Origin of the sequence: Mucilaginibacter limnophilus, assembly GCF_004005815.1 — a bacterium.
In the GTDB taxonomy this organism is placed as follows: Bacteria; Bacteroidota; Bacteroidia; order Sphingobacteriales; family Sphingobacteriaceae; genus Mucilaginibacter; species Mucilaginibacter limnophilus.
This window is the reverse complement of record NZ_SACK01000002.1, coordinates 57,672-519,044: the sequence shown is the minus strand read 5'-3', so window position 1 is coordinate 519,044 and position 461,373 is coordinate 57,672. Positions and strand designations below refer to the sequence as shown.

Annotated in this window: 430 protein-coding genes, 6 tRNA genes and 1 pseudogene (2 of these 437 running past the window's edge); 193 read left to right on the top strand and 244 right to left on the bottom strand. The window is 42.7% G+C overall.

Features of this window, described 5'->3' with window-relative positions:
* Positions 1 to 175 carry the beginning of a hypothetical protein gene (locus EOD41_RS06725; RefSeq protein WP_127704022.1) on the bottom strand. 353 nt of this gene lie to the left of the window's left edge, so only the first 175 of its 528 coding nucleotides appear in the window; its start codon is at positions 173 to 175; the stop codon falls past the left edge of the window.
* Positions 176 to 229: 54 nt separating this feature from the next.
* Between EOD41_RS06725 and EOD41_RS06720 the strand changes: the two genes are divergently transcribed.
* The 6 genes from EOD41_RS06720 to EOD41_RS06695 all read left to right on the top strand — a co-directional run bounded on the left by EOD41_RS06720 (position 230) and on the right by EOD41_RS06695 (position 7,333).
* On the top strand, positions 230 to 754 hold the full coding sequence (locus EOD41_RS06720; RefSeq protein WP_127704021.1) for a YceI family protein: 525 nt from the start codon (positions 230 to 232) through the stop codon (positions 752 to 754).
* A 42-nt stretch (positions 755 to 796) separates the two neighbouring features.
* A complete protein-coding gene (locus EOD41_RS06715; protein ID WP_127704020.1) occupies positions 797 to 1,861 on the top strand; it encodes a sensor histidine kinase in 1,065 nt (354 codons plus the stop codon).
* Positions 1,862 to 1,910: 49 nt separating this feature from the next.
* Positions 1,911 to 2,561: a DUF47 domain-containing protein gene (locus tag EOD41_RS06710; protein WP_127704019.1), complete on the top strand. Its 651-nt coding sequence runs from the start codon at positions 1,911 to 1,913 to the stop codon at positions 2,559 to 2,561.
* An 18-nt stretch (positions 2,562 to 2,579) separates the two neighbouring features.
* Positions 2,580 to 3,590, top strand: coding sequence for an inorganic phosphate transporter (locus EOD41_RS06705; protein ID WP_127704018.1), 1,011 nt, complete (start codon positions 2,580 to 2,582; stop codon positions 3,588 to 3,590).
* A gap of 31 nt (positions 3,591 to 3,621) precedes the next feature.
* On the top strand, positions 3,622 to 4,353 hold the full coding sequence (locus EOD41_RS06700; protein ID WP_127704017.1) for a DUF4197 domain-containing protein: 732 nt from the start codon (positions 3,622 to 3,624) through the stop codon (positions 4,351 to 4,353).
* 106 nt (positions 4,354 to 4,459) lie between these two features.
* Positions 4,460 to 7,333: a M16 family metallopeptidase gene (locus EOD41_RS06695; RefSeq protein WP_127704016.1), complete on the top strand. Its 2,874-nt coding sequence runs from the start codon at positions 4,460 to 4,462 to the stop codon at positions 7,331 to 7,333.
* 36 nt (positions 7,334 to 7,369) lie between these two features.
* Here EOD41_RS06695 and EOD41_RS06690 read toward each other — a convergent pair whose 3' ends face one another.
* From EOD41_RS06690 to EOD41_RS06680, 3 genes are all read right to left on the bottom strand, one after another.
* Positions 7,370 to 7,918, bottom strand: a complete 549-nt coding sequence (locus tag EOD41_RS06690; protein ID WP_127704015.1) for a hypothetical protein — start codon at positions 7,916 to 7,918, stop codon at positions 7,370 to 7,372.
* A 57-nt stretch (positions 7,919 to 7,975) separates the two neighbouring features.
* The gene (locus tag EOD41_RS06685) at positions 7,976 to 8,983 is read right to left on the bottom strand and encodes a dipeptide epimerase (protein ID WP_317133186.1); all 1,008 of its coding nucleotides are present in this window, start codon (positions 8,981 to 8,983) and stop codon (positions 7,976 to 7,978) included.
* A gap of 86 nt (positions 8,984 to 9,069) precedes the next feature.
* Entirely contained in the window at positions 9,070 to 10,026 is a 957-nt protein-coding gene (locus EOD41_RS06680; protein ID WP_127704014.1) for an acetyl-CoA carboxylase carboxyltransferase subunit alpha, read from the bottom strand.
* A 115-nt stretch (positions 10,027 to 10,141) separates the two neighbouring features.
* On the opposite strand from EOD41_RS06680, the gene purU reads away from it, so the two are divergent.
* Complete coding sequence (gene purU / locus EOD41_RS06675; RefSeq protein ID WP_127704013.1) at positions 10,142 to 10,969, top strand: formyltetrahydrofolate deformylase; 828 nt, start codon at positions 10,142 to 10,144, stop codon at positions 10,967 to 10,969.
* 8 nt (positions 10,970 to 10,977) lie between these two features.
* On the opposite strand, the gene nhaA is transcribed toward purU, so the two are convergent.
* Genes nhaA through EOD41_RS21220 form a run of 3 tightly spaced genes read right to left on the bottom strand, consistent with a single transcriptional unit; the run spans position 10,978 to position 14,715 of the window.
* Entirely contained in the window at positions 10,978 to 12,159 is a 1,182-nt protein-coding gene (nhaA, locus tag EOD41_RS06670) for a Na+/H+ antiporter NhaA (RefSeq protein ID WP_127704012.1), read from the bottom strand.
* A 15-nt stretch (positions 12,160 to 12,174) separates the two neighbouring features.
* Positions 12,175 to 14,352: a TonB-dependent receptor gene (locus tag EOD41_RS06665; RefSeq protein WP_127704011.1), complete on the bottom strand. Its 2,178-nt coding sequence runs from the start codon at positions 14,350 to 14,352 to the stop codon at positions 12,175 to 12,177.
* Between the two features lie 51 nt (positions 14,353 to 14,403).
* Complete coding sequence (locus EOD41_RS21220) at positions 14,404 to 14,715, bottom strand: DUF6660 family protein (protein ID WP_394342460.1); 312 nt, start codon at positions 14,713 to 14,715, stop codon at positions 14,404 to 14,406.
* Positions 14,716 to 14,822: 107 nt separating this feature from the next.
* Between EOD41_RS21220 and EOD41_RS06660 the strand changes: the two genes are divergently transcribed.
* Positions 14,823 to 16,598: an SGNH/GDSL hydrolase family protein gene (locus tag EOD41_RS06660; protein WP_127704010.1), complete on the top strand. Its 1,776-nt coding sequence runs from the start codon at positions 14,823 to 14,825 to the stop codon at positions 16,596 to 16,598.
* Positions 16,599 to 16,648: 50 nt separating this feature from the next.
* On the opposite strand, the gene EOD41_RS21000 is transcribed toward EOD41_RS06660, so the two are convergent.
* Together EOD41_RS21000 and EOD41_RS20995 are read right to left on the bottom strand one after the other, a co-directional pair.
* On the bottom strand, positions 16,649 to 16,861 hold the full coding sequence (locus EOD41_RS21000; protein WP_240663228.1) for a VOC family protein: 213 nt from the start codon (positions 16,859 to 16,861) through the stop codon (positions 16,649 to 16,651).
* On the bottom strand, positions 16,821 to 17,036 hold the full coding sequence (locus EOD41_RS20995) for a VOC family protein (protein WP_240663226.1): 216 nt from the start codon (positions 17,034 to 17,036) through the stop codon (positions 16,821 to 16,823). Before EOD41_RS20995 ends, EOD41_RS21000 begins: the two co-directional genes overlap by 41 nt.
* A 392-nt stretch (positions 17,037 to 17,428) precedes the next feature.
* On the opposite strand from EOD41_RS20995, the gene EOD41_RS06650 reads away from it, so the two are divergent.
* From EOD41_RS06650 to EOD41_RS06635, 4 genes are all read left to right on the top strand, one after another.
* Positions 17,429 to 19,150: an RICIN domain-containing protein gene (locus tag EOD41_RS06650; RefSeq protein WP_127704009.1), complete on the top strand. Its 1,722-nt coding sequence runs from the start codon at positions 17,429 to 17,431 to the stop codon at positions 19,148 to 19,150.
* A 144-nt stretch (positions 19,151 to 19,294) separates the two neighbouring features.
* On the top strand, positions 19,295 to 21,556 hold the full coding sequence (locus EOD41_RS06645) for a glycoside hydrolase family 31 protein (protein ID WP_127704008.1): 2,262 nt from the start codon (positions 19,295 to 19,297) through the stop codon (positions 21,554 to 21,556).
* A 60-nt stretch (positions 21,557 to 21,616) separates the two neighbouring features.
* On the top strand, positions 21,617 to 22,726 hold the full coding sequence (gene dinB, locus EOD41_RS06640) for a DNA polymerase IV (RefSeq protein WP_127704007.1): 1,110 nt from the start codon (positions 21,617 to 21,619) through the stop codon (positions 22,724 to 22,726).
* Between the two features lie 45 nt (positions 22,727 to 22,771).
* A complete protein-coding gene (locus EOD41_RS06635; protein ID WP_127704006.1) occupies positions 22,772 to 23,959 on the top strand; it encodes a class I SAM-dependent rRNA methyltransferase in 1,188 nt (395 codons plus the stop codon).
* 29 nt (positions 23,960 to 23,988) lie between these two features.
* On the opposite strand, the gene EOD41_RS06630 is transcribed toward EOD41_RS06635, so the two are convergent.
* Positions 23,989 to 24,384 carry a DoxX family protein gene (locus EOD41_RS06630; RefSeq protein ID WP_127704005.1) on the bottom strand — a complete coding sequence of 132 codons (396 nt, stop codon included), beginning with the start codon at positions 24,382 to 24,384 and terminating at the stop codon, positions 23,989 to 23,991.
* A gap of 92 nt (positions 24,385 to 24,476) precedes the next feature.
* Between EOD41_RS06630 and EOD41_RS06625 the strand changes: the two genes are divergently transcribed.
* Positions 24,477 to 25,187 (top strand): CPBP family intramembrane glutamic endopeptidase, encoded by a 711-nt coding sequence (locus EOD41_RS06625; protein ID WP_127704004.1) that lies wholly within the window; start codon positions 24,477 to 24,479, stop codon positions 25,185 to 25,187.
* Here EOD41_RS06625 and EOD41_RS06620 read toward each other — a convergent pair.
* The 5 genes from EOD41_RS06620 to EOD41_RS06600 are packed head-to-tail and all read right to left on the bottom strand — an operon-like array spanning position 25,181 to position 30,724.
* Entirely contained in the window at positions 25,181 to 26,350 is a 1,170-nt protein-coding gene (locus tag EOD41_RS06620) for a glycosyltransferase family 4 protein (RefSeq protein ID WP_127704003.1), read from the bottom strand. The genes EOD41_RS06625 and EOD41_RS06620 overlap by 7 nt on opposite strands.
* The gene (locus EOD41_RS06615) at positions 26,347 to 27,543 is read right to left on the bottom strand and encodes a hypothetical protein (protein ID WP_127704002.1); all 1,197 of its coding nucleotides are present in this window, start codon (positions 27,541 to 27,543) and stop codon (positions 26,347 to 26,349) included. Before EOD41_RS06615 ends, EOD41_RS06620 begins: the two co-directional genes overlap by 4 nt.
* Positions 27,540 to 28,820, bottom strand: coding sequence for an ABC transporter ATP-binding protein (locus EOD41_RS06610; protein ID WP_127704001.1), 1,281 nt, complete (start codon positions 28,818 to 28,820; stop codon positions 27,540 to 27,542). The genes EOD41_RS06615 and EOD41_RS06610 overlap by 4 nt, the downstream gene beginning before the upstream one ends.
* Positions 28,821 to 28,848: 28 nt before the next feature.
* Positions 28,849 to 29,718, bottom strand: a complete 870-nt coding sequence (locus tag EOD41_RS06605; RefSeq protein WP_127704000.1) for an ABC transporter permease — start codon at positions 29,716 to 29,718, stop codon at positions 28,849 to 28,851.
* A gap of 13 nt (positions 29,719 to 29,731) precedes the next feature.
* Positions 29,732 to 30,724, bottom strand: coding sequence for a hypothetical protein (locus EOD41_RS06600; RefSeq protein ID WP_127703999.1), 993 nt, complete (start codon positions 30,722 to 30,724; stop codon positions 29,732 to 29,734).
* Positions 30,725 to 30,868: 144 nt separating this feature from the next.
* Here EOD41_RS06600 and EOD41_RS06595 point away from each other — a divergent pair, with 144 nt between their 5' ends.
* Positions 30,869 to 32,062, top strand: coding sequence for a hypothetical protein (locus EOD41_RS06595; RefSeq protein ID WP_127704476.1), 1,194 nt, complete (start codon positions 30,869 to 30,871; stop codon positions 32,060 to 32,062).
* A gap of 21 nt (positions 32,063 to 32,083) precedes the next feature.
* Entirely contained in the window at positions 32,084 to 32,764 is a 681-nt protein-coding gene (locus EOD41_RS06590) for a pseudouridine synthase (protein WP_127703998.1), read from the top strand.
* A 4-nt stretch (positions 32,765 to 32,768) separates the two neighbouring features.
* Here the strand turns inward: EOD41_RS06590 and EOD41_RS06585 are convergent, their stop codons facing one another.
* The 5 genes from EOD41_RS06585 to EOD41_RS06565 all read right to left on the bottom strand — a co-directional run bounded on the left by EOD41_RS06585 (position 32,769) and on the right by EOD41_RS06565 (position 40,392).
* Positions 32,769 to 33,158 carry a hypothetical protein gene (locus tag EOD41_RS06585; protein ID WP_205780501.1) on the bottom strand — a complete coding sequence of 130 codons (390 nt, stop codon included), beginning with the start codon at positions 33,156 to 33,158 and terminating at the stop codon, positions 32,769 to 32,771.
* Positions 33,159 to 33,167: 9 nt separating this feature from the next.
* Positions 33,168 to 34,280: a M42 family metallopeptidase gene (locus tag EOD41_RS06580; RefSeq protein WP_127703997.1), complete on the bottom strand. Its 1,113-nt coding sequence runs from the start codon at positions 34,278 to 34,280 to the stop codon at positions 33,168 to 33,170.
* A gap of 53 nt (positions 34,281 to 34,333) precedes the next feature.
* Positions 34,334 to 34,747, bottom strand: a complete 414-nt coding sequence (locus EOD41_RS06575) for a GNAT family N-acetyltransferase (RefSeq protein WP_240663225.1) — start codon at positions 34,745 to 34,747, stop codon at positions 34,334 to 34,336.
* Between the two features lie 47 nt (positions 34,748 to 34,794).
* Positions 34,795 to 36,783, bottom strand: a complete 1,989-nt coding sequence (locus tag EOD41_RS06570; RefSeq protein WP_127703996.1) for a M1 family metallopeptidase — start codon at positions 36,781 to 36,783, stop codon at positions 34,795 to 34,797.
* Positions 36,784 to 37,266: 483 nt separating this feature from the next.
* On the bottom strand, positions 37,267 to 40,392 hold the full coding sequence (locus tag EOD41_RS06565) for a glycosyltransferase family 117 protein (RefSeq protein ID WP_127703995.1): 3,126 nt from the start codon (positions 40,390 to 40,392) through the stop codon (positions 37,267 to 37,269).
* 214 nt (positions 40,393 to 40,606) lie between these two features.
* Here EOD41_RS06565 and EOD41_RS06560 point away from each other — a divergent pair.
* The 9 genes from EOD41_RS06560 to EOD41_RS06520 all read left to right on the top strand — a co-directional run bounded on the left by EOD41_RS06560 (position 40,607) and on the right by EOD41_RS06520 (position 50,643).
* Positions 40,607 to 40,677, top strand: a tRNA-Gln gene (locus EOD41_RS06560).
* Between the two features lie 152 nt (positions 40,678 to 40,829).
* Positions 40,830 to 41,774 carry a ribose-phosphate pyrophosphokinase gene (locus EOD41_RS06555; protein WP_127703994.1) on the top strand — a complete coding sequence of 315 codons (945 nt, stop codon included), beginning with the start codon at positions 40,830 to 40,832 and terminating at the stop codon, positions 41,772 to 41,774.
* 129 nt (positions 41,775 to 41,903) lie between these two features.
* Positions 41,904 to 42,488 (top strand): 50S ribosomal protein L25/general stress protein Ctc, encoded by a 585-nt coding sequence (locus tag EOD41_RS06550; RefSeq protein ID WP_127703993.1) that lies wholly within the window; start codon positions 41,904 to 41,906, stop codon positions 42,486 to 42,488.
* Positions 42,489 to 42,696: 208 nt separating this feature from the next.
* On the top strand, positions 42,697 to 43,257 hold the full coding sequence (pth, locus tag EOD41_RS06545; RefSeq protein ID WP_127703992.1) for an aminoacyl-tRNA hydrolase: 561 nt from the start codon (positions 42,697 to 42,699) through the stop codon (positions 43,255 to 43,257).
* A gap of 96 nt (positions 43,258 to 43,353) precedes the next feature.
* A complete protein-coding gene (locus EOD41_RS06540) occupies positions 43,354 to 45,819 on the top strand; it encodes an outer membrane beta-barrel family protein (protein ID WP_127703991.1) in 2,466 nt (821 codons plus the stop codon).
* A gap of 44 nt (positions 45,820 to 45,863) precedes the next feature.
* On the top strand, positions 45,864 to 48,275 hold the full coding sequence (locus EOD41_RS06535) for an outer membrane beta-barrel protein (RefSeq protein WP_127703990.1): 2,412 nt from the start codon (positions 45,864 to 45,866) through the stop codon (positions 48,273 to 48,275).
* Positions 48,276 to 48,287: 12 nt separating this feature from the next.
* Positions 48,288 to 48,635: a Spx/MgsR family RNA polymerase-binding regulatory protein gene (locus EOD41_RS06530; protein ID WP_127703989.1), complete on the top strand. Its 348-nt coding sequence runs from the start codon at positions 48,288 to 48,290 to the stop codon at positions 48,633 to 48,635.
* 50 nt (positions 48,636 to 48,685) lie between these two features.
* Entirely contained in the window at positions 48,686 to 49,576 is an 891-nt protein-coding gene (locus EOD41_RS06525; RefSeq protein WP_127703988.1) for a hypothetical protein, read from the top strand.
* An 80-nt stretch (positions 49,577 to 49,656) separates the two neighbouring features.
* On the top strand, positions 49,657 to 50,643 hold the full coding sequence (locus tag EOD41_RS06520) for a hypothetical protein (protein WP_127703987.1): 987 nt from the start codon (positions 49,657 to 49,659) through the stop codon (positions 50,641 to 50,643).
* Here the strand turns inward: EOD41_RS06520 and EOD41_RS06515 are convergent.
* Entirely contained in the window at positions 50,640 to 51,257 is a 618-nt protein-coding gene (locus EOD41_RS06515; RefSeq protein WP_127703986.1) for a rhomboid family intramembrane serine protease, read from the bottom strand. The genes EOD41_RS06520 and EOD41_RS06515 overlap by 4 nt on opposite strands.
* A gap of 5 nt (positions 51,258 to 51,262) precedes the next feature.
* Positions 51,263 to 51,616 carry an MmcQ/YjbR family DNA-binding protein gene (locus EOD41_RS06510; RefSeq protein ID WP_127703985.1) on the bottom strand — a complete coding sequence of 118 codons (354 nt, stop codon included), beginning with the start codon at positions 51,614 to 51,616 and terminating at the stop codon, positions 51,263 to 51,265.
* Positions 51,617 to 51,703: 87 nt separating this feature from the next.
* Between EOD41_RS06510 and pepT the strand changes: the two genes are divergently transcribed.
* Positions 51,704 to 52,954: a peptidase T gene (pepT, locus tag EOD41_RS06505; protein ID WP_127703984.1), complete on the top strand. Its 1,251-nt coding sequence runs from the start codon at positions 51,704 to 51,706 to the stop codon at positions 52,952 to 52,954.
* Between the two features lie 92 nt (positions 52,955 to 53,046).
* Here the strand turns inward: pepT and EOD41_RS06500 are convergent, their stop codons facing one another.
* Positions 53,047 to 54,276 (bottom strand): TlpA disulfide reductase family protein, encoded by a 1,230-nt coding sequence (locus EOD41_RS06500; RefSeq protein WP_127703983.1) that lies wholly within the window; start codon positions 54,274 to 54,276, stop codon positions 53,047 to 53,049.
* Positions 54,277 to 54,334: 58 nt separating this feature from the next.
* Positions 54,335 to 55,474 (bottom strand): acyl-CoA dehydrogenase, encoded by a 1,140-nt coding sequence (locus tag EOD41_RS06495; protein ID WP_127703982.1) that lies wholly within the window; start codon positions 55,472 to 55,474, stop codon positions 54,335 to 54,337.
* Positions 55,475 to 55,947: 473 nt separating this feature from the next.
* Between EOD41_RS06495 and pnuC (EOD41_RS06490) the strand changes: the two genes are divergently transcribed.
* The 8 genes from pnuC (EOD41_RS06490) (at position 55,948) to EOD41_RS06455 (ending at position 63,423) form a co-directional block, all read left to right on the top strand.
* Positions 55,948 to 56,514 (top strand): nicotinamide riboside transporter PnuC, encoded by a 567-nt coding sequence (gene pnuC, locus EOD41_RS06490; protein WP_240663223.1) that lies wholly within the window; start codon positions 55,948 to 55,950, stop codon positions 56,512 to 56,514.
* 57 nt (positions 56,515 to 56,571) lie between these two features.
* Positions 56,572 to 57,141, top strand: a complete 570-nt coding sequence (locus EOD41_RS06485; RefSeq protein WP_240663220.1) for an AAA family ATPase — start codon at positions 56,572 to 56,574, stop codon at positions 57,139 to 57,141.
* A gap of 215 nt (positions 57,142 to 57,356) precedes the next feature.
* Positions 57,357 to 58,988, top strand: coding sequence for a glycosyltransferase family 39 protein (locus EOD41_RS06480; protein ID WP_127703981.1), 1,632 nt, complete (start codon positions 57,357 to 57,359; stop codon positions 58,986 to 58,988).
* 53 nt (positions 58,989 to 59,041) lie between these two features.
* A complete protein-coding gene (locus EOD41_RS06475) occupies positions 59,042 to 59,230 on the top strand; it encodes a hypothetical protein (RefSeq protein ID WP_127703980.1) in 189 nt (62 codons plus the stop codon).
* 122 nt (positions 59,231 to 59,352) lie between these two features.
* Positions 59,353 to 60,255: a TIGR01777 family oxidoreductase gene (locus EOD41_RS06470; protein WP_127703979.1), complete on the top strand. Its 903-nt coding sequence runs from the start codon at positions 59,353 to 59,355 to the stop codon at positions 60,253 to 60,255.
* Positions 60,245 to 61,558 (top strand): cryptochrome/photolyase family protein, encoded by a 1,314-nt coding sequence (locus tag EOD41_RS06465; RefSeq protein WP_127703978.1) that lies wholly within the window; start codon positions 60,245 to 60,247, stop codon positions 61,556 to 61,558. Before EOD41_RS06470 ends, EOD41_RS06465 begins: the two co-directional genes overlap by 11 nt.
* Positions 61,559 to 61,599: 41 nt before the next feature.
* Positions 61,600 to 62,619, top strand: a complete 1,020-nt coding sequence (gene murB / locus EOD41_RS06460) for a UDP-N-acetylmuramate dehydrogenase (RefSeq protein WP_127703977.1) — start codon at positions 61,600 to 61,602, stop codon at positions 62,617 to 62,619.
* Between the two features lie 264 nt (positions 62,620 to 62,883).
* Positions 62,884 to 63,423 (top strand): RNA polymerase sigma factor, encoded by a 540-nt coding sequence (locus EOD41_RS06455; protein ID WP_127703976.1) that lies wholly within the window; start codon positions 62,884 to 62,886, stop codon positions 63,421 to 63,423.
* 257 nt (positions 63,424 to 63,680) lie between these two features.
* On the opposite strand, the gene EOD41_RS06450 is transcribed toward EOD41_RS06455, so the two are convergent.
* On the bottom strand, positions 63,681 to 65,183 hold the full coding sequence (locus tag EOD41_RS06450; protein ID WP_240663217.1) for a phytoene desaturase family protein: 1,503 nt from the start codon (positions 65,181 to 65,183) through the stop codon (positions 63,681 to 63,683).
* 57 nt (positions 65,184 to 65,240) lie between these two features.
* On the opposite strand from EOD41_RS06450, the gene EOD41_RS06445 reads away from it, so the two are divergent.
* Genes EOD41_RS06445 through EOD41_RS06430 form a run of 4 tightly spaced genes read left to right on the top strand, consistent with a single transcriptional unit; the run spans position 65,241 to position 67,537 of the window.
* A complete protein-coding gene (locus tag EOD41_RS06445; protein ID WP_127703975.1) occupies positions 65,241 to 66,092 on the top strand; it encodes a phytoene/squalene synthase family protein in 852 nt (283 codons plus the stop codon).
* Entirely contained in the window at positions 66,093 to 66,626 is a 534-nt protein-coding gene (locus EOD41_RS06440) for a hypothetical protein (RefSeq protein ID WP_127703974.1), read from the top strand.
* Complete coding sequence (locus EOD41_RS06435; RefSeq protein WP_127703973.1) at positions 66,623 to 67,300, top strand: lycopene cyclase domain-containing protein; 678 nt, start codon at positions 66,623 to 66,625, stop codon at positions 67,298 to 67,300. The genes EOD41_RS06440 and EOD41_RS06435 overlap by 4 nt, the downstream gene beginning before the upstream one ends.
* Complete coding sequence (locus EOD41_RS06430) at positions 67,301 to 67,537, top strand: cytochrome b5 domain-containing protein (RefSeq protein WP_127703972.1); 237 nt, start codon at positions 67,301 to 67,303, stop codon at positions 67,535 to 67,537.
* 171 nt (positions 67,538 to 67,708) lie between these two features.
* Here EOD41_RS06430 and EOD41_RS06425 read toward each other — a convergent pair whose 3' ends face one another.
* A complete protein-coding gene (locus EOD41_RS06425) occupies positions 67,709 to 68,623 on the bottom strand; it encodes a PfkB family carbohydrate kinase (protein ID WP_127703971.1) in 915 nt (304 codons plus the stop codon).
* Positions 68,624 to 68,709: 86 nt separating this feature from the next.
* Between EOD41_RS06425 and EOD41_RS06420 the strand changes: the two genes are divergently transcribed.
* Both EOD41_RS06420 and EOD41_RS06415 read left to right on the top strand, forming a co-directional pair.
* Positions 68,710 to 68,783 (top strand) — tRNA-Asn (locus tag EOD41_RS06420).
* Between the two features lie 389 nt (positions 68,784 to 69,172).
* A complete protein-coding gene (locus EOD41_RS06415) occupies positions 69,173 to 69,430 on the top strand; it encodes a hypothetical protein (protein WP_127703970.1) in 258 nt (85 codons plus the stop codon).
* A 10-nt stretch (positions 69,431 to 69,440) separates the two neighbouring features.
* On the opposite strand, the gene EOD41_RS06410 is transcribed toward EOD41_RS06415, so the two are convergent.
* From EOD41_RS06410 to EOD41_RS06345, 14 genes are all read right to left on the bottom strand, one after another.
* Positions 69,441 to 70,205, bottom strand: coding sequence for a TerC family protein (locus EOD41_RS06410; protein ID WP_127703969.1), 765 nt, complete (start codon positions 70,203 to 70,205; stop codon positions 69,441 to 69,443).
* 89 nt (positions 70,206 to 70,294) lie between these two features.
* The gene (locus tag EOD41_RS06405) at positions 70,295 to 70,501 is read right to left on the bottom strand and encodes a hypothetical protein (protein WP_127703968.1); all 207 of its coding nucleotides are present in this window, start codon (positions 70,499 to 70,501) and stop codon (positions 70,295 to 70,297) included.
* A gap of 307 nt (positions 70,502 to 70,808) precedes the next feature.
* On the bottom strand, positions 70,809 to 72,098 hold the full coding sequence (locus EOD41_RS06400; RefSeq protein ID WP_127703967.1) for a hypothetical protein: 1,290 nt from the start codon (positions 72,096 to 72,098) through the stop codon (positions 70,809 to 70,811).
* Complete coding sequence (locus tag EOD41_RS06395; protein WP_127703966.1) at positions 72,079 to 72,639, bottom strand: hypothetical protein; 561 nt, start codon at positions 72,637 to 72,639, stop codon at positions 72,079 to 72,081. Before EOD41_RS06395 ends, EOD41_RS06400 begins: the two co-directional genes overlap by 20 nt.
* Entirely contained in the window at positions 72,636 to 73,196 is a 561-nt protein-coding gene (locus EOD41_RS06390; protein WP_127703965.1) for an RNA polymerase sigma factor, read from the bottom strand. The genes EOD41_RS06395 and EOD41_RS06390 overlap by 4 nt, the downstream gene beginning before the upstream one ends.
* Before the next feature lie 73 nt (positions 73,197 to 73,269).
* Entirely contained in the window at positions 73,270 to 74,139 is an 870-nt protein-coding gene (locus tag EOD41_RS06385) for a DUF4349 domain-containing protein (RefSeq protein ID WP_127703964.1), read from the bottom strand.
* A gap of 148 nt (positions 74,140 to 74,287) precedes the next feature.
* On the bottom strand, positions 74,288 to 75,172 hold the full coding sequence (gene atpG / locus EOD41_RS06380) for an ATP synthase F1 subunit gamma (protein WP_127703963.1): 885 nt from the start codon (positions 75,170 to 75,172) through the stop codon (positions 74,288 to 74,290).
* A gap of 116 nt (positions 75,173 to 75,288) precedes the next feature.
* On the bottom strand, positions 75,289 to 76,863 hold the full coding sequence (gene atpA, locus EOD41_RS06375; RefSeq protein WP_127703962.1) for a F0F1 ATP synthase subunit alpha: 1,575 nt from the start codon (positions 76,861 to 76,863) through the stop codon (positions 75,289 to 75,291).
* A 33-nt stretch (positions 76,864 to 76,896) separates the two neighbouring features.
* Entirely contained in the window at positions 76,897 to 77,448 is a 552-nt protein-coding gene (atpH, locus tag EOD41_RS06370; RefSeq protein ID WP_127703961.1) for an ATP synthase F1 subunit delta, read from the bottom strand.
* An 88-nt stretch (positions 77,449 to 77,536) separates the two neighbouring features.
* Positions 77,537 to 78,031 (bottom strand): F0F1 ATP synthase subunit B, encoded by a 495-nt coding sequence (locus tag EOD41_RS06365; RefSeq protein WP_127703960.1) that lies wholly within the window; start codon positions 78,029 to 78,031, stop codon positions 77,537 to 77,539.
* Between the two features lie 94 nt (positions 78,032 to 78,125).
* Positions 78,126 to 78,335 (bottom strand): ATP synthase F0 subunit C, encoded by a 210-nt coding sequence (atpE, locus tag EOD41_RS06360; RefSeq protein WP_127703959.1) that lies wholly within the window; start codon positions 78,333 to 78,335, stop codon positions 78,126 to 78,128.
* A gap of 46 nt (positions 78,336 to 78,381) precedes the next feature.
* A complete protein-coding gene (gene atpB / locus EOD41_RS06355; RefSeq protein ID WP_127703958.1) occupies positions 78,382 to 79,461 on the bottom strand; it encodes a F0F1 ATP synthase subunit A in 1,080 nt (359 codons plus the stop codon).
* A gap of 20 nt (positions 79,462 to 79,481) precedes the next feature.
* On the bottom strand, positions 79,482 to 79,856 hold the full coding sequence (locus EOD41_RS06350) for a hypothetical protein (RefSeq protein ID WP_127703957.1): 375 nt from the start codon (positions 79,854 to 79,856) through the stop codon (positions 79,482 to 79,484).
* A 2-nt stretch (positions 79,857 to 79,858) separates the two neighbouring features.
* Positions 79,859 to 80,089 (bottom strand): AtpZ/AtpI family protein, encoded by a 231-nt coding sequence (locus EOD41_RS06345; protein ID WP_127703956.1) that lies wholly within the window; start codon positions 80,087 to 80,089, stop codon positions 79,859 to 79,861.
* A 66-nt stretch (positions 80,090 to 80,155) separates the two neighbouring features.
* On the opposite strand from EOD41_RS06345, the gene porW reads away from it, so the two are divergent.
* The 3 genes from porW (at position 80,156) to uvrC (ending at position 87,194) form a co-directional block, all read left to right on the top strand.
* Positions 80,156 to 82,966, top strand: coding sequence for a type IX secretion system periplasmic lipoprotein PorW/SprE (gene porW / locus EOD41_RS06340; RefSeq protein WP_127703955.1), 2,811 nt, complete (start codon positions 80,156 to 80,158; stop codon positions 82,964 to 82,966).
* A gap of 2 nt (positions 82,967 to 82,968) precedes the next feature.
* Complete coding sequence (locus tag EOD41_RS06335; protein WP_127703954.1) at positions 82,969 to 85,203, top strand: penicillin-binding protein 1A; 2,235 nt, start codon at positions 82,969 to 82,971, stop codon at positions 85,201 to 85,203.
* A 164-nt stretch (positions 85,204 to 85,367) separates the two neighbouring features.
* Positions 85,368 to 87,194 (top strand): excinuclease ABC subunit UvrC, encoded by a 1,827-nt coding sequence (gene uvrC / locus EOD41_RS06330; protein ID WP_127703953.1) that lies wholly within the window; start codon positions 85,368 to 85,370, stop codon positions 87,192 to 87,194.
* A gap of 41 nt (positions 87,195 to 87,235) precedes the next feature.
* On the opposite strand, the gene porN is transcribed toward uvrC, so the two are convergent.
* The 7 genes from porN to EOD41_RS06295 all read right to left on the bottom strand — a co-directional run bounded on the left by porN (position 87,236) and on the right by EOD41_RS06295 (position 94,166).
* Positions 87,236 to 88,141: a type IX secretion system ring subunit PorN/GldN gene (porN, locus tag EOD41_RS06325; RefSeq protein ID WP_240663214.1), complete on the bottom strand. Its 906-nt coding sequence runs from the start codon at positions 88,139 to 88,141 to the stop codon at positions 87,236 to 87,238.
* Positions 88,142 to 88,149: 8 nt separating this feature from the next.
* Complete coding sequence (porM, locus tag EOD41_RS06320) at positions 88,150 to 89,676, bottom strand: type IX secretion system motor protein PorM/GldM (protein ID WP_127703952.1); 1,527 nt, start codon at positions 89,674 to 89,676, stop codon at positions 88,150 to 88,152.
* A 46-nt stretch (positions 89,677 to 89,722) separates the two neighbouring features.
* Positions 89,723 to 90,529 carry a type IX secretion system motor protein PorL/GldL gene (gene porL, locus EOD41_RS06315; protein ID WP_127703951.1) on the bottom strand — a complete coding sequence of 269 codons (807 nt, stop codon included), beginning with the start codon at positions 90,527 to 90,529 and terminating at the stop codon, positions 89,723 to 89,725.
* A gap of 62 nt (positions 90,530 to 90,591) precedes the next feature.
* Positions 90,592 to 91,896, bottom strand: coding sequence for a T9SS ring complex lipoprotein PorK/GldK (gene porK, locus EOD41_RS06310; protein ID WP_127703950.1), 1,305 nt, complete (start codon positions 91,894 to 91,896; stop codon positions 90,592 to 90,594).
* Positions 91,897 to 92,148: 252 nt separating this feature from the next.
* Positions 92,149 to 92,907: a uroporphyrinogen-III synthase gene (locus EOD41_RS06305; RefSeq protein ID WP_205780500.1), complete on the bottom strand. Its 759-nt coding sequence runs from the start codon at positions 92,905 to 92,907 to the stop codon at positions 92,149 to 92,151.
* Between the two features lie 33 nt (positions 92,908 to 92,940).
* Positions 92,941 to 93,906, bottom strand: coding sequence for a DUF4271 domain-containing protein (locus EOD41_RS06300; RefSeq protein WP_127703948.1), 966 nt, complete (start codon positions 93,904 to 93,906; stop codon positions 92,941 to 92,943).
* A 62-nt stretch (positions 93,907 to 93,968) separates the two neighbouring features.
* A complete protein-coding gene (locus tag EOD41_RS06295) occupies positions 93,969 to 94,166 on the bottom strand; it encodes a hypothetical protein (RefSeq protein ID WP_127703947.1) in 198 nt (65 codons plus the stop codon).
* Between the two features lie 194 nt (positions 94,167 to 94,360).
* On the opposite strand from EOD41_RS06295, the gene EOD41_RS06290 reads away from it, so the two are divergent.
* From EOD41_RS06290 to EOD41_RS06275, 4 genes are all read left to right on the top strand, one after another.
* Entirely contained in the window at positions 94,361 to 95,149 is a 789-nt protein-coding gene (locus EOD41_RS06290; protein WP_127703946.1) for a PAS domain S-box protein, read from the top strand.
* A gap of 54 nt (positions 95,150 to 95,203) precedes the next feature.
* Positions 95,204 to 96,325 (top strand): radical SAM family heme chaperone HemW, encoded by a 1,122-nt coding sequence (hemW, locus tag EOD41_RS06285; RefSeq protein WP_127703945.1) that lies wholly within the window; start codon positions 95,204 to 95,206, stop codon positions 96,323 to 96,325.
* 99 nt (positions 96,326 to 96,424) lie between these two features.
* A complete protein-coding gene (locus EOD41_RS06280) occupies positions 96,425 to 97,303 on the top strand; it encodes a cupin-like domain-containing protein (RefSeq protein ID WP_127703944.1) in 879 nt (292 codons plus the stop codon).
* Positions 97,304 to 97,374: 71 nt separating this feature from the next.
* Positions 97,375 to 98,253, top strand: coding sequence for a cupin-like domain-containing protein (locus EOD41_RS06275; RefSeq protein WP_127703943.1), 879 nt, complete (start codon positions 97,375 to 97,377; stop codon positions 98,251 to 98,253).
* Here the strand turns inward: EOD41_RS06275 and EOD41_RS06270 are convergent.
* A complete protein-coding gene (locus EOD41_RS06270; RefSeq protein ID WP_127703942.1) occupies positions 98,250 to 98,552 on the bottom strand; it encodes a DUF4286 family protein in 303 nt (100 codons plus the stop codon). The genes EOD41_RS06275 and EOD41_RS06270 overlap by 4 nt on opposite strands.
* 12 nt (positions 98,553 to 98,564) lie before the next feature.
* On the bottom strand, positions 98,565 to 100,370 hold the full coding sequence (locus EOD41_RS06265; protein WP_127703941.1) for a tetratricopeptide repeat protein: 1,806 nt from the start codon (positions 100,368 to 100,370) through the stop codon (positions 98,565 to 98,567).
* 135 nt (positions 100,371 to 100,505) lie between these two features.
* On the opposite strand from EOD41_RS06265, the gene EOD41_RS06260 reads away from it, so the two are divergent.
* From EOD41_RS06260 to EOD41_RS06250, 3 genes are read left to right on the top strand one after another with little or no spacing between them, the layout of a single operon-like run.
* A complete protein-coding gene (locus EOD41_RS06260) occupies positions 100,506 to 102,392 on the top strand; it encodes a S9 family peptidase (RefSeq protein WP_127703940.1) in 1,887 nt (628 codons plus the stop codon).
* 9 nt (positions 102,393 to 102,401) lie between these two features.
* Positions 102,402 to 104,036 carry a sensor histidine kinase gene (locus EOD41_RS06255; RefSeq protein ID WP_127703939.1) on the top strand — a complete coding sequence of 545 codons (1,635 nt, stop codon included), beginning with the start codon at positions 102,402 to 102,404 and terminating at the stop codon, positions 104,034 to 104,036.
* Between the two features lie 2 nt (positions 104,037 to 104,038).
* Positions 104,039 to 104,728: a response regulator transcription factor gene (locus EOD41_RS06250; RefSeq protein ID WP_127703938.1), complete on the top strand. Its 690-nt coding sequence runs from the start codon at positions 104,039 to 104,041 to the stop codon at positions 104,726 to 104,728.
* Positions 104,729 to 105,044: 316 nt separating this feature from the next.
* Here the strand turns inward: EOD41_RS06250 and EOD41_RS06245 are convergent, their stop codons facing one another.
* The 6 genes from EOD41_RS06245 to EOD41_RS06220 all read right to left on the bottom strand — a co-directional run bounded on the left by EOD41_RS06245 (position 105,045) and on the right by EOD41_RS06220 (position 111,509).
* The gene (locus EOD41_RS06245; protein ID WP_127703937.1) at positions 105,045 to 105,674 is read right to left on the bottom strand and encodes a class I SAM-dependent methyltransferase; all 630 of its coding nucleotides are present in this window, start codon (positions 105,672 to 105,674) and stop codon (positions 105,045 to 105,047) included.
* Complete coding sequence (locus EOD41_RS06240; RefSeq protein WP_127703936.1) at positions 105,664 to 106,557, bottom strand: UbiA prenyltransferase family protein; 894 nt, start codon at positions 106,555 to 106,557, stop codon at positions 105,664 to 105,666. The genes EOD41_RS06245 and EOD41_RS06240 overlap by 11 nt, the downstream gene beginning before the upstream one ends.
* 22 nt (positions 106,558 to 106,579) lie before the next feature.
* The gene (locus EOD41_RS06235) at positions 106,580 to 107,851 is read right to left on the bottom strand and encodes a metallophosphoesterase (protein ID WP_127703935.1); all 1,272 of its coding nucleotides are present in this window, start codon (positions 107,849 to 107,851) and stop codon (positions 106,580 to 106,582) included.
* A gap of 9 nt (positions 107,852 to 107,860) precedes the next feature.
* Positions 107,861 to 109,366: a sigma 54-interacting transcriptional regulator gene (locus tag EOD41_RS06230; protein ID WP_127703934.1), complete on the bottom strand. Its 1,506-nt coding sequence runs from the start codon at positions 109,364 to 109,366 to the stop codon at positions 107,861 to 107,863.
* A gap of 63 nt (positions 109,367 to 109,429) precedes the next feature.
* Entirely contained in the window at positions 109,430 to 110,527 is a 1,098-nt protein-coding gene (locus EOD41_RS06225; protein ID WP_127703933.1) for a vWA domain-containing protein, read from the bottom strand.
* 94 nt (positions 110,528 to 110,621) lie between these two features.
* On the bottom strand, positions 110,622 to 111,509 hold the full coding sequence (locus tag EOD41_RS06220; protein WP_127703932.1) for a carbohydrate kinase family protein: 888 nt from the start codon (positions 111,507 to 111,509) through the stop codon (positions 110,622 to 110,624).
* A 66-nt stretch (positions 111,510 to 111,575) separates the two neighbouring features.
* On the opposite strand from EOD41_RS06220, the gene EOD41_RS06215 reads away from it, so the two are divergent.
* Positions 111,576 to 111,995 (top strand): YybH family protein, encoded by a 420-nt coding sequence (locus EOD41_RS06215; protein ID WP_127703931.1) that lies wholly within the window; start codon positions 111,576 to 111,578, stop codon positions 111,993 to 111,995.
* A gap of 142 nt (positions 111,996 to 112,137) precedes the next feature.
* Here the strand turns inward: EOD41_RS06215 and EOD41_RS06210 are convergent, their stop codons facing one another.
* The 19 genes from EOD41_RS06210 to EOD41_RS06120 form a co-directional block, all read right to left on the bottom strand.
* On the bottom strand, positions 112,138 to 112,944 hold the full coding sequence (locus EOD41_RS06210) for an OmpA/MotB family protein (RefSeq protein WP_127703930.1): 807 nt from the start codon (positions 112,942 to 112,944) through the stop codon (positions 112,138 to 112,140).
* Positions 112,945 to 112,951: 7 nt separating this feature from the next.
* A complete protein-coding gene (locus tag EOD41_RS06205) occupies positions 112,952 to 113,614 on the bottom strand; it encodes a DUF2461 domain-containing protein (protein ID WP_127703929.1) in 663 nt (220 codons plus the stop codon).
* A 24-nt stretch (positions 113,615 to 113,638) separates the two neighbouring features.
* Positions 113,639 to 113,917, bottom strand: coding sequence for a hypothetical protein (locus EOD41_RS06200; RefSeq protein WP_240663211.1), 279 nt, complete (start codon positions 113,915 to 113,917; stop codon positions 113,639 to 113,641).
* 14 nt (positions 113,918 to 113,931) lie between these two features.
* Positions 113,932 to 114,504 (bottom strand): DUF420 domain-containing protein, encoded by a 573-nt coding sequence (locus EOD41_RS06195; RefSeq protein ID WP_127703928.1) that lies wholly within the window; start codon positions 114,502 to 114,504, stop codon positions 113,932 to 113,934.
* 21 nt (positions 114,505 to 114,525) lie between these two features.
* Complete coding sequence (locus EOD41_RS06190; protein WP_127703927.1) at positions 114,526 to 115,224, bottom strand: SCO family protein; 699 nt, start codon at positions 115,222 to 115,224, stop codon at positions 114,526 to 114,528.
* A complete protein-coding gene (locus tag EOD41_RS06185; protein WP_127703926.1) occupies positions 115,224 to 115,559 on the bottom strand; it encodes a cytochrome C oxidase subunit IV family protein in 336 nt (111 codons plus the stop codon). The genes EOD41_RS06190 and EOD41_RS06185 overlap by 1 nt, the downstream gene beginning before the upstream one ends.
* Positions 115,560 to 115,581: 22 nt before the next feature.
* Positions 115,582 to 116,301 (bottom strand): cytochrome c oxidase subunit 3, encoded by a 720-nt coding sequence (locus tag EOD41_RS06180; RefSeq protein WP_127703925.1) that lies wholly within the window; start codon positions 116,299 to 116,301, stop codon positions 115,582 to 115,584.
* A 21-nt stretch (positions 116,302 to 116,322) separates the two neighbouring features.
* A complete protein-coding gene (locus EOD41_RS06175; protein WP_317133183.1) occupies positions 116,323 to 116,904 on the bottom strand; it encodes a cytochrome c oxidase subunit 3 in 582 nt (193 codons plus the stop codon).
* Positions 116,905 to 116,908: 4 nt separating this feature from the next.
* Entirely contained in the window at positions 116,909 to 117,766 is an 858-nt protein-coding gene (gene cyoE / locus EOD41_RS06170; RefSeq protein WP_127703924.1) for a heme o synthase, read from the bottom strand.
* Positions 117,763 to 118,821: a COX15/CtaA family protein gene (locus tag EOD41_RS06165; RefSeq protein ID WP_127703923.1), complete on the bottom strand. Its 1,059-nt coding sequence runs from the start codon at positions 118,819 to 118,821 to the stop codon at positions 117,763 to 117,765. Before EOD41_RS06165 ends, cyoE begins: the two co-directional genes overlap by 4 nt.
* A gap of 90 nt (positions 118,822 to 118,911) precedes the next feature.
* Positions 118,912 to 120,795: a cytochrome c oxidase subunit I gene (locus tag EOD41_RS06160; RefSeq protein ID WP_127703922.1), complete on the bottom strand. Its 1,884-nt coding sequence runs from the start codon at positions 120,793 to 120,795 to the stop codon at positions 118,912 to 118,914.
* 18 nt (positions 120,796 to 120,813) lie between these two features.
* Entirely contained in the window at positions 120,814 to 122,028 is a 1,215-nt protein-coding gene (locus tag EOD41_RS06155) for a cytochrome c oxidase subunit II (protein ID WP_127703921.1), read from the bottom strand.
* 48 nt (positions 122,029 to 122,076) lie between these two features.
* Positions 122,077 to 123,363: a polysulfide reductase NrfD family protein gene (locus tag EOD41_RS06150; RefSeq protein WP_127703920.1), complete on the bottom strand. Its 1,287-nt coding sequence runs from the start codon at positions 123,361 to 123,363 to the stop codon at positions 122,077 to 122,079.
* Positions 123,364 to 123,375: 12 nt separating this feature from the next.
* The gene (locus EOD41_RS06145; protein WP_317133182.1) at positions 123,376 to 123,954 is read right to left on the bottom strand and encodes a c-type cytochrome; all 579 of its coding nucleotides are present in this window, start codon (positions 123,952 to 123,954) and stop codon (positions 123,376 to 123,378) included.
* Positions 123,944 to 124,483: a DUF3341 domain-containing protein gene (locus EOD41_RS06140; RefSeq protein WP_127703918.1), complete on the bottom strand. Its 540-nt coding sequence runs from the start codon at positions 124,481 to 124,483 to the stop codon at positions 123,944 to 123,946. The genes EOD41_RS06145 and EOD41_RS06140 overlap by 11 nt, the downstream gene beginning before the upstream one ends.
* A complete protein-coding gene (nrfD, locus tag EOD41_RS06135; protein ID WP_127703917.1) occupies positions 124,483 to 125,958 on the bottom strand; it encodes an NrfD/PsrC family molybdoenzyme membrane anchor subunit in 1,476 nt (491 codons plus the stop codon). The genes EOD41_RS06140 and nrfD overlap by 1 nt, the downstream gene beginning before the upstream one ends.
* 31 nt (positions 125,959 to 125,989) lie before the next feature.
* The gene (locus tag EOD41_RS06130) at positions 125,990 to 129,037 is read right to left on the bottom strand and encodes a TAT-variant-translocated molybdopterin oxidoreductase (protein WP_127703916.1); all 3,048 of its coding nucleotides are present in this window, start codon (positions 129,035 to 129,037) and stop codon (positions 125,990 to 125,992) included.
* 45 nt (positions 129,038 to 129,082) lie between these two features.
* Positions 129,083 to 130,348, bottom strand: coding sequence for a c-type cytochrome (locus EOD41_RS06125; protein WP_127703915.1), 1,266 nt, complete (start codon positions 130,346 to 130,348; stop codon positions 129,083 to 129,085).
* Between the two features lie 254 nt (positions 130,349 to 130,602).
* Positions 130,603 to 131,586 (bottom strand): deoxyhypusine synthase family protein, encoded by a 984-nt coding sequence (locus tag EOD41_RS06120; protein WP_127703914.1) that lies wholly within the window; start codon positions 131,584 to 131,586, stop codon positions 130,603 to 130,605.
* A gap of 113 nt (positions 131,587 to 131,699) precedes the next feature.
* On the opposite strand from EOD41_RS06120, the gene EOD41_RS06115 reads away from it, so the two are divergent.
* Positions 131,700 to 132,836, top strand: coding sequence for a BamA/TamA family outer membrane protein (locus EOD41_RS06115; protein WP_127703913.1), 1,137 nt, complete (start codon positions 131,700 to 131,702; stop codon positions 132,834 to 132,836).
* Positions 132,837 to 132,917: 81 nt separating this feature from the next.
* Here EOD41_RS06115 and EOD41_RS06110 read toward each other — a convergent pair whose 3' ends face one another.
* Positions 132,918 to 133,703, bottom strand: a complete 786-nt coding sequence (locus EOD41_RS06110; RefSeq protein WP_127703912.1) for an O-methyltransferase — start codon at positions 133,701 to 133,703, stop codon at positions 132,918 to 132,920.
* A 41-nt stretch (positions 133,704 to 133,744) separates the two neighbouring features.
* Here EOD41_RS06110 and EOD41_RS06105 point away from each other — a divergent pair, with 41 nt between their 5' ends.
* A complete protein-coding gene (locus EOD41_RS06105) occupies positions 133,745 to 134,605 on the top strand; it encodes a transglutaminase-like domain-containing protein (RefSeq protein WP_127703911.1) in 861 nt (286 codons plus the stop codon).
* A gap of 114 nt (positions 134,606 to 134,719) precedes the next feature.
* Here EOD41_RS06105 and EOD41_RS06100 read toward each other — a convergent pair whose 3' ends face one another.
* From EOD41_RS06100 to EOD41_RS06090, 3 genes are all read right to left on the bottom strand, one after another.
* Positions 134,720 to 135,634, bottom strand: coding sequence for an alpha/beta hydrolase (locus EOD41_RS06100; RefSeq protein WP_127703910.1), 915 nt, complete (start codon positions 135,632 to 135,634; stop codon positions 134,720 to 134,722).
* 142 nt (positions 135,635 to 135,776) lie between these two features.
* A protein-coding gene (gene prfB / locus EOD41_RS06095; RefSeq protein ID WP_127703909.1) for a peptide chain release factor 2 occupies positions 135,777 to 136,872 on the bottom strand; the annotation gives its coding sequence in 2 pieces (ribosomal slippage) (positions 135,777 to 136,811 and positions 136,813 to 136,872; 1,095 coding nt in all).
* A 95-nt stretch (positions 136,873 to 136,967) separates the two neighbouring features.
* Positions 136,968 to 137,405, bottom strand: coding sequence for a hypothetical protein (locus EOD41_RS06090; protein WP_127703908.1), 438 nt, complete (start codon positions 137,403 to 137,405; stop codon positions 136,968 to 136,970).
* Positions 137,406 to 137,656: 251 nt separating this feature from the next.
* Here EOD41_RS06090 and pgi point away from each other — a divergent pair, with 251 nt between their 5' ends.
* Entirely contained in the window at positions 137,657 to 139,303 is a 1,647-nt protein-coding gene (pgi, locus tag EOD41_RS06085; RefSeq protein ID WP_127703907.1) for a glucose-6-phosphate isomerase, read from the top strand.
* 146 nt (positions 139,304 to 139,449) lie between these two features.
* Here pgi and acs read toward each other — a convergent pair whose 3' ends face one another.
* On the bottom strand, positions 139,450 to 141,351 hold the full coding sequence (gene acs, locus EOD41_RS06080) for an acetate--CoA ligase (protein ID WP_127703906.1): 1,902 nt from the start codon (positions 141,349 to 141,351) through the stop codon (positions 139,450 to 139,452).
* Positions 141,352 to 141,551: 200 nt separating this feature from the next.
* On the opposite strand from acs, the gene rpmB reads away from it, so the two are divergent.
* The 6 genes from rpmB (at position 141,552) to bshC (ending at position 146,408) form a co-directional block, all read left to right on the top strand.
* Entirely contained in the window at positions 141,552 to 141,785 is a 234-nt protein-coding gene (gene rpmB, locus EOD41_RS06075) for a 50S ribosomal protein L28 (protein WP_114005261.1), read from the top strand.
* 70 nt (positions 141,786 to 141,855) lie between these two features.
* Positions 141,856 to 142,038, top strand: a complete 183-nt coding sequence (rpmG, locus tag EOD41_RS06070; RefSeq protein WP_074490316.1) for a 50S ribosomal protein L33 — start codon at positions 141,856 to 141,858, stop codon at positions 142,036 to 142,038.
* A 36-nt stretch (positions 142,039 to 142,074) separates the two neighbouring features.
* Positions 142,075 to 142,236, top strand: a complete 162-nt coding sequence (locus EOD41_RS06065) for a DUF4295 domain-containing protein (RefSeq protein ID WP_127703905.1) — start codon at positions 142,075 to 142,077, stop codon at positions 142,234 to 142,236.
* 217 nt (positions 142,237 to 142,453) lie between these two features.
* Positions 142,454 to 143,419 carry a signal recognition particle-docking protein FtsY gene (ftsY, locus tag EOD41_RS06060; protein WP_127703904.1) on the top strand — a complete coding sequence of 322 codons (966 nt, stop codon included), beginning with the start codon at positions 142,454 to 142,456 and terminating at the stop codon, positions 143,417 to 143,419.
* Positions 143,420 to 143,442: 23 nt separating this feature from the next.
* Complete coding sequence (rimO, locus tag EOD41_RS06055) at positions 143,443 to 144,777, top strand: 30S ribosomal protein S12 methylthiotransferase RimO (RefSeq protein ID WP_127703903.1); 1,335 nt, start codon at positions 143,443 to 143,445, stop codon at positions 144,775 to 144,777.
* 47 nt (positions 144,778 to 144,824) lie between these two features.
* A complete protein-coding gene (bshC, locus tag EOD41_RS06050) occupies positions 144,825 to 146,408 on the top strand; it encodes a bacillithiol biosynthesis cysteine-adding enzyme BshC (protein WP_127703902.1) in 1,584 nt (527 codons plus the stop codon).
* 46 nt (positions 146,409 to 146,454) lie between these two features.
* On the opposite strand, the gene lepB (EOD41_RS06045) is transcribed toward bshC, so the two are convergent.
* The 5 genes from lepB (EOD41_RS06045) to EOD41_RS06025 are packed head-to-tail and all read right to left on the bottom strand — an operon-like array spanning position 146,455 to position 150,761.
* A complete protein-coding gene (gene lepB, locus EOD41_RS06045; RefSeq protein WP_127703901.1) occupies positions 146,455 to 147,549 on the bottom strand; it encodes a signal peptidase I in 1,095 nt (364 codons plus the stop codon).
* Positions 147,550 to 147,581: 32 nt separating this feature from the next.
* Entirely contained in the window at positions 147,582 to 148,331 is a 750-nt protein-coding gene (gene dapB / locus EOD41_RS06040; RefSeq protein ID WP_127703900.1) for a 4-hydroxy-tetrahydrodipicolinate reductase, read from the bottom strand.
* Between the two features lie 36 nt (positions 148,332 to 148,367).
* Positions 148,368 to 149,048 (bottom strand): DUF5683 domain-containing protein, encoded by a 681-nt coding sequence (locus EOD41_RS06035; RefSeq protein WP_127703899.1) that lies wholly within the window; start codon positions 149,046 to 149,048, stop codon positions 148,368 to 148,370.
* A gap of 1 nt (position 149,049) precedes the next feature.
* Positions 149,050 to 149,958 (bottom strand): ParB/RepB/Spo0J family partition protein, encoded by a 909-nt coding sequence (locus tag EOD41_RS06030; RefSeq protein ID WP_127703898.1) that lies wholly within the window; start codon positions 149,956 to 149,958, stop codon positions 149,050 to 149,052.
* Complete coding sequence (locus EOD41_RS06025; RefSeq protein ID WP_127703897.1) at positions 149,958 to 150,761, bottom strand: ParA family protein; 804 nt, start codon at positions 150,759 to 150,761, stop codon at positions 149,958 to 149,960. Before EOD41_RS06025 ends, EOD41_RS06030 begins: the two co-directional genes overlap by 1 nt.
* Before the next feature lie 208 nt (positions 150,762 to 150,969).
* Here EOD41_RS06025 and EOD41_RS06020 point away from each other — a divergent pair, with 208 nt between their 5' ends.
* The 3 genes from EOD41_RS06020 (at position 150,970) to EOD41_RS06010 (ending at position 155,028) form a co-directional block, all read left to right on the top strand.
* Complete coding sequence (locus EOD41_RS06020; RefSeq protein ID WP_127703896.1) at positions 150,970 to 151,491, top strand: NADPH-dependent FMN reductase; 522 nt, start codon at positions 150,970 to 150,972, stop codon at positions 151,489 to 151,491.
* Between the two features lie 74 nt (positions 151,492 to 151,565).
* Entirely contained in the window at positions 151,566 to 152,885 is a 1,320-nt protein-coding gene (locus EOD41_RS06015) for a PQQ-dependent sugar dehydrogenase (protein WP_127703895.1), read from the top strand.
* Between the two features lie 70 nt (positions 152,886 to 152,955).
* On the top strand, positions 152,956 to 155,028 hold the full coding sequence (locus tag EOD41_RS06010) for a TonB-dependent receptor (protein WP_164849893.1): 2,073 nt from the start codon (positions 152,956 to 152,958) through the stop codon (positions 155,026 to 155,028).
* A 190-nt stretch (positions 155,029 to 155,218) separates the two neighbouring features.
* Here EOD41_RS06010 and EOD41_RS06005 read toward each other — a convergent pair whose 3' ends face one another.
* The 4 genes from EOD41_RS06005 to tilS are packed head-to-tail and all read right to left on the bottom strand — an operon-like array spanning position 155,219 to position 158,992.
* A complete protein-coding gene (locus tag EOD41_RS06005) occupies positions 155,219 to 156,145 on the bottom strand; it encodes a cobalamin-binding protein (RefSeq protein ID WP_127703893.1) in 927 nt (308 codons plus the stop codon).
* A 39-nt stretch (positions 156,146 to 156,184) separates the two neighbouring features.
* A complete protein-coding gene (locus EOD41_RS06000) occupies positions 156,185 to 157,174 on the bottom strand; it encodes a hypothetical protein (protein WP_127703892.1) in 990 nt (329 codons plus the stop codon).
* A 1-nt stretch (position 157,175) separates the two neighbouring features.
* A complete protein-coding gene (locus tag EOD41_RS05995) occupies positions 157,176 to 157,658 on the bottom strand; it encodes a hypothetical protein (RefSeq protein WP_127703891.1) in 483 nt (160 codons plus the stop codon).
* Positions 157,655 to 158,992 (bottom strand): tRNA lysidine(34) synthetase TilS, encoded by a 1,338-nt coding sequence (gene tilS, locus EOD41_RS05990; protein WP_127703890.1) that lies wholly within the window; start codon positions 158,990 to 158,992, stop codon positions 157,655 to 157,657. The genes EOD41_RS05995 and tilS overlap by 4 nt, the downstream gene beginning before the upstream one ends.
* A 51-nt stretch (positions 158,993 to 159,043) precedes the next feature.
* On the opposite strand from tilS, the gene EOD41_RS05985 reads away from it, so the two are divergent.
* From EOD41_RS05985 to EOD41_RS05970, 4 genes are all read left to right on the top strand, one after another.
* Positions 159,044 to 161,629, top strand: a complete 2,586-nt coding sequence (locus EOD41_RS05985; protein WP_240663208.1) for an OstA-like protein — start codon at positions 159,044 to 159,046, stop codon at positions 161,627 to 161,629.
* Positions 161,630 to 161,713: 84 nt separating this feature from the next.
* Positions 161,714 to 162,313 (top strand): TetR/AcrR family transcriptional regulator, encoded by a 600-nt coding sequence (locus tag EOD41_RS05980; protein WP_127703889.1) that lies wholly within the window; start codon positions 161,714 to 161,716, stop codon positions 162,311 to 162,313.
* A gap of 25 nt (positions 162,314 to 162,338) precedes the next feature.
* Entirely contained in the window at positions 162,339 to 162,575 is a 237-nt protein-coding gene (locus EOD41_RS05975) for a hypothetical protein (RefSeq protein WP_127703888.1), read from the top strand.
* Between the two features lie 11 nt (positions 162,576 to 162,586).
* Positions 162,587 to 163,876: an MFS transporter gene (locus EOD41_RS05970; RefSeq protein WP_127703887.1), complete on the top strand. Its 1,290-nt coding sequence runs from the start codon at positions 162,587 to 162,589 to the stop codon at positions 163,874 to 163,876.
* A gap of 92 nt (positions 163,877 to 163,968) precedes the next feature.
* Here EOD41_RS05970 and EOD41_RS05965 read toward each other — a convergent pair whose 3' ends face one another.
* Complete coding sequence (locus EOD41_RS05965; protein ID WP_127703886.1) at positions 163,969 to 164,772, bottom strand: sterol desaturase family protein; 804 nt, start codon at positions 164,770 to 164,772, stop codon at positions 163,969 to 163,971.
* A 65-nt stretch (positions 164,773 to 164,837) separates the two neighbouring features.
* Positions 164,838 to 165,428 (bottom strand): Crp/Fnr family transcriptional regulator, encoded by a 591-nt coding sequence (locus EOD41_RS05960; protein WP_127703885.1) that lies wholly within the window; start codon positions 165,426 to 165,428, stop codon positions 164,838 to 164,840.
* Positions 165,429 to 165,504: 76 nt separating this feature from the next.
* On the opposite strand from EOD41_RS05960, the gene EOD41_RS05955 reads away from it, so the two are divergent.
* Complete coding sequence (locus EOD41_RS05955; protein WP_127703884.1) at positions 165,505 to 166,563, top strand: AI-2E family transporter; 1,059 nt, start codon at positions 165,505 to 165,507, stop codon at positions 166,561 to 166,563.
* 5 nt (positions 166,564 to 166,568) lie between these two features.
* Here EOD41_RS05955 and EOD41_RS05950 read toward each other — a convergent pair whose 3' ends face one another.
* The 3 genes from EOD41_RS05950 to efp form a co-directional block, all read right to left on the bottom strand.
* On the bottom strand, positions 166,569 to 166,946 hold the full coding sequence (locus EOD41_RS05950) for a PH domain-containing protein (RefSeq protein ID WP_127703883.1): 378 nt from the start codon (positions 166,944 to 166,946) through the stop codon (positions 166,569 to 166,571).
* Positions 166,947 to 167,112: 166 nt separating this feature from the next.
* Complete coding sequence (locus EOD41_RS05945) at positions 167,113 to 167,661, bottom strand: hypothetical protein (RefSeq protein ID WP_127703882.1); 549 nt, start codon at positions 167,659 to 167,661, stop codon at positions 167,113 to 167,115.
* Between the two features lie 84 nt (positions 167,662 to 167,745).
* Complete coding sequence (gene efp / locus EOD41_RS05940; protein ID WP_127703881.1) at positions 167,746 to 168,309, bottom strand: elongation factor P; 564 nt, start codon at positions 168,307 to 168,309, stop codon at positions 167,746 to 167,748.
* A 140-nt stretch (positions 168,310 to 168,449) separates the two neighbouring features.
* Here efp and EOD41_RS05935 point away from each other — a divergent pair, with 140 nt between their 5' ends.
* On the top strand, positions 168,450 to 169,466 hold the full coding sequence (locus tag EOD41_RS05935) for an acyltransferase family protein (protein WP_127703880.1): 1,017 nt from the start codon (positions 168,450 to 168,452) through the stop codon (positions 169,464 to 169,466).
* Here EOD41_RS05935 and EOD41_RS05930 read toward each other — a convergent pair whose 3' ends face one another.
* From EOD41_RS05930 to EOD41_RS05910, 5 genes are all read right to left on the bottom strand, one after another.
* Complete coding sequence (locus EOD41_RS05930; protein WP_127703879.1) at positions 169,467 to 170,087, bottom strand: ABC transporter ATP-binding protein; 621 nt, start codon at positions 170,085 to 170,087, stop codon at positions 169,467 to 169,469.
* Positions 170,088 to 170,217: 130 nt separating this feature from the next.
* Positions 170,218 to 171,000: an acyl-ACP--UDP-N-acetylglucosamine O-acyltransferase gene (gene lpxA / locus EOD41_RS05925; RefSeq protein WP_127703878.1), complete on the bottom strand. Its 783-nt coding sequence runs from the start codon at positions 170,998 to 171,000 to the stop codon at positions 170,218 to 170,220.
* Positions 171,000 to 172,406 carry a bifunctional UDP-3-O-[3-hydroxymyristoyl] N-acetylglucosamine deacetylase/3-hydroxyacyl-ACP dehydratase gene (locus EOD41_RS05920; RefSeq protein ID WP_127703877.1) on the bottom strand — a complete coding sequence of 469 codons (1,407 nt, stop codon included), beginning with the start codon at positions 172,404 to 172,406 and terminating at the stop codon, positions 171,000 to 171,002. Before EOD41_RS05920 ends, lpxA begins: the two co-directional genes overlap by 1 nt.
* 22 nt (positions 172,407 to 172,428) lie before the next feature.
* Complete coding sequence (gene lpxD / locus EOD41_RS05915) at positions 172,429 to 173,472, bottom strand: UDP-3-O-(3-hydroxymyristoyl)glucosamine N-acyltransferase (protein ID WP_127703876.1); 1,044 nt, start codon at positions 173,470 to 173,472, stop codon at positions 172,429 to 172,431.
* 52 nt (positions 173,473 to 173,524) lie between these two features.
* Complete coding sequence (locus tag EOD41_RS05910) at positions 173,525 to 174,751, bottom strand: HD domain-containing protein (protein ID WP_127703875.1); 1,227 nt, start codon at positions 174,749 to 174,751, stop codon at positions 173,525 to 173,527.
* A gap of 140 nt (positions 174,752 to 174,891) precedes the next feature.
* Between EOD41_RS05910 and porX the strand changes: the two genes are divergently transcribed.
* The 5 genes from porX to EOD41_RS05885 all read left to right on the top strand — a co-directional run bounded on the left by porX (position 174,892) and on the right by EOD41_RS05885 (position 179,572).
* Positions 174,892 to 176,448, top strand: coding sequence for a T9SS response regulator signal transducer PorX (gene porX, locus EOD41_RS05905; protein ID WP_127703874.1), 1,557 nt, complete (start codon positions 174,892 to 174,894; stop codon positions 176,446 to 176,448).
* Positions 176,449 to 176,585: 137 nt separating this feature from the next.
* Complete coding sequence (gene tsaE / locus EOD41_RS05900; protein ID WP_127703873.1) at positions 176,586 to 177,002, top strand: tRNA (adenosine(37)-N6)-threonylcarbamoyltransferase complex ATPase subunit type 1 TsaE; 417 nt, start codon at positions 176,586 to 176,588, stop codon at positions 177,000 to 177,002.
* A gap of 78 nt (positions 177,003 to 177,080) precedes the next feature.
* Positions 177,081 to 178,541, top strand: a complete 1,461-nt coding sequence (radA, locus tag EOD41_RS05895; protein ID WP_127703872.1) for a DNA repair protein RadA — start codon at positions 177,081 to 177,083, stop codon at positions 178,539 to 178,541.
* Between the two features lie 67 nt (positions 178,542 to 178,608).
* Positions 178,609 to 179,085, top strand: a complete 477-nt coding sequence (locus EOD41_RS05890) for a nuclear transport factor 2 family protein (protein WP_127703871.1) — start codon at positions 178,609 to 178,611, stop codon at positions 179,083 to 179,085.
* 31 nt (positions 179,086 to 179,116) lie between these two features.
* Positions 179,117 to 179,572, top strand: coding sequence for a DUF4920 domain-containing protein (locus EOD41_RS05885; RefSeq protein WP_164849892.1), 456 nt, complete (start codon positions 179,117 to 179,119; stop codon positions 179,570 to 179,572).
* 38 nt (positions 179,573 to 179,610) lie between these two features.
* Here the strand turns inward: EOD41_RS05885 and EOD41_RS05880 are convergent, their stop codons facing one another.
* The 6 genes from EOD41_RS05880 to panC all read right to left on the bottom strand — a co-directional run bounded on the left by EOD41_RS05880 (position 179,611) and on the right by panC (position 186,345).
* The gene (locus tag EOD41_RS05880; RefSeq protein ID WP_127703869.1) at positions 179,611 to 180,138 is read right to left on the bottom strand and encodes a hypothetical protein; all 528 of its coding nucleotides are present in this window, start codon (positions 180,136 to 180,138) and stop codon (positions 179,611 to 179,613) included.
* Between the two features lie 70 nt (positions 180,139 to 180,208).
* Positions 180,209 to 180,808: a hypothetical protein gene (locus tag EOD41_RS05875; RefSeq protein ID WP_127703868.1), complete on the bottom strand. Its 600-nt coding sequence runs from the start codon at positions 180,806 to 180,808 to the stop codon at positions 180,209 to 180,211.
* 33 nt (positions 180,809 to 180,841) lie between these two features.
* A complete protein-coding gene (carB, locus tag EOD41_RS05870; RefSeq protein ID WP_127703867.1) occupies positions 180,842 to 183,658 on the bottom strand; it encodes a carbamoyl-phosphate synthase large subunit in 2,817 nt (938 codons plus the stop codon).
* Positions 183,659 to 183,910: 252 nt separating this feature from the next.
* A complete protein-coding gene (locus EOD41_RS05865; RefSeq protein ID WP_127703866.1) occupies positions 183,911 to 184,948 on the bottom strand; it encodes an energy transducer TonB in 1,038 nt (345 codons plus the stop codon).
* Positions 184,949 to 185,024: 76 nt separating this feature from the next.
* A complete protein-coding gene (gene panD / locus EOD41_RS05860; RefSeq protein WP_127703865.1) occupies positions 185,025 to 185,375 on the bottom strand; it encodes an aspartate 1-decarboxylase in 351 nt (116 codons plus the stop codon).
* A 130-nt stretch (positions 185,376 to 185,505) separates the two neighbouring features.
* Positions 185,506 to 186,345, bottom strand: a complete 840-nt coding sequence (gene panC / locus EOD41_RS05855) for a pantoate--beta-alanine ligase (protein WP_127703864.1) — start codon at positions 186,343 to 186,345, stop codon at positions 185,506 to 185,508.
* 161 nt (positions 186,346 to 186,506) lie between these two features.
* Between panC and EOD41_RS05850 the strand changes: the two genes are divergently transcribed.
* From EOD41_RS05850 to glmS, 3 genes are all read left to right on the top strand, one after another.
* The gene (locus tag EOD41_RS05850; protein WP_127703863.1) at positions 186,507 to 187,331 is read left to right on the top strand and encodes a glycogen/starch synthase; all 825 of its coding nucleotides are present in this window, start codon (positions 186,507 to 186,509) and stop codon (positions 187,329 to 187,331) included.
* A gap of 21 nt (positions 187,332 to 187,352) precedes the next feature.
* On the top strand, positions 187,353 to 188,705 hold the full coding sequence (locus EOD41_RS05845) for a DUF4270 family protein (RefSeq protein WP_127703862.1): 1,353 nt from the start codon (positions 187,353 to 187,355) through the stop codon (positions 188,703 to 188,705).
* A gap of 111 nt (positions 188,706 to 188,816) precedes the next feature.
* A complete protein-coding gene (gene glmS / locus EOD41_RS05840; RefSeq protein ID WP_127703861.1) occupies positions 188,817 to 190,652 on the top strand; it encodes a glutamine--fructose-6-phosphate transaminase (isomerizing) in 1,836 nt (611 codons plus the stop codon).
* A gap of 72 nt (positions 190,653 to 190,724) precedes the next feature.
* On the opposite strand, the gene EOD41_RS05835 is transcribed toward glmS, so the two are convergent.
* Positions 190,725 to 192,221 (bottom strand): catalase, encoded by a 1,497-nt coding sequence (locus EOD41_RS05835; RefSeq protein WP_127703860.1) that lies wholly within the window; start codon positions 192,219 to 192,221, stop codon positions 190,725 to 190,727.
* Positions 192,222 to 192,317: 96 nt separating this feature from the next.
* Between EOD41_RS05835 and EOD41_RS05830 the strand changes: the two genes are divergently transcribed.
* Entirely contained in the window at positions 192,318 to 193,253 is a 936-nt protein-coding gene (locus EOD41_RS05830) for a hydrogen peroxide-inducible genes activator (protein WP_127703859.1), read from the top strand.
* Positions 193,254 to 193,319: 66 nt separating this feature from the next.
* Here EOD41_RS05830 and EOD41_RS05825 read toward each other — a convergent pair whose 3' ends face one another.
* From EOD41_RS05825 to EOD41_RS05800, 6 genes are all read right to left on the bottom strand, one after another.
* Positions 193,320 to 194,327: a ferredoxin--NADP reductase gene (locus tag EOD41_RS05825; protein WP_127703858.1), complete on the bottom strand. Its 1,008-nt coding sequence runs from the start codon at positions 194,325 to 194,327 to the stop codon at positions 193,320 to 193,322.
* A gap of 1 nt (position 194,328) precedes the next feature.
* Positions 194,329 to 195,333, bottom strand: a complete 1,005-nt coding sequence (locus EOD41_RS05820; protein WP_127703857.1) for a quinone oxidoreductase family protein — start codon at positions 195,331 to 195,333, stop codon at positions 194,329 to 194,331.
* A gap of 191 nt (positions 195,334 to 195,524) precedes the next feature.
* Positions 195,525 to 196,130, bottom strand: a complete 606-nt coding sequence (locus EOD41_RS05815) for a superoxide dismutase (protein ID WP_127703856.1) — start codon at positions 196,128 to 196,130, stop codon at positions 195,525 to 195,527.
* A 231-nt stretch (positions 196,131 to 196,361) separates the two neighbouring features.
* Complete coding sequence (locus tag EOD41_RS05810) at positions 196,362 to 196,829, bottom strand: nucleoside deaminase (protein ID WP_127703855.1); 468 nt, start codon at positions 196,827 to 196,829, stop codon at positions 196,362 to 196,364.
* Positions 196,829 to 197,197, bottom strand: coding sequence for an SdpI family protein (locus EOD41_RS05805; protein ID WP_127703854.1), 369 nt, complete (start codon positions 197,195 to 197,197; stop codon positions 196,829 to 196,831). Before EOD41_RS05805 ends, EOD41_RS05810 begins: the two co-directional genes overlap by 1 nt.
* A gap of 1 nt (position 197,198) precedes the next feature.
* The gene (locus tag EOD41_RS05800; protein WP_127703853.1) at positions 197,199 to 197,534 is read right to left on the bottom strand and encodes a tRNA-binding protein; all 336 of its coding nucleotides are present in this window, start codon (positions 197,532 to 197,534) and stop codon (positions 197,199 to 197,201) included.
* A 129-nt stretch (positions 197,535 to 197,663) separates the two neighbouring features.
* Here EOD41_RS05800 and rlmF point away from each other — a divergent pair, with 129 nt between their 5' ends.
* On the top strand, positions 197,664 to 198,629 hold the full coding sequence (gene rlmF / locus EOD41_RS05795) for a 23S rRNA (adenine(1618)-N(6))-methyltransferase RlmF (RefSeq protein ID WP_127703852.1): 966 nt from the start codon (positions 197,664 to 197,666) through the stop codon (positions 198,627 to 198,629).
* 120 nt (positions 198,630 to 198,749) lie between these two features.
* Here the strand turns inward: rlmF and purD are convergent, their stop codons facing one another.
* Complete coding sequence (purD, locus tag EOD41_RS05790) at positions 198,750 to 200,024, bottom strand: phosphoribosylamine--glycine ligase (protein ID WP_127703851.1); 1,275 nt, start codon at positions 200,022 to 200,024, stop codon at positions 198,750 to 198,752.
* A 136-nt stretch (positions 200,025 to 200,160) separates the two neighbouring features.
* Between purD and EOD41_RS05785 the strand changes: the two genes are divergently transcribed.
* The 4 genes from EOD41_RS05785 to EOD41_RS05770 all read left to right on the top strand — a co-directional run bounded on the left by EOD41_RS05785 (position 200,161) and on the right by EOD41_RS05770 (position 205,964).
* The gene (locus EOD41_RS05785; protein WP_127703850.1) at positions 200,161 to 200,718 is read left to right on the top strand and encodes a hypothetical protein; all 558 of its coding nucleotides are present in this window, start codon (positions 200,161 to 200,163) and stop codon (positions 200,716 to 200,718) included.
* Between the two features lie 186 nt (positions 200,719 to 200,904).
* Positions 200,905 to 204,216 (top strand): preprotein translocase subunit SecA, encoded by a 3,312-nt coding sequence (secA, locus tag EOD41_RS05780; protein ID WP_127703849.1) that lies wholly within the window; start codon positions 200,905 to 200,907, stop codon positions 204,214 to 204,216.
* A 117-nt stretch (positions 204,217 to 204,333) separates the two neighbouring features.
* The gene (locus tag EOD41_RS05775) at positions 204,334 to 204,783 is read left to right on the top strand and encodes an SPOR domain-containing protein (protein WP_127703848.1); all 450 of its coding nucleotides are present in this window, start codon (positions 204,334 to 204,336) and stop codon (positions 204,781 to 204,783) included.
* The gene (locus tag EOD41_RS05770; RefSeq protein ID WP_127703847.1) at positions 204,780 to 205,964 is read left to right on the top strand and encodes a M20 metallopeptidase family protein; all 1,185 of its coding nucleotides are present in this window, start codon (positions 204,780 to 204,782) and stop codon (positions 205,962 to 205,964) included. The genes EOD41_RS05775 and EOD41_RS05770 overlap by 4 nt, the downstream gene beginning before the upstream one ends.
* Positions 205,965 to 205,982: 18 nt before the next feature.
* Here the strand turns inward: EOD41_RS05770 and EOD41_RS05765 are convergent, their stop codons facing one another.
* The gene (locus EOD41_RS05765) at positions 205,983 to 206,303 is read right to left on the bottom strand and encodes a DUF6686 family protein (RefSeq protein ID WP_127703846.1); all 321 of its coding nucleotides are present in this window, start codon (positions 206,301 to 206,303) and stop codon (positions 205,983 to 205,985) included.
* Between the two features lie 76 nt (positions 206,304 to 206,379).
* Entirely contained in the window at positions 206,380 to 207,465 is a 1,086-nt protein-coding gene (locus EOD41_RS05760) for a mechanosensitive ion channel family protein (RefSeq protein WP_127703845.1), read from the bottom strand.
* 111 nt (positions 207,466 to 207,576) lie between these two features.
* Between EOD41_RS05760 and EOD41_RS05755 the strand changes: the two genes are divergently transcribed.
* Positions 207,577 to 209,778, top strand: coding sequence for a bifunctional alpha,alpha-trehalose-phosphate synthase (UDP-forming)/trehalose-phosphatase (locus EOD41_RS05755; RefSeq protein ID WP_127703844.1), 2,202 nt, complete (start codon positions 207,577 to 207,579; stop codon positions 209,776 to 209,778).
* Between the two features lie 51 nt (positions 209,779 to 209,829).
* Here the strand turns inward: EOD41_RS05755 and EOD41_RS05750 are convergent, their stop codons facing one another.
* The 6 genes from EOD41_RS05750 to EOD41_RS05725 all read right to left on the bottom strand — a co-directional run bounded on the left by EOD41_RS05750 (position 209,830) and on the right by EOD41_RS05725 (position 215,883).
* Positions 209,830 to 210,477 (bottom strand): HAD family hydrolase, encoded by a 648-nt coding sequence (locus EOD41_RS05750; RefSeq protein ID WP_127703843.1) that lies wholly within the window; start codon positions 210,475 to 210,477, stop codon positions 209,830 to 209,832.
* Positions 210,478 to 210,541: 64 nt separating this feature from the next.
* Positions 210,542 to 212,329, bottom strand: coding sequence for a glycoside hydrolase family 15 protein (locus EOD41_RS05745; protein ID WP_127703842.1), 1,788 nt, complete (start codon positions 212,327 to 212,329; stop codon positions 210,542 to 210,544).
* Positions 212,330 to 212,422: 93 nt separating this feature from the next.
* Positions 212,423 to 213,349 (bottom strand): hypothetical protein, encoded by a 927-nt coding sequence (locus tag EOD41_RS05740; protein ID WP_127703841.1) that lies wholly within the window; start codon positions 213,347 to 213,349, stop codon positions 212,423 to 212,425.
* A gap of 57 nt (positions 213,350 to 213,406) precedes the next feature.
* Positions 213,407 to 213,871, bottom strand: coding sequence for an SRPBCC family protein (locus EOD41_RS05735; RefSeq protein ID WP_127703840.1), 465 nt, complete (start codon positions 213,869 to 213,871; stop codon positions 213,407 to 213,409).
* 64 nt (positions 213,872 to 213,935) lie between these two features.
* Positions 213,936 to 215,372, bottom strand: a complete 1,437-nt coding sequence (gene asnS / locus EOD41_RS05730; protein ID WP_127703839.1) for an asparagine--tRNA ligase — start codon at positions 215,370 to 215,372, stop codon at positions 213,936 to 213,938.
* Between the two features lie 37 nt (positions 215,373 to 215,409).
* Positions 215,410 to 215,883 carry a DUF6252 family protein gene (locus tag EOD41_RS05725; protein WP_127703838.1) on the bottom strand — a complete coding sequence of 158 codons (474 nt, stop codon included), beginning with the start codon at positions 215,881 to 215,883 and terminating at the stop codon, positions 215,410 to 215,412.
* Positions 215,884 to 216,061: 178 nt separating this feature from the next.
* Between EOD41_RS05725 and dnaG the strand changes: the two genes are divergently transcribed.
* The 5 genes from dnaG (at position 216,062) to EOD41_RS05700 (ending at position 220,106) form a co-directional block, all read left to right on the top strand.
* On the top strand, positions 216,062 to 217,981 hold the full coding sequence (dnaG, locus tag EOD41_RS05720) for a DNA primase (RefSeq protein WP_127703837.1): 1,920 nt from the start codon (positions 216,062 to 216,064) through the stop codon (positions 217,979 to 217,981).
* The gene (locus EOD41_RS05715) at positions 217,982 to 218,347 is read left to right on the top strand and encodes a YraN family protein (protein ID WP_127703836.1); all 366 of its coding nucleotides are present in this window, start codon (positions 217,982 to 217,984) and stop codon (positions 218,345 to 218,347) included.
* Positions 218,348 to 218,355: 8 nt separating this feature from the next.
* Positions 218,356 to 219,441 carry a glutaminyl-peptide cyclotransferase gene (locus EOD41_RS05710; RefSeq protein ID WP_127703835.1) on the top strand — a complete coding sequence of 362 codons (1,086 nt, stop codon included), beginning with the start codon at positions 218,356 to 218,358 and terminating at the stop codon, positions 219,439 to 219,441.
* Positions 219,442 to 219,510: 69 nt separating this feature from the next.
* On the top strand, positions 219,511 to 219,870 hold the full coding sequence (locus EOD41_RS05705) for a hypothetical protein (RefSeq protein WP_127703834.1): 360 nt from the start codon (positions 219,511 to 219,513) through the stop codon (positions 219,868 to 219,870).
* A gap of 50 nt (positions 219,871 to 219,920) precedes the next feature.
* Positions 219,921 to 220,106 (top strand): CsbD family protein, encoded by a 186-nt coding sequence (locus EOD41_RS05700; protein ID WP_127703833.1) that lies wholly within the window; start codon positions 219,921 to 219,923, stop codon positions 220,104 to 220,106.
* Between the two features lie 88 nt (positions 220,107 to 220,194).
* On the opposite strand, the gene EOD41_RS05695 is transcribed toward EOD41_RS05700, so the two are convergent.
* The gene (locus EOD41_RS05695; protein WP_127703832.1) at positions 220,195 to 221,337 is read right to left on the bottom strand and encodes an NAD(P)/FAD-dependent oxidoreductase; all 1,143 of its coding nucleotides are present in this window, start codon (positions 221,335 to 221,337) and stop codon (positions 220,195 to 220,197) included.
* A gap of 123 nt (positions 221,338 to 221,460) precedes the next feature.
* On the opposite strand from EOD41_RS05695, the gene EOD41_RS05690 reads away from it, so the two are divergent.
* Complete coding sequence (locus EOD41_RS05690) at positions 221,461 to 222,132, top strand: zinc metallopeptidase (RefSeq protein WP_240663204.1); 672 nt, start codon at positions 221,461 to 221,463, stop codon at positions 222,130 to 222,132.
* A 125-nt stretch (positions 222,133 to 222,257) separates the two neighbouring features.
* On the opposite strand, the gene apaG is transcribed toward EOD41_RS05690, so the two are convergent.
* Both apaG and dusB read right to left on the bottom strand, forming a co-directional pair.
* Entirely contained in the window at positions 222,258 to 222,644 is a 387-nt protein-coding gene (apaG, locus tag EOD41_RS05685) for a Co2+/Mg2+ efflux protein ApaG (RefSeq protein WP_127703830.1), read from the bottom strand.
* Positions 222,645 to 222,689: 45 nt separating this feature from the next.
* Positions 222,690 to 223,682 (bottom strand): tRNA dihydrouridine synthase DusB, encoded by a 993-nt coding sequence (gene dusB / locus EOD41_RS05680; RefSeq protein ID WP_127703829.1) that lies wholly within the window; start codon positions 223,680 to 223,682, stop codon positions 222,690 to 222,692.
* Positions 223,683 to 223,724: 42 nt separating this feature from the next.
* On the opposite strand from dusB, the gene EOD41_RS05675 reads away from it, so the two are divergent.
* Genes EOD41_RS05675 through EOD41_RS05660 form a run of 4 tightly spaced genes read left to right on the top strand, consistent with a single transcriptional unit; the run spans position 223,725 to position 226,381 of the window.
* Positions 223,725 to 224,642, top strand: a complete 918-nt coding sequence (locus EOD41_RS05675) for a CPBP family intramembrane glutamic endopeptidase (RefSeq protein ID WP_127703828.1) — start codon at positions 223,725 to 223,727, stop codon at positions 224,640 to 224,642.
* Entirely contained in the window at positions 224,643 to 224,855 is a 213-nt protein-coding gene (locus EOD41_RS05670; protein WP_127703827.1) for a putative signal transducing protein, read from the top strand.
* Entirely contained in the window at positions 224,852 to 225,655 is an 804-nt protein-coding gene (locus EOD41_RS05665; protein WP_127703826.1) for a phosphatidate cytidylyltransferase, read from the top strand. Before EOD41_RS05670 ends, EOD41_RS05665 begins: the two co-directional genes overlap by 4 nt.
* Positions 225,656 to 225,685: 30 nt before the next feature.
* Positions 225,686 to 226,381 (top strand): phosphatidylserine decarboxylase family protein, encoded by a 696-nt coding sequence (locus EOD41_RS05660; RefSeq protein ID WP_127703825.1) that lies wholly within the window; start codon positions 225,686 to 225,688, stop codon positions 226,379 to 226,381.
* A 106-nt stretch (positions 226,382 to 226,487) separates the two neighbouring features.
* Here the strand turns inward: EOD41_RS05660 and EOD41_RS05655 are convergent, their stop codons facing one another.
* The gene (locus EOD41_RS05655) at positions 226,488 to 227,252 is read right to left on the bottom strand and encodes an SDR family NAD(P)-dependent oxidoreductase (protein WP_127703824.1); all 765 of its coding nucleotides are present in this window, start codon (positions 227,250 to 227,252) and stop codon (positions 226,488 to 226,490) included.
* A 137-nt stretch (positions 227,253 to 227,389) separates the two neighbouring features.
* Here EOD41_RS05655 and EOD41_RS05650 point away from each other — a divergent pair, with 137 nt between their 5' ends.
* Positions 227,390 to 228,700: a hypothetical protein gene (locus EOD41_RS05650; protein ID WP_127703823.1), complete on the top strand. Its 1,311-nt coding sequence runs from the start codon at positions 227,390 to 227,392 to the stop codon at positions 228,698 to 228,700.
* 269 nt (positions 228,701 to 228,969) lie between these two features.
* Here EOD41_RS05650 and EOD41_RS05645 read toward each other — a convergent pair whose 3' ends face one another.
* The 7 genes from EOD41_RS05645 to EOD41_RS05615 form a co-directional block, all read right to left on the bottom strand.
* Positions 228,970 to 229,350, bottom strand: coding sequence for a helix-turn-helix domain-containing protein (locus EOD41_RS05645; RefSeq protein WP_127703822.1), 381 nt, complete (start codon positions 229,348 to 229,350; stop codon positions 228,970 to 228,972).
* Positions 229,351 to 229,427: 77 nt separating this feature from the next.
* Positions 229,428 to 229,775 (bottom strand): 50S ribosomal protein L19, encoded by a 348-nt coding sequence (gene rplS / locus EOD41_RS05640; RefSeq protein WP_127703821.1) that lies wholly within the window; start codon positions 229,773 to 229,775, stop codon positions 229,428 to 229,430.
* A 156-nt stretch (positions 229,776 to 229,931) separates the two neighbouring features.
* Positions 229,932 to 230,606: a tRNA (guanosine(37)-N1)-methyltransferase TrmD gene (gene trmD / locus EOD41_RS05635; RefSeq protein ID WP_127703820.1), complete on the bottom strand. Its 675-nt coding sequence runs from the start codon at positions 230,604 to 230,606 to the stop codon at positions 229,932 to 229,934.
* Positions 230,607 to 230,710: 104 nt separating this feature from the next.
* Positions 230,711 to 230,911: a helix-turn-helix transcriptional regulator gene (locus EOD41_RS05630; RefSeq protein WP_127703819.1), complete on the bottom strand. Its 201-nt coding sequence runs from the start codon at positions 230,909 to 230,911 to the stop codon at positions 230,711 to 230,713.
* Between the two features lie 4 nt (positions 230,912 to 230,915).
* Positions 230,916 to 231,359: a hypothetical protein gene (locus EOD41_RS05625; RefSeq protein ID WP_127703818.1), complete on the bottom strand. Its 444-nt coding sequence runs from the start codon at positions 231,357 to 231,359 to the stop codon at positions 230,916 to 230,918.
* A 67-nt stretch (positions 231,360 to 231,426) separates the two neighbouring features.
* Positions 231,427 to 231,951, bottom strand: coding sequence for a ribosome maturation factor RimM (rimM, locus tag EOD41_RS05620; RefSeq protein ID WP_127703817.1), 525 nt, complete (start codon positions 231,949 to 231,951; stop codon positions 231,427 to 231,429).
* Positions 231,952 to 232,032: 81 nt separating this feature from the next.
* On the bottom strand, positions 232,033 to 232,569 hold the full coding sequence (locus EOD41_RS05615; protein ID WP_127703816.1) for a 30S ribosomal protein S16: 537 nt from the start codon (positions 232,567 to 232,569) through the stop codon (positions 232,033 to 232,035).
* A 148-nt stretch (positions 232,570 to 232,717) separates the two neighbouring features.
* Between EOD41_RS05615 and EOD41_RS05610 the strand changes: the two genes are divergently transcribed.
* Positions 232,718 to 233,248: a 5' nucleotidase, NT5C type gene (locus tag EOD41_RS05610; RefSeq protein ID WP_240663203.1), complete on the top strand. Its 531-nt coding sequence runs from the start codon at positions 232,718 to 232,720 to the stop codon at positions 233,246 to 233,248.
* 107 nt (positions 233,249 to 233,355) lie between these two features.
* Here the strand turns inward: EOD41_RS05610 and pfkA are convergent, their stop codons facing one another.
* From pfkA to EOD41_RS05590, 4 genes are read right to left on the bottom strand one after another with little or no spacing between them, the layout of a single operon-like run.
* Positions 233,356 to 234,333 (bottom strand): 6-phosphofructokinase, encoded by a 978-nt coding sequence (pfkA, locus tag EOD41_RS05605; RefSeq protein WP_127703815.1) that lies wholly within the window; start codon positions 234,331 to 234,333, stop codon positions 233,356 to 233,358.
* A complete protein-coding gene (locus EOD41_RS05600; protein ID WP_127703814.1) occupies positions 234,330 to 236,036 on the bottom strand; it encodes a protein-disulfide reductase DsbD family protein in 1,707 nt (568 codons plus the stop codon). The genes pfkA and EOD41_RS05600 overlap by 4 nt, the downstream gene beginning before the upstream one ends.
* Before the next feature lie 10 nt (positions 236,037 to 236,046).
* Positions 236,047 to 236,493 carry a protein-disulfide reductase DsbD N-terminal domain-containing protein gene (locus tag EOD41_RS05595; RefSeq protein ID WP_205780499.1) on the bottom strand — a complete coding sequence of 149 codons (447 nt, stop codon included), beginning with the start codon at positions 236,491 to 236,493 and terminating at the stop codon, positions 236,047 to 236,049.
* A gap of 6 nt (positions 236,494 to 236,499) precedes the next feature.
* Positions 236,500 to 237,222 carry a biotin--[acetyl-CoA-carboxylase] ligase gene (locus EOD41_RS05590; RefSeq protein WP_240663202.1) on the bottom strand — a complete coding sequence of 241 codons (723 nt, stop codon included), beginning with the start codon at positions 237,220 to 237,222 and terminating at the stop codon, positions 236,500 to 236,502.
* A 94-nt stretch (positions 237,223 to 237,316) separates the two neighbouring features.
* Here EOD41_RS05590 and rsfS point away from each other — a divergent pair, with 94 nt between their 5' ends.
* The 7 genes from rsfS (at position 237,317) to EOD41_RS05560 (ending at position 243,435) form a co-directional block, all read left to right on the top strand.
* Entirely contained in the window at positions 237,317 to 237,691 is a 375-nt protein-coding gene (gene rsfS, locus EOD41_RS05585) for a ribosome silencing factor (RefSeq protein WP_127703811.1), read from the top strand.
* A 63-nt stretch (positions 237,692 to 237,754) separates the two neighbouring features.
* Entirely contained in the window at positions 237,755 to 239,878 is a 2,124-nt protein-coding gene (gene ftsH / locus EOD41_RS05580) for an ATP-dependent zinc metalloprotease FtsH (RefSeq protein ID WP_127703810.1), read from the top strand.
* Between the two features lie 55 nt (positions 239,879 to 239,933).
* Entirely contained in the window at positions 239,934 to 240,569 is a 636-nt protein-coding gene (locus tag EOD41_RS05575; RefSeq protein WP_127703809.1) for a LutC/YkgG family protein, read from the top strand.
* A gap of 176 nt (positions 240,570 to 240,745) precedes the next feature.
* Positions 240,746 to 240,955 carry a hypothetical protein gene (locus tag EOD41_RS20665; protein ID WP_164849891.1) on the top strand — a complete coding sequence of 70 codons (210 nt, stop codon included), beginning with the start codon at positions 240,746 to 240,748 and terminating at the stop codon, positions 240,953 to 240,955.
* 9 nt (positions 240,956 to 240,964) lie between these two features.
* Positions 240,965 to 242,062 carry a Nif3-like dinuclear metal center hexameric protein gene (locus EOD41_RS05570; protein WP_127703808.1) on the top strand — a complete coding sequence of 366 codons (1,098 nt, stop codon included), beginning with the start codon at positions 240,965 to 240,967 and terminating at the stop codon, positions 242,060 to 242,062.
* 3 nt (positions 242,063 to 242,065) lie between these two features.
* Positions 242,066 to 242,812: a zinc ribbon domain-containing protein gene (locus EOD41_RS05565; RefSeq protein WP_127703807.1), complete on the top strand. Its 747-nt coding sequence runs from the start codon at positions 242,066 to 242,068 to the stop codon at positions 242,810 to 242,812.
* 74 nt (positions 242,813 to 242,886) lie between these two features.
* Positions 242,887 to 243,435, top strand: a complete 549-nt coding sequence (locus EOD41_RS05560; protein ID WP_127703806.1) for an RNA 2'-phosphotransferase — start codon at positions 242,887 to 242,889, stop codon at positions 243,433 to 243,435.
* Here the strand turns inward: EOD41_RS05560 and EOD41_RS05555 are convergent.
* From EOD41_RS05555 to EOD41_RS05530, 6 genes are read right to left on the bottom strand one after another with little or no spacing between them, the layout of a single operon-like run.
* Positions 243,427 to 244,170 (bottom strand): DUF4184 family protein, encoded by a 744-nt coding sequence (locus EOD41_RS05555; protein WP_127703805.1) that lies wholly within the window; start codon positions 244,168 to 244,170, stop codon positions 243,427 to 243,429. The genes EOD41_RS05560 and EOD41_RS05555 overlap by 9 nt on opposite strands.
* A gap of 57 nt (positions 244,171 to 244,227) precedes the next feature.
* Positions 244,228 to 245,298 carry a PA0069 family radical SAM protein gene (locus EOD41_RS05550; RefSeq protein ID WP_127703804.1) on the bottom strand — a complete coding sequence of 357 codons (1,071 nt, stop codon included), beginning with the start codon at positions 245,296 to 245,298 and terminating at the stop codon, positions 244,228 to 244,230.
* Between the two features lie 29 nt (positions 245,299 to 245,327).
* Positions 245,328 to 245,969, bottom strand: coding sequence for a response regulator transcription factor (locus EOD41_RS05545; RefSeq protein ID WP_127703803.1), 642 nt, complete (start codon positions 245,967 to 245,969; stop codon positions 245,328 to 245,330).
* A complete protein-coding gene (locus EOD41_RS05540) occupies positions 245,935 to 246,768 on the bottom strand; it encodes a sensor histidine kinase (RefSeq protein WP_127703802.1) in 834 nt (277 codons plus the stop codon). The genes EOD41_RS05545 and EOD41_RS05540 overlap by 35 nt, the downstream gene beginning before the upstream one ends.
* Positions 246,732 to 247,385 (bottom strand): hypothetical protein, encoded by a 654-nt coding sequence (locus EOD41_RS05535; protein WP_127703801.1) that lies wholly within the window; start codon positions 247,383 to 247,385, stop codon positions 246,732 to 246,734. Before EOD41_RS05535 ends, EOD41_RS05540 begins: the two co-directional genes overlap by 37 nt.
* Positions 247,386 to 247,398: 13 nt before the next feature.
* Entirely contained in the window at positions 247,399 to 247,827 is a 429-nt protein-coding gene (locus EOD41_RS05530) for a hypothetical protein (RefSeq protein ID WP_127703800.1), read from the bottom strand.
* Between the two features lie 332 nt (positions 247,828 to 248,159).
* Between EOD41_RS05530 and EOD41_RS05525 the strand changes: the two genes are divergently transcribed.
* The gene (locus EOD41_RS05525) at positions 248,160 to 249,254 is read left to right on the top strand and encodes a metallophosphoesterase (RefSeq protein ID WP_127703799.1); all 1,095 of its coding nucleotides are present in this window, start codon (positions 248,160 to 248,162) and stop codon (positions 249,252 to 249,254) included.
* 120 nt (positions 249,255 to 249,374) lie between these two features.
* Here the strand turns inward: EOD41_RS05525 and EOD41_RS05520 are convergent, their stop codons facing one another.
* The 5 genes from EOD41_RS05520 to EOD41_RS05500 form a co-directional block, all read right to left on the bottom strand.
* Entirely contained in the window at positions 249,375 to 249,728 is a 354-nt protein-coding gene (locus EOD41_RS05520) for a DUF2905 domain-containing protein (protein WP_127703798.1), read from the bottom strand.
* A gap of 4 nt (positions 249,729 to 249,732) precedes the next feature.
* Positions 249,733 to 250,095: a TM2 domain-containing protein gene (locus EOD41_RS05515; RefSeq protein WP_127703797.1), complete on the bottom strand. Its 363-nt coding sequence runs from the start codon at positions 250,093 to 250,095 to the stop codon at positions 249,733 to 249,735.
* A gap of 158 nt (positions 250,096 to 250,253) precedes the next feature.
* Complete coding sequence (locus EOD41_RS05510; protein ID WP_127703796.1) at positions 250,254 to 250,652, bottom strand: hypothetical protein; 399 nt, start codon at positions 250,650 to 250,652, stop codon at positions 250,254 to 250,256.
* 3 nt (positions 250,653 to 250,655) lie between these two features.
* Positions 250,656 to 250,970, bottom strand: a complete 315-nt coding sequence (locus EOD41_RS05505; protein WP_127703795.1) for a DUF2752 domain-containing protein — start codon at positions 250,968 to 250,970, stop codon at positions 250,656 to 250,658.
* Entirely contained in the window at positions 250,942 to 251,349 is a 408-nt protein-coding gene (locus EOD41_RS05500; RefSeq protein WP_127703794.1) for a DUF4199 domain-containing protein, read from the bottom strand. The genes EOD41_RS05505 and EOD41_RS05500 overlap by 29 nt, the downstream gene beginning before the upstream one ends.
* Positions 251,350 to 251,505: 156 nt before the next feature.
* Between EOD41_RS05500 and mfd the strand changes: the two genes are divergently transcribed.
* Positions 251,506 to 254,856: a transcription-repair coupling factor gene (gene mfd, locus EOD41_RS05495; protein ID WP_127703793.1), complete on the top strand. Its 3,351-nt coding sequence runs from the start codon at positions 251,506 to 251,508 to the stop codon at positions 254,854 to 254,856.
* A gap of 92 nt (positions 254,857 to 254,948) precedes the next feature.
* Here mfd and hpt read toward each other — a convergent pair whose 3' ends face one another.
* The gene (gene hpt, locus EOD41_RS05490) at positions 254,949 to 255,488 is read right to left on the bottom strand and encodes a hypoxanthine phosphoribosyltransferase (RefSeq protein WP_127703792.1); all 540 of its coding nucleotides are present in this window, start codon (positions 255,486 to 255,488) and stop codon (positions 254,949 to 254,951) included.
* A 234-nt stretch (positions 255,489 to 255,722) separates the two neighbouring features.
* Here hpt and EOD41_RS05485 point away from each other — a divergent pair, with 234 nt between their 5' ends.
* A complete protein-coding gene (locus EOD41_RS05485) occupies positions 255,723 to 256,952 on the top strand; it encodes a M16 family metallopeptidase (protein WP_127703791.1) in 1,230 nt (409 codons plus the stop codon).
* A gap of 18 nt (positions 256,953 to 256,970) precedes the next feature.
* Entirely contained in the window at positions 256,971 to 257,543 is a 573-nt protein-coding gene (gene def / locus EOD41_RS05480; RefSeq protein ID WP_127703790.1) for a peptide deformylase, read from the top strand.
* Here def and EOD41_RS05475 read toward each other — a convergent pair.
* The 3 genes from EOD41_RS05475 to EOD41_RS05465 form a co-directional block, all read right to left on the bottom strand.
* The gene (locus EOD41_RS05475) at positions 257,540 to 258,172 is read right to left on the bottom strand and encodes a peptidase associated/transthyretin-like domain-containing protein (RefSeq protein ID WP_127703789.1); all 633 of its coding nucleotides are present in this window, start codon (positions 258,170 to 258,172) and stop codon (positions 257,540 to 257,542) included. The genes def and EOD41_RS05475 overlap by 4 nt on opposite strands.
* 113 nt (positions 258,173 to 258,285) lie before the next feature.
* A complete protein-coding gene (locus EOD41_RS05470) occupies positions 258,286 to 258,564 on the bottom strand; it encodes a NifU family protein (protein ID WP_127703788.1) in 279 nt (92 codons plus the stop codon).
* Between the two features lie 28 nt (positions 258,565 to 258,592).
* A complete protein-coding gene (locus EOD41_RS05465) occupies positions 258,593 to 259,681 on the bottom strand; it encodes an Mrp/NBP35 family ATP-binding protein (RefSeq protein ID WP_127703787.1) in 1,089 nt (362 codons plus the stop codon).
* A 103-nt stretch (positions 259,682 to 259,784) separates the two neighbouring features.
* Here EOD41_RS05465 and EOD41_RS05460 point away from each other — a divergent pair, with 103 nt between their 5' ends.
* Together EOD41_RS05460 and EOD41_RS05455 are read left to right on the top strand one after the other, a co-directional pair.
* On the top strand, positions 259,785 to 261,953 hold the full coding sequence (locus tag EOD41_RS05460; protein ID WP_240663201.1) for a biosynthetic peptidoglycan transglycosylase: 2,169 nt from the start codon (positions 259,785 to 259,787) through the stop codon (positions 261,951 to 261,953).
* A gap of 165 nt (positions 261,954 to 262,118) precedes the next feature.
* Positions 262,119 to 262,511 (top strand): RNA recognition motif domain-containing protein, encoded by a 393-nt coding sequence (locus EOD41_RS05455; RefSeq protein WP_127703786.1) that lies wholly within the window; start codon positions 262,119 to 262,121, stop codon positions 262,509 to 262,511.
* 60 nt (positions 262,512 to 262,571) lie between these two features.
* Here EOD41_RS05455 and EOD41_RS05450 read toward each other — a convergent pair whose 3' ends face one another.
* The 7 genes from EOD41_RS05450 to EOD41_RS05420 all read right to left on the bottom strand — a co-directional run bounded on the left by EOD41_RS05450 (position 262,572) and on the right by EOD41_RS05420 (position 268,191).
* Positions 262,572 to 264,791, bottom strand: a complete 2,220-nt coding sequence (locus tag EOD41_RS05450; RefSeq protein ID WP_127703785.1) for a DUF7133 domain-containing protein — start codon at positions 264,789 to 264,791, stop codon at positions 262,572 to 262,574.
* Between the two features lie 42 nt (positions 264,792 to 264,833).
* Positions 264,834 to 265,481 carry a ThuA domain-containing protein gene (locus tag EOD41_RS05445; RefSeq protein WP_240663200.1) on the bottom strand — a complete coding sequence of 216 codons (648 nt, stop codon included), beginning with the start codon at positions 265,479 to 265,481 and terminating at the stop codon, positions 264,834 to 264,836.
* 206 nt (positions 265,482 to 265,687) lie between these two features.
* Positions 265,688 to 266,080: a c-type cytochrome gene (locus EOD41_RS05440; RefSeq protein WP_127703783.1), complete on the bottom strand. Its 393-nt coding sequence runs from the start codon at positions 266,078 to 266,080 to the stop codon at positions 265,688 to 265,690.
* Positions 266,081 to 266,304: 224 nt separating this feature from the next.
* Complete coding sequence (locus tag EOD41_RS05435) at positions 266,305 to 266,682, bottom strand: DoxX family protein (RefSeq protein WP_127703782.1); 378 nt, start codon at positions 266,680 to 266,682, stop codon at positions 266,305 to 266,307.
* A gap of 53 nt (positions 266,683 to 266,735) precedes the next feature.
* Positions 266,736 to 267,179, bottom strand: a complete 444-nt coding sequence (locus EOD41_RS05430; RefSeq protein WP_127703781.1) for an SRPBCC family protein — start codon at positions 267,177 to 267,179, stop codon at positions 266,736 to 266,738.
* A gap of 12 nt (positions 267,180 to 267,191) precedes the next feature.
* Positions 267,192 to 267,620: a VOC family protein gene (locus EOD41_RS05425; protein ID WP_127703780.1), complete on the bottom strand. Its 429-nt coding sequence runs from the start codon at positions 267,618 to 267,620 to the stop codon at positions 267,192 to 267,194.
* 28 nt (positions 267,621 to 267,648) lie between these two features.
* Positions 267,649 to 268,191: an SRPBCC family protein gene (locus EOD41_RS05420; protein WP_127703779.1), complete on the bottom strand. Its 543-nt coding sequence runs from the start codon at positions 268,189 to 268,191 to the stop codon at positions 267,649 to 267,651.
* Positions 268,192 to 268,472: 281 nt separating this feature from the next.
* Between EOD41_RS05420 and EOD41_RS05415 the strand changes: the two genes are divergently transcribed.
* From EOD41_RS05415 to EOD41_RS05380, 8 genes are read left to right on the top strand one after another with little or no spacing between them, the layout of a single operon-like run.
* Positions 268,473 to 269,195, top strand: coding sequence for an SDR family NAD(P)-dependent oxidoreductase (locus EOD41_RS05415; protein ID WP_127703778.1), 723 nt, complete (start codon positions 268,473 to 268,475; stop codon positions 269,193 to 269,195).
* 3 nt (positions 269,196 to 269,198) lie between these two features.
* Positions 269,199 to 269,765 carry a hypothetical protein gene (locus tag EOD41_RS05410; RefSeq protein WP_127703777.1) on the top strand — a complete coding sequence of 189 codons (567 nt, stop codon included), beginning with the start codon at positions 269,199 to 269,201 and terminating at the stop codon, positions 269,763 to 269,765.
* A 5-nt stretch (positions 269,766 to 269,770) separates the two neighbouring features.
* On the top strand, positions 269,771 to 270,031 hold the full coding sequence (locus EOD41_RS05405; protein WP_127703776.1) for an acyl carrier protein: 261 nt from the start codon (positions 269,771 to 269,773) through the stop codon (positions 270,029 to 270,031).
* Between the two features lie 2 nt (positions 270,032 to 270,033).
* On the top strand, positions 270,034 to 271,383 hold the full coding sequence (locus tag EOD41_RS05400) for a beta-ketoacyl-[acyl-carrier-protein] synthase family protein (protein WP_127703775.1): 1,350 nt from the start codon (positions 270,034 to 270,036) through the stop codon (positions 271,381 to 271,383).
* 5 nt (positions 271,384 to 271,388) lie between these two features.
* Positions 271,389 to 272,201 carry an enoyl-ACP reductase FabI gene (locus EOD41_RS05395; protein ID WP_127703774.1) on the top strand — a complete coding sequence of 271 codons (813 nt, stop codon included), beginning with the start codon at positions 271,389 to 271,391 and terminating at the stop codon, positions 272,199 to 272,201.
* Positions 272,191 to 272,604 (top strand): holo-ACP synthase, encoded by a 414-nt coding sequence (locus EOD41_RS05390; protein ID WP_127704465.1) that lies wholly within the window; start codon positions 272,191 to 272,193, stop codon positions 272,602 to 272,604. Before EOD41_RS05395 ends, EOD41_RS05390 begins: the two co-directional genes overlap by 11 nt.
* Entirely contained in the window at positions 272,597 to 273,418 is an 822-nt protein-coding gene (locus tag EOD41_RS05385) for an alpha/beta fold hydrolase (RefSeq protein ID WP_127703773.1), read from the top strand. The genes EOD41_RS05390 and EOD41_RS05385 overlap by 8 nt, the downstream gene beginning before the upstream one ends.
* Positions 273,415 to 274,080 (top strand): lysophospholipid acyltransferase family protein, encoded by a 666-nt coding sequence (locus EOD41_RS05380; protein WP_127703772.1) that lies wholly within the window; start codon positions 273,415 to 273,417, stop codon positions 274,078 to 274,080. Before EOD41_RS05385 ends, EOD41_RS05380 begins: the two co-directional genes overlap by 4 nt.
* Here EOD41_RS05380 and EOD41_RS05375 read toward each other — a convergent pair.
* Positions 274,077 to 275,555 carry a tetratricopeptide repeat protein gene (locus EOD41_RS05375; RefSeq protein WP_127703771.1) on the bottom strand — a complete coding sequence of 493 codons (1,479 nt, stop codon included), beginning with the start codon at positions 275,553 to 275,555 and terminating at the stop codon, positions 274,077 to 274,079. The two genes, EOD41_RS05380 and EOD41_RS05375, sit on opposite strands and share 4 nt — an antisense overlap.
* Before the next feature lie 151 nt (positions 275,556 to 275,706).
* Between EOD41_RS05375 and EOD41_RS05370 the strand changes: the two genes are divergently transcribed.
* Entirely contained in the window at positions 275,707 to 276,570 is an 864-nt protein-coding gene (locus tag EOD41_RS05370) for a DUF3667 domain-containing protein (protein ID WP_127703770.1), read from the top strand.
* A gap of 3 nt (positions 276,571 to 276,573) precedes the next feature.
* On the opposite strand, the gene EOD41_RS05365 is transcribed toward EOD41_RS05370, so the two are convergent.
* Genes EOD41_RS05365 through EOD41_RS05355 form a run of 3 tightly spaced genes read right to left on the bottom strand, consistent with a single transcriptional unit; the run spans position 276,574 to position 283,139 of the window.
* Complete coding sequence (locus EOD41_RS05365; RefSeq protein WP_127703769.1) at positions 276,574 to 278,526, bottom strand: OmpA family protein; 1,953 nt, start codon at positions 278,524 to 278,526, stop codon at positions 276,574 to 276,576.
* An 11-nt stretch (positions 278,527 to 278,537) separates the two neighbouring features.
* Positions 278,538 to 279,506, bottom strand: coding sequence for a PorP/SprF family type IX secretion system membrane protein (locus EOD41_RS05360; RefSeq protein ID WP_240663198.1), 969 nt, complete (start codon positions 279,504 to 279,506; stop codon positions 278,538 to 278,540).
* 3 nt (positions 279,507 to 279,509) lie between these two features.
* Positions 279,510 to 283,139, bottom strand: coding sequence for a CshA/CshB family fibrillar adhesin-related protein (locus EOD41_RS05355; protein ID WP_127703768.1), 3,630 nt, complete (start codon positions 283,137 to 283,139; stop codon positions 279,510 to 279,512).
* Positions 283,140 to 283,438: 299 nt separating this feature from the next.
* Between EOD41_RS05355 and EOD41_RS05350 the strand changes: the two genes are divergently transcribed.
* Entirely contained in the window at positions 283,439 to 284,395 is a 957-nt protein-coding gene (locus EOD41_RS05350) for a CvpA family protein (RefSeq protein WP_127703767.1), read from the top strand.
* Here the strand turns inward: EOD41_RS05350 and xth are convergent.
* Positions 284,392 to 285,165 carry an exodeoxyribonuclease III gene (gene xth, locus EOD41_RS05345; RefSeq protein ID WP_127703766.1) on the bottom strand — a complete coding sequence of 258 codons (774 nt, stop codon included), beginning with the start codon at positions 285,163 to 285,165 and terminating at the stop codon, positions 284,392 to 284,394. The genes EOD41_RS05350 and xth overlap by 4 nt on opposite strands.
* Before the next feature lie 238 nt (positions 285,166 to 285,403).
* On the opposite strand from xth, the gene EOD41_RS05340 reads away from it, so the two are divergent.
* A complete protein-coding gene (locus EOD41_RS05340) occupies positions 285,404 to 286,585 on the top strand; it encodes an MFS transporter (protein WP_127703765.1) in 1,182 nt (393 codons plus the stop codon).
* 16 nt (positions 286,586 to 286,601) lie between these two features.
* Here EOD41_RS05340 and EOD41_RS20660 read toward each other — a convergent pair whose 3' ends face one another.
* The gene (locus EOD41_RS20660; protein ID WP_164849890.1) at positions 286,602 to 286,739 is read right to left on the bottom strand and encodes a hypothetical protein; all 138 of its coding nucleotides are present in this window, start codon (positions 286,737 to 286,739) and stop codon (positions 286,602 to 286,604) included.
* Between the two features lie 120 nt (positions 286,740 to 286,859).
* Positions 286,860 to 288,536, bottom strand: a complete 1,677-nt coding sequence (locus EOD41_RS05335) for an aryl-sulfate sulfotransferase (RefSeq protein WP_127703764.1) — start codon at positions 288,534 to 288,536, stop codon at positions 286,860 to 286,862.
* Between the two features lie 173 nt (positions 288,537 to 288,709).
* On the opposite strand from EOD41_RS05335, the gene EOD41_RS05330 reads away from it, so the two are divergent.
* Positions 288,710 to 289,303: a DUF308 domain-containing protein gene (locus EOD41_RS05330; protein WP_127703763.1), complete on the top strand. Its 594-nt coding sequence runs from the start codon at positions 288,710 to 288,712 to the stop codon at positions 289,301 to 289,303.
* Between the two features lie 32 nt (positions 289,304 to 289,335).
* A complete protein-coding gene (locus EOD41_RS05325; RefSeq protein ID WP_127703762.1) occupies positions 289,336 to 289,923 on the top strand; it encodes a Crp/Fnr family transcriptional regulator in 588 nt (195 codons plus the stop codon).
* A 53-nt stretch (positions 289,924 to 289,976) separates the two neighbouring features.
* On the opposite strand, the gene EOD41_RS05320 is transcribed toward EOD41_RS05325, so the two are convergent.
* Positions 289,977 to 290,162, bottom strand: a complete 186-nt coding sequence (locus tag EOD41_RS05320) for a hypothetical protein (RefSeq protein WP_127703761.1) — start codon at positions 290,160 to 290,162, stop codon at positions 289,977 to 289,979.
* A 396-nt stretch (positions 290,163 to 290,558) separates the two neighbouring features.
* Here EOD41_RS05320 and EOD41_RS05315 point away from each other — a divergent pair, with 396 nt between their 5' ends.
* Positions 290,559 to 291,149 (top strand): 2'-5' RNA ligase family protein, encoded by a 591-nt coding sequence (locus EOD41_RS05315; protein WP_127703760.1) that lies wholly within the window; start codon positions 290,559 to 290,561, stop codon positions 291,147 to 291,149.
* Between the two features lie 36 nt (positions 291,150 to 291,185).
* Here EOD41_RS05315 and EOD41_RS05310 read toward each other — a convergent pair.
* Together EOD41_RS05310 and metG are read right to left on the bottom strand one after the other, a co-directional pair.
* A tRNA-Arg gene (locus tag EOD41_RS05310) sits at positions 291,186 to 291,257 on the bottom strand.
* 164 nt (positions 291,258 to 291,421) lie between these two features.
* Positions 291,422 to 293,494: a methionine--tRNA ligase gene (gene metG, locus EOD41_RS05305; RefSeq protein ID WP_127703759.1), complete on the bottom strand. Its 2,073-nt coding sequence runs from the start codon at positions 293,492 to 293,494 to the stop codon at positions 291,422 to 291,424.
* A 40-nt stretch (positions 293,495 to 293,534) separates the two neighbouring features.
* On the opposite strand from metG, the gene EOD41_RS05300 reads away from it, so the two are divergent.
* Positions 293,535 to 294,440 carry a S66 peptidase family protein gene (locus EOD41_RS05300; RefSeq protein ID WP_127703758.1) on the top strand — a complete coding sequence of 302 codons (906 nt, stop codon included), beginning with the start codon at positions 293,535 to 293,537 and terminating at the stop codon, positions 294,438 to 294,440.
* Between the two features lie 40 nt (positions 294,441 to 294,480).
* Positions 294,481 to 294,888 carry a DoxX family protein gene (locus tag EOD41_RS05295; protein WP_127703757.1) on the top strand — a complete coding sequence of 136 codons (408 nt, stop codon included), beginning with the start codon at positions 294,481 to 294,483 and terminating at the stop codon, positions 294,886 to 294,888.
* A 68-nt stretch (positions 294,889 to 294,956) separates the two neighbouring features.
* On the opposite strand, the gene EOD41_RS05290 is transcribed toward EOD41_RS05295, so the two are convergent.
* From EOD41_RS05290 to EOD41_RS05280, 3 genes are read right to left on the bottom strand one after another with little or no spacing between them, the layout of a single operon-like run.
* Positions 294,957 to 295,886, bottom strand: a complete 930-nt coding sequence (locus tag EOD41_RS05290; protein ID WP_127703756.1) for a DUF1735 domain-containing protein — start codon at positions 295,884 to 295,886, stop codon at positions 294,957 to 294,959.
* Positions 295,887 to 295,918: 32 nt separating this feature from the next.
* On the bottom strand, positions 295,919 to 297,493 hold the full coding sequence (locus EOD41_RS05285; RefSeq protein ID WP_127703755.1) for a SusD/RagB family nutrient-binding outer membrane lipoprotein: 1,575 nt from the start codon (positions 297,491 to 297,493) through the stop codon (positions 295,919 to 295,921).
* A 33-nt stretch (positions 297,494 to 297,526) separates the two neighbouring features.
* The gene (locus tag EOD41_RS05280; RefSeq protein ID WP_127703754.1) at positions 297,527 to 300,667 is read right to left on the bottom strand and encodes a SusC/RagA family TonB-linked outer membrane protein; all 3,141 of its coding nucleotides are present in this window, start codon (positions 300,665 to 300,667) and stop codon (positions 297,527 to 297,529) included.
* A 183-nt stretch (positions 300,668 to 300,850) separates the two neighbouring features.
* Here EOD41_RS05280 and EOD41_RS05275 point away from each other — a divergent pair, with 183 nt between their 5' ends.
* From EOD41_RS05275 to EOD41_RS05260, 4 genes are all read left to right on the top strand, one after another.
* On the top strand, positions 300,851 to 301,183 hold the full coding sequence (locus EOD41_RS05275; RefSeq protein WP_127703753.1) for a PadR family transcriptional regulator: 333 nt from the start codon (positions 300,851 to 300,853) through the stop codon (positions 301,181 to 301,183).
* 31 nt (positions 301,184 to 301,214) lie between these two features.
* Entirely contained in the window at positions 301,215 to 302,879 is a 1,665-nt protein-coding gene (locus tag EOD41_RS05270; RefSeq protein WP_164849889.1) for a PspC domain-containing protein, read from the top strand.
* A complete protein-coding gene (locus EOD41_RS05265) occupies positions 302,876 to 303,079 on the top strand; it encodes a hypothetical protein (RefSeq protein WP_127703751.1) in 204 nt (67 codons plus the stop codon). Before EOD41_RS05270 ends, EOD41_RS05265 begins: the two co-directional genes overlap by 4 nt.
* Positions 303,080 to 303,275: 196 nt before the next feature.
* Complete coding sequence (locus tag EOD41_RS05260) at positions 303,276 to 305,693, top strand: outer membrane beta-barrel protein (RefSeq protein ID WP_164849888.1); 2,418 nt, start codon at positions 303,276 to 303,278, stop codon at positions 305,691 to 305,693.
* 67 nt (positions 305,694 to 305,760) lie between these two features.
* Here EOD41_RS05260 and EOD41_RS05255 read toward each other — a convergent pair whose 3' ends face one another.
* The 3 genes from EOD41_RS05255 to recQ form a co-directional block, all read right to left on the bottom strand.
* Entirely contained in the window at positions 305,761 to 307,026 is a 1,266-nt protein-coding gene (locus EOD41_RS05255) for a glucose-1-phosphate adenylyltransferase (RefSeq protein ID WP_127703749.1), read from the bottom strand.
* Positions 307,023 to 308,447 carry a glycogen synthase gene (locus tag EOD41_RS05250; RefSeq protein ID WP_127703748.1) on the bottom strand — a complete coding sequence of 475 codons (1,425 nt, stop codon included), beginning with the start codon at positions 308,445 to 308,447 and terminating at the stop codon, positions 307,023 to 307,025. The genes EOD41_RS05255 and EOD41_RS05250 overlap by 4 nt, the downstream gene beginning before the upstream one ends.
* Positions 308,448 to 308,548: 101 nt before the next feature.
* A complete protein-coding gene (recQ, locus tag EOD41_RS05245) occupies positions 308,549 to 310,690 on the bottom strand; it encodes a DNA helicase RecQ (RefSeq protein WP_127703747.1) in 2,142 nt (713 codons plus the stop codon).
* 151 nt (positions 310,691 to 310,841) lie between these two features.
* On the opposite strand from recQ, the gene EOD41_RS05240 reads away from it, so the two are divergent.
* Positions 310,842 to 313,343: a M14 metallopeptidase family protein gene (locus tag EOD41_RS05240; RefSeq protein WP_127703746.1), complete on the top strand. Its 2,502-nt coding sequence runs from the start codon at positions 310,842 to 310,844 to the stop codon at positions 313,341 to 313,343.
* A 3-nt stretch (positions 313,344 to 313,346) separates the two neighbouring features.
* On the opposite strand, the pseudogene EOD41_RS05235 reads toward EOD41_RS05240, so the two are convergent.
* The 6 genes and pseudogenes from EOD41_RS05235 to EOD41_RS05210 form a co-directional block, all read right to left on the bottom strand.
* Positions 313,347 to 313,775 (bottom strand): annotated as a pseudogene (locus tag EOD41_RS05235) (low molecular weight protein-tyrosine-phosphatase).
* Positions 313,776 to 313,876: 101 nt separating this feature from the next.
* A complete protein-coding gene (locus tag EOD41_RS05230; protein ID WP_127703745.1) occupies positions 313,877 to 314,668 on the bottom strand; it encodes a S1/P1 nuclease in 792 nt (263 codons plus the stop codon).
* A gap of 67 nt (positions 314,669 to 314,735) precedes the next feature.
* Positions 314,736 to 315,254, bottom strand: a complete 519-nt coding sequence (locus EOD41_RS05225; protein WP_127703744.1) for a fumarate hydratase — start codon at positions 315,252 to 315,254, stop codon at positions 314,736 to 314,738.
* A gap of 78 nt (positions 315,255 to 315,332) precedes the next feature.
* Entirely contained in the window at positions 315,333 to 316,730 is a 1,398-nt protein-coding gene (gene fumC / locus EOD41_RS05220) for a class II fumarate hydratase (RefSeq protein ID WP_127703743.1), read from the bottom strand.
* 72 nt (positions 316,731 to 316,802) lie between these two features.
* Positions 316,803 to 317,840 (bottom strand): tetratricopeptide repeat protein, encoded by a 1,038-nt coding sequence (locus EOD41_RS05215; RefSeq protein WP_127703742.1) that lies wholly within the window; start codon positions 317,838 to 317,840, stop codon positions 316,803 to 316,805.
* Positions 317,841 to 317,886: 46 nt separating this feature from the next.
* Positions 317,887 to 318,924 (bottom strand): tetratricopeptide repeat protein, encoded by a 1,038-nt coding sequence (locus tag EOD41_RS05210; protein WP_127703741.1) that lies wholly within the window; start codon positions 318,922 to 318,924, stop codon positions 317,887 to 317,889.
* Positions 318,925 to 319,066: 142 nt separating this feature from the next.
* Between EOD41_RS05210 and EOD41_RS05205 the strand changes: the two genes are divergently transcribed.
* Together EOD41_RS05205 and EOD41_RS05200 are read left to right on the top strand one after the other, a co-directional pair.
* Complete coding sequence (locus EOD41_RS05205; RefSeq protein WP_127703740.1) at positions 319,067 to 320,275, top strand: serine hydrolase domain-containing protein; 1,209 nt, start codon at positions 319,067 to 319,069, stop codon at positions 320,273 to 320,275.
* A 99-nt stretch (positions 320,276 to 320,374) separates the two neighbouring features.
* Positions 320,375 to 320,680, top strand: a complete 306-nt coding sequence (locus EOD41_RS05200) for a YbaB/EbfC family nucleoid-associated protein (RefSeq protein ID WP_127703739.1) — start codon at positions 320,375 to 320,377, stop codon at positions 320,678 to 320,680.
* A gap of 52 nt (positions 320,681 to 320,732) precedes the next feature.
* Here the strand turns inward: EOD41_RS05200 and EOD41_RS05195 are convergent, their stop codons facing one another.
* The gene (locus tag EOD41_RS05195) at positions 320,733 to 321,647 is read right to left on the bottom strand and encodes a DUF6607 family protein (protein WP_127703738.1); all 915 of its coding nucleotides are present in this window, start codon (positions 321,645 to 321,647) and stop codon (positions 320,733 to 320,735) included.
* Positions 321,648 to 321,834: 187 nt separating this feature from the next.
* Between EOD41_RS05195 and EOD41_RS05190 the strand changes: the two genes are divergently transcribed.
* Positions 321,835 to 322,365: a DUF892 family protein gene (locus tag EOD41_RS05190; RefSeq protein WP_127703737.1), complete on the top strand. Its 531-nt coding sequence runs from the start codon at positions 321,835 to 321,837 to the stop codon at positions 322,363 to 322,365.
* Between the two features lie 86 nt (positions 322,366 to 322,451).
* Here the strand turns inward: EOD41_RS05190 and EOD41_RS05185 are convergent, their stop codons facing one another.
* From EOD41_RS05185 to EOD41_RS05125, 13 genes are all read right to left on the bottom strand, one after another.
* Positions 322,452 to 324,350, bottom strand: a complete 1,899-nt coding sequence (locus tag EOD41_RS05185; RefSeq protein WP_127703736.1) for an alpha-amylase family glycosyl hydrolase — start codon at positions 324,348 to 324,350, stop codon at positions 322,452 to 322,454.
* A 121-nt stretch (positions 324,351 to 324,471) separates the two neighbouring features.
* On the bottom strand, positions 324,472 to 325,566 hold the full coding sequence (locus tag EOD41_RS05180; protein ID WP_127703735.1) for a SusE domain-containing protein: 1,095 nt from the start codon (positions 325,564 to 325,566) through the stop codon (positions 324,472 to 324,474).
* A gap of 18 nt (positions 325,567 to 325,584) precedes the next feature.
* Positions 325,585 to 327,216, bottom strand: a complete 1,632-nt coding sequence (locus tag EOD41_RS05175; RefSeq protein ID WP_127703734.1) for a RagB/SusD family nutrient uptake outer membrane protein — start codon at positions 327,214 to 327,216, stop codon at positions 325,585 to 325,587.
* An 18-nt stretch (positions 327,217 to 327,234) separates the two neighbouring features.
* The gene (locus tag EOD41_RS05170) at positions 327,235 to 330,258 is read right to left on the bottom strand and encodes a SusC/RagA family TonB-linked outer membrane protein (protein ID WP_127703733.1); all 3,024 of its coding nucleotides are present in this window, start codon (positions 330,256 to 330,258) and stop codon (positions 327,235 to 327,237) included.
* Between the two features lie 138 nt (positions 330,259 to 330,396).
* Complete coding sequence (locus EOD41_RS05165) at positions 330,397 to 332,262, bottom strand: glycoside hydrolase family 13 protein (protein ID WP_127703732.1); 1,866 nt, start codon at positions 332,260 to 332,262, stop codon at positions 330,397 to 330,399.
* A 299-nt stretch (positions 332,263 to 332,561) separates the two neighbouring features.
* Positions 332,562 to 334,211 carry a DUF6377 domain-containing protein gene (locus EOD41_RS05160; RefSeq protein ID WP_127703731.1) on the bottom strand — a complete coding sequence of 550 codons (1,650 nt, stop codon included), beginning with the start codon at positions 334,209 to 334,211 and terminating at the stop codon, positions 332,562 to 332,564.
* A 107-nt stretch (positions 334,212 to 334,318) separates the two neighbouring features.
* Complete coding sequence (locus EOD41_RS05155; RefSeq protein WP_164849887.1) at positions 334,319 to 337,105, bottom strand: beta-L-arabinofuranosidase domain-containing protein; 2,787 nt, start codon at positions 337,103 to 337,105, stop codon at positions 334,319 to 334,321.
* Between the two features lie 171 nt (positions 337,106 to 337,276).
* The gene (locus EOD41_RS05150; RefSeq protein WP_127703729.1) at positions 337,277 to 338,392 is read right to left on the bottom strand and encodes a Gfo/Idh/MocA family protein; all 1,116 of its coding nucleotides are present in this window, start codon (positions 338,390 to 338,392) and stop codon (positions 337,277 to 337,279) included.
* Positions 338,393 to 338,425: 33 nt separating this feature from the next.
* On the bottom strand, positions 338,426 to 339,979 hold the full coding sequence (locus tag EOD41_RS05145; protein WP_127703728.1) for an MFS transporter: 1,554 nt from the start codon (positions 339,977 to 339,979) through the stop codon (positions 338,426 to 338,428).
* Positions 339,980 to 340,013: 34 nt separating this feature from the next.
* A complete protein-coding gene (locus tag EOD41_RS05140) occupies positions 340,014 to 341,210 on the bottom strand; it encodes an FG-GAP repeat domain-containing protein (RefSeq protein WP_127703727.1) in 1,197 nt (398 codons plus the stop codon).
* A gap of 9 nt (positions 341,211 to 341,219) precedes the next feature.
* The gene (locus EOD41_RS05135; protein ID WP_127703726.1) at positions 341,220 to 344,378 is read right to left on the bottom strand and encodes a PVC-type heme-binding CxxCH protein; all 3,159 of its coding nucleotides are present in this window, start codon (positions 344,376 to 344,378) and stop codon (positions 341,220 to 341,222) included.
* A 169-nt stretch (positions 344,379 to 344,547) separates the two neighbouring features.
* Complete coding sequence (locus EOD41_RS05130; protein ID WP_127703725.1) at positions 344,548 to 344,982, bottom strand: SRPBCC family protein; 435 nt, start codon at positions 344,980 to 344,982, stop codon at positions 344,548 to 344,550.
* 75 nt (positions 344,983 to 345,057) lie between these two features.
* Positions 345,058 to 345,918, bottom strand: coding sequence for an AraC family transcriptional regulator (locus EOD41_RS05125; RefSeq protein ID WP_127703724.1), 861 nt, complete (start codon positions 345,916 to 345,918; stop codon positions 345,058 to 345,060).
* Between the two features lie 138 nt (positions 345,919 to 346,056).
* Between EOD41_RS05125 and EOD41_RS05120 the strand changes: the two genes are divergently transcribed.
* The 3 genes from EOD41_RS05120 to EOD41_RS05110 all read left to right on the top strand — a co-directional run bounded on the left by EOD41_RS05120 (position 346,057) and on the right by EOD41_RS05110 (position 348,685).
* Complete coding sequence (locus EOD41_RS05120) at positions 346,057 to 346,950, top strand: phytanoyl-CoA dioxygenase family protein (RefSeq protein ID WP_127703723.1); 894 nt, start codon at positions 346,057 to 346,059, stop codon at positions 346,948 to 346,950.
* Positions 346,951 to 347,039: 89 nt separating this feature from the next.
* Positions 347,040 to 348,143 (top strand): signal peptidase I, encoded by a 1,104-nt coding sequence (lepB, locus tag EOD41_RS05115; RefSeq protein WP_127703722.1) that lies wholly within the window; start codon positions 347,040 to 347,042, stop codon positions 348,141 to 348,143.
* 5 nt (positions 348,144 to 348,148) lie between these two features.
* The gene (locus EOD41_RS05110) at positions 348,149 to 348,685 is read left to right on the top strand and encodes a hypothetical protein (protein ID WP_127703721.1); all 537 of its coding nucleotides are present in this window, start codon (positions 348,149 to 348,151) and stop codon (positions 348,683 to 348,685) included.
* 2 nt (positions 348,686 to 348,687) lie between these two features.
* Here EOD41_RS05110 and EOD41_RS05105 read toward each other — a convergent pair whose 3' ends face one another.
* The 3 genes from EOD41_RS05105 to EOD41_RS05095 all read right to left on the bottom strand — a co-directional run bounded on the left by EOD41_RS05105 (position 348,688) and on the right by EOD41_RS05095 (position 350,635).
* On the bottom strand, positions 348,688 to 349,461 hold the full coding sequence (locus tag EOD41_RS05105) for an exodeoxyribonuclease III (RefSeq protein WP_127703720.1): 774 nt from the start codon (positions 349,459 to 349,461) through the stop codon (positions 348,688 to 348,690).
* Between the two features lie 113 nt (positions 349,462 to 349,574).
* Positions 349,575 to 350,276 carry a peptidylprolyl isomerase gene (locus tag EOD41_RS05100; RefSeq protein ID WP_127703719.1) on the bottom strand — a complete coding sequence of 234 codons (702 nt, stop codon included), beginning with the start codon at positions 350,274 to 350,276 and terminating at the stop codon, positions 349,575 to 349,577.
* Positions 350,273 to 350,635: a hypothetical protein gene (locus tag EOD41_RS05095; protein ID WP_127703718.1), complete on the bottom strand. Its 363-nt coding sequence runs from the start codon at positions 350,633 to 350,635 to the stop codon at positions 350,273 to 350,275. Before EOD41_RS05095 ends, EOD41_RS05100 begins: the two co-directional genes overlap by 4 nt.
* A gap of 78 nt (positions 350,636 to 350,713) precedes the next feature.
* Here EOD41_RS05095 and EOD41_RS05090 point away from each other — a divergent pair, with 78 nt between their 5' ends.
* The 3 genes from EOD41_RS05090 to EOD41_RS05080 all read left to right on the top strand — a co-directional run bounded on the left by EOD41_RS05090 (position 350,714) and on the right by EOD41_RS05080 (position 354,563).
* Positions 350,714 to 351,031 carry a hypothetical protein gene (locus EOD41_RS05090; RefSeq protein WP_127703717.1) on the top strand — a complete coding sequence of 106 codons (318 nt, stop codon included), beginning with the start codon at positions 350,714 to 350,716 and terminating at the stop codon, positions 351,029 to 351,031.
* 61 nt (positions 351,032 to 351,092) lie between these two features.
* Positions 351,093 to 353,417, top strand: coding sequence for a TonB-dependent receptor (locus EOD41_RS05085; RefSeq protein WP_127703716.1), 2,325 nt, complete (start codon positions 351,093 to 351,095; stop codon positions 353,415 to 353,417).
* 165 nt (positions 353,418 to 353,582) lie between these two features.
* On the top strand, positions 353,583 to 354,563 hold the full coding sequence (locus tag EOD41_RS05080) for an alpha/beta fold hydrolase (RefSeq protein ID WP_127703715.1): 981 nt from the start codon (positions 353,583 to 353,585) through the stop codon (positions 354,561 to 354,563).
* A gap of 46 nt (positions 354,564 to 354,609) precedes the next feature.
* Here the strand turns inward: EOD41_RS05080 and EOD41_RS05075 are convergent, their stop codons facing one another.
* On the bottom strand, positions 354,610 to 355,398 hold the full coding sequence (locus EOD41_RS05075; protein WP_127703714.1) for a carboxylesterase family protein: 789 nt from the start codon (positions 355,396 to 355,398) through the stop codon (positions 354,610 to 354,612).
* 378 nt (positions 355,399 to 355,776) lie between these two features.
* Between EOD41_RS05075 and EOD41_RS05070 the strand changes: the two genes are divergently transcribed.
* The 5 genes from EOD41_RS05070 to EOD41_RS05050 all read left to right on the top strand — a co-directional run bounded on the left by EOD41_RS05070 (position 355,777) and on the right by EOD41_RS05050 (position 362,775).
* Positions 355,777 to 357,162, top strand: a complete 1,386-nt coding sequence (locus EOD41_RS05070; protein ID WP_127703713.1) for a glycosyl hydrolase 53 family protein — start codon at positions 355,777 to 355,779, stop codon at positions 357,160 to 357,162.
* A 95-nt stretch (positions 357,163 to 357,257) separates the two neighbouring features.
* The gene (locus EOD41_RS05065; protein WP_127703712.1) at positions 357,258 to 358,712 is read left to right on the top strand and encodes an RtcB family protein; all 1,455 of its coding nucleotides are present in this window, start codon (positions 357,258 to 357,260) and stop codon (positions 358,710 to 358,712) included.
* Between the two features lie 92 nt (positions 358,713 to 358,804).
* Positions 358,805 to 359,575 carry a non-homologous end joining protein Ku gene (gene ku / locus EOD41_RS05060; RefSeq protein WP_127703711.1) on the top strand — a complete coding sequence of 257 codons (771 nt, stop codon included), beginning with the start codon at positions 358,805 to 358,807 and terminating at the stop codon, positions 359,573 to 359,575.
* Positions 359,576 to 359,578: 3 nt separating this feature from the next.
* Entirely contained in the window at positions 359,579 to 362,122 is a 2,544-nt protein-coding gene (ligD, locus tag EOD41_RS05055; protein ID WP_127703710.1) for a DNA ligase D, read from the top strand.
* A gap of 95 nt (positions 362,123 to 362,217) precedes the next feature.
* Entirely contained in the window at positions 362,218 to 362,775 is a 558-nt protein-coding gene (locus EOD41_RS05050) for a YciE/YciF ferroxidase family protein (protein ID WP_127703709.1), read from the top strand.
* Positions 362,776 to 362,922: 147 nt separating this feature from the next.
* Here EOD41_RS05050 and EOD41_RS05045 read toward each other — a convergent pair whose 3' ends face one another.
* The gene (locus EOD41_RS05045; protein WP_127703708.1) at positions 362,923 to 363,078 is read right to left on the bottom strand and encodes a lmo0937 family membrane protein; all 156 of its coding nucleotides are present in this window, start codon (positions 363,076 to 363,078) and stop codon (positions 362,923 to 362,925) included.
* 152 nt (positions 363,079 to 363,230) lie between these two features.
* Positions 363,231 to 365,024, bottom strand: coding sequence for a M61 family metallopeptidase (locus EOD41_RS05040; protein ID WP_127703707.1), 1,794 nt, complete (start codon positions 365,022 to 365,024; stop codon positions 363,231 to 363,233).
* 177 nt (positions 365,025 to 365,201) lie between these two features.
* Here EOD41_RS05040 and EOD41_RS05035 point away from each other — a divergent pair, with 177 nt between their 5' ends.
* From EOD41_RS05035 to EOD41_RS05015, 5 genes are read left to right on the top strand one after another with little or no spacing between them, the layout of a single operon-like run.
* Entirely contained in the window at positions 365,202 to 366,269 is a 1,068-nt protein-coding gene (locus tag EOD41_RS05035; protein WP_127703706.1) for an efflux RND transporter periplasmic adaptor subunit, read from the top strand.
* A complete protein-coding gene (locus EOD41_RS05030) occupies positions 366,266 to 369,394 on the top strand; it encodes an efflux RND transporter permease subunit (protein ID WP_127703705.1) in 3,129 nt (1,042 codons plus the stop codon). The genes EOD41_RS05035 and EOD41_RS05030 overlap by 4 nt, the downstream gene beginning before the upstream one ends.
* The gene (locus EOD41_RS05025) at positions 369,395 to 370,714 is read left to right on the top strand and encodes a TolC family protein (RefSeq protein WP_240663195.1); all 1,320 of its coding nucleotides are present in this window, start codon (positions 369,395 to 369,397) and stop codon (positions 370,712 to 370,714) included.
* A gap of 40 nt (positions 370,715 to 370,754) precedes the next feature.
* The gene (locus EOD41_RS05020; RefSeq protein WP_127703704.1) at positions 370,755 to 371,135 is read left to right on the top strand and encodes a response regulator; all 381 of its coding nucleotides are present in this window, start codon (positions 370,755 to 370,757) and stop codon (positions 371,133 to 371,135) included.
* The gene (locus EOD41_RS05015; RefSeq protein ID WP_127703703.1) at positions 371,132 to 371,977 is read left to right on the top strand and encodes an N-acetylglucosamine kinase; all 846 of its coding nucleotides are present in this window, start codon (positions 371,132 to 371,134) and stop codon (positions 371,975 to 371,977) included. The genes EOD41_RS05020 and EOD41_RS05015 overlap by 4 nt, the downstream gene beginning before the upstream one ends.
* Here EOD41_RS05015 and lnt read toward each other — a convergent pair.
* From lnt to EOD41_RS04990, 5 genes are all read right to left on the bottom strand, one after another.
* Positions 371,961 to 373,604: an apolipoprotein N-acyltransferase gene (lnt, locus tag EOD41_RS05010; protein WP_127703702.1), complete on the bottom strand. Its 1,644-nt coding sequence runs from the start codon at positions 373,602 to 373,604 to the stop codon at positions 371,961 to 371,963. The two genes, EOD41_RS05015 and lnt, sit on opposite strands and share 17 nt — an antisense overlap.
* 27 nt (positions 373,605 to 373,631) lie before the next feature.
* Positions 373,632 to 373,973: a hypothetical protein gene (locus EOD41_RS05005; protein ID WP_127703701.1), complete on the bottom strand. Its 342-nt coding sequence runs from the start codon at positions 373,971 to 373,973 to the stop codon at positions 373,632 to 373,634.
* Between the two features lie 4 nt (positions 373,974 to 373,977).
* Complete coding sequence (gene rsmI / locus EOD41_RS05000) at positions 373,978 to 374,652, bottom strand: 16S rRNA (cytidine(1402)-2'-O)-methyltransferase (protein WP_127703700.1); 675 nt, start codon at positions 374,650 to 374,652, stop codon at positions 373,978 to 373,980.
* Between the two features lie 14 nt (positions 374,653 to 374,666).
* Positions 374,667 to 375,392 (bottom strand): YebC/PmpR family DNA-binding transcriptional regulator, encoded by a 726-nt coding sequence (locus tag EOD41_RS04995; RefSeq protein ID WP_127703699.1) that lies wholly within the window; start codon positions 375,390 to 375,392, stop codon positions 374,667 to 374,669.
* A 96-nt stretch (positions 375,393 to 375,488) separates the two neighbouring features.
* Positions 375,489 to 378,386: a DEAD/DEAH box helicase gene (locus EOD41_RS04990; RefSeq protein ID WP_127703698.1), complete on the bottom strand. Its 2,898-nt coding sequence runs from the start codon at positions 378,384 to 378,386 to the stop codon at positions 375,489 to 375,491.
* Positions 378,387 to 378,831: 445 nt separating this feature from the next.
* Between EOD41_RS04990 and EOD41_RS04985 the strand changes: the two genes are divergently transcribed.
* The 4 genes from EOD41_RS04985 to pafA all read left to right on the top strand — a co-directional run bounded on the left by EOD41_RS04985 (position 378,832) and on the right by pafA (position 384,684).
* Positions 378,832 to 381,237, top strand: coding sequence for a TonB-dependent receptor (locus tag EOD41_RS04985; RefSeq protein WP_317133180.1), 2,406 nt, complete (start codon positions 378,832 to 378,834; stop codon positions 381,235 to 381,237).
* Positions 381,238 to 381,241: 4 nt separating this feature from the next.
* A complete protein-coding gene (pnuC, locus tag EOD41_RS04980; RefSeq protein ID WP_127703697.1) occupies positions 381,242 to 381,844 on the top strand; it encodes a nicotinamide riboside transporter PnuC in 603 nt (200 codons plus the stop codon).
* Positions 381,845 to 381,848: 4 nt separating this feature from the next.
* Positions 381,849 to 382,946 (top strand): acyl-CoA dehydrogenase family protein, encoded by a 1,098-nt coding sequence (locus EOD41_RS04975; protein WP_127703696.1) that lies wholly within the window; start codon positions 381,849 to 381,851, stop codon positions 382,944 to 382,946.
* Between the two features lie 85 nt (positions 382,947 to 383,031).
* Positions 383,032 to 384,684 (top strand): alkaline phosphatase PafA, encoded by a 1,653-nt coding sequence (pafA, locus tag EOD41_RS04970; protein ID WP_127703695.1) that lies wholly within the window; start codon positions 383,032 to 383,034, stop codon positions 384,682 to 384,684.
* A 146-nt stretch (positions 384,685 to 384,830) separates the two neighbouring features.
* On the opposite strand, the gene EOD41_RS04965 is transcribed toward pafA, so the two are convergent.
* From EOD41_RS04965 to ruvX, 12 genes are all read right to left on the bottom strand, one after another.
* Positions 384,831 to 385,313 (bottom strand): hypothetical protein, encoded by a 483-nt coding sequence (locus EOD41_RS04965; RefSeq protein WP_127703694.1) that lies wholly within the window; start codon positions 385,311 to 385,313, stop codon positions 384,831 to 384,833.
* 50 nt (positions 385,314 to 385,363) lie between these two features.
* Entirely contained in the window at positions 385,364 to 385,858 is a 495-nt protein-coding gene (locus tag EOD41_RS04960) for a hypothetical protein (RefSeq protein ID WP_127703693.1), read from the bottom strand.
* Between the two features lie 22 nt (positions 385,859 to 385,880).
* A complete protein-coding gene (locus EOD41_RS04955) occupies positions 385,881 to 387,461 on the bottom strand; it encodes a M1 family metallopeptidase (RefSeq protein WP_127703692.1) in 1,581 nt (526 codons plus the stop codon).
* A gap of 225 nt (positions 387,462 to 387,686) precedes the next feature.
* Positions 387,687 to 387,986: a hypothetical protein gene (locus EOD41_RS04950; RefSeq protein WP_127703691.1), complete on the bottom strand. Its 300-nt coding sequence runs from the start codon at positions 387,984 to 387,986 to the stop codon at positions 387,687 to 387,689.
* Positions 387,987 to 388,141: 155 nt separating this feature from the next.
* Positions 388,142 to 389,470 carry a signal recognition particle protein gene (gene ffh, locus EOD41_RS04945; RefSeq protein ID WP_127703690.1) on the bottom strand — a complete coding sequence of 443 codons (1,329 nt, stop codon included), beginning with the start codon at positions 389,468 to 389,470 and terminating at the stop codon, positions 388,142 to 388,144.
* Between the two features lie 76 nt (positions 389,471 to 389,546).
* Positions 389,547 to 390,569 carry a DUF3078 domain-containing protein gene (locus tag EOD41_RS04940; RefSeq protein WP_240663192.1) on the bottom strand — a complete coding sequence of 341 codons (1,023 nt, stop codon included), beginning with the start codon at positions 390,567 to 390,569 and terminating at the stop codon, positions 389,547 to 389,549.
* A 45-nt stretch (positions 390,570 to 390,614) separates the two neighbouring features.
* The gene (locus EOD41_RS04935) at positions 390,615 to 390,950 is read right to left on the bottom strand and encodes a hypothetical protein (protein ID WP_127703689.1); all 336 of its coding nucleotides are present in this window, start codon (positions 390,948 to 390,950) and stop codon (positions 390,615 to 390,617) included.
* On the bottom strand, positions 390,947 to 391,717 hold the full coding sequence (locus EOD41_RS04930) for a hypothetical protein (RefSeq protein ID WP_127703688.1): 771 nt from the start codon (positions 391,715 to 391,717) through the stop codon (positions 390,947 to 390,949). The genes EOD41_RS04935 and EOD41_RS04930 overlap by 4 nt, the downstream gene beginning before the upstream one ends.
* A 25-nt stretch (positions 391,718 to 391,742) precedes the next feature.
* A complete protein-coding gene (locus EOD41_RS04925; RefSeq protein ID WP_127703687.1) occupies positions 391,743 to 392,573 on the bottom strand; it encodes a glucosaminidase domain-containing protein in 831 nt (276 codons plus the stop codon).
* A gap of 50 nt (positions 392,574 to 392,623) precedes the next feature.
* Complete coding sequence (locus EOD41_RS04920; protein ID WP_127703686.1) at positions 392,624 to 393,160, bottom strand: glycoside hydrolase family 73 protein; 537 nt, start codon at positions 393,158 to 393,160, stop codon at positions 392,624 to 392,626.
* Between the two features lie 2 nt (positions 393,161 to 393,162).
* Positions 393,163 to 393,801, bottom strand: a complete 639-nt coding sequence (locus EOD41_RS04915; RefSeq protein ID WP_127703685.1) for an O-methyltransferase — start codon at positions 393,799 to 393,801, stop codon at positions 393,163 to 393,165.
* A 1-nt stretch (position 393,802) separates the two neighbouring features.
* Positions 393,803 to 394,210 carry a Holliday junction resolvase RuvX gene (gene ruvX / locus EOD41_RS04910; protein ID WP_127703684.1) on the bottom strand — a complete coding sequence of 136 codons (408 nt, stop codon included), beginning with the start codon at positions 394,208 to 394,210 and terminating at the stop codon, positions 393,803 to 393,805.
* Between the two features lie 206 nt (positions 394,211 to 394,416).
* Between ruvX and EOD41_RS04905 the strand changes: the two genes are divergently transcribed.
* From EOD41_RS04905 to rmuC, 4 genes are read left to right on the top strand one after another with little or no spacing between them, the layout of a single operon-like run.
* Positions 394,417 to 395,562 carry a DNA polymerase III subunit gene (locus EOD41_RS04905; RefSeq protein WP_127703683.1) on the top strand — a complete coding sequence of 382 codons (1,146 nt, stop codon included), beginning with the start codon at positions 394,417 to 394,419 and terminating at the stop codon, positions 395,560 to 395,562.
* Positions 395,563 to 395,565: 3 nt separating this feature from the next.
* Positions 395,566 to 396,939, top strand: a complete 1,374-nt coding sequence (locus EOD41_RS04900) for a PSP1 domain-containing protein (RefSeq protein WP_127703682.1) — start codon at positions 395,566 to 395,568, stop codon at positions 396,937 to 396,939.
* A 2-nt stretch (positions 396,940 to 396,941) separates the two neighbouring features.
* Positions 396,942 to 397,412, top strand: coding sequence for a gliding motility lipoprotein GldH (locus tag EOD41_RS04895; protein WP_127703681.1), 471 nt, complete (start codon positions 396,942 to 396,944; stop codon positions 397,410 to 397,412).
* Between the two features lie 55 nt (positions 397,413 to 397,467).
* The gene (gene rmuC / locus EOD41_RS04890; RefSeq protein ID WP_127703680.1) at positions 397,468 to 398,850 is read left to right on the top strand and encodes a DNA recombination protein RmuC; all 1,383 of its coding nucleotides are present in this window, start codon (positions 397,468 to 397,470) and stop codon (positions 398,848 to 398,850) included.
* Here the strand turns inward: rmuC and EOD41_RS04885 are convergent.
* From EOD41_RS04885 to nadA, 4 genes are all read right to left on the bottom strand, one after another.
* The gene (locus tag EOD41_RS04885) at positions 398,847 to 399,086 is read right to left on the bottom strand and encodes a hypothetical protein (protein ID WP_127703679.1); all 240 of its coding nucleotides are present in this window, start codon (positions 399,084 to 399,086) and stop codon (positions 398,847 to 398,849) included. The genes rmuC and EOD41_RS04885 overlap by 4 nt on opposite strands.
* Positions 399,070 to 399,693, bottom strand: a complete 624-nt coding sequence (locus EOD41_RS04880) for a hypothetical protein (RefSeq protein ID WP_127703678.1) — start codon at positions 399,691 to 399,693, stop codon at positions 399,070 to 399,072. Before EOD41_RS04880 ends, EOD41_RS04885 begins: the two co-directional genes overlap by 17 nt.
* Positions 399,694 to 399,701: 8 nt before the next feature.
* Positions 399,702 to 400,742, bottom strand: coding sequence for a thiamine-phosphate kinase (thiL, locus tag EOD41_RS04875; protein WP_127703677.1), 1,041 nt, complete (start codon positions 400,740 to 400,742; stop codon positions 399,702 to 399,704).
* Positions 400,743 to 400,840: 98 nt separating this feature from the next.
* Positions 400,841 to 401,833: a quinolinate synthase NadA gene (nadA, locus tag EOD41_RS04870; RefSeq protein WP_127703676.1), complete on the bottom strand. Its 993-nt coding sequence runs from the start codon at positions 401,831 to 401,833 to the stop codon at positions 400,841 to 400,843.
* Positions 401,834 to 402,244: 411 nt separating this feature from the next.
* Between nadA and nadB the strand changes: the two genes are divergently transcribed.
* Both nadB and EOD41_RS04860 read left to right on the top strand, forming a co-directional pair.
* A complete protein-coding gene (nadB, locus tag EOD41_RS04865) occupies positions 402,245 to 403,837 on the top strand; it encodes an L-aspartate oxidase (RefSeq protein WP_127703675.1) in 1,593 nt (530 codons plus the stop codon).
* Positions 403,838 to 403,848: 11 nt separating this feature from the next.
* Positions 403,849 to 404,229: a DUF5071 domain-containing protein gene (locus tag EOD41_RS04860; protein WP_127703674.1), complete on the top strand. Its 381-nt coding sequence runs from the start codon at positions 403,849 to 403,851 to the stop codon at positions 404,227 to 404,229.
* Between the two features lie 11 nt (positions 404,230 to 404,240).
* On the opposite strand, the gene EOD41_RS04855 is transcribed toward EOD41_RS04860, so the two are convergent.
* Positions 404,241 to 404,313 (bottom strand) — tRNA-Gly (locus EOD41_RS04855).
* 61 nt (positions 404,314 to 404,374) lie between these two features.
* Here EOD41_RS04855 and EOD41_RS04850 point away from each other — a divergent pair.
* Complete coding sequence (locus EOD41_RS04850) at positions 404,375 to 404,887, top strand: gamma carbonic anhydrase family protein (protein ID WP_127703673.1); 513 nt, start codon at positions 404,375 to 404,377, stop codon at positions 404,885 to 404,887.
* On the opposite strand, the gene EOD41_RS04845 is transcribed toward EOD41_RS04850, so the two are convergent.
* From EOD41_RS04845 to EOD41_RS04830, 4 genes are all read right to left on the bottom strand, one after another.
* Positions 404,877 to 406,439 (bottom strand): Ig-like domain-containing protein, encoded by a 1,563-nt coding sequence (locus tag EOD41_RS04845; protein WP_164849886.1) that lies wholly within the window; start codon positions 406,437 to 406,439, stop codon positions 404,877 to 404,879. The genes EOD41_RS04850 and EOD41_RS04845 overlap by 11 nt on opposite strands.
* A gap of 197 nt (positions 406,440 to 406,636) precedes the next feature.
* Positions 406,637 to 408,499, bottom strand: coding sequence for a tRNA uridine-5-carboxymethylaminomethyl(34) synthesis enzyme MnmG (mnmG, locus tag EOD41_RS04840; protein ID WP_127704460.1), 1,863 nt, complete (start codon positions 408,497 to 408,499; stop codon positions 406,637 to 406,639).
* A gap of 56 nt (positions 408,500 to 408,555) precedes the next feature.
* Positions 408,556 to 410,421: an ABC-F family ATP-binding cassette domain-containing protein gene (locus EOD41_RS04835; protein ID WP_127703671.1), complete on the bottom strand. Its 1,866-nt coding sequence runs from the start codon at positions 410,419 to 410,421 to the stop codon at positions 408,556 to 408,558.
* A complete protein-coding gene (locus EOD41_RS04830) occupies positions 410,418 to 411,074 on the bottom strand; it encodes an NAD(P)H-binding protein (RefSeq protein WP_127703670.1) in 657 nt (218 codons plus the stop codon). The genes EOD41_RS04835 and EOD41_RS04830 overlap by 4 nt, the downstream gene beginning before the upstream one ends.
* Before the next feature lie 350 nt (positions 411,075 to 411,424).
* On the opposite strand from EOD41_RS04830, the gene EOD41_RS04825 reads away from it, so the two are divergent.
* Genes EOD41_RS04825 through EOD41_RS04815 form a run of 3 tightly spaced genes read left to right on the top strand, consistent with a single transcriptional unit; the run spans position 411,425 to position 413,824 of the window.
* The gene (locus tag EOD41_RS04825; protein ID WP_127703669.1) at positions 411,425 to 412,201 is read left to right on the top strand and encodes an MlaE family ABC transporter permease; all 777 of its coding nucleotides are present in this window, start codon (positions 411,425 to 411,427) and stop codon (positions 412,199 to 412,201) included.
* A gap of 1 nt (position 412,202) precedes the next feature.
* On the top strand, positions 412,203 to 412,991 hold the full coding sequence (locus EOD41_RS04820; RefSeq protein WP_127703668.1) for an ABC transporter ATP-binding protein: 789 nt from the start codon (positions 412,203 to 412,205) through the stop codon (positions 412,989 to 412,991).
* Positions 412,988 to 413,824: an MlaD family protein gene (locus tag EOD41_RS04815; protein ID WP_127703667.1), complete on the top strand. Its 837-nt coding sequence runs from the start codon at positions 412,988 to 412,990 to the stop codon at positions 413,822 to 413,824. Before EOD41_RS04820 ends, EOD41_RS04815 begins: the two co-directional genes overlap by 4 nt.
* Before the next feature lie 39 nt (positions 413,825 to 413,863).
* On the opposite strand, the gene EOD41_RS04810 is transcribed toward EOD41_RS04815, so the two are convergent.
* Genes EOD41_RS04810 through EOD41_RS04795 form a run of 4 tightly spaced genes read right to left on the bottom strand, consistent with a single transcriptional unit; the run spans position 413,864 to position 418,569 of the window.
* On the bottom strand, positions 413,864 to 414,376 hold the full coding sequence (locus tag EOD41_RS04810; protein WP_127703666.1) for a glutathione peroxidase: 513 nt from the start codon (positions 414,374 to 414,376) through the stop codon (positions 413,864 to 413,866).
* Positions 414,377 to 414,405: 29 nt separating this feature from the next.
* A complete protein-coding gene (gene ybeY, locus EOD41_RS04805; protein ID WP_127703665.1) occupies positions 414,406 to 414,837 on the bottom strand; it encodes an rRNA maturation RNase YbeY in 432 nt (143 codons plus the stop codon).
* Positions 414,837 to 415,271: an ATP-binding protein gene (locus EOD41_RS04800; protein WP_240663186.1), complete on the bottom strand. Its 435-nt coding sequence runs from the start codon at positions 415,269 to 415,271 to the stop codon at positions 414,837 to 414,839. Before EOD41_RS04800 ends, ybeY begins: the two co-directional genes overlap by 1 nt.
* Entirely contained in the window at positions 415,261 to 418,569 is a 3,309-nt protein-coding gene (locus tag EOD41_RS04795; protein ID WP_127703664.1) for a DUF4175 family protein, read from the bottom strand. The genes EOD41_RS04800 and EOD41_RS04795 overlap by 11 nt, the downstream gene beginning before the upstream one ends.
* A 149-nt stretch (positions 418,570 to 418,718) precedes the next feature.
* Here EOD41_RS04795 and EOD41_RS04790 point away from each other — a divergent pair, with 149 nt between their 5' ends.
* The 4 genes from EOD41_RS04790 to EOD41_RS04775 all read left to right on the top strand — a co-directional run bounded on the left by EOD41_RS04790 (position 418,719) and on the right by EOD41_RS04775 (position 422,416).
* Positions 418,719 to 419,408 carry a response regulator transcription factor gene (locus tag EOD41_RS04790; protein WP_127703663.1) on the top strand — a complete coding sequence of 230 codons (690 nt, stop codon included), beginning with the start codon at positions 418,719 to 418,721 and terminating at the stop codon, positions 419,406 to 419,408.
* Positions 419,398 to 420,768 (top strand): HAMP domain-containing sensor histidine kinase, encoded by a 1,371-nt coding sequence (locus EOD41_RS04785; protein WP_127703662.1) that lies wholly within the window; start codon positions 419,398 to 419,400, stop codon positions 420,766 to 420,768. Before EOD41_RS04790 ends, EOD41_RS04785 begins: the two co-directional genes overlap by 11 nt.
* Before the next feature lie 220 nt (positions 420,769 to 420,988).
* Positions 420,989 to 421,471, top strand: a complete 483-nt coding sequence (locus tag EOD41_RS04780) for a hypothetical protein (protein WP_127703661.1) — start codon at positions 420,989 to 420,991, stop codon at positions 421,469 to 421,471.
* Positions 421,472 to 421,489: 18 nt separating this feature from the next.
* Positions 421,490 to 422,416 (top strand): bestrophin family protein, encoded by a 927-nt coding sequence (locus EOD41_RS04775; RefSeq protein WP_127703660.1) that lies wholly within the window; start codon positions 421,490 to 421,492, stop codon positions 422,414 to 422,416.
* Between the two features lie 66 nt (positions 422,417 to 422,482).
* Here the strand turns inward: EOD41_RS04775 and EOD41_RS04770 are convergent, their stop codons facing one another.
* From EOD41_RS04770 to EOD41_RS04760, 3 genes are all read right to left on the bottom strand, one after another.
* On the bottom strand, positions 422,483 to 423,061 hold the full coding sequence (locus EOD41_RS04770) for a hypothetical protein (RefSeq protein WP_127703659.1): 579 nt from the start codon (positions 423,059 to 423,061) through the stop codon (positions 422,483 to 422,485).
* A 136-nt stretch (positions 423,062 to 423,197) separates the two neighbouring features.
* Complete coding sequence (locus EOD41_RS04765) at positions 423,198 to 424,448, bottom strand: Y-family DNA polymerase (protein WP_127703658.1); 1,251 nt, start codon at positions 424,446 to 424,448, stop codon at positions 423,198 to 423,200.
* Positions 424,432 to 424,860: a LexA family protein gene (locus EOD41_RS04760; RefSeq protein WP_127703657.1), complete on the bottom strand. Its 429-nt coding sequence runs from the start codon at positions 424,858 to 424,860 to the stop codon at positions 424,432 to 424,434. Before EOD41_RS04760 ends, EOD41_RS04765 begins: the two co-directional genes overlap by 17 nt.
* An 836-nt stretch (positions 424,861 to 425,696) precedes the next feature.
* On the opposite strand from EOD41_RS04760, the gene EOD41_RS04755 reads away from it, so the two are divergent.
* The 3 genes from EOD41_RS04755 (at position 425,697) to EOD41_RS04745 (ending at position 426,576) form a co-directional block, all read left to right on the top strand.
* Positions 425,697 to 425,770, top strand: a tRNA-Pro gene (locus EOD41_RS04755).
* Positions 425,771 to 425,837: 67 nt separating this feature from the next.
* Positions 425,838 to 426,209 carry a nuclear transport factor 2 family protein gene (locus tag EOD41_RS04750; RefSeq protein WP_127703656.1) on the top strand — a complete coding sequence of 124 codons (372 nt, stop codon included), beginning with the start codon at positions 425,838 to 425,840 and terminating at the stop codon, positions 426,207 to 426,209.
* 13 nt (positions 426,210 to 426,222) lie between these two features.
* Positions 426,223 to 426,576 (top strand): DUF4180 domain-containing protein, encoded by a 354-nt coding sequence (locus EOD41_RS04745; protein WP_127703655.1) that lies wholly within the window; start codon positions 426,223 to 426,225, stop codon positions 426,574 to 426,576.
* Positions 426,577 to 426,578: 2 nt separating this feature from the next.
* Here the strand turns inward: EOD41_RS04745 and EOD41_RS04740 are convergent, their stop codons facing one another.
* The 3 genes from EOD41_RS04740 to EOD41_RS04730 form a co-directional block, all read right to left on the bottom strand.
* Positions 426,579 to 427,142 (bottom strand): hypothetical protein, encoded by a 564-nt coding sequence (locus EOD41_RS04740; protein ID WP_127703654.1) that lies wholly within the window; start codon positions 427,140 to 427,142, stop codon positions 426,579 to 426,581.
* Positions 427,143 to 427,464: 322 nt separating this feature from the next.
* Positions 427,465 to 427,911 carry a hypothetical protein gene (locus tag EOD41_RS04735; protein WP_127703653.1) on the bottom strand — a complete coding sequence of 149 codons (447 nt, stop codon included), beginning with the start codon at positions 427,909 to 427,911 and terminating at the stop codon, positions 427,465 to 427,467.
* Between the two features lie 390 nt (positions 427,912 to 428,301).
* On the bottom strand, positions 428,302 to 428,919 hold the full coding sequence (locus EOD41_RS04730) for a helix-turn-helix domain-containing protein (RefSeq protein WP_127703652.1): 618 nt from the start codon (positions 428,917 to 428,919) through the stop codon (positions 428,302 to 428,304).
* A 934-nt stretch (positions 428,920 to 429,853) separates the two neighbouring features.
* On the opposite strand from EOD41_RS04730, the gene EOD41_RS04725 reads away from it, so the two are divergent.
* From EOD41_RS04725 to EOD41_RS04675, 11 genes are all read left to right on the top strand, one after another.
* The gene (locus EOD41_RS04725) at positions 429,854 to 430,366 is read left to right on the top strand and encodes a hypothetical protein (protein WP_127703651.1); all 513 of its coding nucleotides are present in this window, start codon (positions 429,854 to 429,856) and stop codon (positions 430,364 to 430,366) included.
* A gap of 78 nt (positions 430,367 to 430,444) precedes the next feature.
* Positions 430,445 to 430,891: a hypothetical protein gene (locus EOD41_RS04720; protein ID WP_127703650.1), complete on the top strand. Its 447-nt coding sequence runs from the start codon at positions 430,445 to 430,447 to the stop codon at positions 430,889 to 430,891.
* A gap of 35 nt (positions 430,892 to 430,926) precedes the next feature.
* Positions 430,927 to 431,427, top strand: coding sequence for a hypothetical protein (locus EOD41_RS04715; protein ID WP_127703649.1), 501 nt, complete (start codon positions 430,927 to 430,929; stop codon positions 431,425 to 431,427).
* A 308-nt stretch (positions 431,428 to 431,735) separates the two neighbouring features.
* Positions 431,736 to 432,218, top strand: a complete 483-nt coding sequence (locus EOD41_RS04710) for a hypothetical protein (RefSeq protein WP_127703648.1) — start codon at positions 431,736 to 431,738, stop codon at positions 432,216 to 432,218.
* A 19-nt stretch (positions 432,219 to 432,237) separates the two neighbouring features.
* Positions 432,238 to 432,459: a hypothetical protein gene (locus EOD41_RS04705; protein WP_127703647.1), complete on the top strand. Its 222-nt coding sequence runs from the start codon at positions 432,238 to 432,240 to the stop codon at positions 432,457 to 432,459.
* 94 nt (positions 432,460 to 432,553) lie between these two features.
* Positions 432,554 to 433,354 carry a hypothetical protein gene (locus EOD41_RS04700; RefSeq protein WP_127703646.1) on the top strand — a complete coding sequence of 267 codons (801 nt, stop codon included), beginning with the start codon at positions 432,554 to 432,556 and terminating at the stop codon, positions 433,352 to 433,354.
* 54 nt (positions 433,355 to 433,408) lie between these two features.
* Positions 433,409 to 433,687 carry a hypothetical protein gene (locus tag EOD41_RS04695; RefSeq protein WP_127703645.1) on the top strand — a complete coding sequence of 93 codons (279 nt, stop codon included), beginning with the start codon at positions 433,409 to 433,411 and terminating at the stop codon, positions 433,685 to 433,687.
* The gene (locus EOD41_RS04690; protein ID WP_127703644.1) at positions 433,665 to 434,168 is read left to right on the top strand and encodes a hypothetical protein; all 504 of its coding nucleotides are present in this window, start codon (positions 433,665 to 433,667) and stop codon (positions 434,166 to 434,168) included. The genes EOD41_RS04695 and EOD41_RS04690 overlap by 23 nt, the downstream gene beginning before the upstream one ends.
* Before the next feature lie 70 nt (positions 434,169 to 434,238).
* Positions 434,239 to 435,204: a Shedu anti-phage system protein SduA domain-containing protein gene (locus tag EOD41_RS04685; RefSeq protein ID WP_127703643.1), complete on the top strand. Its 966-nt coding sequence runs from the start codon at positions 434,239 to 434,241 to the stop codon at positions 435,202 to 435,204.
* 627 nt (positions 435,205 to 435,831) lie between these two features.
* Positions 435,832 to 436,086 carry a hypothetical protein gene (locus EOD41_RS04680; RefSeq protein ID WP_127703642.1) on the top strand — a complete coding sequence of 85 codons (255 nt, stop codon included), beginning with the start codon at positions 435,832 to 435,834 and terminating at the stop codon, positions 436,084 to 436,086.
* Between the two features lie 101 nt (positions 436,087 to 436,187).
* A complete protein-coding gene (locus EOD41_RS04675) occupies positions 436,188 to 436,958 on the top strand; it encodes an Eco47II family restriction endonuclease (protein ID WP_127703641.1) in 771 nt (256 codons plus the stop codon).
* Position 436,959: 1 nt separating this feature from the next.
* On the opposite strand, the gene dcm is transcribed toward EOD41_RS04675, so the two are convergent.
* Positions 436,960 to 438,216 carry a DNA (cytosine-5-)-methyltransferase gene (dcm, locus tag EOD41_RS04670; RefSeq protein ID WP_127703640.1) on the bottom strand — a complete coding sequence of 419 codons (1,257 nt, stop codon included), beginning with the start codon at positions 438,214 to 438,216 and terminating at the stop codon, positions 436,960 to 436,962.
* Between the two features lie 96 nt (positions 438,217 to 438,312).
* Here dcm and EOD41_RS04665 point away from each other — a divergent pair, with 96 nt between their 5' ends.
* Both EOD41_RS04665 and EOD41_RS04660 read left to right on the top strand, forming a co-directional pair.
* Complete coding sequence (locus EOD41_RS04665; protein ID WP_127703639.1) at positions 438,313 to 438,783, top strand: very short patch repair endonuclease; 471 nt, start codon at positions 438,313 to 438,315, stop codon at positions 438,781 to 438,783.
* Between the two features lie 239 nt (positions 438,784 to 439,022).
* Entirely contained in the window at positions 439,023 to 440,792 is a 1,770-nt protein-coding gene (locus EOD41_RS04660) for an ATP-dependent nuclease (protein WP_127703638.1), read from the top strand.
* A gap of 323 nt (positions 440,793 to 441,115) precedes the next feature.
* On the opposite strand, the gene EOD41_RS04655 is transcribed toward EOD41_RS04660, so the two are convergent.
* Together EOD41_RS04655 and EOD41_RS04650 are read right to left on the bottom strand one after the other, a co-directional pair.
* The gene (locus EOD41_RS04655) at positions 441,116 to 442,330 is read right to left on the bottom strand and encodes a tyrosine-type recombinase/integrase (RefSeq protein ID WP_127703637.1); all 1,215 of its coding nucleotides are present in this window, start codon (positions 442,328 to 442,330) and stop codon (positions 441,116 to 441,118) included.
* Positions 442,331 to 442,419: 89 nt separating this feature from the next.
* Positions 442,420 to 442,493: transfer RNA gene (locus tag EOD41_RS04650), tRNA-Ala, on the bottom strand.
* A gap of 637 nt (positions 442,494 to 443,130) precedes the next feature.
* On the opposite strand from EOD41_RS04650, the gene EOD41_RS04645 reads away from it, so the two are divergent.
* Positions 443,131 to 443,655, top strand: a complete 525-nt coding sequence (locus EOD41_RS04645; RefSeq protein ID WP_127703636.1) for a DinB family protein — start codon at positions 443,131 to 443,133, stop codon at positions 443,653 to 443,655.
* Positions 443,656 to 443,758: 103 nt separating this feature from the next.
* Here EOD41_RS04645 and EOD41_RS04640 read toward each other — a convergent pair whose 3' ends face one another.
* Positions 443,759 to 445,279: a Do family serine endopeptidase gene (locus EOD41_RS04640; protein WP_127703635.1), complete on the bottom strand. Its 1,521-nt coding sequence runs from the start codon at positions 445,277 to 445,279 to the stop codon at positions 443,759 to 443,761.
* 195 nt (positions 445,280 to 445,474) lie between these two features.
* On the opposite strand from EOD41_RS04640, the gene dapF reads away from it, so the two are divergent.
* A complete protein-coding gene (gene dapF, locus EOD41_RS04635; RefSeq protein ID WP_127703634.1) occupies positions 445,475 to 446,260 on the top strand; it encodes a diaminopimelate epimerase in 786 nt (261 codons plus the stop codon).
* A gap of 63 nt (positions 446,261 to 446,323) precedes the next feature.
* On the top strand, positions 446,324 to 446,836 hold the full coding sequence (locus EOD41_RS04630) for an O-acetyl-ADP-ribose deacetylase (RefSeq protein ID WP_127703633.1): 513 nt from the start codon (positions 446,324 to 446,326) through the stop codon (positions 446,834 to 446,836).
* Here the strand turns inward: EOD41_RS04630 and EOD41_RS04625 are convergent, their stop codons facing one another.
* On the bottom strand, positions 446,837 to 448,654 hold the full coding sequence (locus EOD41_RS04625) for a serine hydrolase domain-containing protein (protein ID WP_127703632.1): 1,818 nt from the start codon (positions 448,652 to 448,654) through the stop codon (positions 446,837 to 446,839). It abuts the gene before it with no gap.
* Positions 448,655 to 448,783: 129 nt separating this feature from the next.
* On the opposite strand from EOD41_RS04625, the gene mutL reads away from it, so the two are divergent.
* The 6 genes from mutL (at position 448,784) to EOD41_RS04595 (ending at position 455,879) form a co-directional block, all read left to right on the top strand.
* Positions 448,784 to 450,649 (top strand): DNA mismatch repair endonuclease MutL, encoded by a 1,866-nt coding sequence (gene mutL, locus EOD41_RS04620; RefSeq protein WP_127703631.1) that lies wholly within the window; start codon positions 448,784 to 448,786, stop codon positions 450,647 to 450,649.
* Positions 450,650 to 450,677: 28 nt separating this feature from the next.
* Positions 450,678 to 451,403, top strand: coding sequence for a rhomboid family intramembrane serine protease (locus EOD41_RS04615; protein WP_127703630.1), 726 nt, complete (start codon positions 450,678 to 450,680; stop codon positions 451,401 to 451,403).
* Positions 451,404 to 451,437: 34 nt separating this feature from the next.
* Positions 451,438 to 452,292 (top strand): rhomboid family protein, encoded by an 855-nt coding sequence (locus EOD41_RS04610; protein ID WP_127703629.1) that lies wholly within the window; start codon positions 451,438 to 451,440, stop codon positions 452,290 to 452,292.
* Positions 452,282 to 453,388, top strand: coding sequence for an endonuclease/exonuclease/phosphatase family protein (locus EOD41_RS04605; RefSeq protein WP_127703628.1), 1,107 nt, complete (start codon positions 452,282 to 452,284; stop codon positions 453,386 to 453,388). Before EOD41_RS04610 ends, EOD41_RS04605 begins: the two co-directional genes overlap by 11 nt.
* A 78-nt stretch (positions 453,389 to 453,466) precedes the next feature.
* Entirely contained in the window at positions 453,467 to 454,927 is a 1,461-nt protein-coding gene (gene cysS, locus EOD41_RS04600) for a cysteine--tRNA ligase (protein WP_127703627.1), read from the top strand.
* Between the two features lie 88 nt (positions 454,928 to 455,015).
* Positions 455,016 to 455,879, top strand: coding sequence for a Cif family virulence factor (locus tag EOD41_RS04595; RefSeq protein WP_127703626.1), 864 nt, complete (start codon positions 455,016 to 455,018; stop codon positions 455,877 to 455,879).
* A 124-nt stretch (positions 455,880 to 456,003) separates the two neighbouring features.
* Here the strand turns inward: EOD41_RS04595 and EOD41_RS04590 are convergent, their stop codons facing one another.
* On the bottom strand, positions 456,004 to 456,966 hold the full coding sequence (locus EOD41_RS04590; RefSeq protein ID WP_127703625.1) for an AAA family ATPase: 963 nt from the start codon (positions 456,964 to 456,966) through the stop codon (positions 456,004 to 456,006).
* Positions 456,967 to 456,975: 9 nt separating this feature from the next.
* Entirely contained in the window at positions 456,976 to 458,355 is a 1,380-nt protein-coding gene (locus tag EOD41_RS04585) for a peptidylprolyl isomerase (protein WP_127703624.1), read from the bottom strand.
* Between the two features lie 166 nt (positions 458,356 to 458,521).
* Here EOD41_RS04585 and EOD41_RS04580 point away from each other — a divergent pair, with 166 nt between their 5' ends.
* Positions 458,522 to 459,049 carry a hypothetical protein gene (locus EOD41_RS04580; RefSeq protein WP_127703623.1) on the top strand — a complete coding sequence of 176 codons (528 nt, stop codon included), beginning with the start codon at positions 458,522 to 458,524 and terminating at the stop codon, positions 459,047 to 459,049.
* A gap of 2 nt (positions 459,050 to 459,051) precedes the next feature.
* Positions 459,052 to 459,630: a non-canonical purine NTP diphosphatase gene (locus tag EOD41_RS04575; protein WP_127703622.1), complete on the top strand. Its 579-nt coding sequence runs from the start codon at positions 459,052 to 459,054 to the stop codon at positions 459,628 to 459,630.
* Between the two features lie 76 nt (positions 459,631 to 459,706).
* Here the strand turns inward: EOD41_RS04575 and cydB are convergent, their stop codons facing one another.
* Positions 459,707 to 460,741, bottom strand: coding sequence for a cytochrome d ubiquinol oxidase subunit II (gene cydB, locus EOD41_RS04570; RefSeq protein WP_127703621.1), 1,035 nt, complete (start codon positions 460,739 to 460,741; stop codon positions 459,707 to 459,709).
* A 10-nt stretch (positions 460,742 to 460,751) separates the two neighbouring features.
* Positions 460,752 to 461,373, bottom strand: the final stretch of a protein-coding gene (locus tag EOD41_RS04565) for a cytochrome ubiquinol oxidase subunit I (protein ID WP_127703620.1). It continues 749 nt past the right edge of the window; the window shows 622 of its 1,371 coding nt (coding positions 750–1,371); the start codon falls outside the window, past its right edge; the stop codon is at positions 460,752 to 460,754.

Here is a 461,373-nt window from a genome sequence, read left to right as displayed (position 1 = left end):
GACTATATAAAAGCAGAGGAACAATAATAACTAAAAACATTAAACCGCTTAACTTTTCAAGCCCGGCAATGATATATATTGTAATTCCTAATCCTAAAAGTCCACCAAGGATTTGATACCATGCAAGAAATTTAACCTTATTGAGTAAATTATTTGTGAGGATGTTAGGCGTCATAGCAATTAAAGATCTAAATATACTACATATCTAAAAACCCCGTTACTTCGTGATATGAAAAAATATTTTGCGTTTATAATACTTTTCTTAGCAGCCGCTGCAACATTCGCTCAAACAACCATAACATCTTCTTCAGTAACTTTCAAGGTAAAAAATCTGGGTATCATGACGGATGGTAAATTCGGTGATGTAAAGGCAACTATAAAATTTGACCCATCGCACCTGGATAGCAGCAATATTGACGCTTTTATAGACGCCAGCAGCGTAAATACCGATAACGATACCCGCGACGATCATCTGAAAGGACAAAAGTTTTTTGATGTTGATAAATATCCGCAGATTACCATGAAGTCAACCGGATTTCAGAAAAAAGGCAGTGGATTTTCAGGCAAATTTAATCTTACTATAAAAGGTATTACCAAACCTGTTGACGTACCGTTTACCTATGTCGAAGCTAACGGCAAAGCCGATTTTAACGGCAGCTTTAAAATAAGCCGCCGTGATTTTAATGTTGGCGGTAACAGCATGGTATTAGGTGACGAGGTTACGGTTAACATTAAGGTACAAACAGCAAAATAATTTCTGCATACTATAGTAGCTGTAAAATCATAACTTTATAGCATGAAATTGCGCGTACTGGTTTTTATTAATGCTATAGCCGTAGCCATTACGCTATCTATCGCCAATTATTATTTTCAGCAAAACCTGCATGCAGTACTGGTAACCTTTACTGCCACTTTTGTTATCAGCTTTATTATTTTTTATTATTTGATAGAAAAGTATATCTACTCAAAAATAAAGCTCATTTACAAACAGATACACAACCTAAAACTTGGCAGAGACCTACGCGACGCCATTGGCGAACATGTTAGCGCCGACCCGATAAATGACGTGGAGCATGAAGTAGAAGAATGGGCCACTCAGAAAAAAAGCGAGATAGAAGAATTGCGTAAGCAGGAAAAATTTCGCCGCGAGTTTCTTTCCAATATATCGCACGAATTCAAAACCCCGCTGTTTGCTATACAAGGGTACATTGATGCCATCCAGGAAGACGATTTTGAAGATAAGGATATGGCCCGGCAATTTCTGGATAAAGCAGCCCGTAATGTTGACAGGCTGAGCTACCTGATTAAAGATCTTGACGAGATTTCAAAGCTTGAAAAAGGTGAAATACCCATTAATTACAGCAAGTTTAAAATAAACGACCTGATAAAAGAGGTACTTGACTCTTCAGAACTAAAAGCGGAAAGACATCATATTACGCTGGAATTTAAGGAAAAATATGATGAAGCGATAATGGTGTATGCCGACAGGGAGAAGATCAGCCAGGTAATTATTAACCTTATTGACAACTCCCTAAAATATGGCAAGGAAGGCGGCACAACGTCAGTAAGCATATTTGAACTGCACGACCAGGTACTTGTTGAAATAACCGACGATGGCATTGGTATTGAAGAGAAATACCTTCCAAGGCTTTTTGAACGCTTTTTCCGTACTGATAGCAGCCGCTCGAGAAAAATTGGAGGCTCTGGCTTAGGACTGGCTATTGTAAAGCATATTATAGAAGCCCATCAGCAAACCATTACTGTGCGTAGTACCGAAGGCCTGGGCTCTACATTTGGCTTTACACTTCAAAAAGCAAAGCCCCAAATTGCTTTCCCCGGTTTACCAGTGTTAAAAAGTTAACATTAACTTAACATACATGGGTTACCTTTGCTGTTATTAATAAGTAACAATGTCATTAAACAGCATTTTCCAGTATTTTGTCCCAAAGGATAAAAAAGTTTTTTTTCCATTATTTGAACAGGCTTCGAGCAACGTCGTTTCAATGGCGACAATTTTAGTTGAAGCGGTTAATTCAAACAACGCCGCCACACGCGAAGAGTTATTCAAACAGATTGATAAACTGGAAAACAAAGGCGACGAAACTACCCACCAGATATATCTTGAGTTAGGTAAAAATTTCATCACGCCGTTCGACCGTGAAGACATCCACTCGCTGGCTACAGCTATTGATGATGTTGCCGACTATATACAAGGTGCGGCTAACCGCATGATGCTGTACAATGTAAGCGAGATAAATGATCATATCAGGAAATTATCAGAGCTGATATTGCAAGCCAGTATCGACCTTGAAAAAGCCGTTAAAGAACTAAAAGACCTCCGCAACGTACGCAACATTGCCGACTCCTGCATCCGCATAAACAGCGTTGAAAATCAGGCCGACTATGTATTTGACCGCGCTGTAGCTGATCTTTTTTTGTATGAAAAAGACGCTATTAACCTTATAAAATACAAAGAGATCTATTCGGCGCTTGAAACTGCGACAGATATGTGCGAAGATGCTGCCAATGTAATGGAATCGATATTAGTTAAAAACGCTTAAGTACTTATACCCTTTTACATGGTTACCACCCTGCTTGTTGTTGTAATTTGCCTGGCAATAATATTTGATTTTATTAATGGTTTTCATGATGCGGCAAACTCAATAGCTACCATTGTATCAACCAAAGTGCTTACCCCTTTCCAGGCAGTAATATGGGCGGCTATATTTAACTTTGTAGCATTTTTTGTTATAAAAGACCATAAAGTTGCTAATACAATTGCCAAGATAGTTATACAAGACTATGTTACTATCAACGTAATACTGGCGGGCTTAGCTGCTGCTATAACATGGAATTTGTTTACCTGGTGGTTCGGTATTCCATCAAGCTCATCGCATACGCTTATAGGCGGTTTTGCCGGGGCTGGTATGACAAACGCATTATATATGGGCGCAAACGCTTTTGATGCGGTTAAAATGGATTATGTGCTTAAAATAGCTTCGTATATAGTGTTAGCGCCATTTATAGGTTTAATTATCGCATACATTATAACCATTATTATTTTACACATATGCAAAAATGCACGCCCTGCCGCTGCCGAAAAGTGGTTTAAGGCCGGCCAGCTGATATCATCAGCATTTTTAAGTTTTGCGCATGGCGGTAACGATGCTCAGAAAGTAATGGGTATTATTTACGTGGCATTAGTAACAAATAACATTATTACCGATGGCGCCGCAATGCCTGAATGGATACCGCTTACCTGTTATTCAGCTATTGCCTTGGGCACCATGTCGGGTGGTTGGAAAATCGTGAAAACCATGGGCACCAAAATCACTAAAGTAACTCCGCTCGAGGGTGTAAGTGCCGAAACTGCGGGCGCTATCACCCTAACTATCACCGAGCGCTTGGGTATACCTGTTTCTACTACGCATACCATTACCGGTTCAATTATAGGTGTTGGATTAACTAAACGGGTTTCGGCAGTACGCTGGGGAGTAACCATCAACTTGTTGTGGGCCTGGATAATAACTATCCCTATTTCGGCACTTATTGCGGCAGGTGTTTATTCACTCATCAGGCTGTTCGCGTAAACTTTTTTCACACTTGCGGGTTTAAGGTAGTATGATAAAGAAAACCTTACTGATACTTTCCGCTTTTGTTTTTATTACTATATTTTCAGGCTGCGACACACTTAACCAGGTAGCACAAACTGCAGGCGGTGCGTTAGGCAACCCTTCAGCTTTTGAAATCGCGTCGGCGCTTAAAGAAGCTTTGCAGCAGGGTACCAATAAAAGTTCTGACAAGCTTTCGGCAACTAACGGTTATTTCGGCAACGCGCTGGTGAAAATTCTATTCCCGCCCGAAGCACAAAAGGCTGAGCAGGCGCTGCGCGCAATTGGTTTAAACAGTTTATGTGATAACGTGATACTGTCACTTAACCGTGCAGCCGAGGATGCCGCAAAAGAGGCAAAACCCATCTTCATCAACTCATTAAAACAGCTTACCCTGCAGGATGCCACTAATATTTTGTTTGGTGGTGAGGATGCGGCAACCCAATACTTTTACCGTACAACTTTAAATCAGCTTAAAGAAAAATTCAGGCCGGTTATCAATAACAGCCTGAGTAAAGTTGGTGCAACTAAGTATTACGGCGATGTGGTAACCGCTTATAATAAGATACCGCTTGTAAGCACCAAACTTAACCCTGATTTGAGCGATTATGTTACGCAAAAAGCCATTGAAGGTTTGTTTAAAGAAATAGGGAAGGAAGAGATAAACATTCGCCAAAATCTATCTGCCCGCAGCACTACTTTAATGCAAAAAGTGTTTGGCTATGCCGACACGAAAAAATAAGCTTTAGGCAACAATTTTATATTTAATTTCAAGTTAATCAGTTTAATGTGATATTTGCAAACGCCGTTGGCGTTTTGCATCTTTAGCGTTTATACCTGATTAATTTATGCGTTTTAACTTTAAAATAACTATCGCGGCGTTAGCCGTGTTTGTGGCATCAACAGGCGCGTTAGCGCAAGTTAAAAAAAAGCCCGTTCCTTCACCCAAAAGTAAACCAACCAACAAAGCCGCTCAAATACAAACCGCCGCTTTACCGGTTGATAAAAATGTAACAATCGGTAAGTTGCCCAATGGCCTCACCTACTACATTCGCCCGAATGCTTACCCGCAAAACCGTGCTGAGTTGTACCTTGTTGTTAAAGCCGGTTCGATACTTGAAACTGATGCGCAACAGGGTCTGGCACACTTTGCCGAGCACATGGCCTTTAACGGTACCCGCGATTTTCCAAAAACTTCACTTGTAAGCTTTTTACAATCATCAGGTATAAAGTTTGGCGCCGACCTTAATGCGTCAACATCATTTGATGAAACCGTTTACCAATTGCCTCTGCCTACTGATAGCACCGCGCTTTTTGAAAAAGGCTTTGACATATTGGCTAATTGGGCAGGCTATGTTAGCTTTGATCAGGCTGAGCTTGATAAAGAGCGCGGTGTTGTGTTAGAAGAACTGCGCCTACGCGGAAAGAACGCCCAGGAGCGCCTTCAAAATCAGATCCTGCCTGCTATATTAAACAACTCGAGATATGCTACCCGCCTGCCAAAAGGCAAAGAGGATGTAATAAAGAACTTTGACGCGGCCACCATCAAAAGTTTCTATCAGGACTGGTACCGCCCCAACCTGCAGGCAGTGATAGCTGTTGGTGATTTCGATCCGGCAAAAGTTGAGCAACTGATAAAGCAGAAATTTTCAGGGCTGAAAAATCCCGCTACGGTTAAACCGCGCACTGAATACAATGTACCGGTAACGCCGGGCACAACGGTAAAATTTGCTACTGATCCAGAGTTTCCGTACACGCTGGCCGAGATCATAGTAAAACTTCCGGGTACGAAAGTTAAAACCGCAGCCGATTATCTGCAAAGCATCCGCGTTAGCCTGTTTAATCAAATGCTGAACGCCCGCCTTGCCGAGTTAATGCAAAAGCCTACTCCTCCGTTTTTATATGGCAATGCCAGTTACGGTGGCTTTATTGGCGATCAGGATGCCTTTACATCAGTTGTTGTTGCACGCCCCGGCGAACTTGAGGGTGCATTAAAAACACTTGTTGGCGAAACCGAGCGTGCACGCCAGTTTGGATTTACCTTAACAGAGTTTGAACGCGCCAAGCAAAACGCGCTGATTGAATTAGGTAACGCATACAAAGAGCGCGACAAAACCCGTTCATCAAACTTTGTAGCCGAGTATCAGCAACACTTCCTTGAAGGACAGGCCATACCGGGAATTGCTTTTGAATATCAATTCTATCTGGATAATATTGATAAAATAACGCTTGCCCAGATGAATGGTATGGCGGGTAAATTCATTAGTGATCAAAACCGGGCCATCATTGTTGAGGCTCCGGATTCTGAAAAAGACAAGCTGCCTGCTGAAGCAGCACTGCTTGGATGGATAACTGCCGCCGGTAAAGGCCTAACACCTTATGTAGATAATGTAAGTACCAAGCCCCTGATGGAAAAAATTCCTGATGCGGGTGTGATAGCTGAAGAAACAAAAGACGACTCAATTGGTGTAACTACACTGGTATTTCAAAACGGTATTAAAGCGATACTAAAGCCAACCAATTTTAAAAACGACCAGATTATTATTACCGGTTACGGGCTTGGCGGTACTTCGCTTGCTTCGGATATGGACTTTACCTCGGCCAGCCTTGCTGCTTCGGTTGTTGGTGGAAGCGGTATAAGCGAATTCAACCAGATACAGCTGCAAAAGATGATGACCGGTAAAAACGTTAATATTTCGCCGTATATTAGTGAGTATACACAAGGTTTCAGTGGCAATGCCACACCTGCCGACCTTGAAACCGCGCTGCAGCTTATCCACCTTTACTTTACTGAACCGCGCAAGGATAATGACATCTGGCAATCGGTTTTGAGCCAAACGCAGTCGGTACTGATAAACCGTAATCTCGATCCTTCCAGTGTTTTCCAGGATACCGTTACCGCAGTATTAAACCGGTACAACTTCAGAGCAATGGTACCAACTGTCGGCAGGTTAAATACGGCATCGCTTGACAAGGCGTTTGACTTTTACAAAAGCAGTTTTGCTGATCCGGGAGGCTTTACATTTACATTTGTAGGTAACTTTGATGTATTATCGATGAAAGCTGTACTTGCCACCTACCTTGGCAGCCTACCCGCAGGTAATGCTAAAAAAACGTATAAAGATTTAAATATGAATCCGCCTTCGGGGCAAATCACTAAAATAGTTAATAAAGGCATTGGTGATAAAAGCACTGTGCAGCTTGTTTTCAGCGGTGATTATGAGTATAACGAAGTGAATAACATACAGCTTGACGCGTTGGAAGAAGTGCTGAACATCAAACTGGTTGAGCGTTTGCGCGAACAGGAAAGCGGTGTTTATGCACCGGGCGTAAGAGCAAGATATATGAAAGTACCTTCGGGCCATTATAGTATAACTGTAGGATTTAGCTGTGCACCTGAGAACGTTGATAAACTGATAGCCGCTACGCTTGACGAGATCAACAAGATAAAAACCAACGGCGCACAGGAAACAGATATCAAAAAGTTCAAAGCTGAAGACATGCGTGCAAAACAAGTGCAACTGCGTGAAAATTATTTTTGGGCCGGATATCTGGCAGGAGGCGCACAAAACCAGGAAGATCCGCACCGGATAATTAATTATCCGAAAACACTTGAAACAGTAACCGTGCAAAGCACAAAAGAAACCGCTAATAAATACCTGAGCGGTAAAAACCTTATCAAGTTTATACTAATGCCTGAAAAAAAACAGGCTGCACAGTAAGTGCAGCCTGCTGATGTCCATTAACGCTAAAGGGCGTTAATGGACATTAATATACGCTAACGAAGCATCTTCTACCTTAAACACGTTTATGGCGATACATTTACGTGTTTCGCTGTCAATTTCAAATCCTATTCCTTTTGTAAGGTCGCAGTAAGAGAGTATCTGTTTGTTTTTTTGCAGGAAACCGCCTGTGTTACGCACTCCGTAATATTTACCTATATCATTCAGGCTCGCTCCAATAGTAAGGCCCTCTTTTGTTTTATATTCAGGTGATGTCACAATAATTTTTTTCACCCGGCTAACCTTTTCATCAGGATTGCCCATATCCCGACCCGAGAAAATACTTATGCGCGTACCGGCAGTATCGTGTTTGGCATACCAGGTGTTAACCATACTACCCATTGCCCCATCAGAGCGGTCGGGTTTGCCCATCACTTTTATCAGGCTGTCGGCACTGCTGCTTATGGTTAAGCTGCCAATGCTTTTACCCGGAACTATCAGGTTGGCCGGTGTATCCTGCTTGGTTTTACTTTTACAGGCAAATAATAAAGATAGCAGCGGAATAATTAAAAATGCTTTTTTCATCAGTATAAAAATTGGTTATAAATGCAATTTTAATAAAAAAGTGCAAAAGACATGCCTTTATAATCCCAGGCCGGGCTTATTACTCAATTGCCATTTACCGTCGGCAAAAGCAGGTGCCGGATATGGATTGTTTGTTGTAAGCAGCGGCCCATCCAGATCGGCCCAGTCGCATAACGGAGTCAGTGCTGCTGCAGCTAAGGTAGCGCAACTGGTTTCGCTCATACTGCCAATAAGCACCTGCATGCCCTGTTCCCTTGCTTTGCTAATCATTTTCGACGCTTCATGCATCCCGCCCGATTTCATCAGCTTCACGTTAATGCCATGGTAAACGCCTTTTGCCCGTTCAACATCGGCAAAACGTTGTACCGCCTCATCTCCAATAATAGGTATTGGGCTATGCTGTGTAAGCCACGCGTTACCGTCGATATCTGTTTTGTTCATGGGCTGCTCAAGCAGTACAACGTCACGGCTATGCAACCAATGTAACATGTCAAGACTTTGCTGTCTGTCTGCCCATCCCTGGTTTGCATCAGCATACAATGGCAGGTTGCTAACTTCACGAATGGTATCAATCAGCAGTTTATCCGTGTTGCGCCCAAGCTTTACTTTTAATACTTTAACATCTCCCGCTTCTTTCACTTTTTGCCTTATTATGTCAGGCTCATCAATGCCAATGGTATAACTGGTTACCGGCATTTTAGCCGGATCACTATACATAAGCTGCCAGCAGGGTTTACCCTGAAGTTTGCCATCCAAATCGTGCAAGGCAATATCAACAGCCGCTTTCACCGCCGGATTGCCGGGCGCAATACTGTCAAGATAGTCAATAATGGCATCAAAATCGAACGGGTAGCTGATCTGTCTTACATCAATCTTTGATAAAAAAGTGGTGGCTGTTTCATAACTTTCACCCATATACGGCACCATTGATGCTTCGCCATATCCGGTATAATCTTCGTATTCAACCTGTACCAGCATCAACGGCGTTGACGTACGCGTATGCTTCGCGATGCTAAACGGATGTTTAAGGTAAAGTTCATAAGGTTTGTAGGTAATCTGCATCATCGGCTCTAAAGTACAATGTTAGTTGTAAAATAGTACAAACAAAAAAAGCGGCCGATGCCGCTTTTCCGATATATAAATGGTTATCGTTATTCTTCTATCACAACACCCATCGAGCAGAACTTTTCGATACGTTCGTTAACCAACTCATCGATGTTTCTTTCGGCAAGTGATTTTATTTCTTTTAACAAAGTTTTCTTCAATGTCGAAGCCATAGCAACCGGGTCTTGATGCGCGCCGCCAAGCGGTTCTTTTACCACACCGTCAATAAGCTTGTTCTTCAACATTTCGGTTGACGTAAGCTTTAACACCTCTGCGGCACGCTCCTTATTTTCCCATGTTTTCCAAAGGATGGTTGAACAGTTTTCGGGTGAGATAACCGAATACCAGGAGTTTTCAAGCATTAGCACCTTGTCACCTATACCGATACCTAATGCACCGCCTGATGCGCCTTCACCTATGATAACGCATATAACCGGCACTTTCAGTACCGACATTTCAAGCAGGTTACGGGCAATTGCCTCACCCTGTCCGCGCTCTTCAGCTTCAAGACCGGGGAAAGCTCCCGGAGTATCAATCAGTGTAATTACCGGCTTGTTGAATTTCTCAGCAAGTTTCATCAGGCGTAATGCCTTGCGGTAACCTTCAGGGTTAGCCATACCAAAATTACGGTACTGACGCTCCTTAGTGTTACGGCCTTTTTGATGGCCTATGATCATTACCGATTGTCCGTTTATAGATGCAAATCCGCCAACTATAGCTTTGTCGTCGCCTACTGTACGGTCGCCGTGCAACTCGATGAAATCATCACACATCAGTTCAATATACTGTAATGTATAAGGACGTTCGGGGTGGCGTGATATCTGAACCTTCTGCCAGCCGGAAAGATTTCCATAAACATCTTTGCGGGCCTGGTCAAGCTTAGCCTGCAGCTCTGCAATTGTAGCCGACATGTCAAGCTTGTTTTTTTCTTCTATCTGCATCACTTTATCAAGCTGCTGCTGCAGTTCGGCAAGTGGTTTTTCAAAATCAAATGAGATCTTCATATAAAAATTCCCCAAGGGCCTGCAAATTTAAGTAAATACAACCGCAATTTCTACTTGTTTCAAATCAAGTAGAACATTGCCACTAATTTTTACCTTTACTGCAATTATTTAGTACATGATTATTGTAATACAATGCCGCGACCAGGTAGGACTTGTTGCGGCCATATCAGCCCTGATGGCCAAACATCAGTATAACATTATTTCGTTGGGCGAACATGTTGACGTTGCCGAAAACCTTTTTTTTATGCGTCTGGAGGTTGAAGCCCATGTTGAAAATCCGGGCCTGCACCAAGAATTGCTTAACATTTTGCCAGCGGGCGCTGTAGTAAAAATAAACCCTCAGCCCGAAAAGAAGATAGTGGTGCTGGTGACCAAAGAATATCATTGCCTGGCCGACATACTGGTGCGTAATTATTTCGGCACCCTCGGCGCTGCAGTGCAGTGCGTTATTGGCAACTATAATATTTTGGAAGATGTTTGCCGCCGCTTTGATGTACCCTTTCATCATGCGCCTTACGACACTCAGACTAAAGAGCAGGCCGAAGCGCAAATAAGCAGCATCATTAAACAAAATAATCCTGATTATATCGTACTGGCTAAGTTTATGCGGATACTTTCGCCGCAGTTTAATCATGATTTCGCTACGCGGATCATCAACATACATCACTCATTTTTACCCGCATTTGTAGGCGCCAACCCATACCGGCAGGCCTTTGAGCGCGGCGTTAAACTGATAGGTGCAACTGCTCACTTCGTGTCAGATGAGTTAGACGAAGGACCGATCATCGCGCAGCAAATCATCCCTGTAAACCATGGCTTTACCGCTGCCGACATGATGAATGTCGGCAGGGAAGTAGAAACAGCGGTACTGGCTAAAGCGCTTAAACTGGTGTTTGACGACCGGGTGTTTGTATATAACAATAAAACGGTTGTGATTGAATAAAGCAGCGGTTAACTATGTCCCGCTGCTTCGTCAGATACTTTTTGGCTTTTAGAATAAATCCTCAGGCTGATAAATCCGGTAATGGCTGCTATAATGCTGGCTGTAAGAATAGCGAATTTAGCCTCGCTTTGCTGCGCCGGATCGTTAAACGATAGCAGCGAAATAAATATCGACATGGTAAAGCCGATACCTGCCAGCAGCCCCATACCTGCAACGTGCATCCAGTTAACGCCTGTTGGTAGTTCACTTAGTTTTATTTTTACGGCTGTCCATGCCATAACGAAAATACCTAACGGTTTGCCTATCACCAAACCCAGAATAACACCCAAGCCAAGCGGCGAGACCAATGCCCCGGCCATGCCGTTAACATATGTAATGTTGGTGTTTGCTAACGCAAAAATGGGTAGGATGATAAGATTTACCGGATCAGACAGCCGGTGTTCCAATGCCTCAACAGGCGAATAGCCCGATCGTGTTCTTACGGGAATGGCAAAGGCCGTGAGCACCCCTGCTACCGTTGCATGTATGCCCGAATGATGAATGAAATACCATAATAAAACACCCGGAACAAGGTAAAACCAGGCGCTTTTAAGCTGGAAATAGTTAAAAATCAGCATTACCACAAATACACACGCTGCCGAATACAGGTAGTTCACATGCAAGTGATTTGTATAAAACACAGCGATAACTACGATAGCCCCAAGATCGTCAACTATGGCAAGCGCGGTGAGGAATACTCTTAATGCATGTGGTACAATGTTTTTAAGCACATTTAATATAGCTACTGCGAAAGCTATATCTGTCGCCATGGGTATGCCCCACCCTGCTGAAGTTTCAGTATCCTTGTTAAAAACAAAGTAAATAAGCGCAGGAAATAACATGCCACCAATAGCACATAAAACAGGCATCGCCGCTTTTTTTATGCCTGACAGCTGGCCATCAACTATTTCACGTTTTATTTCAAGTCCGGCCAGCAGGAAGAATATAGCCATTAGCCCGTCGTTTACCATACCGGTTACAGTAAAACCTGTTGCAGGTATTTCTGCGAATAGCATATTGTTAAACTCATCTTTTACGAAAGAATTGGCCAGAATAAGAGAAAGTAATACGCATCCCATCAGCAGGATGCCGCCTGCAGAGGGATGCTCGATAAATTCTGCTACACGTTTTAACCGCCTAAACTTTACCATAACGGCGAATATACGTTAATTCAATAACCTCAATTTTATACCTGCGTTTACTACAAACCCGTCAAGCGGAGCATAAACATCCCGAAACACCGGCGACATAAGGCTTCCTGTATAGATACTACCAAACTTTGTTTGCCGGGTATCTGTAAAATTCTCAAAGTTCACAAATACCGAAAACCGTTCAAATATTTTTTCGGCCATAAAACCTGCTATCCAGTATGCACGCCCTATAGTATTGTCATTAAGCCGCTGCCTGCTGAAATAATATGCTTCAAGTCCTATCTTCCACTTATCTTCTACCTCGTAAAACAATACATTATTAAGGCGATGCTTTGATACCAGCGGATACTCACTTATAACATTTCCAGTATGCTGTGTTACATCGGCATAAGTATAACCAACAAATAATTTAAAGTTATTATAGGTAAGCTTGATATTGGTTTCGCCACCTTTGGTATTCAAATCACCTTGCGGCTGCAGGTATTGCAGTTGATTATTTGATACCGCGGTTAACAGCAACGGATTATTTATACGGGTATAAAACAGCAGCTGATTTACACTCAGGCTCACCAGATTATCAAATAAGCCGGTGGTGTAATTAATATCATAATTAACACCGTATGAGCGTTCTGCTTTAACAAGCGAGGCTTCTACAGGCAGTACATTTCTGAATTGTATGCGTTCGGCATCTTCAGTAAAAACATTTGGGGCCTTATAACCCAAACCACCGCCAAGCCGGCTATTGAGGTGCGGAGATATATGCCACAGCATCGATAACCGCGGCAGCCAAAAGAAACCATATTCATTATGATGATCGGCACGAAGGCCGGTTTCCATTGTGAATTTTGACGATATATCAAGTGTGTTCTGTACAAAGCCTCCAACGGTTACATGGTTGTAGTCGCGAAGCGGAAAATCACTTTGCCTTTGTTCATTAAATTTATCGGTAATAAAATTTACACCGGCCACCCAGTCGGAAATTTTACCGCGACTACTATAAGTAGCTTCTGTATAGCTATTGTACTGCCGGCCATCAAAACGGTAATCGGGCAGGGTGATCACTCTGTCATATAACCCCACCGTATTTTTGATAGTAATACTGTTACGCTCATTAAAATTATGATCGAACTGTAACTGTGTACTGTAACGGCCTGTTTTATTCCGCTCGAAGTAGGAATGCTGAGTGCCGCCGCCATCTTTAATATAATGCAGGTCGCCGCCAATGCGGTTTTCAATAGTTGTATTAATCCCGAAGTTTAGTTTCGTCCTGTCATCAAAATAAAAGTATAGTTTAGGATTTAATGTAAACCTGTCATATAGCGGAATAGCGGTCAGATCTATATCAGCCGGGTCGTACGGCGAACCGTGGTTATATGCCGTGTACACAGTTATACCTGTTTTGGTAAACTTTCGCGAGTAAAATGCGCTGGCATCGAGCCCCAATGCCGAGGTACCATTAAACAGCAGGTTAAGTTGCGGTTTGTCAGCGGGTGTTTTTGATACCAGGTTTACCAAACCGGCAATGGCACCACCGCCATACAAAGTTGATGATGATCCCTTGATCACTTCAACCTGTTTCAAATCAAGCGGCGCTATCTGTAAAAGTCCCAAACCACCTGAAAACCCTGAATAAAGGGGCATTCCATCACGGATAATCTGCGTATATTTTCCATCCATCCCCTGAATCCGGATACTGGAATTACCGCTTGTAGCCGAAGTTTGCTGGGTTTGAATACCTGTTGTTTCCGCTAACAACATCCGGATGTCGCCCGGTTTCATGTTTCCTTTTTCATCCAGTTCCTCTGCAGATAAAACCTCAACACGTGTAGGTATACTGGCTATGGTACGACTGCTGCGGGTAGCTGTTACCCGCACTTCTTCCAGTTCTTCTTCAACTGATGGACTCAGCTGTACAAGCAGCGTATCAGTATAAGGAAATGTCAGGGTATCAATGGCTGTAATATAGCCTATGTATCTGAACTCAATCACCTGTAAACCATCAGGTATATTGATTAATTGTGCAAAGCCCGCATTATCAGTTACCGCAGCTGTAGCGGTATTTTGCACTTGAATTGTTGCTCCCGGCAATAGCGCGGCGGTTTGAGCATCTTTTACAATAATGTTAAGTGTATTCTGGCTTCTGGCCACAATACAGCAGGTAAGCGCTGCAAACAGCACTACTATTTTTTTCATGTAAGTATCAAATTAAGTTAACGAAATAGATTGGGCTTAGGCCCAAATTATTTACACTAACCTTGGGGGTTGCCAGATAGGCAGCGGCAAATCTTTTACCGATGAAGTAGGATAAAGTGAATATTGCCCTGTAATCACAGTTACAATTGTAGCATATTGAATTGTTTCGGGTAAAACAACAAATCCGGTACAACTGACGCAGCAGTAAAAGGGCGAACAGGCTGCACAATTGCTATTAGTATTATAACCGTTCTTAATATTGGCCTGTTCAACTACAACTTTATTGCAAATATCATTTGTACAGCAAGGAATTACCGACAGCATCAGCACATAAACAGACAATATCAGGTAAAGAAATTTCACTGTTGCAAAAGTACTATTTAACAACGAAAAAATTTTGTGAAGATTTTTCAATTTTGCTAAAACGATTAATTAAAATTCTATATTTGCTAACCGACTAACCAATTATTATGAGATTTAAACTATATCACCAGGCGAGCTATTTACCACAGGTTCCGTTGGATAAAAGAAATCCGCTTGTTTTTGTGCGGTTGTTTTTAGCTATAATATTAGTAGTAATGATAGCTTTGTTAGGAAGCTGCTCAAAAAAAACTATGCTTGAACCTTCAAGGCCATTACTTGATTTGAGTAAGGCCGCAATCAAAAAGTTTTCGTTACCTGGCAGCATACAAGTAGGGGAAACTGTTTTCGGCATTGATGAGGACGGCTATAATCTAACAATTAACATAAAGTCAGGCGCTGATCTTACAAGTATGCGTCCTTATATCGAGTTGTTGGCAGGTTCATACATCTCTCCTTCTATAGGTCAAATAGTAAACTTAAACGGCGATCTGGTTTACAAAGTGACAACTCCTGATGGCGAGGTACAAAACTGGCGCGTACATATTGTTCGCCAGGAACCAGCATACCTAACTAAGATCTTTAAAGAAAATGACAAAGTAATATTTGTTGGCAATAGTATTACGCATGGCGGACGTTACCATTCTTACATATGGCTTTACTATATGACACGCTTTCCTAACCGTCGCATTACCATCATGAACGGCGGTATTGGCGGTGACAAGATCAGCAATATCAATAACCGTTTGGAAGAAGATGTGTACAGTAAAAACCCTTCTCGCATTAATTTAACCTTTGGGATGAATGACTCGGGGTATTTCGACTATTTATTTAAAGATCCTGTAGTAGTATCAAACAAACTGGTTTTTTCGGCCGACAGCGCCTTTAAACTGGTTACTGCAAGCCTTAACGCGCATCCGCAAATAAAGGTGACTATGATGGCAGGCTCTCCTTATGATGCTACAACGACCGTAACAAGTGGTGGCTGGTCAGAAAAGCCAGCAACATTCGACCGTATTGTAAATATTCAAAGAGATGCAGCCGTTGCCCATCACTGGGCCTATATCGATATCTATCACAATATGGATAACTTGAATAAATTTTACCAAAAAGCCGACCCTAAGTTCACACTGAGCGGCTCAGGCGACCGTATCCACCCCGAATCATACGGCCATCTGGTAATGGCATATTTATATCTACGCCAACAGGACCTGAAAGGACTTGAAGTAGCTGATTTTACAGTTGACGCAACTATGAAGAGAGTAACCGCTGCAAGTCACTGCGAAGTGCGTGATGTTATTGGAAACGGTGATAACCTAACTTTTCATTACCGTGCCGACGCGTTGCCTTTCCCGGTTGACGATGTAAAACACGCGGGGGATGGCAAACCGGCATCCGCTGCCCTAGATTATATTCCTTTTACCGATGATTTAAACCGTGAAATGCTGCGGGTTACTAATTTGAAAGGAAACCATTATGACGTTAAGATAGATGGAAAAGTGATAGGCAGATTCTCTTCAGCCGATCTGGCGACAGGTGTAAACATGGCGCTGATACGCACCACACCTCAATATTTGCAGGCGCTTGAAATAATGAAGAAAAACGAGAGCCGCTTTTCGGAAGAAAAAAGACTGCGCGATTACTATGTGGTAGTTTTTAATTATGCAAGGCCAGCCGGCATCACTAATGATAATGACCCTGCTTCGGTAGCCAAAATACAGGAATTAGCTAAAACCAATGGCTGGATAGATGCCAACCTGTATAAACAGGGCAGCAACCCTGCAACACGCCAGCAATGGCAGGCAAATGCCGACAAGTATGTAAACGAAATTTACGCGTCGAACAAACCGCTGACACGTACTATCGAACTGATAAAAGCCGATTAAATTTAGCTCTATATTTTAGTTTAGTTTAGGCCCCGGCAACGGGGCCTTTTTTATTGCTGCTGAAGAACTGAAAGGATATTGCCTGCCGGATCTTTAAACCAAGCAATTAAAGGCCCTCCGCTCCTTACAATATTATCTTCATCAGTTTTAAGGCCGGGCATATCGTAGCTTTCAAATACAACGCCTTTACCTTTAAGGTCTTTTACGGCTGCTTCAATATCATCAACCGGAAAATTTAAAAACGGTAAATGTCGCCGGTTCATGATTGGGCTTCGGGTAAACCATAACATTATTACTTCCCGGAATATGTAGTGTAAGCAGTCCGCCCATCCCCGTATTTTCTTCCACCTGAAGGCCGAGTATCTTACTATAAAATTCTTTTGCTTTTTGCGGATCATTAACCGAAAAGCTGCTGAATGCCCGTTCGTGCTTTAACATGGTTTTAAATGTTGGTTATTATATAATAAGTATCCAACATAAATAATGTTTTTTAAATTATATGTCTGAACAAATAAAACGATTTATAAGTTGTACAATAATTTTTCAGGCAGATATGCGCATAAACACATCTCATAATGTATTTACATAAAAGCCAATATTTTATCAGATTGGTTAACATATCATCAGAATTACATTAAAATGCATTCTACTTTTATTTAAAACTAAAAGCAACCAATTATTCATGAAAACAAATCTTTTACATTCAAAGCCTCTTCCGGGCTAATTTACTAAAACAATTTACTACCTGTTTGCAAAACAACTTTTAATAAGTTGTACAGGTAATCTACACCCTAAACACAACGGAATTTCTAACCAAAAAACAATACATTATGAAAATCAAACAACTCTTTTATTTGGGTGCGTGCGGCTTTTTGCTAATGGAAAGCTGTAACAAATCTGAATGGAAAAAAAATGAAGACCCGGCAACGGCACCGAAAAGTCCTGTACGCGCTGCTGCTGCGCCAAGCAACCATGGCACCTTTTACATTTCCAATGTAAACAGCAGCAAGGTTATCGAAGTAAAAACCGATAACATGCTGTCAGACGGTGAAGCCATTCAGCAAAATCCCTACATCGGTACCGGTACTGCCACAGCGCCAAACCAAAAATGGATACTGGAACAGCAGGGAACCGGTACCATTACCAGTACTACCAAGTTCAAGATAATGAACGTAGCCAGCGGTAAATATATCGAAGTGCCTTTAGCCGGTACAAGTCCGGGTACGCAAATGTGGCAGGACAAAGCCAACACCAATAACGCGCAGCAGTGGTATATACAGTCGGTAGCTACCAACAAGTACAAAATTGTGAATGTAGGTAACGGCCTGGTGCTGAGCGCCAACTTAACTACCAACGGATCAGCCATTACCCAGCAAACCTTTGTAAGCGGCGACACCAAACAGCAATGGGTACTTAACAGCCTTACTGCCGAAGCCTACCGTGACGATGCCGTGGTAAACTATTTTCATCGCACAGCATCGGGCACAACCGTAGCCTGGGATCAGGGCAACAGTATCCCGCTTACTTACAGCGGCAACAACGGCAAAGTGATTTGGGTAACCGGCGATGCTTATAACGGCAGCCAGTTAAACAGCAACCAGAAAATACCTTGCGGACAGTTCTTTATGTACCGTAATTCAGCGTTAATACAACCAGCCAGCCACAGCTGGGACCCAGCACTTACCACCAACATTACTACTACCAATTCAACTGTAAGCCCGCTTGAAATATTTGCAAGCCCCGGAGATCATGGCAGTACCTACCGCTGGCCCGGGCCTGGTGTTGAAATCAGCGATAAAGTGTACCTGTTCACTTACGAATCGCAGTACACCAGCGGTAGTACTACTATTCCTGAAAATCAGGTATTGTACCGGCTTACTCAAAATACAGGCAGCAACGCCTGGGGTGCAGCAACTCGTTTAACACCTGCAGGCATGTCGGGCCAAACTGATATTCAATACAAAGAAGGCATGGTTAAAGCAGCTGATGGATATGTGTATGTATTTGGCTCGAAGGTGATATTCTTTAATACACAAAACTTGTATGTAGCACGCTTTCCAACAAGCAACCCTACCGCATGGGAATTTTGGAACGGTACCGCCTGGACAACTACCCGCACAAATGCTTCAGCAGCTATTATACATGTAGGCACAGTTGACTATACTCAAATGAACACCAACATATCTTATGTAAACGGCAAATATGTGCTGGTACAGTTAGATCTTGGTTTCTTTTGCGACCCGGCGGTTCATGATGTGTATATCTCTACATCAACCAGCCCTACAGGGCCATTTACCGCGCCGCAAAAGGTATTTACTATTAATGATAAATATACCGACGGGCATTTGGCGAAATATTATACACCTGCTTTACACCCGGAGTTTAACAACGCCAATAACGAACTGCTGTTAACTTATAGCCTGAATTATTTCGGCACCAATCATGACGGTACAACATGCAGCACATCCTACTGTGCCAATACTACCGATCAGGACCCGAATTTCTACCAGCTTAAAGCTGTCAGAATACCGTACTCACTCGTTGGTTTGTAGTGCTTATTTTAATCAGATAGCCGGCCTTGTGCCGGCTTTTTTGTTTTAATCCAATCTAAAAATCTATTTTATCTCAACAATAGCGGCAATTGTTGTTTATTAAAATCAGGACAACGTAATTTAGGGGCAAAGCAACAAGAACACATGCAAACCGAAATATTAAGCAACGTTAGCAACATCAACAGCACAACAAATTATTTAGAGATACTAACTGCAGAGGCCACCGCACGAATATGGGTGTACAGCCCTACCATTATCAGGGTGAACATTACCAAAACACCTGATAAGGAAGACACTTCATTCGCGGTAATACAGCACCCTGCCGGTGACTTTAACTATACTGATGATGGCGACAGGCTGCTGATTGATGCCGGAGGGGTAAAACTTCGCGTAAGTAAAAGCCCGCTGCGGTTTAATTTTTATACGGCAGATGATAAGCTGTTAAGCGAAGATGACCCGCGTTTCGGCGTAAACTGGCAGAATGAGCGGGTGGTTTGTTACCGCAAGCTATATCCGGATGAAAAGTTTATTGGCCTGGGGGAAAAGCCCGGACCGCTTAACCGCCGTAATACACATTACGTAAACTGGAATACGGATGCCTCAAAACATACCATCTCAACCGATCCGCTGTATAAAACATTTCCTTTTTTCATCGGTCTGCATACCGGGTTAACGTATGGGTTATTCTTTGACAATACCCATAAAAGCTACTTCGATTTCGGTGCGACAACTGATGACGAGATGAGTTGGTTTGGGGCCGACGGAGGCGATATGAACTATTACTTTTTCGGCGCGCAGGGTGTAGCACAAATTATTGAGGATTATACCTGGCTTACCGGCCGTATGGAAATGCCGCCGTTATGGAGCCTTGGTTACCAGCAATGCCGATATAGTTACATGACTGCGGATGAAGTGCTTGGCATAGCAACGAAATTCAGGGAACACCAAATACCTGCCGATGTGATCTATTGCGATATCGATTACATGGATGATTATAAAATCTTCACCTGGAATAAAACACACTTCCAGGACCCGAAAGGATTAGTGAGCAAACTGAAAGAAATGGATTTCCGAACGGTTTGCATTGTTGACCCTGGTATAAAGGTTGAAACAGGTTACAAGCAGTATGATGAAGGTGTTGAAAAGAATTACTTTGCAACCTACACCAACGGCGATAAATATGTAGCCAGCGTTTGGCCGGGACGCTGTTACTTCCCCGACTTTTTTAATGATGAGGTGAAAGAATGGTGGGGCTCTTCATTTACCGCCTTAACCGAACCTGGGGTTGAGGGCTTCTGGAACGACATGAATGAACCGGCAGCCTGGGGGCAAAACATACCATACCTGGTGAAATTTGGTGAGCATTACATGCACGAGGTACGTAATGTGTATGGTATGCAAATGGCGATAGCCACTTATAACGGCACCCGCAAATTGCTTGGCAATAAACGTCCGTTTGTACTTACCCGTGCGGCTTATTGCGGCACGCAGCGTTATTCAGCCGTTTGGACGGGCGACAACACAGCTACCGATGAGCACATGCTTTACGGTCAGCGGCTGGTAAACAGTTTGGGACTTGTAGGCATGTCATTCACCGGGGTTGATATTGGCGGCTATACCGGTAATCCTACCCCTGAGCTGATGCTGCGTTGGAACTCGCTGGGTGTGTATGTGCCCATGTACCGTAACCATGCCGAAATTGGCACCAATATGCGCGAGCCTTGGGAATGGGGCGAGGAAAACTTAAAGGTTATTAAAAAGGATATTGAATTACGGTACAGGCTGCTGCCATACATTTATTCGGGTTTTTATCAATCGGCACAAACAGGCTTGCCGGTTAGCCGCACACTGGCTATCGACTACACTTTTGATGAGACTGTATATAAGCATAAATATCATAACCAATTTTTGTTTGGAGACTGCATGTTGGTTGCACCGGTTGAAAGCACTACGTTAACCGCTGAAGTCTACCTGCCTGAAGGTGACTGGTACCGGTTTAGTACTGATGAAAAATATTCAGGAGGCGAAGTATACAAAGTGCCGTCGCCGTTAACTGATCTACCTGTTTTTGCAAAAGCCGGCGCCATTATACCGATGCAAAGCGTAGTGCAAAGCACCAATGATAAAGGCGACGGCATACTGGAATTGCACATTTGGAATGGCGATGAGCCAACTTCATTTGTTTATTATGAAGATGACGGCGTTACTTATTATAATGAACAAGGAGTTTATCATAAACGCACTATAAGTTTTAATCCCCAGGGAAAAACGGTTACGTTATCGGCTGTTGAGGGTAGCTTTTCTTCGAAGTTTACTCAGGTAAAGCTGATACCACATGGATTTGATAAGGAAGTAAAGGAACAGGTAGTGGCCAATAGTAATGAAGAAGTAACAATCAATATCTGATTACTGCAGACTGCCTGTTTCACGCACCATAGCAAATGAATTCTCCTTATTTTTACGTTAATGGAGAACGACGCTAAAAAACAGTACCGTAAAATCATTCATATTGATATGGATGCATTTTACGCGTCGGTTGAGCAGCGTGATCATCCTGAATATCGCGGTAAAGCATTGGTAGTTGGCGGCCTGCCCGAAGGACGCGGCGGTGTAGTGGCGACTGCCAGTTACGAGGCGCGTAAGTTTGGCGTGCGTTCGGCTATGCCGTCGAAGAAAGCCTTGCAGCTTTGTCCCCATGCCATTTTTATCCGTCCAAGATTTGCGGCATATAAAGAGGTTTCGCAAAAAATACGGGAGATCTTCAGCCGTTATACTGACCTCATTGAACCGCTGTCGCTTGACGAAGCTTATCTTGATGTTACTGAAGATAAACTGGGCGTTGGCTCGGCCATTGAGATCGCGAAGCAGATAAAGCAGGCTATAAAAGACGAATTGCAACTCACCGCTTCTGCTGGCGTATCGGTAAATAAGTTTGTCGCCAAAATTGCTTCGGACATCAATAAGCCTGACGGATTAACCTTTATTGGTCCTTCGCAAATAGAAAGTTTTATGGAGAAGCTGCCGGTTGAGAAGTTTCATGGGGTCGGCAAAGTAACTGCCGATAAGATGAAACGTATGGGTCTGCATACCGGCGCCGACTTAAAGCAACTATCTGAGGAAGAAATGACCGCCGCTTTTGGCAAGCCGGGCAGGTTTTATTACCAGATTGTCCGTGGCATTGACGATCGGCCTGTGCAGCCTCACCGTGAAACCAAGTCAATGGGCGCCGAAGATACCTTCGCGTACGACCTCACCACCCTTGATGAAATGCATGCCGAACTTGACAAGATTGCCGCCACCGTGGTAACGCGTTTGGAAAAATACAATTTAAAAGGCCGCACTATCACCCTGAAAATAAAGTATCACGATTTCAGGCAGATCACCCGGAACCAATCGTTCGCTATACCCGTAGGTGATATGGACACGATAACCGCCACGGCAAAACAGCTGCTGTTGGCCACCCAACCTGAAAATATGCGGATACGTTTGCTTGGTATATCGCTGTCAAACTTTGGTGATTTACCGGTTAAAACTAAGCAGGATGAACCGAGTGAACAGTTGAGGCTTGACTTATAATCATACACCTACCAACCCTTAAACTAAAAAACCTACCTTTGCCGTATGGTAGATGTTATCCTGAAGAAAGGAAAAGAAAAAGCGGTGCTGCAGCGCCATCCATGGGTATTCTCGGGTGCTGTTGAACGTATAAAAGGCAAACCTGCTGATGGCTATATCATCAGATTAATTGACGCAAAAGGCGGTTTTATGGCGTACGGCTTTTACAACGGGCAATCGCGTGTAGCTGTGAGATTGCTGGAATGGGATGAGCAGGTTACAGTTGACGAAGCGTGGTTCCGCGCCAAAGTGGCCACCGCCGTCAATGCACGTAAAGAACTGCTTGCCGATGGCAGTACCAACACCTGCCGTTTAATTTTCAGTGAAGCCGATTACCTTCCGGGACTAATAGTAGATAAATATGCTGATCATCTGGCGGTACAGGTGCTCACATCGGGTATTGACAATAACATGCCTGTCATAATCGACGAGTTGCAAAAATTGCTTTCGCCTGCCAGTATATTCGATAAAAGCGACGCTTCATCCCGCGGGCATGAAGGATTGACTACCGAAAACAAACTGCTTGCCGGCACTCATCCGCCTGAGCTGGTTGAGGTAAAAGAGAACAACATCACCTACGGCATCAATATCGCCGAGGGACAAAAATCCGGTTTTTACTGCGACCAGCGCGACAATCGCCGCATCCTGGCTCACTATACCAAAGGTAAAAAGATGCTCGACTGCTTTAGCTATACCGGCGGCTTCACGCTGAACAGCCTGAGCAACGGCGCTGCATCAGTTACCAGTGTTGATAGTTCGGCGCTTGCTATTGATACCCTGAATGAAAATATCCGTCTGAACAATTTTGACAACAGTAAACATTCAGCTATAAAAGCCGATGTAAACAGTCAGCTACGCAGGTTTAAGGATGAAGGCGAAAAGTTTGACGTTATTGTACTCGACCCGCCAAAGTATGCTCCATCACGCTCAGCGCTTGATCGGGCTTCACGCGCTTATAAAGATCTGAACCGAATTGCTATGCTCTTATTAAACGAAGGCGGACTGCTTGCTACTTTTTCCTGCTCGGGCGCTATGGATCTGGAGACATTTAAACAGGTACTGGCTTGGGCGGCTTTAGACGCTGGCAAACAGGTTCAGTTCATTTACCAGTTTTGCCAGCCCGAAGATCACCCGGTACGCTCATCATTCCCTGAAGGAGAGTACCTAAAAGGGCTTTTATGCAGGGTATTGTAGTTGCCTGATAAAAAGTGAGTTTCCGCTGTTTAAAGTTTATCTTCTTTAGTACTTTTAAGCGCCCAATAAACAAGCACCGGCTGAAAAAACAGCCGTACAAACCGCTTTGTATCGGTATCTAAACCAAACGCGTCGCGGTGGTTAATATATTGTGAGATGTTACCTGGGAATACTGCAGTAAAAAAGGCGGCTGCCGTTTTACCCACAACTGCACGATATTTCTTAGGTGCAAAAACAAGCGCGCTGCCTAAAGCTATCTCTGCAAATCCTGAATAAACAACGGTATCATCTTTTGATAGCGGCACCCAATTTGGCACTTGCGCACGGAAGGCTTTTCGCGCAAAGGTAAGATGGCTTACGCCTGCCAGTATCAGGTTGGCGCCAAGCAATACCCGTGATGCTTTTTTAATTGTTTGCTTTTTCATCGCATCAGGAAAACAATAACTGTTCCATATACGAAATTATAAATAATTTAATGGCTGTGTAGCAACACTAAACTCTTTTACGTCTGATAGGTATGTCAAACTTTTCACAATCCCCACAAATCAGTATAAAAAACAAACTGATCATTTTTATTGAAGGCGCGCTTGTTTATGCCTTTATTTATAATCCATGGACAAAATTTCCATATACACTGCTAATTACTACCGTTGTAATACTGCTGCTTACTTATGCGCGGACACGTTCACTCAAAGCAATTGGCCTTTGGAACAATTACAGCTTTGTAAAAGTATTGGCTACAGCGTTACTTGCTTTTTTGCTTCTTGAACCCGTTATGGATTTTATTGTGCAGCCTTTGGTGAACAAGCTTTGCCATGAAGTGCCCGATTATTCAGGTTTTGACAAATTGAAGCATGATAGCAGCCGGTATATAAAGTATATCTCATTTGTTTGGATAAGCGCCGCCATAGGCGAAGAAGTATTGTTTAGAGGATACTTGTTTGATCGCTTTAAGAAATTGCTTCCTGATGGACGTTTTAAAACAATTGCTATTATCCTATTAACAGCTATACTGTTTAGCTTGCCGCATTATTATCAGGGAACAGCAGGTTTGGTTATGACCTTTTTTTTCGGTATAGCGTTTGGTGCCCTTTTTGTAAAAACACGTTATAACTTATGGGTAAATATAATTGTGCATGGCTTAGTTGACAGCCTTTTCCTTACACTTGTGTACACTGACAATTTATCGTATTACGAAATAGTTAACAAGCATTTATTAGGCTATTGATGGGGTTTGACCTCAATTGTTAGCTGATTAATAATATCAACTATTCGTGGGGCTTGCAAATCAATATCGTATTGCTGTACTATTTTTTTTGCTTCCTCCCCAAGATGAATTAATAGTTCAGAATTGTTTTTAAGTCTCACAATTGCATCAGCCATGGCTTGAGTATCGCCATAAGGCACAACAATTCCGCCGCCTTTGTTTACCATTTCGGGCATGCCACCTGCATCGGCGAAACATATAACCGGTTTACCCAGGCTGGCTGCTTCAAGGCATACAAGCGGAAATGGGTCTTCGCGAGACGTTAACACGAATACATCAAAAGCGTTAAAGTAATCATGCGGATTCGGTACGCTGCCTGTAAATATTATGTCGGCAGATGTTAACCCCATGCGTTTTAACTCATAATCAAGCTGAATTTGAACATGCTTCTCTACACTGCCTACCCAAACAAATTTCACTTTTTGCCCACTACGTTTTATTATAGTGGCAATCTGGATAAACAGGTCAATTCCTTTACGCCAGTCTGCTGTACCCGAACCTCCCGCTACAAACTCCGAATTACTTCTTAACTGTATACCTGTTTGTGTAAGGATAGCCGCCAAAGGCAGGCTTTTAACCGGGACAAACGCATTTACCAGCTCAATCTTTTCTGCGGGAATATCAAAGTTCTGTATCAGGTTGTCACGCGTACTTTCTGATACCACAATATATTTGTTGATGTACTGAGTATATTGAGCGCTTAATGCATGGCTGTAATGTGCCTTTATGCTGTACTCGCCTTCGTGCACGTGTAAAATTACCGGGCATTGCTGGTAAAGCCTAATTATTGGCAAAACATCAACCGAGTCAACTGTATTGAGATAAATAAGATCAAACTTTTGCCGTTTAAGTCCGCCCGGAACATCTTTGAGTAGTTTATACCTTATTTTACTGCCAAGCTTGCCAATAAGTGTCTTTTTACCGCGGTATGACGGCCACTTAATAACCGGGCCAATTGTAATAAACTCAATTTCAAGTGCATTCCGATTAGAATCGGTATTTTTTAATAGGATAGTGTAATCAAACTCAGTATTTTTCGCTACCCATGTAATAAAATTTTTAAATACTATGGGCGCACCGGTTCGTGATGCATCATGCGAAACAAATAGTATGTTTTTTTTCAATTTTTCCGGTTCTGATCAGCTGATAAAATGCGTTCTGCTAAATTAACTTTATTACCGTCAAATTTATATAGGTACTCTTGGCTTAAATATCCCAGAAAAGCTTTGAAGTTGTGCGTTTGCAGGTCAGCATCCGCTTTACTCAAAGCTTTAATTATTTGTTGTTTCAACATAGCCGGTATTTTAACTTCATATGAACAATTCTTTCCATACAAAAGGCCCGTTCCGTAGGTTAACAAAGGCTTGCCTTTTAGCATTACCGAAAATTCCATTTTTGAGCCTGAGCAAAACACTACATCTGCCCAGTCAATCAGTACGTCAGGGTCTCCATTTACAACAGCGAGATTATCCTTGGTTAAATTATTTTTATACCGGTTATGAGCGGGATGTGGTTTGTAAATCACCCGGTAGCCTGTATCAGCAGCCGCAATATCAGCTGCCTGGTCAAATGAAGAATTATGATACGGCAGCAATCCTTTGCGGTCGTCATGTTCGCCCGGATAAGCCCCCGAATCAATCTCATCTATTCCAAGAACTAAAATTTTTACACCACTTTCAATTAAAAATTCTTTTGGTATATCGGGCTGCGCTTGGTTATACAAGCTAAGGCTTGTCTCGTTTAGCTGACTATAAATATTTTCACCAATTTTTAGAAAGTTAGTTACTTGTTCTAAACTAAAATCTTTAAACGGATCAGTATTGAATATTTCTGAAGCAGCAAGCGTTCCAACCTTATCCAGTATAAATGTCGCGGGTAAATAGCCCCATTCAATAGCCGCAGTTTTAATGTTAAGCAGCCTGGCCATATCATAAGCTATCCCATACCGGCACGACCATGGATTCCAGCAAATAAACAATACCGGTTCAATAGCTGTAAATATTTTAAGGCAATCCTTTACAGCGTTGTTAAACTCTTCTTTTGCAATAATACTATCCGTATTGTTCCAGCGCTGCAGGCGGACTATCCATTTTTCACTGTCAATACGCAATTGTGTTTGTAAATAATTTAAGGTGGCCTTGCCCCGGTTATAATCGTTATATGTAAGCTTATAGTCGCTTAAAACATCATCATAATCTGTCCACAAGTAAACCGTATACCCAAGCACCTCAATGTCGTTTATCAAATTTAGCATGCCTTGTTGCTGCGCTTCGTTTAAACGCGGAACACAGGATATGATAACAGCGCCTTTACTCATAATTTTTCCCAACCAAAAATTGAAGCTACCAATCCTTTCCTGAACGAAGCATACGATTTGTTTGTAGGGTCGAATGAAAACTCATCCACATAAAAAGTAAGTATGTCTTCGTAGCCGTCAACATCACCAACACGAAGTTTACTTAGACGGAAAGTTAGTGTATAACGCCCCTTTTTTAACGGTGAATGAAGCTTTACGCGATAATTATACTCACCCGGCTGCTGTCCTTCCAGTACCGTTTCATCAATATCTGACAACAAGGAGTAAAACATGTCGATGCCATCCTTTTTTATGTCAATAAGCGGTGAAAATCCAAGCGTAGGTTCATTTACAAAATATTTGATGTTAAGGACTACCTGCTCGAATACGTCAAACTCCTGTTTTACCAAACCATGTTCGTTACTAATTGATAAATGTGATATATATGCCTGCTTTGGCGAAGGCTCAAAACTGATTTCGCACTGCTCATCCCCTACGGTGTAAGATAAGTCTTTTTGATAATGACTGATTATGGTATCGATATTACCCGTTTGCTGTAAAATACCGTTTTTAAGATAGATACCTTTTGAACAAAGATTTTTAATCGAACCCATATTATGGCTTACAAACAATACCGTTTTGCCTTCGCCCTGCCCTATGGCCTTCATTTTACCAAGGCATTTTTTCTGAAATTCGTAATCGCCTACAGCCAAAACCTCATCAACAATCAGTATTTCCGAGTCAAGGTGCGCTGCTACTGCAAAAGCCAGGCGCACATACATACCGCTTGAGTACCGTTTTACAGGCGTATCAATATATCGTTCAACACCGGCAAAATCAACTATTGCATCAAACTGGCTTTTTATTTCATAACGACGCATACCCAGTATAGCGCCGTTCAAAAAAATATTCTCTCGGCCGGTCAGGTCCGGATGAAAGCCGGTACCTACTTCAAGTAAGCTGGCAATACGCCCTTTTACTTTTATTGTGCCTGTTGTAGGTGCAGTAACCCGGCTTAATAGTTTTAACAACGTGCTTTTACCTGCTCCATTACGCCCAATTATGCCAACTGCGTCTCCACGATTGATGTCAAAATTTATATCTTTCAGGCTCCATACAATATCACTTTTACCCCTTATTGTACGGTCGTTGGTTTCGCCTACCTGTAAAAATGGGTCTTCCTTGCCGCGCACACGGGCAAACCATCGCTGCAGGTCGTTTGAAATGGTACCTGTACCAATTTCACCAAGCTGATAGGCCTTCGAAATATTCTCGGCGCGTATAGCGATATCGCTCATTTTAAGTTTAATAATTGGTTAGCCGTTATTAAACGGTATCTACAAATGACCTTTCCGATCTGTTAAAAACAATAATACCAACTATGGTAATTATAACACTAACAGCAGCACAATACAACAACCCGCCCCAGCTAAAACTGCCGCTGCCTAAAAAGCCGTATCTGAATGTTTCAATAATAGGTGTCATGGGATTCAGTTCAATAAACCTGGCCAGTTCTGGATATCGCTGCAAGGCGGTTGATAACGGATAAATTACCGTGGTACCGTACATTAGTAACTGTACGCCAAACGTCACCAGGAATATCAGGTCGCGGTAGCGGGTTGTCAATGCCGACACCATCATACCCATACCCATGCCTAAGAACGCCATAATAATAACCAGTAGCGGGAAAAGCAATATATACCAGGTTGGTGAAAAATGCGCTCCTGTAAACATATAATAACCAAACATCAATAAAAACAACAGCATTTGCACGCCAAAACGTATCAGGCTCGAGAGCACTATTCCAAGCGGCATTATAAGCCGCGGAAAATAAACCTTGCCAAAAATATGTGCGTTATCCCTGAATACTGAACTGGTTTTATTCAAGCAATCGGCGAAATAATTCCAGGCAGTGATACCAGCAACATAAAACAGCGGCGGTGGTATGCCATCGGTTGATATGCCGGCCAGACGGCTAAATACAAAAGTGTAAATTAGGGTAGTAAGTGCAGGCTGTACAAAAAACCACACCGGACCAAGTAAAGTTTGCTTGTAATACGATACAAAATCACGGCGCACAAGCAGCAAAAGTAAATCGCGGTATGCCCATACTTCTTTAAAATGCAAATTAAAGATTGAGTTGCGGGGCTTAATTTCTAAATCCCAGTTTTGACGGGCAGTTGCAGATGTACTCATATTACAATGTGCCTTAATTCAATTTATCTGCCATTTCATACCTGTCAACAGAATAGGTACTCTTTGTCATTTCATTAAAAGCTGAATAAATTACATATTTTCTGCCCTGATTAATACCAGGAAACACATCTCCGATAATGGTTTTTATGTGTTTGTTTTCTTCAATAATTTCAGCTTTTTCTTTTAACGGAATGGTAGTTAAGTACTGTATCACAGGGTATGTTCCCTGATCAACAGTTTTTACATAAACAGCAAAAATACGTGGTTTTGTAGGCAATTGTTTGAGCACCAACGGGAAGCCATAAGCCCTTTGAACATCATATGTAATCTTACTATCAAAAAGCCGCAAATCCTCCTCAAAGGCGTATTCCCATATTTTACTTGGCTTAAGAGCAATATTGGCTAAATCCATTGTGAGTTTAGCATCAACATTATGGCCTTTTTTGTACTTTTTTAACGCTTCTTTAAACAATTGCGGGGCTGTTTTTCCTTCAAATGTGTATGGGGCAGCATCCATCAGGCAAAGCTTCCAACCATAATCTAACTTTGCAAACACCAGCGTAACAAGCCATTTTTCATCTCCGGTTTTTGGCGTAAAAAAGGCAATGTACATTTCTTTGGCAAACCCTTCATAACGTAAAAAATAATTACCTACTCCCTTATTATCAGTTTTTATAGTATCGTAATCTCTATACTTATTAACCGCATAGTATTCATCCATCAGTTCAAAATCGGCTGTTTTTAACCGGTTACCAACAAGTTCAGCTTCACGCCTGGTAGCCGGATCACTGATAAGTTCTTTTGAAAAATAATTTTCAAGTTCTTTGATATTATACGCTTTAAGTTCTCTTATAACTTCATCGTTTTTTTTATGAAACTCTTCACGAAGTTTAGCGTCGATACTATCATCTTTTTGATATCCGGCTTTTTTACTACAACTTATTAAAGCGATAACTGTAAACACCGTTAAAAAGGCATTAAAAAGTGATGTATGGTTTAATCTCATTGGTTTATGCCTCCAATATACTAAAAAGCTATTTAGTACAAAAAACTAAGTTGACATGTGAATTTGTTAATATAATATAACTTGTAATTAACCATTATTTTACATAGATTTAATTTGCTAATTATAATTGTATGGGAGGTTGATATGCGGGTTATATTTATTTTATCACTTCTATTTGTTTTTGGTTTAGCATACAGCCAAAAAAAAACCTCCCTGCGCTTTGACTTTTACAGCGGCCCGTTTACTGCCGATGCCGACAGTTCATTAATTGTTAATGTATCTGCTTCAGTTGAAGCAAAAGACATCATTGACTTTTACGATCAGGTTAGCCAAGCACATTTTCAACCGGTGGTTGATTCTCTGTTGAATTATAAAAATAAACATCAGCTTAACGACTGGTTATACTATCAGCTGGTACGCAAAACGGCTCAGGAAATTAGCCCTAAGGCGGATAATTATGCACGTTATACACTATATAAATGGTTTTTGCTTACACAGTCGGGTTATGACGCGCGGCTTGCCATTACACCCGAAAAAAAGATCATCTTTTATATTTATAATAATGAAGACATTAGTGATATCCCTTTTTTTATGGTTGATGGCAAAAAGTATATGTGCCTTAACTATCATGATTATGCCAATACCGATTTGCATAAAGACCCGCCTTTCCCTGTTGATATACCGGTACCCGGTGCAATCCGGCCATTTTCATATCTCATTACCCGGTTACCCGATTTTAGTCCGGATAGCTATGTTGAAAAAAAGCTTCAGTTTAATTATGGCCATAATGTATACAATTTTGAGGTTAAACTAAACCCTGAGGTGAAGGACATCTTTGCAAATTATCCGGGTGTTGATTTCAGCGCTTATTTTAACATTCCGCTTAGCAGGGAAACATATGCGTCGCTTATCCCTGTGTTAAAGAAAAACATCAAGGAAATGGATCAGGTTAAAGGTATTGATTACCTGATGCGGTTTACACGCTACGCTTTTCTATATGAAGATGATGAGGAAAACTACGGTAAAGAAAAACGCCTTTCACCGGAAGAAACCTTGTTTGCCGATTACAGCGACTGTGACGACCGGGCAGCATTGTTCTTTTATCTTGTTAAGGAAATATATGACCTGCCAATGATAGCTATTTTATACCCAACCCATATTACCATTGCCGTACAGTTTGACAAACCTGTTGGCGATCCCATTAAATATGGCGGTAAATTATATTCGGTTTGCGAACCCACATTGCAAAAAGATGATTTGCCGATAGGCCATATCTCATCAAAATTTAAAAAGCAGAAATATCAGGTTGTTTACAGCTATGAGCCTGCACGATGGTAATTTTTAGTATAATTACCACTTATGCTCGATATTATTTTTCAGGACGATTACTTGGTTGCTATTAATAAACCACACGGACTGCTGGTACACCGTTCAACAATTGCGGCTGAAGCAAGCGAGTTTGCATTGCAGTTATTGCGAAATCAGTTGAACCGAAAAGTTAATCCTGTACACCGTCTTGACAGAAAAACCGGTGGGGTATTACTTTTCGCTTTTGATAAAGAAACGGAGATAGCCATGCAGCAGCAATTTGCTGAGAATAATTTAAGCAAAAAATATCTGGCTATAGTGAGGGGCTATACTGATGATACCGGCGAAATAGATTATCCCCTCCGAAAAGAAAATGGCACATTACAGGATGCTTTTACCGCTTATACCACTTTAAACAGGGTTGAACTTGATATACCATTAGGGAAACACCCTACTTCGCGGTACTCGTTAATTGAAGTACATCCCACAACCGGCCGCATGCATCAGATACGCAAGCACATGGCGCATATATTCCACCCAATTATTGGCGACCGTACACATGGCTGCAACAAACAAAACAAGCTTTTTGCCGAAAAATGGGAAATGAACACGATGCTGCTTCATGCAAAAAGTTTGCAGTTTACTCATCCGGTAACAGGTAAGGATATTTGCATTGAGGCCCTACCGCGTGAAGAATTTCAAAATGTAATGCGATTGATGGGCTGGCTATGATATTCTATAACGTTTCCAGGCTGTCAGGATGCTTAGGACGCCATATGGCATAGTAATACACAAGACAAAAAAAGCCCAGGAAGAAAGGAATCAATGCCAAATGCTTATAGGTAAACCACCCGCTAACAACCATGGCGTCAAAGTGAAGAAATTCGCTGATCATCCAATAAGAGTTTGCCGATATCCAAAAAGTTATTGCCAGGTTATGGCATAGTTCGGATACCATATCGCGGGTACGATAGGCAATTACAATTGAGATGATCAGCGTTGGGAATATCATGACAATGCCAAGCGGTTTCCATATCAAACACCAGCCGATATCCTTTAGTAGCCAAAACACAATATGGAGGTTCTCCATTTTGCGGTATTTTAACGGAATGGTATACTGTGGCATTGAAGCTTACTATTTTATATATCTGAAATCGTGACCGTCTTGTATGTTCAGCAATGTTTCGTAAATCAACCGGATCACGTTATCCACGTCTTCCTTATGTATCATCTCAACAGTTGTGTGCATATAGCGCAGCGGTAATGAAATCAACGCTGATGGTACACCGTCATTTGAGTAAGCAAACGCGTCGGTATCGGTACCGGTTGAGCGTGACGAGGCCTGGCGCTGGAACGGTATGTTGCTTTTTTGCGCGCTTTCAATAAGCAGTTTATTAACATTAGTTTGCACAGCAGGCGCGTATGATACTACAGGACCTTTACCACAAGCAATTTCACCCTGCACTATCTTATTAATCATAGGCGTAGTGGTATCATGTGTAACATCAGTAACAATAGCCACATTCGGTTTTATATGATGTGCTATCATCTCAGCTCCACGCAAACCTATTTCTTCCTGCACAGCATTAACTATATACAAGCCGAAAGGTAGTTGTACATTATTTTCTTTAAGTAAACGGGCTACTTCTGCTATCATAAATCCACCTGCGCGGTTATCAAGCGCGCGGCCTACATAGTAGCGGTTGTTAAGCACCATAAACTCATCTTCGTAAGTGATTACACAGCCTACATGTATGCCCAGGTTCTCTACTTCTTCCTTGCTGGTGCAGCCACAGTCAAGACAGATATTTTTCAAAGTTGGGGCTTCTTCCTTATCTCCTGCCTGACGGGTATGAATAGCAGGCCAGCCGAATACAGCCTTAACAATGCCGTTATCGGTATGGATGTTTACCCGTTTAGAGGGCGCTATCTGATGGTCAGACCCGCCATTACGGATAACATAGATCAATCCGTCGCTGGTAATGTAGTTTACAAACCACGATATTTCATCGGCATGCGCCTCAATAACTACTTTGTAAGGCGCGTCCTTATTTATGATACCAACAGCGGTACCGTAATTATCTACATAATAATCGTCGATATAAGGCTTAATATAATCAAGCCATAATTGCTGGCCTTTCCATTCAAAGCCGGTTGGCGAGGGGTTATTAATGTACTTCTCAAAAAAAGCAAGTGAAGTTTCGTTTACAACGGAAATATGCGGAGTGTCTGTTTTTTTCTTAGCCATAATGTATTTTTTATGCGGAAAGCAAATATAGTAAAGCTGTTGATGTTTAAAAGTTAGTTCAGGGGTTTTGAAAGTACCTCGTAGTCGATATCATCACGGGTAAATATCTTACCAGTTGATGTGAAGCCATGTTTTACATAAAAACTTATGGCCGTACTGCGGGCATTGCACCACAAGCGTGTACCGCCTTCATGGCGGGCATAGTCAGTAATATATTCCAGCATTTCTGCACCTATCCCTTTACCCTGCCTTGCAGGTGTTACGGCAAACTTACGAAACTGGTACTCGCCGTCATTATGAAAGAGTGAAACAACAGCTACCAGGTAGTTATCTGCAAAAGCGCCAAAGTGTACGCCGTCAAAATCTTCATCCATTTCCATTTCATGCAATTGTTTGTTTGGATAAAGCACTTCGTGACGCAGGCGCCAGGTAAGTTCAGGGCGTATTTGTTCGATAGAAATATTCACAATTTCAAGTATATAAAAAAACCCGGCATAACCGGGTTTTTGTTTTTCTATTTGGTTTTATCTGCAGAACCTTTCCATGTATTGTTATCTGAGTTATAATCGGGCAATACTTTGTCGGGGTCGTAAGTTACCGATTCAATTTCTTCTGTTGAAGGATACTTGTACACAAAGCTTGCATTACGTTCCCATATCTCAACAGGAAGTTTTACACGGTCAACTTTACCGCTTTTCAGTTTGATATCAAGTATAACCGGCATAACCATTTTATCGTTATTGTCAAGGGTTATTAAAGCGCCTTTAGATGGATCATTGCTTACATATGATACATTGCTTACGCCAACGTCCAAACGCCAGTTATTAATAAACCAGCCTCTCCAAAACCACTGCAGGCTTTCACCGCCAACGTTTTCCATGGTACGGAAGAAATCATCTGGTGTTGGATGTTTAAATGCCCAGCGCTCCACATATGTTCTGAAAGCTTTATCAAAACGTTCCTTGCCTAATATCTGCTCACGCAGCAACGTCAGACCAAAACCCGGCTTAAAGTAAAGTAATGTACCGGTGTTTTTTTCTTTAAGGTTTGCCGGGGCGCTTAAAATAGTCTCTATGTCCGGACGGGTAACCATTTCGCCAATGCGTTGCATATCGCTGGCACGTTTTGGGGCGTACTCGCCATTGTTAAATTCAGCAGTGCTTAATGTATTTATAAAGGTATTGAAGCCTTCGTCCATCCAGCCGTAAAGGCGCTCGTTTGAGCCTACTATCATCGGGAACCAGGTGTGGCCGAACTCATGGTCGTTTACACCCCAAAGGCTACCTTTTTTAGCACGATAACCACAAAACACAATGCCCGGATATTCCATACCGCTTACAATACCGGCAACGGCTGTAGCAGCAGGATAAGGGTATTCAAACCACTTTGCTGAGTAATGTTCAATAGATTTTTTTACGTACTCAGTTGAACGGCTCCAGGCATCGCTACCATCGCTTTCAACCGGGTAGGCCGAAATAGCTATAGACTTTTTGCCGCTTGGCAAATTCATTTTAGCTGCGTCAACAATAAAAGCCGGTGATGATCCCCAAGAAGCATCACGGGCATTTTTAATCCTGAATTTCCAGGTAAGCTCTTTTTTACCAGCCGGGCGTGAAGCCGCATCAGTAACTTCTTTAGCCGAACGGATAATCACCGTAGCATCGCTTTGCGCAGCTTGCGCCCAGCGTTTTTGCTGCTCGGCAGTATATACTTCTGTTGGGTTAAGTAATTCACCCGAAGCTACTACGATATGATTTGCCGGAGCGGTAATACTCAGGTCAAAGTCACCATATTCAAGATAAAACTCACCCGGACCTGTATAAGGCAGTACGTTCCAACCGGTAACATCATCAAACACGCAAACACGCGGATACCATTGCGCTATAGTGAATATTTTGCCGTTTTTGGTAGTAAGTACACCCGTACGGTCTGACCCGTAATCAGGGCTGACAAATGAAAATTCAATCTTTAGTTTTACCTGTCCCCCTGCCGGTGTTACTTCTTTTGGTAACCACACCTGCATACGGGTATCATTTATCATGTATTTCAACTCGGTGTCGCTGCCAACAAGCCTTACCGATTTGATTTTATAACCCGCGTCAAACGCCTGACCATGGCCTCCATTACGGCTTCCTGTAATCGGCACAATCGCAGAGCCGCGCGAATCCTGTTTAAACAGGTTCTGATCGAGCTGCATCCATATAAAACCTAACTTTTGCGGACTATTATTGGTATAAGTTAATACCTCGGTACCCGTAACTTCGTTGGTTTGATCGTTCAGATGTGCCGATAATTGATAATCGGCACGGTTTTGCCAGTATTGCGGACCGGGTTCTCCACTGGCTGCCCTGTATTCGTTACCATTTTTGGTATAAAACAACGGACCGAAAGTTTCATGATAATCATACTTTGAGGCAGAAGCGCCTGATGACGATTGAGCATAGCCATTACCTGCAACAGCCATAAAAGCCAGCATAATGCCGGCCGTGTATTTAAAGGTCATGTTAATATTATTTGAATTTAATTCACACAATTATACTACAAATAGCTGTAATAATAAGCATGATGCAAGGCTATTGTTACGTTGTTATTTAATTTTTTAATTACTGATTTTATTTTTTTTCGCCGGATGGTATTCTGGCTAACGCTTATTATTTAAATGCATTAAAAAACAGGTAGAAATACGTATTGCATGAACCAAAATCCCCTTTTAGTTTTGTTTAACACTTACCTGACTACAATTATGCAACCTCGTTATCTGATAATAACTGTTATAGTTTTATTGCTGATAAGCGGTATCATACATTTTAAAACCGGTTATCACACACATACCCCTGCAAATAAAAGCATAAATGATTCACCGGCAATTGTCAGATCAGATGACAGCATTTCACCGGCTCATGCAACCATATTAACTATCGACTGACCTATTTAAACAAGAAAAGCGGCCTAAAAGGTCGCTTTCTTTATGTAAGTTCAAAAATGCTTATTGCATTGTACCAAATTTTGTCTCGAAGTTTTTAAAATGATCGTTAAACTTCTTATGCAATACCGGTTGATGGAATGACTCGGTCATTTTAACCAATCCGTTAAGAAGCGACATGGATAATTGTATATCACGGTTATCGGCGCTAACATTTCCATTCTGCAGTTGTGAGTAGTTATAATCAAGTAAGTTTACCAGATAATCTTCAATTTGTTCGGCCCAAGTGTTTGCCAAGCGTGTTTCACCCAGGGTATAAGCATTTTCTACTAAATAATATTTACGTACGGCAACTTCAGGCATAGGTATGATGGCCGGCATTTCAGTATCATACTTTTTCAGTAGATTTTTCGCCTCGGTAGTATGGCCTTCTTTTGTCAGATTATCGGCCAGTGTCATATACATACGGGTAATAAGCGGCAAAAACATAGTAAGTGACTCATGGTCAAGGTACTTAGCCTTTTTGTAATTACCGTATTTGAACTTATTCATCAGGTTATCATACATCTTCAGGCTGTTGGTAGCCTCAAGCGGCTGTACAGTTGTATCGGCCTTTAATGGCAGCAGGCGGTATGCAAAGCCTTCATTATACAGATATCTGTCAAGCCCTATCATGTTTTCACTGCCAACCGTTACTGCAAAATACACCGGACGTTTCCAGTTATTGTGAGCCAGTATGTCCAGCAGCGCCAGGTTATCTTTGGTTACATAACTTCCCGGATAGGTCCAGTCAAGCTCAGGTATTATCTGGTCAGCTTTATCTGACGGAACAGTTCCTGTTTTTAACACCTGGTTTTTATCAATGGTAATCTTGAAATTCTTTGTTGGCAGATAATTGGCCTTACCCCCGTTACGCAGTTCAACTAAGGCTTTATCTGAGGTAATGAAATCAAATATCTCTTTCAGTTCGATATTACCCTTAATACCCTCATCGTTATAGTAAATCACATCACGCACACCTGCCTCAAACTTTTCGTTAGGCATTGTTATGGGCAGCGGGTCCGACTCATTCATCCTTTTCTTCATATGACGGATGTACCAATCGGTACCCAACAAGCTTAAGTTTACGATACGCACGTCCGGACGGATGTTTTCAACCTCCTGTGCATACCACAGCGGATAAGTATCATTATCACCGTACACAAACAATATGGCATTTGGCGCACACGAGTTAAGGTAGTTTGAAGCCATATCCCGCGGCGTCAGTTTTGTAGATCGATCATGGTCATCCCACTCTTCTTTAGCCATTAGCGCAGGCGCCGCAAGCAAACAAACTACCGTAGCTATTATAGCGCCCGTTTTTGCGTTAAGTTTCGAGCTGATTAGTTCAGCTAGGAACAACACACCAAGTCCTATCCATATGGCAAACGCATAAAATGAACCGGCGTATGCATAATCGCGCTCACGTGGTTGCAATGGATCCTGGTTAAGATAAAGTACAATAGCCAGGCCTGTGAAAAAGAACAGGATAGCTACAATACCCGCATCGCGCTGGTTACGGCGGAAGTGGAACACCGCCCCCATTAACCCAATAATAAGCGGCAGGCAGTATAAATTATTGTATGATTTACTTTGTGTTACCGAATATGGCAACGGCTTTTTAAAGTTAAAACCACTGGCCCAGTTGCCATCTAAACCACTGGCGCTTATCTGGCCGTCCTGTTCGTTATAACGGCCGGCAAAATTCCACAAAAAGTAGCGGGTATACATTTGCGTCACCTGCCATGTAAAAAAGAAACTAAGGTTGGTGCCCAAAGTTGGATGTTCTTCTGCTCCAAGTCCTGTCCAGTTACGGTAAAATTGATCATGCGAAGGCTTATCACTAAACATACGCGGGAAGACGGTATTGCGGTCGTAAACATTTTTAACTTTTTTTCCGGCTACCTCGTATTTTTCTTTACCACGGCGGTAAATATTTGCACCTTCTTTCTGGTCAATCAGTTCCGAATCGAAATACTGGCCATATAAAAGTGGTGTTTCACCGTACTGGTCGCGGTTAAGGTAGCTGTTTAAAGCGAACGCGTCCTGAGGGTCGCTGTTGTTCAAATTGGTACCCGCCTTAGCACGGATAGGTATCATAACAAATGAGCTGTATCCAAGCAAGATAAAAGCCAGGCAAACCAGGAAGCTATTTAATGCGAAACGGCGCTCACGTATTTTAGCCGCATATTCCAACAGTGCCGCAATAATCAGGGTAACTACAAGGCCAATTATGCCTCCACTTATTCCACCAAGCAGCACAAAGCTTATTGCTGTAATAATTATAGCGCCGGTTGATGGCTTTATGGTATAATAGATACCTGATATGATAAGAATGGCAAGCAACACAAAGAAAGCGATAGCACCGCTGCCGAAGCCAAAACCAAGTGTATTTACAAAAAACAGGTCGGAGAATGCTGCTCCTTTAACCGTAAATTGAATAACGCCCCAAAGCACAAATCCTAACGCAATACAACTTGCTAAAAACCAACCGATAGCTCCGGAAGCGGACGCATTTTTTGCCTTGCGGAAGTAAATAACCAACGCGATAGCCGGGATTACAAGCAGATTTAGCAAGTGGATACCTATAGAAAGACCCATTACGTAGGCGATGAAAACTATCCAGCGGTTAGCATATGGCTCATCGGCGTGGGCTTCCCATTTCAATATCGCCCAGAAAACGATAGCCGTACATAATGATGATTCGGCATAAACTTCCGACTCAACAGCCGAAAACCAGAAAGTATCTGAAAAAGTATAAGCCAATGAGCCTACCAAACCGGCACCCATTATCAGGATGATGTTTGTAAGGTTAATATCTTCAGCTTTTTTAACCAGCATTTTTTTAGCCAGCGCGGTGATTGTCCAGAATAGGAACAGTATGGTGGCGCTGCTCGCCAGTGCCGATGCCATGTTGGTAAAATAGGCAACCTTGGTATTATCACCCATTGATAGCAGTGAGAACGCCTTCCCTATCATGGTAAACAATGGTGCGCCTGGCTGGTGAGCTACCTGCAAACGGTAAATACACGCTATAAATTCGCCGCAATCCCAAAAACTGGTTGAGGGCTCAAGCGTTAAAATGTAAGTTATTGTGGCTATCAGGAAAGCTATCCAGCCAAAAAGATTGTTGATCTTGTTGTAGTTCATCGCTTAATGCAATTTCTGTAACAGGTATATAAGGTGCCGAAATTAGTAAAACTATTACGATGTTTATACTAAAAAGGTGATGATTAACATATTTTAACGCACACTAAAAGCAGCAGTAATCTTTAAAAGCACTTTTTTAAAAAAATATTTTAGGATTAAAAATTTCGTCTTACATTTGCAGTCCGTAAAAATAGCAATATTTTACAACGGAGATTGCCTGATAGTATAATGGTAGTACGACGGTTTTTGGTACCGTTTGTCTTGGTTCGAATCCAGGTCGGGCAACAAAGAATTGATTTCGGATTTCGGATTTTCAATTTCGGATAACACCGGTTGAAAGTTAGAAATCCGAAATTGTTTTATCAGGTTCGGTAACTTAAGAATGTGTGTTTCGGATGCAAATTTGAAACTGAATATTTGAAATTCGAAATTTAAAGATGCCTTTACAATTTAATCCAGTTAAGTTATTTTCCGGTTCAGGTACTACCGAACTTGCTGCACAAATTGCAGATCGTTACGGCAAAGAACTTGGTGAAGTTGTTCTTTCACGTTTTAGTGACGGTGAGTTTCAGCCGCACTTTAACGAGTCGGTACGTGGTTGCGACGTATTTTTAATACAATCAACCAACCAGCCAACCGATAATTTGATGGAACTTTTGATGCTTGTTGACGCGGCCCGCCGCGCATCAGCGCACTACGTAACAGCGGTTATCCCCTATTTTGGTTTAGCAAGGCAAGACAGAAAAGACAAACCTCGCGTAGCTATTGGGGCTAAGCTGGTTGCAAATTTATTGGTGGCATCAGGCATTAATCGCATCATGACCATGGATTTGCACGCTGCGCAGATACAGGGCTTTTTTGATGTTCCGGTTGACCACCTTGATGCTTCGGTAATTTTCGTGCCATATATTAAAAGCCTGGGCTTGGAAAAGCTTACCATTGCTTCGCCTGATATGGGTGGCTCATACAGGGCACGTACATTTGCCAAGTATTTTAATGCTGAAGTGGTAATATGTGATAAACGACGTAAACGCGCCAACGAGATTGAATCAATGACCATTATTGGTGATGTTACCGATCAGGATATTGTTTTGATAGACGACATTTGCGATACAGCAGGCACACTGTCAAAAGCGGCCGGATTGATTATGGAGCGCGGAGCGCGCAGCGTGAGGGCAGTATGTTCGCACCCGGTATTATCAGGTAAGGCTTATGAAACTATCGAGAATTCAGCTTTAACCGAACTGATAGTTACCGACAGTATTCCACTGAAACAGGAAAGCAGCAAAATAAAAGTATTATCAACTGCCGATTTGTTTGCAAAAGCGATAATGAACGTAAACGAGCATGGCTCAATAAGCCAGCTGTTTAAGGTAGACTAATAAAGAAGGTGATTAATTCATAGCTGATGGTTCATAGCTGTCGGCATTGAAACTAAATAAAAATTTTATGGGAATGGCCATGACCTGTCATCCATGAACCATGAACTAACAAATAAATAATTAACAAAAATGAAATCATTTGCTATTAGCGGTTCTCCAAGGGAGAACGTAGGGAAACGCGACGCTAAAGAGCTGCGTTATCAGGGCCAGGTGCCGGCAGTTCTGTATGGTGGTGAAACTCAAACCCACTTTTCAGTGTCCGCAGCTGATTTGAAAGCCGTAGTTTACACACCGGTTGTTCACTTCATCGATCTTGACATTGCCGGTACAAAAGCACAGGCTATTATTAAAGACATTCAGTTTCACCCGTTAACTGAAACTATTTTACACGTCGACTTTTTACAGCTTGACGAAAACAAACCTATCACCATCGAAATACCTGTAAAATTAACAGGTACTTCTCCGGGTGTAAAAGTAGGTGGTAAACTGGTTCAGAAACTTAGGAAACTGCGCGTTAAAGCTTTACCAAAAAATCACCTTGATACTATCGACGTAAGCATCGAAGAACTTGAGGTAGGTAAATCAGTACGTGTTAGGGATATCAAATTAGATAACCTTGTAATCACTAATGCCCAGGAAGATACTATCGTATCTGTTACCACTTCTCGTGCACTGCGTCAGGCAGAACAAGAAGCTGCATCAGGCAAAAAATAATCATTGGTTTAATATCATTGATCATGATTTTAAAAGCGGCAGGTATTTCCCTGCCGCTTTTTTATTGAGCTGTAACCAAATCATTACTAATACAATACGGGTAAAAAGCGTTATAAGGCCTATTTTGCTTTATCTTTGTCACGTATTTGTTTCAAAAAAAACTTATTTAAGCTGTAACATCCTTAAATATTAACCGTCTTTTGGTCAGATGAAGTATCTAATAGTTGGGTTGGGCAACATAGGTCCAGAATACGCCGATACAAGGCATAACATAGGATTTATGGTGCTTGATGAAATGGCCCGGCAGGATGGTGTGAAATTTAGTATGGGCCGCCACGCGTACCATGCCGAAACAAGCTTTAAAGGCCGCGCACTCCACCTGATAAAGCCTACCACCTATATGAACCTGAGCGGAAAGGCGCTTAACCACTGGATGAACGAGCTTAAAGTACCTGTTGAAAATGTGCTGGTGATTGTTGATGATCTGGCATTGCCTCTTGGTACCCTGCGCTTAAAACCCAAAGGAAGCGCGGCAGGCCATAACGGGTTAAAACACATTGAACTATCACTTGGACACAACAACTACGCCCGCCTTCGCTTTGGCATTGGTGACAACTTCCCCAAGGGCAGACAGGTTGATTATGTGCTGAGCGGATTTGATGATGATGAAATACCTGAATTGCCCGCACTTATTGATCGCTCCATCGAAATGATCAAAAGTTTTACAACCATCGGGGCTGAACTTACTATGACAAGATTTAACAAATAATCACATTTAACTAACATTTTAGTTAAATAGTGTTAAATATCATCTTGTGGTAATACTGCCTTGGTAACTTGCACAAAAATTTACAACCAAACGCTGATGAAACAGGCCCTGCTGACCCTTATTTGCTGTTTTTTAACTACCCTATTGTTCGGGCAAGCGCCTCAAACAAGCTTTAGCGTAAAGGGTATTGTTATTGACTCGGCAAGCAATAAACCACTTGATTTTGTAACCGTTGCGTTGCAGGATGCCAAAACCAAGTCGCCTGTAAAAAGCGGGCTTTCTGCCGGTGATGGCAGCTTCGAACTTAAAGCAAAACCAGGCGATTATCAGTTAGTTCTTGCGTTTATTGGCTATGCTAATAAAGTAATTAAGCTTGATGCCAATCAATCGGCTATTGATTTGGGCCGTATCATGTTCTCATCATCAGCCAAACAGCTTAACGAGGTATCTATTACAGCAGTAAAACCGGTAATGAAACAAGAAGTTGACCGCCTGAGTTACGACGTGCAGGCTGACCCTGAAAGCAAAGCTATTACAGCACTTGATATAGTGCGCAAAGTGCCGCTGCTTAGTGTCGACGCTTCTGACGCTATCAAGCTAAAAGGCAGCGGCAATTACAAAATACTGGTTAACGGGCGTGAGTCAGCACTGATGGCTAAAAACCCGTCAGATGTGCTGAAATCAATGCCTGCCAGCAACATACTTAAAATTGAGGTAATTACCACGCCGCCGGCCAAGTATGATGCCGAAGGTTTAGCGGGTATTATCAACATCATCACCAAAACCAATGCCGACGAAGGTTACAATATCGGTATAAACGCCCGCCACAATACGCGTTGGGGGCAGGGTATAAACCTTAACGGAACAGTAAAAAAAGGCAAATTTGGCTTTGCCGGATACGCCGGTGTGGGGCAACAACCAAAAAACAAAAACACCTTCACCACCACACAACAGCGCCTGGTTAATGGCAATGTACCTAACCCCGATACTGTACTTACCCAAACAGGTGAAAATGAATTTGACGGGCGCTATATGTATGTTAACGGTGAGCTAAGCTATGAAATTGATACGCTTAACCTGCTTACCGGTTCGTTTGAAATGTATAAAGAGAAAGGCTGGCAAAGCCAGAATCAATTATCGGTATTGGAAAGCGCGGGTGAAATTTTACAGCGTTACCGCCAGTTAAATATTAACGATGGCCGCTATACCGGTATTGACGCCGCGCTGAACTATCAACTGGGTTTTAAACGTAGTAAAGAGCAGTTGCTTACCCTGTCATACAAGTACAGCTATTCGCCGGGTGTAAGCAACACCAGTAATACATTTTCTGAAAGAATAATTTTCCCGCAGCCCGACTTTTTGCAGTATAATGATCAGGGCGCTAAAGAGCATACCATACAGTTGGATTATGTACACCCCATGAAAGGCTGGAACATTGAGGCCGGTGGCAAATCAATTATCCGAAACAACTATAGTGATTTCAGTACAGATTTACTGGTTAGTCCGGGTATATACGAGCGTTCAGAAGAACAATCGAACGTATTTGATTATCAGCAAAATGTGCATAGCATATATAACTCGTACCAGTTAAAGGGCGAAAAATGGTCGGCAAAGGGCGGCTTACGCTTTGAGTTAACTACTATTGACGCTACATTCGCCAATACTGGTGATAAGCTGAATACTAAGTATAATAACCTTATTCCATCAGTATCAGTTCAGCGCAAGCTAAAAAGCAGCAGCATAAACCTGGGTTATACGCAACGTATACGTCGCCCGGGCATTTACCAACTGAACCCGTTTACCGACAGGAGCAACACTTTATTTGTAAATACCGGCAACCCTAACCTTCGCCCCGAGCTGAGTAACTCGTTCGAGCTTACTTACAGTAACTTTAAAAAGGCGTCGATAAACGTTGGTTTGAGCTATTCGTTCTCAAACAATTCGATACAAAATATTACCAGTTTTAGGGATACTACTATAAATGGTGAAAACCAGAAAATCACCTACACCACCTACGAAAATATAGGTAGTAATAAAAGCCTTGGCCTTAACGTAAACACCAATTATGATATCACCAAACAGCTTTCGGTAAGCCTTAACGGGCAAATATCTCAAATATGGATTGAGGGTAGCTATAACGGAAAACTATATCGCAACAACGGTATTATAGGTAATGCTTTTGCCAACATTGGTTACAAATTTGGTAAAGAAAACAGTTGGCGCGCTGGCCTTAACGCAGGCTATTTTAGCGGCGATGTGTTACTGCAAGGTAAATCAAGATATTTTATGTATAACTCGTATTCGATGTCGAAAGAGTTTATGGATAAAAAAGCCTCCATAGCGCTGGTGGCCAACAACCCTTACAGTAACTTCTGGAAAAGAACCTCAAGCACGCGTACACCTGATTTTATACAATACAGTGATTATAACCAGATATACCGTCACTTCGCTATCCGTGTAAGTTACAAATTCGGCAAGCTAAGCGGCGAGATTAAGAAAAACCAGCGCGGTATAAATAACGACGATACCAGCGGCGGTAAAACCAGCGGCGGCAATGGCTAAAAACAAATATTAACTGACGCAAAATATTTCAACCAATTATCACAATGAAACAGCTTTTACTAACCGCCGTGTGTTGTTTATTTACAACATATCTGTTTGCACAAACACCACAAAACAACATTACCATTACAGGTGTGGTAATTGATTCGGCAAGTGATAAACCGCTTGACTTTGTTACTGTGGCACTGCAGGATGCAAAAACCAAATCGCCGGTAAAGAGCACATTGACAAAAGGTGACGGCAGTTTTACAGTTAATGCTCCGCGCGGGCAATATCAGCTGGTGCTTGCTTTTATAGGATATAGTAATAAAGTAATCAATCTTGATAGCACAAAAACTACTACTGATCTTGGAAAGATCATCTTTTCAGCATCCTCAAAACAACTAAACGAGGTTCAGGTAACCGGTGTGCGCCCGGTAATGAAACAGGAAGTTGACCGCCTGAGCTATGATGTACAAGCCGACCCTGAAAGCAAGGCTATTACAGCGCTGGATATGATACGCAAAGTGCCTTTGCTCTCGGTTGACGGAGAGGATAATATAAAACTTCGCGGTAGCGGCAATTATAAAATACTGCTTAACGGCAAAGAGTCGGCTTTGATGGCGCGAAGCCCGTCAGATATATTGAAATCAATGCCGGCAAGCAACATAGTAAAAATAGAGGTAATCACCACACCACCGGCCAAGTATGATGCCGAGGGTTTGGCGGGTATTATCAATATAATTACCGTAAAGAAAACTGACGAGGGCTACAATGGCTCGATAAACTCGGGTTACAATACCATTTGGGGATACCGTGCCAACCTGAACAGTACCATAAAGCAAGGGAAATTCGGGCTAACCGGCTATGTAGGTCTTAACAAGCGTCCTGAACGTTCGGCACCTTTCACTAATAATACAGATTTCTTCCAGTCGGGTACTGAAACGGTAACCTCTTCGATATCACAGGATGGATCACGCGCTAACAGTTTTGGCAACCGCTACGGCAGCGCCGAGCTTAGCTTTGAGGCCGATACGCTGAATCTGTTAACGGCGTCGTTTAATTTTTATAATGGTGATAATACGCAAACTAATAATCAGTACACCATTTTGCGCGATGGTACTAACGCTATCACCCAGCAGTACAACCTGATGAACAGCGGCGAGGGCGACAACCATGGTTATGATTTCGGCATTAACTACCAGTTGGGTTTCAAGCGAAACAAAGAACAACTGTTAACCATGTCGTATAAGTATAGTAGTAACGAAAATAGCCAGAACACGGCTATATCATCTGAAAATGTAATGCCATCATCAAGGCAGTTTAACGAAGCTGGTTCAAAAGAACATACTACCCAGCTTGATTATATCCATCCATCAAAAATGCTAACAGTTGAAGGCGGCGGTAAAATGATAAACCGCGATAACTTCAGTAATTTTAATACCGATGTACAAAACGCCGGCGGCAATTATGTAACCGATCCTGCCCAATCGAATAATTTTACATATAACCAAAACGTGTATGCCGTATACAACTCATACCTACTTAAATTTACCAAGTGGAGTTTTAAAGGCGGCTTGAGGTTTGAGCGCACAAGCATTAGTGCCGATTTTACCTCAAGCAATACCAATCTTGATGAAAACTTTGATAACCTGGTGCCATCGTTTTCTGTTCAGCGCAGCTTAAAAAACAGCAGCTTAAATTTTGGTTTTACCCAGCGGATACAACGCCCCGGTATATGGCAGCTTAACCCTTTTGCCGACAGACGTAACCCGCAATACGTAAACATGGGTAACCCTAACCTGCGCCCATCTGTAAACAATAATTTTGAGCTTAGTTATGGCAATTTTGCTAAAGGTTCAATTAACATCAGCGCCAGCTATTCGTTCGCAAATAATACCATTCAAAACGTTACCACGGTTGACAACGGTGTAACCACAACTACCTATGCCAACGTTGGGCAAAACAAAAATCTGGCGCTCGACGCTAATGTGAATTACCCGATTACTGAGAAACTGAATGTGAACATTAACAGCGAATTAATGTACGTACGCTTACGCGGAACTGTCGACGGAGAGTTTTACAGCAACAGCGGTTTCCAGGGGCATATATTTACCTATACCAGCTACAAATTTAACAAAGGTTACCGCGTTGGTATGAATGTAGGTTTAGATAGCCGTTATGTGATGTTACAGGGCACTGATAACTATTGGTTAGGCTACGGTGCAAACGTATCAAAAGAGGTATTAAACAAAAACGGCACTATATTTTTTAATGCAAACAGTCCTTTTGCCAAGTATATTAAACTTGATTATACTACGCGTACGCCCGATTTTTATACCCGATCATACAACTATGCTTTTTACCGCAGCTTTAACATAGGCTTTAACTATAAATTTGGCAGCCTTAATGCTGATATCAAGAAAAACAAGCGCGGAATTAGTAACGACGATACCAGCAGCGGCTCAAAAAATTAATACTTTTGCCGCATGAAAGTTTACGGCATTACCAACTGCAACACGGTAAAAAAAGCGCTCGACTGGCTGAAAGCGAACGATGTTGCTTACGAGTTTCAGGACTTTAAAAAACTTGGCGTAAGTACCGAAAAGCTGCAGGAATGGGACAATAAAGCCGGCTACGAAAAGTTTTTAAATAAGCAGGGGCTTACCTGGAAACAGCTTGATCCTGCAGTTAAAGAGCGCATTAAAACCAAAGAGGATGCCTTGCAGTTACTTCAGCAAAAAACCAGTATGATAAAGCGCCCGGTTATTGAAGACGGTGGCTTCTTGTATTTCGGTTTTGACGAAGCTACTTATAAACAGCATTTCAATAAATAAGCATGCCGCGGTTCAAAGCTTCAATACTACTTTATTGGTTGCTACCTGTTATGATGTTTGTATCAGCCTGCCAGCAAGGGCCAAAAACTCACGACCAAAAAGTTGCCGAGGGGCTGCTATCGTTTGAGAAGTTTTTTAATATTCATTATACCGAGGTGTACCGCCGCCAGGCAAACGGGCTTGTTTTTAACGAATACGGTTACCAGCTTGAACCGCAATGGCGCATTAACTTTGTGTCGAATGATTCGGTAAGTATCTTCAGCCCCAAAAAGCAGCGCTTTTTAAACTTTGCGCTAAGCCGCGGATACGATTCCATTTTTAATACAGCGCGGGTATGGTTCAAAGCCCGTAAAATGACTAAGGACAGCTTGTTGCTGGAAATACTCGAGCCTCATGGCGATTCGCTTGACATAAACGGCGCTAAGGTGTATCTTACGTTTTACGCCGATAGTTATATTAAGAATGTTTTGCATACTGATGCCGAAACACTGCAGCGACCAAGCCGCAACGATACATTGTATATTAAAAAGCTAATAGCAGCGTCGGACACGAACCTTCAAAAAGCCTTTGCCGGGCGTGAGCCGGTTGAATTTATAAGCAGGTCGGCAAACGCTACAGCCAAGCCTATTGAAACCGAGCCGACTATATTCAACATGTATAACCCCGAAGATTATTTAAATCCCGCTTATAATATCACCATAAAGAAGGCTTACATGAACTTCTTTTACACTTTTACTGTGATAGTTGATAAAAGCGGAGAGCTGCATTATGGTAAACCATTGGTACCTTTTACTGACGAAAAGTCTAAAGAAGCGTATATCCGGACATCAAAGGCCATTATGGACGGTTATTTAAAAACATACTTTGCAATAATTCCCGGTAAAACTTTAAGTCTGCCACATGCCAGCGAGGTCACTGTCAATATCACAGGAATAAAATGAAAGTACATATTATACGTCAGGTACATGTTATAAAAACCATCCCGTCATTATAACAGCTATTTCCTTGTTATCTTTGCCGCATGCCGCAAGTGTACAATCCGTTTAGCACATTTAATTTCAGCAACCGTAATTGTTTTTTAACCGGGCAGCCGCTTACCAGCGAAGAGGAAAAGATCCAGGTTTTTCCGCAATGGCTGATGAGCAGTTTCTACCTGCAGGATAAACCCTTTAAAATGCTGGATGAGCATGTCTCCACTTATAAAGACCTGAAACTGCCCTGTTCGGCCGCAATTAACAATGATTACTTAGAGCCACTTGAACAGGAAGTAGCCGCCGCTTTTGACAAAGGCTACGAACGCATAAAGGCGCTTGATGATCTTAAGCTTTTCCAATGGGCAGGTAAATTATTGTACGGAATAATCTTCAATGAGATACAGGCTGGTATCCGTCAGCAACATGCGCAGGGCGAAGAGTTCAGCATGTCGCAGGCTATCATCCATAAGTTTACGCATTTGCATTTAATGCTGCAAAGCATTAATCTGCCGCTGGTATTTGACGAGTTCAAACCATTCAGCTTAGAAATTTTCAAAGTAAATAATGCAGAGGATGTTTTTGGCTACCGCGATGAAATAAATACGCTTACTTTTTCGCTGCGTGTCAATGATTTCGGATTGATAATGTGCCTGCAGGATAATGGCGCCAATGGCCGTTATCATAAAGAGGTGCTGGAAAAGATTGCCGGGCAAACGCTGCACCCCATTCAGTTTGAAGAAGTAAACGGCCGCTTTTTTTATTCGAACTACCTGTTTAATCGCCTGCCGGAATATAACCTGCTTCCGGTTAATGACACTCTATATCTTGAAGCCATGCCTTTACGGGGTATAAGCAGCAAACCATTGTTTGACCATTGGGTGAATAAAACCTACGGACAGGTACTTGAAAACTTTTGGAAAAACTGGGGCTTTCTGTTGCTCGAAATTATAAAGAATCCTGAACAACCCATGAGTTATTTATTCGACGCCGAAGGCAACTTCGTTCCTGCTGATAAAATAAGTCTGCCCGTTTAACCACGCAGTCCCAACTCTGTTAAAAAGATATTTACTGCCTCAGGCCTTAATATAATTGTGATAACAATGCCGCTTAGCGCTCCATACAAGTGCGCGTCATGGTTTATCCGGTCATGCGAATATTTAGATGCGTAGCTGCAATAAACGAGGTACAATATCCCAAAAATATATGCAGGTATCATAACCGGTATCAATACGATACCCATTTTACTTGTTGGGTTAAATAATATAAAGCTAAACACAACTGCACTTATTGCGCCTGAAGCGCCTAAGCTTCGGTAACCATAATGATCACGGTTTTTATAGACAGTAGGCAAATCGCTCACCACAAGAGTTACCATATATAGCACTAAAAATTGCCAGTGCCCAATAACAGTCTCCAGATAAAAAGCAAAAATGTAAAACGAATACATATTAAAAATCAAATGCATCCAGTCGTTGTGAATAAAACCGCTGGTAATTAAAGTGTACAGCCGCTGCTTGCGCGACACACTGTATGGGTGCAGAATCATATTATTCAGTGCGTTCTCATTATAAAACGCATACAGTGATGTGATGATGGTGAAAAAGAAGATGATAGAAGCGACAGGCGCTATTTGTAAGTATTCGCTCATATTTATTAATTGCCGTTAATTTCGGCTTGTAATTTTTTAGGAAGGCTTTTAAAAACCAGCTCATACGAGTGGTCGATCATATCTTTCAGTTGTTTTATGGTAAGGCTGCCGGTTATGCTTACCGTGTTCCAGTGCTGCTTGTTCATGTGGTAACCGGGCTTTACTTCATTGTAACGCTCGCGTAGCTCAACGGCCAGTTCAGGATCACATTTCACGTTAAAGCTGCTTGCATCGTCGAGACCGATCAGCAGGAACAGCTTCTCGCCTACCTTAAACACCAGCGTTTCCTCACCAAAAGGGAATCCTTCGGTAACGCCGGGCTTGGCAAGGCAATAGTCGCGCAATTGTTCAATATCCATAACGGTGATAAATTTCCAATTTTTAAAGCCAAACAATAAAATGGTTGGTTAATATTGCATAGCGGCACTGCCGATAAAGTTAGCATAATGAGTAAACTTCCTGCATTAAAATTTACAGTAACCGATCGCTTTTTGCGTTATGTGGTTATTGATACGCAATCTGACCCCGAATCGTCCACATATCCGTCTACTGAAAAGCAAAAAAACCTTGGCCGTTTGCTGGTGCAGGAACTGTTGGAAATAGGCGTTACAGACGCACACCTTGACGAATATGGATATGTATATGCTACCATTCCCGCTAATACTGACAAAGATGTCCCGGTGATTTGCTTTTGCTCACATATGGATACATCACCCGATTGCAGCGGCGAGGGCGTAAAACCTCTGATAGATAAAGATTATCAAGGCAATAATATTGTACTGCCTGACGACGATACGCAAGTGCTGAGACTTGATGAGCATCCCGACCTACAGAATCAAATAGGCAACGACATCATAACCGCCAGCGGTACTACCCTGCTTGGGGCGGATAACAAAGCAGGCGTTGCCGAGATTATGGATGCGTGCTACCAGCTGATCAATCATCCTGAAATAAAGCATGGCACTATAAGAATATTATTCACTCCTGATGAAGAGATAGGTCGGGGTGTTGATAAGGTTAATATTGAAAAGCTTGGCGCCTATGCAGGTTATACTATGGATGGTGAAAGCGCCGGAAACATGGAAAATGAAACTTTCAGCGCTGATGGCGCCCGGCTGACCATTAATGGTGTAAGCACTCACCCGGGCTTTGCCAAAGGCAAAATGGAAAGCGCTATAAAAATAGCAGGAGAGATAATTGCCAAGCTGCCGCACAACCTCTCTCCCGAAGGCACCGAAGACATGGAAGGTTTTGTGCATCCGGTAGGCGTACAGGGTCATGTTGAAACCGCGACGATAGATTTTATTATCCGCGACTTCGCTGAAGAAAAGTTGCATGATCATGCGGAAGCGCTCAAGCGGATTGCTGATGAAGTATTAAATAGATATCCAAACTCCAGCTACTCATTGAAAATAACGGAACAATATCGTAACATGAAAAGCGTGCTTGATGAACACCCGGAGATTGTTGAATACGGCATTGAAGCCATTAAACGCGCCGGACTTGATGCAAAACTATGCAGTATCAGGGGCGGAACCGACGGATCGCGGCTATCATTTATGGGCTTGCCCTGCCCTAACATATTCGCCGGTGAGCACGCATTTCACAGCAAACAGGAGTGGGTATCGGTACAGGACATGCAAAAGGCCGTTGAAACCATTTTGCATTTGTGCATGATTTGGGAAGAGCGGGCGTAAGATGTTATTTCGAACGCGGTGAGAAACTTTGTAAAACTTAATGCTTTCAGAAGATTTCTCTTCGTACCTCGTCGAAATGACACTTAATACTTTTATTTCTCGGCCAGCAAATCGTCGGTCAGCTTTTCAAACTCACTGATAAACTCAGTGTAATGCTCTCCGGTTGCCGGTCCGCTGAAACCGGTATGTATTTTACGTACATCACCTTTTTTATCTATGATGATAGTGGTAGGGAAACCTACAACTTTGGCTAAGGCAGGCAGGCTTTGCGCGGTTTCATCCTTTGCAGGTGTATAGCCGGTTATCAATAAAGGATACGGTATATTGAAACGTTGCTGCAGTTGCTTTACGGTACGTTCAGAACGTGCACGGTCTTTTGTACGCTCATAAGCCAAACCTATAACCTCCACTCCTTTTGATTGATATTTTTTATAATAATCAACCATATAAGCTGTTTCATCCATACAATTAGGGCACCACGAACCAAGTATCTGTACTATCACTACTTTGCCTTTGTATTTATCATCACTTGGCGATACCTTATTACCCTGTAAATCGGTAAAGCTGAAATCAAGCTTTTTGTAACCGGGTTTTAAGGCAGTGAGCGAATAAGCGTCGGGTAGTTTTGCGTCCGGATCTTTAACAGCCGTCCAAACGTCGGTGCCTGTAAGTCCGGAGAAGAATTTACCGTTAGTTATTGTTTTGTCATCGTTTATTTTAGCCTTGAAAAGATAAGCGTGCCCGCCATCAAAGCATGAAAGATAAAGGCTGTCGCCTGCTACAAGGCCTTCCAGAAAGCGGTAATCACCTGTAGTGGTTAAAAACGTACCGGTAACTGTTTGGCCATTCTGTTTAAATTCGCCTACTGTGCTTTCTTTGCCATCGCCTTCGCCAAACACTGCCGACCACCGGCCATCGATATTGAATTGCGGTTTTGCAGGTTTTTCAAAAAAGCGCCATTTTGTGCCGGGAGTAGCTTTAAAAGGTGTGGAAACATCGCTGGTAGCGCCATGCTTTATCCAGCTACCGGCAAGGCCGTTGGCATTTCTTTTTAATTTAAATTCCGAATCAAACAAAGGCATCTTTATAAAAACTGAGTCGCCTTTAGTGGTTATGTCAGTTACTTTGAAATGCTCACTACCATTTATAATGTCTATCTGCTGCTTGCCGCCATTGTCAGTCACTTCAAAATTGAAAGGTATTTGCTCAGCCGACGATGTAGTTAAAGCGCCGCGCCATGCACCTGTAGTTAATTTCTGCGCGAAACCTGTTGAGATAGTAAATATTATTACTGCGATCGGGAGGATCTTTTTATATATCATGCCCTAAAAAAGTCTACTAAGTTAATATACTTTCAAAGGTATAATAAAAAGCGGTATACTACTTCAGCGCTTCGCGCGATATGACAATCTTTTGAATTTCTGATGTCCCCTCGTATATCTGCGTGATCTTGGCGTCGCGCATCAACCGCTCTACATGGTATTCCTTTACATAGCCATAGCCGCCATGTATCTGTACAGCCTCAACTGTAGTTTTCATTGCGGTTTGAGAAGCAAACAGTTTCGCCATAGCGCTGGCATTACCATAGGGTTGATTGTTATCTTTTAGCCAGGCGGCCTGCAGGCAAAGTAATCTTGCGGCTTCAATTTCGGTAGCCATATCGGCCAGTTTAAATTGTATGGCCTGATGCTGCGCTATAGGTTTACCAAACGACTGCCGCTCTTTTGCATACTGTACCGACAGCTCATACGCCCCCGACGCTACACCCAGCGCCTGCGCGGCGATGCCTATGCGCCCGCCTTCCAATATCTTCATGGCAAATGTAAACCCGAAACCATCCTCACCAATGCGGTTCTCTTTGGGCACTTTTACATCACTGAACATCAGCGAATGCGTGTCTGACCCGCGGATGCCCATTTTGTTTTCCTTCGGGCCAACAGTGAAACCTTCCATCCCCTTTTCCACAATAAAAGCATTTATACCATGATGTTTTTTTGCAGGGTCGGTTTGCGCAATTACAATATATGTAGAGGCAGTGCCGCCGTTTGTTATCCAGTTTTTAGTACCGTTAATCAGGTAATGGTCGCCCATATCAATAGCGGTGGTGTGTTGAGAAGTAGCGTCAGACCCCGCTTCCGGCTCCGACAAGCAGAATGCTCCTATCACCTCGCCTTTGGCAAGAGGTATAAGGTATTTCTCTTTTTGGAAATCGCTGCCATATTTTTCAAGCCCATAGCAAACCAGCGAATTGTTAACAGATACCACTACCGAGGCCGAAGCATCCACTTTTGAAAGCTCTTCCATGACCAGAACATATGATACCGCGTCGAGGCCGCTGCCGCCATACTGCGGCGATACCATCATGCCCAGAAAGCCCAGCTCACCCAGTTTTTTTATTTGCTCAGCCGGGAACTTTTGATGCTCATCACGCTCGATAACGCCGGGCTTAAGTTCGGCTTGGGCAAAATCACGGGCAGCCTGGCGTACCATCAGTTGCTCTTCAGATAATTGGAAATCCATATATAGATGTGTATGTACAGGTTAAAATTAACGTATTGGATTTAATATGCAAGCATAGTAAATTTTAGGCATAAAAAAAGAGAGCTTTTTTTGGAAGCTCCCTTTCCCCTAATTAATTTAAACTATTGATTAAACCCAAAACAAAGAACATAAACATTTCAGCCTGGGTGTCTGAAAATTCTAACAAATGTTTTTCAAAGGTAGACGTTGTATATATCGTTATTTCTGATAGATGCAAAGTCGGTAAGATTATAACAATTACAACGCCACAATTTCATCAGAATGGGTAACTAACCCGTTACATAGAACATTGACTTTACAAATAGCTTTATTATTCCCAAAAGTTGTATTTAATGGGTTAATAAATGCTCTTTTTAGGATAAAATAATCATGGCGCACATGAAGTGTATGTAAATAGCCACATAAATATGTATTGCTTTTACTACATAATACCGAAAACAGTACACTATTATATGCAGTTATTATATTTGATGCAGATGGATCTTTTATCATCAATAGGTGAATGGTGGCAGCTGCAAAGCATTACTGAAGTAATTGCAGTAATAACCGGGTTGGCATGTGTTTACCTGGCGGCTAAAAACAACATCTGGAACTGGCCGTTCGCTATCATCAGCGTATCGATATATATCGTCATTTTTTACGAGGCCAGGCTATTTGCCGACATGTGCCTCCAGTTTTATTTCCTCGCCATGAATATTTACGGCTGGCATTACTGGAGCAGAAACCGTTCAAACGAATCGAAAACGCCTGTCTCACTTATTAGCAAGCGTGAAATCCTGTTATCTGCAGCGGCAATTCTGGCCGTTACACTTTTGTTAGGCAGCGTACTCAAATATACTACGGCGTCACTACCTTATATTGATAGCTTTTGCGCGGCCTGCAGTATTGTGGCGCAGGTTTTTCTGGCACGAAAAGTTTTAGAAAACTGGCTGATATGGGTGTTTGTTGATGCGGTGTATGTTGGTGTATATGTTTACAAAGACTTGTACCTGACGGCAATTATGTATGCTATTTATTAATCATAGCGCTGATGGGTTATTTTGACTGGAAGCGAGAATACTCCTTAATCCCACCACATGGAGAAAGACCTTAATGTTATGAACTCAAACGGATCAAATATCATAAAAATAGCAGTTGTAGGCCCCGAATCAACGGGCAAGTCAACCATGTCGGCATATTTAGCAAAGTATTACCATACTGTATGGGTTCCTGAATATGCGCGGGAATATTGCGAGAAGCTTACTGCTCCCTGCACTTTTCAGGACGAAATAAATATGTTTTACGGTCAGTTGGAACTGGAAAAACAATACCTGCCCCGTGCAAACAAACTGCTTATTTGTGATACTACGTTTATCACTATTAAAATCTGGAGCGACCAGATGTTCGGCCATGCCCCGCAGGGGGTATTAAACGAATTGCCTAACCACACATATGACCTGTACCTGCTGCTGGATATTGATATGCCCTGGCAGGACGACCCGTTACGTGATTTCCCTGATATGCGCGAGCACTTTATGCAGGTATGGCACAAAGAACTACAGGAGCTAAATGCCAATTATGTAGTTATATCCGGCCTTGGAGATGACAGATATCAAAAAGCTGTTGCGGCTATAGATACTTATCTAAGAAAGAAGGCTAACAATTAAACTGGTTTCAGTAAAGAACCGTTGTAAACTATAAACTTGCAATAGGGAGGGGTTTGAAACTCATCGCTAATTATTAATGCGACAGTGTGATTACATTAAAATAAATTGAGGATTAAAATCTTTGCTATACTAAATAAAAGTGCTTGCAATAAGCGCTTTTATTATGATATGTCGGTGCAAAACTTTTACTTTAAATATTTCGTATTTAACCCTGTATGCCCCAAAATCAATCTCCGCAAAAATCTCCTGTTTTTAAATATTTATTATGGGCAATTGTTGGCATCGGCATCGCGATAAGATTATTTCATTTAATAGATAACCGCTCACTTTGGGAAGATGAAGTGTACCTGTCAACGGGGATAGTGCATTATAATTATCATCAGCTGGCAACCCAGCCTATGCCTTATCAGCAAAAAGCACCTTTGGGTTATCTGTATGTTGTAAAAACGTTTACTTACCTGCTGGGCAACACTGAAATAGCACTGCGCTTATTCTCATTTATCTGCGGTGTATTATCATTGATTATTTTTATTCAGGTAGCAAAGTTTTTCCTGAAACCGGGCGGTGTTATTGCAGCGGTGGCTATAATGGCTTTTTCGCCGATTATATTATACCACGGGGTAGAGGCTAAGCAATATGCAGTTGAAGCTTTTGGTACGGTACTGCTTCTGTATCTGTACATAAAATATCATACAAAAAACAGCTTAAAGCAGCAGCTTATATGGGGGCTGTGGGGAGCTGTTATTGTATGGTTCTCGTTCGCATCTGTATTTATACTGGCTGCTATAGCATTTACTGTAACTGTTATTCAGTTGTTTCAACGCAGATACACTACGCTTATTGGCTCTTTCAGGATATACGCTTTATGGTTCGGTAGTTTTTTAGTAAATTATATTTTGTTTAGCGGAAAAGACGCTGACACGGGATGGCTGATTTTCTTTTTTGAAACCCATGAAGGTTTTATGCCTTTGTCGGCTGGTGCCATTAAATGGATAGCCGAGCGTATGGTGAGCTTTTTAAACTACCCGATGGGCTTAAGCTGGTTTAATGTGTATAACCTGTCGAGTGTGATGAACCAGGCAATGCAACGGATGATATTTGTGCCGTTGGTGCTGGCTGCTGCAGGAGTATATTATCTATACGGTAAAAACAGGTGGCTGCTGATATTTATTGTGTCGTGCTTCGCCATAGTTATGGCCGCTTCAACAGTAAAGTTATATCCGTTTCACGAGCGGCTTACGCTTTTCCTGGCGCCGGTATTTATACTGCTGCTTGGTGCAGGATGCGATCTTTTTGCGGGAACTAATAACACATCTAAGATGGTTCAGGCCATGCTGATACTATTGTTATTGTTCGGCCCGGTAAAAAATACCTTTAATCAGCTTTTAAACCCATACTTGTTTGGTGATTACAAAAAGTCGTACCAACGCGAGGCATTGCTTTACATGAAAGCCCATTACAAGCCCGGCGATGCTATTTATGTGTATTGGAATGATCTGCCGGGATACAGGTTATATAAAGATCTGGCTGACTTGCCTGTGGCTATCGAAGGCAAAGATTACCGGCATCAGAGCAAAAGTTTTAACGAGTACTTCAATCATTTGGATAAAGACCTGTTAGCGCTAAAAGGCCGTAAAAGGGTATGGATAATTCAAAATAATCATATCAATATCCCGGTTGGCGATTACATTGGCGACCCGGAATGGTTTTATAATAAGGGGGACGGTCCGGAGTTGTTTTATAAACATGTGCTAACGCTTGGCAAAGAAGTAGATACTTACAAGCCGGAAGATAAGAGAGCAGTAAGCGATATAAATGTTAGTTTGATGGATTTCACTAACAATTAATATTGCGGGTAAGCAACTATTTTTTATTTTTGCGCTAATTAAAAAGAAAAGCTATGAAGTCAATGGAAAATGCAAACGCCGAAGGGCACTACAAATTACTGGTAATTGCAATTGTAATAGGTTTGTTCGGTTGTTTTTTCCGTTTTGCAGGTGACGCTTCTATCTACTCATGGATTGCTAACATCGCCATGATAATAGGAACGCTGATAGCTTTTAAAGCAGTTTTTGCTATACTGAAGTAAGCTCCCCGAAAAATATTTTTAAAAAGCGCCTTTTGTTAAGGGCGCTTTTTTTATGCCAGTAGATTACAACCTGTGGTGTTAGTCTGCTAAAAACGGTTTGTATTAATTATTGTTGCACATACATGAAAAGCGTACTCATCACCGGTGGTTCAGGCGCATTAGGGCAACAGCTTACAAGTTTCCTGCTCAATAAAGGTTACACTGTAAGCCACCTTAGCCGTAGTCCCGGAAAAGATCCGAAGGTAAAAACTTATCAATGGGATGTTAACAATGGTGTTATTGATGAGGCATGCATTGATGGCGTGGATACCATAATACATCTTGCCGGAGCCGGCATTGCTGATGAGCGCTGGACAGACAAGCGCAAGAAAGTATTAATTGAGAGTCGTACCAAGTCAATTGCGTTATTATATAATTTGCTTAAGCGCAAGCCACATAAGGTAAAGTCGGTAATTTCTGCATCCGGGATTGGTTATTACAGTGACCGGGAAGATAAACTAATGTATGAAAGCAACGCGCCGAATACTGATTTTTTAGCGCAATGCTGCATTGAGTGGGAAGCCGCGGTTGACGAGGGCCACCAGTTGGGATTACGCATTGTTAAATTTCGTACGGGTGTTGTACTTGATAAAAAAGAAGGCGCACTGCCTCAGCTATCACTGCCTGTAAAATTTGGCTTTGGCGCTGCTTTAGGTAGTGGTAAACAGTGGATATCATGGATACATTGGCATGACGTAGCCGCAATGTATCTTTTCGCTATTGAAAATAACATACAGGGAACCTTTAACATGGTTGCACCGCATCCTGTAACCAACAAGCAACTTACCAAAGCAGTAGCTAAGGTTTTGAAACGGCCGTTTTGGATGCCTAATGTGCCCGGCTTCGCGCTGAAAACTTTTTTAGGAGAAATGGCAACGCTTGTATTAGGCAGTACTAAGGTTTCTGCACAAAAAATCCAGGAAGCCGGTTACAAATTCAAATTTGTCAACTTAAACGAAGCGCTGCAAGATATCTATGCAAAGTAAGGAAGGAGTAGCTGTTTTCTGGTTCAGGCGTGATCTGCGACTAGAAGATAATGCCGGTTTATATTACGCGCTGAAAAGCGGTAAGCCGGTTCTGCCATTCTTTATTTTTGATAAAGAGATATTAGACGATCTAAAAGACAAAGATGACGCACGCGTAACTTTCATCTATCAAGCTATTGAAGAACTAAAGGCTGCGCTTAAAAAGCTTGGCAGCGATTTGCTTGTTGTGTATGATACACCTGAATATGCCTGGAAGAAGGTTTTAGAAAAATATTCTGTTGCCGAAGCCTACACTAATCATGATTACGAGCCTTATGCTGCGCAACGTGATACACAGATAGCGGCTTCGTTAAAAGGACGAGGCATAGCACTTAAGACATATAAAGACCAGGTAATATTTGACAGAGGTGAGGTACTGAAAGATGACAGTAAGCCGTACACCGTGTTTACACCATACAAACGTAAATGGCTGGAAACACTTAAGCCTTTTTATCTTACAGCATATCCAAACAAAAAATATTTTAAAAATTTTTACTTGTTTGAAGCGCCTGCAATGCCCACCTTAAAAGAAATGGGTTTTGTTAAAAGCGACCGTGTGTTTCCGGATAAAGAATATCGGGATGTGATGGATGATTATTCGAAAACACGCGATTATCCCGGAATAAAAGGCACCTCAAGGATTGGTATTCATTTGCGCTTTGGTACAGTAAGCATACGGCAACTGGCAAGCGATGGCAATAGTTGTAATGAAAAAACCTGGCTGAATGAGTTGATATGGCGTGAGTTTTATATGATGGTGTTATATCACTTCCCTCAAACCATGGATCATGCCTTTCGTCCGGAATACGATCGCATACAATGGGTAAACGATGAAAAGCAGTTCGAGGCATGGTGCAAAGGTGAAACCGGTTATCCCATTGTTGATGCAGGCATGCGCGAACTCAATGCAACTGGTTACATGCACAACCGTGTACGCATGATAACCGCAAGCTTTTTGAGTAAAGATTTGCTTATCGACTGGCGCTGGGGAGAGCATTACTTTGCCCAAAAGCTATTGGATTATGAAATGGCAAGCAATGTAGGCGGCTGGCAATGGGCCGCAGGCAGCGGTACTGATGCCGCGCCTTATTTCAGGATATTCAATCCCGAATCGCAGCAAAAGAAGTTCGATCCCGATTTAAAGTACATTAAAAAATGGGTGCCCGAATATGCTGATTTTACTAAATACCCTCGCCCTATTGTCGACCATAAGTTTGCACGGGAAAGATGTTTGAAAGCGTTTAAGGCTGCGTTGAACAGATAGATTACCCAATCCCAACTAAAATTCCGAAATTCGCCTGCACCATGCTGCAAATACAGGAAAACGTTTCCCTAAAAAATCTGAACACTTTTGGTATTGAGGCTTACGCGAGATACTTCGCCGAAATAAGTCGTGAAGATGAATTGGTTGAACTGTTTGCTGATGAGCAATGGAAGCAGTTGCCTCGACTGATTTTAGGTGGCGGCAGCAATATGCTAATGGTTTCTGATTTCGACGGGCTGGTTATCCGCATGAACATTCGTGGCATTGAACATCACATCAACAATGATGAAGTGTTTGTTGAAGCCGGCGCGGGTGAGGTTTGGAATGATCTGGTGAATTTTTGCGTCGACCGTAATTTTGCAGGTATGGAAAACCTGAGCCTGATACCCGGCTCGGTTGGTGCATCGCCCATACAAAACATCGGCGCCTACGGTGTTGAACTTAAGGACGTATTTTACAAATGCCATGCGTTTGAAATAGCCACCGGTGCATTTAAAACTTTTAGTAAGGAAGATTGCCGCTTCGGATATCGTGAAAGCGTGTTTAAAAGCGATTTGAAGGGGCAGTATATTATTACATTAGTTAAGTTCAAGCTATCCCTTAATCCAAATATCAATATCACCTACGGCGCCATTGGGCAGGAACTGGCTGCACGTGGCATTACCGAACCTACTATAAAAGATGTATCGCAGGTGGTATCGCACATCCGTGTATCAAAATTGCCCGACCCGTCAACCATAGGAAATGCAGGGAGTTTTTTTAAAAATCCGGTTATACCTGTTGATAAGTTTGAATTGTTAAAAACTAATCACCCTGATGCGGTGAACTATCCCGCGGGCGAAGGGTTTATAAAATTAGCAGCCGGCTGGCTTATTGAACAATGCGGCTGGAAAGGCAAAGTGGTTGGTAATACCGGCACCTGGAAAAATCAGGCGTTGGTACTGGTAAACCATGGTGGCGCTACCGGGCAGGAAGTGTACAACTTTTCGTCGCAAATCATAGACAGTGTGTACCAAAAGTTTGGCGTACAACTTGAGCGTGAGGTAAATATCATTGCTTAACGGCTTGCCTAAAGGTAAATCTTGGAAAAGCTATCTTGTTAAAACTACATTTTATAGCAGTGCTTATTAATTAGTAGTTAATATTCTGCTATTCCATACACTTTTCTCTATATCTGTACACAGCTTTTTAATACATCTGTTACCATTTGATACATGTTTGAACGTAAAACAACTGTAATTGCCGGTAAATGCACTCATTTTATCGGCGAATTTGGCAAATGGTATCATAATTGTCTTTACTCAATCACAACAAACACTACTATTATGACAAAGATTGAGTTTAACACCCTGGTATTACGTCAAGCAAGTTCATTAAGGTCATACGCATTACACTTTACCCATGATGCTGACGATGCCAACGATTTGGTGCAAGACACCATGTTAAAGGCCATAACTTATTACAACAAGTTTAAAGAAGGTACTAATTTAAAAGGGTGGTTATACACAATCATGAAAAACACTTTCATTAACAACTACCGTCGCTTTGTTAAAATGAGCACTTTTGTTACCAAGTCTGATGAGATATCTTCACCAAACCTGGTATTCAGCTCAACTAAAAATCAAGGCGAATCAAAGTTCATCATGGATGATATTAAGAAAGCCCTTGAAAAACTTCCTGAAGATTACTATGTGCCATTCACTATGTATTTTGAAGGCCATAAATACCATGAGATTGCCGATCATCTGGAAATTCCAATTGGTACTGTTAAAACCCGTATACACGTTGCACGCAAACTGTTAAAGAAAAACCTTAAAGCGTATGACAATGGTATTGCAAAGCCGGTATATGCCGAAATCGACTAAGTAGTAGCAAGAGCAAATTAAAACTCAATATATAGCAGAAACCCGCCTCTTTGGGCGGGTTTCTGCGTTTAAGATTTCTCCTTACCCTATCCAAAGAAGAGGATTTTTTTGCCAATCCACAAGGCGCGTAAAATAGAGGGATATGTCATTTCGATCGTAGAGAAATCTTCTGCAACATGTACTTACTCTGTTCAGACCTCTTTCAGAAGATTTCTCCTCGTATCTCGTCGAAATGACAGCGAAGAAAATAAGACTCTTTACTCTATCATCTTCATCGCCTCCTTAGCCACCACCTGTCCCGAAATAATAGCCGGCGGCACGCCCGGGCCGGGAACGGTTAGCTGACCGGTATAAAGCAGGTTCTTGATATGCTTAGCCCGCATTGCCGGTTTTAAAAAGGCGGTTTGCATGAGCGTATTGGCCAGGCCGTAAGCATTACCTTTATAAGAGTGATAATCGTTTTTAAAGTCCTGCATGGCGTAGCTGCGTTTTACTACAATGCTGTCGCGAATAGTTTCGCCGGAGATATGTTCAAAACGGTTAAGGATAATGTTGAAATACCTCTCGCGCATGGCCTCGCTGTCTTCCAGTCCCGGTGCCAGCGGAATTAAAAAGAACATATTCTCACAACCTTCGGGCGCAACAGAGCTATCTGTTTTTGACGGGCAAGAGGCATAAAATAATGGCTTGGATGGCCACTGCGGCTCGGTATATATTTCATGTGCGTGCTGCTCAAAATCCTCATCAAAAAATAAATTATGGTGCTGAATGTTGCTTAGCTTTTTATTGATGCCGATATAAAACAGCAAACTTGATGGCGACATAGTACGCTTGTCCCAGTACTTTTCATCATAGTTGCGATAGGGCCTTTCTAACAGATGTTGGTCAACATGCTCATAATCGGCGCCGGCAATAACAAAGTCGGCGGTAAAATCGCCATTGCCGGTAATTACTTGGCTTACTTTGCCGTTTTGCACATCCAGTTTTGTAACTTCGGTATTCAGCCTGATATCAACACCTAAACCTTCAGCAGTCTTCACCATAGCTTTGACAATCTCGTTCATGCCACCCATAGGGTACCAGGTACCCAGCACTAAATCAGCATAATTCATCATACTGTACATGGCCGGAGTATTCTGCGGTGTAGCACCTAAAAACAGCACCGGGAACTCCAGCAGCTTTATCAGCTTCGGGCTTTTAAAGTACTTGCGCACATGCTTGCTCATGCTGGTAAGCAACTGTATGCCGAAGCTCTTTTTTATGAGGTTGAAATCAAAATATTCGGTTATGCTATGTGACGGACGAAATACATATTCGCCCATGCCTGTGCGGTATTTGTATTCGGCTTGTTTTAAAAATTCGCGTAAGCCTTTGCTGCTGCCGGGTTCAATGCTGTCAAACAACGCTTCAAGGGCAGTCATGTCTGCAGGTACATCCAGCAGATCGTCTTTACCAAAATATACACGGTATCCCGGGTCAAGACGTTTCAGATTATAAAAGTCGGCGGCAGTTTTACCGAATAGCGCATAAAAATTTTCAAATACATCTGGCATCCAGTACCAGCTTGGCCCCATGTCAAAACGAAAGCCGTTGTGCTCCCAAACCCGGGCACGGCCACCGGGCTGCTCGTTTTTTTCAAGGATGGTTACCTTATAACCTTCTTTAACAAGTAAGCAGGCTGCCGATAATCCGGCGAAGCCCGAGCCTATTACAATGATGTGTTTTTTGTTCACTACAACTATATCGCCTAAAGTAATCAAAATGTTTGGCGTCGGTTAAAAAACAATACAGTCCTTATTTTGTACTTTTGAGCATATATGCCCAAAATTTCAGATTTACAGCTTTATAATGATACTTGTTTTGATTGCAGCAAGCTTGTTGCCAACAGGTACAGCACATCTTTTAGTTTGGGCATAAAGGCTTTCAGTAAAAAGTTCAGGGCGCCTATATATGCTATATACGGGTTTGTTCGCTGTGCAGATGAAATAGTAGATACTTTTCACAATCATGATAAAGAAACGCTGATTGCAGATTTCAAAGCCGAAACATATAAAGCTATAGCGCAGGGCTTGAGCCTTAACCCGGTGCTACACGCGTTTCAGGCTGTAGTGAACAAATATGATATCAATCCCGAATTAATAGAGGCATTCCTCACTTCCATGGAAATGGACCTGTATGCAACCAGTTATGACGAGGAGACTTATCATGCCTACATTTATGGCTCGGCAGAGGTAGTAGGACTAATGTGCCTGAAAGTTTTTTGCGAAAATGATGATGAGTTATACCGCTCGTTAATGCCTATGGCTTGCAGCCTTGGCGCGGCGTTCCAAAAAATTAACTTTTTACGGGATGTAAAGGCTGATAAGGAAGAACGAGGGCGGGTTTATTTCCCCGGGATCGACCTAAAAAACTTTACTGAGCAGGATAAGAAAAACATAGAACTTGATATAGAGCGCGATTTTAATGATGCTTTTGAAGGGATAAAAAAACTGCCTGCTGGGGCCAGATTGGGCGTATATATTGCCTATGTGTATTACAAGCAATTATTTAAAAAAATAAGCTGTACACCAGCGGATGATATTTTGCAGAAGCGAATCCGTATATCCGACAGGCGTAAAGTAGCCCTGTATGCCCAGGCCATCCTACAGCAAAAACTTAATGCTATTTAAATGCAGAAATGGTTTATTACCTGTATAATCATATGTTTATATGCAAGCGTTTTTGCACAGCAGCATGATCCGGTAAGTATCCGCAGGCAACTTGTAGTAGCGCTGAAAAGCAGTGAAACTACCGATTCACTTTACAAAAGTCTCAACGCCGTAAAAAACAAGCCAGCCCTTGTAACCGGTTATATAGCCACATTGCAGGCATTAAAGGCTGTACATGCCTGGAATCCCTTCACTAAACTTAAATATCTTAATAAGGCTGAAGATACGTACAGACAAGCTGTAGCGGCAGATCCGGATAACATTGAGATCCGTTTTATGCGTTTTTCTGTAGAACATAATGTGCCGGGCTTTTTAGGATTTAACAAAAACCTGGATGCCGACAGAAAGGCGATAATTAACCAGTTAAAAAAGAAAAATTATACCGCTTCAGACCATGAAATGATCTTAACGGTGGTTAAATTCTTAATTGACTCGAAACGCTGCACCGCTGCCGAAAATGAGTATCTTAACAAGCTGTTAGCATCCTTAAAGTGAAATATACCTATCTGCTTATAAATTTTCTCACGATATTCTTCCCGGTAGTGCTGTCGTTTGATAAAAGGGTGCAGTTCTATAAAAGCTGGAAGTTTATATGGCCCGGTATGGCCATAACAGGGGTGCTGTTTTTATTTTGGGACGTATTGTTTACCATTAAAGGTATCTGGTCGTTCAACCCGAAATATATTACAGGCGTTGCCTTTATGCAGCTTCCGCTTGAAGAAATTTTGTTCTTTTTGACGGTGCCGTTTGCCTGCATATTTATTTACGCATGCTTAAACTACTATGTAAAGTGGCATATGAGCATTCGTCTTACACGCATTATATCAAACCTGCTGCTTATTCTTTCGCTGTTTATACTGATACTTTATTACGACAGGTCATACGCTTTAATAACCTTTGGCCTGCTGTTTGTAATTATTTTGTATCTGCAGTTTATGGAAAAAGCCGAATGGCTGGGCAGGTTTTACCTGGCCTATGCTGTTTCACTGATCCCGTTTTATATTGTGAATGGCATACTAACCGCTTTGCCTGTGGTGATATATGATGATATGCAAAATCTCAGGTTCAGGGTAGGTACTATCCCTTTTGAAGATCATTTTTACTCGATGGCGCTACTGGTAATGAACATTGCCTTTTTTGAATATTTTAAAAGGCGTAGTGCAAAGTAAATGGATGAGCTGCCTCAATATACCAAAAGTCAGCTGGCTCTGCGTAACGGGCAGGATAAGCCGCAAATATGGGTAGCTTATAAAGGAGTGATTTATGATGTAACCGAAAGCCGTTTATGGCGTAATGGCAAACACTATGAGCACTGGGCCGGGCAAGACCTTACTGACGAATTACCGGACGCGCCGCACACTGAATCTGTTTTTGAAAAGTTTCAGAAAGTAGGAATATTGGTGTAGATTCAAGAGTTAGAATTAAGACTTTTAGAGATTTCGAATATGCAATTTCGAATTTAACTTTGTCATGATGAGCGATAGCGAAGCATCTGTAACAAGCTATGCAAGTTTCCGTATAGATTCTTCACTATCGTTCAGAATGGCAAAAACATCCTCTTAATTCCTGACTCTTTCTCAGATATCAAAGCGTGACAAGCCAACAAATGCCTTTAAACGTGCATTAATATCTTCTTCAGTAAGGTCTTTTATACGCTCAGGACCAAATTTTTCTACGCAGAATGATGCCAGCGCCGAACCGTAGATCAGGGCGTTCTTCATGTTGTTGAAGTTGATAGTACCAACTTTTGCCAGGTAGCCAATAAAACCTCCGGCAAAGGTATCGCCTGCACCTGTTGGGTCAAAAACATCGGCTAATGGCAGAGCGGGCGTTGCAAATACCGAATCGTTGTCGAACAATAATACGCCATGTTCTCCTTTTTTTATAACAAGGTACTTAGGGCCCATGGTTAATATCTTACGGGCAGCTTTAACCAGTGAAAATTCACCTGATAACTGGCGTGCTTCCTCATCGTTTATTGTTAATACATCCACCAATTTAAGGGTATCCATCAGGTCATCCCATGCTATGTTCATCCAGAAGTTCATGGTGTCCATTACTATAAGCTTAGGGCGGTTACGCAGCCGTTTAATAACGGTTTGCTGTACCTGCGGAGTAAGATTGCCAAGCATCAGGTATTCGCAGTCCTGGTAACTTTCGGGAATAATGGGGTCAAAGTCGGCAAGCACGTTCAGGTCGGTTACCAGGGTGTCGCGGGTGTTCATGTCGTTATGATACTTACCGCTCCAGAAAAATGATTTTTCACCTTTTTTTATCTGCAAGCCTTCTGTATCGATGCCGTGATTGTTAAAATCGTCAATATCGCTTTGCGGAAAATCGTCGCCTACAACAGCTACTATTTTTACTTTATTATACAAATAAGAAGCCGCTAATCCCGCGTAAGACGCTGAACCTCCGATGATTCTGTCGGTTTTACCAAATGGGGTTTCAATAGCGTCGAACGCGACAGTGCCGATAACAACCAGACTCATGATATATTTTTTAAAATTTTTCTGCGCAAATATTGTGAAATTAACTGGGAAATTATACCTTTGCACACTCTAATCGAGACCGACACTCCTGAATAGCTCAGCCGGTTAGAGCATCTGACTGTTAATCAGAGGGTCGCTGGTTCGAGTCCAGCTTCAGGAGCGAAAGCCACACATTCTGTGTGGCTTTATTATTTCAAGTCCTGTAATTAAAATTTACCGATCATAAATTTAATTCTGCACCAGTTTTATATCACTAACTCATCCAATTTCAAAGGACAATCATAAAATTTAACAAGTTGTAGAAATGGTAGAAAGAATATGTACTTTTGCCATAATAAGCCTTATCAAAATATGTATAAAACTGCAAAAAACGCATCTATTTTAGCTGCCATAGCTATTTAATTATTATTCACCGCTTCATGTAAAAAAGATAAGCAAAATGGTGCAAAATCAATGCTTAAAGGTACGTGGACTTTCAGGCTACAAAGTTTAAAATTTACTTACTCGAGCAGAGAGTACATGACATATGATAGTACTCAACGATATAAGATGATAATTGACAATGAAAAGGTTACCCTTCAACCAGAAGGAAATGGAGAATCCTTTGTTTATAATGCATATATTTATGATGATGCTACAAAAAAGCTTACTCTAACACATGCTGCCGATGAAAAAACCGATGCGGCCGAAGAAATATTTGATGTACAAACACTTTCCAAAACCCAATTATTGCTGCATTCAGCTTCAGAACAAAGGTTGAATGGGGAGCAGGTAGTTGTTGATGTTTTTTGGGAATATGTAAAGTAATCAATAATACTTATTTATCAGCTATCTCACGGGCGGCGCTTTTGCTTTTTACCTTCAAGTTAAGCATTTCTACAAGTACCGAAAATGCCATGGCAAAATATATATACCCCTTTGGAATATGCTGCTCAAACGCCTCGGCCAGCAACGATACTCCTATCAGCAGCAGGAATGATAAGGCAAGCATTTTTACCGTTGGGTGTTTGTTTACAAAGCGTGCTATACCGCCCGACGCCCAAAGCATAATGCCCACGGCTATCACTACGGCAGCTATCATGATCTCCACATGGTCGGCCATGCCCACTGCGGTAATCACCGAATCTAAGGAGAAAACAATATCAAGCAGCATGATTTGTACAATAGTGCCCCAAAAGGAGTGTGGCTTGATGTTTTCATTACCTTCATCAGCGCCTTCAATTTTTCCGTGTATCTCGTGTGTACTTTTATATATCAGGAACAAACCACCAATAAGCAATATTAGGTCACGGCCGGATATTGCCAGCTTTTCAACCCATTCAGGATTGGTTACCCCGATAAGGCCTGATACATTGAAAAGCGGTGCAGTAAGCCGCATAACCCAGGTGATTGACAGCAGCAATAGTATACGGGTGATCAACGCCATGGCAAGCCCTAACTTGCGGCCTTTTTCCTGTTGTTCTTTTGGCAGCTTATCAGCCAGTATCGAAATAAAAATAATGTTATCAATACCCAATACAATTTCCAGTACGGTAAGGGTAATAAGCGATATCCAGGTTTCGGGGTTGGCTAATATTTCCATTTGTGGGTCAGATGATTTGTTTTTCGGTCTAAAATAACAAAACCCCTGCCATGGGGCAAGGGTTTTTAAAATAACAATAAAAGGATAGACTAAAAGCCACATAAATTGGCACAGTAAGTTGTTATATAGTTGAGGCACCAATTGGGATCATTAGGTGGATTAACACAGCCAGACATACCAGAATTTAAACAAGTGTTATAACAGGCCGCATCTCCATACCCACCTATCACATTTTTCATTTTCTCTTTGCTCAGCATTTCTCCAATGCCTTCCATTTTTAGATTAAGCTTTTTCATTTTTAAATTTTTTATTTGCCGCTTTTAAGGGTTAGCAACTTCCCTTCCTGTGTTACCGAAGACAGGAATCTTCACTGTGGCCAACAATATTTTTTGATTTTGGAATAAGATTTATAAAAGCAATAAGAGCGGAATGATAAAAGAAGTATGAGAATAATCTATAAAGACATATTAGAAATCTGCTTTTCATAAGGATAGGTTTATATACAAATCATCCTATTAATATAATAATAGGATGACAAACACTAAATTATAAAAGTTCGATTTATCTGGAATTGCGTATGAAAAAATTACATTTAGTTTTAAATTATTCGATATTTACAGCTTGATATCTATTTTTTATGACTACTTTAGTATCTGAATTACTTTTACCTACGTATCCTTTGTAATTTTTAGTAGGTTGATAGCCTGGCCCGTTATCAGGTGTTTTATCTACTATTTTTACTTTATCACTATCATGATTAAAACTATTATAACTAACGGTTACATCAAATTCAAAATTGTCTTTTCCAGAAAGTGCTATGCCAACATCTGAGTAAGCTGAATTAATATTTAAACTTTTTAAACCTGTACCCAATTCGTTTATTTTTAAGCCGTCTCCGTATTTAATATTAAAATCTCCTGAAGTTTCAAGGTATTTGATGATAACTGGAGAATATTTAACGTTTGCATCAATTGAGCCTATTTTCCCGAATTTTAGGTCGCCGTATGAAAAGTTGACGTTACCGCTTTTCAGCTCATCAATACTCGCATCGGTATAACTTAAATTAAGGTTGTTACTTATATTATTAAGCGACTTTGCGTAAAATTTACCATAGGCATTGGTAACATTTACTTTGCCATATAAGCTTGGCAGTTCAGTTGTACCGTATTTATTACTTACTGTTATAGCATTTCTGGCAGGCATATGGATAGTATAATTTATTTCCATAATACGCACCGACCTTTTACCGTTAAACGACCATGATCCGCTGCCCTGATCACCCGCAAAACGTGTTTTGAACCATACGGTTGACCCCTGTTTGCCATCTTGAATAGTAACATCATCAAGCATTTTCTTTGCTGCACCTTCTTTGTTGGTAGCTACCTTTATCAGCACATCAACCTTAAACTCGTTTTTGTTCCAGGTAACCACAGTAACTTTGCCATAGCGGTTATCTATATCCAGCATATCGTTAGCATCTGCACTATAGCTTTTGCTGTACGTTTTAGTAAGTTCCTCCATATCGCCGTTGTTGGCGGCTGCGTCAATACCATCAATGTCAACATTAATATCGCAATTAATTGCGCTTAAAGATTCGCTTAAACCATCAAGCCCAATTTCAAGCTCTTTGGTAATGTTATTTATATTTTTATTGATGTTGGTATAAATATTTTTATTAAGGTTAGTTAATACCGCATTGTTAATGTTGGTATTTATTGACGCCATTACGTTGTTAAGCTTGTTTAAGTTAACATGAACGTTAACAGGCACATCGGGCTTTGCTGCCGGCTTAGGCGGTGTTGGTACCGCTACAGCAGTTTGAGCGAACGCAGATAGCCCTGCAAAGATTAGTGCAATAAGCAATGCAGTGGCCTTATATATTTTTAACTTCATTTTGTTGTTGTTTTTTGTACTGATTAAATTGTTCGATAACGTTTAGTTGCTGATTTAGCACCTCGGTTTGTATTTGCAAATTCCGGATCATTGCACGTAGAACACGCTCCTGGTTAGGGCTGGTTGCTATATCGTTTGTTAGTTTTTTATATGCCGAGTCCATCTTCGCTATCTCCCTGCTAAACTCTTTATAAAGTTGCGGGTCGGTTTTGGCCATTTCTTTCAGCTCGGTACGCTTGGTTTGTACCAGCGACGCGTAGTGCATTTGTTGTTTAGCGTAATCGGGGTTTATCTCGGCCAGGTCAACGCCTTGTTTTTTTCCTGTTTGCAGGTAAACGGCGAAACATACGCCCATTACAATAATTACGCTGGCCGCCACCCTTAGTACAAAACCCAGCGAAAATGTTTTGGCCTCGCGCTTTTTTGGCTGCTGCGGTACATCTAATTCCCTTTCTATCCTGTCCCATAAGGCAGCGCGGGGTTCAAGGTCGTTAAACTCCTCGCGGTTAGCTTTAATGAAATCTTCCAGTCTCTTGCTCATGATGTTATTCCTTTCCTGCTTAAAATCTCACTTAATTTTCTTTTTGCCCTCAAAAACTGCGTTCTCGAGGTATTTTCACTAATATTTAATATTTGCCCTATTTCCTCATGGTCATACCCTTCAAGCAGGTATAATGATATTACCACTCGGTAACCTTCGGGCAGCTCTTTCATCGCCTCTTTTATCTGCGCTACTTTATATTGCTGTTCACTATCATCCTCTATTTCCTCATCCGCTATGTTTTCTAATTCTACATCCTCTACTTCGGCCCATGCCATTTTGCGCTTGCGCAGCAAATTAATAGAGCGCGATACCACAATTTGTTTCAGCCATAAACCAAAAGTTGTTTCCTGCCTGAAATCACTCATTTTATTGAAAGCGTGTAAAAACGACTCCTGCAGAATGTCTTCGGCCTCGGCAATATTGCCCACTATCCTAAAGGCGACGTTAAGCATCGCCTTAGAATACAAACGGTACAACTCATAACAGGCCTTTTTACTGCCCTGCTTACACTCAACCACCAGGTTATAATGCTTGTCAATATATAGCGCTTCCAATTGTGATATTCAAGCTTTCTGTTCTATATGACACCGGATATTTTAATACGTTGCACACAAGCTGAAAAAATATTTAATGTTTTGTTAATGGCAAAACTGTATGCTTCCGAGTTAACCTTGCAACCAATATCCATATTATTATACCCGCAAGTAAAAACAGCCAGAAATCAGCCAGACCAACTATCACGTCAGTAAATAAATTAATACCAGCTTGCATGGCCAATCCTAACCTGCTAAAAAACGGCCCACGGTAATCTGACACATCATCATTGACAATGATTTCTTTCATTACCGTATTGTTCTGCGAAAAGTTAAGACTAACCACACTGTATTTTACCGCATCGTCAATGCGCCTTGTGTTTACCTGCTCGTCAACCAATGCATCTTTAAAAATTAGGGCGTCTTCCGGCGCTTTTAGTTTGATACGCCCCTTCTTTTGCTGGGTTACCAGTTCCTTTCGGCTGTTCAGCTTCAATTGCGATTCGAGGTAAATAAGCGACTGATCTTCAATATCCATGTTACGCGCCATTACATGCGTACCCATTTGGCCTACCTTATTCATAAACTCATCCAGTTTTTCTGACGGCACCTTTACAGTCATATCGGCCTCGGTGCTATAAGCGGCTACCCGCATAACCGAATCACGGTTTATCCTTACAACTTTGGTATTTTGCGCGAAGGACCGCATGTGATGGTGCGTTACTAACCCCTGATATTGCCGTGCTAATGCTGATATTTGCCCTGCTGCCTGCTCCACATTCTTTACAGTAAAGGTCAGGTCGGCAGTTTTCACCAGTTTTGCCTGAGCAAACTCAGTACTGTCTGCCGCTACCAGGGCAGTGTCGGTAGTGTTGTCTTCTAAAGTGCTATAACCGGAATTTCCACGGCATGAGTATAGCAGTACCGCTCCTGAGAGCAGCACAATTAATGCTTTGATTTTCATTACTTTAAGTTGGCTTTATTGTTAATACCTGACAGCTGCAAAAGGTAACCTTACGTTAAAACCAGTAATTGGAATGTTACATTAGGCGCAACAAAAAAGGCCTCCGTATGGAAGCCTTTTAAATATAAGTTTATGAATTTAGTTCTGTTTATGCCCCGGCTAAAGCTGCTGCACCGCTCACAATCTCGGTAAGCTCGGTGGTAATAGCTGCCTGGCGCGCCTGGTTGTATGATAATTTCAGGCTGCGTAAAAGCTCCCCTGCGTTATCGGTAGCTTTATCCATCGCTGTCATACGTGCACCGTGTTCTGATGCATGCGAGTCAAGCACTGCACGGTATAACTGCAATTTGATATTTTTGGGAATAAGCTGCTCTACAATTTCTTGTTTTGATGGCTCAAGAATGTAATCAATTTGCGATGTCTGTACCGTCTCTTTGGTTTCAGTTTTTGGCACAGGTAATAACTGTTCTGTAATCAGTATCTGTACCGCCGCGTTCCTGAAGTGGTTGTACACCAATTCAACACGGTCATAATCACCATTCACAAAACCCTTCATAATACTTTCGGTAATAGCCGATGTATTGGCAAAATTCAGGTCCTGGTAAAGCTCATTATTGTTGCCAATAACATTGTATTTACGGCGAGAAAAGAAATCATGCGCTTTTTTACCGATTGCTACTATTGATACACTGCCATTTTTAAGCTGCTCGCTATACTTTTCGTTAATAAGCGTATTAGCCGTTTTAATAGCATTAGCGTTGAAAGCACCGGCCAAACCACGGTTTGATGATACCACAACCACCAATACGCGCACGGGCTCACGCTCCTGCAGGTATGGCGAAGCGCCATCTTCTAAACTTGCCGAAAGGTTTGCCAGCAAATCTTTCAATTTATTAGCATACGGACGCAGTTGTACAATTGCATTGGTTGCCCTTTTCAGCTTTGCCGCCGAAACCATTTTCATGGCTTTAGTGATTTGCTGCGTTGAGCTTACCGATGATATCCTGTTTCTTACTTCTTTTAAATTAGCCATTCGTTAAATGTGCGAATTTCAAATGTGCAGATGTGCAAATGCGACATCCTGGTTAATATATGATGAAGCGATATGCTGATCTGTACATTTGCAAATCAGCATATCTGCACATCTAATTAATATTTGCTTGCCAGTTCTTTAGCAACTGTTTCCAGTACGCCGGTTAGCTGGTCGTCAAATTTACCTGCTTTAAGGGCTGCTAACACCTCAGGGTGACGCAGTTCAAGCTGGCTGGTATATTCGTTTTCGAACTCTCTGATTTTATTTACCGGTACATTACGCATCAGGTTTTTGGTACCAGCGTAAATAATAGCCACTTGTTTTTCAACAGTTACCGGTGAATACTGACCTTGTTTCAAAATCTCTACGTTACGTGCACCTTTGTCAAGTACGGTTTTGGTAGAAGCGTCAAGGTCTGAACCAAACTTTGAGAAAGCCTCAAGCTCACGATATTGTGCCTGGTCAAGCTTAAGCGTACCGGCAACTTTTTTCATTGACTTGATTTGCGCGTTACCACCCACACGTGATACCGAGATACCTACGTTGATAGCAGGGCGAACACCCGCGTTGAACAGGTTCGACTCAAGGAATATCTGACCATCGGTAATTGAGATTACGTTGGTTGGGATATACGCTGATACGTCACCCGCTTGCGTTTCGATGATAGGAAGCGCGGTTAATGAACCACCGCCTTTTACCACATCTTTTAATGACGGGGGAAGGTCATTCATATTTTTAGCGATCGAATCATTGGCGTTGATCTTCGCTGCACGCTCCAGAAGGCGGCTGTGCAGGTAGAATACGTCACCAGGATAAGCTTCACGGCCCGGAGGACGACGAAGAAGCAATGACACTTCACGGTAAGCAACCGCTTGTTTCGACAGGTCATCATAGATGATCAGTGCAGGACGGCCGGTATCACGGAAGTACTCACCGATAGCGGCACCGGCAAACGGCGCGAAGAACTGCATTGGTGCAGAGTCTGACGCGTTAGCGGCAACTACTATAGAGTATGGCATAGCGCCGTTCTCTTCAAGCGTACGCACAATGTTAGCTACAGTTGATGCTTTCTGTCCGCAGGCAACATATATACAGATAACCGGTTGGCCGGCTTCGTAAAATTCTTTTTGGTTGATGATGGTATCGATACAAACCGCAGTTTTACCTGTTTGACGGTCGCCAATAACCAGCTCACGCTGACCACGACCGATTGGGATCATCGCGTCGATAGCTTTGATACCGGTTTGAAGCGGCTCGTTTACCGGCTGACGATAAATAACACCAGGCGCTTTACGCTCAAGCGGCATTTCATAAGTTTTACCGGTGATAGGGCCTTTACCATCAATAGGGTTACCCAAAGTATCAACAACACGGCCAAGCATACCTTCGCCTACATTAATCGAAGCGATCTTGTCGGTACGTTTTACTGTGTCACCTTCTTTAATACCCTCAGTTGAACCCAACAATACCACACCCACATTATCTTCTTCAAGGTTAAGCACAATGCCTTGCAGGCCTGTGCCAAACTCAACTAATTCGCCCGATTGTACTTTTGTTAGTCCGTAAACGCGGGCAATACCGTCGCCTACCTGCAATACGGTACCAACTTCTTCCAGTTCGGATTCTGACTTAAAGCCTGCCAGCTGCTGGCGCAGGATGGCTGATACTTCGTCTGGTCTTACCTCTACCATTTTTTATTTATTTAGAGTTATGTTTTTAAATTGTTATTGAACTACCTTTTTGGCAAATTCTTTCTTTAGTTTTTTAAGGTCGCTGGCAATGCTGGTGTCAATCTGCCTGTCGCCAACAGTAAGTACAAACCCACCAATTAAGTCTGGGTCAACCCTGGTTTCCAGTATTACCTGACTACTTCCTGTAGCGGCTTGTACTTCAGCAGAAAATTTTTGTTTATTCTCTGCATTAAGAGGAGTAGCTGTTACAACAGTAGCTTTGATGATATTTTCTTTAGCGTTATACTGGTTTATAAGCTCGTTAGCAGTAGCATAAATTACTTCGCCACGACCTTTGCTAATCATGATATTTAAAAAAGCCAGGGTAACTTTACTCACACTGCTGCCAAAAACATCTTTAACTATAGCTGTTTTTTTAGTTTGCGAAATAATAGGGTTACTTAAAACAGCTTTAAGCTGAGGATTTTCCCTTAAAATTTTCAGGAAAACAACCATATCAGCTTTAACAGCTTCTACCGAATTCTGCTCAATAGCAAGATCGATAAGTGATTTGGCGTACCTGGATGCAACAGTTAATTCTGACATTCTTTTACTTCGGATTTCGGATGTTCGATTTCGAATTTGTTCAGCCTCGGTTTAAATCCGAAATTGAAAATTCGACATTCGAAATTACTTATTTCAATTTTACTTCTTTCAACAGATCTGCAACAAGAGCATCTTGTTTGCTGCCGTCTTCAAACTCTTTACGTAATACTTTCTCAGCTATTTCAAGCGACAATGCTGCAACCTGATTTTTAACATCGGTTAAAGCAAGCGCTTTCTGGTTGTTGATCTCGATACGTGCAAGTTCAAGCATACGCGCACCTTCAGTTTGCGCGGTTGTTCTTGCTTCAGCAACTATCTGCTCTTTAAGCTTGCGGGCTTCGGCTAATATTTGGTCACGCTCTGCACGGGCTTGTTTTAATAAGGCTTCGTTCTCGTTAGTAAGACGAGACATTTCTTCTTTAGCGGCGTCAGCTTTTAACAAAGCATCTTCAATTGAACGTTCGCGCTCATCAATCGCCTTCATAATTGGTTTCCAGGCAAATTTTGCCAGCAGGAAGAAAAGTATCAGAAATGATACTGTGGTCCAAAACACCAAACCAATTTCAGGAGTAACTAATTCCATTTTTTATAATTAATTTTTAATAACTACAATTTAAAATAACCGTATCTGCCGCCAACCGCCGCAAATACGGTTATAATTTTGTCGTGGGGTTAAATTATTTTAAGCCCAGGAATGATACAACCACACCGAACAGAGCAGCACCCTCGATAAGAGCGGCAGCAATGATCATCGCAGTTTGGATTTTGCCTGCAGCTTCTGGTTGACGTGAAATACCTTCCATGGCTTTTCCACCTACCTGACCGATACCGATACCGGCACCGATTACTGCTAAACCTGCACCTAATGCAGCAATACTTCCAATCATTGTTTTAAATTTAAAAGTTAATATATGTGTATATAGTTATTTACAATTAGTGATGATGCTCTTCAACAGCAGTACCTATAAACAAGGCAGTAAGCAGTGTAAAGATAAAGGCCTGCAGCGCCGCTACAAGTAACTCAAGTACATCCATAAATACCACGAACGGCACCGAAACAAGCGATACATAAGCGCTTTTGAACACGAATATCAGTGATATAAGGCTCAACACGATAATGTGGCCAGCGGTAATGTTTGCGAACAAACGAATCATTAACGCGAAAGGCTTTGAAATTACGCCAACCAGCTCAACCGGCCACATAATTGGATACAGCCAGAATGGCACGTCAGGTAAAAAGATGTGTTTCCAGTAGTATTTATTGCCGTTTATGTTGGTTACTATTAATGTAATTACCGCCAGTACAAATGTTACCGCGATATTACCGGTAAGGTTTGACCCCCCCGGAAAGAAAGGCACCAAACCAATCAGGTTATTTATCCATATAAAGAAGAAGATGGTAAGCAGCAACGGCATAAAGCTGTTGTACCTGCGGCCAATGTTCGGGCGTGCAATATCGTCACGAACAAAAACTATAAGCGGCTCAATGAATGATTGTAAACCTTTTGGCGCCTTGCCTTCACGTTTTTTGTATGCCGAAGCAACGCTGAAGAAAATCACCAGCAGCAACACGATAGAAAGCCACATTGAAGCCACGTTTTTGGTGATTGAAAAATCATACACCTTAGCTTCTTCATTTATTTTCCCTTCGGCATCTACAACCTTTATTTTATCTTTTACAAGAGCGTAAGTATAGTACTTACCCTGGTGCGCTTTGTGGCCATGTTCAAACTTTTCAGATGAAAAAACCTCAAAACCTTTATCGGTATAAAGTATAACCGGCAACGGGAATGAAATATGTCCGCCAACATGAAAAAAGTGCGAATCGGCAATGTGCTCAAGTATTACCTCACTTGGCTCAAATTTTTCTTCATGCTCGGTTTCGGCTGCGGCCTCAGCGGCATGCTCTTCATGTTGTATCGCAAAAGTTTTACAAGTACAAAAAGTCAAAAAAACGCTTAAAACAACACTTAAAGCTATTTTTTTTGAGTTCAAAATGTGGCTAAAATTCATTAAATGAGTGTTTTTCACTTTTAATTTTGGTTGCGCAAGTTACGCAACAAAACATAAACTTCAAAGCCGGTATTTAAGAAATATATATAAAAGAAATTGAGCATAAAAACAGGCCTGTCAACGTCGGTTTTAAGCACTATTAAAAGGGCCAGCAACATTGCCATCAGCATCTTTACAATCGTCATGATAAGGAAAGTTTGGGCGTATAGCTCTGGATGGCGTTTTTGTACCAGTCCTATCGCTACAACAAGGCCAAGCGTTAGTGCGCCAAGCAATATAAATATACCCCAAAACTGCGGAAGTACGTATTTATCATTACCAGTGTAACTTAACAGAACGGCGGGCAGCGCCAGGCAAACCGTGAATATAAAAAATGAACGCAGTGTTTTGAGCATAATTAGCTTTTTGTCGCCCTTATAATAAGATATAATGAAATAAAAACTCCGGCAAGAGCAAGCGTGGCGGCAACCCATTGTATGTTATGATTATTGGCTTTGTCAATTCTGTAACCCAGATATCCCAGGCCGCCAATTACAACCATCATTTGTATGCCAAGCCCGGTCCACTTGGCATAGCTTTGCAAACCGCTGCCTGGGCTGTCATTATTGTTTTGTTCATTTTCTGCCATGCGCAAATTTATTGATCTTTATTATATAGTATTGCCTATTTTAGCAAAGCATAAACCTGAAGTGTTTTGAAACGCAGAGACATCTCTATAATTAACCGGTTATTCATATTTTTTGCATTGTTGTTAACCGCCTGCTCGCTCGAAAAGAAAAGCGGATTTAACCGGCGTATGCAAAATTTAACCGCGCATTATAACGTGTTGTTCAATGCCCGCGAGATCATCAAAGAAAAACAGGATGCTTATGCCACCGGATTTATTGACAATTACTCTGAACTGCTAAGCGTTTACCAGGACACCGCCGCCATAGCCGGCGAAGATAAAGACCTTGAAGCCGCTACCTCAAAAGCGCAATACATTATCAGCTTTAAAGAACAAAGCAAATACCTTGGCGATGCTTACCTGGTGCTGGGCAAAACTAATTATCTGGAAAAACAATACTTTAACGCGCTTGAATACTTTAATTATGTACTACGTTCGTACACCGAAAAACCGAAGCTTACGCAGGAAGCCCGTGTATGGAAAGCACGGACACTGATGCAGCTTAATCAATATCCGGAAGCTGATTCAACGCTTAACCTTGCTATACAAAGTATCAACCCTAAAGATGATATTACTGCTGATATATATGCTACCAGGTTGCAATATGATATTAATCAGCAGGAATATGTAGCTGCTGAGGAAATGGCTAAACAGGCTATTAAATATGCGAACAACTCAAAGCAGCGGTTGCGCTGGACGTTTATTTTAGGTCAGCTGCAGGAAATGAACGGGAAACCGACCGAAGCTATGGCCAGCTATACACGAATTGTGCGCAGCAACGCCGTTTTCGAAATGGCTTTTAATGCCGATTTAAATCGAATACGTATTGAAGATATGCGCGATGGTGTAAAGATCAGTCGTGTTGACCGGTTGAAAAGTTTGCTGCGTAATCAAAACAACGAAGAGTTTACCGACCAGATCTATTACCAGATAGCGCAGATATATTATGCCGAAGGTAATATTGATAAGGCACTCGAAAACTACAAGCTGTCTACACAGTTCAGCACAAAAAATCTAAACCAAAAAGGTTTATCATACTTACGGCAGGCTGATATTTATTTTAAGAACAAAGCCGATTATGTAAGCGCTAAAAATTATTACGATAGTACGCTTCTTAATCTTTCGGCTGCTTACCCCGGTTATAATGCCATTAAAAAAAAGACCGATAACCTGCAACTACTTACTGAAAACTTAGCCATTATTGCCCGTGAAGATACGCTGCAAATGCTGGCCGGTCTTGATGAAACAGCACGTACGGCGCGTATTGATGAACTGGTGAAACGCAATGCCGTACAAAGGCAGCAACAGCAAACTGCAAACGAGACTGTGAATGCAGTAGCTCCGCTTGACATTAATAACGTGAGCAACCCACAACCAAATACACCCACCGGCAGCAGCTTTTATTTTTACAGCAATGCGGCCGTTAGTTCAGGCTTTGCCTCCTTTAAACGAAAATGGGGCAACCGTCGGCTCGAGGATAACTGGCGCCGCAGCCAGCGCACCAATACCAATCTTACGGTTAACAACTCACAGGTTATTACTCCGGATGTACAACAGGGCAAACTGCAGCCGCAAAGCAATGTGTTTACCGGGACTGATGAATACAGGCAGCAGTTATTAAGAGACGTTCCGGTTACTCCGGAATTGATGGCCGCATCGAACACCCGGATATATAACGCTTATTTTGATATCGCTAACTTTTACCGCGATGTTATTGAAGATAAAAAGGAAGCCATTGCCAACTACGAGCTGATTTTAAAACGCTTCCCTAACAATCCAAACAAGGCGGCGATATACTACAGCCTGTTCCGCCTGTACAGCGAGTTTGATATGGCGAAAGCTAATTTTTATAAAGATCTGCTGCTGAAAGATTATGCCGATACACCTTATGCTAAAGTTATTATTGATCCGGATTATGGCAAACGCTTAAACGACGCGGATGCCGAGTTTAATGCCCTTTATAATCAGGTGTATGATCTGTATGCACAGCGTAAATATCTTGAGGTAATGCAGCAGGTGGATGTACTGATGCAACAGTATCCGCAAAATAAACTGGCGCCTCAGTTATTGTACCTGCGTGCGTTAGCCAAAGGTCGTCAGGTAAAGATAGATCCGCTTAAAACTGATTTGATAAGCATCGCATCTACTTATCAAAATGATCAGTTGGTTACTCCGTTGGTTAATCAGCACCTGCAATATATCGACAACAACTACCCGGAAATGGCTTTACGCCGGTTCGCTATTTTAGACAGTGACCCTGATTATATTCCGTTTAGGGTAGATTCCGTAGGTCCGATGGTATCAAACTTTGCTACGGTTGCCGATAAGAAAGTTGAAAAACCGAAAAAAGAAGAAGCAAAGCCACAGCCTAAAACCGAAGATAAAAAGCCTGAAGCGCCGGTTATTACTAAAGCCGAAACTGCGGTTACCGACAGTGCAGCCATAAATGCTCCTGCAGAAAAACCGAAAAAGGTTTATCAATTCAACGAAAGCGATAATGCCAACTATTACTTTGTAGTAAATGTAGCTTCGCTTACAACTAATCTGGCTTCTTCACGTTTTGGTATAGGGCAATTTAACCGGACAAGATATCAGGGAGTAAATATCAGGCACCAGCTTAAGCCGGCCGGGCAGAACCAGCTGATATATGTAGGTCGTTTTAATAATGTTGAAGATGCTAAAGCTTATGCACGTGCAATTATCCCGCTAATGCCTGAAATAATGAAGGTGCCAAAAGATAAATACAGTTTCTTTATCATAACACAGCAAAATCTGGATAAATTAGCCGACAAAAAAATGCTGGATAGTTATATTGAATACTACCAGGATACTTTTTAATCATGATTATAAAATTATCACCACAAGAAATAAAAAGATATAATTGGTATATCTGGCGCTTTGTTATTGCCGGCTTTTCGTTCGTTATTTTAATGTTGCTGTGTACGGCCTTCGGCTTGTTCGGGCAACTGCCATCTTTCAGAGATTTGGAGAACCCGAAAAGCAATCTGGCATCGGTAGTATACTCGTCCGACAAACAAACGCTGGGTACCTACTTTGTGCAAAACCGCTCTAACGTTACTTATAAAGAAATATCGCCATACGTTATCAACGCTCTTATCGCTACTGAGGATAGCCGTTTTATAGAGCATTCAGGTATCGACTTCAAGCGTACTTTTACCATCATATTTTACAACCTGGTGGGTAAAAAACAAGGCGGTAGTACCATTACCCAGCAGCTGGCGCTTAACCTGTTTTCTGAGCGTGCACGCAATCCATTTAAGCGTATTATTCAAAAATTACAGGAATGGATTACCGCGGTTAAAATCGAACGACATTATACTAAAGAAGAGATCATCACCATGTACCTTAACACCGTTGATTTCGGCGCATATAATGTATATGGTATAAAATCGGCATCACTTACTTACTTTAATACCACACCTGATAAACTTACACCCGATCAGGCAGCTTTGCTGGTAGGCATGGTGAACGGTCCAGGTATATACAACCCTATTAATCACCCCGAAAATGCTACCAACCGCCGTAACCTGGTGCTTCGCCGCATGGCTGAAGAGCATTATTTAAGCGATGGCCAGGCCGACGAGTTAAAACTTAAACCGCTTGGTTTGGATTTTCACCGCATAAATCATAACGAAGGTTCAGCGCCGTATTTCAGGGCTGTACTAAAGCGCGAGGTGCAAAAGCTGTTTGTAGAAAAATCAATATATAAGGAAGGCGATGTGCCGTATGACCTTGACCGCGACGGCTTAAAAATATATACCACAATTGATGCTACCATGCAGCGCTATGCTGAAGAAGCGCAGAAAGAATATATGCGCCAGCTTCAGGCGGAGTTTAACGCGCACTGGCGTGGCCGCAGCCTTTGGAAAAGTATACCAACATTTCAATTATTGTTAACGCAGGGCATGCACCGCAGTGACAGGTACAAGGCATTGAAAGAGGCTGGTAAAAGCGAGGAAGAGATTAAAGAAGATTTTAACACGCCTGCTAAAATGACCCTTTTTACATGGAAGGGAGATATTGATACACTGATGAAACCTATCGATTCGATAGTATATCACAAACTAATGCTGCGCAATGCGCTGATGAGCATGGATCCAACAACCGGTTATGTAAAAGCATGGGTTGGCGGTACTAACTTCGAGCATTTTAAATATGATCAGGTTAAAACCGGTACCCGTCAAGTGGGTTCAACTGCCAAGCCATTTACTTATGCAGTGGCCATGGATCAGGGCATTTCACCATGTATGGAGGTAGCTAACGTGCCCGTAACAATAACCGGCTACGGCGAGCCATGGACACCGCGTTCAACCGGTACTATTCCTGGAGTGCTTACGCTGCGTAAGGCATTGGCCAACTCACAAAACTACATCACCGCTTATGTAATGAATGAGGTTAAGCCATTGCCGGTAATGGAATTAATTAAGAAAATGGGTGTAAACAGCCCCGATATCGGCCCGTATCCTTCAATATGTTTGGGTACATTCAACGCTTCGGTTTATGATATGACAGGCGCTTATTCAGCATTTGTAAACCATGGCGTGTGGACAGAGCCTACTTATCTGTTGCGTATCGAGGATAAAAACGGCAACGTATTGTATGAGCATAAGCCACGCGTAGTACAGGCGCTTAATGATCAAACCGCGTATGTCATGACATCCATGCTTAAATCGGTAGTTGATGAAGGCACAGGCTATCGTTTGCGTTATAAATACAAATTGTACAATCCTATCGGCGGCAAAACGGGCACCACACAGTCAAATTCTGATGGTTGGTTTATAGGTATAACACCACAATTGGTTACCGGAGTTTGGACAGGCTGCGAAGACCGTGATATACACTTCCGCTCAACCAATCTTGGTGAAGGTGCTAATACAGCGTTGCCTGTTTTCGCTCTGTATATGAAAAAAGTGTATGCTAATGCGGCGCTTGGTATTAAGCAGAATGTTGATTTTGATCCGCCACAATCTGGCGTAAACGTTACGCTTGATTGCGGCGCCTATAACCAGCAGCAGCAAGATAGCAACGAGGTTGACGAAAAACTGGAGTTTTAATCTCTTACCCTCCTGAAGAGGGAACTTTAACGCCATTATTATGTTGAAACATAAATAATGGCGTTTTTGTATTTTTGCAACAAACATTAAGTTTTACGTTTAACATATAACCAATATCTTTTCTATCTCCCTTTAGGGGGTTAGGGCTGGAGTTTAGGGGGCTAATGGAGCGATTTGATCATAGGGCAGCATTAAAAAATATTCCGCACAGGCCGGGGGTATACCAGTTTTGGGATGCCGATAACCAGCTAATGTACATTGGCAAGGCTAAAGACCTGCGTAATCGTGTAGCCTCTTACTTTAATAAAGACACCGGGGTTAATGGTAAAACGCGTGTGCTGGTATCAAAGATCCATAACATCACCTTCACTATTGTTGATACAGAGGTTGACGCATGGCTGCTGGAAAACAGCATGATAAAAAAGCACCAGCCGCGTTACAATATCGAGCTGAAGGACGACAAGACCTACCCATGGATCATTATTAAAAACGAAAACTTCCCTCGTATCTACTGGACGCGCCGCATTGTGCGTGATGGTTCGAAGTATCTTGGGCCCTATGCGTCGGTAAGTATGATGCATACCATTCTCGAACTGATAAAAGAAACGTATCCGCTGCGCACTTGCAACCTTGCGCTTACCCGCGAAAATATCGACAAAGGTAAGTTTAAGGTATGCCTTGAGTACCAGTTGGGCAACTGCAAAGGCCCTTGCCAGAATTTTCAAACAGAGGATGATTATAATGATAATATCCGTGAGATACAGGATATTTTGAACGGTCGTACAGGAGCGGTGATACGGTCACTGAAAGCGGAAATGGACAAGGCCGTGGCGGACATGAACTTTGAACAGGCGCATCGCCTTAAACGTAAGTTCGATCTGCTTGATCGTTATCAAAGCAAATCAACGGTAGTAAACTCATCTATAACTGATGTGGATGTGTTCAGCATCGCATCGGAAGAAAAATACGCCTTTGTAAATTACCTGAAGGTAATGAATGGTACCATCATTCAAACGCAAACTATTGAGTTGAAAAAACGATTGGATGAAAGTGATGAAGAACTACTCACGCTGGCTATTTCAGAGTTCAGGAACCGCTATCAAAGCAAGTCGAAAGAGATCATCGTACCGTTTGAGATAGACCTTGACGATCAGGCCATAAGGTTTACTGTACCCAAACTTGGCGAAAAAAGAAAGCTGCTTGATCTGTCGCAGAAAAACGTCCAATTTTTCAAAAAGGAAAGAATTGATCAATACGAAAAACTGAACCCCGAGGTACGTACCGAGCGCCTACTTACGCAGATGATGAAAGACCTGCGGATGAACCAGCTACCACGACACATTGAGTGTTTTGATAACTCCAATTTTCAAGGTAAATACCCGGTGTCGTCTATTGTGGTGTTTAAAGATGCCAAGCCGTCGAAAAAAGACTACCGCCACTTCAACGTGAAAACTGTTGAAGGGCCGAACGACTTCGCTACAATGGAAGAAGCAGTACACCGCCGCTATCGCCGCATGCTTGATGAAGGCAATGAGCTGCCGCAGCTTATTGTTATTGACGGTGGCAAAGGCCAGTTATCTTCAGCCATGAAAAGCCTGAAATTATTGGGTATTGAAAAGCAGGTAACCGTGATTGGCATTGCCAAACGGCTGGAAGAGCTTTACTATCCCGGCGACCAGTACCCGATGTACCTGGATAAGAAATCGGAAACGTTAAAGGTTATACAACACTTGCGTGATGAGGCGCACCGTTTTGGCATTACGTTCCACCGTAAAAAGCGCGACAAGGGCACCCTGGCAACCGAACTTGAGCTGATAGAAGGCATAGGTAAAACCACTGCCGAAAAGCTGCTGAAATATTTTAAATCAGTAAAGAAGATACGCGAAGCTACCGTAGAGGAATTACTTGAAGTGGTGAACGCCAAACAGGCGAAAGCTATTATTGGCTACTTCAATAAAGAAGATACTGAACTCAAAGAAGCTGTATTATAAAAAACGCCCCGCAATATGCAGGGCGTTTTAGTTATAGTTGGTTAATATTGCCACAAACTGAGCTCCCAGTCCATAAGGGATTTTTTCACCCTTTCCGACTCATAGAGCTTATCAATGCCCTGAGCGTAATCCTTAATACGCTCGTCCTTATCATTAGATACCTTAACGATATAGCTGCTAAAAAGTCTTTTCAAAAATACGTCGTCAAAGCTTAAACCGGTAGCATCATTATTGCGGCTAATGGCTTCTTTGGTAGCTAATACCTGACGTGCTTCGGGAAAGTACACCCAAAATGCAGGCTGATAATCCATTTCCAAACCCTCTACGTTAAACTTAATTAACGGAGCGATACCTATGATACGTGGTTCAAAAACCGAACGCTGTCTGTCAAATACCCAATCTTCTTTGATGCGGAATTTCACAACACTATCTGCGTTAAATTCACCTGCCTGCAGGCGTGAACCAATCTTATTACCTTCCGCGTCAAATTGATCAACCACGGCACTGTCGGCCATGCGTGCACGTGCCTGTGCACCAGTCATTGGCGTTGAAAAGCTATCCCCGTTAGGATCATTCTTTGCAGGATTTGGTGTCGGATCGTAAGCGGTTAACTCGCCTGCGTCAATAGCGCTTAATAAAGCGTCAATCAGCCTTGACTTTGGTGAAGCCAGGTACTGGTTCATTTTTTCGCGCACGTCAATTTCACGCCACACACGTTTAGCGAATACCACATCAGCCTCACGTAAATGATGATACGGCGTAACAGTATGCGCTACAAAGCTCGATTTTTCATATGCGCCATCAATAGGCCTGTCGTAACCCTTTGCAATGCTGTCGGCAGCATGGGCGGTGTTGGCCGCATTATTATCAGGCGCCATTGATGTGTTTTGCGCAAAAGCAGCCATACCGGCTAAACTAAACGCAAAAGCTAAAATTCCTTTTTTCATAACTCAACTTAGTTAGCAGATATCACAATGTCGTCGAGCCCGCGTTGCGAACCATCAGGGCCAACGGCAATGATATCTGTAAAAATCACTTTTGTACCCGGTGTTACGGTATTTAATGCTGCACGCATTTGCGGCGAAACCGTACCACCTGTTGATGTTACCTTTATCACGTCCTGACGCGGCTTGGCCAGCAGCAGGCTGAAACGGGTAACGTTAAATTTAGCATCAAATTCAAAATTTTCAAGGCGGGCAAACAGCCTGTCCTGTCCGCGAATATTAGCCGCGCTGGTGCTGCCGCTGCTTTTGCCCGCAAACATGGCTTTAGGGTCAGGAATACGTTTTACACGAAAAACTGTACTACCCAACACCTGTGTTTTGCCCGGTGCAACTTCGCCCGATACAGTTACAGTAGCTGTGCCTATTGAACGTACAGTTGCAGTATATTTTCCGCTTGAACCGCTTACCGAACCGCCATCTATGCTTACACGTAATTTTTCTTTGGCAATGCCCGGCGCCGAAACTGAAATTGGGTTTGGTACACCGATGTATAATACGTTCATTTTATCGGGCGATACCACTGCCGACGGCTTGGCAACCTGGTAAGTTTGAGGCGGTGTTTTATAAGTCTTGGTTGTACCGTCGGTTTGTTTAACGGTTATGGTACCAACCCATGTATAAAAACCTTCACGGCTTGTACCAGTTGTGTATTTACCTTTGCCATCCTGAACAGAAAGACGTGAACCGTTTACAGTTATTGACGGACTCGATTTTGAATCAGATGCTGTAAGGAACACTTCAGCGGTATACGGTTGCCCTGCTATAACATAGCTGGTTGGCGCAACTGCTACAGCCGCAAATTTGTCCAGGTTTACTACAGCCTGGTCAACTTTTCCTAATAGTTTTTTCACCACCTCATTCTCAGCGTTTTTAGCATCAGCTTGTATCTTCGCAAGTGTGGTTAACGCCGCTCCCAGTGGAATGCCATCACCAAAGTATGCCTGCTCCCATTTTTTTGTACCGCCGTTTTTCTTCAAATCGGCTGTATTTAATGAGAAGTTCACACCTGCAGCATCTTCACCCAATAAAGCAAGTAGTTTTGTGCGGGTTTCCTGTACTTTGCTTTTAAGCGTTTCGGCATTTTTTTCATTGATCATGATACGCGGAGAAACATCCAGGTCATCACGAGCTTCCACATCGCCTGTTTCCTGATTGATACCGCCGCCCGCCTGAATAAGTTTAGCTTTTAGCGATTCAACATAGCTGTTAAGGCTTTCAGCAATAGCACTGGCCTGTTTAGCTTTGTCATATATCGGTTTTGCCCTTTCGGGTTGTTCTTTAAGTTTGGTTTGTTCAAACGCCGAGTATGTGTTTTGTATACCTGTGGTTACGTTTGTTCTCGACTGATCCAAACTGTCTGTTATATTTTTGAAGGCATCCAGTAAGCTATCCGGTACGTTAAGGGCTATAAGTCCTAAAAGTACCAGGTACAGGATACCTATCATCCGTTGTCTGGGGGTTTGTTTGCCGCCGGCCATGCGCTATATTTTGATATTTAAATCCAACAATTTTGTTAATTAATTATCAAACACGCGGCTGGTTCATAGCCGATAGCATGTTACCATATATTGCGTTCAGCGAAGCGAGGTTTTTAGCTAAGCGGCCAACTTCCTCTTTAAAGTGTTTAGAATCGTCTATCGACTCGTTGAAGTTTTGCATCGTAAGCGACAGGTTGTGATAGAACGTATTCATTGATTTTAAATGAGCCGTTGAATCCTGTAACTCCAACTCGTACACAGCGTTTAATGCCGACAGGTTTTTAGCAAGCGCGTTCACCTGATCATGATATGCTTTTGAATCGATATTTGAGTTAGCCATCTCATTAAGGTTTGACGCTGCTTTTTCAAACGCGTTGCTTAAGCTATCGTAGCTGTTGCTTGCTGATTTTAGTTTTGCAATGTATTCATTTGTAGCTGCCCCTGCATCACCTACACGTGATATGGCGTTTACCTTATCACCAAAGGTGCGCAAACCATCGCCAAGGCTGGCTATCAATTCTGGGCCTATTTTAGCATCTGATAACATTTTGTCGAGCGCAGCAGTATTTGAGAAATTGCTTACAGGAGCGGCAGCAACACGTGCGGTAGCTGTTGGCAACTCACCCTTATAGTTTTCATCCAGTTCAGGGTAAGCGCGGGTCCAGTCAACTTCTTTTGTATCGCGCTGTAAACCTAAAATCAGGAACAACAATGCTTCGGTACCAAGCCCCACTGTAATAAACAGCGAAGCAAAAGGCCAATGTTGTATTTTAAATAGCAAACCGATAATTACTACAGTTGCACCAATTGAGATGATGTTATCAATGCCGAAGGGTTTTTTCTTTAAAGCCATAAATGTGGGTCGTTTTTCGTTTACTTACTTTAATAAATTATATGAGGCAGTTGTTTTAAAAATTAGCGACGGTCTCTGATGTCGCGTCCAACAAAGTGGCTTACGCAACGGAAACCGATGTATGATTTTGCAGTGTCCTGATATTCGTATGAGCGTGTTGAGTTTTGCAGGAAGTAACCAACGTCTTTCCACGAACCGCCGCGTACAACCTTACGTTTCATTATTTCAGGATCAGTTGGCTTGGCTTCATAGTTAAATGTAGGGGCCATATCATGCACAAAAGTTGATGCAGCAGGGTCATATGCCGAAGCAGTCCACTCGGCTACGTTACCGGCCATGTTGTACAAGCCGTAATCGTTCGGGAAATATGAGCGTACATTAACTGTGTAAGCGCCTCCATCGTCGGTATAATTACCACGGCCGGGCTTAAAGTTTGCCATTAAACAGCCTTTTGCATTTTTGATATACGGGCCACCCCAAGGGTAATCAGTTCCAATGCGTCCGCCGCGGGCGGCATATTCAAATTCGGCCTCGGTTGGAAGGCTGTAAGGCAAACGATGGGGTAATCCACGTTTATCTTTATAGGCATCGTTATAGCGGGTACGCCATACAGTGAACGCACGTGCCTGGCGCCAGGTAATACCAACAACAGGGTAATTACGAAACGCCGGGTGTGAGAAATAACCTTCAACCATCGGTTCGTTTGCTGCGTATGAAAAATCGCTCAGCCATACCAGCGTATCCGGGTAAACGGCTACGGTATCACGCAATATGAAATCTGAACGGCGTTTCGATTTATCATTTTTATAGTTAGCGGCATCACGTAATACCATTATTGAGTAATGGTATTTTAGCAGGCGAACATCTACCTCATTCCTGTCGAAAATGCGGTCATCGCCCTGGTAATACATCCCTTGCAACTTTTGTGCGTTATCAGGGTTCTTTTTAAAGTTCCAAACAGAATTTTTGCTTACATAATCCCAGTTAATAAACTTTTGCCCACTGGTGTTGGCGTCTTTATTTTTGGGCTGATAATAGTATTTATCGTCGTTAAGGTAATTGCTTATGGCTATTGAATCGCGCACCCAGTTTACATATTGTTTGTATTGGGTATTGGATATCTCAGTTTGATCCATGAAGAAGGGGGAAACAGTAACCTGTTTGGTTTGCGCGATCTGAGCAAAGGTTACATCCTGATCGGTTTGTCCCATCAGGAATGACCCACCGGGAATATAAACCATGCCATACGGCACCTCCGATCTGAACGACTTTTGCGGTACGCCGGTAACCTCGCCGCCACCGCTGCTTCGACATCCCGTTATAACCACGCCGGCAACTAATGCCAGGTAAAAGTAGATATGCTTCATCTTAAATAGCTTCCTGTCAAACAATAATGTACTTGATACACTTAAATGCCCCCGAATATATAATTTTTATCAATCAAAGTATAAAATGACTGTATGATATAACATACAATCACCGTAACCCGTTTGAGTTAATCAGGGGAAGTAAAACCATATACGTAAAAAAACTGCCCATAATTACACATAGGCAAGTAGGCATTTAACGCATAAGTAAGCTAAATGGTTGTAAAAAAGTTCACAAATATTGCACAGATGCTATTTATTCACCTGCTTACAATATTGCTCAATAGCCATTGTCATGGAAGGGGCGCCCGGTGTAGGTGCAGGAATATCTAAAATAAGGCCCGCATCAAGCACTGCTTTATGTGTTGTAGCGCCAAAAGCTGCTATACGGGTATTATTCTGTTTAAAATCAGGAAAGTTTTTATATAATGACTGTATGCTTGACGGACTGAAGAAAGCGATAACGTCATAAAATACTTCGGCGAGGTCGCTCAGGTCGCTGCATACTGTACGGAAAAGTACTGCTGGTGTAAAGTTATAGCCATTCTCAAGCAGGAACTTTTGCGTTTCTTCGGCAGCCACATCTGAGCATGGATACAGGAACTTTTCGCCCGAATGCTTTTTAAGCACTTCGGCAAGATCTGAAGCAGTTTGCTTACCGAAGAATATCTTGCGTTTACGGTACTGTATATATTTTTGAAGATACAGGGCAATGGTTTCTGAAAGGCAGAAATATTTCATTTCAACAGGCACTTCAAAACGCATCTCTTCACAAATACGGAAAAAATGATCGGCTGAGTTACGGCTGGTAAAAATCACCGCGGTAAAATCGGCAAGGTTTATTTTTTCCTTGCGGAAATCTTTTGCCGGAACACCCTCAACATGGATAAATGATCTGAAATCAATTTTCAGGTTTAACTTTTTAGCCAGTTCAGCATAGGGGTTTTTATCATTCTCAGGTTTAGGCAATGTCACCAGTATGCTCTTAACCCTTTTTTTTCTGTCTTCCAAAATCAGTCTCCGTAAATAAACCTGTAACCAATACTATATTTTAAGCGCCTTAACTAATATCAAAATCGGGCAAATTTCGAGGGCACAAAGATAGATAATTAAATAAAATTTTGAAAATCGAAAGTTTGAAATAATAATTATACTGTTACGCAAATACAACCAAACTAAAATTACGCCTGCCAAAACTAATGCAATCAATAATATCAGCGGCGTTAATTGTGCGTTAATTAAAGTTAAACAAGCGGCTACCGGCAGGGCAACAAAAGTAAGGGCAAAATAGGTAAGGCATAATATGGCAATGTACCGGTTTGTAACATCACTTATCTCAAACACAAAACCAATAAATTTCAATAACAACAATTTTAAGGCAAGCAGGCTGATAACCGCCAGCACAAGCATACCAAGCAGGTTAAAGCCGCTTACAGGATAATATACCTGGTAGTAGGCGGCAAGCTGGAATAGAAACACCCCGAAGGTAAGCCCGAACAACAACAGCAAACCTAAAAAGCCCCATGTGCTTAATAAGCTGTTTTCTTCATCTATTTGTGATGACACCTGCCTGCTGAATACTGATTGAAAAACTTTGTCTACATCTTTAGTAAGCGCCACGCGTAAAAATGAAGCATAAAGCAAAATGAGTATTACCGCACCAATTATCCAGCCGTGCCGTGTTTTACGCTCAATGCCTATACCCAGATTTTTTTGCGCTTTCGAAGAAATATCAAGAAAACCATAGCCTTTGTAAAAATATTTATCCATTATCTCCTGCACAAACTGGTTTGGGCGACCAGGGTCAGGCGCCTTAATAAAAACCATGGCAAGTGAATCAGATACGCGTTTTTGTTCGGCAGCGGCGGCCCGTGCAACCGAATCGAGCACAGATACCGGGCGGCGGTAAACTATAGTATCTGCTACGGGCGTATAACTGCTATCTGTTTGCGCAAAGCAGTTTACAGAAATTACAGCCAGTAAAAAGGTTATTAAGAATAATCGCGCCAACGTATATATACTAAGCTGCAAAATTAAGATAAAGGCGTCAGCTTTAAAACATTGGTGCTAACTTATCTCGATCTTAATCTTGGATACAGCGCCTGGATAAGGAATGATACAAATATTAGTGCCATAATCAAAATACATATTGCTACATGTATAGCAGGCCACCTGTACTGAGCATTGTGAAATGCAAAGGTTGCGTCGGGAATGATGATACCGCAAAGCGGAAAAAACGCGAAAAGACGGATAAGGGTTATAGTTTTCATATTAATCGGAGGAATGAGATTGCACAGCAATCACAGTACAAATATGCCTGCTAATTTGTTAACAAAACTGACATTATACTTTACAAATCTGCCCTGCAATTTGTACCCGATTTGTCCCCGGCTGAATACAAACTGGTCAAATAAAAAATAGTTAAAATTAAACTTTAACAGTTAATTAATTTCAACCGCTTTGCATGCCCTATTTTAGTTCGGATAATCAATATGACCTGGCTCTTTTTTTCGACTTGTTTCCGGATATGATGTGCATAGCCGGAAATGATGGTTATTTTAAAAAGATAAATCCCGCTTTTACAAATACATTGGGCTACAGCAGCGAGGAATTACTGTCAAAACCTATCAATTCATTTATTTATCCTGATGATCAAAATCATACATTAAAGGTACTTGGGCTGATAGAAGAATATTCGCCGGTTTTAAATTTTGAAAACCGGTATATTGCCAAAAGCGGCGAAATAATCTGGCTTGTTTGGACTTCTATAAAAATAGAATGTGAGGGACTGGTTTTTGCCACCGCCAAAGATATTACTTACCGAAAAAAGCTTGAAGAATACCACCGGATAGCCCTGATAATTAACAAACAACCCGAAAATATTTCATCAGTTAAAGCTGAGCATCCTGTAAGTATATATGACAACCTCTCTCCGGCCGACCAGCGGTGGCTGGATGAACTTGAGAAACTTATCCGTAAGTATACAGGTAAGGTTGAAGTAACTATTGGTTTATTGAGTTACGAACTCGCCGTAAGCGAAAGGCAATTATACAGACGGATAAAAAGCATTACAGGCATTACGCCTAATAAATACATCCGCATTATAAAACTCCAGATTGCGCATGAGGCAATTAAAACGGGCAAATACCGCACAGTTAACGAAATATCGTACGCTGCAGGTTTTGAAACACCCGCTTACTTTAACAAGCTATTTAAGGAAGTGTATAACCTCAATGTTTTAGAATTGCTTTAGTGCATTGCTCGTTATTGTACTATACGAGTTAAAATACCGTTCTTTGCACTTAATATGGCCGGTATCTACTTACACATTCCTTTTTGCAAAAAAGCCTGCCATTACTGCGACTTCCATTTCAGCACCTCTCTTAAATATAAAGATGAGCTTCTGGATGCCCTGGTAAAAGAAATTCACCTTCAGCGCGATTACCTTGCAGACGAAACCGTTGAAACCATTTACTTCGGCGGTGGCACACCGTCAATATTGGAAGCTACTGAAATAAACCGGCTGCTTGGCGAGATTACGCAATTGCATACCGTTTCATCATCTGCTGAAATCACCCTTGAAGCTAACCCTGACGATCTGGATAAGGCTAAGCTGCAGGCCTTGCGCCAAACACCCGTTAACCGCTTCAGCATAGGCATACAATCGTTTTATGACGAAGATTTGGCCTGGATGAACCGCGTTCACCGTGGCGCTGAGGCGGAAGCATCGGTTAAACGTGCGCAGGACGCCGGGTTCGAAAATATCACTGTCGACCTGATATATGGCTACCCGCTGCTTACCGACGCTAAATGGAAAAGCAACATTCAAAAAGTTTTTGAACTGGAAGTGCCGCATGTATCGGCGTACAGCATGACGGTTGAACCGCAAACTGCACTGGCCACCTTTATCCGCAAGAAGCAGTCGCCGCCTATGAATGATCAGCAAAGCGCCGAACAGTTCACTTACCTGATGGAAGCTATGCAACAACGAGGATTTGAGCAGTATGAAATATCTAACTTTTGCAAGCCCGGGCATTATTCAAGGCATAATTCAAATTACTGGAAAGGCGTAAAATATCTTGGCATTGGCCCATCGGCACATTCGTTTAACGGCGAAACCCGCCAATGGAATGTTGCTAACAATCCGCGCTACATCGAAGCTTTGACAGCCAGTACTATCCCGGCTGAAAGGGAAGTACTATCAGAAACTGACCGCCTGAACGAGTATATTATGACATCGTTACGCACCATTTGGGGGCTTGACAAACAAAAGCTTGACACCATTGCGCCCGGCGCTTCAGCACAACTGGATACCCAAACCGCTAAGTTCTTTGATAAAGAATGGCTGATTGAAAAAGATGGTATTTTATACTTAACGCAAACCGGCAAACTCTACGCCGACCATATTGCAAGCGAGTTATTTTTCTAACAAATCACTATTTTTATCTGTCAGGATAAAATCAAAAAGGCAGAATACCTTCGATGTATTTGTAAAATAATTAATTTTGCTTGTTAAATTATTGTGAACATGGGTATTGTGCTTTCCCCTATTGATACTGTTGATAATATCAGCAAAGACGACTTTGTAAAGAACTATCTGATACCACGTAAACCACTGGTAATACGTAAGGCTACTCAACCCTGGCCGGCTTTACAAAAGTGGACCTTTGAGTATTTAAAGGAAGCGGTAGGCGATAAAGTTGTTCCGTTATATGACAGCGCCAAGGCCGATCCGTCTAAACCGATAAATGCTTCGGCTGCCGAAATGAAGTTTGGTGATTATATTGATCTGATACAGAAAGAGCCTACCGACCTGCGTATATTTTTGTTCGACCCGATAAAGCACGCTCCGAAATTACTGGATGATTATCGTTCGCCAAGCGACCTAATGGGGGGCTTCCTGGATAAGTATCCTAACATGTTTTTCGGCGGTGCCGGATCGATCACTTTTCTGCATTACGATATTGATCTTGCGCACATTTTCCATACGCATTTTAATGGCCGCAAACATATTATTTTGTTCGACCAGAAATGGAGCGATCGCCTGTATTGCATTCCGTTTGCCACCTACGCGCTTGAAGATTACGATATAACCAATCCTGATTTTAATAAATACCCGGCTTTAGATGGCATTGAAGGACAGGAAACAATATTGGAACACGGCGATACTTTGTTTATGCCTACCGGTTACTGGCACTGGATGAAATACCTTGACGGGTCGTTTTCTATATCTTTACGGGCATGGGATAAATCATGGGCTATTAAAGCAAAAAGCCTTTACAATCTCACCATTCAGCGTAAGTTTGACGACTTTATGAAAGGCCGTTTTAAAAAGAAATACATGGACTGGAAAGAAGAGCTGGCCATAAAGCGCGCAGAAAAAGCATTGGCTGAAGGGCGCCCATAATTATTTAACATTAAAGCAACATTTACTTGTTATATTTAAACGCTTAGAGATTTTACTCGAAGCACATACGCATGAGCTTCGTACTATCCCCAATTGACACTGTTGAGACAATTTCTCCTGCAGATTTTAAGGAAAACTACCTTAAACCGCGCCGCCCGTTAGTTATAAAAGGGCTTACCAAGGATTGGCCTGCCCGCGAAAAGTGGACAGCCGATTACATGAAAGAGGTGGTTGGCAAAAAGGTAGTGCCATTGTATAACAACTCAAAGGCCGATCCGTCAAAGCCTATAAATACTTCAGCGGCATCAATGCCGTTTGATGAGTATATTGATTTAATACGCTCACAACCCACCGAGCTGAGGATATTCTTCTTCAATATCTTCAAACACGCACCGCATTTATTAAACGACATCATTCTGCCTAAAGATTTGATGGGCGGGTTTATTGAAAGCATGCCGGCCATGTTTTTTGGCGGATCAAATTCAGTTACATTTTTGCATTACGATATTGATCTTCCTCATATATTCCATACACATTTCGGCGGCCGGAAGCATGTAATACTGTTTGAGAACAAGTGGAAAGAACGTTTGTACTGCATTCCAAATACCACCTATGCGCTTGAGGATTATGATGTAGCCAACCCGGATATTAAACGCTTCCCTGCCCTTGAAGGTATTGAAGGTACCGAAGTATTTTTAGAGCATGGTGATACCCTGTTTATGCCAACCGGTTACTGGCACTGGATGAAATATATCGACGGGTCGTTCTCTTTAAGTTTGCGTGCATGGGATGCATCTATATCACGCAAGGCCGCAGGCATGTATAACCTGGCCATAAAAGGCGGGTTAGACAGTATGCTGAAAATGGCTTTTAAAGGTAAATACGCCAAATACCGCGAAGGTCTTGCCATACAGCGCGCCGAAAAAGCGCTTGCTAAAGGCAAACCTTAATCAACCGTTTGCATTATAGTGCTGAATAGCACAAACTTGTTTTCGAACTGATTTTGCTGTATTTGCTGCAACCCCTGCAAATGGCCGGTATAAAAATCCTGAAAATCATCCATGTTACGGGCATGGTATTGCACGCAATAGGTTACCCCTTCGTTCGGCGAATCCATCACGTTAAGTACCTGGTACGACGTAAAAAAACCTGTTGCCATTACGTTAGGTATGTGCACCTGCTGCATCCAGCTAAGCCACTCGGGAGCCGAGGCCTCTTCCACTATCGCTGTTTCATTGTAAACTATCATGCAGCAAAATTACTAAACGCCGGTTGTATCGCCTCGTAATATTCTGAAACGCTTACGTGCTTCATTTACCCAAAGGCTGCCGGGGTAATCGGTAATGATCTTTTGATAATAGCTTTTGGCCAGTTCTTTATCATTCAAATCATTTTCATAAATATCGCCCAGCATAAACACCGCATCGTCGGCCCACAAGTCCTGGTTATGATCTTCGGCGATGCTTTTCAACGCCACGGCCGCCTGCTCGTATTCCTTACCTGCTATAAATAATTTAGCCCTTGCCATTAAAATATCATCGGCCAATGTATTGCCGGGAAACTTTCTATCAACGCTATCTAATATCTTCAATGCCCTTTCAGGCTGTTCGGCAAATATCTGCAGATCGGCACGGGCATACATTTTCAATGCTTCCCCTGCTGTATCGGCAACTGTATTGTCCTGTATCAGCAATTGCAGGTTAAGCGCATCGTTAGCTATCAGCTTTGAAGTAGCGGCTTTAAGCACATCAAGCATACCCTTTGCATAAACAAAATCGCCGGTATAATATGCCAGTTTAGCATTCCGCAATTTAGCGTCCTGCTCCATTTCGCTATCCGGAAAATCTTTTTCAACCTGGCTATACAAAAGCGTGGCCTCCCAGGGCTGCCCGTTAAGCAGGTATACATCTCCAAGATCAAGCTTACAGGAAGCCATCGCCTGCGCGCTAAGTCCGGGAATTTTTACTGCTTCTTCTAAAAGCCGTTGTGCTTCAGCTAACTTATGCAATTTGAAAGCATCCAGCCTGGCTAAGCGCTGCAAGGCATAAACCGTACTGCGCCCTTTGCCAAACTCGGTTATCAAATTGGTATAGTCTGATTCAAGGCTAAGCAGATCTGCAGGCAGATATTTACCCGAAGTAACCTTTTCGCTTTTTGTATTGATCAGTTCAATTTTGGCCGAAACATAAACTGAACCTTCTTTCCCTTTCGAGATCAGGTACTCAAATCCTTTAATAGCCGCGTCGTAAGCTTCTTCATCGGCAAGCGTACGGCAAAGGTCGTACAGATTACTGTCTTCGCTTTTACCCCGACGGTTTAACGCAATGGCTTGGGTAAGCGCCTGGTCGTATTCTTTCCGCTGCAGATACTGCCAAATCAGCATTTCTACATACGCATTTTCATCAGGTGCTTTTTGTATCCTTTTCAACAGTGCAAACTTCAGCATGTCGTAATCAGCCTCGTCATACAAGTTTGCCAGCACGCTTTCTGCCTGATCGATATATCCTTTGTTCTGCGGCAGCAGGTTCAGGTATTCTTCAGTTAATGCTGTTTTATCGCGCTTGTATCGGTACAGAGTAAGCAACTCATTAACAAACGGGCCATCGTTATTCAGCACTTTGCGGCCCTGTTTAAATGTTTGTATAGCCTGGTCGATATTGCCGTTTTGGTAAAACTGCATCCCCAGCATTGAGATAGCCGCTACGTCGGCAGGCATCTTTTTTATGAGCCCTTCATAAAGTTCGTTAGCTTCGTCTGCTTTCCCCTGTTGAGTATAAATGGTTGCCAGTTTCAGCGTGTATTCAGGAACTTCCGGGTACCTGCGCGACATTTTTTTAGCTATGCTTTCGGCTTCATCAAGTTTTTTAATGGCTATCAGATTGGTTATAAAAACTGTAAAGTAGGTTTCGTTATCTTGCTTATAAAGTTTCTGATATATCTCATAAGCTTTATCAGGCTCGCCGTTTGCAGTATACTGCTGTGCCAATTGCAATTCGTTGCTTTGCCCAACTGCAATACCTGCGCTTAACATCAGCATTAAAAAAATAAATACGGCGGCTTGCTTCATCTTCTCAAAAATATCATTTTTAACCAAACGCTGAAGTGTAAGATAAAAGTCTGAAAGCAGTAAAATTGTAGTGACATTTTAACCATTAAGTGTAAAATACTTTAATTTGACCCTCCCGTAAAACCCGTTATTAATATGCTACGTGTCAGGCAGATATTTTACGCTTTAATGATCATCTGTGTTACTTCGTGTTACGAGGATGACATTGCGAAGATACCTGTGCTCGATTTTTTCAAGACACCCGACAAGAGCTTTTTCAGAATATCGCCCGACGGTAAATACATATCTTATCTAAAATCATACAAAAGTACGCAAAACCTTTACATACAGTCGCTTGCCGACGGTAAGGGTTATATGGTTACCAAATTTACCGACGACCCGGTTACCGATTACTTCTGGACATATAATAACCAGCTGATCTACAGCCGCGACATTGTATCGTCAGATAGTTTGCAGATGTATGCTGTTGATGTGGCAACGCAAAAAACAAAGCCGGTACTGCTGGAGCATAAGGTACGTTTCAGGCTGCTTAACCGCAATCGTGGGCGGCCTGAGTTATTAACCGTTGCATTAAATAAACGTGACGAAAGTATTTTCGACGTATATCACCTGAACCTGAACACAGGCGAGTTAACATTGTACATCACCAATCCCGGCGATATTACCGAATGGGTTACCGATACCGACGGCAAAATACTGATAGCCCGGGCTAGTGATGGCGTAAATACCACCATACTAACCCGCCAAAATGAACAGTTGCCTTTTAAGCCTATTATCACCACCAGTTTTAAAAATACTGTAAGGCCAATAGCGCTTGCCGGAAAAGGCGACAGCTTTTATGCCCTATCAAACCTTAATCAGGACAAAATGGCACTGGTAGAAATTAACGCGGCAACCGGCAAACAGGAACGGTTGGTGTACACCAGTGATAAGGCTGATATAGGCGGTGTAGAATATTTTAAAGATAAACAGCGGGTTGATTTTGTTTGGTGGGAAGAAGACAAACCTAAAAAGCATTTTTTTAACGACAGTGTAAAAACTGTTTATAATAAACTGTCGCAGCAATTTGTGGGCAGCGAAGTAAGGATTATTGATAAAGACGTCGCCGAGAAAAAGCTCATAGTAATGGTAAACTCTGATCATAACCCCGGCACCTACTACCTGTATGACACTGGCACGGACAGGCTTGACAAACTGGGTGAGTATAACTCCAGTATCAAACCTGCGCAACTGGCCGATATGCGTCCGATAACTTTTAAAGCGAGTGACGGTCTGCAGCTGAATGGCTACTTAACGCTTCCCAAAGGTAAAAAAGAAACCAACTTACCACTTGTGGTAATGCCGCACAACGGCCCTTGGGCGCGTAACTCGTGGGGATATAATGCAGAGGTACAGTTTCTGGCTAACCGGGGGTATGCGGTGTTACAGGTGAATTACCGCGGATCAAGCGGCTATGGCAAAGCTTTCCGTAACGCGGGCTTTAAACAGCTGGGCGGTAAAATGCAGCAGGATATTACAGATGGCGTGCAATGGCTTATTGATCAAAAAACAGTCAATCCAAATAAGATAGCCATTTTCGGTGGTGGTTTTGGTGGATTTTCAGCGCTTTACGGGGTATCATTTCATCAGGGATTATACAAGTGCGCGGTAGTGCAATACGGGCTGATCAATTTCTTTACTTATATAAAAGATGCGCCGCCGTTTGTTAAGCCTTACTTAAAAATGACCTACGAAATGGTGGGCAACCCTGAAACAGAGGCCGAACAATTAAGGGCCATTTCACCTGTTTTTCATACTGATAAGATAAAAGTTCCGTTATTGATATTTCAGGGAGCTAAGGATACACGCGCTAATATCACCGAACTGAACCAATTTGTGCTCGAACTGCGTAAAAAGAATGTACCTGTAAACTACATCCTTAAAAATGATGAGCGTACCGCGTTTAGAAACGAGGCCAACAGGATAGAAATGTACACCGAGATTGAAAAGTTTTTGCAAGCCAATCTTCAGCCTGCGAAATAATAAGCTTAAATGGTAAAATCACGACGAAATATTTACCGGAAAAATTTTTCGCTGATTATCATTTTCCTGATACTCATTACAATTATTTTGGTTATCGCTTTTATAACGGCTTACAGCCTCACCGGGAAATATGTTGAAAATGAGTTTGCTTCAAAAAAGATTGAGGTATATGAACAAACCATCAACCCATACGAAGATTTTTTTCAGAACAAAATTCCGGAGATAACATCATACCAGGGTTTCCTCGATTCAACTTCGGCGGCCAGGTACGCTACATCAGTATTTTTCAACTATAATTTTGTACGAAAGATTGAATTTTACGACATCCGCATTGGTTCACCGCCTGCCGGAAGAAAACGGCTGGGCATCTCTGTAAGGTCGGTTTATGAGTTTCAGCCGCGCGGCGCAAAAATTTTAGGCAAAAAGAAATATATACCTGCTGGTGGTACCGATTTTATTGACATGGCGGGTAAGCTAAACGACTTTATAAATAGTTCGGACACGGTTAGCGTACCTACCCAAAGCGAAGTATTCCGTACGTTTTATGATGTTAAACCCGATAAAATTTCATACCTGAATGTGCCCCGCAGGCAGGATGTTAAACTTTATAAAGAACTGTTTCATACCCGTAACGGCACATTTTACAAGCATAACATGCTTACCTTTTTGCTTGATCCGGCCTACCTGCGCATCCGTAACCCGCACCCCGAATTGTACCAGGAAATTACGCTGCAACCCGTGGTGTATGATCCGCTGACTATTGAGGCGGATAAACGCGTTACCGAGGTAGCTTTGCCGGGTGCTTTTTCAAACTATAAACTTTATTTTATTTCGGATAAAACCCACCTTGATGCAGAAATTAACCGCCGCTTTATGCCTATCGGCGGCGTAGCGTTGCTTATCTATGCCTTTATACTACTAACCGGCTGGCTTATATACCGTAATCTTAGCGTGAATCTTAAACTGTTTAAGCTGCAGTACGATTTTATAAACAACTTTACGCATGAGTTTAAAACGCCAGTGAGTGTTATTAAGATAGCCGGTTCAAATCTACGTGGTGAGAATGTGATGAGCGAGCGCCAGCTTAAACATTACGGTAAAATACTGGATGAGGAAGCTGATAAATTGAATGAGCTGATGAACCGCCTGCTTTCATTCACACAGTTGGAAAACCGCTCAATAGCTACAAAAAAAGAAGGCATCGATATTGAAAGCTTTGTTAAGGGATATGTGGAAACTTTCAGATTAAAATATCACGATTTCCATATTAACACTGAACTTAATGGTATCAACTTTTTTTATGCCGACCCGGTTATGCTTGGAAGTATCTTTCAAAATTTGATGGAAAATGCCTACAAGTATTCGCACCCACAGAAAAAAGAATTGGATATAAAAGTATGGCACGAAAGGAAGACCATCTTTTTTTCTTTCGCTGATAAAGGCATTGGTGTGCCCAAGTCTGAACTGAACAACATTTTCAGGAAGTTTTACCGCCTGGAAAATCAATACAACCAAAATGGCAGCGTTGGGCTGGGTTTGGCTTTTTGTAAAGAACTGGTTAATTTTATGGACGGAGACATAACAGTAAAGAGCAAGGTAAACCAAGGCTCGGAATTTATTGTTAATCTCCCATATCAAACTTAAATATGAGTAAAGAAATAAAGATCGCGCTGGTTGAAGATGACGAGAACCTCCGTTTTCTGGTAGCCGAGCGTTTACAGTCTGAAGGATACAAAGTGCTTGAAGCCAATAACGGCGACGATGCTGAGAAAATAATTCTTAATGAGCAACCTGATATCGTATTGCTCGACTGGATGCTGCCGGGCAAACAAGGCTCAGACGTGTGCACTGCTATCCGCGAAAAAGGCTTTGATAAGCTTGTTATCATGATGACTGCCAAGGCACAGGACGTAGACAAAATTGAAGCCTATAACTTTGGCGTGTCCGACTATATTACCAAACCGTTTAATATGGATGTGCTGGTAGCGATGATCGATAATAAGATCAAGTTCCAACTGAACAGCGACAAGGCCGAGGCTTACCGCTTTGCCAACATGGAGCACCACCCAAATACCCACTTGTTATTAAAGGACGGCAAAAAAGTAGAGCTTACCATACTGGAAAACCGTATTTTATTATACTTCCTGAAAAACAGGAACAAAGTGATTAACCGCGAAGAACTGATGATGGAAGTATGGGGCTACAACGCCGATGTTAATACCCGCACACTGGACATGCACATTGTCCGTCTGCGTAAAAAAATAGAAGACAATCCTGATTCGCCGCAATACCTGCAAACGGTAAGAGGGATTGGGTATAAGTTTGTTTACGAATAACTATGTATGCTTTTTGGCGAATTTTTAAATTGTTTGGTGCAGCCTTGATGTATATAGGTATTTCCATTTCAAGACTAATTCAGAATAAAGAAGCAGTACAATTTCACGCTGTGTATGCTACGAAATCTATTAACATGGATTTTTTTCAAACACTACTTGGGGTAGCTGCTTTTTTAACTCTGATTTTTATAGCTTATAATTAATCTTTTACCATCGCAGGCATACATCCTCCATCATTCCCAAACTTGTTTCGGGATTTCTCAAGACAAGCTTATTTTGCAAGTGAGATGCTGAAACAAGTTCAGCATGACTATAACTATTTAGCGCTTACCTTTTCCCAAACCTGCGCGCCAATAAAATCACCATAAAAAGATTGTTGCGCTTTCATATTAAATCCCTCTGAACGTATCCCACCTTCAATATCCGGCAAAGCCGCTGGTTTTATATCGGCAAACAGCTTAAAGAAACGGTACATGGTTTTCATCAGCAGCTTTTGCCACCATTTTCCCGTGAGCTGAAAATCGGTATTGAGCCATAAGCCGCCGGGCTTTAATTGGTTTTTAAGATGTGCTACTAATTGCGGAAGCTGCTGCTGCGTATAATTATCAAGCACAAAACCGGTTATCAGCACATCAAACCCGCCGGGCATGTTAATATCTTCGACAGCGAGGTTTAGAAATTCAACTGTATTGCTGCCTGTATTCCTTTTCCGCGATATCGAAATCATATTGGCCGCTATTTCAGCGTAGCAAATATGCAAACCGTCGGGATGCACTGTAGTGAGGGCCTCCAATATCTTACCTGTCCCACCTCCTACTATCAACACCTGCGCATTTGCGGGAATGTATGGTAAAAAGTTGACCTGAGCCCGCTGTAAGGTGTTACCAAAAACCACCCACGAAAGCGCATCATAAAACCAGGCCGTTTTATTGTAATTAGCCGGCATAGTATTGTGTTGCAGCGCCAAATAACACCAAAAATAGGTATTGCAGTATCAACACGCCGTCGAGGTAAAAGAAATAATAATACTCGTTCTTTTCCCAGGTCGACTCAAATATCAGCCAGCCGGTTAAAAAGGCTGTAAAAGTGAGCGCAAAAAAGTCAGGACTAAAGCCTTCATTTCTGAACATAAACAGCAGGATTATGTACCCCGCAAGCAACACCTGGCAAAAAAGATATGCCTTCCTTTCGCCCCACACTACAGCCACGGTTTTCAGCCCCGCCCGACGATCGTGAAACAAATCGCGGATATCAAAAGGCACTGTTAAGGCCGCGATAAACAAGGCGCGCTTTGCCAGTAAAATAAACGTATCACGCATGCTTATATCGGTAAAATGCTTGTCCTGCGCCTCAAGCACGGGCAATAGCACACAGCTTAACACCCACACTAACGTTATCAAAAATGCTTTTAAGCCGGGAATATTCCGCAGGCCGAACTTTTGATTACCCAGCGTAAACAACGGCAAACCATAGCAAACCGAGACAATCCCCATAAAAACCAGCAGCATTTTCGACTGCATAGACACCATGAAGAACAGGGGTATCAGCGAGAGTATGCAAATAATAGTAAACGTAACCATTAACCGATAATGCGCAAAAAACCAGCGCACACGCAGGTATGGCGACTCATCTGGCTTTTTAGGCGGACTTATAAGAATACAGAAATTATATATGCCTAATGTTGAAGTAAACAGTAGAGCCAGTACGGCAAACACCGGCTGTCCATCTATTAAATGAAAGGTAACCAAAGCCTGCGCTACAGCACAAAGTGCCATAAACACGTTACTAAACAACAGAAAATTTAATACAGGCCTTAGCAGTTTTTTCATTGGCATAGAAGCCGGGCCGCAGTTATGATTCGACAGGACGGTTGCCGGCTTTTAATTCAAATATCGTTATCTCGGGCAAAATACCAATACGCCCGGTATAACCAATAAAGCCGTAGCCAACATTTACATAAAGTTGTTGGTTGCCTTCATTGTAAAAGCCTGCCCACTCCTTGTACACGTACTTTATAGGGCTCCACTGGAAGCTTTCGGTTTGTACGCCAAACTGCATGCCATGTGTGTGGCCCGAAAACATCATATCAATCTGCGGATATTTTTTCAGCACCTCGGCACGCCAATGGGATGGATCATGCGAAAGAAGTAGCTTTACAGGCAGGTCGTCGGTATCTTTTACGGCCAAATCCATGCGGCCATATTTTGGGAAACGGCTTAATTCTCCCCAGTTCTCAATACCCAATATGCCAATCTCTTCGCCATCAACCTTCAGCCTGCGGTGAGTGTTCATAAGCAGGTCCCAGCCCATGTTTTTATGGGTAGCTATTAAATCGTCAAGATTTTTCTTTTTGGCCGCGGCATCAGGCCACCAGGCATAATCGCCATAATCATGATTCCCTAATGTAGAGTAAACCCCCAAAGGTGCTTTAACTTTACTGAAGATATCCTGGTAATCGCGCATTTCGCTGGTCATGTCGTTCACCAAGTCGCCGGTAAAAAATATCAGGTCGGGCTTTTCTTTAAGCAGTGTTTCTACTCCGCCGAGTACAGCTTTTTTGTTGTAGAAGCTGCCTGAGTGTATATCAGATATCTGTCCCAGCAGCATACCATCAAATTTTTTGGGTAGATTAGGAAGATACAGTCTGCGGCGCAGCACACGGTAATCGTACACACTTGACAAAGCGCTGTAACCCATAGCAGCCAAAGGTACCGCCCCGGCAAGCAAACCGGCTTTCATTAAAAATTCCGAACGCGGAATAGCCGGCAATTCAGGTTTGTTCGATTCAACAGGTTTTTGTTTTTCTTTCTTTTTAAAGATCGATTTTACAAACCGCCTGATATCATCAGCAAAAACAAACAGTATAAAAGTTACCTTAACAATAAACTGCAGGAAGAACAGCAGCAAAATTGCCGCCCTGACACCCACATTAAGCTTGACATATACACTTAATACCAACCCAATAATCAATGCTGCTGATAACGCGTAAACAAGATTTGCAAAGCTTTTCTGCTGTATAAATTTCCATTTTGGGAAAGCGCCACGTATGCCGCTGATAACATAAGTATCAGCCAGTAACAGAACAATACTTATAATAATAACCGTGAACGTATTTCCTAACATCAGCGGTTATTAGTATCGGTCATCATCAAGGTCCAGATCGTCGTCGTCATCGGGCTCAAGGTTGAACAGGCTATTGAACATATCCGAAAAAGCAAAACCGTTATCCAGGAAGCCTTTGTTTAATTGAGAAAACTCAGCCAAACCGTGAAGAATGAACTCCATCAGCAGCAGTTGCTGATTTTCGCTCAGGCGAGGATGGAACTGTTTAACCAATGCCTTCAATCCGGGCACCTCATTAAGCGCTTTTTTATATTCCGCTAATGGCAGGTCGTCAACCAACGACAGGCTATTACCGGAACCGAACCAATTAATGATCTCGTTATATGGATTTGGCGCTTTTGATTTTTTCGCCTTTTCAGGATCAGGGAAATATTGCAGCATTAACGCTTTAATAGCTTTTCCTATCAGAATGTTAGCCACCTTTGCCGGACCTTCCAATTCGCCTTCATACACCAACTCTATTTTGCCTGTTATAGCAGGTATCACGCCTAAAAAATCGGTTATGCGTACAAAGGTGTTGCTTTCGCCATTAATGATCATGCGGCGCTCGGCATTGCTGATCAGGTTTTCATATGCTGAAATAGTAAGCCTTGCTGATACACCCGATTTTTTATCGATGTATTCAGAATTACGCGCTTCAAAAGCTATCTGCTCAACCAGGTCTTTCACCAAACCGTCGGCTTCAACAGCATGCTTTTGTTCGGGCGTAAGCAGTGCTTCCTGTTGGGTTATTTTACGTGAGATTTCAACCGAGCGCGGGTAGTGCGTTAATATCTGGCTTTCAATACGGTCTTTCAGCGGCGTTACAATTGATCCGCGGTTGGTATAATCCTCGGGGTTGGCTGTAAATACAAACTGTATATCCAACGGCAAACGCAACTTAAAGCCGCGTATTTGTATATCTTTTTCCTGCAGGATGTTGAATAGCGAAACCTGGATACGTGCCTGCAAATCGGGTAACTCGTTTATTACAAAAATACCGCGGTGTGCACGAGGTATCAGGCCGAAGTGAATCACCCGCTCGTCTGAGTAGGTAAGTTTCATGGTGGCTGCCTTTATAGGATCAACATCGCCAATCAGGTCGGCGACGGTAACATCGGGTGTGGCCAGCTTTTCGGTGTAACGTTCATCACGGTGCAACCAGGCAATCGGTGTGTCGTCGCCTTTTTCGGTAACGATATTATGCCCGAACCATGATATAGGCGCCAGTGGATCGTCAAACAACTCCGATCCTTCAATATATGGCACATACTCATCAAGCAGATTTACCAACAAACGCGCGATACGTGTTTTTGCCTGACCGCGTAAACCAAGCAGTAGGATGTTATGTCTTGAAAGTATAGCCGTTTGCAAGTCGGGAATAACCGTATCCTCAAACCCGATGATACCCTCAAATCCTGCCTCGCTGTTTTGCAGCTGTTTTATTAAATTGGTACGAAGCTCATCCTTAACCGAACGGCTTACATAGCCCGATTTTTTTAGCTCGCCAAGTGTTTTTATGTCTGTTTTAGTCATTAGTCGATGGTCATTAGTCATTAATATAAGAACGGCAAAATATCATTCTCACATATCATATGTTTACCTCACCGTTTTGCGCCTGTTGCGGATGTAATCCTCAAAAATGTATTCACCCAGGCCGTTAAGCGAGCTGTAGAACGCCTTACCTCCGTTGGTTTCGGTAAACTTGCGTACAAACTGCTGCAGGTATGGGTCTTTCGCTATCATAAATGTAGTGATAGGTATTTTTAACCTTTTACACTGTGCGGCCATGTTCAGCGTTTTGTTAACCACTTTACGGTCGAGGCCGATGCTGTTCTTATAGTATTTTGTTCCTTCCTTCAGGCAAGTTGGCTTGCCGTCGGTTATCATAAATATCTGTTTGTTATGCGTTTTACGACGGCGCAAAATATCTGTTGCCAGCTGCAAACCTGCGTAGGTATTGGTATGATACGGACCAACTTGCAAATAAGCCAGGTCCTTCAGCGTGATAGGCCATGCGTCGTTGCCAAATACTACGATATCAAGAGTATCTTTAGGATACTTGGTGCGGATAAGTTCGGCCAATGCCATAGCAACTTTTTTGGCAGGCGTTATTCTGTCTTCGCCATACAGAATCATCGAATGTGAAATATCAATCATCAGCACCGTAGAAGTGAGCGTCTTGAAGTCCATCTCCTCTACTTCCAGGTCTCGCTCAGTCATCATGAAATCACCTATACCATGGTTCACCTGTGCATTGTGGATGGATTGCGTCATGTCGATCTGGTCAAGACTATCGCCAAACTCAAACTCACGGCGTTCAGCATTCTTTTCATCTCCCTGACCAGATTGCGGCGAACGGTGGTTGCCCTTACCAGATTTTTTTAGCTTACCAAATATCTCTTCCAATGCCGACTGACGGATACTCTGCTCTGTTTTAGCGGTGATGTTAAACTGGCCTGTCTGGTTGTCTTCACCGAGGTAGCCGCGTTGCTTCAGGTCGTCAATAAAATCACCCATGCCATACTCGTCATTGGTAATGTTATATTGCTTATCGAGCTCGTTCATCCAGGCCAAAGCTTCCCCAGCATCGCCGGCCGTATAGTTCAGCAATTCAAGAAACAACTTAAGCAACTCGTCAAAGCCGCCCTTTGGAATATTTGGTTGATTAAATTTTGAAAAACCGTAACCGCGCATTAACTATCCTTTCCCTTGAACATAAATTAACGCATAATTTTTTGTAAAAGTTTAGCTAATACCCTTTTGTTGAATGCGTGTGACAAAATTGTGATTATACAGCCACTTCTCTCCGGATAGCCCTAATGCTTTCCTTATCATACTCAGGGTTAGCGCCACGGCGGCTGGTTACAAAAGCACCGACGGCACATGCACGTTCAAGCACCTCGTTCATAGGTTTTTCCCTTAACAAGCCTTTTACCATGGTAGCCAGGAAAGCGTCTCCGGCGCCTACGGTATCCTCAACGGCTACCTTGAAGCCGGGATGCTCGTAGAACTTTTTGTCCTGCCAAACAATGGCGCCCTTGTCTCCACGGGTAACACATATGGTTTTGGTATGGTATTTCCGCTGAAATTCTATGATGTTTTCTTTCAGTTTATCAGGCTTGCCGCCGATAAGCAGTGTGGCTTCCTCCTCGTTCATTTTTACCACGTTGGCTTTGGCCACAAGTGTTTCTATGGTATCCTTATCGTAATGCGGGGCGCGCAGGTTAACGTCGAACACTTTTAATCCTGATGAGACATCAAGCAGGGCACGCAGTGTATCACATGATACTTTGCTGCGGCATATCAGGCTGCCGAAAACAATAGCGGCAGCCTTGCGCGCATGCTTTTTAAGGCCGTTCTCCAGTTTAATATTGTCCCATGATACAGGCTTTGGAATAATATAAGTAGCCTGATTAGTCTCATCGAGCTGGACGGTTACCTCACAGGTAGGCAATTGCTCGTCGTGTTGAATGTGCTTGCCGTGCAGTCCACTTTTTTTCAGGAAGTCATTCAGCTTTTTGCCCGAATCGTCATTTCCAATGCGGCTTACGAATGAAACGTCGATCTTTTGCTGAACCAGATGACGGGCAACATTCATTGGAGCGCCACCGGCTTTTTTTCCATCGGCAAAGGTATCCCATAACACCTCACCAAAGCACAGCACATATTTTTTCATGCAGTATCGGATTACAACTGCCAAAGCTAAGCGGTTACTTTTGAATAATAATATTAAATTTAGATTATGAGGAAAATATTACTTACAGCGCTACTGTTCACTTTGTGCAATATTGCCCTGGCGCAGGATGTTGAAGCTATTAAGGATGTGCTTAACAAGCAACGCACCGCCTGGAACAACGGTGATATTGAGGGCTATATGCAATACTACTGGAAATCGGACTCGCTGCTGTTTGTGGGTAAACGCGGTCCAACCTACGGCTGGCAAAACACACTTAATAATTATAAAAAGGGCTATCCCGACAAAGCAGCTATGGGTATCCTTAGCTTTAATATTATTAAGGTTGAACTACTTGGCAACAACAATGCCTTTGTTTTAGGCGGATGGCAGCTGCAACGCGACACCGACAAACCCGGCGGTTACTTTACACTTTGGTTCCGTAAAATTGACGGCCAATGGAAAATCGCTGCCGACCACAGCAGTTAGCCGCAGGTGTTGACGTCAACAGTGTATATACAAATCAACACCTGCAACACCCATCAACACATGCAACACCTGCAACACTGTCAACACATGCAACACTGTCAACACCTAAAAAGAAACCCCGCTGGTTTCAGCGGGGTTTCTTTTATTTAGTTATCAGGTTGTACAACTCATCGAGCTTAGGTGTGAGCACAATTTCTATTCGCCGGTTTCTCGACAGCGCCTCGGCTGTTGTGCCGGGGTCTATAGGCTGGTACTGCCCTTTACCGGTTGCTGTTACACGCTCGGGAGAAATATTTTCAACTTCTGTTAAATAACGTGTTACTGATGTAGCACGAAGCACACTCAAATCCCAGTTGTCTTTTATCTGGCCAAGATTCACCACCCTTTTGTTATCGGTATGGCCTTCAACCGAAAGATTGATATCCGGTTCTTTATTAAGTACGGCAGCCAGCTGCTTAAGCGCCTGCTTGCCTTTTTCATCAATTACAATACTTCCCGAAGGGAATAACAACTTATCAGTAAGTGATACATACACTTTACCGTTACGGATATCAACCGAAAGTCCGCTTTGCTGAAAACCCAGTAGCGCTTTTTGTAATTTATCTTTCAGGGCGTTGGTGGCTTCATCGCGCTTGCGCAATATCTCTTCTACCTCTTTCAGTCGCGCTTCACGTTTCTGCAAGTCGGTTGACAGCTGGCTAACTTTTGTTGAGCTGGCATTATAGTTATTGTTAAGTGTGTTGTAATTACCCTGCAGTTCGGCAAGTTCGCGATACAGACGTGCAGTATCTTTTTGCAGGCGAGCCAGCTCATCTTCAAGATTAGCCGAACGTGTACTGAGCGAATCAATTTGCGCCAGCATAGCTTTATGTTTTTTAGGCGACAGGATAACGCACGATTGCGCTATCATCGCTATAAAAAATGCAAAAAACAAGTGTTTTATCTTCATAGTAAAATCAGGATAGGGCGTTGTTTAAAAATACGTTAAGCGGATATATCTTGCTGCAAATTTCGGCAACCTTTGCGGCACTGTCCTTTTTAAGTAGTTCATCATCCTTTAACTGGTGAACGGCAATATAGCTTTTTAATTTCAGCAGATCTATATTCTCGTTATCGGCGCTGTAATCGCGCGGAAGGGTTTTTAGCTTGTCCTGATCCCTGAAATTGCCAAACAACTTTACAAATTCCGGCGCATCAATAATCTGTTTCAGCTCATCGGCATTGTAGTCAATTTCCTGCCTTATGGCCTTTACGTGTGCCGATTCGGGCATCCAATAGCCACCGGCTACAAATGATTTTCCGGGCTCTATCTGTATATAATATTCAGGGCCGCGGCCACCGCCGGGATTTTGCAGCACGCTTATGCCGAAATTGCGTTTGTAAGGCGTTTTATCCGGACTGAACCGAATGTCGCGGTAAATCCTGAGTACGCACTTACGCACATCGGTATCTTCTTTTACTTTAGGATCAACCTTGCTAAGCAGTTTAACTACTTCAGCGGCAAAATCAATAACATTGGCGCGCGCGTCGTCGTGCCGCTGCTTATTGGCCATAAACCAGTCGCGGTTATTGTTTTCCTTAATGTCTTTTAAAAACTGAAGGGTTTCTTTTGTTATCATAGGCATGAAAGCCGTAGGCGGCTATCAGTTCAAGTGCAGTTTTTCGTTGCGCATGTTCAGCTCAACGTTTTTACGACGGTACTTTTTATACCAGATGAAGCCCACTATGGCAACTGCCAGGTATGGCATAGCCAGCAGGTACATAATGCCGTTGTTTAATCCGGCGGTTTCGTGGTTACCATTTTTGGCATTAGTTTCAACTGAGGCGGCACAGGCAGCGCATTGCGCAGCAGCCGGGCTTGCTGCAAACAGCATCGAGCCTAAAAAAACGGTAAGCAGTAGTATTTTAAAGGCTTTCATCATAAAAGCAAAGTTAGTTAATTTTGATAATACGGCGATATCATCAGGTACACAACTACGCCTGTTATAGTTACATACAGCCATATCGGGAATGTCCAGCGCACCAATTTACGGTGCTTTTCAACCTGCATTTGCAAGCCGCGGTAAAAACTCAATAATATTAACGGCAACACACCTGCCGCAAGTATAATGTGTGTTATTAATATTGTTAAATAAACAGCGCGCATGCTCCCTACTGCAGCCCGCTCTTGATCAGACAGCATGTGATCGCCATCAATGTCGCCATAGGTGGTTTCGGGCGCAAGGTAGTGGAACAAAATATACGATACCAAGAAAAGCGATGACAAGCAAAACGCTATGATGTTTGTGCATTTATGCGCGGTAACGTTGCGTTGTTTTATAAAATAAAGCGATATCAGCAGCAATACACTACAAGTACCGTTAAATATGGCGTTAAGCTTTGGCAGAAAATAGGTGAACGATGGCATTTCTGCAGGTGCAGGAATAATTTTACGGTTAAGTATAACCACCACCAGCAACACAAAAACAGATACGGCTGCTACAAAACGGAATATGAACTTATCACTCATGTTAAATCGGATCAGAATAAATTAATTAGGAGCTTTTATTTTACGCAGTTCTTCGGTTATCTGCACTTTTATTTCATCGGTAAGCTTATTAACAGCCGTAGGCGATGTGGCTTGATAATACCCGCGAATGTGTTTTTCGGCATCTATCAGCACCAGCTTATCGCTAAATACAAACTCTTTATCATTCACCTTAAGCGCATTTACCAAAAAACCTTTACGTATCAGGTTATACACCATGGCTGTATCTCCGGTTACAAACTGCCACTTATCAGCCGGAAACCCGTATTTGGCCGCATATTTTTTCAGTGCTGATGTATCATCGCCACCAGGGTTAACGGTTATGCTCATAAAGTGCACCATTTTATTGTTAACATACCTGTCGGCAAGTGTTTTCATTCCTTCGTTTATCTTGTTGCAAACATCAGGGCAACCGGTATAAAAAAAGGATGTCACAAATATCTTTTTGTCGAAGGTTGCCGGCGTTATTTTTTCACCATGCTGATTATACAGTGTAAAATCGGGCAGCTTATGATAAGTGGTATCGGGTATCTTTTCGCCATGGTGGGTATGATAGGTGCCCGAGAGGTGTTTAGGCCCGAAGTACTGCAGGCTTTTGTAGCGGTTTTTTCCGCCAACGTTTAGTAAATAATATAAAAATCCCGGTACGGCAAGTATGCATACCAGGATTAATATTTTTTTTCCAGTGCCGGAATTACGCATTAAAATCTCAGATCAAGCCAGTGGTGGCTCTCATTAGTAAGCGCCAGTATAAGGCCTATGATGAATAAAACAGGAACTACAAGTGAATAAATAAGACCTAATTTTTCAAACTTAAGGTGCATAAAAAAGGCTACTATATAATAGGCCTTTAACAACGTAAGGAAAATGTAGATTGGGTTAGCATAGTTAACCGGTAAACCGGCGTGCGGTACAGCCCAAAGCGCTATAATAAACTCTACAACTGTTATAAGCAACAGTATAACGAATACCTTTACAATCTTACCCTTGGTCATTGAAGCATGTTCACCATGTGCTTCGGTATGTTCTGATGACATATTTATATCGATTTAAATATTGTTAAACTAAATAGAAGAAGGTAAACACGAATACCCATACAAGGTCTACAAAGTGCCAGTAAAGACCTACTTTTTCAACCATAAGGTAGCTGCCGCGTTTTTGATATGTACCGGCCAAAACGTTTATCAGGATGATGATGTTGATGATAACACCGCTGAATACGTGGAATCCGTGGAAACCCGTGATGGTAAAGAACAGGTTGGCAAACTGCTGGGCATATACGCCAAAAGTTGCTTCATCACCGCCTTTGAATAAGTGCTTAAGCTCTTCCATGTGCGGAATGCTGCCCCACCAGAAACCTTCGTGATGTAGGTGCGTCCACTCAAGCGCCTGGCAGCCCAGGAACATAAAACCACCTATGATGGTTGCTACCATCCAGCCGGCAACTTCCTTGCGGGCGTTACGGTGACCAGCCTCAACAGCCAACACCATAGTTACCGAACTTAAAATAAGTATAAAGGTCATTATACCCACAAATACAAGAGGAGCGCCGTTATCAAGCAAACCCGGTACCGATTGGAAAACCAGTTCGGCAGATGGCCAGCTGGTTGAGCTGAAGCGCAGTGCGCCGTAAGCAATAAGTAATGATGAAAAGGTGAAAGCATCCGATAGCAGGAAGAACCACATCATCATTTTACCATACTCAACTGCGAAAGGTGAGCGGCCGCCGGCCCACGGCGTTGTTTTTACTTCATCAATTTGTGATACTGTTGCACTCATTGTACGAGAATTGTAGAATTATTATTTCTGGTTCAAAATTAAAAAAACATAGAGATAAATCCATATAATATCGATAAAATGCCAAAATATACCCGACATTTCCATACCATAAAGATTTTTTACCTGAGGTACATTGCGGTAACTGCCAACTAATGTATTTGCCAGCAACAACAAACCGGCAATAATGTGCAGCAGGTGCATACCTGTAAATACATATACAAATGACTGCGACGCGTTAGGGTTGCTAAAATAAACACCCATATTCACCAGCAAACTCCAGCCATATATCTGCAGCGCGAAAAACGCCACACCTAAAGCTATGGTTGACCATAAAAATAACCGTTGCTTGCCAAACTGCAGCCTTTTAGCCGCACGGGATGCCAAAAACATGGTAATACTGCTTACCAATATGGTTGCAGTGCTGTATAAAAACACACCGGGCAGGTTTATACTAAGGCCATGCCCTTTACCACCGCTGTACACTATAAAGGCGCTGGTTAAAGCCGCGAAGAACATAAATGATGTGAATATAAATATCCACATATTGAACTTTTTGGGCGCCAGGTCGAGCCGGTCTTTTTCTTGCTGTATCTGAGCCATCATCTTATTACTTTCCTAAAAAATCAAACAAAAACATTAACTGTACCACGGGCAGGTATAAAAACGAGCCATACATCAGGCTCTTTGCCGACTTTATATCGCGCTTTATCATCAGCATAAATCCCTGGTACATAAAAATTAAACTTAATATCAGTGATACCCCACCTACATAATAACCGCCATAACCATAATAAGTTGGCAATAAACTTACCGGCAACAAAATAAGTGTAGACGCAAAGGCGAAAGTAGCGCTTACCATATCTCTTTTACCCGATGGCAGCAGCCTGAAACCAGCCAATTTGTAGTCGTCGTCAAGCACCCAGGCAATGGCCCAAAAGTGCGGAAATTGCCACACAAACTGTATCCCGAACAGGATAAGTGCAATCTCATCGATTTTTGGATGAGCCGCCACATAACCAATAAGCGGTGGCAAAGCGCCGGGTATGGCCCCTACAAATACCGCCACAGCCGATTTGCGCTTCAGCGGTGTATATAAAAATGCATATAATAGTATCGAAAATACTGATAAAAAGCCGGCTGTAGGATTAAGGCTTCCTAACAAATAGGTGCCAAATATTGCCATCACCATACCTATCACCAGTCCCTGTCCTGTTGTCATGTGACCGGCCGGGATAGGACGGTCGCAGGTGCGGCGCATCAGTTTATCAAGGTCTTTTTCAATGATCTCGTTAAATGTATTAGCTGCAGAAGTAACTAAAAATCCACCGATGATAAGCTTAACCCAGCTGCCCCACTCAATTGTACCGTTCACCTTGCTGCCTATCAGAAATGATATAGAGGCAGAGAATGTTACCAGAAAGGTAAGACGAAGTTTAATCAGTTTTGAAAAATCACTCCACTTCATCGGTGCGCCTCCTGTACATTAACTGAGCGGTATAAATTCAAAAGCAGGTAAAACTGACCGCCGAAAATAAGGCTTGCCAGCACAATATGCGCGGCCTGCGCAAATGGCGGCAACGCAAAGTATGAAAGCACAATACCGGTAACTATCTGCAGCATGATGATCAAAAATATAAAGCTCATCACCTGCTGTTGTGTTGAGTGTCGGCTAAAGCCTTTTCTTACCAGTGCGTACAGCATTACATTGGCTATTAAAACCAGTAAGGCCAGGTTACGATGATTCTCAAAGATAGCGCCTGCGCGTTCAACCCAGCTTTCGCGGTAACCGCCCATCAAATGGTCGGAAACGGAATCAATGGTTTCACGCACTTCGGTGCCAATTGCCACCTGGTAAACTGATATGGCTAACGCGATAATGGCTATTACATATACAATGCCTTTAGTTTGCGTTTTAGGCCTGCCCATGGTTTTAGCCATGTGGTAAGTAGCAATACTGATAGCCAGTATAGCCAGGGCCAGCAGCATGTGTACGGTAACTATCCACGCAATCAGGTTAGTTGACACCACTATTGAACCAAGCCAGGCTTGATATACTACAAGCAGCACATTGATAATACTTAAAACAGATATCCATTTGTTGCTGTTCCAAAACTTAAATGAAAATATCGCGCAAAGCAACAGGAACACACCGGTTATGGCGCCTACTAAACGGTTTACGTATTCCGTCCATGTTTTGGCGGCGTTGAAGTCTTCGGGTGTTAGTATCGAGCGGTCTTCACGTATGCGGCGGGCCATATCGGCATAGCCGAACATATCAAGCGTTTTGGCAAACCTGATGTTCTTTTGCCTGCGCTTTTCAACGTACTGCTCTTTATAATCTTTCGGCAATTGCGATATATGCGTTGGCGGTATGTATTGGCCGAAACACTTCGGCCAGTCGGGGCAACCCATACCCGAGCCTGTGCTGCGTACTACGCCTCCTGCAAGTATCAATACAAAAAGCAGAATAACAGTGATAAGGTTTATCTGTTGAAATCTGTTTTTTGCTGTTTTACTCATGTAATATGTCCTAAAAATTTAGGGTACCTGCCAGGGATTGACTCCGGTACAGATACCCTAAAAACTTCAGATAAGAAAGTGTTTATATAATTACTTTACTTCTTCAGATCGTTGTGTACTTACCCATTTGTTGTGCTCTTCCAACCCTACCGGATTGTCTTCAAAATCATGCGGCAGGTTTGAGCTCATGGTTTCTGAGAAAGGCACAGTTTGCGGTATAAAGTCGGCATCATGACCAGGCTTGCTGTAATCATACGGCCAACGGTAAACTGTTGGTATTTCGCCCGGCCAGTTACCGTGAATATGCTCAACAGGCGCTGTCCATTCCAGGGTGTTTGAGTTCCATGGATTTTGGGTAGCTTTTTTACCGAAGAAGATCGAGTAAAAGAAGTTGAACAGGAAGGCAACCTGCGCTAACGCTGATACGATAGCCGCCCAGGTGATAAATGTATTAACTGACAACCAGCGTGAGAACGACTCAAACTCGGTAAAGGCGTAGTAACGGCGTGGTACACCGTCCAGACCCATAAAGTGCATTGGGAAGAATACCAGGTAAGCACCGGCAAATGTAAGCCAGAAGTGCAGGTAGCCCAGGCGCTCGTCCATCATACGGCCAAACATTTTAGGGAACCAGTGGTAAACGCCCGCAAGCATACCAAATATAGCTGCCGAACCCATTACAAGATGGAAGTGGGCAACTACGAAATAGGTATCGTGCAGGTTAATGTCCAGCGCGGCGTTACCCAGGTAGATACCTGTTAAACCACCAGAGATAAAGAATGATACCAGGCCGATAGCGAACAGCATAGCAGGTGTAAACCTGATATTACCGCGCCACAGCGTAGCCAGATAGTTAAATGTTTTTACTGCCGATGGTACCGCGATGATCAGCGTAGTGATCATGAACACACCACCCAGGAACGGGTTCATACCGGTAACAAACATATGGTGTCCCCATACGATGAATGACAACACAGTAATACCGATAAGTGAGTACACCATCGCATGGTAACCGAAGATAGGTTTACGCGAGTTGGTGGCGATGATCTCTGATGAGATACCCAGCGCCGGCATAATAACGATATATACCTCGGGGTGACCCAGGAACCAGAACAAGTGCTGGAACAATATAGGGCTACCGCCTTCCATTGATTGCGGCACACCACCCATAACGATGTCTGAAAGATAGAAGCTGGTACCAAAGCTACGGTCGAATATCAACAATACAACACCCGCAACAAGCACAGGGAATGCAAGGATACCCACTATAGCAGTAAGGAAGAAAGCCCATACAGTAAGCGGCATTTTCCAAAGGTCCATACCTTTAGTACGCATATTTAATACGGTACTTACGTAGTTGATACCACCCATAAGTGATGAAGCTACGAAAAGCACCATACTGATAAGCCATAACGTCATACCCATATCTGAACCCGGCATCGCTTTTGGCAGGGCCGAAAGCGGCGGATAGATAGTCCAACCCGGACCAGCAGGGCCTTTTTCAATAAAGAAAGAGCTTAGCATGATCACGCTGGCCAGGAAGAATAACCAGTACGACAGCATGTTCATGAAAGGAGAAGCCATATCACGCGCACCAACCTGTAAAGGAATAAGCAGGTTACTGAAAGTACCGCTTAAGCCAGCAGTTAGTACGAAGAATACCATGATGGTACCGTGTATGGTAACCAGCGACAGGTAAAAGTTAGGGTCCATACGGCCTTCAGGCGCAAAACGGCCTAATAAAGTTTCCATTAAAGGGAATGCTTTATCAGGATAGGCCAGCTGGATACGGAATAAGATAGAAAGTATCATCGCGATAACCGCCATCAAAATCCCTGTGATCAGGAATTGCTTGGCGATCATCTTATGATCCTGGCTGAATATATACTTGGTCAGGAAAGTATCATGATGGTGGTGCTCATGCCCGTGGTCGTCATGATGTACTCCGTGATCCTGAACTGTTAATGTTGACATAATAGCTAATTCTTTTTATTAATTGTTTACTGCTAACCTGTTTTCTTTCTCACCTTGTTTTTGCTCAGCTTTAGCAAAACCTAACTCAGCTTTAAGCGCGTCATTCAAATACGGCTTTTGCTGCGACAACCATTTCTGGTATTCGCCTTCGGTTACCACACGTACCACTTTTTTCATGTTGTAGTGACCACCACCGCATATTTTGTTGCAATAAAGCAGGTATTCAAACTTAGCATCATCCTCTTTCATCTTCATTTGCTGAGTAGTCATGGTAGGGGTGAACTTAAAATAAGTTGGTAACCCCGGTACAGCGTTCATTTGCACACGGAAGTGAGGCATGTAAACACTATGTATAACGTCCTGAGAATGGATATTCAGTTTAATAGATTTATTTACAGGAATAACAAGCGTATCGGCCATCTGATCGTCAAAGCTGTTTTTATCTTTGAAATCCACACCCACTTTATTGGTGCCGCTAACCAGTTTGTAGCTCATGTTGCCCAGTTTCTGATCTTTACCAGGATAACGAAGTTCCCATGCAAACTGGTGTGCTACCACTTCAATGTTTATTGAAGCAGGTTCACCTTCAGCGTCAACAGTGTTGGTGATTTTTTGCCAGGTAAGAAAACCGAACACAACCAATACGGTAAGTACGATGGCCGGAGCAATTGTCCAGGCAGCTTCGATAGCGTTGTTATGCGGGTAATAGGTAGCTTTGCGTTTGTCTGATCCGCGGTATAAGAAAGCGAAACCGAACAGCAGTATCTGGGTGATCACAAAAACCACAACAGTAATACCGAAAGTTACATAGAACATGGTATCAAGCTTAGCGCCATGTATAGATGCTGCCTCAGGCAATATCATAGAACCATGCACCGTGAACGACCAGTATGAACCATAAAGACCAAGCACCAGGAATAACAGGAACAAACCGCCCATTACATTATTCCAGTTAAGGCCTTTTTTGCCTTGTATCTGGCGGGTCAGGTCATAAACCTTCAATATTTTACCAACAATGGCCACTGCCACACACACTACCAAAAACAGCAGTACGTAGTAAGATACACCTGCCCATACATCCGGTTTATCGGCATGTGCAGCGGCTGCAGGGGCTCCCTGCTCACCGGCTGTTGTCGATTCAACCTGCGCAAACAGCACCTGAGTGCCAAACAGGATTAGCATCGCCAGCAGCGAAAATAATTTTTTAGAATTTATTAGTTGTTTGAATGCCATTTTACTGCTTGTTTGGTATTCTTTATTAGGGTGCAAAGTTAACAATTATTATTGGTGGTGATGTAAGCTCTCGTCCAGGAACGGGTGTTTTTTAGGCACCAGTGAAGTAAACTTACTTAACGAGTTAAGCGTCAGGAAGATCAGTATACCGGCAAATCCTACAAAAATTAACAGCTCCTGTAATCCAAACTGATCCCATATGTGCACTTCGTGTCCTGCTTCGTGGTGAATTGTACCAGGCATAATCATCAGATAGTAATCAAGCCAATGGCCAATGATAAGTACCCATGCGGTAAACTGTAATCTTGCGGTTAAACGTTTTGCATCGCGAGACATTAACAGCAACAATGGCGCAACAAAGTTTAACACGATATTAAGCCAGAACCACCATTTGTATTCAGGTTCCCATCTTTTGTAAAAATACACGGTTTCTTCGGGCATGTTGGCGTACCAGATCAGGAAGAACTGTCCAAACCATACGTATGTCCAGAAGATAGAGAATGCGAACATCAGCTTGCCCAAATCGTGCAGGTGGTTTTCACTAATCCACTGCATATATCCTTTTTTACGCAGGTATATTACTAATAGTGTAATTACTGCCAGCCCGCTTACGTGTGCCGCGGCAAGGTTATACCAGCCAAACATGGTTGAGAACCAGTGTGCCTCAAGCGACATGATAGCGTCGAACGCGAACACCGGGAAGGTAAAACCAAATATTACCAGGAATATAGCTGAATATTTAAAGCTTTTATCGTAGTTGAACATACCGCCCAGTTGATCCTCATTTTGGGAGAATTTAACCAGTAGGTAGCCAAACAGCGAGTATAAACCAAGCAGAACAACAATAACTCCTGCAAAGAACGGAATGTTAAGGAATGACGACTTGCCTGCAATGATAGGGTCGTAATGCTCGCTTGAAGGATCAGTTAATCCGTGAGCAGCCCAGTGACCATACAGGTAAGGCATTACTTCTTTGTGGCCTTCTTCATTTACAACCTCATGTGTTGTAAACAAACCTGCAAGCGCCACCACTATAAATATTACAGCGGCTATAGGCAGTACCTTGGCCATGGCTTGCGGTACACGCAGCAGCGCAGCCGACCAGCCGGCCTGAGCCACATACTGGTATGCTAAAAAGAATACCGCGGCTGTACAAACACAGGCAAAATAGTAGCTTGCAAGCAACAGGTTGCTGAACGTACGCTGTACCGAGTCGCCGCCGATAAGAAAACCGTATGCAACGCCCACCACGCCTAAAACAATGGCTATTAAACTCCAGGTTTTTACTCGGCCTGAAAATTCATATCGTTCGTCAATACTTGTATGAGTACCCATTAATATAAAGTATTATAAAGTTTGTAAATGGTGAACATAGGCTACTACTTTCCAGCGCTCAACCGGAGACAGCTGCGACGCATACGAGCCCATCGCGTTTACACCGTAAGTAATTGTATGATAAATTTTACCGTCGGTAAGATCTTTCATCGCGCCTCCGCGAGACGACTGGCCTTTTGAGTACGATGGCGGAGCAGGGTAACCATGGGCTACAACCAAACCGTCGCCTTGTCCTGTCATGCCGTGGCATGGCGAGCAGAAATGCTCATAAAGAACCTTTCCTTCTTCAAAGCTTTTCTTTGTAGTTGGAAGCGGACTGGTAGCCGTAACGCTTGCGCTATCATAACCACCACGGGTGTTTGGATAGTTAAAGCGTGTAAACCCTACCGGAATAGTTCCTTTTGGTGGAACCTGCGCGGTTTTGCCATCAGCAAAGTTGTTATTCTTTTGATCAGGATCGTACGCAATATGCCTGTACATATTGGGGGCGTATTCCCAACCTGTGCTCCTCTTGTCTTTACACGATGTTACTAATACCGTTGCAGCAACAGAGGCGGCTATTAACCCCAATACTTTAAACTTATTCGTCATAGCTAACATATTTCCTTGTGTTGTGCTTAATTTCTACAGCACCTGCTTCTTTTAATAAATTGGTTATATCATCATGCGGAACGTTGCCTTTGGCATCAATGGCTATAACAAACCTGTCATCAGTTGCCCTAAGGTCCATTACCCTTGGCGCACGGCCCGGGAACAGGTGCGTAGCGGCAAAGAAGGTAAGCGTCATACCAAAAGCTGTCCACAAAATGGTCCATTCAAAAGTGAACGGTACAAATACCGGCATCGGGAAGGTTGGCTTGCCGCCAATGTTCATCGGCCAGTCGTGCACCAGTGTGTAGTACACTATGCTGAATATCACCGAACCGCCCAGCAAGCCGAAGCAAAAGGCCGCGTAGCCCAGGCGTGATTCTTTTACGCCCAGCTTTGCTTCAATACCGTGTATGGGCATTGGTGAATAGACGTCATAAATAGGTACGCTGTTCTTTTGTAGCTTCTCGATCCCGTGCATCATGTCATCCGGATCGTCAAAAAGACCTAATATAAATTTTGTACTGCTCATTATTTTGAAGTTTCGTAGTCAGTAATGTCAACGCTATCGTATATTTTCAACTGATTAACATATGACTCAACTTGTTCTTTATCTAATTTACCGCTGTCAATTAATTTCTTTTTAGCCTGCTCACTTGATGTTTTCAGCAGCAGTTTCACCTCGGCCATTGCCACTGAAGGCAGGAAGCGGATAAACAGCAGGAACAACGTGAAGAATACGCCTATTGAACCGATGAACACGCCTACGTCAACCCAGCTTGGATAGAACATTACCCAGCTTGAAGGGATATAGTCGCGGTGCAGTGAGGTAACGATGATCACGAAACGCTCGAACCACATACCAATGTTCACGATGATTGACAGGAACCATGAGAATGGAATGCTGGTACGCAGTTTCTTTGACCAGAACAGCTGCGGAGAAATTACGTTACACGACATCATGCTCCAGTATGCCCACCAGTATGGTCCGGTTGCACGGTTAATGAACGCGTATTGCTCATACTCAACGCCTGAGTACCACGCGATGAAGAACTCTGTTAAATACGCCACACCTACTATCGAACCGGTAAGGGTGATGATCTTATTCATCGATTCGATGTGGAACATGGTGATGTAGTTTTCCAGTCCAAGTACTTTACGTGTGATCAGCAACAGGGTTTGCACCATGGCAAAACCTGAGAAAATCGCACCCGCAACGAAATATGGCGGGAAGATGGTAGTGTGCCAGCCCGGTTCAAGCGAGGTAGCAAAGTCAAAAGATACGATGGTGTGTACCGAAAGTACCAGCGGTGTTGATATACCGGCCAGGATTAGTGACACGGTTTCGAAACGCTGCCATGTTTTTACCGAACCTGTCCAGCCGAATGATAATACCGAGTATATACGGCGGCGAAGGCCTTTAGCGCGGTCGCGGATTGAAGCGATGTCAGGCAATAAACCTGTGTACCAGAACACCAGCGATACCGAGAAGTATGTTGAGATAGCGAATACGTCCATCATCAGTGCCGAGTTCCAGTTTACCCATAACGAGCCGTATTGGTTTGGCAGTGGTAAGGTGAAGTAAGCTAACCATGGGCGGCCCATGTGCGCTACGATATAAGTAGCGGCGCAAATTACGGCGAATATCGTCATCGCCTCGGCCGAACGGTTAATTGAGTTACGCCAGTTTTGACGGAACAACAACAATACCGCCGAGATAAGCGTACCGGCGTGACCGATACCTACCCACCATACGAAGCCGGTGATGTCCCATGCCCAGCCAACGGTTTTATTCAAACCCCATTCGCCCAAGCCATACCAAAAGGTAAGGCTTATGCTTACTACCCAAAGCAAAGCGCCAAGTACTGCAACAACGAAGCCTATCCACCACGCTTTGTTAGGTTTATTTTCTACAGGGGCTAATACCTCGTTAGTAATTTGGGCATAGGTAATATTCTTGCCTGTAATTAACGGTTCCCTGAGTATCGATTCACTGTGAGATGCCATATATGTTATCTATATCTCTGTTGTAATAATATTAAGCTTGAGTTTCAGTTTCAAAAGAGTTTCTAACCTTAACCTGGTAACCAATACCCGGCTGTACGTTAAGTTCCTCAAGTACGTAGTACGTGCGTTCGCTCTTCAATGCTTTTGAAACTTCCGAGTTCGGATCGTTACGGTTACCGAAGATGATAGCGTTTGCCGAACATGTTTGCTGACAAGCCACTTTGATCTCGCCATCAAGCAGCGGACGATTTTCGATTTTAGCTTTCAGTTTACCTGCCTGTATACGTTGTACGCAGAATGAACATTTTTCCATTACGCCACGGAAACGGGTAGTAACGTCAGGGTTTAACACCAGCTGGGTATGCTCATTGTTCAGGTAGTTATCGAAACGAGAATCGTTCCAGTAGTTGAACCAGTTGAAGCGGCGCACTTTGTACGGACAGTTGTTTGCGCAGTAACGTGTACCAACGCAACGGTTGTAAGCCATTTGGTTTAAGCCCTCGCTTGAGTGCACTGTTGCCAGTACCGGACAAACTGTTTCGCAAGGCGCGTGATCGCAGTGCTGGCACAGCATTGGCTGATGCACAACAGTTACGTGGTCAAGGCTGGCCAGATCGTCAATTTCACGCTCTTCAGTAACAACTTTACCTTCTTCGTGGAAGCTGTAGTAACGGTCGATACGGATCCAGTGCATTTCACGACGACGTTTAACCTCGTCTTTACCTACAACCGGGATATTATTCTCAACGTTACAAGCTACAATACAAGCCCCGCAACCGGTACAGGCATTCAGGTCGATCGCCATAACCCAGTCATAAGTAGGGCGGTCATGCTCGTCCCATAAACTGTATTTTTTGTGTTCAACACCGTGTCCGCTGGCTGCCGTAGGGTCTTTTACAAAATCCTTTAAAGTAGTTTCGCGTATAACGTCACGACCTTCGTATGAGTGGTGAGTTTGTGTTTGCGCCAGTGGCGATACATCGCCTGTTTTTGATATTGAAGCTACAAATGCTTTGTGGATGCTGCCATCGCGGAAGCTGGCAAACGGATAAACGTTTTTACCAACCTCGTTACCTACAACACCTGCTTTTGTACGACCGTAACCAACTGCTATCGAGATAGTGCCTTGCGCTTGTCCCGGCTGGAATAATGCAGGTACTTCAACACTGTAACCGTTAGCTTCAATTTTTACTACGTCACCTTCTTCAATGCCCAATTTTTCAGCAAACTTAGGCGCAATGGCAGCGTAGTTGTCCCAGGTAACTTTTGAAACGCCGTCAGGCAATTCCTGTAACCATGGGTTGTTGGCGTATTTACCGTCGCCAATTGATGTATTTAAGTATAGTTGTACTTCCACTTTGTCATCACCGCTTGCAGCCATTTTCGAGGCATTGTCGGCAATAGTTTGCGCTGCAGCAGTTACGTTTCCTGCAAATGCTGCTGTTGATGCAGCAGCCGGAGTAGTTTTAACATAACCGGTTTGCAGTAAAGTTTCCCAACCTGCTTCGCCTGATAGCCCGGCTAATGCAAGCAGGTTTTTGCTCCAGTAATTCTTTACATAAGCATAGTAGTCCTGCACAGGCGCTTCAGCCCAAATCAACAAGCTTTGCTCAGCCTGGCGGGTATTAAATACCGGGTTGATAGTTGGCTGTACCACGCTGTAGAAACCTGCAATGGCATTGCTGTCGCCCCACGACTCAAGGTAGTGATGGTTTGGCGCTACCACGTTACATAAAGCGGCAGTTTCGTCGTCATGATCAGAGAAAGAAACTTTCAGCTTAACTTTACCCAAAGCGTCTTTCAGATCTTTTGCATTGAAGTAATCGTAAGCAGGGTTAGCGTTCAGAAAGATTACCGCACCTACTTCACCGCGTTTTGCTTCATTGATAAACTGCACAAACTCGGCGTCGTTACCTTTATATTGATATGAAGGGTTATCCAGATCGATAGTAGTGCCGTAGCTGCCAAGCAAACCGTTGATAGCGTTGGTAAGCACTTGTTTTGCTACACTGTTTGAACCGGTAACCACTACCGCGCGGCCTTTAGCGGCCTGGAGTTCTTTAGCGGCAAGCACTACAGCTTTTTCGGCAGCAGGGCTGCTTAATTTTTTTGTGCCCGGAAGCGTAGTTCCTGCTAAAGCATTGTATAAAGCAACCAGTACCGCGCCTTCTTCAGATACCTTAACAGGCATACGAACGTCGGCATTGGTACCTGTTAAGCTCATGCCTGCCTCAAACTGGATGTGGCGCGACATTTTTTTGCTTTCAAGAGCCTTAGAATTCCTTTTTGATACATACTGGCGGCTAAACTCTTCGCCTGATATCCATGAACCAAGGAAATCGGCGCCAACGCTAACAATCACGTCAGCCTTGTCAAAGTTATAGTGTGGCAATACCGCTTTACCGAAGCTTTGCTGATTTGCCTGTATTATGCCGGTATATGAGTATGCGTCGTAGTTGATATGTTTAGCTGCAGGATATTTGGCAACAAAATCAGCAAGAACCGCTTGTGCTGAAGGGCTGTTTACGGTTGAAGTGATAATACGGATCTTTTTACCGCCTGCCTGCGCTGCAGCAAGTTGTTGTTTAACAAAACGGTCAACCTCATCCCATGGAGCGTCGTTACCGTTAAGTTGAGGATCTTTAACACGGTTGTTGTCATACAGGTCAAGTACTGAAGCCTGCGACTGTGAGCTTAAGCCACCGCCTGACAGTACGTCGCCCGGGTTACCTTCCACTTTAATTGGACGGCCTTCGCGGGTTTTAACCAATATGGCGTGCCCGTCGTGGCTCGAAGTGTAGTAGTTAGCTACACCCGGAGTAACTTCTTCGGGCTTTATAAGATATGGTATTGATTTGTGCACAGGCACTTTCTGGCAGGCGGCCAGTGTTACGGCGCCCACACCAAAACCCAGCGCCTTCAAAAAGTCGCGGCGAGGGGTTTTTGAAGCAAGACCTGCTCCGCTCAGTACTTCCTCAATCGGAAGCGGCTCAGCAAACTCATGCTTGTTTTTTTCAACAAATTCCGGAGTTCTGTTCAGCTCTTCTAAACCTTTCCAGTATTTCTTTTTGCTATCCATTTAAGCTATATAAACTGTAATTGCTAAGTTCTAAATCTCTAAATATTAATAGTGGCATTTTGAACATTCCAAACCACCCATTACCGCAGCTGATACTTTCTCGCCTTTTTTAATCAGGTCGTGAACGTGCATCATCTTGTCGTAGTAAGCATTGCCTTTAAAGTTAACCTCGGTGCGTTTGTGGCACTGTATACACCATTTCATTGTAAGTGGTGAATATTGGTAAACCTCAGGCATGGTTTGAATTGGGCCGTGGCACTGCTGACATTTGATACCGCCAACTACTACGTGTTGCGAGTGGTTGAAGTAAGCAAAATCAGGCAGGTTGTGTATGCGCACCCACTGTATCGGCTTGGCTTGTGTGCTGTCATAAGTTCCTTTATCAGGATCGTAGCCCAAAGCGTCGTAAATTTTGTGAATCTCAGGTGATTCGGTTTTAACCACCTTGTGGCAGTTCATACAAACGTTAAGTGACGGTATCGAGGCGTTCTTTGATTTGTAAGCGCCGCTGTGGCAATACTGGCAATCAATCTTCATTGCTCCGGCGTGCAACTCGTGCGAGTATTTAATAGGCTGTACCGGTTGGTAACCCTGGTGCATGTTGGTATTCCACATAATTACCCAGTTCCAGCTGCCCAATGCGATAACAAAGCACAGCACCACAAAAAACATCAGTTTTTTGTTTTTAGCCAGTTTTTTAAGTGTAGCGAATTTATCAACAGGCTCACCCTCTACAACTTCTTCTTCTAAAACAAGGTCTTTGTTTTTAAGCAGAAGGCGCTCTAACGTGCCGATAACTTTGTTAAGTACCAGTATAACAATGAAAGCGATAACGATAACGCCAACCAAACCCCAAATCAGGATACTGCTCGGGCCGGTTTCAGCAGCAGCAGTTGCACCGGCGGCTCCTGCAGCAGGTGCTGCAGATGCTTTTTTATGCTCTTCGCGAACGTAAGCGATAACGTTTGTAATGTCGGCCTCGCTAAGATCCGGGAACGGAGGCATCGCCATTTGGTTATACTCGTCATAGATCTTTACCGCTTTAGGGTTTTTGGCAGCGATAAGCGCCTGGCTGTTCTGTATCCATTTTACCAGATAAGCATCATCAGTTTCTGATGATATTTGCGGGCCCAAAGCCGGACCAACCAGCTTCGAATCGATCTTGTGACAGGCCGTACATTTAGCTTTGAAAATGGTTTCGCCTTTGGCCGGATCTGCCTGGGCAAAGGTTGTATTGCTTAATAAAGCTAACCCCGCAACCAGTAAAACTGACCTTGAGAATTGTTTAAGGATTAATGAGATATTACTCATAAAGTGTATTTATACTGACTAATATTTATTAAATTTTCAAAAACACGGTGCGATTTTTGTGTTTACAGCCGAATTTTCCAGCCACAAAAGTAAAACTTATTACAGTATGGCTGACAAATAAATGACAGTTATCAACAATTTATAATCGTTCTAAACAAGGGCTAAAATGGCTTAAAATGCGCTTAAACGCACATTTCAGAATAGGGCTGTTTATAATCAATATATAAGTTGATAAAAATCTTTTTTGTTTTAAATTATTGTTTTAGTATCCAGGCGAATATCAGTGGGGCTACAATGGTAGCGTCTGATTCAACAATGAATTTCGGCGTGTTGATATCCAGTTTCCCCCAGGTGATCTTTTCATTTGGCACTGCGCCCGAGTATGAACCGTATGATGTTGTTGAATCAGATATCTGGCAGAAATAGCTCCAGAAAGGAATATTTTCCATTTCCATATCCTGGTATAGCATTGGCACAACGCATATCGGGAAGTCGCCCGCTATACCGCCGCCAATCTGGAAAAAGCCAATGCCTTTGCCATCTGAATTTTTTACATACCAGTCGGCCAGCCATGCCATGTACTCGATACCGCTTTTCATGGTTGAGGCTTTGATCTGGCCTTTTATTACATATGAAGCGAAGATGTTACCCATGGTTGAGTCTTCCCATCCCGGTACTACAATAGGCAGGTTACGCTCGGCAGCAGCCAGCATCCACGAGTTTTTAGGGTCGATCTCATAATACTGCTCCAACTCGCCGCTTAACAATATCTTGTACATATACTCATGCGGAAAATAACGCTCCCCGGCATCATCGGCGTCTTTCCATATTTTGTGGATGTGCTTTTGCAGGCGGCGGAAAGCTTCCTCTTCAGGGATACAGGTATCGGTTACGCGGTTGTAATGGTTCTCTAATAAGTCCCACTCATCTTGCGGACTTAAGTCGCGGTAGTTTGGTACGCGTTTGTAGTGTGAGTGCGCTACCAGGTTCATAATGTCCTCTTCAAGGTTAGCGCCTGTGCACGATATAATGTCGATCTTGCCCTGACGTATCATTTCGGCAAGCGAAATACCCAGTTCGGCAGTACTCATGGCACCGGCAAGGGTCACCATCATTTTACCACCTTCAAGCAGGTGCGTTTCATAACCCTTTGCAGCATCAACCAATGCGGCAGCATTAAAATGCAGGTAATTTTTTTCAATGAACTGTGATATAGGTCCTCTTGCTACGTTACTCATGATGGTGGTATTTAAATTTTTGCAAAAGTAGCTATTTTGTTGACATGCTTATTTTCAAAATCAAAAAACAACCTTGTCGCATTGGTGTACATTAATTCGTATCTTTCTATCGAATGAAAAAAATCATTTTACTGCTTATTGCAAGCATCATCCTAAACCCTTGTTTCGCGCAACGCAAGCTTATCCCGAAGTTTATACGCAAAATGCTGTTTGAGCAGGATAGCAGCAAACACAGCAGCTTTTTTGTGCTCCCGGTTTTAGCCTCGGCCCCCGAAACCGGTATTGAAGCCGGCGGTTCGGCCTTGTATTCGTTTTATACCGATACGCTTAATAATAATACACGTGTATCAAATATATTTGGCTATATCACGCTTACTACCAAGGGCCAAACACGTGCAAGCCTTACTACCAATTACTGGACACCGCAAAACCGTTACCACTATACAGGTTTAATAAGCTATATTAATTTCCCGTTTGATTATTATGGTATTGGCAATAACACCCGTAAGGCCGATAAAGACGCATTAGGCTACAAACGCATGCGTGCAAGAGCAACGGCCGAAAAACGTTTTGGGTCAAATATTTATCTTGGCGTAGTTGGTGGTGGCGCCCGATATATTTTTGAAGACAAGGTACGCGACGGTATCTATCAAAATTTACCGCGCGAGCAGCAACCACGTGGTGGCGTTACATTAAGTGGCGGGCCAAGCTTTGTATTTGACAACCGCAACAACAATACGTATACAACCAGCGGCGCAATAGTAACCACTACTTTTGAACTGATAAAAGGCCTGTACAATATAAACAATTACCAGGGTGGTTTTTTTAGCCTGGAGTACGCGCAATTTTTTAGTTTAAGCAAGCGCCTTGTGCTTGGCCTTAACATTAATGAACAAAGCCTTGTTGGCGACGCGGCTCCCTTTTACCTGCTGCCCACACTTGGTACCGACGAAATTATGCGTGGTTACTATAATGGCCGTTTCCGCGATCGTAACCTGATAGCCGGTCAGGCCGAACTACGCTACCGCATAAGCGACCGCTTCGGTATTGTTGGCTTTGCCGGGGCAGGAGAAGTTTTTCACAAGAAGTTCAGTTTTGATGAGCTAAAGCCAAGCGTTGGCGGCGGTGTACGTTACTTTTTCGACGTGGAAAAGGGCTTAAGCATGCGCATTGATTACGGCATAGGCGAAAAGCGCCCCGGCGAACCACGCCAAAGCGGGTTGTACATGAGTTTGGCGGAAGCGTTTTGATTTTAGTCCTTAGTCGATAGTCCATGGACCATAGAAACGCCTTTCTTACCATGGTCCTACCGACTATGGTCCATGGACTAACTAAACCTTCACCATAAAATCTTCTTTCGCCTGCCCTTTTTTGAAGTAGACAAGTCCTATCCAGAACAAATCAATAGTTACTGTTACCTGAGGATGCGCTTTTATTTGCGCCCAGGCTTCTTTCATGCCTTCACTCCAGTAAATATCGTCGAATATTAGCAGCGTGCCTTCGTGTACTTTTGGCAGGCACCATTCAAAATACCGCAGGGTTGCTTCTTTTTGGTGATTGCCGTCAACATATACAAAATCAAGCTGTGGCAAACTGTCTATAATTGGTAGCAGGGTATCATCAAAGTTTCCCACGTCAAGGTTTATATTATTTAACTGATGAGCTTCAAACTGTTTATTAGCTACCGACGCAGTTTGCGGGCAACCTTCCAGTGTAAAAACCTTTGCCTCGGGTGCAGCCTTTTGCAGATACAGGGTGGTTACGCCGAGGCATGTACCCAGCTCAATAATGCTTTTTGGTTGCATATCAGCTACAAGCCTGTATAGCAGTTGCGCTAATTTTGGCGCTTTAAGTGCGTTTTTGGCGAGGGCGCTTATCTTTTTTTGTTTATTATTATTAAGGTGCGAACCGGCGCCAAGGTCGGTAACGGTGATCAGTCTATCGTCAGAAAGAAGTAAATTCCGGGTAGCCTCAATTTCATTGTACACTTTTTTAGGCTGGGTGTCGTATATTACTTTATCAACCAAATGATATACAAAGGGAGAGTGTATGCCGTGCCTGGTTTTCGCTTTAAAGCGGTGAAGCAGGTAATCGGCCGCAAACCTTATATTGAACATGGTTGTAAAAATAGATAAATAGTGATACTTTAGTTATACCCATGATAAATACCAATGAAGTAAATTCACTGATAAAATTACTGGACGACCCCGATCAGGAAATTTTTCAGCATGTACATAATAAACTACTCTCTTTTGGCGGCGAAGCTATTGAATACCTTGAAGCCGCCTTTACAGAAGCTTTCGACCCGATTTTGCAGGAGCGCATTGCTAACCTTGTCCACGAGATACAATTCGGCATTTTAAAAGAAGATTTTAAGCTGTGGCTACATGGCGGCGCATTTGACCTGCTGCAGGGTGTGTTAATTTTGAACCGCTACCAATATCCCGATCTGGACGAACAGAAGGTAATTAACCAGATAGAAGCCATTAAGCGCGATATATGGGTGCAAATGATGCATGAGGGCAGCCCTGTTGAGCAAGTGAAGCTGATAAACCATGTGTTTTACCACATCTACGGCTTCAGCGGCAACACCACCAATCATCAGGACCCGCAGAACAGCTATATCAGCCAGGTATTGGAAACCAAAAAAGGCAACCAAATATCACTGGCCATCATTTACTCTATAATAGCGCAAAAGCTGGACATACCGGTATATGGCGTTAACCTGCCGCAGCATTTTATTTTGGCCTATTTGGATGAAAGCATGCAAAGCGATTTTGAAAGCGGCATATTATTTTATATAAACGCCTTTAACAAAGGGGCCGTTTTCGGTCGCCGGGATGTTGATATGTTTTTAAACAAGCTGAACCTGCAGCCCGACAGGCAGTTTTACGAGCCATGCTCAAACACCGATATTGTAAAACGGGTGCTGCGCAACCTTATCAGCGCTTATGAAAATTTAGGTCAGCCAGAGAAAGTATCTGAGCTAAATGAGCTGCTGGCGATAACAGAGGAGTAGTATTCAGTTATTTACCGCGTGATTGCGAGCAATAGCTTGGCAATATCTACATAAGCATATCAGCGTAAACACTTCAAAGATTGCTTCGTTCCTCGTGATGACGTTTAAGATAGCTTACAGCCACCCATTGGCCGCCATCCAGTTTTTCAGGCTTTCAAACCATTTGTCTTTTGTGGTGCGGTTGTTCATGCCGTAGCCATGCCCGCCAGCCTGATAAATATGCATTTCGGCTTTAATAACACCATTTTTTACCAATGCTTCATAAAATAGCAAGCTATTTTGTACCGGCACTGTTTGGTCATCAGTTGAGTGAACAAGGAAGGTAGGCGGCGTTTGCGCGGTTACCTGCTTTTCATCACTGTACAGATCGATCAATTGCTGGGTAGCATCTTTACCTACAAGATTTTCCTTCGAACCAAGGTGGGTATATTCACCAAAAGTTATTACCGGATAAATCAGTATTCCAAAATCAGGACGCAGATTGATATTGTTCTTATTATCGATTACCGGCTTGTTAAAATGCGTAATGGCTGTTGCCGCGAAATGCCCGCCGGCCGAAAAGCCCATAATGCCAATCTTATTCGGATTGATCTTCCACTCTTTGGCGCGCTCCCTTAATATTTGTACCGCACGCTGCGCATCCTGCAGCGGACCGATGGTTTTGTCAACCATAATTGAATCGCTTGGCAGGCGATACTTCAATACAAAAGCGGTAACACCAACTTCATTAAACGCTTTGGCTACATCTTTCCCTTCATGCCCCGATGCAAGACCGGCATAGCCGCCACCCGGACACACGATCACTGCTGTTCCGTTTGGCTTTTCAGGAAAGTAAGGCGTAATAGTAGGAATACTTACCTTATATATCCAATCACCATCCTTCTTTTCCACATATGCAGCAGGTGTTGGCTTGCTGTTGGGCACGCCATTAGGGTAAAGCAGAATAGGCGCTTGCTGTGCAATTGTTTTATTGCCGAAGAAAAGAAAAGCCATTAGTAAGAAGGTAAAAAGGATAAAAAAGCGTCTCATAATTTCAGACTATACTGTTAAAATATTATCGGCAAACACACCTTAGTTAATGTCACTGCAAATTTGCACCCGGTAAATCCCTCTCAAGGGGAAGCGGAAACAGTACTAACTCATTAACATTAATGGGTGTGTTTCATAATGCTTACGCCCCTTTCGGCCCGCCAAACTCCATCAGGTAAGCCTTTAAAAAGTCGTTTAAATCGCCATCAAGCACCGCCTGCGCGTTTGATGTTTCATGGTCGGTGCGCAAGTCTTTCACCAATTTGTAAGGATGCAATACGTAGTTACGTATTTGCGAACCCCATTCTATTTTTTTCTTGCTCCCCTCAATAGCATTGGTGGTTTCCATGCGCTTGCGCATCTCAATTTCATATAATTGCGATTTTAACAGTCGGATTGCATTTTCTTTATTCTGTAATTGCGAGCGCGACTCCTGGTTTTTTATGATGATGCCCGATGGCTTGTGATACAAACGCACGGCGGTTTCCACCTTGTTTACGTTCTGCCCACCGGCACCGCCCGAGCGGAAGGTTTCAAACTCGATATCTGCAGGGTTAACTTCTATCTCAATGGTGTCATCAACCAGCGGGTACACATATACCGAAGCAAACGAAGTATGGCGCTTGGCGTTGGCATCAAAAGGAGATACCCGCACCAGCCTGTGCACGCCGTTTTCACCTTTCAGGTAGCCGTATGAAAATTCACCCTCAAACTGCAGCGTAACGGTTTTAACACCGGCCACGTCACCTTCCTGAAAGTCCTGCTCGGTTACCTTGTAGCCGTTCTTTTCGCCCCACATAATGTACATACGCATCAGCATACCGGCCCAGTCGCAGCTTTCGGTACCACCGGCTCCGGCAGTTATCTGCAATACTGCATTCAGCTGATCCTCCTCTGCTGAAAGCATGTTTTTAAACTCAAGGTCTTCAATAAGCTTTAGCGAGGCGTTAAACTGCTCCTGCATTTCAGCCTCTGTAGCGTCGCCACCCTGAAAAAACTCATACAGTACCTGAGTATCGTCAACGCTTGATGCCACCTGCTGGTAAGCATCAGTCCATATCTTTTTTGCTTTTATTGAGGCGAGTACTTTTTCGGCCTCTTTAGGCGCATCCCAAAAGTGAGGCCCTACGGTTATTTCCTGTTCTTCGGTTAATTTTTCAAGTTTGGCGTCGATGTCAAAGATGCCTCCTCAGGGAAGCTGTTCTATCCCTCAAATCCTGAATCTGTTCTTTAGTCATAAAGCAAATATAGAAATTTGGGGGACAGGCATAAAACAAAAAAGCTTGCAGGTTAGCCTGCAAGCTTTATGGTATAGTAAACGGAGTGATTCCTGTTAAGCTACTGCCATTTTGTTAACCAGCGTGCTCATATCAGTGCGGTTACCGGTAAGCTTTGATAAAAATGTAGTGAGGCTAAAGTCGTTGTTATCGGCTTTCTGCACTTCTTCCACCAATTGCTGCATAACTGCAGGCATTAATGTTTTTGATGTGCTGATAGCCACTGAAGGCTCTATACTGTAAAACTTGTTAAGCCTGTTAGCAAATTTATTTACTACAGTTGACACCAGCGGACTTTGATAAATACCCGGGTATTGAAAATACTTTATCAGTTCCTTCACCTTGCCACTTTCTAACTGCGATTTAAGCACCTCAATTATAGCGCTCGATGCCTCATTTATCACTGCTTCATGGTGTTCGGCAGCAATCATTGGATTGTCAATAACAGCCGTCCCGGCGTTATTTTTGACAAGTTGGAACAGTTTTTCAAACATGATATAAAATTCTTCTAAAGGTAAATTAACAAAATGGTGACAATTTTGCTGTTTGGTTACAAACAAGACAAATATATTAAATAAAAGTTTTAATTATCAAAATTTAAAAAGCAGAAAAATGAAAAAATAATAATTTTGATAGTGTAAACAAAACACTATGTATGTTCGGCTAATAAGTACAATATGGTTTGATGCGATTTAAAACCGGTTTTTGCAGGCAAATACCTACATTTGCCAAAAAATTACCACGTATGCTACCCGCTATAGACTTTACTTCAACTAATGCCTTCAAATATCTTACCGATCATTATATCGACATAGCCCCAAAAAGCCTTCGCGAACTATTCGGCACTGATAGCGAGCGCTTTAAAAAGTTCTCGATACAGTTTGAAGATATACTGGTTGACTACTCAAAAAACCGCACCGATGAGCAAACAGTAGCTTTATTAGTACAGCTTGCAAAAGAATGTGGTGTAAAAGAGGCGATTGAGGCCATGTTTACAGGCGAGAAAATAAACGTTACCGAAAACCGCGAGGTGCTGCATACGGCCCTGCGCAACCGCAGCAATACGCCTGTACTTGTCGACGGTAAAGATGTAATGCCGGCAGTTAACGCCGTACTTGCCCAAATGAAAACCTTTACCGAAGCTGTTTTAAGTGGCGAATGGAAAGGTTATACAGGTAAGGCAATTACAGACGTGGTGAACATAGGCATTGGTGGGTCGGACCTTGGGCCTGTGATGGTAACGGAAGCCTTAAAAGCATACAAAACACATTTGAATCTGCACTTTGTATCAAACGTTGATGGTACCCACATTGCCGAAGCGTTAAAGAAAATAGACCCTGAAACTACGTTATTCCTGATAGCGTCAAAAACCTTTACCACACAGGAAACCATGGCCAACGCCCACAGCGCGCGCGACTGGTTCCTCAACAATGGTGGTACCGAGGCAGACGTAGCCAAGCATTTCGCGGCATTGTCAACAAATGCATCAGCAGTAAGCAAGTTTGGTATCGATACCAAAAACATGTTTGAGTTTTGGGATTGGGTAGGCGGACGTTATTCACTTTGCAGTGCTATTGGCCTGTCAATTGCCTTAGGTATCGGCTTTGATAAATTTGAAGAACTGCTTGATGGCGCCCATGCCATGGACCTACATTTCCGTAATGCCGAGTTTGAGCAGAATATTCCCGTTATACTGGCCCTATTAGGCATTTGGTATAACAACTTTTTTGAGGCCGAAAGCCATGCCATTTTACCATACGACCAATACCTGCACCGCTTTGCCGCGTACTTTCAGCAGGGCGATATGGAAAGCAACGGCAAATACGTTGACCGTAACGGTAATCGCGTTGAATATGAAACTGGCCCGATTATCTGGGGTGAGCCCGGCACAAACGGCCAGCATGCATTTTACCAATTGATACACCAGGGTACTAAGCTTGTACCTTGCGATTTTATTGCACCGGCACAATCACACAACCCGGTTGGTGAACATCATACGCTGCTGCTATCAAACTTCTTTGCGCAAACCGAAGCATTAATGAACGGCAAAACCCACGAAGAAGTGGTTGCCGAACTACAGGCGCAGGGCAAAACCGGAGCTGAAATTGAGAAACTGGCGCCATTTAAAGTTTTTGAAGGTAACCGTCCGACAAACTCGATACTGGTTAAAAAAGTAACCCCGCATGTGTTGGGTTCGCTTATCGCGATGTATGAGCACAAGATATTTGTACAGGGTATTATATGGAACATTTACAGCTTCGACCAATGGGGCGTTGAGCTTGGCAAACAGCTTGCAGGCAAAATACTTCCAGAACTGCGCACTGCAGATGAAGTGTCAACTCACGATTCGTCAACCAATGGACTGATCAATCAGTACAAAGAGTGGAGATAGTTTTATTTAGAATCAAGAATTAAGAGTCAGGAATTAAGACTTATAACAGAAAGGCTTCGGTAATACCGAAGCCTTTCTGTTATTGAGAGCAAGAATAAAGTGGTGTTAGTTTCCTGACTCCTGATTCTTATTTCCTGACTCTGTAGTTATAAAGCTCCTGCTTTTATTTCATCAACTACAGCCGGGTCGAGCAAAGTCGAGGTATCGCCTAAGTTTGAGGTATCACCTTCGGCTATCTTACGTAAAATACGACGCATTATCTTGCCTGAACGTGTTTTTGGCAGGCCGCTTACAAACTGAATTTTATCAGGTTTGGCAATTGGGCCAATAATGCGCGATACCGTCATGATGATATCCTTGCGGGTAATCTCTTCATTACCATGTTTATCAGGACTAACCACGTACGCATAAACACCCTGCCCTTTAATATCGTGCGGATAACCTACTACTGCCGACTCAACCACGCTGCTGTGCATATTGATAGCGTTTTCAACCTCGGCAGTACCAATACGGTGACCTGATACGTTCAGCACGTCGTCTACCCGACCGGTTATACGGTAATAGCCGTCTTCGTCGCGTAGGCAGCCGTCGCCGGTAAAATATAAATTATCGTAAGTAGCAAAATAGGTAGTACGGCAGCGTTCATGATCGCCGTAGGTAGTACGCAGCATGCCCGGCCAAGGGAATTTGATACAAAGGTTACCGCTTACGCCGTTACCTTCTATTTCCTTACCGTTTTCATCAACCAATATTGGCTGCACGCCAGGAAGCGGTAATGTGGCATAACCCGGCTTAGTTGTGGTAACACCGGCTATAGGCGATATCATAATACCGCCTGTTTCAGTTTGCCACCAGGTATCAACAATAGGGCAACGGTTTTTACCTATATGATCGTCAAACCAGTGCCATGCTTCCTCGTTTATTGGTTCACCTACTGATCCTAATTTTTTAAGGGTGCTCAGATCTTTATTCTCAACATTCTCAAGCCCGAAGCCCATTAATGAGCGGATGGCTGTTGGCGCGGTGTATAATATGTTAACCTTGTGCTTGTCAACAATCTCCCAGAAACGGCCGCAGTCGGGCCAGGTTGGTATGCCTTCAAACATCAACGCGGTAGCGCCTTGCGAAAGCGGGCCGTAAACTATATATGAGTGACCGGTTATCCAGCCAATATCGGCAGTACAGAAATAAACTTCGCCCGGTTCATATTGAAATACATTGGCAAAAGTATAACCGGTATAAACCATATAGCCGCCGCAGGTATGCACTACACCTTTTGGTTTACCAGTTGAACCTGAAGTGTACAGGATAAATAGCATATCCTCGGCGTCCATCTCTTCAACCGGGCATTCAGGGTTACCTTGTGTTTCTACTTTTTTAATTTCGTCTTCCCACCACACATCGCGGCCCTTTATCATTGATACCGGTGTATGGCTGCGGGTAAGCACAATGGTGCGCTTTACCGACGGGCACTGTACCAACGCGTCGTCAATCACATTTTTAAGCGGAATTTCTTTTGGTCCACGGAAACCGCCATCAGTGGTAATTACAATATTACAGCTGGCGTCGTTTATCCTATCGGCAATTGACTGTGCTGAAAATCCGCCGAACACTACCGAGTGAATAGCGCCGATACGGGCACAGGCTAACACCGCAATAGCAAGTTCAGGCACCATCGGCATATAAATACATATGCGGTCGCCTTTTTTAGCGCCATTGTTTTTTAATACGTTGGCAAACTGGCAAACTTTGTCGTGCAGTTGCTTATAGGTAAGTACACGATGATTTTCTTCCGGATCATTCGGCTCCCAAATGATGGCCGGCTTGTTTCCAAGCGTCTCAAGGTGACGGTCGAGGCAGTTCTCGGTAATATTCAGTTTAGCCCCCTGAAACCATTTGATATTGGGTTCTTTGAAGTTCCACTCTAATACTTTATCCCATTTTTTGCGCCAAGTAAAATTTTCAGCTATGTCAGCCCAAAATTCTTCAGGTTGCTCGGTACTTTTTTTATAAGCCTGCTGATACTGGTCAAACGACGTGATCTTCATTGTGTTAAAAGTTTATATAATTGGTTATAAGAAATTCTTGCAATAATTAGTTTCGGTGCCAAAATAAGCATTTTAGAAAGTGCTTTTAGCCTGATATAAAGATTTTTAAAATTTTTTAACACCGCTATTGTCTAATTACTTTAAAATCCTGATATTTGCACTCCTCTTTAAAACGGAGAGCGTAATAAATACAGATTGTCATGTCAAGAATTTGTGATCTAACAGGTAAAGGATATATGAACGGCCATAACGTTTCAAACTCGAACGTTAAAACCAAACGCAAATTTTATCCTAACTTAAAACTTAAAAAGTTTTACATCCCTGAAGAAGATAAGTGGATTACTTTAAAAGTATCTACTTCTGCTGTTAAAACTATCAGCAAAAACGGTATTACAGCTTGTATCAACAAGTTTGTTAAAAAAGGATATATATAGTAGATAGTAATCAGTGATTGGTTTATTAGTGATTAGTAAATCAAAGCTGTATTACATAACATAAAATATTATGGCTAAGAAAGGCAACAGGGTACAGGTAATATTAGAGTGCACCGAGCACAAAGAAAGCGGTATGCCAGGCATGTCTCGCTACATTACCACCAAGAACAAGAAAAACACTACCGAAAGACTTGAGTTGAAAAAATTCAACCCTGTTTTAAGGAAGGTTACAGTTCACAAAGAGATTAAATAATTGGTTGATTAATTAATCAGCATAAATTAAAAAGAGATGGCAAAGAAAGTAGTTGCAACCCTGAAAACAGGTAAAGGCAAAGAATATTCAAAAGTGATCACTGCTGTTAAGTCGCCTAAAACAGGTGCTTACACTTTCAAAGAAGTTATCGTTCATAACGATCACGTAAAAGACGCTATTAACGAAGCAAAAGCTTAATCAGCTCTTTTAAGAAAGAACTTTTATAAGAAGCCGTCTTGTTAGCTAACGAGAGGGCTTTTTTTGTATTACCCGTACAGATGTACAAATATGCAGATGTGCAAATGTGCGGATGATGTGTGGCGAGTATCGCTAAGCCTGCATTTTAACTTTTGCATGGCATACGGCAATAGCTTTATCTGCACATTTGCAAATACACACATCTGCATATCGTAATATGGGTTTATTTGATTTTTTTAAGAAAAAAGAGAATACTGCACAAGAGCAGCAGGCGCTTGATACGGGGCTGGAAAAAACAAAAGACAGCTTCTTCAGCAAGATAACCCGTGCTGTTGCCGGTAAATCAACCGTTGATGATGATGTGCTTGACGACCTTGAAGAGGTGCTGGTAACATCAGATGTTGGCGTAACCACTACCCTGAAGATTATTGAGCGCATACAAGCCCGCGTTGCCCGCGATAAATATGTAAGCACATCAGAACTGCATACTTTACTTCGCGACGAAATACAGCAACTGCTTGCCGAAAATAACAGCAACGATTTTTCAAATTTTGAATACGGCAGCCACAAACCCTATGTAATTATGGTGGTGGGAGTAAATGGTGTAGGTAAAACGACAACAATAGGTAAGCTTGCCCATAAACTGAAACAAGCAGGTAACCAGGTGGTATTGGGTGCAGCTGATACCTTCCGCGCGGCGGCTGTTGACCAAATAAAGCTTTGGGGCGAACGTGTGGGCGTTAAAGTTGTAGCACAGGCTATGGGCAGCGACCCTGCCTCTGTAGCGTACGATACCTTACGATCAGCAGTAGCCAACGGCGACGACGTGGCAATTATTGATACCGCCGGCCGTTTACATAACAAGGTAGGCCTGATGAACGAGCTTACCAAGATTAAAAATGTAATGGAAAAGGTAGTGCCCGGCGCTCCGCATGAGATATTGCTGGTGCTTGACGCATCAACAGGCCAAAACGCCATTGAACAATGCAAGCAATTCACCGAAGCCACAGCAGTAAATGCCCTGGCTTTAACCAAGCTTGACGGTACAGCCAAAGGCGGTGTTGTGATAGGGATATCAGATCAGTTTAAGATTCCTGTTAAATATATAGGTGTGGGTGAGGGAATTGAGCACTTGCAGCTTTTTGACCGAAAAGGGTTTGTAGATAGTTTGTTTAAAGGATAGCAACAGACGAAGAGAAAGAGATAATGCGTACAAAAGAAGTTAACCAAATTACAAAAACATCAAAACCTCGTGTAAACGTAGTGACTTTAGGCTGCTCGAAAAACATCTACGATTCGGAAGTTTTGATGGGCCAACTGAAGGGAAACAGTTTTGATGTGGTGCACGAGGCAGATAAGGTAAGCAGCGATGATATCATTGTAATTAACACCTGTGGTTTTATTGACAACGCCAAGCAGGAGTCTATAGATACCATACTACAATACAGCGAGCTTAAAGAGCAAGGGAAGGTTGGAAAGGTTATCGTTACGGGATGCCTTTCTGAGCGCTACAAACCCGAACTTGAAGCTGAAATTACCAATGTTGATGCCTACTTTGGCACTAACGACTTACAGAATATCCTTAGCAATATAGGCGCAAATTACCGCCATGAACTGATTGGCGAGCGCTTGCTTACCACCCCTTCGCACTTTGCATACTTCAAAATTGCAGAGGGCTGCAACCGCCCATGCTCGTTTTGTGCTATTCCGCTGATGCGCGGCAAGCACGTAACCAAGCCAATGGATGAACTGGTTGCCGAGGCGAAAAACCTTGTTAAAAATGGCACACGTGAGCTTATATTAATTGCGCAGGACTTGACCTATTATGGCCTTGATCTTTATGGTAAACGTAATCTTGATGAGCTGATTCGCCGCTTGTCTGACGTGAACGGTGTAGAGTGGATCCGTTTGCAGTATGCCTACCCTTCGGGCTTCCCAATTGAAGTGCTGGATGTAATGAACGAGCGTGAAAACGTTTGCAAGTATCTGGATATGCCTTTGCAGCACATCAGCGATAACATGCTGAAATCGATGCGCCGCGGCATAACCAAACAAAAAACTACCGACTTGGTGAATGCTATCCGCGATAAAGTGCCTGATATCGCCCTGCGGACTACATTAATAACCGGTTATCCGGGTGAAACCGTACAGGACTTTGAGGAAATGGCGCAATGGGTGGAAGATACCCGTTTCGACCGTTTAGGTTGTTTTACTTACTCTCACGAAGAAAAAACCCACGCCCATACCTTGATTGACGACGTACCTGACGAAATAAAGCAGGAACGTGCTGATGCCATTATGGAAATACAGCAAGGCATCTCGTTTGAAAAAAACCAGGAGAAAGTTGGCAATACTTATAAAGTACTCATCGACAAAAAGGATGGCGGCTACTTTGTTGGCCGCACTGAATACGACTCACCGGAAGTAGATAATGAGGTATTGATTGATGCAAGTTTGGATTACGCGGCAACAGGCAGCTTTGTAAATGTAAAAATTGACAGCGCCGAAGACTTCGACCTTTATGGACGGATTGTAAAATAGAATTAATCTTACCCTATATTTCATCTAATCGCTTACTTTTGGCACTAATGGACGCCCATTGTATAAGCTATAAAGACACCGGATACTTTTCTAAAACGGTTATTGATTACCTGGACGATGCTCCGGAGCTACGTCCGTTTTACGGTTATCGCCCAACTTTTGATGGGTTTTCAGCATTGCTGAAAAATAAAAAAGTAATAGCCGACAGGCAATTGCTGGCTGATATTCTTACCGAGCAATACACGCGGATTGGTGCAGACAGTCCGGCAGGCGTCGAGCTGTTGTTATCTGATAATACCTATACAATAACCACCGGCCACCAGCTTAATATTTTTGCAGGTCCTCTGTATTTTCTTTACAAGATAGCTACTGCTATTAAGCTCTCGCGGCAGTTAAAAGAAAAGTTTCCTGATAAAAATTTTGTACCGGTGTACTGGATGGCGTCAGAGGATCACGACTTTGCGGAGATCAACTACACCAACATAGGCGGCAAAAAAGTGCATTGGTGGTACGATGCTTCGGGCGCTACCGGGCGTATTAACCCTGATACCATGCGCCAGGCGCTTAACCAATATAAAGGGGTTTTAGGGCTTGAAAACCATGCAGAAGAACTTGCTGATATAGTTGAAAAAGCTTATGCCGGTTTTGATAAACTTGCTGATGCCACGCGTTATCTGGTGCATGCCTTATTTGAAAAGCATGGCTTAGTAATTATTGATGCTGACGACCGCCGTTTTAAGCAGCAGTTTGCTAACATTATTGAGCAGGATATTATTGAGCAAAATAGCTTCAAGCACATAAATGAAACGAACCAGAAGCTACAGCAACTTGATGTTGATATACAGGTTAACCCTCGTGAAATCAACTTCTTTTACCTGCTTGATGGCTTGCGGGAACGCATTGTTTTTGAGGACAATTTATACAAAGTTTTAAATACTGAAACCGCTTTTACCGAAGCGCAACTTAAAGAAGAAATAGCAGCATACCCTGAAAGGTTCAGTCCGAATGTGGTAATGCGCCCATTGTACCAGGAGTATATCCTGCCTAACATTGCCTATATAGGCGGTGGCGCCGAAGTAGTGTACTGGCTTGAATTAAAATCGAACTTTGATTTTTACGGCATTGATTTTCCGATACTCATATTGCGTAATTCGGGATTGGTAGTGCCTAAAAAACCCGCTTCAAAAATTGAGCGCATGGCACTTGCTCCTATAGATATTTTTAAGCCTGCCGATATTATTAAAAATGAATGGGTTAAAAAACACAGTGAGCACGAGCTTAGCCTGAAGGAAGAATGGCGTGAATTAAAAAGCGTATTTGAAAAGATAAAACTGCGTTCTTATAAGATAGATCCAACGCTGGCACCGGCAGCCGAGGCCACACAGGCGCGTTTGAAACATGCTGTAGATAACCTGGAGAAGAAACTGGTTAAAGCAGAGAAGCAAAATTACTATACCCGTCTTGAACAGATCGACCAGATAAAGGCTGATTTATTCCCCAAAAACAGCTTACAGGAACGTTCGGAAAACTTCGGCTTGTTCTATGTAAAATGGGGACAGGAGTTTATTGACGAACTGATACGGCACTTTGAACCGCTCGATTTTAAGTTTACGGTTCTGACCGAAAAATAAAAAGCTGCCCTTCGGGGCAGCTTTTTATTTTATGTGATTTTCTTGCTTAATGTACCCCCCTGAACAATCTGCTCCAACGTATCTTGTTGAAGAATGACGCTTCAGAATCCCAACTCATCCAGATGAAAAGGGCTTTGCCTACAATATGGTCTTCAGGCACAAAACCCCAAAAGCGCGAGTCGAGTGAGTTGTGACGGTTATCACCCATCATCCAGTAATAGTTCATTTTAAAGGTATAGCTATTGGTACGTTTACCGTTAATGGTAATCTGGTTGCCGTTTACTTCAAGTTTATTACCTTCATACACCTCAATGGCGCGCTTGTAAATAGGCAGTGTCAGGCTATCCAGTTTTACCGTCCATCCTTTTTTAGGCACTATCACAGGCCCGTAGTTGTCGGCATTCCATTGGAAATGCGGGTCGTTTGGAAAAACCGGATACATTGGATCAACCTCGTTTTTAGCGGCTATAAGTGGCGTTACTGATTTAATATTTGAGTAGGTACGGAGTTTTTGTGCCGCGGCAGCTGTCATGGTAGGTATGCCCCTGCTATCGTAATATGATACTTTCAGCTCATCTAATATAGCGGGATTAATACTGGCGTCGCTTGGATTTATAGCATAATCTATCTGCCCTTCAGGTGGATTTTCAGCAGCTTTTCCGTTAATAAATACCTGCGCGTCAACCACACTCAGTGTATCGCCCGGCGTACCCTGGCAACGCTTAATGTAATTTTCACGTTTATCAACCGGGCGGTAGTACGGTGAATCGGCTTCCATTGGATAATTGAATACCACCACATCGCCCTTTTTAATATCGCTTAATCCGGGCAAACGGTAGTAAGGTAGTTTTATGCCATCCCAGTAAGCTTTTGTGCCAAGTATAGGCATAGTATGGTGGGCAAAAGGGAAAGCAATGGGTGTCATAGGTGTACGTGCGCCGTAGTTCACTTTACTTACAAACAGAAAGTCGCCAACAAGCAGCGAACGTTCCATTGATGGCGTAGGTATGGTATAGGCTTCAATAAACAGCGTACGTATTAAAGTAGCAGCTATAACAGCGAATATGATGGCGTCAACCCATTCGCGGGTAGCGCTCCTTTTCTTTTTAGAGTCTTTTTTTCTCCAGAATCTCCAGTTCATTATTTATATAAAAACGTGTAAACGTATTAAAATCAAAGGGTAAAATTAAACATGTCATGCACAGTATAAAATCCTTTTTTATGCTGTACCCACTCGGCAGCCAGTACGGCACCTAAGGCAAAACCATTGCGGTTATGCGCGGTATGCTTAAATTCAATGGTATCCACTTCCGAATCATAAATTACTGTGTGTGTACCCGGCACGCTTTCAATACGGTGCGATTCAATAAGCAACTGGTCGGGCCTGGTAATGTCAGCAGGTTCTTCGTTATCGGTTACCAGAACATTTGTCCACTCTTTTTTACCGCTGATATTATCCAGTATACCTTCGGCAATAGTAATAGCTGTTCCGCTTGGCGAATCGAGCTTTTGTGTATGGTGTATTTCTTCTACCTGCACATCATAGTATGGGTAGTTGTTCATAATTTTTGCCAGATACTGGTTCACCTTAAAAAATAGATTTACACCCACACTGTAATTAGAACCGTAAAGCATGGTACCGTTTGTTGCTTCACATTGCTGCTTCAATTCGGCGATATGCTCATACCAGCCAGTAGTACCAACTACTATTGGTACACCAGCATTAAAACAGGCTTCGATATTTGTTAATACCGATGCAGGTGTAGAAAATTCAATGGCAACATCCGCTTTTTGCAGGTTTTCGGTAGTTAGGTCGTGTAAGTTATCGTAATCTATTTTTAGTACGATTTCGTGTTTACGGTCGAGGGCAATCTTTTCAATGATTTTACCCATTTTCCCGTAACCCAGTAAGGCAATTTTCATACAGTGTTATTTTAAAGCAAATAAACTGCTTTATGTTTAAAAGGCAAAGGTAACTTTTATCCCCGGAATATACGGGCCGTTAAAACTGCCTGCATACATTGGCTGATCAATAAGTCCTGGGCTGATTTTAAATGACAAATCGTTATCCATGGTGTATGAGTGGATAAACTTGGCATCAACATAAGCATCAATCATTTGAATTCCCCATGCACCTAATACACCTAAAATACTCAGGTCACGGTTTCGCCTGTAAAGGTCTACCGCATTATTAATATAGGCATCACTCACGTTATTTTCAGCATACAACTGGTATTTATCATAATAACGATCTCCTGGCGACGGTTGTATGCCGCGCTGCCTGTATTTGGCTATTGCAAGTGTTTCGTTATAATTCTTTTGATTAAAAACTATGGCCGCGCCTAATAATCCAAGCCCGGTGTAGATAACCGGTACTTTCCACCATTTTTTATTATAAACTTGCCCCCATCCGGGTATCATTAACGAATGCATAACCGCCTTACGCGGGCTGTGGGTACTATCCGGATTGTATTTTCTTTCTTTGGTGATCTTCGGTACAAACGCCGGTGATTTTTTTGCATCTTCTTTAATGGTAGTACTGTCAATAGCCGGTTTAACTGCAGACGTATCCGCGTCCTGTGCTTTTACAGCAAAGCAGCACACAGTAATAAAGCAGATCAAAAAAAGGCGTTTATACATTTTACCAGTCAAGCATTTCCAGTATGCGGCCAAGGTCGTCTTCCGAAAGAAAAGGTATTTCGATGCTGCCTTTTCCCTGCCCGTTAACCTTAAGTTTAACCTGTGTGCTAAACTTGGTTGCCAGTTCATCCTGAATTTTTTGTATGTGATAGCTTAACGGCTCGGGCTGCTTTCCTTCCTTCTTTACCGGATTACGCTGCATATCCCTAACCATCTCTTCCGTTTTACGAACGGAAAGATCATGCTGAATAATATACTGATGGAAAAATAATTGTTGAGCCGGATCGTCAACACTTATTAACGCCTTGGCATGTCCCATAGTGATCTGCCCGTCTCGCAGTGACGCCTGTATGGCCGGTGGTAATTTTAACAGACGCAGATAGTTGGTAACAGTTGAGCGGTTTTTGCTCACACGTTCGCCAAGTTCTTCTTGTTTCAGGTTACATTCATCAATCATTCGCTGAAAACTAAGCGCCACCTCAATGGCATTCAGGTTTTCACGCTGGATATTTTCGATAAGCGCCATTTCCAGCATCTGCTGGTCGTTAGCGGTACGTATATAAGCAGGAATATCAGTTAAACCGGCCAGTTTTGAAGCGCGTAAACGGCGCTCACCTGATATAAGTTGATACTTGTTAGCGCCTGCCTTACGTACGGTAATAGGCTGAATAAGCCCCTGCTTTTTTATCGAATCAGACAGTTCGGCCAGTGCCTGATCATCAAACTCGGTACGTGGCTGAAAAGGGTTCACCTCTACCTGATTGATCTTTATTTCAGATATCGAACCCAAGCCTGCCGTTTCTGAAGGCTCGCTAACAGGGGTTGATCTTTTATTTTGGTTTACTTCAACAGAATCATTTAACAGGGCGCTTAATCCTTTTCCCAGGGCTTTTCTTTTCTCTGCACTCATTATACTGTTTCTGTTGATTCCTGTAATTCGTTTTTAATTAAGCCGTTTTTTCTGACGATTTCACGGGCAAGATTAAGGTAATTTATAGCGCCTTTTGAATTAGCATCGTGCATAATTACCGATACACCAAAACTTGGCGCCTCGCTAAGGCGGGTATTACGCTGAATAATAGTATCAAAAACCATATCCTCAAAATGCGTACGCACCTCTTCAACCACCTGGTTGCTTAAGCGAAGCCTTACATCATACATGGTAAGCAATATGCCTTCAATCTCAAGAGCAGTATTTAGGCGTGATTGTACAATTTTGATGGTATTTAACAACTTGCCTAAACCTTCAAGGGCAAAGTACTCGCATTGTACCGGGATAATAACTGAGTCGGCAGCCGTAAGCGCGTTAATTGTGATCAAACCTAACGATGGTGAGCAATCAATAATAATAAAGTCATACTCATCCCTCACGCTACCTAAAATCTCTTTCATTTTATACTCGCGACCGGCAAGGTTGATCATCTCGATTTCGGCTCCGACAAGATCGATATGGGCAGGCAGCAGGTCGAGGTTGGGCGTTTCGGTTTTTTGTATGGCCTCGCGCGGGTCAACCTGGTTAATAATGCATTCGTAAATACTGTTTTTTATGGCACGCGGGTCAAACCCGATACCTGATGTGGAGTTAGCCTGCGGGTCGGCATCAACAAGCAGGGTTTTATATTCAAGAACGGCTAAACTGGCCGCTAAATTTATAGATGATGTAGTTTTTCCTACGCCGCCTTTCTGGTTGGCTAAGGCTATTATTTTACTCATTCCGTATTTTTACTTTACAATAGACTTATAATAACGAACAATAGAAACATAAATTCTACCTTCGTAAAGGTTTTTTACCGGATGCTAAGATACGCAATTATATAATTGAGAAATCCACAGGAAAAGCCAACTTACAAACAAATTAACAGCCGGGCAATTTACCAACAAACAGGTTAAACTACTGTAAAGCGCCCGTTATTTATGTATAATGATACTTGTTATCTCATCAACAAACAGAGCCGGAAGCTCAACCCTTAAACTGGCAAAATATTACATTAAAAGGCTGCGTGAAAAAGGCGCTGAAGCCGAGTTATTGTCTTTGGAAGATTTGCCGGACACCCTTATAGCAACCGACCTTTACGGCAAGCGAAGCGAAGCCTTTATGCCTATACAAGACATGGTAACCCGTGCCGAAAAGTTTGTGTTTATTATTCCTGAATATAATGGCAGTTTTCCCGGCGTGCTGAAGACATTTGTAGATGCCTGTGCCTGGCCCGATAGTTTTTACGAAAAAAAGGCTGCTTTAGTAGGTGTATCATCAGGCAGGTATGGTAACATTCGTGGAGTTGACCATTTTACCGGGGTATGCAACTATATGCATCTGCACGTGCTTCCGTTAAAAATCCATATTCCTTTGGTAAGAACCGAACTAAACGAAGAAGCTGATATTTTTAAGCCTGATACTTTTAAGTTTACCGAAGAGCAGATAGATAAGCTAATCAAGTTTTAACAGCCTATTAAACCATCTGTTCAAACAAATAATTTTCCCGATAGTTAAGTAATTGTTTTTTACACTATTTAACTATGAAGAATTTGCTGATTGCTGCCCTGCTGGCAGGAATTGCTTTTGCCGGCTGTAAGGATAATAAGAAAGCCAATCATAACGATGCTGACACAACGGCTACCAAAACCAGTCAGCAGGTTGATTTACCTGCACCATACGAAACAGAATCGGCACAAAAATACAGTAATGTAATAGGCTGGCCGCAAGGCAAGACGCCTGTTGCTCCCGAAGAATTTACTGTAAGCCTGTTTGCTGATAGCTTGCGCAACCCGCGAAATATTTATGTAGCCACTAACGGTGATATTTTTATAAGCGAGGCTAATACCGAAGCTAAAGGTGTGAAAAAAGTTGGAGCGGCAGTGAAGGGCGTTATCAAATCACAAAATATGGGTAAAAGCGCTAATGATATCCTGCTTTTCAGGGATACCAATGGCGACGGAAAATATGATCTGAAAACAGTTTTCCTGAAGGGACTTAATCAGCCTTATGGTATTGAAATTATTGGTAACTGGTTTTATGTAGCTAATACCGATGGCGTATGGCGTTACCCATATAAAGCAGGCCAAACTAAAATAAACGTCCCAGGCAAAATGATCATCGACCTGCCTGCAGGTGGTTATAATAACCACTGGACACGTAACTTACTGTCGAGCAAGGATGGTAAAAAGCTTTTTATATCAGTAGGATCGGGCAGTAACGTTGCCGAGCATGGCATGAGCAACGAGATACGGCGTGCCAATATCCTTGAAATAAATCCAGACGGATCGGGTGAGCGCATTTATGCTGCCGGCTTGCGTAATCCTGTTGGGATGGACTGGAACCCTGCCGACGGAAAATTATACGTAGCCGTTAACGAACGCGATAAACTTGGCGACGAACTGGTACCCGATTATGTAACCGCTGTGCAGGAAGGCGGATTTTATGGCTGGCCTTATGCCTATTTCGGCCAGCATGAAGATCCATCATTTAAAGGGCCAAAAAAACCTGAATTGGTAAAGAAGACACTGGTACCCGATCTGGCAGTTGGTTCGCATACGGCTTCTCTTGGTTTGGCATTTTATAACGGAGATAAATTTCCTGAAAAATACAAAAACGGCATTTTTATAGGCCAGCACGGCTCGTGGAACAGCTCAAAATGGGTTGGCTATAAAGTAGTTTTCGCGCCTTTTAAAAACGGCAAGCCTACCGGAAAACTTGAAGACTTTTTAACCGGCTTTATTGCAGACGCTGAAAAAGGTGATGTTTATGGTCGCCCTGTAGAAATAGGTGTCTTAAAAGATGGCTCGATACTGGTTACCGACGATGCCTCTAACCGCATATGGCGGGTAGCTGCAAAATAACAGGGATATTACAAGTGCAATCGATTGTTATTTCAATTTATGGCCTATTTTTGTTTCATAACAATCTATTGTGTATAAACTATCCATCGCTTTTTTAACTGCTGTTTTGCTAATTGGTAATGCAAACGCTCAAACTAATAAACCTGTAACCGACACTGTTCGCAGGTTAAAAGAGGTAACTATAAAAGGTTATCTTTCTGAACAGCCTTTGCTTAGTTCTCCTGCCTCGGTTAGTGTAATTGGTTCTTCGGAACTAAAGCTACAGCCCGACAACTCATTTATCCCGGCACTTAATACCGTGCCGGGGATAAGAGCCGAAGAGCGTTCACCCGGAAGTTACAGGCTTTCGGTGCGGGGAAGTTTACTACGCTCGCCTTTCGGGGTACGTAATATTAAAGTTTACTATGATGAAATACCGCTTACCGACGCGGGCGGCAATACTTATTTAAACGCGCTTGATTTTAACTCCATCAGAAGTATCGAGATACTAAAAGGCCCCGATGGCAGCCTGTTTGGCGCCAATACAGGCGGTGTAGTCATATTCAATCCTTTTTCCAATATCGATAGCAATTCGGCTACTGTTGGCATCACCACCGGCTCGTATGGCTTATTCCACGAAAACGTAACCGTGCAAAATCAAACAGGTAAGAACCAACTGGGTGTAAATCAAGCCTATCAAAGCTATGGTGGGTACCGGGAGCATAGTTACATGTACCGCCATTTTGTGAACATTAATGATAAACTTACCTACGGGCAGAATAATAATGAGCTGAGAGCACTGGCCTTTTACAGTGATTTAAACTACCAAACGCCCGGCGGCTTAACACTTGCTCAAATGGAAGTCAACCCGCGAGCAGCAAGACCTGCCACGCCTGCTATTGGCGGTGCGATAAGTCAGCAGATCGAGATCAGGCAAAAAATGTATTTCGGCGGTTTGGTTAACGAATGGCACATTAACAACCGCTTTAAAAATGTAGCTACAGTATTTGGTAACCATGTTGATTTTGCCAATCCGTTTATTACCAATTACGAGCGCCGAGACGAGGACACTTATGGCCTGCGTACCTATTTTGAGTACAGTGCGGTACCACAGGCTAATTTCGACTGGCACCTGAACCTGGGCGTAGAATGGCAACAAACCAATTCAGACATTAGTAATTACGACAACAACAGTGGCGAGCGTGGCGACAGGCAAGCGATTGACAAACTGAACACCAACCAGCATTTTATATTTACCCGCTATGCGGCTACTATTTATAAAAAGCTTCAGCTTGAGGCGGCTTTAAGCGTAAATTACTTCAAATTCCGCTTTAAGAATATTTATCCGTTTAACGAAGCAGGCTTTTCAGACAAAGACTTTGACGCACAACTAATGCCGCGGTTGGCGCTTTCATATCTTATCACTGACAATTTCACCTGGCGCGCGTCGATAAGCCGGGGATATTCATCGCCTACCAATTTAGAAATTCGGCCAAGCAGTAACATCGTAAATACCATGCTTAACCCGCAGTTCGGCTGGAATTATGAAACCGGTTTCCGCTGGCGCACACAGGATGGCAAAACATGGGTAGATGTATCAGCATTTTATTATAAGCTGCGCAACGCCATTGTCGCCCGCAAACAAGCAGATGAAACCGAATACTATGTTAACGCCGGGGGCACAACCCAGCCGGGAGTTGAAGTAGAGTTTAATAGTTGGCTATATAGCAACGGAACAGGGGTTATTAACGGAGTAAAGTTTAACACCGCCTATACTTTCAGCAAATTTAAGTTTGATGATTATGCCGACGCAGCCAACAATTACTCCGGTAATAAGCTTACCGGTACACCGCAGCGTGTGGTGGTTAGTAATGTGCAGATACTATTCCAGCGGAACCTTTACCTGTTTGTGCAGCATAATTTTACAGGCGCAATCCCGCTTAATGATGCCAATACCGTTTATGCAGCAAAATATCACTTGCTGCAGGCGCGTGCCGGCTGGCAGCATACATTCGGCAAAACAAAGCTTGAGCTTTTTGCCGGTGCTGATAATATCCTTAACCAAAAATACAGCTTAGGTAACGACTTAAACGCTATTGGTAACCGCTATTTTAATCCGGCTCCGTTACGGAATTATAGTGTGGGGATGAACCTTGGTTTATAAAGTGAAAAGTAAATATCATTTCGACGAGGTTTGAGGAGAACTCTTCTGCAATATGCATTTGCAGTCATTCACTTTCAAAAGATTTCTCACTGTCGTTCGAATGACAGGATGGATGGCCCTATCCGGCATTTATCATTCAAATTAGTGTTCGACATACAAATGCTCCCCCTTCAGGAAGGCCGGAGGGGCTTTACACCGCAAACTTCACCCAGCCATTTCCTTCGTAACCAAAGATGAATTGCTTAGGGTTGATGATTTCGGCCAGTATTTCTACCGAATCAACAATCCGCGGACCCGGGCGGTTAAAATACTGGTTACCATCGGCAATGTACAGGCGGTTATTTTTTACGGCTTTTAAGTCGGCAAAGCTGGTTTGCTGCAACAGCAGCCCCATTTCGCGCATGGTTCGCTCAATACCGAAACCGCAGGGCATCACCACAATAATGTCGGGATTAGCAGCAACAATATCGTCCCAATTAACGTAAGGGGAATGTTTTCCTGTTACAGCTAAAACAGGCTCACCGCCTGCAAGGCTTACCAGTTCGGGCACCCAGTTGCCTGATATCATCAGCGGTTCCAGCCACTCAATACATGCAACGGTTGGCTTGGTTTCAATAAACTTTAGCTTATGCCTGATGATGTCAATGCGCTCCTGCAGGTCTTCAACTAATTGTTCGCCTTGCTGTGATACATTTAAGGCTGTAGCGACACCTTTGATATAATTCAGAATGTCATCAAGACTGTTTGGCTGCAGCGAAATGATTTTCACCGGTTTGTCAAGGTAGTCTGTTAAAGCCTGCTCTACTTCGGGTAATGACACCGCGCATACATCACATTGTGCCTGCGTGATTACCACATCGGTCTGCAATTCTTTAATCACCTCACGATTTACAGAATACACCGATAAGGCATCGGCCAGTATTTCTTTTACCTTTTTATCGATATCCGCGCTGCTCAGGCCATCGGGTATATGCGCTTCGGTACAAACCGGCAGTTGCTTCACTTCTTCAGGAAAATCGCACTCATGCGAACGGCCAACGAGGGTGTGTTGAAGACCTAAAGCACAAACAATTTCGGTAGCTGACGGAAGAAGGGAAACGATTTTAAGATCGGACATTTGAAGCAAATTAGCCTGCAAATATAAGTTTTCCTAAGGCTAATATGTCCGGTTGATTTCCTCTTTAACTTCAGCCATCTCATAATCGTCCAGTTTTACTTTAGCATTTAATGGCTCAAATAACTCGTGTGGGAATTTTGTTATTGCGATAAGCAAAAACTTGCTTAATGTTTGATATTTGAATTTGTCTTTGGTTGTAAGAGTTTTGTTAAACAAGCTTAACGTTTTTTCATTAGGGTACTGTGCCAATGCTTGATACAACGCCCTCCACTTAGGGTAACTGTAAGACTTCCTACTCCACTCTTCTTCAAAAGAAGCTGTTAAGTACGAATAAAATTCGGGGGCGGGAAATGCAATAGCAGCACTTATAGCATACCCTTCACATCCTTCTTTTTTAAACGCTTTTTTAATAATCTCAACATCAGCAGTATCACGATATTTTGCCAGGGCTTCTATAGCTATCGGGTAATCGGCAGATAAAGCGAGTTCCTTAATACGATGATAATAACGCTGTTCGGGCTTAATTTTATTTAGCAGTTCCCATTTCGCATATAAATTGATTGAATCATTAAAAAGCAAAATACTATCAACCGCATATCTTTGTCGTCCTGATACAGCGGCGTTAGAATAGAAAAAATCGCCAACTTTTTGTGAACTTCCTAAACACCCTATTAATGTAGAAACTTTTGAAGTGTCTGTTAAATGATTTAACAGTATAGTATAAACAGCAGTATCTAAACTCAGTGAAAGAGCATAAAAAGCATAACATCTCACTACCGGGTTTTCATGTCCTGTAAGTGCCCGTAATTCTACCGGTGATGCTTGCTCACGCAATTTTTCAAATCTATCCCATTGTGCGGGGCGGGTACCGGCATAACCTACTGCCCGGCTCATCCATCTGTTTTCCTTAGCTATCTCTTTAGCTAATTTACTTATATCAGGCCTTAACTGTACATTATTCCCAGTAGTTTGCGCATAGCAAGAAAGCGATAAAAATAGTAGAAAAAGAAAATATCCTATCCTTTTCATACTACCTTTTCATCTCGATAAGTATAGCGCGTAAAAGTTCGTTGGCGTGCTGCGAGCCGATGATGTACAAAAGCCCGTCACGGTCGGTAAGGTGAATGGCGTCTTTGCCGCCGGCATAAAAACGTATGGTACCACGGGTGTGCAGGTTATACACCGGGTTGTTAAACAGGTAACGGCTGTAAGTGCCTTTTTCAGCCTTTACAATGCTGTTCAGATCGATCTTTACAAGCCGGGTAGTCCACAGGCCATCCAGATAAACACTTTTATTTTGCACCCTGGTACGAAAGTGCAGCAAAAAGCCCATGATGATGGAAATGATGATGATACCGAAGCCAACTACAATCAGCAGATCGCCGTTACGGTTGCCCCAGCCGGTAACAAAATAAGCAGCAAAGCACGATAACGCCAGCACCAAACGTATGGTAAGTGGGATAAATTCCCTGCCTAGGTACTGCTTTTCTACAAAAACCGGTTTGTCGCTCATATCAGTTTAAACAATTCGAATATAGTAACTTTTTTAGTGTCGGCGGTTACTTTATATCTTTCATCCGGGCGGTATCCGCCTATCCACACAATATCACCATTGCCGTTTACAAGCAGAGGTATATTATCTTTTTTATGCAAAGGCACTTTCTGATTAATAAAAAAATCGCTCAGTTTTTTCTTCATTTTCATGCCCAGCGGGTAAAAAAAATCACTTTGCTGCCAGGTGCGTACGGTAAGCGGGTAAATCAACTTATCTGCATCAACAGAAACCGCCAACGGATTATCTTTCACAATAAGCGGCGAATTATCATGCAGGATATTCAGCTTGTAGCCATCAATATCCGCTTCGATATCGTACTCGTTTATCAAAACTTCGACGAGGGGTGCCTTTTCTTTTTTGGCAAGGATAAAGTTTCCTCGGTCGAGCACCAGTTTATAGTCTGCCGATTCAAAAACCTTCCCCGGTTGGGCGTCAAGGGAGGCGAGTATATCATCCACTAATGACTCGGTAAAGCTGTATTCTTTTAAAACAGTAAACAGCAGCAGGCGCTGGGGTTGAAGTTTCTTTATATCATCAATTGGAAGATGTATCTCATCATGCTGATGAACAAATAACTTTTCTTTCACCTCATCTGCCTTTTGCTGAAGCAATGTTTCAAGTTCCCTGAAATGCCTCAGGTTATTCTCAAACGTATTTTCAAGATTAGGGTTAAGCTCTTTAAGTTTCGGAATGACCTCGTGGCGCAGTTTGTTCCGTGCATATTTAACCGAACTGTTCGAGCTGTCTTCCACATAAGCTAAATTTTTCTGCTGAATAAACCCCGCTATCTCATACCTGTCTAAAAACAACAGAGGCCGCACCAGGAAGCCGTTTTTAGGCAAAATGCCATGCAGGCCGGCAATGCCGGTTCCGCGGGTAAGGTTTAACAATATTGTTTCAATAGTGTCGTTCTTGTGGTGGCCAAGCGCAATGGCACTGTAGCCATGCTGCTGCCTTACCTGCTCAAACCATGCATACCTTAACTCCCTCGCAGCCATCTGGATGGATATCTTATTTTCGTCGGCATACCGGCTTGTGTTGAAATTAACGGTATGAAAGGAAACATTAAGCTGCCGGGCAAGGTTATTGCAAAACTGCTGGTCGGCGTCGGCTTCATCGCCGCGCAGGCTGAAGTTGCAGTGTGCTATGCCAAACGTGTATCCCGCGGCTTTAAACAGGTTGGCAAGCAGTACCGAATCCATGCCTCCGCTAACGGCAACAAGTATGCTGTCGGCGGGTTGAAAAAGGTTGTGCTGCTCAATAAATTGAATAAAGCTATTAACGGGGAGCATACATCAAAATTATTAATTTAATAAGCCCCGCAAAAAACTAATTTTGCCAACGTGAAGAAATGCCTTTTAAGTTTGTGTTTACTGCTGACAGTTATTGCTGCCATGGCGCAGCAAAAGCAGTCGAAAGTGCGGCTTATCCGTTCGGACAGGAGCGAGGGCATAAAACGCGGCGGTAAAGACGTAGTAAAGGTGTTCAATGGAACCTTTCAGCAGGATTACTCCATATTGCGGTCAGACAGCGCTTACTTTTACCCGCAGGATAACATGTTCGACGCTTTTGGCAACGTAAACATACAGCAAGGCGATACTATTAATGTTTATGCTGATAAACTAAACTACAACGGCAACACCAAAACGGCTATCCTGACCAACAATGTGCGCATGGTTGATAAGGATGCAACGCTGACTACCGATTACCTTACCTACAACACGGCATCTAAAATAGGCACCTATACCGGCGGCGGTAAACTGGTTAATAAAGACAATACGCTAACCAGTAAGAACGGCTACTACTTTGCCAACTCACGTGATGCGTATTTCAGGTATGATGTTAACCTGAATACACCAGATGCGTTAGTAAAAACCGATACGATGCGATATAACACTACGTCACGCATCTCATACTTTTACGGCCCGACAAATATTTACGGCAAGGCCAAAGACAAAGACACCCTGTACACCGAGAACGGCTTGTACAATACAATTACAGAACAGGCTTTCTTTGGTAAAAAGAATTTATATAAGCAGGGCACCAAATCACTTAAAGGCGATAGCTTGTTTTACGACAGGCTGAAAGGATATGGCCGCGCGGTTAAAAACATCACTTTTGAAGACAAGGAACAAAAAGTAGTGTTGAAGGGCGACCTGGGCACCTACTATAAAAAGGACGAGCGCACAGTAGTAACCCAAAACGCTTATGTGGTGCTGGTGACAGAAGAAAAAGATTCCACTTCAACCGACAGCACGACAAAAAAAGCACCATTATTAAAAACAGACACCCTGAAAGCCGACAGCCTGAAAATGCCTGCTTTTGATACGGTGAAGAATACTGTGAAAGCGGTTATTCCCTCAGCTAAACAGCCCCTGCCGGCTGATATAGTAAAAAAAGCCACATCTTCGGCGGTAATAAATAAACCTGCAGGTACACCGGGTGCAGTAAATAAAAAGCCAACCACCGCAACAACGACGGGTAAAAAACCTACAGTTACCCCGCCCAAAAAGCCGAGTACCAAAAACAACGGCAAAATTCCGCCGAATAAAACTGTTTACAGGATAAATGAGAAAGGCGAGCGTGTTAAAGTTGATTCGGTGTATATGAGCGCCGATACGCTGGAAACGCAAATAATGACGTACAAAAATCTGAAGATACTTCAGGAAAAGCGCCGTACAGCCAACGTCCGTGATACTGCTTCGCGCGCCACGGAAAAGAAATCGATAGTATATAAAACCGCGCCGAAAGTTTTGGAAGGTGTGCCGTATAAGATTTTCTGGGATACTACTTACCTGCACCGCGATTTCTTTGGTTTTTTACCTGCGCCTAAGGTTGACAGCGCGACCATTAAAAAGGTTGCACAGGACTCAGTTAAAAAGAAAACTGCTGCCGATAGTTCAGCCAGATTGGGTAATAAACCGGGCAGGGTAGATTCGGTTTACCTTACAACCAAAGTTAAGCTTAGCGATACCAGCCGCGTAAGGCTAATTAGCGCATATCATGATGCAAAGATTTTTAAATCTGACCTGCAGGCAAAAGCCGATTCGATGTTCTACAGCAACGCCGATTCAACCATACGCTGCTACATTAAACCAATGATGTGGACGCAGGGTTCGCAGCTATCGGGCGATACCATAAACCTCCAGATGAAGAATAAGAAGCTGGACAATATGGATATCTATCTTAATTCCTTCATTGTAAATGTCGAGCAGAACGATTCCACGCACTTTAACCAGGTGGGCGGCAAAAAAATGAGAGGCTTTTTCCGTGAAAGCCGGCTCGAACTAATGTATGTGGACGGCAATGCCGAGAGTATTTACTTCTCCAGGGATAGTACAACGAAAAAGATCAGTGGTATGGAACGATCACTCAGTAGCCGTATGCGCATCCGGATGAAAAGCAACAAGGTTACAAACCTTACTTTCCTGTCGAAACCTGATATAAAATACGGCCCTCTTGGTAAGTTTACCGAGGATGAACGGATACTTAAAGGCTTTATATGGAAGCCCAAGGAACGACCGGTTTCAAAAGAAGTTATCATCAATTCGGCACGGCGAAAAGCTGCCAACCGGATAGCTGCGCAGGCTGAAGCCGCTGCCGAAGCTAAGAAAAAAGCCGCAGCTGCCGCAGCCGAGAAATTAAAGCAGGACACATCTACCGCTAAAGGCAAACCTGCATCAGCCACAAACAATCCGCCGGCTGTTATGCAGCAGGTTACCCCGGGTAAAAAGCAGGGGGCAGCTAAGGATTCGGTTATTAATGTTGTACCGTCAAACTCGGCTGATGTAAACCGCAACCGCGTAGCTGATGGAACGTTAAATACAGCTCCGGTAATAATGCCCGCTGTTCCACCGGTACGTGATACTACACGCAACAAACCACCTGACGGCAATTCGCCAGCGCCACGTGATAGCGTTACTCAGTAAAAACCACTTATTTACAAGAATTTAAAATAAATTCTTTAAGTGAATGAATATTCATTTATTTTTGATGCATGATAGTAATAACACATGCGTAACAGGGATGCTGATAAGCAGCAACTGGTAAAACAAAAAGCAATTGAGCTTTTGGTAAAAGATGGCTTTGAGGGCTTTAGTGTCAATAAACTGGCAAAAGCCTGTGGTATTTCGGTAGCTACAATATACATCTATTATAAAGATAAGGACGACCTGATAGTGCAGGTGGCCATTGAGGAAGCGACACGGCTTACCAATGAGATACTGGCAGATTTCAATCCGGAATTACCTTTTGCCGAAGGCATCCGCCAGCAATGGCGCAGCCGCACCAAACAACTGCTTGAGAACCCGATGAGTGCCGTGTTTTTTGAACAGCTGCGTTCGTCAACTTACCAGGACAAAGTACACGGCTCGATAGTAAGCCAGTTTAAAGACGCAATGGGCAAGTTTATGCATAATGCCATTGAGCGTGGCGAAATAGACCCTCTTCCGCTTGAAGTATACTGGTCTGTAGCTTATGCGCCTATGTACAACCTGATACGCTTTCATAATGAGGGAAAAAGTATAGCAGGCAGGAATTTTAAGTTAACCGAAGAAATAATGTCACAAACGTGCGAACTGGTGATAAAAGCGCTTAAGAAGACACCTGCTTAGTAACAACAATAAATGAAAACAACCTATGACCGACCAACCAACCGAACCAAACAACGTACTGGTATTTAAAACCAGCATATTAACCGAAGCCGACAGGCATAATGTCACTTGCGTGCTTGATGAACATGAAAGCATTGAGCAATGGCATGTTGACCTTGATGATTGTGATAAAGTGCTTCGTGTTGTTACCAATGGGCTAAGCGCACCGTATATCATTGAACTGGTTAACCAGAAAGGTTACCTGTGTGTTGAACTACTTTAATTTTTATACTAATGACACCTGAACAAAACACAACTAAACCGTTCACTTCTTACCAGGTTTTGCTGATAGCGTTACTTGCGCTGCTGCAGTTTACCGTGGTATTGGATTTTATGGTATTGTCTCCTCTTGGAGACATCCTGATGAAATCATTAAATATCTCAACCGCCCAGTTTGGCTGGGTGGTATCATCATATGCGTTCAGCGCCGGTGCATCAGGCCTTATGGCGGCCGGCTTTGCCGATAAATTTGACCGTAAAAGGCTGTTGTTGTTCTTTTATACCGGCTTTATTATTGGTACACTAAGCTGCGCTTTGGCTAATAATTTCTGGACGCTGCTTGCCGCACGCACAGTTACCGGCCTGTTCGGCGGAGTTATCGGCGCGATATCGCTGGCTATTGTTACCGATGTGTTTGAAATAAACCAACGCGGAAGGGTAATGGGCGTAGTGCAAATGGGCTTTGCTGCGAGCCAAATACTGGGTATTCCGATAGCGCTTTACTTTTCAAACATTTGGGGATGGCACGCGCCGTTCCTGATGATTGTGGTTTTGGCAGTAGTTATTGGTACTGTTGTGTTGTTGAAAATGCAATCTATTACCGGTCACCTGAAACTGCAAACCGACAAATCAGCATTTTTACACCTGTGGCATGCGCTTACTAATAAAAGCCATCAGCTGGGTTTCCTGGCAACAGCTTTACTATCAGTTGGCGGCTTTATGATGATGCCTTTCGGCAGCGCGTATCTTATCAACAATATCAAGATATCACAAGAGCAATTACTTAGTGTGTTCTTTTTCAGCGGGATGGGATCAATCGTTATCATGCCATTGATTGGCAAGCTGAGCGATAAATACGATAAGTTTACGCTGTTTGCCGTAGGTTCGGTAATTGCCGCTATCATGATCGTGATCTATACCCACCTGCCGCCCATACCGCTATGGGAAGTGGTTGTAATTAACATGATCATGTTTATGGGTATCATGGGTCGCATTATTCCGTCAACCGCGCTTACTACTGCGATACCCGATATGGCCAATCGTGGGGCATTCATGAGTGTAAACGCCTCATTGCAGCAAATGGCGGGCGGTATTGCCGCCATAGCCGCCGGACTTATTGTAACACAACCTAATAAGTTTGGTCCGCTGCAACATTATGATATTTTGGGTTACGTAGTGTGCGCCGCTATAGCAATATGTCTGTACCTGGTTTACAAAGTGAGCCAGATGGTTAAAGCAAAAGCTGCCAAGCCGGTTAACCTGTCGCCCGTTGAAAGTTACGATAACCTGAATGAAGTAATTTAAAGTTTACCACTACCATGGGGCCGCTTTGTGCGGCTACCCATTGGTTAGTAGTGTAAAAAAATATAGTTTAATTTATTTGGAAGGTACAAGTGTTATTGAAGCAGGGGTAGGTTCCGGCCCTGCTCTACCCGAGATTCAAAGCGTTTAGCCTGTATCTTATCATATTCTTTCACATAATCAGGGTTTTCGGTTTTCATCAGCCTGTCCCATAAACGGAAATATAAGCCGTAGTTACCTCTGAACTTGCTGTGATGCAGATTGTGATACACAGATGAATTGAATATTTCAAACAATATCGAATTACGGAACCTTCGCGGCGCTATCTCATAACCCAGGTGTCCGTAAACGTTGATGATAAATCCGAACAGGATAAATAAAGCAATAGTAAGCTTATGTACCGGTAATACCAGCACAATGATTAGCAGTACTAAACCTTCGGCTACGGCCTCGAGTATATGAAATGAATAAGCTGCCCATGGTGACGGCGTCGTTGATTTATGATGCACAAGATGCGCGTATTTAAACACAGCAGGATGGTGCAAAACCCTGTGCATCCAGTAAAAATATGTATCGTGGATGATCAGGCTTATGGCAAGGCTGAGCGGTACATACCACCAGTCGGCCGTAGTAAGCTGGTGATATACTTTTGTATAACCTTTAGCTGATAGAAAAAGTGCGAATACACCAACGCCTGCCAGTATAAAGCTTGTCTGTACAGAATGCCCTATCTCACGTAAAAAATCTTTCTTTTGCGCATATCGTGTCTGTATTTTATTCTTGAATGCCCGCGCCGGCTTAAATACGTAGTATAGAATGAAAAATACGCCGGCTATAATAAAATACCGTGCCAGTGTAAGGCTAAGTAGTTTAAAATATACTGCTGACAACTGTTCCATTAGTGTGGTATGCTTGTACAGCAAATTTACCACGAGGGCTCCGCTTAAAAATTAACAAAGGATAATTAATGCTTAACTGAGGCAATCCGCTTGCGGATTCGACTTAATGACACCGGCGTAACACCCAGCATAGTGGCTATGTATTTATCCGGAACACGGTTGATAAGATTTGGTTTGTCTTTAATAAGTTTGACATAGCGCTCTTCTGGACTAAGCAGCACGAATGCCTCAACACGTGCCAGCGAATCGCCAAGCATATTTAAGAGGATAACATTCCGTGCTTCAGCAAAACCAGGATGCTTTTCAAATATCTTTTGTGCCTCATCATAATTGATCTCAAAAAGAATAGTGCCTTCAACAGCCTGGTAATTATATTTTGACGTATTGCGATGGATCACATAATCGTGCGAAGCAAAAAACTGATCTTCCCAACGCATAATAACGGTTATTTCGTCGCCGTTAGGCTTAACTGTATAAGCGCGTATCAGCCCTTTTTGTATGTAAGCAAGTTTGCTGTATTGTGATCCTTCCAGAACAAATACCTCGCCTGCCCGCAAGCGGCGCATTTTAAATAAGCCAAACAAGCGCACAACATCGTTAAAGCTTAATTCTTTAAATAAGCTTACAAACTGCTTTATTTTCTCAGGGTCGATCATCGGAGCTTAATGACTGCTTCAAATATATTTTAATATCCAAACAAATAAGCTATAAATGCTATTGATACGGTAGAATATGAGCGATTTAAGAAACAGACCGACAGGCAAAACCGACGACGAACTTTCGTTTGCGCACAAGGTGTGGATAGTAGTGGGCATACTTGCCCTATCAGTTTGCCTGATATTGATATTACGAGTTGCTTTTAACGTACTGCTGATGGTGTTTGCCGGTACGCTGATAGCTGTGTTTTTTAACGGCTTAGGCGACCTTATACAACGTCTTACAAAATGGCGCCGCAGGTGGTGTATGTTGGTAGCGGTGCCCGGTACTTTCTTACTTATGGGATTACTTTTCTGGTTTATGGGTAATACTATACAGGCACAGGTGCAAGCGCTAAAAGGTGACTTTCCAAAAATGATAGCCGCCGCTCAAACAAAGCTCAGCCAGACAGAGTGGGGTTCAAAAGCGCTCGAAAATATACAAGGGTACGATACATCGAAGCTGATGAGTACAGCGCAAAGCTTTTTTAGTACCAGCTTTGGCGTAATTGGCGATTTATATATTATTCTTTTCCTGGGAATATTTTTTACGGTAAGCCCCTCGCTTTACAAGAATGGCATTATAAAACTTGTCCCACCGGGTGGCAAAGAAATGGCCAAAGGAGTTATAAACAGACTTAGTCTTGTACTAAAAGGATGGTTGAAAGGTATGCTGCTGGCTATGTGTCTTATCGCTACTTTGTCTTTTATAGGGCTGAGTATTTTAGGAATACCAATGGCACTTACACTGGCCTTGCTTGCAGGCTTGCTCAACTTCATTCCGAATTTTGGTCCGTTAATGGCGATGATACCCGCGGTATTACTCGGTTTAGTAGACAGCACCAACACAGCTATTATTGTAGCTGTTATGTACATCCTGATTCAAATACTCGAAAGTAATATTATTACGCCGATGGTACAAAAGCGCATGATAGACCTTCCGCCCGCGTTAACCATCATCAGCCAGGTATTAATGGGTACTTTATCAGGTGTATTGGGTATATTATTAGCCACCCCAATACTTGCAACCGTTATTGTACTGGTTGACGAACTTTATGTAAAACGGCAAAAAGAGAGCAGGTTTGATCTTGATTGAAGTGGCTACAGCACATGCTGGGCCAGTATGCGTTGCAGATCGTAAACATTTACCTGCTTGTTGAACTTTTTGCTTAAGCTTGGCTGTACCTCACCTGATATCCAGATACGCAGTTCGGCGTCAAGATCAAAGTGGCCGGAGGTTTGCACGCTGAATCTTGATATGCTTTTATAGGCAATTGACAAGTATTCAACCTTGCTGCCGGTTATACCCTGCTTATCAACCAGAATAAGGCGCTTGTTAGTGAAAATGAAAACATCACGTATCAGTTTAAAGCCTATCTCAATGTTTTCGCCTTCGGCTAACAGCATTGAGTATTCTTTTACCAGTTCATCAGGATTTGCCACACCGGCATTTCCCATTAAGCTTGAAAATAGTCCCATTAGTTTAGATTTTGACGAGACCAATATATAAAAAAACAGCCCCGTTTTGGCGGAGGCTGCTGATATTTTTTTGAGTATTGGTTAAACCTTTACACGCTAAACATAAGCGCCGTTGTGCGCTTGTCTTATTTACCTTATTACTTTGCTCTACATCACAATAATGCCATTACTCATTGTACATTGAAAGCATTATCTTAACATTAATATTTCCAGTGTCTTTCAATCTTTTTATGTAAATATTAGCACGTTCAGAATTAATCACTTTTAGTGCTTGAATACATTTTCTTAATGTCGGTTCCATTTCATCATCATACTTTCTATATAGGTCTGGCTCGGTAGCTATTCTGTATATAGGTTCTGTAAAAGCATCATTATTTAATTTGTCTAAAGAGATGTGAGCTACCAAATCCTCATGCTCATCGTGCCAGGTTGCAGTTAGTAGTTGCACTATAAGTTTTGTATAACTATCATCAATTCCGTCTCTATAGGCAATGTTTAAAGCGAAGTTTAGTTTGGCTACATCTTCATTATTTATTGCTTCATTTATAATATCATGTAGTTCTAATTTATACTGCTTCGTTGAATGAGTGAATCTATCAAAAAGGGAACTTAGTTTAGGACTTTTTTGTCCTAATTTCTGATATTCAGAATATAGCTTTTCAATATTGGGTTTGGCTACACCAACATTACCGAACAGGCTCGAAAATAATCCCATAAATAAATTGTTAGATGGCATGAATATATAAAAAAACAGCCCCCGTTTTGGCGGAGGCTGCTGATATTTTTCGGATTGTTAATATTAACTTTTTACACGTTCTGAATATGCGCCGGTAGCTGTATCAACCTTAACCTTGTCGCCAATGTTGATAAATAATGGTACGCGGATTTCGGCACCGGTTTCAACGGTAGCGCTTTTAAGCGCGTTGGTTGATGTATCACCTTTTACAGCAGGTTCGGTGTAGGTAATTTCAAGCTCAACAGATGACGGCACCTGTGCCATAATCGGCTCTTCACTTTCAAAGGCAACTATTACGTTCATACCTTCTTTCAGAAACCTTACCGCCGGGCCAAACAGTGCTTTAGGCACGTTGTGTTGCTCGTAAGTGGTGTTGTCCATAATCACCAGCGATTCGCCGTCTTCGTAAAGATACTGGTAATCGTTGGTTTCAACGCGGGCAATGCTTACCTCCTCGTCGGTACGGAAACGGTATTCAACCAGTTTGCCGGTTTTAACGTTACGCATACGCGCCTGGTAAAACGCGCGTAAGTTTCCCGGTGTACGGTGTAAAAATTCTTCTACCTGAAGAAGCTCACCATTAAAGCGTAATATATTGCCGTTTTTAACATCTGATGCCTTAGCCATAAAAATCTTTTTAGAGGCGCAAACTTAGGGAGTTATAGGGAAAGATGCAAATTGCCTTTAACACAACGGCATTATAATTACTTGATAATTAAGCGTAGTTTAGGGGTGTATTATTTGGTTTATTGAACCTTAACACATAAATGAAGAAACGGATACTCGAGCTTGATGCTTTTAGAGGAATAGCGGCTGTTATGGTGGTGTGCTTCCACTACGTTATGAACACCGAATTCGGCCATAGCATTTTTAAAGTAGGCGTAACGGGCGTCGATCTGTTTTACCTCATCAGCGGTTATGTGATCTTCATGACTGTAGAAGGCCGCGAAAACTGGAAAAACTTCATTGTTTCACGCTTCTCCAGGCTGTATCCTCCATTTTGGTCTGCTCTACTTTTTACTTCAGCACTGTATCTCATCTTCAAGAAAGACACGCTGACACCGGTGATGTTCATTGGTAACCTGACAATGATACCGCATATATTGGGTATTGAAGAGATTGATCATTCGTACTGGTCGCTGGCGGTAGAGGTGGTATTTTATGTGCTGATACTGATTGCCCTGCTAACCAAACAAATAAAGAACATCGAAAAATGGTCGGCTGTCGGGCTGGTTTTACTGGTGTTGTTTCACTTTGTATCGCCGCTGCTGCATGTTGAAGGCCTGCTGTTTAAAATTTCCTACCGGATAGAGTTTTTAAACCAGGCGCCGTTGTTTATAGCTGGGATCATCTTTTATAAAATGCATCACGAACGCCCTACGTTATATCGTCATCTGCTGGTACTTTGCAGCTTTGTACTCGCTTGTTTTATGCACCCCAAAGGCCGGGCGCTTCAGCATATATCATTTACCGAGCATACCATTATGCTGATGATATACTTCGCCATGTTTTACCTGTTTATTTATGGCTTGATAGGCTGGATAGCCAATACAGGAACTTTGTTTTTGGGTAAAATATCCTACTCGCTTTACCTGATACACCAGTATTTTTCACTGCGTATACTTATTCCTTCCCTCATGGATGCAGGTTTACCACACCTTCATGCCTGTATTGTATCGCTTTTAATTGTAATTATTACGGCGGCCGGTTTCGCTTACTTTATTGAGTATCCGCTGCACGATAAAATACGGGCGTACCTTAAACGCAACACCACGAAAGTATAATTACTTTTTATAATCGGCAATGCTTAGCCGGTGCTTGCAGAAGCTGTACTCGTGCTCCTGGTTAGAGCAAATGATTGTTAAACGGCCGGCTGCAAAACGCTCAATCAGGCTTAAGTACCAGTCAACGCCTTGCGTGTCTAAATTCGATGTCGGTTCATCAAGCATCAGCAGGGGTGTGTCGGCGCAAAAGGCAAGCGCAAGTTTTAGCCGTTGTTTCATGCCTGAGGAAAAATGCCTTACCGCTTTGTTCCTGCTTGCATGCATGTTCAGCAGATCAATCACCGCGGCTTTATCAATACCGGTTTTATAGGTTTTAAATCTGAAGTGAAAGTCAATTACTTCGGCTAAAGTAAAATCTTCTATAAGCTCAAGGTACGGCGCGGCAAGGCTAAGGTGCTGATACACCTGTTCAACCTCAAGTGTAATACCATTAAGCTGGTAACTAAGCTTTCCTGCTGAAGGTGCAAGGCTGCCGTTGAGCACCTGTAAAAGTGTAGATTTTCCCGACCCGTTAGGACCTAAGATTGCGTAGCTTTCGCCTGAAATAAATATGTGATCAACCCCCCTGAATATCCAGTCGCGGTTAAAGCGGCGGCCTATATTTTCGAGGGTGATTGTCATTTGTCTGAACCTGAATTTAAGGAATTAGTGAATTTACAGAATAAAAGAACATGAACTCATAGAATAATAAATTGAACTTTATATAATTCAGCACATTCTTAAATCCTATAAATCCGAGTTCAGACAAAGATTATATCCCAAATCCCTTCATAATGCCGCGCTGCGAGTTTTGGACAAAGTTAATGATCTCATCACGCTCAACGGTGGGGTTAAATTCTGCTTCAATGATATCCAATGCCTTACTTACGTTGTACTTTTTAAGGAAGATAATGCGGTAAATCTCTTGTATCTCGTTAATGGTTTCGGCAGGGAAACCACGACGGCGCAGGCCAACCGAGTTTATTCCAATATACGACAATGGCTCACGACCGGCCTTGGTATAAGGCGGCACGTCTTTACGCACTAATGATCCGCCTGATATCATGCTGTGTGCGCCAATTTCAACAAACTGGTGCACGGCCGATGTACCACCGATAAATGCATAATCATACACATTAATGTGCCCCGCTAATTGTACTGAGTTGGCTATGATCACATTATCACCGATGATACAATCGTGCGCTACATGCACATAAGCCATCAGCAGACAGTTGCTGCCAATGGTTGTGGTATTTTTATCGAGCGCGGTACCACGGTTAAGGGTTACGCATTCGCGGATAACCGTGTTATCGCCAATGGTAACGGTGCTTGGCTCGCCTTTATACTTTAAATCCTGCGGCGGAGCAGATACAACAGCACCCGGAAATATCCGGCAGTTTTTACCGATGCGCGCGCCATCCATTATCACGCTGTTTGAGCCCACCCACGAGCCTTCGCCTATCTCCACATCTTTGTGAATGGTCACAAAAGGTTCAATCACCACGTTATCGGCAATGCGTGCCTGCGGGTGTATATATGCCAAAGGCTGTATCATTATTCGTCTTTGTTTTTTGTTTTTACTATCTGGGCCATAAGTTCGGCCTCAACTACCACACGCTCACCAACCATACCCACACCACGCATTTGCGCGATACCACGGCGGATAGGCGATATCAAATCGCAACGGAAAATCACGGTGTCGCCCGGGGTAACAGGCGCTTTGAAGCGCGCGTTCTCAATTTTCAGGAAAAGGGTAATATAATTCTCGGGGTCAGGAACAGTGTTCAACACCAAAATGCCGCCTGTTTGTGCCATAGCTTCTATCTGCAATACGCCCGGAAATAAAGGCGCGCCGGGAAAATGGCCCATAAACAGATCTTCGTTCATGGTAACGTTCTTTAGCCCTACCACATGTGTTTTGGTAAGCTCAAGGATCTTATCAACCATCAGGAACGGTTGCCTGTGAGGAAGTATGTTCATGATCTGCACGGTATCATAAACCGGCTTCATGTTCGGATCATACACCTTCAGGTGTTTGCGGCTGCGTTCTTTTTTTATAAGGGCTTTTATTTTTTTTCCGAAAGCGATATTAGCGGCGTGGCCAGGCCGTGCTGCCATAATGTGCCCTTTCAGGGGAACGCCTACCAATGCCAAATCGCCAATCATGTCGAGCAGTTTGTGGCGTGCAGGCTCGTTCTGGTAACGCAGCTCGATATTATTTAAAATGCCCTGCGGCGCTACATCAATGTCTTTGCGGTTAAACAGTTTGGCTAAATGCGCCAGTTCATCACTATCAACCTCTTTATCAACTACTACAATGGCGTTGTTTAAATCCCCGCCTTTTATAAGATCGTGCTTCAGCAGCATTTCCAGCTCGTGCAAAAAGCAAAAAGTACGGCACGACGCGATTTCTTTGGTAAACTCGGTTATGGTTGATATGCTGGCATGCTGACTGCCCAATACATCGCTATTGTAATCAACCATACAGGTAAAACGGTAATCGTCGAGCGGCATGGCCACCATCTCCACTTTGCGGTCTTCCTCGGTATAGTGAATGTTATGTGTAATATGATAGTATTCCCTGTCTGCTTCCTGCTCAACAAAGCCGTTTTTGGTTAAAGCGTCAACAAACTGTATCGAGCTGCCGTCCATAATAGGTATTTCAGGGCCATCAAGGTCTATCAGCACGTTATCTACCTCAAGGCCAACCAATGCCGCCAGCACGTGTTCAACGGTGCTAACGCTGGCGCCGTTCTGTGTAATGGTAGTACCGCGTGAAGTATCGGTTACATTATCAACATCGGCATCAATAACAGGCTGCCCCTCAATATCAACCCTTCTGAATTTATACCCGTGGTTTTCGGCCGCAGGATTGAAGGTCATGGTTACGCTTTTTCCGGTGTGCAAGCCAGTGCCTGATACTGATACAGGCGCTTTAATAGTTCGTTGTTTTACGTTCATATAGTTATAAACATCAACTGCATTATTGGTTATTGCTATGCAGTTGCGCAATTATTTTTTCAAGTTCGGTTATTCGTTTCTCCAAATCGGGCAAACGCCGGATATTAACGTGGGCCCTAAGATAATCCTTTAACGGCAAATGTGGTGAACCACCCCACTGTTTATCAGCTTCTTTAACTGAGTGGTTTACCCCGGTTTGTGCCGAGAACTGGCTACCATCGGCAATGGTTAAATGCCCAGCAAGACCTACCTGGCCGCCTATTACAGCACGTTCACCCACTTTGGTACTGCCTGCTATGCCTGCCTGCCCGGCTATTACAGTATTTTTGCCTACTTCGGCATTATGCGCTATCTGCACCAGGTTATCAATTTTTACCCCCTTACCGATAACAGTCGAACCCATTGTAGCGCGATCAATAGCAGTATTGGCGCCTATCTCCACATCATCCTCAACAATCACATTGCCTATCTGGCTGATTTTTTTGTACGAGCCATCAGGATTCGGTGCGAAACCAAAGCCATCACTGCCAATAACCGCCCCCGAGTGGATGATTGCATTATTACCAATCACACAATCAAAATAAACTTTTACACCTGAAAATAACGTAGTGTTACTGCCGACGGTAACATTGTCGGCAAGATAAGTATTTGGGTATATTTTGGTGTTGTCGCCAACTTTGGCATTGGGGCCGATGTAAGCAAAAGCGCCTATGTAAACATTTTTGCCAATAGTAGCGGTGGGGTGTATAAAGCTTGGTTCTTCTATTCCTGATTTATTAAGCTTGAGAGTGTTATATTGCTCCAATAGTATTGAAAATGCACTGTAAGCATTTTCAACACGAATCAGGGTAGCTTTAACCGGTGCGGTAAGTACAAGGTCATTATTTACAATAACCGCCGAAGCATTGGTTGTGTATAAAAACTGCTCGTATTTAGGATTAGCCAGAAAGGATAATGCGCCCGGACCGGCCTCTTCTATTTTAGCCAGTTTATCAACCGCTACCATAGCATCACCCTCTACTGTTCCGTTTAATAACGCGCTTATTTGCTGGGCGGTAAATTGCATCGTGCAAAGTTATATGTTAATATTAAAGCAACAAATTATACACAAATCCATATCAGGCTAAAAATTTAGGGTAGCAAGTGATAAACTTTTTAACCGTTTTGGCTAACGCCGCAAGGCTTGCGCTGTCGCTTGCATCTGTAATATCCTTAATTGTATTGTCCTTCATCAGTATGCGGATGTTGGTATCATCCACTTTATAGGCATTATTTAATATGGTATCTGTAAATACAAAATAACGTGCCAGCTCAATATCTATTTTATAATAGTCGGCTGCTTTTGCAAGCAATGAAGTAACCAAGTCTGCATTTGGCGGCAGTGCTGTAATTTCTACATGCAGCAAATTACGGTAAACCAAATTGCGGCATAACGTCGATAAAACCACATCATCGCAATCAACCCAAATCTTTATGGCCGACATAATGTCTGTATCGTCAAGCTTGGTGAAAATATTTAAATGCTCCGGGTTATGTATAAAATCTTCACGGCTGATAGTATTGTACAGAAAGTGGCAAAGCGGAGGGCTGCAGAAAAGTTCCTTCCCGGCCAGCGCCAGTTCACGTGAGCGTACCAATATTTTTGCCAGCACCTGCTCTGCCGCTATGCCGGTTTTATGCAGGTACACCTGCCAGTACATCAGCCTACGTGCTATCAAAAATTTCTCTACCGAATAAATGCCTTTTTCTTCAACCACTATTTGATCGTCAATAATATTCAGCATTTTGATAATACGGTCTGACCCTACAATACCTTCAGTCACCCCGGTAAAAAAGCTATCACGGTTTAGGTAATCAAGCCTGTCCATATCCAGCTGACCGCTTACCAACTGATGCAAAAAGCGCCGTGGGTAAGTATCATTAAATATATTGATAGCCATGCTTAGCCTGCCCTGGAATTCCTCGTTCAATTTTTCCATTAGCAAGGATGATATATCCTCGTGGCTAACGCCAGTTACAATGGTATGCTCAAGCGCGTGCGAGAATGGGCCATGGCCAACATCATGCAGTAAAATGGCAATAGTAACAGCTTCTTCCTCTTCTTCGCTTATTTGGTGCCCCTTGTTGCGCAAAGTTTCAATAGCCAGGCTCATAAGGTGCATGGCACCCAGCGCATGATAAAAACGAGTATGCAACGCACCGGGGTACACCAAATGTGTCATACCGGTTTGTTTGATGTGGCGAAGACGCTGAAAGTAACGGTGTTCTATCAGGTTAAATATCAACCCGTCGGGTATGCTGATGAAGCCGTAAACAGGGTCGTTTATAATTTTCTTTTTATTCAAGGCAGATGTAAAAACAGTGCAAAGGTGTTAAATAAGCGCAACTAAAATATCCTATAATTGTTATTTTTTGTTAATCGTTATTAAATACAGCAACAAAAAGCGTTGCTTTGAGTTATAAGGCAACTAAAAATATTACAATTATGCAGGAAACGACAATTTTATGGGCCGATGATGAGATAGATCTTTTGAAACCGCACGTGCTTTTTTTGAACGAAAAAGGCTACAAAGTTACTACCGTAACCAGCGGTAACGATGCGGTTGAAAAGTTTAAGAATGGCTATTTCGATCTTGTTTTCCTGGATGAAAATATGCCGGGATTAACCGGCCTTGAAACGCTTTCGCAAATCAAGAATTTGAATAACGATGTGCCAATCGTTTTGATCACCAAAAGTGAGGAAGAGTATTTAATGGAAGACGCCATCGGCTCAAAGATTGACGACTACCTGATTAAGCCGGTACACCCCAAACAGATCCTGCTTACTATAAAAAAACTTACCGAGAACAAACGCCTGGTTACCGAAAAAACCACTATGGCGTACCAGCAGGATTTTCGTAATTTAGGTATGACATTGAACGACAACCTTGATTATAAAGAATGGATTGACGTTTATAAAAAGCTTATTTACTGGGAGCTTGAGCTTGAAAAACTGGAAGACGCCGGCATGCACGAGATACTTACCCTGCAAAAATCTGAAGCCAATACACAGTTTTGTAAGTTCATAGAGAAAAATTATCTCAACTGGGTTAAAAACCCGGATGATGCGCCTATCATTTCCCCTCAGTTATTTAAAAAGAAAGTGTTCCCTAAACTTGAGGATAACAATAAACCGCTGTTTTTTATACTGATTGATAACTTGCGTTATGATCAGTTTCGCATTATTAACCCAATTATCTCTGAATATTTCCGTTTAGAAGAAGAAGATATTTATTACAGCATTTTGCCAACGGCTACCCAGTATGCGCGTAATGCTATATTTTCGGGACTGATGCCGCTTGACATGGAAAAACGATTCCCGGATAAATGGCAGAATGATGAGGACGAAGGAGGTAAAAACCTTTTTGAAGAAGATTTCCTGGCAGATAATATTAAGCGCAGCCTGCGCAAAGAATGCAAATTCTCGTACAATAAAATATTAAATATTGACGAGGGAAGGGCGTTGAACGAGTCGATTAATAATCTGATGAATAACGACCTAAACGTGGTGGTGTACAACTTTGTTGATATGCTCTCGCACGCGCGTACCGATATGCAGATGATACGCGAACTGGCCAGTGATGATGCGGCATACCGCTCGTTAACCCTTTCATGGTTTGAGCACTCACCGCTATTGGATCTTTTAAAATTCCTTTCACAAAAACAGGTACGTGTTATTATTACTACTGATCACGGCACCATAAAGGTTAAAAACCCCAGCAAGATCATTGGCGACCGTAATACCAACACTAACCTGCGTTACAAGCAAGGACGTAACCTTAATTTCAACCCTAAAGAAGTATTTCACATACGCAACCCGCACGATGCCATGCTGCCCAAGCTGCATGTGAGCTCAAGCTTTGTATTCGCCAAAAACGACGAGTATTTTGTATACCCTAATAATTACAACCATTTTGTGAATTTTTATAACGAAACCTTCCAGCACGGCGGCATCTCATTAGAGGAAATGATAATCCCTATAGTAACCTACGGGCCAAAATAAATTTAGTATATTTTCTTAATTTTGAATTTATAACCCGCATGTAATTGCGAGGAACGAAGCAATCTCTACATATGCAAATCGGCATGAAAAGTTAAGAGATTGCTTCGTTCCTCGCAATGACGCTTTAATATATAACAGTGTTTTTAGTCAACTCTCTTTCTCAACTTCCGGATACCGCCCGCCAAATACTTACCCATGCAGGCAGTAACAAAATATTTGTTTTTTACGGGGATATGGGAGCCGGTAAAACCACGTTGATAAAAGAGCTATGCGCCACGCTTGGTGTTCAAGAGGCGGTTACCAGCCCGACATTTTCTATTGTCAATGAATACATTATAACAGGCGGCAAAATATATCATTTTGATTTTTACCGCTTAAAAACCGAATCCGAAGCTTTGGATATGGGTTATGAGGAATATTTTTATTCGGATAACTACTGCTTCATCGAGTGGCCGGAAAAAATACCAAACCTGTTGCCTGAAAACTTTACACGCATAAGCATACAGGTAACAGGTGCAGATAGCCGTGAGATAACCGTTGAGAACATTAGCTGAAATTGCTAAAAATATTCGCAATATTCTTTATATCCGACTAAAAGTCCGTAATATCGTAGCGTAAAATCTGCGAACAAATTGGCCAAAACCAAAATAGCATACTTCTGTCAAAGTTGTGGTTACGAGTCGCCTAAATGGCTGGGCAAGTGCCCATCTTGCGGGCAATGGAATACCTTTGCTGAAGAAATCATTGAAAAAGCAAATACTTCGGTACCCGACTGGAAGGCTCCTTCAACCAGCTTGCAGCGCTCAAACAAACCTGTAAAAGTTGCTGACATTACCTTTAAAGAAGAACACCGCCTGCTTACTCCTGATAAAGAATTTAACCGTGTACTTGGCGGCGGAATAGTGGCCGGTTCGCTGGTGTTAATAGGCGGTGAGCCGGGCATAGGCAAATCAACCCTGATGCTGCAGCTGGCCTTGAATATGCCAAATTTGAAAGTACTGTATGTATCGGGCGAGGAAAGCGAGCACCAGATAAAGATGAGAGCAGAACGGTTGCAGGCAACCGAGAGTCAAGAATTAAGAGGCAAGAATCAAAAAAATAAATTCGAAATTGAAAATTCGACATCCGAAATCAGCCAGGCTTTCATTCTTACAGAAACATCAACCCAAAACATATTTAAGCAGATAGAACAGCTTGAGCCTGATTTAGTGGTCATCGACTCTATACAAACACTGCATTCATCACATATTGAATCAACACCGGGCAGCGTGTCGCAAGTGCGTGAGTGTACTGCCGAGCTGCTTCGCTTTGCTAAAGAAACATCAACTCCTGTATTTTTAATAGGGCATATCACTAAGGACGGTACCATAGCCGGCCCAAAAATATTGGAGCACATGGTTGACACTGTACTGCAGTTTGAAGGGGACAGGCACCATGTATACCGGATTCTGCGCGCGGTGAAAAATCGTTTCGGTTCGGCATCCGAGTTGGGCATATATGAAATGCTGGGTGAAGGTTTGCGTGAAGTATCAAACCCATCGGAAATTTTACTATCTCAACGCGATGAACCGTTAAGTGGCATCACCATATCGGCTACGCTTGAGGGTATGCGCCCAATGTTGATTGAAACGCAGGCATTAGTGAGCACATCGGCTTACGGCACACCTCAGCGCACTGCTACAGGGTTTGACACACGCCGTATGAATATGCTGCTTGCAGTGCTTGAAAAACGCTGTGGTTTCCGCCTTGGAACTAAGGACGTGTTCCTGAACATTACAGGTGGAATACGTGTAGAAGATCCGGCTATAGACCTTGGTTTAGCCGCAGCAATTATTTCTTCGCATGAAGATATTCCCATTTCATCCAAAACATGTTTTGCAGGTGAGATAGGTCTTTCTGGTGAGATACGTGCCGTTAACCGTGTTGAACAACGCATTGCCGAAGCACAAAAACTGGGTTTTGAGCAAATATTTATCTCTAAATACAATCTGCCTAAGGCTGATGATAAAAAGCGGATAGACCTGTCGCGCTACAGCATTGATGTAAAGGTTGTGGGTAACATAGAAGAGGTGTTTGGGTTGTTATTCGGTTAACAAATGTTAGCAAATATACGTTAGGCGAAAAATTTACGTTGTTTTAGGTAACAACTATTTGCCTGACATGAAACAATTTTTACTAAGCGCCTTGCTTGCTGCTTCCGTTTGCATACCTTCGGGCATTGCGCAGCCTGCTAAAAAAGCATCAAGTCCCTCATCAAAAACATTATACAGCACCATTATGGCTATGGATAAGCAGGTTTTTGACGCCTACAACAATTGCGACCTAAAAAAATTTGACGATTACTTTACCCGGGACGTTGAGTTTTTTCACGACCGCACAGGCCGTACCGAATCACGCCATGATTTAATGAAGACTATGAAATCGTTATGCGAAAGCGGCGGTATGCGCCGTGTACTTGTGAGCGCTAAAGTGTACCCGCTTGATTTTTACGGGGCGCTTGAAATAGGCACCCATCGATTTTATAAAATTGTAAACGGCAAAAAACAAGCTGCCGGCTCCGCCAAATTTATTAATGTTTGGAAACACGACGACGACAAATGGCAGATAGCCCGTGTTATCAGCTATGATCATGATTAAAACCAAGCGAAAAACCTGTTGTTATAGTATCATGACCCGCTTGCGCTTTTTAATTGTATTGATCAGTATGTTTTTTACAGCCGAGGCGTTTGCACAGCAACCTTTGCCACACGGAATGATTTTCGGCACCAAACCCGATACCGCAGGCGCTATGGATGCGTCGCGGCTTAGAGGATACATGGATAAAAAGAAGCGCATAACCACGGCAATCAAAGGCAAGGTTTTAAAAGTAAATGCCGAGAAGGGCGGCTGGTTTGAAATAGACGCCGGGAAAAACCAACCTGTAGCGGCTCATTTTAAAGATTTTAACGTTGTGCTACCTGCCGAAATAAAAGGACGCACTGTAATTGTAAATGGTGTTGCCGTACGTAGTTTTTTGGCTGATGACAATCAGCACTTCGCCGGCGATACGGTAAGTTATAAAGCCGATGCCAAGCTTAGGCGGAGAATAAGCTTTGAGGTTAAAGGGCTGATGGTTTATCAATAAAAAAGGCCGCCCTAAGGCAGCCTTTTTCTGATGTCTTGTTACATGTATTTGTAAGCAATCCCTTTTTTGATGTTTTGGTCGCCGCCCAGGTTGTTTTCTGTGTACTCAATCTTGGTTTGGTCAGTTATCAATACAAACGGACAGCCTTTTTTAGCGGCATCTTCTTTCAATTTTTTCTCAGCCTTTCTGTCGCCAGCGTCAGGTGTATTGAAGTTGATCGCGCTTGTTTTACCACGTACATCGCTGCTTTTTACCAATCCGGCAATTTGGCTTTTGTCTTCAAGTACAACTACCTTTTCCCAGTCGTCTTTACCGTTTACTACTATTTTATCTGTTATTTTTTCGGTGCGCTCACTTTTACTGTACACAATCTTTTCAACAGCGTACTTGCTTACAGTTTGCTCAGCGTCCTCATTGGCATATTTGAATATAACAGTATATTCAGCTACCCGTATCACGCTGCCTTCAACAACCTCTCCCGAGTGTTTATAAATTTTGTCGTTTTGCGCGTTCGCGCTGATGAACGCCCCAGCTATAAATGTTAAGATTAGGATAAGTTTTTTCATTCTTTTAAGTAATTTCCTATATGACTATACTTAGAAAGGATGGTTTATGCTACATCTAACAAAAATAATTTTAACCGAATGTAGGTTCGGTAAACGTGGCATTATTGTTATAAGGTTGCTGAAACAGCTCTCGCAGTTTTTCAGCAATCTCATCACGTGTAATGTTTGCCGAGGTACGTTTACACTCGTGATGATGCTCACGTGAAATCTTCTCTGCCAGTTGCCCCAAAGTTTTAACAGGCAGGTTTGACGAAGATTTACCTATCGCTTTGCCTTTTACCAGGCTTATTAAGTTTGATAATACCTTTTGTTTTTCCTTTTTGCGGCGAAGGCCAAGTTCGGCTTCAACAGTAGCCACAATGTTTAGAGCCTCTTCGCGTGGTAGCAGGTCTTTTAAACATGTTTTTGTGGTAATGGCTTCGCGTTGCGTGCCGGTGGTACAGGTAATAGCGCTGCGCAGTTTGTAAAAGGCCTGCTGTGCGGTGCAGCTTTCGGCGGTATGCTGCTGTTTAACCTTGTCCTGAATGATATCACATAATTGACTAAAGTTCTTTACACCCTTTAGCTCATAAATCTCGAAGCGCAGCGAAAAAGCCTTGCTTACTTTATGCACTATCGATCCGATATTCTCAGGATCAATAGTGTTAAGCAAAAATTTCTTGTTATTCATTAACTAATGCACAAATCCAACATATATCAATGTTTACTTGCTTAAGTACATTGACTTTTCTTTATACAGGTGCCTGAAATACGGGTCCTGTAAGTTTGGTATAAAGCGGATGGCTTCGCCTGTTGATTTCATCTCAGGGCCAAGCTCTTTAGCCACCTCAGGGAATTTATCATATGAAAACACAGGCTCTTTTATAGCAAAACCTTTTGGTTTCCGTACAATATTGAAGTCTTTTAGTTTATTTACACCCAGCATCACTTTAGCCGCAATGTTGATGTAAGGCACATCATATGCTTTGGCGATGAAAGGAACCGTACGTGAAGCGCGGGGGTTGGCTTCAATTACATATACCTTTTCGTCTTTAATGGCAAACTGTATGTTAAGCAAACCACGCACATTTAACGCTGTGGCTATCTTCTTAGTGTAAGTTTCCATTTGCTGTATCACGTTGTCCGACAGGTCGAACGGAGGCAATACCGCGTATGAGTCACCCGAGTGAATACCGGCAGGCTCAATATGTTCCATCAAACCAACAATGTGCACGTCTTCACCATCGCTTATCGAGTCTGATTCCGCTTCTGACGCACGGTCAAGGAAGTGGTCAATCAGCACACGGTTGCCAGGCAGGTTTTTTAGGAGGCTTACCACGGCTTTTTCAAGATCCTCATCATTGATAACAATGCTCATGCCTTGTCCGCCTAATACATAGCTTGGGCGAACCAGTACCGGATAACCTACATGGTGTGCAACTTCAAGTGCTTCTTCAGCGCTTTCAGCAACGCCATATTTAGGGTATGGAATGTCAAGGTCTTTCAGCAGATCAGAGAAACGGCCGCGGTCTTCAGCAATATCCATATCAGGGAATGATGTGCCGATGATGCGGATGCCGTGCTCATGCAGTTTTTCAGCCATTTTAAGCGCGGTTTGACCACCTAACTGAACGATAACGCCATAAGGCTGCTCAAGCTCGATAATCTCGCGTACGTGCTCCCAGAATACCGGCTCAAAGTACAACTTATCGGCCATGTTGAAGTCGGTTGACACGGTTTCAGGGTTACAGTTCACCATAATGGCTTCAAAACCCGATTCCTTAGCGGCAAGCAAACCATGCACGCAGCTGTAATCGAATTCGATACCCTGACCTATACGGTTAGGGCCTGAACCCAGTACCAGGATTTTTTTCTTATCTGAAACTACCGACTCGTTCTCACCCTCGTAAGTTGAGTAGTAGTATGGAGTTTTTGCAGGGAACTCGGCAGCGCAGGTATCTACCATTTTGTACACACGGCGTATGCCCAACTCTTTCCGACGCTTATAAACGTCCTCTTCGGTTACATTACCCAGTATAAAGGCTATCTGTACGTCTGAGAAGCCTTTTTGCTTCAGCGTGTAAAAGAAATCTTCAGGAATATTGTTAAGTGAATAACGGCGAAGCTCGTTCTCCAGATTCACCACATCCTGTATCTGGTTCAGGAACCAGCGGTCGATTTTGGTAACTTTACGTACCGATTCAATTGGCACGCCAAGGCTTAAAGCATCATATAAATGGAACAGCCTGTCCCAACTTGGGTGTTCAAGGCTGTACATAATTTCATCAAGGTTACGGCTTTGGCGACCGTCGGCACCTAAACCTGCACGACCGATCTCAAGGCTCTGGCAGGCTTTCTGCAGGGCTTCGATAAACGTACGGCCGATACCCATTACCTCGCCTACCGATTTCATTTGAAGGCCCAGCTCTTTGTTGGCGCCTTTAAATTTATCAAAGTTCCAGCGAGGGATCTTTACGATCACATAATCCAGTGTAGGCTCAAAATATGCCGATGTGGTTTTGGTGATCTGGTTCTCAATCTCATCAAGATTATACCCTATGGCCAGTTTCGCGGCAATTTTGGCGATAGGATAACCTGTTGCTTTTGATGCCAGCGCTGATGAGCGCGATACCCTTGGATTAATCTCGATAGCGATGATCTCTTCGTTAGCCGGGTTAACCGAGAACTGTACGTTACAGCCACCTGCGAAGTTGCCAATGGCGCGCATCATTTTGATGGCCTGGTTACGCATTTCCTGGTAGCAGCGGTCGCTAAGCGTCATGGCAGGGGCCACGGTTATCGAGTCGCCGGTGTGAATGCCCATCGGGTCGAAGTTCTCGATAGAGCAAATAATAATCACATTGTCGCGGTTATCGCGAAGCAACTCCAATTCGTATTCTTTCCAGCCTAAAACAGCCTGCTCAACCAGTACCTCGTGGGTAGGTGAAGCCTGCAGTCCACGGCTTAAAGCTGCGTCAAACTCTTCTTTTTTATGTACGAAACCCGCGCCTTTACCACCCAGTGTATAGCTTGGACGGATTACCAGCGGAAAGCCTATTTGCTGCGCGGCTTCTTTACCTTCCAAAAACGAGTTGGCAATTTTTGAAGTTGCCACACCAACGCCGATATCAACCATTAACTGGCGGAAGGCCTCGCGGTTCTCGGTTTTTTCTATCGCGGCAATATCAACACCAATAATTTTAACGCCGTATTTTTTCCAAATGCCTTGTTCGTCGGCATTGATACACAGGTTTAACGCGGTTTGGCCGCCCATTGTAGGTAGCACAGCGTCAATTTGTTGTTCCTGTAGTATTTGTTCAATGCTTTCGGTGGTAAGTGGTAACAGGTAAACGTTATCAGCAATAACCTTATCCGTCATAATAGTGGCGGGGTTACTGTTGATAATGGTTACCGAAATGCCTTCATCTTTAAGCGAAAGCGCTGCCTGCGAACCTGAATAATCAAACTCGCAAGCCTGGCCTATAATGATAGGACCCGAACCGATAATTAGTACTGATTTTATGGAAGTATTTTTGGGCATAGGGCGTTTAATTCAAAACACTTTAGTGGTAAAAAATAAAACTTAAAAAGTTTTTCCTATGCGCTGAAAGCGAGGCTCAAAACCCGACATCAGCGTCGGGGTGCAAAGATAGAATTTATAAAGATAAATTGAGATTAAAAAATGAAATTTTACTAATTGCGTTTTTAATCGTGTTCGTGTAATTACTTGCCCGAACAAAAAGAAGCATGAGTTGCAATTGCAACTCATGCTTCTTTTTGTAATTTTAATGCTTTATTGCCTGTCGGGCCAGTTACGTTTTTTGTCGCCTTGGGCAACAGATGTTGACGTAAATGAAATATTAAAATCAATAGGAAGGTTAAACTGAATATCTACAGCTAAGCCAAAGTACTTCCCGGGAATCCAGTTTTTCGAAAGTCTCATAACCCTTAATGCTTCATCGTCAATTGATTCATGTACCGATCTTGTAATATCCATGTTTTGAAGTTCGCCAAATTTTGTAACCGTAAAGCCTACTAAAACTTCGCCATGTATTCGCCGATCGCGGGCAAAAGCTGGATATTTAATGTTTTCAGCAAGAAAATCGCTTAAAAATTTTTCGCCACCCGGATACATCGGGCTGATAAGCCTTTTTGAATACTTGTAAGTATTACCGTCAGCATCTGTTAAACAGCCTGATTTAAGTTCACCATTTTTGTATGTTTCGGTAAAACTCATTTTATTATCACCTATAGTGCCCTTCCATAAGCCGTCGCGCTTACCGTTTTTTATGCTGCCTTCGATCTTGATTTTGGCAATTTCCTTAATATATGTAATGCTGTCATCATCACCTTTATAATAGCCATTTTTGTCGGCAACCAGACTTTTCCCTGTAGAATCATTACTGGTTATTAAATCATAAGCCGCTATACCATCTGCCGCATAGTTTTTTTGAACCAATGGATATAACTTTACTTTATCTAACTTACCGTTAGTAAAGTACACATACATTTCACCGGCAAGATTCCCGCTTTTGTAATTTTCAATTGTATGTTTTGCACCGTTAGGGTAGAAAGTCATGACTGTTCCTTCAGGTGTGAAGCTTTCTAAAGACGATGATTTGCCGATAAGTTTTTTCTTTCCGTTAGTATATAGTTCCAGTACATTATACAAAACCGACCCTTTATCTGGCTCACTTACCACGCGTATATAATCTGCATTTTCACGAAGTTCTGTTTGTGTGCCATCATTTCTGTAGAAATACACATCACGCTTTTGAGCAAATGCCGTACTGATAATCAGGCAAAAAGATATTGCTATAAGGTTTTTCATAGCTTAAAGATATCGTATTTTTTTTACAATATCAACAAACTCTGAAATCAAGCATGATTAAGAAAGCTATTTGATGTTACTTTATCAGCCGGTTATCATTGTCAGGAAAAACAAGTATTGGCTCCCAGGTTTTAGCTTCTTGTGCATCCATGTAAGCATAACTCATTATAATCACGATATCGCCCACCTGCGCAAGCCTGGCTGTTGCGCCGTTAAGGCAAATGGTACCTGTACCGCGCTCGCCCCTTATAACATAGGTTTCAAAACGTGCGCCGTTGTTGTTATTTACTATCTGCACCTTCTCGTGAGCAATAATGTTTGCCGCATCCATCAAATCCTCATCAATAGTTATGCTGCCCACATAGTTCAGCTCGGCCTGTGTAACGCGGGCCCTATGAATTTTGGATTTTAACATCTCAATTACCATGGCGCAAAGTTATATATTATTTAGATGATAGTATATGGCTGATAGTTCACAGCTAAAATGATTACAGTGTTTTGATAGTCTATATAAACAGTCTGGGTACATTGAATAGTATTCTATGGGCTGGTGTGTCCTACCTACTAACTATCATATTATCAATCAGTCGGGTATTACCAACCTTAGCAGCTACCAAAGCAACAATGGTTGGGCTGTTTTGATTGGCCGGCAATAAAGTATCACCATCAGCAAACTCAAAGTAATCGGCTTTAACACCGGGCTCTTCGCTCAAAGCCTTAAATGCTTCAGCTTTCAAAAAGGGCATGTTGTTACGATTGAAGTTATTTTTTACATGCTGCAACGTACGCGAAAGCACAAGCGCATGACGGTAATCGTCAGGTGACAAATGCACATTCCGAGAACTCATGGCTAGCCCGTCAGTTTCACGTTCTATGGGGCACATTACAAGGTTTACCGGTATATTCAGCAATTCAACCATTTTGCTTATAACCAAAAACTGCTGGTAATCTTTTTGGCCAAAGAAGGCAACATCGGGCTGTACAATATCAAACAGCTTGTTAACCACCTGCATTACACCCTGGTAATGCCCCGGTCGCGAAGCGCCTTCAAGTAAGTACTCCAGTTCACCAATATCTAAATGCCATTTTTCATTGCCGGCATACATTTCGCTTACTTTCGGATTAAATAAGGCATCGCATCCCGCTTTTTCAAGCTTATCAATATCTGCTTCAATAGGGCGCGGATAGCGGTCTAAATCCTTTGGATCGGTAAACTGAGTGGGATTAACAAAAATGCTGCTTATTACTATGTCACATTGGCTACGTGCCTGCTCAATAAGCGACAGGTGCCCCAGGTGTAGTGCTCCCATGGTAGGTACAAAGCCAATACGCTTACCATCGGCATGCAGTTGCTGTGCATATTGCCTTACCTGTATTTTGGTGGTAAAAATCTTCAATTAGTAAAAGTGCTTAAAAAATCCGGCGAAAATGGGGAATTATGCAAATAAATCCAAACATTACTTGCACAACTGGTTGATACTTCATATTATATTGCTTATATTTGCAAACTCAAAAATATTTTTTTGACGTCGAAACTTATTAAATACAGATTATAGAGATGGGTAAATCTAAGCTATTGTTTATTTCTCATGAGATGTCTCCCTTCCTTGAACTCACAAAAATTTCCGAAATAGTACGCCAGCTTCCGCAGGCCATGCAGGATAAAGGCTACGAGATCCGTATCCTTATGCCCCGTTTCGGTAATATCAATGAGCGCAGGAACCGCCTTCATGAGGTAATCCGTTTGTCGGGTATGAACATCATTATTAATGATAACGACAACCCCTTAATCATTAAAGTAGCTTCAATCCCGTCGGCACGCATGCAGGTATATTTCCTGGACAATGAAGAATACTTTCAGCGTAAACATGTGTTTACCGATAAAGACGGTAATTTTTATGCCGACAATGATGAGCGTATGATCTTTTTCTGCAAGGGCGCTTTGGAAACGGTGAAGAAGCTGGGCTGGGCGCCTGATATGATACACTGCCATGGATGGATGAGCGCACTGGTACCGGCATATTTAAAAACTACCTACAAAAACGACCCAACGTTTAAAAATTCAAAGCTTGTATATTCAATATATGAGAATGACTTTAACGGTGTGTTGAATGAAGACTTTGCGCAAAAAGCCGTTATGAATGATATGACCGAGGCACATACTGAAGTATATAAGCCGGGCACCAATGCAGCCCTGTACGCGGGTGCCATTCATTACTCAGACGGGATTGTATTGGCAGCTGAAAATATTAATGAGGAAGTGTTAAATAGTGTTAAAAACAGCCAGAAACCTGTTTTAGACTTTAATTCCACTTCGGATACCGAAAATTATTACAATTTTTACGACGAAATTGCCAATGAAGAATTGGTGCACGTAGTATAAGTTGAATAAGTTATTTTATATATGAAATTTTTCAGATTAGACTTATTGACCCTGTTAATAAGTCTTTTTATTTTAAATAGTTGCAAAAATCCTGACGGGATTGGTCTTGATGTTGATGAGCGAAACCAGCAGAGCGGCACATTAATGGCCGACAGCAACGTGGTTTTAAACACTTTAAGGGAGGATTCGGTTATTGTATCAAACCTTACACGCACTCCTTTAGGTTTATTTAATGATCCGGAACTAGGTGTGACAGAATCCAGCATAGCTACAGATATAAACCTGCCGGGTTTAGCAAAGTATGAGATACCTGACGGTACGATAACTGTCGATTCGGCCATTATGAGTTTGAAATACGGCACAAATGGTTTTTATGGAGATTCATCAAACTCAGTATTTAAAGTAAACATACATCAGTTGCTTGAAAAACCTATAGGTGGTAACTACGTATACTACAACAGCAAAACCTGGAATTACAACACCAATACAGTTATAGGTTCAAAAACGTTTATAGCACGGTCACATGATACTTTGAAAGTGACAGCTATTGTTACCGGTAAACCGGATACAATTACACGTGTATTGCCTCAGGTAAGAGTACCTCTTAATACTGATTTTATAAAAAACCTGCTTTTCACATCAGAGTTAAGAACAGCGTCCAACGACGTATTTCAAAACTATGCTAAAGGTTTTTTTATTACTCTTGACAAAAATTCAACTACAGGTGCCGGCGGTGTATTAGGAGTTACTCCTGATACTTTACATGTGTACATAAGGGTAAATGATGATGGTGATATTGATACCACCATAGTTAATATACCCATAACTAAACGTATTGCTCAAATAACTCATTCATACACTGAAGAAATAAAAGCGCTTATAGCTGATCAAAATACGCCTAATACACGTGCATATATTCAGGGTATGGGTGGCCTGCGTGTTAAGGTTAACTTTCCTGACTTAAACAAACTTAAAAACGTTATAATTAACCGGGCTGAACTGGTTATTACGCCAGTTTCGGCGAACCAATTTTCGCCATTACCACGCCTGATGTTATATAAGTATGATCTGGCTAAGCAGCGTACCTATATTGAAGATGCAGTTGATGCCCGGACAGGATTTTCCGGACTTTTTGGCGGATTTTATAACGCCCCTATTAAAAACGAATACCGTTTTCTGGTAACAACATATATACAGAACCTGGTAACAGGTAAAACAAAAGATTATGGCACGTATATAGGTGCTGCAAATGAAGCGTTGACCACCAGTTTGGATTACTCGCCGATTGCCTATCCCATAGAACGAACTATTCTGGCTGGTAAAAACTCGCCATTCAGGGTCAAGCTAAACATTATTTATACCGATATTAAGTAATCATAACGATCCCCTCACGAAAAGAGGGGATTTTTTATGACAATTTATTAATAGGGTTAGCATTCAGGAATTGCTTTTTGCTGTTACATTTGTGCATCTATATTTAAAAATATGTGCGGAATTGTTGGTTACATTGGTTACCGGGATGCTTATCCTATAGTTATTAAAGGCTTGCACAGGCTTGAATACCGTGGATATGACAGTGCGGGAATAGCCTTACTTGACAAAGATCTTAAAGTTTATAAAAAGGCCGGTAAGGTAAGTGCTCTTGAAGATTTTGTAAAAGACCTTCCGCTAACCAGCACCGTAGGCATGGGCCATACCCGTTGGGCTACACATGGCGCCCCAAGTGATAGAAACTCCCACCCTCATTCATCAGGCGACCGCAAGCTTACCATTATACACAATGGCATTATTGAAAACTACGCCAATATTAAAGAAACATTATTAGCTAAAGGACATGTTTTTAAAAGCGATACTGATACAGAAGTACTGATACATCTTATTGAAGACATTAAAACACAAACCGGGCTTGATCTTCAGGAGGCGGTACGTGTAGCTTTAAATAAAGTGGTAGGGGCTTATGCAATAGTTATTATGAGCGCTGATGAGCCCGACATGATTATTGCCGCCCGGAAGGGCAGCCCGCTGGTTATTGGTGTTGGCGAAGGCGAATATTTTGTTGCGTCAGATGCTACCCCGATAGTTGAGTACACCAAGAATGTGGTGTATTTGAATGATAATGAGATAGCTTATATCCACAGAAACGAGCTGCTGGTAAAAAACATCGACAATACCGTACAAACTCCGTATATACAGGAACTCGACCTGAAGCTTGAAGCACTTGAAAAAGGCGGTTACGACCACTTTATGCTGAAGGAGATATATGAGCAACCACGCTCAATCCGCGACTGCCTGCGTGGCCGCATTTACCCCCAGCAGGGGAAAGTGCAACTGGGTGGCATAAAGGAGTACGTTGAGAAGCTTAAAAATGTTGATCGTATTATCATTGTAGCCTGTGGTACTTCGTGGCATGCAGGCCTTGTTGGCGAATATCTGATAGAAGAATATGCTCGTGTACCTGTTGAAGTGGAATATGCTTCAGAATTTAGATACCGCAATCCTATTATTACCGAAAAAGATTTGGTAATAGCTATCTCTCAATCGGGTGAAACAGCGGATACGATGGCAGCCATAGAACTGGCTAAAGAAAAAGGCGCTACCATATTTGGTATATGCAATGTTGTTGGCGCTTCCATACCACGTATCACTCATGCAGGTGTTTATACCCATGCCGGCCCTGAAATAGGTGTAGCTTCAACAAAAGCGTTTACCGCACAGGTTACAGTACTTACACTTATCGCTTTTTATATAGGCCAGAAACGGGGAGCAATTAAACAAAGCACGCTGATAGAATATCTTACCCAGTTAGACGAGATACCAACATTAGTTGAACAGGCGCTTAAATCAAATGACAGGGTAAAAGAAATAGCCGAAAAATTTAAAAACAGCAATAACTGCTTGTTTTTAGGTCGCGGAAGCTCCTTCCCGGTAGCGCTTGAGGGCGCTTTAAAGCTTAAAGAAATATCATATATACATGCTGAAGGTTATCCTGCCGCCGAGATGAAACATGGCCCTATCGCGCTGATAGATGAAGATATGCCGGTAATATTTATTGCCACAAAACATTCGTCGTATGAGAAAGTAATTAGCAATATACAGGAAGTAAAAGCACGCGGCGGGCAAGTTGCAGCTATTGTTACCCAGGGCGATACAACCGTTAAAGATATGGCCGATTATATTATCGAGATACCTGAGGTTAACGAAGCTTTTGTACCACTGGTGTCAACTATACCGTTACAGTTACTGGCATATCATATTGCGGTTATGCGCGGCTGCAATGTCGATCAGCCACGCAACCTGGCAAAATCAGTAACTGTAGAATAATCGTAGCCTATAAACTAAAAAGCCCCATACTTAACAGTACGAGGGCTTTCTTTATAGGGGTCTTAATAATAGTTAAACCATTTGCGGCATGTGTTTCATAGTGTCTTGAAGGTCAAGTTGCAGGCCTTGTGCAATAGCCATGCCCAAGTTAATGTCTGCCCTGAACCAGTGGCAAAGCTGCCTGTTGGTAATCAGGTCTTTTTTAGGGCCTTCAATGCCGCTCATTGAATTCACGACATTTTTTACCAGGTCAGCCTTTGCTTCCGGACTCATTAAACGGTATAAATTGCCGGGTTGAGTATAATGGTCATTTTCACCTTCGGAATTTCGATCGTACCAGTCGGCTACATGGCTGTCAAGTCCCCATGCCGGTTCTTTGTAGTTTTGGTCAACTTCTATATCGTCAAAGCTATTCGGGAAGTAATTTGGTGACGAGCCGTGATTGCCGTTAACAGTCATCAATCCATCACGCTGGTAATTGTTTACCATGAAAGGACAGCGGTTAACCGGTATTTGTTCGTAGTTCCCTCCGAGGCGGTAACGATGTGCGTCAGGATAAGATAAGATACGCCCCTGCAGCATTTTATCAGGCGAATAGCCGATGCCATCAACCACATGAGCCGGTGCAAACGCTGCTTGTTCAACATGTGCGAAGTAGTTGTCTGGATTTTCGTTTAGTTCCAGCACGCCCACATCAATCAGCGGATAATCTCCATGTGGCCAAACCTTGGTAAGGTCGAACGGATTGATATGGTATGTCCTAGCATCAGCCTCTGGCATAATCTGTACTTTTAGTTTCCATTTCGGGAAATCTCCTGCGTCAATATGCTGTACCAAATCACGCTGAGCAAAATCAGGATCTTTGCCGCGCATTTCACCAGCCTCTTCATCAGTAAAGTTTTTAATGCCCTGCTCGGTTTTAAAATGGAACTTTACCCAAAAGCGCTCGTTATTATTGTTAATGAACGAGAAAGTATGGCTGCCGAAACCGTCCATATGGCGATAGCCATGCGGCGTTCCCCTGTCTGACATCAGGATAGTTACCTGATGCAAACTTTCAGGATTCAACGACCAAAAATCCCACATCATAGTAGCGCTTTTGCAGTTGGTGCGCGGGTCACGTTTTTGCGTATGAATAAAGTCGCCGAACTTTTTAGGATCTTTTACAAAGAACACAGGCGTGTTGTTACCTACCAGGTCCCAGTTACCATCTTCTGTATAAAACTTAACCGCAAAACCACGTGGGTCACGTTCGGTATCGGCGCTGCCTTTTTCACCGCCAACAGTTGAAAAACGCAGAAACAAACGTGTTTGCTTGCCAATCTCGCTAAATAGCTTTGCACGGGTGTATTTAGTTATATCATGCGTTACAGTAAATGTGCCATAAGCACCTGATCCTTTAGCGTGTACTACACGCTCGGGTATACGTTCACGGTTGAAATGAGCCATTTTTTCGTGCAGGATAAAATCCTGCAACAAGATTGGACCATGTGGCCCAACGGTCATGGAATTTTCGTTCTCAGCATAAGGTATCCCCGACGCTGTAGTTAGCTTTTTCTTCGTTTCCATAATTTGTTAATTTGATAAACCAAATGTGAATAAAATTTTTGATAGAAAAAATCAATAATTTTTATATTCGCATCATTACAATCTATAACATAGTTTATGACGATAACACAACTTGAATATATTGTTGCAGTTGATACTTACCGTAGTTTTGTAACAGCGGCTGATAAATGCTTTGTTACGCAACCAACATTAAGCATGCAGGTACAAAAGCTTGAAGACAATTTAGGGGTGAAGCTTTTCGACCGTAGCAAACAGCCCGTTATACCTACTGAAATAGGCATTGAAGTGATAGCTCAAGCCAGAGTTTTATTAGCTGAAAGTGAGAAAATTAAAGAAATTATTTCCGACAGGCAAAAAGAGCTTTCAGGGGAATTAAGAGTGGGTATTATTCCAACTATCGCTCCTTATGTATTGCCTAAAATATTATCAGGCTTTATAGAAAAATACCCACAGGTTAAGCTTGTTGTTTGGGAGCAAACTACCGAGCAGATTATTCAGCAATTGAAACTTGGTATGATAGACTGTGGGATACTATCTACACCACTGCATGAAGGCAATCTTACAGAGATACCTGTTTTTTATGAAAATTTTGTTGCTTATGTATCTAAAGAGAGCAAGCTGTTCAAGAAGAAAAATATAAGTCCGGAGGATATTGACATAGAGGAAATTTGGGTATTAAACGAAGGCCATTGTATGCGGGAGCAGGTATTGAATATTTGCCAGCGACGCAAAAGCACCCGCGGATTTCAGCATTTCGAATACAATACCGGCAGTGTTGAAACGCTTAAACGCATGGTCGACCAAAATAACGGTGCCACCATTTTACCTGAGCTTGCCCTTGCTGATATGAATGACAAGCAGCTCGACCGCATACGCTACTTCAAAACTCCTGAACCAGCCCGTGAAGTAAGCATAGTTATACAGCGTAACTTTTTAAAGCGACGTATGATTGAAGCACTAAAAAATGAGATACTCGACTTTATTCCTAAACGCCTGAAAACAAAAAAGAAAAAGGAGATAATGGATATTTGATGTTAGTGGTAGAGAATAGAGGTTGGGATTAGTATGATCAAATTACTGATCTCTAAATTACTAGTCTTAAACACTAATCTCTACCGCATTAACCGGGTGCCCGGTGCAGGTTAAAATCCAGCCATCCGCTATATCTTCATCGGTAAGCACATCATTACGCGCCATTTCAACCTTACCGCTTGTGCATCTTACTGCGCAAGCCGAGCACACGCCAGCCCTGCAGCTGTACGGCAGCGGTATGTTGTTTTGCAATGCCGCCTGTAGTATCGATTGGTTTTCACCGGCCATAATATCATGGTGTTCGCCTTTAAAAGTAATACCTACTTTCTGCGGAGCGTAGTTAAGCACAACAGGCATTACAGCAATCGTATTTATTACAAAATTTTCTTTACGTATGCGCGATGGTGAAATGTGCATGTATAGCAGTGTTAATTTCAGCATACGCATGTAATCAAATGGTCCGCACAGGTAAAAATCGGCGTTAAACAAACCGTTGGACGTATGCTTTTTTACCAGCTGTTCGGCCATATAATTATTCAGGCGGTTGGCGTCACTGCTAAGCAGGCATATTATTTTTAGTCTTTCAGGATGACTTGCAGCTAACTCATCAAGCTCTTTTTTAAAGATGATAGACGCAGGACTAAGACTGCTGTAAATAAGTATGAGATTGCTTTTTCCCGGACATTTAAGCAAGTATTTCAATTGAGAAAAAACAGGCGTAATGCCGCTGCCGGCGGCGAAAAATAATATGTCTTTTTTTTCTTCCGGATTGGTTACAACAAAGCGTCCGGCAGGTTCAGCGGCGTTTAAAATATCACCCACTTTAACCTTACTAAACATAAAGCGGGAAATTTCACCATTGGGAATCCGCTTTATGGTGATAGCAGGCATTGCTTCATCCGGCGAAGAACTGAATGAATATGAGCGCCTTATCTCTTCCTCGTGATGGGTGAACACCAACGTTATAAATTGCCCGGCCTGGTATTCAAGTTTTTTGCCCGATATCTCACGCAAGTAGAATGTGGCTGTATCGGCGGTTTCATGCTTTATATGTTCAACACGTAATTGCAGCATATCAGCCAATACTTAACACCAACTTTCCAAACTGCGTAGAGTTATCCATCGTACGGATTGCTTTTTCAGCATCGGCCAACGGAAAAACCTCGTCTATTACCGGTTCAATTTTATGTTCATTCACATAAGCTAACATTTCGCCAAACTCATCAAACGTACCTAAAGTAGTGCCGAGTAACGTAATATGCCGCCAAAATATCTTACGACCGTTTAGCTCAGGGATGTTACCTGCCGTACCACCAAAAAAGGCGATCCGTCCGCCGGGTTTACAAATATCAACCAGCTTAGTAAATCCTTCGCCGAGGGCACTATCAACAATCACATCAAAGCCGCCTCCGGAAAGTTCAAGCAGTTGCTCAGCCCAGTCCTGCGCTTTATAGCTTACTCCGGCAGCAGCACCCATTTTTATAGCGCGCTGTATTTTCTCACCAGAACCTGAGGTAACAAATACCTTGCAGCCTGCGGCCAGCGCATATTGCAATGCAAAGGTTCCCGCGCCACCACCAACACCGGTTATCAGTACAGTATCCCCTGCTTTTGCCTGCCCTTTGGTAAATGTAGCACGATAAGCGGTTAAGCCTGCTACGGGCAGTGTTGCCGCCTGCTCCCAGCTTAATTCGGCAGGCTTAAATTGCAAATGCTCAACCGGCACGCTTATGTATTCGGCAAAAGTTCCCTGATAAGGCGGCAACCCAATTATGGAGAAATCCTTTGACTGAGATTTATCACTATCGCCCCAGCCATAAGCGGGGTAAATGATCACTTCTTTACCTATCCAATCAGCATCAGTACCTTCACCCGCTTCAACTACAATACCCGCACCGTCTGAACCCAATATTGTAGGATAGCTTATACCGGAATACTTGCCTTGCGTTATCCACCAGTCGCGGCGGTTTAATGATGCCGCTTTAAGCCGCACCAGAACTTCACCAGCTTTAGGTGACGGCTTTTCAACTTCTTTCTGTGTCAATGGCTGGCCAAGGCCTTCTAAAACAATTGCTTCCATGTTTATAACGATACTATGTCATTTCGAACGCCGAAGGCTAAGAAATCTTCCGGAACTATGCAAGTCGCAAAAGATATCTTCCTCGTATCTCGTCGATATGACATCCGGTTTTATACTATTTCTTTAACAACAAAAAGCGGCAGAATGTTACCACCTGCCGCTTCTTATTTTCCCCTTTCAGAGATCAGGGATTATTTCGCTTGCGCGTATAGCTCTGCTACTTTTTCCCAGTTAATTACATTCCATATTGCTGCCAGGTAATCAGGGCGGCGGTTCTGGTATTTAAGGTAGTAGGCATGCTCCCAAACGTCGATACCTAAAATTGGTGTGCCCTTAACTTCGGCCACGTCCATTAACGGGTTGTCCTGGTTTGGGGTTGAGGTAACAGCCAGTTTGCCATCAGCAACCACCAGCCATGCCCAGCCTGAACCAAAACGGGTAGCACCTGCTTCAGATACTTTGGTTTTGAAATCTTCAAACGAGCCAAAAGTACTTTTTATAGCTTCAGCCAGTTCGCCTGTAGGCTCACCACCACCGTTTGGTGAAAGCAGTGTCCAAAACAGGCTGTGGTTGTAATGACCACCGCCATTGTTACGTACTGCCGGCGGAAATTTTGAAATGTTTTTGATGATATCTTCGATGTTTCCATCAGCTTCAGGTTTACCTTCAAGCGCTTTGTTCAAATTGGTAACATAAGCCTGGTGGTGTTTGCCATGGTGAATTTCCATGGTAGCTTTATCAATATGCGGTTCTAATGCTTCAGGTGCGTATGGTAACGCAGGTAGTGTAAAAGCCATGATATTGTTTTTTAATAGTTTACAAGATTGTGTTGATTGCCAGCAAATATAAGGGATGAATAAATGTTTTGTTCTAAATAAATGTCATGTTTTTTGCGTGGCGCAGGGTGGTTGGCGCAAATGTCTGAACTCGAATTTTAAGAATTAATGAATAAGCAGAATTTTCATTTCTTACATTATTCTGTAACTTCTTTATTTCCATAAATTCAGGTTCGGACATTCTGGTTCAGATTACCGTTTCGACTTAAAAAAGTTCCTCACCAGCTCCGCGCATTCGTTTTCCAGTATTCCCCCGGTAATTATTGTTTTCGGATGAGTGATCTTTTGGTTTAACCTGCCAAATCCCATACGAGCGTCATAAGCGCCAAAAACAATTTTACCTACCTGAAACCAGTAGGATGCTCCGGCACACATTACGCAGGGTTCGAGCGTAACGTACAGGGTACAATCTTTAAGGTATTTGCCTCCCATATAGTTGGCCGCTGCTGTAAGCGCCTGCATTTCGGCATGTGCCGATACATCATTAAGCCTTTCGGTAAGGTTATGCCCCCTGCCAATTATTGTTCCTTTGCAAACTACGATAGCCCCAATAGGTATCTCATCCTCGGTTAATGCCTGCCGTGCTTCGCGCAGGGCTTCGTTCATAAAAAACTCGTCGGGAGATACGGAAGGTTCGTTCTCGAAACTGATATAGCGCATTAATTGTCGAAGGTTTTTGATAAATGTTTTTCGGTTTTAACAATCAGCAATACACATGCAGCGATAGAGGATGTAATAAGACCTGCAACTGTTATCAATCGCCTTAGCTTGTCGGGCATATCTAACTGTCCAAGCAATATGCTAAGCACAATGCCGACTATTAATAAAACCATACCGGCTTTAACCATAAATTTAGCTGAATAGCAATTGGCTTCGGTCCACTGCTGCTGGTTTTTCATAGATGTAGGCGTACGGTAACCGTACAATGAATTGATGCTTTTGGGCGGATAACAACGCTGTACACCGCCTGCCAGTAACAAGATAATACCTATTAATTGCGGACCGATTATCCAGTGTTCTGCATCCATGTTATATCAGTTTACTACCGTTGGGTACCGGCCGCTCAAGCGCTGCCAGTACAATATCGCCGTTTTCATCAGCAAAGCCTGTTACCAAAAACTCCGACATAAATTTACCAATTTGTTTTTTAGGAAAATTTATTACGCCGATAATCTGCCTGCCAGTAAGCTCTTCCTTAGTATAGTGTTTGGTTATTTGGGCGCTCGACCATTTGATACCGAACTCGCCAAAGTCGACCTTAACTTTATAAGCAGGCTTACGTGCCTCGGGATAGTCAACAGCCTCAATTATTGTGCCTGCACGCAGTTCAACCTTTTCAAAATCGTTCCAGGTGATGGTTTCCATAGCGGCAAAGGTAATGTACCCCCACTAAATCTTCCCCAAAAGGGGGGACTTTTTTGTTAGATCTAAACAAAGCACATCCTAAGCCATGGCCATGACGATTTTTGTACCTTTGCCATTTAATACAGCAATATGCCGCAAGCTCCAAAACAACCTGTCGCCGAAAAAGAAAATTTACATCCGCGTAATGCGCACAGGCAAGGGTATGATTTTAAGAAGCTGATAAAAACCACACCTGAACTTGCGCCTTTTGTTAAGTTGAACGAACACAATACTCTGTCAATTAATTTCAGTGATGCCGAAGCGGTTAAGATGCTGAATAAGGCCCTGTTGCTGCAGTATTACAACATAAAAGATTGGGATATCCCCGAAGGATACCTTTGTCCACCGGTACCCGGCAGAGCAGATTATATACATTACATAGCCGATCTGCTGGCCGAAACAAATAATGGCACTGTTCCAACAGGAAAAAAAATGAAGATACTGGACATTGGTATCGGGGCTAACTGTATTTATCCGGCTATAGGTACAAGTGTATATGGCTGGCAGTTTGTTGGCGTTGATATTGACCCGATTGCCATACGTTCGGCAAGAAATATAATTAATGTTAACGACCAGTTGCGGGGGCAAGTGCTGCTGCGGCAGCAAACCAACCGCCATAATATATTTAAAGGTATTGTTTTAAGCAAAGAGGGCTTTGACGTTACCATATGCAACCCGCCTTTTCACGCATCAACGCTGGAAGCACAGTTGGCAAGCGTAAACAAATGGAATAAGCTTGATGCCAACGGCAAACAAAAAAGCCAGCTTAATTTTGGCGGTCAAAAAAAGGAACTATGGTATCCAGGCGGCGAAGCGGCATTTATTAAACTGATGGTTGAACAAAGCGTACTGGTAGCGCAGCAATGTTTATGGTTCACTACGTTGGTATCAAAAAAGGACACCCTGCCTGGTGTTTACAAAGCGATAAAAAAAGCCGGAGCCGTTGATGTGCGTACCATCAGCATGTCGCAGGGTCAAAAAACAAGCCGTATAGTGGCATGGACATTTTTTGATGAGCCCGGCCGGAAAGAGTGGGCAGAGACATGGTGGAGGTAAAGATTCAAGAATTATGAGTCAAGAGCCAAGAATCACGTCTGACTTAAAAGCGCTTCCCTTAAATCGCAACTATTAAATCAATCAAAGCAATCCTTATATCAGAAAATCAAGGTCAAGACATTATAAAAGATCAAACCCTATATCTTTCCTGAAATATACACCATCATAATAAATTCGGCTTGCATCGGCAGTAGCGTGTTGCAAAGCGTCGAACAAATTATCCTGCAAGGTAGTAATAGCCAATACACGCCCACCAGAGGTATGTACCTCTCCGTCAACAAGCGATGTGCCTGCATGGAAAACTATCGAGTCGCGTACGTTATCAATACCGGTAATTACTTTATCTTTTAAGTATTCACCGGGATAACCGCCTGCTACACAAACTACCGTAGCGGCTACTTTATCAGATATTAAAAATTGCTTTTCAATCAGGTTACCTTCTGCTACGCCTTCAAGCAGGTCAACCAGGTCGCTTTCTATACGAGGTAAAACACTTTCTGTCTCAGGATCGCCCATGCGGCAGTTATATTCTATCACATACGGCTCTCCTCCGCAGTTCATCAGGCCAATAAAAATAAAGCCTTTGTATGGAATGTTATCCTGTTTTAAACCTTGAACTGTTGGGATGATAATGCGCTCTTCAACCTTCTGCAAAAATACCTCATCAGCAAACGGAACCGGTGAAACCGAACCCATGCCCCCTGTATTCAACCCTGTATCACCCTCACCAATCCGTTTGTAATCTTTAGCTGATGGAAGCACCTTATAGCTGTTACCATCTGTCAATACAAATACCGAAAGCTCGATACCCTGTAAAAACTGTTCGATAACCACTTTTGAGCTGGCTTCGCCAAACTTAGCGTTGGTAAGCATTTCGGTAAGTTCAAGCTGCGCTTCTTCATGGGTAAGGCAAATCAATACGCCTTTACCCGCGGCCAATCCATCAGCTTTTAATACTACCGGTAAACCTATAGTTGGAATGTATTCAAAGCCTTGCTGCAAGGTTTCGCGGGTGAATGTGTGCGACGCTGCCGTAGGTATGTTATGGCGAACCATAAACTGTTTTGAAAAATCCTTACTGCCTTCAAGCTGTGCACCCTCAGCCTGCGGCCCAATAACCGGGATGTGTTTTATGTCATCGTCAGCCAGAAAGAAATCATGCACACCCTTTACCAGTGGCTCCTCGGGACCAACCAAAACCATGTTTACTGCATTGGCCAGAACAAAAGTTTTAATTGCAGCAAAATCGGTAGTCTTAATGTTAACGTTGGTTCCATACTGTCCGGTACCAGCGTTGCCTGGGGCAATAAAAAGCTTTTCACATTTAGGGCTTTGCGATAATTTCCAGGCGAAGGCGCTTTCCCTTCCGCCCGATCCGAGGATGAGGATGTTCATGCGGGCAAAGATATGATTTTGTTATTAGTGGTGAACAGTGAGTGATTGGTTTAGTATAACGGCATAGACTGTAAATTTTTTATGCGTTCACATAATGCACAATACTATCAGTTTTTAAAAAATTACCTTTGTTATTATGGAACGTAAAATGAGGGATTACGAAAAGCTGCCTGTGTACCAAAAAGCACAGGAACTGTTCGATCTGGTGGAGGTGATCGCTGAGGCGCTTAAGGAGGATGATATGAAGGAAAGTTTGGCCGCACAGATGATCAGCAATGCTGCCCTTATACAAGCAAAAATAGCCGGTGCCGAAGGTGGTGGACTATACTCATTGCGCATGCAAAACGCCGTTTTAATAAAGCTGGCTGCGCAGGATATGTTTAACGCGGTATCGTTTGCCTCAATGGTAAATATTAACGAAGAGGACTATGTACAGCTTATGCGCGAAAAGGTTGACGAGTTCCGTTTGGAGTTTATCGACTGGATACGCGGTTTCGATAAATCATATGACATACCCGACAACTGGGCTATCCGCTTTGATACCAGTACCCCTGAGCAGGAAAAACTTGAAGAGCTGATGTTTGACGAAGAACGGTTCTTCGAGGATTTCGAGGATGAGGAAGAAGGATTCAATGAAGACGGGTTTGAAGGTGATGACGATGAAGAGGATGACGATGAAGACAAGCTAAAATAATTCTTTAGCGATAGGTTTGAAACCCATCGCTAAAGAATCCATATAAAACCAATACCTTACACATAATCAAACATAAAAATCCCCGTTAAAGCAAAAAACCTTACCTTTGCCTGTCAAAATGGCTATGCAACGCGCTGTGGCGCAATTGTTGAGTTTCCATAACCAAATATATTTTCAAAGAATACGATGTTAGAATTTTTCAGTAAGCTTTTTGGAAGCAAATCAGAACGCGACGTAAAAAGCATAAATCCTATAGTTGATAAAATTAAAGCTGAATTTGCCAAGCTCGAAAGCATAAGTAACGACGAGCTAAGGGGAAAAACTCTGCAATTTAAGCAAACCATACAGGAAAGGCTTGCTGAGATAGACGCGCAAATAGCCGCTATAAAAGAGCAAACCGACAATAACCCCGACCTTGATGTTGCTGAAAAAGTTGACTTATACACTCAGCTGGATAAACTGGGAAAAGACCGCGATAAAGAATTAGAGGTAGTTTTGGCAGATATTTTACCACAGGCCTTTGCTGTTGTAAAAGAAACCGCCCGCCGTTTGGCCAATAATAGTCAACTGGAAGTTACCGCTACTCAGTTTGACCGTGACCTGGCCTCACGCAAAAAGAATGTTGTTATAAACGGTGATAAAGCCCTGCACAGCAACACCTGGGTTGCCGCCGGCAACGAGGTAACCTGGAATATGGTGCACTATGATGTGCAGCTGATTGGCGGTATTGTATTGCATCAGGGTAAAATTGCCGAGATGGCAACAGGTGAAGGTAAAACGCTGGTAGCCACGCTGCCTGCCTACCTGAACGCGCTTGCCGGACAAGGCGTACACATTGTAACGGTGAACGATTACCTTGCACGTCGTGACTCGGAATGGATGGGCCCACTGTATGAGTTTCACGGTTTGTCTGTTGATTGTATCGATAAGCATGAGCCAAACTCTGAGCAGCGCCGCAAAGCCTACTTAGCCGACATTACCTTTGGCACTAACAACGAATTTGGCTTTGATTACCTGCGTGACAATATGACACGCAGTCCCGAAGAGCTGGTACAGCGCAAGCTACACTACGCGATGGTAGATGAGGTTGACTCGGTGCTGGTTGATGATGCCCGTACACCACTTATCATTTCAGGCCCTATCCCGCGTGGCGATGAACACGAGTTTTATGAACTGAAACCACGCATTGAGCGCCTGGTTAACGCGCAGCGTAACTATATCACAGGCATACTTAACGAAGCAAAAAAACAAATAAACGAAGGCAAAACCGGTGTTGAAGAAGGTGGTTTAGCCTTACTTCGTGCCCACCGTGGTTTACCTAAAAATAAAGCACTTATTAAGTTTTTGAGCGAAGGCGCCAACAGAACGCTTTTGCAAAAAACTGAAGGCCACTACATGCAGGACCAAAACAAGGAAATGCATAAGGTAGATGCCGAACTGTTCTTTGTTATCGATGAGAAAAACAACCAGGTTGAACTTGCCGAAAAAGGTATAGAGCTAATCACTGCTTCGGGTGAAGATCCGCATTTCTTTGTAATGCCTGATGTAGGTACCGAAATAGCTGAAATTGAAAAATCGAGCCTGAGCAACGAAGAGAAGATAGCAAAGAAAGACGCGCTGATGCGCGATTTCTCTATAAAATCTGAGCGTATCCACTCGGTTAACCAGTTGCTAAAGGCTTATACGCTGTTTGAAAAAGATACCGAATACATTGTTGACGATGGCAAGGTTAAAATAGTTGACGAACAGACTGGCCGTGTTCTTGATGGTCGACGTTATTCAGACGGGTTACACCAGGCCATCGAGGCGAAAGAAAATGTAAAGGTTGAAGACGCTACACAAACCTTCGCTACCATAACCTTGCAAAACTACTTCAGGATGTACCACAAGCTTTGCGGTATGACGGGTACTGCTGTTACCGAAGCAGGTGAGTTCTGGCAGATATATAAACTTGATGTGGTTGAAATACCAACCAACACACCAACACGCCGCGAAGACAAACAAGATTTGGTTTACCGCACTGTGCGTGAAAAATACAACGCCGTTGCTGATGAAATAGTAAAACTTACACAGGCTGGTCGCCCGGTATTGGTGGGTACAACCTCTGTTGAGATATCAGAATTATTGAGCCGCATGCTTAAACTGCGCGGCATCAAACATAATGTATTGAACGCTAAGCTGCACCAAAAAGAGGCGGATATAGTAGCAGAAGCAGGTAAATCGGGAACTGTAACTATCGCTACCAACATGGCCGGTCGTGGTACCGACATTAAGCTTGGCGCTGGCGTTAAAGAAGCTGGTGGTTTAGCTATCATTGGTACCGAAAGGCACGAATCCCGCCGTGTAGACAGGCAGTTACGTGGCCGTGCAGGTCGTCAGGGCGACCCGGGTTCGTCACAGTTCTTTGTATCGCTTGAGGATAACCTGATGCGTTTATTTGGTTCGGAAAGAATTTCGAACCTGATGGTGCGCATGGGTATTGAAGAAGGTGAGGTGATACAACACTCGATGATTTCAAAATCTATCGAGCGTGCGCAGAAAAAGGTTGAAGAAAACAACTTTGGCATCCGTAAACGCCTGCTTGAGTACGACGACGTGATGAATTCGCAGCGTACCGTTATTTACGCGAAACGTAAAAACGCGTTGTTTGGCGAACGTCTGGATGTTGATATCAATAACACTGTTTTTGATGTGGTTGAAGATATTGCCACTGAATACAAAGAGGCTAACAATTACGAAGGCTTTAAGCTGGAAATCATTCGCATATTCTCTGTTGACGCTTCGGTTACCGAGCAGGAGTTTTCAAGCCTGTCGTTAAATAACCTTGTCGACCGCATATTTGATGAGGTGAGTGATTTTTATCACCGCAAATCAGAAGGTATTGCCCAACAGGCATTACCGGTGTTGAAAGATGTGTTTGCTACACGCGGCAGCCAGGTTGAGCAGATTATTGTTCCGTTTACCGATGGCGTACATGGTATGCAGGTAGCGGTTCCGCTTAAAAAAGCTATTGAGAACAACGGTCAGGAAGTATTTAAAGCATTTGAAAAGAATGTTACCCTGTACCTGATTGACGATGCCTGGAAAGAGCACCTGCGTGAGATGGATGAGCTGAAGCAATCGGTACAAAATGCCGTGTACGAGCAGAAAGATCCGTTGCTGGTGTACAAATTTGAAGCGTTTAAACTGTTCCAGCAAATGCTGGCAACCGTAAATAAAGAGCTGGTAAGCTTCCTGTTCAGGGGTGGCATACCGGTGCAACAGCAACAGCCTGAGCAAATTCGTGAGGCAAAACCTCAGCCTAAAACCGACCTGAAAAATATCAAGGCGTCAAAAGCTGAAGTAGTGCACGAAAGCAACGGCGTACCGGTTGACGATACCCGTGAACTGCAAAAAACTGCTCCGGTTAGAGTTGAGCAAAAAATAGGCAGGAACGATCCTTGCCCTTGCGGAAGTGGCAAAAAATATAAAGCCTGCCACGGTCAGGGTTTGGTGTAACTAGCAAATAATGTTTTCCCTGTCATTTCGACGAGGAACGAGGGAGAAATCTTCTTATACATGCATGTCGCAGAAGATTTCTCACTATCGTTCGAAATGACAACGAATGATAATACAATGAATACAGCATCCATTTACAAAGCATTAACTGCCAAAGTAACCGGGTGCTGTACTTTTTTTATGCTGATAGCCGCTGCTGCAAGCGCGCAGGAACGAGGCAAGGTTGAGGTGATAAAAGACTCTCGTGTGGATACGCTTATTGCCCGCTGGGACGATCTGAATAAAAAAAGTGGCGCAGTACGCTCGTCTAACTGGGGATACAGGGTACAAATATTCAGCGGGTCAAACCGTAATACTGCTTTCAACGCGCAAAACAAGTTTCAGGAAATGTACCCGGGTATGCGTACATATATAAGCTACCGCGACCCGAATTATAAAGTTCATGCAGGCGACTTTCGCTCTCGGTTGGAAGCGCAAAAAATGATGCAGGAACTTAAGCCATATTTTACAGGAATGTTTATTATTAGCGGAAAAATTAATCCGCCCAAACTGGAAACACCAAAATGATAAAAGAGAAAATTCAGGAAGCAGCAAAAAGTATTTATTCGGATGTGGTAAACAACCGCCGACACCTGCATGCCAATCCTGAATTGTCGTTTCATGAAGTGGAAACATCAGCGTTTGTTGCCCGCAAGCTTGATGAGTTAAACATCAGCTACCAAAAAATGGCTGACACCGGTTTAGTTGCTTTAATAAAAGGTGATAAACCGTCGGACAAGGTAGTTGCCCTGCGTGCCGACATGGACGCCTTACCTATCCTCGAAGCTAACGAGGTGCCATATAAATCACAGAAACCGGGTGTAATGCATGCCTGCGGTCACGATGTGCATACCTCGTCATTACTGGGTACAGCTAAAATTTTAACAAGTTTAAAAAGCGAGTTTGGCGGTACAGTAAAGTTAATATTTCAGCCTGCCGAAGAGAAACTACCCGGCGGCGCCAGCCTGATGATAAAAGAAGGCGTGCTTGAAAATCCGAAACCGGCCGCGGTTATCGGTCAGCATGTGATGCCGCTTATTGATGCCGGTAAGGTAGGTTTCCGTGCCGGGAAATACATGGCCAGTACTGATGAGTTGTATGTAACCGTAAAAGGCAAAGGCGGGCATGGTGCGCAACCTCAGCAAAATATCGATCCGGTTATTATTACTGCTCATATACTTACCGCCCTGCAGCAGATCGTTAGCCGTTTTAACGACCCAAAGAGCCCGTCGGTACTTTCATTTGGTAAAGTAATAGCCAATGGCGCTACCAACGTTATACCTAACGAGGTTTACCTGGAAGGCACCTTTCGTACGATGGATGAAAAATGGCGCGAAGAAGCTCATAAACGTATGAAAAAAATGGCCGAAGGCATGGCCGAAAGCATGGGCGGAACATGTGAGTTTAATATTATGAAAGGTTATCCATTCCTGATAAACGAAGAGAACCTCACTAATGCCACACGGGGCTTTGCTGAAGATTATCTTGGGAAAGAAAACGTGCTCGACCTGGACATTTGGATGGCTGCTGAAGACTTTGCTTACTATTCACAGGCTGCCGACAGCTGTTTTTACCGTCTGGGTACCCGTAATGAAGAAAGAGGCATTACTTCATCGGTACATACCCCAACTTTTGATATTGATGAAACCGCGCTGCAAACAAGTACCGGCCTGATGGCTTATCTTGCTGTTAAGCAACTGGATAATTAGTCTGTATCAACCCACGGACTATCCCTCGATCATCGAATATATTTCCAGCATATACAGCGCTTCGTCCATTGCTTCTTTAAAGTAGTACCATTCGCCCAAGGTGAAGGTGAAGCTGATATCACGATGTGGCGTTCGTAATATTATACGCTCACACATATCAGGGAAATCGTGCAGCATATCCTCAAGGTCGAGATCCTCGCTATATTTCTTAAATGACTTAAACTGCTCGGCAGTAAAACTTAGCATGATGTTATTATGCCAGATGTATAAGGTATTGCAGCATTTGCAAAAACTAATTACAGTCGCTGCTTTTGTACTTAGGATGGTAGATTCGCACATGTTATTTATTTAGACTAATTATAAATAACAAAGCTAACACCTTTCTTAACTCATGCAAACAATATTGAAAATTTTATTAAGCCTGCTGTTGCACAGTAGTTTCGGGGCTCAGCAATACCCTATCCATAGGCAGGCTTTGAGGATAATTATCACGGATAAACTTTACCATGTTTTCTCGTATGTAACAACGCAGGTCGAAGAGATTGCCTGAATTTTGAGCGCTTACCAACATGCGTACTTCCAGGCTTCTTTCTTTTGCATCAGTTACCTGAACAACTTTTACACGTTTATCCCATAGCGGGCTGCTTTCCATTAAGCGGTCAAACTCCTTACGCATCTCTTCTATAGGTGCATTATAATCCAGGTATAACATTACAGCGCCAAGCAGGTCGGCAGACACCCGCGTCCAGTTTTGAAAAGGCTTTTCAATAAAATAGGTTATAGGCAAAATAAGCCTGCGCTGATCCCATAAGTTCATTACCACATAAGTTAAGGTGATATCTTCTACTTTGCCCCATTCATTTTCTACTACAAGCACGTCATCAATGCGTATAGGCTGCGTAAAAGCTATCTGGAAACCGGCTAAAAAATTACCTAATGATTTTTGTGCCGCAAAGCCAATAATTATACCACCTATACCTACACCTGTAAGCAATCCTGCACCTATCTTACGTACGTTTTCAAAGCTAAGCAGTATAGCGGCAATAGTAAGGATCACCACAATACTTACTATAACCCGACGGATGAACTGTAGCTGAGTACGTATCTTACGTTCTTTAAGATTATCGGTTTTATTAAGATCATATATGTGGTACATATAGTCTTCAAATACCTTTATGGCGCTTATAAGTAATGCCGCAAATGATATCATAAGTAGTATTTGAACTATCTTACTAAGCGGTCCGTAAAACTTCTTACCCAGCTCCATCAGCGGGAACATCAGGTTTAATATCAGTAATGGCACAAAGTGATTGAGCGGGCGGCCCGTATGTATAATAATGCTGCGGAATAACGAATAATCTGTACGGTTTTTATAAAATGTTAGTACCCCTTTGATGATCAGTTTTATAATTAAACCTATTACAATCGCCGCGACAGTAATAAGTAAATTCCACAGCCAGGGATGTATTGTTGCCGACCAATTTTCTAAAACTTCTTGCATAATTATTCCTTACAGTAGTATAACCTAAACTGTATTTAATTGTTGTAACATTTTAAAAAGCGGCCGGAAAGGGCTATTTTATGGCGCATCCGCATTTTTAAAGACATACTTATGAGTAAAACAATCATTGTATCGAACAGGTTGCCGGTGAGGATTTCAGAGGAGAACGGCAAATTCAATATCGTGACGAGCGAGGGAGGGCTTGCAACAGGGTTAGGCTCGGTTTACCGTACCGGAGATAATTTATGGCTGGGCTGGCCGGGCGTAGAAGTTATCGACGCTGATAAACAGCAGCAAGTAACTGAACAACTTGCCGGACTGAGCCTGGTACCTGTATTTTTAACAGCAGATGAAATATCCGGATACTACGAAGGCTTTTCTAATGAAATATTATGGCCTATATTTCATTACTATGCATCTACTTACTCAAATTATAAGCAAGTAAATTGGGAATATTATAAAAACGTAAACCGTAAGTTTTTTGAAGCCTTATTGGCAATTGCCGAACCCGGAGATACCATTTGGATACACGACTATCAACTGCTGCTGCTGCCAGGATTAGTGAGGGCAGGCTTCCCTGATTCATCTGTTGGATTTTTTCTGCATATTCCGTTTCCATCGTTTGAAATGTTCAGGCTGATACCTTGGCGTGCCGAACTGATAGAAGGCATGCTTGGGGCAGATTTGGTAGGTTTTCACACCTTTGATGATGCAAGCCACTTTATAAACGCTGCTACACGCCTTTCCGCTGTAAATTCTATCTCCAATGTTATTACGGTTGACGACCGGCCGGTGGTAGTTGAGTCATTCCCGATGGGTATTGATGATGAAAAATACGCATCACTCACAAAGGATGAGAAGGTGATTGAAGAGGTGAATCACCTAAAGGAGAATTTTAAAGACCGCCGGTTGATGCTATGTATTGACAGGCTTGATTATAGTAAAGGCATACTACAGCGGCTGCAGGCATTTGAACTGCTGCTGGATACCCATCCGGAGTATCTGGAAAAAGTAGTGCTTCATATGATAGTTGTACCCTCGCGCGACAATGTGCCGCAGTACCGCGAACTAAAAGAAAATATTGACCGCAAAGTGGGCGACATTAACGCCCGCTACCGTACGCTCGACTGGAGCCCTGTACATTACTTTTATCGCGCTTTTCCTATCGAGTCACTCTCAGCACTCTACTACTCCGCAGATATTTGCCTTGTAACGCCAATGCGCGACGGTATGAACCTGGTAAGTAAAGAATACATAGCCAGCCGTACCCAGGAAACAGGCGTGCTTATACTGAGTGAGATGGCCGGAGCTTCTAAAGAGTTGATAGATGCTATTATTGTAAACCCCAGTAACATCAGCCTGATGATGGAAGCCATGGTACAAGGGCTTACCATGCCGCAAGCGGAGCAGGCACGCAGGATGAAATTAATGCGCCGGGTGGTATCAAAATTCAACATTAAACACTGGGTACGCATATTTATGGAGCGCATGAAAGAGGTAAAGCAAATGCAGCAATCAATGCGTTCGCGGCATATAACCGATGTTACCGAACAGGCCATAAAGAAGATATATACCAAAACAACCAATCGAATTATTTTTCTGGATTATGATGGTACACTGGTTGGTTTCAAATCGGATATCTACGCCGCACGCCCTGATCAGGAATTATATGATCTGCTGGACGAGTTGAGCGCCGATCTGGATAATTATATTGTACTGGTAAGCGGTAGAAGCCATGAAAACCTTGAAGAATGGTTTGGTCATACCCGGCTTAACCTGATTGCCGAACATGGCGCATGGCAGAAGAAAGACGGCGAATGGGAGAGCATTCCCGGCTTGAGTGATGGGTGGAAACAGGATATTTATCCGATGCTTGAAACCTATGTCGACCGTACTCCCGGAGCGTTCATTGAAGAAAAAAATTATTCGCTTGTATGGCATTACCGCAATGTGGAGAAAGGTTTGGGCGAACTGCGTACTAATGAACTGATGAATAACCTGCGGTATTTAACAAACGATCGCGGACTGCAACTGCTACCTGGTAACAAGGTAGTAGAGATAAAAAACATTGAAATAAATAAAGGGAAAGCAACTTCAGCTTTACTGCATAAAAGCAGCTTCGACTTTATTATGGCTTTAGGCGACGACCATACAGACGAAGATATTTTTAAGGCTTTACCCGATAATTCTCTTACAGTTAAGGTAGGCAGTAATATTTCGGCAGCGCGTTTTTACCTGCGTAATCACCGTGAAGTAAGGCATTTACTTAAATGCCTGGTGCAGCCCGCAGTAGTACAAGAAGGCGACAAGTAAAGATCTATCTATTCAAGTGTATCATTGCTGCATACGCAGCAATGATATTTATTATAATATCTCTCTTAACTCCGCAAAAGAATTAACAGTAGCTACCATACCTTGTTCTACTTTTCCGAATCCATAAGCCGCAAAAATGAAAGGGACACCCGCTTTGACAGTAGCTTCATAATCAGCTTGTGTGTCCCCTACATATACCGGGGCCTGAAGGTTAAAATCATTAACAATGTCCCTTATGTTGTCCCACTTTGGCAGGCTCTTGGTACCATAGCATTGGTAACCTAAAAAGTATTCTTTTAAGTTACTATGGTTAAAAAATGTTTCAGCATATCCGTTCTGGCAATTGCTTACCAGGAACAGTTTGTAATTGACTTGGAGATATTTTAGTGTTTCTTCAAGTTCAGGATAAAGTTGCCCACCTCGCTCATTTAAAATTTCCAGCTCCTTTTTAGCAGCAATAGCTTTAAACTCCTCACGTTGTTTCTCATCAAGATAAGGGAAAAGTTTTTCAAATATGGTTTTATAGGTGAGTCCGGTAATTGAACGAACCACAGCCTGATCGATATCTATTTGAATATAATCAACCTCCTGTTTTGCAGCTTGCCATGCTATAGCCACATTTGCTGTGCTATCCCAAAGTGTACCGTCAAGATCAAAAATTATACTGTCGTATTTATTTTTAAGCGAAGTATCTGTCATAAGCCGCAAAAGTAAGGCTTTGCCCTGGCTTATTCGCATCACAAATAAGCCCTTTACAGTTCCCTTACAAAAACACAGGTCTGTCAAGCTTGATGGCAATACGGTATGCCGCATTCATCAAGCCAACATGGCTGTATGCCTGCGGGAAATTACCCCATTGGCTGCCATCAGCCTCGTCAACATCTTCGCTAAACAGCAGCAAATGATTGCAATACTTCATTAGATTTTCAAATTCACGCTGGGCATCATCAAGCCGGCCTACGCAGGCTAATGCTTCAACATACCAGAAGGCGCATATTAAAAATGTTGTTTTAGGCTTACCAAAGTCATCGGCATGCAAATAGCGGTAAAACAATCCGTTAGGCGTTTTAAGCTCCTTTTCCAGTGCAGACAAATGATCTTTAGCTTTTTGTGATGAAGGATCGAGATAGCCCATCATAATAAGCTGCAAGGTACTGGCGTCAAGATGCGGACTGTTAGCCGCGTTGGTATAAACTTTACGTACCGGGTCGTAACAGCTTTCTATATGCGCCGCCGCACGTTCCATTAGCTGAGTTGCTTTATCCTCAAGCTGTTTATTCCCGATAGTAAGTGCCATTTTCAGTGCCGCTTTACAGCCGGCCCATTGAAACAAATTGCTGTAGCAATGAATGTTGGCCATATTACGGAACTCCCATATGCCGGCGTCCTTCTCATCAATGGTACGCTCAATTTTGCTTAACAGCGACTCAATCCAGCGTACGGAATCTTTGCGCTCGTTAAACACAAAACGGTGGTCGGTGTACAGCGGTAGCAATGATATCAGCACCTGTCCGTAAATATCATTCTGGATATGCTCATATGCCTGATTACCTACCCGGACGGGTTTATCACCCATATAGCCATCAAGATGATCCATTATTTCTTCATACAGCTTCTTTTTTCCGGTAATACCGTATAAAGGCTGGTAGCGGAAATCTTCCCCTTCAGAAAAAGAGATATCAGATACATAATTGAAATAGCGCTCCATCTCCTCAAAATGCCCGATGTGGTTAAGCGAGGTGAGTACATAATAAGTATCACGCAGCCAGCAATACCGGTAATCCCAGTTGCGGGTGCTACCCGGATGCTCGGGTAAACTGGTGGTACTGGCTGCTATTATAGCTCCGGTATCTTCGTACTGATGTATCTTTAAAACCAACGCCGAGCGTATTACATAAGGTTGGAAATAACCGGCGATAGACGAGTGTTTAATCCAGGTTCGCCAGTATTGCGTGGTAAAGCGTAAAAAGCTTTCGGCTGTGCTTACCAGCGGCGCTTCGAGCGGGTCGCCGTATGAAAGCAGCAGATATTTTGGTTCGCTAAGCTGAAAAAACTGCTCATCAATTATATAGCTTAACGGAATATTGGTGGTAAGCCGCATGGTTTCATCGCAGCCGGCATAATCGATATGATTGCTGCCCCTGCGCGCTTTTTGCTTTCGACGGCCATAATCACAAACGGGCTCACATTTTACTTTGATGCGCGGAAGCCCTTCAAGCGGCTCAATTTTACGTATCAGCATCAATGGTTTAAAGTACCGCTCGTACTGGTAAAACCTTGGTGCAAAATCGGTAATTCGATATTTGCCACGACTGGTTGAAATCTCTGTACACAGCACGTTTGTATTTTCAAGGTAATACTGGTTTGATGTGTATTCCTCGTCAGGTAGTATCGAAAACTCGCCGCCCTTTTCTTTGTCAAGCATATTGCCGAAAACAAAGGTGCTGTCGAATCTGGGCCAGCATAACCAGCTAACATTAGTGTTTTTATTAATATGGGCTAAAAAGGCACAGTTGCCTACCAGGCCGGTTTCATAAGTGTGTTTCGCCATAAAGTAGTATCAGCAATTAAGCAATATGCTTAAGAAACAAACCGAACTAAGCTTTTTGTTTGAATAGATAGAGAATTTTGACATTGATGTCAATTATTCCTCTTTATATTCTTTATGCAGAATCAAAAATCCTGCCCGTTCTTCTTTATGAAAAGGCACATCCCAATTTCCCTGATAACTTATTTTAACGGGTAGCAGTTCACTGTTAAACCTGTTCAGTTCGATGTTCATTTGTACATTAAAACTTGCGAACATATTGTTAAATTTCATATCGATATACCTGCCTAATATCTCAAAAGTGCGGGTATCAAATATGGTGGTCATTTCGTTTATCATGACATCGCCCGGCGCGGTGCTTGGTTTGCGGGTAACCTTAAAGCGATATACAGGAATACTGTCTAAATAAGTACCACGCGCGAACTGGTAATTATAAAATTCTCGCAGCTCTGGCGAGAATATTTCGGTTTTGCTGCTGATGAACGGAATGCCTTTAACTTTAGTTCCAGGGCGGAAGATTAATGTTTTAAGTTTGCTTTTGTATGAGGCGTTCTTTCCCGATCCGCCTGACGCAGGAGCGTTTGTAAAATCGGAATTGTAAGCATTCCCAAAAATATAATCGAACATCTCAACCGTATAAAGCTGGTATTTACCATTCTTTTTATACAGGCTGCCGCTATCGCTTTTTGCCAGGTATTCAACTTTGTGTGAGCCAGGTTTATTAGTGTGGCGAATCTTCCGGTAGATTTTACCGTTTATCTTGTTTTTTTTATCGTAGGTGACTATCCGGTTCTCAGCTAAAAACGAATAGCGTTTCATATCCCGAAAGGCCTTGTAAAAACTGGTGTCACGTGTAACGGCGTCGATAAAATCCTGTGCGTTTAGCCGATGTGAGTTAATATTAACTGCCGAATCGATAACAATGGTCATTACCGTATCAGGGTTAAAACGCTGAATTTGCTGTGCTTTAGCGACGTACGTAAATAGTAGTGAAAAAATGATTAGAAGTAACCTTTTGGCCATGACCGCAATATAAGTAAACAGGCGGATAACAAGCCTATCGGCTATTTGTGCCGGATATTAAAACTTATTTCCCGCTTCGGCAACTGATTTGATAACAGCATTGCGCTTTGCAAGCAGATTAGTCATGTACTTCTTTAATATAAGCTTGCTAAAAAATGCGCCAATCCAGCCAAACGGTGCCTCAAAGATGAAAATATCCGTCATAACAGTTTGGCCGTTATTTTCCATAAACCTATGCTCGTGCCTGAAACTCTTGAACGCGCCCTTCACCATCTCATCAACAAAATAACGCGGACGATCAAACTCTGTGATCTTTGATGTAAGCTGTTGCACTATTCCGAAATGCTTGGCCTGCCATGTTACGCTTTCTCCCATCTGTATCAAGCCGCTTGTACGCCCAGCGATTGCTTTTTCACCGGTATGTTTGGTTGATTCGATATGCAGGTCGATACTGCGCGACAGATCAAATACCGTTTCGGCAGGGGCATTGATTATGGTAGTAAGTTTAATTATGGATTTCACCGATTTTATTACGATTTCACCGATTAATCATTTTAATCAATCATTAATCGGTGAAATTCAAACATTAAAATTCAGCATTCTTTGGGAACCGTGGGAAAGGTATTACGTCCCTGATGTTACCCATGCCGGTAACAAACAACACTAAACGCTCAAAACCCAATCCAAAGCCCGCGTGCGGACAGGCGCCGAAGCGGCGGGTATCAAGGTACCACCAAAGTTCATCTTTTGGTATGCCCATTTCGTCCATGCGCTGCTCAAGCTTTTCAAGTCGCTCTTCACGCTGCGATCCTCCTACAATTTCTCCAATGCCCGGGAACAATATGTCCATAGCGCGTACGGTTTTGCCGTCGTCGTTCTGGCGCATGTAAAAGGCTTTTATTTCCTTCGGATAGTCGGTTAATATAACCGGTTTTTTGAAATGCTTTTCAACCAGATAGCGCTCGTGTTCCGATTGCAGGTCAGTGCCCCAGCCTTCAACCAGGTATTGGAATTTCTTCTTTTTGTTGGGCGTCGAATCTTTTAATATGTCAATAGCCTCGGTATAAGTAAGGCGCACAAAATCGTTATCCAAGCAAAACTGTAGCTTTTCAAGTAGGCTCATTTCTGAGCGTTCATTCTGTGGTTTTTGTTTTTCTTCTTCCTGCAGGCGCTGTGTTAAAAATTCAATATCCTCGCGGTTGTTGTCAAGCGCGTATTTAATTACATATTTTAACAGGCCCTCGGCAAGGTCCATGTTGTCGTCCAAATCATAGAAGGCCATTTCAGGCTCAATCATCCAAAATTCGGCAAGGTGGCGGGTGGTATTTGAGTTTTCGGCACGAAACGTTGGTCCGAAAGTATAAATATCGCTTAATGCCATAGCGCCCAGCTCACCTTCCAGCTGACCTGATACAGTAAGGTTGGTTGCTTTGCCAAAAAAATCCTGTTTGTAATCAATCTCGTTCGTATCAGTTCTGGGAATATTATCCAGATCAAAGTTTGTTACGTGGAAAGTTTCACCCGCTCCTTCAGCGTCTGAAGCTGTAATCACCGGAGTATGCAGGTAAACAAAGCCACGCTCCTGGAAAAACTTGTGGATGGCGAATGACAGACTGTTGCGTACCCTGAAAATAGCCCCAAAAGTATTTGTACGAAAACGCAGGTGGGCTATCTCTCGCAAAAATTCTAAACTATGTTTTTTAGGTTGCAGCGGGTATTTCTCCGGGTCGCTGTCGCCCAGTATTTCAATTTCTTTTGCTTTGATATCGATCTTCTGGCCCTTGCCTATAGATTCAACAACAGTACCGGTAATGCTAAGCGCAGCACCGGTGGTAATGCGTTTTAAAAGGGCTGCATCGGTATTTTCAAAATCAACAACTACCTGAACGTTATTATTTGTAGAACCATCATTTAAAGCTATAAACTGATTATTACGAAAGGTGCGTACCCATCCTTTTACCGTTACATCAATGTTTGTTTCGTTGCTTTCAAGCAGTGCTTTAATTTTGATTCGTTTGCTCATATAATTGTGTTATTATGAGCGGCAAAAATACAATTATTTAGGGTAACCGTACGCTGAATTTACCCTGCTTCATATACATTTTTAACGGGTCGGGTATTACATCTGCAGGATATGTCATCATCATTTGGACACTAAAATTGCCTTCTATTACATTTTTAGCCTTATTGTATGATGTTATATTTATTTCCCCGGCACCATCCGTTGTAATAAAACGGCTGGTTATAACATCCAGCCCGACAGTACGGAAAAAGGTGCCTTCAGTGGCGTTTAACAAGTATTTACCCGTACCGTCAAATTTTAACCTGAAAAATAAATGTTCTTCGTCATGTTGCGCCCAAAGGTTTAACGAGTCGCGGTAGTATGTGGCCTGCAGCGGCGCTGCCCAGGTAGTATCAGCTACTTTGGCTGTGATGTAATTTTGCTCGGGCATATCGCAGCACATTTTTCCTTCCTTTTTGCAGCCAGTTATCACTAAAGCCGCAAAAGCGATCAGTACTATAGATTTTTTCATGGTTAAGGGGTTTTTTTATTATTACGCAGCGTATAAGCTTAATGCTACAGTTTCAAGAAGAAAATTCACAGTAAACAACTGAATATCAAATGCAATACAGATATTAACACTTGTTGTTAATTAGTAGGATATAACTTTTTCTTTTTTAAGGATACATTAGCATTTACCTTTGCAGCGCATGATCACAAAATCTACCATCGACCGTATAATGGAAGCCACCGATATAGCGGAGGTTATTGGTGATTTTGTGCAGCTGAAAAAACGTGGCGCCAATTATATCGGTTTGTCGCCATTTGCTAACGAGCGTACGCCGTCGTTCACAGTATCTCCGGCAAAAGGTATTTTTAAAGATTTCTCATCAGGAAAAGGCGGTTCAGCTGTAACGTTCCTGATGGAGCATGAGAAGTTTACTTATCCTGAAGCACTGAAATGGCTGGCCAAAAAGTACGGTATTGAGGTAGAGGAAACGGTTGAAACTACAGAAAACCGCGAGGAAGAGAACCGCCGCGAAAGCCTGATGATCGTTACCGGCTTTGCCGCTAAATTCTTTCAGGACAGCATGTGGGAAACCGACGAAGGCCAAAGCATTGGCTTGAGCTACTTCAAAGAACGCGGTTTTACCAACGAAACTATTAAGAAATTTGAACTCGGTTATTCACCCGACCAGTGGGAAGCGTTTACTTCAAAAGCCATAGCTGAAGGTTACAAACCGGAATTTCTGGAAGAAAGCGGACTTTCGGTAAAGCGGGACAATGGCAGCACGTACGACCGTTACCGCGGCCGGGTTATGTTCCCGATACATGGTTTTACCGGTAGGGTGATAGCTTTCGGCGGACGTACGCTAAAAAGTGATAAAAGCGTACCAAAATATGTTAACTCGCCTGAGTCGGAAATCTACCATAAATCAAGCGTACTTTACGGGTTATACTTTGCCAAGAAAGCCATTCGTGATGAAGATAACTGCTACCTGGTTGAGGGTTATGCTGATGTACTAAGCGTACACCAGGCGGGGATAGAGAACGTGGTAGCTTCGTCGGGCACTTCATTAACTGTTGAGCAGATCAGGCTGATAGGGCGCTTTACAAAAAATGTGACCATTTTGTATGATGGTGACGCGGCAGGTATAAAAGCGTCTTTACGCGGGTTGGACATGATACTTGAAGAAGGGCTAAACGTTAAAGTAGTTCTCTTTCCTGACGGGCACGACCCCGATTCGTACGTACGCAATGTAGGTACCAGCGCCTTCAAAAAGTATATCGACGATAATAAAAAAGATTTTATCCTTTATAAAACAAGCATCCTGCTTAAAGAGGCCGGTAACGATCCGATTAAAAAAGCCGGTGTAATACGTGAGGTAGTGGAAAGCATTGCCAAAATACCTGATTCCATCAAAGCTTCGGTATTTATTAAGGAGTGCAGCTACCAAATGCAGATCGACGAGCGCTCGCTGCTTACCGAGCTGAACAAGATGCGTTTGGCTAAAGCTAAAAAAGACGGGCAGCCAACGCAAAACTTCCAGACACCGGTTGAGGAGATGCCTAACTTCGAGCCGGTAGTTCCTGAAATAAAAGAAACTTTTACCCAGGAAAAAGAAATTGTGCGATTGCTGTTGCTTTACGGAAACCGCATGATCGATTGGGATGGTATTGCCAATACCTATATCGGCCCGTTTATGATTGCCGAACTAAGCGACGTGACGTTTGACAATGAAGCCTGCAAAGCCTTTGTGGAAGATTACCGTAAGGAAGTTGAAAATGGCGTATTGCCTGATGAGCAGCATTATATTCATCATACCGATAAAGGCATTGTTGACCTTGCTGTAACTATGCTGGCAACTCGCTATACGCTTAGCGAAAACTGGTACGAAATGCACAAAATACTGGTTACCGACGAACAGGCCAACATGAAAGCAACGGTACTTGGCGGCATTTTTCACCTGAAAAAGCATAAAGTTGGGCAAATTTTGGAGAAGCTGCGTAATGAGCTTCAAACAGCGCAAAGTGAGCACGACCAGGAAATACTGCTAAACCAGTACGCCCGTATGAAAAAGGTTGAAAGGCATATATCTGATTATCTGGGTTCGGTAATTTTAAAATAAATGGCTGATCACCTCGACCTTGGCCGCAAAGGCGAAACTATAGCAAAATCCTTTCTTGAAAACGCCGGTTACGAGATACTGGATGAAAACTGGACACATGGCAAAGCCGAGGTTGATTTAATTGCCTATAAAGACAGGGTGATTATATTTGCCGAAGTGAAAACACGCACCAATGCAGGTTTTGGCTTGCCCGAGGACTTTGTTGACACGCGCAAGCAAAAGCTGCTTGCCGAGGCAGCAGACGAATATATATACCTGATGAATCATCAGGGTGAAGTGCGGTTTGATATAATTTCGGTTTTATTTAATAAAAACCTCGAATACACGTTAAAGCATATTGAAGACGCCTTTTGGCCGTCGGCTTAATACATATTATGAAGAAACAACACTTATTGTTCTTAGCTGCCGCGATGCTAATGTTCGGCTGCGGAAAAGATACTAAAGAATTGTTGACAGCGGTCACCATTGCCCCGGAAGCCGGCACAACCTACCCGGCAGGTAAAGAAATAGCGGTAAGCCTGAATTTGCCCGACGGGTTAAAGATTGATTCAGTAGCATATACATTGGATACCCTTCACATTGGATCGAAAAAAGATGCCTCGTCTTTAACTGTAAAAACAGACAACCTGCCGTTGGGTACTAAAGTAATTACAGCTAATGTTTATGCAGGGGGCGCAAGCCAGGAAGTATCAACCAATATTGTGCTTCTGGCTGCTAAAGCCCCTGAAAAATTGACGTTCACTGTAGAAAAAGTTTATCCGCACGATACCACCTCATATACCGAAGGCCTGGAATACCATGATGGCTACCTGTATGAAAGTGACGGGGGTTACCTGATTCCGCCTAATGACGACGAGCCGGTTACCGGCCGTTCAAGCTTGCGCAAAGTTGATTTAGCAACAGGCAAAGTGGTAAAGGAAGCCCTGGTTGACCCAAAAGTATTCGCCGAAGGCATAACCATTATTGGCGACAAGATATTACAGCTTACCTATAAAGAAAAAACAGCTTACGTGTATGATAAAAACACCTTTAAGCTACTTCAAACACTTAACTACACAGCCGGTGAACAGGGCTGGGGATTATGCTTCGACGGTGAGAAAATTTACACTACCGAAGGCAGTAACGCTATCATATTTTTAGATAAGAACGATTACCACCAAATTGGCCGGATTGGTGTTTATGATAACGAGAAACAAATAGATTCGGTAAACGAGCTGGAATTTATAGATGGCAAGTTATACGCAAACGTGTACATGACTGACGATATACTGGTTATCGATCCTAAAACCGGCGCTGTATTGCAAAAGGCAGATTTGACAAGTTTATACCCTAAAGCGCAGCGCAATGCTAATGCCGATTACTTTAACGGTATTGCATGGGATGCAAAGGGCAAGCGCCTGTTTGTTACCGGGAAAAACTGGGATAAATTGTTTCAAATAAAGTTGAGCCCTGCGAAGTAGTTTTTTATTGCCAGGTAGTGGTTTGCTAAGCGAGCTTTACGTTCAATATAATAAATTGTATTTTGCGATATGCAAACAATTGATTTATACAGACCTGTAGGGCCTAAAGAATTAAAACTGATCGAAGATTCAGGCTGGAAAAAGTTTCCGCCTCGACTTTCTGAACAACCTATATTTTACCCGGTGATGAACGAAGAATACGCTATTCAAATAGCGCGCGACTGGAATGTAGCAGCATCAGGCTCAGGGTATGTTACCAAGTTTGCTGTAGATAGTGGCTACCTTAAAAAATTTGAAATACAAAATGTAGGTGGCCCTATACATAATGAATTATGGGTGCCTGCCGAAGAACTTGAAGAGTTTAACTCACATATAGTGGGGTTAATAGAAGTAACGAAAAGTTTTTTTCCGGAGGAAGGCGGTAAGTAAAACCGTTCCTCTTTTTACCTGTTATTCTAATACACCTAATAGAAAACGTCATGGACAAATTAGAATTAAAAGGCGGCTGGAACGAGCTGAAAGGAAAAATAAAACAGGCTTACGGTGATTTAACCGACGATGACCTGAAACACGAAGAAGGCAAAGACGACGAAACGCTTGGGCGTTTGCAGCAAAAGCTTGGCAAAAGCCGTGAAGATCTGGTGAACTGGATCAATAGCTTATAATCCTCTTTACATAGAGGAAATAACACCGAATATTGAATAATGAGGTTTAAACCTTTACATCCTGCATTTGATATTCGGTGTTCGTTTTTTAAAAGCTTTCAAACAGCAACTCTGCCACTTCCTCGCCTACTAAGCTACCCATAGCAACCCCCATTCCGTTGCAGCGTACTGCACAAAACACATTCGGCTGCACCTGCTTTATTATAGGGTTCAACTCATTACCAAACCCCATGATGCCGCTCCACCAGTAATCAACCTCGGCATTGGCACCGCGCAATATCACCTTGTTCAAATAATCTAAAAGCTTTTCTTTAACAATCTCTGTATATCCAAAGTCCCAGGTTTGTTCACTTATGAAATCAATATTTCGGCCGCCGCCAAAAAGCACCCGGCCGTTAATGTTGCGGAAGTAATAATACCCTTCATCAAAATGGTAGGTACCCTGCAACTTCAATCCATTAACAGGCTTGGTAACAAGCACCTGTCCGCGGCCGGGTGTTACATCGAGTTGGGGAAACAATTGTGAAGCAAAGGCATTAGTAGCCACTATTGCTTTCCCGGTTTTGAAACTGCCTTGCGACGTTGTTAGCTCAACACCAAAGAAGGTGCTTTCAATACGTTCAATTTCACAATTGTTTACCACAATCACACCCAACTCATTAACCCGTTGAAGCAAGGTCCGCATCATTTTACCGGTATCTATCTGCCCTTCACAGCGGTTATAAATCAAATGGCTTACCCCCTGAAAGCCAAAGTCTGCAATTTTGGCATCCGCTATGGAATAAATGTCTTTTTGGCCGATAGCGCTTCCAACTAATTTGTTAAAATATGTTATCTGTTCAATGCATTCTTCCGCACGACTTGCCTCATCAGCCATAAATAATTCATAGCCGCCATGCTGCTGATAATCAATATTTGCATCGCCCAAATTTTCTCGTAATCGTTGCAATCCTCGCCAGCGATAGTCAACCAACCGGATGGCTTCATCTTCAGAAGAAGCTTTTATGTTGGCAATTTGCTCGGAAATAGTTCCAAAACAGGCAAATCCGGCATTTTTAGTGCTCGCGCCGGTTGGCATGAAGCCTCTTTCTAAAACCAGTACTTTTAAAGCAGGCTGTTTTTGTTTTAAATGCAAAGCAGCACTTAACCCTACCAGGCCGCTGCCGATGATGATCACATCGCTGTTATTAATAAAAGATGTTTGCTCCCAATATGAAAATGTTTGCGGCATAACTACGTTATATATACAAATTCGGAATACTTTTTGAATTTACTTTATTACAAATAAAAATTCAATATGGATCATTTAGCACTTGTAACAGGTTTTATAACATATAATTCTGCTATATTTTTAATGATTGGGATTGCCCTGATCAGTTTTATTGTTCAGGGGCGTTTCAGAAGCAAGTTCAGGCAGTACTCAGAAATGGGATTGCTTTCGGGTCTTTCGGGCGCCGAGGTTGCCGAACGTATGCTGCGTGATCATGGCATCTCCGACGTAAAAGTCATTTCGGTTGAAGGACAATTAACCGACCACTATAACCCGGCTGACAAAACAGTTAACTTAAGTCCGGACGTTTACCACGGCCGTAGTGTTGCCGCAGCTGCAGTTGCCGCACACGAATGCGGCCACGCCGTACAACACGCCAAAGCTTACAGCTGGTTAACTTTGCGTTCTTCGATGGTGCCGGTTATTAACATTGCTTCAACCATAACACAATGGATCTTGACTATCGGTGTTATGTTGCTGTTCTTTTCGCACAACGCTACTGTGTTAGCTATAGGCGTAATTGCTTTGGCGGTGGTAACATCATTCAGCTTTGTTACGTTGCCGGTTGAGTTTGACGCCAGCAAACGTGCATTGGCCTGGCTAAACAACAATTACACCGTAATGCAAACCCGCGACGAGCATGAGCAGGCCAAAGACGCCCTTTGGTGGGCCGCCATGACATACGTTGTAGCTGCCCTTGGTGCACTGGCAACACTGGTTTATTACGCCTCGATGCTGTTGGGCAGGAGAGACTAATTTTTTAAGATCCAAGAGTCAAGAATCAGGATAAAAAGAAAAGCCTCGCGGTTTACGCGAGGCTTTTCTTTATTAAACTAATCAATATATCTTAATTCTTGGCTCTTAATTCCTGATTCCCGAAATTAATTCATCCTGTACGGCGCAATCAAATAAAACTCCGGTATCTGCACATCAAAGCCTGTATTGTCAAGCAGGCGCACCATGTGGTAACTGCCTTTCATGCTGCCCATGTCGGTTTTTAGGTTACATCCTGAAACATACTCGTGTGAGTTGCCTGGTTCAATAACCGGCTGCTGGCCAACAACACCTTCACCTTCTACTTCGCGCTTTACCCCGTTTGAATCAAAAATATTCCAATGGCGGCTAATTAACTGTACAGCATAACTGCCCATATTTTCAATGTTAATCTTATAAGCGAACATGAAATGATCATGGTCAGGATTAGAATATTCGGGCTGATAGATCGTTTCAACAGAAACCTTCACACCATCGGTAATAGTTGTAACCATATTAATTGTGGCTTTAGGATGAATATATAAATGCCAACACAAAAATCAAACCATTTCTGCCGAATATTTTAATTCGATAGCAGAAAGCAGATCATTTATTTCGGTTACCGTTGGAGCTGTAACCAGTTTTGTTCTAAACTCTTTAAAGTTTTCCAAGCCTTTAAAATAGTTTGAATAGTGCCTGCGCATTTCAAAAATACCTGTTTTTTCGCCTTTCCACTCCATCGACTTCATTAAATGGGTACGGCAAACGTTAACACGTTCGGTAATAGTTGGGCCATCAAGTATTTCACCTGTTTTAAAAAAGTGCTTTATCTCGCGGAATATCCGCGGATACCCTATAGACGCACGGCCTATCATCATGCCATCAACCTCATATTCCATTCGCCAGGCCGCAGCTTTATGCGGCGAATCTATATCGCCATTACCAAAAATAGGTATCTGGATACGCGGGTTTTTCTTGATATCACGAATAAGCGCCCAGTCGGCCTGGCCTTTATACATTTGTGCGCGGGTACGACCATGTATGGTGAGTGCTTTTATACCTACATCCTGCAGGCGTTCGGCAACTTCATAAACATTTTTAGTATTATCATCCCAGCCCAGGCGCGTTTTAACGGTTACCGGCAAATGAGTAGCTTCAACAACCGCTTTGGTCATGGCCACCATTTTGTCGATATCCTGCAACAGACTGGCACCTGCGCCGCGGCATGCAACGTTTTTAACCGGGCAGCCATAGTTGATATCCATCAGGTCGGGATTAGCCTGTGTAGCTATCTCGGTAGCCTCACGCATGTGGTCGATGTCGCTGCCGAAGATTTGTATGCCTATCGGGCGTTCGTATTCAAAAATATCCAGTTTCTGCCGACTCTTAGCGGCATCACGTATCAACCCCTCCGAAGAAATAAATTCGGTGTACATCATATCCGCACCATTTTGCTTACACACGTAACGGAACGGCGGATCACTCACGTCTTCCATCGGCGCCAGCAGCAGCGGGAACTCTCCCAGATCGATATTTCCTATTCGTACAGACAAACCTTATATTTAGCCGCCGTAAATTTACGATTTTTATACCACATGGACTACCCTGAGAGAAACGCTCTGTCACCGCTGATTCAATTTTCTACCCTTACAGCGCTAACTGTTGGGGCCATGTTAATAGGCGGCGCTATAGGATTTGGCATTATAGCAGTATTTTTAGGTACAGATGCTTTGATGGCGTTTGGAGAAGCAGGTTCGCAAAACACATCTGCGTTGTGGATATTGCAAATTACCAGCGGCACCATCGCTATGTTTGTCGCAGCGGTGATTTTTGCAATGGCGGTTGTGAAAAAACCCAAAGAGTATCTTAAGGCAGATAAGCTTCCTTCATTTATTCTGATCATATTAGTATTTGCGATTATGTTTGCCGGTACTGCACTTATGGAGTTGCTAAGCAACCTTAACCAGCAACTATTATCCCTTGATTTTTTAAAGGGTTTCGCCGAGTGGGCACGCACCAAAGAAGATGCCGCGGAAAAAATGATGGAAGCGTTGTTTCAAATGCGCACCATTTGGCAAATGTTGTTCAACTTGCTGGTTGTAGGATTACTTACTGCAATATCTGAAGAATTTTTGTTCCGCGGCTGCCTGCAAACCATCCTTGTACGCTGGACACGCAACCCACATGCCGCTGTTTGGATAACCGCCATTATCTTCAGTGCGTTTCACGTACAGTTTTTTGGCTTTTTACCACGCCTTGCGCTGGGCGTTTTATTCGGTTATATGGTTGCCTGGAGCGGCAGCATATGGCCGGGCGTTTGGGCTCATTTTGTAAACAATGGCACCGCTGTAGTGGTTACCTATTTATATCAGCATAAAAAAATCAACTTAAATCCTGATGATCAGCATGTTTTTAATTATACAGGCTACCTAATCAGCTTAATTTTTGTGTTATTTTTGCTGAGCGTTTATCAACGTATTGCATCGGGAACAAAAAAAATTCCGGCACATTAAATGGAAAAAAACTGGATCAAAATTTTTACTTCCTTTAATTTTTACCAATCAGAAATTGTTAAGCAGATGCTTACCGAACATGAGATAGGCGCGGTATTGCTTAACCGGCAGGATTCGTCGCACAAGGCATTCGGCAACATTGAGGTTTATATTCACGAAGAGGACTTTAGCCGCGCCATTGAAGTAATGGTCCTCAATCAACACAGTATATGAGATTACGCGCCATAACAGGCTTCTTTTTTATTATTGTAATGCTGGGCTCGGTGCTGCTGGGTTCAATGGTTTTTACAGCATTTTATTTAGTGCTAAGCATTTTTTGCCTGCAGGAATTTAACCGCCTGGTAAAGCAAAGCGGGCCTGACCCAAATCTGTATACCGGCTTGCTTAACGGCTTTTTTGTATTCACAGTGTTTGCTGCTGAGTGTTATTTTCCGTCAAACAAGTTGCTGTTTATATTGCCTGTTTTACTTGGGTCGATTTTCGTTCAGGAGTTGTACAAAAAATCAGAAGCGCCGTTTACTAACATCGCCTTTTGCTTTTTAGGAATACTGTTCACCATTATTCCATTCACATTCTTTCACTCGATGGCATTTGTAGGCGGCGAGTTTAACTTTCATATTCCGCTTAGCTTTCTGCTGATGCTTTGGGCAAATGACACCGGCGCTTACCTTGTGGGTAGCTGGATGGGGCGTGTAAAATTGTTTCCACGGCATTCACCTAAAAAAACGTGGGAAGGTTATATTGGTGGCATCATCATCACTGCAGGTGTAGCACTACTGTTAAGCAGATATTATACTGAATACGAGTGGAAACACTGGGTTGCCATAGGAGCTTTCATTAGTGTATTCGGCACTATGGGCGACCTGATTGAATCAATGTTTAAGCGTAGTATAAACGTAAAAGACAGCGGCGGCATATTGCCAGGGCATGGTGGCTTGCTTGACAGGTTTGACGGCATGCTGCTTTCAGCTCCAATTGTATATGCTTATTTATACCTCATTACAAATGCGTAACTTTATCGCGCAAAATCTGTAGAAACAATCATGACTATTCATAAAGAAGGATACACCTCCATCGCTCTTTGCATCCTGTTTATTTTCGTGCTGAACGCCATAATCCAGTTTTACCTGCCCGACGCTCATGCACTTAAATGGTTCGTTTATATTTTATCGTTCCTGTTATTTGTTATTATCCTGCAGTTTTTCAGAAGCCCGAGCCTGAAAATTGATACCAACGAAACACATGTGCTTTGTCCTGCCGATGGCAAAGTTGTGGTAATAGAAGAAACTGAAGAAACTGAGGTTTTAAAAGACAGAAGGATACAGATATCGGTGTTTATGTCGCCTATAAATGTGCACGTTAACCGCAATCCCATAGCCGGTGTAGTAAAATACTTTAAATATCACCCGGGCAAATACCTGGTTGCCTGGCACCCAAAATCGTCAACCGAGAACGAGCGTACTACTATTATGATTGAAAATCACGTAGGAGTACCAGTATTATTCCGCCAGATTGCCGGAGCGCTTGCCCGCCGTATTGTATGGTATGTAAAAGAAGGCGACGAGGTTGAACAAGGTCAGCAGTTCGGGTTTATTAAATTCGGTTCAAGGGTGGATATTTTTCTTCCCTTAGGCACTAAGGTCAACGTAAATATTGGCGATGTGGTTAAAGGCGGCCGCACCGTCCTGGCTGAATTGCCTGCAGCAGTTAAACCTACAAAAATCATTAAAGAGGCTTAGCAATAAATCGCCGAAATATCCGGCATTCACAATACATACCAAAACAGCGATGGGTTTGAAACCCATCGCTGTTTTGTTTAACGCCTCACTTTATTTTATTGGCACGCTATAAAAATGTACCGCCCGACGCTTCAATACGCTGCGCAGTAACCCAGCCCGCGGCATCGCTGCATAAAAAAGCGACTACATTACCGATATCATCCGGCTGACCGACCCTTCCCAAAGCCGTTTGTGATGCCAGAAAGTCTCTACGTTTAGGATCTTCTTCAAACGAATCGCGGGTAAAGTCAGTTTCTATCGGCCCCGGCGCTACAGTGTTTGCGGTAATACCACGCTTACCAAGCTCTTTTGCGAGATATTTTGTAAAGTTCTCAATAGCCGCTTTCATTGACGAATAAGCTGCATAACCCGGCAATACAAAGCGCGCCAGTCCGGTTGAAAAGTTAACTATCCGTCCACCATCTGCAAGTATGGGCAACAGCTTTTGAGTTAAAAAGAATACGCCTTTAAAATGAACGTTTACCAGGCTGTCAAAGTCCTCTTCGCTAAAATCAGCAATCAATCCGGTAAGGTTAATACCGGCATTGTTTATCAGAAAGTCGATCTTATCTGCATTCCATTTCTCTTTTATACCGGCAATAAGTTCATTTTTGAAGGTGTCAAAACTTTTAATATCAGCCTGGTCAAAGTGCAGAACGATTGCTTCGCTGCCGAGTTGTTCAATTTCTTTAACTACTTCAAGCGCTTCTTCTTTTTTGCTCCGGTAAGTGATAACAACGCGGTGTCCATCATGTGCGAGCTTTAAAGCCGTATTGCGTCCCAATCCGCGGCTGCCGCCGGTTATCAGTGTAATTTTATTAGTATGTGCCATGTTATATGTATTTAATATTTAATAAAACAAAATTGCAGCTTTTGTGCTGATGCATTATGGTGACAGTTTCAGAATAAATGGTGAGTAATTCAGTTTTTTAATAATAACTTCGTCACTGCAAATCACCGGTACATCCTATGAAGAAATTATTTTTCCTGCTACCCGTTTTGTTTGTTCTGTCGTGTTCAAAACAAGCTGAAAATGAAAACAAAAAGCTAAACTTACTGGCTTGTGAATATGTGCGTCTTGGCCTTACCATCGGTCAGTACGATACTGATTTTGTTGACGCTTATTACGGCCCCGATTCATTAAAACCGAAAGATTCTGTTACTACTGATGACGAGTTTCCTAAAGACAGTTTGTTGGCATCCATAAACGTATTGATGAACGAGTTGAAGGATGTATCACGCAATGCTGTCGTAGATTCAAACCGTTTACGTGCCAACTGGATGTACAAGCAGCTAATAGCATTTGGTGAACGTATACGCATATATTCAGGCGACTATTTACCATTCGACCAGGAGTCGAAACAACTTTTTGGCGTAGTTGCGCCTTCATATCCGGATGAGTATTTTGACCAGCAGATAGATCTTTTGGACAGCATCCTGCCCGGAAGTGGCAGTGTGAGCAACCGCTTTCAGCGTTTGGAAAAGAAATTCATCATTCCTGAAGACAAACTTGACGTGGTGATGAAAACAGCCATTGCAGAGGCGCGTAAGCGTACTTTGGCACATTACAAACTGCCGTCGAATGAATCATTCAAGCTGGAATTTGTAAATGATAAGCCATGGTCGGGGTATAACTGGTACAAGGGTAATTATCAGAGTTTAATACAGATCAACACCGACATCAAAATATTTATTGACCGCGCCATTGATGTGGGCAGCCACGAAAGCTATCCGGGGCACCACGTGTACAACATGTTGCTTGAGAAAAATCTGTATCACGATAAAGGCTGGGTTGAAATGTCGTTGTATCCTTTGTTCAGCCCGCAATCTCTTATTGCCGAAGGCAGTGCAAACTATGGGATAGAGCTTGCCTTTCCGGGTAAAGAGAAGGTTCACTTTGTAAAAACGAAGTTGTTGCCATTGGCTGGCCTGGATACTGCCGACGCCGACCTTTATTTTAGGGCGCTTGAAATTAAAGGCAAACTTAACTACGCACGCAATGAAGTTGCCCGTGGCATGCTGGCCGACTCGCTATCAGATTATAAAGCTCTTTTGAAACTTAAAAAGTACTGCCTTATGAATGATGAGACGGCTAACAAATCGGTAAGCTTTATTAAAAAATACCGCAGCTACGTTATCAACTACAATTACGGGCAAGACCTGATACGCGGATACATCGAGCGTAACGGTGGTACACCGCAAAACCAGCAAAAACGCTGGGAGCTGTTCGGGCAGTTGCTAAGCCATCAGGTTGATCCGGATGATTTAGTGAAGAAGTAAGCTATTAAAAGCACGTAATTGCTGTAAGCCCCGCAATCTCTTAAACTCAGTTCTTCGTTAGGAATGCTCTGTGCGATATTATAGCCAGTGGATGTTCATTTCTTTTGGACAGCCAAAAGAAACGAACCAAAGAAAAGCTGCCGGCTGCACCCTGACCTTTTAAAGTTTTTGCTGTAGCTTAGCCTGTGCTGTCCGGTCATGCTGATGCCGGAACTATTTGTTATTTAGGGCTTGTCAGGCTCGGTTCTGTTAATTTCACCATTATGTAATTAATTTTCCGCCGCTAAACTCTTTCTGTATTGAGAAGGCGTTAAGTTCTCAAAAAACTTAAACCACTTAGTGAAGTTTGATGGGTCGTAAGTAAGTTTCCGGGCAACCTCGGCAATGGAGTTGGCAGGGTCTTGCAGAAGGTTCTTGGCTATTTCAATTAGTTTCTTTTCGTAAAAATAGCATGGATGCAGGCCGGTATGCACTTTTATAACGTTGCTTAAATGCCCGGGATGAATAAATAACTCGGCAGCCATATCCCGTAGCTCATACATTTTTTCAACCCGACCGGTAAGTATATCATCGATATGCCTGTCAATAAGAGAAAGGTAATTCTGAAATATTTCTTCTTTACGGTTCAGATATTTTTGGGGAAGCGCCATAGCTGTTTAAAAGCTAAAAATAAAAAAACCTCTCCGTAAAACGGAAAGGTTTATATCGTAGTGCTGTAAAGCGGAAATTAAACGCGTTTTGATTTGATACGGGCTGCTTTACCGGTAAGTGCACGCAGGTAGAACAATTTCGCGCGGCGTACTTTACCGTAGCTGTTAACTTCTACTTTTTCAATGTTTGGCGAGTTGATTGGAAAAATACGCTCAACACCAACACCGTTTGACATTTTGCGAACAGTAAAAGTTTCGGTAGTACCAACACTGTTGCGCTGAATAACCACACCCTGGTAAATCTGAATACGTTCTTTGTTACCTTCCCTGATTTTATAATGTACGCTTACAGTATCGCCCGCTTTGAATGACGGAACTTCTTTTTTTACTACTGATTGCTCTTCTACAAATTTTACTAAATCCATGATTTTTAGCCTTTAAAAGCGATTTTTAGCCCGTAAAAATCGGATTGCAAGTATAGGGATTTTTTTCGGTAACTAAAAACGGTTTTTAAAAATTTATAATATTTGTCTGCTGTGGCGAAAAATGCTTTCTTTTTAAGCTAAAATCGACAGCAGCAGTTATTTCAGCAGATCGGGCCGGCGGGTTTTAGTACGTTCGAGTGCCTGCTCAAAACGCCATTTTTCTATCTCACCGGCATGTCCGCTTAACAAAACATCCGGAATTTTATGCCCATTCCAATCGGCAGGGCGAGTGTACACGGGCGCGTCAAGCAGGTCGCCCTGAAAAGAATCAGACAAGGCAGAAGTCTCGTCAGACAATACACCGGGTATCAGCCTTACCACAGCATCAACCAACACAGCCGCAGGCAGCTCACCGCCCGACAGCACATAATCTCCAATGGATATTTCACGGGTAACAAACAGGTCGCGTATGCGTTGGTCAATACCTTTGTAATGCCCGCACAAAATAATGATGTTCCCTTTTACCGACAGCTGGTTGGCTATCTGCTGGTTAAGCGTTTCACCATCGGGCGACATGAATATAACTTCGTCGTACTCGCGTTCGCTTTTCAGCTTCTCAATACAGGCCGCGAATGGCTCAATCATCATTACCATTCCGCTGCCACCGCCGTAAGGGTAATCGTCAACGCTTTTATGCTTGTTGGTAGCATAATCTCGCAGGTTGTGCACCACAATTTCGGTTATACCTTTTTTTTGCGCACGCTGCAAAATTGAGTGTGCAAACGGGCTATCGAGTAAACCGGGCAGTACGGTTATAATATCAAAACGCATGGGTGCAAAGATAGTGATTAGTGAGTAGTGATTGGAGAGCAGTAATTAGCTTATCAAAAACTGGCAAAACTAACCTCTGATCTGCAATTTCTGAAACACAAAACTCAATCCCCTTCTTCCAGCTCAAATATTTGTTCAACGGCCTTATTAAATACCCGAGCTATTTTTAGCGCGAGCACAGTTGACGGCACGTATTTATTGCTTTCGATGGTGTTTATAGTTTGGCGGGATACGCCTATTAAATCAGCCAGTTCACCTTGGGTAATATTTTTTATAGCGCGTTCAACGCGGATAGTGTTTTTCATTCGCTTAGTCGTTTTTCAGTGAACGGTTTGCCTGATATATAGCCCATCTAAAACGAATTATAAAGAATATAAGCGGAGTAAATATGTAATGGGCAGCCACTCCTAACATAAGATGCCAACTATCAATAAGAATGATACATATTACTAAGACAGCATAGTTAAAGTAAATCGACCATTGTAACGAATCGAGCCTTAACTGTGCTATTTGTTCATCTTCAATTTTTTCTTTTGTAAAAGCAGTGAGGAATAAGCCACATATCCACAGTAGCAAGGAAATGTCATGTGTGAGCTCATCAAATAAGGGCTTCCCTTTGGGGTTATGCTCAAAATACCAGATAGCTATAGCATCACGAAAATAAAGAGTTAAGCCAGATACGATAAAACCTAAGATAAATAAGGCGACACCAATTTTGCGCCAATGGTAAGGAAATAAGAAACGTGTTTTCATTATTGTAAAGTTTAATTTACCAAATGTAAAACAAACTTTACAAAAGTCAAGTATTCTTTACAAATATTTACTCCATATATATATCCAGCAACCCTTCGGGCAAATTAACATACAGCTCACCATCTTCTGCATTAATACCGGTTATAATCGCCTCATTAAGCGGGAACAGCACTTCGCGGTTGTTGTACCGAACCGATGCAATAACCTGTTGCGGATATTCCAATACATCAGTTATTTCACCAAGCTCGCCGTGGGTTTCGTCAATAGCTATAAAGCCTTTTACATCCTTCAGTGTAAATTCTTCCTTCTTTTTTTTGGGTTTGAGTTTATTGGGCAGGTACACATCTTTCTTTACCAGTACAGATGCTTTTTCTACCGAATCAACATCCTCAAAATATATATAAGCCTGACCCTTTTGCGGATATTTAATTGATGAAATAAAAAAAGGCACCAGTTTACCTGCTATTTCAACAAATACGGCATTGAATTTTATTGCTTCAAGTCCCTCAAAGTCAACATACAGCTGCACCTCACCTTTTAGCCCTTTAGTTTTTAATATGGTGCCTACTCTGAAGTGGTCTTCGGTTTTCATGCTATGCTTTCCTGTTAAATAACAATGGCGATGACCGTTTCAGGTGCATCGCCATTATGTAATGTTGTGTGAATGTTATAATTATTCAGCAGTTTCTTCAGTTGATTCTGCAGCCGGAGCTTCTTCGCCTTCAGCAGCTGGCGCTTCTTCTTCAGCCGGAGGAGTGTTTTTAGCGGCAATTGCAGCAGCTCTTTCCTCATTCCTTTTAGCTTCAGCAGCCAAAGCAGCTTTACGTGCCTCTTCTTTAGCTGAAGTTAGGTTTGATTTTTTACCGGTGATTTTACCTTCTTTCTGGTCTAACCATTCAGCAAATTTTGCATCAGCCTGTTCCTGGGTTAAAGCGCCTTTTTTAACACCACCTTGCAGGTGTTTTTTGTACAACACACCTTTGTATGAAAGGATAGCTCGGCAGGTATCAGTTGGTTGTGCACCATTATCTACCCACTCAAAAGTTTTATCAAAATTGATATCGATAGTAGCTGGGTTGGTGTTTGGGTTGTATGAACCTAAACGCTCAATAAAGCGGCCATCGCGTGGAGCGCGTGAATCGGCTACCACAATGTAGTAAAAAGGCTTGCCTTTTTTACCGTGTCTTTGCAATCTTATTTTAGTTGCCATGTTTTAATTTAATATGTATTCAACATTACCCCCGGAGTTTCTTTCAGCGGGGACGCAAAGGTACAAAAATTTGCGATACTTAAAACACTTATTTTCATAATGAAATAATAACAGTTGAAACACGTTTTAAAAGTGTATTTTTAACACTATGAGAGATAAGCTACGCATTGCCATTGATATGGACGAGGTTTTGGCCGATACCATTGGCAAATTCATTACCATATACGAGCAAAGACATAACACCAAAATTGGCATAAACGATTTTCCCGGTAAAGAATTTAACGAAGTATTGCCCGAAGAGATACGTCATACCTTAAGAGAATACATCAACGAACCCGGCTTTTTCAGGGATATTCCCGTAATGGAAGGCGCCATACCTGTTGTACAGCAGTTGCACGAGAAGTATGACGTTTACATTGTATCGGCAGCGATGGAATTCAAATACTCAATGACAGCTAAGCTGGAATGGCTGAACGAGCATTTTCCTTTTATCTCGTGGACCAACATTGTCTTCTGCGGACATAAGATAGTTGATGTAGATATCATGATTGACGACCGCGTTAAAAACTTCATCAATTTCGGCGGCCGGAAGATATTGTTTACTTCGCCCCATAACCTTGCTGTTTGCGATTACGAGCGTGTGAACACCTGGGAAGAAGTTGGGAAGTTGTTACTATAAAATGATTTTATTTCGAACGTAGAGAGAAATCTTCTAAGACTTTGCTATTAAGCATGTATGTTTCAGAAGATTTCTCCTTGTACCTCGTCGAAATGACAAAGTGCGCTTTACAGCGACAGTATTTCTACTATCTTTAATAAATTCAGATTTATTTCTGAGCTTTTTTCAATAGCTTTTTCAAGCGGGGTGTAGGCTATTTCATCATGAATAACACCTATCATTTCACCACTGCGGCCTGCTTTTAACGCTTCAACTGCGGCATAGCCCAAACGGCTGGCCAACACCCTATCCATACATGTTGGTTTACCACCGCGTTGTATATGGCCCAGTATTGATACACGAGTATCAATATGCGGGAATTTTTCTTTTACAATGTTACCTATGTGGAATGCGCCGCCTTCCTGCTCACCTTCGGCTACAATAACTATACGTGATGATTTATCTTTACGTCCGTTTTCAAGTCTGTCAAACAAACCAACCAAATCATCTTTGCTTTCAGGTATTAAAACACTTTCTGCGCCTGATGCTACACCGGTGCGCAGGGCTATCATACCTGAATCACGGCCCATAACCTCTACAATAAAAAGCCTGTCGTGTGATTCGGCAGTATCGCGTATCTTGTCAACCGCGTTAATTACGGTATTGATAGCAGTGTCATACCCAATGGTATAATCGGTACCGGTAAGGTCGTTATCAATAGTACCCGGTAAACCAATTACCGGAATGCCAAATTCTTCGTAAAGTGCTTTAGCGCCTGTAAAAGTACCATCACCACCAATGGCCACCAGCGCGTCAACATTATGCTTTTTAAGCTGATAGTGCGCTAATTTACGGCCTTCGGCAGTTTTAAACTGTTCGCTGCGGGCTGATTTAAGGATAGTGCCGCCGCGTTGTATAATGTTGGAAACCGATTTACGGTGTAAAAATTCATAATCACCATTAATCATGCCTTCGTAGCCACGGCGTATGCCGGTAACCTGCATGTCATGGTATAAAGCTGTACGTACAACCGCGCGTATGGCGGCATTCATGCCGGGCGCGTCGCCGCCCGAAGTAAAAACTCCTATATTTTTTATTTGGGTCATTGTTTATTCTTATAAGCAGTAATACCGCTATCTAAAAATTTAATGTATTTGCTTACGTTAAATTCAGCGCCCGACGGTTCGATTTCGTTGCCCACGCTGTCTGACAGCAGGTTACCATCACTATCGAGCAAAACATAAAACGGCTGCGAATTTGCGTTAAAACGCGAGGCCTGCAGGTCGCTCCATTTGGCGCCTAAATTAGTAATTTTTTTGCCACTGAAATCAGATATATAAACTTCTTGTGGTTGCAATGCGGTTTTGTCATCCACATATAGCTGAAGCAGAACGTATTCATCTCGCAAACGCTTAAAAACTTCAGGGTTCTCCCAAACATCAACCTCCATTTTACGGCAGTTAACACAATTCCAGCCGGTAAAATCTATCATAATAGGCTTTTTCAATTCTTTTGATACTTGTAAGGCCTGATCATAGTCGTACCAACTGTTAATACCTTTCACCTTGGCACGTTGAAAAATAGAGGCATATTTAGGTTCGCCTACTGATGTTTTTTGCGCTACAGCCGGAGCAGAACCAACATCTGACAGGTAAAAATCCTGCGTAGCAGGCGGTGGTAAAAACGCACTGATCGATTTAAGCGGCGCCCCCCATAAGCCCGGTATCATATAGGCCACAAAAGCGAAAACAATAATTGCTAAAAATATACGGGGAACCGACAGGTAAGCAAGGTCACTATCGTGCGAAAATTTAAGCTTACCAATAATGTACAATCCCATCAGGAAGAAAATGGCTATCCAAAGCGACAGGAAAATCTCACGGTCGAACCAGTTCCAGTGATAGGCGAGATCGACATTTGAAAGAAATTTTAGCGCGAATGCCAGTTCCAGGAAACCAAGTACCACCTTCACACTGTTAAGCCACCCGCCTGATTTAGGCAGGCTTTTAAGCGCTGATGGGAACAACGCAAACAATGTAAATGGCAATGCCAAAGCCAGCGAAAAGCCAAACATACCTATAGCCGGCCCAAGGCGTGCGCCACGTGCAGCGGCATCAACTAATAGCGTCCCTATAATTGGACCGGTACAAGAAAAAGAAACAACCACAAGCGTAGCCGCCATAAAAAATATCCCTACAAGGCCCGACTTATTTGAATTTTCATCAAGCTTATTTGCAAGTGAGCTTGGTAGCGTAATTTCGAACGCACCTAAAAAAGATATGCCAAATACAATCAGCAGTAGAAAGAAAAATATATTAAAGATGCCGTTTGTTGATAAGGCGTTTAACGCATCAGCACCAAATATCAGTGTAACCAGCAAGCCAAGCGCTACATAAATGATAATGATTGACACACCGTAAATAATCGACTGAAACAATCCCTTACTTTTTGAACCGGCCTTCTTAGTGAAAAAACTAACAGTCAGCGGCAGCATAGGGTAAATACAGGGCATAGTAACGGCTATAAGTCCACCTATAAAACCGGCCCAAAATATCTGCCATAGTGTTTTCTGCTCAACGGGAGCTTTAACAACCACTTCTTTCTTTTGCGGCTTTTCAACCTTCTTTTCCTGCTGTGCTTTTTTTACGGCAGCCATGCTGTCGGCAGCAGTTGGTATTTCAGTAAACTCAATCCCTTCAGTTGAAACCGTATCCTGTGCTTTTGCGGTGTAAATGCCACTAAATAAAATGCCTGTTACCAGTAACAGGCATGCAAAGTGTTTAAAATTAATGTTTTTTAAAAAGGCCATGTTTCAGCAATTAAATTACCGGTATGCTGAAATCAACCTCTGTAGGCGCAAGGCATTTAGTATCGTTACAGGTCATAAACTCCAGCTTACCTTTTACAGTTGTTTTAGCTGCCTTAAGCTTTATCTTCTGCTGAAATATAACCGAGTTTTCAAAATAGGTAACATTCATGCTAAATACCTTTTCAAACTTAGTAATACCTTTAGGCTCGGATGGTTTGCCTACAAGCGTAAAGTCTTTTGATGGCGCAAAGGTAAACGATGTTTTTACCGGACCGCCCTCTGCAACGTTTTGTGAATATATGTGCCAACCGTCATCCATAGTGGCTTTTATAAAAACAACCGCTTCTGTTTTACTTACTTTTTTTGCCGCGTACGACCATTTAACATGTGATTCGATCTGCGCAAACGCACTAACCGAAATAAACACCATCACTAATAATCCAAGTATCTTCTTCATTATTATTTATTTTAAAAACTCAATTTCTTTAAGGCCAAACAATTTATCACCATTCAGAGTATTTACAACCAGTAAACCCTCAGGGGTCACATTTTTAATTGTTCCTTCAAAAACGCTGTCGTTAGACTTATAATTACGGCTTTCGTTTAATCCGTAAAGTATGTCAAGGTAACCGCTTCTTAGTTCGTCTGTTCTACCTGCTTTCAGCTTGAGGTAATAAGCCTCAATGCCGCCGCAAATTTCCAATAATAATTGCCTTAAATCGTAATCACTATGTAAGATTTGCTTTACCGAAACCGGGTTAGGCACATGGGGCGGAAATTCGTCCTGGTTCACATTGATACCTATGCCGATAACCGAATGTTTAATTTTTTCTCCGGATAAAATGTTTTCAATTAAAATCCCACCCAGCTTATAATCGTCATAGTATATATCGTTAGGCCATTTTATGCTTAAGGGTTCGCCGAGTATGGGTTTGAGGGCATAATGAACGCCCAGGCTTATTGCCCGGTTAAGATCAAATTGTTGTGATATGGATAAAAATACAGGATTTAACAGCAGGCTGAATGTAAGGTTTTTACCTGGTTCGGCATGCCAGCCATTTTGCTGCTGCCCGCGGCCGGCATACTGCGCTTCTGCCATTATGACCGTTCCGTCGGGTACTGGCTTGGAATTTGACAATACATTTTTCAGGAATGTATTTGTGGAGTCAACTTCTTTAAGCGACACTAAATTTTGTCCAACAAATAATCGTGAAAATATGTTACTTTGCAAAGTATAATATTCTGTGTATTAAAATCGTTTTCAAAACTAATTCTTTTTAATGGTAAAAAATAAAGCGAAAAATGAATCCGCTTACATTTCTGAATTAGCCATACACGGCATCCAGGAAAAAAAAGGGAATGATATAGTGCGGTTAGACCTTCGGAACATATTCAGTTCGGTTTCTGATTATTTTGTGATATGCCATGCCGATTCATCAACTCAAGTGCGTGCAATTGCCAATAGTGTTGAGGAAGAAATATTCAAAGCTACGCAACAAGAGCCGTGGCGCAAGGAAGGCCTTGAATACAGTGAATGGATACTGCTTGATTATATTGATGTGGTAGTTCACATTTTCAGAACAGATAAACGTGAGTTTTACGGAGTTGAGGAGTTGTGGGGAGATGCCGAAATTAAAAGTTATAAAAGCGCTTAAGCATACAACTTATAGTATTTGCTATTATTGAATTATTGATTGTAAGTTTGAGCAGGTAAAAAAATGAAAGATAATAAATTGGACAAGCCAAAACCAATACGGAAAATTACGAATAAAAAGATATCGCCAAAGCCGCCTAAGTTTAACTTGATGTGGCTTTATGCGGTAGTTATTATAGCGCTGCTTGTTGTGCCAACCATAATGGACAGTTCGGGCGGCGAGCGGATTTCATACCAGCAGTTTGAAACGCAAATGCTGAAACCCCGCGATGTTGAAAAAGTTGAGGTTTATAAAAGCGGCGAACTGGTTTATGCGGATGTTTACATTAAAAAGGATAGTCTGGCAAAAAAGCCGCAATATGCTAATGTAAACAAACAGCAGCGTACGCTTAGCCTTAGTTCGGGCGGGCCTCAGTATACTTTTACTGATGCATCATACGAAAGCCTGAAGCAGTCGATAAACACTGCTGAAAAAGATATACCGGATGCGCAAAAAACACCAATTGAGTATGTACACCATGAAAACTGGTTGTCGAACTCGTTCTTCCAGCTGATCATCATGGGTGTATTGCTTGTAGTGGTATGGATGTTTATTATGCGCCGCATGAGTGGTGGTGCAGGCGGCGGTCCGGGCGGCCAGATATTTAACATTGGCAAATCAAAAGCTACCCTGTTTGACAAAGAGGCACAAGTAACCGTTACCTTTAACGATGTTGCCGGCCTTGAAGAAGCCAAGCAGGAAGTAATGGAAATTGTTGATTTCCTGAAAAACCCTAAAAAATATACCAACCTGGGTGGTAAAATACCTAAAGGTGCGTTACTTGTAGGCTCGCCGGGTACAGGTAAAACACTGCTTGCTAAAGCCGTTGCCGGTGAGGCTCAGGTACCATTCTTCTCACTGTCAGGTTCTGATTTTGTGGAGATGTTTGTTGGTGTGGGTGCATCGCGCGTACGTGATTTGTTCCGCCAGGCTAAAGATAAAGCGCCATGTATCATCTTTATCGACGAGATTGACGCTATTGGCCGAGCCCGCGGTAAAAACAATATTGTAGGCGGTAACGACGAACGTGAGAATACGCTTAACCAATTGCTGGTTGAAATGGACGGCTTTGGTACCGATTCAGGTATCATTATCCTTGCCGCTACCAACCGTCCTGACGTATTAGACTCAGCTTTGCTACGTCCGGGCCGTTTCGACAGGCAGGTATCTATTGATAAACCCGATCTGGTTGGCCGCGAGCAAATATTCAAGGTACACTTGAAACCGGTTAAACTGGCAGCAGGTGTTGATGCCAAAAAACTTTCGGCACAAACCCCGGGTTTTGCTGGCGCCGAAATTGCCAACGTTTGTAACGAGGCGGCGCTTATTGCAGCCCGTAAAAACAAAGAGGCGGTAGATATGCAGGACTTTCAGGATGCTATTGACCGTGTCATTGGTGGTTTGGAAAAGAAAAATAAGATCATCTCTCCTGAAGAAAAACGCATTGTTGCCTATCACGAAGCGGGTCATGCCATTGCAGGCTGGTTCCTGGAGCATGCCGATCCGCTGGTTAAGGTATCAATTGTTCCGCGTGGTGTTGCCGCGCTGGGCTATGCGCAATACCTGCCTAAAGAGCAGTTTTTGTACACTACCGAGCAGTTGCTTGACGGTATGTGTATGACAATGGGTGGCCGTGTTGCCGAGGATATCACCTTCGGTAAAATATCAACCGGAGCGCAAAACGACCTTGAGCGTATCACCAAGCTGGCTTATGCCATGGTTACCATTTATGGCATGAACCCTAAAGTTGGTAACGTATCATTTAACGACACCCAGGGCGAGTACCAGTTTAACAAACCGTATTCCGAAAAAACTTCGGAACTGATTGACGAGGAAGTACGTAACCTGATCAATAATGTTTACGACATGACCAAAAAGCTGCTAACCGAGAAGCGTGAAGGCTTGGAAAAACTGGCTAACAAACTGCTTGAAAAAGAGATCTTGTTCCAGTCGGACCTGGAAGAGATTTTAGGTAAGCGCCCGTTTGATCATCGTACTACTTATGATGAATTTGTAAACGGCAATGATCAGGGTAATCAGGAACCTGTTGCTCAAAACCTTGTACACGAAGGTGTAAGCGACCATTCTGGCACCTTTAACCGCAACCCGGAAGAAAAAGACGTGAGCGGTACCGATACTAAAAAGTAATTAGCTAAATAAATATAAAGCCATTCGCAAAAAGCGGGTGGCTTTATTTTTTGCAATGAAGGACATCACTACATCTAAAGAAAAACTGCTTAAAAAAATACGCAAGGCATTGCTTGAAAAGCGTGATAACCCATATCCGCATCTTGAAGAACAGCCTTTGTATCCGCCTACTGATGAATTGCCTGAGGTAGTATTTGCCGAACAGTTTACAGCGGCGGCCGGTCAATTTGTTTTTTGTGAGGATGAGGTGCAGTTTATTGAGAACCTGCTAACCCTTGCCGAAGAGCGCAAATGGCATAAAATATACTGCTGGGAACCTGCTTTGCAGCAAATACTTCAACAATACGAGTATCCATACTTTGAAACAGATAAAAACTTTGATCAAGCCCAGGTTGGCTTTACTTTATGCGAAGCGCTGATTGCACGAAACGGCAGCATCATGCTGTCAAACGCCGATGCCGGGCGCAGGTTGAGCATATATCCGCCTGTACATATTGTATTAGCCTATACTTCACAACTGGTGATGGACATAAAAGACGGTTTTAAACTGATCAGGCAAAAATACGGCAACAATCTGCCCTCAATGATTAGTACCGTAACCGGGCCAAGCCGTACCGCAGATATTGAAAAGATGCTGGTTTTGGGCGCGCACGGGCCAAAAGAACTGTTTGTATTCTTGTTGGATGGGTAAGTACTTTTATTACAGGTTAATCCGCTAAGTAATTATTATTGTAGATACAACCTCAATACTAACAATTAACTCATTAAAATCCTGGAAGACCTTTTGAACGCTTCCAGAGACCTCATGAGCCCACAATACAATTGGATAATTATCATTTACAATTTAAGCGGTTGTTGTATCAAAGCATGGTAAAACCCAGTCACGACAGTCAGCAAAAGGTAATACCTTATCCAACAGGTATTCTGTTGGTAACCATTAAAATCATCTTTAAAAGACTATCTTTCCAAGTATTAATGGCATGCCTGAAAAAGATACTTTGTCAATTTGCTTACTACGCTGCTACTTATCAACCTAATTATTTTTTGCTGATGCGAATTTGGCGGTGGATTGACTAACTTCGGCATATGAAACTATCGCTGCTTACCGATTATCTTGAAAGCCTTGCCCCTTTAGCCTACCAGGAAGATTATGATAATGCCGGACTTATTGTAGGCAGGCCGGATAAAGAAGTAGAGCAGGCGCTCATTTCGCTCGATTGTACTGAAGCTGTGGTTGACGAGGCCATTGCAACCGGCTGCCAAGTGATAATTTCACATCACCCTATAGTATTCCGCGGATTGAAGAGGTTTAATGGTCGCAGCTATGTTGAGCGCGTGGTTGAAAAAGCCATCAAACATGATATTGCCATCTATGCCATTCATACCAACCTTGATAATGTAATGGGCGGTGTAAATTCAAAGATTTGCGAAACACTTGGCTTAAAAAATACCCGCATACTTTCACCTAAAAACGGCTTGCTGAAAAAACTGGTTACTTATGCGCCTGTTACCGACGCAGAAAAAGTACAGAATGCCCTATTTGAGGCAGGAGCTGGTCATATTGGCAACTACAGTGAATGTAGTTTCATACTTCAAGGTACAGGTACCTTTAAAGGTGATGAAGGCACAGACCCATACGTTGGCGAACCCGGCAAGCGACATCATGAAAACGAGGTACGAATTGAAACTGTATATCCTGCCAATCTGGAAAGCAAAATATTGGTTGCCCTGATTATGGCACACCCCTATGAAGAAGTTGCTTACGACTTGTATACGCTTACCAACCGCCATCAGCAGGTAGGCTCGGGCATGATAGGCGAACTGGAAACACCGCTTGATGAAAAAGCTTTTCTTCAACACATAAAAGAAAAAATGCGCACTGGCGCTATCAGGCATACCGAACTGCGTGGAAAAAGCGTTAAAAAAGTAGCGGTTTGCGGAGGCGCGGGAGGCTTTTTACTGAAACAGGCCATAGCTGCCGGGGCCGATGTTTTTGTGACTGCTGATTATAAGTATCACGAGTTTTTCGACGCTGAAGGAAAAATAGTGATTGCCGATATTGGACATTTTGAAAGTGAGCAATTTACGCAGCAATTATTGTTTGAAATAATACGAAAAAAATTTGCTACCTTTGCCGTCCGTTTAACAACGATTAATACAAACCCGGTAAAATATTACATTTAAAAAATGGAACAAACCGTTGAACAAAAGCTGAAAGCTTTATACGAATTACAAACCATACACACTAAAATAGATAAGATACGTCAGGTACGTGGAGAGCTTCCTGTAGAGGTTGCCGACCTTGAGGATGACGTTGCCGGTTTGGAAACCCGCATTCAAAAACTGAAAAGCGAGCTTGACGATATCGAGGATGATATTGTTACCCGTAAAAACTTGATAAAAGAAGCACAGGCTAACATAAAAAAATATGAAGCCCAGCTTAATGATGTAAAGAACAACCGTGAGTACGATGCTATTTCTAAAGAGATAGAGATACAAGGGCTTGATATACAGGTTAGCGAGAAAAAGATTCGTGAGTACGGTTTTGAGATAGCTAACAAAACTCAGGTTTACGAAAAAGCTTTAGCTGATCTGGAAGCACGCCGTGCTGATCTTGACGCTAAGAAAGCGGAGTTAGGTACTATTACCGCTGAAACTGAAAAAGAAGAAAACGAGCTAACTGAGCAGTCTGAAAAAGCTTCGGCTGGTGTTGAAGAGCGTTTATTAACAGCTTATAACCGTTTACGCAAAAACGCTAAAAATGGGTTGGCCGTAGTAACCATTCAGCGTGACTCATGTTCAGGTTGCTTTAACCAAATTCCACCACAACGCCAGAGCGACATTCGCCAGCGTAAAAAAATTATCGTTTGCGAGCATTGCGGCCGTATATTGGTTGACGAGCAAATGGCACTGGAAGCAGAAACTACAGCCTAATTGTTATAAAAAAATATACACCACGAAAAGCGCCCGCAAGGCGCTTTTTTTGTTTACTTAAATCTTAAATAAACATGATAACTGATAAAGAAGCCAAAGTCAAAAGTAAGTTTTTGAGCTTTGTGCTGCGCCACCATCCTGAATTCATCGGACTTGAGCTTGATGCAAATGGTTGGGCCGTTACAGCACAACTTATTGAAAAAGTGAACGCTAATGGCCATAGCCTTGATGCTGCTGTGCTGGATTACATTGTGAATACTAATTCAAAAAAGCGCTTTGCATACAATAATGATAAAACCATGATTCGTGCTAACCAGGGGCATTCCGTTGATATTGATCTTGGATTGTTTGCTGCTGTACCTCCTGAATATCTTTACCATGGTACCGGCTCAAATGCCGTTGACTCAATTTTAGCTACCGGACTTGAAAAACGCGAGCGTCAACATGTTCATCTTGGCAGCGACATACAAATAGCCATTGCTGTAGGCGGCCGACATGGCAAGCCAAAAGTATTTAAAGTAGCCGCCGGGCAAATGCATGTTGATGGCTATGCTTTTTACTTGTCAGAAAACGGAGTATGGTTGATAGATAATGTGCCTGCTACTTACCTGGAATTAATTTGATTTGCCTTCATAATTTAAAGTTCCGCGTAAGTAAATACCGACAATCAATAGATCAAGTAAACCTCCTGTAATAAATGAAACTATAACACTGCCATAGTCAGTAAAACTTAAACCGGTTATCAAACGTATGATAACCGTTAAAATAGCAGTGCCAGTTATAGTTATCCAGAAGGATATAATGCGCTTTTTAACAATAACAGCTTCCATAGGTAGTTGCATTATGGCATAGCCTATTATTACAAACCCAAGAAGTGTGCTTGTATGCTGCAGTATCTTAAACATTGGAACTGTATGCCCTGCAATATGAGTTATATTAGATAATAAACTTTCAGTTACAAAATAACCGCTTACATGCGTAAAGGCATCCCAAAACAAATGCGACATGGCTCCGATTAGCAAGCAACTGGCTATTATAAATAATCGCAATAATGATGGTTTTACTGTATGAATATGCTTGTATCGTACTAACCGTGAGTTTAAAAAGATTGGTAAGTTATCAATTAGGATATTCCTGACAAATCGATCAAACAATATCAATAATAAAAAGCCTAAAGGCACGTCAAACCAAAACAAACCGTTAAGGGTATGGCTGTAGATGCTAACCGGCCGCATTCTGATGAAATATTCGAAATCAGGCACCATGCTGCCAACCACCAAAGCAGATATCGACACATACTTTCGTGGTAGATAATTTAAGGGCAAAACAATGGCAGCATGCGCGGGTGTAAAAGGCATAGTAATACCAAAATAAGCAAACCTTATTACATTCCAACTTTAAGCTTACTATGAAACTCAAAACAAACTCGTTTGCCTGCCTCCCTTTGGAATAAAGTGACTGTAATCAAACGGCGGCATTTCGCGGCCTGCCATGAAGCGGTTGCACGCCATACTAAACATCTGGTGAATTGACTCGGCAATCTTGCCATCACCGCTCATGCGGCGGCCAAAGTCGCTGTCGTTTAAACTACCGTTATGGCAGGCCTTTATCATGTTCAGTATCTTTTCGGCCCTGTCAGGGAAGGCTTTGTATACCCAATCGGTAAATATTTCGGCTATGGCGCCATTGAGCCGTACAATGGTAAATCCGGCTGATACCGCACCTTTGTCGGCTGCGGCTTTGATAATGTCGGGCACCTCGTTGCTGTTAAGTCCGGGTATAATGGGTGCTGCCATTACGCGCACCGGTACATTTATCTGCGACAATTTTTGAATCACAGCCAGCCTGCCGGATGCGGTTACAGTGCGTGGCTCAAGCTTTTGCCGTATATCTTCACGTAACGAAGTAATGGAAACGTTTACATGCACCAGGTTCATCTTGGCCATTTCGCCTAGTATGTCTGTATCCCTTAAAATAAGGTTGTTCTTGGTGATAAAGCTAACCGGATTACGATATTTAAGAAAGACTTCAAGCAGTCGCCGGGTTATTTTTAATCGGCGTTCGATGGGTTGATAGCAATCGGTATTGCCACTTAGCACAATGCAAACAGGCTCGTAATTCTTCTTATTAAAGTATTGTTCAAGCAGTTCGGGCGCATTACGTTTTACAATGATCTTGCGCTCAAAATCGAGCCCGGCGCTAAAGCCATAGTACTCATGACTATTTCGGGCATAACAGTATATGCAGCCATGCTCGCAACCCTGGTAAGGGTTAATAGAGTGCATGTGGCTCAGGTCGGGACTGTTTGATTCGCTGACTATCTTCTTAGGCGACTCTTCGTATATCTGTGTAGCCGTATTTTCAAGCAAGGGCTCATCAAGCCCTTCTACATGCTCAAGCACGTATTTTTTCTTAAGAAACTTATTGTGGACGTTTACCTGCGCTCCGCGGCCTTTAAAAAACTCACTGTTATCTTCATGTGACATGAAGCAAATTTGCTAATATTTTTAGCAAATTACAATTCTATCATTTTATTTTTTATGGCGTAAAGCACAAGGCCAACACGGCTTTTTATTTGCAGCTTTTCAAAAAGCTGATCGCGGTAACCATCAACAGTGCGGGCGCTTACACACATCTGGTCGGCTATTTCTTTGTAAGTAAGTTCGGTACCGGCAAGGCGTAAAAACTCCAGTTCACGGCCATTAAGTTTAATGTCGGGAGTACTTTCGTTAAAGCTGTTTATCAGGTGGCGGGTAACAAATTCAGGGTAATATACTTCGCCGCCGGCAACGCGTTTAAGGGCGTTCTCAAACTCCTGCGGCTCGGCATCCTTAAGTAAATAACCTTTAACGCCAATGCGCACCATGGCCAGTACCTTTTCGGCATCCTCAAACATTGACAGCACAATCACGCATACTTCCGGGTAGTTATTGCGCAGCCACTGCGCGGTTGATATACCATCCATACCGGGCATATTAATGTCAAGCAATATAATATCAGGCTTGTTCTTGGGCGATATCTTGCGGATAAGGTCTTCACCGTCTGATGCCTCGAACAATATGGAATATCCTTTAAAGTTGCTTATAAGGGAAACAATGCCGCTTCTGAACAGGCGGTGATCGTCAACCAGCGCTATTTTGATTGGTTCCGTCAGCATAGTTATTTTGGGCTATGGGGTTCAATGAAATTTTAATGTTGCAGCCCTTGCCCAGCTCGCTGTTAATTATGGCCGAACCGCCGATAAGTGCCGCCCTGTTCTCCATGTTTTTCAGTCCTGCGCCGCTATGCTCATTCATCTTATCAGCAACCGAAAAACCTTTTCCGTCATCTTCAATAGTCAAAGTAAATAAATTGGCAGTATAATTCAAACTGATGTGCAAATTACGTGCATGTGCATACTTAAGCGTATTGTTTAACGCCTCCTGAAATATCCTAAACAACACCAGTTCGCGCTGAACACCGAGCGGATAATGCTCTTCGCTAACATATAATGTAGTATTAAGTAAGCCGCTTTTTGTCACACGGTCAACCTCGGCTTTAATCGCTTCCGGCAAGCCTATCATTTTAATACGTTCGTAACTAAGACTTTTCGAAAGATCACGTAAATCGGTAATGGCCTGTGATATTAACTCGCGCGTTTCATCAATTTTTTCATGATTCTTTTTCTCGTCCATTGTTTTGGCCGAGGCAAGCGACAGCTTTACAAATGAAAGCACCTGGCCTATATTATCATGTATCTCGCGACTTATATGGCTAAGCGTTTGCTCCTGAATCTCTATTTGCGCTTTTAACAGTTCCTGATCGAATTGTGATTGAATCTGCGCTTTTTCAGAAATATATGAATTGTGTTTTTTTTGATAAAAGAAGAGAAAGCCTATTATAAATATGCCCAGCAGCAGCAGCATTATGGTGCCTGCAATTATGAGTGAAATAACTTCCTGCTCTTGCTGAAACATAAGAATGATATGGATAAACAAGAATACAAAATTAAATTGGCCACATTTGATATGATGTACCAAAGCAGGTAATAATGGTAGTTTTTACTGGCCGTCATGTAAGTAAAGGCGGCAAAAAAGAGGAATTCGGCCAGGCAGAAGAACAGCAGGCCGGTATTTACCCAAAAATTCGGCAAACGTATGAGTGTTAACTGCTCACCGGCTTGGTTCATTAGCTGGTAAAAGAACATACAAACCAGTGTGATCAGCACAATGTACTGTAATAAAATGGCTATGGTAGCCAGTTTCCAAAAACCCTGAATAAATGCAACATCAATAACAGTAAATAAAAAGGTAACTGCCACTATGGTAAACAGTCTTCGGCGTAGTTTCTGATTTAAAACATTTACCAGGAAGCAGCTGTAAAACAAAAACTCAATGGTTATAATAACATTTGTTATCCACTCGTTGCTGCCGTTAACATTAAATAGGTTGTAAATTGAACCTGCCTCGTAACAAACGATCAGCAACAAATAAGGTAAAAAATAAATGTACTGTGTTTTTTCAAGCTTTTTGTATTGAACTGCCAGCGTTAACAACGCCAGCAGTTCAATGATAAAGTATAGGTATTCAAGCATTCAGTAAATATAATTATGGGCAATTAGCCGGAGGGCATATTTTGCCATGATTTAGGCCACTACCACCCCCAATTGGATCGGTACCGGTAAGCGCTTTTTCGTTTGTGTCTTCTTTATCAAATATTTGATCTTCATCTTTGCCCCTTCCATTATTTTTGGTTGCAACCAATATAACGGTAAGCATATCATCATATTCGGTGGCCATGGTTTCATTATCATGCACAGCAAAATATACGCGTAAGCCGTCGGCATTATTTGCCTTGAAAAGTTCTTCAACAGATGCCCTTGAAAACCACACGCTATTAGAGTCCCTTTTCGCGTCATGGTCAATTGGCTGCAGGCTGCCCTTACGTGTTTTTTTAATTGATCGGCGATAATTAGCTACCAGTTTTTCCAGTTGTGCCTTGGTTACTCCCGGATAACCTTTGTTAGTACTTGCCATAGTTTTTTGAAATTGTGTTTAGTGAATAGTTTAAATTATCAGGGTATAAATGTAGTAAGCAAATCACTTTTCATTGCACAGTGTTTTCACGGTATTTTTAGGAGGTTATGATCTGAAAAATACCGTGTTATGGGTATTTTTTTCAAACTGATGTTGGCTGATATTTGTAGTGGCAGAAATATGGTACGTTACAGCATGCCGGTTCGTATCATATAAAAATAGGGGTATTTTCTGCTTAATATAAAGATCGGTCCCCTGCACAAATAGTGCAGGGGATTATTTTTTGCCCCGGCTCTAAAAACAATATCCGCCCACCTGCATTAATCTGATTGATGCGAAAGTTTCTGCAACGCTTATTACGAAAACCTGTAGCCCGGTTGGCCGACAAATATTCGTCGCGCCCTGATAAAAGGCGGGTTAACGCGGCGCTTAACAAACTGTATAAAAATATCACAGGTAATCCACCAAAGCGTGGGTTACTGATACCGTTTGATGCGCATCACGATAAATTTGTAATCTTTTCAGATCTTCACAAAGGCGCACGTGATCATTCGGATATATTCGCCTTGTCTGAAAAGAATTATCTCACCGCGCTTGATCACTATTATAAAGAAGGCTTTACATATGTTAATCTTGGCGACAGCGAAGAGCTTTGGGAGAATCTGTTTATAACGGTAAAAAGGCACAATAAAGAAACGTTTGAAAAGGAAAAGCTTTTTTTGCAACGCAAAGCATTTATCAAAGTTTTCGGTAACCACGATCTGTATTGGGATAATGACCCGCTGGCTGCAGTTAGCTTACTGCAAATTTATGGTGAAGCAATAAAGGTACATGAAGGTGTTGTGCTGCAAACGGTGATCAATAATAAGCCACTGTTTATATTTATGACACATGGCCATCAGGGCGATTTGCAAAGTGATGGTAACTGGTTCAGCAAGTGGTTTGTGTCAAATATATGGGCGCCGCTGCAAGCGTTTCTTGAACTGAACATCAATACCCCGGCTAACAACGAAATGCTGAAGACAGATCATAACCGCATAATGTATGAATGGAGTGCTAAGAAGAAGGATGTGGTGCTGATAACCGGACATACACACCAGCCGGTATTTGCATCGCTTACACATTTAGAAAAGTTGTATGCCGAATTAATGAGGGCCAAGAAAGACAATGATATTGAAAAGATGAACGAGCTGCAAACACAGATAAACTTTCGGCAGAATAAAGGCGATATGATTCCCGACTTTAACGTTTATGTGCCTACGTATTTTAATACCGGCTGCTGCTGTTTTAACGATGGCGACATTACAGGTATCGAGATAGAGGGCAGTTGTATCAGGCTGACAAAATGGGAGTATAACAGTAGAAATGAAAGTGAACGCTTTGTATTGGAAGAAGCAAAGCTGGAAACGCTGGCTAATTTGGCATGATTAAGTAATATTACGCCTTTTAATTATGATTGTAAAGTATAACACCATAAGTACATTATGAAAGATAACGTTATATAACTAAAATCGTAAATAAACACCTGAATACTGGCTAAGCTTGACTTAAATAAAGTACCAAGTGATATTGATCCTGCAATGACCGATCCAGACCAGGATAACCTTTAAGAATGGCGCAACTGGAGGGCCATTGATAGCACTGCAAACAATGATGGTATCGCGGAGCTTGAGAGTCAAATTGGCCATAAGTTTCCTGAAGATTATAATCTCCTTGAAGCACATACATTTTATGCGCTTCAGAAAATAAAACCTTAAATTCTCCCGTTCAATTCTGATATCGCCGGGCAAATGCCCCAGCCAGTTAAGTTTATCGCCCCAAAAATAAACAAGCAAGCCGGCAAGCAGTATTACCGCCCCGGCTATAATGATATATTTTCCTGTTTCGCTGTTAAGCGGCATATATTTATTGGTACATTTTAGCAATGTGGAAACTTTCGTATGCCATTTGCTTGTTGTACTCGTTTGCGAGATTTTTATGGTTCACCAGGTCAACAATTGTACCGATGAAGCACAACCCGGCGGTGAAAAAGTATAGTAAACCCATGCCTATCTGGTTAAGCATAAACCTGTGGATACCCGCGAAGCCTACAAAACCCAGCAAGCTTACCAACAAGATGTCCTGCGGATTCTTGCGTTTGGTTGAGTAGATAGCGAAAAACCTGTTTTTTTGGTTTTCGTCAAGCTCGGCGGTTGCCTGTTGTAAAAACGCAACTTCTTCTGGTGTGATGCCTGAGAAGGCGTAATATGGTTCGTTGTATCCGTACATGGCTTTAAGTTTTAGTGTATTAGTTGTTTGTGTTTTAATTATGATATAAAGGTACAGCAGCAACCAAAACCAGGCAACGTAAAACTGGCAGGCAGATTAAACAAGTCGGTAAGCGCGGTAGTTTTAACGGTGAAATTAGCTTATAAAGTTTGTTCAATTCACCGACTTTTGAAATACTTTACAATAACATCCGCTAAAATTTTATCACCTTTCATAGACTTCTCATAAATATCCCTTAAGTCCGTTAAAGTTAATGCCTCATCAGTTGTAATATCCTTCAAAACACTTACATCAATCTTTCTTTCGTAAATTTTACGACTTATAAATTGTGATAAAAAATACGAGTAGGCTTCATGCTTGTCAAGCATAATTTTTTCTGATGCTATAACACCTCGTTCCTTATAATAAACATAGTATAGTTTTAAAAAGAACAATTCTTTTATTCTTAATGCGATCTTATAATCGTCGGTTGCCGCGCCATAAATCCCATTCAAATAATATTGTTCAGGCTTTATGTTAAGTTCATTCAACTTATCATGTAAATCTTCAATGGTCATTTTTTAAAGTTTGGAGTATGCAGATTTTTTCTTTAATAACGAAATTATCCGCCAGCAGATAATGAGCGAAGCCGGTATGCCAAACCAATGTGCGTGAAACGAGCGGGAAATATCGCCTTTGAAAAGCCAGGCAATTGAATGGCCCAGGCCGCAGCCCGGGCACCAGGTGATACCGGCCATTTTTAACGGACAAAGATTAAAATGCCCGTCAGTTGCCGGATCGGTAACTGCCAGCGCGACGATAGCAGCTATCCAAAATATCAGTTCGAAGTATTTTGAAAAGAAGGCTTTAATCCAATTTGTTCGACTTGTTGGCATATAGTAAAGATACGCCTAATGCGCTTAATACGCCAACAAGCAGCGCGCCGAACATGCGGCCCGAGAAATCCTCAAAATTATTACCCTCGTATACCCAGTTAATGTATACTATAGCAGCAAAAATGGAAAGGATACCACCAAATATCAGTATTTTGAAACTTTGTACTAACGCTTCCAGAAAGCTCATTTCCCCGCCAAGATAATTATCGCGATAATCTTTAATAGCGATAAGCAACCCGATAATGGGTATCAGTACGGAGATATATTCAAAAGGGGATACTTTTGATTGGTTAAGATCATACCCCGCTTTATGCATAATAAACAGCCAAAGGCCGCTAAAAATTCCGATTACTATACCGGATAATAATGCGTTTTTCATTTTTTACAAGTATTAAAGTCAGGTTAAAGCCAAACACAATACCGTTTGGCGTTTGTATCAATAAAAGGATTTATGCACGGTTTTTGTTTGAACGCAGTGTCAATATTTGCCTTAACATAGGTAAAAAAGGACGTTTTAACTTATATTTGCAACAGTTTGGATATTCGTGATATTTTAGAACGATATAAAGCTGACGAACGGGTAAAGGCATTGGCTTCGGCTTTAAATGCAGGTAAAAATCCACGTGTTCAGCTACGGGGTTTAGTCGGATCAGGCGATGCGGCCATGGCGGTAGCATTGTATTTTTTACAGCATAAACACATGTTGTTTATACTGCCCGAACGCGAAGAAGCCGCTTATTTTCAGGCCGATCTGGAAAACCTCACCGGAAAAGATGTGCTGCTTTTCCCGTCATCATACCGCAAGCCATTTGAATTTACCCAGCCCGACAGCAGCAATGTGCTGGCGCGCGCCGAGGTATTGAACGAGCTTAACCACTCGTCGGAATATGGTAAGCTGATAGTAACTTACCCTGAAGCGATTGCCGAAAAGGTGATCGACCGCTCATCGCTTGAAAAAAATACTCTCGAAATTTCAGTAGGCAACAGCCTGAGCATTGATTTCATTGCCGACTTTTTGGTTGAGTACGATTTTGAAAGGGTTGATTTTGTATACGAACCGGGGCAATTTTCGGTACGCGGCGGCATAGTGGATATCTTTTCATTCTCCCACAACCTTCCTTACCGGGTAGAATTTTTCGGTGATTATATAGAATCTATCCGCACGTTCGAGATAGAAAGCCAACTGTCGGAAGAGCAGGTAAAAAGCATCACTATTGTACCTAATGTACAGTCGAAATTCTTGACAGAAAACAACATTTCGCTGCTTGAATATGTGGAGCAGGGCACACAGGTTTGGATAAAGGATATACAATTTACACTTGATATTATTCAAACCGGGCACAAAAAAGCTAACCAGCTGTGGAAAGCATTGTCGGCTGAAGATAAGCAGCAAAATCCTGAATGGATTGACCCCAAATACGCTTTTACCGACGAAAAAATGATTGCCGACCAGCTGCATGATTTCCCGGTGGCAGAATTTGGTAAGCAGTTCTTTTACCAGAATACCGCGCAGGTAAACTTTGATATGCGTCCGCAGCCATCGTTCAATAAAGATTTCAGCCTGCTGATACATAATTTCAAAAACAACGACGCTGAAAAGATAGAGAACTATATTGTTACCGATTCGTCAAAGCAAATTGAGCGCCTGTATGCCATTTTGGATGATTTGGATAAAACGGTAAAGTTTACGCCAATACCAATTGCCCTGCGCGAAGGCTTTGTTGACCGTGAGCAGAAAATTGCCTGCTATACCGATCACCAGATATTTGACCGTTATTACAAGTATAAAACCAAGAAGGGTTACCAGCGCTCGCAAGCTATTACCTTAAAAGACTTACGCGAACTTAAACCTGGTGATTTTGTAACCCATATTGACCATGGTATTGGTAAATATGCCGGACTTGAAAAAGTTGAAGTGTCGGGTAAAATGCAGGAAATGATCCGGCTGATATATGCGGATAACGACCTGCTGTATGTGAATATCAACTCGCTTAACCGCATATCAAAATACAGCGGCAAAGAGGGAACCGTACCCAAGATGAATAAGCTTGGTACCGATACCTGGGAGCGTCTGAAGAAAACAACAAAAAAAAAAGTTAAAGACATAGCCCGCGATTTGATAAAGCTGTATGCTGTACGCAAGTCGCAAACGGGTAATGCTTTCTCTCCTGATAGCTACTTGCAAACCGAGCTCGAAGCTTCCTTTTTATACGAGGACACGCCCGACCAGGAAAAGGCGACCATCGACTTTAAACGTGACATGGAATCGCCGCACCCTATGGACAGGCTGATTTGTGGCGACGTGGGCTTTGGTAAAACTGAAGTTGCCGTACGTGCGGCGTTTAAGGCCGTTGCCGATAGCAAACAGGTAGCCATACTGGTACCAACAACCATCCTCGCGGCACAGCATTACAAGACATTTTCCGACAGGCTAAAAGGTTTTCCTTGCAACATCGATTATGTTAATCGCTTCAAAAGCCCGAAACAAATTAAGGAAACGCTTGAAAATCTTAAACAAGGCAAGGTAGATATCATTATTGGCACCCATCGCTTAGTAAGCAAGGATGTTAAATTTAAAGACCTTGGCTTGATGATTATTGACGAGGAGCAAAAGTTCGGCGTAGGCACTAAAGAAAAGCTTAAACAAATGCGTGCCAATGTGGACACGCTTACGTTGACCGCTACGCCTATACCACGCACCCTGCATTTCTCGTTAATGGGCGCGCGCGACTTGTCCATCATTTCTACACCACCGCCAAACCGCCAGCCGGTAGTTACTGAACTGCATGTGTTTAATGATACACTGATAAAAGATGCCGTTGAGTTTGAACTTGACCGCGGTGGACAGTTGTTTTTTATTCATAACCGCGTAGCCGATTTGCCGCAGCTTGGCGCGCTGATACACAAGCTTGCACCCAAAGCCCGTGTAGGTATAGCTCACGGTCAGTTAGAAGGCGACGCGCTGGAAGATGTAATGTTGAAGTTTGTGAACGCTGAATATGATGTACTGGTGGCCACCACCATTATCGAAGCGGGACTTGATATACCTAACGCCAATACCATCATTATTAACCACGCCCACATGTTTGGCCTGAGCGATTTGCACCAGATGCGTGGACGTGTAGGACGAAGCAATAAAAAGGCGTATTGTTATTTGCTGAGTCCGCCGCTTTCAACACTAACCAACGAGGCGCGTAAACGCCTGAGCGCCATCGAGGAGTTTAGCGACCTTGGCAGCGGTTTTAACGTGGCCATGCGCGACCTTGACATACGCGGCAGCGGTAACCTGCTTGGCGCCGAACAAAGCGGTTTTATTGCCGAAATAGGTTTCGAGATGTACCACAAAATACTCGACGAAGCCATACAGGAACTGAAGGACGACGAATTTAAAGAAGTGTTTCCCGAGGATAAACCACGTCCGTTTATATCATTTACCCAAATAGATACCGACCTTGAGATACTTATCCCGAATGAGTATGTAACCAGTCTTTCGGAAAGATATAACTTATATACTGAGTTGTCAAAACTCGAAAATGAAACAGAGCTTGTAGCTTTCGAAGAACAGTTGCAGGATAGGTTTGGCCCAATACCCCCGCAGGTAAAAGACATGCTGAACACCGTTCGCCTACAATGGCTTGGAAAGACTATCGGCTTTGAGAAAATATCACTTAAAAAGAATGTACTGCGCGGCTACTTTATAAGCAACCAGCAATCGCCATATTTTGAAACGCCGGCTTTCAGGCAGGTATTAAGTTTTGTTCAAAGCAACCCCAGGCGCACTAATTTGAAAGAGGTGAAAAATACGCTACGTATTAGTATTGAGGCTGTAAATAGTATTGACGAGGCGGTGGAATTGTTGAGTGAAATGGCAGGGGTAACTGTTTAGTCATAGTCATCCTGAACTTGTTTCGGGATCCCTCAGGATGAGTAATTGCTATGCAAGAGAGATGCTGAATCAATTTCAGCATCAAAGGACTATTACACTTTCCTATAAATCTCTTTCAAATTCCTGCCAAGTTCCTGGTAATCGAGCCCATAGCCTATAACGTAATCGTTGGCTATTTCAAAGCCTACATATTTAAGTTCGGGGATTTTGGTGCTTCCTAATGCAGCCGGTTTTAACAGAAGTGAGCAAACAGCAATTGAAGCCGGTTTACGTACCGAAAGTTTATCAAGCAAGTAATGTAGCGTATTACCGCTTTCAACAATATCTTCAATTAAAATTACGTCGCGACCTTCAATATCAACACTCAGGTCAATATCATCGCGTATTTTTTTGCTGCTTGAAAGGCCGCCGTAGTATGATGCAAGCTTGGTGAAAGTGACTTCGCAGGGTATGGTAACGTGTTTTATCAGGTCGGCAATAAAAATAAAACTGCCATTGAGCACGCCTACAATTACCGGTACGGTATGCTTGTAATCAACATTTAGTTGTTCGCCAATAACACGCACACGTTTTTGAATTTCATCAGATGCTATAAAAGGCTCAAACTCAAGACCGGCTACAGTAATTTTCATATATCTCGCTAAGTGGTAAGTCTCCGGAAATCTGTAAAGTAATAAATTTGATTCCTCCGGAAATAATGAAGCTAAAGTAGTACAAATCAGTCAAAATATATTCAGATAAATAGAATTTACTGCTAATATAATCGCTTTAATTCCCCGGTTTATCATCAAATAACGGAAACTACGGTGTTGTGGCCTTCAGTTAACCGGTTACAACTTCATAAAACACTATCTTTGTCGCTCTTAATGGATTATCAACTTCATACTTTACATAACGGCATCAGGGTGCTTTTTAAGCATGCCCCGTTTACTGTTACACATTGCTGCTTTGTACTAAACGGCGGCGCGCGCGACGAAGAGCCCGGCAAAGACGGCCTGGCACATTTTATTGAGCACCTGTTGTTTAAAGAAACCGAAAAGCGCAACACCAATCAAATACTTAACCGGCTTGAGCTGGTAGGCGCCGATTTAAACGCTTATACAACTAAAGAATACACCTGCATACACGCGTCATTTTTACAGGAGCACCTTGAGCGTGCCATCGACTTGTTTGAGGACATCCTGTTCCATTCTACTTTTCCAGATGAGGAACTGGAAAAAGAACGCGGTGTGATACTGGACGAGATCGCCTCATATCTCGATCAGCCCGAAGAAGCCATACAGGATGACTTTGAAGGCATTCTATTTAAGGGCCATACGCTTGGCAACAATATTTTGGGTACGCCTGAATCTGTCGAAAATTTGTCGGTTCATGATATCCACCGATTTATAAAAGCAAATTATGCTACTGATGAAATGGTGTTCGCCGTGTCGGGTAATTATGATTTTAAAAAGATCATAAAGCTGTGCGAAAAATATTTTGGACAACTATCTCCAAATCATTCAAAAAAGAACCGGGTTAAACCATCGGCAAATAACGGCGAACTCCTGAAAACAGAGCGCCCGATAACTCAAACCCACTGCGTTATTGGCACCCAGGCTTACCCGTCAAACCATCCTCATAAAAGCGGTTTATTGCTGGTGAACAATATTTTAGGCGGGATGGGTATGAGCAGCCGCTTGAATCTGGAGATCCGTGAAAAGCATGGCATCGCCTATACCATCGAATCAAATTATACGCCACTAACTGATACCGGCATTTTCTCTGTTTACTTTGGCACCGATGCCGAAAAGGCCGATAAAGCCACCCGGTTAGTTCATAAAGAACTAAAAAAACTGCGCGAACAAAAGCTTGGCACAATACAACTGCACCAGGCAAAGCAGAAATTTAACGGACAGATTGCCCTTGCTGAAGAGAACCGTATGGGAGTAATTATATCGATGGCCAAAAGCCTGCTCGATTTTAATTATGCCGACAGTATTGAAGAAGTCTTCGCCAAAATAAACGCCGTTACTGCCCAACAGGTGCTGGAGATAAGCAACGAAATATTTGATAATAACCGGCTTATGACATTGCAGTTTGAGCCTAACCAATAAAAGCCTTATTTTTGCAGAATGAAATATCCTATAATTGCCTACGGCGACCCTGTTCTGAGAAAAAAAGCTACCCCGATTGTTCCGGATGAATATCCGCATATAAAGCAACTGGTTGAAGACATGTTTGAAACCATGTATGGCGCTCATGGTGTGGGTTTGGCCGCTCCGCAGATAGGACTTTCAATGCGTTTGTTTGTGGTTGATTGCTCTGTTTTTGATGATGAAGAACCCGAACTGGCTAACTTCAAAAGGGCTTTTATAAATGCCCAGATACTGGAAGAAACCGGTGAGGAGTGGGGATTTAACGAAGGCTGCCTTAGCATTCCTGAAATAAGGGAAGACGTATACCGCAAGCCAACCGTTAAGATATCATACTACGATGTCGACTGGAAACATCACGAGGAAACCATCTCAGGCATGGCGGCACGTGTTATACAGCACGAGTACGATCATATTGAAGGCAAACTGTTTACTGATAAATTAAGTCCGTTACGCAAAAGGCTTATACAAAAAAAGCTTAGCGATATTTCAAAGGGATCGGTAAAAGTGGATTATAAAATGCGTTTCCCTGACGCTAAAAAAGGACGTTAATCTGTTCCGCGGGCTTTATCGCCTGCAGATATCTGCCTGATTAGGCTGCCCCAGGCAAGCGGGTTCAACAACGGATTAGGTTGTACCGAGTTTTGGTTAACCATACGCATATGCATAGCTTGCCCGTTAGCCGATTGTATTTCGCGCGCGTCGCGCGCAAGAGTGTTTTGCATAGCCAGTAATGATGTACGGCTAACGTTTTTGCGGGCAACTTCCAAATCATCATCGGCAACTTTCATTGCCAGAAAATCCTTTTTAAACTCATCGGTAGTAGCCCAGGGGAAAATATGGAACACCGGCAGGTTGATGATCTGTGGTTTAAGGGTGATTTTAACCGTATAGCTTTTATTAACGTTTGCAGGTATAACAATAGTTACCGGCGCAAAACCTACTGATGAAAAGCGGATGCTATCCTGCTCGTGCGCTACAAATGAAAAGTAACCCTTATAGTTTGATGTGTTAACAGCCTTGCTTTGGCTAAGGTTGGTAATGCTTACATATGGCACTATGGTACCTACGCTATCGGCGTTATAGGTAATACCAGAAAATTGCACCAATGGCTGCTCTTTCTGCTGGGCAAACCCTGCAGTGGTTATCATCAAAAATAATATACCAATCAAATACTTCATTCGGGTCTTCAGCTCTCTTTATTATATTACTCTTTACAGCTCAAATGGTTTAAAATCCTGTCAAAAATATTCGCTTTATGTTACTTCGGCAATAGTTTAACAATACTTAACAATTATCTCAAATTTTCGGGAAGCACCGCGTTCGGGTCGTCAATATCGGTTAAATTGATGGCCTCAATACCGGCAACCTCGGGCACAGCTTTTTTAATGGCCTGCTCAATACCGGCCTTAAGTGTCATGATGCTCATAGGGCATGAACCGCACGAGCCAAGCAACTTCAGCTTCACCACATTATCGGGGGTAATTTCCTCTATAGAAACATTACCGCCGTCAGCCTCCAAATACGGACGAATTGTATCCAGCGCTGTTTCAACCTGCTCTAATAAACTCATTTTAATTAAATTACAGTATGTAAAATTACTAATTATTTACCACATTTTTATCAACCACACCACGCGCGTTGTATATAGAAACCTGCTGCGCTACCTGCTGAGCCATATCAACAAACGCGTTAGCCGTTACGCTATTATCCTGCTGCACCAACGGCACGCCGGCATCTCCTGATTCGCTGATGCTTTTAACCAGGGGCACTTCGCCTAAGAACGGAACATCCAGTTGAGCGGCCAGTTTCTTGCCGCCATCCTGCCCGAAAATATAGTACTTGTTTTGAGGCAGCTCGGCGGGTGTAAAGTATGCCATATTCTCAATAACACCCAGTATAGGCACGTTTATGGCATCCATCATAAACATGCCAATTCCTTTTTTAGCATCTGCAAGGGCAACATTTTGTGGTGTTGTTACAATCACTGCCCCAGTAACCGGGAAAGTTTGTGTTATGGTGATATGTATATCACCGGTTCCCGGCGGCAGGTCGACTACCAAATAATCAAGTTCGCCCCAGTCGGCATCATTAAACAGCTGTTTTACCGCTGTTGACACCATTGGTCCGCGCCAAGGCACGGGCTGATTTGGATCGGTAAAGAAACCTATAGATAACAGCTTGATACCAAATTTTTCTATCGGCTCAATACGCGTTTTACCGTTTTCCTGGGTAGCCATAGGGCGTGCTCCCTCAAGCCCAAACATAATAGGAATTGACGGCCCATAAATATCGGCATCTATCAAACCCACTTTGGCGCCCGATTTCGACAATGCCAGCGCCAGGTTAACCGCAACGGTTGATTTACCTACCCCGCCTTTGCCTGAGGCTACGGCTATAATATTTTTCACACCCGGTACGCCGGTATTTTTTTGCGAGGTAACACGTGAGGTCATGTTAACGTTGACCTCAATATCCTTACTTATAAAATGTGCGATGGCATTGCGGCAGGCATTCTCAATGAGGCCTTTGAGCGGACACGCCGGTGTTGTTAAAATCACCGAAAAGCTAAGCCGGTTGCCTTCAATATGTATGTCCTGTATCATGTTAAGAGTAACCAGATCTTTTTTCAGGTCGGGCTCCTCAACATGGCTAAGCGCCTGTAAAACTTGTTCTTTTGTAAATACCATCTCGTAAAAATTCCTCAAAAATATTAAAACCCCTTTAGTTTGGTTTTGTTACCGAAATAATTTGCCGCATTTTAGCGTTTGAAAAGCGAACGGACTATAGTTTTTGGAAAAATTACAGATGCATCGACCTGGCCCCAATAAATCCTTCCGCATTGCCGGAATTGTACTTGCCGTATTACTTATTTTTGCCCTGATAGGTGGTTATATCGCTTACTCAAAACGCGAAGCTTTGCTGCAAAAAGCTATCTACAAAGCTAAAATTAAAGCTAAAGACCAATATAATTTAGATGTAAAAATAGGGTCGGCACACTTTACAGGCTTCAGCAAGGTTTCATTAAAAGACGTTACTGTTGTTCCAGACGGTCGCGACAGCCTGCTGCGGATAAAAAAACTTGATGTTGATGTAAAGCTAACACCGCTTGTTGTTGGCGACATCATTTTTTCAGATGTGACTCTTGAAGACGGCTTTCTGCAACTGACCAATAAAAAAGGGGTTAAAAACTTTGATTTTCTGTTCAAAAAGAAAAAGGCAGATAACAGCAAAAAGTCGAAACTCGATCTTGCCGACATATCATACAATCTAATCGAACAGGTACTGTATAAGATTCCTGAAAACCTTAACCTGAAAAACTTTAACCTTAGTTATGCCGAGGATACTGCTGCAGTAAACTTCAATATTGTTAAGGCGATAATTGATGATGGAGACCTTTCATCAACCATTGATGTTAACCGCGGCGAGGCTACCTGGCATATGTCGGGCAAAATGCACGCGTCTGACAAAGACATCGATGTAAAGTTGTATGCCGGCGGCGGCCAGAAACTTGAATTGCCTATAATACAAAAAAGATTCAAGGTGAAGCTAAATGCCGATACAGTTACAACTCGTTTAACCAAGGTTGATAAAGAAAACGACGAGACACGCATTTATACTTATTGCGGCGCTACAAACCTGCTTATCAATCACAAGGGGCTTTCTGTGAAAGATATTATCATTCCGAATGGTGCTATTGAAGCAAATGTGTTTGTAGGTGAAAATTATGTAACACTCGACAGTTCGTCAGTCATCCACTTTAAAAAAATTAAAGCGAACCCTTATTTAAAATACACACTTAATCCGGTTAAGATTTATGAAATGAAGATTCACACGGGTTGGGTAAATGCTCAGGATATATTTGACTCATTCCCTGTAGGCATGTTTGAATCGCTTGATGGCATGAAAGTGGCCGGAAAATTAAAGTACTCGCTCAATTTCTACATGAACAGCAAGGATGTTGATAACCTTAAGTTCGATTCGAGGCTTGATAAAGATGATTTCCGCATTATCAGGTATGGGAAAGTCAACCTGTCTAAGCTGAACAGCACCTTTGTATATGTGCCTTATGAGCTTGGTAAACCTATGCCGCCGCATACAATTGGCCCGGAAAACCCCGACTTCACTCCGCTTGACCAGATACCGCCCGATATGCGCAACGCCATCATGACGGCGGAAGACCCTTCGTTTTATCGCCACAGCGGGTTTGTTGAGGAATCAATACGCAAATCTATTGTAACCGACTTCAAGGAAAAACGCTTTGTGCGCGGTGGAAGTACCATAAGCATGCAGCTGGTGAAAAATGCCTTTCTGAGTCGCAATAAAACCCTTTCGCGCAAAATTGAAGAGATACTAATTGTTTGGCTGATTGAAAACAACCGGATAATGACCAAAAACCGGATGCTTGAGGTGTATTTTAACATAATTGAATGGGGCCGTGGCATTTACGGTATTGCCGAAGCGTCAAGGTTCTACTTTGGCAAGCATCCTTCGCAGCTTACGCTGGGCGAAAGTATTTACCTGGCCAGCATTGTACCAAGCCCTAAAGCAGGTTTATATGCATTTGAACCGGATGGTACTTTAAGACGACGTTTGCATGGCTATTTTAACCTGATAGGCGGATTAATGGCCGGTAAAGGTTTGATTGACCGCGACAGTGCAGCTTACGGATTTTATACAGTACGTTTGCGTGAAGGTTTGCGCAGACAAATAGCTCCTGTTGATACCGCACTTGCCGACAGCCTGCTTAACCAGGAAGGTGGCGACGCAGTACCTGTTAATCAGGAAGGTCAATTGAATTTCTTCCAGCGTTTATTTGGCAAAGGCGACAGCACTGCCAAGAAGGAAGAAAAGATTGACAGCGCCGAGATTAAAAAGCAACGTGAGAAAGAGGCTAAAGAAGAACAAAAACGAAGAGAAAAAGAGAGAAGAAAAGAGCTGCGGGAGCGAGGCTTATTTTAAAACTTTCTCATTATTAGCACAAAAAGCAGTTAACAAATTGATAAAAAATAATTTAACTTTATTAACTGGAATAAATTTCCATATATTACAACCGAAATTAATAGATATATTTACCTGAGAAAAAAACCGTACGGCAACTAACACTCATCTTTTTTAAAATAACTAATGAACATTTTTGTAGGAAGTCTTCCTTACCAGCTTGGGGAAGCAGATTTGAAAGCTCTTTTTGAAGTTTACGGCGAGGTAAGCTCTGCTAAAATTATTACTGACAGGGAGACCGGCCGCAGCAAAGGCTTTGGTTTTGTGGAAATGCCTGATGATGAAGGCGCGCAAACCGCAATTGACGCATTGAACAAAAGCGAGGTTAAAGGCAGAACTATTGCTGTTAGCCAGGCAGAAAATAAAAAACCCGCCGGCGGTGGTGGCGGCTTTAACCGTGGTGGCGGTGGCGGCGGTTACAACCGTGGCGGCAACAGTGGCGGTGGTTATAATCGTGGTGGTGGCGACCGTGGTGGTTACAGCCGCGGCGGTGACGACAGAAACGATCGCTGGAAATAATATTTAAATAAAAAAGGCTTTGGATTACTCCAAAGCCTTTTTTATTTACGTCCTACCTTCCTATTTTGCTTTATTAAGCTCTTCCATTGTCCAGTTGGTGGTGCGGCCGGCATTTTGCTCACGAACACGTTTCACCCATTCAGGTCTTACTGTTTTTGCTGAGTTACCCATATTAGTACGCACATAACTCAGCACTGAAGCAATGTACCTGTCATCATTAAATCCAAGTGCAGGCATTACATCCGGATAGGTTTTGCCATTAACCGGGCCTTTTAAGCCGTGCAGTAGTATCTTTATAAGCTTCTCGGGGTTGCCGTTTACATCGCTGTTATTGGCAAGCGGTGGTGCAGGCATATCTTTACCGCCGTTATTTATGCCTTTTCCATCAGCGCCGTGACAAGTAGCGCACAACTGCTTAAATATTGTCGCGCCGTCGTTAACCAGTTTACGATCTTCTTCCTGCATGGCCAACGCTTTAAGGCGTGAGGCTTCACGTTCAGCCAGCATATTTTCGTAGCGTTTTTGTGAAAGCGCTAATATGGAGTTACTATCATAATTACTTACCAAATAATTAATAATATCCTTAGCTTTTTGAGTTTTATTAAACCGAAGGGTTAGCGCCAGCTGGAAACGCACTTCCGGGTCGGTATCGTTACGCAATACATCAAGTCTGTTCAGCACATCAGCGTCATCATTCTGTATAAAGTCTTCAGCTATCCAAACAGCCGTTTTGCGCACCTTAGCATCGGCGTCTTTTAAGGCATCAAAAAGCTGGGGCTTGGTTAAAGCATCCATTCCCTGTAAGGTCCACAAAGCATGTATGCGTGCCAATGGTTGCCCTTTTTGCGCAAGTGCCCATAAAGCAGGCACAACTGATTTGTCTTTACGCAACACCAAAAACTTTTGAGCATTATCTCTCCACCAGCCGTTAGGATGTGACAGGTAACCTACCAGTTCAGCTGAAGATGCTTTCAGCAATTGCGGACGAACCTTTGAGGGCTTAACATTATCAGCTACCAAACGATAGATGCGTCCACGATTTATATTTTTATCAAGCCCCTTACTTACTATTTGCGGGCGCAGGTAGCTGCCTTCCTGTGTCCAGTTCCCTTCCTGAATTATGCCATGGTACATATCTACTATATATAAGCAGCCATCAGGACCGGTTACGGTGTTAACCGGACGAAAATTCATATCAGTAGATGCGATGAATTCCTCTTTATTGTATGCATTAACCAGCGAAATTTTTCCCTGATTGTTTATGACTTTAGCACGGCGTATTAAACGCCCAACAGGCTCGCAAATAAGCAGGTCGCCCTGCAAATCGGCAGGTAGCTTATCACCTCTGTAAATTGACTGCCCTGTACATGCAGTAAAATGGTTAAGTGTGCTATCCGGACGAAGCCTTGGCGCGCCACCCTGAACGTCAGGCGTAGTAATAATAGGCCAAACCGCCTGAAATTCATCATTGATCTGGTTATCTAAATTAAAATATCCATATGATGGATTTTGTTGGAAGTTAAGCGCCGGCGTTTCACCACCCGCTGATGAAAAATACAAGCGTCCGTAATTGTCGTTTGCCAGTCCCCATTGCCCGCCCGGACCTTCATTCATTTTCTCTGCTATAAGTTGGGTCCCATTAAATTTATAGCGCAGCGGATCAACAGTAATATATATGCGGTTATCAAGGTTCCAAACCAATCCGCTTCGCTGGTGCTCAAGGTTTCGGGTATCAGGTTGCGTTGCCGGGTCTTTGTAAACCAGTTTTTTGGTATCTGCCTTGCCATCACCGTTGGTATCGTCATAACTGTAAATATCGGCGCTGTAAGTTTCACTTACCAATAGCCTGTTATCCAAAGGTAATATCATACGCGGCAGCAAAAGGCTATCAATAAATACCGTCGCTTTATCCATTTTGCCATCACCATTGGTATCTTCGAGGCGTTTAATGCGGCTCCACGGTTTATTTTCATTGGTGCCGTCAACGTCCTGCATGTAGGTGTTCAGTTCGGCAACATATAATCGCGCGTTACCGTCCCATGCTATGGCTACAGGTTCCTGTACCATTGGTTCGCTGGCAACAAGCTCAAGATGGTATCCCGGCTGTACATGGATGGTTTTTATTGCTTCCTGCGGAGATAATGGCCCGCGGTTAGGCGTAGTGTCAAGTATTATTCGTCCGGACACGTCGCGCGGCAATGTTTTTTTTGATACCGAACAGGTATAGACCGACAATGACAGGCATACCACGCCAGTTAACCATAAGGTTTTCTTTTTCATTACTGAGATATGAGGGGTTACAGATATTCGCTATTTACCTGATCACTTCTTTAAGCCCATGGCATATTTTATACCACCCAGCAAATGCTGCAGGTACAAAGGTTCGGCAAATGATTCGTCGGTATGGCCAAGTTCAGTATAAAAAGCACGGCCGCCATCAAACTCATGGTACCAGGCCATTGGGTGGTTGGCTCCGTTAGTGCCGCCGTTATATGTGGCCTCGTCAATGGTGATCAGGACGTGCAAATCGGTGCCTAACTGCTTAAAGTTGTACCATTCGTCTTTGCGCTTCCAGGTTTCGGGTAAATGTTTGGTTGAAATGTGTGTTCTGTCAACCACATGCAGGGTTGCTTCTTGTTGCGCCGGGTGGCCGTTAAAGTATGCGCCTACCAGTTTGCCATACCATGGCCAGTCGTATTCAGTATCGGTAGCAGCGTGTACGCCTACAAAACCGCCACCATTTTTAATGTATTGTTCAAAAGCCTGCTGCTGCGCTTCGTTAAAAATATCGCCGGTCGTGCTTAAAAATATTACAACAGCATACTGCTTTAAGTTTACTGAAGTGATAAGCGCAGGATTTGTTGTGGTATCAACCGAAAATTTATTTTCAGCACCAAGCTTTTGGATCGCTTCAATGCCTTTAGGTATCGAGCCGTGATGAAAACCGGCAGTTTTTGAAAATATTAACACCTTTTTAGGTTTAAACTCTACAGAATTTTCTGTCCCGTTCTTATTACAGGTAAAAGCTGTTATTAAAGCAAAAGTGAATAATGCAAAAATGACGAGAACATGTTTCGTCTGCAATCGATTGCGGAACATAAGCAAAAAAAAAATTATATTGGTTAATAAAAATTATAGGAACCGGTTTAATTCCGGTTCCTATTAAAAACAATGCTTTACTTAAGGGATAAAATGTACGACACCATCTTTTTGGCATCAGCCATTGATAATGACGCATGCGGCGACATCGGGATTTGCCCCCAAACTCCGGCGCCACCATCGATAACTTTTTTAGCCAGCTTAGCGTAGTTAGCCGGTGTAGCCGGATATTTCTTTGCTACATCTATATAAGCGGGGCCAACCAACTTGGTATCAATTTTATGGCAAGCCAGGCAATCTGACTTTGAGATAAGTTCTTTGCCAGCAGCAATATCAGCCGCAGATGCTTTTCCGCCTGCTGCAGCTTTCGCGGCAGGTTTCTTTTTGGCTTGCGCATGTGCCGGGTTAATCACAGCGGTGGTAACAAACAGCATTACCATAAAGCCCGGTACAAGTAAAATCTTCTTCATTTCAGTTTATTTTCTTTATATTAATCAACTCAATAATAAGCTTTTGATTATGTGCAGCGCATTATTTATTGCAATTTTTAAACGTTCTAAATAGCATATAATAACACATTGCAATCGATTGCATAATTACTGTTTTACTTTTACATTAGCAAGATTGTAATGACTTTGTTATGACAGTTGAGAAATAAAAGGGTTTAAACCGATTAAAAATAATCTTCAAATCGCTAATGCGACTGTTTTTGCCTAAGCCTTTTATGATGAAAATAGTAAGATAAGAATAGCACCGCTATAAACACCACGAAAAATCCAAGTACAGAAAGCGGCTCACCGGATGCTACACATGAATACGCCGCACCTGTCAAATCGAAAAACAAACCCGCATAAGCCCATTCCTTTAAGCGAGGAAAGGCAGGTATCAGTATAACTATTGATCCTAAAAGTTTTGCAATACCTACAAATTGTTGCAGATATAACGGATAGCCAAGCTGTTTAAATAATGCTTCAGAGTCTTTGGTTTCCATAATGTTAGGCAGTGCCGAAAATATCATGAACCCGGCAAGCAGAACAGTAAATACCCAGTACAGGATGTTAGTGGTTTTCATAATTCAGTTAATCAGGTTAAAGTGGAAAAGGGCAGCTTGCGCTGCCCGCATAATTATTCTTCGCTAAGTTGTTTTATTTTTTTAAGTGCCTCTTCCCATGCTGCCGACATCTCGTCGTAATAGTCGTCTCCCATGTCGGCTGCTATGTCGAGCGTGGTTTTATTATCTCTTTCAATAAGTGTATATATTTCGTTTGATCCGCTGTAGGCTTTGGCCATGTCGCTGTCAAAGTCGTCCCGGCCTTTGTCAACCAGTCCGTTGTAGGTGATATGCAACAGCTTTGCCGGTTCATTAGCGGTAATTATACCGGTTATACCGCTGTTACTATCATCGGTAAACCGCACTTTGCTGCCTACCTGCCAATCTGTTTCGGCTTTTGTGCCTGGCATAAAGTAGGCGTACCATTGTATGTTGTATTCGTCCTTCATCAGCACATCCCAAACCTTTTGGGCTGGTGCATCAATAGTGATGGTCTTTTTGATGGTTTTGATTTCCATAGGTAGTGATTTTTATTGGTTTGCAAACTTGGGATCATAGCTAAACATCCACAGCACACCAAACTTATCGGTACAGGTGCCGAAGTATGCTCCCCAGAACATGTCTTGCAGCGGCTGATCGACACTGCCGCCTTCAGACAGTTTTGCGAATAACTCATCAGTTTGCTCACGGCTGTCAGGACTCAATGTCATATAAATATTGTTACCCATATTCAGTTTAAAACCCATAGTGTCAGGCGCGTCAGTACCCATCAGGATATTGTTTCCTACCGGCAGCGCAATGTGCATGATCATGTTTTCGGTACCCGGTGGCACGTTGCCAGCTTCCGGGCTATCGCTGAAGCGCATCACCATAATGAACTCGCCGCCGAACACCGACTTGTAAAAGTTGAACGCTTCTTCGGTATTACCGTTGAAGTTGAAATACGGATTGATAACCATTGTTGTAAAAATTTAGATGTGATTGATATTATTGTTTTTCAAGAATAGCTTTCAGATTGTTAAGCCCGGTTTGCAGATCGGCGCCAATCATTTTTTCGATATCCATAAACAGGCACATGATATTCATAGGATAAGGCATTTTTTCATGAAAGTTCCAGGTAACTTTGGTTTGCGAAACGCCGGTACTGTCAAGCGCCATGTAAGCGGGAGCTACAGCTGCAAATGGCTTGATAAAACGTATCTCATAATCGATGCGCTTGCCCGGCTCAATGCCTTTTATTTCCTGCTCACCTTTGCCAACGCTATCGGCCTGGCTTTCCCAGGCAGAAACAAAACCTACCGTACCATCGGTACCGCGAAATTCCGTTTTCATGTTCGGATCCATTTTAGCCCATTTGCTGTACTCGTTCTGATTTTTGAGGTACTTAATATAATCGTACACCTCATTTTTAGGCTTGTTGATTACTACCGAGCGCTGTATATCAAACTCGCCCTTAACAAACAAGGCTACAATTAATATCAGCGCTACAAAAGCGACAATAACAATCAGGATTCTTTTTAGAATTTTCATTGTGTTTTTAGTTAAGGTTATCAATTAGTGTTTATAAAAGGTAAATAAATATAGCCCTTCTTTTTTGCTAATGTTATCACAATTTACTTTTTATATTTTTGGCCAATTGCACAATACAAAGGTAAAGGCAATAACAAACAATGGTACGGTGTAAACGGGGCAATATGAGGGGGTAAGCGCGACAACAACCGTTTCAAACAAATAGAGCGGGTATGGGTAGTATATACATGCTAAAACATTTTTAATAACTTACTTTTGAGAACTTTATCCAAACTATCCGAATGACGAAAAAGAAGGTTTTGATAACCGGGGCAAGCAGAGGGCTTGGTTTGGCCATATCAAAAAAATTAGCTGCCGATTACACCCTGATCCTGCATGCATCACGACAGGAAAGCTTCACTACAGAAATACCGGGCAGCTACTTGCTTTGCGCCGACCTTGCCGACACCGAACAGCTTAATGATTTTTGCAAAATGCTTAAAAAAGAGCATGGCGACGACTTGTATGCTGTAATAAATAACGCGGGTGTTACTTTCGATAAACCTTTAATGTATCAGCCCGAACGGGAGATTGACGCCATACTGAACATCAACCTTAAAGCCCCTATTATGATATGCAAAACCGCCATGAAGATATTCAGCATGAATAAAACGGGCGTTATTATAAACATGAGTTCGGTTGTAGGGCAAACAGGTAATGCTTTTCAGGCTGTGTATTCGGCAACCAAGGCAGGCATGGCGGCATTATCACGTTCTCTGGCACAGGAAGCCGCGAATATTGGTGAAGGGCACAACATAAGGGTACTAAGCATTGCACCCGGTTTTATTGAAACTGATATGACCGAACGCATCCCCGCTGCCGAAAAAGAAAAGTACCTGAATATGATACCTGCCAAACGCTTCGGTAATGTTGATGACGTAGCCGAAACCGTGGCCTTTCTGCTTTCAGACAAAGCATCATACATCAACGCTACCAGCATAAATATTAACGGAGGATTATTTTAGTACATGACTGATACTTTTAACGACACACTGGTTGGCGAAAAGCCTAAGGACTGGCTGTTGCATGGCCCCACAAAACGACTGGTTAATAATTATCACTGGCACAATCCGAAAATTGGTATTGTGGCCAGCTATACCCCGCTTGAGCGCGATGTGCATGATCATTTTGGGATATTCAGGGGGGTTGATCAGATAGAATCGTTTGCGCAGGCTACTATAGTATCATGCGCTACCTTCTCTGAGTGTAATAAAATGAAGTGCACGCCTACCGAACTTAAGGAAACCTTTATGCCGATTTTTATCGGCATAGGTAACGTGAATTACCACTCGTATTTGGAAAAGGGCCAGACATTCATTAACATTGGTTATATCAAGTTTTATAAGTTCAGGCAGATGGTATGTGACGGCCGGATATACAAAGCCCCTGCAGGTTTGAATTTGGATGCGTACTTTAGGGACTTTAACGAAGAACGCCTGAAGGCATATGATCTGAGCGAAGATTTTAAACTGGTGGCCGAACTGTTTGACATCACCGGCAGGGCGATAAAAAAAGAATTATTTAATACATTATAAACTGTATGGACAGGAAAGAAATACTTGAGGGCTTAATAGAAGTACTGAAAACGATCAGAACCATTGATCCGGCTAAACTGGAAAACGTTACTGAAGAAACCGACTTTTTAGCTGACATGAACGCGCCTTCTACTGAGCTTATTAATATAGCTGTTAAGGTTGAGCAAAAATTTGATGTTGAGTTTGAAGATGACGATATCGACAACCTGGGCTCGAAGGTGAAAGACGTTATTGATTTAATTATTCTGGCAAAAGAAAGAGGTTAACCATGCCTGTAGCAGGGAGAAAAGTAGCGGTGGTGGGCATGGGCGGAGCCTTCCCTACCTGTACCGGCGTTGCTGATTTTGGCGAGAAACTTTTCGCCGGAAAAAGCATGATACGATCGTGGGATAAGGCATTGGCATACGGCAAGCAAATACGCTCGACAGTAGCAGGCTTTATTACCGAAGAGGAAATGGATCTTGAAGCTGTGTACAACGTAGCATCGGCCGAATATCCTGAAACTTACATCGACAAAAAAGGCCGCATACCTGATATTAACCTGGCCACTGCCGATATGGGCAGCATTTGGGCCATGATAGGCGCTAAAGAATCAATTGAAATGGCCGGCTGGACAGAGGCCGAAACCCGCTCAGAAGGAACAGGTGTGGTAATAGGCTCCGGCGGGGCGGGGCACGTGATTTTGCGAAATGCCTGGCATGGCTTTTTTCAGGAAGGGCGGAAAAGCCGCGCAGCGGGTTCGCATACTGTTGACCGCGCGATGGTGTACCGCGACGCCGCCAACGTATCCTGCTACATAAAAAACCGGGGCGTTTGCGAATCCATAGGCTCGGCCTGTGCTACCGGTTTGGGTAACATTGGTTATGCTTACCGTTTAATAAAATTCGGCTTGCAGGACCGTGCTATTTGCGGCGGAGTTGAAGGCACTTCTCTTGAAACCTTTATTGGTTTCGATGGCATGCAGGTATTAAGCAAAGGTTTTGCGCCTGAAGAAAGCTCACGCCCGTTCGATTTGCAGCGTAATGGTTTCGTGTGCTCGTTTGGCGGCGGTATTGTTGCCCTTGAAGAATATGAAATGGCCAAAGCTCGTGGTGCTCATATTTATGGTGTAATCGACGAATATTTTAATAACTCCGATGGTGACGGCGATATGTTTGCTCCGTCATTTGCCGGGCAGCATCGCCTTTGGGCAGGTCTTGCTGAAGGCGCGCGTATTAAACCCGATGTGGTAAAAGTGCACGGCACTTCAACACCTATCGGCGATATCATTGAACTGCTTTGCGTTACCGACGTTTTGGGCGAAGAAGGCTACCATGTTTCGGCGCCGAAATCGCAGTTCGGGCATATGCTGGGTGCTGCCGGTTCAGTTGAGTTTATTGCGGCGCTGCTGATGCTGGAGAATCAAAAGGTTTCTCCTTGTTTAAATTCTTCTACGCTAAATACCGAACCGGAAGCTTTTCAGCTTAAAGAGGGCTGGACTGGTCCTGTTAAGCCGGTATCTGAATACCGTCACCTGTTACCGCAGGAAACCATCGAAAAAGAAATTAACCAGATAGTTTGTTTAAACTACGGCTTCGGCGGCACCAACAGCGCCATTGCCGTATCACGCGACGTATAGACGCTATGATAGATAACAAAGGCAGGGTAGCGATTGTATTCGGTGTACGTAACGAAAGTTCTATAGCCTGGGATGTGGCGTTGAAATTGCACCGTTCAGGCTGCAAAGTCGCGCTTAGCTACATGCCTGATACGCAAAAGGAAGTGCAATACCTGATGGAGCAGGCAGGTATGGATACTAATCTTACTGCCGAAGTTGACGTACGCAACGAACTGGAGATTACCTCGTTTGTTCAAAAGGTTCATAACGAATTAGGTAATATCCATTATGTGCTTCACGGCGTTGCATGGGGCCGCCAGAGTGTAATGTGCTATACACTGCCCGGCAGTACTGATCCTGCTCCTGAATACATAGACATCCCTTTTGAGGAGTTGATGGATTCGTTCAACATCAGCGCATACTCATTACTGCGCATAGCCCGGGTGGTAAGGCCTTATTGTGCCGAGAATGCTTCGATACTTACCCTTACCTATAATGCTTCGCAGCGGGTGTTTCCGCCATACGCGGGCATGGCCATTAACAAGGCGGCGCTGGAGAATATCATGCTGTACCTGGCCAGTTTCTTTCGTGATAAAAAAGTACGCGTAAACGCCATATCTGCAGGCCTGGTAATGACCACATCTGCAGGCGGTATAAACGGCGTACGCAAGCTTCGCAAAATGGGCAAGTTCACCGCTCCACTGGGTAATATCGAAGCAAGTGATGTTGGCGACGCGGCATTATATTATTTTTCCGATCTTTCAAAAAAAGTAACAGGCAACATCCACTTTGTTGATGGCGGCTTTAACATTATGGGGATTGGTATTGATGGAGAATAAATTGCTTGAAACCGTACAGGGATTAACCACCACACAGCACTTTGCCGTGGGTAACGACCTGGTACACGTGCCAACCTTTGAGCTTTCCCTTACACCTGAATTTAAAAGCAAGGCTTATACTGAACTTGAACTGGCCTACTGTGATCAGTTCGCAGAATCGCTGCTTCGTTATGCCTCAACCTGGGCAGCAAAAGAGGCGGTTTATAAGGCGATTAAACAACTGTCACCAGCCACAACCGGCTGGAAAAAGATCGAGATAACACGTGATAAAATAGGCGGTCGCCCGCGGGTTACCCTGCACAATCATCCGCATGATTTTAAAATAAGTTTAACCATTTCCCACGATGGTGACTATGTTTGGGCTGTAGCATTTGTTGAACCGCATCCGCTTAGCCTTGACTGATTATTACTTTGAGAACGGCCTTGTAAAGCTTCACTATTACAAATTTGGTGAAGGCCCGCAGCCTATGCTATGTTTTCATGGCTTTGGCATGCATGGCAAACAGTTCATCAGTCTTGAACCGGCCTTAGGCAAAAAATACACCTTTTACGGGTTCGACCTTTTCTTTCATAAACAAACTAAACTTCACGATCAAAGCCTCGCCGCGGTAAAGAAGGGTATTAGCAAACAAGAACTTGCCGCGCTGATAATTGATTTTTGCGCGCACCTGCATATCAACCGGTTTTCGGTAATCGCCTATTCAATGGGCACGCACTATGCTACCGCTGTTACCGAAATATTGGGCCGCCGCATAGATGAATACATTTTAGCAGCACCATCATCGGTTTACCCTGGCGCTATTATCAGGCTGTTCAGCAAAAACAAAACGGGTAACAAGCTGCTTGAAAAACTTGTATTAAGCAAAAGAGCGCTCATCAATATGCTGAACGCCATAAAGTTCCTCAGGCTGATTGATAAGGTTGGCCGCAACATTTTATACAACGAGATTGCCACAGCCGAACTTCGCTTTAATTTTTATGCTTGTTTTACGTATCTGCGTTTCTTGGAAACTAACGAAGAGAAGCTGATCAAATCGTTAACAGAGAATAACATCCGCAGTATATTCATATTTGGCAAGCGTGATAAAATGTACCCGCCAACAATCGGCAAAGCGTTTTTTGCCAAACTAAAACAGGCTGAAGTTGTAATTTTGGATGAGAACCACGAAATGATCAACCAGAATTTTGTTTCCACATTATCCCGATTGCTGCTATGATCATCAAGTCGAAACCACTGCATCCTTTCTTCTTTAAATGTGGGGCTTTAATTATAAAGCAGCTGTTAAAGCGTCGTTTTAAAAAACTGGCCATAAACCCGGTAGATATAAAACCCGGTCACTCATATTTGTTGATGTGCAATCATTTTAGCTTTTTAGATGGATTTTTGGCATACCACCTGGCCAACGAAGTACTTTGGAAGAAAAACGGCATGCGCAAATTGTACATCATGTCGTTAAAAGAGCAAATGCGCAAAAATCCCTGGTTGCGCTATGTGGGCAGCTTTTCTGTCGATCCCCGAAAGCTGTCGATATTAGAGAGTTTTGAATACGCCGCCGAAGTACTTTCAAAGCCCGGCAACGTGCTGCTGTTTTACCCCCAGGCCTGGCTGGAGAGCTGTCACATCAGACACATACATTTTGAAGAAGGGTTATATGAAATTGTGACCCGCATAAAAGGCAACTGCCAATTGCTTTGGAGCAGTAATATCATTGAGTTTTTTGAAAGCGCCAGCCCCACCATGTACTTCAACATGCTGGATTGCGGTACCAATAACGATTTTGATTTTGATAAAGTGAAAAAGCAGGTTAACCAGCATCACCGTAAATCGCTCGAGCAAAATATCCGCTTTACCAACGAACAGCTTTCTTATAACGATTAATTTACCCGCTCTAAGCCGTCTTTAGCCTGGTTCTCGATACTGTTTTCATACTCGTGGCCTTTCATGTCAATAGCCATCTTGTAGAAGTAAGCCGCTTTTCTGAGATCTTTTCGGCGTTCATAAATGTTGCCCATGCTCAACGCGGCGTTCGCAGCGAAATAATATGATGTATTCCGGCCGAGATTTATAGCACGCTGATAATTTATTGTGGCTTCATTGGTGCGGTTAAGGTTTTCGTAAATGCGCCCTAAACGATAAGGAAACTCAATTTTTTCCCGCTGCGATTTGAAATCATCCTGGTGCTTATCTTTTAGTTCGGCTAAGGCTTTGGCATAGTATCCACCGTCAAAAAACAAACGTGCTTTCAGCAAGTCGATATCGGGGCGGGTGTCGTTCGCTTCGCGTAAAGCCTGCTTGTCTTTCTCATCACTGGCATAGCCCTTTGTTTTTACAAGCTTTATATAGTAATTATATTTTCCGGTATCGTTGCGCAGCAAATAAAAATAAGCCAGTTTAAGGTATGCATCCTTGATGTAATTTACGCCCCGGTAATCATTGATGTATCTCGACAAATACACATTGGCATCTGTATCCATACGGCATAACTTGGCTGTACCCATCAGGTAATTTGCATAAGGAAGCGAAATGTAAGCACCGCCTTTTGGTATTGAGGTAATATACTCAATAGCATCATCATTATGACCTGTTTTAGCTGCTACATAGCCTTGCAGATAGGTTTTTAGCAAACTTCGGTTGTCCATATCTGCCAGATAGCCGCGCAGCTTGTTGTAGTTGTTTTTATTGTGCAAAACGTCTACATCAACATAACATAGTAAAAAGATCACCTCGTCATCGTAAAAACTATACTTCGTTTTTTTTATGTCCGACGCAAGGCGTTCTAACTGGGCTACCCCGTTCCGGATATTACCCTTCATGCCAAAAAAACTGGCTACGCTTTTCAAATTTGATGGCAGTGCTCCAAAAACCACATCAATAAGTGCCAGGCTTTTTTGGTTCAATATAAAGTCGGGATATTTTTTAGCATTTTCAGCAAGCAGATTTCGCGCACGTTTCAGGTCTCGCGCTGAGGCTACATAATCACCAAAACGGCCTTTTATCAGTCCCCAATGCATATAAACCTCGGCTTTTGAAAACAGATAAAAAGGTGAGTCCTCATCCTGATCGTCCAGCAGATCAATCCGGCTATCTTCCCGGGGCTTTAATTTCTCATAATCACTTTTGCTGTCGGCTATAAGCAGGTTAAAAAAGTCCACATAATCGTCAAGCAGTACCGGCATCCCGTTTTGCGGATTTTGCTGGCGTTCATCCTTTATTAATTCGCGGGCTTCATTCAGCCTCAGACTAAAAATATCTTTATAAGCTTCGAGGCAACGGGTACTATAACTGAAATCGGCATATGTGTTTAATTTCAGCAGTAACAGAAACAGTAAAAAAAACAGGCGTTTTAGGGTCATGTAATAAATAAGCAGTGTGCCGCTACCGGCTAAATGCGCAAGTTAGTAATATCAAACCACACCAATAGACTTTTGTTTGTCTAATCACATAAACGGGCTGGTTAAATAATTAGCGTAAACCGATACTATTTATTATTTTTCGGATGCTATTATGTCACACACACATCACCCCGACAATTGCCTTAACTGCTCACATCATCTTGAACCGCAGGATAAATTTTGTGCCGAGTGCGGGCAGCCGGCCAATACGCATGCGCGTATCACTTTGCCACACATCGGCCATGAAATTGTGCATGTTGTTACGCATGCCGATAAAGGCTTTTTCTACCTGATTAAAGCGCTCACCTTGCAGCCCGGCCTTACTATTAAAGAATATCTTTCGGGCAAGCATAAAAAGTACTATAGTCCGTTTAGTTTCTTTTTTATAGTGTTGGGATTGGTAGTTTTTACCAATTCGGTATTTAAGCCGTACGAATCATTCAACCAAATGAACAGTAGCGCCGCCGGTGCCTCAACCCAACTGCTGGCAAAAAAAAATATTTCTGAAGCCGAAAAGCAAAAGATTTCGAAAAAGTTGGAAAAACTGAGGAAGATTGATGTTAGGGTAGCCAAAGCTATGCATTTCATGAACACCCGCACCAACATTGTACTTGGTATCAGTACGCCGTTCATAGCGTTTGTTATTTTTCTTTTATACTATAAGCGGCTATTTTATGCCGAGCAACTTTCAATAGTCACGTTTATAAACGGATACCTGAATTTGTTATCAGTAGTTATATTCAGCCCGCTAATGTACCTGGCAAAGGGCACACCCTGGTATGGCATGCTGTTATTCATCATGATGTTGATGCACATTGTGTACACCGCGATTGTTTATCACCGCGTACTGGATATGCGCTACTCATTTGGCGGATACCTGAAAGCAGCACTTACCTCGTTAGCCGGTATAACCGGCTGGACGATAGTTTGCGTTATAGTGGTTACCTTGTATATTGCCTGGGGGGTGTTGTACTAACACTTACTGCCCGTTATAACGCACTATGGTAAACTCGGTGCGGCGGTTTTGCTGATGCTCGGTCTCGCTGCATTTAACACCGTTGCTGCAGCGGTTAAGCAGGCGGGTTTCACCATAACCACGTGCGGTGATGCGCTCCTCGTCAATATCTCCTTCGGTAATAATGTAATCAACAGCAGCATTGGCACGACGGCGAGACAAGGCCATATTGTAATCATCGTTACCACGGCTGTCGGTATGCGAGCCGAGCTCGATCTCAATTGTCGGATTATCCTTTAATAGTTTTATGATCTTGTTGAGTTCAATAGCCGCGTCGGGACGAATGTACGACTGATCATAATCGTAATAAATGTTATCAATCTTGATGGCTTTGTTCAGCACAATTTTATCCAGATAAAGGTCTTTCCTTATGGTTTTTGGGGGAATAACACCCTGAGTTGATACCGTTTCACTTTCGGTTAAGTAAGTTGCCTTTTCGCCGCGAAGCGGATAAGTTGCATTTGGCTGAACTGTGAAGCTATACTTACCTGTAGCATCAGTACGTACAGCGGTTTTACCAAGTGTTACTAATGTACCTGCCAGAGGTTGACGCGTAGTTTTATCATATGCAATACCTTCCAGTTTAAGCGGTGGGGCTTGAGTAAAGCTGTAGATATCATCGCTGCCGAAACCACCTGCCCTGTTTGACGAAAAGTAACCTGTGGTGCCGTTGTCATAAATAACAAAAGCAAAATCATCCCGTGGCGAGTTGAACGGATAGCGGAGGTTTTGCCTCGGCCCGTAAGTATCGGCGCCCGTGCGTGAAGCCTTGAATATGTCAAGCCCGCCCATACCAATGCCGGTGTCGCTGGAGAAATACAAATCTCCGGCAGCATCAACAAAAGGAGTACGTTCGTTGCCGCTGCTGTTCACTGTTTTCAGGTTGACCGGCTGCCCCCAATTGCCTGCAGCATCTTTTACACAATAAAAAATATCGGTTCCGCCCATACCGCCCGGCATGTCCGAAGCGAAATACAGCGTGTCGCCGCCCTTGGTAATAGACGGATCCCCAACCGACCATTTTTCGTTATTATTATGCCTGAAACCGGTTTGTTTACTCCAGTTTGCTTCTGAAGCATTCTTTTGGCTCGAATAAACTTCCAGCTTGTACGTTTCTATTGAATCAGCCTTATTCTTTTTTGCTGTGGTTCTTGTAAGCACAACGTACATTTGATTGCCATCGGCGGTGAATGATGCAGGCCCGGTATGATAATCTGTTCCGGCGCTAAATGGAAATATCCTTACCGTATCATCAGCAGCGCGTTGGTACAGGCGCAGGTATGCATTACCTGTCCAGCCGTAAACCTTGCGGTCAATGTCTTTACCGTTATCAAAATATAACAGCGGTTTCTTTTTACGGATTTGCTGTACCGTATTGTTTTCCCTGTCGGATGTAAAAACTACAAGATCGTTATACCGTACCGCTCCCCAGTCAGACCCTTCACTATTTAGTTCACGCACATTCTCTACCTCAGCCGGTACAGGGCTAGCCAGCCAGCGAATGGCCGAATCGGTAGCCGCGGTAAGCGTTTTAAGCTGTGCCCTGCTGAAATCTCTTTTCAGCGTATAGTACCTTGAAAACTGCGCCTTTGCTTCAACATACTTGGAATTGTTGCGCAATGCTTCGGCATAGTACAAAGCATATTCAGGATTTTGCCTGTCCATTTCTACCACGCGTGAGTACCATAACTCGGTATTTTCATAATCGCGCATCATGCGGTAACTGTTCGCCAGCCGCGACGCTATATACAGGGTGGAATCTCTTTTAAATGCCTTAAGGTATAGCTCGGCAGCTTTTTCGTAATTGAATAAGCGATATTCTTCATCAGCCTGTTTTACCGCACTTTGGGCATGGCTGTTTTTAGCAAGCAGCGACAACACAGCGATCAGTATAATAAAGGATAATATTCTTTTCATCTGCATAAACGCTAAAAGTATCGAGGGGTTAACATGCGGCTTCTGCCTGTTTTAAAATAAAAGCCGATAGATATTTCGTGCGAAGCGCCGCTTCCGGTTAACGGACTGTTGTTAAAGTCGTAACCGTAACCTATGCGCAGGTTTTGAGTTGGAAACACCTCAATTGCGGCAACTACCGTATTGGCCGGCGTAAGGTTATTTTGCAGGTGCGATTTATCGTAGATCTTCACTCCTGTACGGTATGAGCCACCTAACCATACTTTTTCGCCAAGCAGCAAAAATGCGTTAAGGTCTAAACTTGTTGGTCCGGCAACATCATCCTTTAACAGGAAACTTGGCTTTAGCATAATATCTTCTGATAAGCCTAACAACATACCCGCGGTTAAATAATAATGTGGTTTTGGCTGTGCTATGTAAGCGCCGCTTTTCTTCACATCAATAAACTGTGAAATGAGGTTATCGGCTGATATACCCGCATAAAATTTATTATCTGAATAAAACACACCTAAGCGCGCGTCGGGAGCGATGGCATTCTGGTTAGCACCAGACAGGTCGGGTTCAGGATCGTTCGGGTTTAGCATACCGGTATTAATGCCGGTTTGCACAAAGCCAAAACCGAGGCCAAGCGCCAGCCTTGAGCTGCCGTCTTCATTCATGCGCAGCCTGTAAGCATAATTGCCATATGCCGATAGGTGGTGCTGCGCGCCCAGTTTATCATTTGCTATCTGAAACGCCAAACCCACGTTACCATCGTTAGCAATAGCGTCTATAGCTAATGACATACTGCGCGGACTGCCCGGAACATCCGTCCACTGCGAACGGTAGTAAGCATGTAAATTCAGGTTTTCTTTATAGCCCGCATATGCCGGGTTAATATATATCCCGTTGAACATGTACTGGCTTTGCTGCGCATCCTGCTGGGCATAAACCACTACCGTGCTAAGGAGTAAAATCGATATAAATAGAAATCTTCGCATCATGGTTTATTGTCTTGTCGCCCGTATCAATGTTATATAGCCTTTATAATTTTTCCAGGTATTTGTGCTGGTGTCTTTTATCTGCAGCAGGTAATAGTAAGTACCTTCGTTAAGGCCGGTGCCTGTCCAGGTGTTCTGGTAATTATCCTGGCGGAACACCTCGTTACCCCACCTGTTAACAATGGTTAACCTGTTTGGCAGCGACGGATCAAGCCCACGTATCTCAAACACATCATTCACTCCATCGCCGTTCGGAGTGAACAGATTTGGGATACTTGGAGCGCCGTTTGGTGTGATGGAAACATTCACCGTAGCCACGTTAGTGTAAAAGCCAAACACGTCTTTAAGCCTGTAGGTAAACACATCATCACCTGTATATCCCTGATCGGGAGAATAAGTTACAACCCCGTTTGTGCCGATCTGCAAACTGCCATGCGCGGGCGGCGAAATTATTTCTATAGAAGTAAGATCAAGCGGAACACCGCCGGGATTGTCATTAGTAGTAACCGGAATACCTACAGGCGTGTTGATTGCCGTACGCGAATTGTCATTCACAGCCACCGGCGATTTAGCCACAGGTACGGTTACGTTGGCATCATCGCTTACAGGCCTGCCTTTTGAATCGGTGGCGTTTACAGAAGCTGTGTTACTTACACTACCTGCGTCCTTATCAGCCTGGGTTAAGGTATATGTATAAGTAAACGGAACGCTTGCACCGGGCAACAGACCACCGGGAGGCACATTATTAACCTGGGCATTGTTGATACCGAGATTCAAGTCGGTAAAGGTAACATTGTTTAACACCAAATTACCTGTGTTGCGCACTACGAAGCTGTAGGTGATAAAGTTATCGGTAAAGGTGCCTGTTTTTTCAAGTGTGATACCAGGTTCGGCTGTAATAGTAACAACAGTAGGATCATTAGCTGCCGGTGTGCCCGGATCGTCAGATGCGTCGTCGGTAACCGTTTGCCCGCCGGGTGCAGTAGCGGTTACACTTGCCTGGTTAACATAGGTTCCGGCATCAACATCGGCCTGCGTTAAGGTGTGGGTTGCCGTAAACGTTGCTGATTCCCCTGCTGCAAGGCTTGCCACAGTAGCTGGCTGAATACTTCCGGCGTCGGCACCCGGGTCAGTAACGGTTACATTACTTAAAGCCGAAGCGCCAGTATTTCTTGCAATTATTGTATAATTTATTATATCTCCTGCATCATTACCTGTGTTAGTTGCAGCTTTAGTTAACTCGATACTACCTCCACCTATGGTCACGGTTACTGTTACCGGGTCTGAAGCTATACCGTCAGGCGTAGTCAATACATATGTGTACGTGTCAGTACCTACATATCCCGGATTTGGCGTATAAGTGACACGGCCCTGTGCATCAACACTGGTGGTACCATTTGTTGGCGGTGTTGCTACAGTCACAGTAGTTGAAGCAGCGTCGGGTCCGTCGTTTATTTTTACAGGTGATGTCACCGGTGTCCCTACAAACGTTGTGTAGGCATCGGCAACACCTGTTGGTTTAACTGTTATGTTGATTAATGCTGGCGGACTTTCGGCACCAAGATTATCTTTTATAGTATACTGAAGTGGTATGGTTTTTCCTGCGAAGGCCGGCGCCGGTGTAAAAGTTACCGTCCCGGTTGGATTAACTGTATAGGTGCCCTGACCTGATACTGTAACCGATTGTTTTAACCCGTTATCGGTTGGATCAACAAGCAATACGGTTCCGGGCGCTATATCACCGTCAGGATCATCATCATTTACAGGGATATTTACTGTTACCGGATCAGCGCTTACTGTCGAGCCTGCATCATCGGTTGCGACAGGTGCACGGTTTATGCCGAAGTTTACGCCGGTTACATTTAGGCTTGTACCGGGTGTACCTACTTCTATCCGTAAGTTTGGTGTACCGGTTTCAACGCCTGTACCGCTTATGTTATTTGTGCCGTAGGCTTCGCCTGATGGCACCCAGCCCGCAGGCAATGCCGGAGGTATATCGCCAAGATTACCACCTATGGCTACATCATTGGTTGATATGGCAACTATAAAGGTACCGGTGTTGTTGCTATCAAATATATATGAGCCATCTGCTGCTACTGTAGCTTTGTTAACTATAGTGTTATTGTTATCAACCAGATATGCATAGAGTTGACTGCCACCCGGCGCCTGCAGCGGGTTGCCGCTAATAGCATTGTCTGTACCGCCGTTACCATCATTTACAACACGGCCCGATATTGACAAGCCTAATACGTCTTTAAGCCTGTAATCTTCAGTTTCGCCATCAGCTGTAAATGAGGTGCTTCTTTCGTCAACCGGGGTGCTCGGATTATCAATTAGAGTAGTGGTTGATAAGCGTAACCGGGCATATAATGGCCCAACTTTTACCTTACCGGCAAACATCGAGTTAGGGAAGGTCAACGTAACGTTTTGATTGTTGGTATTTGCCGGCACGTTTACACTTACCTCTTCATTTGGACCAAAAACATTGTCGCCGTTAAAATCAAGCCATGCCCTTAAAATAGCTGTAGCATTTTTACCATTTGTTACCGGTACTGTAAATACAATATTTCCCTGCTGATTCACTTTTACATCAGGAAGCGCTGCTTCATCAAGCGTGCTTTCGTCGTCGTTGCCCGTATTGTCATCATCATCAGAGGTTGCACTTCCTGCCGGTTCACCATCCGGATCGACATTGTCTTCGCCAATAAAAACTGTTGCTTTTGCAGTAAGCGGAGTAGTATTATAAGTTACTACGTCATAAGTACCATCTCCGGCAAAGTAGTCGGTTATTTCAAAGTCGTCCATATAATGTCCGGTGGTGCCGTAGCCAGCCGGATCGTCGCCTAAATCAAAAGGCAGCACAAAACCAATGGCCATAGCTGTTAAACCTGAACCCTTCATACCGACATCTGTTAGATGCCTTGCACCGCGGGCAAACATTACGGCCTGTACGCCAAAGTTTCCGGGCGCAAGGTCGGCAAACAAGCGGAAAGACCGGCCTGCATTTGAAAGCTGCAAGCGGTAATGCTCGTCGGCGTTAGTTCCTTGCACACGCTTATTAAGTAACTGCCAGGCTATCGTATTTGGCGTATTTCCTTTTATGTATTCACCTTCTGCGTCAACTGATTCAGCGTCTGCGATGATCATCCCCGGGTAAATCACATCCGTCCAGATTCCATTTATCAGGATGGCTACTTTTATATCGATATCAAAATTAACCGTACCACCGTATGGTGTAGCAATGCCCGAAGCAGGCACACCGCGAGAGTTAGGTTTTGGCTGATTATTGCCTGAATAAAGTACATCCAAACCGTCACCTGCATAGCTGCCGGGGGTGTATGATTGCATACCTGTACCATTGGCAACCGTTAAATCGCTTATTACGGCTGTTATGCGTACAGTGGGCGAAAACTGCCATACATATGTACCCGCAATTATATTTTGTGGAGTGAACCCGGCCGGCGAGCTTATCATTGTTGAACTTGGAATAGTATTATCCCACGTAAGCCAATAAACCGAGTTTACCAGGTTTGCACCTGCAGTTCCGCCTATGGCATACTGCGCCCAAGCATTCTTACTAAAAATGCTAATGAGGCAGCAAAATAAAACAACTTTAAGTAGATATTTTTTCGTCATATATAAATATGCAGGCACAATTTAGCTGTTATCAGCAAAATCCACCTGTGGTTTTGGTCAGGTAATGCTTTATCAGTTTATACTAAATTCAGCAAAAAATGTTACTGTATAAAAATATTTTCTTCTCAATACGCTTTAAAAACAGGTTTAGTTATGTAAACGGCAGCATATCAAATACGTACAATAAACATCAATGGTTTTAACACTACCAATTAAACTTTTTGTTCATTTTATTCATCAGAATATTTAGGCTGGTAGTGTATATAAGTAATAAACAGATTAAATTGTAATTTACATCAATGAACTATATAGACCTGCTTTTACTTGTGATTTTTGCTTTTTCGGTTTGGGACGGCTACCGGCAGGGTTTCATCCAAGCCTCACTGGCGTTAATTTCATGGACAGGTAGTTTATGGGTCAGTTTTATTGCTTATCAGCCCGTTGCGAGTTTGTTGCTTAAACTTATGCCTGCAACCGGTGTGTGGGCGCCGCCTGTTGCGTTTATATTATTAGCTATAATCACAAGGTTATTTATTGATAACATTGCTTACAGGATACTTGAGCGTACACCTTTAAATGCTCACACTGCAACGTTAAACAGGGCTTTTGGTGTACTTCCGGGTATAGTGAACGGCGTGATATGGGCGGCTTTCGCAGCTGTATTTTTAATGCTTATGCCGTTAACTACTAATATATCACAAACTGCACGTGATAGCCGTGCAGGCGAAAAACTGGTACCACAAGTTGAATGGCTGCAAAATAAACTTGCACCTGTTTTTGGTGAAGCGCTTAACCACGCCATGCCAAAAAACCGGGTTGAGGTTGGTAAAGAAACCCCTGTAGAATTGCCATTCAAAGTAGCTTCGGCCAAAAGACGACCCGACCTGGAAGAAGAAATGCTGGAACTGGTGAACGCTGAACGTGTGAAAAGACATTTAAAACCGCTTAAAGCCGACACTGAAATAGCTGTAGTTGCGAGCAAGCATTCGGCGGATATGCTGGCAAGGGGTTACTTTTCACATTATACCCCTGAAGGCGACGACCCATTTGACCGGATGCGCCGTGATAAGGTTCGCTTTCTTACAGCAGGCGAAAATCTGGCGCTTGCACCTACGCTTGCCATTGCACACAAAGGCCTTATGGAATCACCCGGGCACCGGGCAAACATCCTGAATCCTGCCTTTGGCAGGCTTGGCATAGGCATTTTGGATACAGGCATTTATGGCCTGATGATCACACAGAATTTTCGTAACTAATCTGCCAGTTCTATCCATACCGGGGCATGGTCGCTGGTTTTTTCCCAGCCACGCACATGCCGGTCGACACCCGCTGATTTTAAACGACTGTCAACAGTTGGACTAAGCAAAAAATGATCAATACGCAGCCCCGCGTCGCGGCCGTAAGCATTGCGGAAGTAATCCCAGAATGTATAAATTTTCTGATCGGGATACAGCTTGCGGATAGCATCTGTCCAGCCCTGTGCCAGCAGGTTTTTATAGGCGGCGCGTGTTTCCGGGCGGAAAAGTGCGTCGTCAACCCAGCGCTCGGGTTTATACACGTCAAGATCAGTAGGCATAACGTTATAATCGCCGGTTAATACCACAGGCTTGCCCGAGGCATACAATCCAGCGGCGTGCTGAGTAAAACGCTCAAACCACTTCAACTTGTAATCAAACTTTGGCCCGGGAGCCGGGTTGCCATTTGGCAGGTAAAGGCAACCTATAGTAAGGCCGTTAACAATAGCTTCAATGTAGCGGCTATGGCTGTCCTCAGGGTCGCCCGGCAGTACGCGGCTAAGCTCCTGAATTTCCATGCCGCGTGCCAGTATGGCTACTCCGTTCCAGCTTTTTTGCCCGTGCCAAATAGCGTTGTAACCGGCATCAGCTATAGCCTGTTCAGGGAAATTATCCTGCTGGGCTTTCAGTTCCTGCAGACACACAATATCGGGTTGGGTTTCGTTTAGCCAGCGCAGCAGCACCGGCAGCCGGCCATTCACACCGTTAACGTTATAGGTAGCTATCCTCATGACGAATCTATTTCGAAGCAATATCGTAATTAGATTTGAGATGTGAGATCTTAGATTTGAGACTATGGTGCAGGTGTTGACGTCAACAGAGTCAACACCTGTCAACACCGTCAACACTTGTCAACACCTGTCAACACTGTCAAAATTTTGGCAGTATGTCCGGTCAGTGTAATTAATCCGATAGGTTACTACCGACGCCAAAAACTTAGTGTATCTTTGACACTTATTATATCAGGCTATGAAGAAAAGTTTGTTACCACTCGCACTGGGCGGTTTAGGCATAGGCACTACCGAATTTGTGATGATGGGCGTTTTGCCCGATATTGCCGCCGACCTGCATGTAACCATACCACAAGCCGGGCATGTTATTTCGGCTTACGCGTTAGGAGTAGTGATAGGCGCGCCTTTGCTTACAGCTATAAGTGGTAACATTGCCCCGAAGAAAATATTACTTGGCCTGATGGCGCTCTTCACGGTGTTTAACACCCTGTCGGCTTTTGCTCCAAGCCCGGCCATTTTGTTTATTGCACGTTTATTCTCGGGCCTGCCGCATGGGGCTTTCTTTGGAGTGGGATCAGTTGTGGCAACACGCCTTGCCGAAAAAGGCAAGCAGGCACAGGCCATATCCGTTATGTTTGGCGGTCTTACCGTGGCTAACTTGCTTACCGTACCCATAGGCACATACATTGGTCACCATTTTTCGTGGCGGTTAACATTTGGCAGTGTCGGTATTATCGGACTGATCACTATGGCCTCGTTATATTTTTTAATGCCTGCACTACCTTTAAAACGCACCGGCGACATCAAATCTGAATTACGCGTATTTGCCCGTATCGAACCATGGCTTATTGTACTGGTTACCGCTATTGGTACCGGCGGCCTGTTTTGCTGGATAAGTTATATCGCACCGTTAATGACAGAGGTTACCCACCTGCCGGCCAGTGCTGTACCATACGTTATGGTGATAGCCGGTTTCGGCATGTTTGTGGGCAATATAGTGGGTGGCAAGCTTGCCGATAAACTGAAGCCCCTCACGGCGACTATTATTTTGCTTATCGCCATGGCTGCAGCGCTGCTGGCCATCTATTTCCTGTCGTGGAGTACACCATTATCGCTTATCCTTACCTTTATAGCCGGTAGCTTATCCATAGCTTTAGCTGCGCCAATACAAATACTGATGATACAAACCACCAGGGGCGCCGAAATGCTTGGTGCGTCGGTAACACAGGCTGGCTTTAACATTGGTAACGCGTTGGGTGCGTTTTTGGGCGGACTACCCATTGCCATGGGATACGGCTATACTTCGCCCGAATTGGTAGGCATGGCTATGGCCTTAGCCGGTGCAGGCTTCGCCTGGATACTTTCGACGAGGCATAAACAGGCCGAAGTAACTCAGAAAGCTGTGGTTGAGTTGGCGTAGACTTCACCTGTTGTGGTTATTCAAACTGCAACTCCCATTTATCTTCACCGCCGTCAACTACGCGAAATATGCGTTTTTCAACGGTTTTATTACTGTCTGACGAAGCGATGCGTACCACTTCATGATCGTGAAACTCTTCTGTTTGAGGCACCATTATGGCAGTCAATGTTTGCGGATCTCCGGAAACTGTTAAGGTCTTCCTAATCTGTAGGTTTTGTTATAAATGTAACAAAACCTGATTAAATAAGTTTAAAGCTTGTTGCATCAAAAAAAATCATTCAGCATTCATAATTTCTTCAGGATAAAGACTCATGCGGTATACACGGTGAAAGCCCCAGCCATTGGCCGAACTTACACTAAGTTCTGAAATTACTTGTTTTGTAGCGTAATCTATTTCGACTGACTTACCGCCCATACCCTGCGCATTGGGCACCTGGAAACCGGGTGAAAACAACACATGTTTAGTACCGGGTAAAAACTTAACTGAGGATACAATGCGTGAGAAAGTTTCTTCACCGCGCTCTTTGCCATAAGCCCATACCTGCTGTACAGTCATGTTAACCGGGTCTATTTTATACTCAACAGCACGACTGTAGTTAACCCTGCCAGTAAAGTTCCGGTTATCGCCATTATCAAACACCATAAGGTTGCCGCCGGGCATATGTATAGGCGAGTGTTGATACCAGCTCCATTCAAAATCGGGATGATTAGCGCTGCCGTCGAGCACGGCGTTGTCGGCTATCAAATTGCCTGAAGCATCTAAAGGCTTAAGCAAAAACTGATTCATGTCTTCACCCCGGCTGTTGCTTCCCCAACCGCGATGAGGGCCAAGTATCCATTTTACATGGTTGTCATATGTTAGCTTTACAACACCCTGTACCCGCCCCGACACAATGATGGTGTTATCAGTTTCATCATACAAAACCGCGTTTACATGTATCCAATCCTGGCTGTCGTCGCTCATGGCACGGCGGTAAACGTCCAGTGATTCCTTGAGGTCCCAAGTATTTATAATATCACCGCTGTTACGGCCAATTTCCAAAATATAGTCCTCAACCGTAGGCTGTCCGTTGCTGTTTGTACTTTCAGGTTTGGTTACGCTGATTAAAAAATTACCATCAGGCTTTTCATGCACTTCATGATGGAACACATACCCATGCAAATCCCAGTTATATACTACATTGCCAAGCAGGTCAATTTCGAAAATACCGAGTTTCTGATCGGCAAAGTAGAAGTTCCCATTTTTTAGCCTGGCTATGCCGTCATCATAAAACAGTTGGTTTAGCTGCGGGTGGGTACGGTAATCCACTATCCAGCGAATATCGCCAAAACTATCAACCATATAAGGCATTGAAGGTGGATTGGGAAGATTACTGAAACTGCTTACCAAACTAAAGCCGCTTTCCATTTTGGTGCGGTCGGCAACTTCAAAGTTTATGTAGTTTGGTATGGTTGGCGGCAAAGCGCCGGTAGTTATGGAAATTGTGCTGTTGGCGCGGTTTTGTTTATCGTCTATAACAGATATTTCAACCGTGTTGTCATAATCGGCATACAAGCCGGCAACGGTTATCTGGTGCTGAGTACCATTGTCAGTAAACGTGTGTTTAATGTCTGATGCTTCGCCATTCTTCCCCTTAACGATGATCTCGGTATGCCCGTTTATCGGGCTGGTAAAGGTTACCACGGCGCATAACGGGGCGTAACCGCTGGGGTTTAGCTGAACGCTTTCTTCAGGAATAGTGAATTGTGTTACTACAGGATCGGGATCAACGTCTTTACCGGGTGTTTTGTCTTTATGGCAGCCATACAAGCATGCTATTGCAAGTAGCGCTAACAACAATTGTTTATGTAATTTTGAATAGCTCCCTGCACTTATCTTATACCCTTTTGTTTGTGTGAACATCATGGTGGAAGCCCCGGGCAGATTGCCCATAACTGTTAATCTTTTCATAAAAGTGGTGGTTGGTAATTAACTTAACAATACCTGAAGAAATAAGTTATGGGTGTGAAGAGAAGTGCGATGTTGTGAAAGTTATGTATAAGCCTGGCGATATCTCTGTTTTAACTTAAGTGAAAAACTGCCTTGTGGTTTGCGTGTACTTTTGTTTCCAAACAAAACATATCATGGAATCATTAATCGCATCACCAAACGTAACAGCTTCAGCAACTGCAGTTACAACCGCTAAATCTCTGCGCCGTCTGTATTTTATACGTACCACATTTTCAATTATCTGGGTTATACTGGTATCAGTGTTTGCTAAATCCAATACTACAATAGCCAACATTCTTTTTGTTATATACCCGGCCTGGGACGTTTTTGCCACCTTTCTCGATATAAAGGCCAATCCTCAGCAAGTATCAAAAACACCTCAGTATGTAAATATCGTTTTTGGCATTTTAACCACAATCGGAGTAGTCCTGGCATTACAAAAAGGCGTTTCTCAGGCGCTGATCGTTTTTGGGGTATGGGCATTTGTCTCCGGCCTTGTTCAATTAATTCTTGGCATCAGTCGCAGGAAGAAGCTGGGCGGCCAATGGCCCCTGATTATTAGCGGCGGACAGTCAATGCTGGCAGGTATTTCATTTATAGCTATGGCTAACTCACCCACAATGGGTGTCAGCAGTTTAGCGGGTTATTCAGCCTTTGGCGCTTTTTATTTTCTGCTGTCAGCAATCAGGCTGTCAAAAACCATAAAAAATCTTGAAAAAGCAGTATAACGTTCTATACTTGTTTAAATAAACCTTGTGGTATGAGCGACTATCATGACGTACTGAAAGCAACTTTAACAAGCTTTGCTCCGTTAACTGAAAAAGACCTTGCCGACAGCAAACCTTTCTGGAAACCACGCAAAATAAAAAAAGGCGATTTCTTTAATGTACAATATGTGGTATGTAATGATCTGGGACTGGTAGTTAAGGGCATCTTCCGCATATATTATAGCCACCCTGAAACAAGCGAGGAGACCAACATCTTTTTCTTTTCAGAAAATCAGTTTATTGTTTCGTTCAGGAGTTTTATTACGCGCAATGCATGTCATTATTTCATCCAGGCGATGGAGGATTGCGAGATTGTGTATATCACCTACCGCGATCTTTTTGATTTGTATGAAACACATCCTAACTGGGCGAAATTCGGCAGATTGTTAGCAGAACTGTTCTTCACCTACTCGCAAACACGGGCAGAGGAATTGTTATTCTTTTCACCCGAGCAACGGTACATCAGGCTTTTAGAAAATCATAATAACATTGTTAACCGCATACCGGCATATCATATTTCCTCTTATCTGGGAATTAAGAACCCTTCATTAAGCCGGATACGGAAAAGGATACAGCGGTAGTTTAAAAGTTTCATCCTGGTTATTTAATCCCGAATTACGCATTCGGAAATTCTCTATTTATCAATGTTAACCGCACCTTTATTGTTCCAGTTTCTGATCACAACAAAGATTGAAATTGCAAACCCGATGATGTAAACGATAGCCATTCCCGTATGTTTAAATGTAAACGTTTCGAAGTTGATTTGCTTATATAACGCCACACCTATAATAATGGCCATTATGCCGAATATAAATTTCAATGGTTAGTCCTTTCTATTTTAATAAAGTGATAAAAATCATTCTGCCGACTGCCGTTAGCTCAGGTATTCAAAAATATGATTGCTTTAGATAATTACAAAGTGCACTATTATAATTTGATTTTATTTAAGGAATTTGATGCCAGTCATCTTTGTTAAGTAGCCCATAAAGGAAAGATATCGAACCAATTTATTAAAGATTTGATGAGGTTGGCGAGTAAGTGATATATAATAGCTCTCTGATATGCTTATCGTAGAATACTGCATGACGTTTTCATAATCTTTAAACTGTTTTAGGGACTGGGATTACTTTGCCTATACATCGGTTACCTCTGTCGGTTATGAGCAAATACAGATGCAAAATACTAAAAATAGTAGTAATTTTGTTTTAGGGTAGCTATGGAAAATAATATTCAATACTTAGCAATAATAAAGCCGGATAGGTGGGTTATGTCAGACACCATGCGCATGAAAATTCGATGTAAAAGAGAATATGGCTGGGATTCCTCCCCTCCGCATTTTACCGTGTTGGATATTATTCAACCGGCGTCAAATGAAGAAAGACTAATTAAATGTTTTGAAAGGAATGTTTCAAATATTTCAACCTTTCAAATAAACGTTTGTGGTTTTGATTATTTTTCAAGATCTACTTATACGCTTTATGTGAAATTGAAAGAGGAAAAAGAATTTTCAGAAATGGCGAAATACATCAAGAAGTTTCTTAAACCGATACTGAAGTCTGTTAAATATTATCCACCTCATTATAACACAAAAAATGCTCATCTAACCATTGCAAAAGGAATACCAGAGTTTGAATTTTTGAAAGCTTGGTCAAGGTGGGAAAATGTAGAATATGAATCAAGTACCATTGCAAATAGTATTCTTTTACTGAGAAGGCCATTTGCCTCCGTCAACTTTAGATACGACGTTATTGGAGAATACCCATTTTTACAGACAGGACCATTAGATACCCAGATGTCCCTGTTCTAAACAAAAAAGCCGCTTTATTTTCGTAAAGCGGCTTTGTAGCCCCGACGAGAATCGAACTCATATCTAAAGTTTAGGAAACTTCTATTCTATCCGTTGAACTACAGGGCCAGTTTTGATTTCAAATTTCGGAGGCTAAACTTGGGATTTACCCTTGTCGCTTTCCCGTTTTCCAAATCTGTGCAAAGGTGCAAATTATTGGCTTAATTTTAAAATCATCTGCATTTCTCCCAATAACAAAATACGCACATCTTCATATCTGCACATTCGCATGTCTACCTAATCACCGAACCGTTGGGTACATCGCCGGCAGGATGTACAAAACTAAGCTTACCTGCCGCATCTTCAGCCATCAGTATCATTCCCTGCGACATGATGCCTTTTATCTCCCTCGGTTCAAGGTTCACCAGTATGCTTACTTTCTGACCAACTATCGCATCGCATTCAAAACACTCGGCAATACCTGACACCACCGTGCGCTGGTCGATACCGGTATCAATAGTGAGCTTAAGTAGTTTCTTAGTCTTAGCCACTTTTTCAGCAGCCAATATGGTGCCTGTGCGTATGTCAAGCCCGGTGAATTGCTCAAAAGTGATGTTTTCTTTTGCAGGCGCAACAACGGCTGCCTGCGCCTCTTGAACGGCCTCTTTTTGCGCGCGTAGTTTCTGTAGCTGGCGTTCAATTACCTCATCTTCTATCTTTTCAAAAAGCAGCTCAGGCTGGTTAAGGCGGTGACCGTTTGATACGATGATCTCTTCGTCGTAATATAACGTATCAGCCTTCCAGTTAAGCATGGCCAGTATTTTTTGCGCGGTACGCGGTAAAAACACCTGCAGGCATGTAGCCAAATGCCCAATTAATATAATGCTGTTGTGCAGCGCCTCTTTAGCAGCATCAGGATCAGTTTTAATGGTTTTCCACGGCTCTTTTTCTGTTAGGTAACGGTTACCTAAACGTGCCATGTCAATCACCGCCTGCAAACCCTGCCTGAATTTGAAGGTATCCAGGCTTCGCTCCAGTTCATCGTAATAACCGCCTATTTCTTGTTTCAGGTTGTTATCAGTAAGCTCCAGGTAGTCGCCTGATGTTTCAATAACACCGTTGTAATATTTGTGCATCAGTATCATTACGCGGTTTACATAGTTGCCTAAAATGGCCACCAGTTCGTTATTTATGCGTGCCTGGTAATCTTTCCAGGTAAACTCGCTGTCGCTGGTCTCTGGTAGTATCGATGTCAGCACATAGCGTAGCTCATCCTGCTTGCTCGCGAACTCTTCCAGGTATTCGTGCAGCCAAACAGCATGGTTGCGCGAGGTTGACAATTTATCGCCTTCCAGGTTTAAAAACTCGTTTGCCGGTACGTTATACGGCAGCACATACTCGCCGTGCGCGTGCAGTACGGATGGGAAGGTGATACAATGGAATACGATATTGTCTTTACCGATAAAATGGATAAGGCAACTGTTGTCTTCATCGTTCTGCTGCTTTTTCCAATACAGCTGCCAGTCTTTGTTATTATCGATCGCCCATTGTTTTGTAGCCGAAATATAACCGATAGGCGCGTCGAGCCATACATACAGCTTCTTGCCTTTTGCTTCTTCAAGCGGCACGTCAATACCCCAGTCGAGGTCGCGTGTCATTGAACGAGGTTGCAGACCTGATTTAAGCCACGATTTACACTGCCCGAACACATTTACCTTCCACTCACCTTCTTTGGCGTCAATCCATTTTTCAAGCCATGGCTGATATTTGTCTAAAGGCAAATACCAGTGCTTCGTTGGCTTTAACACTGGTGTTTTACCGCTTAATGTCGATACCGGATTGATTAAATCTGTAGGACTTAACGAGGTACCGCATTTTTCACACTGATCACCGTAAGCATTTTCATTGTGGCAGTTGGGGCAGGTTCCTACTATGTAGCGGTCGGCCAGAAACTGGTCGTACTCTTCGTCATAATATTGCTCAGAATATTTTTCTTCAAACTCGCCTTTTTCATACAGGTTTAAAAAAAACTCTTTCGACAGATCATGATGTATAGGCGACGAGGTACGGTGATAAATATCGAACGCGATACCAAAATCCTCGAAGCTCTTTTTTATCTGCGCGTGGTATTTGTCAATAATGGCCTGGGGTGTGGTACCTTCCTTTTTTGCTTTTATAGTAATAGCGGCGCCATGCTCGTCAGATCCGCACACGTATACCACGTCACGTTTTTTAAGGCGCAGGTAACGTACAAATATATCGGCAGGCAAATAAGCTCCTGCTAAATGACCGATATGCAGCGGGCCGTTAGCATAAGGCAGTGCCGATGTTATGGTATATCTCTTAAATTTATTAAGTTGTGACATTAATGTGCAGCGTTATTAAATTTGGCAAAGATAATTCAATATGAGCATAAAGCCGCCATATCTTAAAAAAGGTGACAAGATAGCGATAACCTGCCCCGCCAAAAAGTTACCCAAGCCCATGACCGACGCTATAAACCTGCTTGAAAGCTGGGGGCTTGAAGTGGTGCTGGGCGATACAATCGAAGCATCGTATCACCAGTTTTCGGGTAATGATGAACTGCGTGCTAAAGACATGCAGCGTTTTGTTGATGATGATAGTGTGAAAGCGATTATAGCCGCTCGGGGAGGATACGGCACTATCCGTATTATAGACCATATAAACTTCGACAGGCTTAAAGAAAACCCGAAATGGGTGCTTGGTTTTAGCGATATCACTATCTTACATACACATCTGTATAATAATTACGCCCTGCAAACCATTCATGGGCAAATGCCGGTCAATATTCCTGATGCTTCTGCAAAGTCGATACAAACGCTTTATAAGGCTTTATTTGGTGAAGAATTAGCATACCAACTTCCAACGCAAAGCATTAACCGCACAGGTGAAGGAAAAGGCGTGTTGGTTGGCGGAAACCTAAGCTTGCTGGTAGCCGTATCCGGATCAGTGTCTGACCTTGATTATTCCGGCAAAATACTTTTTATTGAAGATGTTGGTGAGTACCTGTATTCTATTGATCGTATGGTACGCTCGCTCGACAGGGCAGATAAGCTGAAAAACCTTGCCGGACTTGTAGTGGGTGGCTTTACAGACATGAAAGATAATGACATTCCATTTGGACAAACCGTGCCTGAGATAATAAATGAAGTGGTTAAGAACTATAACTACCCTGTCTGCTTTGATTTCCCTGCAGGCCACATACCTAACAACTGCAGCCTTATTTTAGGGCGTGAAGCAATTTTAAATATTGACGAACAACAAGTTAGCCTTAACTATGTTAGTCATTAATCGTCATTGCGTAATTTATCCGATCACTAAATAATTATTTATGGCACTATTCAGTAGTTTAGGCAAGTACAAAAATTTCGGCTTGCTGTTAACCCGTTTGGGCTTAGGCGTAATGTTTATCTGGCATGGTTACCCCAAACTTATGGGCGGTCCACAAATGTGGGAGCAGCTAGGCATGTCTATGCAAAACTTCGGTATTAATTTTTTACCAACCATGTGGGGATTCCTTTCTGCAATTACCGAAAGCTTTGGCGGTTTACTTATACTTATAGGCTTTGCCTTCAGGCCGGCATGCATCTTTTTAACAATTAACCTGATTGTGGCCGCTGTAATGCATTTATCGAAAGGCGATGGTGTTATGGGCGCATCTCATGCAATTGAAGTAGCTTTTGTATTTGCCGGGTTGTTATTTGTTGGCCCGGGCAGATACAGTGTAGATAAAAAATAGGTTTACTGGTTAATCAAAAAAAGCCATCCGCTATACGCAGATGGCTTTTTTTTATAGTCTTAGAATTTTTATTCTGTTGGACCAATGTATTTCAAGGTATCTATTGCAACCCTTGTATTTGGTGCGCCACCCCATTGGAAACCAGCGTAAACTGTTTTTGTAGCAGGATCATAATGACTGTCATAACCCTCAATATTTCTCAATGTTGCGTTAGCCGGACAAGTTACTGTGATTTTGTTTGTGGTAGGATTAAAGGTGAATATAACACCATCAACACCAGGTGTACCTATACCGGCAACGCCCGAACCACCTGCCCAAAGCTGGCTGTCAAACCAAACTGAATATTGGTCTCTTGTAAACAAAGAGGCTTCTTCAAATGATATTTGACCGCTTAATGCAGGGTCAGGACCAGTTGCAGAATTCCTTTGTATATTACCTCTAAAATCATACACACCATCATAGATATTTTTGATGGCGAACAATGCAACAGTTGTACCATAGTTACTGCTGATGATTTTGCCCGACGCATCAGTTATCCTAAGCGGCAAAGCATAGTGAGAGCTTAACAATTTTTCATCAAGAGTGTTAAGAAAATTTATTTTTAAATATCCTACTTTCTCACCGGCAGGTATAGTTACTTTTAAGTTTGGTATGTTAAAGTACTTTGCAGGTAACATTTGCAGGTCATCTTCATTAACTTCATTATATTTGGTTAATACCGACTGATCTAAAGCAACTGTTACTTCAACACCCGGGCTATTCTCGCCAAATGAATATTTAATTGGAACTAAATATTCAACTGTACCTTCAGCACCTACTACCGCAGCACTTCTAGAGTTTGCAGCCGCGTTCAGGTTAGGTGTCTCATCAGGAAACTCAATTATAGGCTGAAGCTTTGAGAAATCCTGTTGTACATTATCATCCTTCAAACACGATGAAAGAGAAAGCACTACCGCTAAAGCGGGTAAAATGCCTCTAAAAATATATTTACTTTTCATTTTCTTTTCTGTTAATAATTATTAAACAACTATTATCTTGCTCCTTTATCCCAAAACACTCTGTCTGACTGTGGTTTGATATTACCCTGAGCACCTACGTTTGCAGCGTTATAGTTGTACTCTGATTGAGGATAAATTAAACGCAGCGGAATTTGGTTTGAGCCTCTGCTTGGCGCCAATGATGCAGGAAGTGCCGGCAAATCGTCAGTTGCTTTATCATTCAATATAGCTTCTTCACCGTCAAGCCTTCTGTAATCAACATATGCTTCGAAGTTGTTTATACCTGCTAAAGCAATATATTTTTGGAAATTGATCAGCCTGATTTTGTTTACTGTAGGAGTCCAGGCAGCCAAAGCATCATTATCTAAATAGTCCTGACCTTCACCTGCACCTGCGCCTAACCATTCAAAAGATGCTAATACAGCTTCGTTGTAAACATCCTGAGCGTTGCCAGCTAACCAACCACGTTGAGTTGCTTCAGCTTGCAAAAACAAACTTTCAACAGCAGTAAATAACCATTGCGGCTGAGATGCTGAATAAGCAAGGCCTGGACCAGCGACGTTTGATGAGTTCACAGCTTTAAACGGATCATCATTAGGAATTACTTCACCATAGTTGTACCCGTAATATATGTTACCACCAAGCGGTGAATCAGCTTCATCAAATACATATAAAAAACGGGTATCCCATGCAGTAGCTGATTGCCAGCGGTAGACCTGATTTAACAAATAATTATTTGCTCTCCAGTATTGGTTTGCTACATCGCCAGTGTAAAGCTCTTCATAAGTATTCCAAAACGGGTTTTGTTTGTTTTGGCCTTGAGTATAAGTTAACCGAACATAAGCGCCATCACCTAAATCGCCACCGCTAAAGTTACCAGACTGTGAGAAAAAACCTTCCGGAGTAACTTTTGCCAGTTCTGCTTTTGCAGCAGCATCACTTGTAACTTCAGATGTATGTATAAGCAATTTTAAACGCTGGGTATTGGCAAATTTCAACCAGCTTGCTGCATCCCCATTAAATACTACGTCAGCATCTTCAATGCCCGGGTTAGCATCAAGGTCAGCTGCTTCAAGTAATGCAACAGCTGCATCCAGTTGTTTAAACAGGTCGGCATAAATAAAATCACCCTTATCATATGCTGGGGTAGGATGCTCAACCAATTGAAATGCTTCTGTGTAAGGCACGTTGTTGTATTGATCAACAAGGTACATAAAGCCTACAGTTTTCATGATCTTGGCAATAGCTACATACATACCCTGATTAGCTGCTGTAGCTTTTTTCTCCATAGTATCAAAGTCATACAGTATGTCAAACCAGTTCCACTCGTCAGCCTCAAAACCAGTTGTAATGTTAAATGATTCCTCTTCTGAGCTTGGGCCGTAAGTACCGGAACGAGACCAGTAACCCAACCATCCTGCATAGTTTGCATAAGAAACAGCCATTTTATTAGCAGCGCGGTTTAAAGCGCTTGGTAAAATCAGCTTGGGGTCAACATCCTTTTCTACAGGGGAATTGGGATTTTCATTTATATCAAAAAAACTTTTTTTACAGCCTGCTGAAATAAACAGGATTGCTGTAAAAAATATACATGTTAGTTTTTTCATGATTATATCTTTAATATTTTATTAATCTTTTTATTAGAACTTAAGTACTATGTTACCACCAATGGTACGTACCGGCGGGTTGATTTGAGAATCGGCCACACCTGATATGTTAGATGATGAAACACCAAGGTTTGAACCTGTAGTAGTACCAAAGCTAAAATCCGGATCACCGTACACGTTAGTTTTAGGAACCCATAAGAACAGGTTTCTGCCTGTAACAGCAACTGAAAGGCCTTTAACAAAGCTTTGGTTGCCAAAAATTTTAACAGGTACATCATAAGATAATGAAATCTCACGCAGCCTCCATGAATCGGCTTTAGTTAAGAAGTTTGTAGCAACATCACGGAACTCACCTGTATAAAAATCATTCAGGTTAGAGATGGTGTAACTTGTATTTGGCAGGTATGTTCCAGGGTGTGCAGGATCCTCATATGAAGAATTTGGAAGCACATAGCTTTCACGGTTGTTAACTGCAGTAGCTGCTGATACACCTGTCCAGGCCATTGCCTGACCAATATCGTGGTAAACGTAGTGGCCGCCTTTGTATTCAAATAATACAGACAGGTTCAGGTTTTTCCAGGTAACTGTCGGGTTTAAACCAACTATCCATTTTGGCATAGTTTGGCCGAATATTTTGGTATTCGGGTCAGCGCTTGGGCGTCCGGTTTCTGGGTTAACAATCACACGACCCTGGTCGTCTCTTAAATAATCGGTTGCTTTAAATACGAATGCCGGATAGCCTTTTATAGCATAGTTACTTGCATATGTAAAACCACCTATAGCAAGTTCATTTAAAGTTGAGTAAACTTCTTTTATCTCGCTATCCATGTAGGTAGCGTTCGCTTTGAAGCTTACAGACCCATCTTTAAAAGTAATGATACGGTTTAAACCAAGATCCATCTCCACACCTCTGTTTGCAAAAGATGCAGCATTAATCAGGTAGCTTGTATAACCTGTAGCACCAGAAACCTGAACCGGTATAATTTGGTTAGTGTTGTCCTGGTTATAGTAAGTTGCTTCAAAAGTGATTTTGTCTTTCAAGAAGCCTAATTCGATACCCGCTTCGGTACTTTTGATAAATTCTGGCTTTAAGTTAAAATCAGGATATCTATCATCAGCGGTATAACCCGGTACACTTGTATATGGGAACCCGTTGATTTGCGAATAAGTAGCCCTTAACGCGTATGTACCAACGTTAGCATTACCTGATTTGCTCCAGCCACCCCTTACTTTTACGTAAGAAAGGAAGTCGTTATTTTTTAGTGCTTCAATAGCATCAGTTAAAACTAATGATCCGCTTACACCCGGATAGAAGTATGAATTTTTTTCAGGGTTTAGCAATGATGTTTTGTCATTACGGCCGGTTACCTCCAGGTTAGCCCAACCCTTGTAGCTTAAGCCAACGCTGCCGTAAAATGATAGCAACCTCGATTTGCCCGGGTCTGAACTACCAAGAAGCTCTCCTGTTCTTTGTGACAGGTTAAAGATACCCGGTACAACAAGGCTGTTTGAGCCAATATATGTATCACGTGTTTCTATCTGACGCAGGTAAGTACCGGCAATTGCAGTAACTTTGTAATCATCAGCAAATGTTTTGTTAAATGAAGCAAAAAACTCTGATGATAATTGGTTGCTACGGTATGCACGGTCTTCGGTAGTTTGTGGTATTGAGGTAAAACCACGTGTTATACCAAAAGGCGACGGCTGAATACCTGTAGAGTTGGATTTTTCGTTAAGGTTGATTGAAGATATTGCCGCCCTGTAAGTAAAGTTCAACCAATCGGTAGCTTTCAAATTCAGGTCGATATTTGCAATAAGGTTTTCCCTTTTACCAAATTTCCTCCAGTTATCTATTGCAAAATATGGATTTAAGCCATAATCATTGAAATAGTTGTTATACATAGCATACGGATTATTCTTGTAATCTTTGTAGCTAGTTAATGGTATTTGTGCTGGAGTATTAAAAATCAGGTTCATTAAACCTCCATTTAAACCAACGTTATTTGCAGCGTTGTAATCAGACATCGCATCGTCATCAAAAACATTATAGTTTTGTTGATTGTAGTTAACCCCTACATTAGCTTTTAAGCGGCCATACTCCTGAGCTGTATTTAAACGGATACCGGTTCTGCGGTTTTTGTCGCTTGGAACGATACCATTAATTATCGCGTCCTGAATACTTAAATAAGTATCTGCTGTTTTTAAAGATATATCGTTTTGTACAGTTGTAGCTGTGTTAAAAAATTCTTCCCTTGAATTATTAGGTGAATATTTTAATATCTGCGGCTCAGTTCCGGCTTCGGTTTTACCAACAACCCTATCAGAACCATCAAAAGCATCACCCCACGACCAGTTTTCATAAGGAGTATAAGCACCGTAACCACCGCTACCAAATTGGGTTTGAAATTTCGGAAAGAAAGAAATGCTCGAAAATTGCGTACTGTTGCTTAAAGTTATTTCGGGTTTTACACCTGAACCTTTTTTTGTAGTGATTACAATAACACCGTTTACCGCATCAGGGCCATATATAGCAGCACTGTTGGCACCTTTCAAAATGTTAACACTTTCAATATCATTAGGGTTAAGCGCAGAAAAATAGCTAAGCGGCACTTGTACACCATCAAGCAATAACAACGGAGAGTTGCTGCCTAACAGCGAACGGATACCACGCAGGTTGATCCTTACGTCTTCAAAAACGCCACTGTTTTGAGTAGTAATATTTAAACCAGATACTTTACCTTGTAAACCATTAGCAATGTTAACCGGCTTTGCTTTGTTAACCTCTGTAGCTGATACAGTGGTAGTAGCATAACCTAGTTCTCTTTTTTGCCTTTGGATACCAAGAGCAGTTACAACAACCTCAGTAAGTTCTCTGGTATCCGAAGATAACGACGCATTTACAACGCCACTTGCATCAACAGGCATTGTTACCACACCGTAACCAATAAACGAGAAACTTAAAGATTTTGCTGACGCAGGAACACTAATAGTGTATTTACCATCAGCATTGGTTTGGGTACCAATTTGAGTTCCGGTTACAGTTACACTTACACCGGGGACAGGCAGTCCATCCTCTTTAGCAGTTACAGTACCGGTGATAGTCCGGTTTTGTGCAAAGGTCTGCGTTACGCATAACAACAGAAAGCACAAACTTACTAGTAGAAGTTTTTTCATTTCGTTAATAAATAAGATCAGTTAATAGTTAATTAAACATAAAAGTAATGTTACATTATTAAAAAGTCAAATTTTTAAGAAAAAAACCTGAAATATTTTGAGTGAAAAGCACTTTTTTAAAAAATTACAAAAATTTAGTACTATGTATTGCATAATACAATCTAAAGCATATATCTTTGTATTATGATTGTTGAAAACACCCAAACCCAAATGCGGAAAGGCATACTGGAGTATTGCATACTTTCCATTATAGCAAAGGGCGAAACATATGCGTCGGACATTATAGCCGAGCTTAAAAAAGCCCAACTGCTTGTAGTTGAGGGTACTCTGTATCCTTTATTAACGCGTCTTAAAAATAATGGACTGCTCGCCTACAACTGGGTTGAGTCAACCTCGGGCCCACCACGCAAATATTATGTACTATCTGACGAAGGCCGAAAAGTGCTTGAGCAGCTCGACATTACCTGGCAGGAACTTGAATTTGCGGTACGTACAGCCATTGGCGACAGAAAATAATAATACCACCACTCCACAATACTTAATCATCATGAACAAAACCATCATAATAAACATTAACGGCACCGTTTTTCATATTGAAGAGGATGCCTACGAAATACTTAAGAGTTACATGACTGACGTAAAGCGTCATTTTATGAACTCGGCCGACAGCCTTGAGATAACAACAGACATTGAGAACCGTATTGCCGAAATGTTTGGTGAAATACTGGCACGCGACAACAAACAGGCATTGATTGAGCAGGACGTTCGCAGCGTAATAGAGCTAATGGGCAGCGTTGAAGACTTTGAAATTGCAGAAGAAGAAAGTATTAATACAACCGGAACTGCATCTTACGCTTACGACAACACCGTTCCTCGCAAACTTTTCAGGGATGCTGATGACCGTATTATTGCGGGGGTATGCTCGGGCATAGCCAATTATTTTGACGCTAACCCGGTATGGATAAGGCTGGCATTTGCCATTGCGTTTGTTTTCTTTGGCACAGGCCTGTGGATATACATTATATTATGGATAGTAGTGCCTAAAGCCATAAGCCGTGCCGACCGTATGGCCATGAAAGGCGAGAAGCTGAACCTGCAGGGTTTTAAACGAAACTTTGAAGAAGAAATGAACCTTACCCAAAAGGGTTTGAAGAATTTTAGTGAGAACAGACCTTTTGTATATAAAACCCGGGATTTTGCAGGCGACTTTTTCAGTCATTTAGGCGCATTCTTTAAAGTTGCGGGTAAAGTGCTGGTAAAAGTGCTTATTGGCTGCCTGCTGGCAAGCGCACTTGGCGGATTAATAGCATTAGTGTGTGTGGTTGTAGCCTTTGCTATGTACGGTAATTTGAACATTTATAACCTGTTCCCTTTCAATATCGTTAACTATCAAACCAACACTATATATTTAATATGTGGCTTCTTCCTGCTGGCCATACCGCTTATCACTGTTATACTATTAACCATATCAGCATTGTTTAAACGTGCTGTGTTTAACCGCTCAACCGGTTTTACCTTGCTTTCTTTATGGATAGTTACAGTATGCGTAGTTATATATTATACTGCTAAGGTTTCTGCCAATTTCCGCAGCGAAGCAAGTTTCAGTAAAACCATCAAATTAAAGCCATCATCTACAGGCACCTATTTTATAAGACTAAATGAGCAAAAATATCTTAGTAGTGAAGACAGCACAAGGCTGAATATAAAAGACCGTTTTTCGGGAATGAACATTACTGATAATGAAGACGACGGTTTTGATATGCGCAACTATAACGTAAGGATCAGGGTTGAAAAAAGTGATGTAGCTATACCGGTGCTCGAAGCATCATTTAGCGCGAGGGGCGGCGATTACGAGGAAGCACTCACCAATGCCCGAAATACCGTTTATCATTTTGAGCAGCAGGATTCAGTTTTAAAATTTCCACGCAAGCTTGAGATACTCAATGATGAATTATGGCGTAACCAGGAGGTATATCTGATATTAAGAGTGCCTTTAAATACCAAACTGGTGTTTGAGAAAAATCTGAACCAGTTTATAGACAATCTGGATTTATATGGTTGTGACCAAACAGATGAAGATCGTAATAAGCCACTATCGGCTTTTATTATGACAGCCGACGGTTTACAATGCAAAGTTGATACGCTTATTATTCCTAACACGCCTAAGGATAGTATTACGGTTAAAAAAGATACAATTATCAAAAAACCATGAAAGCGTTAATTAAATATTTAAGCCTGCTGCTATGCAGCGGGCTTATTATACCCTTTTATTATTATCATATTCCCGGTAAAAGCTCTTTCGATACTGATATCAAAAAGACTGTGCGTCAGTACAAATCAGCTAAAAAACGCTTTTCTCTGATAGAGGACATAGGCGCAAACCTGTTCCCGGTAATAAAAAAATTGAACTGATCTGTAACCACACGGTACCTTTTTGCATCTTATATATAAAGATGCTTGTTGCACGATAGCACTTATCTGATACGGCGCTGAGCCGGCAAGCCAAGTTTTATTTACAATTTTCAAAAAAGACATCATGCTTTTACAGAATACCTATTGCCAAAATTTTTATAACTGTTTAATCCGAACGGCCCGAAAGGCGTTCATCATGATATCTGCCGGGCTTTCTTTTGTTACAGCTGCTCAAGCGCAAACATCTGCGCAAGTTACCGGCAGCTTAGTTAATGAAACAGGCAACCCTGTTGAATTTGCTACTGTAAGTCTACTTCGTGCCAAAGATTCATCGATAGTTAAAGGAACATTAGGCAGCGACGCAGGTCGTTACCAGTTTGAGAAAGTACAGGCAGGCAATTACATTATTTCGGCTACATCAATGGGTTATACCAAAAGCTACTCGAAACCCTTTGCGGTTAACGGCAGAGCGGTTAACGTACCTGCTTTAACCATGCCCGCTGAAAGTAAAGCCCTTGCTACGGTAAATGTTACCGCTACCCGCCCAACCATTGAGCGAAAACCCGACCGCATGGTGATGAACGTTGAGAACAGCATACTGGCTACCGGCAACAACGCGCTGGAAATATTAGAGCAGGCGCCGGGTGTAACCGTTGATCGTGATGATGTAATTAGTTTGCAGGGCAAAACCGGCGTAACGGTGATGATCAACGATAAGCTTACCTATTTGTCGTCAACTCAGCTGGCTGCATTGCTGCGTTCAACCGATGGTACGCAGATACAATCGATAGAGGTGATCACCAATCCGTCGTCAAAATATGACGCGGCTGGAAATTCAGGTATCATCAACATTAAACTGAAAAAGAACCGTGTAAGCGGCACCAACGGCAGCATTACAGCCGGTGCTGGTTATGGTAAAAACTGGCGCAACAACACCAGTATCAATCTTAACCATAAAGAAGGCGACTGGAACTTTTTCGGATCATTTAGTCGTGGCGATATAAAACGGGAAAATATGATGAATATTAATCGTGTAATACAAGCGGATGATACCACATATTTCCGTCAATACATCAACATGGCAAGCACCATTCATTATAACAACTACCGTTTTGGCGCCGATTATAATACCTCAAAAAGAAATACGATAGGATTTGTGGTAAGCGGTGATCACTCAGGCGGGCACGATGTTAATGACAACGTTACCAATATTGATGTGCGCCCGGTATTTGGTATTGTTGATACAATAAACAAAACACCATCAACAATTGACCCTAAATACCGCAATATCGCGTTTAACCTGAACGACAGATTCCAGATAGATACTCTTGGCCAGGAGATCAGCGTTGATATTGACTATTCTAAATTCCGTAACAACTCGCTGGCTTATTATAAAACTGATTTCTTTTTGCCTGATGGAAGTACTTATAACAATCCGCTTGTTATAGCTAACGAAACACCGTCAACAATTACTATTAACACCCAAAAGGTTGATTACACCAAATCTTTAAGCAAAACACTTAAGCTTGAAGCGGGTGCGAAATTTAGCTCGGTAAAAACCGACAACGACTTGCAGGCGCAGGTCGACTCAACAGGGTCAGGACTGATTAACGATGCAGGGCGTACAAATCACTTTATATACGACGAAAAAATAAAAGCAGGCTATTTTAATTTAAGCAAGCAATTTAAAACCACATCGGTACAGTTTGGCTTACGTGCCGAGCATACTTCATCAACCGGAAACCTGGTTACCGAAAATAAGGTTGTAAAGCGCGATTATCTTAATCTTTTCCCAACGTTATTCATCAACCAAAAACTGGGTAAAAAGCATGAGATGGGATTCAGCTACAGCCGCCGTATCGACAGACCAAGCTATGAAGATTTGAATCCGTTTGTGTATTATCTTGACCAGTACACTTATTCACAGGGTAACCCTTTCCTGAATCCGCAGTATACCAACTCGTTCGAGCTGAACTATACCTATAATAAAAGCATCAACGTTACCTTTAATTATAGTAAAACAACCGACTCGTTTACCGAGATTATTTTAACTGATACTGCCCGTAAAGCTACTTATCAAACCAACCTTAACTTTAAGGAGCAGAACTACTATTCGGTTAACATCAACTCGCCGTTTACCTTTTTTAAATGGTGGAGTGGTAATGTGAACTTTAACGGTTTTTATAACGATTTTAAAAATCCCGGTTTACAGGGTGCCGACCTGAGCAAAGGCAAATTCGCTTTCGTGTTCAAAACTCAGCACACTTTTATATTGCCTAAACAATTTAAAGCCGAGTTAATGAGTTACTATCAGTCATCATTGGTTTACGGTATTTATGATATAAGGCCGCAACATTCAATTGATGCCGGTGTAAGCCGCTCATTCGCCAACAAGAAATTGAACATAAAGCTGGCAATGTCAGACGTATTCAACACCCGGCGAAACAATCTTTCGGCCAATTACCAGGCAACACAGTTTGAAATAAGGCAGCAACGCGAAACCCGTATTACCCGAATTACGCTTACTTATAATTTCGGTAATTCGAAATTCAAGGGAAGCAACCGCCGTACCGGTGCCGATGATGAGGCTAACCGCGTAAAATCAAGAAATTAAACTGGGAAACAAAAACAAAGAAGCCGGACAATTGCCCGGCTTCTTTGTTTTATATACTGATGCAAGCTTAATCTATCACAGTGCCGTTTGGTATTACAGCCAGTTTTTTAACTACTACAATACCATCTTGTACAGTGTAAGTGCCGTAATCACCATCGGGCTTGCCTTCTTTACAGTTAATAGTAACATCATTGCCTATAAAGGTATTTTTATCAATGATGGCATTTTTGATACAGCACCTGTCGCCAATGCCCATTATCGGTTGGTCTTTCTGGCGCGATTCTTCTATCTGCTCAAGCGTTTGGTAGTTGTCGCAGCCCATGACATAGCAGTTTTCAATAGTAGTATCGAAACCTATACGAGTGCGTATACCTATAATAGAACGCTTAATATGTTTCGCGTTGATGATACAGCCATCGGCAACAATGGTTTTTTCCATCAGTGTGCCTGATACCTTTGACGGCGGCAGCATACGCGCGCGGGTATAAATATTGTACTTGTCGAACAAATTAAATTGCGGGATATCATCGGTTAAGCCAAGGTTGGCATCAAAAAATGACGGTATGGTACCAATATCTGTCCAATAACCTTCGTATTGGTAGCTGGCTACACGATGGTTTTCAATAGCGGCCGGTATAATTTCTTTACCGAAATCAGGATCGTCATTTGCCTGCAGGATATCAAACAGCAACTTGCGGTTAAATATGTATATACCCATTGATGCAAGGTAAACCCTGCCTTGGGCCTGCATTTCTTCACTTACCTCTGATGCCCAGCTTTCAAAATCCTTTTTAGGTTTTTCAATGAAAGAGGTAATCATGTTCTCCTCATTGGTTTTCAGGATACCAAAACCAGGTACATCATTAGCATGCACCGGAATCGTAGCTATTGATATATCAGCATTGCTATTAATATGGTTATTCACCATATCCCTGAAATCCATTTGATAAAGCTGATCGCCTGATAGAATTAGTATATATTCAAACTCATGCACAGCCAGGTGGTGCAGGCTTTGCCTCACCGCGTCGGCAGTACCCTGAAACCATGACACGCTCGATGGTGTTTGCTCGGCCGCCAAAATATCAACAAACGCCTCGCTGAAACTGCTGAAATGGTATGTGTTTTTAATGTGCTTATTAAGCGATGCCGAGTTAAACTGCGTTAGCACATACATACGCTCGATACCTGAGTGCAGGCAGTTTGAAATGGGAATATCAACTAAGCGGTATTTGCCCGCAATTGGCACCGCCGGTTTCGACCGGGTAGCAGTAAGCGGAGATAAACGGCTTCCCTGGCCGCCGCCAAGCACAATAGCAATAACTTTTCCTGTCATGATGCTGATATTATTCGGTTATATAGGTTTATATATTCACTGGCCGAACGATCCCAAGAGAAATCGAGCGCCATCATTGTTTTTCTTAATTTTTGCAGCTGCGCAGTATTGCCGTATAACACCAGCGCCCGGCTCACCGAATGACAAATATCATCAACACTTGCGTGTATAAACCGGATGCCATAACCGCCTTCGTCGCCAAAATCTGTCACCGTATCTTTAAGCCCACCGGTGCTGCGCACCATTGGCAAAGTGCCATATCGTAACGAGTACATCTGGTTAAGTCCGCATGGTTCAACACGCGAAGGCATCAGCAAAAAATCTGCGCCGGCGTACACCTGGTGCGCCAATGCTTCATCATAACCAACAAATGCCGCATAATGTTCGGCGTACTTATGCGATAGTGCAGTTAATTGTTCCTCGGTTGTGGTATCGCCCGCACCCAACATTAAAAAGTTAACCTTTCCGGCATGTTCGTTAAGGCTGCGTTCAAAAGCTTCAGGCAGCAGGTCAGCTCCTTTTTCGCCAACTAAACGGCCTATAAAAGCCACAAGCGGCAGTGATGTATCCAGGTTAAAGCGTGCGCACAGTGCGGCTTTATTTTTCTGCTTGCCCTGTGTTATTCGTGCTGTGCTATAGCGTGAAGCAATCATTGGGTCGGTAGCCGGATTCCATACCTCAGTGTCGATGCCGTTTAAAATGCCTATTCCCTTATGCCTTTCAATGTGAAATAAATACTCAAGCCCGTTTGAGTTGTAGCTTAGCTCTTCCAAATAACTTGGGGATACAGTTGTATAATACGCGCTGCACTTTACTGCCGCTGCCAATGGGTTTAGTCCGCCGTTCCAGTCGAGCAGGCCGGTTTTTGTCAGGTCGATATCAGGAAGGTAATCCAACTTATTCCAGCTGAACGCCCCATGGTACTGTCCGTTATGAATAGTAAACACTGGTGGAATATCTGCCAGCCTTTTATAAGCGTTTGAATGCTGCATCAGAAAAGGCACAAGCCCGGAATGATGATCATGGCAATGGATGATGTCAGGTGTTTGCCCGCTCCAGTTTATCCAATCTAAGAAGGCTATCTGGTAGGCAATAAATTGTTCAGTTTCGTCGGGGTAGCAATACACTTCAGTACGGTCGATAAGACCAGGAATTTTTATAAGAAACAGTTCGAAGCCAAGCGAATCATACCTTTCTTTTAATACCTCGAAATATAACCGCCGTGTACCAAGCAAAGTTAATCCCTGAAAAACGGTATCAAACTCATGCTCATGGGTGAATTTACGGTCGTAAAAAGGCATGGCAACCGCGGCATTTATGCCTGCTTTTACCTGATATTTTGGTAAAGCGCCTACAACATCAGCAAGGCCGCCAACTTTGGCTACCGGGTAACATTCAGCACTCAGATGAAAAACTCTCATTAGGTTATAAATTGGGAAAAGGTACTAACATTTAACTGTATAAAACAAACCCGCAAGGCATAAAAATGTGTTGCAGAAATTAAAATTATAGTTTTTTACTTTCAGGCTATATTATCGCGTTTCAGCCAGGCCACAACAGCCTTTATTTCGGTGTAAGTATAGTTGTCACCCAGCACTTCTTTAAGCGGGGCCAGGCGTTCACTTCCATAGCTGGACACTGCATCTTCAACAGCAGGTATTTTATCTGCAGCAATAAAGTCGAGTACTTCCAGCTCGCCGGTTTGTACAAAAAAGGTTAAGTGGCTCTCAATGGTCATTGGTGATAAGCCACGTACTTCCGCGATTTCCGCCGCCGACTTACCTGATTTAAATAGATTCAGACTTTCCAGGCGGGTATCGTTCACCTTTTCGGCACGCGGTTTACGTTCTCGCGTTGCAGTTTTCTGATTGATTTTTGACGACAGGCCATGTTCGGCACAATACGCCTTAACAGGCTGCAAAAACTCACGCCCGTAACGTGCCAGCTTTACATCGCCGAAACCCGAAATTTTCCGCAACTCGTCGAGACTTTCCGGCAGGTAAGTAGCTATCTCCTGCAACGTAGCGTCGGATAAGATTACATAAGCCGGCACATTTTCATTTTCGGCAATTTGCAGGCGTACCTGTTTAAGCGTCAGTAACAAACCGGCCTCAAACGGCAATATTTCTTCGGCACGCTCTTCAAATATTTGCGCTTCGGTAAGTTCTACTTTTTGCAGGCCTTTCAGCACCGCCTCGCTTTTAGCAGTAAGTTTTACTATTGGATAAACATCATCAGTAATTTGCAGATATCCATGCGCTTTTAGCTCATTGATGTAGCGGCTCCATTGCTGTTTAGGAATATCGGCGCCTATGCCATAGGTTTTAAGCTGCTTATGCTCGTCGCGTATCTTCTCGCTTTTTGATCCGCGTAAAAAATCAATCACATAGTTTACTCCGAACCGCTGGTTAAGCCGGGCCACTGCCGACAGTGCCTTCTGCGCAATTAACGTGCCGTCGAACTTTTTGAACTCGCTCAGGCATATATCGCATGATCCGCAATTTTCGGGCGCGTTTTCGTCAAAGTAATTAAGCAGGAATTTGCGACGGCAGGTATGCAGCTCACAATAATCAGCCATATCATTCAGCTTATCCAGCATTATGCGGCTTTGCTCTTCATTGTTCTCAAGTTTTACAAAACTTTTCAGCTTTACGACATCGCCAGACGAATAATATAAAGTAGCGTTTGACGGCAGTCCATCACGCCCGGCACGGCCGGTTTCCTGGTAGTAACCCTCAATATTTTTAGGCATATCCATATGCACCACGTATCGAACGTTGGATTTGTTGATACCCATACCGAAAGCGATAGTCGCTACGATGATCTTAACTTCATCGCGCAAAAAGGCCTCCTGGTTGCGCGCTTTGGTGGCATTATCAAGCCCGGCGTGATAAGCTTCTACCGAAAAACCCTCTTGTTTAAGACTGGCTGCCAGGGCTTCTGTTGATTTGCGCGACAGGCAATAAATAATGCCAGAATCATCCTTATGCTGCTGCAAAAAATCAAGCAGTTGGTTTAGTCCGCGTTGCCTGGCAATAACACGGTAAGTAATATTGGCACGGTTAAATGATGATACAAAAACTGCAGGGTTATGCAGGTTAAGCTTATTAAGTATATCTTGTTGTGTTAGTTTATCAGCGGTAGCAGTAAGTGCTATTACCGGGATATTGGGAAAATGTTTTCTCAATCCGCCAAGCATCAGGTATTCCGGACGAAAATCATGGCCCCATTGCGATATACAGTGCGCTTCGTCAATAGCGATTTGCTTAACCGACAACGACAACACGAAGTCAATCAATTTACTTTCACTGCCAAACAGCCTTTCGGGCGCCAGATACAAAAGTTTTATTTCTTTTTTTCTTAGTCTGCGGATGATTTCCCGCTGTTCATCAGGACTCTGAGCCGAATTTAAAAATGCTGCCGGGATGCCGGTTACATTCAAACTGTCAACCTGATCTTTCATCAGCGCGATAAGCGGTGATATTACAATCGTCAACCCGTTGAGTAAAGCCGCAGGCAACTGGTAACATAATGATTTGCCTCCGCCTGTAGGCATAAGCGCCAGCACATCCTGCCCGTTTAATACTTTGGTAATGATGTCTTCCTGCTGATGCATGAATTGATTGTAACCAAAATATTTTTGCAGCGCTTGTGATGGGGTCATGTTTTTGATGTGCAGATGTGGGGATGTGCAAATGTGCGGATGTTTTTTTGATGTGCAATATGCAATGTGCAGATGTTTTCTTTTTATCTGCAAATCCACGCATTTGCACATCTGTATATCCGCACATAATTTTTTACATTAGCATTTATCTATGGCTAAAAAGAATTTAATACTGCTGCTGGTTAACCTGTTGCTTATAATTTCGGCACAGGCACAAAAAATACAATCGCCCGATGAATTTTTAGGTTATAAGCTTGGTACGCGATTTACCAACCATAGCCGCATAATTGATTATTTTAACTATGTAGGTAAAGCGGCAGGTAACGTCAAACTTGTTAACTATGGCAGCACTAATGAAGGCCGTCCGTTAATGGCCGCTTTTATTGCTTCTCCTGAAAACATAGGCAGGCTTGAAGAAATACGTGTAAATAACCTGCGCCTTGCCGGTATGGAAACGCAACCCGGCACAATCAATTCCAATACACCGGTTATTGTGTGGTTGAGTTTTAACGTTCATGGTAACGAACCCAGCTCGAGCGAAGTATCCATGCAAACCCTGTACGACCTGGTGAACCCGGACAACAAACAGGCGAAAGAGTGGCTGAAGAACACCGTAGTGGTGATAGACCCCTGCCTGAATCCCGACGGACGTGAGCGCTATGTGAATTTCTATAATTCAGCCAAAGGTGAAACCCCGGATGCAAACCCTGCCGCACGTGAACATTCAGAACCATGGCCGGGCGGGCGTACTAACCATTATTTTTTCGACCTTAACCGAGATTGGGCATGGCAGGTTCAAAAAGAAACACAGGGCAGGGTAGCACTGTTTAACAAATGGCTGCCTCAGGTACACGTGGATTTTCACGAGCAGGGCTATAATTCGCCATATTATTTCGCGCCTGCTGCTGAGCCTTTCCATAAAGACATTACGCCATGGCAACGCGAGTTTCAAACTATTATAGGTAAAAACAACGCCAGGTACTTTGATCAGCATGGATGGGCATATTTTACCAAGGAAATATTCGACTTGCTTTACCCATCATATGGCGATACCTACCCCATTTATAATGGCTCTATCGGGATGACGTATGAGCAGGGTGGCATAGGTGCCGGATTGGCTGTAGTTACCCGCACCGGCGACACGCTTACCCTTGCCGACAGGATTGCGCACCACCACTCGAACAGCCTGAGCACAATTGAAGCATCATCAGCAAACGCGCAAAAGGCCCTTACCGAGTTTAAGCGGTATTATGATAACGCCCGAAATAATCCTCCGGGCGAGTATAAAACGTTTATCGTCCAGAATGATAATGCTGATAAAATGCTCGCGCTTACTCAGCTGCTTGATAAAAATGGCATAAGGTATGGATACGGTTTAAATGGAACTATAACCGGCTTTAATTACAATACGGGAAAATCAGGACAGTATAAACCAACGGAAAAAGATCTGGTCATCAGCGCGTATCAGCCAAAATCGGTACTGATGAACGTACTGATGGAACCGCGCACTTTTATTGCCGACAGCAATACATATGACATCACCGGATGGGCCTTACCTTACGCTTATGGCCTTAACGCCTGGGCGGTGAAAGAGCAACTGCAGCCTGTCCGGAAAACGCTTACTGCAAGCAAAATGACTGCTTACAGCAGCAAACCGGCGTATGCATATGTTTCGGCATGGCAATCCGTAAATGATGTAAAATTTTTATCTTTCTTGCTCAAGAATAAAATTAAAGTACGCTATTCTGAAAAACCATTTGAAGCGGGCGGCAAAAAGTTCCCGGCCGGATCGCTCATTATAACCCGTTCGGGCAATTTGAATAGTGGCTTTGATGAGCTGATGCAAAAGCTATCGGCTGAAAACAGTCATCCGCTTGTGCAGCTGAGTTCAGGTTTTGTGGATAAGGGCGCCGATATAGGTTCTGATTACATAAAATACATCCGCCCGTTAAAGGTAGTGCTGGTTGCAGGAAGCTCGACATCATCAGAAGCAATGGGTGAACTGTGGCATTTTTTTGAGCAGCAGATCAACTATCCGGTAACGGTAGTTAATTATGATGATATGAGTCGACTTCGCTGGGGTGATGTCGACGTGATGATCTTCCCTGATGGAAACTATGATGATTTTCCGTCGGAAAGGCTGGTTAGCTGGGTGCAAAACGGCGGTAAACTCATTGCGATGGAAAACGCCGTATCACAAATAGCTGAGAAAAAGCTGTTCGGCATCAGGAAAAAAGAAGAGAAGAAGGACGCGAAAGCTGATAAGGATGAACCGGTGAAGCTTTATGCCAATCGTGATAAGGAAGCCCTGAAGGCTAACGTTCCGGGCGCTATCTATAAGATTAACCTCGACAATACCCATCCGTTGGGTTTCGGCTTGCCGTCAAATTATTTCACACTGAAACTGGATGATGAAGTGTACGATTATTTCGAAGCAGATAAAGGCTGGAACGTAGGCACTATCAAAAAAGACGCTTATATATCAGGCTTCGTAGGACAAAAAAGCAAAGCAAAAATTGCAGATGGTTTATTAATTGGCGCGCAGGAAGCAGGCCGGGGATCAGTAGTGTACTTTGCCGACGACCCGCTATTCCGCAGTTTTTGGGAAAACGGTAAATTACTGTTCAGCAACGCAGTGTTTATGGTACAATAAGCGCTATGCTCCGGCGTATTCTTTAATGATGTTTTCGCAGCCCTGTTCAACCAGGTTATACACCCGGTCAAAACCATCGTCGTCATAATACGGATCGGGCACTTCGGCGTTGCCTAACAAAAGGCGTACTTTTTCCCTGTCGTGTTGGTTACGCGCCTTAGCCAATACATCGCGCAGGTTACTGCGGTCCATAACCAGTATCAGGTCGAAATCATCAAAGTCACTCACGGTAAACTGACGACAGCACTGTTAGCTGATATCAACGCCACGACTGTGTGCTACACGTATTGAGCGCCTGTCGGGCGCCGAACCCACGTGCCAGCCACCGGTACCCGCCGAATCAACCGTCCAGTTTAAATTATGCTTTTTAACCAGGTGCCGCATAACGCCCTCCGCCAGTGGCGAACGGCAAATATTGCCCAGGCAAACCATTAAAATTTTCATTTTACAGTGAGTAGTTTATTATGTTGATTAGTGAGTGGTTATTTTATGCAAAACTACTCACTTAATCAACTCAATCAACCATTCTCCAATTAACCAAATATCTCATTCAGTAAACCGGCCAGATGTACGCCGCCTTTAACCAGTTGCTGATTTACAATGCCAATGTATTTGAAGTTGTAGCGATAACCCAATTTATCATCAGGCTTGGTATCGGCATAAATTTTTTGCGCCAGCTCGTGCGACTCGTATATCCAGTTAATAATTGAAGCTTTTTGCCATTCGGTGCGCTGCGCGGCGGTGGTAAAATTAATTGACGCGGCGTATTCGGTGTAACTCAATTGCTGAAAATCTATCAGTTGCGAATCCCATACCGAATGCAGGTTACTTGGGTTACCCATCCAGATAAGCTTTACATCATTACCGCCTTTATCACTTTCCCTGCCGGTGTGGAACGGCTGGTGCACGTCTTCAACAAGGTGAATAAGCACACGCAGGTAAAGCAGTTTTTTATCCTGAGGCAGTGTTTTCTTTTTCAGTTCAGCAACCAAAAACTGCACTTTGGTGTAGGCGTTTACAGTAGTATCCTGTAATAAATGCGCCTGCATTTCGGGCAGTGAATACACTCTGTCAAAGTCAACAAAGTGCCAGTTGTATAAGTAGTTGTACGTTGAGTCTGATTTTATAAAATCGGCCCAGGTACTGGCCATGGCAATGCTTTCGTTACCAAGGATAGCCTGTATAGCCTTGCGTGCTTTTGAGTTTAAATAACTATCAGCAATTTGCCCGGTAATGCGGTGACCCTGCTGTCCCCAAGCAAAAGTTTTTAAAGGCGAACAAAATATAATTGCTGCCAGGAGGCAGATTAGTGAAAATCTTTTCATACAAGTCAGTTTTAAGCCGTAAAGATAGCGGTAACCGCCGGGTTGTTTTGTTAATTTTTTGTTACGATTACAAAGGCTTGGGAACGCAACTGATCCGATGCGTTAGCCTGAGCGTTAAAGGCAATACGCTTGATGAGGTTGAGAGGTTAAGAATAGAATCAGCCTGCTTTTTTACAGTGTATTGCTCTTCAAACACCCCTGAGCGAAAGCAGGTGTTTTCACGCTTTAAAGTACCATCGGCGTTGTAAAAAAAACCACGAAGTTGCAGTGTATCTTTAACCTGCCGATATGTGCCACGTATATATTCTGTCCAGCGGCCACGGTTCATACAGCTATCGGCGCCGTAGTTTACCCGGCTAACGGTGTTTACTTTTATGTAGAAGGAATCGCAGGTGAACTTGAAATCAGATAGGGAATAAGTAAGCAGTTGCTTTTGTCCGGGCAAACTGTCCTGTTTCCATTCACCCTGTAGGTAGACTTCACCTTTACCCTGCACACTTGGATTAAAGCTGCAGGAACTCAAGCCAAAGGCGAACAGCAGAAAGATGAAAGAGGTAAAAAAAATAAAACTAAACTTCTTTGTCATGCTATGCGTAGCGAAGCATCTTAAATAAAAAAGTCCCTCTCCAGATGGAGAGGGATTGAGGGTGAGGCTTTCGAAATACTATTTCAAACTGCCTATCATATCTTTAGGGCGTACCCACTGATCAAACTGTTCGCTGGTAAGCAATTCCAGTTCAATGGCCGCCTCGCGAAGCGATTTGTTTTCTTTCAATGCCTTTTTGGCAATTTTAGCCGCGTTTTCATAACCAATATGCGGGTTAAGCGCGGTTACCAGCATTAATGAATTTTCAAGGTGCTTTTTAATGCCATCGTAATTTGGTTCGATACCAACAGCGCAATGGTCGTTAAACGATACGCAAGCATCGCCAATTAACCTTGCTGATTGCAGGAAGTTAGCGGCCATAACCGGCTTGAACACATTCAGTTCGTAATGACCGTTTGAGCCACCTATCGAAATGGCCACATCGTTACCCATAACCTGAGCGGCAACCATAGTTACGGCTTCGTTTTGAGTTGGGTTAACTTTACCCGGCATTATTGACGAACCCGGCTCGTTATCCGGAATATGTATCTCGCCAATGCCAGAACGCGGGCCCGATGCCAGCATACGGATGTCGTTGGCAATCTTCATTAAAGATACGGCTATTTGTTTAAGCGCCCCATGGCTTTCCACGATAGCATCGTGCGCGGCAAGCGCTTCAAATTTATTTTCGGCCGTGCGGAAAGGCAGATTGGTAAACTGCGCGATGTATTCAGCAACCTTAACATCATAACCTTTTGGGGTGTTGATGCCGGTGCCAACAGCGGTACCGCCCAGTGCAAGTTCGCTCAGGTGATCAAGTGTGTTGCGAAGCGCTTTCAGGCCGTGGTCAAGCTGTGATACGTAGCCTGAAAATTCCTGACCCAAAGTAAGCGGGGTAGCATCCATCAAGTGGGTACGCCCGATCTTTACCACGCTTTTAAACGCCTCTGATTTTGCTTTAAGCGTATCACGCAGTTTTTCAATACCCGGGATGGTTACATCGATCAATATTTTATACGCCGCGATATGCATTGCGGTTGGGTAAGTATCGTTTGAAGATTGTGACTTGTTCACATCGTCATTCGGGTGAACGAAGGTTTTGCCTTCGCCCAGTTTGTTACCCTGCAGCACGTGCGAGCGGTTAGCCACTACTTCGTTCACGTTCATGTTTGATTGCGTGCCCGAACCAGTTTGCCAAATCACCAGCGGGAACTCACTGTCAAGCTTGCTTTCCAGTATTTCGTCACATACCTGTGCTATCAGGTCACGTTTCTCGGCGGGCAGTACGCCAAGGTCGGTATTGGTATAAGCCGCGGCCTTTTTCAGGTAGGCAAAAGCCTCAATAATTTCTTTAGGCATCGAAGCCTCCGGACCAATCTTAAAGTTATTGCGTGAGCGTTCGGTTTGCGCTCCCCAGTATTTATCGGCAGGTACCTGTACCTCGCCCATGGTGTCGTGCTCTATTCTGAAACTCATAAGGATATGTTTTATTCGCCCTTAAAAGGCGGTGCAAAGTTAACCCTATTGCAACCTTTGGTGAAATATATTTCAGAATTTTCTGCGGGTATCATTAAGCCAGGCATCAAGCTCCTGCAGCAGGTTAGGGTATTTGGCAAACCACTTCAGGTTTTCGTCTTTATAAGCGCCCATACTGATGTAACGCGCAAAGGCGGGCATATTTTCTGATAAACGCAGCTGATAGAAGTAATCGATATAAAACCGACGGAAAAACTTGTTATCGTTTGAATACACGGTCTGCTCGGCGGCTGTTTCAAATAGCACAGTAAGATAAGCCTGTAAAGCGTCAACCGGTTTAAGCTTCCGCATAGAAACAGAGTAGATCTTCTTTGCGATCACGTTTCCAGCCGGTTCAGTTTGAGGGTTGATAATAACACTGTCGCTGGTGATTAATTTGGTACCCCTTTCTGTGAAACCGGCATTGAGCAGATTTTCCATAGCCTTGTAGGCCTTTATGCCTTTTTCTGATTCAGGCTCCATAAGCAGGTAGCTGCATATTGCTATAATGGCGTTTACACGCCTACCCTGGTAGTAATTTACCATAGCATATAACCATTGGCTTGGCGCGTGTTCAGTATCCAGCTTAATAGCGCTTTCGGCGGCTTGTTCGGCATCAGTAAAACGCTTTTCGCGCAGGCAAGTGATACCCAGGTTATAGTAAATCCGGACAAATTTCGGGTCGGCGCTTATGCCAGCACGATATAGCTCTATGGCTTTGGCAGGCTGGCCCATATCATCATAAATGCAACCCAGCAGATCAAACAATTCAGCCTTTTGTTTGGTGTTGCCTTTTTGCTTTAGCAGCTTTTCCATAATTACAGCCGCCTGGCTGCGGTTGCCTGCTGCATCAAGCGACAGGGCTAAACCTAATTCAGCCTTTTTATTTTTAGGGTCAGCCTCCAGTGCTTCATTATATTTCACTACAGCTGAATCAAAGCTGCCCTTTTCGCGCAGACGGTTGGCTTCAGTAAGCAGTTTTTCTGATGCTCTTTTTCCTTGCGCAAAAATGCACGAAGGTAGCAACAGCATGCCAATGGCATACAACCCAATGCGATAAAGGCTTCTCACATAGTAAACTTAACTAATTAAGTGTGAGGTACAAATATTCAGGCGATTATTCTGTGCTTCTTTTGGTGATTTGCGCCCATTGGCTAAAGGCATTTAATTTCGCCTCATTATCTTTAAACCATTGCCGGTTTTCATCACCATATGCGCTTAAACTAATGAAGCGTGCAAATGCAGGCATATTGCCTGACTGGGCAAGCTTGTAAAAATATTCCGTATAAAATTTTGAAAAGAAATCGTTTGATTTTTTCGCAGCCAGTTCCCCTGATATATTATATATTGTTGTTAACAATTCGGTAAGCTCTTCAACGGGTGGCAAGCCTTTGCCAACAATACTTGCAGCCGAAGTGGAAAGCATTAATTGCTCTGTCCCACTTCCCGGCTTTAGCTGATTTTCTGATATGGTTACCGTTATCGACTTATCGCCTGTTTTTGTAACTCCTTTTTTCAGCAAGTCCTGCAAAGTTTTGAAAGTAACTCCCGCACGTTCGGTTTGCGGCTCAAGCAGCAAGAAATTGCTGTAAGCAAGTATCGCTTGTATCTGCCGGTTTTGTTTTAATACTACTTCACCAAGCAATCTGTGGCTGCTTGCATGTTCCGGCTGTCGTTTAATTGATTCAATAGCCCATTTTTCGGCCTCGGCATACTTGTTAAGCCTGTTATATGTTATACCCAGGTTAAAATACAAGCGCTGGTAATCCGGACTGTTTTTCACACCTGCCAAATATGTATCAATAGCTTTTTGCGGCTGCCCTTCGTCATCGTAGGCTGAACCTAGCAGATCATAAGCCCCACCACGGTCTCCTGTACCAAACTTTATAATTTTTTCAAGTATTGGTATGGCTTCCTTAACTTTCCCTGATGAAAAATAAGTATAAGCCATTTCATATTTCGCATTCTGATTTTCAGGATCTGCTTTTAACGCTTCCTTATATTTTTCTATAGACTCGGAATACTTGCCTTCATCGTGCAATTTAATACCTTCTTCAACCAGCAATGCCGCAGTTTTGCCGTCCTGGCCGAAAGCCAACCCGCATGTAAAAATGCATATAAACGTAGTAAATAAAATTTGATAAGGTTTTTTCATGTGTTAAACTTAACAAAAAAAACCTGAAACTTAGTGCATACATATGTAAAGCGAATGTTAATAACATTTATAAACAATTGTTATTAAGCTGCTGTATAATTTCTAATTTTCGCGTTCGTTTTTATCCTTTGGAAAATAGTTTATGGGATCTGTGTTTAAGCAAATTTTAATACCTTCTGTCTGCGTAATTTTACTCGCCTCGTGTTCATCAAATAAAGCAAAAAGCCTTAATGCCGATGGCAAAAAAGTGACCTTTGATACGGTTGCTTTATTAAAGTACGATCCTAAAAGGGAGGATAAAAAGATTGATGAGTTTATGCAGAACCTGCATAAAAAACGCTTTTTCAACGGCAATGTGCTGGTAGCTAAAAAGGGCAAGATCATTTATGAAAAATCATTTGGCTGGGCTAATTACCTTACCCGCGATAGCTTGAAACTCAACTCTCAATTCGAGCTCGCATCGGTATCAAAAACCATGACGGGCACTGCCATATTGATGCTGATGGAACGTGGCAAGCTGAGGCTCGATCAGGACGTTCGGGATTTCTTCCCTAACTTCCCATATGAAGGCGTGACCATTAAGCTGCTGCTTACACACCGCTCGGGAATGATGAACTATGTGTATTTTATTGACGATTTGTATCGTAAAGAACACCGTGACCAGCGAAAAGGCCTTACCAATGCTGAGGCAATGGACCTGATTGCCCAGTACAAGCCAAATCCGTTTAACAAGCCTGATAAGCGTTTCCTTTATAACAACTCCAACTACATGGTGCTGGGTGCTATAATTGAAAAAGTTTCCGGTAAAACCTATGCGGAGTTTATGAAGGAAAATATCTTCAATCCGGCAGGTATGCACCATACTGCGGTATACTCTAAAGCGGTTTACGAAAAGATACCGGTTGATGTAGTAGGTCACGACAGGGGGACCTGGCGATATTCGGTTGCGCAAAACTTTTTAGATGGCCCCGTTGGCGATAAAGGCATTTATGGCACTGTGGGCGACCTTTTCCTGTTCGACCGGGCCTTACGTGCCGGGATGTTTTTAAAACAGCAAACACTTGATTCTGCGTATACGGCTCATAATCCGCTGCTGCGCGGCCACTTTAGCTATGGATACGGCTGGCGTACTTTTGACGCGCCGGGGCAGAAAGTTGTTTACCACACCGGATGGTGGCACGGCTTCAGACATATTTATTTGCGTGACCTTAAAAACGATGTTACCATTGTTTTGTTAGGTAATTTAGTAAACGGAAGCCTGCTGCAACTTGACGGTCTGTTTAAAATAACAGGCATGCCTATTGTGCGTAAAAACGCCTACACAGGTTCGGGCGATACGGCGGAGGATTAGAACAGAGTCAAGAATTAAGAAGCAGGATTCAAGATAAACGAACATGTCATTTCAAACGAAGAGAGAAATCTTCTGAGAGATGACAATAACTTAGACGCCATGTTTGATAAAATATTGGAAGCCCAGCAAAAGGCTGGCGAAGTAAAAAAACGCCTTGACGCTATTACCGTAACCGGTACTGCCGAAGGAGGTAAGATCACCGTTACAGCAAACGGCAACAAGGTTATCCAGTCGATTATTATAGACGAGGAGTTCTACAAAGAAGCCGATAAGGAAGAAATTGAGGAGCTGATGGCTGTTGCCGTTAACAAGGCTATTGAACAGGCCGATAGTGTTAATCAATCGGAAATGTCGGCCATGGCCAGCCAGATGTTTGGCGGTTTAGGCGGACTGTTTGGGAAATAATTTTTGCTGCATGATGGATAAAGCCCTCTCCAATGGAGAGGTTAGGTGAGGCTTAGGACGCTAAATGCGCTTTAATTACCTTACCGGCTTCCTCTCTATTTTTTGCCGAATTCCATTTCTCTTTTACCGACTGATCGCCCAGTTCAAATAGCTTTTCAAACAAAAGTTTTCCGTCAACCTTTTGGTTCAGCGTAAGCTTATTGGTGCCGGCAAAAACACCGTCCCATACTTCGCGCACATCGGCCCAGTAACGCTTTTGGTCGCTCCACCATTTTTTCGCGTAAGCAAATTTTGCCTCGTCGGTTTTAGTAAATTCTTCGTAACCTTTTTCCTGCGCAAGTAATTTATCACCACTTTCCGAGCGGATGATCTTTTTATTATCCTGCTCAAACATCCAGCCTTCGGGTGTTAAATATATGCGGTTTCCGCGGCGCAATACATTATAGTCGCTGCGCTTAGTGAACTCACGCCGCGGCAGCGGTGAATCTGTTTCGCTTTGCCACTGATGGCGGCCATCTACATGCACCCAGGTGCCAATACTCTCGTAACGCGGGCTATCGTCAACCTGATAAACGCGTTGTACCCAGCGCCCTTTAACATCGGCAGGCTTAAGGGTAACTTTATTCCAGGTATTTCCTTTATCAAATGCAAGCATGGTTGGTTCTTCGTACAGCCAGTCTTCGCGCCAGTGCTTAATGATCATGCTGTCGCCTACCACAAGCAGGTGTTGTATCACAATCTTTTTTGGCGAATCTTCTTCAATAACCGCCCACTCATAACCCCAAGAGTTATAGCGCGGGTGAAATTTATATGCGGTGTCGGGTGCAAAAGTCTCGGCATAATTAAAAGTAACCTTATAAAAGCCCGGCAAGGCTTTTATCGCTTGCCTGTCCTGCTCAAGCTTTGACTGTGCTGAAACAGTAATTGTGATTATTGTAATGAACAAGGCGGTTAATATCTTTTTCATTTTATTATTTAGATTGATTCTACACAAAAAAAGGCAATAAATTCTGCAAATCAAATTTTAGCACATCGTACTGTTTAATCTAAATGAAATTGAAATACAAATTAACTATAGGTTTACTTCATTTAAGTGTGTAGCTTTATTACATCTTTCTTTTTATGCTAACACACTCACTTGTAAATTTCATGCTATGGCCCCTCATCAAAAACCCGACATGCGAATATTCAGAGGACATTTTTCACTTGATGAAATTTCGCTGAGGAAAATATTTATGGTTCAATTAAACAGTATTTTTTGTGTCAAGCAACATCTGCTCAAATATCTACCTACATTAATTGAACGCGCGTCTTTTAATGATCTTAAAAATGCTATAATAGAAAATATCGATGATATCAAAATACAGCTTCTGCGAATGGAAGCAATGTATCAGTTACTGCACGAAACTTACTCGCCTCATAAATGCCTGGGCATAAAATCTATAACCCTGGAGGCGTTTATCACCAATAGAGATTTGCATTTGAGTGACCTTGAAAATGACCTTACCATGCTTATTCACCTACGCACCCTTGAAAATATTGAGATAACCTGCTTTGAAGTAATGCATGATATTGCAGCTGCTTTGCCCAATAAGGAGTTGGATATGATGCTGAAGCAAAACTTAGATATGGCGAAAGACAGCCAGCGCCTGTATAAGTTGATCACCAAAGAATATCTGCATTAATTATATTAAATAAAAAGCCCCCATCCGAAATTCATCAGAAAAGGGGCCCTTAATTAAATATAACCAGGAAGGCGTTTAATACCGATTTATTGTAACTGCGTCGAACTGTATATATGGTACTCGCCAGGTTGGAGTGTAGCACTTGTTGATGTATTGGTTACATTCATTGTGGTATTGGTAACATAATCATACCAGGTACCTGTTTTAGTGAACGTAACGGTTGCGGTTTGTGCCGTTACATCATAGTTGCCTACCACAACAACATCAACATTGGCCGATTTAAGCGTTAACGTTTTGAAAGCACCTGCCAGGTTGCCGGTAACATCGCCGGTGCCAAAAACAGGATTTTTAAGCTTCATGTTAATGTACTTTTTATAAGTATTATATAAGGCTTTACGTTCAGGCACATCGTTGTAGTTCCACAAAATTGGTTTGTTACCGGTACGGCCATTTTGCTCGATACTTATATCATAGCCTAGTTCGGCAAACTGCCAGAACATTTTTGGTCCCGGGTTAGCAAACAAAAACGCAGCGCTCATTTCCTCACGCTTTAAAGCGTTTGGTAACGGGCGTACATTGTAACTACCAGTACCCTGATTACCATAAGTAATGGTTTTAAACATGGTGCGCTCTTCATCATGGCTTTCTGCATAGGTTACCAGGTTATCAGGCTGCGCAAATGTGTGGTTGTTGTATAGCATCCATTGCAAATCTGAAGTACCAACCCAACCCATGTTAGCTTCCTGAAAGTTATAGGCCAGGTTATTCCACAACAGCATACCATCAGCCGCCAATTCCTTCTCTTCGTTAGCTGCGGCAAGGTGCTCCAGTATTACATACGCGTTAGGGTCGACAGACTTAATAAAAGCATTATAGTCTTTCCATATGGCAATACGGCTGGCATCATAAGCTGACCATGCGTCGACATTATCCGGGTTATTTACCTGGGTAAAACCTTTTGAAAGATCGAAACGATAACCATCAATATGATATTCTTTCAGCCAATGGCGCATTACATCTTTGGCAAAACGGCGCGTAGCCGGGCTTTCGTGGTTGAAATCGTATCCAACATTGAAAGGGTGGGTTGGGTTAACATTAAACCATGGGCTGTTTGAAGTAGGCTTTTGTGTAGCGTTATCAAAATACATCCGCACCATTGGCGATGAGCCGAAAGCATGGTTGAGTACAATATCCTGTATAACCGCTATACCCTGCTGATGGCATGCATCAACAAATTCCTTCAAATCGTTTTTTGTGCCGTAATATTTATCAGGCGCAAAAAAGAAAGAGTCGTTATATCCCCATGATTCATTTCCTTCAAACTCGGCAACGGGCATAAGTTCAATAGCATTTACTCCCAGGCTTTTTAAATAGTCGAGTTTCTCTAACACGGCATCATAGGTATGCTCAGCTACAAAATCACGTATCAACAACTCATATATCACCAGATCTTTTTTAGCTGGCCTTGTGAAGTTATTTACTTTCCAGCTATACGATGGCTGATTGGCCTGCATAACGCTTACAATACCGGTGGTACTACCCGTAGGATAAGCCTTAAGGTTTGGATATACCGAAGCCGATATATATTTATCATTATCGGGGTCGAGTATTTTCTCGGTATATGGGTCGGCTACTCTTAAGCTATTATTAATTAAAAACTGATAGGCATATTCGGTATTGGGGTCAAGATTATCAATGCGAGCCCACCAAGAAGCGCCATCAGCCATTTTTTGCATTGGTGTAGCATCGGCATTCCATCCATTGAATTCACCTATTACCGATACCCTTATTTTACCCGGAGCATATAAGCGCAACAGGGCCGATGTGCCATTATTAATAAAGGTGACACCTTCTTTTAAATTTGTCGTATCAGTTGTTTCCTGTTCCTCGTCCGGCGGAAGTACCGGATCGTTTTTTGCTTTTGTGCATGATGCCATACTGCCAAGCAGTATAAACAACACTATTAACCTGTAAACACGTTTCATGCTTTGTATTTTATGCCGCAACATAGGCCGGCTTTTATTCTGACGGATGTATCAGCTTGTTTTAAACACAATTCACAGCCTGGTTTGATCCGGACTGTGAATTGATCTGATGTATATATAATTACTGTTTTACAAATACGTACTCAAATGTCATGTCGTTAAATATGATTAGGTATGTGCCAGCTGGTATTATATAATTTTCACCACCTGATTTACCTGTACCATAAGGGTTGGTTTGAGTAGGTTTATCAAAAGCGCCCCAGTTAGCACTCCAATCAGCCGCTATACGGAATTTGAACTCGGTTGTCGGCTCGGTAAACGTATGTGTAATCGTCCAGTTATGCGGATCGTTTGCATAATGTGTCATTGCCTCGGTACTGCCCCAACCATTGAAAGCGCCAATAATACCTATTGATTCGTAAACGGTTTTACCGCCGGCATCGTATGGTTGCATAGTAAACGTATTATTTTTCAGGCTAAGCGATACAGTGTAATAACCTGCAGCAGGAATCGAAAACGAGCCCGGATCAGGATCAGCTTCTGTAGCACGGAAGGCAACTTTTCCATCAGTAATACCCCACATTGGTGTCCAAGCGCCCGGTTTTGCTATAAATTTAAAGGACCCGGCATTGAAATAACCGGTGTATGTAAATACAAAGGCATCTGCAGGATCGCGGTAAACCGGTGAAGCTTTGCCATTATCCCAACCTCCGGGTGTTGCATCACCTACCAGATATAATGTTTGATATGGCGGTTTATCTTCATAAGGCGTTACTGTAACCGGTATAACATTTGAATATACAGGAGCTACACCGCCGCCTATATCTGCCTTAATCCTTATTTCAAGTTCATTTTCTTCGAAGCCTTTTACGTTTAACTGGCTGATAAGGCTATTCAGATCACCAACGGTAAAAATACGCTCGTTATCAGATCCCATATCAGCACTTGCAACACGTGCAAAACTGCTGTCCTTTTTAGCAATCTCAATGCTGTATGAAACCGCTGCAGCATAACCATAGTTAGCTTTTTCCCAGGTTAATTGCAAGGCATCTTCCGTTTGCTTATCTTCAGTAAGCACCAAGTTATCATATGTAGCTTCAAGTACCGGGGCGGTAACATTATCAGCTACTACAACACGTGTCTCATCCTTTTTGCACGACCATAACATCAGCGCTATCACGCCAAATATCACGGATTTAAATATATATGATTTCATATATGCTGTTTCTTATTGTTAATAACCAGGATTTTGTTTAAGATTAGGATTCACTGTCAGGTCAGCTGAAGGAAGCGGATATAAGGTGCGAAAGGATTGTGTTTCTCTTCCTGATTTTACACCGCCTTTCCATGCCCATAAATAATTGCTGCTGGTAAAGCGCTCATATCTGATAAGGTCAGTACGCCTTACGCCTTCCCAGTAAAGCTCTCGTGCCCTTTCCTGCAATATAAAGTTCGCGTCAATACTTGTTACATTGCCTGATGCATTGCCATATGCCCGTTGTCTTAGCAAGTTAATGTAGCCAACAGCAGTACCAATATTAGTATTTGTACGTACAGCGGCTTCAGCGTATATCAGGTACATTTCAGCTAAGCGGAATACCGGAAAATCAGCATCTGAATGGCCGAGGTCTTTACCTTTGCTTCCGTCTGAATTTAGGTTGCGATATTTTAAAACACCGATGCCATCTGTAAATGTTGTAAGAGCTGGTATTGCCGGATTCATACCTTGAAACCAAAACTGCGCGCGTTTATCTACTGCGCTTGTATTATCGGTGAAATTTTCCGGAAAGTCATCGTAATTGGTACGGCCGTCATCAGGAAACAAGTTTGTTAACTCAGGCGCTGTACGGATACCGCTCCATTTGCTATCAACACCTAAATCATTAGCCGGCGGCATCGGGTCTCCGTAAGAAGCATGGGTAAAAAATGTCATACCGCCAAATCCTTTGGTATTTAGGCCATCATAATTAATGGTGAAAATAAACTCATTTCTGGCTTGCTGATTATTATCAGCTAATAACAATTCCCTGTAGTTATCATGCAGCGTATAACCGGCATCAATTACTTTTGAAGCATAAACCATGGCGTCAGCATAACGTTCGGTACCGGTATAAACCTTTGCGTTAAGATACAACCTTGCAAGCAGTGCCCAGGCTGCACCTTTATCCGCGCGGCCATACTCATTGGCCCTTGCATCAACCAATTCGCCTTCTATGGCTTTTAATTCTGATTCTACGTAAGTAAACAGTTCAGCGCGGCTTATCTGACGCGGAAGGCTTGCCCCCAATACATCGTTCTCCGTAACAAACGGCGGGTTTCCAAATAAATCCATTAGCGCCCAGTATGCAAATGCACGTAAAAAACGTGCTTCCGAACGGAACTGACGGATCTTTTCAGCGTCAGCGCCCGAAATGCCCCGTGAACTTACCTTATCATCAGCCGACTGACGAATGAAATCATTAGCAAGGGTTACCTCATACATTAACCGGTAATATTGGCCTACTATAGCAGGGTTTGATGATGACCAGTTCATGTTTTTAAAATCCTGTAAACCCGCATCGCCCCAAGCAATAAGTGCTTCATCGGTCGGCAGTTCCTGCAAATACCAAAAAGTACGCAAAAACCCGGCATAGTTACCTTCATCAGGTACGCCCTGAAGGTCATTGTTACCTGCGGGCCCTTCGTTTCCTGATAGTGCTAAACTTCCGTAAATTTTGGCCATTGCTTGTGTATAGCCCAAAGGCGTGCTGTAAACCTGGTCGGCGGTTATATCATTTTGCGGCGATTGGTTAAGGTCCTTTGTGCATGATGCCATACCTGCAGACAACCCGGCAACCACTAAAAATTTTATTATGTTCTTTTTCATTTTTCTCTCGCTTTTTAATTAGAAATCAAGGTTCAACCCTAATACAAATGTTCTTGGTCTTGGATAGAAGTTATTATCTATACCGCTGTTTACCTCCGGATCTAACCCTTTGTACTTAGTAAACACATAGGCGTTTTGCACGTTTCCGTATAACCTTAAATTAGCACCTGAATTAAATATCTTCCCAAAATTGTAGCCTACATTGATATTATCAATGCGCAGGAAAGAAGCGTTTTGTACATAATAGTCAGATGAGAAATAAGTATCTCCTGCACCAGAAAATCCGGTTTCAAGCAGGTTGGTTGAAGCATTGTTCAAATATCCGCCAACCGGGTTAAAGATGTTTCTAAGTGTCGCAGTATTTGAGAAAACGTTGTTATATAGGTAATTTCCAATACTGCCTCTTAACACTAATCCGGCTGTCCATTTTTTATACGCCACAGATGTACTTAAACCGAAAAATGCTTTCGGATCAATGCTTTTATAGCGATATAAATCATTGTCATTTACTATACCATCGCCATTACGATCTACAAATACACCATCCAATGGCTTTCCTTCACTATTATATACCTGCTGATACACATAAAACGCACCGCGTGGGTTATTTACCGAATTAATCAACACTGAGTTACCGGTACCGCCTGAAATGTTACCAAAGCGTGCACCTACATAATTAGGATCGGGAGCAATAGTTAACTGAGTGATTTTATTTGTGTTATAAGTAAAGTTTACTCCCAAATCCCATGTAAAATCTTTGTTTTTAACAGGCTGTGAGTTTACGGTTAATTCAACACCTTTATTTTCCATCGAGCCAATGTTAGCTACAATTTGGTTTCTGAAGTTTGTACCTGCAGGCTGCGCTACCTCGTTTAGCAGGTCTTTGGTTTTCTTATAATAATACTCAATGGTACCGGTTAACCTATCATTAAAGAAACCCCAGTCAACGGCAACGTTGGTAGTAGCTGTTTGCTCCCACTTTCTGTTTTGATAATAACCACCCGGACGATACATATTATAATATGCATCACCCATTTGGTATTGTGCGGCGTTATTACTCAAGTTATAAAATGAGCGGTAATCATACAAACCGATACCTTCCTGCTGCCCGGTTATACCGTAACCAACTCTCAGCTTAAGTATTGAAAACGCATCAACATCCTGTAAAAACGACTCTTCTTTAGCGTTCCATGCAAAAGCACCAGACGGGAATGTAGCCCAGCGATTTTCCTCAGCAAAGCGGGAAGAACCATCGGTACGTACTGTTGCAGTTAACGTGTAACGGTTTTTAAAGGTATAATTCAAACGTCCGTAATATGATATCAATACGTTTTGAAAAACATTGTTCGGGAACAGCCTTGATTGTACCACTACGTTATCTGCAGTTAAATCAGGAAAACCATAATTTTGGCTTCCGTTTGGTGCATCCTCGTTTCTGAATATCTGGTAGCTGTAGCCGGCTACTGCATCAAAACGACTTTCTATAGATTTTACGTCTTTGTTATAACTTAAGTAAAACTCGCCAACACGGTTTTGTTGTTTTTGGCTATATTGATTATTGGTACCGTTATGTACAACACCGTCAACTGTTATCCTGTTATAACCCTGAGCAGCATAATCAGGTACGAATATCTTACCTTCACCTGATGAGTAATCATAACCAAGGTTTAAATTGGCGTGCAAGTCAGGCAAAAAGTGAAATGAGTAATCTAATTGCAGGTTACCAATGCTACGTTTAACTGTACTATTATCGTTTCTTAGTTCAAGTAAGCCTAACGGATTTCGAGGTGCAAGCGTTTCAAGATTCCCTTGTTTAGTAATTTCATAATATCCGCCAAATTCATCATTATCAGAATATATTGGAAATGTAGGGTTCATACTTACAGCGGCTCCAATAGCACCTTGGTTTGCAAAGCGACTTTTATTTATAGCGCCTTTTAAGTTAAGATTAACCTTTAAGTGGTTATCAAAAAATTTCGGGCTTAAGTTTACCGAAGCTGATGTACGTTTAAGGTTATCCGTTTTTAGAACTCCATCCTGATTCAGATAGCCAACAGAAACACGATAAGGAAAGTTTTTGCCAATACCACCGGAAACATTGATGTTATTGTCGGTGGTGATAGCTGTTTGATAAATAACGTCCTGCCAGTCTGTTTCTGAATCGCTTAACAAAGCAATTTGTTCAGGAGTACCGTGCTCATTTACAAAATCTCTAAACTCGCTTGCCGAAAATACATCAACCTTCTTTGATACCTTTGATACACCTACCTGTGAGTTGAAGTTAATTTTGGGAGCACCGCTTTGACCTTTTTTGGTTGTAATAAGCACAACACCGTTTGATGCTCTTGAGCCGTATATCGCAGCTGCAGATGCATCTTTTAAAATAGAAAAGGTTTCAATATCGTTAGGATTAATTAAACTTAACGGATTGGCGGCGCCGGATATTCCGTTATCACTTAACGGAACGCCGTCAATAACTATTAATGGATTATTTGTTGCACTTAACGAAGCGCCGCCACGGATACGGATCTGGCTACCCGCACCCGGCTGACCTCCGTTTGAAATAACTGAAACACCGGCTACTTTACCGGCTATCAGTTGCTCGGGCGACGATACAACCGCTTTTTGAAAATCCCTGCTGTTTACTGTAGCAATTGAACCTGATACATCTTTACGTTGTTGCGTACCGTAACCAATTACCACCACCTCGTTAAGCGCTTGTGCTTGTGATTCCATTACCAGTGCTATGTTAGCAGTTTGCCCTGCGGTAACTGTAACCTGCCTGCTCACATTGCCGTAACCAATATATTTCGCTGTTATAGTATGCGTACCGGAAGTAATGCCATTCAACCTGAATGCACCATTTACATCGGTGGCGGTACCTATGTTAGTACCGTCAATGCTTACAGACACACCCGGCAGGGTAATACTTTTATTGTCTGTTACGGTACCCGAAATACTGCCTGTTTGCGCAAATGCCACTCCCGAAACAAGCAGCAAGGCAAACAAGAGCAAATAGTTCTTTAAATAATTATTTCTCATGTAATTTAAATTAATAGTGCGTAAAGCTTTTTTCATTCTTTTAGTTTGGTTAATACTTGCTGTAGGCTTTTCACCTGTTATACAGGCATCAGGCAGGGGCGCCTTTAAATGTTTCTCTTTTCATGTTATTATGGTTATTTAATTAAGTTCAAGAATGTATTCACCGCGGGCAGGTACAGTAACTGTACCTTTAAGCTGCACCTGCTTACCGGTGATCACGTCGATACCGGTTGTATGACTGCCGGTAACATCAGTATAGCGGGCCATATCCAAATCCTGGTCTTTGCCCGAGCCGTTCAGTATCACCAACACTGTTTTGTCGCCGCTTATGCGGGCATACACATAAGCGTTATTATTCCAGCTGGGGGCGTAGTGTGTCAGTTTACCATTAATAACTGCGTCGTTGTTTTTGCGCCAGTTTAACAGTTTCTTCAGGTAATCAAATGCCTCGTTTTGCATCCGGGTACGACCGGCAGCAGTGAAAGCATCTGTTTTATCACCCGGCCATCCCCCCGGGAAGTCCTTGCGTATGCTGCCATCGCCTTCGTTCTTGGTACCAACCATCAATATTTCGGTACCATAGTAAATTTGCGGGATGCCGCGCGTAGTAAGCAGAAACGCAAAGGCCTGTTTAAAACGGTTTAAATCTGTCTCTTCCTTACGTGCAAAACGTCCCAGGTCATGGTTATCTAAAAAAGTAAGAATGTTGTCCGGATCGGCATATAGAAAGTCCTGAGCAATTACCTCGAAAACGCTGTACAGCCCTGATGACTCGCCACCATGCTCGTTATCGTCTTTGCTGAAGCCCTTTTCAGAGGCAAAGGTCAGCGGGAAATCCATCACGGTTTTTAAATAGCTGTTGTTTTTATTAAGCGACGAATTGCGCTGCCACCAAGCCACCTCACTGCTTTTTCCGTACCATGATTCGCCAACGATATTGAAGTTGGGATATTCATCCATTACCTCTTTGCACCAGCGGGCCATAAATTGATAGTCAGGGTATGGGTAAGTATCCTGCCTGATGCCGTCTATACGGGCATACTCAATCCACCAGATGCTGTTTTGAATAAGATATGTTGCCAAATGACGGTTGCGTTGATTGAGATCGGGCATCGAGCGTACAAACCAGCCGTCAAGCAATATGTCCTGCTCCGTTTTAGCCGCATGGGTATCCATAGCGGTAAGCTTGGCATGGTTAGTTTCTACGTAGTTGTTTGGATTATTTATCCAGTCGGCAGCCGGTTTATCTTTCATCCACGGATGCTCACTACCGCAGTGATTAAATATCATATCCATTACCACTTTCATGCCTTTAGCATGCATGGTTGCGGTAAGTTTTTTAAAATCTTCGTTGGTGCCAAAGCGTTGATCGATCTTATAGAAATCGGTTATAGCATAGCCGTGATACGACCCGTGAGGCATTTTATTTTCCTGCACGGGATTAAACCAAACGGTAGTAAAACCAAGATCTTTAATGTAATCAAGCCGTTGGGCCACGCCCTGTAAATCGCCGCCGTGGCGTGCATTTGGATCGTTACGATCAACGTTTACATTATCCCAGTTATCGTTTTTAATATTCCCGTTTGCAAAGCGGTCGGGAGTAAGCAGGTACAACACATCTGCCTTGCTAAAGCCCAGCGCGCCACTTTTATCGGTACGTGCTTTTAGTTCATACTTATAGGTAAAGACCTTGCCGTTGTCAGAAAATTTTATAGGTACAATTCCCGGTTTAGCGGCGTCAATAGTCAGGTAAACAAATAGATAATTTGGATTATCGGTACGGGCTACTTCTTTTATGGTAACTCCCGGATAAGTAATCTCCGGAGTAGATTTTGCAATAGCCGGCCCGTAAACCATCAGCTGCAATTCTTTGTTCTTCATGCCAATCCACCAGTAAGCAGGCTCAACTCGGGTAACAGATGCAGCAGCAGCGTCAGTAAACTCAAAGCTTAATGACACGTAAAGTAACAGGAAGACAAATTTTTTTGTAAAAAATTTATGCATACGCAGTAGTTACAGTAAAGAATTAATAATGGGTTGTTTGGTTTATAACGCTGTGAAACAACAGCCTAAACAGGGCTTGGTTTGTTTTTCTTTTACGTAACCGGCCTGGCTTATGTTTTCACTATAACAAATCTCGCAAGCCTGCAAGGGTTTAGCTATTTGTTTAGCTAAAATTTAATAAAATTTAAGGATTTTTTAAATCAATCTGTTGATAATCAGCCAGTTGATTTTTACGAGAAGATGAAAAATTTAATTGAATTTAGGGCTTATTTAAGCTGTAGGCGGCTTTTTCGAACGCTCTAATTATGTAGATTTTCAACCCGTACTTTATTTTTACGAGGCTCTACAGCTTTAATTTCCATTATACGTTTATCAAATTCATCAGAATGATAAATAGATTTCGCCTTAAGGCGCATCTTATAAACATAAATGGTCTTCTCTGAATACTCGAGAATTTTGGATATGGTTTCGCTGTCAGTAACACCTAATCGTATCAAGGCGAAAATGCGCAGGTCAGTAGTTAATACTTCATCGTTCTTAGGCCATATCTGGTCTTCCTTTTTAAACAGGCTGTTAAATGAGGTAACGAAATTTGGGAATATTTTTATGAATATCCTGTCGAAGGTATGAAACAGGTTATCGCGCTCTTTTTTGATTTGAATGTTATCAACAATCAGTTGAATATGGTCATACCGTTTCTGCGCCAGCTTAACATCTACTGAGCGTTTAAGCTTTTCCAGTTTCAAAATATAACCTGATATCACGTTAAAAAAATAGCCAATGTACTCTTCCTTAATATGAGTATCTTCCTCAAGCTTAAGATTAATAGCTTCAAGCTCGGCGTTGGTTTCTTCGATTATCTTTTCCTTTGCTTTAAGGTTTTTTAGCTGCCTGAAAAGAATCACCGATATCACAATAACCAGGATAGCCAATATGGTCAGCGAGATAATGAAAATTAAAAAACGCGTCTTCTCCTTCTCGGTATAAGCCAGCTTCTCGGCGGCAACCATAGGCAATATTGAACTTATTTGTACCCTGCGCTGGCGCGCACCGTAAAAATCGGCATCGGCAGCAGCATGTTGAATGTATTTATATGCGTTTTTGATATCACCGCTTTTGTAAAACACCTCGGCGAGCCAATAAATAGCCAGTGTTTCTTTAGTTGACGATTGTACATCACTAATAACCGCTTCGCAGAGCAATTGTATGCCCTTATCGCGGTCTTTTTTGTTTTTGAGATAAATATTAGCCAGCGTTGATGCTACTATGGCATGCTGATGCGAGGTAAGTTTTTGCGTGTTGAGTAAATTTTGAAAGTCGGCTTCAGCGGCTGCAGGTTTACCGTCTTTGAGCTTTTTATACCCGATTAAATATAAACTGTTGTATGAGCCGGGTTTGCTTACCGCTACCGCCGAATCTATATACTTATTAGCCTGTTCAATGTATTTAGGCGCATATTGATTATCATTGTCATAATTAGCCAGATCGAAATTGGCGCGCATCATCAGCCGGTAGTATTCATACTTAATGCTGTCGTTCAGCATACGGGCATTAATCCCCGCCAGGTTATCAAAGGCCTCTTTAAACATACCCGACGATAACAGGATAAAGCCTACTTTAACACGACTCGTATATTCTTTACCAACATCATTAAGCCGGTTGCTTAATTGCAATAGTTTGTGAGCGTACACATAAGCGGAGTCGTACTGATACGATTTGTATTCTTCATAAATAGCGCTGCAAACATTGAAGTTTTGTTTCGGATTGCGTGCCGAAGGTTTTAAACCCGACTTCAACTGATTGATGCGCTGCTCTTTTGCCTTATCGTACTCGCTTTTTTTGCTTAATTCAACATCAAGCTTTGCCAATGCCTTTTCGGTATCACCATCTGATGAGAAAGCAGCGTTAAAAACCAGTAAAAGCAAAAGCAGCAGGTGTAGGCGGCGCATATTAAGGTAAATAATCAGTACAAATTAAATAATAATAAAGGCAATTGCAAACAGAGCTATCGCCCGTAATTGTAACTGAGTATTTAACGCTTTATTTTCCTGCCGGTTTATTTTTGCTTAAAAGTAGTTTGCCTTAATATGGTTGAACCTATTGGTTGCAGCGTAACAGTTTCTGTTTGTTTAGTAACCGGGTTATATAATGAGGTAGTAAACTTATCATTTCCTGCAACTTTAACCGGAGCCCCGGAATATTGCAACACTTCAAGATTTTCCGGTTCGTACCTGTAATCATTAAAGCCTGCTAACGGAAAGCTTTTGCCCTTAATTTCTTTTGCTGCGATAGGATGCGCCAGAACCAACGCGCCGTAAGTAAAATAGGTTTCGTTGTTGATGTCTTGATTAACTTTCACCTCCGGAGCAAAATCTACCTTAACCATTTCCGTGCCTTTCCAATTCTTGCTGATTACAATAAAGCCGTCTTCTTCAGTATGCATTAAACTGACAGTATACTTCGACACCCATTCAGGTTTGCGAATTTTAAGAGTAAAGTTTCCATTAGCCGTTATTATAAAGCTGATAGAATTGCTGTAAGGATACTCCGTTACTTCTTTAACAGAAACCGGTTTGCCGCTAATAGTAGTATTTACTGTTGAAGGACCAAGCAGCGATGCTACAAGACTATTGCCACTTTTCATCCACATGTTCTGAATATAATAAGGTGCGATACGCCCGGCGTTAGGCACGCAGCAAACGGCGGCGTCCTGATGCACCGGCGAATATTTATACCGAACCTGATGCTTATCGGCGCTATCAAGGTTTAGCCAGCCTTCCATTGCATACGAATTGTCACTTTTTAAATATGCTATACAGCTCTGGCTTGGATGGCGTGCGCCCTGCGCCGCATTAAAGAACAGTTTTTCAATTTTGTCGCCGTAATCATTTTCACCGCTTTTGGCATAAAGGCTTGCATAGCTATGTAATAATTCCTGCAGTGAACAGTATTCATACCCCCGTTTGGTGGCATCGGCCTTTCGGCCAAGCACCCACTCATCGCCAACCGGTGCTCCCGAGGCAGTTGTTGCCAATATTACTTTTTCAAGGAAATTATGCAGCGCCTGCTTAAGCTTAGGACTACCTGAAGCATAGTAAGCTGCCGCGACAGTACGCAAATGCTCGTAAGTATGCACGCCATGGCCACGCAACAGCAAATCAGCATTAAGCAGTTTGCGGTATTGCGCGTCTTCATTTATCACCTGTTCCGAAAAATCTTTATACATGAACAGCACATAATCCATATACTTTTGATTGCCCGTTAAATGATAAAGGCTTTCCAGCACGTCGGTAAACATCAGTCCGTGCGACAGGCCCGACACATCAGGTTTCATCGCTAAAAAAGGGTGCGATTTATTAACCGGCCAATTTATCATCACGTTATCCACTGCACGGATAATGGCTGTTAGTACTGTTTTATCTTTGGTATAGTCATACCAGGCCAGTAAGCCCCTCAGCAAAGTAGCTTTCGACCAAAGTTCACCATTCTCCTGGTCAAATTTATACCGCAGCTCTTTATCATAAATGCCCAGGTAACCGTCGGCATCTTGCGTAGCTAAAATACCTTTTATGTATTTCGCTATGCGCGAAAGATGCTCTTTGTCGTTAGCAAGAATAGCACTACGGATATAGCCATCGCGCCAGTTGCTTTGTGTTTCGCTGTTCCACCATAAAAACTGCACCTGCCAGCTGTTATCCTCGTTTTCGTTATTACCGCCACCACCACCTTGCGCGCCCACATCCTTACTTTTTACTTTTCGGGTAAGCCGGTCTTTATTATAAATATCATCTTTCAGAATAAGATCGGGCACCAGCGAATCCAGATGACCCGTAAATCCATCAAGGTTATCCTGAACCTGCTGCTTTAACCAACCGGTAGGTTTTACAGCATTCAATGGCAGTATTTGATATTTTTCGGCAATAGGTTTCACCTTTGCAAATACTTCTTTATCGCCAAAGGCAAAGCCTTTATAATATAAATAATTTGCCACATAGTTAACTGTACTGTCAAGATATGATCGCCAGTTAGGCAAGCCAAAATACCACGGACAATGCGTAGCACCCTTGAATACAATAGCCTCATAAGGCAATCCAATATTTTTTGCGCGCGTTACCACTTGCTGTCCCCATTCAATAGGCAGCATAGGGTCTTTTGAGCCATGTATCCAAAGCATCGGCGGATCAGACGGGCGTTCCATCGCCAACGTATCGCCAATACCACAGAGGCACATAACCGCTTTTGGCCGTGTACTATAACCGGGGTTACCGCTGTTTCCATCAACAGTGTTTGGGTTTGTTTTTTTATAATTTTTAACTTCTGAAAGCTTATCGACATAAGCGGCAGCCATGGCCGTTATAGCACCTGCCGATTCCCCGCCGGTTACAATATTTGCTGTATCAATGCGGTATTTGTTTTGATTTGCCTTGAAGAACCTGATTGCTGCTTTCAAATCGTGCATGGCATCAGTAATGGGCCGGCGGTTGGTGTCAGACTGGAATACATTTACAGTTGGGTCTAGCCGGTAGTCGATACTGGCAACTGCGTAACCTTTCATGGCCAGCTTTTCACACATTAACCGTACTGAAGCCCATTTGCGCGTACCTTCCACAAAACCGCCTCCATGTACATAAATAATCAACGGGCGTTTTGAGGTTTTATCGCCGCGGGGCTCGTAAAAGTCAAGCAGCAGTGTTTGTGTTTTATGCTGATAATTTGGTGCGCTGCCATAAGCGATGTTCACAAGCGAGTCGGCAGCCGTGAAAGTATCAGACAAATAGCGTTGGGCAAACAACCCCTGTGCATATAAAAAGCAAACCAGTATGATTAACAGTATCTTCTTCATGTATATAGAAAAATGGCTATAACGGTGCCTTTTAGGCGATATAAAAGTATTTATACCATAGTTCAAATAACAGGGTTTTATTATTGAATTGGTGGTGGATATTGCCATCGGGATAGACACAAATAACAAAAGCGGCCAAAATAAGCCGCTTTTTGCACTATATGGTTAAAGTTATTTACTCAACGTAAAATCAGGCAGATATTTTTTCTCTCCGCCGGCCATTGCCGAATCATGCGCCAAAATACCAACACAGGTTATGTTAGCCGATTGCGTTGCATTTGGATAAGGCTGCCTACCGTTTACTAAGGCGCTCACAAATTCGTTCACTAAATGCGGGTGTGAACCGCCATGACCCGAGCCTTGTATGAACGACAGGTGTGTTTCACCTTCGTCGCCATAAACACCCTGGGTAGTAAAGCCCTGTATTTCCTCTGGCAGAAGATGTGCGTAGTCAGGGATTTTAACTCTTTCAGGCGTTTCACCTGTATGTATCACGCTTTCTTCATGCTCCACAAGCGTCCACTCGAACGATTTTTTTGAGCCATACACATCAAAGCTTTCGCGGTACTGACGTGCCGTGTTAAATAGCGAGCGGGTAACCTCGGCCGAAAGATCGGTATCTTTCAGTTTAATGTGGCAGCTTTCAATAGCGAACGGTGAACCATATTTCGGTATCAGCTCTTCATCTATTCGTCCTGAACCAAAGCATGAAACGTATTCAGCTTCAGCCTTTGGCAAAGCCAGTACCGGGCTTACGCAGTGCGTGGCGTAATACATTGGCGGCAAGCCTTCCCAGTAACCCGGCCAGCCGGCCATTTCCTGCTGGTGTGATCCACGAAGAAACTGGATCTTACCCAGCTCGCCTTTTTCATATAGCTCTTTTATAAACAAAAACTCGCGGCTGTAAACCACCGTCTCCATCATCATATAAGTAAGGCCGGTTTCCTGTACCGCCTCAACAATGCGGCGGCATTCGTCAACAGTAGTAGCCATAGGTACGGTACAGGCCACATGTTTTCCGGCGTGCAGGGCAGCAATCGACTGCTCTGCATGGCTTTGTATCGGCGTGTTGATATGCACCGCGTCAACATCAGGGTCTTTCAGCAATTCCTCGTAACTGGTGTATCTTTTTTCAATACCGAAAGCATCGCCTATCTCATTCAGCTTACCTGCGTTACGCTGGCAAATGGCATACATGTTGGCGTTTGGATGCTTTTGATAAATCGGGATAAATTCAGCACCAAAGCCTAATCCTACAATGGCTACGTTGATCTTTTTTTCGCTCATGATTATTTATATAGTTATTTAATTGTGATCGCTTTACGCAGGCGTTGGCCCGGGCGTCGGATACTCGTTATCCACCGTTTCCAGCAAAACAGCCTTGTATCCGCCTTTTGATTTAAAGTAGAATATTAGCAGCAGGTAACACACCAGCATACCAATCGGAAATAAGGCTACTGTTTTTAAAGCGCCTTTTTTTGCGTCGGCCTGTACGGTTGTTACCGTAGCTTTTTCTTCAGCGGACGCGCTTGCCAGTTTCGTGGCGTCAACTGCCTGGTACTCGCCGAACATACTTGTTTTCTTTTCGGTAGCATAAGTGCTGTGCAGGGCTGTATTGTTCTTCTGGTCGTATGCGCGCAGGTTATTATCAATCGATTTATCTTGAACAAAACCTAAAATTACCGCGCCTATAACCCCTGCGCCAATCATACCTACACCACCGGTAATGTTCAGCGTAAGCGCGCCACCTTTCGGGAAACGCTCAGCCACAACGCCCAGCATGGTTGGCCAGAAGAAGCTTTTACCCAAGCCGAATATGGTAGCGGCAACCAATATCATAATGCCATCGGCGGTCGACAGGAAGTATAAACCCAGCGCGGCAATGCTCGAACATACCGCTAGCAAACCAAGCGGAGATATACGGTGAATGATACCGCCCGCGCAGAAACGCAGTATCACCATGATTGATGATGTGTAGATCAGTATCCATCCGCCTTGCAAACCAATTTTTTGCATTGCAGGACCCATCAGGTCACTTACCCAGCTATCGGTACCCAATTCAGTAACCGCCAGCGGAAGCATGATCAGCAGCATAATAATAAATAACGGACGGCCAAAGCTGCGCACATATAAGCCGAACAACGCTACTATGGCAAGGGTTACAATTACGTTTATAGTGGTTGACCAACCAAAAACGGAACCTATCTGAAAGATGATTAGTCCAACAATGATAAGTGCGCCGCCAACACCTACTTCTTTAAGCATTTCCAGGTATGATACCCCTGCCCGCACACGTTCGTTAACCGGAAATTTCCGGCCAAGCATTAATATGCCGTAAGCCACTGCGGGTATTAGTACTAATAATATCTTAATTTTCCAGTTGGTTGCAGGGCCCATAAGCAAGGCCATTACACCACCCAAAATCAAACCTGTTGGCCATCCTGCGTGCAGATAATTAAGCCAGCGGGTTTTTTCGCGAGGGAACATACTTGCTACTGCCGGGTTAGTAACTGCCTCAACGGTACCATTACCCAAAGCCATTATAAATGTGCCTATGTACAGCATGGTATAGCCATCTGCAAACCAGGTTATCACAGCAGATGATATATGGCAGATAAACGCGAATATCATCGAGTTTTTGTATCCTACTTTATCAATTATCAAGCTGAATAACACAATGCTAATTGCAAACGGCCAAAGCCCTACGCCCGCAATTTCGCCTGTTTGTGTATTGGTCAGGTTAAAATCGGCGCTCCATTGCGGCAGGGTTAAGGCGCGCAGTATAAAGCCAAATGATGTGGTAACAATTGAGATGAAGCATGCCAGGAAAAGCATTTTGCTTGGCGCTCCGGCAGTTTGGGTTTGTGCACTCATAATTTTTTGTTGGTTTAATCAGGTTTGTTATTGGTTATTTCTTCTTTTTGTTCATCAGATTTTCAAAATAAAATACGCCCTTTTTGTTGGCAATTACAATATCGGTCAGTTTATCCTTGTTCATGTCGGCTGTAACGATGTTTAGTCCTGCACCCGAATCATTATCAATAAGATGCGGGATAAAGTACGGCGCCTTTCCGGGTGTATACTCAAACCAGTAGATCACAGCCGGGTCATGCGCACCCGGGTCATGATCCGTATCGTTATGCGCAAAGAAACGCTTGCCTGCCACCAGGTCGCGGTAACCATCTTTATTTAGGTCGACAAAGGCCAGCGCGTGTGATTGGGAGAATGCCGCGCTGATCTCGTTATGCGTCCATGTTTGGTTTCCTTGTGCATCCTTACCCTGCTGATGCCACCAAATACCAATGCGGTGTGCTGAAGCGCTGATGATATCAATAAGTCCATCGTTATTTACATCGAACGAATACATGTGCGAGCAATCCTGACCCAAATCAACCGCGTGGTATTTCCAGTTTGGTTGCTTCAGATCAGCCGGGCCTTCCCACCATCCGCGACGCGTAAACACATCTTTCCGGCCGTCCTTATTAATATCACCATATCCGATGCCATGGGTAAACATGTGTGTATTATCCGGATCAACGCCACTGATAGGGTAGCAGTGCCAGGTAGTATCGCCTTTTTTTGTTGGCGCCTGTATCCAAACTACTTTTTGCGCGCGCGAATCGGCACAAAGTATATCCAGCCTGCCATCGCCGTCAATATCAACAAAGTTTGGCGACTCGTTACCGATACCTGTTGAATCCAGAAAATTATGCTTTGTCCAGTAACCTTCTTTATTCTTCGGATTTTCGTACCACACGCCCGGGCTTCCCGGAAAACCGATTACGATCACATCGTCCCAACCATCAAAATTGATGTCCAGGTTCAGGTTCAAAAATGATGTAGCATATTCCTTCCCCGGATCATACACCCTCGACTCATATATATCATGCCGCTTCCAGTTGGGCGCCTCATACCAGTGGGGCCCGGCGATGACATCAAGCTTTCCGTCTTTATTCACATCGGCAACAGCAACGCCTTCCGATTTAAATTCGGTGGTAAGCGTATGCTTTTTAAACTCGCCGGTTGGGGATTGCGCATTACACACTATGCCGCTCAGCGTGAAGGCTGCAAGGCAAAGGGTACGGCTTATAACAGTTAATTCCATAGGTATCGGTTAACTTTTATGGTTCAATAAATAGTTTATAACGGCTTCAAACTCACGCTGCGACAGCTTATCCCTGAAGTTATCAGGCATTAAGGTATATTTTGCGGCGGTACGCTCGGCAATGTCCTTTTTTGCCACGGTGAATTCCTGACCGGCAATATCGGCAAAAACAAACACAGCGCCTTCTTCACGGCGGAACAACCCGCTAACCACTTTGCCGTTTTTCAGCTTGATGGTGTAATTTCGGAAAGCTTCAGAAATGTTTCTGTTTGGATCGAGGATCTTTTCAGCGAGATTGTTCGGCCCCCACTTGCTAACGCCGTCAAGGTTCGGCCCAATATTGCCCCCTTCTCCTGAAATTTTGTGACAGGTAGCGCAGTTTTGCGAGAAAACCACCTTACCGGAATCAAGTGACGGCAGTGCCTTTTTGGCATTATCAGCGTTAAATGCCTGCAGGCGCTCTTTTATAATCTTATTCCGCTCCACGTTTACCGGCTCAACGTTGGCAATTATCTCATCATAAACTTTCTTTTGCTTTGGCGACATACCCATCAATATGCGCTCTTCTACCTTAGGTTGTAAAAGTATTCGCGACATGTATTCGCCTTTACGCACTTTTTCAAAGATGATGTCCTTCCCCTCGGGCGATGTAGCCAGCGAAGTCACGATAGCCGCCTGCAGATCGGGTGGGGCATTAGTAACATCAGCCAACGCCTTGTTTACTGATGCAAGGATAGTTTTATCTGAAGTGCCGGTTAGATCCCCTAATGACGCGGCGATGTTCCCCTTAACATTTACAGGTGTAGCAGGGTCGGTTAATATACCACCCGCCACTGCAGCATTTTTTTCAGGGTTGATCTTTAGCAATGCCTTTATAATATGCGCCTGCATATTCGGGTCGGTTTTTGATTCTTTCGTCAAGTAATACTTTAGCTTTGGTTCGATAGCCGTATTCCTGAAATCTCCTGCCAGTTGTAATGCATATACCTGCCTGTCAAGCGCGTCGAACGATTCAAATTTATTTAGCGGATACCGGGTGATTAGGCCATCGGCAAGCGTATTTGCCCATGCACCTATCTCGGCATTTTCTGTCGCATCGCGCTGGGCAATGCCCAGCCTTACTCCTTTAAGTGTGTAATAGCTTATCTCAACATCGTTAGCTGATTTTTGACGTGCCGTACTTATAATTTTATCCAACTGAGCGCCCGGAGCAAAGCGCGCCAGGTGCTGGTATGTAGCCGGAACCTTCACAGCAGATACACTATGGCTTTCCATATATTTTGCCAGGAAAGTACCTGAAGGCTCCGACAGTACGCCGGCCAATACATCGGCGATATTAGCGGCGTCTGTATCGTTCCATTGCATGCCGGCTACCTGCTGCATATTGTTGCCATTCCGCAAAATGTTGCGCTCAACCAGCCTTGCGGTATAGATCATGTGCGAATCATACTCCGGTATAGTTTTGCGGAAGGCTAATATTTGCCGTAGCGACGCGAGGTCGGGATACTTAACAAAAACTTCCAGCGCGGCGCGTTGCACATGCGGGTTATTATCTTTCAGCGCCTTCACAATTATCGGATATTCAATAGCTGCATCCGCTTTTCGCTCACGCAATATTCGCATAGTATGTACTCTGATTATTGGATCAGACATTCCCGCTGCTTTTTTTATTTCTTCGCCGGTTAATGCGTTCAACCGTTGCAACACCCACATAGCGTGGATGTATCTCGTTGCTACGGTGGACTTATCCGTAAGCAATTTTTTTAGCGGCGCAACAGCGGGTTGGCCAATACGGTCAGCCAGCTGATCGGCAGCAAGCATGCGCACCTGCATGTTTTTTGCATCAATAGCGCTTAGCAATTCCTCAACCTTTGCTGTTGTAAGATCGGTGTTTTTATTGCTCATACCCTTGTAGGTAACGCGCCATATACGTCCGCGTACCTTGTCACGACGCGGGTCATCAAGCGGCACCTCGTAATGCCCGATAATGCTGTTGTAGAAATCGGCAATATATATAGCGCCGTCAGGCCCCATCTTCACATCAACCGGGCGGAACCACGGGTCGCGGCTGCGCACAAAATCCGGCTCACGTTTACCCACCGGCGACGAACCGTTGTTTACATATGAATTACGGTAAACCCGGCTGGCTACAGCGTCGCCTATGTAAAAGTTCTTTTGGTACTCAGCCGGATAAAGTACGTCTGCATAATATGCAATACCCGCCAAAGCGGTAGCTTCATTTTGAAGCGGCTTCATGTCCGGCGCGAAGCCCATTCCTTCTTCAAGGCCCCAGCCATAATAATCGCCGCCCATTATCAGTTGGTACAAGGGTGAAGTATGGCAATCTGTTGAGTACAGATAACCGAATTCATCATACACCTGGCCGAAGGGATTGATACGGCCCGAGGTGGTTTGTTCAACCCGGCTGCCATTCACCTTAAACCGGAATGTATTGCCCGAGTGCATGGTTATGGTATGCCCGTCGGCACCTGATATGGTAGAAGTATTGGTAAACCCGTGGCATGCATACACCCAACCATCGTATCCGCGCAAAAAGTTGTTCACCATGCCATGGGTATCGGTAAACCCGAACGGACCAAGTAGTTTTTTGCCTGCATCGGCCTTGCCGTCGTTGTTATTATCTGTAAAACGGTAGACATTAGGTATGCTGTATGATACAGCACCTTCAGCCAATGGTAAAATACCTATGGGGATGTTTAGCGTATCATTAAAATTAGTGAATTTATCGGCACGACCGTCTCCGTCAGTATCTTCCAGAATGGTTACACGGTCGCGCGGTTTATTGGGTGCTTTAGCCGGAAACGGATATTCAAATGATTGCGATACCCACATGCGGCCTTTTCCATCAAAACTGATGTTGATAGGTTTGCCTATCTGTGGTTCGGAAGCAAACAATTGAATTTTAAAACCTTCAGGCAGTTTAAAACCCAAACGTTCTTCTTCAGGGGTTAGGGCGGTAGTACGCCTTATGTTTTCATTAAACAGAATTCCACTATAAAGGCTGTCATCAGGCTCAGCCTGAACGGGCGGAACGGTACTTACTGTTGTTGTACCTGCACCGGTTTTTCTACTGGTGCTGCAACCAATAGCGACAATAACAGCCGCAACAATAATCCCCGCAAATGTTAATACACGGTTAGTTTTCATTTAATAGGTTATAATTGATTGCTTTACAGATGCAAACTACGCAATCGATTGCATAATTAAAATTTTTTGTTTGTATTTACAAACATTAAATGTTTATACAAGCGTAAAAAAGAAAAGCACGGCTGTATGTAACCGTGCTTTTACAAATAAGTGTCTTAGTACTGTTCTGCTATTCAGCTTTTTCAACAAAATCCTTAAGCAGTTTGCCGGTAATCTCTGTCCATCCAGCGGCAAAACTTTCCGGACGGAAGTTCGGATCATTTTTAGCAGCGAAAGTTTCTATCCCTTCGTGCGTAAGTTTAACCCGCGTTTTATCCCCTTCAGAAAACAGTTCCCAGGTTACTTTTGAATCACCCGGATAACCCTCATAGCGCCAGGTATGTGCCAGCTTTTTATTTGGTTCAGCGTCAGTGATACGGCAAAGATGCTTATAGGTAGTTTTATCATCTCCGCCTTCAAAAGTGAACTCAAAACCAACTTCAGGTTTGAAATCACTCAAGTCGAAATACCATTTCTGCATCTGTTCTTTTTCGGTTAGTGCACGCCATACCCGCTCAACCGGGGCGTGGTAAACACGTTCAATTATAAAAGGTTCGTTTTTCATATGCAGCTGTTTTGTAAACGCAACTGTATCAAATTTCTGCTAAACCTTTTGGTTTAACAAGTGAAAACAACACAATTAACCGGCGGCCTGCAAATATTCTTTACGGAACTTTTGCGGTGTGCAGCCTTTAAATTTTTTAAACTGCCGGTAGAAGAACGGGAAGCTTTCGTATCCGCAGGCAAAACATATCTGTGAAACCGGCTCGTTAGTCCCGATCAGCATTTTACAGGCCTTGTTAATACGGTATTCGTTCAAAAAATAAAAGAAAGGCTTTTTCATTACCTTACTGAAAAAGCGTGAAAACGATTCTTCACTCATAAAAACTTTTTCTGATAACTGAGCCAGGCTGATCTTTTTCGAATAATTGGTTTCAATGAAATTGAATACATTCTTCAGCCTGTCGCTTTCATGGGTGGTAAGGTTATAATCAAATCCGTCCCGGCATACAACTTCATAACGCTTTTCACGTGCCAGTTGCTGTAGCAGTTGAAGCAGAGCCAGCAGCTTGTCGAACGACGGCATATCCACCATCTTCAGCATCATTTCTTTTACTTCAATGGCTGCCTCCTTTTCAAACCTGATACCGTTAACCGATGTATATAACATACTTTTTATCGCCTCAAACTCCGGTCGGTTAAACCATCCTTCTCCTAAAAAATCTTCTCCCCATTGTATCACTACAGCTCTTGCTGAGCCGGGTTGAGGACTGCTGTTCTTCCAGCAATGAGGCAGGTCGGGGCCAAGCAACACCAAATCATCGTCCCCAAAATCGTTAAAACTATTGCCAACATAACGTACACCGGTGCTCGAAAGAATATAAGTCAGCTCATACTCCGGGTGATAATGCCATGGGCTGTCAAACTCATCTTTCTCCTGATAATGGATGTAAAACGAATTATTATCCGGCGTAATAATGGGAACGTATTTAGGTTTCATGGCAAAGCGACTTGCTTATTTTAAAACAATTTTACTGATTTAACACGTTAAGCAAACAAGAAAAGCTAATTTATGGATAACATCAGCTAAGGTGAGCAATTCATCAAACATTATTTTTGTTAACCGATTAAATATATTATGCTTAAACAATTAGAAGACCTTGCCGACAGCCCTGCTCAGGTAAGCAATATGTTCAGCTGGCCCAAATCGTTTGAAGAATGGGATCAGTACCGCTTAACCGACGAGCAGGTTGCCTTTTATAACGAATATGGTTATGTAAGCGGCATCAAGCTGCTTGAAGAAGACCAGATTGAGCAACTAAAAAATGAGCTTGCCGAAATAATTGATCCGGCACATCCGCAGCATTCATTGTTTTACGAGTTTCACTCTAATGAATCGGGCGATACTGATACGGTGCTTTTTCACGCATTGGGCGCATGGCGCATTACAGCGGGTTTTCATGATATTTTATGGAACCCGGCTTTTGTGATGGCAGCAAGCCAGCTGATGGAAGATAAGGCTGTACGCTTTTGGCACGATCAACTGTTTTGTAAACCGGCACATCATGGCGGGTTAGTAGCCTGGCACCAGGATTATTCGTACTGGACACGCACCGGCCCCATGCAGCACCTTACTTGTTGGGTAGGGCTTGATGATGCTACTACCGAAAACGGCTGCTTATACTATGTCCCCAAAAGCCACAAATGGGGATTATTGGACAAGCCCGAACTGGCCGGCAATATGGAAGGCCTGATGGATTATCTTACGCCCGAACAAAAAACAGAATTCAAGCCAATACCTATTGAACTGAAAAAAGGTTATGCTTCATTCCATCACCCCCTTATGGTGCATGGCTCATATGAAAACCGGTCGGACAAGGCAAGGCGCGCATTTGTGTTGAACGTATTTGCCGATGGTACTGAATCAAACACTGATGAAACAGTTTTGCAGGGTGTACCCGTTATCCCAAAAGGAAAAAAAATGGAAGGGAAATTTTTCCCGTTACTGTTTGATCCGGCTGAAACAAAATGAAATCACTTATATAAACCGCTGCCTGTAACAAAGCAGCGGTTTTTTTATCATATTAGTAGTCAAGTACATCATAAACCTGTTTACTACGTATGAACTGGAAATTTTTGTCGCGTAAAAAAGCTGACGCAGCTCCTAAAAAGAAAAAAACCAAAGCCCGCGAGTGGCTCGACGCTATTGTGTTCGCCGTTGTTGTTTCAACGGTGATACGTGGCTTGCTGTTTTCGGCATATGCTATACCATCGGCATCAATGGAAGGTACCGAAATGACCGGCGATTACCTGTTTGTAAGTAAACTGAGTTACGGCGCGCGTATGCCTATAACACCGCTTTCTATCCCGTTCTTTGAGTCGCATGTTACTGGTGCTGATATAAAAACGTATTCAAGCCTGATAAAACTGCCGTATTTCCGCCTGCCGGGATTAGGTGATGTTGAAAAAGGTGATATCGTGGTATTTAACTATCCCGGTGGTACGCCGAAAGACCCTGTAGATATGCGGGTGCATTACATAAAACGCTGTGTGGCAATCCCGGGCGACGTGATGCAGATAGTAGATACAAAGGTAATAGTGAATGGCAAAGTGTTACCTAACGCGCCTAAGGCACAAACCTCGTGGCGGGTAAACATTGAACCAACCGGAATTAACCCTAAGCTGTTAGAAGACCTTGAAGTGCAGGTTGTAGGCCAGGTAAGCCAAACGGAGTATATTATGATCATCCCGGCTGCGGCATTAAACGAATTAAAAAATACTACCGGCATAAAAAGCATTACACCGGTAATTGAGCCTAAAGGCGAGGCCGATCCGAGCGTATATCCGCAAAGCCCGTTGTTTAAATGGAACCAGGATAACTACGGTCCGCTGACAGTCCCCAAAAAAGGGTGGACCATCAGCCTGAATGATACTACCGCCGCCTTATATGGCCGCTGCATTACCCTTTTTGAAGGCAACACCTTAAAGAAAGCAGGCGCTGATTATTACATCAACAATAAAAAAGCAACCAGCTATACTTTTAAAATGGGTTACTACTGGATGATGGGCGATAACCGTCACAACTCCGAAGATTCACGCTACTGGGGCTTTGTACCCGAAGACCATGTAGTAGGTAAGCCAATGTTCACCTTCATGAGCATCGACAGTACTAAGACCTTCTTTAACAAGGTCAGGTGGAACCGGGTGTTACGAGGGATAAATTAAAGTAAATGGAGGTTATCCCATTTCTTATTTTATTGCTGGTTTTTTTATCAGCGCTTATTTATCTGTTTTTCGTTTTCTTTCGATGGTTATATTGGAAAGGTTATCAAAAGGTAGCAATAGTTATTCCTTCTATTATAATAGCATATATAACTTATTCTATTTATACAGCTTTTTATCCTGACGATGATTTTTTCTTCCAGGATTTTAAAACAGTGACTTTAAAAGATGTGCCAAAATCAGCAAAAATCATTGCTAAAGATGCGTCCTATCCTGACCACCACGGAAAGTATATATCTGTCTCTTTGATGAAGCTTTCAAAACATGATTACAAAAAACTGTTAGACCAACTTACTAACGATAAAAACTTTTCAAGAGGCAAAATGCAGTTTCACTCGGAAGAGTTTGTTAATGTTATGGGTGAAGATTTTGATCTGAAAGAAATCAAGTTTCAATTCAACAAGAATAACAGCCGGTCAGGGGAGTCATATATAGCTTTTTTGAATGATGAGCAAAGTGTGATCTGTTTCTTTTACAACGGATAGTCCTATTTTTCAAACCCTAAATCCAACAACACCGGGCAATGGTCTGAATGCCTGGCTTCAGGCAATATCGCCGCACGTCGGATGTTATTTTCAAGCGCCGAGGTAGCCATATTGTAATCAATCCGCCAGCCCAGGTTTTTTGCTCTCGCGTTGGCGCGGAAGCTCCACCATGTATAATTATGCGGTTCAGGGTTTACGTGCCTGAAGGTGTCGATAAAGCCTGAACTGATAAAGTCATCCATCCATTGGCGCTCTTCGGGCAAAAAGCCTGATGAGTTGGCGTTTGATTTGGGGTTATGAATATCAATTGGGCGGTGACAAATGTTGTAATCGCCTGATACAACCAGCTTCGGATACTTTTGCTTTACTTCGTTCAGGTAGGCGCCAAACTCTTCGAGGAAACGGAACTTAAAGCCCTGCCTTTCGTCTCCGCTCGAACCTGAAGGGAAATAAACACTCATTACCGATACATCTTCAAAATCAACACGAATATTGCGACCTTCTCGGTCGTAATCGGCAATGCCGCAGCCGTACTCAACATGTAAGGGTATCCGTTTGGTAAAAATGGCTGTGCCGCTGTATCCTTTCTTTTCGGCAGGGTACCAGTAGTGCTGATAGCCCATTTCTTCAACCAAAATCAAATCTGTAAGTACATCGGGCGTAGCCTTTATTTCCTGTAAACAAACCACATCGGCGTTGGTAGCATGCAGCCATTCAAGCCAGTTTTTACTTATCGCCGAGCGTATCCCGTTAACGTTATAGGTAATGATCTTCATGAGCCCCTTAATCCCCTGAATGGGGAAGTTTTTTTATTTAAATATCGAACATTGAAGATAGAATGTTAAAGTGAAAAAGCCTTCATCATTGGACATTCAGCATGCGATGTTCATTATTTATTCTCTAAACCTAAGATTTTATCCAGCTGCTTACATTCCTTTTTACTAAGCAACTCTACTGTTATGTGTACATCGGTAAGCGGGCGGTCGTTACCATCGGTTTTCAGGGCAGCTATGCGGTCAACCATTTCTATACCTGATACCACTTCGCCGAAAACAGTATAAGTTCTGTCGAGATGCGGTGTACCGCCAACCGACTTATAAATATCACGCTGACTTTGCGGTATTTTGCGTCCCTGCAGGCGTTTTGTTTCAACAGCGTCAAGTGTTTCATCAGTAAAGCGTTTGCCCTGTACGATATAAAACTGCGAAGCGCTTGAGGCTTTATCAGGCCTGTCATCTCGCGCAGCGGCAATTACGCCTTTTTTATGAAAAAGGCTGTCACGAAATTCAGCCTGAACGGTATATCCTAAATCACCCTCCCCCAGCGCATCGCCGGGTTTTGCATTTTTTGAGGTTGGGTCGCCGCCCTGTATCATAAAGTCCTGTATCACGCGGTGAAACAGCGTACCGTTTAAGCTGCCTTGCTTAACCAGTTTGATAAAATTATCACGATGCAATGGCGTTTCGTTGTATAACCTGATGATCACTGCGCCGTAATTGGTTTTAATACGCACATACTGATTTTTAGGTCCGCCGGCAAACGCGCTGATGCCGATAAGCAGGGCAGCAATAAGTGTAAAGGTTTTCTTCATATAGTGTCGTCGTCAGATTGATAAGCCTCGTCAAAGTAATCAATAATCAGGGTTTTCATCAGCATTTCTTGTTCAAGCAGGGTATAGTTGGGTATTTGCTTTACCATTTTCCAGTGCGGCCAGCCGTCCTGGTCAAGCCCTTCTAATTCATAGAAGCCCATTTTGCTGAAAAGCCTGCAATTGGCAATATGCATCAACTCTTCTTTTTGCCTTTTGCTGAATTTGCGCGGCCCTTGCCCAAGCTCCTGCACGCCTATTAAAAACAGCATCACCTTGATATCAGGCGTATCGGTATCAAAGTCGGCAGCTATACGCTCCTGCAACTCGCCCCATCTTTTATTTACTTCGGCTGGCTTCATACGGCAAATATACGTTTCAACAATATTGTTACCCTTAACCAACATTGTGTTTATTTTATTACCTTATATTTGCCCACGGTGAAAAAGTCGCGTTACCTGCTAATGGCCGCCTGGCTAATGCTGTTCTGCTTTATTGCAGGGCAGGTAATAGTGTATTCGCACCAGCACCACGCGCTTAAACATTCCATCACTCAAAAGGAAGGTACATTTCCGCAGCAAACTGTTGCCGAAAAATGTTTACTGTGCGATGCCATGCACCATACTGATATGCTGCAGCAGCACGATCAATACATTTGCCATTTACAGCCGGTAAGCTTCAAACATCCTGTTTTCATATATAATTTCGAGTCGTTTGGCCTTATACTGGCCGAAGGGCTTTCTCCTCCGCTTGCATAATAATCCGTCAAAAACCTGAACCTGCACCCAAGCAGTATTTATTCATTTTTTAAAGATTATTATGAAACTCAAGCTATATTTCATGGCCTTGCTGTTGTTATGCATACAAGCAAGCGCCTTCGCCAATTTAATTACATTAAAAGGTAAAGTTGTTGATAATACCAATCAGCCGCTTCCCGGTGCAACCATTACTATTCCTGATCTTAAAATATCTACCCAAACCAATTTAGACGGAGAGTTTTCGCTTGACGGACTACCTTCGAGAGGACGGTTTATTGTACAGGTACAGTATGTTGGTTACCGTACTTTAACCCAATGGACCGATCTTTCATCAGCAGCAAATCTTGTGTTTACCTTACAACCAAGCGTTATTGAAACACGCGAAGTAGTTATAACCGGAACACCTGTAAGCGGTAACAGTAAACAAAACAGTACATCAGCTACTACCATAACACGTGATGAGCTGCTGCGCCCGTCAACCAATATTATTGACGCGCTTGCACAGCAAGTGCCTGGTGTATCGCAAATCACTACCGGACCAAGTATTTCAAAACCTGTTATCCGCGGATTAGGGTACAACCGCGTGGTTACTTTGAGCAACGGTATTAAACAACAGGGCCAGCAATGGGGCGACGAGCATGGTATCGAGATAGACCAGTACGGCGCCGACAGGATAGAAGTGCTTCGCGGAGCGGCGTCACTACTTTATGGCAGCGACGCTTTAGGTGGCGTGATCAATATGCTTGAACCGCTTACCCCGCCATCCGGTCAAATAAAAGGCGAGTTTTTAACCAACTATGCTACCAACAATGGGCTTACCGGATCATCACTTATGCTGACAGGTAATGAGGATGGTTTTGTATGGCGCGCGCGTGGTTCGTATAAGAACGCGCACTCGTTTAAAACTCCTGATTATTATTTTCCGAACTCAGGCTTTAACGAAACCAATATCAGCGGCATGCTTGGACTGAACAAGCAGTGGGGTTATTCGCATCTTAACTTCTCGTACTTTCGCAACAACGTGGGACTATACGAAGCCGAGCCTGAAAACGGGTTGAACTTTGTAAATGAAGATGGCGAGCCGTTTACTGATGACGATTACAAAAGCCGCTCGCTGATGTTTCCAAGGCAAGATATTAGGCATTACAAGATTAACCTCGACAATAATTTCATTTTCCATAGCGGATTTTTGAAACTGAATTTGGGTTATCAGAAAAATCAGCGCAGGGAGCTGGAAGAAAGTCTTGACCCGTCCTTGTTCTTCGACTTGAACACTTATACTGCCGATGCCAAATATTACCTTAATGAGCGCAATGGCTGGCAGCCGGTATTTGGTATAAGCACTGAGATTGGCCATAGCGCTAACAAAGGTGAAGAATATGTGGTGCCCGATTATGACACTTATGGCATCGGCGCTTTTGTGTACATCAAAAAAACCTGGGATAACAACACCTTTAACGCCGGTATAAGGTACGATTATAAGAACAACAAAGGCAAAGAGTTGATAGAAGAGGGCGAGGAAAGGTTTGCAGCATTTACTAATGATTTTTCGAATATCAGCGGTGCGCTGGGTTTTACACACCAATTTAACGAGCATTTAAATTTCAAGGCAAACGCGGGTTCAGCTTTCCGTGCACCAAATCCGGCCGAATTGGCATCGAATGGCGTACACGAGGGCAGTTTCAGGTATGAGATTGGTCGCAGCAACCTTGCGCCCGAACGCAGCTACCAAGCTGACGCAACCCTTGAACTTGACACTCGCATGGTAAGCGCCAGCATCGGCATTTATGAAAATTATATCCATAACTTTATTTATGCCGCCAACACCCCTGGCGATGTAAGAGAAGTTGAAGAAGAAGATGGCAGCACCGGCGTGTTCGACGTTTACCGTTATGGTCAGGTTAACGCTAATCTGTACGGTTTCGAAGGCAATCTTACCCTGCACCCGGTTAGCTTTATACACTTTGAAAACACGTTTGGATACACACACGCGCAAAACAACACGCTCGACAGGCCGCTTGCTTTTATTCCGGCAGGAACTTTAAAAAATACACTGCGTTTCGAGCCCAACATTAAGGGCCTGAAGCAATCGTACATCTATGTGGGTATTGATAACTTCTTTAAACAGTCGAGGTTTGATAATACCTTTGAAACCGGTACCGATGGCTATACCTTGCTGAATGCCGGTCTGGGCACTACAGTAAGATTTGGTAAGCAGCCAGTTAAGCTGTATGTAGCCGGAAACAACCTGCTTGATAAAAAATATTATGACGCGCTTAGCCGCTATAAGCCCGGCCGTATAAGCACATCTGATCCAAATTTCGGTATTTATAACCCCGGCAGAAATATCACGTTCGGTGTTTATTTGCCGTTGGCAATAAAATAAAATCGAAAATTTTCCACCACGCGTCATCGTGAGGAACGAAGCAATCTCTAGATATGCATGTCTTGCATTAAAGTTCACAGATTGCTCGTTCCTCGCAATGACGCTTTAATATTACCGCTTAGTGAAACGGCGTAAACCATTGGTTATTTACACTGTTTGTTAATTATGAATAAGTTAGTTTCCATCACATTTTTTACCTTAATCATCAGCCTTAGCGCTTTTTCACAACCTGATACCATTTCTATTACGCTGGATAATGTCAGTTATCCATACCCGGTTAAGTTTATGCCGGTAACTTCCGACGGGCAAGACCTGCGTATGGCTTACATGGATGTAAAACCGGCTAACGCAAACGGCAAAACGGTGATGCTGTTTCATGGAAAGAACTTCGGCGGCTACTATTGGGGTAATGTGATTAATGCGCTTACCAATAAAGGCTACCGGGTTATAGTGCCTGATCAACTCGGATTCGGAAAATCATCAAAAGCTTTTATTCACTATAGCTTCCATAAGCTGGCACGGTTGAACAAACAACTCCTTGATACGCTGGGCATCAGCAAAACCTATGTGCTTGGCCACTCGATGGGTGGTATGCTGGCCACACGCTTTGCTTTAATGTATCCTGAAAAAGTTGAAAAGCTATTACTGGAGAACCCGATTGGTCTGGAAGATTATCACACTTTTGTGCCTTACACAGGCGCCGAAGAACAATACAAAACCGAACTTAAAAGCACACCGGAAAGTGTGAAGAAATACTATCAATCATCATATTTCCCCCAATGGAGACCTGAGTATGATTATCTGGTAAAAATTGGTGGTAATGTTAGCCGCAGCGCCGATTTTCCAAGATATGCAAAAGTGGCTGCACTAACTTATGAGATGATATATGAGCAGCCTGTATGTTATGAGTTTGGTTTACTGAAAGTACCAGCAGTGCTTTTCATTGGCATGGATGATAACACCATTGTTGGTAAAGCTTTGCTATCACCCCAGGAACAGGCCAAACATGGCCAGTACAAACTATTAGCGCCTGCCGCGGCAAAGAAGATCCCAAACGGGAAGCTTATTCCTTTTGAAGGTGTAAAGCACATTCCACACATTGAAGCGCCGGATAAATTTTTAAAGGCTTTGCTCGAAAACATGTAACAAGCAAAACAGGCACCTTGAGGGTGCCTGTTTTGTTATGATAGCTTTATTTGGTGTGTGAGAACAGCCATGGTAAAAAGTCGGGTTCGGCAAAAGCGTTAACCCAGCTGTCGTGCATGGCATCGGGATACAGGGTGTAGCGCGGATCTCCGCCTGCCTCGCGGATAGCTGCCACCATAACTTCCGAATGATCGGCCGGAACCACGTTATCCTTAGCGCCGTGGAATATCCACAAAGGCACTTTCTTCGCATATTTTTTTGCGTTTAATGTATTATCTCCACCACAAATGGCAAATGCCGCGGCGAACAGCTTGGGTTTACGGCCAAGTATCTCAAACGTACCCATACCGCCCATTGAAAGGCCCCCTACATAAACCTGATCTTTTTTAATGTACGGCTTTTTCAACATCTGGTCGACAAATCCAAGCAAGGCACGCATAGCTTTGGTAGGCTCGGCATCGGTTTGAAAGTAGAATTTATTCGCTTTTGTTACCGAATCCTGCCCGAACTTAACATTGCTCCAAAAGGAATCTTTAGGGCATTGCGGGAAAACCACAATTGCCGGGAACTGCTCACGAAGATTGGGTTTTAGAAACAGGTCGCCGCCGTTGGCCAGCTGCACCTCGTTATCGTTACCACGTTCTCCTGCCCCATGCAGGAATATTACCAGCGGATATTTTTGTGCAGGATTAAAATTAAGCGGAAACAGTATTCGGTATGGTAGCGTATCGCCCTTAGCGGCATACATACCTTTATCATAAGCTGAGCGGTCTTGCGCCTTAGATAACTGCATGCCGCCGGCAATAAACATTAAAGCCAAAAGTATTTTTTTCATTTTTGAAAAGGAATTGATTGAAATGGTTTGTGCTGTGTAAACGTAAATGTAGTATATAATATTTTGAATTTGCCTACATAAGTAAGCTACTGATTTATAAACTTACAATATCTAATTTAGTTTGTTATAAACAAAAACAGGCTTCGTTTCCGAAACCTGTTTTGCTTTTGGTTTATGTTGGTAGTAATATTCCGGTGGTATGGAAACTCTAAAAAAGTTTAAGCCCTAATCCATAGTTTTTTCTCAGACTTACAGTCTAATACGAACTTTCAAAGTTAAATTAAAATCAACTCCCGCAAGTACCTTTTTTAGTTAAAACTCCATTATGTTTTAAGAAATATAGTTGTCATATTTACAATTATTATAAACCCTTACTTAATGAACCTTCTTAAAAAAACTGCCATAGCCGCTTTGGTAATACTTGGCGCTAAGCATAATCAGGCATCGGCACAAACTGCTAAACCTGTCGAATTACAGGTTACTCCTTATAAAACTACCATCATTGCAAATGGGAAAGACGAAGCACTGATTGTAGTAAAGATCATCGACAAAAAAGGCAACGAGATACCCGGTATTACTAAACAGGTAACTTACAAAGTTGTAGGCGATGCAAGTATTGTCAGCATAAATGGCAAAACAGATATAAGTTCGCTTAAAACAAGCGACACCACATGGCAGGCATCGCTGCAAGGTTCGGCAAGGCTAATACTACGCGCAGGGAATAAACTGCAGCATATAAAATTTGAGGCAAGGGCTGATAGCATTTATCCGGGCTCCACAGAGATACATACCGTTCAGCCCGGCAAGCCGCATAAGGTAACTACCGCCAAATATACCCCTAAAACAACTACCGATAAAATTTTAGGTGCCGATATTTCTTTTTTGCCTGAACTTGAAGCACGTGGCATAAAGTTTAGCGATAACGGCGTTGAAAAAGATGCCATAGCGATATTAAAAGAACATGGGTTAAACTACGTCCGCCTGCGCATCTTTAATGATCCGGCGCAGCCGAAAGGGTATTCGCCAAACAAAGGGTTTTGTGATTTAGAGCACACCAAGCAAATGGCAAAGCGGGTAAAAGCAGCCGGAATGAAACTATTACTTGATTTTCATTACAGCGATTACTGGGCTGACCCGGGTCAGCAATATAAACCAAAGGCTTGGGAAGGTGAAGATTTTCCATCTTTAAAAAAGTCGGTATACCATTTTACCCTTAAAGCTCTGCAGGAACTAAAGGCACAAGGCACCATGCCTGATATAGTGCAGGTAGGTAACGAGATAAACCATGGTATAATATGGCCCGAAGGCTCGATAGCTAACCTCGACAGCCTGGCATCGTTACTTTATGAAGGCGTAAAAGGGGTGCATGCGATTGAACCTAAAACTTTGGTAATGTTACATGTTGCTTTGGGCGGCCAAAAGCTGGAATCGGAGTTTTTTTATGATGCCATGCGCGACCGTAATGTGCCTTATGACATTATAGGTTTATCATACTACCCCAAATGGCATGGTACCCTTACTGACCTGACAGACAACATTGCCTACCTTTCCAAAAAGTACAACCGTCAGATAATGGTTGCTGAGTACACCTTCCTGAAACGGGAAGTAAACGACATTGCCTTCAACGTACCCGGAGGCAAGGGTATCGGCTCATTTATTTGGGAACCATTGAATACCTGGGAGATGGTTTTTGACAAGAGTGGTAAATCAAATGAACTGCTGGATATATACCCGGAGATTGCGAAAAAGTATTTAACTAAGTAAAACAAGTAAGATTTATAATTTAAGGCGCAGTAATTGCGCCTTTTTTGTTAAACAACCACAATCAACAGCAGTTGTTAGATAATAATGGCTTTCATATGGAAAAAGAGAAGATAAGCAACAGTGAACTAAGTGCTTTAGGCATAACCGATATTGATTTGCTGGTATTGTTCAGCAGGGTAGCCAACGGTTTGCTTAAACACAAGGTGATGGATAAAGCGCAGATACTGGCCAATTTGGAAGCGTTACTTGCCAACCCCGAACCTTATTCGCTAAAAAAGAATGGCAAGTTTAAAAACATTGCCGATAAGGTGATCAGCCTACAAAAAGAAGGCAAATTGCAAAGTCAGCTACGCCCCATTCATCAGCTTAAAAAAGAAATAGCCAATTTTCCGGTGTACGGCATTGAGCATATAGAGGCCGGCGCGCTGGCACAAATGAAAACGGCTATTCAGCTGCCTATATCAGTAGCCGGCTCACTCATGCCTGATGCACACCAAGGTTACGGACTGCCGATAGGTGGCGTACTGGCTACTGACATTAATACTATTATTCCCTTTGCTGTAGGGGTTGACATTGCCTGCCGTATGTGCCTGAGCATTTTTGATATGCCTGCCGAAACTGTTGACACGCAAGCCGAGCATTTAAAAAGCCTGTTGCTGAAAAATACGCATTTTGGTATGGGCAGCGAAGCGAAAAAACATCATGACACTACGCTTTTTGACAAGCCGGAATGGAAAGCTACACCGCTGATACGGTCGCTTAAAGATAAGGCCTACAGGCAACTGGGTACCTCGGGAACAGGTAATCACTTTGTTGAGTGGGGTGAACTGGAAGTAGCTGAGGGTATGCTTGAAGGGGTTCCTGCCGGTAATTATCTGGCGCTGCTGTCGCACTCTGGTTCAAGGGGATTCGGCGCTGGCATAGCCAACTACTATTCAGAGATTGCCATGAAAAAAACCACTTTGCCGCAGGAAGCAAAGCGGCTGGCATGGCTCGATCTGGATAAACAGGAAGGACAGGAGTACTGGCTATCCATGAACCTTGCCGGGGAATATGCATCGGCCAACCATCATGAGATACATAATAAGATTGCTAATGCCTTAAATATGCAGCCGCTGTTGCGCATAGAAAATCATCACAACTTTGCCTGGAAAGAAGAACTGGCAGATGGCACTGAAGTAATGGTACACCGCAAAGGAGCGACGCCGGCGGGCGAAGGCATTATGGGCATCATTCCCGGATCAATGAGCACACCGGGTTTTGTTGTACGCGGCAAAGGAAACACGGAGTCAATCAATTCAGCCTCACATGGTGCAGGCAGGCTGATGAGTCGCAGTGCGGCTTTTAAAACACTTAAGCGTGATATGATAGTTGCCGAACTGGAGGATAAGAAGATAACGCTGGTAGGTTCAGACATTGACGAAGCGCCGATGGTATACAAGGATATTCATGCGGTTATGGCTGCGCAAACTGACCTGGTTGATGTGGTAGCCACGTTTTCGCCCCGCATTGTACGCATGGCCGACGCAAAAGAAAAACCGGAAGATTAACGCTATTCAGTTAAAAATCAATTGTATTTAGCCGCCATTGCAAACCCTTTGGCTTTATCATCAGTTATAGTAAAGCACCAATTGCATTTACTATGAGATCGATTTGGAAAGGGTCAATAGGTTTTGGGCTGGTAAGCATCCCCATTAAGCTGTATTCGGCTGTACAAACAACCGGGCTCGACCTGGATATGCTCGACAGCCGCGACCATTCACGTATAAAATATCAGCGTGTAAACGAAAAAACCAAGAAGGAAGTACCTTATGATAAGATCGTTAAAGGTTATAAGATCAACGACGATTATGTGATACTGGAAGACAGCGATTTTGAAGATGCCGCTCCCGAAAAAAGTAAGGTGATAGAGATTGAAAGCTTTGTTGATATTGACGAAGTAAACCCGATGTTCTACGAAACATCATACTATACCGAGCCCGATACTAAAAATAATAAGGCCTATGCATTACTAATGCAGGCGCTTATCAAATCAAAAAAAGCAGGCTTAGCGCGCTTTGTACTGCGCAGTACTGAAAGCCTCTGTATAGTTCACCCTGTAAAAAATGTGCTTGTAGTAACGCGCATCCGGTTTGGTCAGCAGATACGCGGTACCGAAGACCTGAATATTGGTGATGATGTTAAAGTAAGCAAAAAAGAGCTGGATGTTGGCTTGGCGCTGATAAACCAGTATGCTGAAAAATTTGATGTAAGTAAGTTTAAGGATGAGTACCATAACGAACTGCTTAAAATTATTGAGGCTAAGGCTAAAGGCAAGCGCCCAACCATCAAAAAACTGAAGCCGCATAAAACCAAAGAGGCGGATCTATATGATCAATTAATGCAAAGTCTTAACGTTAAGAAAGGAGCGTAAGCTATGGGGTTAAAGGAGTATGTTAATAAACGCGACTTTAAGCAAACCAGCGAACCAAAGGGTGGTAAAAGCGATAACAAAACACTCAACTTTGTGGTGCAGCGGCATCATGCATCACATTTGCATTATGATTTCAGGCTCGAGCTTGATGGCACGCTAAAAAGCTGGGCGGTACCTAAAGGCCCCTCACTAAACCCTGACGATAAGCGGCTGGCTATGATGGTAGAGGACCACCCGATAGATTATCAGTATTTCGAAGGCATAATACCCGAAGGCAACTACGGTGGCGGAGTAGTTCTGCTATGGGATAACGGCACATATGAGTCGCTTGCTGATGATCGGAAAGATGATATCAAAATTTTACGCGCGGGCTTAAAATCAGGCAATCTTAAGTTCAGGTTGAAAGGCAAGATACTTAATGGTGAGTTCGCGCTGGTAAAGCTGAAGGGATCAGACGAAAATAATTCGTGGCTGCTAATTAAACACCGTGACGAATACGCGTTGGATAGTTTTAACAGTGAAGACTTTGTGCCCGACAATGTAAAGGCCATGAAGAACAACAAGGGCGGCAAAGCCAAAGCCCTGCCCAAAAACCATAAGGTAAAAACACTTGAATCAAACACTAAAGATATTCCTAAAGAACCAAAAGAATCTGAAGATATTGAGGAGGAAGTTAAAGATGCTCCAACTGGTGGCAGAACGTATATGCCTATGATGGCCAAGCTTGAAGACAAACTGGTTGACGATGCCGGCTGGATATATGAACGCAAGCTTGATGGCTATCGTGCCATTGGCTATACCGGTAAAAAGGCGAAGCTGATCTCGCGAAATGGAATTGATTTTAGTGAGAAGTATCCAAAGGTTATACAAGAGCTTAAAAAAATAAGCAAAGAAGCCATTCTTGATGGCGAGTTGGTAATTGAGGATGATAACGGCAGAAGCCGCTTTCAGGATATACAAAACTATGGCGGCGATAAAAAGAACTTAACCTTAAAGTACTACGTTTTCGATCTCCTGAACCTTGACGGGCACGACCTGCGTGATATTGAACTGATTAAGCGCAAAACGCTGCTTGAAAAATTTATCAGTCAGCATAACTTAACAGCTATTGTTTATAACGGGCACGTTGAAGGCAAGGGCAGCGATCTTTTCGCGCAAGCGAAAAAAGAAGAATGGGAAGGCATAATTGGCAAAGATAGCCAGAGCTATTATTTGAGCGGTAAGCGCACCGACAGGTGGCTTAAGTTCAAGTACCAAAGTTCACAAGAAGCGATTATCTGCGGCTTTTCAGCGCCTACAGGTTCGCGCAAGCATTTTGGTGCTTTGATATTAGGCATTAACCAGGGCGACAGTATAAAATACATTGGCAATTGCGGTACAGGCTTTAACGAGGAAAGCCTGAAAGACCTGTACGCCAAAATGGAACCACTGATTACCAAGGAGCGTCCATTTAATGAGAAGGTGCATCAGCGTACAAAAATCACCTGGCTTAAGCCCGAACTGGTTTGCGAGGTTTGGTATACCGAATGGACTGAAGACGGACATTTACGGCACCCGGTTTATAAAGGATTACGCATTGATAAGGAAACTGAAGAGGTAGTAGCCGAAACCCCGGATAAGCAAATGGCCGATGATATGGAATTTACCTTTGGCCGTAAGAAGGTTAAAATATCCCATCCCAACAAAATATTCTGGAAGAATGAAGGTATTACTAAAGGTGAGCTGGTAAAGTATTATGAAAGCATGGCCGACCGCATATTGCCTTATCTGAAAGACAAACCCATATCGATGCGCAGGCAACCGAACGGTATAGATGACCCCGGCTTTTTTCAGAAAGACAACACCATGCCGCTGCCCGATTGGATAAAAACGGAAAAGCTGTATTCAGAAAGTAACGATAAAGATATCAATTACATTATCGGTACCGATGCCGCCACGTTGTTATACATGGTAAATTTAGGTTGCATTGAAATTAACCCCTGGTTGAGTACATACAAAAAACCTGAAAACCCGGAATATGTGGTGATAGACATTGACCCGCATGATGTACCGTTCAGTCAGGCGGTTGATGCCGCACTGAAAACTAAAGAAGTGTTTGACCGGATGAAGCTTGATGTGTTTATTAAAACGTCAGGCTCAAAAGGGTTGCACATATACTGCTATTTGGGCGCTAAATATGATTATGACTTTGTGAAGATGTTCGCCGAGTACGTAGCCAATTTAGTACATGATGAACTACCCGATACTACAAGTATAGAACGCAGTCCGGCAAAACGTCCAAATAAAGTATATATCGACTTTTTGCAGAACCGTCGCGGCCAAACCATTGCCTGCCCTTATTCAGTACGGCCAAAACCGGGTGCTACAGTATCGGCACCACTGCATTGGGATGAAGTAAACTATGATTTAAAGCTGTCAAACTTCACCATTTATAATATAAAGGAGCGTGCTGATAAAATAGATGATCCATGGAAAGACCTGCACAGCACAAAAGCAGACCTTAAAAAAGGATTGGAGCGGCTGAAAGAATATACTGAAAGCCAATAAATTGAATATTAATTAATTTAATTATTTAAAAATACCGCATTGGCATAGTATTAGCATATTGATAAAAAGAAAAACATTAAAAAAGAATCTACATTATGGCAACTGCAAAAACCAAATCAAAAAAATCTGCGCCTGAAACTACAGAGATCGCAGAAGAATCAGCTTTACATGAATTATTTGTTGATTCGTTAAAAGACATTTACTGGGCAGAACAACACCTGGTTAAAGCTTTAGCTAAAATGGCTAAAAAAGCAACTTCAGAAGAATTACGCACTTCAATTGAAACACATATAGCCGAAACCGAAAATCAGGTTACCCGTCTTGAAAGTGTATTTGAATTAATCGAGGAAAAAGCCGCTGCTAAAAAATGTGAAGCAATGGCCGGCCTTATTAAAGAAGGTGAAGAAATAATGAGCGAAACCGAAGACGGCAGCATCACCCGCGACGTGGGCATTATTGCTGCTGCTCAAAAAGTTGAGCACTATGAAATAGCTTCATATGGCACACTTAAAACTTTGGCCGCTACATTAGGTTTAGACGAAGCTGTTGAAATACTTGACGCTACTTTGCAAGAAGAAAAGAAAACCGACGGTTTATTAACCGAACTTGCTGAAGCGGGTATTAACCAAACTGCTAAAAGCGAGAAAAAATAGTTGGGTGACAGAAATATGTGAGTGAGGAAGAGGCTGCCATTGGCGGCCTTTTTTCTTTTCTTCCTCTCCTTTCGAGAGGGTTTAAGTGAGGATCAAAAAAAAGGCCGTGATCTCTCACAGCCTTTCTAATTTTTATAATCTCTTTTGTTATACAGCAGTAGGTCTGCGGATAATGCCCAGCAGTAATGCTATAATAGCAATTACCAATAGTACATGTATTAAACCAGCTGCAGAATATGCAAATACGCCAATTGCCCATCCTATAATCAGAATCACAGCAATTATATACAGTAGTGATCTCATAGTGTTGTTTTTTAAATTAATATTCAATTTTATAGATGCACTTACTGTTATACCATAACTGTGCCGAATCGTCTTTACGGCTAATCAAACGCAAAAAGCCGTTCCTGATAGACAAAAACGGCTTTTTTAACTAACAAAGTGTTATTTTTTTACTACAGCTTGAGCCATTTTTTTCTAACAGTCAGTTGTTTTTCACTGGCGTTGTCAACAGGTTCTATCTTATAACGTACACGTGTTGCTTTCAACAACGTAACTGGCAATACCAGTTGCCTACCATCGCGTATTACTGTTACGTTGATATTATCACCCGGCTTTTTGCTATTGATAACCGCGTTTAAATCAGTTACCGCCGCGCCGTCAATGGCCGTTATCTCGTCATTTACGTTAATACCGTCAACCCATGCAGCGCCGTTACGGGCAACAGCGGTAACTACAATGCCATCGCCTTTTGAAGTAGCAATGCCTAATGACGGGGCATTATTATCGGCCAACTCATTAACCAGTTTGTAACCGGCATAACCCAGGTATTTTGTATTATCAACCGGCTCAACACCATACACATACTTTTTATAGAAATCATCAAAGTTCTTCCCAGCAAATTTTTCAACGCCGGCTTTAAATTCAGCGTCGGTATAACCACGTTTACGGGTTTTGTAGTACTCGTTATACATGTAATTCATTACATCGTTAAGCGAATACTTGCCATTGCTGCTGTTAATGATCTCCAAATCCATCAAATAACCTATAACAGCACCTTTACTGTAATATGATACCGATGAGTTAGATGAGTTTTCATCAGGGCGATAGTATTTTATCCATGCGTCAAAGCTTGATTCAGAAGCTGACTGAACCTTAGCACCTTGTGAGTTTTCAATACCGTTGATATCAGCTGCCAACGAAGTAAGGTAAGTTTCTACCGGGTACATCTGCGCATGGCGGATCACTTTGCCTTCAAAGTAAGCGGTAAAGCCTTCCGCTATCCACAAGTTGGTGGTATAATTTTCCTTTTCATAGTCAAACGGACCTAAAGCTATCGGGCGAAGGCGTTTAACATTCCATAAGTGAAAATGCTCGTGCGCTACCAGTTCCAAAAAGCCCTGGTAACCTTTTTCGTCACCATAGCCATCGCGCGAAGCGCCCAACACGGTCGAGCTTAAATGCTCTAAACCACCGCCACCACGCTGAAAATTATGAACGATGAAAACATAACGCTTGTTAGGATTTTCGCCGAAGATTGACGCCTGCTCACGGATGATCTTGGCCATATCAACTTTCAGACGTTCTTTATCGTAGTTACCGCCGCCGTACATGGCCACTTCATAGTGGGTTCCGTCAACGTCAAAATCAAAAATATCCTGGTTACCTACTTCAATAGGCGAGTCAAACAAGATATCGTAATTAGGAGCGGTTACGGTGAAAGGGTCTTTACCTACAGTCGCTAAACTTGTTGACACCTTATCCCATCCTTTATAAGGAATGATCTTTATGGTTGAAGGCTGATCAAGCATTCCCTGAGGATACATAAATATACCCGATGTTGACAGGAAAGCATGCGATGCATCAACAAAAGCGGTACGTACCGAAATCTCGAAAGCATACACACGATATTTAACGGTTAGTTCGGTAACGCCGGCTGTATTTATCTGCCATGTGTTTTTGCTGGTTTTACCTGCGGTAAGTCGGTCGCCGCCATGCCATGCGCTAAAGCTTTCCACATTTTTTGAAAATTCACGAACAAGGTACGATCCCGGTGTCCAAACGGGCATTTTAAGGCTGGTGGTTTGCTGTGCCAAGCCTTTGACCCTCATCTCCACATCAACATAATGTGCCTGTGCTTCAGGAAAAGTTAAAGTATATGATATTTGTGCTTTTCCTGCAGCGCCCGCCATATTGCTCATAGAGATCAGTAATAATGCTATAGAACTAAATAGTACAATTTTTTTCATCCGGCAAGTTAGAAATTTTTGTCTTGTTTACTCAACTCATTGTAACACAAATAAGATGTAAAATGGTTGATACATAAAAACTTTAACGGCAATAAACCAATTATTTTGCGGGTTATAAAGCGGTTACTTTACTTGCCCAACTGGTTGCCTTTGCTTTTCGGGGCGATTTACTTATATATGAAAATCAGATACATAATTTATCTTTTACTGGCAATACTTGTAGCCTACCTTATTTACAATAAGTTTTTTGGCGGCGACGATAAAATAAAGCCCGACGACAAGGGTGGAAAGCGAGGCGGACCCGTACCTGTGAACATACTGCTTGTCCGCGATACGGCACTAAGTACAACCATTGATATAACCGGCACTATCAGTGCTAATGAGCAGGTAAACCTGGTTAGCCAGGCATCGGGTACCATAACGGGCATTTATTTCAATGAGGGCAGCAGGGTAAAAAAGGGGCAGCTTTTAGTCAAAGTGTACAGTCAGGACCTTCAGGCATCGCTGGCACAGAATGAATACCAGGTTGCCCTTGCCAAACAAAACGAATATCGCAACCGGGTGCTTTACGAAAAAGAAGCTGTAAGTAAGCAGGAATACGAAACATCGCTGGCATCACTTAATTCGCTAAAAGCACAAAGCGCTGCCATACGCGCTCAGATAACACGCACCGAAATACGCGCGCCATTTTCAGGCACTGTTGGCCTGCGTAATGTAAGCCCGGGCGGGTACCTTTCGCCGTCATCACCGGTAGCAACGCTGGTGAATATTGATCCGGCTAAGATCACTTTTTCCGTTCCGGAGAAATATCTGTCTCTGATAAAAGATGGCAGCAAGGTTAATTTCATAATTGAAAGCTCTCGCAAAACATTTACAGCAACTGTGTATGCTATTGAGCCATCAATTGATGTGAACTCACGTACCATAACCGTACGAGCAAGGGCAGCCAATCCTGATGGGTTATTAACCGCGGGAAGTTTCGCCAAAATAAGCCTTGCATTAGAAGAAATTCCCCGCACCATTATGGTACCAACGCAAAGCGTTATTCCTGATATAAAGAACAACAACGTGTTTGTGCTAGATAGCGGAATGGCCATGCAGCGCCAGGTGAAAATTGGTTTACGCACGGATAAGCAAATAGAAATAGTAGAAGGATTGAAGGAAGGAGACAGTGTGATCACATCAGGCATAATACAACTGCGCCCGCGTGTTCCGGTTAAAGTACAAAAGGTGGTAAGGCAATGAGTTTATCGTCGGTAAGTATAAAGCGCCCTGTGCTGGCTACCGTACTCTCGGTAACCATTGTGATATTTGGTATAGTAGGGTATCGTTATCTGGGCGTACGCGATTTTCCTTCAGTTGATCCGCCTATCATCAATGTATCTACCTCATATTCCGGCGCCAACTCAGATGTTATTGAATCGCAGATAACCGAGCCGCTTGAAAAAGCGATCAACGGTGTACAGGGTATTCGCAATATTTCCTCAACAAGTTCAGTTGGATCAAGCAATATCACGGTTGAATTTGAACTGGATGCCGACCTTGAAACCGCCGCTAACGACGTGCGCGACAAAGTATCGCAGGCCGCACGCCAGTTACCACAGGACATTAACGCGCCGCCGGTAGTAACCAAGGCCGATGCCAACGCCGATAACATTGTTACGCTGATTGTGAGCAGCAACACGCGTAACATAATGCAGATAAATGATTATGCCGAAAACGATCTGCAGGAAGCATTACAAACAATTCCGGGTGTAAGTTCTATCAATATATTAGGGCAACGGCAATATGCTATGCGCTTGTGGATAGACCCGAACAAGCTAACCGCACTTGGCCTTGCCGCTACAGATATCCGCGATGCCCTTGCTCAGGAAAACGTTGAGCTGCCCGCCGGTAAACTTGAAGGCAATAACACCGAAGTTACTATACGCGCAATTGGCAAGCTGCGCACCGAGCAGGATTTTAACAACATGATCATCCGCAGCGACAGCAACCGGGTGATCCGTCTGCGTGATATTGGATATGCCGTGCTTGGTTCATCAAATGAGCAAACCGCGCTTAAAGAAGACGGCGTGCCTAAGGTAGGTTTGGGACTGGTACCTCAGCCCGGCGCTAACTATGTAGAAATAGCCGAGGAGTTTTACCGCCGTCTTGAGCAGATTAAAAAAGACGTACCACCTGATATTCAACTGAAGGTAACTAATGATACTACCAGGTTTATAACACAATCCATCGAAGAGGTTGAAGAAACGCTTATTGTGTCATTCATCCTGGTGGTGATTATTATTTATTTGTTCTTCCGCGACTGGCTGATAGCTTTCCGGCCGCTTATTGATATTCCCGTATCATTAGTGGGCACTTTTTTTATCATGTGGATGTTCGGGTTTTCCATCAATATATTGACGTTACTGGGCATTGTACTGGCAACGGGCCTGGTGGTTGACGATGGTATAGTGGTTACCGAAAATATCTTTAAAAAGATAGAAGAAGGCATGCCGGTGAGAAAGGCAGCATTTGAGGGATCAGCAGAAATATTGTTTGCCGTAATTTCCACTTCTGTAACGTTGGCCGCGGTGTTTTTGCCTATTGTGTTTATGCAGGGCTTTACCGGGAGGCTGTTCCGTGAATTTGCAGTAGTGGTTGCCTGCGCGGTATTGATCTCGGCATTTGTATCGCTTTCACTTACGCCGATGTTAAGCGTAAAAATGATACGCAAGGATCAGAAAAAATCGAAGTTCTACATAAAAACTGAGCCTTTCTTTGAAAAAATGACCTCTGGCTATACCCAAACGCTTATCAATTTCATGAAGCGTAAATGGGTAGCTGTAGTGATATTGGTTGTTTCGATTGGCGTGGCCCTTAGCTTAACGCTCTCAAAAGCCATCCCGTCAGAACTGGCTCCGCTTGACGACCGGAGCATGCTACGCTATAACGCGACCGCTTCTGAAGGTGCCACTTATGAGTACATGACAAGGTACATGGACAAGGTAGCTCAGTTGGTAACCGATTCGATACCCGAAGCCAATGTAAATCTTGAAATTGTATCACCGGGGCGTGGCGGCGCGGGCTCGGCAAACTCTGGTTTTGGCCGTATTGGGCTGGTACAACCCGACGAACGTGTACGTACTCAACAGCAACTTGCCGATTGGCTGAATGGCAAGCTGGCCAAAATGCCTGATGCTCGTGCAATAGTTACTCAAGAACAAACGATTAGCGGCGGCGGTAGCGGTGCCCGTAACTCATTGCCGGTACAATATGTAATTCAAAGTCAGGATTTTGAAAAAATACGCAAGGTATTGCCCGACTTTTTTGACGAGGTACAGAAAAGCCCTGTTTTTCAGGGAACGGATGTTAACCTGAAATTTACCAAGCCTGAACTAAGGGTCACTACCGACCGTGACCGTGCACGTGACCTTGGCGTATCGGTAGCCGACATTGCCCAAACGCTGCAGTTATATTACAGCGGCGGCAGGCTTGATTATTTTCTGATGAACGGCAAACAGTATGAGGTGATAGCCCAGGCTGACCGCGCCAACCGCGACCAGCCGTTAGACATGAAATCGACATATGTGCGCGGCACACGTGGCAACCTGGTACAGCTTGACAATGTGGTGAAAGTTGAAGAAAGTTCAGCGCCGCCATCAATATATCACTTCAACCGCTATAAATCTGCTACTATACAGGCTGGACTTGCACCGGGTAAAACCATAGGTGATGGTTTGGAAGAAATGGACCGCATCGCTAAAAAATACCTCGATCCATCTTTCAGTACTGCGCTAACCGGGCCCTCACGAGATTATGAAGAGGGGTCATCAGGCATACTTTTCGCATTCGGCTTCGCGCTGGTGCTTATATACCTCGTACTTGCCGCGCAGTTCGAAAGCTTTTTAGATCCGCTTATCGTAATGCTTACCGTACCGATGGCGCTGGCAGGTGCAACATTATCGCTATGGCTGTTTAGTCAGACATTTAATATTTTTAGTCAGATAGGTATTATTACATTGATAGGCCTGGTGACAAAAAACGGTATCCTAATAGTGGAGTTCGCTAACCAGCGTATGGAGCATGGCATAAGTAAATATGACGCTATTGTTGAGGCCGCTACCTCACGTTTACGGCCTATCCTGATGACCAGTTTGGCCGTTGTGCTGGGTGTTGTACCTATCGCTTTCGCGCTGGGTGCGGGCGCCAAGAGCCGCGTATCGCTGGGTATTGTGATCATGGGCGGTATGCTGTTTTCGCTCGTACTAACCCTTTACGTTATTCCGGCTATGTACTTGTTGATGGCGCCTAACAAACGCCGCGACCCTGATGCTGAGCCGGCCGAAGAAGAACCAGTTAAAGAACCTAAGCTGATAGAGAACCTGTAAATGATGAAGCGTGTATATATAATTTTATGCTTAGGGCTGTTGTGGTTTGGCTCATTCGCGCAAACACAAACGGTGCCACAGCTAACGCTGCGTCAGGCGGTTGAACTGGCTTTGCAGAATAACTTCAACATTAAACTATCGCAAAATAACGCGGCCATTCAAAAAAATAACGTGACCATTGGTAACGCGGGTATGCTGCCTGTTGTAAGCGGCGATATTACCACAAGCAACAGTATCCTTACTACTAAACAAACACGAGCCGATGGCACAGTTAACAACATCAATAACGCGCGCAATACCGGGCTTACCTACGGTGTAAACCTGGATTGGACGCTGTTTGATGGCCTTGCCATGTTCGCTAATTATGATGAGTTAAAAGAGCTTAACAAGCTTGGTGAGCTTGGCTTGCGTGATACCATACAAAGCGTAGTGGCGGGGGTTGTTACCACTTATTACAACCTGATAAGTCAGAAAGACCAGATAGAGGCGCTTAACGGCGTACTGGCCACATCCCGTATTCAGGCTAAAATAGCAAGTGATAAGTTCAGTGTAGGGGCAGTGTCACGGCTCGAAGTAAATACTGCTTTGGTTAATGCTAACCTTGATACGGCAAATCTTATCAACCAGATACAGCAGTATAAGGCCACTAAAATACAGCTAAATCAACTACTTCGCCGTGAAATTCAGGCAGATTTTGATGTAAGTGATACCATTATAGTTGATGAATCATTAAAGCTGGGTGACGTTATTACAAAGGCGCAAAATTTTAACCCTTCAATACTGGCCGGACAAATAAATAAACGCCTTGCCGAGATCAATTTACGTCAGGTGCAGGCCACACGTTATCCGCAGATAGCATTGACCAGCGGCTATACTATAAGTGATTCTAAAAATCCTGCCGGCTTCGCACGAGTGCAAAATAGTCGTGGCTTTAATTACGGCCTAACAGCTTCCATAAACATATTCGACGGGTTTAATCAATGGCGCCGTGAACGTAATGCCAAGCTACAAATTGAAAATGCAGAGTTACGAAACAAGCAAACCCAGCAGGATATAGAGGCCACTATAACTAATTTTTATGTAAGTTATACTTCAGGCCTCGACCTGATAAAGCTTGGACAAGTGAATAAGGAGCTGGCGAAAAAGAACCTTGACTTGTCGCTTGAACGGTATCGTTTGGGTAATATAACGCCGCTTGAGATACGGGAAGCACAACGTACTTTCCTTGACGCGCAATCAAGGTTTACGCAGGCGCAATATCAATCGAAACTGGCGGAAGTGACTTTAAAACAAATAACTAATAGTATCGATATTAAATAAAATTTAAAAACTACTGCCAAAAAGTATATTTTTGATTTAGATGGCTGCCCCCTTCAAATTTTGTTTGTTAATTGACGATAACTATATCGACAACTTTGTTACGAGCAAAATTTTAGAAACCACCAACTTTGCCGAAAAGATAGTGGTTTACCAGTCGGCAACTGACGCGGTTGAAGCGTTGCGCAATGGGGAGGTTAAGCCTGATGTTATTTTCCTGGATATACGGATGCCCCTGATGAGCGGCTTCGAATTTTTGCAGGAATATGATAAACTTGATATTGATAAAAAGAGTATAAAAATATTTATGCTTTCCTCTTCATTAGACCCAACGGATATTCGTAAATCAACTGCCAACAAATACATTACCCAATTTATTCACAAACCGCTTACCTTCCAGGTTCTGGAGGAGATCTGTTCATGATATTGGTTGCCGATAGTGGTTCTTCAAAAACAGATTGGCTGTTATCAATTCCAAACCAGGAGCCTCAGCCTTTCCGCACCGATGGTTTAAACCCCTATTTTCTTTCAGAAAAAGAGATCACCAAACTGGTGCAAAACCAGGCAAAAGACATGCTGGTTTATGCCGACGAGATCACTGAAGTGTACTTTTTTGGGGCGGGCTGCTCAAGTCCTGACAGACACGAAATCGTATCGAATGCACTCAGTCCGCTTTTTCCAAACGCTTTTATTAGTGTTGATAGCGACCTGTTGGGTTCGGCATATGCTACCTGCGGTAACGAGAAAGGGTTATGCTGTGTATTGGGAACAGGCTCGAACATCTCATTTTTTGACGGTACTGATATACACGATAGTTATTACGGCCTGGGCTATGTGCTTGGCGATGAAGGTTCGGGTACATGGTTTGGCAAAGCGCTTGTTACCGATTACCTGTATGGCAACATGCCCCCCGAGGTACAAAGCAAGTTCGGGGCAGAGTTTAAGCTGAACAAAGAAGTTGTAATCCGGAACGTTTACCAAAAGCCCAAAGCAAACTCATACCTGGCATCATTCACAAAGTTTTTGTATAAAGTGCGTGAAACCGAATATGCACAGGATTTACTACGCCGGGGCCTTACTGAATTTATTGAAACTAACATTAAAAATCATACACAATACCACCGTTACAAGTGCCATTTTGTTGGCTCGATAGCGTTTGTGTTTGCTGATGAGCTGAGGTTGCTTTGTGAAGAGCACAACATCAGGGTAGGCAAAATTATTCGCCAACCGATAAACGATCTGCTTGCTTTTATTTTGAGCCGCTAAGCTTAACGTTCCTCCGGCGTAGCCTCAAATTAAATATTACCCAAAATATTCCGCCTGCTGCCAATATTGAAATCCCCTTCGGAATAAAGTCGCCATATTGGGTATAGAACGTGATATCTGAATTGAGGTTGATATCATGCTTCATAGCTGCTTTAACCCACCAGTCAGAATGTTTTACTATATCCCCACGCTGGTTGATAAAAGCAGAAATACCTGTATTTGCCGAACGGCATACCCAGCGGCGTGTTTCTATTGCACGCAGCTTGGCATATTCCAGATGCTGATCTTTACCTGATGTATTTCCCCACCAGCCATCGTTGGTAATTATAGCGATGAATTGAGCACCTCTTTTAACTGACTCGGCCACATATTCACCCCAGATAGACTCATAGCATATTACCGGATCAGCACCTATTCCGCTTTGCGAATAAAACACCCCCGGCTCAGGCTGACCGGCGTACCCCCCTGTGCTGCCACCTAAATGCTCGAACGCTGGTTTCAGGAACGACAATGCTTCACCAAATGGCAGTTCTTCGGCACCAGGCACCAGTTTCGATTTATGGTAAAACTGCAATTGGCCTGAATTTTCAATATTAAGCGCCGTATTGTAACTATCATAAAACATTGTGCCGGCCTCATTCGCCGGAGAAGCGGTTGGTGTTTTACGGCTGTTGTAAAGCCTGAAGGTTTCGGCACCGGTGATAAGGTTACCGTTTTTATACTTTTTAATAAATCCCTTCGCCAATATAAATAGCGAGTCGGCGCGTATCTTATCTTCATTCATGTAGCCTGAAATTGCTGTTTCGGGCCAAATAAAAAACTCTGTATTAGGCTGCGCAAGTGAATCAGATAACCGGGTTAAGATCTCAATTTGTTTGGTATGCGATATCTTTCCTTCTTTTTCATAAGGATCGATATTAGGCTGAACGATAACGATATTGGAAGGATTTTCCGCTTCTTTATATGTATAGTATGTGATCAGTGAAAAAATCAGCGGTAGCACAAAGACAACTATGCCAAAAGCAGCCGTTTTAAAGACCTTTTTACGGTTATCATTTTCAGCAAGCTTGGTATATGCTAAAAACAGCAGAATATTTACCAGCAATATCCAAATAGTACCCCCATAAACACCTGTAAATTCATACCACTGTACCCAGCTGTGTGACACCGCGAACCCATTACCCAGCGTCATCCATGGGAAATTTAAGTCCCAGTTTTGGTGCAGGTATTCATAACCTATCCAGAAAACCACTAAATCAGCAAGGGCAAAATTCCTGCTTGTTATCCGCCTAAGGCGATAATACAACCAGCAAGCGGTTGACATGAGCAAAGGACCTAAACTGTAAGGAATCAACGCTATAAAAATGGCTATAATCGCACCCGCGTCTTTCAACGAGTTATATACCCAATAAATGCATAGCGTGTTCCATATAAAAAAGCCCAGAAAAGCTGTCCAGAATAACTTACGCCCTTTATTCGTATAGCTTGTTGAATTGATAATGTCTTCCATAGCCAGCAGCATTGGCACAAAAGCTACAAACAGCAAAATAGTGGTATACGCCGTTGGCGGCCACGCTATCCACAGCAGCAAGCCTGATATAATAGAAAGAAGTATATTTTTTTTCATTTTACCTTAAGTAAACTCAAAAGCGGATTATTTTGTAATATACTTATCAAGTATTTCTCCAGTGGAAGGATTCATAATAATTGCTGTATCACACCAATTAAATTGTACCAATTGCTGATTATCAGTAATCGTCAGGCCAACATAAGGACAATTACTCCCCCTATAAAATAATTCAGTTTCTTGCACACGCCATAGAAAATCACCAGAAGTTGAAAACGCAAAAACATTCAGTTCATATTTAACTTTAGGTGGTATATCCAATAACACTACAATCACATCCCCAATTTGCAGTTGTTCTTGTATGGGATACTCAAATTCAACAGGATTTCCATGGGGAAAATGAAGTTTATTGACCGTTTCTCTAGTCACAAAATTATTCTTTGCCTTTAACACATATCACAAACTCTCCCTTTACCGGATGCGTATCAAAATATGTTTTCACTTCACTTACGGTACCACGCACTGTTTCTTCAAACATTTTTGTCAACTCGCGCGACACGGATATCTGTCTTTCTTCACCAAAGTAAATAGCAAACTCTTCAAGTGTTTTTAATAAACGGTGCGGCGACTCGTATAGTATAATGGTGCGTTCTTCCAACGCCAGTTGTTTATAGCGCGTTTGCCGGCCTTTTTTCAGCGGAAGAAATCCTTCGAAACAAAACCTGTCGGTAGGGAAGCCGGAGTTTACCAGCGCCGGTACAAAAGCCGTAGCACCGGGAAGACACTCTACTTCAAGCTCATTTTTCAATGCTTCGCGTACAAGATAAAATCCCGGATCAGAAATGGCGGGCGTTCCCGCATCTGAGATTAGCGCGACGTTTTTACCTTCTTTAAGAAAACGCACAATTTCACCCGACGACTGATGCTCGTTATGCTGATGATGCGCATACACCTTTTGATGTATATCAAAATGCTTTAGCAACGGCGCCGATGTTCGGGTATCCTCCGCAAGTATCAGGTCGGCTTCTTTCAGTACACGAATAGCCCTTAGGGTGATATCCTCAAGGTTACCGATGGGGGTTGGTACCAAAAAAAGCTTTCCGGCCATGTTAGGATGCAGTGTTAACCTGCTATGTTATGGTAAACCGCCTGTACGTCGTCGTCCTCTTCCAGCTTGTCAACTATCTTAAGCGCGTCTGCAGCTTCTTCCTCGCTTACGTCAACAGTAGTAAGCGGAATACGCTCCAATGTTGCCGACTTTACCTCTATGCCTATTTCTTCAAGCGCTTTCTGCATTTTACCAAAATCTTCAAAAGCGGTGTGGATAACGGCTATGTCTTTACCCTCTTCGTCAGCTTCAACAAACAGGTCTTCCAGGCCGGCGTCAATAAGCTCAAATTCAAGCTCTTCCAGGTCACGGTCACCCGGCTCAAAAGTAAACACCGATTTGCGTGTAAATACAAAGTCGAGCGAACCGGTTTTACCCAGCGTGCCACCATGTTTGGTAAAGTAGCTGCGTACGTTGGCAACAGTACGGTTGGTATTATCAGTAGCGGTTTCAACTAAAATGGCTATGCCATGTGGCGCATAACCTTCGTAAACCAGCTCATCGTAGTCTTTTTCATCACGGCTTGAAGCGCGTTTTATAGCGGCTTCAACCCTGTCTTTAGGCATGTTAACCGCTTTGGCATTTTGCACTGCGGTACGCAGCCTCGAGTTTGTTTCGGGGTTGGGGCCACCGGCCTTAACCGCCATTACAATCTCTTTACCAAGGCGCGTAAACTGCACGGCCATTTTAGCCCAGCGCTTAAATTTTCTTTCCTTACGGAATTCAAATGCTCTTCCCATAAAATATTTAGATAACCTTTTGAGGTTTTAACGCTGCAAATATAACACTTACGTTTGGATTAGCCGATGCAGTAGCAATGGCTTTACAGAGTTAGTTTACCCTAAAATCTCCTTGATATCTTCAGCCGAAAGCGACTTGATAAAGCTCTCTTCGGTAGTAATGAGTGAGCGGGCAACGCTTAGTTTTCGCTGCTGCAGGGCAAGTATTTTTTCTTCAACCGTGTCTTTGGTGATGAATTTATATATAAACACGTTTTTGGTTTGACCAATGCGGTGCGTACGGTCAATAGCCTGCTGCTCAACGGCCGGGTTCCACCATGGGTCGAGAATAAATACATAGTCGGCCTGAGTAAGGTTGAGGCCTACACCGCCGGCTTTTATGGAGATCAGGAACACTCGTGTTTTTTCATCTTCCTGGAAACGCTTTACTACATCACCACGATTTTGTGTGGCGCCGTCGAGATATACGTATGGAATGCCTTCCTTTTCAAAATGCTCACGGTATATGCCCAGCTGCTTAACAAATTGCGAAAATACCAGCACCTTGTGCCCACCATCCAATACGTTTGACAATGTGTGCACCACATTTTCAAACTTACCCGAATCACCTTCGTACTCTTCGTCTATCATTAACGGGTGGTTAGCAATCTGGCGCAACTTAACAAGACCTTGCAATACCTGTATCTGTTTTTTGGCGTAGCTGCCGTCCTCGATGCTTTTCAGCAGCTCGTTACGGTATTCTGATTTTACCTTTTCATACACCTCGCCCTGCTCTTCACTCATCTGGCAATAAAACAGGTTTTCCGTTTTCGGCGGAAGTTCTGTAGCCACCTGCTCTTTTGTGCGACGCATAACAAAGGGCTTTATCAGCGCCTGCAGGCGGCGGGCCTTTTCTTCGTCCTTTTTCTTTTCGATAGGAGTAACGAACTCATTCAAAAAGAATTGCTGACTACCCAATAAACCAGGGTTGATGAAAGACATTTGTGTCCACAAATCGTTAACTGAATTTTCAACCGGCGTACCGCTCAGTATCAGTTTAAATCGCGATTTTAACTGCTTAACCGCCTGGTACGATTTTGACGAAGGATTTTTGATGTTCTGGCTTTCGTCCAATATCACATAATCAAAAAAATAACTTTTAAATAGCTCAATATCAATCCGGCTAATGCCGTAGGTGGTTACAATAACATCATAATTTTTAAACACCTCGGGCGATTTGTACCTGAATGTGCCTGTGTGCACCATCAGCCTCAGCGTTGGCGCAAATTTTTTCGCCTCGTTAAGCCAGTTATAAATTAACGAAGTTGGCATTATCAGCAGTGAAGTAGCTTTACCGCCTTCGGCCTCAGTATCTTCTTTATGCTTTTGCAGCAGGGCAAGTGTTTGTATGGTTTTGCCCAGGCCCATATCGTCGGCAAGGCAGCCGCCAAAATGATAGCTCTTTAAAAAGTGGAACCAGTTGTAACCTGCCTTTTGGTATGGACGCAGCATACCTGCAAAATATTCGGGCATTGGCACCTCGTCTGGTGTTTCAAAGTCGTTAAGCTTTTGCAGCTTGCGGGTCATGGTGACGGCGGCCATATCTCCTTCAGCAAGTTCGTTTACCAGACCGATATGATGGCGGCGCAATTTGAGCTCGTTGCCACCCTCGGTAAAGTGGAGCAGGTTGCCGTATTGTGAAAACCATGTTTCGGGTATCACAGCAATTTCGCCCGACGGCAGTACAAATTCTTTTTTATGGTTAAGGATATGGTTCTTAAGTTCGATAAACGGTATCCGGTAGGGACCGAAATATACCACAGCATTTATATCAAACCAGTCGTTATTCTCCTGTACCTCTATATCAATTTTTGAGTTGCCGAATACATAGCGCTTTTGCCCCTCGGGCTGTTCAATCTCGAAGCCTTCGGCAATCAATTCGTCGTGGTGCTGGTTAAGCCACTCGAAAACAGTGAACGAATGGTCGGCATCCTCATCCCTGTGCCCGGCAACTTCCAGGTTTTGGAACAGTGATGAAGCTGTTTTCAACCCAAGCTGTTCAAGCAAGGCCATTTTATTTTTTTCCCACGTAGTAGAGCGTTTTATACGATGGAAGATATAATCTTCGCCGTTGCGCTCAATACGCACCGACACGTGCCTGCCATCTCCGTAAGGGAAAACGTAGCCCGCATATTTAAAATACAGCTGCAGTTGTGAGGTGCCACCTTCAACATAAATCGGTTTCAGTACGGGGCGAGCATCATACTTTTCGGTATTGATGGTAAAGCCTTCGGCATAAACGTTGTGCTTCTCAATCAACGGAGCAACAAAGCGCTCAAAATATGATTGTTCTGAAGAACGCGGGATAGCGATGTAACGCTTGTTCAGAAAAGGCTGCAGCTTTTTGCCCTCTATCTCTTTATCAAAATAATACAGCGTATCGTCAAGCAGCATCCAGGCCGGGTGATTACAGATGACCTCGGCGTTTTTGAACATGAATTCGATGCGCATTCCCTTAAATTTTATTGTGGGGAAATAACGTATCTCGGTATCATCACGGCGAAAATGGAACAGCACCGATGCCGGTTCGTCGGCAATGTGCAGCTTACGCTCGGCAGGGTAGCCTTCCTTGCTCATCAGGTAAACTTCCTTTTCCTTTAGCGCGTTAAGCGCCTCGGCCATACGCTTTTCTATTTTAGGGCGAATGGTATCAAAAAGCTGCTCGTTAAATATTTTGGAAAAAAACTCAAACGGGCGGATGGGTTTTTTATAATACCGCTTTATTACGTTACCCTGTTCAATCTCTTCCAGAAGTTTTATCAGGCGCAGGTCGGTTTCGTCAAGGCAGCCTGCAAATTCTTTTGCCGTATTGCTGAAAAGGCGCTGATGGGTAAGTGAAAATTCTCCGTTGGGGTTTAGCTGTACTATGTGCGGCTCAATAACATAGCCTAAATACTCATGCCGGGCAATGGCATAAATTATCTGACAGGGCTTGGTGCTATCTACGCGTAACATTAATTAGTAGCTAAAAATTAATGCAAGCTATAACAACAAAAAATTCAAACGTAAACAGAATTTTACGGAATACGAAGTGTTTTTTCGTAATTTTTTAAACAATTGTGGTTTTAAATTTATGAGTTTAATAAAGTGAAGTGGTTCTTTTTATGAAAAAGCATAAAAATGACTGCCTAAGTGCTTCAATTCCGCAATCAAACTATATATTTGCCGCATTAGTTTTCTCAAGGGGTGCCTTGCTTTGGTAACCGCAACTAACTGCAGATAGTTACGGCCAAACTGAAAGACAGGCTGAGATCATACCCATACTTCCAAATGCTCCCCTTTAGGGGCTGGGGGTTACACCTGATCCGGATAATGCCGGCGTAGGGAGAGGTAAAAGTTAAGTGTACTGCATGTTCGCCCTGGCTTGCAGATGGTTTAACTAAGTTTAGTTTTTAAAACATTGAAAAATTTGTTCTCGGCGATTTTCGCCCTGCTGCTGCCGTTTATGGTATCGGCCCAGTTTTCCGTATCAGGAAAAATTACTACACCAACAGGCGAAGCCTTACCCGGTGCTACCATTTCATTAACCAGTTCAAAAAACGCCGTTACAGATGCTAACGGAAATTACCAGTTAATCGGCGTTGCCGCAGGTAACTACACCTTGCAGGCCAGCTACATTGGTTATCGTACACAAACGGTACCAGTTGCAGTTGACGGCAATAAAACAGTGAACATTACACTTGCCGTAGCCAATTTTACTACCGAAGAAGTGGTGGTTACAGCCACACGCGCTGGCAACAATTCGCCCATAGCGTTTACAAATCTTAGCAAAAAAGATATTGAAAAAAACAACTTCGGGCAGGATTTGCCTTATCTGCTGAACCAGACCCCATCGGTAGTGGTTACTTCTGACGCGGGAACAGGTATTGGCTACACCGGCATCCGCATCCGCGGGTCGGACCCAACGCGTATTAACGTCACCATTAACGGCATTCCATATAACGATTCTGAAAGCCAGGGTTCATTTTTTGTGGATATACCTGATATCGCGTCATCGGTAAACAACATACAGGTGCAGCGTGGCGTGGGTACCTCAACTAACGGCGCGGGCGCTTTTGGCGGTAGCATCAATATCTCGACAGCCACCCGCCGTGATACCGCTTATGCCGATTTGAACAACTCGTTCGGCTCGTTTAACACTGTAAAAAATACTGTAAGCGCAGGTACCGGTTTATTGGGTAATCATTTCAGTTTTGATGCGAGGCTGTCACGCATTCATTCTGATGGCTACATCGATAATGCCTTCTCCAACCTGAAATCATACTTTTTAAGCGGCGCTTATTATGGCAAAAACACCACCATTCGCGCCAATGTGTTCACCGGTTTCGAGCGCACTTACCAGGCCTGGAACGGTGTGCCCGATTACGAGATACTCAACAATCGTCGTTATAACGAATACACTTACAAAAATCAGGTAGATAACTATACCCAAAACCACTACCAGTTATTGTTAGACCAGCGCATCAGCAATAAGCTATCATTCAGCGGTGCGCTGCATTACACTAAAGGCAGCGGCTATTATGAAGAATACAAAGACCAGGACCCGATTGCTGATTATGGCCTGACACCTGTTTCACCGGGTGTTGATACAGCCAACATTGTGCGCCGCCGCTGGCTGGATAACGATTTTTATGGTGTAACCTACGCCCTGAAATATGTGCCTACAAGCAAGGCTACCCTTACCGTGGGCGGTGCCTATAACAAGTATGATGGCGCTCACTTTGGCCAAATTATTTTCAGCGATGAAAATATTGGTATCGGACCTGAGCATGAGTACTATCGTGATAATGCCAACAAAAATGACTTTAACATTTTTGCCCGTGCCGACGTCAATATCGGCGACTTCCTGTTGTACGGTGATATTCAGTACAGGCATATTTACTATTCGTTCTTCGGGCTGGACCGCAACCTGAACAACGCGCAGCAAAACGCTACGCTGAACTTTTTTAACCCTAAAGCGGGTATCACTTATAAAATTAACGAGCGTAACAACGTTTATGCCTCATTCGCTGTAGGCAGCCGCGAACCAAACCGGGATGATTACACCGACTCGCAACCGCAAAATCGCCCAAAAGCTGAAAAGCTTTATGATTTTGAAGCGGGCTACAGAACCATAGGCGAAGCATTTTCAGGCGGAATAAACGGTTTTTACATGCTGTACAAAAACCAGTTAATACTTACCGGCGCGCTTAATGATGTTGGTTCGCCTATCCGTCGTAATGTGGACGACAGTTATCGTGCAGGTGTGGAAATTGATGGCAGGTTAAAAATTACCGATGTATTAAGCTGGACGGCTACGGCCAGCATCAGCGCCAACAAAATAAAAAACTATGATCAGTTTTTTTATAATTATGATGACGACAGCCTTGTTGAACTGCGCCTTGACAAAACTACTATCGCGCTTTCCCCGTCGTTCATTGGGTCGAGCACTATCAGCTATGTGCCATTTAAAGGTGGCGAAATTGCCTTCTTAAGCAAATACGTAAGCAGCCAGTATCTGGATAACACCATGACCACTAACCCGGCCGGTTTCCCTACCGACCCAACGGTTGCCGGTAACCCATATGCGTTCAACCGCCGGATAGACGGCTTTTTTGTGAATGATTTGCGCCTTCGCTATAACTTCAGCATAAAAGCCATAAAAAACATCGGTTTAGGTTTACAGGTAAGCAACTTGTTTAACGAGAAATATGAAGCAAGCGGCGCTACTTATCCAAGCCTTGCGGGCGGTAACATGTATAACTATAATTACTTTTTTGTACAGGCTACACGCAGTGTACTGGGTTCGGTTAGTTTAAATTTTTAGGCTGATGCAGGATTTTTTAAAGCTTTTTATCGACCAGGTAAAAGAAACCGGCTGGCTGCAATGGATAGCTACCGGCTTCGGTGTTGCCGAAGTACTACTAGCACGGAAGAATAATATCCTACTGTATCCGGCAGGTATTATTTCTATTGTGCTATCGGTTTACCTGCTGGTTGATGTTAAGCTTTTTGCCGAAGCCGCGCTGAACATTTATTATCTGGTGATGAGCGTTTACGGCTGGACATACTGGATAAAAAAGCGCGGCGAGCCCGCCGTGCCGGTAAGTTTTGCCAACAAACAGGAATGGATAATTACACTGGCCATTTCAATTGGCGGCTGGCTGGTGTTGTACCTACTGCTGAAACACCTCACCCCATCTGATGTACCCGTTTGGGATGCCTTAGTATCATCAACGGCATGGGCGGGTATGTGGCTATTGGCACGGCGAAAAGTGGAGAACTGGTTACTGTTAAACCTATCTAACTTATTTGCAATACCATTGTTGTTTCATAAAAGTCTGCCATTATTTTCCCTCCTTACTGTCTTTTTATTTGTGGTGGCTGTATTTGGATATTTCGACTGGAAAAAGAAAGCCGGGTTAAATAAGTAATAGTATGGAACATCCATCAATGTATTTGAAACCTGAATGGGTTAAAATAATCCGCGATCACGCCCATTTGGCCGAGGATATGGAAGTATTACATCCGCGGCAGCTTGATCTGGTGCATGAGCAGGAATGGTTTAAATTTTTTGTGCCGAAAGCCTACACCGGCTTAGAAATGCCGTTACCAAACCAGGTAAGATTAGAAGAAAGCCTTGCCTGGTCAAACGGCAGTTTGGGTTGGGTAGTTACGCTGTGCAGCGGCGCAGGCTGGTTTGGGGGCTTTATGGAGCCAGAGTTGGCACGAGAGATATTTATGTGTGAAGGCCTGTGCCTTGCCGGCAGCGGTGCGCCCGACGGTACCGCCGAAATGACCAAAGGCGGCTACATTGTTAACGGCGAGTGGAGATATGCAAGCGGCATTTACCACGCTACTCATGTTACGGCCAATTGTATCATTATCAAAGATGGCAAACCTATGTTAAATGCTGATGGCAGCAAACTGGTGCTGCCCTTTGTTTTCGATAAAAAGGATGTAGAAGTTTTACCTGCCTGGAAATACATTGGCATGATGGCCACCGGCAGTCATGCTTATAGAGTGAGCAACTTATTTGTTAAAAGCAATCGCTGTTTCCGCATAGCGCCTGATGCCAGGGTAATTGATAGTCCGCTTTACCGCTACCCTTTTCTTCAACTGGCAGAAGCTACACTGGCGGTTAACCTGTCGGGCATGGCGCTGCATTTTACGGACATGTTCGATATTATATTAAAAGAGAAAGTTACCGGGAACCAATGGAATACCGATCAGAAAAAGCACGCCAAACACGTGTTCGACAAAGCCATGAACGTAATGGCTTATGCCCGGCGCAAATTCTATAACGCGCTTGATATATCCTGGCAAATTTGTGAAACCGGGCAACCAATACCGGATGAAGTATTAAAAAATGTAAGTAGTACCAGCCGTCGCCTTGCCAAAACATCCCGCGAAGCGGTAGATGCTTTGTACCCGTTTTGCGGATTGATGGCCGCAAGTCCGGATACGCAGCTTAGCCAGGTATGGCGCGATTTGCATACCGCCAGTCAGCATAGTTTGTTAACCTTCGCCCTTTAACATTGTAACAATACGGTATAATTGGATCGGTGTTTATACTCAGTTAACATTGCTTTAGCCATATTTGCAGTAAACACTTTACGTGATGAATTTTAAACAACTGCTATTTATAACTTTTGCTGCCGCGTCAGTATCTGCATCGGCGCAAACAAAAAAATCTATCGCAGCTACCAATACCTTGCCACGGCCTAAACTGGTTGTTGGTATTGTTGTTGACCAGATGCGCTGGGATTACCTGTACCGGTATTACGACCGTTATCAAACCGGCGGTTTCAGGCGGATGCTTAACGAGGGTTTTACGTGCGAGAATACTAACGTTGATTATATCCCGACAGTAACAGCTGCGGGGCATACCTGCGTGTACACAGGTTCGGTGCCGGCTATTCATGGTATTGCAGGTAATGATTTTATTGACCAGGCAACAGGCAAATGGATGTACTGCGCAGGCGATACAACAGTTAACACGGTAGGTTCGGCCTCAAAAGCAGGGCAGATGTCTCCTCGTAATATGATGGTAAGTACTGTTACCGACGAACTTAGATTGGCTACCAACTTCCGCTCGAAAGTTATCGGTATTGCAATAAAAGACAGGGGCGGTATACTGCCTGCAGGCCACTCGGCAAACGCAGCTTATTGGTTTGACGATAGTACCGGTGGTTGGATAAGCAGCACTTATTACATGACCGATCTTCCGCAATGGGTAAAAGATTTTAACGCAAAAAATCTTGCTGAAAAATACCTGAAACAAGACTGGAACACGCTTTATCCACTAAACACCTACCTGCAAAGCGCGCCCGACAACAGTCCGAAATACGAAGGAAAATTCAAAGGCGCTGATGCACCGGTATTTCCTGTAAAGACATCACAGCTGTACAATGGTAATAAAGGTTTAGTACGCTCCACACCATATGGTAACACCCTAACACTTGATATGGCCAAGGCAGCGCTTACCAACGAGCAGATGGGCAAAGGCACTGTTACCGATTTCCTGGCGGTGAGCTTATCATCGACAGATTATGTTGGCCACCAGTTTGGACCGAACTCTGTTGAGGTGGAAGATACTTACCTGCGTTTGGATAACGACCTGGCTGCGTTTTTTAATTTTTTAGACACACAGGTTGGCAAAGGCAATTATACCGTTTTCTTAACAGCCGACCATGCCGTTGCACATAACCCCAACTTTTTAATCGATCATAAAATACCTGCCGGCGTGTTCAATGAAGGCGCTACCGAAAAGGCCTTAAACAGCTATCTGCAGGAAAAATATAAAGCTGAAGGCATTGTGCTTAGCCTGGGCAACTATCAGGTTAACCTGAACTATAAAGTGATTGGCCAGAACAAGCTAAATGAAGAAGCCATTAAACTTGATTGTATTGCGTTTTTGGAAAAACAGCCTGACATTGCCTTCGCCGTGGACATGCTGAAAGCCAAAACAGCCACCGTGCCCGAAGAACTTCGTGAGCGCATTGTGAACGGCTACAGCCGCGAGCATAGCGGTGTGATCCAGATCATCCTGAAACCGGGTTATTTTTCGGGCGGGCAAACCGGGACGACACACGGTACCTGGAACCCCTACGACGCGCACATACCACTGGTGTTTATGGGCTGGGGTGTAAAACACGGCGCCCTGACACGCGAAACTCACATGACCGACATTGCGCCAACTATTTCGTCATTACTGCACATACAGCAGCCAAACGGTAGTATAGGCAAGCCAATAGGCGAGGTTCTTAAATAAGAAAAGGGGCGGATAACCGCCCCTTTTCTGTACCTTTATAGTTACTGTTGACGTCAACAGAGTCAACAGAGTCAACACCGTCAACACCAGCCAACACCAGTCAACACCGTCAACACCAGTCAACACCAGTCAACACGAAACAGAGGTTAATTATCAAATGCGCCCTCTATGAAAGGGTTAAACCCTTCAGGGAGATCCGTTAACATTGGCCTGAAAACTATCCAAAACTTAACTGACATGGTGTAGTCGTCATATATTTTCCTGCCATCATAATATATTTCCACATGCGCAGAATCAGTAGTATTCGCAGTTTGTAACTGCGGCTTCCTTTTTAAAGCCTGCAACCCCTGAAATACAGCATAAAGCGAATCAATTTTGAAGGCCTTACTCATTTCTGCAGTATCTATCCTTAAAAATAATTCTGTGTAAGGTGAGCCTTGCCCTTTAACCACATAGCCGTAGCCAGTATTATTTAGGTAGATCGAGTAAAAGGTTCTACCAAAGCGGATATCTGTTTTAATGTTGTATGCATTGAGGGGTTTTGAAATAACCGGTGGCTTGGCTGCGGGCTCGCCGCAAGCAATTATTAGCAACGACGCAATAAAATAGATATATGATAACCGGTGCATTACTTAACAATTTATCATCCTTCTCAATCCCCATTGAGCCAAACTGTGTTTTATAAACGTCTCCAAAGCTTATTGTTGAAGTCAACCTGATAATCAAAAGGCTCAGGTTGATAATCCTCCGGATGTGTTACCCATCTTTCATCACAAAGGATAGTATTAACATCCTCATAGAATGCTTCCATGTCGAACTTTTTTATCGGAAGACATTTAATCTCATCAAAACCAATTATGATTGCATCCTTTATAAGTGATGAAACTTGTTTTTCATCCGCTTTTACTAATGTGGCATAATTTATTTTAACGGTAACACTGAGCGTTTTGTAGCGGCGTGAAAATGATTTCTGAACTACTATCCCGGTTTCAAAATCTTTAGGTGGAGACGAAAACACAGGGTCGTAACTATTAAGCACAACGAAAATCTCTTTAATGCCCTCACCATAGTTTTTGTCGCTCAATTCTTTTTTCAAATTGGCATCAATCGATATTACCTGATCTAACCGCTGTTTGGCTAAAGGGGTCGCTTCTGTTGACAAGTGTATCTTCATAAAACTATAATTCAGCTTTAATCTACTTTTCCATAACCTCAATCTCTGCAAGCAGCTCACCCTTCGGGTCGGCTACTAAAGCACCTGTTTTTGTAGGCGGAGCCAGCTGTACATCAAGCACCTTGTTTTTAACGTTCAGGTTGTATCCGGTATCGCCTATCATAATTTGCAGCGGAAGCTCGTAAGGCACCTCCTGTAATTGTTCAACACGCACATGTGGCCCATGGTTTGTTTTATCGGTATTCCATGTTATACGCAGGCGTGGATGAAGCGGCGTGTATAACCACTGTTTAAAAAACTGTTTTAAATTCTGGCCGCTTACTTTTTCCATTACAGCGATGAAGTTTTCGGTACTTGCATTGCCATTCATGTAAGTGGCATAGTACTTCCTTACGCCTGTCCAAAACACTTCGTCGCCCAGCTTTAAGCGCAGCATATGTAGTACCCAGGCCGCTTTTTGATAACTGTTGGGGTTCAGCAGGTCCATATAATCGGTTACACGGGTGGTATCTACTATAGGTGTTTTGCGGGTTCGTTCAAAACCGAAGATCAGCTTCTTGTCCTGCTGCAGTCGCTTGTGTAAACTGTCGGCGCCGTATTTATGCTCGTGCCAGTGGTGTGCCATGTAGGTAGCAAAGCCCTCGCTCAGCCATACATGCGCCGGGCCTTTTTCCGTCGCCGCGTCGCCAAACCATTGGTGGCCAATCTCATGTGCTACCAGCGCTTCAACATCCTTCGCGCCTACAGAATTTTCATAATAAAAAATCGCCCCGGCATTTTCCATACCACCAAACTTGGTTTTCGATTGTACATTGGCCAGCTTTTTATATGCGAACGGCCCAACCTGCTTTATAAAATAAGGTAGTATATCTTTTGCTACCGAATATGCTTTAAAACCTTGGTCTTTATCCTGCGGATAGGTGTATGCCAATACCGGTATGCCATCCGGTTCGCCGCTTTTATCAATGTCGAAATTGGCCACGCCAATTACCATCAGCTTGGTTGAAATAGGCGCTGTTTCACTGTACTGCGTTACTTTGGTTGCGCCGGTAACGGTCTCTTTAACTTTAACCCCATTGGCTACAACACCGTAATGCGCAGGTGCTGTTACAACAAAATCAACAGTTGCTTTATCAGCCACATGGTCAACACAGGGCAGCCAGTTATGAGCGCGGTTCAGCCAGTTATCGCCGAAAAAGGTACGGTCGCCGTATTTGTTTTTGGCAATGATCAACCCATCTGACGGGACACCCGAATAGGTGATCAGGTACACATGGCTGCTTTTGAGCTGTATTTTGGTATTGATAGTAAGCGTTTGTGCCGACTGTTTAAACTTCAGTTTCTTTCCTTTTTCGGTAACCGATGTTACCAGCATACCCTTACCATCAGCGTTAGCCTTTTCCAGGTCAAAAGTCACCTGCGAAGCTGCTTTAATACCCTTTACTGCAATGGCTGCCTTACCTTTAATGGTGTCGTTAACATCATTAAGCCATAAGTTAAAGCTGTAATGCTGCACATCAACTGTTTGTCCGGGCGCCTGAGCGAGGGTTTTGAATGAAGAAAACGCAAAAAGGGTAAAGAAAAAACAAGTAGAAAACTTCATATAGTCAGTTTGATAATATCATCTACTAAGGTAAAATATTTACGTAAAGTTCAGGGTAATGTAACACCAGTTAAGAGTGATAATGCTTCTGTAAGCGTCTGCTTGTGATTTGTAATTTACCTTACTTTAGGAATTGAGATATTGTTATAATCTTATTCCTCACTTTGCTACATTGCCTATCTCGCTTCAATTAAAATTCTTTATCTTAAATTTTTGAATCAATAGTTAGGGATAACCCAAGATTCCGGCTATAGCATCTTCTATATGCTCCCTCATTTCGTCGAAAGCGTTCTTATCTGTATCATTTAGATACTCTTTTTGTCGATACATGAACGTCGGAATAAACCATAGTATGCCAATCACGTTCCTCGGTATTATTTCACCCTCTTTATAATGTAGTTTTAAAATAGATGCATAAAGTTCGTTGAATAGATTTCTATCAAAAACTCCATCTCGCAACTTACCTAAGAACCCGTTTTCACCCCAGCTTTCATCTATTACTTTGATATACATGTCATTTTTCATCTACTTTCTGTTTAATTATAAATGAATAGCCAGCTGCTCCTTAACTTTACCACATGTCGTCTATACTATAGCTTTTCCAAAAGCGTATGATGATTATTTAGTATGTTTATAACAACGAAGCCGCTTGTTAAGCGGCTTCAATTTAATTATTTCCCTTACATCTTTGGCATCCGCCTCATCATGTTGGCCATGGCGGCCGGGTTGCTCATTTGTTTCATCACCTTGCGCATGTCTTCAAACTGCTTTATCAGGCGGTTTACTTCCTGCAGATCGGTGCCCGAACCTTTGGCTATCCTGTTGCGGCGGCTTTGGTTTATGCTGTCGGGGTTTTCTTTTTCAAACGGCGTCATCGACTGGATGATGGCTTCTACCGATTTAAAGGCATCGTCGCTAACTTCCACGTCCTTCATCATTTTGCCAACGCCGGGTATCATGCCCATCAGGTCTTTCATGTTACCCATTTTTTTGATCTGCTGTATCTGGCTGTAGAAGTCGTTAAAGTCGAACTTGTTCTTGCGGATCTTCTTTTGCAGTTCGGCCGCCTGTTTCTCGTCAAACTGCTGCTGGGCGCGTTCCACTAACGACACCACGTCGCCCATGCCCAAAATACGCGAGGCCATACGATCGGGGTGGAAAACGTCAAGCGCTTCCATTTTTTCGCCTGTACCGATGAATTTGATCGGCTTATTCACAACCGACTTGATTGACAATGCCGCACCACCGCGGGTATCACCATCAAGCTTGGTAAGCACAACGCCGGTGAAATCAAGCCTGTCGTTAAACACCTTGGCAGTGTTTACGGCGTCCTGACCGGTCATCGAGTCGACCACAAACAATATCTCGTGCGGATTGGTAGCAGCTTTTACCTGCTCAATTTCCTGCATCATTGCCTCGTCTATTGACAAACGGCCCGCGGTATCCACAATCACCACGTTGTTGCCGTTCTGCTTAGCCTGGGCAATACCCTCTTTCGCTATCGCGATTGGGTCTTTTGATTCAAGGTTGGCATATACCGGTACACCTATCTGCCCGCCTAAAACCTGCAGCTGGTCAATAGCCGCGGGGCGGTAAACGTCGCCGGCTACCAGTAAAGGTTTTTTATTTTTTTGTGTTTTAAGGAAATTGGCCAGCTTACCGGTAAAAGTTGTTTTACCCGCACCGTTAAGGCCGGCAATCAATATTACGGTAGGCGTAGCCGGAAAGCTGATCTCAGTAGCGGTACCGCCCATTAAAGCGGTAAGCTCGTCGTTCATTATCTTGGTAAGCAACTGGCCTGGAGAAATAGACGTTAATACGTTCTCGCCAAGCGCTTTTTGCTTAACATCGTCGGTAAAAGTTTTAGCTGTTTTATAGTTTACGTCGGCATCCAGAAGGGCTTTGCGTATCTCCTTCATGGTTTCGGCCACGTTAATTTCAGTAATTGTTCCCTGTCCCTTCAGTACCTTAAAGGCCCTGTCTAATTTATCCGAAAGATTTTCAAACATCTTGTTAACCTTGTTTTTGAGGTTGCAAAGTTAACAATTAGTTACGAGTTGTTTAAGCGGAAAAAGCGGCTTGTAGTCATGGGAATTTATACATCAGGCCAAGCGCAAGGCCTTCGGTAGCCTGTATATCGGGCGAAGTATCTTTATTATACAGTGCGGTGCCGTTTATGGTGACGTTGATTAGTTTATTCACACGAGCAATAAGTGTAAGGTCGAGCCGGTGGTTTACGTAAGCCAGCGGACGACCGTATGGAATGAACAACGCGTAGCGCCAGTTAAGGTGCAGGTTCTGCATAATGTCTTTATCAAACAATGCCACAGCCTGAAACGCGAGTTCGTTGCGCACATTTTTGCCTTCCTCTAAACCGTACGACTGTACCTTGCGCACACTATCGTCAAGCACTAACGTCTGTCTTGCCGTACCGGTACCCAACCGCAGGTCGAAATATTTAGACGGCTTGTACTCAAAACCTATTGATTCGGTGATGTAGCCCGGGGCGAAGAAGTTCGAGATCAGTATCGGCGGATTTGGGTCGGGATATTGGTAACCTTTGTCAATCTGCGTTTCAATACTTAATGATCCGAAGAAATACCAGTTTTGAGAGAGCTTGGTAGCCAGCTTATTATCTATAAAAAGGCGGTCGTTAGTTTTACGCGCGCCCTGGCCTTTGTTTTTTGAGCGTCCGTATAAAAAGTTAACCTCGGCGGTATAAACAAACGGCGATTTGTTGTACTCTGTCCTATAAATAATATTAGTACCAACGGCCACTGCGCTTACACCGCCCGCGCTCCAGTTACTGCTGAATGCTGATTGGTTAAAGTTAAGCGCGAAGGTGAACCATTTACGCCAGTGATGTATCTCGTAATCGGGCATGTCAACCTTTATAAACTCAGGTACTACCTGTACAGGCCGTATCCGCAAAGGAAGGGCGTTTTTACGTGGCTCGAGGCGATATCGGTTTAAAAGGTTGGTATCGGTTTTTATAACAACTACGGTATCAGCTTTTTTTACGGTATCGGTTTTAACGGTATCGGTTTGCGCAAAGGCGCCAGCCGAACATAAAACTGCCAATAATAATCCTGATACTTTTTTTATCATAGTTTGCAGGTTGAAACACCGGGCGAAAGTCCGGCCGCGCCAAATTTAACTTTTTGCTGTTAAATAAAAACGCCAAAACCACAGGCCGCGCGTCTTTGTATAATCAAAGTTACGTTCGTTGGCGTAGGCTTCACGTTCAAAAACGATGTTCAGGTACGCTTTATTATGCTCGCGGTATTTTGCCAGGTTAATCAAATAGTTTATCAAATACAGTAAGTAGAAAGGAATTACCAGCAATTCGGCTTGCTGTTTCATGTGGATAGTTTCATGATGTATCAGCACCTTATTATTGCGGTCTTTTTCTTTACTTACAAGAATAAATGGAAATAAAGCCATACCGCTTACTTTAAGAAAGGGTACAACTATTACGGGATATTTCATTTTGAAGGTTGAAAAGTCTGCGGTCCGTACCCATCAGGATTGCGGGAATAACGGCGGAAATCGGTACGGATACGTCTGGCAAATTCATAATCACTTGCGGTAGTTACAAAATAATAGCTCGGCCTGAATTTCTGCATAAAATCAGTTAGCTTGTCGCCGGTTAATCCGGTAATGCTGCCAACAATAGTCCGGTTATACCTGTAGTCGATTACATCCTGCTCATAATCGCGCTCAATTATTTCTTTCAGGCGCTCGGCGTTACGGCCGCTGCGGCTAAAGGCATTATACAATGCATCAATACCAATACCCGCACCGCCGTAAGGTGAAGTTGTAAGGAAGTCGGGATTGGCCGCCGGACCATATATTTTGGTGTAATCGCGCTTGGTAGCTTCAAGCTTACTTTCGGGGGTAAAGGCTTTGGCGGTGATATCAACCTGCTTTAGCTGAATGCCCGAGCGTTTAAGGTAAATGGCCAGTGTTTGGTTATCTTTTACAGTGATGGTGTCAGCATAATAACCGTCTTTTTTAAAAATGATAACATCGCCGGTTTTTGCTTTAATGCTAAACTCGGCCTTTAGGTTATTATAAACAGATTGGCTGGTTGATGTATTGCGCACAATAACCTGGGCTATACGCTCCTTACTTTCCCTGTCAAACACAATCCCCTCAACCTTTTGCTGCGCCAGCGCCGATGTGCTGCACAAAAGCAGTATGCCCCATAATTTCATTACAGAGATAAAACTAACCTTTTGTGTAAGTTTCAGCATACTTTTTAACAATAATTAACAGCGGCTACTGAGCTATAACAAGCTTTTGGCCAATTTTAATATTATTGTCGGCCATATTGTTCAGGGCTTTAAGCTCATCAACGGTTAGTGAGAAACGTTTGGAAATGTTGTATAGTGTATCTCCCTGCCTTACAATGTAATACTTATCAACCGGGGTTTCCTGTACTACAGCATCTTTTGCCGGCTGACCGATATTATCATTGATCTCTGCCAGCACACGGTCTTCACGCTTAATTTTTTGAAGGTCGGTTTCAGGGCGGTCAAACCGGTCGAGGTTGTATTTTTTGATGACATTGATCAACAGCTGCGGGTATTGCGGATTGGTAGCATAACCTGCCGCTTTTAAACCATATGCCCAGCCCTCATAGTCGTTTTTATCAAGTTCAAAAAGCGCGGCATAACGCTTTTTCTTCAGAAAATCAGAATGGTCGCGAAAGGATTCTTCAGGGTTTTTATACACACGGAAACAATCGTTAGCGTTATCATCATCTTTATAATAACCTTCGCCGTTCCAGCCGTTGCATTTTATTCCGAAATGGTTGTTTGCAACCTTAGCCAATTCGCTGTTACCGTTGCCTGATTCAAACATGCCCTGCGCAAGGGTAATACTTGCCGGTATGCCATAAAGGTTCATTTCCTGAACAGCAACTGTTTTAAACCTGTCGATATATGATTGTGCGGTGTAAGCCTGATAATTGGCAATAGCTTCTTTGTTGGCTTTTTGGATGGTTTTGTTATTGCGCCTTGCCTGCCTGTCGCTAATGGTTTTTTTGCGCGACGAACATGACGCAAAAACTATACAGGTGACCAATAAAATATAAAGCGTTTTATGCATACGGTACTCTAACAACGGCTTGAATGATTTATTGCCAAAGTTAAAGTAAATTATTTACCGGTGTTTTCGGCAAGCTGTGCGTCTGCAGGCTCAGGGGTTTGGTCAAGGTCGTTCAACCCGTATCTTTTTATAATGCCGATAACTTGCGAAGCCCATTTTTTGCTGCTGCAATAGCCGCTGCGCTGTATGCCTTTAGCCCAGCCTTTGTAGTCGTACTGGGTAAATTTATCGTTTAAATGGCTAAATTGCTTCCTTTCTGTCATAATACGGGCAAAATCCTGGAATGATTCAAACACCGAATCGTACTTTTTATAAGAGGAGCGAACCTTGCGTTTCTTTTTATAATACACGCTGCCCTTGCCGCCTTTTATCCCAAATTGGTTGTTCAGATTTTTAGCAATAGTGCTGTTTCCGTTACCTGATTCATGCATCGCTACCGCTAAAACTATACTTGCGGGTATTCCGGTCTCGTGCATAATGCGAATGGCATTATCTTTGAATTGTTCGATGTATGACTGTGACGTGTTTTGCGCCGAAACGGCAAATGAAGAAATTGCGAACAGGGTAACCAGTAAGAGTTTTTTCATAATTACTTTTTTTGGATGAGCAATAATCCATCGCGCACGGGTAGAATTAATTTTTCAACCCTTGTGTCAACAGCTATTTGCTCATTTAGTTTTCTGAAAGATTCAGTGTCAGCATCTTTTTCGGGCCCGTACACCTTTCCCTTCCACAAAACATTGTCAATTATTATCAATCCTCCGGATCGTACTTTGTTAACTAATAACTCGAAATAAGTAAAATTATTTCGTTTATCCGCATCAATAAACACTAAATCAATATTTTGCCATTGAAAATCAGCGATTATGTCCGCTGCAGCGCCAAAATGAGTAATAATTTTTTTCTCCACATTTGTTAGTTGCAGGTTGTTTTTAATGGTGTCTTCCATTTCCTGGTTAACCTCAATGGTGTGCAAAACACCGTCTTCAGCAAGCCCTTCAGCCAGGCAAATTGCCGAGTAACCGGTAAAAGTTCCTATCTCAACAGCCAGTTTTGGCCGCAGCATTTTGCTAAGGATACTCAACAGCCTGCCCTGGTAATGCCCCGAAAGCATGTTTGGCTTCAATACCTTCAAATGCGTATCGCGATTAATTTTTTGCAGATGTGCCGGCTCGGGGTCGGTGTGAGCTTCGAGGTAGGCTTGAAGGGTGGGGTCTAAAATTTCCATATTATATTTTTTGCATCCATGATTGTAAAAGTATCACCGCCGAAACCGTATCCACCAACTCCTTACTTTGTCTTGCTTTTTTACCCATGCCACTTTGTGCAATAACTGCCGATGCCATTTTTGAGGTAAAGCGTTCATCCAGCATCTCTACAGGTATCTCCGGAAAATTCTTTTTCAGCAGGGTTACAAAGCCCTTCACATGCATGGCCGATTGTGAGGGCGTATTATCCATTTGCTTAGGTTCGCCAACTACAAAGCGTTCAACCTGCTCTGTTTGCAGGTACTTTTTCAAGTAGTCGATAATATATATGGGATGTATGGTATCAAGCCCGGTAGCTATTATCTGCAAGGGGTCGGTAACTGCTATGCCTATGCGCTTGGTGCCGTAATCAAATGCCATTATTCTCATTTAGATGTGAGATTTAGATGTGAGATACAATTTCAGATATGAGTATTGAGATGTGAGATATGAGAAATCTATAAGATGCTGAAATAACAACATTTTCGTCTCAAATCTCACATCTACACAAAAACTTCTGTCAAAAGTACGTTATATATGGCACTTGTCTAAAATCTCATATCTCACATCTAAAATCTAATACTTACCTTGCACCAATGCAGTTTAAACAAATTGTGGGGCAACACGCGGTAAAGCAGCGTTTAATTACTTCGGTACAGGAGAACCGGGTTAGCCACGCGCAATTGTTTTTAGGGCCCGAAGGGTCGGGCAGTTTGCCGCTTGCTGTAGCTTACGCGCAATATTTGTCGTGCGAGAATAAACAGCCCGACGATTCATGTGGTGTATGCTCGTCATGCCGGAAGTATCAGAAACTGATGCACCCCGACCTGCATTTTTCATACCCTTTTTTTGCGAAGCATAAAGATGATACAGCCATTACATTTATCGAGCAGTGGCGCGAAGCCTTTTTAGCCAATCCGTACTTAAACCTTGATAACTGGCGCGACAACCTGGAAGCTGAAAACAAACAGGCCAACATCAACATAGCCGAGTGCCATCAAATCATCAAAAAACTCAGCTTAAAGCCGTTTGAATCGCAATACAAAATACTGATACTCTGGTTGCCCGAATATTTGGATAAAGAGGGTAACTCGCTGTTAAAAATTATTGAAGAGCCACAGCCCAACACCTTGTTTTTGCTTGTGGCTCAAAATCAGGATCAGATACTGAATACCATACTGTCGCGTACACAGCTCATAAAAATTACTGCGCCGGGGTATGACGATGTAAAAGATTATTTGCTTACAGAACACGGTCAGCCGGAAAGCATAGCCGCCGAAATTGCCTACTTAAGCAACGGAAACATAAGCGAAGCCATAGCCATGACCCGGCAGGATAGCAGCAACTATCATACGCTATTTGTGCAATGGCTGCGTCTGGGCGTCACCAATAAAGTAATTGAGCTGGTAAGCTTTGTTGAGCAGCTTTCGCGCATGGGCCGCGAAAATCAAAAGAACTTTTTGCGCTACGGCGTAAACTTTATGCGCGAGTGCTGCCTGCTGATGGCTGGTGCCGGAGAATTGGTTCACTTACCGGCAAGCGAACTGGAAACCGCGCAAAAAATGATAAAGGTAATGAATCTCGACTTTGCACAGGCAATAAGCGACGAGCTGGAAAAGGCTCATTATCATGTAGAAAGAAATGCAAACCCTAAAATTTTATTTTTAGATGTATCTTTGCAAATTGTTAAAATACTATTTTTTAAAACGACCCCTAACGGGGCACAATATATGCCAAATTAAATTATGGGATGCGGAAGTTGCTCATCGGGTGGTTGTACACCCGCAGGCTGCAAAAGTAATGGCTCGTGCCTTACTAACGGCTGCAGCAAATTAGATGTTTACGACTGGCTGTCGCACATGGACATGCCGGCAAATTATAAGCCCTTTTCTATTGTCGAAGTAAAATTTAAAGGCTCGCGTAAAGAGTTCTATAAAAATAACGACAATGTTTACCTTGAAGCAGGCGAACTGGTGGCTGTTGAAACCACTACCGGTGGTTTTGATATAGGTCATGTATCGTTAACAGGGGAGTTGGTGCGGATGCAAATGGTAAAGCGCCATGTTAAAGAAGCTGATGTGGTGAAAAAGATCTATCGAAAAGCCACCCCTGCCGATGTAGATAAGTGGAAAGCCGCAAAAGATCTGGAGTGGGAAACCATGCATCGCTCGCGCAAACTGGCGCTGGATCTTAACCTGTCGATGAAGATAAGCGATGTGGATTACCAGGGCGATAAAACCAAGGCGACATTTTATTATACGGCCGAAGGCCGCGTTGATTTCAGGGAACTGATCAAAAAAATGGCCGAGGCTTTTAGGATACGTATTGAAATGCGCCAGATAGGCATGCGCCAGGAAGCCAGCCGCCTTGGCGGTATCGGCTCATGCGGACGTGAACTGTGCTGCTCAACTTGGCTTACCGATTTTAAAACGGTTTCAACAGCAGCGGCGCGTTATCAAAATCTATCGTTAAATACCCTAAAGCTTGCAGGGCAGTGCGGTAAATTAAAATGCTGCCTTAACTACGAGCTGGATACGTATATGGACGCCCTGAAATATATTCCGGACGATGTACATATTTTAAGAACTGAAAAAGGGGACGCACGCCTGCAAAAAACCGATATTTTTAAACGTATCATGTGGTTTAGCTATCCCGGCGAAGAATCATGGATACCGCTTAAAATAGTTGAGGTTAAAGAAATACAGCGCATGAACAAAGAGGGTGTATTAGCACCTGATTTGGCTCAAAAAGTTCAGGAAGAAGCCAAACCGGTTAAATCATTTGATTATGAGAATGTGGTTGGTCAGGATAGCCTTACCCGTCTTGACGAACGCAGCCGTAACAAAAAGAAGAACAAAAATCGTAATAAGAATAAGCAGGGACAGCCTGGCACACAGCCAACGGTTAATAATAAGCCATCGCCGCCACAGCAAACAGCACAGTCAAAACCGGCTATAAGCCGCGATGCTCAGGCACAACAGCCGCAAACTGCACAACAAAGGAAGGAAGGCGGCAGCCGTAACGACAGGCACAGGCGTAATAAAAACCGCGGTGGGCAAAACCGTAACAACGGCGGCGATCAGCAAAACAGGGACAATCAACAAAATCCCCCTCAGTAATAATGAGATATTCGGGTATTTATTTATCAATGATACTGGCGCTGCTGCTTGGCGGCTGCGCCAACCCTAATACAATTATCGATGATAATAAGGAAATACCTAACCATAACTGGGCCTATGTAAACAGGGCGGCTTATGATGTGCAGATTGACGACCCTAACTCGTTGTATAATATCTATTGTAATTTGCGCATAACCGCCGATTATAAATACTCAAACATCTTTATCATTTTCAGGCGAGGTGAACATGGTAAAAAACCTCAGGCCACCCGTTACGAATTTAAGCTTGCAAATCCTGATGGCGAATGGTTAGGCGCAGGTTCCGGCAATGTGTACAGCTACCGTTTTAAACTGCTTACCAATTATAAACTTCCCGCAAAGGGTAAATACCATTTTGAATTAGAACAAAACATGCGCGATAACCCGTTGAAGGGCGTTAGCGATGCTGGTATTACTATTGAAAAAGTAAAATAACTTTTCTTCCCATTCTTGTGTTTTATTAGTTAGTTTTGCTAATATTTTTATCAAAATGGTGCCTGTAGTTTTAGTTGTTGTTTCTATTGTAATACTGTTGCTGGCTGTTTTTTTATTTATAAAGAAACCAAAAGCCGAAGCTATAAGTACCGATGAATTGGTGCGCCTTAAAAATGAGGTTGATGCTTTACGTGTGGAAAAAGCTATCGCTGAAGAACGCTGCGCAGGTTTGACCAGTGAACGTGATAAGGCCGACCGTATCCTTCAGGACGAGCGCCTTCGTTTGGAAACAGTAGTTACTACTTTAAACCAGGAATTGCTTGCCGAAAAGAACCGCATGGCCAAGGCTGAAGAGGCTTTTAAGGCACAGCGTGAGCGTTTGGGTGAGCAGGAAAAATACATCCAGGAACTGCAGCAGCGTTTTAAAATGGAGTTTGAGAATATAGCCGAAAAACTGCTTAAAGAAAAGTCAAAAGAGTTTGTTGACGTCAACAAAAACAACCTCGACCATATTTTAAATCCGCTTAAAGAAAACCTGAAAACTTTTGAAGAAAAAGTTGACAAGGTTTATAATATGGAAGCAGCCGGCCGTAACGAACTTAAAGGTGTTATTACCCAGTTGATGGAACTTAACCGCCAGATAAGCGACGAAGCACAAAATCTTACCCGTGCGCTTAAAGGCGACAGCAAGAAACAAGGTAACTGGGGTGAGGTAATTCTGGAGCGCGTTCTTGAACGCTCAGGTTTGGTGCGCGACCGTGAATACCGCATACAAGCCAGTTTAGTAGGTGCTGATGGTAGCCGTTTACAACCCGATGTTATTATAGATCTTCCTGATGAGAAAAACTTGATAATCGACTCGAAGGTATCGCTGGTAGCGTATGAAAAATTGGTGAACTGTGAGAGTGAAGAAGAACGTAAGCTGTTTTCTATAGAACACGTTAAATCTATACGCAATCACGTGATGGGCTTATCATCTAAAAACTATCACGACCTTTACCAAATAAATTCGCCTGACTTTGTGCTGCTGTTTATTCCTATAGAATCATCATTTAGTTTTGCTGTACAAATTGATGCTGAACTGTTCAGCGATGCCTGGGATAAGCGTGTGGTTATTGTTAGTCCTTCTACCTTATTGGCTACATTACGTACCATTGCGAGCATGTGGAAACAGGAACGCCAGAACCGCAACGTATTAGAAATTGCCCGCCTTAGCGGTACCATGTACGATAAATTTGTAGGCTTTGTAAGCGATATGGAAAATATCGGCAAAAACATTAAACAAAGCCAGGCCGCTTATGAAAGTGCTTTAAACAAACTTACCGAAGGCAATGGCAACCTTACCATAACTGCTGATAAGATCAAAAAGTTGGGTGCCAAAGCCAACAAACAGCTCGATCAGAAATATATCGGGGAAGAAGATGCCTCAGTAAATTAATTTGTTTTATTTATGCCTACCATATATGTGGTAACCATATCTGCTTTTCCCATCATATTTACTTCTTTAATATTCATATCATAAGAAAATTTTAGGTTACTGGTAGTATTTTTTAAAAAAGAATCTTTAATACTGTATTCCAACTTACCATTACCACCACCTTGCATTGTCATTACCATTTCCTGGTTTTTAATATTAGCTGCTAAATTTTGGTCGAGATCAAAATAAGCTATCATTTTTAACAGCCATAAGTTTATATAAAATTTTTATTTTCATTTCCATATTTATACCGGCTATGGGCATATTCATTGGTACTTCCTGTGTAAATGATTCGCCAATAGTTAAAGGTTTTTCTGGAAATTTTATATGATTCATCATGTTATTTACCATTGAAGTTATAGCCTGCTTTTGCTCGCCGCTTAAACTTTGACCGGGAATTGAATCAGCCTGCATTTTACCATTCAGTACTTTACCTATAATCATTTGATTCAGCATCGGATTTGCAGGGGCAGCCTTTGTTTTGCCGTTTAGAGTAACATTTGAAATTAGCTTGTCGTAACTTATGGTTAACGGCAAACTATTTTCTGCTCCTTTTCCTATTTTCATAGTTGTCCCGATATCTGATTTAATTTGCATCATCATAGGAAACTGTTGACCTGATCCGTTAATTTTTGCAAGTGTTGCCGAATCTGCCTTAACATTCATTTCCATATTCATATTCACGTTTATGGTTGAAGTATATGTATGTTGCGGTTTATACTGCATTTTAAACAGTACAGATTTTTGAGCATAAACATTTAAGGTACACACTGTGCTTAACAGTAGTAATAAGGTTTTTCTCATATAAGGTTTTAGTTTTTAAACGCGTTCCAGCCTTGTGCCGTCAGCTTGTGCACATTGCCGCTTTTTGTAATTAAATTACAGCCGGCAGAAGCTTCGGTAATATGCCCGATGATTGTGAAGTCCATCTTAAACTTTATATTGTCGTAGTCGGCTTGTTTTACTGTGAAAAGCAGCTCGTAGTCTTCGCCGCCACTTAACGCGCACACAGTAGGGTCAAGATTGAATTCACGCGCAGTTTCGTAGGTCATCGGGTCGAGCGGAATTTTTTCTTCGTATAGATTACAACCTTTATTACTTTGGTTGCAAATATGTAGAATTTCAGATGCCAAACCATCTGATACATCAATCATCGCCGTAGGTTTTACATCAATTTCTTTAAGCAATTCTACAATATCTTTACGCGCTTCAGGTTTTAACTGACGTTCAACAATATAGTCCTTACCTTCCAGGTCAGGCTGTATATTTGGATTTTCAAGATAAACCAGTTTCTCACGCTCAAGCAACTGCAAGCCAACATAAGCGCCACCTAAGTCGCCCGAAACACATATCAGATCACCTTCTTCAGCAGTATTACGGTACACTACTTCATTTTCATCAGCATAACCAATTGAAGTTATACTGATAACCAAACCTTGTTTTGATGAGGTTGTATCGCCGCCAATAATATCTACATTATATTTTTCGCAGGCGATGTACATGCCTTCGTATAATTCTTCAACAGCCTCAAGCGGAAATTTACTTGATAGTCCCAGAGAAACGGTAACCTGAGTAGCAACACCGTTCATGGCATAAATATCGCTCAGGTTTACCTGTATAGCTTTATAACCTAAGTGTTTCAAGGGTGTATAGGCCAGGTCAAAATGTATTCCTTCCAGCAGCATGTCTGTTGATACCAGTACTTTTTTTCCTTGCGGATCAAGTACCGCGGCGTCATCGCCAATACCTTTTATGCTTGTTGGTTGCTTTAATTCTACATTTTGAGTAAGATGCTTTATCAGCCCAAACTCGCCTAACTCCTGTATGTTGGTTTTTTCCTTATTATCAAACATATTATTATGATTTCACCGATTATTAATATGATTTCACTGATTTTATAAAAAGGATAATCGGTGAAATCATATCCTAAAATCAGTGAAATTATAGAAAATTAAAGACCTAAACGTGCTGATATCTCCAGCATCCTTTCAATAGGTTTTACCGCTTTTTCAATAATATCTGCCGGTACGGTAACTTCCGGTAGTTCATTTTTTATACACAAGTAAAGTTTTTCAAGTGTATTACGTTTCATGTGCGGGCAATCATTGCAAGCACACATGTTATTTGGTGGCGCCGGTATAAATACTTTTTCCGGATTATCTTTTTGCATCTGGTGCAATATGCCCGATTCTGTTGCTACTATAAACTCCTTATCTGGCTGACTTGTAGCGTATTTTAATATCCCGGTTGTTGACCCTATATAATCGGCCATTTCTAAAATAACATCCTCACATTCAGGATGTGCAAGCAGTTTAGCACCCGGATGGCGTTCCCGCAATTTTGTAATCTTCTCACGCGAGAAAATTTCATGTACCATACATGCGCCATTCCATAATACCAGGTCGCGGCCGGTTTTTTTAGCCACATAGGCACCCAGGTTTTTATCAGGCCCAAAGATGATCTTCTGATCTTTCGGCAAACTTTCAACAATCTGCACAGCGTTGCTCGAGGTACAAACAATATCGCTTAGCGCTTTAAGTTCGGCAGTACAATTCACGTAAGTGATGACCAGGTGATCAGGATATGCTTCCTTAAACTTCCTGAACAAATGCGGCGGGCAGCTGTCGGCTAACGAGCAACCTGCTTTTACATCGGGTAATAAAACCTTTTTTGTTGGCGAGAGTATTTTGGCTGTTTCGGCCATAAAGTGCACTCCCGCGAATACGATGATATCGGCATCGGTTTTAGCTGCCTGTTGCGACAGGCCAAGACTGTCGCCAATGTAGTCGGCAATATCCTGTATATCACCGTCCTGATAATAGTGGGCAAGTATAACTGCATTCTTCTCTTTTTTTAAGCGGTTAATTTCTTCAAAAAGATCAAGCGTCGGATCTATTTCTTCCTCCACAAAACCCTTCACATTTATTTCCTCTAAGATATCCATTTCAACAAAGCAATTAATAACAACTCTTTTTATATGTATAAGAAAACTATAATTTATTAAGGTGTTAGTTATGTTAAAAATTTGAGATACAAAACACGTTAAAAGTTGTTTCCCAAAACTTACTAACAACTTTATCCATATTTATATTTTTTAGTTTACTGAAAATTAATGGGATAACGTTTCTCACATTTGTGTTAACAAGTTATTATGTTAATATTTTCAATGTGTCAAACTTGTTGAATTCGTCAGGAAACTGTCTAACAAATCATTTAAAAATTCTGTTTTTCTTCCGCAAAAATACAGCTTATCCACGTCTTTATTTTTTATTATTTATTTACTTACATAAAATTAACAGGTTATAAGGCGGCTTCTTAACACAAGTATTACTTTTGCACAACTTATATTTTATATATGCCTAAAAATGTTGATTTCCTTGTTATAGGTTCAGGTATCGCCGGATTGAGTTTTGCACTAAAGGCCGCTAAGCATGGTAAGGTACTGATAGTTACAAAGGCTAATGAAGATGAATCGAACACTAAGTATGCCCAGGGCGGTGTCGCGGTGGTTGTGGATAAAAAGGAAGATTCGTTTGAAAAGCATATAAAAGACACCCTTATCGCCGGCGATGGCTTATGTGACCCTGAAGTTGTGGAAGCCGTGGTAAAAGAAGGTCCGGAAAGAATTAATGAAATTATTGATTACGGAACCAATTTCGACAAGACGCATGATGGGATTTATGACCTGGCAAAAGAGGGCGGCCACTCCGAATTTCGGGTACTACATTACAAGGATATCACCGGTTTTGAAATGGAGCGCGCGTTGCTCGAAAAGATACATGAAGAACCTAATATTGAAATACTCACTCATTATTTTGCAGTAGACCTGATAACACAGCACCATTTAGGTGAGTTTGTAGATAAATCTTCAACAAATATCACCTGTTATGGTATATATGCTTTTAATACTGAAACAAGCACGGTTGAAAAGATATTATCGAAAGTAACCGTAATGGCATCGGGGGGTGCAGGGCATATATACTCGGTTACTACCAACCCAACTATTGCTACAGGTGATGGCGTGGCCATGGTTTATCGTGCCAAGGGAAAAGTACGTAATATGGAATTTATCCAGTTCCATCCAACAGCCTTATATAATCCCGGCGAATATCCATCATTCCTGATATCAGAGGCGGTACGTGGTTTCGGAGGTGTTTTGAAACGCACTAATGGTGAAGAATTTATGCACGAGTATGATGAGCGCGGATCATTAGCACCGCGTGATATTGTTGCCCGGGCAATCGACTCAGAGATAAAAAAATCAGGTGAAGACTTTGTTTATCTCGACGTTCGTCATCGTACCAAGAAGGATATACTGCAGCATTTTCCTAATATATATGCCAAGTGTTTAGAAGTTGGTATTGATATGACAAGGGATATGATACCTGTTGCGCCGGCTTGCCATTATATGTGCGGCGGCGTAATGGTTGACCATCAGGGAAGGTCGTCAATTATGCGTTTATATGCATGCGGCGAATGTTCATCAACTGGTCTGCATGGTGCTAACCGTTTGGCTTCCAATTCGTTATTGGAAGCATTGGTATTTGCACACCGTATATATAAAGATGCTGTAAAAGTATTTGCATCGGCTAATATACCTGAAGGAATCCCTGACTGGGATGAAAAGGGTGTACAGTTATTAAACGAAGATATCCTGGTAACACACAATCTGCGCGAAATGCAGAAGCTGATGAATGATTATGTGGGTATTGTCCGCTCTGATTTCAGGCTTGAACGTGCCATGCGTCGTCTAGGCTTGTTGTATGAAGAAACCGAAGATTTCTACAAGAAAACAAAGTTATCTGTTAAACTATGCGAGTTGCGTAATTTAATACAGGTATCGTACCTTGTAGTAAAATCGGCCATGATGCGTAAGGAAAGTAGGGGACTGCATTATACTACTGATTACCCGGAGCATGCTGAACAGTTGCAGGATACGGTATTTTAGATATCTTTACTATGAATATCAGAAATTTAATACCGAAGGATAAATTTGATGAAAGCGGTGTTGAAGAACTTAAAAAGCTTTCATTCGAGCAGATCAAGCCTATAATTCCAAATTTGTTAGAATGGATGCAAGACATGAATTGGCCGGTTGCAAGGTGTATAGCTGATATATTAGAACCCTTTGCTCATAGAATTACTTACGAAATATTATACATCTTAAAATCCGATGATGTAATGTGGAAATTTTGGATTTTGTGTGTTCTTATTAAGTCGACAAATGATCCTTTGATATTAAAAGAGATAGAAAGGCTTGCAAAAAATCCGACAAGAGAAGAAATTGAGAATGATGTTGATCTTGTGGCAATTTCAATTTTAAATGGTGAGTATGAATAAAAATACTGTTGAGCGGAAAACGGGATTCGAACCCGCGGCCTTCAGTTTGGGAAACTGATGCTCTACCTACTGAGCTATTTCCGCTTATGGTGTCTCAAACATAGAAATAAAAACAACAATTAGCTAACTCATTACTTATTAATAGATGCCCGTTATTTTGCCTGTAAAAGATAAAAGCCCTGCCTGGGGAAACGATTGCTTTATTGCTGAAAACGCCACCATTGTTGGTGATGTTGTGATGGGTGATAACTGCTCTGTATGGTTCAATGCTGTTATTCGTGGGGATGTGCATTATATTAAGATAGGCAACAATACCAATATACAAGACGGAGCTGTTATACACGCCACTTACGTAAAAGCACCTACCAACATTGGTAATTGCGTATCAGTAGGGCATAATGCTATTGTGCATGGCTGTACAGTTCACGACAACGTATTGATAGGTATGGGCGCCATTGTAATGGATCATGCAGTTGTTGAGCCCTTCGTTATCATTGCTGCAGGTTCTGTTGTTCTTGAAAATACTATTTGTGAGTCAGGTTATTTATATGCCGGCACTCCAGCCAAAAAAATAAAGCCCATTACTAATGAGCAAAGGGCCTTACTTAAAAAATTGCCTGATAATTATATCATGTATTCAAGCTGGTTTAAGGAATAACCGGTTCTTTCGGGATGGTGATAGCTTCTTCAGCTTCCCAGTTCGCCCTTAGTGTTATTTCCTTATCATATATCCATATATTCTCCGGCTGACGCATTTGCCGAACGTTACCGCTGTCCCATCTGCCGTTTTTGTTGGCGTCATATATTACCCTTACCGTGTACTTTGCCGTGGGGAAGTTGTTATATACAATAGATGAGTTTTTGGTTATAATATCGGTACGTATAAGATTCTTTTCATCACGAAATATCTCAACGATATATTGCTTAGTTGGATCAGGCACGCTTACTTTTAGCGTTAACATACTATAATTCTCCGGCTTATCTATGGTAAATTTCTTGAGTGCTTTTTTGTTTTTATTACCATAGATATCAGTAAAAGCACCTTCATCAAAAGTAAGCTGATAACTTACATCCTGTTTCCATCTGTATCTCATAACAAGCCTGCGTACAGAGGATGTGTCTTTTACTATCTGAAAATTACTTACTACGGCAGAATCTTCCTTCAAGGTTATCATAGCAGGATTTATACTTTCAACCGGCAATGAAGGTGTTAATAATAGGTCATTTGATGGCCTTAGCTTATTGTCGCTGCTGATATTATAGCTGAATGTTATTCCTTTCTGAAAGCTTTCTTTACGGTTTTTGCGAAGCGTTGTGGTATCTATTGGGCTATTATTATCGCTTACTGCCACACTTACCGAATCAAAGTCCATATTCCGCATAAATATATAGGCGGTATCTCTCGTCTTGCTGAACTCAACCATTTTCTGGTTATCCAGTCCTGCCGGACTAATAATTTTAACAGATGGTTTAAACAGACGTTTATTGAACACCATAAGTATTTTACCATCGACATCAAAGCGACGTTCTACAAATCTGAAGTTTTCAGGATCCTGCTGGAACAATCTTAGCTGTATGTTTGAGGTATCTTTTGTAAGCCTGATGGTATCTTTTATAAAGGCAACCAATTCGGCTTCATTGTCATATACACGATTTGGGCTTGCTTCTTTTATGGCATAAATACGGTAGCTATCTTCACGCAGGTTATTCAGGCTGAAGTTACCTGATGAGTCGGTTGTTGCAAAAATTGAGGGTTTCTTCTTACTATAAAACAATGAATCTTTTGATAGGGGAAATAACAGTACCGAAACATCTTTTTCCTTTTGTAAGGTTTGCGTATTGGTCACATTTCCGCTGATGCTTAACGAATCAATATGCGGGCCGGTTGAAAACACATAGGTAAAGTTTTTCATGGCGTTAGCCTCGTTCACGTCGGCAATGGCTTTACCAAAATTTATTACGTAAGTAGTGTTCTTTTCAAGCGAGTCCTGAAATTCAATTACCAGTTTTTTTCTGCGTACGTTATATTCCGGAAGTTTCTCCTGAGTAGGGCTGATGCTAATTTCCTGGTATTGGTTGGTCAGTTTGAAAAACTCGTCAAAATCCATTTCAATTTTTTTGGCGTTGAAATTTCTCGTCATGTTTGGCGGATTGGCCTGCAAAAGTTTGGGAGGAGTAAGATCACGAGGACCTCCCTGTGGCCTTTGCATGTTTGCGCATCCCCAAACCAGAAAAAGCAGACAAATAAAGACGTAAAAAAAGATGAATTTAGGCGATTTTGGATTTAAGACCATTTTTAAGGCTTATAAGCTATTTTATATTTTTTATGAAGATTAATATTAAAAACGAAAAATAAGCCGTTTTATTTGATATTTTATAATTTATTGATTTACAAGAGGTTGCGTTTTTATCTTGTCAGATGCACCATCAAAACCGATATATCTGAAGGTGACACACCCGAAATGCGAGATGCCTGACCTAAAGTACGTGGTTTTATCTTCATCAATTTTTCTCTCGCTTCTTTTGAAACTGACACAAGCTGATTATAATTAAAATCAGGATTGATAGAGCGGTCTTCCATTCGTTTCATTTTTTCTACAATCTCTAATTCCTTATCAAAATAACTTTCATATTTTATTTTGATCTCAGCTTGTTCAATTGTTTCTATATCATATTTACTAAGCAACTCAGCTAAATCACTATCAGCTTTTTTCAAGTCGTTAAACGAAACCTGAGGACGGCTCAATAAGTTAAATAGTTTAACATTTTGTGAAATTGTGCTTGTACCTAATTCTTCCAGCAAACCGTTCACTGCGCTTTGGCCAATTGATTTGTTTTTTGTGTAAGCTACTATAGCGTCCGAATTTTTAATCTTGTCATTTACTTTTGCCAAACGTTCATCACTGATCAAGCCAAGCTCATGGCCAATAGGGCTTAGGCGTATATCGGCATTGTCCTGACGAAGTAATAGGCGGTGTTCAGCACGTGATGTAAACATACGGTACGGCTCTTCGGTACCTTTAGTTACCAGGTCATCAATCAACACACCGATATATGATTCTGAACGTTTCATTATCAGCTCGTGCTTATCATGCACTTTTTGATGCGCGTTTATACCTGCAATAAAACCTTGCGATGCTGCTTCCTCATAACCCGTGGTACCGTTTATTTGGCCGGCAAAGAAAAGGTTACTGATCAATTTCGTTTCCAGCGTTAGATTCAACTGCGTAGGGGGGAAGTAATCATACTCTATTGCATAACCCGGACGGAACATTTTTGCATTCCCAAACCCCGGTATTTTAGTCAGCGCGCGATATTGTACATCCTCTGGTAATGAAGTAGAGAAGCCATTTACATAAATCTCTACCGTATTTAAACCTTCCGGTTCTACAAATATCTGGTGACGTTCGCGCTCGGCAAAGCGGTTTATCTTATCTTCAATTGATGGGCAGTAACGAGGGCCAAGGCCTTTGATGCGTCCGGTAAACATTGGCGATTTTTCAAAGCCTTCCTTTAACGTTTCATGTACCTCGCTGTTTGTATAAGTAATCCAACAGCAGCGCTGCTCTTGTATTTGTTCTACATTAGTATAGGAAAAGCGGCCGCGTACTTCGTCACCCCATTGCTCTTCCATTAGGGAATAATTCAAACTACGACCATCTACGCGGGGTGGGGTGCCGGTTTTCATTCTACCTGCTTCAAACCTAAGTTCGGTTAGTTGCTCAGTTAGCCCTGTAGCTGCTTTCTCACCTGTACGGCCTCCGCCAAACCGTTTTTCACCTATATGAATTATCCCATTTAAAAAAGTCCCGTTGGTGAGCACTACGGCATCAGCCTCTATTTCTACTCCAATAGATGTTCTAACACCATATACAGTATTTCCTTTTACCAGAAGTGAACTCACCATGTCCTGCCAAAAATCAACATTAGGTGTTTTTTCAAGTGCAAGGCGCCATTCTTCAGCAAAACGCATCCTGTCGCTTTGCGCACGAGGGCTCCACATGGCAGGCCCTTTGGATTGGTTAAGCATCCTAAATTGAATAGATGTTTTATCGGTTATTATACCAGAATAACCACCCATAGCATCAACTTCACGTACTATTTGGCCCTTAGCCACACCTCCCATTGCCGGGTTGCAGCTCATTTGGGCAATAGTCCCCATGTTCATCGTTATCAATAGAACCGATGATCCTAAGTTGGCAGCAGCAGCAGCAGCTTCACAGCCTGCATGACCCGCTCCAACTACTATAACGTTATATTTCTTAAACATTCTTTCTTCATGTTCCACGTGGAACATGCCTCAATAAAAACGTTCCACGTGGAACGTTAACCTTCATTTAGTTCAATTAATTCAATCCAGCGCATGCTTTTTTCTTCAAGATCGGCATTTAACTTATCAATTTCTTGCAGTGTATGGTTTAAAGATGAAGCTTCAATGCCAGATGTATTTAATTTTTCGTTAGCGGTTTTAATAGCTAATTCTAGCTGCTGGATATTGCTTTCAAGGGTTTCAAGTTCTTTTAACTCCTTAAAGTTTAATTTATTTTTTTTGGCAACAGGTTTTGTTTCAGTTTTTACTTCTGCTTTTTGCTTGGCTTGTTGTTTCTCTTCTTCCTGTTCCAAACGGTATGATGAGTAATTACCATTGAATATCCTGACACTGCCATTACCTTCCATGATGAAAAGCTGGTCGGTTAATTTATCAAGTAAGTACCTGTCGTGCGATACAAGCATTAATACACCTGTGTAAGTCGTTAAAAACTCTTCCAATACATTTAGTGTATCTATATCAAGGTCGTTAGTTGGCTCGTCCAGTATCAGGAAGTTTGGATTCTTCATCAGGATACTCATCAGCTGCAATCTTTTCTTTTCACCGCCGCTCAGGTTTGCAATGAATCCATGCTGTTTTTTAGGAGGGAAGAGGAAAAGTGTAAGCAACTGTGAAGCAGAAATGGTTTTACCATCAGCCATAGTAATATAATCAGCTACATTCTTTACTACATCAATTACCCGTTCCTCCTGATTAAAAGTAATACCTGCCTGATGGAAATAACCTAATACAGTTGTCTCGCCTTTTACAACAGAGCCGCTATCAGGTTGTAAATTTCCGGTTATCAAATTTAATAGAGTAGACTTACCGGTTCCATTCTTTCCGGCAAGGCCAATTCTGTCACCTTTTTTAAACACATAATCGAACCCATCTATAAATGTTCGACCGTTGAAACCTTTAACAACACTTTCCAGCTCCATTATCTTATTTCCCTGGCGCGCAGTTTTAACACTTAATTCAACCTTAGCTTTTGGGCCGGCATTCTTGGTTTTGTCCTCAAGTTCATAAAAGGCATTTATACGAGCTTGTGATTTTGTTCCACGTGCCTGCGGTTGCCTGCGCATCCACTCAAGTTCTTTCTTAAGCAGATTGCTGTTTTTTTGAAACTGAGCCTCGTTAGCGGCTTCACGATCAGCTTTCTTCTCTAAAAAATAGCCGTAGTTTCCTGCGTAAGTATATATTTTGCCGTTATCTATCTCAATGATTTCATTACAAACGTTATCAAGAAAGTATCGGTCGTGTGTAACCATTAATATGGTTTTATTACCTTCAGTAAGCAGCTTTTCAAGCCATTCTATGGTATCAATGTCCAAATGATTGGTGGGCTCATCCAGTACATATACTTCCGGGTCTTCAATAAGTAATCGTGCAAGAGCTAAGCGCTTTTTTTGACCCCCTGATAAAGAAGAAATGTTTTGGTTAAGTTGATGGATATCTAACCTACCTAAAATTGTTTTAATTTTATATTCATACTCCCAGGCATCAACTTCACTAAGTTCTGTCATTACTTTTTCAAGAGCAGCACTGTTTTCAGGATCATTCTCCAGCAACTCTTCGTACTTGCGTATTAACTGTTGCTGTACATTGTCTTCATGAAAGATATAATCGCTGATTGTAACCGCGTTCTTAAATTTAGGATCCTGCTCCAGATATCCCACACGCAAATCACGCGCGCGAACGGCTTTGCCTTCAGTAGGGGCAAGCTGTCCTGAAAGTATCTTTAACAACGTCGACTTGCCGGCGCCGTTAACACCAACCAAAGCCACACGCCGACCACGATTTATACCAATAGTTTGATGTTTAAACAGCCAATGGTCGTGAAATGAATGTCCTAAGTTCTCCGCTGATAGATACGTACTCACACTAATTCCTTTATTTTATCTGTGGTATAAGTAAATACACCTGTTTTATTATTTAACGATTGATTGAGCATTGCTTGCGCTACGGTTTCAGACTTAATACTACGGTATTTTTTTAAACCACCAATAAGCAGCGGATTTACTAAATTCATTAATCCGTTTATAAAAACCTCTGCCGGACGACTACCGTCATTTCTACCCTTTAAGAATGAAGGCTGATAGATATGCAAGCTGTTTATTCCGCTTAGCTTCAAATCTTGTTCGGCTTGGCCTTTGGTTCTTAAGTAAAAATTTGATGATTTATCATTAGCGCCAATTGCTGATATAAAATGAAAATGTTCCACCCGATTATGCGCCGCTAATTTTGCTATTGTTACAGGATAATTATGATCTATTTTATAGTAGATATCCCTGTCAGGCGTTTGGCTTTGAGTAGTTCCCAAACAGCAAAATATAGCATGGCCATTTATCAGGCTGGCATATTGCTCCAAATCATTTAAATTAATTATGGCTTGGCTAAGCTTTTCGTGTTGTACTGGCAGCTCTTTACGTGACACAGCCAACACTTCACCATACTGAGGATGCTGAAGCAGCATAGGCAACAGCTTGCTACCTATTAATCCGCTTGCGCCAAATATTATTGCCTTATATACCATTTGCTATTGATAATCAATTACAAAAATACATAATAATTAATTGGCAATTAATTTTAAATGTTTAAACATATAATTTTATTAAGTTAAAATGAAAAATATTGTGATTTATTAGCATAAGGTCTGTCGATATTTTAAGGTTCTAAATTGATGGTACAACATCAAACAAAAGGAATGCATTTAGTGTTTATGATGCAAGTTCTGTAACCATTGAAACCGTTGCACGATCGCACTTGCTGATACCTGAAAAACCTGATGTAATTGCCGTACGCCTTCTTCTCTGTTTACTTAACCATGCAGCATAAAACAAATGACTGTGTTTGTTGTAGTTGTGAATTATATCGTAAGTAATTATGGCAGAGCAAGTAATACCGGCATGGAAACGATGGCTTGAGGGCATAGGTGAGCAAGGCGCTTTCTTTTCACGCTTTGTCCGCAATATTTTTGCCGGCGGTTTTGAATGGTCTGAATTTGTGCGGCAGTGCTATGAAATTGGTTACCGGTCGTTCACCCTGGTAGGTATAACTTCATTCATTATGGGGCTTGTGCTGATATTACAGCTTAGGCCTACCATGGTTGATTTTGGTGCCGAAAGTATGCTGCCGAGAACCTTATCTATTGCCCTGATACGTGAGATTGGCCCCGTGATAACAGCTATTATATGCGCGGGAAAAATTGCTTCAAGCATCGGTGCCGAGCTGGGCAGTATGAAAGTTACCGAGCAGATAGATGCCATGGAGGTATCGGGCGCTAATCCTATACAATACCTGGTAGTTACACGAATAATCGCGGCCGCGGTAATGGTACCCCTGCTTACCCTTTTGGGCGACGTTATCGGCCTGCTGGGTGGTTTCCTGGCTATCAATTTAACTGATGAAGTAAGTTTCTTTCTGTACTTCAACAAGTGTATTGCTTCCATTGAATTTTATGATCTTTTCCCGGCGTTTATAAAAACCATATTTTTTGGCTTCGCGATAGGCTTTGTAGGATGCTACAAAGGCTACAATTCAAATAAGGGTACTGAAAGTGTGGGTGTTGCCGCTAACTCAGCTGTGGTTATGGCCTCACTGTGGATTTTTGTGATTGATGCTATTGCTGTCCAGATAACCAATTTATTATACTATCAATAAAATGGAAAAGGAAACTGCACAAAAATACCACAGAGAGTCGGATACCATGGAAGATGAAGTGGTTATCCACATCAAAGGGCTTAAAAAATCCTTTGGTAACAAAGAGGTTCTAAAGAACATTAATCTTGACGTAAAAAAAGGTGAGAATGTTGTAGTATTGGGCCGTTCAGGTCAGGGGAAATCAGTTACTATACAATGTATTGTGGGTTTACTTAAGCCTGATGAAGGCGAACTTACCGTATTTGGTGAAGACGTAACTGAGATGTCTGACGATGAACTGAAGCAGTTGCGCATAAAAATCGGTTTTCTGTTTCAAAGCGGCGCTTTGTACGACAGTATGACCGTACGTGAAAACCTGGAGTTTCCGCTTACCCGGGTACTTAAGATGAAAGATCAGGCGGAGATAGATCAACGTATCGAAGAAGTACTTGAAGGTGTAGGCCTGCTTGACGCTATGGATAAAATGCCGTCAGACCTGTCAGGTGGTATGCGTAAACGTATCGGCCTGGCGCGTACCATTATTGTTAAGCCGGAGATCATTTTATATGATGAGCCGACCACCGGGCTTGACCCAATCACTTCGCGTGAGATAAGTGAACTGATACTTACTCTGCAAAAAAAGTACAAAACTACCTCTATAATAATTACACACGACCTGGAGTGTGCAAAAATCACGGCCGACCGTATTGTGGTAATGAATGAGGGTGAATATATAGCCGAAGGTACGCTTGAAGAAATGCTGCAATCGGACAACGAATTAGTAAAATCTTTTTTAAGGGACATCTCATGAAAACAACATCTTCGCAGAAGGTAAAAATAGGTTTGTTCACCGTAGCAGGCATAGCTGTGCTGGTATTGGCTATATTTTTTATAGGCAGCCGTAAAAGTTTGTTCAATTCAACATTTGGCGTTTACGGCGAATTTAAAAACGTAAGCGGCTTGCAGGTAGGCAATAATGTGCGCTTCGCCGGTATAAACGTAGGCGTGGTAGAAAACATCCAGATAGTTACCGACAGCATGGTACGTGTTGATTTGACCATCAACTCAAACGTTAGGAAATTCATTAAAAAGGATTCTAAAATCAGCATCAGCAGCGATGGTTTAATGGGTGATAAACTGATAGCCATTGCTCCGGGCGGTGTAAAAACGCAGGAACCTGTTGAGCAGGGAGACAGGCTTACAGCCGTTAACCCGCTTGATGTTGATAAGATATTTAATAAGCTTACAAGGGTGGCCGATAATGCCGAAAAGCTATCGTCAAACTTGTCAGACATCGTTTATAAAATAAATACCGGTAAAGGAAGTATAGGCCGTTTACTGAATGATGATAAAATAGCTGAGGATCTAAAGGGCACTGTTAAACAGGCTAAATCAACCATTAAAACAGTTGATGCGGCTACCGTTACGCTGCATGAAGATTTGAAAGCCGCACAGCACAACTTCCTGCTAAGAGGTTTCTTTAAAAAGAAAGAAAAAGCCGCCAAAGCAAGGCAAGACTCAATACGTAAAGCCCAGGAAAAGGCAGCAAAGGAACGTAAGAAACAGCAGGAAGAAGCCGCTAAAAAAGCTGAAGAAGAACGCAAGAAACAAGAAGAAGAGGCTGAAAAAGCCAATAAAAAATAATGCAAATGAAAAAGGCGCTGTTAAAGCGCCTTTTTCATGTTATATAGCTCCGGTTATTTCGGGCGATAGTGGCTTGGTAGCCGAGCGGTAACGATGTATTAGTTTGCCGTTCTCATCAATCAAAAACTTTTCAAAGTTCCATTTTATTTCACCTGTAAAATCAGGGTTAGGTTCGCTGGTAAGAAACTTAAACAGTGGGTGTATGTCATCACCCTTTACGCTGATCTTTTCGTTAAGCGGGAACGTAACACCATAATTTTTCTGGCAAAAAGTTTTTATCTCAGCGTTTGCGCCGGGCTCCTGACCGCCAAAGTTGTTTGCCGGAAAACCGATTACTACCAATTTATCTTTATACTGATCTGCAAGTTTTTGCAGCTCGGCATATTGCGGCGTAAAACCACACTCTGAAGCCGTATTTACAATCAGCAGTTTTTTGCCTTTATATTTCGACAGCGAAAACTCTTTACCGTCAATTGAGGTGAGCTTAAAATCGTAAACGGAAGAAGCAGGGGCGGTAAACATAAGTGCGAGGATTATAGCCAATGTTTTCATGGGTTAATTTGTTGATTATGAAATCAAAATTAGGAATTAAAAGAACGCCTATTCAAATAAAAATCTTCTTTTAATGTCATGTTTTTCTTATCGGCCGGCTTTTTATCAGTGTAACCCAGCAGATGCAATGCGCCATGAATAATTACCCGGTGCAGTTCGTCTGTTTCGCTAACATTAAACTTACTTGCATTCTCCCGAGTACGTTCAACAGATATAAAGATATCGCCCACAATAAGCCCTTCGGTATCCGAATTATCAAACGTGACGATATCAGTATAGGTGTCATGATCAAGATATTCCCTGTTTATTTCAATCAAGTATGCGTCTGAACAAAATATATAGTTCAGCTCACTTAGCCTGTAGCCTTCAGCAATAATAGTGTCCTTTATCCAGTTCCGTATGTGTGTTTTATTTTTTAGCTTGAAACTGATATCCTCTTCAAAAAACTGTATAGCGGGCATTATATCTTAAAGTGTAGTTCAATTTCGTTGCCGGTGCTATTAAACACACACTGGTCGGCCAGGTGCTTTACAATATAAACGCCCCGGCCGGTAAGTTTTTCCAGATTCTCGGGTGCGGTAGGGTCGGGCAAGTGGGTGTAGTCAAACCCCGGGCCTTCGTCAGTTATGGTCCATACTATTTTTTTCAATTCTACCTCAGCGTTCACTATCACTTTTTTATTCTCGTCCAGTTTATTACCGTGCACTATAGCATTGGTTACTGCTTCGCTAAGGCAGGTCATCATATTCGCAAATACATCGTCGCCTACGTGATATTTATCAGCTATTTCCTCAACAAGGTTCTCCAGGTGTGCAATGCTCTCGAGCTTAGAGGGAAGCTGCAGCGTATATAATTCACCTGTCTGAACATTTTCCTGTTCCATGTTACTTTCCATTTAGTAGTTCAAAGTAGTTCTTAATTTTCTCTTTATAATAGATGTTGAAGGCAGGTGAAACAGTCCGTATCTGTTCGGTTTGTTTATTTTTTTGCTGCTGAAAATCCCGTAAAGCTTTTACATATCCGGGCGGCATATCTTTGCCCGCGTTACTTTCCCGTCTGTTATCCTGTTCTCTTTGTTGTTCGGCTTTTTCGGCATCAAGCAAACGTGCTTGTATCTGCTGCTGCCTTCTTATCGTTTCTTCACTTATTTTTCTGTTTACGATTTCAGTTTCAGTTTGTTCCATTTCTTTCGAAATTTTATCCAAATTACCTAAACCGTTTTTACCGTCTTTATTTTCCTGCTGACTAAGCTTTTGTAAAGCCTCACGTATCATTTGCTGCTGGCGGGCCATTCTGGCCAGCTGCTCGCTCATGCCGTTTTGCCCTTGCCCGCTTTTGCCCTGGTTACCCTGCTGCTTCATCTGCTCACGCATTTTTTGCATGTTTTGATTAAGCTGCTGTTGCATTTTTGCCAGTTGCCCGGCCGATTGCTGCTTCTTTTTACCTTTTCCGCTGCCTCCGCCCTGAGCGTTTTGCAATTGTTCCAGCGCTTCACTCAACATCAGTGCCAAATTGTTCATCGCCGTCATGGCATACTGCTGGCTGCGCAATGCCTCGTGGCTGCGGCGGTCGCCCATGCTTTGCAAAGCTTTTTCAATATTGGTGTTTATTGCCTCAACTTCTTTGTTAACAGCCGATTGTATTTGAGGCACCCTGCGGCTAAGCGCATACAGGCTATCCTGCGCAGTTTTCAAATTGTCTTTTATATCTTTTTGTTTTTGCGCCAGCGCCACATAGCCCGGGTCGCCGGGGTTCATGTTCCTGAGCGCCTGCATGGTTTTTTCCTGACTAAACGAACTATTTAATAGACTCTTCAATAGCTCACGTAGTTGCGCGGCATTAATGTTATTCTCACTTTCTTCACCTTCCTGTTGCTGCTGCTGCATCTTTTGCGCCATCTGCTGCATTTTTTGTGCGGCCTGTTTTTGTGAATTTGATGCCTTCTTGTTATCGTTTTTCTTCAGGTTTTCCTTGCTGTTGTTCATTTCCTGTTCAACAGACTGCTCATCCTTTTCAGGCTTATCAAAATTCATTTTATCTCCTGATGCCTTGTCTTCTTCTTCAAGGCTTTTCAGCGATTCTTTTACATCGTTAAACTCATTTTGCAGTTTTTGCTGTTCCTGCATCAATTCCTGAGTGTTCTTATTTTGCTGCTGGGTTTGATCTGATAACTTTTGTTGCTGTTCGGCAAGCTCGTTAAGGCGGTTGATGTTCTGCTCAACTTTCTGATCAAAAGCCAGCTTTTTATACAGTTCAAGCACACGGTCGAGTTCTTTTTTCAGCATCTTGTTGTCCATCTGCATTTTTGAAAGCTCGTCGCGGGTATCGTCTTTATCACCTTTTTCAAGCATGTCCTGCAGTTTTTTTAACAACTCCTGCGTTTTCGGGTCGAGCACGTTGTTAAACAAGTCGGCTATCTGCTGCTGCTTTTGTTTAATTTCTTCACTTTGCTGTTGGTTCTCGCTACGGTTGTACTGGTTCTTTTTATTTTCATCCTGGATCTCCTTAATCAGATTATTCAGTTCCATACGTTTTTGCAACAGCTGCTCCACCTGCTTTTTTTCATCAAAAGAAAGCGTATTCTTATCAAGCAGCATCTTGTTCAGCTTTTGCGATTCCTTTTCAATTTGGGCGGCAAGTTTTATAGCCGATTCGGTTTTGTTTTGAACCGCCTTACTGCCTGCTTCCAGCTGTTCATTCAATTGTTTGGCATCTGGCACATTCAATGTACGCTCAGCCGAACGGCTTATTTTCGGACCGGATACACCATCGTTATCAGCCACCTCAAAATAGTAAGTAACCTGATCGCCGGGTTGGATGTTCAGTTTCTTCAAATCCCAAAAGTAAAAGAACCCTGCCTGCGCCTGCGACAGATCAGCCTTAACCGGTTTACTGTAAACCTTGTTGCCAATGCGGTAATGAAAAGTCAGGCTGCTGAACCCATGATCGTCCTGAATATTACCTGTAAAATACAAGGCTTTAGTGCTTACCGAGTCCTCTTTTTGCTCGACAGTTATAGCCGGAGCTTCATCGTTCACAACCGTTATTTGGTATGATGATGAGTCGGCGTTGGTAACATTTTCGTTCGAGGTAGTAATTTTATAACGGGTGCTTTTCAACACTTTTTCGCTGTGATTAAATAAATCAACATTCGATACTTTAAGCACATGTTCATTCTCATTGATATTGAAGGACAATTGCGAAGCATAGCGCGTACGTATTTGCCAGTTAACAATAGTACCGGCGGGTAGGGTCAGGTCGCCGGCATTTGACAATTTTTCAGGCGCTTTATGCAGGTAAGCCGGGTATTGCAGCTCTACGTCAAAATTGATAAGGGTAGGGCGGTTGTTCACCGTAACCTGGTAAACCTGCGATGCTATGCCGTTGGCTGTTAACCTGAACGGTGTGCTCTGCTGCAGGTTTTTGAACTGATAACTGAAACGGCTCACCGATTTTTTTTCGAGCCGGAAAGTATTGCCGCCAACCTCGATGTATACATCAGCCGGAAAATTATTGCCCTCAAGTTTTATTTCAAGTGGCAAATCATCACCTTGTACTGCTTTAAGGCTGCTGTTAAGTACCTTAAATTGATACGGCGCTATAGGCGCGAAATATTCGTTATGCTTAACCAGCCTTTTTGTACTTTCTGTTAATATCGATGGCGCTGCAAAAGCGATGATACAAAGCGCGCCAAACGGGATCAGTGCCCATTTTAAATAGCGGCGGTTCTGCTTCAGGTCGATAGCCGAAGGAAAACTTACCGGTTTAAGCTCTTTAATTTTTTGTTCGATGCCGGCCTCTATCAGCGCCTGTTGTCGCGGGTCGTTCAACGCAAGCTTTTTAAGCTGCAGGGTATTTAGCAGTTTGTCATTCACATGTGAAAAATGCCTGCCGATGATTTGCGCGGCTTCATCGTGTGAAAGTGTTTTGCTTACTTTTAGCCAGGCGAGTAACGATGGAATAATAAGCCAAACAATAAGCGCGGCGTTTATGCCGATAAACAAGTAAAACAATACCGTGCGTAAAACGGTATTAAAATTTCCGTAATATTCGGTAACAGTAACTAACAGATAAACAGAAAACAGCCCGGCGCCAAGGAAGATCAATCCGCGCAGCAAATTGTTAAAATAATACTTCTGTATAAAAGCATTAATTTTTTCAATTAAAACTGCGTAGTTGTCAGGCTGATTCATGGCTTATATGCAGTAGTTAAACGAATAATAAGTTTTAAATCGTATAACCATATATTAGCTTTAAAGTTAATAATATAACTTAAGCTGTGCATCGAACGAGAAACTTTATGACGATATTCACACTTTACAGTACAAAATAACTACCCCGAATGAAGATTTTACTAATAGAAGATGAACCCGGACTGGTTTCGGTAATAGTTCGGGGATTGACAGAAGCCGGCATGGAGGTAAGTGTTGCCGCCGATGGAAACATGGGCCTTGAAATGGCGCTTAACCATAGCTTTAACCTGGTGATACTGGACATAATGCTGCCCGGCATGAACGGAATACAAGTGTGTAAAGAGATTCGTAAAAAGAAACCCGGTATTGCCATACTGATGCTCACCGCCCTCTCAAGTACCGAAAATATAGTTACCGGGCTTAACAGCGGTGCCGATGATTACCTGGCCAAACCTTTCAAATTTCCTGAACTGGAGGCACGCATACGTACCCTGGTACGCCGTACGCTTAACAATGAAGCCATCAGTAATGTAATTCATATCGACAATCTGGAGATCGACCTCGACTCGAAAATAGCACGGCGAAACGGTAAGACCCTTAGCCTTACAGCTACTGAATACCGTCTGTTAGAATACTTCGCAAAGAACAAGAATAAGGTACTTTCACGCATTCAAATATTAGAAAACGTATGGGATATCGATTTCAATATGGGTACTAACGTGGTTGATGTGTATGTAAACTATTTGAGAAAGAAGCTGGATACCGAAGGGCAAGTGAAACTAATACAAACCGTTTTTGGCATGGGTTATATGCTAAAAGAGGACGCCAATGAAAATTAAGACTAAAATTACGCTGTTGTTTTTTTTGATTTCTACCGTGGGGTTGATACTCATGAACGCGGCTATATTTTACTTTGTTTCTGAGTTTAATTTTGAGGATTTTTTTAAACGGCTTGAAGCGCGTGTGCGGCTGGCCGCTCAAATAAATATCCATCCTAATGAAAAATCAGTTGCATACCAGGAAGTTCGCAGTGGCTATCTTGAAAAGCTGGTTAACGAGCGTGATTATGTAATAAAGCTTCCGCAGGATATGCGGAACTTTAAAAAGCCAATTGACCTGCCCGACGCTTTTTATAATGACATCCTGAAAAAGAAGCTAAAAGCACGTTATAATAAAGCAAACAAATTTTATTCCGGAGGTTATTTTGATACGCCTTACGGTAAATATCTGATCATCGTTTCGGCTACTGATCCTTATGGTTTCAGGGAGCTGGTAGAGTTACGCAAGGTGCTGGTTGTTATATTTATTATCGCTACAACGCTTACCTATATAGCAGGCAATATATTTTCGTACTATACTATCAATCCATTAAGCAGACTTATTAAGCAGGTAAAAAATCTATCAGCCAACAACCTGCACGAGCGGCTTGATGAAATAAACGGAAAAGATGAAATATCCGAGCTGGTGCATACTTTTAACAATATGCTTAACAGGCTGGAAACAGCATTTGAAACACAGAACAACTTTGTAAGCAACGCCTCGCACGAATTACGTACGCCGCTTACAATCATATCAGGCGAAGCCCAGCTGTTGCTAACCCAAAAACAATTGGAGCCCGAAACCAAAAAGCTTGTTGAAACCATACATAACGAAGCGGAAAAACTTGGACAAATACTGGCCAGCCTGCTTGGTTTAGCGCAAACCGGGTTTGATGGTAAAAAGCAAAACTGGCAGCCTATAAGGGTAGACGAACTTGTGATGACTGTAGTGGGACTGGTAAAAAAGATAGAGCCCGAAGGTACTATCGATATAAATTTTTCTTCGCTTCCCGAGGATGAAACGAAACTGTACACCGAAGGTAATGCAAATTTGCTGCAACTGGCATTAAGCAATATTGTAATGAACGCCTGCAAATATTCAAATAATCAGCCGGTTGAAATTAAGGTAGCATCAGAGAACGGCCGGTTAATGATTGCTGTAGCCGATAAAGGGATAGGCATCCCTATAGAAGAGCAGCAATATATATTTGAGCCGTTCTTTAGAGCATCAAATACTACCGAGTTTGAGGGGTATGGCATAGGCCTGCCATTAACGCTAAATATTATTCGCCTTCATAAAGGTTCAATTGGCATCCGCTCAGAAGAAATGGCCGGAACAGAAATACAGATATTTTTACCTGTTGTGCCTCCGGTTTCTTAACCATGCCTCTGCTTTTCTTATCAATTTTTAATATTCTTAATAAAATAGCACGGTAATAGATTGATAATTTATTGAAAATCAATATTTAAAACCTGTAAGGGTACTAATAAGCCAGTGTTATTCTAATACTATTTTAATTTTCAACTTAAAAGGCTTTAATAACTACAAGCTAAAATTGCATAGTAATTAATTGAAAGTTAAACAATTAACATCTATCACTATGCAAACCATACTTGTTCCTACCGATTTTAATATCAAGGCGCTTGATTGCGTATCTGCTATAAGTAAGCAATATGAGGGCGAAGATATCTCCTTCATTTTTGTGCACATGTTCAAACTGTCTGACAGTATAACCGACCTGCTGATGCTATCGCGCCGCAGCCGCGAATTCGAACTGATCGATAATGATTTTTACAATCGCTGCAACGAAATAAAAGCGCAGAACGATAATGTCAAAGCTATCAGGGTTGAGTTTTTGTACGGAAGTACACTCAGCATGTTCCGGAACTTTATTGAGGCAAATGAAGTAACCCATGTTTTAAAAGCCGAACACTGCAGTATAGGCAAGCTGCATAAATCAAGCATTAACCCGATGACCCTTATACAAAAATGCGGCCTGCCGGAAATTTACATTAAGCCTGTACCGGCCGAACCTGTGACTGTTAAAAAACAAAACCAAGAGTTGGAATTAAGTGAAGTTTAATCATTAAAAAGTTTAGCCATGCTACTGAAAGAGAACATTCCTATTAAATATATATTCGGCAAGATCAAGAACGAGATCATCATGGTAACCGTTTACGCGGTGCTGATTGCTGTTGTCTATAATAATTTTCATTTTACCCGTATATCAATACCTATTGCGGTGCCGACCATACTGGGTACGGTAATATCGTTGCTGCTGGCCTTTAAGTCAAACCAGGCATACGACCGGTGGTGGGAAGCACGTACGCTTTGGGGAGCTATTGTGAACGATTCGCGTACTCTTACCCGTCAGCTGTTCACTTACATCGACACGCATTACGGTACTGATGAAGAACGTGCATTTTGTGAGCGTATGGCTAAACGGCAGATAGCCTGGTGCCATGCCTTAAGCCGCCAGCTACGTGGTGAAGACGCTATACGGGGATTGGAAAAGTTTTTGTCTGTAGAAGATATAGAGCATATAAAGATGTATAGCAATGTGCCGATGGCATTGCTTGAACTTCAAGGGCTTGATCTACGCAACGCCTTTAAGCTTGGTTGGATCAACGAGTTTCAGCAGGTGGAAATGGATGCTACGTTAACCCGTTTTTCAAACCACATGGGTGGATGCGAGCGTATCAAGAACACCATTTTTCCGGCAACGTACAGCGTTTACATACATTTTTCGCTTATACTGTTCATCATGCTGCTGCCATTCGGTTTAATAGAGTTCTTTGGCATTGTTGAAGTACCCGTAGTTATCGCGATAGCATGTTCATTCTTTTTAATAGAAAAAATGGCCATCCATCTGCAGGATCCGTTTGAAAACCGGCCAACCGATACGCCTACAACAACTATATCGCGTACCATTGAGCGCGATGTTATGCAAATGTTGAAGCAGAACTATAAGCAGGAAGAACCTGTAGGCGGCGGCCTATCAAAATCAAAAGTGTTTTACATTTTATAGTACTTCCGAGGGGGAAGTTTTTAGGTTGTTTTCAGGCTGCCGGCACTGCCGGCAGCCTTTTTGCATTTATTGAGCATCCCTTGATACCCGTGCGGCAGTCGCCCTGCCAGAAAGGTATATCTGCAAGCCAAACAGTAAATTGATGTTGCTTTGATAGGATGCATTGCCGAAACCTGTCAGCCCGTTATAAGTAAGTAAGGTCTCAAGGCCTATATTAGGGGTAATAAAGTAAGCAAAACCCGGCCCGGCGCCAAATTTTAATCCATTGGTGTTGCCCCCGCCATCGCTTACGTTTATACCGCCAAAACCAAACGTCGCTTCGGCGAAGATCCTGCCGTGACGTAATACCTCAACCTCGCGGCCGGTGTAATATCTGCCCAGTGCGCCGGCACCGTAAGTGAATGTTGTGCTTGAGTTTTTTGCTGTTTGTATGCCAAGGTCGACGTACCCACCCAGGGCAACATTATCCTGAATAAACCAGGCCGCTTTTGGTGTAATTTCAAGGGTAAAAACTTTTGAGTCATCAAGCCCAAGGTTTAGGTTAGCAAAGTTGCCGCCTACCATTACATTCCCTGCTTGAATTTGCGCATGCGCCATTGATCCGACCATCAACGCTGCTATAGTTAAAAAAGTAAGCTTTTTCATAAAGATGTGGTGTTATGTTTCGGCACAATATCAGCATCATAAATACACGGTTAGCCACAGCGTAAGGCATTGTATAATAAGTTGTGCTTTTTTGTGAAGAAGCGATTGTTTACATACAGTAAGCATGTTTTGGCGCTCACTTTGCTTTTATGATGTCGTGCCACCGGGTTGTATAACCTTTGCTTAACCACTCGTGCTTCAGGCGCCAGGCTTTTTTGTAACCCTCGCTGGCCATCCTTACGGTACCACGCCCGTAGGCCAGGTTAACATGATCGAGAACAGCTGAAATTTTATCAAGCTTTCCTTCGTCATGATGATTGAACATGTTTAACTGTAGTTCGCTTTCAGGCATTAGTACTTTGGCAATCACGCCTGCTTTGCGGTACTTCATTCCCTGCTTAAAAAGTTTGCGTGCAATAACAGTAGCCGTCTTTACCAGGTCGTGCGTGGTATTGGTAGCCATAGCCATTTTTACGGTTTGAGTAGGGAAGTGCTGGGGGTGATCTTCGCGGTGCTCATTGGTATACATAAATACCTGCAGATAAGTGCAGCGTAAACCCTCTCGTCTAAGTTTTTCAGCCAATCGGCTTGCATAGGTGGTAACCGCTTCTGATAACATATCAGGCTCTGTAATATAATTCCGAAACGACCGGCTTACTGTGATAGCTTTTTTACTGTCAAGCTGATCTTCAATATTTATAGCAGGCCGGCCCCAAAGCTCGTTCCACATGCGCTGGCCCTGCACGGTCATGTTCTTTTTAAACCACATTTCGGGAAGCTCACGTAACTGACCAACGGTTTTAATATCAAGCTTTAAATCATTTATCTTTTTAAGGTACTGACGGCCTATTCCCCAAAGATCGTCAATTGGAAAGCTGTTTACCGCCTTCGTAATACTATCCGGTGTATCTAATATATAAGTGCCTCCATTTTTTTTTGCTATTTTGTTGGCAAGCTTAGCCAACGTTTTGGTTGGGCCTACGCCTATAGAAACCGGAATGCCCGTATTTTGAACAACACTTGCCCTTACTTTTGGTATGTAATTATGCAGATCCTGCACGCCGTCCAATCTTCCAAAAGCCTCATCTATACTGTATACATCAAGCCTGGGGAACCATCTGCTCAGATTTTCCATCACCCTTTCAGACATATCGCCATACAGCACATAGTTGCTGGAAAAGACCTTGATATCATACTTTTTTATCTGGTCGCGGACAAGGAATTCGGGGTCACCCATTTTGATGCCGCATAACTTGGCTTCTTCACTGCGGGCAATCACACAACCATCGTTATTGCTTAATACCACTACCGGTACTCCGCATAGCTCCGGACGGAACAGTCGCTCGGCCGAGGCATAAAAGTTATTACAATCACAAAGTGCAAACACGCTTGTATTTCCCCTTTCTTAGCGGCGCCGGCAGCATATTGCGGCAAATGCTTGTTACTACGCCCCAAATTTGCAACACTTCGCCGTCGGTTGTTTCAATCCGGTCTTCCTCACCAACAAGTGCGGGTTTATTTCCCTGTAATTCATAAACACGGCAATAATAACAGCCATGTATAAAAGCCACCACAATAGTTCCGTCAATAGGTGTGAGTGATTTGTCAATAACCAGGATATCACCCGAACGTATGCCATAATTTTTCATAGCCGCGCTGTCCATCTGAAAATAATAGGTGCAATGCGGGTCAATAACAAGTATGTCGGCAATGTTTAAACGCCCTTCAAGATAATCGTTGGCTGGCGATTGAAATCCCATTATCTTTTGCTCGGCCCGTTGTTGTAAAACCCTTATCATCTCCTGTAGCGTTTGGCACAAATCTATGCTAAAAAATTTAGTAATTATTAATGTTGCTTACAACTTATAGGAAAAAGCTTTACGAGGATACAAGTACAAACAGCTTAACCGGAATGTTATTATAGTGGTGCTAAAACAACATATATCTCTTGTAATCATAGTAACCTCCCATATCTAATCATTCGAGCAGATCTGTAATAAAATGAATTCAGTATAAGAATTCTAATGGAGTTATATGCTCAAAAACAGCTTAACTGGAATGAACAGCCGAAACCTTTATCAAGGTATTGTCTGATACTTATACGCTTAAAAAGTTTTTGCTTACGCAGTTGCCTAAGATGACTTATAAGTCTAAAGAACCACGGCTTAAATGATAATCATTGATTCGGGATACTCTTTTAACACGCAGATATTAAATTGCTATAAAGCAGCTTCAAAGTTTTTTGATTGGTGAATCATTAACTGCTGACGGATTAAACTTTGAAAAACACCTGCTGCAGGATATTGATTCGGTGTCGATATATAATGATGCAAAGCTACTTAATCATTTCATGCTGATTGTTGGAATAGAAATTAATTATTCCGTTTGCTAATAGTGCTTTATAAGCAACTATATCCAAAAAGTATACATCAATCAATGAAACTTAACCTTGCAGAAGCTCTCAAATTCCAAAAAAGTTATTGCTATTTAATACGTATCTGGAATACAAATGTGATCTCAGCTGTTATCAATAAAATGTTACACTGCATAACATAATGGTTGAATCATTTAGGTTTGTACGCTTCCTGTTTTAAAATAAATGGGTAAAATTTATATTTGCAGCCCGGTTACATTTCGGGATGTAGCGTAGCCCGGTATCGCGCCAGCATGGGGTGCTGGAGGTCGGAGGTTCGAATCCTCTCATCCCGACGAAGGACAGGTTTTTATAGCTTGTCCTTTTTTATTTTCCTATACTTACCTGGAAATATGTTGTTATATGGATCAGCATGAAATAGAAAAAGCAGTTGAAGTATTACGCAAAGCAATGATAACTTCAGATGAAGCCTCATTTAATAAATTGGCGTCTGATAAGCTTACTTATGGCCACTCGGGCGGTAAGATGCAGAACAAAGCGCAGTTTATTGAAAGTTTTGTTTCGGGAGCATCGGTGTTTGTTTCAATAGATATCAGCGAACAGCAAATAACTATTCAAGATAATACTGCTATAGTACGCCATATCCTATCGGCCGAGACAAATGATAAAGGTAAAGCACCAGCGCCTATTAAACTTCACATTTTGCTGGTGTGGGTAAAAGCAGCAAGCGGGCATTGGCAACTGCTGGCCCGTCAGGCTGTTAAAGCATCATAAATATTTACTAAAAATGGAACTAACAAGCCATAACATAAATGGCAGGCAGATTGCCGAAGTAATTTCAAACGAAGTCATCATTAAAAACACTGAAGACGGATTGTCACTTTTAGGCGATGTATATTACCAGGGATTTGATAAGGTTGTTTTATACGCTGAAAACATCACACCTGACTTTTTTGACCTTAAAACCGGTATTGCCGGCGAAATATTGCAGAAGTTTATTAACTATCGCATTGAATTAGCCATAGCCGGTAATTTTTCAGGATATAAAAGTAAAAGCTTAGCCGACCTTATTTTTGAAAGTAACAAGGGCAGGCAGGTAAATTTTGTTGCTTCGCTTGAAGAAGCTTTGAGCAAATTATAGCTTTACTTTTCTTTAAGCTTTTTGATCAGCTTTAAAAGTGTGTCGCGATTTTTTGCTACCTGCATAAATTTCGGCAACCGTTCAACCATGGTAAAACCGGTGCGGTTAGGGTTTTCACGTATGCCTGATGCAATGTATTTTTCAAGGTAGTTCAAATGGTCGCCGTTCAACGCCCATAAAGTATCTTCTTTAAAAGATGCCGAGAGCCAGAGTGTACAACCGAAAAGTGAAGGTGAGGGCTTTTTTGAATAGCCTTTCCATAAAAACCTGTCTTCTTCTTCCTGGTTAAAACCGCATGAGGTACAGGTGATCCGGCGTGTTTTGTTGTCGTCATTAAACCGAATGATAGCCTTGTTGCCGCAATGGATACACTTTACCCAAATCTCATTGCGGAAATGACTAATGGTTTTTTGTTCGTCAATAAAGCGTTTCAGGCGCGACATGGTTGTAAAACAAAAAAGCCTGCAGTAACTACAGGCTTTGGTGGAGAATATCGGATTATCCAGGACCTTAAAAGCGGCCTCTAAACGCTGTTTTTGAGCTTGATTTGATGCTTTTTCTTTCATGTTTACGGGTGTTTTGGCAGAGTTTTGTATGACTAATTTACGCCAAATTTCCCTGTTTTCAACATCAAAAAAGCACTTTTTCGCTTTTAACGATTAGGTGGTTGTCGGCTTTTCTTAGATCCAACAAGTATTTCAGACCTAAACTTACTCATCAGGCTCTGGTCGCTTAGCTTTGGCAAATCACCAAAAAAAAGCTTATATATCTCGCCTACTTGTCTTTTGATTTCGGCGAGTTCCTGACTGTTGTTATGTCCCATTAATAAGGAATTATAAACATGAATAAAAACCCACCTTAGCGAAAGCCAGAGGGTGGGTGTAAGAATTAGTTAACATGCGGTGGCTTCGTCATTGCTAAAGGAACATAACCAACATGTTGCATTACAGAATTGCCATCTACAACCGTGGATTCTGTTTTATCTTCAACAGCGAACATATTGAAAAATACAGATTCACACCTCTGCCTTACTTTGCTTCGATAGAAGTCTAGTCCGAGTTTGACTCTTGCTTGCGTTACTTTTTCTATAATCTCATTTGTAGTGTACTTTACACCTAAAACAAATACAGAATATAGCTCATTATAAAGCGCGCGATCGTCTTCCGACAAATCACCAAGCCACATGTTCATTTTGTCAATGAACGCTGTGTAACTATTACGTCCGCGATCATCTAGAACTTGGACAATCTTGATTGCTTCATCCCCATATATAGCCTTTAAGGTGAAGTATTTATGCTGCTGAGGAACAGAGAGTTCCCCAAAATGATTCTTCATTTGATTAATGGTTAAAAGTGAATACTGAACAATTCTGAGGCACTCGTCACTGCATTGGCCGACGCGAACTAGCCTCATGAGGCCAAAGATGAAAACAGCAAACCGCAAGGAAAAGCATTCCTACTGGTGAGTAATCGTCATTTTGGATGGAAGTTATGCTTACTTAAGCGTAGGCATCTTGTGAGCCAAGTAGCTATTTAATTAAGCTAAATGGTGATATTTCCGTTGTTAGCGGTACCTGGGCAACAGGTCGGAGATTCTCTATTTGTAATCGAGAAGCTATTCGATTCCAAGCTTCTGTCAAACTCGCCTGAGTAACTTCAGGCTATCTTTGTACATCACAAAGATAAATAAGAACTTGTTTAAAATCCAAATGCAAAATGAGATTTATTAAAGCTTGATTGTCAATGGAGCCTTAACGGATCGTTTTAAGGGTTTGGTATAATCGTAAGTCCAATCGATCTTATCAGATAAACGTAGCCACTTAGTATGCGGCCTGTTGCGAGTAATAGCGCTTTCTATATAACCTTTTTCTTTTAAGTTCTTAAGAATTGGATAGATAGTATCATAAGTAAGCCCTAAGTGTGTGGCTGCTTCATTGACATTGCCTGTCCAAATGAAAATGACATTCATGAAGAATTGACGCAAACAAAGTAGCATAGCTTTCTCAACACACGATAAATCACTAGCCTGGAATATCTCATACGGTATTCGGTGGTAATACGTTAGCCTGTCAAAATGGTAGCGGTTGCATGAGCCCTTTCTGTTTGAATGTTCGACAGAAAGCACGCCCGCCTTTTCCAAACGAACGATTGATTTGGACAAAAAACTACGTTTTAAGCCTGAGCGTTCCATGATCTTGTCGTAGGACGGCCAGCAGTAAGGTTCATCATCACAATAGAATGACCTGATTGCTACATAGGTTAAGACATCCTTGTAGCTAAGTTTACGATCTTTGAGATTTAAAAAAAGAGGCATGGCAACAAACTGCCAGGTAGGACTGCTCATAGGTGCTGTTAATGGGGTTAAGAGTTAAATTAAATAAGAATCTTGGGAGCAGGATTTATCTTAAAACCGTAAAGGCAGAATGCCGTTTATCACGGTCACGGCTTACAAATATAAGAAAAATAGGTTAAAATATGGCATTATAACCCACTAGCCTACAATTGATTGAGGTGCACGCCATTGCTTTCAAATGGAAAATGTAAAGGCTTGTGGACACTGGCCCTGACAAACTTCACTCACAACCTTTATTTTGTTAAATGTGTTTTAGAAAAATAAGTTATCAGTGTCATTGCTTCTTAGTTGTCATTCTTCACATCTAACCAAGTGAAAGGTCTGTGCTCATACTTTCCTAAACAACCGCTACCTATACTGTTTAGAATTTAAGAAAACAGTATCGTTTAGGTACAGGTTGTTTCCAACAATTTCAGCTCTTAAGCCAGCGAGTGCAGTATGTAACCATTTAAAACACTCCGATAGCGAGAAGTATGGTTGATACAAGACTGATGTTGTTGCTATTTACTTTCATTTGTAGTAGGTAGTGGTGATGTGTATTTAAGTGCATCACCTTGTTTCTAAAGGTTTTTTGTTGACTAATTTTGCTTTTTGCTTGCAGTTAGCGGAACCCATCACCCTAGCATCAATTCCGCCCCCACCTTTAAATCCACAGGATTCACATATATATACAAATCCGGTTTTCAAATCCGTGTGAGAGAAGCGACCACAGCACTCGCTCTGCTTTATCCCCTCCCGTTCTCTCGATAGGAAAACAGAATTATATCCTGTTAAGCGCACTCATAGGCTGTCTCCCGCGCTTGTTTTTCCGACTGATGGCAATAGTGCCCGAAGCCAACCAAACTCAAACAAGGAATAGTGCCCAACACCCTGCAATCTTTAAACGCAAAACTTTCTAACCACCAATCCCAATACCTATTCAATCATGAAAGAAATCAACAGTCCAACTGAAGGCATTAGCGAAGCTATGCCCATTCCGCAAGAACGAAAACGTAAACCATACCGTGAACAACCTCGCTGGAGAGTAGCCCAGTTACGTACCGACCATAAATTACAAAAGATGCAGAATGAATGTGTCGAAGCAGCATACCATAGGGTACTTCAAACCGTAAAGCAGCTCATCATGAAGCACGGCGGTGATATCATCTATGAACGTAATCACAAGTTCAACCCTGAATCATACACAGGCATGCACAGTTTTACCAGCAGTACCTTTTATTGGCGGCTGGATTGTGAGCTTAATTACAACTACGAAGTCTACTTTGCTTTCCATAACTGCCCTTTTGAAGAAACTGTTCGGGTAATGATGCTGCCTTTTCCACTTGACCGCACAACTCACGAACACCAGTTTCCGCAAGGTTATGATATCTTTTACCAAACCGTACTTGAGGTTCAAGACCCGATTTTCATCGCAACATTAGAAGCGAAAGCAGGATAACTGCAAACTCTACAATCAATCAAAGCTTGGTGCAGTAGCACCAGGCTTTTCTTATTTATTAACCTTTTTATTTCCATTATGCAAACTACAGACAAACACAAACCAAGCATCGAAGATGCAAACTTGGCCGTAAGCAGTGCTTACGAGGTCATTATTGCAGAGGTCAAAGCTTTGCTTCCGCAATTCCCATCCGAGCAATTACGCACTTATGTTGAGCGAATAGACGACAGTACAAGTACATTCTTTAGTCCTATGGTCTTAATCAGCGTTGGTAACCTGATTGATGAACGGATAATCTCATTTGCAAAGAACCCGGAGATTAAGTCTTATGTGGGCTTGTACCTTGATACCGCCATCACACGCTGCATTTATAAGCATACAGGCATCCAGGCTACGGAAATCAACATTGAAGACAGGCTTGAAGAATACACCTACCAGTACAGCAAATTTGAGGATGCCTTAAAGCATACGACTACACTGGACAACTACAAGAAAGACATCGTTCACCCAATGCAGGAGGCTTAACCTCCTGCTTTTTCACCGTTTCATCAAACTACGTTATGAAATCCCAAACAAACCATGACTTACCAGTCTTAGCTTTTAATGCTGAAGTGCGAAAGGTTTATTTCAAGCTACTTAAGGAGGCCAAAGCACTATTGGCACCCATTGAAGCAGAACCGCTACGTTACTCACTCATTCGCGAGGACAAGCAATTAGACAACAAAGGCTATATCATTCATGAGTTTCTCAGTCCATTGCTCTATCTCAGGCTGGAATCATATTCTGACGGCAAACTTGGCATTCACTATGGCTTTGAACTTATGCCAACACTCGGTGAGTACTACTACATTCCCAATACCTTCATCCGCAGCATTTATAAGCATACAATGGCTGATGCCACGCCCATAAACATTGAGGATTGCATCCGTACAGACTATGTGCTGACCGAGTGTTCTGCATTCTACGAGCATATCGAGGAACAGGGTTGCAAGCACCACTACTTTGCACTCATACCTTATAAGCCCAGGGCGGTAAAAAGAAAGTTGAGGAAGGTAGCATAACATCTGCCCAATACTGTTTAAATTTGCTTGTTAACCAACAAAGGAGGAAACAGCAACATACAGTAATACTCATTATTATATATAATTAAGATTTAAGCGTTTAGCTTTTGTTCTTGCACCCCGAAATCTGGCGATCTCTACAATGCAACAAGAACAGACAAGTCAAACGCCCATGCGCAAGCGTGGGCTGTGACCGTCTGTTGCATTGGGCTCCGCCAGAGCCTCGGGTGTGTGGACTAAGTTACAGTTCCACGCTTCCGTATTTTAACCCACCGATGAAGGACTGCTTCGGTACTTTAAACTTTATCATGTTTACTCAATACAGGCAGATCTTACTGCTACTATGTTTACTAGTCCTTTGTGCAGCGTGCAATCGGCAAAGCGGCACCTATATCGTATATAATGTTACTCCCTTTGACCCTGCTGTTACCTGGATGCCCGCAGGTTACAATGACAGCATCAGCAATGAATTGAAAAACACTTATTCCGGTAAAAGACTTGACCTTGAATATACAGACAAGTATGTCAAACTAAAGAGCTCAGCCAGCGGGAAAGATTTGGTGATGACCAAAGTTGACAACCCGGAATTAGGTGTGTGCTACTTCGAACAACATACAGAAGGCCCGGTTACTACGAATTTGACTTTACGCCATCACAAAGAAAACCTGGTGTTGATTATTAGTAAAAGCGTCCAACAGCCTAAACCGCCTGGTTACCCTAAAAGCCCTTTTGACTTCAGCTGGAAGCCTACTCTTACTGGCCTTGTCATATGTTACCTTAACAAAGAATAACCTAACCTACTTAATCACTATGCAACTCTACGAAGACTTATCTAAAGGCCAAAAGCGCCTTGTTTGGGTCGGCTTTGCCGCTTACTTAGCCTGGATGTTCTTATTTCATGGATGGGACAACATCATTGACCGATTCATCAAGCCCATAACCAACAACGACTGGATTGACTTAGGTATCATGTTCCTGCTTTACTGGCTTATCGTATTCGCTATTTTATGGGTAGCGGAAGGGTTTGATTAGAACAGCGCCACACATTAAAAGCCCACCAAGGTCAGTTCGCAGCAACCAACATCACCAAATAACAACTTAATACATACAACAACAGATTATCACAATGAAAAGATCAATTCTACTGGCTTTTGCAGCCTTAACCCTATTCTCATGTTCAAAGAGCAGCTCTACTAACGAAGAGCCGAAGCCGGAAGAACCAACTGTTCTGCTTACTAAAATCATCAACAATACCACTGGCGATACATACTACGGCAAGCCAATCATGGAGTTCACCTATAATGGCAAGCAGCTCACCAAATCCACCATATACCATTACTCTATAACACCCGATGTTGAGACCAACATCTTTGTTTATGATGGCAGAGGTATCCTGACAGGCACCACGATTTCTCACACTAGGTCTAACACCTACGACTATGCCAAATCAACAGTTACTCTTAGTGGCAGCAACGTTGGCAACATCAAGTTTTACAAGTCAGGCAACGTATTAGGTGCCGAGCATACGCTTACATACAGTAATGGCAACCTGACTAAGTGGTTCAATCCTAATGAGGTTGAGATCAACTATCAATATGACGCAAACGGTAACAACACCAAGCAGGATGCAACCGAATACAGCAATGGAAACGCAACGAACTACAAATACACCATAACCAATAAAAGCTTTGATGATAAGAAGAACCTTACTAACGCCTTGCCTTACTGGATATACTTCCGTGCTTACTTGCAGGAGCATGGCTTAAGTTACACACCTGGTGCGCATAACCCGGTTAGCTTCAATGATGATGGTTCTGAAAAAGTTTACAGCTATACTTACAACAGTTACGGCTATCCTGCTTCCATGACCATTAGTGGTTCAGGAGATACAGAATCATATACCTATGAATATACAGAGGTAAATTAACCAGCTTAGCTTTTATAGCCTGTCTGATGAAGGCAGGCTATTTTTCTTGCCACCATGAAATACAATCCTATCACACAGCAACTCTTTACAAACACAGGCGCATTTCTCAAGGAGTTATATTGTCCGCTTGCCAAAACATGGGAGCAGTTGGAACCTACATCCAATGCACAGGCAAAGTTGTGTAGCACATGCAATCAGGCTGTTTACGACACTGCAAAACTAAGTGATACCAAAGTACAAGCAATGCTACAAAATGCTACTGAAACCTGCTTAAAAGTGGATTTGAACCAAGAAAACCTAACAATCACACATGAAACTTACAGAAGAAAATAACACCGACAACAGCATTCGGGTGGTCAAAACAGCGCGGAATAAAGAGGCTATCAATGAAGCTGCTGCACAAGGTTTCTGGCCATTGGTAAAGCCTGTTATCCCGTCACCAAACATTAAAAGCAAATTTGCTGTATTGCAGGATAAGGAAACAGGTAAAATCAATGTGGTTAATGATTACCGGCAATTGCCAATAACCTTAAACATGCCAGGCAATCATCCGCCGCCAGTAGCATCGAATGCTGTTATTGATTGGACGTTCTATTATCCTTATCAGTTCGAAAGCCCATTTGCTGCTTACCTTATTCCGCATGACATTCAAGTTGGCGAAACTGTGTTTTTAGAAGACCTGATCGAAGATGTTGTCGGTATCAGTTGGAAACAGGGTGATGCTTACAGGTTGAAGAGTTGCAAGGCGGTGTGGGATGGTAGGAAGTTTGTTTTGCAGCATGAACCCTCTAAGGAAGTATGTGTGGTTGGCTAAGACTACCAACTTATCAACACCTATCATGATGACGCGGCAAATCGCTATCTTAGAATTTTAATTATCAGATATGCAAGAAGTTAAAGTTTCTCCTAAAGGTATAAAATACGTTCACAAGGTTCTACTTGACAAACCTAAGACCATCACAAGAGTCGGTTTCTGGGGAATACCGAGAAGTGAAAACACTGAAGTAACCCTCAAAATAGGCCGATATAAAAAGCCTAGTTTGATGTCGTTTGAAGACGAGTCTCTTGAATCCTTAGTGCCAAAGAGCGAACTTACTTTAACCGCAGAAGAATTTCACGCGCTAATTGACTTTCTTAAAGAAACCTATGAACCATTCAGGCAAGGCGCTAAGAAGTTTATTTCAATCGACGAAACCTTCAACGATAGACATTTAGAATGTTTAGAGGAGATCTTCTCTCATGGCAACCAACAAGAGATAGTTGATTTCTTGGTTGATCATAACGTTGTACCGGAGGAGTTTGTTATAGCGTTGAAGCAAACAGACAAGATACGAGCGGTATCACAGTATCAAGACATGCTCAATGACAGTCTTAATGAACATGAATGGCAGCGTTGGTTTGAGAAGAATAGTTGGGTGCTAGGCACTGAATTTGTAAAAATCTTAGATGAGCGAAGGATAGATAGCGCTAACATATCCGACTTTCTTATGAAAGCCTATGATGGATTTGTCGACATTGTTGAAATCAAAAGACCACAAGGTAGTTCCCAATTTTGGCATGACAAGCTCGATCACGATAATTACGTGCCTCATAACGACTTAGTAAAAGCTATAACCCAATGTTCTAATTATATATACGAGATTGAACGAGAGAGCAACAGCATAAAGTTCTTAGAGCGAGCTGACAATACTCCCCTCGTGAAACCCAGGTGCATTCTTATCTTCGGAAGGTCAAACGATTGGAACAAGAAACAAATGCAAGCCTATAGAATTTTGTGTAGTGCTTACCATAACATAACAATACTAACCTACGACCATGTACTTGCGCGGGCTCAGCGTTTGATTGAATAACATTACCATAATAAGCTACACTATCCTTCCCCGCTTTTTTGCTGCTTAGAACCGAGAAAGGATAGCTGCGCATATTACCTATCGCTTGGTAGCCCACCACCCCAGGAAGATACGTATTACGCAACTTAAATGCTATCAAAGCGCAATGCCAGATTTTGTTACGTTTAAATAAGTCTGCCGACATATCCAAACTCCACTGCACCTATGCGCACATGCCGCACATTTTTTATCCAACCCTGATATACATATACCACCCGCACATAAAATGTCCAGCCATGCCTTGGCTTACGCTTCCGCAATCTGTCACAGGCTTTGATTTAGCAAATGACGTCGCTCCATGAAACCTTTCTCTGCCTCTGGTTACATTACGCTACGCTTCATTACAACCAAAGTCAAGCGGTTTCCTTGTTTGGCTCGCCTGCTTCATCGCAAATGGCTTCACAACTGTCACAGCTTTTGTATAACCACACGCACAGCCTTTAAAAGCAAAAGCTCCGCCAGTTCTTTGTGTGAAGCATTCTCCATAGCGCACTTCGTGCTTCCTCTATGAAGACCATTTGCTCAACTCGCAGACGCCTCGCGTTTAAGAATACAAATAATTCAACAACTTTAATTAATATCTTGAACATGAACACACAATTAACTACTGTTCTACCCGGGCAGATTGTAAAGACCATCATTCCGTTACAGGATGAACGGCCTGACAAGGTTTACGTCGTTACAGACGACTTAACAGATACTGCTGTTGCTATAGTCGCTCTGAGTCAACTACAACGCAACTTAAGAAGCCCTGACTTGGCAAAAAGAGAACAAGTTCCGATTACTAACCTTACGGTCATAGGGAAAAACCTTGAAGAATATATTGCTTCTTTTAACAAATAATAACTCTTTAAGCATCCCTACTAGCATTACAACATGGTGAGGCTAATTCGGCCCTTGCGTAGTTTACTTACTATCCTCATATTAGCCATATAAAAACGTATATGGCTAATACTTACTTATCATACATAACTGATGATCATTTAAAAACCTGTATTGCTAAGTTGCATCGATCATATGTCAATGCTAAGAATAGCATTGACACTGCTAGGTTTTATGAGAACAAAATAGACTCTTTCAAGCTAACCTTTGATAGCAAGTTCAATGGCATTGATCAAGAGAGCTTGGTTAATACCGAGATGCTTAGACAAATAGACAAATCAATCAACAACTTTATCGGCTCCTTTCATGAAGATGTGCTTGGAGGGATAGATGGTTTTGAGACAGGCCGTCTCACTGGATATGATGTTAAGGCTAGCGATAACACGATGTTCGCTGAGATTAAAAACAAACATAATACCGCGAGTAGTGGCGCTCAAAGAAGTATGTTTGAGCGACTGAGGGTGTTTGCAGATAACCATAGAGCAGAGCATGCTACATGTTATTGGGTTCAGATTTTAGCCAAAGGAAGCTTTGATAGGCCTTGGGAAGCTTATTTAAACGGCACGCATTATTCCCATCCTCGTGTAAGAAAGATATCAGGCGACAGGTTTTATGCACTACTATCAGGTGTTCCAGACGCCCTTTTTCAGTTGTATAGAATTCTTCCGACAGCGATTGACGATTATCTTAGAAGTCTTGAGCAGGCAGATGTCGTACAAGAACATTCAGCGCTATCTGAAATCATAGCATCATCAGAAGCTGGCGTTCGGAGCATCCTTGACCAAATTGCTTTAGACAACTATCGATATTACAGGGGCTTTGATGAACTTTAAACTATGCTTCTGCCAATGCAATAGAGTTTTGTGATTCTTTTACTGTTTGATCGTTAAGGAAACCCACAATTGATTTACCCACAGCAAGCGCAAGGTTTACAGGTACAGCGTTTCCAATCTGCTTATATTGCGCAGACATGGAACCGGCAAACGTCCAATCATCTGGAAAGGTTTGTATCCGTGCATATTCCCTGACCGTAAACGGACGAGTTTCGTCAGGGTGGCAGCGCTCTGTTTGCTTTTGCGCTGGACTGCAAGTTAATGTCAGACATGGCTCATTCCAACTGATCCTTCTCGCCATTCCCGTTTTTCCGCCACCTAAGAAAAAGCTTTTCTGCATATACTCCTTTTGAAGGTCTAAAGGTAAATCCCGCCAATAGCCTCCTGGTGGAACCAAATCAAGTACCTTTGACTTGCTTAACGGATATTTAGTACCAAATGAATGAGGAACGTCAGTATCAAACAGACTTCCTTTCTTTAAAGCATCACGCAAAGTGTATAGTTTGTTATTCGGCTTTGGATAATGAAAATCGACCTCGACATCTTTCCTGATACCAACCAAAATGAGTCGTTCCCTCTTTTGTGGAACATTGTATTGTACAGCACGAAGCACTTGTGGCTCTAAGACCCGATATCCGAGCTCGTCTAATATAGATATCATGCCTTTTAAAGTCCGGCCATTATCATGGTTTAATAGCCCTCTTACGTTTTCCCCTATGCATATGGAAGGTTGCGTTTCTTGGACAGCTCTTGCAAACTCATAAAATAAAGTACCTCTAGCGTCTTGTAAGCCAAGTTTTTTACCTGCATAACTAAACGCTTGGCAGGGAAACCCGCCAGTCACAACATCAACCTTACCAAGTAAATGGGAGAAGGAAACGTTACGGACGTCAGCTTCTATAACATTCCAGTTAGGCCTATTCATGCGCAGTGTTTCAGCTGCCCAATGGTCTACTTCGTTTAAAGCAACACATTTAAGACCCGCTTTTTCCAGACCAATTGCCAATCCGCCTGCACCAGCAAATAACTCCAGCACTTTATATTCACGTAAGGGTGTAACCGTAGTTTGTTTGGTAATGTTCTCTATTTCGGGGTTCAGATCCTTAAATATCATAAGTTGTTCTTCATTATAAAGTCGATAGCTACTCATAGGTTGCCTTATTGCAGGAAGTTTGCCGCAACGATCCCAACGTCTAAGTGTTTCTTTGCTTACACCTATTAGTTCGGCAGCTTGGGATATTGTTAAAACAGTTTTCATATAACCATGTTATACAACCTTACACATGGTTACAAATATATAAAAGCTTAGAACTTGAATACTATGCTAATATAATTAGTTTTCCACATTCTCATAATGAAACCTTCGAACGAACCATTGATTATCAAAGTTCCTCGCTTTGAGGCTAAAAACGGGTTTTCGACTAGTGAAACACGGAGCCGTTTGATGTCGAAGATTAAAAATAAAAATACTAAACCTGAGATTGCGTTAAGAAAGGCGCTTTGGGCATTAGGTATTCGTTATCGAATACATAACAAGAAATTGCCAGGAAATCCAGACCTCGTGATGCAACGTCATAAACTAGTTGTATTTGTAGATGGAGAGTTTTGGCACGGCTATGAATGGGAAAAGAAGCGTACAAAGATTAAAGCTAACCGAGAGTTTTGGATAGCTAAGATTGAAAGAAACATGCAACGAGATATGGAAAACAACGCAAAGTTAAACCAGCTTGGTTATAAAGTACTTCGATTTTGGGAAAAAGATATCAGCAAAAACTTAACAGAAACCTTATGTAAAATTACCTCCTTTATTGATCCCAGTATATAGGAGACAATTGTCCTAGCGGTGTTCGCACGTCTACTGAGAGTTTACTAACTACATATTCACGCGAGGCTAACGACTTGGCGTTTCTTATTAGTTCCAAAACCGGTATGCTTAGGAAGCCAATACATCGATAAACTGCTTGTTAGTAAATGTTGATAGAGCTACAACGTGTGTAAAACTACTCATATACATTGTTTCCGCCTTCTCCTTATCTTTACCTCCCATATTAAACTTAAACCTAAATGGCAAAGAAACAAGTTGTAGAAGAAGTAACATTAGAATCAAAAGACCCAGCGGTACCTAGACCTAGGTTAACCAAATTGATAATTAAAAACTTCAGGTGCATTGGCTCCACCCCTGTGGAGATAGAACTAAATGACATCGTTGTTCTTGTCGGAGGCAATAATGTCGGCAAGAGCACTATTTTAAAGGCATACGAATTAGCGATGTCTCAAGGGTCTGACAAAGGGAAGCTGAGGATAGATGACTTTCCAAATAGTTTTATTGATCCCAGCAATTTGCCTGAAATAGAGATTCAGACAATCGTGTATGATAATAGCCCAGGTGAGAAGTGGATAGCAACAACAGAGTTTGGCGAACGCTTAGTGCGTGAAAAGTTTACGTGGTCTGAAGTAAACGCAAAATCTAAACGACAAGGTTGGGACGTCGAGGTTGGTGCATGGAGTGAGCAAGTGCCGTGGGGTGCCCCCAATGTTGCTAACTCAAAGAGGCCGGAACCACACAGGGTAGATGCTTTTGATGACCCGACCAAGCAAGCTGAAGAAATAAAAACTTTGTTAAAAAAGGTACTGGAAGATAAGGTCAGGCAACACAAAGGCTTTGAAGATGAAGAAAGCCAGTACCGGAAACTCATAAAGCAGGTTGAAACTCTACAGAAAGCAATCTTTGATGAAGCACAGGTTGAGATTACAAAGATCAACGATGAATTATCAAGTTTGATAAGTAAAGTATTCCCAAACTATAAGGTTGACTTCGACCCAAAGTCGGAGGAAGGTTTAGATAAAAGCATTGCATTGTTTAAAGGAGACGCTCAATTGTTAATGGGGCCAGAAGATGGTTACATGAGCTCCATTGAAAGGCAAGGAAGCGGGGCCAGAAGGACGCTTTTATGGTCGGCATTAAAGTATATATCGGAAATGAACGAGAAGCGCAATGATGATGGAACGCCTGTTCGGCCTCATGTGCTGTTATTAGATGAGCCTGAAATCTGTCTACATCCCAACGCAATCCGGGAAGCGTGTAACGTACTTTACAACCTACCTAACAATAAACATTGGCAAGTAATGGTTACCACCCATTCACCAATCTTTATCGATTTCTCAAAAGACAACACTACTATTGTTAAAGTAGAGCGAAGAACGGGGGATGGCGCTATCATAGGAACCACTGTTTTCAGACCTGACCGATTAAAGCTTAGTGACGATGACAAGCTTAATCTAAAGCTACTGAACATTTGTGACCCTTACATTGCTGAGTTCTTCTTCGGTGGTAAAACAATTATAGTAGAAGGTGATACTGAATACACTGCATTTAAATATATCATACAGCGTAAGCCTGAGGCCTATAAGGACATTCATATCATACGCGCACGTGGAAAGGCCACAATTGTGTCCCTAATGAAAATACTTAATCAGTTCGGGTCAGATTATGCTATCCTGCATGATGCCGATAGCCCTTTTAGCATTAACGGCAATGCTAACCCTGCCTGGAAGATAAACGAAAACATTCTAAACGAATTGAGTTTGAAGCCTGAAGGGATAAAGGTAAGGCTGTTGTCATCAATCACAAATTTTGAGCTCGCTTACTTTGATGAGGCAGCAAAAGGTGAAAAGCCTTACAATGCTTTACGTCAGCTAGCTGAAAATGATGCATTCTTCAACACTGTTGAACAGCTACTTCTTTGCTTGATTAAACATGATGAGGTTACGCCTAAGAATTGCCTTGAATGGACAACGATTAAGGAATTAGAAGAAGCGTGTACTGCAATATAGCTTGTAACGACTTACATACATTAGCATAACAAACGCCAGGCTTAATAGCTTGGCGTTTTGTTTAGAGTATGTGTACCTGTGATTGCCCAGCACTTACCAGTTTTCGCTTTTAAAGGCTGTAGGTGAACTTCCAAACATATTCTCTTACCAACTCAGACCTGAACTCTCAAAACGAAAAAGCAAATTCAAAGTTGGACATCTCAACATAGTGGTTACAGGTAACCATTCTTTATATTATTGCCGAACCGTGCAGTAATATGCAAAATGCAGTTGTAACACGTGGTTACATACTGCACATTGCATTCAGTTGCGTATGATGGCAGTTATATAGCGGGAATCTCCTTATCTATCTCTACAAAGTCCAGCAGATCCTTTAGGTAAGTTTCAGTTTCCGAAATGTTTGAGTGTCTATTAGCCTTACTTATCTGAGCAACAGTCCAACCTGCAAGGAACTTTCGTACGTTGGATAGATGCTTAAAACTATACATATCATAGTTCTTGTTAAGCAAGTTTAGATGCTTTAAGCACTTACGGAAGCGGTTATAAGGTGTGTTTTCTCCAATGCGCTTACCTCCAACTATGCTAAGTGTACAGCCGAACAAATAGAAATCCTCACTGTATTGATCGATCATAAGTAGTTCCAGCTCTTTCATCAAGCTAGGGTCGATCTTAACGGGTATTGGACGTTTGTTCTTCGCAATGTTTGCAGGAACAGTGATGACGCCCGTCTTGAGATTGATATGTTTTAATTGCAAATGACGCAGCTCCTTTGGTCGGATGCAAGTGTAATAAATAGTACGGCAGAACAGTAAGGCGTAAGGGTCATTTGCTTTAAGCCACGCCATGATATTGTTAAAATCTTCATCGCTGAACACCTTATGTTTTTCAGTCTTAATCTTTCTACGTGTCTCTGTATCTGTAACTGGATTTGCCGGAATGTATTTATTAGACTTGAGATACTTGAAGAAGTTGTTTAGATTGATTCTGGCATTAACGTATGTTGACCCTACCCACCCAAATGTTGCTTCCTGGTGATTGAGAAAACTAGTGACTTCATAGTCAGTTATCTTATCTACCTTCGTATCGGCACCATAATGATTAATAAAGGCGTTGACTTTCGATAGGTAAGTAGCGATCGATTTAGGTCGTGTTCCCTTGTGTTTGTGGTAGGACTGGAAAAGCGTCTTGCCTTCTGCCAAACTGATAGATATTGCTGCTCGTCTAAGTTTAGCGTTGTTTTGCTCGTCAACAGGGCTCCAGCCAGCTTCTAAAGCATCTTTATACGCCTCCAAAAGAGCATTAAAATGTTTTTGCTTGATTTGAGGGTCTTTAACGCGGTTTCCGTCATGTGTCTTCCGAAATCTCTGCATTCTACCCGTCTCTGGATTTAAATAAGAGAATTCAACATACCAGTCCGCCTTTGCTTGCTCTTTAGCTTTCGTAGAGCCTTTGGGAACTGATGTAATGGGTTTGCCCGTGTTTAGAAAGGGCTGAGTGAAGTTTTTAGACATAGCAATCGTATTGTTAATGGTTAACATATCGATTGGTAGTAATGTCGGTGTTTTGTTGGAGACAGTAGTTGTAAGTGAGCTATTATGCTCACTTACAGAGCCATTGTCTACTTCAGTGGAGAATATCGGAGTCGAACCGATGACCTCTTGCATGCCATGCAAGCGCTCTAGCCAGCTGAGCTAATCCCCCATTTGAGGTTGGCAAAAGTAACAAAAACTTATGCATTGCCAAAAAATTAAGCTTTGATATTTTAAATGATTGTTAAGTATTATAAAAAAGTAAAGCCCCTGATGGGCAGGGGCCTTTACTAACCAATTATAAACCTAAATTATGAGAAGACTATTTTAATGTGTTGTGTGATCTGTTTCAATCTTTCAACAGTGTAAAGGTAACACTAAGTTTCTTTACGTGCAAATTTTTTTTAAAAATTTTTTAAGAATAATTATTAATGTTTGTTTATATCATAACCATGTTTTCATATTGTTATGAAAATGGCAAAATTTTAGCCAACTAGGTTAAAATTGTTAATAAAACATTTAATGTATAAAAAAAATTTAAATTTCACTTGCTTTTATACCTTTAAGACGTTTGGCGCTGAAAAATGTTACTCAAAATTTCAAAAAACGTTCAGTTTTTGCAAAATCCGGTTAGTTTCAGCAAAAAACCGGTTAAAAAGCGATGAAAACGCTTAATTGATAACGCTAAATCATGTGAGCAAATTAAAACTGGCAGCAGATAAAATTTTTTTAAACGATGATTTTGCTGCTGACATAGGGCTGTCATAAGCCTGTGGTTTCTTTGAATCATAAACAAAAAACCCACAGTTATGGAAATCATCCCAATGTTATTAAAAGAGATGGATGCCGAAGCGGTAACCACTCGTAAAATGCTGTCAATTGTTCCAACCGATAAATTTGATTGGAAACCACATCCAAAAAGTATGAGCATCCGCGAACTTGCAGGGCATATTGCCGAATTACCCGGCTGGGTTACCATGGCTTTAACTACCAACGGGCTCGACTTTGCCGCTAACCCTTACCAATTGCCCGAGGTACACAATACTGAAGATATACTGGCTGAGTTTGAAAAATCATTTGCAAGCGGTCGTGCGCATTTAGAAAAGGCTACTGAAGCCGACCTGTTACCCGACTGGACATTGCGAAATGGTGATACTATATATGATGTATCGTCAAAAGCTGAAGTAATACGTACCGCGTTTTGCCAAATGGTGCATCATCGTGCGCAATTAGGGGTATTTTTACGCTTGCTGAATATACCTATACCTGGCAGCTATGGCCCAAGCGCTGATGAAATGCATTTATATGATTTTGAGAGTGCTTTTTCTCAATAATTAAGTTTACCCTATACTTAATGGATTGAACATCTAATTTAATCAAAAAAACCCGGCTAACCAAGCCGGGTTTAACTAACCACTAACCAATTAAAAAACTTATTTATTGTACCTGGAACATATTGTTAAAGCTGGTACCGTCTGGATAGTAACCGGTAATAATAAGGTTGCCATTGCGCAGATTGGTGATCGCTTTGTCAATATCAGCCACGCTATTGATAGGCTGTTTGTTAATATTAGTTATAATTGAACCAACAGGAATATCAGTTTCGTAGAACAAACGACCAGGGCGAACCTGCGTTACCACCACGCCGTTGTTGACGTTGAATTTAGCTTTTTGCTCTTTTGTTAAAGGCTGGAAGCTTGCACCCAGTTTATTGAACAGCTCTTCGGCCGATTTTGACAGGGCAGCTGTTTTAGGCGCAGTAGCTTCAGGCTTAAGTGTTATGCTGAAGTTTTTCTCAGCACCGTCACGCAATACGGTAACATTTATCTTGTCGCCCGGTTGCATACGGCCTACATGTTCTTGAAGCTGAGACGATTCGTAAACCGGCTGGCCTTCTACTTTAGTGATGATATCACCTGTGCGGATACCGGCAGCTTCGGCGCCACCGCCTTTAACCAGTTCGTTTACATATAAACCGGTTGTTTTGTTAGTACCCAGTTTTTCAGCAACATCGTTGTTCAGTTCTGTAAAGCTTACGCCGATAAAGCCGCGCTTAACACTACCATAAGTTTTAATGTCGTTCAATACTTTTTTAGCAAGATTAACCGGGATGGCGAATCCATAACCTTCGTACGAACCGGTGTGAGAAGCAATAGCCGCGTTAATACCGATTAGCTCACCTTTGGTGTTTACTAATGCACCGCCACTATTCCCAGGGTTAATAGCCGCGTCGGTTTGAATAAATGATTCAATAGCTTTATTCAGCTTCGGCCTTGATGGTTGTTGCTGAAACGGATTACTGTCGTCATCATCACCCTGGTTGCTGCCAATAATACCGATGTTACGGCCTTTGGCGCTCACAATACCAGCAGTTACTGTTGATGTAAGGTTAAAAGGGTTACCAACTGCCAATACCCACTCGCCTACTTTCACATCGTCAGAGTTACCCAATTTTACAATAGGCAGGTTATCACCTGTAATTTTAATCAGGGCAAGGTCGGTGTTTGGATCTGTACCAATTACTTTAGCCTGAAAACTGCGGTGATCGTTAAGGTTAACGGTAATCTTATCGGCCTTTTCAACAACGTGGTTGTTTGTCACGATATAACCGTCGGGGGAAATGATCACACCTGAACCTGATGCCTGCTGAGGGCCCTGAGGGCGCATACGCTGTCCGAAAAAGTCACCAAAAAAGTCATCCATCTGGCTTCGGCCGCCACTTTGCGGTGTATAAGAGGTACGTATATAAACTACAGCCGGTGTTACCGCGCCTGCAGCCTGCGTAAAATCAACCGATCCGGCCGATGATACGGTAAGAGGATTATTTGTAAAATAAACTTTTTGGCGCTCTTCAAAGCTCATATTATCAGTGTACTTCTTTTCAAACACCTTATATGTGCCTAACGCCATTGCACCGCCAACAAATGCGGTTAATAAGGTTAAACCAACTTTTTTCATACTATCTTTACTATAATTTTTAATTCTTCTCAGATATTTATATCCTGTTCAAATATAATACCATATAGACGGTAACATCAACGGGATGTTATATGGAATTTTGTTAAAATTTGTTAAACTGATTTTAACAGCTTAATGACAGATAACCGGAACTATTATGCTACTATTGAACGCTGATAATTAAATATCTATACAGTGAAACTCCATTTTTACAAATATCAGGGCGCAGGCAACGATTTTATTTTGGTTGATAACAGGCAAAATATTGTAAATCATTACGATCCACAGTTATTGGAACGCTTGTGCGACCGCCGCTTTGGTATTGGTGGTGATGGTATCATGTTTTTGCAAAGTCACCCTGAGTATGATTTTGAAATGGTGTATTACAATGCCGACGGCCAGCCCAGCAGCATGTGCGGCAACGGCGGAAGGTGCATTGTGGCTTTCGCGAAATTTTTAGGTGTGATCAACACCGAAACCGAATTTTTGGCAGTCGATGGTTCGCATTATGCCAGAATTTCAGAAGAAGGCGATTGGGTAAGCCTGCAAATGATAGATGTGGATACTATTAGCAGGGATGCTGAGGCTTATGTATTGAACACCGGCTCACCGCATTATGTAACTTTTGCTGATAACTTGAAGGAAAAGGATGTGTATGCCGAAGGATATGCCATTCGCAATAATGACACTTACCGGGCTGAAGGCATTAACATCAATTTTGTTGAATCCAACGGCAACGGCTATTTTGTACGCACCTTTGAACGTGGTGTAGAGGATGAAACCTTTGCATGCGGAACAGGTGTAACCGCCGTAGCGCTCGCCATGGCCAAACATAACGGGCAAACCGGGCACATTACCACTCCTGTTAAAGTATTGGGCGGTAACCTGAACATCCTTTTTAACTACGACGGGGAAAAGTTCACCGATATCTTTCTGGAAGGACCGGCTATGCAGGTTTTTGAGGGTGATATAATGATTTAACCTGATTTCTTGATAAACCGACCGGCCTTAACAAACATTCGCCAAATTGATTGTTAACAATGTATGATATCAAGACATATCACACTAAAACGAGGCGATATTACCAAGCTTGAGGTAGATGCCATTGTTAATGCCGCAAACACCAGTTTGTTAGGCGGCGGCGGGGTCGACGGCGCTATCCACCGTGCAGGCGGAAAAGCGATATTGGAAGAGTGCCTCAAAATTGGCGGCTGCAAAACCGGCGAAGCGGTAATTACTACCGGCGGAAACCTTCCTGCCAAATATGTGATACACGCCGTTGGGCCGGTTTGGAGCCTAAAAAACGCAGAAAATGCCGATACCCTGTTAGCCGGAGCATACCTTAACAGTTTAAAAGTAGCCATTGATAACGGTATAACATCTATTGCCTTCCCGAATATTAGTACCGGCATTTACGGTTTTCCTAAAGAAAGGGCGGCCGAAATTGCGCTTGATACCGTTCTCGATTACAACCCACCGCACAGCACCATTAAAGAAGTTATATTCATTTGTTTTGACGACGAAAACTACCGCATTTATAACGAAATGCTGAAATAACTACAACCCTTTCTCAATAGCCTTATACACCACATCCTGAATCCGCGGGCGAATACGCAAGCTTGATAATTTCTCGGTTACCTTAGGATGCACACGATTTGACAAAAAGATATAAACCAGATTATATTTTGGGTCGACCCATACGCAGGTGCCGGTATAGCCGGTGTGACCATAGGTTTGGTCGGAAGCCAGTTCAGATGGGTAATGTCTTGATGTTAGCGGATCCCAGCGGTCGAAACCTAAACCGCGGCGGCTTACATTTGATTGCTTTACGGTGAAACTATCAATAGTAGCTGCCTGCAAATATTGTTTGTCGCCATAAGTGCCTTTGTTAAGCAGCATCTGGAAAAGTATGGCCAGATCATTAGCGCTGGCAAACAATCCTGCATGGCCAGATACACCTCCGGCAAGCGCCGCCCCCTGGTCGTGCACAAAACCACGCAATAAAGTATGCCTGAAGTAAGTATCATTTTCGGTAGGAACGATTTGATCAACCGTAAACCGGTTCCGCGGTAAAAAGCCTGCGGTTTGCATGCCCAGCTTATCGTAAAAGTTCTGCTGCATGTATAGGTTAAGCGGCTCGGCAGTTACCGATTCAATTATCTCTTTCATAAAATACATGCTCAGGTCGCTGTACTCATATTTCCCGCGCACATTTAAGTGGCTCTTCAACATAACAGGCAGCATAAAATCTTTATAAAAACCTGCACGTACATAATAGCCATCGGACACTTTTGTAGGGTACGCGGCTGATGAATCTGCGCTGTGATCAGCAGGCTTTATCATGTCATGAAACGGGATATACGGAACCAGTCCGGCCTGGTGCAGCATCAACTCACGAACAGTAATAGTGGTTTTATTGGTATTTTGCGCTACAGAAAGGTAGCTTCCCATGGTTGAATCAAGGCTCAGCTTTCCTTCTTCAACCAGTTTCATCGCCTCAATTGTAGTAGCGCTTATCTTGGTAACCGATGCCAGGTCGAAAATGTCGCTTACCTTCTCGGGAGCTTCGGCTTCATACGTATGGTAGCCATAGGCTTTGTTAAATATTACTTTACCATCTTTGGCTACAAGTACCACACAACCGGGTGTAGCATGCTGACGTATCGCCTCGGCGGCAATGTCGTCAATCTCTGTTAAGTTTTTAGAGTTGATACCTGCGGCTTCCGGAATAGTGTACTGAAGGCGTGTTTTTATGGTTGAAAACCCTGTGTTCACTGCATACTTGGCCGAAAACGTACGCGGCAGGTTTTGTGTAAGTGCAACACCGCCAAAAATGGCCTGCGCCGCAACAGATGCGGTTACGGTAGTTACTTTTTCCGTCCACAGTATCGGGCCGGTATGGTCATTCAGCGTGGCCAGTGCATTGCCGTTACCAAACACCGCAAGTACTACTTTTTTTAACTGCTGGTTGGCACGGATAAACTCGGTTATCTTTTGATTTTTCAGATCAACATCGGTTACCTGTATAACCAGCGTGTTGTAGAATTTAAGATCCTGCGTTAACGCGGCAATATTTTTCGGACCGAGATAATCAACGCCTTTAAACTGCGTCACCCTCGTATATTTATTTAACAAACTATCGAATACCGCCGAATAGGTGTTTGAAAAATTTATACTGGCCACTTTTAGCTCCTCAAGGTTTTGCAGCGGTATCATTCTGCTTTCGTTATTCAGTAATACAGTCGACTGCATGGCAAGCCGTTCTTCATCCAGATAAGCTATTGCTGCAGCAGGTGGGTTTTGCGCGCAGGCCGAATTAAAAAGGGTAAAAAAGAACAAGAAAGGTGTAAGCAGATGTAGCGTATGTTTTTGCATATGTAATAACTAACGTTATTTTTTGTTATTCGGATACCTTTGTGTTAACATTTATTACAAGCGGTAAATCAAAACTTGTGCCTGCAAATAGTTAATTTTGCAGCGCCGACAAAATAGCAAATTTAATCAATGCCCGATATTATACAGCTTTTACCCGATTCAGTTGCCAACCAAATTGCCGCAGGCGAAGTGGTGCAGCGCCCTGCATCTGCGGTTAAAGAGCTTATAGAAAATTCTATTGATTCGGGCGCCGATAAAATACAGCTGATACTGAAGGATGCGGGAAAATCACTTATCCAGGTGATTGACAACGGCTGCGGCATGAGCATTACCGACGCCCGCATGAGCTTTGAACGACATGCGACATCTAAAATCCGCAAGGCGGACGACCTGTTCGCTATACGTACCATGGGTTTTCGCGGTGAGGCGCTTGCATCAATAGCGGCCATAGCGCAGGTTGAACTGAAAACCCGCCGCCATGAAGATGAACTGGGTACATGTATCATTATAGAAGGTTCGGAAGTTATAAGCCAGGAGCCATGTTTGGCAAGTACAGGTACATCTTTAAGCATTAAAAATCTTTTTTATAATACACCCGCCCGCCGCAACTTTTTAAAAAGTAACCCGGTGGAAATGCGTCATATTATCGACGAGTTTCAGCGGGTGGCGCTGGCTAACCCACAGGTATTTTTAACCTTGCACCATGATGGGCAGGAAGTATATCATCTACCTGCTTCGGGTTTGAAACAGCGCATTGTTCACCTGCTGGGGTCTAATTATAACCAGCGATTGGTTCCGGTTGAGGAAGATACTACCATTATAAAACTTCATGGCTTTGTAGGTAAGCCCGAATTTGCCCGCAAAACCCGTGGCGAACAATTTTTCTTTGTAAATAACCGCTTTATCCGCGACGCATATCTTAATCATGCTGTGTTAACAGCGTTTGAAGAGCTGTTACCTGACGAAAGCTTTCCGCTTTATGTGCTGTTTATTGACATTGACCCGGCAAAGATTGATATCAACGTACATCCAACAAAAACCGAGATTAAATACCAAGATGAAAAGGCTATTTATGCCATCATCCGCTCGGCTGTGAAACGTGCGCTGGGTAAGTACAATATCACCCCTACTATTGATTTCGATCAGGAAAACAGCATCGGGCATTTGATTACCGAAAAACCGCTGAGCGAAATTGTGCCGCCAACCATAACGGTTAACCCTAACTTCAACCCATTTGCCAGCGAAAGAAAGCCCGACCGTGAAATTCCGTTTTTACGTGACAGTGGCGGCAGCAGCGGTTATCGGGCGGCGCCGGTACCACAAAATTGGGAAACACTGTACGAGATAAGCAAACGCGACACCGTGGTGCAACATGAAATGCACGAAGAGAAAAGCATTACTGTTAACGAGCAGGATATTAACAAAAGCAGCGAGCGCCAATTATTCCAGGTTCATAATAAGTTCATCCTGTCTCAAATAAAATCGGGTTTTATGTTGATAAACCAGCAGGCTGCGCACGAGCGTATTTTGTATGAGCGTTTTTTACAGCAGTTGGAAAACCATTCGGGTATGAGCCAGCAAAGTTTGTTCCCACAGTCGGTTACACTAAACAGCAGCGATTTTGAGTTATTAAAAGAATTACTGCCGGATATTAAGGCACTTGGGTTTGACATACGTGAGTTTGGGCGCAACACGGTAGTGGTTGAAGGCATACCCGCCGAACTGAGCCAGGCCAGTGAGCACGAACTGCTTGAACATCTGCTAGAAGGGTTTAAAAACAACCAAGCCATTTTAAAGTTAAACAAACGTGATAGCCTTGCCCGCTCGCTGGCGCGAAACGCGGCCATTAAAGCCTGCACAAAGCTGTCACTGGATGAAATGAACCTGCTTATTGACCAGCTTTTTGCCTGCCAGATGCCAAACGTGGCGCTTAACGGCAAGCCGGTGATCAGTACATTTACCATGAACGAGATACTTGAACGATTTGAAAAATAAACCGTATAAGGTTTAATACATAGCCAAAATGCAATCACCTTTCGCAAACATGCCGCCGGTTGTAAAAAACCTGCTTATCATTAATGTTATTTTTTACATAGCTGTACGGGCTTTGCCAAGCCTTCCGTTGGTAGCATGGTTCTCAGCTTTTTATTTGGATTCACAGCATTTTAAAGCCTGGCAACCGTTAACTTATCTGTTTATGCACGATCCGGCAAACATACTGCATATCGTGTTCAACATGTTCGCTTTAGTCATGTTTGGCTCTATAGTTGAGCAATCACTTGGCTTTAAGCGCTTTGTTGAATTTTATTTTATTACAGGCATAGGTGCGCTGGCGCTTTATATGGCTGTTCAGGCTTTTGAAGTACATGGAATTTTAGGAGCATTTACGCTTCCCGGCGGCAAGTTTGGCTCGTCACTCACCGATGCCGATTTAGCGAATATTAACCCGGTTGCTTTAAAAAAGGTATTTGATATTTACAGGACACCTATACTGGGTGCTTCGGGCGCAATATTTGGCATTCTGGTAGCTTTTGCGTACCTGTTTCCGAATATAGAATTAATGATCATGTTCATCCCTGTCCCGGTAAAAGCTAAATACATTGTGCCTATATATATCGTGTTAGAGCTTTTTCTGGGGGTTAAACAATATGCAGGCGACTCGGTAGCGCATTTTGCACACCTTGGCGGGGCGCTGTTTGGCTTTATCCTTTTAAAAATATGGGGTTATAAAAGTTACGGCAACTTTTAGTTAAGATAATCGTTTATAACTGAAACGGCTCATCATGACACTCTGGCAAAATATTACCTATAAAATGCTGCATACCCGTAGTAAATTATTCCTGCTTATAGGTATAAATGTTGCTGTGTTTTTGCTGATAAATGTACCGGCCACGTTTGAACTGTGGTTCTTAAAAACCGGATATATAACCTCATTCTCTACAGAATACCTTGCATTACCTGCAAGTTTTGAAAAGCTAGCTACCCGTTTCTGGACACCCATTACCTATATGTTTATGCATGCCGATGTGTTTCACATTCTGTTTAACATGTTATGGCTTTATTGGATGGGGCAGATTTTTGAAGAGTATTTGGGTACTAAACGCACTTTAGGTTTGTACATTTTAGGCGGATTAAGCGGCGCACTATTCTTCTTACTCGCAATGAATTTTATACCCGGGCTAACAAACCCGGATGCCATAATTGTTGGCGCTTCGGCCGGTGTTATGGCTATTATTATCGCTACAGCTACCTTGCTGCCCAATTACACCATCCATTTGTTTTTATTCGGGCCGGTAAAATTAAAATGGCTTGCCATCTTTTATGTGCTTATTGATTTTTTAAGCACTGCAGGCAGTAACGCCGGTGGTAGCATTGCTCACCTTGGTGGGGCATTGCTGGGCTTTATCTATATTAAACGCCTGCAAAGCGGCAGCGACTGGATTGGCAGTATCAACAAGATGTTTACTCCCCAGCCAAAAATGAAAGTAGTTGTTAAAAATCCTGAAAAAAATACATCTGCAAAACCAAAACAGGAAGAAATAGATCGTATCTTAGATAAGATATCGCTCTCGGGATACGACAACCTTACCCGACAGGAAAAAGAGATACTATTTCGCGCCAGCAAAGATGAGGGCTAAACCAAAAAAAATCAATTTTTTAGAACGCTTCCTGTTGTGGACAAACTACTTGCTTTGCGCCGCTTTGCTTATCAGCTATCTGGCACCTGTTGTTAATCCTGAAAAATTTTGGCCGCTTGCTTTTTTCGGACTCGCTTATCCGCCTATTTTGTTACTAAACATGCTGGCCATATTGTATTGGGTACTGCGCCGTAAAATTTACTTTTTTTTATCATTGGTAACTATACTGGCAGGGTACCATGTGCTGTTCAATAATATCGGGTTCAGGTTTTCAAGCAGTAAAGCCAATCCCGAAGCTATCAGGATAATGACCTATAATGCCCATAGCTTTAAGCCATACGGGTATAATAACGATATAGCTACTAAGCAGCAAATGCTGCAGCTGGTTGACGATCAGCAGCCCGACATTATCAGTTTCCAGGAGTTTTTTACCAAAAAACGCGGTGAGTATGCCCTGCTCGACAGCATGAAAAAGATCATGAAAAGCAGCTACTATTATTTTAAGCCTTTTCATTCAAGCAGCGCCGAAGAAATTGGCATGGCGATATTTTCAAAATTTCCTATTGAAAATACCGGGCTGATAAAACTTACCGACCATATAAGCGATAACCAGTGCCTTTTTGTGGATGTTAAGCGTAACGGTAAGCTATTCAGGATATATAACGTACACCTGCAATCGATACGTTTTGGGCCGGAAGATTATAAATATCTTGATACGGTATCGCAAAAAGGAAAAACTAACTACGCTTCAAGTCGTCGGTTGGGAAGTAAATTAAAACAAGCATTTATACGTCGCAGCAGGCAGGTATTTATGATCAAGCAACACGCGTCTTCGTGTCCTCATCCGTATATCATTAACGGAGATTTTAATGATACGCCGTCGTCATTCGCGGTTAATACCATGGCTAAAGGAATAAAGAACGCATTCAGGGAAAAGGGTGCCGGTTTAGGCCGCACTTATAACGGCAACTTTCCTAATTATCAAATAGACTATATTATGGCTAGTAACGATTTTGATTTCGTGAATTACCGTATCATCGAAAAAAAACTGTCCGACCATTATCCGCTGTACAGCGAGGTAGTGCTGCACCAATAAATGAACCCAATTATCAGCCTTATATAAAAAGCGATCCTTCCGGCAAAAGAATTAAGGGGGTTTTGTAAGTTTGCGCACATGAAACAAAATTTATTTGTTTATAATACTTTAACACGAAAGAAAGAGCAATTTGAGCCGCTTAATGCCCCGCACGTGGGTATGTATGTTTGCGGCCCTACCGTATATAGCGATGTTCACTTAGGCAATTGCCGTACATATATATCGTTCGATCTGATATTCCGTTACCTTACTCATTTAGGTTACAAGGTTCGTTATGTGCGTAATGTAACCGACGCCGGCCACCTGGAAGGCGATACAGATGAGGGAGAGGACAAGATCTCGAAAAAAGCCAAGCTGGCAAGGCTTGAGCCGATGGAAATTGTGCAAAAATACACGGTTGGTTTTCGTGAGGTAATGAAAATATTCAATAACCTTCCGCCGAGCATTGAACCTACTGCTACAGGCCATATTATTGAGCAGATTGAACTGGTTAAGGTGATGCTTGACAACGGCTTTGCTTATGAGGTTGATGGATCGGTATATTTTGACGTAGAGAAATATAATGCTACACATGATTACGGCATGCTTAACGGGCGTAACCTTGAAGAGCTTTTAAACAACACACGCACCCTTGGCGGTCAGCAGGAAAAACATGGTAAGCTCGACTTTGCATTATGGATAAAGGCCAAACCCGAACATTTAATGAAATGGCCTTCGCCATGGGGAGTTGGCTTTCCGGGATGGCATTTGGAGTGCTCGGCCATGAGCCATAAATACCTTGGCGATCAGTTTGATATTCACGGTGGCGGTTTAGACCTTGTGCCTACCCACCATACCAATGAGATAGCACAAAATGTAGCCTGCTGCGGTAAAAATCCGGCTAAGTATTGGGTACACACCAATATGCTTACGGTAAACGGGCAAAAAATGTCAAAATCATTAGGCAACAGCTTTTTACCTGATGAATTGTTCACCGGCAACAACCATATTCTTAACAAAGGCTACAGCCCCATGATGGTGCGTTTCTTTATGTTGCAAGCGCATTATCGCAGTACCCTCGACTTTGGCAACGAAGCCATGGAAGCTTCAGAGAAAGGCTTTAAGCGGTTAATGACGGCTTTTGGACTGTTGGGCGGATTAAAGGCGTCGGGCGCAAATGAATATGATGTTGCCGCCTTAAAGCAGAAGTGCTATGAGGCAATGAACGATGATTTTAACAGTCCGGTACTTATTGCCGAACTTTTTGAAGCATCACGTGTTATAAACTCCGTACACGCCGGAAAACTAAAGCTTGACGTTGAAAATATAGAGCTGCTGAAAGAGCTAATGAACACTTTTGTAATTGATGTGTTAGGGCTCAAGGATGAGCATACCGAAAACGAAGAGCTGCCAAAAGTGCTTGATTTTATAGTAAAACTTCGCAACGAAGCAAAAGGGAACAAAGATTACGCAACATCAGACAGGATACGCGACGGCTTGCAAAAAATAGGTTTTCAGCTTAAAGACAGTAAAGAAGGCACTACCTGGAGCAAAGTTTAACGGCGGCTGTAAACAATTATTTATTTAAAATCACGTTAAGCATTCAACACCAAAACATGTTCGCAAGACTGCGAATACATCACGACACATGAAAAAAACAATATTAGCCGCATTAACTTTCATCACTTTCCAATCAGTAACCTTCGCGCAAAAAGCCGCGCAGGTACAAACGGTTATTGATGCGGAACAAAACTTTCAAAAACTTATAGCCCGTAAAGGCATTAAAGATGGTTTTTTAGCTGTTGCCGATCCTGAAGGCATTGTATTTAAACCCAATGCCGTTAACATCAACCAGTTTTATGGCACTATTGACAAACAGCCTGGCAAATTAACCTGGGAACCAAAGATAGCCCGTATAGCCGCAAACGGCGATTTGGCTTTTACTGCTGGGCCATATGTTTACCAAAATTCGAAAAATGAAGAAGACAAGGTTTATGGCCAATACGTATCTGTTTGGCGTACCGACGCTTCGGGTAAACTAAAGTTGCTGATTGATGCAGGCATACAGCATCCTGAACCTGAAAAAGAGGTTATTCAGGACATAAAAGATCCTGACGCTTCGAAAGCCGCAGCGCCTAACAAAGATCCGTTTAAAGGAAAGAATATTATTCTGGCTACAGACAGGCAATTCAACAACGCCTTATTAAAAAGTACAGTGGGCAGCTACAAAGAATTTTTAAGTCCTGAAGGCCGCTTTTACTTCCCCGGCTTTGAGCCGATGACCGGTCAGGATCAGGTAATGCGCTTTGTTGAAAGTCAGGCTATTTTCATCACTGCCGAAACTGTTAATGCAGGTCGTGCAGGCAGTAATGATCTTGCCTTTAGCCACGGTACTGCGCGTATCAAAAAAGGCAATATTGTAAGCAACTTCAACTATGTACGTATCTGGGAGATCGACAAAGATTTCAAGTGGAATATGATACTTGAGATATTTTCGGCAGTGGAGAATTGATGGTCAGATATTAGAGATTGGTGATCAGAGATTAGTCATCATTACATAAAAAAGGCTGGTAATTATATTTACCAGCCTTTTTTATTTCTTATTAAACTAATCTCTGATCACAAATCACTAAAACCTAAAACAACTTTTCAATTATAGCATCAGCCGAAAGGCCTTCCGCTTCGGCATGATAGCTGCGTACAATACGGTGGCTTAGTATAGGTTTGGCTATCGCCTGCACATCTTCAATATCCGGTGAATATTTTCCGTTGATAACCGCATGGCATTTTGCGCCAAGTACCAAAAATTGCGATGCACGCGGACCAGCGCCCCAATTCAACAGACGTTTGATCTCAGGCGTAGCAAATTCGCCTTCAGGGCGGGTTTTGGCCGCCAGCTTAACGGCATATTCCAGCACATTATCAGCAACAGGAATATTGCGTACAAGCTGCTGAAAGTATATGATCTGCTGGGCGTTTAAAACCGGGATTACATCCCCTTTTAAAGTGCCTGTAGTATTTTTTACCACCTGTAATTCTTCGGCAAACGACGGATAGTTCAGCGTAACGTTAAACATAAACCTGTCAAGCTGTGCCTCGGGCAACGGGTATGTGCCTTCCTGCTCAATAGGGTTTTGCGTAGCCAGTACAAAAAATGGTTGCGACAATTTGTGCGTTACGCCTGCAGCTGTTACCGCTTTTTCCTGCATAGCCTCAAGCAGCGCTGCCTGCGTTTTTGGCGGCGTACGGTTTATCTCATCAGCCAGGATGATGTTTGAAAACACCGGCCCGGCAATAAATTTAAAATTACGGTCTTCACCCAATATTTCCGAGCCTATAATGTCAGAGGGCATCAGGTCAGGAGTAAATTGTATGCGTTTAAAATCAAGGTGCAGCGCCTGTGCTACGGTTTGCACAAGCAGCGTTTTGGCAAGGCCGGGTACCCCAACAAGCAGGCAATGCCCGTTGCTGAAAATGGATACCAGTACGTATTTAATTACCTCGTCCTGGCCTATTATCACCTTGCCTATTTCGGCACGTAGTTTTTTATAGGCCTGGCTTAAGGCGTCGGCTGCTTCAACGTCTGAACCGTATTGCATACAAGATAATTAGGGTTTTGCCTGTGCTGTTGTAGAAGTTACTGTGTTCCATCCCGCAAGTTCACCACATGATGAATATTTAGGATCGATACGGATGTATGTTTGTTTACGCTTACGCTCAAACCACTCGCTAACTGTGCGCTCAACTTTTTTGTTATAAGCGGCTTCTTTTAGTTTCGGAAAATCCTTTTCAATACTTGCTTTATGCGCATCAGTAACCGATTTGAGATAGAATATTCTGTAGCTCTTTTTATCTTTTTCAGTTATCAGCTGCGGCTTTGAAATTGATCCTACCTTCATTGTATCAACCACAAGCGCAATTTGCGGATCAAGTTTATCAGTTGGAATAAATGTGCTACGGCTTTGTACGTTTTCCATATTCAGCATCATGCCGCCATTAAACTTGGTTTCTTTATTATCTGAATAGTAAGATGCGGCGCTCGAAAAATCAATACTTTTGTTTTTTTGCATAATGGTATAAACGCTGTCCGCGAGGTGGCTTGCCCTGTCAAGGCTGGCTTGCGTGGTAGTGGGTACTACTAATATGTGGCGTACGTTCACCTGCTCGCCGCGGCGCTCAATTACCTGTAAAAAGTGGAAACCAAAGTCGGTTTCGAATACGGGAGATATTTCACCTGCTTTTAGTTTGAAGGCATATGCCGAAAACTCTTTTACGAAAGTATTACGGTCGGCAAAGCCAAGGTCGCCGCCTTCAGGCGCCGAGCCGGGGTCTTGTGAGTATAAGCGAGCAAGGGCGGCAAAATCCTCGCCTTTCTTAACACGGGAATGTAACTCTTCAGCTTTTTGTTTGTAAACCTCTTTTTCCTCTTTTGATAATTTGGGCTGAAAAACAATCTCGCCTATTTCCACTTCTTTGTTAAAAGTAGGCAAACTGTCTTTCGGGATGCTTTCAAAATATTCTTTTACTTCCTGTGGAGTAACATTTAATTTTTCGATGATCTTGTCCTGCATGCGCCCGGCTATCATTTGTTCACGTACATCCGGGCGAATCTCATCTTTATATTGGATAACCGATTTTCCAAGAAATCCTTCAAGACGCTCCTGGGTGCCCGCGCGCTGTATCATAGAGCGCATACGGCGGTCAACTTCGTTATCAACTTCTTCATCCTTAACCTGGATACTGTCAATAACCGCTTGCTGGCCCAGTAATTTCTGGCTAACCAGGTTTTTGGCTATCTGGCATTTTAAACGGTCGTTTGCCGGGTTACCCTCGGCAAGATAACGGGCATATTGAAATTCAACGTCCGACTGCAGGATGGGGCTGTTGCCTACCACTGCTATCACCTTATCAACCATTACTGGTTTTTGGGCATAACCGGCCGTTGCAAATAATAGTAAACCTAAAACTACTGTACCTATCTTTCTCATGTATCTTATTTACTCAATTATGCAGGGAACATTATCCCTGTAAAAAATCACGAATTTCGGTAAAAATTTGTTAATTACCGATTTAAATATTCCTGACGGAAATTATTACGCTAATATGCCCATAAAGCTTTAAAGCGTTTGGTTACTTTTGTTAAAAATTGTTAAAGTGAAAGTTGAGAATCCGGCTGCCTTCCGTTTCCTGTTTCAGGATGATGTTTACCTGCTGAACGCCGAAAAACATTTATTTGCTGAAAAACCTAAGAAACCTGCTGACGCTATAGCGGAAATACCTGATGCTGCTATAGAAACGGAAGTTATTTCTTTTAATTATAAGGGGAATAACAATAAGCGCTTTTTGGTGCTTGCGCACTACCCGGGTATTGAATGTATGGACGAAGCGCACCTTGCCGCGCTTACCAGTACGCTAACCCGCAAGCAGCTAAGCCTTGATGATGTGGCCATTGTTAACCTTGCGTTATATGCTTTGGCCGACATAAATGTGTTATGCAGTTACTTTAAACCTGAAAAATTGTTGGTTTTAGGAAAAGATGCCGTAGCTAAAGGGTTATCGGTACCCTTCAATCGGCATGCAACGCATAATAACATAGCTGTTTTGTTTACCTACGGCTTTGCCGAGATGATGAGCAGCAACGAGAATAAAAAAGCCTTTTGGGAACAGGTTAAGACGTTTTAATTATGCCTGAATTAGTTTTTGCTACCAACAACCGCCACAAGGTTGATGAAGTGTCGGCCGCTATTGGCGACAAGATTAAACTGCTTACCCTTGATGATATCAATTGCCACGATGATATTGAAGAAACAGGCACAACCTTCCGTAAGAACGCCTCGATAAAAAGCCATTTTATTTTTGATAAATATCAGTTTAACTGCTTTGGCGACGATAGCGGACTAGAAATTGAAGCACTTAATGGCGAACCGGGTGTTTATTCTGCACGATATGCAGGCACACATGGAAACCATGCTGCCAATATTGATAAGGTGCTCGAAAAGCTCGAGAGTTCACCAAACCGCAGGGCCCGGTTTATTACCGTTATCTCATTACTATGGGAAGGTGATGAGCACTTTTTTGAAGGTACAGTTGAGGGCACTATCCGTCATGAGCGCAGCGGCACACAAGGCTTTGGGTACGATCCCATCTTCCAGCCTGATGGTTATGATATCACTTTTGCTGAAATGAGCATGGAAGAAAAGAACAGCATTAGTCATCGAGCAAAGGCAGTGGAGAAACTTGTGGAGTTTTTGAAAGGTGTATAACTAATGCTTGTTATCCTGAACGATAGTGAAGGATCTATTCGCCAATAGATGCTTCGTTCCTCAGCATGACAATAATCTAATAACTCATCTCATCCAGCTTCACCTTTCCTTTAAAGGTCATGAACACAAAGGTAGTATAACCAGCCACCAGCGGCACGCCTATAGCCGCTACAATCAGCATAATACCCAGCGTTTTTTGAGACGATGCCGCGTTGTAAACAGTTAGATGATACTCGGCCGATTGTTTGGAAAGCAGCATGTTAGGGTAAAGCTCCATGGCAACCAAAACCATCAGCAGGCTTATGGTTACTGCCGATGATACAAATGCCGCCATGTATTTCCGCTTGGTGATTTGCCGGGTAATATTGGCAATGGCCAGTACCATTAGCACCGGTACAAAAAACAGCTCGGGATACGCGCGTATGGTTGCCGCCATATGCGGCAGGTACAGTAGCGTATAAAACGAGGTGAGCAGTATCATGATAACAAAAAAGATGGTGGTGTTGCGCACCATCACCGTTAGCTTGGCATACAGACGGTTTTCGGTTTTCATTACGAGGTAAATAGCCCCGTGCATCATTAGCAAAGCAAGCGTTGTTACGCCGGTTAGCAGTGCGTATGGATTTAAAAATTCGGTAAAGCTGCCTCGAAATACGTGGTCGGCGCCCATATTAATGCCTTGCGTTACATTACCTAAAATAACACCAAGCAAAAAAGCAATCAGCGCGCTGGAAATGGAATAACTTACATCCCACATCTTACGCCACCATTTCATAGGTTCTTTGCTTCGAAATTCAATAGATATCGCCCTGAAAATTATAGCAACCAAAAACAGCATGAATGGTATATAAAATGCCGAAAGCAAGGTGGCATACACTTCAGGGAAGCCGGCGAACAGCGCCCCGCCGCCTATTACTATCCAAACCTCATTACCATCCCAAACCGGGCCAATAGCGTTTAGCGCGATGCGGCGGCTTTCTTCTTTATTGAAAAACAGGTGCAGCGAACCCGCGCCAAGGTCGAAACCATCCAGTATAATATATCCTGTAAATACAGCCCCTATCAGCAGGAACCACCAGGTTTGAAAATCAATACCTAAAAATGTAGCCATCAGTTATTAATTAGAGTGCATCAGACATTTCAATATGCCGCGGACTATGATCGATATTATGATTATCATACGGTCCGTGTTTTATTTTTTTGTTCAGTAGGTAGATAAACAGAATAAATAATATTATATAAACCACAGTAAACAGTATTAGCGAAAACAACACATGCTGTGCTGTTACCGCTTGCGATAGCGCATCAGACGTGCGCAGCAAGCCGTACACCACCCAGGGCTGGCGGCCAACTTCGGCGCTGTACCAGCCCACCTGATTAGCAATCTGCGGCAGCAATACCGAAAAAGCGAACACATACATTAACCACCGTTTGGTAAATAAGGTACCGCGCCACCACAGAAACGATGCATACAGGGTAAGCGCGATCAGGAACATACCTATAGCTACCATCAGGTGGTATGTTTGAAACACAAAGTTGACCGCCCCGGGACGGTCCTCAGGCTTAAAGTTATTAAGCCCCATTACCTGCGCATTAAAATCGCCTTTGGTTAAAAAACTTAAACCGCCGGGTATGGCAATGCCTTTTGTTTTATTCTCTTCCTGATCAACATACCCCAGCAAAAACATGTCAGCAGGTTTGGTACCATCATAATGTCCCTCTAACGCGGCAAGTTTGGCGGGC

Bases quoted from the DNA above. Each gene is read 5' to 3' on its own strand.
- EOD41_RS05975 (WP_127703888.1), top strand. From the start codon at position 162,339: ATGACCGACCAACCAACCGAACCAAACAACGTACTGGTATTTAAAACC.
- EOD41_RS06600 (WP_127703999.1), bottom strand. From the start codon at position 30,724: ATGAGATTAAACCATACATCACTTTTTAATGCCTTTTTAACGGTGTTT.
- EOD41_RS04920 (WP_127703686.1), bottom strand. From the start codon at position 393,160: ATGAAAAAACTCTTACTGGTTACCCTGTTCGCAATTTCTTCATTTGCC.
- EOD41_RS05545 (WP_127703803.1), bottom strand. From the start codon at position 245,969: ATGCTGACGGAACCAATCAAAATAGCGCTGGTTGACGATCACCGCCTG.
- EOD41_RS04925 (WP_127703687.1), bottom strand. From the start codon at position 392,573: ATGCATAAAACGCTTTATATTTTATTGGTCACCTGTATAGTTTTTGCG.
- thiL (WP_127703677.1), bottom strand. From the start codon at position 400,742: ATGTTTGATAATAAGGAAAAAACCAACATACAGGAGTTAGGCGAGTTT.
- EOD41_RS05965 (WP_127703886.1), bottom strand. From the start codon at position 164,772: ATGGAACAGTTGTCAGCAGTATATTTTAAACTACTTAGCCTTACACTG.
- EOD41_RS05930 (WP_127703879.1), bottom strand. From the start codon at position 170,087: ATGACAATCACCCTCGAAAATATAGGCCGCCGCTTTAACCGCGACTGG.
- EOD41_RS05800 (WP_127703853.1), bottom strand. From the start codon at position 197,534: ATGGAAACCATCACCTGGAACGATTTTGAAAAGGTTGAACTGCGTGCA.
- EOD41_RS06090 (WP_127703908.1), bottom strand. From the start codon at position 137,405: ATGTTTGAAAAACTGTTCCAACTTGTCAAAAATAACGCCGGGACGGCT.
- EOD41_RS05190 (WP_127703737.1), top strand. From the start codon at position 321,835: ATGGCCCCTCATCAAAAACCCGACATGCGAATATTCAGAGGACATTTT.
- EOD41_RS05035 (WP_127703706.1), top strand. From the start codon at position 365,202: ATGAAAATCAGATACATAATTTATCTTTTACTGGCAATACTTGTAGCC.
- EOD41_RS06150 (WP_127703920.1), bottom strand. From the start codon at position 123,363: ATGGGTACTCATACAAGTATTGACGAACGATATGAATTTTCAGGCCGA.
- pgi (WP_127703907.1), top strand. From the start codon at position 137,657: ATGCTACCCGCTATAGACTTTACTTCAACTAATGCCTTCAAATATCTT.
- EOD41_RS05705 (WP_127703834.1), top strand. From the start codon at position 219,511: ATGCAAACAATTGATTTATACAGACCTGTAGGGCCTAAAGAATTAAAA.
- EOD41_RS05510 (WP_127703796.1), bottom strand. From the start codon at position 250,652: ATGACCATTGAAGATTTACATGATAAGTTGAATGAACTTAACATAAAG.
- EOD41_RS05185 (WP_127703736.1), bottom strand. From the start codon at position 324,350: ATGAAACGTGTTTACAGGTTAATAGTGTTGTTTATACTGCTTGGCAGT.
- EOD41_RS06280 (WP_127703944.1), top strand. From the start codon at position 96,425: ATGGGTATTGTGCTTTCCCCTATTGATACTGTTGATAATATCAGCAAA.
- EOD41_RS04905 (WP_127703683.1), top strand. From the start codon at position 394,417: ATGCAGTTTAAACAAATTGTGGGGCAACACGCGGTAAAGCAGCGTTTA.
- EOD41_RS05540 (WP_127703802.1), bottom strand. From the start codon at position 246,768: ATGTTTCAGCAAGAGCAGGAAGTTATTTCACTCATAATTGCAGGCACC.
- ku (WP_127703711.1), top strand. From the start codon at position 358,805: ATGAGATCGATTTGGAAAGGGTCAATAGGTTTTGGGCTGGTAAGCATC.
- EOD41_RS06475 (WP_127703980.1), top strand. From the start codon at position 59,042: ATGAAGTCAATGGAAAATGCAAACGCCGAAGGGCACTACAAATTACTG.
- EOD41_RS05410 (WP_127703777.1), top strand. From the start codon at position 269,199: ATGACTGATACTTTTAACGACACACTGGTTGGCGAAAAGCCTAAGGAC.
- EOD41_RS06265 (WP_127703941.1), bottom strand. From the start codon at position 100,370: ATGAAGCAAGCCGCCGTATTTATTTTTTTAATGCTGATGTTAAGCGCA.
- EOD41_RS05750 (WP_127703843.1), bottom strand. From the start codon at position 210,477: ATGACAGATACTTCGCTTAAAAATAAATACGACAGTATAATTTTTGAT.
- EOD41_RS04605 (WP_127703628.1), top strand. From the start codon at position 452,282: ATGAGGGCTAAACCAAAAAAAATCAATTTTTTAGAACGCTTCCTGTTG.
- EOD41_RS06540 (WP_127703991.1), top strand. From the start codon at position 43,354: ATGAAACAGGCCCTGCTGACCCTTATTTGCTGTTTTTTAACTACCCTA.
- EOD41_RS05655 (WP_127703824.1), bottom strand. From the start codon at position 227,252: ATGGCACATACTAATAAAATTACACTGATAACCGGCGGCAGCCGCGGA.
- mutL (WP_127703631.1), top strand. From the start codon at position 448,784: ATGCCCGATATTATACAGCTTTTACCCGATTCAGTTGCCAACCAAATT.
- atpH (WP_127703961.1), bottom strand. From the start codon at position 77,448: ATGTCAGAATTAACTGTTGCATCCAGGTACGCCAAATCACTTATCGAT.
- EOD41_RS04770 (WP_127703659.1), bottom strand. From the start codon at position 423,061: ATGAAAAAGCTTACTTTTTTAACTATAGCAGCGTTGATGGTCGGATCA.
- EOD41_RS06270 (WP_127703942.1), bottom strand. From the start codon at position 98,552: ATGATAGTTTACAATGAAACAGCGATAGTGGAAGAGGCCTCGGCTCCC.
- EOD41_RS06685 (WP_317133186.1), bottom strand. From the start codon at position 8,983: ATGATGCAGATTACCTACAAACCTTATGAACTTTACCTTAAACATCCG.
- EOD41_RS06200 (WP_240663211.1), bottom strand. From the start codon at position 113,917: ATGATGAAAGCCTTTAAAATACTACTGCTTACCGTTTTTTTAGGCTCG.
- nadA (WP_127703676.1), bottom strand. From the start codon at position 401,833: ATGGATATCTTAGAGGAAATAAATGTGAAGGGTTTTGTGGAGGAAGAA.
- EOD41_RS06530 (WP_127703989.1), top strand. From the start codon at position 48,288: ATGAAAGTTTACGGCATTACCAACTGCAACACGGTAAAAAAAGCGCTC.
- EOD41_RS06480 (WP_127703981.1), top strand. From the start codon at position 57,357: ATGCCCCAAAATCAATCTCCGCAAAAATCTCCTGTTTTTAAATATTTA.
- EOD41_RS06665 (WP_127704011.1), bottom strand. From the start codon at position 14,352: ATGAAAAAAATAGTAGTGCTGTTTGCAGCGCTTACCTGCTGTATTGTG.
- EOD41_RS04730 (WP_127703652.1), bottom strand. From the start codon at position 428,919: ATGAGCAGTCCTACCTGGCAGTTTGTTGCCATGCCTCTTTTTTTAAAT.
- ligD (WP_127703710.1), top strand. From the start codon at position 359,579: ATGGGGTTAAAGGAGTATGTTAATAAACGCGACTTTAAGCAAACCAGC.
- EOD41_RS04785 (WP_127703662.1), top strand. From the start codon at position 419,398: ATGAAAATTAAGACTAAAATTACGCTGTTGTTTTTTTTGATTTCTACC.
- EOD41_RS06065 (WP_127703905.1), top strand. From the start codon at position 142,075: ATGGCAAAGAAAGTAGTTGCAACCCTGAAAACAGGTAAAGGCAAAGAA.
- atpG (WP_127703963.1), bottom strand. From the start codon at position 75,172: ATGGCTAATTTAAAAGAAGTAAGAAACAGGATATCATCGGTAAGCTCA.
- EOD41_RS04750 (WP_127703656.1), top strand. From the start codon at position 425,838: ATGGATCAGCATGAAATAGAAAAAGCAGTTGAAGTATTACGCAAAGCA.
- EOD41_RS05660 (WP_127703825.1), top strand. From the start codon at position 225,686: ATGACTATTCATAAAGAAGGATACACCTCCATCGCTCTTTGCATCCTG.
- efp (WP_127703881.1), bottom strand. From the start codon at position 168,309: ATGGCTAAGGCATCAGATGTTAAAAACGGCAATATATTACGCTTTAAT.
- EOD41_RS05740 (WP_127703841.1), bottom strand. From the start codon at position 213,349: ATGGCCAAAAGGTTACTTCTAATCATTTTTTCACTACTATTTACGTAC.
- EOD41_RS05980 (WP_127703889.1), top strand. From the start codon at position 161,714: ATGCGTAACAGGGATGCTGATAAGCAGCAACTGGTAAAACAAAAAGCA.
- EOD41_RS06025 (WP_127703897.1), bottom strand. From the start codon at position 150,761: ATGAGTAAAATAATAGCCTTAGCCAACCAGAAAGGCGGCGTAGGAAAA.
- EOD41_RS06580 (WP_127703997.1), bottom strand. From the start codon at position 34,280: ATGGCTAAGAAAAAAACAGACACTCCGCATATTTCCGTTGTAAACGAA.
- EOD41_RS04590 (WP_127703625.1), bottom strand. From the start codon at position 456,966: ATGCAATACGGTTCAGACGTTGAAGCAGCCGACGCCTTAAGCCAGGCC.
- EOD41_RS05450 (WP_127703785.1), bottom strand. From the start codon at position 264,791: ATGAAAAAGAAAACCTTATGGTTAACTGGCGTGGTATGCCTGTCATTG.
- EOD41_RS05955 (WP_127703884.1), top strand. From the start codon at position 165,505: ATGAGCGATTTAAGAAACAGACCGACAGGCAAAACCGACGACGAACTT.
- EOD41_RS05080 (WP_127703715.1), top strand. From the start codon at position 353,583: ATGAATAAGTTAGTTTCCATCACATTTTTTACCTTAATCATCAGCCTT.
- EOD41_RS06455 (WP_127703976.1), top strand. From the start codon at position 62,884: ATGACAAAGATTGAGTTTAACACCCTGGTATTACGTCAAGCAAGTTCA.
- EOD41_RS04665 (WP_127703639.1), top strand. From the start codon at position 438,313: ATGAAACCTTCGAACGAACCATTGATTATCAAAGTTCCTCGCTTTGAG.
- EOD41_RS05435 (WP_127703782.1), bottom strand. From the start codon at position 266,682: ATGAAAACCACTAACATCCTGTACTGGGTATTTACTGTTCTGCTTGCC.
- EOD41_RS04790 (WP_127703663.1), top strand. From the start codon at position 418,719: ATGAAGATTTTACTAATAGAAGATGAACCCGGACTGGTTTCGGTAATA.
- EOD41_RS06115 (WP_127703913.1), top strand. From the start codon at position 131,700: ATGAAAAAAATCATTTTACTGCTTATTGCAAGCATCATCCTAAACCCT.
- EOD41_RS06515 (WP_127703986.1), bottom strand. From the start codon at position 51,257: ATGAGCGAATACTTACAAATAGCGCCTGTCGCTTCTATCATCTTCTTT.
- EOD41_RS06485 (WP_240663220.1), top strand. From the start codon at position 56,572: ATGGAGAAAGACCTTAATGTTATGAACTCAAACGGATCAAATATCATA.
- EOD41_RS05015 (WP_127703703.1), top strand. From the start codon at position 371,132: ATGATATTGGTTGCCGATAGTGGTTCTTCAAAAACAGATTGGCTGTTA.
- EOD41_RS04850 (WP_127703673.1), top strand. From the start codon at position 404,375: ATGCCCGTTATTTTGCCTGTAAAAGATAAAAGCCCTGCCTGGGGAAAC.
- EOD41_RS04955 (WP_127703692.1), bottom strand. From the start codon at position 387,461: ATGAAGTTTTCTACTTGTTTTTTCTTTACCCTTTTTGCGTTTTCTTCA.
- EOD41_RS06130 (WP_127703916.1), bottom strand. From the start codon at position 129,037: ATGGATAGCAAAAAGAAATACTGGAAAGGTTTAGAAGAGCTGAACAGA.
- EOD41_RS05155 (WP_164849887.1), bottom strand. From the start codon at position 337,105: ATGAAGAAGATACTGTTAATCATACTGGTTTGCTTTTTATATGCACAG.
- EOD41_RS06650 (WP_127704009.1), top strand. From the start codon at position 17,429: ATGAAAATCAAACAACTCTTTTATTTGGGTGCGTGCGGCTTTTTGCTA.
- EOD41_RS04675 (WP_127703641.1), top strand. From the start codon at position 436,188: ATGGCTAATACTTACTTATCATACATAACTGATGATCATTTAAAAACC.
- porL (WP_127703951.1), bottom strand. From the start codon at position 90,529: ATGGCTTTAAAGAAAAAACCCTTCGGCATTGATAACATCATCTCAATT.
- ffh (WP_127703690.1), bottom strand. From the start codon at position 389,470: ATGTTTGAAAATCTTTCGGATAAATTAGACAGGGCCTTTAAGGTACTG.
- acs (WP_127703906.1), bottom strand. From the start codon at position 141,351: ATGAAGATCACGTCGTTTGACCAGTATCAGCAGGCTTATAAAAAAAGT.
- EOD41_RS05105 (WP_127703720.1), bottom strand. From the start codon at position 349,461: ATGAAGATCATTACCTATAACGTTAACGGGATACGCTCGGCGATAAGT.
- atpB (WP_127703958.1), bottom strand. From the start codon at position 79,461: ATGAATTTTAGCCACATTTTGAACTCAAAAAAAATAGCTTTAAGTGTT.
- EOD41_RS06565 (WP_127703995.1), bottom strand. From the start codon at position 40,392: ATGAACTACAACAAGATCAACAATCTTTTTGGCTGGATAGCTTTCCTG.
- EOD41_RS06710 (WP_127704019.1), top strand. From the start codon at position 1,911: ATGTCATTAAACAGCATTTTCCAGTATTTTGTCCCAAAGGATAAAAAA.
- EOD41_RS05335 (WP_127703764.1), bottom strand. From the start codon at position 288,536: ATGAAAAGATTAACAGTTATGGGCAATCTGCCCGGGGCTTCCACCATG.
- EOD41_RS05575 (WP_127703809.1), top strand. From the start codon at position 239,934: ATGAAGGACATCACTACATCTAAAGAAAAACTGCTTAAAAAAATACGC.
- EOD41_RS04820 (WP_127703668.1), top strand. From the start codon at position 412,203: ATGGAAAAGGAAACTGCACAAAAATACCACAGAGAGTCGGATACCATG.
- purD (WP_127703851.1), bottom strand. From the start codon at position 200,024: ATGAACATCCTCATCCTCGGATCGGGCGGAAGGGAAAGCGCCTTCGCC.
- EOD41_RS05165 (WP_127703732.1), bottom strand. From the start codon at position 332,262: ATGCATAAATTTTTTACAAAAAAATTTGTCTTCCTGTTACTTTACGTG.
- lpxA (WP_127703878.1), bottom strand. From the start codon at position 171,000: ATGATACAGCCTTTGGCATATATACACCCGCAGGCACGCATTGCCGAT.
- ruvX (WP_127703684.1), bottom strand. From the start codon at position 394,210: ATGAGAATAATGGCATTTGATTACGGCACCAAGCGCATAGGCATAGCA.
- EOD41_RS05280 (WP_127703754.1), bottom strand. From the start codon at position 300,667: ATGAAAAAACTTCTACTAGTAAGTTTGTGCTTTCTGTTGTTATGCGTA.
- EOD41_RS05020 (WP_127703704.1), top strand. From the start codon at position 370,755: ATGGCTGCCCCCTTCAAATTTTGTTTGTTAATTGACGATAACTATATC.
- EOD41_RS06185 (WP_127703926.1), bottom strand. From the start codon at position 115,559: ATGTCATCAGAACATACCGAAGCACATGGTGAACATGCTTCAATGACC.
- EOD41_RS05950 (WP_127703883.1), bottom strand. From the start codon at position 166,946: ATGGGACTATTTTCAAGCTTAATGGGAAATGCCGGTGTGGCAAATCCT.
- EOD41_RS05095 (WP_127703718.1), bottom strand. From the start codon at position 350,635: ATGAAGCCAGCCGAAGTAAATAAAAGATGGGGCGAGTTGCAGGAGCGT.
- EOD41_RS04705 (WP_127703647.1), top strand. From the start codon at position 432,238: ATGCAACTCTACGAAGACTTATCTAAAGGCCAAAAGCGCCTTGTTTGG.
- EOD41_RS20665 (WP_164849891.1), top strand. From the start codon at position 240,746: ATGGTAAAACCCAGTCACGACAGTCAGCAAAAGGTAATACCTTATCCA.
- rpmB (WP_114005261.1), top strand. From the start codon at position 141,552: ATGTCAAGAATTTGTGATCTAACAGGTAAAGGATATATGAACGGCCAT.
- EOD41_RS05550 (WP_127703804.1), bottom strand. From the start codon at position 245,298: ATGTCACATGAAGATAACAGTGAGTTTTTTAAAGGCCGCGGAGCGCAG.
- EOD41_RS06295 (WP_127703947.1), bottom strand. From the start codon at position 94,166: ATGAAAACTATAACCCTTATCCGTCTTTTCGCGTTTTTTCCGCTTTGC.
- EOD41_RS05040 (WP_127703707.1), bottom strand. From the start codon at position 365,024: ATGAAAAAAATTGTACTATTTAGTTCTATAGCATTATTACTGATCTCT.
- atpE (WP_127703959.1), bottom strand. From the start codon at position 78,335: ATGATTGGAAGTATTGCTGCATTAGGTGCAGGTTTAGCAGTAATCGGT.
- EOD41_RS06015 (WP_127703895.1), top strand. From the start codon at position 151,566: ATGAAGAATTTGCTGATTGCTGCCCTGCTGGCAGGAATTGCTTTTGCC.
- EOD41_RS05880 (WP_127703869.1), bottom strand. From the start codon at position 180,138: ATGAAAAAACTTATCCTAATCTTAACATTTATAGCTGGGGCGTTCATC.
- EOD41_RS05505 (WP_127703795.1), bottom strand. From the start codon at position 250,970: ATGCCAACAAGTCGAACAAATTGGATTAAAGCCTTCTTTTCAAAATAC.
- EOD41_RS05875 (WP_127703868.1), bottom strand. From the start codon at position 180,808: ATGAATAACAAGAAATTTTTGCTTAACACTATTGATCCTGAGAATATC.
- EOD41_RS05425 (WP_127703780.1), bottom strand. From the start codon at position 267,620: ATGGTTATCAATCCGTATTTCAACTTCAACGGTAATACCGAAGAAGCG.
- EOD41_RS05805 (WP_127703854.1), bottom strand. From the start codon at position 197,197: ATGGATGCAGAACACTGGATAATCGGTCCGCAATTAATAGGTATTATC.
- EOD41_RS06180 (WP_127703925.1), bottom strand. From the start codon at position 116,301: ATGAGTGCAACAGTATCACAAATTGATGAAGTAAAAACAACGCCGTGG.
- porM (WP_127703952.1), bottom strand. From the start codon at position 89,676: ATGGCCGGCGGCAAACAAACCCCCAGACAACGGATGATAGGTATCCTG.
- EOD41_RS04760 (WP_127703657.1), bottom strand. From the start codon at position 424,860: ATGATAAGGGTTTTACAACAACGGGCCGAGCAAAAGATAATGGGATTT.
- EOD41_RS04845 (WP_164849886.1), bottom strand. From the start codon at position 406,439: ATGCAAAGGCCACAGGGAGGTCCTCGTGATCTTACTCCTCCCAAACTT.
- EOD41_RS05315 (WP_127703760.1), top strand. From the start codon at position 290,559: ATGGAAAATAATATTCAATACTTAGCAATAATAAAGCCGGATAGGTGG.
- EOD41_RS06550 (WP_127703993.1), top strand. From the start codon at position 41,904: ATGAAATCATTTGCTATTAGCGGTTCTCCAAGGGAGAACGTAGGGAAA.
- EOD41_RS04655 (WP_127703637.1), bottom strand. From the start codon at position 442,330: ATGTTAACCATTAACAATACGATTGCTATGTCTAAAAACTTCACTCAG.
- pnuC (WP_127703697.1), top strand. From the start codon at position 381,242: ATGCAGGATTTTTTAAAGCTTTTTATCGACCAGGTAAAAGAAACCGGC.
- EOD41_RS06000 (WP_127703892.1), bottom strand. From the start codon at position 157,174: ATGAAAAGGATAGGATATTTTCTTTTTCTACTATTTTTATCGCTTTCT.
- EOD41_RS06275 (WP_127703943.1), top strand. From the start codon at position 97,375: ATGAGCTTCGTACTATCCCCAATTGACACTGTTGAGACAATTTCTCCT.
- EOD41_RS05075 (WP_127703714.1), bottom strand. From the start codon at position 355,398: ATGAAAAAAATACTTTTGGCTTTAATGTTTATTGCCGGCGGCATGCAG.
- EOD41_RS05375 (WP_127703771.1), bottom strand. From the start codon at position 275,555: ATGACCCTAAAACGCCTGTTTTTTTTACTGTTTCTGTTACTGCTGAAA.
- EOD41_RS04585 (WP_127703624.1), bottom strand. From the start codon at position 458,355: ATGAGAAAGATAGGTACAGTAGTTTTAGGTTTACTATTATTTGCAACG.
- EOD41_RS06365 (WP_127703960.1), bottom strand. From the start codon at position 78,031: ATGGAATTAGTTACTCCTGAAATTGGTTTGGTGTTTTGGACCACAGTA.
- EOD41_RS04735 (WP_127703653.1), bottom strand. From the start codon at position 427,911: ATGAAGAATCATTTTGGGGAACTCTCTGTTCCTCAGCAGCATAAATAC.
- EOD41_RS05945 (WP_127703882.1), bottom strand. From the start codon at position 167,661: ATGGGATTATTTTCGAGCCTGTTCGGTAATGTTGGTGTAGCCAAACCC.
- EOD41_RS06430 (WP_127703972.1), top strand. From the start codon at position 67,301: ATGGATGAGCTGCCTCAATATACCAAAAGTCAGCTGGCTCTGCGTAAC.
- EOD41_RS05225 (WP_127703744.1), bottom strand. From the start codon at position 315,254: ATGACAAAGAAGTTTAGTTTTATTTTTTTTACCTCTTTCATCTTTCTG.
- EOD41_RS04795 (WP_127703664.1), bottom strand. From the start codon at position 418,569: ATGAATCAGCCTGACAACTACGCAGTTTTAATTGAAAAAATTAATGCT.
- EOD41_RS06705 (WP_127704018.1), top strand. From the start codon at position 2,580: ATGGTTACCACCCTGCTTGTTGTTGTAATTTGCCTGGCAATAATATTT.
- EOD41_RS06255 (WP_127703939.1), top strand. From the start codon at position 102,402: ATGGTAAAATCACGACGAAATATTTACCGGAAAAATTTTTCGCTGATT.
- EOD41_RS05815 (WP_127703856.1), bottom strand. From the start codon at position 196,130: ATGGCTTTTACACTACCTGCGTTACCATACGCACCTGAAGCATTAGAA.
- EOD41_RS20995 (WP_240663226.1), bottom strand. From the start codon at position 17,036: ATGTTAAAGCACGAACGGGCATTCAGCAGCTTTTCGGTTAATGATCCG.
- tilS (WP_127703890.1), bottom strand. From the start codon at position 158,992: ATGCTCCCCGTTAATAGCTTTATTCAATTTATTGAGCAGCACAACCTT.
- porK (WP_127703950.1), bottom strand. From the start codon at position 91,896: ATGAAGCATATCTACTTTTACCTGGCATTAGTTGCCGGCGTGGTTATA.
- EOD41_RS05935 (WP_127703880.1), top strand. From the start codon at position 168,450: ATGAAGAAACGGATACTCGAGCTTGATGCTTTTAGAGGAATAGCGGCT.
- EOD41_RS05230 (WP_127703745.1), bottom strand. From the start codon at position 314,668: ATGAAAAGATTTTCACTAATCTGCCTCCTGGCAGCAATTATATTTTGT.
- EOD41_RS04990 (WP_127703698.1), bottom strand. From the start codon at position 378,386: ATGTTACGCGTAGATAGCACCAAGCCCTGTCAGATAATTTATGCCATT.
- dinB (WP_127704007.1), top strand. From the start codon at position 21,617: ATGGAGAACGACGCTAAAAAACAGTACCGTAAAATCATTCATATTGAT.
- EOD41_RS05695 (WP_127703832.1), bottom strand. From the start codon at position 221,337: ATGCCGCAAACATTTTCATATTGGGAGCAAACATCTTTTATTAATAAC.
- EOD41_RS05785 (WP_127703850.1), top strand. From the start codon at position 200,161: ATGGAACGTAAAATGAGGGATTACGAAAAGCTGCCTGTGTACCAAAAA.
- EOD41_RS05440 (WP_127703783.1), bottom strand. From the start codon at position 266,080: ATGAAGAAGATTTTACTTGTACCGGGCTTTATGGTAATGCTGTTTGTT.
- EOD41_RS04885 (WP_127703679.1), bottom strand. From the start codon at position 399,086: ATGATAGCTTATTTTGATCTCGACCAAAATTTAGCAGCTAATATTAAA.
- EOD41_RS06625 (WP_127704004.1), top strand. From the start codon at position 24,477: ATGTCAAACTTTTCACAATCCCCACAAATCAGTATAAAAAACAAACTG.
- EOD41_RS05085 (WP_127703716.1), top strand. From the start codon at position 351,093: ATGAAACTCAAGCTATATTTCATGGCCTTGCTGTTGTTATGCATACAA.
- EOD41_RS05300 (WP_127703758.1), top strand. From the start codon at position 293,535: ATGAGCATAAAGCCGCCATATCTTAAAAAAGGTGACAAGATAGCGATA.
- EOD41_RS06410 (WP_127703969.1), bottom strand. From the start codon at position 70,205: ATGGAAATATTAGCCAACCCCGAAACCTGGATATCGCTTATTACCCTT.
- EOD41_RS05725 (WP_127703838.1), bottom strand. From the start codon at position 215,883: ATGAAAAAATCTATAGTACTGATCGCTTTTGCGGCTTTAGTGATAACT.
- EOD41_RS05330 (WP_127703763.1), top strand. From the start codon at position 288,710: ATGGAATCATTAATCGCATCACCAAACGTAACAGCTTCAGCAACTGCA.
- cydB (WP_127703621.1), bottom strand. From the start codon at position 460,741: ATGGCTACATTTTTAGGTATTGATTTTCAAACCTGGTGGTTCCTGCTG.
- EOD41_RS05455 (WP_127703786.1), top strand. From the start codon at position 262,119: ATGAACATTTTTGTAGGAAGTCTTCCTTACCAGCTTGGGGAAGCAGAT.
- EOD41_RS04895 (WP_127703681.1), top strand. From the start codon at position 396,942: ATGAGATATTCGGGTATTTATTTATCAATGATACTGGCGCTGCTGCTT.
- EOD41_RS06700 (WP_127704017.1), top strand. From the start codon at position 3,622: ATGATAAAGAAAACCTTACTGATACTTTCCGCTTTTGTTTTTATTACT.
- EOD41_RS04975 (WP_127703696.1), top strand. From the start codon at position 381,849: ATGGAACATCCATCAATGTATTTGAAACCTGAATGGGTTAAAATAATC.
- EOD41_RS06405 (WP_127703968.1), bottom strand. From the start codon at position 70,501: ATGAAAAAGCTTAATCTAAAAATGGAAGGCATTGGAGAAATGCTGAGC.
- EOD41_RS05665 (WP_127703826.1), top strand. From the start codon at position 224,852: ATGAGATTACGCGCCATAACAGGCTTCTTTTTTATTATTGTAATGCTG.
- EOD41_RS04825 (WP_127703669.1), top strand. From the start codon at position 411,425: ATGGCAGAGCAAGTAATACCGGCATGGAAACGATGGCTTGAGGGCATA.
- EOD41_RS04960 (WP_127703693.1), bottom strand. From the start codon at position 385,858: ATGAAGATACACTTGTCAACAGAAGCGACCCCTTTAGCCAAACAGCGG.
- rimO (WP_127703903.1), top strand. From the start codon at position 143,443: ATGCGTACAAAAGAAGTTAACCAAATTACAAAAACATCAAAACCTCGT.
- EOD41_RS05350 (WP_127703767.1), top strand. From the start codon at position 283,439: ATGAACTATATAGACCTGCTTTTACTTGTGATTTTTGCTTTTTCGGTT.
- EOD41_RS06035 (WP_127703899.1), bottom strand. From the start codon at position 149,048: ATGTATAAACGCCTTTTTTTGATCTGCTTTATTACTGTGTGCTGCTTT.
- lepB (WP_127703722.1), top strand. From the start codon at position 347,040: ATGAACTGGAAATTTTTGTCGCGTAAAAAAGCTGACGCAGCTCCTAAA.
- EOD41_RS06715 (WP_127704020.1), top strand. From the start codon at position 797: ATGAAATTGCGCGTACTGGTTTTTATTAATGCTATAGCCGTAGCCATT.
- EOD41_RS04900 (WP_127703682.1), top strand. From the start codon at position 395,566: ATGGGATGCGGAAGTTGCTCATCGGGTGGTTGTACACCCGCAGGCTGC.
- EOD41_RS05295 (WP_127703757.1), top strand. From the start codon at position 294,481: ATGGCACTATTCAGTAGTTTAGGCAAGTACAAAAATTTCGGCTTGCTG.
- EOD41_RS05465 (WP_127703787.1), bottom strand. From the start codon at position 259,681: ATGGTATTTACAAAAGAACAAGTTTTACAGGCGCTTAGCCATGTTGAG.
- EOD41_RS05670 (WP_127703827.1), top strand. From the start codon at position 224,643: ATGGAAAAAAACTGGATCAAAATTTTTACTTCCTTTAATTTTTACCAA.
- EOD41_RS06690 (WP_127704015.1), bottom strand. From the start codon at position 7,918: ATGAAAAAAGCATTTTTAATTATTCCGCTGCTATCTTTATTATTTGCC.
- EOD41_RS05520 (WP_127703798.1), bottom strand. From the start codon at position 249,728: ATGCCGCTTAACAGCGAAACAGGAAAATATATCATTATAGCCGGGGCG.
- lpxD (WP_127703876.1), bottom strand. From the start codon at position 173,472: ATGCAATTTACCGCCCAGCAAATAAGCGCGTTATTAAACGGAACAGTA.
- EOD41_RS04700 (WP_127703646.1), top strand. From the start codon at position 432,554: ATGAAAAGATCAATTCTACTGGCTTTTGCAGCCTTAACCCTATTCTCA.
- EOD41_RS05485 (WP_127703791.1), top strand. From the start codon at position 255,723: ATGGATTATCAACTTCATACTTTACATAACGGCATCAGGGTGCTTTTT.
- EOD41_RS04645 (WP_127703636.1), top strand. From the start codon at position 443,131: ATGGAAATCATCCCAATGTTATTAAAAGAGATGGATGCCGAAGCGGTA.
- EOD41_RS06030 (WP_127703898.1), bottom strand. From the start codon at position 149,958: ATGAGTGCAGAGAAAAGAAAAGCCCTGGGAAAAGGATTAAGCGCCCTG.
- EOD41_RS05210 (WP_127703741.1), bottom strand. From the start codon at position 318,924: ATGAAAAAACCTTATCAAATTTTATTTACTACGTTTATATGCATTTTT.
- nhaA (WP_127704012.1), bottom strand. From the start codon at position 12,159: ATGGTAAAGTTTAGGCGGTTAAAACGTGTAGCAGAATTTATCGAGCAT.
- EOD41_RS06585 (WP_205780501.1), bottom strand. From the start codon at position 33,158: ATGCCACAGTATACCATTCCGTTAAAATACCGCAAAATGGAGAACCTC.
- pafA (WP_127703695.1), top strand. From the start codon at position 383,032: ATGAATTTTAAACAACTGCTATTTATAACTTTTGCTGCCGCGTCAGTA.
- EOD41_RS04935 (WP_127703689.1), bottom strand. From the start codon at position 390,950: ATGAAATATCCCGTAATAGTTGTACCCTTTCTTAAAGTAAGCGGTATG.
- EOD41_RS05845 (WP_127703862.1), top strand. From the start codon at position 187,353: ATGAAATTTTTCAGATTAGACTTATTGACCCTGTTAATAAGTCTTTTT.
- EOD41_RS06020 (WP_127703896.1), top strand. From the start codon at position 150,970: ATGATACTTGTTATCTCATCAACAAACAGAGCCGGAAGCTCAACCCTT.
- EOD41_RS05275 (WP_127703753.1), top strand. From the start codon at position 300,851: ATGATTGTTGAAAACACCCAAACCCAAATGCGGAAAGGCATACTGGAG.
- glmS (WP_127703861.1), top strand. From the start codon at position 188,817: ATGTGCGGAATTGTTGGTTACATTGGTTACCGGGATGCTTATCCTATA.
- EOD41_RS05595 (WP_205780499.1), bottom strand. From the start codon at position 236,493: ATGAAGAAGATACTTGGATTATTAGTGATGGTGTTTATTTCGGTTAGT.
- EOD41_RS05290 (WP_127703756.1), bottom strand. From the start codon at position 295,886: ATGAAAAGTAAATATATTTTTAGAGGCATTTTACCCGCTTTAGCGGTA.
- EOD41_RS05380 (WP_127703772.1), top strand. From the start codon at position 273,415: ATGATCATCAAGTCGAAACCACTGCATCCTTTCTTCTTTAAATGTGGG.
- EOD41_RS04680 (WP_127703642.1), top strand. From the start codon at position 435,832: ATGAACACACAATTAACTACTGTTCTACCCGGGCAGATTGTAAAGACC.
- EOD41_RS04780 (WP_127703661.1), top strand. From the start codon at position 420,989: ATGCAAACCATACTTGTTCCTACCGATTTTAATATCAAGGCGCTTGAT.
- EOD41_RS06100 (WP_127703910.1), bottom strand. From the start codon at position 135,634: ATGAGACGCTTTTTTATCCTTTTTACCTTCTTACTAATGGCTTTTCTT.
- EOD41_RS05825 (WP_127703858.1), bottom strand. From the start codon at position 194,327: ATGCTGCAATTACGTGTTGAACATATAAAGCATGAAACCGCCGATACA.
- EOD41_RS05135 (WP_127703726.1), bottom strand. From the start codon at position 344,378: ATGAAAACTAACCGTGTATTAACATTTGCGGGGATTATTGTTGCGGCT.
- EOD41_RS06630 (WP_127704005.1), bottom strand. From the start codon at position 24,384: ATGAAAAAGCAAACAATTAAAAAAGCATCACGGGTATTGCTTGGCGCC.
- xth (WP_127703766.1), bottom strand. From the start codon at position 285,165: ATGAGGATAGCTACCTATAACGTTAACGGTGTGAATGGCCGGCTGCCG.
- EOD41_RS04915 (WP_127703685.1), bottom strand. From the start codon at position 393,801: ATGGAAATTTTAGACCCCACCCTTCAAGCCTACCTCGAAGCTCACACC.
- EOD41_RS04685 (WP_127703643.1), top strand. From the start codon at position 434,239: ATGCAAGAAGTTAAAGTTTCTCCTAAAGGTATAAAATACGTTCACAAG.
- EOD41_RS05270 (WP_164849889.1), top strand. From the start codon at position 301,215: ATGAACAAAACCATCATAATAAACATTAACGGCACCGTTTTTCATATT.
- EOD41_RS06510 (WP_127703985.1), bottom strand. From the start codon at position 51,616: ATGGATATTGAACAATTGCGCGACTATTGCCTTGCCAAGCCCGGCGTT.
- murB (WP_127703977.1), top strand. From the start codon at position 61,600: ATGCTGCAAATACAGGAAAACGTTTCCCTAAAAAATCTGAACACTTTT.
- EOD41_RS05775 (WP_127703848.1), top strand. From the start codon at position 204,334: ATGAATACAGCATCCATTTACAAAGCATTAACTGCCAAAGTAACCGGG.
- EOD41_RS05120 (WP_127703723.1), top strand. From the start codon at position 346,057: ATGCTTAAACAATTAGAAGACCTTGCCGACAGCCCTGCTCAGGTAAGC.
- EOD41_RS06645 (WP_127704008.1), top strand. From the start codon at position 19,295: ATGCAAACCGAAATATTAAGCAACGTTAGCAACATCAACAGCACAACA.
- nrfD (WP_127703917.1), bottom strand. From the start codon at position 125,958: ATGGCATCTCACAGTGAATCGATACTCAGGGAACCGTTAATTACAGGC.
- EOD41_RS06605 (WP_127704000.1), bottom strand. From the start codon at position 29,718: ATGAGTACATCTGCAACTGCCCGTCAAAACTGGGATTTAGAAATTAAG.
- EOD41_RS20660 (WP_164849890.1), bottom strand. From the start codon at position 286,739: ATGGTGCCTCAAACAGAAGAGTTTCACGATCATGAAGTGGTACGCATC.
- EOD41_RS05645 (WP_127703822.1), bottom strand. From the start codon at position 229,350: ATGGCGCTTCCCCAAAAATATCTGAACCGTAAAGAAGAAATATTTCAG.
- pnuC (WP_240663223.1), top strand. From the start codon at position 55,948: ATGCAGTTATTATATTTGATGCAGATGGATCTTTTATCATCAATAGGT.
- EOD41_RS05170 (WP_127703733.1), bottom strand. From the start codon at position 330,258: ATGAGAAATAATTATTTAAAGAACTATTTGCTCTTGTTTGCCTTGCTG.
- EOD41_RS06005 (WP_127703893.1), bottom strand. From the start codon at position 156,145: ATGTCCGATCTTAAAATCGTTTCCCTTCTTCCGTCAGCTACCGAAATT.
- ftsH (WP_127703810.1), top strand. From the start codon at position 237,755: ATGAAAGATAATAAATTGGACAAGCCAAAACCAATACGGAAAATTACG.
- EOD41_RS05865 (WP_127703866.1), bottom strand. From the start codon at position 184,948: ATGAAAAACCTTATAGCAATATCTTTTTGCCTGATTATCAGTACGGCA.
- EOD41_RS06210 (WP_127703930.1), bottom strand. From the start codon at position 112,944: ATGAAGATAAAACACTTGTTTTTTGCATTTTTTATAGCGATGATAGCG.
- EOD41_RS05630 (WP_127703819.1), bottom strand. From the start codon at position 230,911: ATGAAAAACACTATCCGCGTTGAACGCGCTATAAAAAATATTACCCAA.
- EOD41_RS06695 (WP_127704016.1), top strand. From the start codon at position 4,460: ATGCGTTTTAACTTTAAAATAACTATCGCGGCGTTAGCCGTGTTTGTG.
- EOD41_RS06635 (WP_127704006.1), top strand. From the start codon at position 22,772: ATGGTAGATGTTATCCTGAAGAAAGGAAAAGAAAAAGCGGTGCTGCAG.
- EOD41_RS05050 (WP_127703709.1), top strand. From the start codon at position 362,218: ATGGCAACTGCAAAAACCAAATCAAAAAAATCTGCGCCTGAAACTACA.
- EOD41_RS06215 (WP_127703931.1), top strand. From the start codon at position 111,576: ATGAGGAAAATATTACTTACAGCGCTACTGTTCACTTTGTGCAATATT.
- EOD41_RS04880 (WP_127703678.1), bottom strand. From the start codon at position 399,693: ATGAGAAAAACCTTATTACTACTGTTAAGCACAGTGTGTACCTTAAAT.
- EOD41_RS05360 (WP_240663198.1), bottom strand. From the start codon at position 279,506: ATGATGCGAAGATTTCTATTTATATCGATTTTACTCCTTAGCACGGTA.
- EOD41_RS05755 (WP_127703844.1), top strand. From the start codon at position 207,577: ATGAGTAAAACAATCATTGTATCGAACAGGTTGCCGGTGAGGATTTCA.
- EOD41_RS05390 (WP_127704465.1), top strand. From the start codon at position 272,191: ATGGAGAATAAATTGCTTGAAACCGTACAGGGATTAACCACCACACAG.
- dnaG (WP_127703837.1), top strand. From the start codon at position 216,062: ATGATCACAAAATCTACCATCGACCGTATAATGGAAGCCACCGATATA.
- EOD41_RS05370 (WP_127703770.1), top strand. From the start codon at position 275,707: ATGTCACACACACATCACCCCGACAATTGCCTTAACTGCTCACATCAT.
- EOD41_RS05195 (WP_127703738.1), bottom strand. From the start codon at position 321,647: ATGAAAAAGATATTAACCGCCTTGTTCATTACAATAATCACAATTACT.
- EOD41_RS05100 (WP_127703719.1), bottom strand. From the start codon at position 350,276: ATGAAGAAAACCTTTACACTTATTGCTGCCCTGCTTATCGGCATCAGC.
- pfkA (WP_127703815.1), bottom strand. From the start codon at position 234,333: ATGACCCAAATAAAAAATATAGGAGTTTTTACTTCGGGCGGCGACGCG.
- EOD41_RS05565 (WP_127703807.1), top strand. From the start codon at position 242,066: ATGGAACAAACCGTTGAACAAAAGCTGAAAGCTTTATACGAATTACAA.
- EOD41_RS05830 (WP_127703859.1), top strand. From the start codon at position 192,318: ATGACGATAACACAACTTGAATATATTGTTGCAGTTGATACTTACCGT.
- EOD41_RS04745 (WP_127703655.1), top strand. From the start codon at position 426,223: ATGGAACTAACAAGCCATAACATAAATGGCAGGCAGATTGCCGAAGTA.
- EOD41_RS05835 (WP_127703860.1), bottom strand. From the start codon at position 192,221: ATGGAAACGAAGAAAAAGCTAACTACAGCGTCGGGGATACCTTATGCT.
- EOD41_RS05400 (WP_127703775.1), top strand. From the start codon at position 270,034: ATGCCTGTAGCAGGGAGAAAAGTAGCGGTGGTGGGCATGGGCGGAGCC.
- EOD41_RS06245 (WP_127703937.1), bottom strand. From the start codon at position 105,674: ATGCCGGCTAATTACAATAAAACGGCCTGGTTTTATGATGCGCTTTCG.
- rplS (WP_127703821.1), bottom strand. From the start codon at position 229,775: ATGGATTTAGTAAAATTTGTAGAAGAGCAATCAGTAGTAAAAAAAGAA.
- EOD41_RS05045 (WP_127703708.1), bottom strand. From the start codon at position 363,078: ATGAGATCACTACTGTATATAATTGCTGTGATTCTGATTATAGGATGG.
- asnS (WP_127703839.1), bottom strand. From the start codon at position 215,372: ATGAGCAAACGAATCAAAATTAAAGCACTGCTTGAAAGCAACGAAACA.
- EOD41_RS06165 (WP_127703923.1), bottom strand. From the start codon at position 118,821: ATGAGTAAAACAGCAAAAAACAGATTTCAACAGATAAACCTTATCACT.
- EOD41_RS05760 (WP_127703845.1), bottom strand. From the start codon at position 207,465: ATGCAAGAAGTTTTAGAAAATTGGTCGGCAACAATACATCCCTGGCTG.
- EOD41_RS05850 (WP_127703863.1), top strand. From the start codon at position 186,507: ATGGGTAAATCTAAGCTATTGTTTATTTCTCATGAGATGTCTCCCTTC.
- lnt (WP_127703702.1), bottom strand. From the start codon at position 373,604: ATGAAAAAAAATATACTTCTTTCTATTATATCAGGCTTGCTGCTGTGG.
- carB (WP_127703867.1), bottom strand. From the start codon at position 183,658: ATGCCCAAAAATACTTCCATAAAATCAGTACTAATTATCGGTTCGGGT.
- EOD41_RS06120 (WP_127703914.1), bottom strand. From the start codon at position 131,586: ATGAGTAACGTAGCAAGAGGACCTATATCACAGTTCATTGAAAAAAAT.
- EOD41_RS04710 (WP_127703648.1), top strand. From the start codon at position 431,736: ATGTTTACTCAATACAGGCAGATCTTACTGCTACTATGTTTACTAGTC.
- EOD41_RS05535 (WP_127703801.1), bottom strand. From the start codon at position 247,385: ATGCTTGAATACCTATACTTTATCATTGAACTGCTGGCGTTGTTAACG.
- EOD41_RS05125 (WP_127703724.1), bottom strand. From the start codon at position 345,918: ATGAAACCTAAATACGTTCCCATTATTACGCCGGATAATAATTCGTTT.
- secA (WP_127703849.1), top strand. From the start codon at position 200,905: ATGTTAGAATTTTTCAGTAAGCTTTTTGGAAGCAAATCAGAACGCGAC.
- EOD41_RS06465 (WP_127703978.1), top strand. From the start codon at position 60,245: ATGCAAAGTAAGGAAGGAGTAGCTGTTTTCTGGTTCAGGCGTGATCTG.
- EOD41_RS05570 (WP_127703808.1), top strand. From the start codon at position 240,965: ATGAAACTATCGCTGCTTACCGATTATCTTGAAAGCCTTGCCCCTTTA.
- EOD41_RS04810 (WP_127703666.1), bottom strand. From the start codon at position 414,376: ATGAAAACATTGGCTATAATCCTCGCACTTATGTTTACCGCCCCTGCT.
- EOD41_RS06155 (WP_127703921.1), bottom strand. From the start codon at position 122,028: ATGGCATTCAAACAACTAATAAATTCTAAAAAATTATTTTCGCTGCTG.
- EOD41_RS05430 (WP_127703781.1), bottom strand. From the start codon at position 267,179: ATGGAAATCAAAACCATCAAAAAGACCATCACTATTGATGCACCAGCC.
- EOD41_RS05420 (WP_127703779.1), bottom strand. From the start codon at position 268,191: ATGAAAATTCTAAAAAGAATCCTGATTGTTATTGTCGCTTTTGTAGCG.
- EOD41_RS05025 (WP_240663195.1), top strand. From the start codon at position 369,395: ATGATGAAGCGTGTATATATAATTTTATGCTTAGGGCTGTTGTGGTTT.
- EOD41_RS06345 (WP_127703956.1), bottom strand. From the start codon at position 80,089: ATGGCAGAAAATGAACAAAACAATAATGACAGCCCAGGCAGCGGTTTG.
- EOD41_RS05600 (WP_127703814.1), bottom strand. From the start codon at position 236,036: ATGGCCTTTTTAAAAAACATTAATTTTAAACACTTTGCATGCCTGTTA.
- EOD41_RS04695 (WP_127703645.1), top strand. From the start codon at position 433,409: ATGAAATACAATCCTATCACACAGCAACTCTTTACAAACACAGGCGCA.
- EOD41_RS06235 (WP_127703935.1), bottom strand. From the start codon at position 107,851: ATGTTAGGAAATACGTTCACGGTTATTATTATAAGTATTGTTCTGTTA.
- lepB (WP_127703901.1), bottom strand. From the start codon at position 147,549: ATGAACTGGAGATTCTGGAGAAAAAAAGACTCTAAAAAGAAAAGGAGC.
- EOD41_RS05515 (WP_127703797.1), bottom strand. From the start codon at position 250,095: ATGTACGGATACAACGAACCATATTACGCCTTCTCAGGCATCACACCA.
- EOD41_RS05180 (WP_127703735.1), bottom strand. From the start codon at position 325,566: ATGAAATCATATATATTTAAATCCGTGATATTTGGCGTGATAGCGCTG.
- EOD41_RS06595 (WP_127704476.1), top strand. From the start codon at position 30,869: ATGCGGGTTATATTTATTTTATCACTTCTATTTGTTTTTGGTTTAGCA.
- EOD41_RS04640 (WP_127703635.1), bottom strand. From the start codon at position 445,279: ATGAAAAAAGTTGGTTTAACCTTATTAACCGCATTTGTTGGCGGTGCA.
- EOD41_RS06445 (WP_127703975.1), top strand. From the start codon at position 65,241: ATGCCCAAAATTTCAGATTTACAGCTTTATAATGATACTTGTTTTGAT.
- EOD41_RS06610 (WP_127704001.1), bottom strand. From the start codon at position 28,820: ATGAGCGATATCGCTATACGCGCCGAGAATATTTCGAAGGCCTATCAG.
- EOD41_RS06145 (WP_317133182.1), bottom strand. From the start codon at position 123,954: ATGACGAATAAGTTTAAAGTATTGGGGTTAATAGCCGCCTCTGTTGCT.
- EOD41_RS21000 (WP_240663228.1), bottom strand. From the start codon at position 16,861: ATGAACCGGCGACATTTACCGTTTTTAAATTTTCCGGTTGATGATATT.
- EOD41_RS04715 (WP_127703649.1), top strand. From the start codon at position 430,927: ATGAAATCCCAAACAAACCATGACTTACCAGTCTTAGCTTTTAATGCT.
- EOD41_RS05995 (WP_127703891.1), bottom strand. From the start codon at position 157,658: ATGAGCGACAAACCGGTTTTTGTAGAAAAGCAGTACCTAGGCAGGGAA.
- EOD41_RS05415 (WP_127703778.1), top strand. From the start codon at position 268,473: ATGACGAAAAAGAAGGTTTTGATAACCGGGGCAAGCAGAGGGCTTGGT.
- EOD41_RS05700 (WP_127703833.1), top strand. From the start codon at position 219,921: ATGGACAAATTAGAATTAAAAGGCGGCTGGAACGAGCTGAAAGGAAAA.
- metG (WP_127703759.1), bottom strand. From the start codon at position 293,494: ATGTCACAACTTAATAAATTTAAGAGATATACCATAACATCGGCACTG.
- EOD41_RS06190 (WP_127703927.1), bottom strand. From the start codon at position 115,224: ATGCGTAATTCCGGCACTGGAAAAAAAATATTAATCCTGGTATGCATA.
- EOD41_RS06240 (WP_127703936.1), bottom strand. From the start codon at position 106,557: ATGAAAAAACTGCTAAGGCCTGTATTAAATTTTCTGTTGTTTAGTAAC.
- EOD41_RS04965 (WP_127703694.1), bottom strand. From the start codon at position 385,313: ATGCACCGGTTATCATATATCTATTTTATTGCGTCGTTGCTAATAATT.
- EOD41_RS05200 (WP_127703739.1), top strand. From the start codon at position 320,375: ATGTTTGATAAAATATTGGAAGCCCAGCAAAAGGCTGGCGAAGTAAAA.
- cysS (WP_127703627.1), top strand. From the start codon at position 453,467: ATGAAACAAAATTTATTTGTTTATAATACTTTAACACGAAAGAAAGAG.
- EOD41_RS05920 (WP_127703877.1), bottom strand. From the start codon at position 172,406: ATGAACGTAAAACAACGAACTATTAAAGCGCCTGTATCAGTATCAGGC.
- EOD41_RS05810 (WP_127703855.1), bottom strand. From the start codon at position 196,829: ATGCGCTATATCAGTTTCGAGAACGAACCTTCCGTATCTCCCGACGAG.
- EOD41_RS06230 (WP_127703934.1), bottom strand. From the start codon at position 109,366: ATGACTAAAACAGACATAAAAACACTTGGCGAGCTAAAAAAATCGGGC.
- EOD41_RS04815 (WP_127703667.1), top strand. From the start codon at position 412,988: ATGAAAACAACATCTTCGCAGAAGGTAAAAATAGGTTTGTTCACCGTA.
- dcm (WP_127703640.1), bottom strand. From the start codon at position 438,216: ATGAAAACTGTTTTAACAATATCCCAAGCTGCCGAACTAATAGGTGTA.
- EOD41_RS06570 (WP_127703996.1), bottom strand. From the start codon at position 36,783: ATGACCTTTAAATACACGGCCGGCATTATGCTGGCTTTTATGGCTGTT.
- EOD41_RS05555 (WP_127703805.1), bottom strand. From the start codon at position 244,170: ATGCCTTTTACACCCGCGCATGCTGCCATTGTTTTGCCCTTAAATTAT.
- EOD41_RS05365 (WP_127703769.1), bottom strand. From the start codon at position 278,526: ATGAAAAGAATATTATCCTTTATTATACTGATCGCTGTGTTGTCGCTG.
- EOD41_RS06520 (WP_127703987.1), top strand. From the start codon at position 49,657: ATGCCGCAAGTGTACAATCCGTTTAGCACATTTAATTTCAGCAACCGT.
- EOD41_RS05625 (WP_127703818.1), bottom strand. From the start codon at position 231,359: ATGAAAACACGTTTCTTATTTCCTTACCATTGGCGCAAAATTGGTGTC.
- EOD41_RS06680 (WP_127704014.1), bottom strand. From the start codon at position 10,026: ATGAAGATCTCATTTGATTTTGAAAAACCACTTGCCGAACTGCAGCAG.
- pth (WP_127703992.1), top strand. From the start codon at position 42,697: ATGAAGTATCTAATAGTTGGGTTGGGCAACATAGGTCCAGAATACGCC.
- recQ (WP_127703747.1), bottom strand. From the start codon at position 310,690: ATGACCCCATCACAAGCGCTGCAAAAATATTTTGGTTACAATCAATTC.
- EOD41_RS06555 (WP_127703994.1), top strand. From the start codon at position 40,830: ATGCCTTTACAATTTAATCCAGTTAAGTTATTTTCCGGTTCAGGTACT.
- EOD41_RS06425 (WP_127703971.1), bottom strand. From the start codon at position 68,623: ATGAGTCTGGTTGTTATCGGCACTGTCGCGTTCGACGCTATTGAAACC.
- EOD41_RS05530 (WP_127703800.1), bottom strand. From the start codon at position 247,827: ATGGCAAGTACTAACAAAGGTTATCCGGGAGTAACCAAGGCACAACTG.
- EOD41_RS06500 (WP_127703983.1), bottom strand. From the start codon at position 54,276: ATGATATATAAAAAGATCCTCCCGATCGCAGTAATAATATTTACTATC.
- EOD41_RS06720 (WP_127704021.1), top strand. From the start codon at position 230: ATGAAAAAATATTTTGCGTTTATAATACTTTTCTTAGCAGCCGCTGCA.
- porN (WP_240663214.1), bottom strand. From the start codon at position 88,141: ATGAAAAAAGGAATTTTAGCTTTTGCGTTTAGTTTAGCCGGTATGGCT.
- EOD41_RS06395 (WP_127703966.1), bottom strand. From the start codon at position 72,639: ATGAGCAAGAGACTGGAAGATTTCATTAAAGCTAACCGCGAGGAGTTT.
- EOD41_RS04575 (WP_127703622.1), top strand. From the start codon at position 459,052: ATGCCTGAATTAGTTTTTGCTACCAACAACCGCCACAAGGTTGATGAA.
- EOD41_RS05340 (WP_127703765.1), top strand. From the start codon at position 285,404: ATGAAGAAAAGTTTGTTACCACTCGCACTGGGCGGTTTAGGCATAGGC.
- EOD41_RS04690 (WP_127703644.1), top strand. From the start codon at position 433,665: ATGAAACTTACAGAAGAAAATAACACCGACAACAGCATTCGGGTGGTC.
- EOD41_RS04720 (WP_127703650.1), top strand. From the start codon at position 430,445: ATGCAAACTACAGACAAACACAAACCAAGCATCGAAGATGCAAACTTG.
- EOD41_RS06440 (WP_127703974.1), top strand. From the start codon at position 66,093: ATGCAGAAATGGTTTATTACCTGTATAATCATATGTTTATATGCAAGC.
- EOD41_RS05765 (WP_127703846.1), bottom strand. From the start codon at position 206,303: ATGTGCGAATCTACCATCCTAAGTACAAAAGCAGCGACTGTAATTAGT.
- EOD41_RS06290 (WP_127703946.1), top strand. From the start codon at position 94,361: ATGCCCTATTTTAGTTCGGATAATCAATATGACCTGGCTCTTTTTTTC.
- EOD41_RS05525 (WP_127703799.1), top strand. From the start codon at position 248,160: ATGCGAAAGTTTCTGCAACGCTTATTACGAAAACCTGTAGCCCGGTTG.
- EOD41_RS05175 (WP_127703734.1), bottom strand. From the start codon at position 327,216: ATGAAAAAGAACATAATAAAATTTTTAGTGGTTGCCGGGTTGTCTGCA.
- EOD41_RS06470 (WP_127703979.1), top strand. From the start codon at position 59,353: ATGAAAAGCGTACTCATCACCGGTGGTTCAGGCGCATTAGGGCAACAG.
- EOD41_RS05500 (WP_127703794.1), bottom strand. From the start codon at position 251,349: ATGAAAAACGCATTATTATCCGGTATAGTAATCGGAATTTTTAGCGGC.
- EOD41_RS05150 (WP_127703729.1), bottom strand. From the start codon at position 338,392: ATGAGCGAAAAAAAGATCAACGTAGCCATTGTAGGATTAGGCTTTGGT.
- EOD41_RS05325 (WP_127703762.1), top strand. From the start codon at position 289,336: ATGAGCGACTATCATGACGTACTGAAAGCAACTTTAACAAGCTTTGCT.
- EOD41_RS05405 (WP_127703776.1), top strand. From the start codon at position 269,771: ATGGACAGGAAAGAAATACTTGAGGGCTTAATAGAAGTACTGAAAACG.
- EOD41_RS04860 (WP_127703674.1), top strand. From the start codon at position 403,849: ATGAATATCAGAAATTTAATACCGAAGGATAAATTTGATGAAAGCGGT.
- EOD41_RS06205 (WP_127703929.1), bottom strand. From the start codon at position 113,614: ATGATAACAAAAGAAACCCTTCAGTTTTTAAAAGACATTAAGGAAAAC.
- hemW (WP_127703945.1), top strand. From the start codon at position 95,204: ATGGCCGGTATCTACTTACACATTCCTTTTTGCAAAAAAGCCTGCCAT.
- EOD41_RS04725 (WP_127703651.1), top strand. From the start codon at position 429,854: ATGAAAGAAATCAACAGTCCAACTGAAGGCATTAGCGAAGCTATGCCC.
- EOD41_RS05240 (WP_127703746.1), top strand. From the start codon at position 310,842: ATGGCTAAAAAGAATTTAATACTGCTGCTGGTTAACCTGTTGCTTATA.
- EOD41_RS05885 (WP_164849892.1), top strand. From the start codon at position 179,117: ATGACCCGCTTGCGCTTTTTAATTGTATTGATCAGTATGTTTTTTACA.
- EOD41_RS05710 (WP_127703835.1), top strand. From the start codon at position 218,356: ATGAAGAAACAACACTTATTGTTCTTAGCTGCCGCGATGCTAATGTTC.
- EOD41_RS06615 (WP_127704002.1), bottom strand. From the start codon at position 27,543: ATGAGTAAAGGCGCTGTTATCATATCCTGTGTTCCGCGTTTAAACGAA.
- EOD41_RS05610 (WP_240663203.1), top strand. From the start codon at position 232,718: ATGAGAGATAAGCTACGCATTGCCATTGATATGGACGAGGTTTTGGCC.
- EOD41_RS06220 (WP_127703932.1), bottom strand. From the start codon at position 111,509: ATGAAAAAATATGTGCTGTGCTTTGGTGAGGTGTTATGGGATACCTTT.
- EOD41_RS05160 (WP_127703731.1), bottom strand. From the start codon at position 334,211: ATGCGCCGCCTACACCTGCTGCTTTTGCTTTTACTGGTTTTTAACGCT.
- rimM (WP_127703817.1), bottom strand. From the start codon at position 231,951: ATGAAAACCGAAGACCACTTCAGAGTAGGCACCATATTAAAAACTAAA.
- EOD41_RS04800 (WP_240663186.1), bottom strand. From the start codon at position 415,271: ATGGAAAGTAACATGGAACAGGAAAATGTTCAGACAGGTGAATTATAT.
- EOD41_RS04630 (WP_127703633.1), top strand. From the start codon at position 446,324: ATGATATCAAGACATATCACACTAAAACGAGGCGATATTACCAAGCTT.
- EOD41_RS05475 (WP_127703789.1), bottom strand. From the start codon at position 258,172: ATGAAGTATTTGATTGGTATATTATTTTTGATGATAACCACTGCAGGG.
- rmuC (WP_127703680.1), top strand. From the start codon at position 397,468: ATGGTGCCTGTAGTTTTAGTTGTTGTTTCTATTGTAATACTGTTGCTG.
- EOD41_RS06590 (WP_127703998.1), top strand. From the start codon at position 32,084: ATGCTCGATATTATTTTTCAGGACGATTACTTGGTTGCTATTAATAAA.
- EOD41_RS06335 (WP_127703954.1), top strand. From the start codon at position 82,969: ATGATTATAAAATTATCACCACAAGAAATAAAAAGATATAATTGGTAT.
- EOD41_RS04930 (WP_127703688.1), bottom strand. From the start codon at position 391,717: ATGCTGAAACTTACACAAAAGGTTAGTTTTATCTCTGTAATGAAATTA.
- EOD41_RS06350 (WP_127703957.1), bottom strand. From the start codon at position 79,856: ATGCTCAAAACACTGCGTTCATTTTTTATATTCACGGTTTGCCTGGCG.
- EOD41_RS05690 (WP_240663204.1), top strand. From the start codon at position 221,461: ATGATTGGGATTGCCCTGATCAGTTTTATTGTTCAGGGGCGTTTCAGA.
- EOD41_RS05820 (WP_127703857.1), bottom strand. From the start codon at position 195,333: ATGGAAGCAATTGTTTTAGAAGGCCTTGGCCAGCCATTGACACAGAAA.
- ftsY (WP_127703904.1), top strand. From the start codon at position 142,454: ATGGGTTTATTTGATTTTTTTAAGAAAAAAGAGAATACTGCACAAGAG.
- dapB (WP_127703900.1), bottom strand. From the start codon at position 148,331: ATGAAAATTGCCTTACTGGGTTACGGGAAAATGGGTAAAATCATTGAA.
- EOD41_RS05250 (WP_127703748.1), bottom strand. From the start codon at position 308,447: ATGAGAGTTTTTCATCTGAGTGCTGAATGTTACCCGGTAGCCAAAGTT.
- panD (WP_127703865.1), bottom strand. From the start codon at position 185,375: ATGGTAATTGAGATGTTAAAATCCAAAATTCATAGGGCCCGCGTTACA.
- EOD41_RS05395 (WP_127703774.1), top strand. From the start codon at position 271,389: ATGATAGATAACAAAGGCAGGGTAGCGATTGTATTCGGTGTACGTAAC.
- EOD41_RS06385 (WP_127703964.1), bottom strand. From the start codon at position 74,139: ATGAAAATCAAAGCATTAATTGTGCTGCTCTCAGGAGCGGTACTGCTA.
- EOD41_RS05355 (WP_127703768.1), bottom strand. From the start codon at position 283,139: ATGACGAAAAAATATCTACTTAAAGTTGTTTTATTTTGCTGCCTCATT.
- uvrC (WP_127703953.1), top strand. From the start codon at position 85,368: ATGGAGCGATTTGATCATAGGGCAGCATTAAAAAATATTCCGCACAGG.
- EOD41_RS04830 (WP_127703670.1), bottom strand. From the start codon at position 411,074: ATGGTATATAAGGCAATAATATTTGGCGCAAGCGGATTAATAGGTAGC.
- EOD41_RS05960 (WP_127703885.1), bottom strand. From the start codon at position 165,428: ATGATCGACCCTGAGAAAATAAAGCAGTTTGTAAGCTTATTTAAAGAA.
- rsfS (WP_127703811.1), top strand. From the start codon at position 237,317: ATGGTAAAAAATAAAGCGAAAAATGAATCCGCTTACATTTCTGAATTA.
- EOD41_RS05650 (WP_127703823.1), top strand. From the start codon at position 227,390: ATGAAGAAATTATTTTTCCTGCTACCCGTTTTGTTTGTTCTGTCGTGT.
- porX (WP_127703874.1), top strand. From the start codon at position 174,892: ATGCAGGAAACGACAATTTTATGGGCCGATGATGAGATAGATCTTTTG.
- EOD41_RS06225 (WP_127703933.1), bottom strand. From the start codon at position 110,527: ATGCGCGGTTACGGTTTTTCAAAATTTAATCAACCAAATATTCCAAAG.
- EOD41_RS04740 (WP_127703654.1), bottom strand. From the start codon at position 427,142: ATGAAAGAAAAAGCATCAAATCAAGCTCAAAAACAGCGTTTAGAGGCC.
- EOD41_RS05110 (WP_127703721.1), top strand. From the start codon at position 348,149: ATGGAGGTTATCCCATTTCTTATTTTATTGCTGGTTTTTTTATCAGCG.
- rsmI (WP_127703700.1), bottom strand. From the start codon at position 374,652: ATGGCCGGAAAGCTTTTTTTGGTACCAACCCCCATCGGTAACCTTGAG.
- EOD41_RS04610 (WP_127703629.1), top strand. From the start codon at position 451,438: ATGACACTCTGGCAAAATATTACCTATAAAATGCTGCATACCCGTAGT.
- bshC (WP_127703902.1), top strand. From the start codon at position 144,825: ATGGACGCCCATTGTATAAGCTATAAAGACACCGGATACTTTTCTAAA.
- cyoE (WP_127703924.1), bottom strand. From the start codon at position 117,766: ATGAAGTGGAGTGATTTTTCAAAACTGATTAAACTTCGTCTTACCTTT.
- rpmG (WP_074490316.1), top strand. From the start codon at position 141,856: ATGGCTAAGAAAGGCAACAGGGTACAGGTAATATTAGAGTGCACCGAG.
- EOD41_RS06110 (WP_127703912.1), bottom strand. From the start codon at position 133,703: ATGTTCAATATAAGGTTTGCGGCCGATTACCTGCTTCACCGCTTTAAA.
- EOD41_RS06525 (WP_127703988.1), top strand. From the start codon at position 48,686: ATGATGTTTGTATCAGCCTGCCAGCAAGGGCCAAAAACTCACGACCAA.
- apaG (WP_127703830.1), bottom strand. From the start codon at position 222,644: ATGGTTACAACTATTACCGATGGTGTGAAGGTTTCTGTTGAAACGATC.
- ybeY (WP_127703665.1), bottom strand. From the start codon at position 414,837: ATGCCCGCTATACAGTTTTTTGAAGAGGATATCAGTTTCAAGCTAAAA.
- EOD41_RS06175 (WP_317133183.1), bottom strand. From the start codon at position 116,904: ATGATGGCTCAGATACAGCAAGAAAAAGACCGGCTCGACCTGGCGCCC.
- EOD41_RS04595 (WP_127703626.1), top strand. From the start codon at position 455,016: ATGAAAAAAACAATATTAGCCGCATTAACTTTCATCACTTTCCAATCA.
- def (WP_127703790.1), top strand. From the start codon at position 256,971: ATGAAATATCCTATAATTGCCTACGGCGACCCTGTTCTGAGAAAAAAA.
- EOD41_RS06400 (WP_127703967.1), bottom strand. From the start codon at position 72,098: ATGAAGTTAAAAATATATAAGGCCACTGCATTGCTTATTGCACTAATC.
- EOD41_RS05070 (WP_127703713.1), top strand. From the start codon at position 355,777: ATGAACCTTCTTAAAAAAACTGCCATAGCCGCTTTGGTAATACTTGGC.
- EOD41_RS05065 (WP_127703712.1), top strand. From the start codon at position 357,258: ATGGAAAAAGAGAAGATAAGCAACAGTGAACTAAGTGCTTTAGGCATA.
- EOD41_RS05140 (WP_127703727.1), bottom strand. From the start codon at position 341,210: ATGGAATTAACTGTTATAAGCCGTACCCTTTGCCTTGCAGCCTTCACG.
- EOD41_RS04660 (WP_127703638.1), top strand. From the start codon at position 439,023: ATGGCAAAGAAACAAGTTGTAGAAGAAGTAACATTAGAATCAAAAGAC.
- EOD41_RS04940 (WP_240663192.1), bottom strand. From the start codon at position 390,569: ATGATAAAAAAAGTATCAGGATTATTATTGGCAGTTTTATGTTCGGCT.
- EOD41_RS05265 (WP_127703751.1), top strand. From the start codon at position 302,876: ATGAAAGCGTTAATTAAATATTTAAGCCTGCTGCTATGCAGCGGGCTT.
- EOD41_RS04615 (WP_127703630.1), top strand. From the start codon at position 450,678: ATGCAATCACCTTTCGCAAACATGCCGCCGGTTGTAAAAAACCTGCTT.
- pepT (WP_127703984.1), top strand. From the start codon at position 51,704: ATGAGTAAACTTCCTGCATTAAAATTTACAGTAACCGATCGCTTTTTG.
- rlmF (WP_127703852.1), top strand. From the start codon at position 197,664: ATGCCGCAAGCTCCAAAACAACCTGTCGCCGAAAAAGAAAATTTACAT.
- EOD41_RS06260 (WP_127703940.1), top strand. From the start codon at position 100,506: ATGCTACGTGTCAGGCAGATATTTTACGCTTTAATGATCATCTGTGTT.
- atpA (WP_127703962.1), bottom strand. From the start codon at position 76,863: ATGGTAGAGGTAAGACCAGACGAAGTATCAGCCATCCTGCGCCAGCAG.
- EOD41_RS05715 (WP_127703836.1), top strand. From the start codon at position 217,982: ATGGCTGATCACCTCGACCTTGGCCGCAAAGGCGAAACTATAGCAAAA.
- EOD41_RS05675 (WP_127703828.1), top strand. From the start codon at position 223,725: ATGGACTACCCTGAGAGAAACGCTCTGTCACCGCTGATTCAATTTTCT.
- EOD41_RS06250 (WP_127703938.1), top strand. From the start codon at position 104,039: ATGAGTAAAGAAATAAAGATCGCGCTGGTTGAAGATGACGAGAACCTC.
- EOD41_RS06495 (WP_127703982.1), bottom strand. From the start codon at position 55,474: ATGGATTTCCAATTATCTGAAGAGCAACTGATGGTACGCCAGGCTGCC.
- purU (WP_127704013.1), top strand. From the start codon at position 10,142: ATGATTATTGTAATACAATGCCGCGACCAGGTAGGACTTGTTGCGGCC.
- EOD41_RS06415 (WP_127703970.1), top strand. From the start codon at position 69,173: ATGATAATTGACAATGAAAAGGTTACCCTTCAACCAGAAGGAAATGGA.
- EOD41_RS06195 (WP_127703928.1), bottom strand. From the start codon at position 114,504: ATGAGTGATAAGTTCATATTCCGTTTTGTAGCAGCCGTATCTGTTTTT.
- nadB (WP_127703675.1), top strand. From the start codon at position 402,245: ATGCCTAAAAATGTTGATTTCCTTGTTATAGGTTCAGGTATCGCCGGA.
- EOD41_RS05255 (WP_127703749.1), bottom strand. From the start codon at position 307,026: ATGACAGGAAAAGTTATTGCTATTGTGCTTGGCGGCGGCCAGGGAAGC.
- EOD41_RS05890 (WP_127703871.1), top strand. From the start codon at position 178,609: ATGAAACAATTTTTACTAAGCGCCTTGCTTGCTGCTTCCGTTTGCATA.
- EOD41_RS05285 (WP_127703755.1), bottom strand. From the start codon at position 297,493: ATGAAAAAACTAACATGTATATTTTTTACAGCAATCCTGTTTATTTCA.
- EOD41_RS05260 (WP_164849888.1), top strand. From the start codon at position 303,276: ATGATATCTGCCGGGCTTTCTTTTGTTACAGCTGCTCAAGCGCAAACA.
- hpt (WP_127703792.1), bottom strand. From the start codon at position 255,488: ATGAAAATTACTGTAGCCGGTCTTGAGTTTGAGCCTTTTATAGCATCT.
- EOD41_RS05615 (WP_127703816.1), bottom strand. From the start codon at position 232,569: ATGGCAACTAAAATAAGATTGCAAAGACACGGTAAAAAAGGCAAGCCT.
- EOD41_RS05205 (WP_127703740.1), top strand. From the start codon at position 319,067: ATGGGATCTGTGTTTAAGCAAATTTTAATACCTTCTGTCTGCGTAATT.
- EOD41_RS06535 (WP_127703990.1), top strand. From the start codon at position 45,864: ATGAAACAGCTTTTACTAACCGCCGTGTGTTGTTTATTTACAACATAT.
- EOD41_RS05770 (WP_127703847.1), top strand. From the start codon at position 204,780: ATGATAAAAGAGAAAATTCAGGAAGCAGCAAAAAGTATTTATTCGGAT.
- mnmG (WP_127704460.1), bottom strand. From the start codon at position 408,499: ATGTTTAAGAAATATAACGTTATAGTAGTTGGAGCGGGTCATGCAGGC.
- EOD41_RS06125 (WP_127703915.1), bottom strand. From the start codon at position 130,348: ATGAGTAATATCTCATTAATCCTTAAACAATTCTCAAGGTCAGTTTTA.
- fumC (WP_127703743.1), bottom strand. From the start codon at position 316,730: ATGAGTTTCAGAATAGAGCACGACACCATGGGCGAGGTACAGGTACCT.
- EOD41_RS05030 (WP_127703705.1), top strand. From the start codon at position 366,266: ATGAGTTTATCGTCGGTAAGTATAAAGCGCCCTGTGCTGGCTACCGTA.
- EOD41_RS05970 (WP_127703887.1), top strand. From the start codon at position 162,587: ATGACACCTGAACAAAACACAACTAAACCGTTCACTTCTTACCAGGTT.
- EOD41_RS06660 (WP_127704010.1), top strand. From the start codon at position 14,823: ATGAGATTTAAACTATATCACCAGGCGAGCTATTTACCACAGGTTCCG.
- EOD41_RS04950 (WP_127703691.1), bottom strand. From the start codon at position 387,986: ATGAAAAATGACATGTATATCAAAGTAATAGATGAAAGCTGGGGTGAA.
- EOD41_RS06140 (WP_127703918.1), bottom strand. From the start codon at position 124,483: ATGAGCAGTACAAAATTTATATTAGGTCTTTTTGACGATCCGGATGAC.
- EOD41_RS05130 (WP_127703725.1), bottom strand. From the start codon at position 344,982: ATGAAAAACGAACCTTTTATAATTGAACGTGTTTACCACGCCCCGGTT.
- EOD41_RS06105 (WP_127703911.1), top strand. From the start codon at position 133,745: ATGATAAATACCAATGAAGTAAATTCACTGATAAAATTACTGGACGAC.
- EOD41_RS05145 (WP_127703728.1), bottom strand. From the start codon at position 339,979: ATGAGTGCACAAACCCAAACTGCCGGAGCGCCAAGCAAAATGCTTTTC.
- EOD41_RS04775 (WP_127703660.1), top strand. From the start codon at position 421,490: ATGCTACTGAAAGAGAACATTCCTATTAAATATATATTCGGCAAGATC.
- EOD41_RS04995 (WP_127703699.1), bottom strand. From the start codon at position 375,392: ATGGGAAGAGCATTTGAATTCCGTAAGGAAAGAAAATTTAAGCGCTGG.
- EOD41_RS05470 (WP_127703788.1), bottom strand. From the start codon at position 258,564: ATGAGTTTATTAGAGCAGGTTGAAACAGCGCTGGATACAATTCGTCCG.
- EOD41_RS04625 (WP_127703632.1), bottom strand. From the start codon at position 448,654: ATGCAAAAACATACGCTACATCTGCTTACACCTTTCTTGTTCTTTTTT.
- EOD41_RS05560 (WP_127703806.1), top strand. From the start codon at position 242,887: ATGATAACTGATAAAGAAGCCAAAGTCAAAAGTAAGTTTTTGAGCTTT.
- trmD (WP_127703820.1), bottom strand. From the start codon at position 230,606: ATGCGTTTTGATATTATAACCGTACTGCCCGGTTTACTCGATAGCCCG.
- EOD41_RS05745 (WP_127703842.1), bottom strand. From the start codon at position 212,329: ATGGCGAAACACACTTATGAAACCGGCCTGGTAGGCAACTGTGCCTTT.
- EOD41_RS06160 (WP_127703922.1), bottom strand. From the start codon at position 120,795: ATGTCAACATTAACAGTTCAGGATCACGGAGTACATCATGACGACCAC.